This is a genomic window from Devosia sp. J20-27 (assembly GCF_055808595.1).
On sequence record NZ_CM147875.1, the window covers coordinates 2,160,307 to 2,602,995 of the forward strand.

A 442,689-nucleotide genomic window follows, 5' to 3' on the forward strand; every position below is an offset into this window, starting at 1 on the left:
GCCGATGTCATGGCTCTCGAAATACTGGTTCTTGCGATTGTAGAGCGGCCGGTCCTCGGGCACGGCGTCGCGATCGGGATCGGGAACCTGGTAGACGGCCTTGAGGATGGCGATGTCGTAGGGGATGGCGAAGCTGTCGCGGGAATCCTCGTAGGTGAAGAGATAGTAGAAATTGTCGAAGCCTGACCAGGTGATGCCGGAGAGGCAGAGCGAGCAGGGCTCGTGGGTGGCAATGAAGATGCAGTCCTTGGGGTCTGGACGGTCGGCCTCGGGCAGTTCGTAGAAGCGCTTGATGGCGTGCATTTCGCCGTGCCAGAGCGGGTTCTCGGTCTCGTTGTTGGTTTCGGCGATGACCACCGACAGGTCGGACTTCCGCAGGATGGCGGCACCAAACAGCTTGTTGCCCTGCTTGACGCCCTCGCGGGTCTTGGGCGCGATATCAGTCTCGATGACATCGAGCAGGCGGGCAATGAGTGCGGGGGTGTCCATCGGCGGCTCCGGTTCTTTGCCCGAGAGTCGCGTGCGGGACGCGTAGCGGTCAAGTCTTCAACGCGTCGACCGCGTCAGGCGCATGAGGGGCTCGCCATCGGCACCGAGCAGTTCGAGCACGCCGTCGACCAGTTGCCAGCGCCGCGTGGCCTCGAGAGCCGCAAAAAACATTGCCTCCTGCGCCATGACGGTGTCGCTGCAGGCCATGCGCGTGGCGCCCAGGGCGCTGAAGGCGATGCTGTCCCCGGCGATCATGGCCTGGCTGAAATAGCTGTTGCAGCCGCCGCGGCCACCGGCGCGCATGTCGCTGGCGATCGAGAGCGTGCTCTCGTCGGGCGCGACGGGGACGCCGGCAATGGTCTGGGCGGCCCAGGTGACATCGAGGATCGGCCTGAAATCGATGGCCGGGCGGGAACTGACCGGCGCCGTTGCCGTGCCGGTAAAGCTCACCAGCACCTGCATGCCTTCGGTGGCGGCGAGATCGAGCAGCAGCGGTGTATCATTGCGGAACCAGACCTGGCCATTGCTGACGATTTCGGCGCGCAGGCCATAGCTCCTGTCGGTGGCGATGACCTTGTCGTCGAGATTGAAGCGGAAGGTGAGCGGCACCTGGCCCGGCGAGGCAATGGCGCCCTCTGCCTTGATGCGCGGCTGATCTGGCGTTTCCATGTCGACGAGGCTGATGCGCAGAATGCCGTTCGGGGGCAGGGCGATGCGCTCGCGATAGGTGACATCACCGGAAATGGTCAGGGTGACGGCTGCTGCCGAGCCCACGGACAGGGCCAAAGCCAGAAAACCGATTACCAGACCAATGATCGCACGCATTACACCATCCCCACGCTGCACACTTGTAGTGTGAGTGCAGAATATGGAGGAAATAAATCGGTCGTGCAGATCAGTTTTCGACGATCAGCCAGGCTTCGTCGAAAAAATGCTCTTCCAGGTTGTTGCCGTCGCCACCCCGGTCGACCACCAGGTACTCGGACGGCTTCTGCAGCGGGCAGAGCACGCCGTGCCAGGTATTCATGGCGATATTGACGCCCTTGCCGGGCGCAGGCCGAAAGGCACGGGGCGCACCGGGCAGGCCACCTTCGTCCGGCGCGACGATCACCAGCCAGGGCGCATCAGAGAGCGGGTAAAAGGCCTGGCTGCCGAGCGGGTGGCGCTCGACCATGGCAAGCTGCAGGGGCAGCGCATAGGGCTGTCCGACGAACAGCGAGATCAGTGGCCGGGCATGCACGCCAGCCAGTTCGACACGCGCGAGGTCGTGGTAACGTTCGGTCATGCCCTTGTTGATGGGGTAATGCTCGGCGCCCTCGCGGGAGATGATCTGGCCGAATTCGGCGAAGGTCTCGGTCGACAGGGGTTCGATGACAACGGTGCGCATGGCTAGAGCTTGAGCTTCATGTGGCGGTTGACGTCCTTGTAGAGCAGGTAGCGGAAGCGCTGCGGTCCGGCATAGCAGGCCTGCGGGCAGAAGGCGCGCAGCCACATGAAATCGCCGGCCTCGACTTCGACCCAGTCACGATTGAGCCGGTAGACGGCCTTGCCCTCGAGCACATAGAGGCCGTGCTCCATGACGTGGGTTTCCTCGAAGGGGATGACGGCGCCCGGCTCGAGCGTGACGATGTTGACGTGCATGTCGTGCCGCAAGTCGGTGGGATCGACAAAGCGGGTGGTGCCCCAGGTGTTGTTGGTATCGGGCATCCAGATGATGGGCTCGTCCTGCTCGTTGGCAACGAAGGCCGCCGGCGCATCGATGCCGTCCACGGCCTCGTAGCGTTTGCGCACCCAGGAGAAGCGGACGGGCGCTGTGCCCTTGTTGGCAAAGCTCCAGATGCAGCCGGGAGGCAGGAAGGCGTAGCCGCCCGGCTTGAGCAGGTGCGACTTGCCGTCGATGACGATGCTGGCCTGACCCTCAAGCACGAAGAGGACGCCTTCGACGCCGGGCTCCGGCTCGGGACGCTGGCTGCCGCCCTCGGGGAACACTTCGACCATCATCTGGGCGAAGGTTTCGGAAAAGCCGGTCATCGGCCGGGCCAGCACCCAGGCGCGGGTCTTGTCCCAATGCGGCAGATAACTGGTGACGATGTTGCGCTGCACCCCCCGCGGGATCAGCGCATAGGCCTCGGTGAAGACGGCGCGGCCGGTGTGGAGAGCCATCTGGTCGGGCAGGCCATCGGCGGGGGAAACATAGGTGGGGGCCATGAAGGTCTCGTAGAGTCAATGTCCATGGTTTGATAGCGCAGTTTGGGACGCATGGCACGAGGGGAGGGGGCCGCACTGCTTGCGAGAACGGAGGGAATGCGGGCAGCGATGGTTTGTGGAGGCGCTTGATCCCTCACCCTGGCCCTCTCCCCTGAGGGGCGAGGGGACGATGGAACTGAGGGGACGGTGGAGCCGTCAGGACGGCTCGGTTTCGAAATCCTGCTTCAGGCGGGCGAGTATGCTTGCGGCGTAGGCGGCATAGGGGCCGATCCAGCGTTCGTGGATGGCGTGGACGGGCAGGGCGTCGAGAGAGTTCCAGCGTTCGCGGCCGCGTTTTTCGGCGATGACGAGGCCGGCTGCTTCGAGGACGCCGAGATGCTGCATGACGGTGCAGCGATCGAGATCCGGGAAGAGGGCGCAGAGCATGCCGGTGGTGTGCGGCTCGCGCTTCAGCGCGTCAAGGATGCGGCGGCGCACGCGGTGGCCGAGAGCCTTGAAGATCAGGTCGTCTGCATCGTCGGTTGACATGTTATATTTTTATAACATATGATCCCGAAGGTCAAGCAGGAGGACGCGATGGCCTATGAATTCACGGTAAAGGGACGCATTGCCCGACCGGTGCACGAGGTGTTCGAAGCGGTGGCCGACCCGGCCAAGCTGTCGGGATTTTTTACAACCGGCGGGGCGGTCGGGCGGCTTGAGACCGGCGCCACGGTGACCTGGGACTTTCACGATTTTCCCGGCGCCTTTCCGGTGCAGGTGGTGGAGGTCGTGCCCGACCGGAAGATCGTCCTGCGCTGGGAAGCGGCGCCCGACGCGGACCCGGCTGGCAGCTACCAGACCACTGTGACGATGACCTTCGAGCCACTCGACGATGGCAGGACACTGGTGGCCATCCACGAAGCAGGCTGGCGGGACAACGAGGCCGGACAGAAGGCGTCCTACGGCAATTGCGAAGGCTGGACGGGCATGCTCTGCGCCATGAAAGTCTATGTCGAGCACGGCATCAACCTGCGGCAGGGGTTTTACATCTGACCGCTAGCGGCGACCTGCTCAGATTCTGTAAACCATCTGTTGAGGAATGTGCGGCAAGCTCCCGTCATGAGCGAACGTCTTGATGACAGCCGGATATTCGACCTGCAGCGTCTCAACGACTGGCTGCACGGCTTCCTGATGATGTTTGCGCCGACCCAGACCGACTGCGAAGTCGATGCCGTCGAGGATATCGCCTGGGAAGACGGCGAAATCGAAGACCAGACGGATGTGTCGCCCGCCCGCTAGGCGGGGGCAGCTCAACTCCTCCCAAATTGCCGTCATTGCCGGAGTTGATCCGGGGAATTGCTTTGCAGTCTCGCAAGTGGCGGCATGGGTCCTCGGGTCAAGCCCGAGGATGACGGTGCGTGGGGTGGGGTTGGGAGCTCGCCGGGAGAGGTTGGCCGTGCGTGGGGTGAGGTTGGCGGCGTGGGTGAGGCTGGTGCGCCGGCTCGCCTGATGCGCGGCATCGCCCCCTCGCCAGCCTTCCCCGCAAGGGGGAGGATGTTCGTCGGTGGTTGGGGGGAGGTTGGCCTTCAGTCGGGGAGCATGGCGCGGAGGCGCAGCTCGGCAATGCGTTCGACCTGTTTGCAGGCAGTGGTGAATTCGGCTTGCCGGTCATTGGCGAGGCGCGCCTCGAACGCTGCGAGGATCTGGGCCTTGGTATTGTCGCGGACGGCGATGATGAAGGGGAAGCCGAATTTTGTCTGATAGGTGTCGTTGAGTTCGGTGAATTTCTGCCGCTCCGCGTCGGTCAGGGCGTCGAGCCCGGCGGCGGCCTGTTCGCTGCTGGAGGCCTGGGTCAGACGCTTGGCGGCGGCCAGCTTGCCGGCGAGATCGGGGTGGGCCTTGAGGACCTCGAGTTTTTCCTCGTCGCTGGCGGACCGGAATACCTGGCTCATGACGGCATGCAGACCGGTGGCCGTGTCATGGGCCGGACCAAGCTCGCGCTTGTGGGCGCGGCTGGCGACCCATTCGGAATGCTCGAAGATATTGCCGAAGAGGGCGGTGAAATCGTCGAGCTCCAGAGTAGAGGGGCGGTTGTCCTGCGCCACATAGGGGTGTTCGCGCAGCCAGTGATCGGCGATGTCGATGCGCTTGGCGATCCACACCTTCTGCTTGCCCATAATGTAGTCGACGAAGCGCTTGAGCCCAGCAAAGCGTCCCGGCATGCCGACGAGGCGGCAGTGCAGGCCGACCGACATCATCTTGGGTGAACCGGCTTCGCCCTCGTCCCAGAGCACGTCAAAACTGTCCTTCAGCAGCTGGAAATACTCTTCGCCATTGGCAAAGCCCGAGGCGGTGGTGAAGCGCATGTCGTTGGTGGCGAGCGAATAGGGGATGATCAGCTGCGGCGAGCCGAAATGCTCGCGATAGTAGGGCAGGTCGTCGTCATAGGTGTCGGACACGTAGGTGAAGCCACCTTCCTCCGAGGCGAGGTCGACGGTGTTGATCGAAGTGCGGCCGCAATACCAGCCGGTGGGGCGGGCGCCGATGACTTCGGTGTGCAGGCGCACCGCCTCGTGCAGGTCGCGGCGTTCGTGCTCGATATCGTGGTCGCGGTAGTCGATCCATTTGAGGCCGTGGCTGGCGACCTCCCAGCCTGCGTCCAGCATGGCCCTGACCTGCTGCGGCGAGCGCTGCAGCGCGGTGGCGACGCCATAGACGGTGACCGGCAGGTTCAGCCCGGTGAAGAACCTGTGCAGGCGCCAGAAGCCGGCACGCGCGCCGTACTCGTACATCGACTCGACGTTCCAGTGGCGCTTGCCCGGCCAGGGGGCGGCGCCGATGACGTCGACGAGAAAGGCTTCCGACGCGACGTCGCCGTGCAGGATGTTGTTTTCGCCACCCTCCTCGTAGTTGAGGACGAACTGGACCGCGACATTGGCGCCGCCGGGCCAGTTGGCATGCGGCGGGTTGGGGCCGTAGCCGAGCATGTTGCGGGGGTAGCGCATGAAGGAACCTCACTGTGGTCGTCGCAAATGTATCGCTGGCAAGAGGGCTTGGCGCAAGTCAGCTCAAAAATCGACCAGTTGGTAAAAAATAGGCAGTACCCCCCTTTCAAGGTGACAGTTTTTTGTCGATAGTCGGTCGACAGGAGCGTCTCCCGGTCAGCAGCCAAGGGTTGCGTGACCGTCGGGACGCCCCGGCGTGGCAGAGGATTTTTCGACGATGGCGGGTACCGGGCGCCTGACAACTCACGTTCTTGATACAACGCATGGCAAGCCCGCCGCTGGCCTGCGCATCGATCTGCTGATGGTGCATGGCGACCACACGCACCACGTGCTGTCGACCTTCACCAATGCCGATGGCCGCACCGACAAGCCGCTGCTCGAGGGCGACCAGTTCCACATGGGGACGTTCGAGCTGATCTTTCACGTCGGCCAGTATTTCGAGCGCATGGGACTCGAACTCGAGCACCAGTTTCTCGACGACGTGCCGGTGCGCTTTTCGATGGGCGATGAAAGCCACTATCACGTGCCGCTGCTGGTCTCGCCGTTTTCATACTCGACCTATCGAGGCAGCTGATGGGCCCGGTGACAACGTCTCTCCGCTTCGTTCTCAATGACGAGGACATTGCTCTCGAGGCGGTGCCGGCGACGCAGACGCTGCTGGATTTTCTGAGGCTCGACAAGCGCCTGCGCGGCTCCAAGGAAGGCTGCGCGGAGGGCGATTGCGGGGCCTGTACGGTGCTGGTCGGGCGGTTGAGCGGCGACGACCTGATTTATGAGACGATCAACGCCTGCATCTGCTTTACCGGCTCGCTGCATGGCACGCATGTGGTGACCATCGAGCATCTCTCCAGGGCCGACGGCCCGCTGCATCCGGTGCAGCAGGCGATGGTGGACCTGCATGGCAGCCAGTGCGGCTTCTGCACGCCGGGCATCGTCATGTCGCTCTACAGCCTCTGGATGCGGGAGCCGAACCCGAGCCAGCTGACGACCGAGCAGGCGCTGCAGGGCAATCTCTGCCGCTGCACCGGCTATGCGCCGATCATCCGCGCCGCCAAGGCGATCTCGAGCTATGGCGAGGCCGCGGCCGATCCGCTGGTGGCGCATCGGGCGGCGATGAAGGAGCGGCTCAAGGCGCTGCACGATGGCATGACGGTGGAGATCGGCAGCGGCAAGGAGCGGCTCTTCGTGCCGGGGACGGCCGATGATCTTGCCGAGATCTATGCGGCCAATCCGGCGGCGACGCTGGTGTCGGGGGCCACGGATGTGGGGCTCTGGGTCACCAAGTTCATGCGCGATATCGGGCCGATGATCTATATCGGCCATCTGACGGACCTCAAGCAGATCGACGAGAGTGGCGCGACGCTCAGGCTGGGTGCCGGGGTGACCTATACCGAGGCGCGGGCGGCGATGGTGCGGCGCTATCCGCAACTGGACGAGCTCTGGATGCGGATCGGCGGCGACCAGGTGCGCAATGCCGGAACCATCGGCGGCAACATCGCCAATGGCTCGCCGATCGGCGACAGCCCGCCGCCGCTGATTGCGCTGGGCGCGAGCGTGACGCTGCGCAAGGGCAGTGCGCGGCGCGAGGTGCGGCTGGAGGATTACTTCATTGCCTATGGCAAGCAGGACCGGCAGCCGGGCGAGTTTGTCGAGAGCATTGCCATTCCGGCGCTGCCGGACGGCGAGCTGTTCGCCTGCTACAAGGTGACCAAGCGGCGCGACGAGGATATCTCTGCGCTGTGCGGAGCATTCCGGGTGAGGGTCGAGGACGGCAGGGTTGCTGCGGCGATCATTGCTTTCGGCGGCATGGCGGCGACGCCGAAGCGGGCAAAGGCCGTGGAAGCGGCGCTCGCGGGCAAGCCGTGGACGACCGAAACGATCGAGGCGGCATTGCCGGCCTTTGCCGAAGACTACCAGCCGATCACCGACATGCGCGCCTCGGCCGAGTACCGGCTGCTGGCGGCGCAGAACCTCTTGCGGCGGTTCCATCTCGAAAGCGCAGGCGAGACTGCCCGGCTGGTGCGGGAGGTGGCATGAACAAGCACTCCGCACTCGATAGCGAGGGCCGGCTGCATAGCTCGACGCCGCATGACTCGGCCGCCAAGCAGGTGGCGGGGCGGGCGGACTATGTCGACGACCTGCCCGAGCCCGAAGGTCTGCTGCACGCCTATCTCGGGCTGTCGACGGTGGCGCATGGCGAGATCGTTTCAATCGATCTCGAGGCGGTGCGGACGGCGCCGGGCGTCGTCGGGGTGCTGACGGCAGACGACGTGCCGGGCGAGAATGATATCAGCTCGGTGCACAAGCATGACGAGCCGGTCTTTGCATCGACGCGCGTGGTCTATCACGGGCAGCCGATCTTTGCGGTGCTGGGGGTGACGCGCGATGCGGCGCGGCGGGCCTCGCGGCTGGCCAAGATCGCCTATCGGGAGCTGCCGCATATCACCAGTGTGGACGCGGCGCTGGCGGCGGGCGGCGCGGAAGTGACCGAACCGCTCAAGCTGGAGCGTGGCGATGTGGCGGCCGGCCTTGCCCGGGCCGAGCACCGCATCAAGGGCCGGACGGTGATCGGCGGGCAGGAACATTTCTATCTCGAGAGCCAGGTCGCCATGGCGATCCCGGGTGAAGACCACGAGATCTATCTCCACTGCTCGACCCAGCACCCGACCGAAATCCAGGTGATGGTGGCGCAGGTGCTGGGCATTGCGCATGCCTCGGTGACGGTCAACATGCGGCGCATGGGGGGCGGCTTCGGCGGCAAGGAAACGCAGGGGAACCTGTTTGCGGTGGTGGCGGCGCTGGCGGCGCGGCTGACCGGCAAGGCCGTCAAGATCCGGCCCGACCGCGACGACGATTTCATGATCACCGGCAAGCGCCACGACTTCGTGGTGGACTACGATGTCGGCTACAATTCGGACGGCAGGATCCAGGCGGTCGACGCGACGTTCGCGGCGCGCTCGGGCTATTCGGCCGATCTTTCGGGTCCGGTAACCGACCGGGCGCTGTTCCATGCCGACAACGCCTACTGGTATCCGGCCGCGCGGTTCCGCTCCAAGCCGCTGATGACCAATACCTGCTCGAATACGGCGTTCCGCGGTTTCGGCGGCCCGCAGGGGATCATCGGGGCAGAGCGCTGGATCGAAGAGATCGCCTATGCGCTGGGCAAGGATCCGCTGGAGATCCGCAAGGCCAATTTCTACGGCACCGATACCGACAACGTGACGCCCTACCACCAGACGGTGGAAGACAACATCATCCACCGGATCGTTGCCGACCTGGAGGAGAGCTCGGACTATCAGGCCCGTCGCCAGGCGGTGCTGGCGTTCAACGCCAAGAACAGGGTGCTCAAGAAGGGCATTGCGCTGTCGCCGGTCAAGTTCGGCATCTCGTTCACGGCCACCTGGCACAACCAGGCCGGAGCCCTGGTGCATGTCTACCGCGATGGCTCGATCCATCTCAGCCATGGCGGCACCGAGATGGGGCAGGGGTTGCACATCAAGGTCGCGCAGGTGCTGGCCGATGCCTTCCACGTGCCGCTCAGCCACGTGCAGATCACCGCGTCCAATACCGGCAAGGTGCCCAACACCTCGGCGACGGCCGCGTCATCGGGAACAGACCTCAATGCCATGGCCGCCTATGATGCGGCGCGGCAGATCCGCGAGCGCATGGAAGCGCATGCGGCGATGATCTACGAAGTGGAACCGAAGGACGTGGCGTGGGAGTTCGGCGGCATTCGTGCCGGGCAGCAGTTCGTGCCGTTCGCCGAACTGTCAACGTCGTGCTGGATGAACCGGGTGCAACTGTCTGCCGCCGGGTTCTACAAGACGCCGAAAATCCACTGGGACCGCGCCACCGGGCGCGGGCGCCCGTTCTACTATTTCGCCTATGGCGCGGCGGCGGCCGAGGTGACCATCGACACGCTGACCGGTGAGTACATCATCGATCGGGCCGATGTGCTCGAGGATGTCGGCCGCTCGCTCAACCCGGCCATCGATATCGGCCAGGTGGAAGGCGGCTTCATCCAGGGCGTCGGCTGGCTGACCACCGAGGAGCTCTGGTGGGATGCCAAGGGCCAGCTGCGCACCCATGCGCCCTCGACCTACAAGATCCCCGTCGCGTCCGACGTGCCACCGATCTTCAATGTCCGGCTGGCCGAGTGGAGCGTCAACAAGGAGCCGGCCATTGGCCGATCCAAGGCGGTGGGCGAGCCGCCGCTGGTGCTGGGCTATTCGGTGGTCGAGGCTCTGTCGATGGCGGTGGCCTCGGTGGCCGACTACAAGCTGCCGCCCCGGCTCGACATGCCGGTGACACCCGAGCGAGTGCTGATGGGCGTCGAACGGATGCGAAAGGGCGGGGCATGATGCCTCTGTGGCGTATCTCCCCCCTCCCGACCTCCCCCGCAAGGGGGGAGGCGCCGGCCGGTGAGCGGGTCGTGACAGTGCCACTTACTCTATTCACACCTCCCCCCTTCGCGGGGGAGGGCGGGAGGGGGGGCGCCGAACGATGACTCTCTCCGTCGCCACGCTCCGCGCATTCCTTGCCGACCGCCCGATGGCCATCGTTGCTGAACTCACTGCCGTCCGCGGTTCCAGTCCGCGCGAGGCGGGGGCGTTCATGCTGATTTCGGCCGGCGACAGCATGGGCACGATCGGCGGCGGGGCGCTCGAATATATGGTGATCGACCGCGCCCGGCAGGTGCTGCGGGACGGTCTGGCGGACGACACGATGGACATACCGCTCGGACCCGAGATCGGCCAGTGCTGCGGCGGGCGCGTGGAGGTGTCGCTGCGACCGGCCGGTGACGGTGCTGCCCTGATGGCGCGCCTGGTTGCCGCCGAAGCGGCACGACCGCATGTGTTCCTGTTCGGTGCCGGGCATGTCGGGCGGGCGCTCGCTGCGGCGCTGCTGCCGCTGCCACTACAGGTGCACGTCATCGATACGCGGCCCGATGAACTCGGTACTCTGCCGCAAGGCGTCGACGCGCAGGCGCTGGCGATGCCGGAAGCGGCGGTGAGGTCAGCGCCGAAAGGCAGCTCCTTCGTCATCCTGACGCATGACCATGCGCTCGACTTCCTGATTGCCGAAGAAGCGCTCAAGCGCACCGATGCGCCCTATGTCGGCATGGTCGGATCGCGCACCAAGCGCGCCAAGTTCCGTTCCTGGTATCTGGCCGAGGCTGGTGGCACGGCCGCTGCTGCCGATCGCCTCGTGCTGCCGATCGGCGGCAAGGCCTTTCCGCAGGGGATTGGGGACAAGCGGCCCGAAGTGATTGCGGCGCTGGCGGCGGCCGAGATTATGGTCCAGATTGGCCGCGGGAAAGCCTCGAGCGCTGCAATGGAGCCGGTCACCGCAATGTCGGGAGCCGACGATGGACGCTGAACTGCCGTACCGGCTGGAGCTGAGGGGGATCACCAAGCGGTTCCCTGGCGTGCTTGCCAATGATTCAGTCAGTTTTGGCGTCCGACCGGGCGCTATCCATGCGCTGCTGGGTGAGAACGGCGCCGGCAAGTCGACGCTGGTCAAGATGATCTATGGCATCATGCAGCCCGATGCCGGCGAAATCCGGTGGAACGGCCAGCCGATCACCGTCGCCAATCCCAAGGCCGCGCGAAAGCTCGGCATCGGCATGGTGTTCCAGCATTTCTCGCTGTTTGAAGCCCTCACCGTGTTCGAGAACATCGCGCTCGGCATGGACGCCAGGATCCCATCGCGCGAGCTCGAAGCGCGGATCACCAGCGTGATGCAGACCTACGGACTGCTGCTCGATCCGCGTCGCGTGGTGTCGACCCTGTCGGTCGGCGAACGGCAGCGCATCGAGATCGTGCGGGCGCTGCTGCTGGACCCCAAGCTCCTGATCATGGACGAGCCGACCTCGGTGCTGACGCCGCAGGAGGTGGAGCAACTGTTCGTGGTGCTGCGCAAGCTGGCGGCCGACGGCTGTTCGATCCTCTACATTTCGCACAAGCTGCATGAGATCAAGGCGCTCTGCGATACGGCGACCATCCTGCGCGGCGGCAAGCTGGTCGATACCTGCGACCCCAAGGCTGAAACCTCGCGGTCGATGGCCGAAAAGATGATCGGGGCGGGGCTCAAGGACATCGTGCGGGCGCCGGGGCGGTCGATCGGCGAACCCAAGCTCGTGGTGTCGCATCTGTCCTCGACCAAGACAGGACATTTCGACGTCGCGGTCGACGATGTCAGCTTTTCGGTACGGGCCGGCGAAATCCTCGGCATCGCGGGTGTCGCGGGCAACGGGCAGAACGCCCTGCTCGACGCGCTGAGCGGCGAGGTGCCCAGCGACGACAAGGACGCCATCACGATCGACGGTTTCCCGCTCGGCCTGCTCGATACCACGGGACGGCGGAAGCATGGACTGTGCGCCGTGCCGGAAGAGCGCAACGGTCATGCGGCGGTGGGCGATTTCACGCTGTCGGACAACTCGGTGCTGACGGCACGCGACCGGCTGCAGATGGTGGTCATGGGACTGATCAATTCGGGTGCGGCCAAGACCTATACCGGGCGGGTGATCGCCGAGTTCGCGGTCAAGGCACTGGGGCCGGCCTCGACGGCGGGGTCGCTGTCGGGTGGCAACCTGCAGAAGTACATCATGGGCCGCGAAATCCTGCAGCGGCCGACCGTGCTGGTCGTCAGCCAGCCCACCTGGGGCGTCGATGCCGGCGCCGCCGCGGCGATCCATCAGGCGCTGGTGGACCTTGCCGCCGAAGGCTCGGCCATCGTCGTCATCAGCCAGGATCTCGACGAGCTGCTGGCGCTTTGCGACACGCTGGCGGTGATCAATGGCGGGCGACTGTCGGACGCGATGAAGGTGGGCGAGGTATCGGTCGAAGAGATCGGCCTGCTGATGGGTGGCGTCCATGGCGCCAAGGCGGAGGTTACGCATGCAGTTCCGGCTTGAGAAGCGCCCCGAACCCAGCCGCACCATGCTCTATGCGACCCCGGTCGCGGCTGTGCTGCTCACCATGCTGGTGGGCGGACTGGTGTTCACGCTGATCGGCTATGACGGCATTGGCGCGGTGCGCGAGATCTTCCTGACGCCGCTGACCAACCCCTACAAGTGGCAGGACCTCTGCATCAAGGCGGCACCGCTGATCATCATCGGCGTGGGTCTCTCGATCGCCTATCGCGCCAATGTCTGGAACATCGGCGCCGAGGGTCAGTATGTGATGGGCGGCCTCGCCGGCACGGGCGTGGCGCTGGCCACCTATGGCATGACGGGCTGGTGGATCCTGCCGCTGATGGTGATCGCCGGTGTGCTCGGCGGTGCGGCCTACGCGGCGATCCCGGCGCTGCTGCGGACGCGGCTCAAGGTCAACGAGATCCTGACGTCGCTGATGCTCACCTATGCCTCGGTGCAACTGATCTACTATCTGGTGCGGGCGCCGTGGAAGGACCCGATGGGCATGGGCTTTCCGCAGACGCGGCGCTTCGCGGCGGAAGCGCTGCTGCCCAACATCATCCCCGGCACGATCGTGCACCTGGGTGTGCCGATCGCCATCGCTGTGGCGCTGATCGCCTGGTTCATCATGTCGCGCTCGGTGTTCGGCTACCAGATGCGGGTGGTCGGCGCGGCGCCGCATGCGGCGCGCTATGGCGGGTTCTCGGAAAACAAGACGATCTGGCTGGCGTTCCTCGTCAGCGGCGCGCTGGCCGGCCTCGCCGGGGTGCTCGAAGTGGCCGGACCGTTCCAGCGTATGGTGCCCGGCTTTCCGACCAATTACGGGTTCACCGCCATCATCGTGGCGTTCCTCGGACGGCTCAATCCGCTGGGCGTCGTGTTTGCCGGCATCGTGCTGGCCATCACCTTCGTGGGCAGCGACCTGGCACAGACGACCATCGGGCTGCCCAATGCGGCGGCCGGCATCTTCCAGGCCATGGTGCTGTTCTTCCTCCTCGCCGGGGATATCCTCGTGCGCTTCCGGCTCAAGCGCGTCAGACCGCAGCAGGTGGAGGCGCACACATGAGCACCGAACTTCTCATTGCCTTCACCATCACGGTGATCGGGGCCGCGACACCGATCCTGATTGCGGCGCTCGGCGAACTGGTGGTGGAGCGGTCGGGCGTGCTCAACCTCGGCGTCGAGGGCATGATGCTGGTCGGGGCCATCACAGGCTTTGCCGTGGTCTTCCTCACCGGCAACCACTACCTGGCGCTGCTCATTGCGGCGGCCGCGGGGGTGGGGACATCGCTGATCTTCGGCTTTTTGACCCTCAGCCTCTCGGCCAACCAGACGGCCACGGGACTGGCGCTGACCATTTTCGGCACCGGCTTTTCGGCCCTTGCCGGCAAGGGCTTCAGCGCCAAGCCGGTGACGCTGATGCAGCCGCTGTTTCCGCCCGAACTGGCTGCCGATCCGGTGTGGCGGGTGATTTTCGGCTACAACCCGCTGGTCTATTTCTCGTTGATCATGGTGGTTGCGGTCTGGTGGTTCCTGACGCGGACGCGCGCCGGGCTGATCCTGCGTGCGGTGGGCGAGAATGACCTGTCGGCCCACTCGATCGGCTATTCGGTGATCGGCGTGCGCTATATGGCGGTGATGTTCGGCGGCGCCATGGCGGGCATTGCCGGCGCCTGTTTCCCGCTGCTACTGACGCCGCAATGGGCCGAGCGGATGACAGCCGGGCGCGGCTGGATCGCGGTGGCGCTGGTGGTCTTTGCCTCGTGGCGGCCGTTCCGGCTCTGGGCCGGCGCCTATCTCTTCGGTCTCGTCATGACCATGGAGCTCTATGCCAAGGCCGGCGGTGGACCGCTGGCCGCTATCCCCGCCGAACTGTGGGCGGCGCTGCCCTACCTTGCCACGGTGATCGTGCTGGTGCTGATCTCGATCCGTCGCGACAGCACCACCAGTGCGCCCGCCTGCCTCGGCAAGCCCTTCATCCCGACCAGTTGAGGGACGAGCAACGTCCCCGAACCTTCGCGACTATCACTGAACACGTCATGCAGGAGAGAAACAGATGACCGTTCTAAACCGCCGTACCATCCTGAAGACCGGCGCCGCCGCCGCGGCGCTGCCGCTGCTCGGCTCCCGGGCCTTCGCCCAGGCCGAGCCCCTGAAGGTCGGCTTCATGCTGATCGGTACGCCCAACGACAATGGCTGGAACTTCGGCCATGCCACCGGCGCCAAGTACATGAAGGACACGCTGGGCGATCTGGTTGCCGAGCCGACCATCGTCGAGGGCGTGCCGGAAGGCCCGGACGCGGAACGCGTGCTGCGTGAGCTGGCCCAGTCCGGGCACAAGCTGATCTTTGCGACCAGCTTCGGCTATGGCGACTATGTCATCAAGGTTGCCCAGGAATTCCCGGACGTGAAGTTCGAGCATGCCACCGGCTACCAGCGCTCGGACAATGTCGCGACCTACAACGCCCGCTTCCATGAAGGTCGTGCGGTGTGCGGCACGATCGCCGGCCATCTCTCCAAGACCGGCAAGGCGGGCTATATCGGCTCGTTCCCGATCCCCGAAGTGGTGATGGGCATCAATGCCTTCGTGCTCGCTGCGCGCAAGGTCAATCCGGACTTCACCATCACCCCGGTCTATATCTCGACCTGGAACGACCCGGCCAAGGAAGCCGACGCCGCCCGCGCCATGATCGACCAGGGTATCGACATCATTGCCCAGCACACCGATGGTCCGGCGGCCCTGCAGGTTGCCGAAGAGCGCGGCATTGTTGGCGGCTTCGGCCAGGGTGCCGACATGTCGGCCTTTGCGCCCAAGGCGCAGCTGACCTCGATCATCGACTGGTGGGGCCCCACCTACGTCCAGTCTGCCCAGGCCGTGATCGACGGCACCTGGACCAGCGCCGACCGCTGGCCGGGCCTGAAGGAAGGCGAAGTGGTGATCGGGCCCTATAACGAGTTCATCCCTGCCGACGTCGTGGCTGCTGCCGAAGCGGTCAAGAACGGCCAGATCGATGGCTCGTTCAACATCTTCACCGGCCCGATCAACGACCATACCGGCGCAGAAAAGGTCGCTGCCGGCGTGGTGATGACCGACGGCGAGTTGCTGAGCATGGACTGGTATGTCGAAGGCGTCATTCCTCCGGCTTGACGTGATGTGATCGGGGGCGGGCCCGGTGGCTCGCCCCTCTCTTGCATGCCCGACCCACACGGGCGTGGACCACGACGTAGGCAGGATCTCGGCGCATGACCGATTATGCAATCTTCTGGGAATGGCTGAGCTTTGCGGCGCGGTGGACGCATGTGATCACGGCCATCGCCTGGATCGGTTCGAGCTTTTATTTCATCGCGCTCGATCTTGGTCTGCGCAAGACGCCGAGCCTGCCGCCGCTGGCGCATGGCGAGGAATGGCAGGTGCATGGCGGCGGCTTCTACCACATCCAGAAATATCTGGTGGCGCCGGAGTTCCTGCCCGAGCACCTGACCTGGTTCAAGTGGGAGAGCTATGCGACCTGGCTCTCGGGGTTCTCGCTGCTGGTCATCGTCTACTATGTCGGGGCCGATCTCTTCCTGATCGACCGGCATGTGCTCGACATCGCGGCCTGGCAGGCGATCGGCATCTCGATGGCCTCGATCGTGGTCGGCTGGGTGCTCTATGACAGGCTCTGCAAGTCGAAGATCGGCGAGTCCACCTTCGGGCTGATGCTGGTGCTGTTCGTCATCCTCACCGCGATGGCGTGGATCTATACGCAACTGTTCACCGGCCGCGCGGCGATGCTGCACATGGGCATTTTCACCGCGACGATCATGACCGCCAATGTTGCGGCCATCATCATTCCGAACCAGACGATCGTTGTTGCCGATCTCAAGGCCGGGCGGGTGCCCGACGCCAAGTACGGCAAGATCGCCAAGCAGCGCAGCCTTCACAACAACTACCTGACCCTGCCGGTCATTTTCTTCATGCTGTCGAGCCATTACCCGCTGTTCTTTGCAACGGAGTGGAACTGGGTGATCGCCGCGCTGATCTTCCTCGAGGGCGCCATCATCCGGCACTGGTTCAACACCCGGCATGCGCGCAAGGGCAACCCGCACTGGACGTGGCTGGCGGCGGTGGTGATCTTCATCTTCATTGCCTGGCTGTCCTCGGCGCCCAAGCTCGGCGAGGACCGGGAAGCGCTGCCCAGCGCGACGGCGGCCGCCTACATGGCGTCGCCGCGCTTTGCCGAGGTGACCAATGCGGTGGTCGGGCGTTGCTCGATGTGCCACTCGGCCAATCCCAGCTGGGACGGCATCCACGAAGCGCCCAAGAATGTGCATCTCGACAGCGAGGTTGCCGTGGCCAACCACGCGCGGGAGATTGCGCTGCAGGCCGGCTACAGCCACGCCATGCCACCGGGCAATGCCACCGAGATCACGCCCGAGGAGCGGGCACTGATCGTGGCCTGGTTCCGCGAGGGCTCGGCGCAATGACGACGATCCTGCGCGGTCGCGTCCTGACCTTTGTGGAGGAACCGCAGGCGGTCGACGACAGCTCAAGCTACCGGTTGTGGGACGACGGGATGGTCGAGATCGACGGCGGCAAGGTCGTCGCGGTCGGCCCCTATGCGGCCAGAGAGGGGGTCGAAGTCATCGACCACCGGCCCAATCTGATCCTGTCGGGGTTGATCGATCCGCATATCCATTTTCCACAGATGCAGGTGATCGGCTCCTATGCCGCGAACCTGCTCGAGTGGCTCAATACCTATACGTTCGTGGAAGAGCAGAGGTTTGCGGACGAGGCGCACTCGACCCGCATCGCCTCGCTGTTCTTCGACGAACTGGTGCGGCATGGCACGACAACCGCCGCCGCCTATTGCTCGGTGCATCCGAACTCGGCCGATGCGTTTTTCAGCGAGGCGGAAAAGCGCAATATGCTGATGGTGGGGGGCAAGGTGATGATGGACCGCAATGCCCCTCCGGGCCTGCGCGATACGCCGCAGTCGGGCTATGACGACACCAAGGCGGGGATTGCCAGATGGCACGGCAAGGGCCGCGCCCGCTACGCCATCACGCCGCGCTTTGCCATTACCTCGACGCATGAGCAGATGGCCATGGCCGAGGCGCTGGCCAAGGAATTCCCGGACCTGCACATTCAGACGCATGTGTCGGAGAACCTCGCCGAGATCGCTTTTGCCAACGAGCTGTTTCCAAACTACGGCGACTATGTCGGCATCTACGAGAAGTTCCATCTGCTTGGCCCCAAGACGCTGCTCGGGCATGCCATCCACCTGTCGCATCGCGAGACGGAAGTGCTGGCGGAGACGCGCTCGGTGGCGGTGTTCTGTCCGACGTCGAACCTGTTTATCGGTTCGGGCCTGTTCGACTACGCGCGGCTGCATGAGCACGGCGTGCGCATCGCGGCGGCGACCGATGTCGGCGGCGGCACCAGCTACTCGATGCTGCAGACCATGGACGAGGGCTACAAGGTGCTGCAACTGCGCGGCCAGCGGCTGACGCCGCTGCGCTCGTTCTTCCACATGACGCTCGGCAATGCCCGGGCGATGTCGCTCGAGGACGAGATCGGCAGTATCGAGGCGGGCAAGTCGGCCGATCTCGTGGTGCTCGACGCCCGCGCCACGCCGCAGATGCGGCTGCGCATGGAGACGGTGGAGACGCTGTCTGAGGAACTGTTCCTGCTGCAGACCTGCGGCGACGACCGGGCGGTGGCGGAGACTTATGTGGCGGGCAAGCCGCTCAAGTCCGCACTGCCGGTCTAGCTCATCCGGGTGTAGATGCTCTCGGCCCGGAAGGTGGGGTCGAGCCGGAAGCGATGGTCGGCGGGCGGGTGGGCGCGCTGGTCGCAATCGAGGCGCGGGCAGACCCGACAGCCGGCGCCGATCGGCACGATGTGGCTGGCATTGGAGAGGTCGATCCCGTCCGAATAGACCATCTGCCGCGCGTGCTCGATGCGGCAGCCCAGCCCGATCGAAAGGTGGCGGCGCTGCGCGTTGTGCCGGTAGTCACCCTTGGTGATGCTCCGGGCGATGCAGAAATAGGTCTCGCCGTCGGGTAGTTGGGAGAGCTGCACGTTGACCTCGCCCGGCCTCAAAAAGGCCGAGTAGACATTCCAGCGCGGGCAGGCACCGCCGTGCCGCGGAATGGCGAGGCCGGAAAGCGAGAAGCGCTTGGAGATATTGCCGGCGATGTCGGTGCGCACGAGATGCAGCGGAATGCCCTGCATGCCCGGGCGCTGCAGGGTGGTCAGCCGATGGCAGACCTGCTCGAAGCTGGCGTCGAAGCGACGGGCGAGCCGCTCGATGTCGTAGCGGCAATCGCGGGCGGCGCGCAGGAAGGGCTCATAGGGCATCATCAAGGCCGCGGCGAAATAGGAGGCGAGCACGTTCTCGGCGAGCACCGGCGCATCGGCCTGCGGCAGCCGGGAGGCGAGGATGATGCTGTCGATCTCGGCTGCGGCGACGCGGGTGGCGAGGAAGTGGGCCGTGGTAAAGAGAGCGCTCTCGGCTGGGAGGATGTCGGCGACCTCGAGCCGACGCCCGTCGGGACTGACGCGGCGGGCCAGGTGGTGGGGCAGGGAGGCCAGCTCCCAGCTCATGCCCAGCACATTGGCGAGCCACGATTTCATCCCCGATGCCAATCCTTCACCGGAGGCGTCGATATCGGCGCGGACGCGCTGTGCTGCCGCCTCGAGCTCGGGGAAGTGGTTGGCGCTCTCCTGGATGAAGTCCGAGATGGCTTCGGTGGCGGGGTGATCGGCGGCGCCGGCCGGATCGTTGCCGACGACCTGCATGCGGGCGTCCGCCAGCTGGCGATAGCGATCAAACAGGCGCAGCACGGCGCGTCCGGCCACGGGATTGGAAGCGGCGAGGTCGCGGATTTCCTGATTGGTGATGTCATCGTCGGCAAAGAGCTCGTCGCTGAACACCTGCATGAGGTCGCTGGCGATCTGTGTATCGTCGCTTTCGACGAGCTCGCCGGGTTCCAGGCCGAAAAAGCCGGCCAGCTTGAACAGCAACGGCACGGTGACGCGGCGACGGTTGTGCTCGATGAGGTTGAGGTAGCTGGCGGAAATGCCCATGGCGGCTGCGAGCTCGATCTGGGGCAGGGCCCGCTGCCGACGCAGTCGCCGCACCTTGTCGCCAACCTTGGCCTCGCTCATCTCCATTTACAAAACTTTACAGAATTCATCGGGCCAGTTTCCAGAATTTTCAGCTCAACACAGTGAGTTCTGTTCGCATCTTGCCTCGAAGGCCGATGTTGTCAATGATTTACAGCATTCGATATCAGGAGGAATATCAGATGCTCGATCGCAGAGAAGACAATGCCCGGCCGTCGCAATTCGCCGCGCCAGAATGGGCACCCGACCGTTGGGACAGTATCGACCGCGACTATGGTCCCGAGGATGTGGCGCGTCTGGCGGGCAGCCAGCCGGTGCAGCATACGCTGGCAGATCACGGCGCCCGGCGGCTATGGGAGCTGCTGCACAGCGAGGACTACGTGCCGACGCTGGGCACATTCACCGGCAACCAGGCCGTGCAGCAGATCAAGGCCGGGCTCAAGGCCATCTACCTCTCCGGCTGGCAGGTGGCCGCCGATGCCAACAGCTCGGGCAACATGTATCCCGACCAGAGCCTCTATCCGGTCGACAGTGTTCCCTCGGTGGTCCGCCGCATCAACAAAGCGCTGCAGCGCGCCGACCAGATCGAGACCATGGAGCGGCTCGACGGCACGGGCACGGCCAAGACCGAATGGATGGTGCCGATCATTGCCGATGCCGAAGCCGGCTTCGGCGGCGCGCTCAATGCCTTCGAACTGATGAAGGCCATGATCGAGGCCGGTGCGGCGGCCGTGCATTTCGAGGATCAGCTGGCATCGGAAAAGAAGTGCGGGCACCTGGGCGGCAAGGTGCTGGTGCCGACACGCACCTTCGTCAAGACTCTCAACGCCGCGCGACTGGCAGCGGACGTGTCGGGCGTGGCGACGCTGATCATGGCGCGCACCGATGCCGAAGCGGCACGACTGATCACCTCGGACATCGACGAGGCGGATGCGCCGTTTGTCACCGGCGAGCGTACCGAGGAGGGGTTCTATGTGCTCAAGGGCGGCTTCGAGTGTGCCATTGCGCGGGGTCTGGCCTATGCGCCTTATGCCGATCTGGTCTGGTGCGAGACCTCGACGCCGAGCCTGGCCGATGCGAAGCGCTTCGCCGAGGCGATCCGCAAGCAGTACCCCGACCAGATGCTCGCCTATAACTGCTCACCCTCGTTCAACTGGGCCAAGCATATGGGCGAGGCGGAAATGGCCGCGTTCCAGCGTGAGCTGGGGGCGATGGGCTACAAGTACCAGTTCATCACCCTGGCCGGTTTCCACAACCTGAGCCTGACGACCTTCGAGCTGGCGCGTGGCTATCGCAAGGAGGGCATGGCCGCCTACTCGCGCCTGCAGCAGGCCGAGTTCGCCGCCGAGACACACGGTTTTTCGGCCATCCGCCACCAGCGCGAGGTCGGAACCAGCTATTTCGACGCCGTGTCGATGGCGGTGAGCGGCGGTCGCAGTGCCACGACGGCGATGGCGCACTCGACCGAGCAGGCGCAATTCTAGGCCAAAGGCACTCTCTGCCCTTCACGTGACCCGCGGCTGACGCTAGGGTCCGGTATGACTATCACCGGCGGGCATGGCCCGCCGGTTGCGTTGAGAGGATGTGGGATGTCGAACTATGTGCAACGCGGCGGCCTGAGCGTCGACGGCGGAATTGTCGATTTCGTCGAGAAGGAAGCACTGCCTGGGACGAAGGTGGCGCCGGAGGCTTTCTGGGAGGGACTGGCGGCACTGGTGGCGGAGTTCATGCCGCGCAACCGCCATCTGCTGGCCATTCGCGACCGGATGCAGAGCCAGATCGATGACTGGCACCGCGACAACGGGCCGGTGGCCAGCAATCCGGCCGGCTATGAGCGGTTTCTGCGCGACATCGGCTACCTGGTCGACGAGCCCAAGGATTTCAGCATCGAGACGGTGGGGCTCGACCCCGAGATCTCGTCAATCTGCGGCCCGCAGCTGGTGGTGCCGGTTTCCAATGCGCGCTATGCGCTCAACGCCGCCAATGCGCGCTGGGGCAGCCTCTATGACGCGCTCTACGGCACCGACGCGGTGTCGCGCGAGGGCGAGCTGGCGCCGGGCAAGGGGTTCAACCCCAAGCGCGGCGCGGCGGTGGTCGTCGCTGCCGCGGCGTTCCTCGACGAGGCGTTTCCGTTGGCCAAGGGCAGCCACCGCGACGTGACGGCCTATGTGGTGGCCGAAACCGGCCGCACGGGTGCGCTGGCCATCGACACGACAGGCGGCCCCACCAAGCTCAAGGACCCGGCGCAGTTCGTCGGGTATGCACGCGACGGGCAGGGCGCCCGCATCCTGCTGCGCCACCATGGCCTGCATGCCGAGCTGGTGATCGACAAGGGGCACCCGATCGGCATGACGCATGCCGCCGGGCTGGCAGACGTGGTGCTGGAGGCGGCGCTGACCACCATCCAGGACTGCGAGGACTCGGTTGCGGCGGTCGATGCCGAGGACAAGATCGGCGTCTATCGCAACTGGCTGGGGCTGATGAACGGCACGCTGGTCGAGACCTTCGAAAAGGGCGGCAAGCCGCTGACGCGGCGGCTGAACCCCGACCGCACGTACAAGGGCGTACGCGGCGAGACACTGACGCTCAAGGGACGGGCACTGCTGCTGGTGCGCAATGTCGGCCATCTGATGACCACCAGGGCCGTGCTCGATACCGATGGCAATCCGATCGGCGAAGGGCTGCTCGATGCGGCGGTGACGGTGCTCTGCGCGCTGTCGGACAAGGTCAACTCGACGACCGGCGCCATCTATATCGTCAAGCCGAAGATGCACGGGCCGGACGAGGTGGCGTTTGCTTGCGAGATCTTCGGCGCCGTAGAAAAGATGCTCGGCATCGCGCCGCGCTCGATCAAGATCGGCATCATGGACGAGGAGCGGCGGACCTCCGCCAATCTGAAGGCGGCGATCCATGCGGCGCGCGACCGCATCTTCTTTATCAATACCGGTTTCCTCGACCGGACCGGCGACGAGATCCACACCTCGATGGAGGCCGGGCCGGTGCTGCGCAAGGACGACGTGAAGTCGGAGCGCTGGATCCAGGCCTATGAGGATCGCAATGTGCTGATCGGGCTGAGCTGCGGGCTGTCGGGCAAGGCGCAGATCGGCAAGGGCATGTGGGCGCGGCCGGACGACATGGCGGCCATGCTGCAGGCCAAGATCGGCCATCCCAATTCCGGTGCCAACACGGCCTGGGTGCCGTCACCGACAGCGGCGACGCTGCATGCGCTGCACTATCACGAGGTCGATGTGTTCGAGGCGCAGAAGCGGCGGCACAACCAACCGACGCCGACGCTGGGCGAACTGTTCTCGATGCCTGTCCTCGACCCGTCGACGCTGTCGAAGGACGAGATCGTGCGCGAGGTCGAGAACAATGCGCAGGGCATCCTCGGATACGTGGTGCGCTGGGTCGACGAGGGCGTGGGCTGCTCGAAGGTGCCCGACATCAATGATGTGGGGCTGATGGAGGACCGGGCCACCTGTCGCATCAGTTCGCAGGCGATTGCCAACTGGCTGCGCCACGAGGTGGTGTCGGCGGCCGAGGTCGAGGAGATCTTTGCGCGCATGGCGGTGGTGGTCGACAAGCAGAATGCCGGTGACCCGCTGTACCAGCCGATGGCGGGCAATCCGTCCTCGATCGCTTTCCAGGCGGCACTGGCCCTGGCGATGGATGGCGCGAACCAGCCGTCGGGCTACACCGAACCGTTACTGCATGCGGCGCGCGAAAGGGTCAAAGCGGCGCGTTGATGCCCTGCTTTGGCCACACGTGCTGAGCACATCTCTGCATCGGATTCCTTAAGGCCTTTTGTGGAGACGACAGATGACGCAACGCGCGATTGCACTGGCTCTGGTTCTCGGTTGGGCGATGGCGTCGCCGGCGCAGGCGGAGATCGTCATCGGCGATGCGCGCTATGCGGATTCGGAGGCCGACTTCGTCCGCGAGTCGTGCGCCGGGCTGGAAGCGCAGTCGCGCCAGTCGCTGACGTCAGACGTTCCGGACGACATGGAGTCGGCCGACGCGGCCAGCGCCTATGCGCTGGCGCAGCTGCCGTTCACGGTGCGGGATTGCCGCGCTGCGGGCTATCGCTGAGGCGCATGTCGAAGGATGAAATTGCGCGTGGTTGCGTAGGGCGCCGTTCACAATAAAGCCGTGTACAGATTTCTGCGGCAACCAATTTCGGATCGTTCCGTTCTCCCAGCAGGTCACATAATGGCCACTCAAGAACAAAGGAATTGATCATGAAAATCCTTACGATGCTTTCTTCGATTGCTCTCGTTTCGACCATGGCTCTGTCGGGCGGCGCGTTCGCTCAGGCCATGCTTGGCGATATGGAAATTCCGGCCGAGAACCTGGCCTCGTTCCAGGAAAAGTGCGCTGCGATCGGTGTGGCGGCCAACAAGTCGCTGACCAGCGACGAAAGCAACACCGACAGCACGGCGACCGGTAGCACCTCGACGGCTACTGACAGCCCGGACCTCGCCAACGAGGACAATCTCGATCAGCTGCTGGCGTCGATGACGCCCGAGCAGTGCGAGGAAGCCGGCCTGCTCCCGGGCGGCCCGAACAACCTCGCGAACTAAGCGCATCACATCGCATTACATGGATGGCGGGACCTTCGGGTCCCGCCATTTTTCGTTGTCTAGAGTTCGTAGACCGGCAGATGGATGGCGGTGGGGTGGCTCGGATCGTGGAAGATCTCGATGTCGGCCGGCAGCAGCTGCGTCGCCTCGCCGATGGGCTCGTCGGTGCCGGTGTTGCGGGCGAAGCGCGGATGCGCGCCGCTGGCGACCAGCAGCCGCAACTGATGCTTCTCGCGAAAGCAATGGGCGGTGGCGTGCAGCTTGAAGTTGAGCTTCCAGATATCGTCGATGACGGCCGGCGCCGCCGAGGTGACGCGGATCAGGCCGTCGCAGATGTTGGTGGAGACGCCGGCTTCATCGACATCGCAGAGACGGACGAAGAAATCGGCATTGGGCAGCGAGGCGCGGGCGTAGAGCGTGACGCGGACATTGCCCAGGATGGTGACGGGCGTGAACAGCGGCTCCGAGGTGTAACTGAGGACGTCGGCGCGCTTTTCCAGTTTTGCGTTGTCGACCGCACCGGCGCCCTTGAAGGCGAACATGGCGCCGCCAATTGCCGGCGTCGGCTTGCGCGGGTCGTAGGTGTAGCGATCGGGCTCGGAGGCCTTCACCGGGCGCTGCGACAGCACCTTGCCGGGGTGGATGTGCCAGATCTGGGTGTCAGGGAAGGAGGGCGGGAAGCTGTCGAATTCGCGCCATTCATCGAGGCCGGAGACATGGATGCGAACCGGCTTTTCGCGCAGGCCCGTACGGTCGCCGGACAAATGCGTCCGCATCCAGGTCAGCGTTTCCTTGATGCTCTGGGCCTGCATCTCGCTCGACACGTGGGTCCAGGGGCCGATGGTGAGGTAAGGCGTCTGCCCCACATCGACGAGCGTCGTGTAGTCGCGCAGCAACTGGTCGATCATGAAGTCGTACCAGCCGGATATGAAGTGATTGGGCGGCGTGCGCGGGCCCAGCCGGTGTGTGTGGTCGAGGGATTCCCAGAAGGCGTCGTTGTCGACGGCATCGTTCATCCAGCGTTTCCAGAACGGCACGGAATGGCCGGTGACGCGCTTGTCGGCATCGATCAGCGGCAGCTTCATCGAGGCCTTGAGGGTGCGCTGCTCGACGCCGCCGCTGAGCATGTTCATGAACATCTCGGCCGGGTTGCGCCGGATGCCTTCGATGACCTGCAGCCAGGACAGCCAGAGACCGAGATGGAAGGCGCCGCCGGGGAACACCACGGACTTGAACTCGGCACTGGTGACCTTGGTCGACATTGCCGACTGCTTGGGCAGGGCGTCTGAGATGGCCCACTGGGCATAGCCGAGATAGCTCGGCCCGGAGGTGCCCAGACGGCCGTCGAACCAGGGCTGTGACTTGATCCAGCTCAGGGTATCGAGGCCGTCCTCGCGCTCTCGCACCAGCGGATCGAACTCGCCGCCGGACTTGCCGGTGCCGCGGCAGGCCTGCAGCACGACATGAAAGCCGCGCTCGGCGTAGCACTCGGCGACCGTGCCGAAGCCCTTGAGGCCATAAGGGACGCGCATCAGGATGGTGGGGTGCTCGCCCTTGAGCCTGGGCGCGTAGTGGTCTGTGTCGAGCGTGACGCCGTCGCGCATGGGCAGTTTCAGGCCGCGGTGGCGGATGGCGCCGCTCTTGCGCTTGGGCAGGCCGGAGAACTCGGCGAGAACGCGGCTCGACAGGCTCATTCGATCAGACTGAAGGCGTCGACGTCGAACATGCCCATATCCGTGATCTTGAGATGCGGGATCACTGGCAGCGCCAGGAAGGAAACCTGCAGGAAGGGTTCGGGCAGGACGCAGCCGAGGACCATTGCGGCGTCCCGCAGGCGGTGCAGCTTCTCGGCCACCGTCTCGAAGGGCAGCAGGCTGATCAGACCGGCCAGCGGCAGCGCCAGTTCGGCGGTCACTTCCCCATCTTCGGCAACGACAAAGCCGCCGCCCAGGGTAATCAGCCGGTTGACGGCAACAGCCATGTCGGCGTCGCTGGCGCCAACGACGGTGATGTTGTGACTGTCGTGGCCGACCGACGAGGCAATGGCGCCGCGCGTCAGACCGAAGCCGGTGACAAAGCCGCGACCGACATTGCCGTTGCGGCCGTGCCGTTCGATGACCGCAACCTTGATGACGTCGTTGCCGAAATCGGGCTGCAGGCCGCGATCGCCGACCTCGAGCACGGCCGTCTCGCGGCGGGTGATGATCTTGCCCGGGGTGACGCCGATGACGAGGGACTCGTTGCGGCCCGGATTGGCGGGCACGATGAAGGTGTCGGCCGTGACGGGCTTCGCCTTCATCGAGGCCAGGCCTACGGCAGTGACGGGGAAGCGGGATTCGAAGATTTCCGGCCGCACCAGCCGGCCGGCGGTCAGCACATCCGTGACCGAGCAGTCTTCCAGCCGGTCGACCAGCGCGATGTCGGCACGCCAGCCGGGCGCGATCAGCCCGCGATCGGTGAGGCCGAACAGCCGGGCCGCAGAATGGCTGGCGGCACGATAGACGTGGTGCAGCGGCCGGCCCTTGGCGATCAGCCGGCGAATGGACGAGTCGAGGTGGCCTTCCTCGTCAATATCGAGCGGGTTGCGATCATCGGTGCAAAGGGCGACGAAGCTGGAGGTGTTCTCGTCGAGGATTTCGGCGAGGGCATCGAGGTCCTTGCTGACCGAACCCTCGCGGATGAGGATGGCCATGCCCTTGCCCAGTTTTTCGCGCGCTTCGGCAGCGCTTGTCGCCTCGTGGTCGGTGCGGATGCCGGCGGCGAGGTAGCCGTTCAGCGCCATGTCCGAGAGCAGGGGGGCGTGGCCGTCGATGTGGCCGCCCTGGAAGGCGTGGAGCTTGGCGATCATGCCGGGATCGGCCGCGAGCACGCCGGGAAAGTTCATGACTTCGGCAAGGCCAATGACCTTGGCATGATGCCGGAATTTCTCGAGATCGGCGATCTCGAGGCGGGCCCCGGAGGTCTCGAAGGCGGTAGCCGGCACGCAGCTCGACAGATTGACCCGGATATCCATGACCGTGCGTTCGGCGCAGTCGAGGAAATAGCGGATGCCCTCGGCGCCGAGCACGTTGGCAATCTCGTGCGGGTCGCAGATGACGGTGGTGACGCCATAGGGCAGCACGCAGCGGTCGAATTCGAAAGGCGTGATCAGCGAGGATTCAATGTGCAGATGGGTGTCGATGAAGCCGGGGACAGCGAAGCGGTCACCACCCTCGATCAGGCGTTCACCTTCGTAATAGCCATGGGTGCCGACGATGCGGTCGCCGACAATGGCGATGTCGGTATGGGTGACCGCACCGGTGATGACGTCGAGCATGCGGACGTTCTTGACCACGATGTCGGCGGGGACCTCGCCGGCACCGGCCTTGATCATTCGGGTCAGTCGTTCTTTCGAAGGCATGGGCACACTGATGGAATGGCGTCTCACCGTCACGGATTGACCCTCGCAGGTCAAGGGGCGCTGGAACCGCTTCGGCGGCGACACGTTGACGCCTAACGGAAAAAGGAGCGTCCCATGACCCAGACATTCGATCCCAAGAAGAGCACGAACGAGGTTCGTCAAGGCAACGACCGGATGATGAACTCGCGTGTGCTGATCTGGTCGATCGGCGGCATCGTCGTGCTGTTCGCACTGATCTACCTCGTCTTCTTCGCCTTTGCGCCCGCTCCTCCTGCACCACCCGCTGCCTGATCCGGAGCTGCCATGCCACGCCTGAAGCACGTTCGGCGTGACGACCTGACGATAGAGCGTCGTCGCCGCGGCAAGGGGTATGCGTATCTTTCGGGCGATGGCGTACGCGTCACCGACGAAGATTTCCGCAGCAGAGTGAAGCAACTGGGGATCCCGCCGGCGTGGCGCGAGGTGCGACTGGCGGAGCATCCGCTGGCGCATATCCAGGCGTGCGGTCGCGACGAGGCGGGTCGTGTCCAGTATATCTATCATCCCGAATGGGAGTTGCGACGGACGCGCAAGAAGCAGCGGCAACTGACGCTGCTGGCTGCTGCCCTGCCGCGCCTGCGCCGCAAGGTGCGCGAGGATCTTGCTGCCGAGAGTGGCTCGAGGCGCCTGGCGCTGGCTATCGGCGTGGCGCTGATCGACCGCACGGCAATGCGGGTGGGACGCGAGCGCTATCTCGATGCCAACGGCACGCGCGGGGCCGGCACCATGTACACGCGCGACGTGCGGGTGCAGGGCGAGCGGATCGCCATCAGCTTTCCGGCCAAGAGCGGCAAGGTAGCGGTCTATGCGCTCAAGGATGCCGAACTGGCCGAGGCTGTGGCGCGCATCAAGACGATCCCCGGCCGCCGACTGCTGATGTACCGTGGCGATGACGGCGAGGCTCGTGCCATCCGGACCGAGGACATCAACCGCTATCTGCGCGAGGTTTCCGGCGCTGCGGTGACGGCAAAGGACTTCCGGACACTGCATGCCAGCGCGCTGGCGGCCGAGGCATTGGCCAAGCTGGAGCCTGGCATGTCGCCGACGGCGCGCAAGCGGCAGGTGGCGAACGTCGCCCGGCAGGTGGCGGCGTTCCTGCAGAACACGCCGGCAATCTGCCGCCAAAGCTATATCGCGCCGTGCCTCTTCAAGCTGTTCGACGCGGGCAAGCTGGCAGCATTGTGGACCGAGGCAGCGGTATCCCGGGCGGGTCTGAAGCAGCGGGAAGCCCGGCTCGAAGCGGTGCTGTCCACTGTCAGCTAGGCAACGCGGTTGCTGGACGGCAGCGGCAGGTTCAGCACGTTGTCGCCGGCGCGGGGGGCGTTGTACATCCGGTAGCAGTTGCGCCCGGCATCCTTGGCCTCATAGAGCGCAAAATCGGCGCGTGCCGGCAGGTCGGCAGCGTCGCCGGCGCCGGTGGCGGTCGCTACGCCAATGCTGACGCCGATGCGGGCCTGCTGGCCCATGAGCGCATAGGGCTCGGACACACGGGCGATGATGCGCTCGGAGAGTGTGGCGCTGTCGCGGACATTTTTCAGATCGGTCTGGATGATGGCAAATTCGTCGCCACCGAGGCGGGCGACGGTGTCGGTTTCGCGCAGCAGCGGCTGCATCCGCTCGGCGACCTGACGCAGCAACTGATCACCGGCATCATGACCAAGCGTGTCGTTGACCTGCTTGAAGCGGTCGAGATCAAGGGCCAGCAGGGCGACGGGGCCGTGACCCCGACTGAGCGATGCCATGGCCTGCGACAGGCGCTCCTGGAAGCCGGCGCGGTTGGCGAGGCTGGTGAGCGGGTCATGCAAGGCGCGGTGCTGGGCGTCGGCGCGGGCCGCCTCCAGTTCGCCTGACGAGCGGCGCAGCCGGATCATCAGCAGAGCGATGACAATGCCGCCAACCAGCAGGGCGAGGCCCATGGCGGGTGCAGTATCGGCGAGAATCTGTGCGCCGGGCCGGTCGGGTGTCCACTTGAACCAGGCCACGGTGTCGCCGGCCTCGTTCCTGAGTGGCAGCGCTGCGTCGCCGGGCGCCACGGGCGCATCAGCGTCGAAGCGGGCGCCGTCGATCAGGTATTCGTCCATCAACTCGCGCGCCAATGCGTCATCGAGAAAGCGGATGGCGACCTGGATGAACGCCTTGCCGGGCGGGACGACGACATCCATGCTCTCACCAAGGATGGGAATGACGCCGACAAGCGCGGCCTTGCCTTCGATGATGGCGAAATCTGAAACGGCCGGCACGTCGCCGAAGCCATTCTCGAAGGCGTCGATAGCGCTGATCTGGTCGGGAGATTGCAACTGGGCGGCCAGGGCCCGAACGGCGTCGCTGTCGGCGGCAAAGCTGGAGAGCGCGGCCTCGCCACCGTCGCGCATGGCGTAGCGCGGCCGGAGATCGGGATCGAGCAGGTAGATGCGGTGGTGGCCGTAATCCTCGTAGAACCCGCGGCCGAGGAATTCGTCGATCCAGTCCAGGTCGAGCCCGTCTGCGACCGCCTCGACAGCATCGTCGGACGGGGAGACGTCGGATTGCTCGTCCGAGAGATACTGGCGTTCCTTGTTCAGGATGTGACTGACGAGGCGGACCTGGCGCGTCAGGGCGCGCTCGTCGCTATTGGTGGTGGAGAAGACGACGAAGGCGGCGGCTGTGCCGACCGTCACCAGTATGGCAACCAGCACCGGCAACAGGACGCTGATGGAAAAGCGCCAGCCCGGCTTTTTCGATGTGCTCATCTCGATGCTCCCCAATCGCATCCGCGGAATAGGGAGAAGACTAGGGGTGCGGCCCTGATCGGGGGCTTAACGGCGAAGACCATCGTGCCGGAGGGTAAATGAAGCGCTTATGCGACCTCGGCCAGGGTTTTCTCGAACAGCGCCTCGATGAGGTCGGCCGCAACCGGCCGGGACAGCAGGTAGCCCTGCAGCGTATTGCAGCCGAGCCGGTCGAGGAGACGGCGTTGTTCCTCGGTTTCCACGCCCTCGGCCGTCACGTCGATATTGAGGGCGTGGGCGAGCGTCACCATGGCCTGGATGATGGCGACCGAGACGTCACCCTCGGCAAGCTGGCTGACAAAGGACCGGTCGATCTTGATGCGATCGACGGGGTAGCGCGTGAGGTAGTTCAGCGACGAGTAGCCGGTGCCGAAGTCGTCGAGCGCGATGCGGATGCCAGCGCCGCGGAAGGTGCGGAGCGAGGCGGCGGCGACGTCCTGATCGTCGAGCAGGATGTTTTCGGTGATCTCGATCTCGAGGTCGGCGGGGTTCATGCCGGTCTCGAGCAGCAGGTCGAAGAGATGTTCGGCGAATTTGGGGTTGCGCAGCTGGACAGGCGAGATGTTGACCGCCAGCGTCATGCCTGGATAGCGGGCGCCAATCTTGCATGACTGGCGCAGCACGAACTCGCCGAGTTGCTCGATCAGCCCGGTGCCCTCGGCGACGGGGATGAACTGCGAGGGCGAGATCGGTCCCTGTGTCGGATGGGTCCAGCGCAGCAGGGCCTCGGCGCCGGTGACGACGCCCGTCTGGCGATCATAGAGGGGCTGGAAGACGACGCCCAGCTGGCCGGTCTCTCGCATGGCTTCGCGCAGGTCGGCCTCGATGGTGTGCCGGTTCTGCAGCAATTCATCCATGGCCTCCTCATAGACGACGGCCCGATTGCGGCCGGCGGCCTTGGCCTCGTAGAGCGCAATGTCGGCCTTGCGGGTGACTTCGCTGGGGTCGGTCGTGCCATTGGTGATGGCGACGATGCCGATGCTGACGCCGACGAAGGCCTCGCCGCCGACGAGGTCGAAGGGCCTGCCGACGGCGTCGATGATGCGCTCCGAGAGGGCCAGATGCTCGGCGAGGCTGTCGGTGGCGACGTGGATGATGGCGAATTCATCTCCACCGAGCCGGGCCAGGGTGTCACGGGGGCCGGTGACCTCCTTCAGCCGCGCGGCGACCAGGCGGATCAAATCATCACCGGACTGGTGACCGAGCGTATCATTGACCTGCTTGAAGCGATCCAGATCGAGCATCAGCAGGGCCGTGCCGTGCCCGAGGGCGGCGCCGGTCCGGACCGTGCGCCCGAGGACCTCGTCGAAGCTGGCGCGGTTGGCAAGGCCGGTCAATGCGTCGTGGTTGGCCTGATGGTGGGCTGCCAGCCGGCCGCGCTCGAGAGCGCTGGACGAGCGCCACAGGCGGTAGAGCAGGAGCGCCACGAGGATGGCGGCGAAGACAAAGCCGCCGCCCAGGGCCAGACCAGTCTGTACCAGCATGGTGGTGCCGGGCCTTTCAGATGTCCACTCGAGGAAGCCGGCAATGCGTCCGTCAGCGGCCATCATGGGGAACTCGGCGCGGTCCGGGTTATGGCCGGCCTGGCGCGAGAACGTCGCGTCGCTGAGCAGGTAGTCGCGGGCGAGACGGTGGGCAAAGACCGTATCCAGGTAGACCACACTCAGATGCAGGTAGACGGCCTCTGGCGGCTGGGCGAACCGCGCGGTGTCCCCGATGATGGGCGAGATCGATACGATGGCCGGTGCAGCGGCGACAACGGTGACGGCCGTGACCTGCGGAAACGGAGCACCACCCTGGGCAAAGGCGCTCAGTTCGCCGCCGGCGATACGGTGCCGCAACTGCTCGATGAGGGGGCGGTAGACCTCCGCATCATCGAAGAACAGGTCGGGATTGGCGGCATTGCCCTGATCCATGCCGTACATCGGGCGGTTCTGGCTATCGAGGACGAAGATGCGGTTGTGACCGAAGAACTCGTGCATCCACGAGCCGAGGTTGCGGTCGATCCAGTCAAAATCAGCGGAGATGCTGGTGTTTTCGACCGCTTCATCCCAGACCACGACGCTGCGCTGGTCGTGCGGAATGGCCAGCTTTTGTTCCTTGAGGATGTGCTCGGCGAGTTGATACTCGCGTTGCCGGCTGCGGGCATCGAGGTCGGAGGTGGACCAGAGCAGGAAGGTGAGCACCATCGATGCGGTGACCAGCAGGGAGAATACCACGGGTGCAAGAACACTCGCCTGGAAGCGCCAGCGCTCCGGAATGCGGGCCTCAAAAAACATATGCGTCCAAATGACTCTAACTATCCCCAAGCATAGTAGAGCGGATGGACTTGAGAGACTGTTACTGCGCCGCCAAGTTTTTTGTCGAAGCCTGCCGATTTTCCTTGAAGAGGACTTCCCGGTCTTGCGTAAAATTTGCCAGCAGCGGCAGGCTGGCGCCGCCCATGGCCCGCGCCGCGTTCCCGATGGTACCGGCGACAAGGCTGAACGGCGACAGCCCCTGCAGGCTGAGGGTGGCAAGACGGTCGCGGGTCACGGCGATGATGGCCTCGCGCACCGCAACAGGGAAAGCGCCATCGATGACGATCGTTTCGACGTCGATCACGGCGACGGCAGCGACCAAGGAACAGGCGAGGCTGTCTGCCACCTCGGCAATCCATTCGTCGAGCGCCGGTCCCAAGTCATGTCCCCAGTCATCGGGGGATTGCCAGAGGATATCGGCATTGCGGCCCTGCGCCACCAGCTTGCGCTCGAGTACGTAGATCGAGGCTGTATGCATCAGCTGCGGGGATTTGCCGCCGCCAGACGGCGGTCCGCCGCGGGCCGGCATCGAGCCGAGCGCCGCCGCATTCTGGGTGCGGCCGGGAAACAGGTGGCCGTCGAGGACCAGTCCGCCGCCGATGAAAGATCCAATAAAGACATAGAGGTAGTCGATGAACTCGCCGCCGCGCCCAAACATCAGTTCGGCGGCGCAGGCGGCGGTAATATCGTTGGCGAAGTAGACGGGCCAGGGGCACAGCGCGGCAATTTCTGCGCGAATGTCGATCGAGCGCCAGGCGTCGATCTCCTCCCTGGGGGCGCCGATCTCCTCGTGCCAGGTCCACATCTCGTAGGGCGCGGCGATGCCGAGGCCGGCTATGCGACCGGCGGCGCCGGCGGGCAGGCTCTTGAGCAGGTCGGCGATGCCGTCTGCCGCGAAACGGCGAACGGCGTCCGGCGTGGGGTAGGCGTAGGTCTTGTGCAGCGCGAACAGGATCTCACCGGTGAAATTGATGAGATAGAGGTCGACGCTCCGACGGCCGACCTTGAGGCCGAATGCCAGGGCCCCGTCGGGATTGAGCGAATAGGGCACGGAGGGCTGGCCGATCCGTCCGCGGCTCGGGCTGCCTTTCAGCAGCAAGCCGTCATCGCTCAACTGGTTCATGATGATCGAGATGGTCTGGGGCGACAGGCCGGTCATCCTCGCGATGTCCACCTTGGGCAATTGTCCGTGCAGGCGGATCAGCGAAAGGACCAGACGTTCATTGTAGAGGCGCACACCGGTCTGGTTGGTGCCGCGTGCGGAGGCCTCCGGACGCGTCGATCGGTCTGCCTCCCTGGCTCTGTCGGCCAATGCGAAAACTCCTTGAGATTGCACGGATTTGCCCGGAGACGGGCAGGGCGTGGACCCGGCCATTTCACCCGCTGCGGCGAGAATTGCAATCGATTACATAGGCTTCCGTGTACTCCTTATGGTGAACGTGGAGTATCGGCGCGGCACCTGTCAATTAATAAATCAACTGGATTAATTAATTGACAGGGTGCTTTCGATGGGATGAATTGGCTGCACGGTCTGGAGGAGGCGAGGGTGCAAACGCCCTTCGCCTGGACCGGCGCCCGAGCATCCGGAGGAGCTGGAGGCGGGCAGTTAGAAGCACCCATTGGGAGGAACTTATGGGACTGAATCTATTCAAGGCCACGTTGGCAGGCGCGGTTGTGCTCGCCTCGATGGCGGGTGCCGCTGCATTCGCCCAGGACAAGCCGATTGTCGGCCTGATCACCAAGACCGAGGGCAATCCCTTCTTCGTGAAAATGCGCGAAGGCGCCCAGGCCAAGGCCGACGAGCTCGGTCTTGACCTGCGCACCGCGGCAGGCAAGTTCGATGGCGACAATGACAGCCAGATCGCGGCGATCGAGAACCTGATCTCGGCCGGTGCCAAGGGCTTTGCGATCGTGCCGTCGGATTCGAGTGCCATCGTGCCGACCATCCAGCAGGCGCGGGATGCCGGATTGCTGGTCATCGTGCTCGATACGCCGCTCGATCCGATCGATGCGGCCGACGCGACTTTTGCGACGGATAACCGCAAGGCCGGCCGGCTGATCGGTGAATGGGCCAAGGGCACGCTGGGCGACGCTGCGGCGAACGCCAAGATCGCGTTCCTCGACCTCGCGGTGAACCAGCCGACTGTCGACTATCTGCGCGACCAGGGCTTCATGGAAGGCTTCGGCATCGACGTGATGGACCCCAATCGCTACGGCGACGAAGATGATCCGCGTATCTGCGGGCACGAGATGACGGCCGGTTCGGAAGATGGTGGACGGACCGCCATGGAAACGCTGCTGCAGAAGTGCCCGGACATCAATGTGGTCTATGCGATCAACGAGCCGGCAGCGGCGGGTGGCTACGAAGCCCTCAAGGCCATCGGCAAGGATGACGGCTCGGTGCTGTTCGTCGCGGTCGATGGCGGCTGCCCGGGTGTCGAGAACGTGCGGGACGGGGTGATCGGCGCGACCAGCCAGCAATATCCGCTGCTGATGGCCTCGATGGCCCTCGAAGCGATCAAGACCTATGCCGAGACCGGCGAAAAGCCGGCCCCGACGCCGGGCCTCGACTTCTTCGACACCGGAGCGACGCTGATCACCGACAAGCCGGTTGCCGGCGTCGACTCGATCGACACCACCAAAGGCCTCGAGCTTTGCTGGGGCTAAGTCACCGGTGACGCCTATCGGTTCCCGCCCGGATGCAGTCCGGGCGGGGCAACCGGCGGGTCGCCCTTTGCCGCTTTTCAGATTTCTCCAGGCTAGTCAGCCGCTATCGTTCCTTGGGGAGGGGATCGCATGAGTGACGACGCAGCAGGTTCGGCAGCTGCCGAAAAAGGCCTCGCTGGCCATAGCGCCGCGGTGGCCAGTTTCGAGGAACATCCGCCCGGCGCCATCCGGCGGCTGCAGGGCTTCCTCCACAAATTTCCGACGGCCATTCCCTTCTTTGTCCTGCTGTTCGGCGTGCTGGTCTTCTCGGTCGCGGCCGGCGGCAAGTTCTTTGCGCCGTTCAACCTCTCGCTGGTGCTGCAGCAGGTGACGATCATCGGCGTGCTCGGCATTGCCCAGACACTGATCATCCTGACCGCCGGTATCGACCTCAGCGTCGGTGCGATCATGATCCTGTCATCGATCGTCATGGGCCGGCTGGCAGTGGTGGCGGGTGTGCCGGTGGAGATCAGCTTCGTCATCGGGCTGTTCACGGGTGTGCTGTGCGGCCTGATCAACGGCATCCTCGTGGCGGTGGTGCGGCTGCCGCCCTTCATCGTGACGCTCGGAACCTGGTCGATCTACGGCGCCATGGTGATCTTCATTTCGCGTTCGGAAACCATCCGGTCGCAGGACATCCAGGCGGTGGCGCCCCTGCTGCAATGGCTGGGATCATCGATCAAGCTCGGGGGAGGGGCCATCATCACCTATGGCTCGATCCTGATGATCGGGATCGCGGCCACGGTCTGGTATATCCTCAATCGCACGGCGTTCGGCCGCCATATCTATGCCACCGGCGACGATCCGGAAGCGGCGCGGCTTGCCGGTATCAACACCACCAAGACGCTGATCCTCACCTATACGCTGGCCGGCTTTATCTGCGCGGTGGCGAGCTGGGTGTTGATCGGGCGCATCGGTGCGGTGTCGCCGCTGGGCAGCCAGACCGCCAATCTGGATGCAATCACTGCTGTGGTGATCGGCGGCACGTCGCTGTTCGGCGGTCGTGGCTCGATCATCGGCACGCTGATCGGGGCGCTGATCGTGGGCACCTTCCGCAACGGGCTGTCGCTCGCCGGTGTCGATGTGCTGTGGCAGGAATTTGCGGTCGGCGCGCTGATCATCATCGCGGTCACCATCGATCAATGGATCAGGAAGATCTCGTCATGAGCGAACAACCCATCCTTTCGGGCAAGGGCCTCAACAAGCGCTACGGCAAGGTGGTGGCGCTGGACAATGCCGAGTTCGACCTGATGCCGAACGAAATCCTGGCGGTGATCGGCGACAATGGTGCCGGCAAATCGACCATGGTGAAGGCGATGTGCGGCGCGGTGATCCCGGACAGCGGCACCATCACCCTGGATGGCAAGGTGGTGCACTTCAGGTCGCCAATGGATGCGCGCGAGGCGGGCATCGAGACGGTGTACCAGAACCTGGCGCTGTCGCCGGCCCTGTCGATCGCCGACAACATGTTCCTCGGACGGGAAATCCGCATGGGCGGGCCGGCGGGTTCGATCTTCCGGGCGCTGGACCGCTCCAAGATGGCAAAGATCGCCCGCGACAAGCTCAACGAGCTGGGACTGATGACCATCCAGAACATCAACCAGTCGGTGGAAACGCTGTCGGGCGGGCAGCGCCAGGGCGTGGCGGTGGCGCGCGCCGCGACCTTTGGGTCACGGGTGGTGATCCTCGATGAGCCGACGGCGGCGCTGGGGGTCAAGGAGAGTCGCAAGGTGCTGGAACTGATGCTGGACGTGAAGCGGCGCGGGCTGCCGATCGTCCTGATCTCGCACAACATGCCGCATGTGTTCGAAGTCGCCGACCGGATTCACATCCACCGGCTGGGGAAGCGGATTGCGGTGATCAATCCCAAGGACTATTCGATGTCGGATGCCGTCGCCATCATGACCGGGGCGATGCAGCCGCCGGAGTCGGTGCCGGCCTAGGCAACCCTGTCGGCCGGCCGCGACGTCCAACTCTGCCGCTGGTCCGCGGCGAAAACCTCCTGAGATGATCCCATGACCCTGCAACGTGCCCTCGTCCTTGAAAAGCAGCATGAACTGGCGCTGCGCGACATCGAGCTTCCCGCCGAGGTCGGGCCGGGAGAGGTCAAGATCAAGCTGCATACGGTGGGCGTCTGCGGTTCGGACGTGCACTACTATACGCACGGCCATATCGGTCCGTTCGTGGTCAAGGAACCGATGGTCCTCGGGCACGAGGCGGCGGGGACGATTGTCGAGGTCGGGGCAGGGGTGACGCATCTGAAGGTCGGCGACCGGGTCTGCATGGAGCCGGGCGTGCCCGATGCCAGCTCGAAGGCGGCACGGCTGGGGATGTACAATATCGATCCGGCCGTGACGTTCTGGGCGACGCCGCCGGTGCACGGCGTGCTGACGCCGTTCGTGGTGCATCCGGCCAATTATACGTTCAAGCTCCCCGACAATGTCAGCTTTGCCGAAGGTGCCATGGTCGAGCCGTTCGCGGTCGGCATGCAGGCGGCAACCAAGGCGAAGATCACGCCGGGCGATACGGCGATCGTCATAGGGGCGGGGCCGATTGGCACCATGGTGGCGCTGGCAGCGCTGGCGGGCGGCTGTTCGCGGGTGATCGTCACGGACCTGGCGCAGCCCAAGCTCGATATCGCGGCGCAGTACCAGGGCATCATTCCGGTCAACATCAAGGACAAGATGCTCCTCGACGAGGTCAACCGGCTGACCGACGGCTGGGGCGCCGATGTGGTGTTCGAGTGCTCGGGGTCGCCGCGCGCCTGGCAGGGGATTGTCGACGTGGTGCGGCCCGGCGGCACGATCGTGGTGGTGGGGCTGCCGGTGGAGGACGTGCTGTTCGACATTGCCTCGCTGTCGATCAAGGAGGTGACGATTGCATCGGTCTTCCGCTACGCGCACCAATATGAACGGGCGATCGCGCTGATGGGATCGGGCCGGGTGGATCTCAAGCCACTGATCTCGGAGACCTTCAGCTTCGAGGACTCGATCAAGGCCTTCGACCGGGCTGTCGAGGCGCGGCCGACCGACGTGAAACTGCAGATCAGGATGGACGACTGACATGAACCTTGGACTGGTGGGCAAGCTGGCCGTCATTACCGGTGGCAGCGTCGGTATCGGGCTGGCGGTGGCGGAGGGACTTGCGGCCGAGGGCGCCAACGTGTTGCTGACGGCGCGCGGCAAGGAGCGGGTCGAGGCCGAGGCGGCGCGGATCGCGCAGACCTACGGGGTAACGGCGCGCGGTGTGGCGTCCGATGTGGCGACGGCGGCGGGCTGCGAGGCGGTGATCGTGGAAGCGGCGACGCTGGGCGGCGCGGACATCCTCATCAACAATGCCGGTACCGGCTCGAACGAGACCATAGCCGAGGCCGATGACGCGAAATGGCAGTATTACTGGGACCTGCATGTGATGGCCGCAGTGCGGCTGGGCCGCGGGCTCTGCGCGCAGATGAAGCGCAAGGGCGGCGGCGTGGTGCTGCACAATGCCTCGATCTGCGCCGTGCAGCCGCTGTGGTACGAGCCGATCTACAATACCACCAAGGCGGCGCTGATGATGTTTTCCAAGACCCTCGCCAACGAGGTGGTCGGGGACAATATCCGCGTCAACACCATCAATCCCGGACTGGTGCGGACACCGGACTGGGTCAAGACGGCCAAGCAGCTGGCCGGCGAGGATGGCTTTGAGGCGCACCTGCAAGGTGTAGCCGACGAGGCGGGCGGCATGAAGCGTTTCGCCACACCGGAGGAGATGGCGAACTTCTTCGTGTTCCTCTGCTCGGACAAGGCCAGCTATTCCACCGGCTCGACCTATTTCGTCGATGGCGGCTGGTTGAAAACGGTCTAGGCGCCGGCGTAGGCGGCCCGCGCCGGCTCCACAACGGCGGCGGCGTCGTCGTAGTCACTGCGGTTGGAGCGGATATCGGGGTGGCGCTTGCCGGCCCAGGCGATCAGCGGCGCCATGGCAGACAGCAGTTCCCTGCCGAGGGGCGTGAGTTCATAGCTGACACTGGGCGGCTTGGTCGGAAACACCGTACGCGTGAGCATGCCGTCGCGCTCGAGATTGCGCAGCGTTTCGGTGAGCATGCGCCTCGAGATATCCGGCACGTCGCGGGCCAGCGCGCTGAAACGCAGCGGCGCGGCGGCGAGTGAACTGACGATCAGCACGCTCCACTTGTCGCCGACGCGATCGAGCACGTCGCGCACCGGGCACATGCTGGCGTTGAGGCCAGAGCCTTTCCAGTCGTCGAGGCTGCTGGTGTCGATGGCGTCCATGCTGGTTCCTTCCACGTAACCTTGTCCCGGCAGAGTGCCTGCTTTTCAATTGTCGGTCTATTTTCTAGACCATGTCTCACTTCAATACCAGATGAGTTGAGACCATGACCGATACCAAGACCTCCAAAATCCTCGTCACCGGCGCGAGCGGCAAGCTCGGGCGGCGCGTTGTCGAGCTGCTGCTGGAAGGCGGTGCAACCCATGTCATCGCCGGCACCCGCGATCCGTCCAGGCTCGATTTCCCGGGCGTCGAAGCGCGCAGGGTCGACTTTTCGGATGTGGCGTCGCTCGACGCGGCGTTTGCCGGCGTCGACCAGGTGCTGATCATTTCCACCGATGTGATCGGCGAGGGCCGCCGCAAGATGCAGGTGGCGGCGGCCGAAGCCGCCGGTCGCGCCGGGGTCAAGCACATCGCCTATACCTCGCTGCTCAATCCGGGGCCCGGTTCGGCTGTCATCCTGGCGCCCGAGCATGACGCGACCGAAAAGGCGATCGCGGCGACCGGGATCCCGCATACTTTCCTGCGCTATTCGCTCTATCTCGACATGCTGCCGCAGTCGCTGGCGCCTGCCCTTGCCTCGGGCCAGTGGTACACGGCCATGGGTGAAGGGCGTGTGGGGCGCATCACCCGCGACGATTGCGCCATCGCCGCCGCGGCCGTGCTGCTGGCGGGGCCGCAAGGCAATCGCGCCCTCGATATTTCCGGAGACGAGCTGCTGTCTGCCGAGGATACGGCGGCGATTGCCCGCGAGATCACCGGCAAGCCACTGGCGGTCGTGCAGGTTGACGACGCCGGCCTCGCTGCCGGGATGGTCGGAGCCGGCCTGCCGCAACCGGTGGCAGAGCTGTTGGTCTCGTTTGAAAAGGCCATTCGGCAGGGCGAATACGAGCTGCCGAGCCAGTTCGAGGCGGTGACGGGGCGCAAGCCGACAAGCGTGCGGAGCTTCCTCGAAGCCAACAAGGCAGCGCTGGGCGCCTGAGGGCTATTCGGCGGCCTGGGCCAGCGTCCGGGCCGCCTCGGCGCGCACCACGAGCACGGCGAGCGGCACGACCAGCAGCGGCACCAGGGCGAAGCTGCCATAGAGCCAGAGTGCCGGCGCCAGGGCGTCGGCCGGGGTACGCAGGCTGGAGAGCCCGGCGAAGTTGACGATCATGCCGCCGAGGGCGGCGCCGAGGCCGCTGGCAAAGAGCTGCACCATGGTGATGGCGGCCGAGGTCAGGTCCTTCTCGCCGGCGGGTGCGGCCAGGAACAGCCGGGTCAGCAGATGCGGCCAGCTGGCGCCGATGCCCAGGCCCATGGCCAGCAGCGACAGGCCGACGGGGACGATTTCCCAGACGTTGCCATCGAGATTGACGCGGCCGATGGAGAGGGCAATGCCGATGGCGCCAAGCGCCAGCATGGCGGGACCGGCCACCAGCAAGGCGCGGGCACGCGTGCCGGTCCAGCCCGAGCAGACCACCGAGCCGGAACTCCAGCCCATGGCGACCAGTGCCACGGTGTAGCCGGCGGCCAGCGGCTCCTGGCCATGCAGGGTCTGCAGGAAGAACGGCACGAAGACGTCGCTGGTGATGGCGAGCTGCATCAGCATCATGGTGAGCAGCAGCGGCGCCAGGACGGAGCCGAAGCTGAAGGTGCCGCTGGGCAGCAGCCGCCTGTCGCCACGCCGTTCGATCTGGCCGAGCCAGACAATCCCGAGCACGGCGAGGCCGGTGAGCAGGCCGGCAAGGGGCAGGTTGCCCGTGGTGACGCTGGCAATCGAGATGGCCATGACCGCGCCGATCAGCAGCACGATCTGCAGCGCCGGCAGGTTCTTCACGCCGGCCTCGTCGCCATGCCGGGGGATCACCCGCAGGGCGAGGAGGGCGAGCAGGGCGGCGAAGGGCAGAATGAGAAAGAAGGCCCAGCGCCAGGCATCGAACTGGGCGAAGACGCCGCCGATGGCGGGTCCGATCAGGGTCGCGACACCCCAGACACCGGACAGCAGGCCCATGGCGCGCGGCCACAAGCGTTCGGGGAAGACGATGCGGATCATGGCATAGGTTAGGGCGCCGAGCAGCCCGGCGCCAAAGCCCTGGACCAGCCGGCCGAGCAGCAGCACCCACATCTCGGGCGCCGCGCCGCAGATCAGGCTGCCGACCCCGAAGGTCGTGGCGGCGATCAGGTAGTTGCTGCGCGGGCCGAGGCCGAAGGGGCGGATGGCAGCAAAGATCGAGGCGATGATCGAGGCAACGATGAACAGCGTCGTGTTCCAGGCAAAAAGATCGAGCCCGCCAATCTCGGCGACCACCGACGGCATCAGCGTGCCCGAGATGAAGACGTTGATGGCATGCAGGCCGACACCGCCAACCAGCACGGCAATGCGGAGGCCATTGCCGCCTGCAAACAGTTCGCTCCAGCCGCCCTTTTGTACCTGCATCGTCACGTCCTCGTTGTCAGCAAACACTGGTCCTGACCGACGCCAGAGCTAGCCCGGCGCGGTGTGGTCTGCTACGCCTACAACCTCAACTAAAGTTCAGGTAAAGCGAAAAATGCACAAGGAACTGACGGTGGGCGAAGTGGCGGCGCGCAGCGGCGTCGCCGTTTCCGCCCTGCACTTCTACGAACGCAAAGGCCTGATTGCCAGCCACCGGACATCGGGCAACCAGCGGCGCTACGACCGCGATGTGTTGCGGCGGGTGGCGATCATCCGCATGGCGCAAGAGATGGGCATTCCGCTGGCGGAGGTCGGCCTCTCGCTGGCGGCGTTACCCCTCGGCCATGTGCCGACCAAGGAAGACTGGGCCATGATTTCGGCCGGCTGGAGCGAGAAACTGGATCGGCGCATTACCCTGTTGCAGCGGCTGCGCGACGAACTGGACACCTGCATCGGCTGCGGCTGCCTGTCGATGGACCGATGCCCCATCTTCAACGCAGGCGATCACCTGCGCACCACGGGCACCGGGCCACGTGTCCTGCTGCGGGAGGGCAACCTGCCGGTGGAGTGAGGAACCGGCGAGGCAAACCTGCGTTGAGAGGTTCCCCACCTCTCTCCGGAGTCCAGGCGTCATGGATCTCTCGTCCCTCGGCTATGCCGACACTGCCTTGCCGCAACATGTCATGCTCATCCGCCTGGCCATTGCAGCGATTCTTGGCGCAGCCGTCGGCTTCGAGCGGGAAGACCATGCGGCCGCAGGTCTGCGCACCCACATCCTCGTGGCGACAGCGGCATGCCTCTTCACCCTGCTGGCGTTCGAGATCTTCCACCTGTCCGATGTGATTGACAGCGGGCGCGCCGATCCGATCAGGATTATCGAGGCCGTGACCGCCGGCATTGCGTTTCTGGGGGCAGGGGCCATTTTCCAGGCGCGCGGCAGCGTGCAGGGGCTGACGACGGCGGCCGGCATGTGGCTCGCGGGCGCGCTCGGGGTTGCCGCAGCGCTGGGCTACTATCTGATTGCGCTGGCCGTGGCGCTGCTCGCGGTTGTTGTCCTGGCGCTGCTGCGCCCGTTGTCGCATCGACATCTGGCTGACGCTGCCGACAAGCAAGAGAAGCGTCGGGACGTGTAGCTGATGCGGCCGCGACCGAAGGAGGGTTCGCCGCGACCGCATCGTGCAGGCTCGCCCGATGATCAGGGTCCGCCGCAAGCCTTTACGCAGAGACACAATGAGTAAGCGGTCGCTGCGGGAGGGAATCGCAGCGACCGCACTCTAGCTGACGGCGCGGAGGAGGGAGGGAACACCGCAAAACTGCCGCCAGATCACGCTGCCGCCTCTCACACGTGGCAGCAGCGGAACACAATGCGCCGGGGATTACGCTGTTGCATGAACAGCCCGGCAAAATCGAGAACGGGGGAGGATGTTTGGGAATGCAACAAGCGGTCTCCCGCTTTGCAACACCCTCCCCCGCATGGCACGTAACCTGTGGACGCAGTGATTACGTGCCAACTGCCTCCAGGCGCTGATTGCGCACCCAGAAACTGACGATGGCTGCCGCCTCGGCCCGATAGGCCTGAAGGTCGGCACGCCGTTCGAAGACCGCATCCGCGCCTGCGTCGAGCAGGCCGTCGCGTGTGCTGCGGTCCAAATTCGGGGCCATGGCCGCGATCACCAGGCGTCGGGACGACTCCAGTTCTGCCAATCTGGCAATGAATTCTCTTCCCGCATTCGAGGTCGACTTGAGGTCGACGATGATCAGGCCAGGCAAGTTTCGGCTGGATTCGGCTAACATTTCCCTAATGCGGGACAAAACCAAATCCGTGTTTTCCTGCCACTGAACGAAAGGGGCTCCGTGGGCAAGAAGCATGCGTGTCATCAGCCGCGCCGAGTGGGCGTCATCATCTACGAGCAACAGATGAGGCTGCTGAATTGCAGATAAAACGTCCATTGACTCCCTCTGCCGCGCCGCGCGGCCTGATGGCCCTTAGGTGCGGGGCAAGTGAAAACGGATGGTCGGTAGATGCACGGGGCATCGACTGTCGTAGCGATCGCATAAGCGATCCCGCAGCCGCCACGTTGCGACTGGCCGGAGATATGCTTGTCATCGCTGTCCGGCGGTAGGCAACGAAGCGTAACAAGTACGTAATAAGACTTGAAATTTACATGTAAACCGGCCCACAGTTCGGGTGTGGAACAAGGTGTGGCTTTGTCAGCATTTACCCCGACACCGGATCAGGTGCGCGCGGCCCTGAGGGAACTCCTGGGTTGGCCGGAGTTGATGCGTTCGCCGCAATTGTCCAAATTTCTCAACCACATAGTCGAAGCCAAGTTGAGTGGAGAAGAGGCAAGCATCAAGGCGTACTCGATTGCTGTCGATGTGTTCGGGAGGCCGCCGAGCTTCGATCCGCAGAGTGATCCGATCGTCAGGGTGCAGGCCCGGCGACTGCGCGGGCTGCTGCAGGAATACTATAGGCAGAATCTCGGGCGCAGCGGAACGCGCATTACGTTACCCGTGGGACGTTACGTGCCCGAGTTCGAGGCAAATCGCTCCGGCGAAGCCGTGGTCTCCGGATTCGACGACACCGAGACCGCCGTGGCAGAGGGGGAAGCCGCCGCCGAAACGCTGCGGCGCGGGCGGTTCGGACGGCATCTCTGGATCCAGGCCCTTGCGGCACTGACCCTGGTGGTGGGGCTCGGCTTCCTGATTGCCGGCCTGCAGATGTTTCGCGACCCGCCAGTGGTTCCGACTGACCCGGCTCTGCCGCACAGGCCGACGATCTACCTGGCCTCTATTAGCGTGCCCGACGGGAATTCCACGCTTATCAGTCTCGGAACACTACTGGGCGATGAGCTCAGTGCACTTCTGACGCAGTATGAAGACGTTGGAGTCGGTTTCGTGCAGCCCGGCAAGGCGCTGCCAACGAGCGATGGGGCGCTGCTGCTGTCGGGGAATCTCAACCCGGTCGGCAACACCGTGGAACTGACCGTTTTCCTCACCGACGCTGTCAGCGGCGCCTCGATCTGGAGCGGGACCTATCGTGAGCCGCTGCCTGGCAACTCCGGTGCAGTGATCGCGGCCACCGCGGCCCGCAAGATCATGCGGGAGATCGGAACATTCCGGGGCCCGGCCCACGCGGCGGGACGAGCCTGGCTGGATGAGCACGCACCCGCTCTCCCCGCCGTGAGTGACTATGTCTGCCTGCTCAGCTACCGGGTGGCGCGGGAGGCGATGAATCCGGCGGCCATCGCCCGGGGTATCGACTGTTACGACAGGCTGTTGCAGCAGCAGCCGCAGCAGGCGATGTCGCTGGCCGCAAAGGCCTGGCTGGACGGCCGGGCCGCCTTGCTCAAAGCCCGCCCGGGTGATCGCCTCGACGTTGCCATGAAAGAGCCGGCCGCGCTGGCGCAGCGAGCCAAGGAACTCGGACCGGGCAGCAGCTTTACGCACGAGCAGCTGGCAACGATTCAGATCTGGCGGGGGCAACTGACGCTGGCGCAGCGCAACTTCGCCATAGCGCTTGGTCTCAGCCCCCTCAATACCGACGCCCGGGCGAGCTACGCCGCGGCGCTGGCACGGCTGGGGGAGTGGAGCGAGGCCAAGCGCCAGGCGCGGGCTGCGATCACCGACACCAGCTATCCATCGCCCTGGTACTATCTGCTGCCGGCGATCCTGGAGATACGGGACGGCAACATGGAGGCTGCCATCGCCGACGCCAGGCGGGCAGGAGATGCCGGTGAAGTCGGGGTCTTGCTGGCCGTCGCTGCTGCCGGCTTTGCGGGCGACGCGGAGACCTATACGGAGTTGCGGTCGGCGGTGATGACGTCGGAGAATTTCCGGCGCTTTGGCATCATGCCCTGGCTGCGGATTCGCTTCGAGAACGAGGAACTGGCGGAACGGCTTGGCGAGGGCCTCAGGCTCGCGGGGATTCCGGAGTCGGCGTTGACGGGACAGTTTTAGGTCTCTAGCTCTGGGGGACCCCCGAGAGTTGCGAGAGTTCCGATGAGTTTCAAAGCGCTGGTGACCGACAAGGCTGCCAATGGCGGCGTGTCGAGCCAGATCAAGACCCTGGACGAAGCCGAGCTGCCGGATGGCGACGTGCTGGTTTCCGTCGAGTGGGCAGGCCTCAACTACAAGGATGCGATGTGCCTCAATGGGCTTGGCAATCTTGTCCGGACCTATCCGCATGTCTGCGGGATCGATTTTTCGGGACGTGTCGTCGAGAGCCGCAACGCACGCTATCATCCCGGGCAGGCCGTGGTGCTGACGGGCTGGCGGGTCGGTGAACTGCACTGGGGCGGCTATGCGCAACGGGCGCGGGTGAAGTCCGACTGGCTGGTGCCGTTGCCCAAGCGACTGTCGTCGCGCGATGCCATGGTGCTGGGCACGGCAGGGCTGACGGCCATGCTGGCGATCAATCAGCTCAAAGCCGGCGGTGTCGAGAAGGACGCCGGCGAAGTGCTGGTCACCGGGGCCGGTGGTGGCGTCGGATCGATCGCCGTCATGCTGCTCGCCCGGCTTGGCTACAAGGTGGCAGCGGTCACCGGCCGGGCGGAACTGGGCGACATGCTCAAGCGCATCGGCGCCACCAGCGTGGTGTCGCGGGCTGAACTGCTCGAGTCGACCGGCAAGGCGCTCGACAAGGAGCGCTGGTCGGGTGCCATCGACTCGGTTGGCGGGGCCATGCTCGCCGAGGTGCTCAAGAAGATCAGCTATAACGGCGTTGTCGCGGCGGTTGGCATGGCAGGTGGCACGGACCTGCCGACCAGCGTCATCCCCTTCATTCTGCGTGGTGTATCGCTGATCGGTATCGACAGCGTCATGCAGCCCTTCGAGCAGCGCGTCGCCGCCTGGGACCGCCTGTCGACGCTCTTCGTCGCATCGGCCTATGACGAACTGGTGCGCGAAGTGGCGCTGGCCGAGCTGCCGGACGCTGCCGCGACCATGCTCAAGGGCGGCGTCGCGGGGCGCGTCATCGTCAACCCGCGCGACCTGGCGAGTTAGGTCGCGGCAAGCTAGAAACCATCAGCCGAAGTTCTCGGGGCGCATGCCTTCAACCAGCATGCGCTGGACCTTGGCTGCGGCCTCGGCCTTGGTGACCTTGCCATCGGCGTCGGCATCGAGGCCCTTGTTCTGCTGGTAGGTTGTGGCCGGCTCGGCGAACAGCACGTGCGAGAGCGGTTTGCGGACGGCGGCGGGCCAGAGGACGGCCATATAGGCGCTGGGCAGATCGGTCATCCTGCCGGCATAGGGTTCGAGGTAGCGCTCGACGTAATCGAGCTGGCGCAGCTCGGACATCGCGGCGAGGGCCGTGGTGGTGGTGCCGAGTGCTTTGGCGGTCGCCGGCATGAACTGGATGAGACCGGTGGCGCCGCTGCGGCTGTTGCGCGTGGCCGAGGCAAAGCGGCGACCGGTCTCGAAGGCCATGATCGCCATCAATGTGCTGGGATCGAGCCCCAGCCGCTGTGCCACGGCGATGGCCTTTTTCCGGAACTCCGGCGAGACGCGCCTGCCCCAGGCGACCGGCTGCGCCGACTCTACCTCGGCCAGTGACTGGCGCAGCGTTCTGCCCAGCATGTCGATCAGTTTTTCGATGGCCCAGCGCCAGAATGCGTTCATTGCCGTCCCTCCGTTGAGGAGACAGCATGCGGCGGCCTAAGTCAGCAGAGGATAAGTCAGCTGAAAAGCTGCTTTGCCAGACGGATAAAGGCGGTGCCGCGTTCTTCGAAGTTCTTGAACACGACTGTTTCGTCGAGCTTCTGGCCGTAGCTGGGGGCGGCGGGGGAGAGGATGACGGTATCGAAGCGGGCGGTGCGGGTCTTCAGCGCCTGCATGCCGGCCTCGAGCGTTGCCGCTTCGAGCACTTCGATATTGGGCGCCGCGCCATAGGTGGCGGTGGCCAGCCGGTCGCCGGTGACGGGCAGGCAGACCAGCACCTCGACGCCGCGTGGCTGCAGCAGGCCGGCCAGTTCGCGATAATCCTGCTGGCGCTCATGCCCGCCGGCGATCAGTGCGATCTTGCGGCCGGCATAGGCGGCGAGGGCGACCTTGGTGGCCTCGGGGGTGGTGGAGATGGAATCGTCGACAAAGGTGATGCCGCCGAAGCTGTGCTCCTCGAGGCGGTGGGGCAGGGGCTCGAACTTGCCGATGCCGCGCACCACGCCCTCGATATCGGCGCCTGCCTTCATGGCGATGACCGCCGCGAGACGGGCATTGTCGAGATTGTGCTCGCCCATGAGTCTGGACCGCCCCACGGCCACGGCAATGCGGTCGGCAAGGAACGGCGCCAGCGGCGGGATCAGCCGGCTGCGCTCGCGCAGCGCCTCGAGCACCAGCGGATGATCGTGGGCGCCGTGCCCGAGGGCAACGGGGAACGGGGTATCGCGATCGATCAGGTTGAGCTTGTCGGCGTAATAGCGCTCGACGTCGCGGTGCCAATCGGTGTGTTCGGGCGAAAGATTTGTCACCGCCGCGATGTCGGGCGAGAACGCCATGTCGGCGGTCTGGTAGCTGGAGAGTTCGAACACCACGATCTGGTGGCGATCGGCGATCTCGAGCGGCGCGACGCCGACATTGCCGGCAAGGCCGGCGTCGAGCCCCGACTCGGTCAGCATCAGCCAGACCAGGGTGGCGGTGGTCGACTTGCCCTTGGTGCCGGTGATGGCGATGACCTTGCGGCCCTCGCGATAGGTCCTGGCCCAGAGGTTGAGGTTGGAGGTGACGGCGATGCCGGCCTCGCGCGCCATGGCAAAGACCGGCCGGTAGCGCGAGACGCCGGGGCTTTTGACGATCATGCCGAAGCGCTTGTCGGCAATGGCCTGTGGCAGGTCGACCGGAGCGATGGCCTCGGCATCGGCAATGTCCGCCTCGCCGCTGTCGACGGTGACGAAGACCTTGGTCTGAAGGGAGTGTTCGGCGATGAACCGGCGCGTCGAGCGCGCCTCGCGGCCGGCGCCATAGAGCAGAACGGGAGCGTCAAACAGCATGGCCGAATACCTTTGCGGCAAGTTCTGGCGGCACGTGGTGGTCTGTGCTCGGGGCGAGCAGGTCTTCAAGTGCTGATTCAAGTCGCGGCTTGCCATATTGGGCGAGCAGCTCGGGCTTGAGCTTTGAAACGATTGGCTCATCGGCCCATTCAGGGCGGTTTGCCAGGATGTGCAGACAGGCCGCAGCCTCCTCGATCTCGCCGACGCATTCCCAGGGCTTCTGGCCGGCGAGGCCGGTGAGTTCGCGGAATGAGTGTTCGTTGGCCGGATCGGCGAGGAGGTTCTTGCCAAAGATGCCGAGCAGTCGCTCTTTATCCATGACCGGCGCGAGGATCAGAAAGACGAAATGGCACTTTGGGCATTGCCCGCACCACAGCGGGCCATCGTGACCGTTGTAGCGGAAGTTGCGATTGCAGCTCGAGAAGACGTGGTCGAACCGCGTCTGGCGGGCGAAGAGCGTGGCGATGCGGGCTTCCGACAGCGGCCGGAGCAGCGAGTAGTAGCGCAGCGCGCCCCCGGTGGCCTCGGCGAGGATGGTGGCCATGCGCCGCTCGAAGGCCAGTGACTTGGAATACTGGTGGTTGACCTCGCGGCCATCGTGCTGGGCGTTGCCCTCGCTGGCCGAGCGCTCGTTGGAGAGCACGATGCGGTCGAACGAAAAGAGCAGGGCGGCGAGGGCGCCGATCATCGAATTGATAGCAGTCGAGGGCACGTGGCCGGTGAGGTAGCCCGGTTCCTTGCTCAACCGGATCATCTCGGGATCGAGGGTGCGGGTGACGTAAACGGGATCGCGGCCGATGGTCTCGATCGAGGTGATGATCGGGCCCCTGGGGTTCACGGCGAAGGGCGCGTAGTCGATGCCGGCCTCTTCGAGCAGTTGTACGCTTACCAGGGAATCCTTGCCACCGCCGACCGGCAACAGCGCCCGGTCGCGCAGTTTGGGCATGGCGGGGGCCGGACGACGCTCGTTGGGGCCGGCGACCGTCAGCCTGCCGAAACGCTTCAGCTCGTTGCGGGCATAGAACTCACCGAGGCCGTTTTCGTAGACGTCGATAGCGAAAGCGCGCTCGTCGGCGGTCAGCGGGATTTCGGGCGCCCGGATGATCTCGGGGGCGAGGAGTTTGAAATAGCTGACGCCGAGGACGATGGCCGTGAGGTCGAGCAGCTTGCCGAAGCTCCTGCCGCCGGCGGCATCGGCGTCAAATCCGGCCGGAAACGCCAGGGTCTCGACGAATTTCAGCTCGCCCAGCGCGTAGCGGAAGCGTGCCACACCGCTGCTGGTGTCGAAACTCGGCTTGTCGATGAGAAAATCAGTCAAGGCGCCGTCCTGGAATTGCCGCTCTATAGATAGGCTGCGTTCAGTAGATTCGCACGCTCAGCCGCTGCACGATGTCGCTGCTCAGCCGCTGGAAGCCGTATTCGCGCAGCGTGCATTGCCAGGATGTGCCGACCCGTTCGATCCTGAAGAGGTTGTAGCGCGCCGGATCATGGCCGCCGGTATCGTCCTGCGCGGTGCCGGCCGCGGCGACGCCGACTACCGGCACGTCGCCGCGCTGGCCGGGGATCGAGTAGATGGTGGATTTGTGCGAATGGCCGTGCAGCACCAGCTCGGCGCCGGCTTCGGCGACCGCCCGGCGGAAATTGCGGGCACCCCAGAGGCCGTAGCGCGGATGGCTGGCCTCCTGGTTGGGCGGATGGTGCATCATGACCACGCGGAAGAAGCCGGCGTCGCCGAGCAGGCGCAGGCAGCGCGTCAGGCGCTTCTGCTGGTCTTCCTCGAAGCGGCCGGCGGCAAACCAGGGCGGCGTCGGCACGGCGGTATTGCAGCAGACGATGGCCACCTCGCCGACGCGGCGGACGAAGGGAAACATGTTGTCGTCGACGGTTTCGCCGAGCACGTAGCCATCCCAGCGCTCGAGCGCCTTTTCGAGCTGGCCCGGGATGTAGGCGTCGTGATTGCCGGGGGACACGCAGACCTGTTCGGGCGGGCCGACGGTCTGCAGCCAGTTGTAGGCGGTGTTGATCTCGGCATCGAGCGCCAGATTCATCAGATCGCCGGTGACGGCGACGAAATCGGGCGATTGCGCCTGCATGTGGTGAACAAGCCGGATCAGCCCGTCGCCATCCAGCGTGCGCTGCCGCTTGAGCTTCCAGTTTGCATAGCCGGTGATGCGTTTGTTGAGGAGGTCAATCGGGTGCACCGGCGGGAGGGGCGCTAGATGGACATCCGAAAGATGGGCGAGTGTGATCATCGGGCGCGGTAATGCCACGCGCCGCACGGCAAGAAAATGGCATAAATCGAATTGTACGAATCGAGGACAGCGAAATCACCCTGCAACTCACCTTCTGGCAGCGATTGCGGACCCGGGCTTTTCTGTTTGCCGTCGGGGTCAAGCGGCACATGACGCTGGGGACGCGCGTTGCGCTGATAGATGGCGACAGGGTGTTCCTGATCCGGCAGACCTACATGCCGGGCTGGCAGTTCTGCGGCGGCGGCGTGGAACCTGGTGAAAGCGCCGAGCTGTCGGCGGGCCGGGAGATGCTGGAGGAGACGGGGTACCGTCCCACCGCGCCGATGGAACTGTTCGGATTTTATCACAACACCAATTCGCTCACCAATCGCGACCATGTGGCGCTGTTCATCTGCCGCGAGTTCGAGGCAGTGACCGATTTCCGGCCCAATTACGAGATCGCCGAAGCCGGCTGGTTCTCCATCGACGCACTGCCCGAAGGGACCGGGCCGGCCACGCACCGGCGCGTCGCCGAGATTTGTCGCGACGCGCCGGTGGCGACCAACTGGTAGGCAGTTACTCCGTGAAGTCGAGTTCCGGGCCGATCGGCACCACGCGGGTCGGATTGATGGTGGGGTGGCTCCAGTAGTAGTGGGTCTTGATGTGGTCGAACTTCACCGTCCCGGCGATGCCGGGATAGTGGTAGAGGCCGCGCAGGTAGTGCGAGATGTTCTCGTAGTCCGAGAGTTGCCGGAGGTTGCACTTGAAGTGCCCGAAATACACGGCGTCGAAGCGGACCAGGGTGGTGAACAGCCGCCAGTCGGCCTCGGTCAGCGTGTCGCCGACGAGATAGGCACTGTTGCCGAGGATGTCCTCCACCCAGTCGAGCGCTTCAAAAAGGGCCTTGGCGGCCCGTTCATAGGCTTCCTGGGTGGTGGCGAAGCCGGCCTTGTAGACGCCGTTGTTGATGTCGTCATAGACGCGCGCGTTGACCGCATCGATCTGCTCGCGCAGGGCCTCGGGGTAGTAGTCGTCGGTATTGCCGGTGAGTTCGTCGAAGGCCGAGTTCATCATTCGGATGATCTCGGAGCTCTCGTTGGAGACAATGGTGCCCAGCTTCTTGTCCCAGATGATCGGCACGGTGACGCGGCCGGTATAGTCGGGCATGGCCTGCTTGTAGACCTGCCACATATGTTCCTTGCCCAGCACCTCGTCGCCGGTGGAATCGGGCAGGGTGAAGGTCCAGCCGGTCTCATCGGCCATTTTGGCGCTGACCACGGAATAGGGGATGATCTCTTCGAGGCCCTTGAGCTTGCGGAAGATCAGGGCCCGCGAGGCCCAGGGGCAGGCATAGGAGACATAGAGATGATAGCGGCCCGCCTCGGCGGCGAAACCGCCCGTGCCGGAGGGGCCGGCGCTGCCGTCGGGAGTGATCCAGTTACGGAAGGCGGCTTCCGAGCGCTTGAAGCTGCCACCGGTCTTTTTGGTGTCGTACCATTGGGTGGACCACACCCCGTCAATCAGCTGTCCCAATATGCATGCCTTCCAGAACCGGGGTGCTCGTTATCACGCCTCATTTAGGTGTTCTTCTGCCGCATTCAAATGCACAGCTGCGAGAAGTCGAAAAAGCGAGGCGCTACCATGATTTTCCGTGGACGATTTTCGCCTGTAATGATACGTCCCATGGCTAGGCGTCAGGAGGCGTCCAGGATGGAGAAAGTTTGTCACGTGACCCGACGACCCTAGTGGTCGGAACCCCGGCTTGAGACCGGGATTTAGTCCTTTCACACCTTTGTCCGGGACAGTCACATGAACGCGCCTTCCGTCCAGCCGATCGATACTTCCTCGCCGCCGCTCGTCGGCCTTCCCACATTCCGCTTTGCGACCCCCGCCGACGACCAGTTCGTCGAGTCGCTGCAGGCTTTGGCCTTTGGACCGGGCCGCTTCGCGCGCACCGCGTTCCGCGTCCGCGAGCGCTTTCCGATCGACCCGACATTGTCGCTGATCGGCGAACTTGACGGGGAAGCGGTTGCATCGGTGTGGATGACGCCGATCAGTGTGGGCGGACTCGACGGCTACCTGCTCGGGCCGCTGGCCACCGATCCGGCTTATCGCGGCCGCGGTGCAGGCAAGCTGCTGGTCAAGGAAGTGTCGCGGATCGCGCTGGAGCGCGGCGAAGGCAGCTTCGTTTTGCTGGTGGGCGATGCTCCCTATTACGGCCCGCTCGGCTTTGCGCCGACGACGCCGGGCGCCATCCAGTTCCCCGGACCGGTTGATCCCAATCGCGTGCTGCTGCACTCTGCAGACCAGACGCTGGCGACGCGCCTTGCAGGCTCGATCGCGGCGTTCGGCGCGCAAAAAGGCGCCTAGTTCGCCCGTTCAAGGTGATGGTTTGGCCGATCCGGACGACCTGATCGATCGTATTGCCGGTCGTTTGCTGCCCGCTCCCGATGGCGTGGGGGTGGACGGCACCTATGTGCCCGACTGGGCGCCGGACAGGCCGTTCGACCGGCCGCCGGTGGAGGCGGCGGTGCTGATCGGGCTGGTGCGGCGGCCCGATGCGCTCTCGATCCTCTATACCGAGCGGTCGCCCGACCTGCGGGCGCATTCGGGGCAGATCGCCTTTCCGGGCGGCAAGATCGATCCCACCGACGAGGACGCGGCGCGAGCGGCCCTGCGCGAGGCCAATGAGGAAGTGGCGCTGGATCCGGCCGAGGCGCGGATCATGGGATATCTGCCACGCTACTATACCGGTACCAACTACCTGATCACGCCGGTGGTGGCGGTGGTGACGCCGAGCCGTCCTTTCACCCCCAATCCGGGCGAGGTACGTTCGGTGTTCGAAGTGCCGCTCGACTACCTGATGAAGAATGAGAGCTACGCCACGCTGCGCATCTCGCGTGGCGGCAAGGAGCATACGACCTGGCAGATTCCACATGGCGGTTTGATGATCTGGGGAATCACCGCCAATCTGACGCGACGCTTCCACGACATGGCGCTGACGGGAGAGCTTTCGTGACCAAACCCGCCGAGATGATCGCCCGGCTCACGGCGGCCAAATGGCTGCAACGCCCCGAGACGCAGTCACTGCTGGCGCTGCTGGACGGCGCCGAAGGCAAGACGCGCGCCGTGGGCGGCATTGTGCGCGATACGCTGCTTGGCCGCGACCTGACGCCGACCGACATCGATTTTGCCACGACCTTGCTGCCGCACGAAGTGGTGCTGCGGGCGAAGAAGGCCGGGCTTTCGGTGCATCCGACCGGCATCGAGCACGGGACGGTGACGGTCCGTTCGGGGGCACTGGTGGCCGAGGTGACCACCTTGCGCGAGGACATCGATACCGACGGGCGGCGGGCCGTGGTGCAGTTCGGCACCGACTGGACGCGCGACGCCTCACGGCGGGATTTCACGCTCAATGCGCTCTATGCGGACATGGACGGGACGCTGTTCGATCCCCTGGGCGGGCTGGAAGACTGCATTGCGGGGCGGGTGCGCTTCATCGGCGATCCGGCGCAGCGCATCGAGGAAGACCGCCTGCGGGTCTATCGCTTCTTCCGCTTTTCGGCGAGCCATGCCGGCGAAAAGCTGGATGCCGAGGGGCTGGCAGCCTGCCGGGCGGCCGCGGGGCGGCTCGACCAGCTCTCGGCGGAGCGTGTGGGATCGGAATTCCGTCGCATGCTCGACCTGCCGCGGGTGGCGACGACGCTCAAGGCCATGTCGGAAGCCGGCATTCTGGCGCTCAGCGCCGAAACCATCAAACTGCTGCACAGCTACGAGCGGCGGGTCCGGCGCCCCGATCTGACGGGGCGGCTGGCGATCATCATAGCCGAGACCGGATCGCGGCAGCTCAAGGAGTTGTGGCGGCTGTCCAATGACGAGGTCGCGGTGGCCGACGCCATCCTGACGGTGGCCGGGCTATTGCGGGACTTCAGGCTCAACGAGGCGGCCTACCGGCACCCGGCGGCGCTGGCGGACGGCGTCGACGTCGCAACGATCCTTGCCGACTGGACGGAGGCGGGCCGGTCGGCCGTGCTCGACCAGTTGCAGGGTTTGGCGGCAGTGCCACGTTTTCCGGTCAGTGGAGGGGATCTGATCAGCTTGGGGATGCGGCCGGGCAAGGCGCTGGGCGCCGAGCTCGACCGTCTTGAGCAGCTCTGGATCGAGAGCGACTTCACGCTCGATCGCGACACACTGCTGGCAACGCTGCAAGACTAGTGCTGCGGCGCCTTGGCGTCGTGCACCCGTTCCTTGATGCGTTCGATCATGTCGGGACGCACAACGTTTTCGCCATGCACAGTGCGCAGGTGATCGGCGGCGCGCCGCACGACTTCCGCGCTGTCATCGGCCCGTGTTTGCCAGTGGCAGCCCGGAACCAGAGATCCACATTCGAACTCTTTCATCATGTCCTCCTTCGCCTGTGGACCTGAGAGTGTCCGGCACCAATGCGGCGATGGCGGGGCAGTTAAGCTCAGTCGTTGTCGAAATCGCCGGCAATGGTCAGGCCTTCCAGCCAGGTGGCGCCATCCTTGCGGATGACCTGCCGGGCCTGGATTCCGGCTTCCTCGGCGATCGCATCGGCGAGCAGCTGCGAGTGCGTCACCACCCAGATCTGGGTGCGTTCCGCCGCCCTGGCGACGACGCGCCCCAGTACCGGCATGACGTCGGGATGCAGGCTGGCTTCCGGCTCGTTCAGGGCGATCAGTGGCGGCAGGCGGTAGGAGAGCAGGGCCCCCATCAGGGCGAGGAACTGCAGTGTGCCGTCGGACAGCTCATGTGCTTCGAAGACGCGCTTGGGGGTTTCGGGATATCTGATGCCGAAGCTGGCGGAGGTGACGGGCGTCGGCACCTCGAGCGCTGCGCCGGGGAACGCGGCGGCAATGGCGGCATCGAGATCGGTCGTGTCGCCGCGAATGTGGCGCAGGGTGGCCAAGACGGCCGCCAGATTGCTGCCGTCCGAGGCCAGCATGGGCGCGGTCACTGCCAAAGCGGGGCGGCGCAGCGGTGAGTCGCGGTCGGTCCTGAAGCCGTGGAAGAATCGCCAGTTCGCCAGGTGGTGCCGCATGGCATCGATTTCCGGGTAGGCGCCGCGCAGGCTCGACAGGGCGGTTTCCGACGACAGGATGGAGTCATCGAGCGCCTGCCGGTTGCCGTCGGCATCGCGGGCCCAAAGGTGCGGACCGGTACGCTCCATGAGCGTGACGGGGCGGCGACCGCTGGAAACGATCAGGCTCTCGAACTTGACCTGGGCCTCGAGATCGAAAGCAGCGGCGACCGCCCGTTGCGGGAAGCCCAGTTCGATGCGGTAGATCATTTCCAGGGTGCCGTCGGTGCCAAGTCCGTCGACACGCGCTTCGAGGATCAGCCGGTTCTTCTCGTTCCGACGAAAACCGTCGGTGCGGTAGGTCGGATCGAACGAGCCATCGTCGGTCAGGTTCTTGCCGCCGGCCCAGAAGATGGAGCCAAGCCCGCCTTCGCGGGCAATCTCGTCGGCCAGCGTGCCGGTCGCGGCTGCGTGGAGCAGATCGAGCGAGCGGTAGAGGTTGGTCTTGCCCACGCCATTGCCGCCCACCAGCACGCTCAGTTGCCGCAGCTGGAAGCGAATCCGCCGGATCGACCGGAAGCCGGAGATCTCGATTTCGGCGAGGCTCATGGCATGCCTCTGCCTAGGGCCAGCGGACTTCGGGGGGCATCGAGGAGAGAATGGAATTGACGTTGCCGCCGGTCTTCAAACCGAACATGGTGCCACGGTCGTAGAGCAGGTTGAATTCGACGTAGCGGCCGCGGCGGATCAACTGCTCCTGGCGCTCGGCCTCGTTCCAGCGCTGGTCGAAGTTTGCCCGCACAAGTTTCGGATAAACCTCGCGAAAGCCCAGGCCTACATCCTGGGTGAAGGCGAAATCGGCATCCCAGTCACCGGAATTGTGGTGGTCATAGAAGATGCCGCCGATACCGCGCGGTTCCTTGCGATGCGGCAGGTAGAAATACTCGTCGCACCAGGTCTTGTACCGCGGATAGTCGACATTGTGCGCCAAGCAGGCCTTCTGCATGGCGGCGTGGAAGGCGATGGCGTCGGGATCGTCCTGGGTGCGCCGGCGATCGAGCACCGGGGTGAGGTCGGCGCCGCCGCCGAACCACCATTTGCCGGTGACCACCATGCGCGTATTCATGTGCACGGCGGGGACGTGCGGGTTCCACGGATGGGCAATCAGCGACACGCCGGTGGCAAAAAAGCTGGCGCCCTGCTCGGTGCCGGGCATTTGCTTGGCGAATTCGGGCGAGAACTGGCCGAAGACCGTCGAAATGTGGATGCCGACCTTTTCGAAGACCCGGCCATGCATCATCGACATCTCGCCGCCGCCGCCGGGAGCGCCGGTGTGATCTTTGCGATCCCAGGCCTCGCGCACGAACTTGCCGGGCGCACGATCGGCATGCGGGCCCTTGACCTGACGCTCGAGCTGCTCGAATTCCGCGCAAAGACCATCCCGCAACTGGCGGAACCAGATGGCAGCCTTCTGTTTCTTGTGGTCGATGTCAGCGGGCAGGGTCATGGGCCTACCCTTAAAACCGGCCCCTGCCGGTGACAAGGAAGGGCGCGTGAATTTTGCGTGCCGCACCTGTCGGACCAGCTCTCGCGCCGCGACCGTATCACCGGCAAGACTGTGTTCGTCATGTCACAGTCTTGCTGCGCATGTCCATGTATAGTGCAAAGCAGACTCGACAGTCGGACCGAGGGTGTTACGGTCAGTTGGAATGAATGGAGGCATACAATGAAATATATTATGGCAACGTCGGTTGCTGCGATGCTGATGGGGGGTTCGGTGCAGGCGGCAGATCTGATCATGGCGCCCGAAATGTCAGAGCCGATGGCCTATTCTTCAGCGCATGACTGGTCTGGATTCTATGCCGGCGTGTTCGGTGGCTATGGCAGCGGCAATACAGTTGCGACGCCTTCGGCAGGCCCAGCTACCACGCTGTCGACTTCCGGTTGGCTGCTCGGTGTCGACGCAGGCGTAAATCAGCAGTGGGACATGTTTGTCCTCGGTGTGGAAGGCGATGTGGCATGGGCAAACATCGGGGGCTCTACGACGCTCTCCGGGATAGCTGGTACCACAGGGACTTCTACGACGAATTGGCTCGCCACGTTGCGCGCGCGTGCTGGTGTTGCTGTTGACACGGCACTCCTCTACGTCACAGCGGGTATCGCAAGTGGTGGAGTGTCGACGTCCGCATCAGGCACAATCACGGGCAGTTTCTCTGCCACGCATGTCGGCTGGACGGCCGGCGCCGGTGTGGAACTGGCCGTCACCGAGGATGTCAGCCTCAAAGCCGAATACGCCTATACTGATCTCGGCAGCAAGAACGATGGCGGCGCGCTCAACGTTCCTGCCACCACTGTCGACATCCACCCCACCTTCCATGCGGTGAAGGTCGGGGCCAATTTCCATTTCTAGCGTCTGATCAGTCAGTCAATCGGATGCACTGGCCCGGAGCGATCCGGGCCTTTTCTGTGTCTAGGCCAGCGCGGAAAAGCCGCCGACCTGGCGCAGGGCCTCGCCGAGCACGAGACTGGCGGCCATGGCGACGTTGAGTGATCGCATCTCCTCTTGCATGGGAATGCGGACCCGCAGGTCGGCGCCATCGGCAACGGCATCCGGAACTCCGGCGCTTTCGCGCCCGACCATGAGCACATCGCCGGGCCTGTAGCTGGCATCGTAGGCCGAGATGGCGCCTCTGGTGGTCAGCAGCACCAGGCGGCGGGCCTGCGACTCGCGCCAGAGCGTGAAGCCGGCATAGCTGTCGTGCTCGCGGAAATGCGCATGCTCGACATAGTCCAGCCCGGTTCGACGCAGGGTCTGCGGCGAGAAGGTGAAGCCGGTGGGGTGAATGACGTGAATGGTGACGCCCAGACAGGCGCCGAGTCGCAGCATGGCGCCGGTGTTCTGGGCGATATCGGGTTGATAGAGGGCCAGGTCGAGGGTGATTTCGGTGTCCTTGGGCGCAACGCATGCAAGCGAGCAGTGGGTATAGTGTCGCAGAGTGCCAAAGTCACCTTGTGCTAGGCTGGACAAGTTCTAAGGAGAGTGCAAAAAGAACGCCAAAATCACGCCCCGTTGATGGCGATTTTCGGCTATGGTTGCGGCAAGGGCAGCTCGGGCCGTATTTCCGGCGGGCGCTGATTTTCGGCACGAGACACGGAAGCATACCTTGGCGACGCAACCCAATCTGGCAGAACCGAACGCCCCTCAATCCAGCCGCCGCGACTTTCTATACGTCGCTGCAGGCGCAGTCGGAGCGGTCGGCGTTGCCGGCGCCGTCTGGCCGCTGATCAACCAGATGAACCCGGACGCTTCGGTGCTGGCACTTGCCTCCATCGAGTTCGACCTGTCGGGCATCGAGGAAGGCCAGTCGGTCACCATCAAATGGCGCGGCCTGCCGGTATTCGTACGGCATCGCACCACCGCAGAGATCGAAGAGGCCAAGGCGGTTCCGCTGAGCGACCTCAAGGATCCCGAGACCGACGAGCAGCGCACCAAGGCCGGTCACGAACAGTGGCTGATCATGATCGCCAACTGCACCCATCTGGGCTGCGTCCCGGTTGGCGAATCCGGTGATTTCGATGGCTGGTTCTGTCCGTGCCACGGCTCGCACTATGATTCAGCCGGCCGCATCCGCAAGGGGCCCGCACCCAAGAATCTTGTGCTGCCGCCCTATGATTTCGTTTCCGACACGCTCGTGCAGATCGGCTAAGGGGCTTACGAAGAACAATGGCTAGTCACGAAAGCTCATACACCCCCGGCAACGCCGTCGAAAAATGGATCGACGACCGCCTGCCGATCATCCGGTTCTCCAAAGAGCACCTGATGGATTTCCCGACGCCGCGGAACCTCAACTACTGGTGGACCTTCGGCGGCATCCTGGCGATCATGCTGGTCGTGCAGATCGTCACCGGCATCGTGCTGGCGATGCACTATACGCCGAACGTGGCCATGGCCTTCGACTCGGTCGAGCACATCAAGCGTGACGTCAACGGCGGCCGCATCATCCAGGCCGTGCACTCGGTCGGCGCCTCGATGTTCTTTGCCGCCGTTTACATCCATATCTTCCGCGGGCTGTATTTCGGCTCGTACAAGGCACCGCGCGAGATCCTCTGGATGCTCGGCGTCGTGATCTTCGTGCTGATGATGGCGACTGCCTTCATGGGCTACGTACTGCCGTGGGGCCAGATGAGCTTCTGGGCCGCCACCGTGATCACCAATATCTTCGCGGCCATTCCGGTGGTCGGCGACCCGATCCTCGAACTGCTGCGTGGCGGCTTTGCGGTCGACAACGCGACGCTCAACCGCTTCTTCTCGCTGCACTACCTGCTGCCGTTCGTGATTGCAGCCGTTGTGGCGCTGCACATCTGGGCGCTGCACGTGCCGGGCAACAACAACCCGGTCGGCGTGGAAGTGAAGTCGGGCCGCGATACGCTGCCGTTCCACCCCTACTACACGATGAAGGATCTGTTCGGGATCATCGTCTTCTTCATCCCCTTCGCCTGGTTCGTGTTCTTCGCGCCCGACCTGCTGGGTCACCCCGACAACTACATCATGGCCAACAGCCAGGTGACGCCGGCGCACATCGTGCCCGAATGGTACTTCCTGCCGTTCTACGCCATCCTGCGCGCTATCGATTTCAACATCCTGTTCATCGACAGCAAGCTGGGCGGCGTGATCTTCTTCGGCGGCTCGATCCTGATCCTGTTCTTCCTGCCGTGGCTGGACACCAGCAAGGTTCGTTCGGGCACGTTCCGGCCGATCTTCAAGTGGTTCTACTGGCTGTTCGCGATCAACTTCGTGGCGCTGGCCTATCTGGGTGCGGCTCCGGCCGAAGGCATCTACGTGATCCTCGCCAAGATCTGCACGGCATACTACTTCGCCCACTTCCTTATCATCCTGCCGCTCCTCGGCCGCTTCGAGACCCCCAAGCCGCTTCCGGCTTCGATCTCGGAAAGCGTCCTTGGCAAGGCCCACTGACTCCGGGACCGCTCAAGAAAATGATCAAGAACAAGACCATTCTCGGCGCTCTCCTGGTGGCGGTGGCCATGGCGGTGTCGCCGGTTGCTGCTCAGGAGCACGCGACCACGGAGATCGAGAAGCAGCCCTGGACCTTTGCGGGTGTGTTCGGGACGTTCGACAAGCACCAGCTACAGCGCGGCTTCCAGGTGTTCAAGGAAGTCTGCGCCAGCTGCCACGGCATGCACCTCGTGGCCTTCCGCAACCTGTCGGAAAAAGGCGGCCCGGAATTCTCCGAGGAACAGGTCAAGGCTCTGGCCGCGACCTACGATCTCGCCGATGCCGATGCGGCCAATGGCACGCGTCCCGCTGTGGCGGCCGACAAGTGGCCGTCGCCGTTCGACAATGAGCGCGATGCGGCCGAGGCCAATGGCGGTGTTGCGCCGCCCGATCTGTCCGTCATGGCCAAGGCCCGCGGCACGACACAGCCGTTCCCGTGGTGGATCCTGAACTATTTCACCGCCTATTCGGAAGGCGGCCCGGACTACATCCACGCGCTGCTCACCGGCTACGAGGAAACGGCGCCGGAAGATTTCGATCTGCCCGAAGGCAAGTACTACAACCACGTCTTCCCGGGGCACTCGATCGGCATGCCGCCGCCGCTGGCGGACGGACTGGTGACCTACGAGGCGGCTGAGAACGGCGATACGGTGCCGGAGACGCTCGAGCAGTATTCGACGGACGTTTCGGCGTTCCTGATGTGGGCGGCGGAGCCGCACCTGGTCGACCGCAAGGAAACCGGCTTCAAGGTCATGGCCTTCCTGTTCCTGTTCGCGGTGCTGATGTACCTGGTCAAGCGCCAGATCTGGCGCAACGTCGAGCACTGAGTGCGACCTGCACGTCGGAATTCAAAAGGGCCCTGCGGGGCCCTTTTTCTTTGGCGCGGTTCGCCAAGCTCTTGCCATACGGCGCTGCAATGCTCGCACCTGTCTGAATGAATGCGGGGGGGGACCGATGTCCGTGCTTCGGGTTGCCGTGACTGCTCTGGGAATTGCCGCAACCGTGTCCCGGCATCCGACGGTGCGCGCCGGCCTGCGGGCTGCGCCGCTGCTGATTACGCCGCGCATGAAGCAGCTGGCAACCGAGGCGGCGCTGGATGCTGCCTATAATGCCGGGGCGCTGGCGCGGAAAATCGTCAAGCGGAATTGAGTGATGGGACAATTGCAGGTAGCCAATAGCGTGGAACCTCGTGTTCGCCTTCTGCTTCTCCTGCTCCGGGTCCGTCATGCCGCTCGATCTGAAAACGCTCATCCGTTCCATCCCCGACTATCCCAAGCCGGGCATCCTGTTTCGCGACATCACGACGCTGATCGAGCACCCTGAAGGGTTCAGGCAGAGCATCGAGACGCTGGCCGACCGGCATCGCGACAAGGGCATCACGCATGTCGCCGGTATCGAGGCGCGCGGTTTCATCTTCGGGGCAGGGGTGGCCATCGCGCTCGGCGTGGGGTTCGTGCCGGTGCGCAAGAAGGGCAAGTTGCCCGGCGAGACCATCGGCCAGAACTACGCGCTCGAATATGGCGTGGATACAATCGAGATCCATGCCGATGTGCTGGACGCCAATGACAACGTGCTGCTGATCGATGACCTGATCGCCACCGGCGGTACGGCTCTGGCGGCGGTGTCGCTGATCCGCCGCACCAAGGCGAAGGTGGACCACGCCGGTTTCGTCATCGACCTGTTCGATCTGGGCGGCGCGCAGAAGCTGCGCGATGCCGGCGTGGCGGTGGAGGCGCTGCTGCCTTACGAAGGGCATTAGGCGCTGCACTCCCATCTGCCGGCGCAAAAATACTTCGGAGGATTGTCGATGCTGCCGCGGGCCGTTCGTCGTGTCAGCGGTGGTGGACGAGAAACGGCCGCCGGAAAGCAGAGGAGCCGCACAGATGCGCTACATGATCATCGTCAAGAGTACCCCGGAAACCGAAAACGCCATGCCTTCATCGGAGCTGATTGCCGAGATGGGCAGGTTCAACGAGCAACTGATAGCGGCCGGCGTGCTGCTGGCCGGCGAGGGCTTGCTGCCGAGTGCCAAGGGCGCACGGGTGCTGTTCAGCAAGGACCGGCAAACCGTGGTCGACGGCCCTTTCACCGAAGCCAAGGAACTCGTGGGCGGGTTCTGGATCCTCGACGTCAAGGATCTCGACACGGCCGTGGCCTGGGCGCGCCGCATTCCGTTCGTCGAGGGCGATGTGGAGGTCCGCAAGGTGAGCGAAGTCACCGATTTCGAGACCAACGACATCACCCGCGAGGCGCTCGAAAAAGAGCAGGCGTGGCGTGACGCGCACGCGAAGTGAGGAGGCCCTGATGCGTTTCATGATCATTCGCAAGGCGGACGCCGAGACCGAAGCCGAGAGCGGGCCGGCCGATGGCGTCAGTGCCGAGCTGCTGACGCAGATGATGTCCTATAACGAGGAGATGGCCAAAGCAGGCGTCCTTATCGGCGGCGACGGGCTGATGCCGACTTCGAGGGGCGCGCGGATCAAGTTCGCGGGTGGCAAGCCGACCATCACCGACGGCCCTTTCACCGAGGCCAAGGAACTGATTGCCGGGTACACGCTGATCCAGGTCAATTCCCGGGAAGAAGCGCTCGACTGGGTGCGCAAGTGGCCGCCGCTCGACGGTCATGGCAATGTTGAACTCGAATTGCGCCAGATCTACGAGGCCGAGGATTTCGGCAATCTGACGCCGGAGGTTCTCGAGCAGACCGAACGGGTGCGCGTGCTCAGCGAGAAGAACGCGGGCTGAGGGGATCGGCCGGGTGGACCGTGCTGAGCTTGCGGCACGGGGGAAGACCTGCTTTCCTCCGCTGCCGTGGAGCAGCCCTCAGAAACACATCGTGCCATCGAGGCCGTCTGGCGTATCGAGCAGGCGAAACTTGTCGCCAGCCTGACGCGGATGGTCCGCGACATCACGACGGCCGAGGAGCTCGCGCAGGAGGCGCTGGTGGCAGCCCTCGGGTCGTGGCCGGCCGCCGGAGTGCCGCGCAACCCTGGCGCCTGGCTGATGGCGGCGGCCAAGCGCAAGGCCATCGACCTGTTCCGGCGGCGCAAGATGGCTGAACGCAAGCTCGATGAAGTGGGCCGGGACCTGCAAGGACGCGGAACGGGCGATGCCGGACTTCGACAGTGCCCTCGACGACGATGTCGGCGACGACCTGCTGCGCCTGATCTTCACCTCCTGCCATCCGATCCTTTCGGGCGAGGCCCGCGTGGCGCTGACCTTGCGGCTGATCGGTGGGCTCAGCACCGAGGAGATCGCGCGTGCCTTCCTTGTGGCGGAGCCAACCGTTGCCCAGCGCATCGTGCGGGCCAAGCGCACCATTGCCGATGCCGGCCTGCCGTTCGAGGTGCCGCGCGGTTCCGAACGGGCGGAACGGCTGGGGTCGGTACTGGAGGTCATCTATCTCGTCTTCAACGAGGGCTATGCGGCAACCGGCGGTCCGGAGTGGCTGCGGCCGCAGCTCTGCGACGAGGCGTTGCGGCTTGGGCGCATATTGGCCCGGTTGATGCCCGAGGAGGCGGAGGTACAGGGTCTGGTGGCCCTGATGGAGATCCAGACGTCCCGCGCCCGGGCCCGCACAGGCCCGGATGGAGAGCCGGTGCTGCTGCTCGAGCAGGACCGGGCACGGTGGGACCAGATGCTTATCCGACGCGGCCTTGTGGCGCTGGAAAGGGCCGAGAGCGGTGGCGAGCGGGGGCCGTATACGCTGCAGGCGGCCATCGCGGCCTGCCATGCGCGAGCCGGAAAGGCGAATGACACAGACTGGGAAAAGATCGTCCAGCTCTATGACGAACTTGCCGATCGCATGCCGTCGCCGGTGGTCGAACTCAACCGGGCTGTGGCCATGGGCTTTGCGCGTGGCCCGCAGGCGGGGCTCGAACTGGCCGACCAGCTGCTCGAGCTGCCGGCAATGAGGAACTACCACCTGCTGCCCAGCGTGCGCGGCGATTTTCTCTTCAAGCTCGGGCGGCTCGAGGAAGCGCGGGAGGAATTCTCCCGTGCCGCGGCATTGACCCGCAACGAGCGGGAGCGGGCGCTGCTGCTGGAGCGAGCTCGGAGATGTGCCAGCTAGATCAGCGGGCGGTGCAGACGAGGATCGGCTTTTCGCTCTGGTCGGGCTGCGGCTGGTAGAGGGTGAGGGCGTCCTTGCCGTCGGCGTCAAAGCCCATCAGCGCCTTGGTGATGCCAGCGCCCTGCACCAGCGTACCGTCGAGGAATTTGGCGCCGTCCGAGTACATTTCGGCGGCGCCTGTCCCGGAGGCCTTCGAGCCGAAGTTTACCGAGGCGTAGCCATAGGTGCCGGCGAAGATGGTGAGGATGCCGGCCTTCTTGCCATCGATCAGGGCGCGACAGGCCCAGTTCCCTTCCACTCCCGCGATGGTCATGCCCTGGGCAAGGGCGGGACCCGACGTGGCGGCAAGGAGCAGGCAGGCTAGAATCAGGTGTCGCATGTTCGACTCGCAGTGTGAATTCGGGCAACCGGTCAGCGGCGCAGCAATTTCCCTATTACAGGCACCCGGGTCAACGCCTGAAGAGCTCTGAGGCGCAGCGGCATCGTATAGTCTCGCAGCTTGGAGAAGCCGACCAGTTCCGCACGATAGACCAGTTCGTTGCGCTGATTGTGCGCCTCGATCGTGTTGAAAAGCAGTCCCCAGCCGGGGATCGAGTTGGAGAGGCGCTTGCTTGCGACGGTCAGGGTGTAGCGGACGGTGTCGCCGGGGCGGACGGGCGCCTTGAACTCCATCTTGTTGACGCCGGGGGAGGGACCGGAGACGCCGGGTTCCTCACCGAGGCCACGCAACCGCTCTTCCTCGGCGCCAAGCGCATCGACCATGCGCCGGTGACCGACCGAGACGGTGTGCCAGCCCGACGCGATCAGGCCACCGAAATGGCTCTCCCTCGCCGCCTCCGGGTCGACGTGGAAATATTGCGGATCGTAGAGCGTGCCGAAGCGGATGATCTCCTCGGCAGAAAAGGTATGGGTGCCGAGCGGAAAGGGCTCGCCGGTGGTGATGTTCTCGAACCAGCGAGTCATGCGTCCACCTGCTCCGTCAGGGGAGCGCCCGGATCGCGCAGCCCCACCAGATTGGCGAGGGTCATCGACATCACCGGCTCGTTCTTCTGGTTGCGGATATCGAAGTCGAGCGTGACGATGCCGCGCTCCGGGCGCGAGTTCGATCGCCGCAGGGCGGCAATGGTGACCGTGCCGGAAATGGTGTCGCCCTTCATCACCGGCTGCTTCCACTTGAGATCGGAAAAGCCGAGGCCGCCCATGGAGTCGACCTTGCCCAGGAAGGCGTCGACCAGCATGCGCAGGCTGAGGGCGGCGGTTTGCCAGCCGCTGGAGGCGAGCCCGCCGAGCAGGGACTTTCGAGCTGCTTCCTCGTCAAGATGAAAGGGAAAGGGGTCGAACTCGCGGGCGAAGGTGATGATCATGTCTTTGGTGACCGTGACCCGGCCCAGGGTGATGATCTCGCCGACAGCCAGATCCTCGAAATGGCGCCGATCGGCAGTAATCGTATTGGTCATTTTCATTCCCTATACGTCAATGTGTCCCACATAGCCCGATTGGCTGACGATGTCACCCAGAACGGTGAGCGGGATGCCCAGCTGATCGGCGTTGTCGACAAGGATCGGCACGAGCCAGGGACGGTCGGGAAAGCGTATGGCAAGGGCGTCGCGGGTGAAAGGCAAAGGCTGCGGCAGGCGTGCTTCGGCAATCACCGCCAGCGCATCGGCCATCCTCAGGGCCTTGCAGATCGGCAGATCGCCGGTCACGCCTGAACGATGGTCGTGGGCACGAATGGCGAGGAGAGCTTCGGGCGGCAGGCTCTGCGCGAGCCACTCGGCAGCCAGCAATCCGTGCCTTTCGGGGGTACTGCGGGTGACCTCGTAATCGAGATCATGGCAGAGACCGGTGAGTTCCCAGACGGTCAGGTCCTGACCCAGATGCGCCGCGACCTGGCGCATGGCCTCGCCGACAAAGCGGGAGTGGGCGGCCCTTGGCGTGTCGCCCAGTCGGGTGTATATTTCGCGCTCTGCATCCGCAATGCTGAACACGACGCACCCCTCCTAGAGCCAGGTGGCGATGACCACGAGAATGGCGCCGCAATAGGCAACAAAGGACAGCAGGGAGAGGCCCAGCAGCCAGACGGGCAGGGGCCGGATGGCGTCCCGAGCGATGAGGCCGACCCAGATCAGCAGGCACACCAGCCCCGCGACCATCACGAACGACATGCCGAACCACGCCATCATGTATTTGCTGAGCGCGATCACCGGCGGGGCCATGGCGGTGAGGATGAATGGCGGGATCAACCAGAGGGCCCGTCTTTCGCGCCAGACGACGGCGAGTACAAGGCCGCCGAGCCCGAGCAAGATGCCGATGGTCGGCAGGATGGTCAGTATTTCGACCTTGCCGCCCAGCAGGTCCAGTGGCGCAGCGAAGTAGGCGGCAACGATGCCCCACCAGGAGCTCAGAACTTCAGTCACGCATGTGTCCGATCAGGTGTTGAACTTGAACAGCATGACGTCGCCATCCTTGACGACATATTCCTTGCCCTCATCGCGCGCCTTGCCAGCTTCCTTGGCGGCAGTCTCGCCGCCGAGCGTGACATAGTCATCATAGCCGATGGTCTGAGCCCGGATAAAACCACGCTCGAAATCGGTATGGATGACGCCGGCGGCCTGCGGCGCGCGGTCGCCCTTGTGGATGGTCCAGGCCCGCGTCTCTTTCGGGCCGACGGTGAAATAGGTTTGCAGACCAAGCAGTTGGTAGGCTTCGCGGATCAATCGATTCAGGCCGGGCTCGTGCAGTCCGAGGCTGTCGAGATACTCGGCCTGTTCCTCGTCGGCGAGTTGGGCCAGCTGGCTCTCGATCTCGGCGGAGATGACGATCACCGCGGCGTTGTGCTGCCTGGCGTATTCCTCGACCTGCTTGGTCATGGCGTTGCCGGTGGCAGCAGAGCCCTCATCGACATTGCAGACATAGAGTGCCGGCTTGGAGGTGAGCAATTGCAGCTCGTTGAAGGCCTTCTCTTCCTCGGCGGAGCGCTGGACCAGCCGGGCCGACTTGCCCTCGCGCAGCAGGACGAGCGCGCGGTCGATCAGGTCGAGAGTCAGCTTGGCGTCCTTGTCACTCTGCTTGGCCTTCTTCTCGACGCCCGTGCGGCGCTTCTCGAGGCTCTCGAGATCGGCAAGCATGAGCTCGGTCTCGACCACCTCGGCGTCGGCGAGCGGGTCGACCTTGTTGGCGACATGGATGATGTTGCTGTCCTCAAAGCAGCGCAGCACATAGGCGATGGCGTCGCATTCGCGGATATTGGCGAGGAACTGGTTGCCGAGGCCTTCGCCCTTGCTGGCGCCCTTCACGAGGCCGGCAATATCGACGAAGCTCATCTTGGCGGGCAGGATGTTGATCGACTTGCCGATGGCGGCGAGCTTGTCGAGGCGGGCATCGGGCACGGCGACCTCGCCGACATTGGGCTCGATCGTGCAGAACGGGAAATTGGCTGCCTGTGCCGCGGCGGTGCGCGTCAGGGCGTTGAAAAGTGTCGATTTGCCGACATTTGGCAAACCGACAATGCCCATCTTGAAACCCATCAGTCTCTCCGAAATCTTTGTCGCACCACTTCGTGCGGAACGTGAGTGAAGTCAATGCCGTGACTAGGTCGCGTCATCGTCCTTCTTGAACAGTCTGGCCAGCATGGCGGCCATGGGCCCGGTTTCCGGAAGCTTGGCTTGCGGCGGCTGGCTGCGTGCGGCGCGGACATGGCTCTGGGCCTTGGGTCGGGTGGGGTCGGCGGTCTTGGGCCGCTGCGGCCGCTCGGCGGCATCGCCGGCGGTGGCGAGCGCCAGCTTGTTCATCAGGCCATTGTCGTCGCCAGAGATGATCATGCCGGCATTGTCGGCGATGGCGTCGAGCAGCGGGTTGAGCCATTCGGAGTCGGCCTTGGAGAAATCGCCCAGAACCCAGGGCATAACCCGGTCCTTGTGACCGGGATGGCCAATGCCGAGGCGGATGCGCCGATAGTCGGTGCCGATCTGCGGATCGATGGAGCGCAGCCCGTTATGGCCGCCATTGCCGCCCCCCCGCTTGACCCGCACCTTGCCGGGAATGAGGTCGAGCTCGTCGTAGAGCACAGTGACGTCGGCTGGGCCGAGCTTGTAGAAACTGGTGACGGCCTGAACGCTGTCGCCCGAGTTGTTCATGAAGGTCTGCGGCTTGAGGATCAGCACGCGTTCACCGGCGATCTGACCTTCAGAGATCAGGCCCTGGAACTTCTCGCGAAAGCCGGGGAAGCCATGACGGCGCGCGATCGCGTCGGCAGCCATGAAACCGATATTGTGGCGGTTGTTGCGATACTTGTCCCCGGGATTGCCGAGGCCGACGAGGAGATGCATCGCGTCTCTCCAGACAGAGTGGGGCGGGCCGGAGCCCACCCCGCGAAGGACTTATTCCTTCTCTTCGGCTTCTTCCTCGGCGGCTTCGCTGGTCGAGCCAGCTTCTTCCGACCGGAGGCCCGACGGCGCGACGATGGTCGCGATGGTCAGGTCGTCTTCGTGGCTGTGGTCGGTGACGCCGGCCGGCAGCGTGATGGCCGACATGTGCACCGAGTCACCAACTTCCATGCCGGTCAGATCGACGGTGATCTTTTCCGGGATGTTATCGGCAGCCACGTTCAGATCGAGCGTGTGGTGCACGATATTGAGCACGCCACCGCGCTTGATGCCGGGGCTCAGTTCTTCATTGATGAATTCGACATGCACCTGCACGTTGATCTTGGAGCCCTTGCCGACGCGGAGAAAGTCCACGTGCAGCGGGAAGTCCTTGACCACGTCGAGCTGATAGTCGCGCGGAATGACCTGATGCTTCTCGCCATCCACGTCCAGGGTGAGGATGTGCGAGAGGAAGCCACCGGCATAAATGCGCTTGTTGGCTTCATTGGTCGACAGCGAGATCGCCAGGGGGGGCTTCTTGTCGCCGTAGATCACGGCGGGGATCAGTCCTTGACGACGCAGTGCACGAGCGGCCCCCTTGCCGACTCCTGTCCGCGCCTGAGCCTTGAGCTCTTTTGCAGCAGCCATTGAATGTTCCATTCATGGGTTGGTGTGAGTTTTGACAGTCAAAAGCTCACGCACCCGTCCTCCAGGGGTGACAGGTGCTTCATGGGCGCGGGATATAGAGGAAAGCCCCCGTCCGGGCAAGGGGTTCAGCCGTCCTGCAGTGCAGCGATCCGGCCGCGCAGATAGGCGCGCACCGCCTCGTCTGTCGCGAGGCCGATGGCGAGGGTCAGGGCTTCCATGGCCCCGGCCTTGTCGCCCGTCTCGGCCAGCAGGTGGCCGCGCGCCGCCCAATAGGGCTGATAGTCTACCATGCGCTTGTCTTCGGCCAGCTTCTCGAGAGCCGGCAGGGCCGCTTCGGCGCCCTCGGCCCGGGCCAGCGCTGCCGCGCGGTTGAGGGCAACGACGGGAGAGCGGGTCAATGCCAGCAGATGATCGTAGAGTTGGACGATGGCGGGCCATGTGGGCACCTGGTGCAGCAGGCGGGCGGTATGGGCCGACTGGATCGCTGCCTCGATCTGGTAGCGGCCGGAGGGACCGGCGGCGGACGCCTGTCGCAGGAGGTCTTCGGCCAAGTTGATAAGCAAGGCATCCCAGAGGCTTGGGTCCTGATCCTCGAGCGGCACATAGGCGCCGGCCGGGCTGCGGCGGGCGCTGCGGCGCGACTCGGCGAAGAGCATCAGCGAGAGCATGCCCTTGGCTTCGGGCTCGTCGGGCAGCAGAGCGACTACGAGACGCCCGAGCCACACGGCCTCCTCGGCCAGTGCCGTGCCTTCGGCCTCGCCGATCTCAGTCCAGCCCTTGGCGAAGGCGGCGTAAATGGCGTCGAGCACGGCATCAAGGCGTTCGGGGAGGTCGGGCGTGTCCGGGATGCCGAACGGAATGCCGGCGTCCTTGATGCGCATCTTGGCCCGCACCAGCCGTTGGCCCATGGTGGCAGGCGGGATGAGGAAGGCCGCGGCAATGTCGATGGCGGTCAGACCAAGGATGGTCTGCAGGATCAGCGGCGCCCGCATGCCGCGCTCGATCGCCGGATGGGCGCAGGCAAACATCAGTGCCAGACGCCGGTCGGGGATTTCCGCGGCGCTTTGGGCGGCAGCTTCGATTTCGTCGGCCATCATCTGCAGATGCTCCCGGCCCGCGGTGCTGGTCTGCCGCCGCCGCATGGCGTCGGTCTGCCGGCGCCGCGCGACGGTCAGCAGCCAGGCGTCGGGATTGTCCGGCACGCCATCGGCGGGCCAGAGCCGCAGCGCTGCCGCAAAGGCCTCGGCCAGCGCGTCCTCCGCGCTAGCCACATCGCGCGTCCGTGCCGCGAGGTAGGCAACGAGTCGTCCGTAGCTGTCGCGCGCCACGCGTTCGGCCGCCCGGTGCGCCTCGCTGTTGCCCATCGTCAGCGGCTGGCCTGGGGGATGACAACCGGACGGATTTCGATCGATCCGTGCCTGCTGCTGGGGCAGCGGTTGGCCCAGGCGACGGCCTGCTCGATGTCAGGCACGTCGACGAAGAAGTAGCCGGCAAGCTGTTCCCTGGTGTCGGCATAGGGGCCGTCGAGAACCTCGGTCTTGCCGTCGACAGTGCGCACCGTCGTTGCCGCAGCGGCCGGTTCGAGGCGCAGGCCGGATTCGCCGGCGGCCTTGGCCAGGGCCTCGTTGAAGGCCGCGTATTCGCTCCAGAGTTCCTTCTGCGGTGCCGCCGCGAGGGCAGCTTCGTCGTGGTGGATCAGCATCATGTATTTCATCGTAAGGCTCCATTGCTGCGGCGCACCATGCGCCTGCCGGCAATGACGGCCGGCGGGCGGGGATTTCGACTCGTTCGCCCGCTTGCCGGGCAAACGAGTCGAGAGATCAGTCGCGTCCAGTTGGCCAGATCGGGCGGACCTCGATGGTGCCGAACTGCGCTGCCGGGCACTTTCTGGCCCACTCGATGGCGTCATCGAGGCTGGCAGCCTCGATGGTGTAGTAGCCGCCGAGCTGTTCCTGCGTTTCGGCGTAGGGACCGGCGAGCACCACGGCCTTGCCATCGCGCACCCTGACGCTGGTGGTCGCCGATGTCGGCCGCAGGCCCTCGCCGCCGAGCATCGCGCCGGCCTTGATGAGCGCGTCATTGTAGGCCGCATATTCCGGAGACATGCCGGCAGCGTCCGTCGCGGTGCTGGCGTTCATCCTGCTTTCGTCGCCCATGATGAGCAGCATGTATTTCACTTTCCGTCTCCTTGTTTGGCGCCGGACACATTGCCCTGGCATCACAATGACGGGGGTGCGAGGCAAAGTTCTACATTTCGCGGCAGATAAACATCGAAACTAGATGCCGGGTGTCATCGCCCGGACTTCGATCGGTCCCCACTGCGCTGCCGGGCATTGTCTCGCCCACTCGATGGAGGCGTCCATGCTGTCGGCGCGGATGATGTAAAAGCCGCCCAGCTGTTCGCGGGTCTCAGCATAGGGGCCGTCATGCACCTGCAACTCGCCACCCTCGTTGACGAACTGGCCGGGCGACGGCTGCGCGATCTGTCCGCCCTGCATGCACAGGGTCCTGGCGTCCCGGGTGCGGGCCAGCGGGGAGGTCATGACGAAAGCGCCCGCCTTCTCGAGGGCGGCCTGATAGGCAGCCATGGTCTGCATCACCTTGGCCATGGCTTCGGGCGGGATAGTGGCGCCGGCCTGTTCGTCGGCAAACAGCAAGAGCATGTAGTTCATCGCGGGTCTCCAATGGCGGGAAGATAAGCCTCAATGCCAATGACGCGCGAGAGCGGTCGATTTCGACAGGCTCAGTCCAGCAGGCTGGAAACGCTCTGTTCGGAGGCCGTGCGGGCGATGGCCTCGCCGATCAGTGGCGCGATGGAGATACGGCGGATGTTCTTGGCGGCGCTGACGCTCTCGCTCTCGTTGATCGAGTCGGTGATCACCAGTTCCTTGAGCTTGCTCTCGGCAACCCGCTCGGCAGCGCCGTCGGAGAGGACGCCGTGGGTGATGTAGGCCGAAACCTCAAGCGCCCCGGCCTTGAGCAAGGCCTCGGCAGCATTGATCAGCGTGCCGCCGGAATCCACGATGTCGTCGATCAGGATGCATTTGTGGCCGGCCACGTCGCCAATAATGTTCATCACCTCGGAGACACCGGCCCGCGGGCGGCGCTTGTCGACGATGGCGAGATCGGCACCGATGCGCTGCGCGATGGCACGGGCGCGGGCGACACCGCCGACGTCGGGCGACACGATCATGGTGTTCTGCGTGCCGTAGTTTTCCTGAATGTCGCGGGTCATCACCGGGGCCGAATAGAGATTGTCGGTCGGAATATCGAAGAAACCCTGGATCTGGGCAGCGTGCAGATCGAGCGTGACGACACGATTGACGCCCGAATGGGTAATCAGGTTGGCGACCAGCTTGGCCGAGATCGGCGTCCGCGAGGCCGATTTGCGGTCCTGCCGGGCATAGCCGAAATAGGGGACGACCGCCGTGATGCGACGCGCCGACGAGCGCCGCAGCGCGTCGGTCAGGATCAGCAGTTCCATCAGGTTGTCGTTGGCCGGGAACGAGGTGGACTGCAGGATGAAGACATCCTCGCCGCGGACGTTCTCGTGGATCTCGACGAAGATTTCCTTGTCGGCGAAGCGCTTGACCGTGCAGTCGGTCAGCGGCAACTCCAGATAGTCCGACACAGCTTCGGCCAGGGCTCGGTTTGAGTTACCGGTGACCAGCTTCATATCGACATCCTATGCCGGGGGCCGCAGGACCGCGGCGGACTTTGGGTGTGCGGGCTGTGTATAGCGCAGCGCCGCTCGGCGCAATGCGCCTTTTGGGCAAAGGTAAAGGGATTTATCCGAGGCCGATAAGCGACATCTGCCGGCCGGTGGTCGTCTCGTGGTGCGTCGCGTAGCGGTGCGAGAAAAAGCGCTTCGGTTCGGCATAGGTGCAGAGCTTCAGATCGTCGACGAGGCCGACGCCGGCAGCGTGCAACTGGTCGAAGACGAAGCCGGGGAGGTCGAAGTGCTCGCGGCCGCCCTCCGGCCGGGTGATGCGGTTGGCAGCATCCCGATGCCGAGCCAGCAGATCGGCCGCAAATTGCGGCCCGACCTCATAGTTCTCGAGCGAGATGGTGGGGCCGATGGCGGCGACGATACGCGATGGATCGGCGCCCAGCGCTGTCATGGCGTCGATGGTCGCGGCGGCAATGCCACCGATGGCGCCTTTCCAGCCAGCGTGGAAACCGCCGATGACGCCGGCCTCGGCGTCCGCCAGCAGGACCGGCGTGCAATCGGCCGTCAGGATGCCGAGCAGGATGCCCGGCAGGTTGGAGACGATGGCATCGGCTTCGATGCGCTGGTCGGGCAGGGGCGCGGCGGTGACGGTGACGACATCGGTGGAGTGCACCTGCTTGAGAGTCATCAGGTTGCCGAGTGGAAAGCCAAGCTGTTCAGCCGCTTGCTGGCGGTTCTGCAGAACATGATTCGGCTTGTCGCCGGCCGCCTCGGACATGTTGAGCGAGGCGAAGAGGCCGGTCGAGACGCCGCCGCGGCGGCCGAAGAAGCCATGACGGATGCCGGTCAGGCCACCCAGGGCGCGGCTTTGATCGAAGGGAGCTGTCATGTCATGCGGCCGGGATGACGCCCGGCGGCACGAGGCCGGGGCTGGCGGCGGAAAAGGCCTTGAAGAGGTCGCCCATCTGGGCGGCGTCGGTCAGGCGATGGAGCGCTGCGTTGATGGTGTCAGCGAGGGCCGGGTTGGCCTTGATCAGCATCTCGGCGCGCTCGACGATGCCGAGGCGCCTGAGGAACTCGCCCTGTGATGTCACCCGATGCGCCACGAGGCCGCTGGCACTGGCGATCTCGGCCAGAGCGCCGAAATCGACGTGGGCCGAAAGATCGGCCGTCCCCGGCGCTTCGAGCGGGTCGGCATAGGCATGCTTGTGCACGGCCTGCAGCGTCTCGCCGGTGCGGGTGCGGGCATAGCCATAGTCGATGGCGAGGATGGCGCCACCCTGCCGGGCAACGATGCGGCTGAGCCGCTGCATGACGTCGGCAGCGGCGAGATTGGCTTCATAGATTTCACCGGGCTGGGCGTTGCGAACGGCCTCCGGCATGGCGCTGTCCGGGATGGGCGTCGGCGACAGCCCGAAGGCGCGCTTGTCGTCCTTGAGGCCGACCAGCCGCTCGTGCCAGCCGTTCTCGCCCTTGACGAACTGGCGGATCGGCAGGGCGTCGAAGAATTCATTGGCGACCACGAACAGCGGATCGTCGCTGACCGCGTCGATCTCGCCGGCCCAGTAGGGCGTGTAGGGAGCAAGGCGCGCCTGCTGCTGGGCCTTCAAATCCTCGCTGGTCTCGAACAACTGCAGGTGCAGGGCATTGGCAAAGCCGTCGGCGCGGCTGGCGACGCGCAGCGCATCCTGCATCAGGGTGCCGCGGCCCGGTCCAAGTTCGAGCAGGGTGAAGCTCTTCGGCTCGTTCATCTGCTGCCAGAGATTGACGAAGAAGAAGCCGATCAGTTCGCCGAACATCTGGCTGATTTCCGGGGCGGTGATGAAGTCACCCGCGGCACCGAGCGGGTCGGCGCTCTTGTAGTAGCCTTCGCGCGGGTGCGTCATGCAGAGCGCCATGAAGGTGGCGATCGACATCGGGGCGTTGTCGCGGATCTGCAGGTCGATCTGCTCGCTGAGGCTGGGTCGGTCAGCCATTGCGACGCTCCGCATAGATGACGAGGGCGATGCCGGCGGCCACCAGCGGCAGGCTGAGCACCATGCCCATGGTCAGCCAGCCGCCGAACAGATAGCCGATCTGGGCGTCGGGCAGGCGAACGAACTCAACGGCAATGCGCGACAGTCCGTAGCCGATGCCGAAGATGCCGGCGACAAGGCCGGGCTTGCGCAGCGCCTTGAAGCAATGCGTGGCGATGGCGATGACGATGAACAGCAGCACGCCTTCGAGCAGGGCTTCGTAGAGCTGGCTGGGGTGGCGGGGCAGGAATTCGGGATCGGTTGGAAATACCACGCCCCAGGGCAGGTCGGTGGGAGCGCCATAGAGCTCGGCGTTGATGAAATTGGCCACCCGCCCGAGGAAAAGGCCAATGGTGGCGATGGCGCCCAGCAGGTCGAGCGAGGAGAGGATGCGGCCGCCCTTGAAGCGGGTAAAGAGGCCGATAGCGATCATCAGGCCGGCCATGCCGCCATGAAAGCTCATGCCGCCGTCGGAGATCGCGAAAATCTGGATCGGGTCGGCCAGATAAACCGGCAGATTGTAGAACAGCACATAGCCGATGCGACCGCCCAGAACGATGCCGATGACGGCCCAGAAGGCAAAATCCCAGATGGCGGCAGGCTCGAAGGGAGGCCGGTTGTCTTTCCAAAGGCCGTGCCGCGCCAGCAGCGTCTGGCCGTAGGCGGCGCCGAGCGCCACGCCGAGGAGGTAGGCAATGCCATACCAGTGCACCGAAAACGGGCCGATGGCGAAGGCAACGGGATCGATATTGGGGAAGGGCACGCCATTGCTCCGAAGCAGGGATTGCGACCTTGTAAGCAGGTGCGGGCTCTGGTCAAGCCGACGGCGAAATCCTAAATAGGGGCAACACACGCCCAACCCTGGAGACGGACATGACCCAGAACAGCAAGTTCTTCGACGAGATCGGGCGGCTGATGAACGGCGCGGCAGGCGCGGCCGACGGGTTGCGCCGCGAAGTCGAAACCATGGTCCGTTCGCAGGCCGAGCGTTTTGTCGGCGACATGGATCTGGTCAAGCGCGAGGATTTCGACGCGCTGCGCGAGCAGGTGCAGTTGCAGGACGCCGAGATCAAGGCGCTGCGCGACGAACTGGCGGCACTCAAGCCGGCCAAGGCCAAAGCCGGCAAGACGCCGTGAAGGTCGCCGTCATCTCCGATGTGCACGGCAATCGCCTGGCGCTCGAAGCGGTACTGGATGACATAGCAGAGCAATCGGTCGACGCGACGCTCAACCTGGGCGACCTGGTGAGCGGTCCGACGCAGCCGCGGCAGGCCCTCGACATCATGATGGCGACCGGCCACCCGACGATTGCCGGCAATCACGAACGCATCGTGCTGTCGCCCGAGCCCGAGAAACTCGATCGATTCGTCGGCGGGCAGCTGACGACCGAACAGAAGCAGTGGATGGCGGCCCTCCCCAAGACACTGGCGGTCGAGGAGATCTTCATGTGCCACGGCACGCCGGACAGCGACACGCTGCCCTGGCTCGACAACTGGTACGAGGGGCGGGAGACGACGCTGCCGGATGAGGCCTCGGTGAGCGCACGGGCCGAGGGGCTGGAGTTTCCGGTACTGCTCTGTGGCCACACCCACATTCCGCGCATGGTGCGCCTGCGGGACGGGCGGATGATCGTCAATCCAGGGAGCGTGGGATTGCAGTTCGTGCGCGGGTCGCCGGATGCGCGCTACGCCATTCTCGAACGACGCAAGGGGCGCTGGCAGGCCGCCCTGCGGATCATTCCGTATGATTTTGCGGCGGCCGCGGAGCAGGCGCGGGCCAATGGCTTCGGCAACTGGACTGATGTGCTGACCAGCGGCTGGAACGGCACCGGCAACATCTTCGCCTGATCGTCTCCCAGGCTCTGGCAACTGCCCGGCGCTACGCGCCTCGACCGCCGGCGCGGATGATACGCTGAGTCGCGTCCGGAAACCTGTGCCAATACCGTGCAAAAGCCGGTGAACAGACTCATGCGGTTAAGTAGTTGTTAACCTTAGAAGTCCGATCATCCACAGAAGAAAGCCTTGGAAGCGTCCGGCGTCGCGGTCCCCGGAATCAAACTCGCGGTGTACGGTCACGCCACTGGACGACTCGTAGGCTCTCTGCGTGCGGCAGTTCATCTGAGTTGTGCGTGTATGGGCGGAATTCCGGTTCCGTCGACCCTCCAACGCGTCGCCAAAGCGGGAATATTAGCCAAATGGCCCTTCATCTCGAGATAGAGCAGGATCGCACAGTCCACCCGGTGGACATCATCGAGCATATCGCCTCGATCAACGACTGGAATTTCGAGCGGCAGGATGCCGACGAGATTTCGATCTCGGTGCGCGGCGGCTGGAGCGACTATCATGTGTCCTTCAACTGGATGGAGGACCTCGAGTCGCTCCACATCGCCTGCGCCTTCGACCTGAAGGTGCCCGAGGGGCGCCGCAACGAGATCAAGCACCTGATCGCGCTGGTCAACGAGCAGCTGTGGATCGGGCATTTCGACATCTGGAATCACGAGGGCGTCGTGCTTTTCCGCAACTCGCACCTGCTGTCGGGCGGGGCGGAAGTGTCGCCGCAGCAATGCGAGGCGCTGCTGCGCTCGGCCACCGATTCCTGCGATCTCTACTATCAGGCCTTCCAGTTCGTCGTCTGGGCTGGCAAGAGTGCTGCTGACGCACTCAGCCAGGTCATGTTCGAAACGGTAGGCGAAGCTTGAATCTATCCGAAATTGGTCCCGTCGTCCTTGTAGGGGCGGGCAAAATGGGACTGGCCATGGCGCGCGGCTGGATTGCCGGCGGGCTGCCGGCCGATCAGCTGGTGCTCATCGATCCCAAGCCGATGGAGCCGACGATCACCTTTGCGGCCGAGCACGGGCTGCGCCTGCTCGAAAGCCCGATCGGCATTCTCACCCATGTGATGGTCATGGCGGTCAAGCCGCAGGTGATGAAACAGGTGATGGCGGAAGTGCAGCCGGCGGTCGGGGCCCAGACGCTGGTGCTGTCGATTGCGGCCGGCATCTCGATCAAGGCGCTGGCAGACGGGCTGCAGACCGAACGCGTGGTGCGGGCCATGCCCAATACGCCGGCGCAACTCGGCAAGGGCATTTCGGGCGCCGTCGGCTTCAACATCACCGAGACCGATCACAAGGTGGCCGACGCGCTGCTGCGGGCGGCCGGCGATGTGCTGTGGTTCGATGCCGAAGATATGCTCGATGCGGTGACCGCCGTTTCGGGGTCTGGTCCGGCCTATGTCTTTTACATGGTCGAGGCGCTGGCAGTGGCCGGCATGCGGCAGGGACTCGACTCCGGCCAGGCGATGCGGCTGGCGCGGCAGACCATTGTCGGCGCGGCGGCGCTGCTGGAGGCCGATCCGCAACCCGCCTCGGTGCTGCGCGAGAATGTCACCTCGCCCAAGGGCACGACCTACGCAGCGCTGCAGGTGCTGATAGCCGATGACGGCCTCGGGCCGCTGCTCGACCGGGCGGTGACGGCGGCACGCAATCGCAGCGAGGAACTGGGCCGTGAGTGAGACGATCAGCTATGACGATTTCCTCAAGGTCGATATCCGCACCGGCACGGTGATCGACGCCCAGCCGTTTCCGGAAGCGCGCAAGCCGGCGATCAAGCTCAGCATCGATTTCGGGCCGGAGATCGGGATCAAGAAAAGCTCGGCACAGATTACCGTGCACTACACGCCGCAATCGCTGATCGGCCGTCAGGTGCTGGGTGTCGTCAATTTCCCGCCGCGCCAGATCGGACCCTTCATTTCCGAAGTGCTGACGCTGGGGTTCGAGGACACCGACGGCGTCATTGTGCTGGCGGCGGCGGAGCGGCAAGTGCCGAATGGCAAGAAGCTGCTCTAGAGTTCGTCCGTCAGCCTGAGGCGGTCGAGGACCTCGCGATCGCCTGGCTCGACCATGCCCACGAAGAATTTCAGGATGGTGCGCTTGCCTTCGGGGGGCAGGGCGGCGATGGCGGCGGTGATGCGGCTGGTCTGCGTGGCCGAGAGCGTCTCGAACAGCTCGCGTCCCTTGGCTGTGGCATGCAGCAGGCGCTGGCGGCGATCGGATTTTCCGGTCTTCTGCTCGATATAGCCATTGTCGATCAGCTGGCGCAGGACGCGGGCGAGCGACTGTTTGGTGATCTTGAGGATATCGAGCAGATCGGCCACCGGCATGCCGGGCTTGAGATTGACGAAATAGAGCACGCGGTGATGGGCCCGGCCAAACCCCTGGCGCTCCAGAAGCGCGTCAGCGTCGCCGACGAAGTCCCTGTAGGCGAAGAAGAAAAGGCCCATGACATCGAGCGGCATGTCGCCCTGAAGCGGATTGCCTGAATTTATGTCAGCCTTGTTGACATTTATTTTGGCCAATGCCATTGTTTCTCCCATCGACAGCCCATCCAGACTTATCCCAAAGCCGTTCCGGTTTGCCAAGGGCAAGTGGGTGAGGCAAGATTGTTGCACAACGCTGAACGGCCCCGCGAGAGCCGCGACGTCAAGAGAGTGGGAGAGACTGATGGCCTTGCCAATGGACCAGCGTGAAGGCTGGATCTGGTTCGATGGGGAGCTCAAACCCTGGAAAGATGCGAAGATCCACGTGCTGACGCACGGGCTGCATTATGCCAGCTGCGTGTTCGAGGGCGAGCGCGCCTATGGCGGCGAAGTCTTCAAGTCGCGCGAGCACACCGAGCGGCTGATCCGTTCGGGCAAGACGCTCGATTTCACCATTCCCTACTCGGTTGACGAGATCGAGGCCGCCAAGCGTCTCGTGCTCGAAAAGAACGGCCTCGTCGATGCCTATCTGCGCCCGGTGGCGTGGCGTGGCTCCGAGGAACTGTCGGTTACGGCGCGCAACAACTCGGTGCATCTGGCCATCGCCTCGTGGGTGTGGCCGAGCTATTTCTCGGTCGAGGAGAAGCTCAAGGGCATCCGCCTGCAGTGGAGCAAGTGGAAGCGTCCGAGCCCGGAGACCATTCCGTGCACGGCCAAGGCCGCCGGCCTCTACATGATCTGTACTCTCTCCAAGGACGCCGCGATGGCGGCCGGCTATGCCGACGCGCTGATGCTCGACTATCGCGGTTACGTGGCCGAAGCGACCGGCGCCAACGTGTTCTTCGTCAAGGGCGACGAAATCCATACGCCGCTGCCGGACTGCTTCCTCAACGGCATCACCCGGCAGACGCTGATCGAGCTGGCCAAGCAGAACGGCTACAAGGTCATCGAGCGCCACATGCAGCCTGAGGAACTGGCCAATTTCGACGAGTGCTTCCTCACCGGCACCGCCGCCGAAGTGACCCCCGTCTCGGAAGTGGGTGACTACCGGTTCAAGCCAGGCGCCGCCTGCACGACGCTGATCAATGCCTATACGGCGGCGGTCACGCCCAAGAAGGCCGCGGCCGAGTAGGCCGAGCCAACCACCCCTCTCAAAGGCCCGCGGCGACGCGGGCTTTTTCGTTCACTGCGCCTCGATCAGGTCGTGGATGAATTTCAGCTTCCTGCCAGTCGCCGGTGTCAGCGCGAAGGGGTAGAAGTCGCGATTGCCCATCGAACGGTTCATGGCGTTCATCGCCACGGTCAGCGGTATCCAGTGGGTCATCAGCTCGTCGAAGTCGGAGACGTGGTAGGGATCGGTGAGCTGCTGCAGGGCTGGCGCGCCGACCTGCATGGGCTGCGGATTGATGCCGTAGGCGTAGGCGGTTTCGAGGCCGCCGACCAGGTGCATGTAATGGGCCCAGGTCTCGGCGAAATCCTCCCACGGATGGGCGCTGGCATAGGCGCTGACAAAGGACTGCTGCCAGTTCTCGGCCGGGCCTTTCTCATAATAGGCCGCCAGCGTTTCCTTGTAGTCGATGCGCTCATCGCCGAAGCAGGTGCGGAACTCATCGATCACGGGTTGTCCGTCGACAAGTTCGTCCCAGTAGTAGTGGCCGATCTCGTGCCGGAAGTGACCGATCAGCGAGCGGTAGGTTTCCCCCATGGCGGAACGATTGGTTTCGCGCACGGTGCTGTCGGCCTCGGCGATGTTGATGGTGATGCGCCCTTTGTGATGCCCGGTCATCACGCGCATGATCTTGCCGTCGGCACCGACCTCGTCGCTCATGAACCGGAACCGCAGGAAGCCGTCCTCGTCCTCGATGGCGCCCGCGAGCGGCAGGCCGAACTTGACCAGTCCGTAGAACAGCCGTCGTTTCGCCCGCTCCAGCCGGCTCCAGTGCTTCAGCTTGATCGGGTCGGAGACGTCGGGAATGACGGTGGTATGCAGGCAGCTGAGGCAATAGCCATCAGCGTCGTCGACATGACCGAGCCAGTTGCAGCCGATGAGGTTGCGATTGGCGCAGGGCGAAGGCTGCAACTGTCCGGTACCATCGGGCTGCAGCACCAGCATCTGATCGGCCAGGGGCTCATAGGCGAGCAGCGACGAGCAGCTCATGCACTGGCTGTTGTTGAAGTGCACCTGGTTCCCGCACTGCGGGCATAGGAATCTGCGCATGGCCGCTCCTTGTCGATTTTTTGCAGTCTAGCCGAGTGCGGCTTGCCGCGCTGCCCTCCCCGCAAGGGGGAGGGAGGACGGCTGAGGTGTTGCACCTTTACCCAATTGTGCGTCTCGGATCTCTCGCCCCTCATGGTGAGCCTGTCGAACTACGAGGGGGTGCACCAGGTGCCTGACCCTGCGGCGCACCCGACTGGGGAACGGCTAGCCCCTCGACTTAAGAGTGACACGACGTCGCTTGGGTTGTCGCTCACTTCCTGTCAGAAGGAGGTGGGCGCCGAGGGCGTCTCCATCTCCAGGGACTTGCTTCAGGCTCGTCGACGATCTCAACAGACGGGCGGATTTCCATGTCGAAGCGCATGCGGACCAGGGTGAGGGACAATCTGGCGGCGCTGCCACTGGTGGCGCCGTTCGTGGTCGTTTATGCGGCGCTTTTCATCTACCCCTCGCTGCAGATGCTGGGCATGAGCTTTTCGTCGGCCAGCCTGACGCTGCCGGGCGAGTGGGTCGGCTGGGCCAATTATCTGAGACTTGCCGCGGATCGGATGTTCGGCGTGGCGATCCAGAACACGCTCTATTTCGTGCTGATGACGGTGGTGCCCGGAACGCTGATCGGCCTCGGCATCGCGGTTGCCGTCAGCCGTCTCAATGGCTGGCTGCGGGCGCTGGCGCTGGCGGCATTCTTCCTGCCTTACGTGTTGCCGGTCTCGACCATCACCTCGATCGCCTGGGCCCTGACCAGTCCCGGCGACGGACCGCTCGGGGAGATCTACACCCGTGGCGGCAATCCCGTTGCCATCTGGTACAGCGTGCCGCTGTTCCTGCCGGCCGTCTCGGTCCTCACCATCTGGTGGACGACGGGGTTCAACGTGCTGGTTTTCGTCGCGGGGCTCAAGATGCTGCCTGAGGAGCTCTACGATGCGGCCAAGATCGACGGCGCCAGCCGCTGGCGGAGCTTTGTTTCCATCACCTGGCCGCTGATCTGGCCAGTGACTGCGGTGGTAATCACGATCCAGGCGATCGCGCAGTTCAAGGTGTTCGATCAGGTCTACCTGATGATGGCGAGCGGGCAGGCCAAGAATATGGTGCTGGTGCAGTACATCTATTCGGTGGCGTTCCAGCGCAACCAGGCAGGCTATGCCTCGGCGGTGGCGGTGGGTCTTTTCGTCCTGGTGCTGGCCGTCTCGATGCTGCACTACCAGCTCCTGCGGTTGCGGGGGGCGAAATGAGCGCGCGCTGGTGGCGACGGCTCGATATCGCCGGGGCAGCGATATCCATGCTCACGCTGGTGATCGCGGTAATGTGGGTGTTCCCCATTCTCTGGTCGGTCTCCACGACCGTGGCACCGCAGGACCCCGACGCGCCGTTCGGGTTCGTCGCGACCTACGCTCGCATGCTGTTCGAGACCGATCTGGGGCGCTGGTACATCAACTCGCTGGTGACGTCGGGCGGCGTGACGGTGATCGTCCTCAGCATCTCGGCGGCCTGCGGCTATGCGCTGTCGCAGATCGAGTTCACCGGCCGGAAGTTGCTCTGGATCGTCATCTGGGCGAGCTTCATGATCCCGGTCCAGGCGCTGATCGTGAACCACTTTTTTCTGATGTATCAGTGGGGGCTGTTCAACAGCTGGCTCGGCGTGATCCTGCCGCAGCTGATCGCGCCCGTCGCGGTGATCGTCTACAAGCAGTTCTTCGATGCCATCCCGCGCGAGTTCCGCGAGGTCGCCGAGATCGACGGGGCGCGGCACTGGCAGGTTTTCCTTGCGATCTACGTGCCGATGACCTGGGGCGTTACCTCGGCGCTCGGCATCATCGTCTTCATTGCGGCGTGGAATGCCTTCCTCTGGCCGTTCCTCGTCATCACCAAGTCGGAGCTGATGAACGTCACGGTCGGTGCGACGCAGTTTCGGTCAGGGGGCATCGACGACCTGACGGTGGCCGTTCTCAGCGGACTGCCGGTGGCGATCCTCTATCTGCTGTTCCAGAAGCGGGTCTCGGAGGCGACGAGCTTTTCGGCCGGCATCAAGGGCTAGGGGCTACTTCCAGTTGCGGCCGTCTTCGTAGACGGCTGGGCCCTTGAGTTCGAGTTTGTTGCCCCAGGGGTCGCGCACGTAGAACGAGTTGCCCATGCCGCGGGCGCCGCCGTGCAGGGCCTCGCGCTCGATGTCGACGCCGTGGGCCGCAAGGTGCGCCCGCATGGCGTGCTCATCGAAGGGCGAGAGGGCGATGCAGACATGGTCGACATTGCGGCCACCCTTGACTGGCGGCACGGCGCTTGCCGCGCCCGGATGGGTGATGTCCCAGAGAACGATCAGCGCGGCGCCGCACCAGAGCTGTTCCATGCCGAGCGTCGGATAGGAATATCCCGGCGGGCAGCCGAGCACGTCGGCGTACCACCGGACGGCCCTGGCGAGGTCGTCGACGAGAAAGACCACGTGGTCGATGCCGACCATGGAAAAAGGCGGCTTGCCCGGTTCAGTCATTGCGGCTCCAGCGGTTGCGGGCGACGTCGTCCTGCGGCTTCGCTTCGACCCAGCGGTCGCCGCTGCCGGTGGCTTCCTTCTTCCAGAAGGGGGCGTCGGTCTTGAGGAAGTCCATCAGGAATTCGGCGGCCTGGAAGGCGGCGTCGCGGTGCGGCGCCAGCGTCATCACCTGGACGATGGGATCGCCCGGCGGCAGGGTGCCATGACGGTGGATGACAGTCGCGTCGAGCAGGTCGAAGCGTTCGGTCGCCTCGGCGACCATGGCCTCGATCTGGTTGATGGCCAGTTCGGGGTAGCACTCCAGCGTCAGCGTGCTGACCGGATCGTCGGGCAGCGAGCGGACGAGGCCGGTAAAGGTCACGGCAGCACCGGCGCCGTTGGCGGCGGCCAGAAACGTGTTTGTCTCGCCGCCCGGGTCGAACCGTTCGGTCTGGACGCGAACCGACATCTCAGCCGCCGGTCATCGGGGGAAACAGGGCAATGGTCTGCGCATTGGCGATCAGGGCGTCCGACTTGACGATCCTGGCATCGATGGCGGCGCGGACAAGGCTGGGCTTTTCAAACGCCAGATCGGCGGCTTCGTCGCGGCTGCGCAGCCAGGTGACGAGGTCGGCGACGGTCTTCACATCGTCAGGCGGCGACACCTCTTCCTCCGAGCGGTTGAGCCGCTCGCGAAACATGGCGAAGTAGAGGATCTTCATGCCCGGCCGGCCAGGTGCGGCCAGGCCGAGCGCAGATACTCCCAGCCGGTCCAGACAGTGAGGATGGCCGCCACCCAGAGCAGGAAGTGACCGACAAAGACGAGGCCGAGCAGCATGGGGCCGGCGATCAGCAGGCCGAGGGCGACCATCTGCACGGTCGTCTTCCATTTGGCCAGCAGCGTGACAGGGACGTCGACGCTGGTCTTGCCCAGGAACTCGCGCAGTCCCGACACAAAGATTTCGCGCAGCATGATGGCGATGGCCGGGATGAGGTCCCAGCCGGTGAGGTGATGCGTCCAGGCGAGCGTGATCAGCAGCGCCCCGACCAGCAGCTTGTCGGCGATCGGATCGAGCATCTTGCCGAGCGCCGAGTAGAGATTCATGCGCCGCGCCAGAAAGCCGTCCAGCCAGTCGCTGACGGCTGCCGCAATGTAGAGCAGCAATGCCAGCCACTGCAGCGGCTCCCAGCCCATGACGATGAGCAGGCAGATCAGCGGAATTGCCGCTATGCGCCCGAGGGTCAGGAGGTTCGGCAGCGTGGTGAGAGTCGCAGGTATTTCCATGCGGACATGCAATCTCAAGCGCTGCATGCGGTCAAGCGTGGAACGTCAGTCGTCCCTGCGGGTTGAGCATTGCCAAACAGTGGAGACACTTATGCAGGACAACCAGAACGATCCGAAGACGATCAGTGCGGCCAAGGCTGCGGCCTTCAAGGACAAGGAAGCAGCCGGTCCCGAAGAGGCAGAGGTGCAGGTCCGCCCGGCCGGGCCGGACGGCATGCGCTCGAAGCCGAAGCGGCAATGGTCGACGACCGACGAGGCCGCTGACGAGTCGTTTCCCGCCAGCGATCCTCCGGCCGCCAACCGTTTCGACTAAGCAACCATCTCTGCCCTGGCGCGACGCTGCGCGACAGCGTCCGCCAGGGTTTTGAGGACGGCCACCGTGTCGTCCCAGCCGATGCAACCGTCGGTGACGGACTGCCCATGGACCAGCGGTTTGCCGGGAACGATGTCCTGGCGGCCGGCCACCAGATTGCTCTCCACCATCACGCCAATGATCCGCTTATCCCCGCTTGCCACCTGTGCCGCAATATCGGCGACGACGAGCGGCTGGTTCTCGGGTTTCTTGGAGGAGTTGGCATGGCTGGCATCGATCATCACGACAGGCCGTTGACCGGTCTTCTCGGCCTCGGCACACGCTGCCTCGACGCTGGCGGCGTCGTAATTGGTGGTCTTGCCGCCGCGCAGGATGATGTGACAATCGTCATTGCCGGTGGTGCTGGCGATGGCTGAGTGACCGCGCTTGGTCACGGCCAGGAAATGGTGCGGCTGGCTGGCCGACTTGGCGGCGTCGAGCGCGATACGCACATTGCCATCGGTGCCGTTCTTGAACCCGACGGGGCAGGAGAGGCCGGAGGCCAGTTCGCGGTGCACCTGGCTTTCGGTGGTGCGGGCGCCGATGGCACCCCAGGCGACGAGGTCCGCGAAATATTGCGGCGTGGTCATGTCGAGATATTCGCTGCCGGCGGGGAGCCCCAGGTTGTTGATCTCCAGCAGCAGGCTGCGGGCGAGCCGCAGGCCGTTGTCGATATCGAAGCTGCCGTCGAGATTGGGGTCGTTGATCAGGCCTTTCCAGCCCACCGTGGTGCGCGGCTTCTCGAAATAGACCCGCATGACAATCTCGAGCCGGTCGCCGAGTTCATCGCGCAACGGCGCCAGCAAGCGGGCGTATTCAAGCGCCGCGACCGGATCATGGATGGAGCAGGGGCCTACCACCACGGCGAGCCGATCGTCGGTGCCGTGCAGGATGTTGTGGAGCGCGTGGCGCGCACTCAGCACAGTGCGGGTAGCGGCATCGGTGCGCGGGAATTCATGGATCACCTCCTCGGGTGTACGCAGTTCGCGCAACTCGCGGATACGAAGGTCGTCAGTGGATTTCAGCATCTGGGGTCTCCTCGGGGACTGGCGCGAGGCGACAAAAAAGCCGCCTAGCAAAGCTGGCGGCTGGGGGTCGTGTGGTTTGAACGGTATCTAGGTCAAACGTCTCCCTTCGGCTGCCAGCGGCTTCCGGTGCTAAAATACCAATAGGAATAGGCGGCGCGAAGGTTCATGGCAGATTTTGTAGCCCAGCCGAGAGGGCTTGTCACGCCTCAGTGTGCACTCCGCCGCCGTCAGGCTGCTGGACAATAGTCGAATGCGGGCTCGTCCGGGACAGGCATGGACTGTCAATTTCGAGGGCAGCATGCCCAGACCGGCGATGGATGTGGCAGCACCAGCTGGCTGGAAAAAGGGCTGGATCGCATGGCTTGTTCACCTCTTGTTATGGCATGTAACTGGTTTCAAGTTGATCCACCATGCGTCTGGCGCATGGGTGCTTCGACCAAACTGGGGCTACTCCAGTCAACGAGTCGAGATTAGATATAGGTCATCAAAACGAAGCCAAACCGAAGGGGAAACCAAATGAACATCCGTCAGAAAATCGCCCAGTACGCCGCCTACCAGCGCACGATCCGTGAGCTCAGCTCGCTCGACAGCCGTCAGCTGCATGACCTCGGCATCACCCGCGGCGACATCAAGAACATCGCCCGCGCTGCCAACTAAGTTCGGCGACATTGCTGAAAAGACCCAAGGCGCCTTCGGGCGCCTTTTGTTTTTCCGTCATGCCGAGCGGTTGAAATGATCGTAGATCAGCTGGGCCATCTGGTTGGAGACGCCGGGGATCTGCGCCAGGTCGGCCAGTGATGCCCGGCTTACCGCCTTGGCCGAGCCGAAATGCTGCAGCAGGGCCCGCTTGCGGGCCGGGCCGATGCCTTCGATCTCGTCGAGCGGGTTCTTGATCGCCTCCTTCTTGCGCTTGGCCCGGTGGGTGCCGATGGCAAAGCGGTGTGCTTCGTCGCGAAGACGCTGCACGTAGTAGAGGACGGGATCACGGTGGGGCAGCATGAACGCTTCCCTGCCTTCCATGAAGAACTTTTCGCGCCCGGCATCGCGCTCCTCGCCCTTGGCGATGCCGATGAAGGTGACTTCGCGCGGCAGTTCGAGCTTGGCGATCACCTCGCGCACGGCATTGAGCTGACCGGCGCCGCCGTCGATGAAGACGACGTCGGGCCAGTCCGGCATGCCGGACTGGTCGTCTTCCGCCTCCAGATCGCTTTCCGCGGCAAGGCGCGAAAAACGCCGGGTCAAAACTTCGCGCATCATGCCGAAGTCATCGCCGGGGGTGATCTCGGTGTTCTTGATGTTGAACGTCCGATAGTGCTTTTTCGAGAAGCCTTCCTCACCGGCGACGATCATGGCGCCGACGGCGTTGGTGCCCGAGATGTGCGAGTTGTCGTAGACCTCGATGCGTCGCGGCGTTTCGTCGAGGCCAAAGAGCTCGCCGACACCCTCCAGCAGGGTGCGCTGCGTGGCGCCTTCGGCCAGTTGCCGGCCCAGCGCCTCGCGGGCATTGTTGCGGGCATACTCGACCAGCTCGCGCTTTTCGCCGCGCTGCGGCTGCTGCACCGAGACCTTCTGGCCGGCGCGACTGGCGAGGGCCTCCTCGATCAGGTCGCTTTCGGCGAGGGGATGCGAAATCAGCACCAGCCTGGGAGGGGTACGGTCTTCGTAGAACTGGCTGAGGAAGGCCTCGAGCACTTCGGCCTCGGTCATCGTCGCATCGGCGCGTGGCCGATAGGCATGATTGCCCCAGTTCTGGAAGGCGCGGAAAAAGAACACCTGGACGCAGAACTGCCCGGCCTCGTGTGCGACGGCGAAGACATCGGCCTCTTCCACGGTGCGCGATGCGATCTCGCCCTGGCTTTGCACCAGCGCCAGTGCGGAGAGCCGGTCGCGCATCATGGCGGCCCGTTCGAAATCAAGGTTTTCGGCGGCGACATTCATGTCGCGCTGCAGATGATCCTGCACCGATTTGGTCTTGCCGGTGAGAAACTGCCGCGCCTCGTCGACCAGTTCGGCGTAGCCGCTCAGCGAGATCTCGCCGGTGCACGGCCCGGCGCAGCGCTTGATCTGGTAAAGTATGCACGGACGGGTGCGGGCCTTGTAGAAGCTGTCCGAACAGGTGCGCAGCAAGAAGGCCTTCTGCAGCGAAGTTATGGTGCGCTTGACGGCAAGCGCCGAGGCGAAGGGGCCGAAATAGTGACCCCGCTTGCGACGAGTGCCGCGGTGCTTGGTCAGTTCGGGCGCCTCGTGATCGGTCGCGATCAGGATATAGGGAAAGCTCTTGTCGTCGCGCAGCAGCACGTTGAAGCGCGGCCGCAGGCGCTTGATCAGGTTGGCCTCGAGCAGCAGCGCCTCGGCCTCGGTCTCGGTCCGCACGAACTCCATGGTCCGGGTCGCATGGACCATGCGCTGGATGCGTGTCGGCAGACCTTCGGGGCGCGTGTAGTTGGTGACGCGCGCCTTCAGGCTACGGGCCTTGCCGACATAGATGACCTCGCCGGCCTCATCCAGCATGCGGTAGACGCCGGGGGATGCGGGCAGGGTACGCACGAAGGCCTTGATGGCCTCCGGTCCGCCGATTTGATTCTGGTCCGTCATTTGCGTGGCGTCGGGTTCCGTCGCGGCGACCATTCCAGATGTTGCCCGCCGTCGAGCGCCAGCATCTGGCCGGTCATTGACTGCGCTCCGAGGATGAAGAGCAGCCCGTCGGCGATTTCATCGGGATCGGCACCGCGCTGCAACGGCAGCCGCTCGACCGATGCCTCGAACTGTTCGTCGGACTGGCCGCTGGCGGGAAGGGTCGGGCCCGGTCCAATGGCGTTGACGCGGATGGCGGGCGCAAGCGACTGCGCCAGGGTGCGGGTGGCGGCCCACAACGTGCTCTTGCTCAGGGTGTAGCTGAAGTGGCTGGGGGCTGTGTGCAGTACGCGCTCGTCGACGATATTGACGATGTTGCCGTTCCTGCCCTCGGGCAGTTGCGCAGCGAAATCGCGCGCCAGAAACACCGGTGCTTCGGCGTGCACGGCGAAATGCAGATCCCAGAGTGCTTCATCGAGATCGACGACAGCGTCGGGCTCGAAGGTCGAGGCATTGTTGACGAGCAGCGTCAGCGGCCCGAAGGCCGCCGCGGCGCGCCCGATAAGGGTCGCCCGGTCCTGCCGGTCCGACAGATCGGCCTTGACGAGCGCGGCCGAACCGCCGGCCTGGACGATATCGTCCCTGACCCGCTCGGCGCCTTTGGCGGACGACCGATAGTGCACGACGACCTTGTACCCGGCCGCGGCCAGGCGTCTGGCGATAGTCGCGCCTATGCGGTCACCGGCACCGGTGACGAGGGCAACTCTGGTCGGGAAGCTGGAAGATTCGGCCATGGCTGGTCCATAGATAGGGGGTTCGATCACGGACGCAAATCAGCGGGTGCCAAGTCATTGCGATAAATGACAGGAAATTCGCCAGGCTCGACCGTGGCGTCGCACTCGGGTTGCATGGTGTAGACCTGCATGACAAAGGCCGATACGTTCCACTGCCAGAGGCCCCGCATGCCGCAATCGCCCATGCCGCGGCCGCGGTTGTAGCTGCGCAACTGCCGGGTCGACGGGTCGAAGCTGTCGAAACAGATGCCTTCCTCGGCCTGCCACCCGGCGCGGTAGGTTGGTGTCGCGAAGAGCTGCAGGTCATAGCCCGTGCCGGTATCGACATAGGCGCTGTAAAAGCGGTTATAGGCGCCGCCGGTGCAGGGCAGCAGATAGAGGGCTTTTTCGTCGCCGAGATCATATCGGTAAAACGGCCAGTCGCCAGTGATATCAAAACCGTCACATTTGTCCGGACGGCTCTCGTCCTCGGCCACGAGATGGAGCGGGACCTGCGCGAGGGTGATTTCGCCGCCGGGCGCCGGCGCGGGCTGTGCCACGGCCACGAGTCCTTCGGGCGGCGCCTCGACGACGCGTTCCGAGCCAAGCCGGCCCTGCGTCTCGTCGATCCAGATCAGTGCTGCGGTCAATCCGTTGAGCGAGAACTGCGTCGATTGCGGCTGTCCCACCTGGTCTTCGAAACCGATATGCAGCGTCGACCCGGGCATCAGCCGGTCCATCACCAACTGTGCCTTTGGGCCGAGCAGGAAGAAATCATTGATTGCGCCATAGGCCGCGATTTCGCCGGGGCCCGAAAGGCTCGCTGTCTCAGCATCGACTGTGAACTCAAACATCGCAGCCTGGTTAGCCGTCACCACGATGGGGGTGAACGAGATTTCCCAGAAGGTGCCTTCGGCATGTCTTCCGATGCGCAGCCAGTGGTCAGCGACACGGCCTTCACCAGGGTTCGGATTGACGTAGCTGACGGCCGAGCAGTAGCCATCGGCGCGGCAGGCTGCGAGCCAGTCTCCGAAGTAACGACGGGTTTCGGCGCTCTGAGCCAAAGCTGGCGCGGCGCAGTACAGAATCATCAGCAGGGCACACGCAAGGCGCATCAGGAATCTCCGGCGGGGCGAGACGTTAGGCTCTCCGTCGCGTGCGATCCAGACGTGTTCTTTGCGCCATGTAAAACCTTTGTGCCGACTGTCACAGCGACAGTAACGGGGCCTATGGTCATGGCGCGAAGGGGAGCTTTGGCTTCGCATACAACGAAAAAGGGGAAGAGATTATGGAAGCACTTATTCCAATTCTGGTTCAGCTTATCGGTGGTGGCGTAGGCGGTAATGCGATCGGTGCGATCGTCAGCAAGTTGAGTCTGGGGCCCATTGGCAACACGATCGCCGGCGCGATCGGCGGCTGGCTGGCGACGTGGCTTGCGGGCATGGTGCCCGGGCTCGACGGTCTGGTAAATGGTGCAGCGACAACTGTGGCGACCACTGGTACGGCAGCTGCTGAAACGGCCGGCGGTCTCGACATCGGCGCACTCGCCGGACAGGGCGTGACCGGCCTTATCGGTGGTGGCGTCTTGACGGCGGTCGCCGGCTTGATCAAGAACGCGACGATGAAGAACGCCTGAGGGCGGCGCCTCGCCCCGACCCCGGACCAATGCGGCCCGGGGCCATTGCCTGACCGGATTCAACCTTGAGCACCGTGATTGCCTCTGTGCGCCGCCGCGCCGACAACGTTTCGCTCGGCATCGGCCTGACGATTGCCGCCATCCTGATATTCGGCGTCCAGGACGCCGTCTCCAAGCATCTGGTGCAGAGCTACTCGCCGTTCCAGCTGGCGATGATGCGGTTCTGGGCCTTTGCGATCTTCTCGCTGATCCTGGTGATGCGGCAGGGGCCTTTGCGGCAGGCCTTTCGCTCGCAGTCGCCGATACTGCAGGTGTTGCGCGGTGTGCTGCTGGTGGTCGATATCTGGTTCTTTGCCGCGGCGCTCAAGGATGTGCCGCTGGCCGAACTGCAGGCGATCACGCTGGTCTACCCGTTGATGGTGACGCTGGTCGCCATCCCGATCCTGGGGGAGAAGGTCGGGGTGTTCCGCTTCACGGCGGTGGCAGTCGGCTTTCTGGGCGCGCTGCTGATCGTGCGGCCGGGCGGACTCCCGATCAGCTGGGGGGTGCTCTACGCCGTCCTGTCGGCGGCGGCCTATGCGGTCTACATCGCGCTGACGCGCAAGGTGTCGAGTGAGGACACGACGGCGACCAGCATGGTCTATGTCGGCGTGGTCGGGCTGGTGCTGACCACGGGGGTGGGCGTGTTCTTCTGGGAACCGATGCCGCTCGAGGACCTGGGTATGGTGGCGGTGATCATGGTCACTTCCACTGCGGCCCACGGACTGATGATGGTGGCGCTCAGCCGGGCACCGGCCAGCACGCTGCAGCCGTTCAACTACACCTCGCTCCCCTGGAGCATTACGCTGAGCTTTTTCTTCTTCCAGCATCTGATCGATGCCGTCAGTTTCATGGGGGCGGTGGTGATCGTGGGGGCTGGGCTGGCAGTGATGATGCGCGAGCGCTTCCTCGCCCGGCGTGGCCGCGTCGCACCAGTGCAGCCAGCAGCAGAACCGCTCCGACGGCCGTGATGAGGACGCCGAGCGGGGTGACGGTGAGCGTCAGCAGCACGGCCAGCGTGCCGATGAAGCCCTCGCCGAGCGGCGGGAAGGCATAGACCAGCAGCGCCGGCGTCGCCGACGCCAGCGCCATGATCAGGCCCATCACCAGCAGGCGTTGGCCCCACAGCATCTAGTTGAAGAACCCGGCGATCCAGACGGCGGCAGCGGCGGTGACGCCGGTGAGCACCGTGCCCCAGGCCATGTCGACGACGACCAGCGAGGGGGTGAAGCCGCGCAGCGTGGCGAGATTGGTCAGGTCGTAGGTGCCGTAGGCGACAAAGCCGAACAGCGCGCCCATCCACAGGGCCTTGAAGACGTCGCCATTGGCGGGCAGCGTGACGAGGATCAGCAGGCCGACGAGATAGACGAGGTAGAAGCCGGCGGCGACGGGGAGGTTGGGCTTGTCGAGCATCATGTCGCCCAGCGCCGGACGGTAGAGGCGCTCGGCCATGGTGGAGAGCCAGACGAAATCGGCGGCGAAAAAGACGAGGGCGGAGGCGAGGTAGAGGATGACGACGTGCATGCGAGCGGTCCTTTCGGCGGGTGGGGGGTGGCCCCACGGTGCCCAAGCAACGGGGGGCGGGGGTGGAAAGTTCTCCGCGATGCGCCGTTTCTCTTGAACGGGGCCATCATAGGGGACATCTCTGCATCAGGAACAGGCCCTGTCGCCGACACGAAAGGGACACGCGATGCTCATCATCCTCGAAATCGCCGCGGTGCTGCTGCTGCTGGGCGGCGTCGCCAGCTACTTCATGCGCAACCGCAAGGACGCCGAGCGCGAGGCGGTGACGGCCCGCCGGGTCGAGGCCTATATGGAAACCATCCGGCGCGAGGCAAAGAATGCCGAACTGGTGGCCATGTCGGATGGCGAGCTGCGCGACCTGCTGCTGTCGGGCGCGCGGAACCTGCGGGTGCAGGGCGAGCGGCGGATGTACCTGCTGTTCGGCGGCACCGTGGCCGCGCTGCTGGCGGCGGTGATCGTTGCCACCGAGGACGGCTTTCGCGGTTTCGGCATCGCCATCCTGATCGGCGCGATGGTGCTCTACGGGCTCAACGAATTTCTCGGCAGGCGCATGCGCGAGCCGCTGGAATCGCGCGGCATCGACGTCGAGCGGCTGCGGGTGGAATAGCCGCTAGAGGCGGCGCATCTTGCCGTACATGAAGACGACGCAGCCGGCGACGACCAGCACCACCGGGGCGAGGACGAGAAGGCTCAGCACGGTGCCATCGAGATGCAGGCCGGTGTGGCTGCGCCCGGCCATGTTGTCGAGCCCCATGCGCTCGAGCGCGAAAATGCCCATGCCGATGATGATCAGCAGGTAGGCGAGTTTGACGTAGGGCTTGGTCGCCGGGGGTTTTGGCGCCGACTTGGCTGCAGCTGGCCTGGCCGGTGTCGGCGTGGTCTGGGCAGGCTTGGGATCGGGCTGCATCGGTCGGGTCCGGAACGGCGATGGCGCAAAAATAGGGCGCCCCGTGGGGCGCCGCAAGGTTTGCCGGTTCGGAAAAACCTAGTTGGAGATGCAGAAGCTGGCGTTGGGGCCGCCGATGCAGGCGCTCGAGCCGTAATAGGGGCGATAGGGCCGGTACGGGCGATACACCGGGCGGCGGCGTTCGATGTAGAAATCATCGTCGTCGTCATAGCGGCGATAGTCGCGGTAGCTGTCGCCGCGCGACAGATAGCTGGCCGACACCCAGCCATCCGGGCCGGACTTGTTCACGAAACACCAGCTGCCGCGGCAGTAGTCGATGTCGACGCGTTCGCCGTGCTGCAGCACGTCGATGGCGCGATAGCCGGTGCCAGGGCCGGAGCGGACGTTGACGTTGGCCGTGGCATAGGCGGAGGCGGCGAAAGCGGCGGCGCCGGAGCCGATAAGGGCGGCTGCGGCAATGCCGAGGGTGAGAACGGTGCGCTTGAAGGTCATGACGGGTACTCCTCTACAGGCAGATGCGGAAATAACGGTTTCCGTTGCCCGCAGGTTGCGACGGCGCGGCTGAACCCAAAATGAACGACCACCCCGCATCCGGACAGCGTCCGGACACGAGGCGGTGATTTTTGAAGCGTTCCGGATCAGTTGCTGAGGCAGACCGAGCCGTACTGGCCGTTGAAGCAGATCTGGCCACCATTGCCGCCGTTGTTGGGCCACGGGTTGTTGTTCCAGTTGTTGAGCGAGAGCTTGTGCTTGCGCACCCAGCCATCGGGGCCCGGGATCTGGATCTTGTACCAGTTGTTCCAGGAGCCGATGATTTTCACCTTCTCGCCGGCCGAGACGTGGTTGACGGTGGGGCCGACGTTCTTGTGGAACTTCTTGACGTTGGTGGACTGGTCGACCCAGGCGTACTGGGCGGCAAACGAGGCACCGGCGGTTGCGAAGACGACAACAGCGGCGATGGCGACGGTCTTGACGGTATGAGCGAACATTTCGTGGTTCCTTCCATTGGGGTGTTGGCATCTCTGCCTTGACCGCAACACTAGGAAGCGCCGCCTGAACCGTTTCTGAAGGCCTTGTACAGGTTGGATTTTATCGATCAGAAGCCGAAATCGAGAAAGCGCCCGGAAAAGTCGGGCGGGGTGACGCGGGCCTTGGCGGGGGAGCCCACCAGGTAGGAGCCGAGCACCCAGCCATCGGGGCCGTCGTCATAGACAATCTTGCACCAGCGGCTGTGGCGGGTGCATTGCGAGAGGCCGACACGGGTGCCGTCGGGCAGGGTGCCGATGGTGCGGTAATAGTCGCCCGGACCCGAGCGGATCGGCAGGTTGCCGGTGGCGCGGGCGGTGGAGGCGGCGAAAGCCGGCGTGGCGAGTGCCAAGAGCGCGGCGGCGAGAACGAGTGGCCTGAGCATCGCAAAACTCCGCAGTTCTGTCCCGGCGCGGATGTCGCGCCGGGCCCAGATTAGCATATCAGAGACGGACGGTGGCATTGTCGCCGAAATCGGGCTTGGCGCCGGTGACCGAGGCCGTCAGCATGGCGGTGAAGGCCACCAGCTTGCCCGGCGAATCCCAGAGCTCGGCGCGCTCGGGGCTGACGGTGATCAGCCGGATATCGGGATCGTTCTCGTCATCCCACCAGGCCTTGTCGAAGGCGCTCCAGAGCTCGGCAATCTTGGCGCGGTCATTGCTGAGGCTGGCAGTGCCGGAGATCGACACGTAGTCCATGGCGCCGGTATCGGCATAGGCGAGATTGACCACCGGGAAGCGATCGATCTGGCTGTTCTTGTGGCCCTCGGCCGAGACCAGGAAATAGATGGCGTTTTCGTCGCGATGCACGCGCGAGGACAAAGGCCGCGCCTGCTGGCGCTCGCCGTCCCAGGTGACGAACATGCAAAAATCGATCTTTTCCGCCAGTTCCCAGACGCGGTCGATGATTTCGGCCGGGGTCTTGTCAGTGTGCTGCTGGTCGTGATGAGCCATGCTGGAAATCTCCTTGTTGGCTGGCTCAACGCCCGCGCCGGTCGGGAGTTGCGTCACATTTGCCGGCGCCGCGGGCGTTCCGGCGGGGCGCGTGCAGCGGCGCGCGGGGGGGGGGCCTCGCGGCGCTCGTCCGGGCGTCGTGAAAGAGCGGCTCCAACTGAGGCACGGCGAGGCGCCGGACGGCCGTGCGGCCTCCGGGTTTCGGCAGAAAGCGAACAGCGGCGGGCCAAAGTCCGTCGATGGTGCGTAAACCGGACGCATAGACCGCCCGGCCAGGGCCTTGGCCCGCCGTTGCGACCGGGATTTTGGGCGTATACCGGGAGGCCCGGGGCGTTTGCGGATCGCCCCACCGCCGCAGGCCCTCGTTCTGACCAGGCCAGGCTCTTCACCTTTCCCCAGTCGGACCCTTTGTGGCGATCGGACCGAACCCTCGCCAGCGGCAGCAAATTAAGGCTGCGGGTTACCTGCGCCCGCATGACCTTCCCGGCTTGACCTGATGCAGGACGACCCCGCACCACCCAGCCTCGCCGCACCGGATGCTCGTTTGCAACCGTCGCTCGGGTGTGGCGATGGGGGATTGTAATGGAGGTTAGGGGACCGGGGATAACTGAACGCCGTCTGACGCGATTGGCTGCAGGATGAACGGGAGATGGCTGGGGAAAAGCGGGGAGGAGGGGCGGTCAGTGTTGGCGTTGGAGGATTCTTTGGTAGTCCTGCACCCGCAGCACTCGCGGCGGTAGTTGTACTAAATGATGCTTCTGACACTCCACGAATTGCGTTAACAGTGTCTGCTACTTACGCGAATAGAGTAGACGTTAATGTCTGCTTGGTCCGGCGCTTCGCAGGATCTCATTTTATTGTGGAGTATTATCGGCGTGGAGAAACGCGGCAACGCTTTGTCACGTCTTCGACGCGCACGCTCCGCTCAAAACGTTGCCCCCTTTCTCCACACCGCCTAGGTAAGTGCTAGCTAGTTCAAATATTCCAGAATTGGTATATTGCGTTGATCCGAATAGTATTCGGGTCAACGCGCCTACTTCCATACTTTTTCTTTGTGGCGGTCCTATTGATATAAAGGTTGATCCGGCACCTTCTTTGCGAGATGCGTTTGCTCGAAAGCAGGATAAAGATCCATTTAAAAGATATCGATTTCTTATTGCAGAGGAGCTAAACGGGTTTTTCCCAAGAGGGAACTATAAGGACATCCTTAGTTTCGAGAATGACATTGCTCAGATATCTGAGCTAATACTTCTGTTCTCGGAGAGCTACGGCAGCGCGGCTGAGCTTGGTGCATTCGCAATGGTGGAAGAGATTTCGCGTCGAATGCTCGTCGTCATGGATGACAAGAACTATAAAATTGATTCTTTCATCACATTGGGGCTAATTCGTCTGCTAACCAACTCATATGGCGAGCATTCCCTGTGCGTTCTCAATTTGTCTGACCTTAAACTTGAAAGTATTCGCAACGTTTCTGGACTTGATATCGGTGCCTTCACTTTAATGATGGAAGGTGCTATTAAGCATAGAATCGCCAGCTATCACGAACACAGCACGTTTGATCCTCAACGATCAGGTCATATTATTAAGCTTGCGGTGGGGTTGCTGCAGCACTACGGCGCTCTTACTTTGGATGAAATGTGGCTGCACTTGGATGCATTCGGTGTCAGTCGCGACAAGGACCAAATCACCAACCTGCTTCTATGCGCAGAGTTCGCTGATTGGGTTGTCCGGGATAAGCGCGGTCTCAATACATATTTCGTCGCGAAGGCGGAAAAGGACGCCATGCACTACCTTTTTAGGGGTGATGTCGAAAAGATTGATCGCTTCCGTTGGCGAATGGACATCCGCCAACACTGGAAGGCGAGTGAGCCGGAAAGATTTAATGCTATCATTGCCACAGTGGGGGCGGGATAATGGCGTCACTTCTGGGCCAAATGGCTTTGAAAACGGGGCTGCCGGAAAGCTCCGTCGCAAAGCTAATGCGTGCTGCGCCCTTACGATATAAGCGCTTTGCAATACCTAAGCGCTCGGGTGGCCTGCGCCCGATAGCACAACCTGCACGTGAGATAAAAGTTCTTCAAAGGGCTCTCGTCGATATCCTACTTTCGGGTCTCCCAATCCACGATGCAGCAATGGCATATCGACATGGAAAGTCGATTAGAGAAAACGCCGAGATTCACAGCCGAAACGGCCCCATCCTGAAGATGGATTTCGCAGATTTTTTTTCTTCTATTAGAGCTTCTGATTGGAGGTCGTACTGCGAGCGCACGAGGTGCGTCCTCGATGAGGAGGAGATTGAGATGACCTCAACTCTCCTATTTCATCGTCAACCCCAAGTTCGCGAGCTTAGGCTTGCAATAGGTGCTCCAAGTTCTCCCATTCTCTCGAATATAATTATGTTTGACTTTGACAAACTGGTTTCGGAGCAGTGCCGCCAGCAAGGGGTGACCTATTCGAGATATGCAGATGATTTAACGTTTTCTGCCCCCAGGACCGGACACCTCAACGCTGTGCGTAAAATTGTGGATCGCGCCATACGGGATGTGGCTTGCCCACGAATAACAATTAATGAGAACAAGACGGTTCTTGCGACGAAGAAATATAAACGCCTAGTTACAGGTCTTATCTTATCAAACGATGGAAATGTAACTATAGGTCGAGACAAGAAAAGATTGGTGCGCGCAAAGGTGCATTACTTCATGCTCGGAAAGCTGAACTATTTAGAGATAGCTAAACTTAGCGGATATCTCGCGTATATCAACGCTGTTGAGCCAAATTTTATCGTAATGCTAAAAGCTAAATACGGTAATGACCTACTAGGTAGATTAACGGTTGATGCGCCTAGACAGCTTTTGATTAATAGGTCCTCTGGACGACTAAAGTAGAGGGCAGAGGCTTGGCCTCGCCTGAACCTAGCTATGGCCGGAAGAAGAGCGGGGCTAGCGCCGGAGGCTGCCGCAGCCTTACCTGAAATCGCGCCACTGACGCAATTTTGCCTACAGCCGGTTCGACGTCTCGCGTCTCTCCCGCAAGGGGAGAGAGGGGCCTGTGCGATGGGTCGATGTCGCCCACAGAAACTGCCCCCCCTCCACCATGCTGCGCATGGTTCCCCTCCCCCGTGAACGGGGGAGGAGCGGGAGTGGCTGGTGGGCGGCCCATGGGCGGGGTGGGCGGCGCAGGGAGCTCGGTCGGGGTTTCGCTGCAAGGCGGGGCCCTCCTGGTTCCTGGTTCCTGGTTCGTGGTTCGTGGTTCGTGGTTCGACAGGCTCACCATGAGGAGGTTCACCATGAGGAGGCTCACCATGCGGGCTGAGAGATTGGCGCGGGGTAGGCGAGCGAGAGAAGTTTCGGCGCAGACGAGACGACGACGCTGCGGAGGAGTCCCTCATCCTGAGCGTGTCGAAGGCCGGGGGCCGGGGGCTGGATCGCGTGGGTCCTCGGGGCAAGCCCGAGGATGACGGCGGCTGGGGGAGAGCGGGGCCGGGCCGCTGGCCCGGGGATGACGGGACGGCGGGAGGTTGGGCGCGGGGCTCTCAGGCGGGTCCCTCATCTATTCACGGGAGGGGGACCGGCGTGAGCCGGGGGAGGGGGCGACGGCGTGCGTAGTCGTCCCTAGGGGCGGATACGACTGGAGCCGGCGGGCGACTCTGATCGACTGGAAAATCCAGGCGAGGAGAGGTCCGATGGCCAGCTACTATGTCAATGATCACGCACAAGCGAATGGCGACCACGAGGTGCACCGGGACGGGTGCAGCTACATGCCCGGTGCGGCCAACCGTACCTATCTGGGCGAGCATGCCGCCTGCGACACCGCCGTGGCGGCGGCGAGGAAGAGATATCGCCAGTCGAACGGCTGCTTTTATTGCTCGCGGCCGTGTCACACGGGGTAGGGCGGGGATGCTCGGTTGGCGCGCGATGGGGACCCCCCCTCCACCGGCTCCGCCGGTCCCCCTCCCCCGTGAAACGGGGGCGGACCCGACTGAGGTTTTTGCGCTGAGCTCTCCAGTTTTCCGCCGTGAACGGGGAGAGCAGGAGAGGGCGGGGCGGGCTCAGTAGCGGATGGGGCGGCGGCGTTTGATGGCGGCGATGCGGTCGGTGTCGGATGGGCCGAGCCGGCGGCCGCGCTCCTGCACCTCGAGCGCATATTCGGCATAGGTCAGGCCCAGCGCCGCGGCCCGGCGCACCCAGAGCCGCGCGATGTCATAGGGCACGTCATCGGCTGCCAGCTTCGCCGCCTTCCACTCGAAGAAATTGCCGATCGGGCCGGCGCCCCAGGGCCGCGGACTGTCATCGAGCGGCGGGCCGTTATTGCTGCCGGGCTGCAGCGAGGCGGGGATGGCGACGGGACGGGCGGCGGCGGTCATGGCGCGATCATTGGGGGGGCGGCGCGCCGGCGTCCAACGAAATTTTTCGATGCCGGGGATCGGGGCGGGTGATGGAGGGTGGGTGCCGTAGCGCACGGGACAGGTCAGTGGCAGCCCTCGTGGTTCGACAGGCTCACCATGAGGGCCGAGAGTTTTGCGGTGTCGCCAGGGCGTTGGGCGAAGGGCGGGTCTGGTCGCCCGTTGAGCAAAGGTCGATGTGGCCGAGGCCCTCATCCTGAGCCTGTCGAAGGACGAGGGGCGGGAATGGATCGCGATGGGTCCTCGGGTCAGGCCCGAGGATGACGGCCGGCGGGGGGGAGGCGGTTGTCGGACCTCCGGGTTGCCGAGGCCCGTCAGCCGCCAATTGGCCGGTTCTCCGCTCCCCATGCAGCGCGCCAGCGGCGCGATGTGACGGACGCGGGCGTCAGTCCGCCGTGCCCTCCAGCACATCCAGTTCCATCTCGCGCAGGCGCTTGACTTCGTCGCGGAGTTTGGCGGCTTTTTCGAATTCGAGGTTGGTGGCGGCCTCGCGCATCTGCTTTTCCATGTCCTTGATGACGGCGGCGAGGTTTTCGCCGACATGGATCTGTTCCTTGCCGTCCTTGCCCTTGCCGATGGACACGGTGACGTGGTCCTGCTCGTAGACGCTGTCGACGATGTTCTGGATGTTGGACTTGACCGATTGCGGGGTGATGCCGTGTTCGGTGTTGTAGGCGATCTGCTTTTCGCGGCGGCGGCTGGTTTCGGCGAGGGCGCGGTCCATCGAGCCGGTCTGGTGGTCGGCATAGAGGATGACCTTGCCGTCGACATTGCGGGCGGCGCGGCCGATGGTCTGGATCAGCGAGGTTTCCGAGCGCAGGAAGCCTTCCTTGTCGGCATCGAGGATGGCGACCAGGGCGCATTCGGGGATGTCGAGGCCTTCGCGCAGCAGGTTGATGCCGACCAGCACGTCGAAGACGCCGAGGCGCAGGTCGCGGATGATCTCGATGCGCTCGATGGTGTCGATGTCGGAATGCATGTAGCGGACCTTGATGCCCTGCTCGTGCATGTATTCGGTGAGGTCCTCGGCCATGCGCTTGGTGAGCACGGTGACCAGCGTGCGGTAGCCGTCGCGGGTGACGCGGTGGATCTCGTCGACGACGTCGTCGACCTGGGATTTGGCGGGGCGGATCTCGACCGGGGGGTCGATCAGGCCGGTGGGGCGGATGACCTGTTCGGCGAAGACGCCGCCGGCCTGCTCCATCTCCCATTTGCCGGGGGTGGCCGAGACATAGATCGATTGCGGACGCATGGCGTTCCACTCCTCGAAGCGGAGCGGGCGGTTGTCCATGCAGGAGGGCAGGCGGAAGCCGTATTCGGCCAGCGTCGCCTTGCGCCGCAGGTCGCCGCGATACATGGCGCCGAGCTGGCCGATGGTGACGTGGCTTTCGTCGACGAAGACGAGGGCGTTGTCGGGGAGATATTCGAACAGCGTCGGGGGCGGCTCGCCCGGCTTGCGGCCGGAGAAGTAGCGCGAATAGTTCTCGATGCCGGCGCACGAGCCGGTGGCTTCCATCATTTCGAGATCGAACAGGGTGCGCTGCTCGAGGCGCTGCGCCTCGAGGAAGCGGCCGGCGCCATTGAGCTCCTGCAGCCGGGCGGCGAGCTCCTTGCGGATCTCGCGGATGGCGCCGGTCAGCGTGGTGCGCGGGGTGACGTGGTGGGAATTGGCGAAGACGCGGATGGAGAGCAGGTCGGAGGCCTTCTTGCCGGTCAGCGGATCGAACTCGGCGATGGACTCGATCTCGTTGCCGAACAGCGTGACGCGCCAGGCGGCGTCCTCATAGTGGGCCGGGAACAGCTCGATGGTGTCGCCGCGCACCCGGAAGGTGCCGCGGGTGAAGCCGACATCGCCGCGCTTGTACTGCAGCTGGGCGAGCGAGCGCAGCAATTCGCGCTGGTCGATGTGCTGCCCCTTGCGCAGGTCGATGGTCATGGCGGTGTAGTCTTCGACCGAGCCGATGCCGTAGATGCACGAGACCGAGGCGACGATGATGACGTCGTCGCGTTCGAGCAGGGCCCGCGTGGCCGAGTGGCGCATGCGGTCGATCTGCTCGTTGATGGTGGATTCCTTTTCGATATAGGTGTCGGTCCGCGGCACATAGGCCTCGGGCTGGTAGTAGTCGTAGTAGGAGACGAAATACTCCACCGCGTTGTCGGGGAAGAACTGCTTCATCTCGCCATAGAGCTGGGCGGCCAGCGTCTTGTTGGGCGCGAGGATCAGCGCCGGGCGGCCGGTGCGGGCGATGACCTGGGCGGCGGTGAAGGTCTTGCCCGAGCCGGTGACACCGAGCAGCACCTGGTCGGTCTCGCCGTTCTCGATGCCTTCGAGGAGATCGGCAATGGCGGTCGGCTGGTCGCCGGCGGGGGTGTATTCGGTGGCGAGGCGGAAGGGGATGCCGCCTTCGGACTTCTGCGGCCGGATCGGCCGGTGCGGCTTCCAGGCGGCGTTGCCTTCCACCTCCTTGCGGCCGTGCATGATGATGTCTTCGAGCGCGCGCACGGTGGCCGAGATGCCGACATTGCCGACCTCGGTGCCGATCTGGGCGACCTGCTGGGTGCCCGAGGGGATGATCTGGCCGCCGACATTGGAGCGGGAAGAGGGCACATGGCCGAAGCCGGCCTGCTGCTGTTCAGCAAAGCCGGTGCCGAAATCGGGGCGGTCGACGGAGTTGGCCTTGGATTTCGGGCTGGCGAGCGTCATGCCGGTGGCGGCGGACTTTTTCGACTTGCTGGTCTTTGCCGGCTTCTGCGCCTGTTCCTCGGCGGCGCGCCGCGCGGCGTTGTCGAGGGCGCGCTTGTTCTTCAGGCGCTCCTGCGGCAGCCGCTTGTTGAGCGTCTCGGCCTCGGCCTTCTCGATCTCGCCGATGAAATCATCGATGGAGAATTCGGCCTTGCCGGGGCGCGACTGGCTCGGGGAGGCGGACTTCTTGTCTTGGGCCATGGTGCTTCGTTTCGAAAAGGGTCGTAACCGGACTGGGGCACGGAGCACCATAGATAGGTGCAGTGTCACAAACTGTCAGCAGGGGGAGCCGTTCCTCTTTCTAGCACGAGGCGAACGGAAAGGGAACGATCGTGCTAACCCTTCGTCAATCTTGCGGGCCGATGCTGGAACGCCAGAAGGGTGAGTCCGATGGCCAGTATCCTGACATTTTCGACCGATCGACCGCATCGCGTCCGCGCGCCCGGCGAGGTGCCCGCCGCGGGCGGCGAACTGGTGGCCATGGGGCATGTGAATCTGGAGACGGTGGTCGAGACCGTGCGGGTGCTGCGGCAACTCGATCCCGGACATCTGCTTGATCCGTTCAATGCCACCGGCGCCGTGGGCGATCCGCCCGCTGGATCGGAAGGCCGTAGCGGGCCCGAGACGAACAAGCGCAAGCGCCGGGCGCGGTCCTCGCCCGGCCTCTGATCTCGCACCAGGCCTGCAAGTAGCTGACAGAATTCGTTTTTGGATTATTGCGCGCCGTGCTGGGCGCGAGGTCTTTTTATTGCCTGATTCTGCCCGGTAACTTATGGTTAACGAAAGGTTGACGGGGAGAGCTGACGATGGCGGCGTCGTTGCGAGTTGTCGAGAGCGAGGGCAGGGCGATCCTGCCGCAGGCCGATCTCTCCGTTTTCGGTGATGACGGGGTGGTGCGCGTCGAGTCCGATGTCGACGCGCGCTTCTGGGTGCGGATCGAGCGGCAGGACGGGGACGACGTGGTGATCACCGATTTCACGCCCGGCGACCGGCCGGAGGGCGAACTGCATCGTGGCCTGGTGATGGGCGTGGAGGCACTCGGCCGCGCGTCCTTTGCGCGCGTGGTGTTTCGGGACCTCATCCCCGCCGGTCATCAGAGCCCCGGCTTTCCGCTCAAGGTGATCGAGGCGGCCGACCGGGTGAAGCGGCTGTCGGCGACGCTGGCCGATGCGCTCGGACGGCAGGTGACGCATTTTTCCATGCAGCCGCGACGCGGCAAGCTGGACGCCATCGTCTTGCTGGGCGACATCGATAGCGACCGGGCGCCGGGGAGCGGGGCGCCCATGGGGCGCCCCTACAGCTAGAACTTGATGCTTGGCACGATCGAGTAGGTCGGGCCGGAACTGTTGTTGTTCACGCCCTTTGCAATGTCGAGCTGGGTGGGGTCGCTGGTGCGGCCACCAGGCGTGCTGCCGGAACTGCCGCCACTGCTGCTGCCGCCGCCGCCAAACTCGTCGGCGGCGCTTTTCTTGCGCCCCGGCTTGAGGTTGAGCAGCGCCAGGGGCACCCAGCCCTTCCGGTTGTGGATCTCGACCAGGCACTGACCGTCGTCGGTGGCGCACCAGATCACCTCGACCCGGTCGCCGGCCGCCAATGTGCCAAGGCTGTCATTGCTCCTGGCCGGTCCGGCCTGAAAGCTGACGGCGTCGAGGATGACGGCGGGGGATGCGACCGCCGGAAAGGCGAGGCTCCCCAGAACGGCGCAGGCCAGGCCGATACTCAGGTAGTTTGAAGGCAGCATCATCTGTTTCCTTGTGAGCGGCGCTGGCACCAGCCAGGCCGACCGGCGCGATATGCGCAGCGGCCGTGTGAACCGATGCTGACGATGGTGCCGGACGCCGTTCAGAATCGCCCAAAGTCACGCGCCACTGCTTCGGACGCGGCTTTGCATGATGACTCCGGCTGGATATGCTCCGGCAAAGGGACGGACCGTTCGGGAGAGCGGGGAGAGGCAGCGACAATGCAACGCGGGCAACGAATTCGGGGGATGCTCCGGTCGATGAAGTATCCGGAGTGGGTGCGCTACGGCAATCTGGGACTGGCCTTCATGCTCGAACTGGCCGCCCTGATCAGCTTTGCGGCGGCCGGGCTGCTGCTGAGCGGCTGGCTGCAACTGGTTGGCATCATCGCCGGTGGCGTCCTGTTCATCGTGCTCTGGGGGCTGTTTGCGGCACCGAAATCGAAGCGCCGGCTCAAAGGCATGAACCTGCTGCTGTTCAAGATCGGCATGTTCGCTGCAGCGGCCATCAGCCTGATGCTGGTCGGGCAGGTGGTGTGGGGCGTGGTTCTGGCGATCCTGGCAGCAGTGCATCTGACGGCGGCGCGCGTGCTCGGACAGCACTGAGCGCCTGTCAGATCGACTCCGGTCGTTCGCGCAGGCGCCTGATGCGGCGCGGTTTTATTCGTTCAAACGGGAGACGAGAATGCCGAAGATCATGCCGTGCCTGTGGTTCGACGACCGGATCGAGGAGGCCGTCACATTCTATGTCGAGGTGTTCAAGGACGCCGAGATCCGCAGTACGCAGCGCTATCCGGATGGCCGGGTGCTGACGATGACGTTCCGGCTCAAGGACCAGGAGTTCATGGGGCTCAATGGCGGGCCGATGTACACGTTCACCGAGGCGACCTCGTTCGTGGTCGACTGCACGGACCAGGAGGAGGTGGACTACTACTGGAGCCGGTTGCTCGAGGGGGGCGGCCAGGAGAGCATGTGCGCCTGGCTCAAGGATCGCTTCGGGCTGAGCTGGCAGATCGTGCCGCAGGCACTGCCGCGGCTGCTGAGCCTGCCTGATCGGGCGCAAGCCGGACGGGTGATGGAGGCGATGATGCAGATGCGCAAGATCGACGTGGCAGCGCTGGAAAGGGCGGCTGCCGGCGCCTGAGCCGGGAAGGCCCGGGCGGAGTTGCCGCCCCGGCCGGTCGGCCGGGTTACCAGATGTGGTAGGAGGAGACGCCGTTGTCGAGGAAGCCGTGCAGCACGGGCTGGCTCTCGACGATGCGCTCGCAATAGCTCTGGAAATCGCGGTTGCGGCAGGCGGTGACCGAACCGCCGTCGACCTGCACCGAGGAGAAGCTGTTGTCGATGCCGAGCAGCAGCAGGTCGGTGACGACGAAGCCGGGGCCGTTGCAGTAGGCGGTGCCGGTGTAGTTGCGGCCGGTGTAGAAACACACGGTGCCGCCGGTCGGGTAGTCGAGGCGGGGGCCGGTGAGCGGGCCGCGAGGATGCTGGCCGAAGCTGACATTGCTCAGCGACACCCAGCCGCGCTGGCCTTCGGCATGCACCTGGCACCAGAGCTTGGAGCAGCGATCGACCTGGATGCGGGTTTCGCCATTGAGTTCGCCGACGACCTGATAGGCGCTGCCCGGACCCTGCTTGAGGGCGGAGGCGTTGATGAGCCAGGCGGGTGTGCCGGTCTGCTTGGCGGCGGCGGCCGGTGTGGCGATGGCGGCGAGAGCCAGCAGAGCCAGAATGGCAAGTCGACGGAAAAGCAGCATAGGAAAAGCCCCTGGATAGTATCGGGGTGACCTTAGCCGCCGCAGATGACGGTTGAAAGTGCTGCGGTGCCACAGACGAGATTTGTTCACCCTATAAAAAAGGCGCCACGTTTGCGCGTGGCGCCCTCCATCTCGTCACAAGAAGGCGGGTGGGACCTTCAGGCTTTGGACGGGCTGGACCCGGGTTGACGAGATGAACTCGGGGAGGCGGCGAGTTGCCAGACCGTCGGGTCCTAGAGGCCGGCGAAGGCCGGGCTCAGCACCAGAGCGGCGGAAACGAGGACGGCGACGCCGGTGGCTATATTGAGGATGGCAAGACGAATGCTGCGCGTCATTTGAACGCTCCTGATATCGATTGCCGAAGCAACGCAGGATTGCGCGCAAAAGTTCCGCAGCGGCAGGCGGCGCGGTCAGGCCGGCGGAATCACGGCCTTCTGTCCGTCTTCGCCCAGCGCCACGTAGACGAAGCGGCCGTCGGTGACCTTGACGCGGTCGGCGATGCGGTTGCGCCGGGCCCAGGCCTCGACGGCGATGGTGATCGAGGTCCTGCCGACACGCTCGATGCTGGTGTAGACGCAGAGGATGTCGCCAACCTTGACCGGGGCGATGAAGGTCATGGCCTCGACGGCCACGGTGACGACACGGCCCTTGACGCGTTCGACGGCCGCGATGGCGCCGGCAATATCCATCTGGCTCATCACCCAGCCGCCGAAGATGTCGCCGGCCGGGTTGGTATCGGCGGGCATGGCGAGGGTGCGGATGGTCAGGCTGCCCAGCGGTTCGGCGTCGTCGCCGGCCGGGGTCTCGGTCCTAGTGGGCGTCATGGAGCGGTCCTTTCGGTGGCCAGCGGCCGGTTTCCTCTTCCCAGTGCCGGCGGCAGAGGGAAACATAGACCGATTTCTCGATCGAGACCTGATCGCCTTCGGTCAGGGCGCCGCCTTCGGCATTGCGCCGCACCACCATACTGGCCTTCTTGCCGCAATGGCAGATGGTCCGGATCTCGCGCAGCTCGTCGGCGAGGGCGAGCAGTTCGGAGGAGCCGGGGAAGAGCTTGCCCTGGAAATCGGTGCGCAGGCCGAAGCACATGACCGGGATCTTCAGCCGGTCGGCGACGCGGGCCAGCTGCCAGACCTGCTCGGCGGTGAGGAACTGCGCCTCGTCGACAAAGACGCAGTCGATCTTGGATGTCTCGGCCTCGTCCTTGATCCGGGCAAAGAGGTCGTCGCCCTCGGCATAGAGTTCGGCATCCACCGAGATGCCGATGCGCGAGGAAATCTTGCCGACGCCGCCCTCGGCATAGAGGGCCGACGTGAACAGCAACGTGCGCATGCCGCGCTCGACATAGTTGTAGGACGCCTGCAGCAGCAGCGTCGACTTGCCGGCGTTCATGGCGGCATAGGAAAAGTAGAGCTTGGACATGCCGATGTTGTGCCGCAGGCAACGGGGGGGCGCGAGGACAAAGCCGGTGTTGTCACCAAAAAAACGGCCGCCTGGCGGGGGCGGCCGTTTGCCGACTTGGGGTTCGGCAAGGACGCGCGGGTTGGCGGCGAGCGTCCTCCAGGAATAGTCGCCGGCTGCTATTGGCGGGACGCAGCCGGGTCGTTGTCGCCTATATCCGCGACCTCCGGAACGCGTGAGCTATCGTCCGGAACACTCTCAAACTATTGAACAAGCATGACACGCAGATGACGCCGCTTCCACAGTCCGGACATGATCGACTGCTAGCCGTCGGACTGCGGGCGGGGCGCCCAAATACAAGAGGCATTCAATGGTTTTGGTTCGGACTTTGCTGGCAGCTGCGGCTGTGCTGGCGATGGGGATCGGCGCGGCGCAGGCCGAGCGTATCTACTCGCCCGAGGGGAAGTGGGTCACCAATGGCGGGGAGTCGCAGTACTCGATCTCGCTGTGCGGCAAGCGTGGCGATGCCATCTGCGCCAAGATGCTGTCGGCCGACGACAGTGCGCTGGGCCAGCGGCTCAAGCAGTATGTGGGCACCGACGCCATGCTGGAAGTGCCGCGCACCGGCAACCAGCGCTGGTACGGCAAGCTCGAGTTCCAGGGCCATGTGGTGCGCGGCACCATCGACCTGACCGACGAGAACAATATCCACATCAAGGGCTGCAACGGCGCGGTCTGCCAGACGGTGGAACTGATCCGCATCGGCAAGTAGCGCGGACTATTGCTTGAGGACCGGCGCTGGGCGTTTGAGCTGCAGCGCCGGGACCGCTTCGACCATGATGATGGCGAACAGGATCAGCGCGGCGCCCACATAGCCGATCAGCGGCAGCCGTTCGCCGAGGATCAGCGCGCCGCCGAGCGCCGCAAACAGCCCTTCAGACGAGAGAATGATCGCGGCATTGGCGGCGGGCACATATTGCTGGCCGATGGCCTGCAGGGTGAAGGCGACTGCGGTGGAGAGCAGGCCGGCATAGAGGATCTCGATCCAGCCATCGCCGATGGCCTCGAAATGCGGGGTCTCGAAGCCGAACGAGGCGATACCCGAGAGCAGGGCGGTGCTGGCAAAGCAGATGGCCGAAATGGTGACCGGCAGGCCGGTACGTCTGGAGACGGTGCCGATCAGGTAGACCTGGATGGCCCAGCCGACGGCGCTCAGGACGACCAGCAGGTCGCCGAGATTGAAGCCGTCGAGGCGGCCGCCATTGAGCAGGTAGACGCCGGTCAGGGCCATGGGTACGCCGACCCAGACGATGGGGTGCGGCTTCTGGAAAAACACCAGCAGGGCCAGCAGCGGCACGAACAGCACGTAAAGGCTGGTGAGGAAGCCGCCATTGGTGACGGTGGTGAGGGTGAGGCCGATCTGCTGCAGCGTGACGCCGGCGAAGAAGGCGAGCGCGATGACGGCGACGACCGGCCACTCGGCCCGCTCGAGGCGATTGCCGGTGCGGCGCAGTTCCCAGAGCACCAGCGGCACGATGGCGGCGGCGCCCAGCAGGTAGCGCACGGCCGAGAAGGTCAGCGGCCCCATGGCATCCATGGCCGTCTTCTGCGCGACGAAGGCAAAGCCCCACAGCATGGTGGTGACGATCAGCATGGAGACGGCTAGCGGGCGGGGCATGGGTTCTGGCCTCGTTCGGGAGGCGGAGGTGTAGCGGGGAAGCGCCGGGGACGGAAGAGGCTATTCCGGGGCTTCGGGCTGGTCGGGATCGGCGGAGAGGTCGAGGTCTTCGGCGGCCATGACCAGGGCGACGATCGGCAGGCGCGGCAACAGGTCGGTCAGCGGTTCACCGAGCCAGTCGGTAAAGCGCCGGTCGCGGATGCCGAGCGGCACAAAGACCAGCGAACTGCCGGCAGATTGCTGCACCAGCCCCTCGAGCCGATTGTCCGAGGGGACGACGACGACGCTGGCGGCGATGCGGTCGGCCTTCAGCGCCGCTTCGAGTTCGCTCTGGCGTGTCGCGATCTTGTCCGGCGTTTCGATGGCGATCACCCGGATGGAGGCGCCGCGCCAGTCGGTGTTGCGGGTCATCAGATAGGCGAGCACCAGCGTCAGCCGGCCGGTATTGCCGTCGGCCCACCAGATGTCGATGGTCCGGTCGGCGGGGCGGGTGGCGGTGACCTTGAGCCAGTCGTCCTCGTGGGCGTCGAGCACGATGAGGTTGAAGCCGAGAAGGAACGAGGCATGCAGGTTGCCGAGAAAACGCAGGGCGCGCTCGGGGTCGATGCTGGTGGTCTTGTCGGGATCGAGCCAGTTGACCAGCACGGTGTTGATGCGGGTCGGGCCGATGCCGACCGATTGCACCGCGACCGGCACGGCGATGTCGAGGTCGCTGGCCGACACAACCAGCGGGAAGGCGGTGAGGCCCTTGGCGGCGAGGTCGGCGGCGAGTTCGCGTTCGGCCAGTGCTAGCTCGCGCCGGGCGCGGCGCCCCTTGCCTTCGAGGATACGGATCACGGTGGTGAGGCCGCTGTGCCCCTCGATCCAGGTCGAGAAGCGCAGCAGACGCTCGCGGCGTTCGCTGTTGTCGGAAAAGGCGAGGATCTGCGGGCGCCAGTCGCGGGCATGCTCGGGGCGGGCATTGGCGGCCAGCAGGTTGTCGCGCACGGCCTGCAGCTGAAACGAGCGCTGGCCATCGGCCCAGCGCGCTTCGGACGAGGTGCGCTTGAGATACTGGTAGATCGAAAAGATCACGGCGATGGCGATCAGTCCGGCGGTCAGGTTGATGGCCAGCATGACGACCAGCGAGACGAGGCCGCCCAGCAGGCTGAGGCGCGGGTCATACCAGCGCAGGGCCGGGCGGAAGGACGGGCTGCGGCCCTGGGCTTCGTAGTAGGTGGCGTAGTTGAGCAGACCGTAGGTGACCACGAAGAACATCGCCACGACCGAGGCGATGACGTTCAGATTACCCAGCGCCACGGTGCCCAAAGCGATGGCGGTGCCGAGCAGGATGCCGTTGCGCGGATTCTCCGACGCGCCGTGTCCGACGGCAAAGGGAGCGAGGAACGGGAAGACATTGTCCTTGGCGAGCGACTGCAGGATGCGCGGCGCGCCCATCAGCGAGGCGAGAGCGGAGGACAGGGTGGCGGCAAAGATGCCGGCATCGATCAGCGGTCCAAAAGCGGCGACCTGCCGCATGGCGCCGTAGTCGCTGACCAGGGTGCCGCGCGGCACCGAACCGGCAAGCAGCACTGCGGCGACCAGATAGACGAGGATCGACAGGCCGACGGCGTAGGCTGTGCCCCGCGGGATGGCGCGCGCCGGGTCGGACAGGTCGCCCGACATGTTGACGCCCTGGGTGAAGCCGGTGACGGCGGGGAAGAAGATGGCGAAGGCGGGCCAGAAGCCAAGCCAGCCATTGACCGGCGTCAGCGCAATGACCAGGCGCGCATTGCTCCACTGCCCCAAGGCACCGAGGCCGAACGAGATGAGCGAAAAGACCATGAAGGCCATGACCACATACTGGACGCGGGTGGCGAGGTCGGCGCCGAACCAGGCGATGAGGGCCATCAGCAGCACGGCGACTGCCGCAATCGACTGCGCCACAAATGGGGCGTGGATGTCGAAAGTGGAGGTCACGCCTTCGGCGAAGCCGACGCAGTAAAAGCCGACCGAGACCGCCAGGGCGACAAACAGGACAAGGCCGATGGAGCCGCCGAAGGCGACGCCGAGCGTGCGCGAGATGATGTAGTAGACCCCGCCGCTCTTGACCTCGAGATTGGTGGCCACGGCGGCCAGCGAAATGCTGGTGAGGACCGAGACGAGGCTCGCCAGCGCAATGATCAGCAGCGCCTGCCAGAGGCCGACCGTGCCGACGACAAAGCCCAGACGGAGAAACAGCACCAGCCCGAGAATCGTCAGGATGCTGGGCGTGAACACCCCGCCGAAGGTGCCCATCCCACTGGATTTGCCGACATTTCTGGACATTTGTGAGGGCCGCACGGCTCGAGGTCTACGGTCCGAGCTTACTCATGGCCGCGACGGAACGCCATCTGCTGCGATTGCAGGTCTGTTGATCTCGGCGCGGGGCTAGAGTTCGGCGTCGAGGGCCTTGATCAGGCGCTGGATGTCGGCCTCGGAGGTGTAGTGGGTGAAGCTGAGGCGGAGCACGCCGTGGCCGGGGCTGACGCCAACCGCTTCGAGCAGTCGCCAGGCGTAGAAGTGGCCGCCGGCGGCCATGATGCCATGGCGGGCCAGGCGTTCGGCGACGACGATGCCCTGCTCGGGCAGCACCAGTGACACCGTCGGGGCGCGGGTTTTCGGATCATCGGACCCGAGGAGGCGGACCTTGCTCCTGCCACGCAGGTAATCGAGCAGCGGCGTCAGCAGCGCCACTTCCTGGGCGCGCATGGCGTTATGCGCCTTCCTGAAGGGCGTGGCGCCTTCCGCAGTGTCGCCGGCAATGGTGGCGACGGTCTCGAGATAGTCGACCATGCCGGCGGCAGCGGCGATCTGGGCGTGGTCCGGGCCGGAGGGCACGAGGCGCTTGCGCGGCTGGGCGTCGTTGAAGAAATGGCCCTGATTGGGCAGTTCGCCGGCCAGCGAGGGGCGGATCGCCATGACGCCCTGATGCGGTCCGTACACCTTGTAGGCGGAGAACAGGTAGATGTCGCAGCCCAGTTCGAGCAGGTCGGGCAGGCCGTGCGGAGCGTAGGAGACGCCATCGACCACGGTGACGGCGCCGAACGAGCGCGCCTTCATGGCGATCTCGTGCACCGGATTGATCTCGCCGACAATATTGGAGGCGTGCGGGAAGCAGACGACGCGCACCTTGGAGTCGAGCAGCTTGTCGAGGTCGGCGGGATTGAGGTGACCGGTCTGCTTGTCGACCGCCCATTGGCGGATCTCGAAGCCGCGCTTTTCCAGCTTGCGCCAGACACCGGAGTTGGCCTCGTGGTCCTGATTGGTGACGACGATGGCCGAGCCGGGCTTCAGCCATTCGGCAAAGGCGTTGGCGAGGACGTAGGTATTGCCCGAGGTTGAGGGACCGAAATGGATCCAGTCCAGCGAGACGTTGAGCGCCTGGGCCATGCGGCGGTGCGCGTTGTCCATTGCCTGGCCGGCTTCGCGAGAGGCGGGGTAGAAGCCGTAGGGCTGCACCTTGGTGGCCCAGTAGAAGTGCTTCATCCGATTCAAGACCGGCGCGCAAGTATATGATCCACCTGCGTTTTCAAAGAACGCCATATCCTTCAGGCCGGGCTGCTTGAAGGATGGGAACTCGGCCCGGATACGGTCGGTGTCGAGGGGCAGGCTCGGACTGGTCATGAACGGGTTTTCGGCAGGACAAAACGGGTACCGCATGAGTAGCGGCTCAGCCGGTTCCGGGCAACAGCGGGGGGCAAAAAGGGTGAAGCCCCGACTGCGAGCAGTCGGGGCTTCCGGAACGTGCCGGCCGAGGGAGGGTAACGACGGCCGGCTGCAGTGAGCTTGGGGGTTAGCCGTTCCGACCCATATGGCGGCCCTTGCCGGAGTCGTCGCCGCCATTCCGTCCGCCGCCGCGGCCATCGCGGTCGCGAGTCTGCAGCGAGGCCTTCTGCTCGTCGGTGAGGCTATTGTAGAAAGCTTCGAACTTGGGGAGCACTTCGCCCATGGCGGCCACGCGGACCTCCTGGAGCTTCAGTCCGGCCTGCATTCTGGCCAGCATGTCGGGACGTTCGGCCGGGGTCGCAGCCTCGGCACCGGCGGTGGCACCAGCAGCGGGGCGAGCCGGAAGGTTGGCCTCGCAGGCCGCCGTAACGGTTTCCTGGGCCGACAGGGCGGCGGCCTTGAGGTCGTCGAGAAGCTGAACCTGGTCGCCCGTCGGGCTGACACGATAGCTCAGGGAGACGAGGGCATGATCGATGCGCTCGGCCGAGTTCGGGCCACAGCCGAGGGCGAACATGCCGCCGCGGCCGCCGCCCATCTGCATGCCACCCTTGTTGCCCATGCGCATGCCGCCGCGGCGATCATGATCGGCATTGGCGTACTGCTGCTTCTGCATATGGCGCCCGGCGGTGTCATTGCCGTCGCGCTGGTTGCCGGCGGCGAATGCAGACGGGGTCAGGGCGGTGAGCCCGATGGTTGCCGCCACGATGGCGACAACAGTCTTTGAGTGCGTCGAGGACTTTGGATTAGTCATTGGCGAAACTCCCTTTTTGCATGGTTGCGTCGGTCGAAGAGGTATCGACTGGGTGCAGGATATCGCAGCGATTGTCTTCCCAGCCTTGCGGCAGAATGAAGAGTTGGAGAGGTTGGTAAGGTAGGTCCTAGGCTAGCGGATCGAGGCTTCGATCCAGCTGACGATGTCGCGGGCCGACCGGGCGCCGGAAACGCGGGCGATCTCCTTGCCGCCCTGATAGAGCAGCATGGTGGGAATGCCGCGGATGCCGAGCTTGCCGGAGACCTGCTGCTCGTCATCGGAATTGAGCTTGAGAAAGCGTGCCTTCGGCTCGGTGGCCTGCGCCGCCTTCTCGTACTCGGGCGCCATGGCGCGGCACGGGCCGCACCAGGGTGCCCAGACGTCGACGACGACGGGCAGGGTGCTCTTGGCGATCTGACGCTCGAACATGCTGCCGCTGACATCGGCAGGGCTGCCCGAAAACAGCGGCTTGCCGCAGCCGCCGCATTTGGCGGCGTTGGCGGCCCGATCGGCGGGCAGCTTGTTGATGGTGCCGCAGGCGACACAGACGGCCCGCGTATCGGTGTTCATTGTGCTCATGAGAGGTCGTCCCTGTCGGTTCGCGGCCGGCAATAGATGCCGTGCAGCGTGGTCAAGACGCTCGCCACGCCATCGGAGGCCAGCCGGTAGAGGATGGACTGGCCGTCGCGCCGGGTAGCGACGAGTTTCATCGCCCGCAGCTTGGACAGGTGCTGCGAGAGAGGAGATTGGCCCAACTGCACCCGCTCGGCCAGCTGGCTGACGCTGAGCTCTTCATCGACAAGATTGCACAGGATCAGCAACCGCTTGGGGTTAGCCATTGCAGCGAGCAATTCGGCGGCCTCATCGGCCCGGGGTTCAAGCTCTGCGATATTCATATTGACACATTAGAATATTCGAATATATAAGTCAACCAGAACATGATCACTCCGAAAGGCATTCCGATGCACAATGTAGGTACTCCCGATCGCATTATCCGCCTGATCCTTGGCGCGGTTCTGGTCATCGCCCCATTCGTGACGCCGCTGGCGCTGTGGGCGGAAGGCTGGACCACCTGGGTATCAGTCATCGTCGGCGGAATCCTGGCGGCCACGGCCGTGTTCGGCTTCTGCCCTATCTATGCAGCGCTGCGGCTCAGCACCAAGCGCCATTCGTGAGGTATTGATAAGATGAGCACATATTCCCTGCCATTTACGCCCGATCCGTCGATCTCGCCCGAAGTGGTGCCGTTCTTTGATCCGGCGACCAACACCATCAGCTATGTCGTGCGCGACCCGGCCTCGACGGCCTGCGCGGTCATCGATTCGGTGATGGATTTCGACTACGCCTCGGGGCGCATCAGCTTCGAGCATGCCGATGCCATGATCGCCTATATCCGCGAGAAGGGCTGGACGGTCGAATGGCTGATCGAGACCCACGCGCATGCCGACCATCTGTCCGCGGCGCCCTATATCCAGGGCAAGCTGGGTGGCAAGATGGGTATCGGCGAGAACATTCGCGTCGTGCAGGAGACCTTCGGCAAGGTCTTTAACGAGGGCACCGAGTTCCAGCGCGACGGCAGCCAGTTCGACCGGCTGTTTGCCGATGGCGACAGCTACCAGATCGGCACCATGACGGTGAACGTCATCTATACGCCCGGTCATACGCCGGCCTGCACCACGCATGTGGTCGGGGATGCGGCATTTGTCGGCGATACGCTGTTCATGCCCGATGGCGGGTCGGCGCGGGCCGACTTCCCCGGTGGCGACGCGAAGACGCTCTACCATTCGATCCGCCGGGTGCTGACGCTGCCCGAGGCGACGCGGCTCTTCATGTGCCACGACTATGGTCCGAACGGCCGCGAGATCGCCTGGGAAACCACCGTCGGCGACGAACGGGCGCACAATGTGCATGTGCGTGACGGCGTCACCGAAGCCGAGTTCGTGGCCATGCGGGAAGCGCGCGATGCGACGCTCGCCATGCCCAAGCTCATCATCCCGTCCCTGCAGGTCAACATCCGGGGTGGCGAGCTGCCGCCCAAGGACGAGTCCGGCAAGACCTTCCTCAAGATCCCAGTCAACGCCCTTTAAGGAGATACCATATGTGGCCGTTTTCCAATTCCGCCCAGCAGTCGGGCCCGCGCTACCGCTCGATCGACGCTGATTTCGCCGTGGCCGGCCAGGTCTCGCTCGAGGACCTGCCCAAGCTGGCCGAAGCCGGCTTCAAATCGATCCTGTGTGCGCGTCCGGACCATGAAGAGCCCGGTCAGCCGACCTTTGCGGTGATCCAGGCCGCGGCCGAGAAGGTCGGGCTCAAGGCCGTGCATATTCCGGTGAGCGGCATGCTCGGCGAAGGCCAACTGATCCGCATGGAAGCCGCGCTCAAGGAGCTGCCGATGCCGATGTATGGCTATTGCCGCTCCGGCGCGCGGGCCGGCTCGCTCTACGGCGCGATCAAGAACCGCTAAGGGGAGGCAGGCAAGACCATGGAAATCGACCTGCTGCACATGCTGCTTGGCGTGCTGTCGGGAAGCCTGGTGGGACTGAGTCTCGGGCTGTTCGGCGGCGGCGGGTCGATCCTGGCCGTGCCTCTCCTCGTCTACGTGGTCGGCGTCACCGATGCGCATACGGCGCTCGGGACGGCGGCCGTCGCCGTCGCGGCCAACGCGGCGGCAAATCTCCTGGGTCACGCGCGGCGCGGCAATGTGCGCTGGCGCTGTGGCCTGATGTATGCGACGGCCGGCATTGGCGGCGCGCTGCTCGGCTCGACGCTGGGCAAGGCGATCGACGGCGAACGGCTGCTGTTCCTGTTTTCCATCCTGATGCTGGGTGTGGCCGGCATGATGTTCTTCCGCCGCAAGGCCGAGGGCAATCCGAGCGTGGCGTGCGGCATCGAGTCGGCGCCAAAGACCGTGACCTATGGCTTCGGTTCGGGCGCCGTTTCGGGGTTCTTCGGCATCGGCGGCGGCTTTCTGATCGTGCCGGGGCTGATGGCGGCGACCGGCATGCCGATGCTGCATGCCGTGGGCTCGTCGCTGGTGGCAGTGACGGCGTTCGGCCTGACGACGGCCGGCAACTATGCCATTTCGGGCTTTGTCGACTGGGGCCTGGCAGCCGCGTTTCTGGCCGGAGGCGTTGGCGGCGGGCTGGTCGGCAGCATGGGCGCGACAGCCCTCGCCAGGCAACGGGGGCTGCTCAATGCCCTGTTCTCGGCGCTGATCGTGGTTGTGGCGCTCTATATGCTCTGGCGTTCGGCCATGGCGCTGCTGGGCGCCTGATCCTCAGGACGAGATATATTCCTTGAGTGCCGCAGCTTCCTGCTCGGCTTCCTCGATCTTGCGCTTGACGACGTCGCCGATCGACACGATGCCGACCAGCTTGCCGCCGTCGACGATCGGGATGTGCCGGATGCGATAGCGGGTCATCTGCTCCATCAGGTCCGAGATTTCGGCACCGGGCGGGCAGGTGATCACGGTGCGGGTCATGATGGACGACACCGGCGCATCCAGCAGCTTCTGCGGGTCATCGCCAAGATGCCGGACGACATCGCGCTCGGAGAGTATGCCGGCAACGCTGCCGCTGTCGTCGACCACCACCACGGCGCCAATGCGGCGCGTATTGAGGGTCTTGACCGCCTCGGAAACCGGCGCGGTGGTGGGGACGGTGAAAACCTCCGTCCCCTTTGATTGAAGGATATTGTCGACTTGCATCGGTAGTCCTCCTCTTCCTCCAGGGCAGTGTGCGCCCATGAGCGGGAGAGGGCAAGTCTGGAGGCCGGGCCCGCGCGGGCCCGGCCGCAGGCTCAGTTCTTGAGGGACTGCTTGTCGGTCTGGGTCTCGGACATGGCCCCGTCGTCGGGGCTCATGGCGTCGGAGTCGTCGGACGTCTCCTCATCCATGGCGTCGTCGTCGACCATGCCGCCCTTGGGCAGCTCGATCGCCTTGTCGGCGGGACGGGCATCGCCGGACGCCGCGGCCTTGATGCCGATCTGACCGGAGAGCAAAGCCGGGTTCTCGCTGGCTGCCATCAGCAGGGGCAAGGCAATGCCGGCCTCGTCATTGGCGGTCAGCGTGACGATCACCTTGGGCTTGGACTTGACGAACGTGGCCATTTCCTCGCTCGCCGCCATGGCTTCGGGCGTGGTGCCGATCAGGCCGAGAATCATGGCCTGGGCAAGCCCGGCCATGCCGACGCGCATGACATTGGGGTCCTGCCCCTGTTCGGCGGCGGCGACTGCCATGAGCAGGCCGGAGAGGCCGCGATCATCGAGGTCGAAGGTGATTTCCTTGAGTGTGAGGCCCATGGCCGCCGCCAGGGCGACATTGTTGTTGTCCGAGAACAGCTGCTCGGTGGCGTTGCCGAGCACACCCGAGACCTTGATGGTGCCGAGATCGGCGCCGTCGATGGAGATGGCATCGATGACGATGGTGCTGTTGCCGCGGTTCCAGTGCAGTTGCACATCCTGGCTGAGGTCGAGCTGGTCGATGCCCATGACGCTGAGCAACTTGCCTTCCTTGCCGGTCGCCGGCACCTGCACCAGCAGGTTGTTGGTGGTGACGCCGATATTGGACGGCAGGCCGTTCACATAGTCGGCGAGGCTGACATCGAGGCTGCCCAGGCTGAGCTGGACACGGTCGCCCGGCTTTTCCGGATTGGGGATGTCGAGCGCCAGGTCGGCAAGCGACATGCCTTCGATCGCCGGGACGAGCTTGCGCCAGTTTTCCTGGAACCAGGCTTCGGTCAGTTCCAGCGGTGCAGCCTTGAGCGTGGCAATGGGGGCCGAAAAGTCCATCGGCTTCCAGGTGAGGTTGCCCAGCGACATGCTGCCGGCATCCTTGCCGGTCACGTCGACGGCAACGTCATTGATAGCAAAGTGCGGGTAGATGCCGGGCTCGAAACCGCCGAACTCGGCGTCGCCGCTGCTGACCTTGATGGTCCCGCCTTTGCCGTCGTCACCCGAACAATCGAAGCTGCCGCCGATCATCGGGGTCGACTGGAAGGCCGTCAGGATATCGATGTAGAAGTCGATGAGCTTGCGCACGACGGCGGGAGGCGGGGCCTCCTTGTCCTCGACGCTGGCGATCATGGTGGCGAATTCGGTGAAGCTCACCTTGAGCGGGCGGGCCTTGAATTCGTCGACGCCAGCGCCGCCAATGTCGCAGGAAAAGCCCGGGCCTGACATGCTGGCGCCTTCGAAGGCAAAATCGTCATAGACGGTCTTGAATTCGTCCGAGGCGGTCGGCGAGCCGAGGCCGTAAAAGGCCAGCAGGGCGCCGATATCGAAGTTGCTGGTCGACATGGTGCCGACGTTCAACGTCGTGCCGTTGCCCATGCCAACGACACTGGAGCCGACCTCGGCCGATCCGGCAACGCCGTCGACGACGTCGGACAGGACGATATCGGAATAGACCACCGTGGTCTTTTCGGTGCCGCTGCCATCGGAATTGGGCAGGTCGTAGGTCACCGCGATTTCGGGAATGGAGATTTTGCCGGCATCGAGCTCGGCCAGCGAACTGGCGGTAGTGGCGAAGTCACCGGTGAAGATGCGGCGGATCTGCGCTTCGGTCAGGTTTGTGTTTGTTGCCTCCACCGTCGGTACAGACAGCTGGAAGGGGCCAGTCGTGGTAATGCCGGTGACTGTAACGTCCTCGGCATGTGCCGGAATGGCGAGAGCGAGCGTAAGTAAGGAGACTGCTGCCAGCGACGTGGCGCGTAGACCCATGAGCATGTGATGTTCCCTCAGTTGCACATAGTTAGTCGTCGGTGTCCCTGACCGCTCCCGCCAACCCCTGCGACGGTCAGAGTAACACTCCTGAAGCGCGCCTACGGCAGAATCGAGGCCGCAGGCATGCGCCCAGCGTCTTTATCGGCTGCAACTGTACGGAAAATGAACAGCAACGTCCGCTTCAGCCTTCGCCGTGACCCGGCTTCCATTCGCTGAGAACGCGCAGCGGCTTGTCGTCGCTCATCTTGAGCGGGCCGCGCAGGGCGAGGCGAGTCGCCTCGAACAGCATGGCCAGCACCAGAGCGACCAGCGGCACGAGCAGCAGCAGAACGCCGCCATCGACCGAACCCACTGAAAAATCAATGGAACTTGTATCGATGGGGAACAGCCCAAGCAGCATGGCCGTGCCCGCCAGAACAAAGGTCAGGGAGAAGGAGATGACCGTGACAGTGGTCAGGGCGCGCCGCCGCGCATTGGCGAGAAACTTCATGAACCGGTACTCACTCAGGTTGGGTGTTCACAACGCAGTGAACCAGATCAACTCAATGCGGATTTTGTTCGTAGCTGTTGAGGTGAGGCGCGTACCATTTTGAGGCGCCTTTGCGGCAGCACCCGCCGCGCCAACAGCAAGGAGGGGAGCATGAGATCTCTCTCGACACCTTTTCGCGTCTGGTTTGCGTTCCTCATCATGATCTTCGCGGTCACGCCGCTCGCCGCGCAGGACGCGGCCGGGCCGACGCCATGGCAGGACAGCATCAGCGGACAAATCCAGGCTTTCCGCGATCGTGACGCCAAAGCCGCGCTCGGCTATGCCGGCAAGAACTTCCAGGCCGCCTTTCCATCTCCCGAGTCATTCTACGTGTCGATCATGGGTTCCGGTTACGCACCGATCGGCCTGTCGCTGTCGCACAGCTTCGGCGCCTTCCAGAAGGTTGGAGAGACCGGCGTGGCGCAGGTGGTCAAGTTCGTAGGGTCCAAGCAGGAACTGTACGAAGCGGTCTACCTACTGACCGAGGAAGAGGAGGGCTGGCGCGTGCAGGGCGTGCAACTGAGCAAGACGGCGGCGGTGAGCATCTAGAGTCCGCGGACGACCGGATGTCAGCCATAGATCCGGATCACTAGGGCAATTTCCGTTATTGTGACGGAAATTATATATAAACACCGGATGAATGCCGGCATCAGATCAGGTTCAACAGAGTCTCTCTAGAACGAGGCAGTCGCTGCGTAGCGACAAGCAACCCCTGGAGATTTCAAATGATCCGTACCTCTGCTGCCACCGCCCTCGTTCTGCTGATCAGCCTTTCCATGACTGGCGCCGCCCCTGCGGTGAGCCTTGGCGGCAAGATGCCGCCCTACAATCCTGGTGCCAAAGGCCAGGCGACGAGCCCCGGCGATGCGTTCTATCCCACCGTCGCCAAGGTCGACACACGGGTCGAGTGCGAGGCGACGGGTGGCACGCCGAAGCGCCGGTTCGATGGCACCGAGTTTGTCTGGGTGTGTGTCCAGTAGCGCCAACAGCTTTGCGCCTTGAGGCCGGCCCGAACGTGCCGGCCTTTGCCACGCAGAACTGCCATAGGGTCGCCCCTTTCGGAGCGGCCGGGTCGGCGTTCACCTTGGTGAATGCCAAGTGAATAGCCGCCACCAAAGCCATTCAGTTGCCGGTCTCTAGACAGGCCCCATCGCAACACCGCGATGCAGACCTCTTGTCAGGACCCTTGAAATGAAAAAGCTCGTCGTCGTTGCCCTGGTGGCTCTCGCTGCGTCTTCTCTTGCCGTCAACACGGCGTCAGCTTTCGTGCCGACCAAAAATTTCGTCTACCAGTTCACGGTGTCCAAGGGCGCGCAGACGGGTGAGGCAACGCGCCCGGGCGACGAGTTCCACGCCGAGCGCCCGAGCGTCAGCCCGCGTGTCGCCTGCCTGGCCGCCGGTGGGACGCCAAAGCGCACATTCGACGGTTCCGACTTTGTCTGGGTTTGCCAGCAGTAGATCCGGCCGAAGCACTTTCCGGCCGGCGGTTCCCTTGCGGCGCCGCCGGTTTTTGTTGCGGGACAGGTGGCGAGGCCTTAGGAAACCCCCGATATCCGAGGGAGAAAATCATGGGTTTCCTGTCCGACGCGCTGGGTCGCATCCAGCCGTCCGCCACTGTTGCCATCAATTCCAAGGCCGCCGAAATGAAGCGGGCCGGGCAGGACGTGATCTCGCTGGCTGCAGGTGAACCCGATTTCGATACGCCCGAGAACGTGCGGAATGCCGCCATTGCCGCGATCAACTCGGGCAAGACGCGCTACACGGCGGTCGACGGGATTCCCGAACTCAAGGAAGCGGTGGCGCAAAAATTCCGGCGCGACAACAAGCTCGATGTCACGGCGGCTGACTGCTTTGTGGCGGCGGGCGGCAAGCAGATCATCTTCAATGCGCTGATGGCGACGCTCAATGTCGGCGACGACGTGGTGATCCCGGTGCCGTACTGGGTGAGCTATCCCGAGATCGTGCGGCTCTGCGACGCCAATCCGGTGCTGGCGGTGGCGGACGCCTCGAAAGGCTTCAAGCTCAAGCCCGAGGTGCTGGAGCAGGCGATCACCCCCAGGACCAAGTGGCTGATCCTCAACACGCCGTCCAATCCGACCGGCGCCGCCTATACGCGCGACGAGCTGCGCGGACTGGCCGACGTGCTGCTGCGGCACCCGCAGGTGCACATCCTCACCGACGACATCTACGAAGTGCTGGTCTATGACGGCGGCAGCTTCGCCACCATCGCGGAAGTCGAGCCGCAGCTGCAGGCGCGGACGCTGACGATGAACGGCGTCTCCAAGTCGCATGCCATGACCGGCTGGCGCATCGGCTATTGCACCGGGCCCAGGCCGCTGCTGGGCGCGATGAACAAGCTGCAGAGCCAGTCGACCACCAACCCGAGCTCGATCTCGCAATGGGCGGCGGTGGAAGCGCTGAACGGGCCGCAGGATTTTCTCAAGGAGTGGCGCGCCATCTTCCAGGATCGCCGCGACCTGGTAGTGAAGGGGCTCAACGCCAATACCGGGCTCGAATGCCTGACGCCGGAAGGCGCGTTCTACGTCTTCCCGTCGGTCGAGAACCTGCTGGGCAAGACGTCGGGCGGCGGCACGAAGCTGGCGACAGACGAAGATGTGGTGCTGGCGCTGCTGGCCGAAACCGGGGTGGCGCTGGTGCATGGCACGGCCTTCGGGCTGCCGGGGCACATGCGGCTGAGCTACGCCGCGGCCACCAGCCAACTCGAGGATGCGGTCAGCCGCATCCAGGATTTCTGCCACAAGGTCAGCTGATGAACGAGCCATCCTCCGAGCTCGAAGCCTATTCGCAAGGCCTGCTGATGACCGGTGACGGTCATTCGATCTTCTGGGAAGAGGCGGGCAATCCGGCGGGCATTCCGGCGCTGACGCTACATGGCGGGCCGGGCTCGGGCTTTTCGCCTTCAGTGCGCCGGTTTTTCAATCCGGCGCAATATCGCGTCTTCAGCTTCGACCAGCGCAATAGCGGGCGGAGCCGGCCAAGCGCCGGGCGACCGGAGGTCGATCTCTCGACCAATACGACATGGCACCTGGTCGCCGATATCGAGCGGCTGCGCGAACTGATCGGGGTCGAGCGCTGGGTGATTTACGGCAATAGCTGGGGCACGACGCTGGCGCTGGCCTATGCCGAGATGCATCCCGAGCGGGTTGCGGGAATGGTGCTGCAGGGCGTGATGACGACGCGGCAGAGCGAGATCGACTGGCTCTATCGCGGACTTGTGGCGGAGCTGCCGGAGCAATGGTCGGCGTTTCGTGCCGGCGTGCCCGAGGGGACGGACGAAAGCGGGCTGCTTGCCGCCTATAACGAGCTGATGTTCGATGCCGACGCTGCAGTGCGCGACAAAGCGGCCGAGGACTTCCATCGCTGGGAGGCGGCGGCACTGCTGGCCGAGCCGGGCGGCACGTGGCCGGAGCGCTGGAACGATCCGGCCTACCGGCTGGCGCGCGGGCGGATCGTGACGCACTATTTCCGCCACGCGGCGTGGCTGGAGGACGGGCAATTGCTGCGTGACGCGGGGCGTCTCGAGGGCATTGCCGGGGTTCTGGTGCAGGGCACCAGTGACCCGCAGGCGCCTGTCCATACGGCGCGGGAGCTGGCGGCGGCCTGGCCGGAGGCCGAACTGGTGCTGATCGAGGGCGCCGGTCACTCGACCGATCATGCCGCAATGGCCGAGGCGGTGACGGCGGCGCTGGACCGGATGGCCGAGACCATCGTGCAAAAGCAGGAGACGGCCGGCTAGAGGTAGCTCATCAGGCTCATCTTGTCCCCGCTCTCGCTGTCGCTGTCCGAGCTGGTGTCGTTCCACCACGCGCTGCTGCTGCTGTCGGAACTGCCGGTGTTCCACCATGAGCTGTTGCCGGTGGTTGAGCCGAGCATGGACGCGAGCTTGCTGGACGACTGATAGCTGGCGACGGCGGCGGCATAGAGGTTGTCGGACCAGCCGGCGGCGGCGCGCTCCTCCGTGCTCATGGCGCCATAGAGCGAGATGACATTCTGCGAGAAGCCGGCCGGGTTGCTGACGGCATCGGCGGAGTTGAGCGCGGCCAGCACGGCGGCACCGGTGCGATTGCGCATTTCGGAACGGGCCGCGCGGGTCTCGGCCTCCGAGAAGGCGTTGTCGGTATTGAGCGCTACGGCGGCCAGCGAGCGGCTGTCGAAATCCTTGAAATTGGCGGCAGTGCCGCCGGCGGCATATTGCGCGTCGAGCGTGGTGCGAGCATCGGCGCCGACATCGGCAATCGAGCGCAACTCGCCGGTTTCGCCGGCGGCAAGGCGCTCCATGTAGTCGTTGACCGGATCGTTGCTGAAGGTGCCGGGCAGGGTGCCCGGATCGGTCTTGAGCTTGGCGATCATCTGCACGATGGCCTTGCGGGCGTCCGCATAGCCGCTGCTGGCCTTTTCCTCGGGGCCCATGGCGTCGAAATGATCGAGCGCTGCGGCATAGAGCCCGTCGACCTTGCCGGTGACGCGGCCGACCGCCGTGGGGCCGGCGAGGGCCTGGTCGAAGCGGGACTGCAGTTCGGCCTGCGCCGACTTCTGTTCGTCGGCGGTGCAGCTCTGGCCGGCGTTGATGCTCATGGCATAGAGCTCGCGACGATCGACCTTGGAGAGATCGACAGCGGGCTTGCCGTTTTCGCCCAGCGGGCTGGTGAGCCTGGCGTCGCTGAGCAGCTGATCCATGGTGGCGCGCGCCTCGGCGATCACCGTGGCGAAATCCTTGATCGTCATGGCTGCCCTGGCGGCATCCGACAGGGTGATGGTGGTCGCCCCCGACTGGCTGGAGCCGTAGTTCGATGCGGCCGCTGCAGTGGTCTTGGCCTGGCTCTGCGTGCTGGCGAGCAGACTGGCATAGCTCGAGGTGTAGCTGCTGGTGGCACTGATCGACGTCATGGCGCATCTCCGGATCGCTCAGGCGATGAGATGCATCAGCCGTGCCAGAGTCGAACTGCGCGAAATCAATGGCTTACGGCTGGGTGCTGGCATGCAGATTCAGTCGCGCGGCAGAATCTGCCGGGGCAATCGTGCCGGGCAGGGTGCAGGCGCTGCCGAAAAAGAAAGACCCCGCTCGAGGGGATGAGCGGGGTCTTCGGGTCACTGCCGAAGCGGTGACCATTGAGAGGAGCGGCCAGGGAGGAGGAGGAGGCCGCAAGCTCTTGAGGCCAATATCTCCCGGGCGTGATGCCGGTACAAACGCTGGCTCGGAACGGCTGCCATGCATTTTCTGCAAGTACGGCACTTTGTCCTTCGCGCCGGTCGCGAAAAAAAGGCCCCATCCGAAGATGGGGCCTGAATGACTAGGACCGGAGTCCAAATCCAAAGTATGGCAAATGGACGAGGGAGGAGGATACGCCATTTGCCGGTGGGCATCACTCCAGGGAGGAGGAGAGGAGCTTTGCCCGCGTGTCGCAGTCGTGAACCGAGGGAGGAGGATACGGGTCACGTCACATCGACAAGGAGGAATATGCCTATGATAACGATTGTCAGCAATGGGACTTCCCTCATGTCAGCCATGCATTTCTCGCAGGGATTGGTCAGCATGTCTGACCTACGAAACGACGTGGCGGCGATTGCCGCCAGCCTCATCCAGCCCGAAAAAAGAAAGGCTCCGCTCGAGGGGGAGCGGAGCCAAAGTTGCAGGCGCAGAGCGCCCACAAGGGAGGAACACACGACGAGCGCGGGAGGGAGGAGGAGCGCTCAGCCGATGTCTGCGGCGCATATAGGTCCTAGATGCTGACCTAACAATGGCGAGGGCGGTCATGGCAGCTATGCGCGAGGCGCATGTCTGTGGGGGCTGTGCACGTCGCAGCTGTGTCAGTCGCTAAACGCGCCCTGCAGGGCCTCGCTCAGTGTGCCGCCGACGGTGTAGCGCACGTTGCTGATGCGCCAGACGGCGGACTGGGGGTCGTCAGGGTGGGGCGCGGCGGTGAGCTCGAGCGTATCGGAGAAGTCGGCGCCGGGGGCCGAGGCAAAGCCGTAGCTGATGGCGACGAGGGCGGTGGAGCCTTCGGTGGCGATGCTGCCAAGGGTACAGGTGTCGATGGCATCGGGGAAACTGCTCCACGGCACGCCGTCGCCAAGCGACGGCTTCTCGTCCGGATAGGCCCGGGCGATAGTGTCATTGCGGGCCTGCGCATAGGCGATCAGGGTCCGCAGTTCGGCGCTGAGCACACCGGAGAGAACGGCGTCGTCGTCGCCGAGGCGGGAGATGCAGAAGATTTCGCCGATCTGTTGCGGCGCCACCGTCGCAGCCTGGGCGAATGCAGGGGCAGGGAGCAGTGGCAGGCACACAAGGGCAAGGGCCAGACGACGCATGGGAGTTCTCCGGGATGTGGTCCCCGGGACCTAGACGTACCCGCCTGAACCGCCGATGAAGGGCGCTAGAAGCTCCACTCCCTGGCCTTGCCGACGATGAAGTCGCGGAAGACGCCGACGCGCTTGGAGTTCTTGAGCGCCGGCGGATAGACGAAATAGGCTTCGTAGGCGGGGATCTCGATGCCGCCGAGGACGCGCTGCAGGTTGGCTTCATTCTCGGTGACGTAATCGGGCAGCATGGCGATGCCGATGCCGGCACGGGCGGCCTGCATCATGCCGTAGATGGCGTTGACCTTCATGGACGCGCGGCGCGGCGAGGAATCGGGGCGGCCGAGGCGCTCGAGATAGTTGATGTCGCCCAGATAGCTTGGCACAGGTTCGCCAAAGGCGATGATGCGGTGCTTGTCGAGTTCCTCGACCGACTTGGGCTCGCCGTTCTGCGCCAGATATTCCTTGGACGCGTAGAAGTGGTTGTGCACGGTGAACAGCTTGCGCTGGATCATCTCGGACTGGTTCGGGCGATGCAGCCGGATGGCCACATCGGCCTCGCGCATGGCGAGATCGAGCTCGGCGTCGTTGAGTTTGATCTCGATCTGGATGTCCGGATAGAGCAGCAGGAACTCGTGAATGCGCGAACTCAGCCAGGTCGAGCCGATGCCGACCGTGGTGGTGACCAGCAGCGGCCCCGTCGGCACGTCCTGGCTGTCGGACATCTGGGTCTCGACCTGCTGCAGTTCCCAGTGCATGCGATGGGCGGTGCGGAACAACTGCTCGCCGACTTCGGTGAGCACGAGGCCCCGGGCATGGCGGATGAAGAGCTTGAGCCCGAGGTCTTCCTCGAGCGCCGAAATCTGCCGGGAAACGGCAGACTGGCTCATGTTCAGCTTTTCGGCCGCGTGGGTGAAGCTTCCCGATTCAGCAGCAGTGTGAAAGATGCGAAGCTTGTCCCAATCGAGCATTACTCTGCCGCCTCGGCCAGGTCGTGCTCGGCAAGGAAGCGCTCGGCATCGAGCGCGGCCATGCAGCCCATGCCCGCGGCGGTGACCGCCTGACGGTAGATGTCGTCGGTCACATCGCCGGCGGCGAAGACCCCGGGAATGTTGGTCTGGGCGCTGCCGGGCACGGTCTTGAGATAGCCGCCGGGCTTCATGTCGAGCTTGCCGGCGAAGATGGCGGTGGCCGGCGAATGGCCGATGGCGACGAACACGCCGTCGACTGCCTTGTCGGTGACATGGCCGGACTTGGTGTCTCGGATCTTCACGCCCTTGACCGAGGGCGGCATGGTGTCGCCGAACACTTCCTCGATCTCGGCATTCCAGATGACCTCGATCTTGGGGTTCTTGAACAGGCGCTCCTGCAGGATGCGTTCGGCCCGGAACTCGCCGCGGCGGTGCACGACGGTGACCTTGGAGGCGAAATTGGTGAGGAATAGGGCTTCCTCCACGGCGGTGTTGCCGCCGCCGACGACGACCACTTCCTTGCCGCGATAGAAGAAACCATCGCAGGTGGCGCAGGCACTTACGCCGAAACCCTGGAACTTGGATTCCGATTCGAGCCCGAGCCAGCGGGCCTGGGCGCCGGTGGCGATGATGACGCTGTCGGCCGTGTAGACGGTGCCGCTGTCGCCGGTGAGGCGGAACGGACGGTGGTCGAAATCGACCTCGACGATCATGTCGTTGACGGTCCTGGTCCCGACATGTTCGGCCTGGGCCTTCATCTGCTCCATCAGCCAGGGGCCCTGGATGACGTCGGCAAAGCCGGGATAGTTCTCGACATCGGTGGTGATGGTGAGCTGACCGCCCGGCTGAATGCCGTTGATCATGACCGGCTCAAGCATGGCGCGGGCCGCATAGATGGCGGCTGTGTATCCGGCCGGTCCGGACCCGATGATGACGACCTTGGCGTGCATTTTGACGCTCCGCACACGAGACAAAGGAGAGTTGCACTAAAGTAGGTTGTTCCGGAGGGCGCTTTCAAGGCGACAAAGCCACACGGGCCTACCGGAATGACAAGGACTCACCGAAAAGACTCGCTTTGCGGCTCCTACCAGCAAAAAAAAACGCTGCTAGTCGAGCGCTGCCAGCGTACGACCAACGAATCACCACTCTTGGAAATCCTGCGTACGGTGAGTTTCGAAATCGGAGAACCTCCGGGGCGGACGTCATCCGCAGGACATTCCATAATAACCACGTCCTAAATACAGTTGGTCACAACGAATATTGCGGTTCCTCGCAGACTGCGGTATCCTCTCTTGAACAGTTGTGAGGATAAGAATGGCAATTCTTCCGATCACGGGCAGCTTTGCTGCCATAAGTCCAATTCTGGAATATCTTAGGCCAAGTCGATCTCCATATTTTATTCCGGCTGCTGTAGGCGCGGTGCTCCTGTCGAGATTTATCCTTGGGCTAGAGCCCCGGTTCGACAAGAACATGTTCTTGATCAATACTCAGATGTTTCTTTTGCCCACAATTTTGGTTTTTCTGGCGTTTTCTATACTATCTGTGAATTATCATGACCCCAACCTTTCCAAGGAGGGTGGTCTGACAGATGTGGAGGTCGTTGCCGAGATAGATGGGCAGTTAAAGTTCGCAAGAGCGATGGGGATTGCGGTGGCTTTGAGTTGTCTCTATTGGCTACAAATACTAGGTCCAGTTGACAAGCCGTTTTCTATCGCTGCGTATATAATAACACTTCTTCATCTATCGACATTTTTATTGTATATGCTTCTATATAATATCAGAGAAGAAGATCCTAGAAGGTACGCGTTTTTCCAAGTTGCGGCTTTAATGAGTATCGTTCTTGTCGTTGGCGTCCTTGCATCTAGCGCTATAGATACCGATGACGGCAGTCCGTTTACTAATTGCTTGGTGGAGTTCAGTGTGACTGCGTCGGGAATTTCTGATGGCGCGGCAGTAAAGGGTCAAGAAGTTATTTCAAGTTCAAGTTGCACTGGTTCTTCTGGCGCAGACCACAATAACTTCGCGATGGACGAAGAGGGATTCAACATTGAGAATCAGACGCCACAACGGCGTCTGGAAGCGCTGGACCCCATGTTTGTGATTGCTGCCAGCTTCGCAGCGCTCTGGCTCTTTTACGAGTGGTTCTGGGTTGGGTTCTTTCGCAATGCTATCCGAGTCAGCGTCACCGTGCTCGATGACGCTGATCGAAAAGAGAAGGGAAAGAAAAATTCCTGAAAATCCTCAGATGTACTCGACCTGGAGGATCTCGTAGCCGCGCGCGCCACCGGGCGCTGCGACTTCGATGGCGTCGCCGACCGACTTGCCAATCATGGCGCGGGCGATGGGAGACGAAATCGAGATCCGGCCGTTGCTGGCATCTGCTTCTGCGTCGCCGACGATCTGATACTGCTTTTCCTGCTCGGTATCCTCGTCGATCAGCTTGACCGTGGCGCCGAACTTGATGGTCGAGCCGGACAGCGACTTGGGGTCGACCACTTCGGCCAGCGCCAGCAGCGCTTCCAGTTCCTGGATGCGGCCCTCATTGAGGCTCTGCTGCTCCTTGGCAGCGTGATACTCGGCGTTTTCCGACAGGTCGCCGTGGGCGCGCGCTTCCGAAATCGCGGCAATGATCGACCGACGGTCCTCGGCAGTACGGCGACGGTATTCTTCCGTCAGAGCCGCATGCCCGGCTGGTGTCATCGGGATCTTGTCCATTGGGTTCTCCAGTCAATAAGCAGCTTCCCGCCAAAGTCATCGGCTTGCACGATACGGCGACTGAGGGAAAGCCCGCTGAATTTGCCCGTGTGCGCTGCGTCGGTCAAGCATGCGCCCGGCGTCAGCCCATATGGGAGTGCGGCCGGGGGTTTCAAGGGCTGCCCGACCCGCTGACCCGCGGTTGGTCCGGGACAGGAGACTACGGGCGCCGATTTACCGATTTTTTGCCACGTTGATCACCGTGATCGGCGCATTAATTGTTCTCATAGCGATCAGGCCCCAGAGTTCTTCGCAAGTTCTCGAAAGGTGGGACAAATCGTGTTCAAATTGATCGCCTGCGCCGTTTCTGTGGTGCTTTTTGCGCTGGGGACCTCGGCCAGCCTTGCGGATGACTGGGTGGCCAAACGGCTGCGCGGCCCGGTGCTGGAACTGGTCGACGGCGAGTGGGTCAAGCTGGCGCGCGGCGCTGTGGTGCCCGACGACCGGGTGATCCGCACCTTGCGCTCGGGGCAGGTCACCTTCGTGCGTGGCGCGGAAATCATCGAACTGGGCGGCGATACGCAGATCCAGATCTTCGATCGCGCCGGCAGAAACAAGTTCACCACCGTCAAACAGTATTTCGGCACGGTCGGCGTCGAAGCCGAGGTGCGCCAGGTGCAGCACTTTTCGGTGCAGACGCCCTATCTGGCTGCCGTGGTCAAAGGCACCCGTTTTGTCGTGACGTCGGATCGCGAGGGCGCTTCGGTCGATGTGCAGCGCGGGCGCGTCGCGGTGAAGGACCGGGATACGCGTCAGTCAACGACGGTCGCAGCGGGGCAATCGGCGAGTTCCTCTAACGGCACACCGCTCGCGGTGGCCGGGCAGGGGCAGTTGCCTGTCGTTTTCGACGCGAAGGGCAAACCGGTTGCAGAAGCAGGCGTCCGGATTGTGGCGAAGCTGGGCGATCCGGCATCGGCCGCCGCCGCGGCACGCGCCGCAGCGCTGGCAGCGGGTCTGAGCCCCAAGCAGGCCGAAAAGGCTGCCAAGGCGGCCGAAAAAGCGGTCGAAAAGTCCAACAAGGACTCCCAGAAAAGCTGCCGAGAAAGCCAACAAGGAAGCAGAAAAGGCTGGCAAGTACGCCGGGAAGGCGGCCGAGACAGCCAGCAAGGAGGCCGAAAAGGCCTCCGAGAAAGCGAACAAGGAAACTGAGAAGGCAGCCGAAGAGGCTTCGAAGGGAGCCGAGAAAGCGTCCGAAGAGGCTTCGAAGGCCTCCGAGAAAGCTGCAAAGGACAACGACTAGCTGCCGGGCGACCCTCTGCAAGGCTACAAAAAGGGCGTGACCCCCGCAGGCCACGCCCTTATTTGCGTCGAGATCCCTGTCTCAGGCGACAGGGGTCAGGTTGTCAGCGGCGGATTTGCCCGTGCGCTTGTCCTTGACGATCTCGTAATTGACTTTCTGGCCCTCATCGAGCCCGTTCAGGCCAGAGCGCTGAACGGCGGAGATGTGCACGAACACATCGGCCCCGCCCTCATCAGGCTGGATGAATCCGTAGCCCTTCTGACCGTTGAACCACTTAACTGTACCGGTAGCCATATAAGTCCCTCTCGCAGTCTGCCGTAGCGGTCCCCACCCCAATCGGGACGACCGCCAATCGAATTCCCGGGTAGTGACGTCAGCAGGCGCGTGTGACTCGCCAGGCACGCACAGTTGGCCCTAATATTCGACGTACTGTACTTAGCGTGAATCTTGGGAAGCGGCAATATGTCGGCGCGCATAGCTACGCTCCCGGCCGCCAATAGGCTGCCAGGTGAGACTTTGCCGCATCGCTTTCTGTCACCGCAATGCCGGAGCGGTGTCCAGGCAGAAGCAGGCAAATAGAGGCAGGCGCGTCCCGGCTCCCCTCGCTGGCCCCGAGACGCAACGATAATAGGCCCGAGTCTGCCGGGTTGGAAGCAGATTTTGCCGGACGGGGCTGGCGCGGGGTCAGCCGAAGAGCAGCTTGGCGCCGACCACGGCCAGCACAGTGGCAAGCAGGAAGCGCAGCACGCGTTCCGGCACGCGGGGTGAAAACCAGCTGGCGATCAGGATGCCGGGCACCGAGCCGACGAGCAGCGAGGCCAGCATGCCGCCATCGACATTGCCGATGGCCCAGTGCCCGAGTCCGGCGACGGCGGTGAGCGGCACGGCGTGGGCAACGTCGGTGGCAACGATCCGCAACAGCGGCAGGCGCGGATAGAGCAGCATCAGGGCGGTGACGCCGATGGCGCCGGCCCCGACCGAGGACACCGAGACGAGCACGCCGATGACGGCGCCGGTGGCGATGGTCAACGCCGTCTGGGTGCGCGGGTCGAGTTCGTTGTGCGAGCGGCTGAAGCCGAGCAGCCAGCGGCGCGCAAACAGGGTAAGGGCGGTGAGGATCAGCATGCCGCCGAGGACTTGCGCGATGAGCTTGCTGGCCGCCGGATCGGCCTCCATTCCGGACATGGTCCAGAGGGTGAGGACGGCTGCCGAGACGCTGCCGATGCCCAGCTTGAGGACGACCGACCAGTCCACATTGCGGTTGTAGCCGTGCATGAGCGTGCCGGCCGACTTGGTGAGGGCGGCATAGAGCAGGTCGGTGCCGACGGCCGTGGCCGGGTGGACATTGAAAAGCAGGATGAGGAGCGGCGTCATCAACGAGCCGCCGCCGACCCCGGTCAGGCCAACAACCATGCCGACGAAAAAGCCGCTGAGCGAGTAGAGCGGATCGATGCCGAACAAATAAGACCCCGCCCCCGCGTGCCAGTGCCGCAACCTAGCCCCGGCGCCGCTGCAAGGCCAGTAGCGCCAGTGGGAAGGGATTCTGCGCCGGGCGCGGGATCGGCAAAATCGTTCCTGATGCCGGCGGCGCGGCAGCGCCCGGAGCCGGGCGGCGGGGGATTTTTTCGTTGCAGGCCCTTCCAGTTGTCACAAGCGTTGTCTAGGAAGGTCAAAACACCGTTTTCTCAAGGGGCACCCCATGTCAGCGATCATCGATATCACCGGCCGTCAGGTTTTCGACAGCCGGGGCAATCCCACCGTGGAAGTCGATGTGGTGCTGGACGATGGCAGCTTTGGCCGCGCCATCGTGCCCTCGGGTGCGTCGACCGGCGCGCACGAGGCGGTCGAGCTGCGCGACGGCGGCAAGGCCTTCCTGGGCAAGGGCGTCACCAAGGCGGTCGACAACGTCAATACCGAGATCCTCTCCGAGATCCAGGGTCTCGACGCGCTGGACCAGCTGGCGGTCAACCAGGCGATGATCGATCTCGACGGCACGCCCAACAAGAGCCGCCTGGGCGCCAATGCCATTCTCGGCGTGTCGCTGGCAGTGGCCAAGGCGGCGGCCGAAAGCGCGGCGCTGCCGTTGTTCCGCTACGTCGGCGGGCCGAATGCGCATGTGCTGCCGGTGCCGATGATGAACATCATCAATGGCGGCGCGCATGCCGACAATCCGATCGACATGCAGGAGTTCATGATCCTGCCGGTCGGGGCTGAATCCATCGCCCATGCGGTGCAGATCGGCTCGGAAATCTTCCATACGCTCAAGAAGGGCCTCGCGGCCGACGGCCACAACACCAATGTCGGCGACGAAGGCGGCTTTGCGCCCAACCTGCAATCGGCGGAAGCAGCGCTGGACTATATCGTCAAGTCGATAGAGAAGGCCGGCTATGCCGCCGGCAAGGACGTCTATCTCGGCCTCGACTGCGCCTCGACCGAGTATTTCAAGGGCGGCAAGTACGCCATGGAAGGCGAGGGCAAGACGCTGTCGTCCGAGGACAACGCCAAATTCCTCGCGGGGCTCGTCGACAAGTTCCCGATCATCACCATCGAGGACGGCATGGCCGAGGACGACTGGGAGGGCTGGAAGATCCTCACCGACCTGCTCGGCAAGAAGGTGCAACTCGTCGGCGACGATCTCTTCGTCACCAATACCGAGCGGCTGAAGTCCGGCATCAAGATGGGCGTCGCCAACTCCATCCTGGTCAAGGTCAACCAGATCGGCTCGCTGTCGGAAACGCTCGATGCCGTCGATACGGCGCATCGAGCCGCCTATACCTCGGTGATGTCGCACCGGTCGGGCGAAACCGAGGACTCGACGATTGCCGACCTGGCGGTCGCCTGCAATTGCGGGCAGATCAAGACCGGCTCGCTCAGCCGTTCGGATCGCCTCGCCAAGTACAACCAGCTGATCCGTATCGAGGAACAGCTCGGCACCACGGCGAAATATGCCGGGCGCGATATTCTCAAGGCCTGATCGGCTTCAGCATTGATCTGACGAGCGGAGGTGCCTTGGGGTGCCTCCGTTTTCCTTTGCTCATCCGGCGCCGATGCGGGCCGCCGCGATGCGGGCGACGAGATCGCCGGGCACGGGCCTGCCGTACTTGAACTGCACCGTGTCCTTGCCGGAGCGGTAGGGGGCGATCTCTGCTTCAAGCGCCAGGTCTGGTGCCGGATAGACCGGGTAGAGGCCGACATGCTTCTTCCAGGCGCCGGCGTAGAGGTAGGTGCCGGCGTACTTGAACAGCACGATGTCGTAGCTGATGGATTCCTCGACGTCGGGCGCCACCTGGCGCAGCGTGTCGCGCAAGAGTTGCAAGACCTCGGCCGCATGCGGCTCCAGCCCGGCGATGTAGTCGGCGACGGTCTTCCGGGTTTTGCGGGGCGCCATGCCAGGTCCTCCCGTGGTCCTGCCAAGCTGTCATACCAGGCCGTTGTCGCCAATGGCCCTGATGCCTGGACAGGGGGTGCGAACAAGCCGCGCGCCAGATTGCGCTTGCTTTTGCCATCGGCTCGGGTAGATGGCGAGCGCCTTCCTCCGAGCAGTCCTTCCCGCATGCGTATCCTTCAGCTTTCCTCCGGCGACCTGGTCGCCGATCGCCGTGCTGCCTATGCCGCAGCGCTGGCGGGTGACAATGACTTTGCCGCAGCGGCAGAACTGATGGAGCAGGCCCTGGAGCTGGCGCCCGGCTGGGCGGCGGGCTGGTGTCTGCTCGGCGACTATCGCAGCGAGACCGGAGACAGCGCCGGGGCCATCGGCGCCTATCGCGAACTGGCGCGGCTCGATCATGACGGATTGTTCGGCGCGGCGCTGAAGCTGGCAGCACACGGCGCGGCACCGGCCCCGCAGGGCACCGAGATTGCCTATGTCGAAACGCTGTTCGACGACTATGCGAGCCGGTTCGAGGCCGAACTGGTGATTGGTCTGGGGTATCAGGCGCCGGTGCGGCTGGCGGAGCTGATCGACAGCGCTCTCGAGCAGAGCGGGCTGGAGCAGGTTGGGTATGTGCTCGATCTCGGCTGCGGCACCGGGCTGATGGGGGAGCGGCTGCGGCGTCGCGCCTCCTTCATGGAAGGCATCGATCTTTCCGGGGCTATGGTCGAGGAGGCCGGGCGCAAGGGCATCTACGACCGGGTGGAGAAGGCCGAACTGATGGCGCATCTGGCCAGCCATTCCGGCACGGTGGACCTGGTGGCGGCGGCCGACGTGCTCAACTATTGCGGCGAGCTGCCGCCGATCCTCGAGGCCGTGCAGCGGCGGCTGGCGCCAGGCGGACTGTTTGCCTTCACGCTGGAGCGCCATGACGGCGACGATGCCATCGTGCTGCAGACCTCTCTGCGCTATGCGCACAACGATAGTGCGGCCCGCGCCGCCTGCCTCGATGCGGGGCTGGAGATCGTCGCCTTCGAGACGGCGCCGCTGCGGCAGGATCGCGGCGTGCCGGTGGCTGGGCTGCTGGTGGTGGTGCGGCAGCCAGGCTCGGTCGGGGCTGGGCTCTCCGATCTGGCAACAGCGCTGCCGCTGGAACCAGTGCTGCCGAACTAGCGGCCGGCTTGCCGCCGCCGCCGCCGGTCGGCGGCAACGAGCGCGACGGCGACGCCGCCCAAAATGCCGGCCGAGGCAAGGGCGAGGCGCAGGGTCAACGGTTCGGCAATCAGCACGACGCCGCCCGCGGCGGCGATGGCCGGCACGGTGAGTTGCACGATACCGGCTGTGGTACGGCTCATCTGCGGCAGCACGGCATACCAGAGAGCGTAGCCCAGCCCCGAGGCAATGGCGCCCGACGCCAGGGCGTAGAGCACTGGCACCGGTTCGAGCGGCCGGCCGAGCATGCCGATGGCGAGGAGGACGATGCCGAGCGGCGCGGCGCGGACGAAATTGCCGGCCGTGTCGGCGAGCGGCGAGGTCGAACCGCGTCCCAGCAGAGTGTAGGCGGCCCAGCAGAGCCCGGAGACGACCATCAGGGCCGTGCCCATGGGATCAGGCGCGACCAGTCCGGGCGAGACCAGATAGGCCAGCGCCGCAAAGGCGATGACCACGCCCAGCCATTCGAGAGGGCTGGGGCGGTCGCCCTTGAGGATGGCCCAGCCCAGAATGCCGAGCTGCACGCTGGCAAAGAGGATGAGCGCGCCGGTGCCGGCGCCCAGCATCAGATACGCGACGGAAAACGACAGGGCATAGCCGGCCAGCGCCGCCGAGGCCGTCCAGCTGCCGGCCACGGCGGTGCGCAGTCGCGTCTGCCGGGACACGAGGAGTATCCAGAGCGTCGCCGCCCCGGCCAGCAGGCGCAGGCCGGTGAAGCTGAGCGCGTCGGCGGTACCGGCGCCCAGTGCCAGGCGGGCCAGCACCGAATTGGCGGCAAAGGCCACCATCGCAATGGCCGTGAGCGCGATGAGCTTCATGTGGGCACGTCCTCGCCAGATCAGACGCTCTTTTACGCCGAAACCGTCGGCGCGGCGACTGCGGCGGAGCGCATCGCCGGTCCATCGCGTGAGAGGCGTCGGAGCGGCTGCTTGTCCGCGCCAAGAAAAAGCCCGGAACAGCGGTTCCGGGCTTTTCAATCGGGGGCAGGGCGATCCTTACGCCAGGAAATAATCCTGCAGCGGGCGGACCGTCAGGTTGCCGTCGCGGTAGGCGATGATGCCTTCCACGGCGGCGGTGGCGCCGGGGATGGTGGTGTAATAGGGGATCTTGCCCATCAGTGCGGTGCGGCGGATGTCGCGGCTGTCCGAGATCGACTTGGCGCCGTCGGTGGTATTGATCACCAGCTGGATGCCGCCATTCTTCATCGAATCCACGATGTGCGGCCGGCCTTCGAGCACCTTGTTGACGCGGGTGGCGGCGATGCCGTTCTCGACCAGGTATTTCTGCGTGCCCGAGGTCGCCACGATCTGGAAGCCGGCGGCCTCGAGCTTGCGCGAGAAGTCGAGGATCAGCGATTTGTCGTCGTCGCGGACCGAGATGAAGGCCGTGCCGGTGCGCGGCACCTTGGTGCCGGAGCCGATCTGGCTCTTGGCAAAGGCGATGGCGTAATCGGTATCAAGACCAATGACTTCGCCGGTCGACTTCATTTCTGGTCCGAGCACCGTGTCGACGCCGGGGAAGCGGTTGAACGGGAACACGGCTTCCTTGATGGCGACGTGGTTGAGCTTTTTCTCGACCAGGCCGAAGCTGGCGAGGCTCTCGCCGGCCATGATGCGGCTGGCGATCTTGGCGATCGGCACGCCGATGACCTTGGCGACGAACGGCACGGTGCGCGAGGCACGCGGGTTCACTTCGAGCAGGTAGATGGTGCCGTCCTTGATGGCATACTGGACGTTCATCAGCCCGCCGACCTTGAGCGCGAAGGCCAGTTCGACGGTCTGGCGCTTGAGCTCGGCGATCATCTCGTCCGACAGGTTCTGCGGCGGCAGCGAGCAGGCGCTGTCGCCCGAGTGGATGCCGGCTTCCTCGATATGCTCCATGACGCCGCAGATGAAGACGTCCTTGCCGTCGGCGAGGCAGTCGACGTCGATCTCGGTGGCGCGGCTGAGATAGCCGTCGAACAGCAGCGGATTGTCGGACAGCACCGAGTTGATCTGGCCGGTCTTGTCGTTGGGATAGCGGATCAGGATATCGGGCGGCACCAGCGACGTCAGGGTGTCCTGCACATAGCCTTCGAACTCGGTGGGCGAATGCACGATCTGCATGGCGCGGCCGCCCAGCACGTAACTGGGGCGGATGACCAGCGGATAGCCGAGCCGCTCGGCAACGATGCGGGCCTGCTCGAGCGAATAGGCAATGCCGTTCTTGGGCTGGTGCAGTTCGAGCCTGCTCAGCAGCTTGGAGAACAGGTCGCGGTCCTCGGCGAGGTCGATGGCGTCGGGCTGGGTGCCGAGGATCGGCACGCCGGCCTTCTGCACCGCTTCGGCAAGGTTGAGCGGGGTCTGGCCGCCGAACTGCACGATCACGCCGTGCAGCGTGCCGTTGGACTTTTCGGTCTCGAGGATCTCGATGACGTCTTCCTCGGTGAGCGGCTCGAAATAGAGCCGGTCGGAGGTGTCGTAGTCGGTCGAGACGGTCTCGGGGTTGCAGTTGACCATGATGGTTTCATAGCCGGCCTCCGACAGGGCGAAGGCGGCATGGCAGCAGCAATAGTCGAACTCGATGCCCTGGCCGATGCGGTTGGGACCGCCGCCGAGGATGACCACCTTCTTGCGGTCCGAGGGGCGTGCCTCGTCGGCCACGGCGCCGGCGAACGGCGTTTCGTAGGTCGAGTACATATAGGCGGTGGGCGAGGCGAACTCGGCAGCCGAGGTATCGATGCGCTTGTAGACCGGCCGGACGCCGAGGCTGAGGCGCAGGTCGCGGACGTCCTTGGCCTTCTTGTTGGCGAGGTCGGCCAGCCGGCGATCGGAAAAGCCCATGGCCTTGAGGCTGCGCAGCACGCTGGCGTCCTCGGGCAGGCCGAATTCGCGAACCTTCTTTTCGGTATCGATGAGGCCCTGCATCTGCTCGAGGAACCACTTGTCGATCTTGCAGGCGTCGTAGATGTCCTGAACGCTCCAGCCCAGCCGCATGGCCTCGGCGACATAGAGCAGGCGCTGCGGCGTGGCGGTGGAGATGGCGGCCGCGACGGCGTTCTCGTTGTCGTCCTCGGCGGCACCGGGGACATAGCCGGGAATGCCGACCTCGTTGAGCCCGGTCAGCCCGGTTTCGAGCGAGCGCAGCGCCTTCTGCAGGCTTTCCTGGAAGGTACGGCCGATGGCCATGGCCTCGCCCACCGACTTCATCGAGGTGGTCAGCCGGTTGTCGGCGCCGGGGAACTTCTCGAAGGCAAAGCGCGGGATCTTGGTGACGACATAGTCGATGCTGGGCTCGAAGCTGGCCGGGGTGGCGCCGCCGGTGATGTCGTTTTCCAGTTCGTCCAGCGTGTAGCCGACGGCCAGCCGCGCCGCGACCTTGGCGATCGGGAAGCCGGTGGCCTTGGAGGCCAGTGCCGAAGAGCGCGACACGCGCGGGTTCATCTCGATGACGATCATGCGGCCATCATCGGGATTGATGGCGAACTGCACGTTGGAGCCGCCGGTCTCGACGCCGATCTCGCGCAGCACCGCCAGCGAGGCGTCGCGCATGATCTGGTATTCCTTGTCGGTCAGCGTCAGGGCCGGCGCCACGGTGATCGAGTCACCGGTGTGGACGCCCATCGGGTCGAGGTTCTCGATCGAGCAGATGATGATGCAGTTGTCGTTCTTGTCGCGAACGACCTCCATCTCGTACTCTTTCCAGCCGAGCACGCTTTCCTCGATCAGCACCTCGTCGGTGGGCGAGGCATCGACGCCGCTTTCGACGATGTTGAGGAATTCTTCCTTGTTATAGGCAATGCCGCCGCCGGTGCCGCCGAGGGTGAAGCTCGGGCGGATGATGCAGGGCAGGCCGATGACTTCGAGCGCCTGCAGCGCCTCGATGGTGTTGTGGGCCAGCATGGAGCGCGGCGTCGACAAGCCTATCTTTTTCATGGCATCGCGGAACAACTCGCGATCCTCGGCCTTGTCGATGGCTTCGGCGGTGGCGCCGATCATCTCGACGCCGTATTTTTCCAGCACGCCCATCTTGCGCAGGCTGAGGGCGCAGTTCAGCGCCGTCTGGCCGCCCATGGTCGGGAGCAGGGCGTCAGGTCGCTCCTTCTCGATGATCTTGGCCACCACTTCCGGGGTGATCGGCTCCATGTAGGTGGCGTGGGCAAGATCGGGATCGGTCATGATCGTCGCCGGATTGGAGTTCACCAGAATGATCCGGTAGCCCTCGTCCTTGAGTGCCTTGCACGCCTGGGTGCCGGAATAGTCGAACTCGCATGCCTGCCCGATAATGATCGGTCCCGCCCCGATGATGAGGATGGATTTGATATCGGTACGTTTTGGCATGGGCTCGTCTCGGGTCTGGCGCGCGCGAAAACACGGCGCTCTGGCGCTGGGGCAATACGGATTCTGTAGGTTAAGGCGGCGGTGTACGGACTTCAGACGCGCGAGGCAAGAGGGCAAGCGCGAAAGCGGATGATTTGGCGCACCTGCCCGGCAGGGCGGTCGGGAACTAGGTTCTGTACCCATAAAGGGGATTCCCTTTGAGTACGAAGGCTGATTCAACCTCCTGAATGGAGGTGGCGATGGCTCGATTTGATCTCAGCGATGCGGAGTGGCGGATCATTCTGCCCCTCCTGCCCAACAAGCCGCGCGGAGTGCCGCGCACCGATGACCGACGGGTGATCAACGCCATCTTCTATGTGCTGCGCACCGGCTCGCCCTGGCGCGACCTGCCGGAGCGCTACGGCCCCTATACGACCGCCTATAACCGGTACAACCGGTGGGCCAAGGCCGGGGTGTGGCTCGGGATATTCGAAGCCCTCGCCGAGCGCTCGCCGCAGTCGATGGCGCTGATCGACAGTTCGATCATCCGGGCACACCAGCACGCCGCGGGCGGAAAAAAGGGGGCCCGGATCACGCCATCGGTCGGTCTCGTGGAGGACTGAGCACCAAAATCAATGCCGTGGTCGATGGGACCGGCCTGCCGATCCGCATCATGCTCACTCCCGGCCAAGCCTCCGACAAGCAGGCCGCCGCCGTCCTCATCGAGAGCCTTACACGCACCCGCGACCTTGTTGCCGACCGCGGCTATGACGCTCGCGTCCTCATCGACCTGGCTGCGGCACGGGGAGCCCGTGCCCACATCCCCACACAGAAAGACCGCAGGGTCCAGCGCAGCATTGACCGGGGCCTCTATCGCGAACGCAATCTGGTCGAGCGCTTCTTCTGCAAACTCAAACACTTCCGTCGCGTCGCCACACGATTCGACAAGCTCGCCCGCAACTTCCTCGCCAGCGTTCTGCTCGCCTCAATCCCACTCTGGACCAGAAGTTATCAGTCCAAGACCTAGAGCGTCCAGCCGAAGACGTGCAGGGGCAGGAGGCCGGCGAGCCAGTCGGGGTCGGCCCAGCGGGGGGCGAGGAGCCAGCTGATGAGGCTGCTCAGGGTCGTCAGGATGAGGACGAGCCAGCGCATCCAGGAGCGGACGCGGGTCGAGGCCAGCCAGCCCAGCGTGGTGGCCAGCAGGGCCAGGGCCGGGGTCCAGGGGGCGAGGCCCCAGGAAAAGACGGCATTGCCGACCAGCACATAGAGGGGTAGGGCGATGGTCAGTACACTGGTGCGGATCTGCCGCCGCCGGTCGGGGATGGCGAGGTGCAGCGGCACGGCCAGGGCCACCAGCGCGAGGCTGAGGAGCGCCGGGGCGAGAGGCATGATGCCGCCCGGCTGCAGGGTGAAGGCGGCGACATAAGGGGCAAAGAGGAAACCGACGCCCAGGTCGTTGCGCAGCGCCATGGCGGTGACGCCGGCGACGACAATCAACAGCGGCATGACGGACACCACGAACATGGCCATGAAGGCGCCGGGCTCGCGGTTCGCCTGATTGCCGCCCGAGGTCGTGGCCACGGCGAGCACGAGAATGGGCAGCAGCGCCGCCAGCGGCGGGCCGGCGAGCAGGAGCAGTGGCAGGGCCAGTCCGTAATTGATGACGGACTGGACATCGCCCACGGCCTCCAGCCGGCGTCGCGCCGGGATCAAGGCGCCGAGCACGAGGACGAGCAGGATTTCGGGACGCGAGAAGGTGAACGAGAACAGCACCAGACCGTGCGTGGCGACGACCAGAAGCAATGCGGCCGCCATCAGTGGGGGCCAGTTGCTGGTGCAGAGCGAGCGATAGAGCAGGCTGCCGAGCAGCGCGGCCAGCGCGACATGCAGGAGGAGCAGGGCGATGGCCGGATCGAGCATCTCGCCAGGCAGGCCGGCGAGCCAGACAAGCAGCACGCGCAACAGGCTGCCCTGCTCGAAGCCGGGCAGTGCCGCCCAGAACGGGGTCGGATCGTCGACGCCGTTACCGGCCAGATTGCCGCCCACGAGCAGGATCAGCGAGGCCACCATCAGGCCGATGGGCCAGGAGGTGATGTGACGGCGTGGCGTCGCCTGGATGTGGAGCGCCGGGTTCACGGCTTTGTCTCATCTGCCGAGGACAGCATCGACCGGGTCACCGAGGACGTCCCGTGCTCGGTCTTTTCCCAGTAATGCGGATTGCTGATCAGCTGCTTGAGCGCCTTGTAGCCGGCGACGGAGTGGAGCACCCAGTAGAGCGGCAGCGTCAGGCCGACGAGGACGAGGTCGAAATAGCGCCGCTTGAGGGCGGCGATGACGCCGAAATACATCAGGAAGAGATTGCCCACGACCAGGTTGAAGGTCGCCATGGTGCCGAAGGGCTCGGGGAACAGCCAGCCGAACGGCTGCACCTGCAGCGCGAACATCAGCAGGGTAATGGCCCAGAGGATGGGATTGAGCAGCACGGTGAAGGCGGGCGCGCCGATGAAGAAGTGAAAGCTCAGAAAGCCGACGGGGCCGATGGAGCGGTAGAGATGCAGCGGATGTCGCATATGCACCAGCCAGGTCTGCATATAGCCCTTGATCCAGCGGCTGCGCTGCTTGATCCAGCTGGGCAGCACGCCATTGGCCTCCTCGAACGTGGTCGAGTTGATGACGCCGACGGTATAGCCCTCCTGGGCGAGGCGGATGCCCAGATCGGCGTCCTCGGTGACGTTGTAGGGGTCCCAGCCCTTGACCTTGCGAAGCGCCTCGACCTTGAAGTGATTGGAGGTGCCGCCGAGCGGAATGGGCACCTTGAGGCGGTCGAGGCCGGGCAGCATGAAGTCGAACCAGTGCGAATATTCCAGCGTGAACATCCGCGTCAGCCAGTTTTCGCTGCGGTTGAAGTAGTTCAGCCGGGCCTGCACGCAGGCGAGTTCGGGTCCCGCGGTGGAGAAGGCGAGGATGGCCTTCTTGAGCTGATCGGGCTCGGGCTGGTCCTCGGCATCGTAGATGGTCAGGAACTCGCCGCGGCAGAATTGCAGGGCGTAGTTGCAGGCCTTGGGCTTGGTCTTGGGCTGGCTGGGCGGCACCCGGATGATCTCGAAATTGCCGGGCAGGGCCAGCGCCTTGGCGGCCTCGATGGTCTCGTCGTCGTCTTCCTCGAGGACCAGCTTCACCTCGAGCTTGGACATCGGGTAGTCGAGCCGTTGCAGGGCGGCGGCCAGCAGCGGCAGCACCTTGGCCTCGCGATACATCGGCACCATCACCGTATAGACGGGAAGATCTCGATCGGAGACCGAGTCCACGGCCTCGGGCGAAATGACGATATCGGCCTGCCGGCTGGAGCCGACCCAGGTCAGGATGAACTTGAACAGGAAGGTCAGCGTGTAGAGGACGGTCGCAGCGGACATCAGCACGACCAGCGTGGGCAGGGGCGCGATGACCAGTGAACCGACCAGCGCGATCAGGCACAGCAGCAGGATGGTGACCTGGTCGCCCGAGAAGGTGATCTTGGCCGAATGCTCGGGTTTCCACTCGAACAGCGACTCGCGGGCAGCGTGGCTGTCGGGCTCGCGGAAGATGGCCTGGGTCTGCCAGAGAATGTCGTAGGGCGAGGTGATGACGAAATCGACGTCGTCGTAGCGGTCATCGGCCCAGGCGCGGACGTCGTCGGAGAGCGAGGTGGTGGCGATCAGCACCTTGCCGTCGCGGATGCGCCAGGGGGTCAGGTTGCGCGCCGTATATTCCTGCCGGTCGGCCAGGTCGACGAGCGCAAGGTCGCTGGGCTGCTCGAGCAGGTTGACGAAGGGCAGGCCGTGCACGTCGGCAAGCGCCTGATAGTAGTCCTGCCGGCGCACCAGGCCCTGGGCGATGAGCACATGCGCCAGATCATGCCCCCAGTCGGAGCTGTCGCGGACGGCGCCGGCCAGCTTGGCGACCGACAGCGATCCGCGCTCGACGAGGAGATCGGCAACGGCCAGCTGCAATCCGTCACCGACCGGGGAGCGGACCCGTTCCGGTGCTGAGCGTTCGCGTTGATAGGCAAGTTCCACCATCGCGCCAAGCAATCAGAAAAGACTGAAGGTTCGGTCAATTCCGCGAGCTGAAATTGCTCCGCAGCGGGTCCCGGCCGACGCCCTCAGCTCAACAGACGCCAGGTCTGGTAGGTGGCCAGCAGGGTGACGAGACTGCCCACGAGGATCATCAGCGTCCTGGCGGGGATGCGCTTGACCAGCAGGCCGGCAAGCGGCGCAGCGACGACGCCGCCGGCAATCAGTCCGCCCACCGCTGTGGCGTGGCTGAAAAAGCTCTCGGCCTCCGACCAGTGCCCGGTGAGCATGGCGATCAGGAAGGTGGCCGAGACGGTCACGGTGAGAAAGAATTCCGCCGTGTTGACGGTGCCGATGACGTAGCGCGGCGTGCCGCCGGAGCCGACGAGGGTGGAGGTCACCACCGGTCCCCAGCCACCGCCGCCAGCGGCATCGACAAAGCCGCCGACAGCGCCGAGCGGCGCCACGAGGGCAGCATTGGTCGACAGGCTGGTCTTGCGGGTGCGGAAGGCGCGATAGAAGATGAAGCCCCCCATCAGGGCGAGATAGGCCGTGATCCAGGGGCGGAGAACGTCGCCGTCGAACGAGGTGAGGACAAAGGCGCCCAGAGCGCCGCCGACCACGCCGGCCGGCATCAGCCGCCAGAATAGTTTCCAGTCGATGTTCCGGCTGGCGACGTGGCTGGTCGCGGAGGCCGCGGTGGTGAAGAGTTCGGCGGCGTGCACGCTGGCGGAGGCATAGGCGGGGCTGACGCCCACCGAAAGCAGCACGGTGGAACTGACCACGCCATAGGCCATGCCCAGCGCGCCATCGACGATCTGGGCGAGAAAGCCCACCAGGGCAAAAATGGCAAACTCTGTGAGCATCGACGGGGTTCTCCTTGGCGCGACGGAGAGCAGGCTATTTGATACTCGACCTAGTTGGTAGTCTATCGATGATGCGGCCGTTGCGAAGAAGGTGGCAGCAGGAGCATTTTCGTTCAGCGGCGCTGCGGTTGCCAGAATGCGGAGATTGCCACAGCCACCCAGCCGAGGATCATGGCGCCCCCGCCGATCGGCGCGGCGAACGGGAAGAGGGGGGTGCCGGCGCGCGACCGCATGGCCAGGTCACCGGCAAACAGGATCACCCCGACGGCCAGCACAAGCGCTGCGCCCGCGGCGACGCGGTTGTCGCGCAGCAGGCTGAGGCCGATCAGGGCCGGCGCGTGGAACAGCAGGAAATAGGCAGCGGTGGTGAGGTTCGTGTCGGCGCCGTGGCTGCCGGCAGCGGCCGCCGCGACGCCGAGGGCGCCGAACACTCCGGCCAGAGCAAGGACCATGCGGTGCATCGGGACACTCCTGTTGACGGGGTGTCCTTAGCAGACGCAGCCGGGCCGGGGAATGTGACGATCAGGCCTTGCGGCCGCGGATCTCGGCCGTGCCGGCATCGTCATCCCACTCGACGATCCAGGCGCCGCGGCTCATGCGCTCGAGTTCGGCGAAGCGCTGGGCATCGTCGGGCAGCCGCTCGCGCAAGGCGCGGTTGAGTCCCTCGGCGCCGCTGGCGGTGTAGATGGCGAGGAAATCGCTGCGGTTGATCGGTGCGTTCGACTGGCTCACGCAGGTTCCGATCAGGGATCGACAGGCGTGAGGTCGGCCTCGGCCACGACGCGTTCAAACAACTCGCCCTCGCTCTTGACGCGATAGAGCAACTGGCCGCCTTCGTGCGGCAGCAGGAAGACCACCTGGCAATCCCCGGCATTGCGGGAAATGGCGAGGCCGCCCTGCTTCATGCGCAGCCGGTCGCCGACCTTGAAGCGGTGCAGCGCCAGTTCGGGATCGATGTCCTCGAGGCTGATGGCGGGGGCGACGAAGCCCGGGGTCGCGGCGCGGGCGAGACTGGCGCGGGCGGCGGGCAAGCGACGGGTGACGGGAATGGCAATGCTCTTGATGTCAGTCTCCTGTGTCTGGTGCTGCGGCTCCTGAACCTGGATCGTCCGTCTGCGGGGCAGGGGATAACGAGGGTCGTTGTAGAGCTCGGAGATCTGTTTCATGCCGAGGCGGCGGTCGTCACATTCGATGGTGGAGACTTCGCCGGCCGGATGCGGTGTCTCGACGACGTGACGTATGGCCTCGGCGGCCGTTTGGAAACTCCGGAAGCGCAGACCGCCACGCCGCTGTGTACCGCGCCCGACATAAAGTTCGACAGGCTGCGTGTAGTCAAAAACCGGCAGTGCGGGTTCGGTTGCCCTGGTGTCAGGCATACGTCCTCCCGGGGGTAGCCGGCGCCGCCGAAGCGGCGCCCGCAAGAAGCTTACAGCTCCTGGATATTGATCGCGGACATACGGCCGTCGCGGCCGGTCTCGAGATCGTAGGAAACCTTCTGGCCTTCGGCGAGGCCCGACATGCCGGCGCGCTCCAGAGCCGACACGTGGACGAATGCGTCCTTGCCGCCATCGTTGGGCGAAATGAAGCCGAAGCCCTTGGTGGAGTTGTAGAACTTGACGGTACCTTCAGTCATATGACTATCTCTCTCAATTGAGGTCCGCAAAAACGAACGGACAAAATTTCTGCCCCGGACGACATGCCCGCGGCAGGCTAGCGTTCACAATATCAAGTGGTAGCCAATGCGCCGGAACAAACCGGCAATTCAGGTTAGCGCGTGACAGCTGCAAAACGTCTAGAGAGTATGGGCTTTTCTGGCCGCTGAAACAACCCTGAAGCGCAAATAAATCTAGACGAAGGTCGTATTCGACCCGTCCGGATGCGACAATTTTCGCTGGTCGATCAGTGGTTTGGGCCGGCCTGATTGCTCTGAGTCTGGCCGCGGCGGGTGGTCCGCCGGCCTCAGCGCCCCTCGTCGGGGATATTGAGAATGTGGCCGCAGGCCTTGCAGTGTACCGCATCGGGATCGTGCACCTGCAGGCCGCATTGCGGGCAGGGGAAACGCACCTTGTTGGGCCTGAACAGGGCCTGCGCCAGACGGACGAACAGGGTGATGCCGATGATCATCACGGTAATAGCCGTCAGCTTGCCGAAGGTCCCTTCGAGGACGATGTCGCCGTAGCCGGTGGTGGTCATGCTGGTGACGGTGAAATAGAGCGCATCGATATAGCCGGTGATGCCGCCCTCCTCGCCGACAAAGAAGGTGTAGACGAAGCCGGTCACCACGAAAATGAAGACGACGATATTGACGGTGGCACGCGCCGTTTCCTCCCAACGGCCGAGGCCCCAGCTGTGCAACGGCCGCCACAGAAAGCCCGAGCGGGAGAGGGTCCAGAGGCGCAGGACGCGCAGAAAGCCGAGATTGGCGAGGACGGCCGGCACCAGCAGCGTGGCCAGGATGAAGAAGTCGACAATCGTCGTGAGCTGGCCGAGCCAGCGCGCCAGTTTCGTGCTGGCCAGGGCGCGGGCGATGATGTCGATCGCCAGCACGGCGGCGATGAACAGGTCGATATAGAGAAAAACCGGCTCCTCGCGCCAAATCGGGGCGGAGATGAACACGGCGATGATGGCGAGATCGACGATCAGCAGGCTGTACTGGAAGCGCAGCGCCAGACTGCTGTGTCCGTAATAGAGGATGCGCAGATTGGCGCGCAGGCGCTGGAATCCGGTGCGTTCGGCGGGCCGCTGGTTGTCGTCGCTGGTCATCAAGGGCTGATCCGGGCTCCTGGCAGTGCGTCTTTCGGCAGGCGGACCTGCCGCTCGGTCTATCCCGTTCTTGAACGAGGCAAGGGGACAAGTCTATGCTACGGGCAATTGATTGAAGAAGTTGCGTTGTCCGACTGGAACAACAGGCGCAGCTGTACATTGGGCCACAGCACGTCCGGATCAGAGCTATATGAAGAACGACACGAGGTGGTTGCTGCGCGAGCGGACCGCTGCCGCACATGCCGAGGTCGACGCCGCGATCGGCGTTTTCGACGATCAGGCGGGCTATCTGCGATACCTGAAAAACCTCTACGCCTTCCGGGTCCCCATCGAGCGCTCGGTGCTGGGCTGCGCGCTGCCCCAACTGTCGAGCTATTCCATGACGGCGCTCGGCGACCATCTGGCGCAGGACATTGCCGATCTCGGTGACGTCGTGCCGGCCACCGGGACGCCCAAAATCGACTTGCACGGCGCGCGCCTGCTCGGGGTGCTCTATGTGCTGGAAGGCGCGGCGCTGGGCGCCAATATCCTCTACAGGCGGGCGCAGGCGCTGGGCTTTCACGCCACGTTCGGGGCGCGTCATCTTGCTGCGGCGGTGTCGAGCGGCACCTGGCCCCGCTTCCTCGAACTGATGGCTGCAGAGGCCGACCTCGACATCGAGCAGGCGACGCTGGCCTCGCTCGCGACCTTCGAAGCGGCGCGCAGCGCCTTCGCACTGGCTGACGCATGACCGTGCAGCATCAGGTCGACCTCACCAATTGCGATCGCGAGCCGATCCATATCCCTGGCAGCATCCAGCCGCATGGAGCGCTGCTGGCGCTGGACGGCAGCATGTCCAAGGTCTTGCGGCATTCGGTGAACAGCGCCGAAATGCTCGGCCTCGACGGTCCGCTCAATGGCACGGCGCTCGAAGTCCTGCTGGGTGACCAGCTGACCCATGACCTGCGCAACGCGCTGGCCAGCTCCGGCAACTCGTCACGCGCCGCCCTGATGCTGGCGCAGCCGATCGGCGAGGGGCTCTTCGACATCGCCGTGCACCGCTTCAAGGGCACGGTGATCGTGGAACTGGAGCGCACGACAGCGGGAGCGCCGTCGCCACTGCAACTGGCGCGCACGATGATTGCGCGGATCAGCCAGGTCAACCAGATCGAGACGCTGGTGCAGCAGGCGACACGGCAGATCCGCGCCAGCCTCGGCTATGACCGGGTGATGGTCTACCAGTTCGAGGCCGATGGCGCCGGCAAGGTCGTCAGCGAGACCAAGCGGGCCGATCTCGAGAGCTTTCTCGGCCAGTATTTCCCGGCCTCCGATATTCCGCAGCAGGCGCGGGCGCTCTACGTCCGCAACACCATCCGCATCATCTCGTCCTCCACCTACCAGGCGGTCCGGGTGGAGCCGGTGCTCGACGCCTCGGGAGAGCCGCTGGACCTGTCCTTTGCGCATCTGCGCAGCGTTTCGCCGATCCATCTCGAATATCTGCGCAACATGGGCGTCGGCGCCTCGATGTCGATCTCGATCGTGGTCGATGGCGAGCTGTGGGGACTGATCGCCTGCCACCATTACGAACCCAAGACCCTCGGCATGCCGTTGCGCGTCGTGGCGGAAATGTTCTGCGAGTTCTTTTCCCTGCACCTGGGGGCGTTGCGGCAGAAGCGCCTGCTCGACACCGCCACGCTGGCCCGTTCGAAGCTGGACCGGCTGCTGCAGCAGGCGTCGGGCGGCGATGTCGGCGAACTGCTGCGCGGCCACCTGCCGGACCTCGCGTCGCTGATCGACTGCGACGGTTATGGCCTGATGCTGAACGGCCAATGGACCGGCCACGGCGTGACGCCACCGGCGTCCGAAATCCCGGCGCTGGTGCGCCATCTTGGCTCGGTGACCGAGGGCAAGGTCTGGGCCACCCATGCTCTGGCGACCGGCTTTCCGGAAGCGGAGCAGTACCGGCAAGTTGCGACAGGCGTCATGGCCGTGCCGTTGTCACAGCTGCCGCGCGACTATCTGCTGCTGTTCCGCAAGGAACTGGTGCAGACGCTCAACTGGGCCGGAAATCCGGAAAAATCCTATGGAACGGGGGTTTATGGCGACCGCCTGACGCCGCGCAAGAGCTTTGCGATCTGGAAAGAGGATGTGCACGGCCAGGCGCAGCCGTGGACGGAGGCCGAACGCGAAGTGGCCGAGGCGGTGCGCAACGCGCTGGTCGAGGTCGTGCTGCGTCAGAACGAACTGCTGGCCGACGAACGCAGCAAGGCCGAAGTGCGCCAGCGCATGCTCAACGAGGAGCTCAACCACCGCGTCAAGAACATCCTGGCGGTGATCAAGTCGCTGATCGGCCAGCCGGTGCGCGAAGGCCGCAGCCTTTCCGACTATGTGGCCGGTCTCAAGGGACGCATCCAGGCGCTGTCCTATGCGCACGACCAGGTGATCCGCGGCGAGGGTGGCGGCCAGGTCGCCGACCTGATCGAGGCCGAGGTGACGCCCTATCGCTCGCCCGAAGTGGTGATCGAGCTCGAAGGGCCCGACATCATGATCGATGCGCGGGCCTTTTCGGTGATGGCGCTGGTGCTGCACGAGCTGGCCACCAATGCCGCCAAGTATGGGGCGTTGTCGCGTAGCGGCGGCAAGCTCGACGTCCGCTGGCACATCGATGATCTCGGCGCCTGCGTGGTCGACTGGCAGGAGAGCGGCGGACCACGGGTGCTGCCGCCGTCGCGGGAGGGCTTCGGGACCTATCTGCTGGACCGCAGTATTCCCTTCGATCTGGGCGGCACCAGCGAGGTGGTGTTTGCGCCCGAGGGGCTGCGGGCCCGCTTCGTGCTGCCGAAAAAGAACGTGGCCAGGGTGTCGAGGGCGATCGTGCACGACCGCCTCGCGGAACCGCAGCAGCGCGCGGGCACCGGCGGGCTGCCGGTCGATACGCGCTTCCTGCTGGTCGAGGACCAGATGCTGATCGCCATGGATATCGAGAGCACGCTGAGCGAGCGCGGCTATAACGACGTCACCACCACAAACTCGGTGCGCGAGGCGCTCGGCGTGCTCGACCGGGTGCAGCCGCAGGCGGCCATTCTCGATATCAACCTGGGCGAGACGACCTCGCTGCCGGTGGCCGAAGAACTGCGCCGGCGCGGCGTGCCGTTCGTGTTCGCAACCGGCTATGCGGAGGGCGGCTCGATCCCGGAGGCGTTTGCCGACGTGCCCGTGGTGCGCAAGCCCTATGACGTGGACTCGGTGCTGACGGCGCTGCAGCGGATCGCCGGCTAACTCTTGCGGAAAGTGATCTTGGCGGCAGTCGTGCCCTTGGCATCGACGAGCTTGAAGTTGAGATTGATGCTCGACCCGGCCAGCACCATGTCGGACGAGGCGACGCCGTAGCTGGTTTCCACGTTGGACACCGAAAAGCGGATGGCATTGCCCGAGGCCTTGCCGAAACCGTTGACGGAGACGCCCTGGCCGGAACCGGCGGTCTCGTAGCGCCGGGCCGCGTCGTTATAGACGATGGTGCCGCGGAACGCCGTCTTGCCCTTGTCAAAGGCACAGTCACCGGCATAGCTCAGCTTGCCACCCGAAGCGGCGGTGAACTTGAGCACGCACTCGACCGGGCCGGCCATCGGCCCGCTGACGGTGCTGTTGCCGCGCCAGGTTCCGGCATAGCCGGCCAGCACTGCCTGTTCCTTGGGTCCGGCGACTGCCGGCAGGGCGATGCTCATTGCCACAACCGGCACGAACCATTTGAACAGTGACGTCAACGGCATCAAATCTCTCCGAGAATCAAAGAAGTGCTGTGGAAAGCCTAGCTTTTCCGGGGGAGTTGGGGAAGTCGATCGCGTCGCGGTGACAGGGACTGCTTCGAGGGGCAAATCATCGGCTTGTCTGGACAGCCCGGTGCAGGCAAGCTGCTGCCACGGGAGAAGCAACATGTGCCGCAATATCAAACCGTTATTTAATTTCGAGCCGCCGGCCTCGCGCAACGAGATGCATGATGCTGCATTGCAGTTCGTACGCAAGATTTCGGGCTATACGCATCCGTCCAAAGCCAATGAAGCGGCCTTCGAGGAGGCGGTGGAGGATGTCGAGAAGGTCGTCCGGAAACTGCTCAAGAGCCTCGAGACGCAGGCCCCGCCGCGGGACCGCGAGGCGATGATTGCCAAGGCGCGCGAACGGGCCAAAGAGCGCTACAGCCGCGTCTGAGCGGCGAAAACCCTTGCTTTTTGGCGCGGGAAACCCCATTTATGCCTCATCGCCGATGCGCTGGGGCAACCCGGGCAGGATGGGCGAGTTTAACCCAGTTCCCCGGAAGCTGCCGCGCCGACCCTTCGGCCCCGGACGCCCGGGGACCATTCAGGAGCCGACATTTGGCCAAAGAAGACGTGCTCGAGTTTCCGGGCGTAGTCACCGAATTGCTTCCCAACGCGATGTTCCGAGTCAAGCTCGAGAACGATCACGAAATCATTGCGCACTCCTCCGGACGCCTGCGCAAGAACCGCATCCGCGTGCTCACCGGCGACAAGGTGCTGTGCGAGATGACGCCGTACGACCTCGGCAAGGGCCGGCTGACGTACCGCTTCCGCTAAGGCGATGACTGCGCCTCCGCTGCCCTCGACGGCGGGCGGAGGCTCCGTTGCGGCCTTACCGGCCGATCCCGATCAGGAACCTCACGGACGCCCCGCCGTTGTGTGCTGTGACCGCGGCAGTCAGGCCGCGCAGCAAAAAGGCGTCCCCCATGTTCAACCTCCTGATCATCCTCATCGTCATTGCATTGATCGCTGGCGCACTGGGCTTTACCGGCATTGCGACGGGTGCGGCTGCGGCTGCCAAGATCGTGTTCTTTCTGATGCTCGCCGGCATCGTGCTCATGCTGATCCTGGCGGCGATGGGACTTGCTGTCCTCTTCTAGCTGGCGAAACGGTGCCCGCCGGGGTTGGCGGGCGCCGGTCGCTGCGATATTATCGATAATCCATTTTCGGGGTTACCGCCCCAATCCTCATCCGATTTGACCAAATCCAGCACGGAGGCCCGCGCGTGGCTCAGCAACCTGTTCTCAAACTCGCCGATGGCGCGTCCATCCCGCAGCTTGGCCTGGGCGTGTGGCAGGTCGATCCCGAAATCTGCGAGCGGGTGGTGAGCGATGGCATCAAGGCCGGCTACCGCTCGATCGACACTGCCGAAGGCTACCGCAACGAGGAGGGCGTCGGCGCTGCCATCAGATCGGCGGGCGTGCCGCGCGAGGAGCTGTTCATCACCTCCAAGCTGCGCAATAGCGGCCATAGCCGCGATGCGGCGCTGAGGAGTTTTGACGAGTCGATGCAAAAGCTTGGCATCGATCAGCTCGACCTGTTTCTCATCCACTGGCCGATCCCCAGCCAGGACAAGTATGTCGAGGCCTGGAAGGCGCTGGTCGAACTGCAGCAGCAGGGCCGCATCCGGTCGATCGGTGTCTCCAATTTCAATCAGGATCACCTCGAGCGGATCATCGGCGAGACCGGCGTGACGCCGGTAGTCAACCAGATCGAACTGCATCCGCGCTTCCAGCAGCGCGACAAGCGTGACTTCCACAAGCAGCACGACATCCGCATCGAAAGCTGGAGCCCGCTGGGTTCGGGCCGCATGCTGAGCGACGCGACCGTCGACCGGATCGCCAAGGCGCACGGCAAGTCGATCGCCCAGGTGATCATCCGCTGGCATCTGCAGGAAGGGCTGATCGTCATCCCCAAATCGGTGCATGCCGAGCGCATTGCGCAGAACTTCGACGTCTTCGACTTCGAACTGACGCCGGACGACATGCAGACCATTGCCGGCCTCGATCAGGGCGCCTCCGGCCGCGTCGGCGCCGATCCGGCCACCGCCAGCTTCATGTTCTAGGGGGTGGCGACGGCCAGGTTCGTCGCGGCAAATGCCGAAATGCGGCCCAGGTCAGCGGACGAGAGTGACCCCACCTTGCGCGAGATCAGATCGTTGGGAAGAGTGAAAAGCTTCCATCGCACGATTGAAGGATGCTGAAGCCCGGCTGACTTTCCATCCTCGATCGGCGTGTCGGAGGGCCATACAGACTTCGACGCAGTGGTGATCATGGCCATGACGCTGCTTGCGTGTGCCTCGTTGAATGAGCGGACAGAGATCACCAGTGCCGGACGCCTTTTGGTCACGGCACGCTCGATGAAGGGGAAGGGGACGACGACCACATCCCCGAAGTCACAGATCACGATAGGCGATCTCGTCCTCGGGAGAATCCCACTCGCTGAGCAGGGGCGTCAGCGCCGCGAGATAGCTGTCGGCCGTCATGACCTCGCGAATGTCGACAACGCGCCCCGGCTGATGCCGCAGCCTTGCCCAGACCGAGCGCATGGCCTCGATCGGCTTGATGCCGAGAGTCGGTCGGCCATCCTTGCCATCCTTCATGCGCTCCCAGCGGCCGACGATGCCATCGATTTCGAGATCGATGATGCCGCCTGGTGGCAGGCTCCTGATCTTGCGATGCAGGTGCTGGTCGCCCTCGATATGCTTGAGCCAGATGGCGTCGTCCCGAACTTCTACCTTGCCCATGTTCCATCTCCGATGACGGAAGGAATCTAGGGTGGGGTGGGGGTGGGGTCAAGTCGCCGCCGGAACAGCAGGTTCCAGGCGGCGAGGAAGGCGCCGGCGGTGATCAGCAGGCAGGCGATCAGCACCACGTGGGTGTAGGCGGCATAGCCGGCGAGGATCAGGATCAGCGTCGACAGCAGCGGCGCCGAATAGGAGGTGGCGCCCAACACCTGGATGTCGCCCTGCTTGACGCCGATGTCCCAGAAATAAAAGGCGAGGCCGACCGGCCCGACGCCGAGGGCGACGATGGCGCCCCACTGCCAGAGGTTGTCGGGCCAGACGGTCGGCTCGAGCAGCAGGTGGCAGATGGCCGCCAGCAGCGAGGTGGCGATGCAGAAGCCGGTGACGGCCTCGCTCGGCACCCTGGCGAAGCGGCGCGACAACACCGAATAGCTCGACCAGAACAGCGCCGCGAGGAAGGCCGCGCCGTAGCCCAGCGCGTATTCCGCCTCGAAACTGAAGCCCTGGCCGCGGGTGACCACCAGCACGGCGCCGCCCAGCGCCAGGGCACAGCCGACAATGTGGTTCCAGCGCAGCTTCTCACCCGGCAGCAGGGCGGAGAACAGCACGATCAGCAGTGGCCAGAGATAGTTGATCAGGCCGGCCTCGACGGGCGGCGCGTGGCGCAGGGCGAAGAAGAACAGGAAGTGGTAACCGAAGAGGCCGATGACGCCGAGCGCCCAGACCTTGGGCGGCTGCCGCATGGCAAGCAGCGACTTCGGCCGGAGGGCGAGCAGCGAGATGCCGCCGATGGCAAAGCTGATGGCGAGCAGCTGGAACGGCGGCATGGTGCCGCTGGCGGCGGTGAAGACGGCGAGCGTCGACCAGAGCAGCACGGCGATGAAGCCGACGAGGGTGGCGGTTGGACGGGGCATGAATGGCGACTCTGCTCACGAGCTGTTGCAGGGCCCTGCCAGTTGAAGGCGGCCCTGGCTCGACCTAACCTAGAGACGTCCCGAAAGAAAGCCACCGATGTCGACACTGCCGCCCGAAGCCCTCGCCGCCCGCGCCATGCGCGATACCGGGCTCAACCTTCTCGAGAACGAAGTGCTGGCCGAAAAGGCCTCGTCGCTGGGCCATCACGGGCGCCTCGTGGAACAATCGCTGGCGGCGCTGCGGGCCTTCGACCCGGCAACCGGCACGGCCGAGGAGCGGCAGGCGCTGCTGCGCAAGGCAGCGCACCACGTCTGGTCGTTCTTCGTGCAGCGCGAGCTCTGCGGGCTGCGCGACCAGAAGGAGGTCATCCGCTTCTACCAGGTGCCGGGCGAGGTGCTGGTGCGACTCGGGGCAATCGAGAAAACCTAGAGGTAGAACTTGAATCCTTCGTGGCTCTTTTCAAAGCCCAGCCGCTCGTAGAAGCGGTGGGCATCGAGGCGCTTCTTGTTGGAGGTGAGCTGGACCATGCCGCAGCCGCGGGCACGACACTCGGCCAGCGCCCATTCGATCATTTCGCCCCCCAGTCCCTTGCTGCGCTGCGCCGGGACGATGTGCACCGCCTCGACCAGGCCCCGCCACATGCCGAGGCGACTGAGCCCCGGGATGAAGCTCAGCTGCACCGTGCCCACCGGGGCGCCGCCGAGCTCGGCGATCACCATGCGCTGGTTGGGATCGGCGGCAATTGCCTCGAAGGCTGCAATATAGGCGGGGTGATCTGGCTGGTCCGGCAGGTCTTCGGTCGGCACCACGCTGTCGGCGACGATCAAGCCGACGATGAAGGCGATGTCGTCGCGGGTGGCGTCGCGATAGCTGAGGCGGGGCATGAAGTCACCATAAGGGCTGATTGACGGCGGGGCAGCAGGCAGCCCCATATGCCCCCGGCGAGAGGGGCCCGGCAATGGATTCGCGACTGCTTTGGTTGGCGCTGGGGGCTTTTGCCGGCAGCGTCGAAAGCGCACTGGTGGTCGCCGTGATGCCGGCCGTGGCCGCCGAAACGGGCGTCAGCATCTCGCAGGCCGGCCTGCTGGTGTTTGTCTATTCGATTGCCTACGGCTTTGGTACGCCGCTGTTCTCCACACTGTTCGGCGGCATCCATCGCCGGCGGGTGGTGGCGGGCGCCGAGTTTGCCTTTGGCATCGGGGCGATCCTGCTCGGGCTGTTGCCCGGCTTCTTTGCGCTGCTGCTGGCGCGCACGGTGCTGGCCTGCGGCGCCGGGCTCTTTACCTCAACGGCCCAGTCGACGGCGGTGGCGCTGGCGGCGCCGGGCAAGCGTGGACGGGCCCTTTCCACCGTGGTCTCGGGCGGCACCATCGCGGTTGCCTTTGGCGCCCCGGCGGCGGCGCTCATTGCCCAGCATGTGGGCTGGCGCCCGACCTATATCGGGCTCGGCCTCATCGGGGTGACGGCGGCGGCGATCATGTGGTGGCGGCTGCCACGCAACATGCTGGGCGACCGCAAGTCCTTGCGCGAACGGCTGTCGGTGGTCCGCACCCCGGGCGTGCCGATGGCGCTGCTCACCTCGGCTTTGGCGACCCTTGCCATGTTCATGCTGATGATCTTCCTGGCGCCGGTCACCAATGCCGGGCTGGGGCTCGGCAGCGGCGCCATGCCGGCGGTGCTGTTTGCCTTCGGCCTGGGGGCGCTGGTCGGCAACCAGCTGGCCGGCCGGCTATGCGACAAGCTCGGTCCGCGGCGGACGGTGACGCTGCTGCTCCAGGTGGCGCTGGTGCTGCTCGCCATGCTGCCACTGGTGGCGCTGGTGCCGCTGGAGTTCCGGCAGACTGCCTTCCTCGCCTACGTCGCCTGTTTCGGAGCGCTGTCGTGGGGCATGTTTCCGGCGCAATTGCTGCGACTGGCGATCATCGCGCCGGACGCCGTGCCGCTGGCGGCGGCGCTCAACCTGACGGCGGGCAATGTCGGCGGCGCCGTCGCGGCGCTGCTGGGCGGCTTCGCCTTTGAGGCCGCCGGACTGGTCGGTGTCGGGATCGGTGGTGCGACTGCAGCGCTACTGGCGCTGCTGTCGATCTGGCTGGTGCGCGACCCGCAGCCCGAGCCCGTACAGGTCAACTGATCAGACGCGCTTGCCCTTGGGGCTGAGGGCCCAGGCGACGACAAGGGCCAGCACGGCAAAGGTCGCGGGCAGCACGGCCAGCCATTGCTCGCCGGCCACCAGGACGGCGGTGCCGGCCCACATGATCGAGCTCAGCGCTTCGGAAATGGTGGCGGCACGCGAGGCCACCTGACGGCGGCGGAACATGGCGCGGCGCATCGGCACGCGGAACCACAGCTGGATGGCGGTGGCGGATCCGGCCGAGACGGCAACGAACAGCGCGGTGATCCAGGCCAGTTCCCACGAGGCGATGGCGATCAGTCCGAGAATGGGCAGAAAGACCACGCCGATGGCGCAGAGCACCGCCTCGATCTTGGCGATCAGCACGGCGCCGGGCCTGATCGGTGCGGTGACCACGAGGTCATGTGCGTCCTCGCCGGAAATGGCGAGCCAGGCGAGGCCGCCGGCCAGCTGCCCGGCGGCCATCACCACCACCGGAATGACCACCACATAGGTGCCGGCGCTCTGGCCGTAGGACACCCAGAGGAAGAGGGCAGGCGGCAGCAGATAGAGGATCTGCATCAGCGTCTGGCTCAGCAGCCAGGGGTCGCGGCGCAGCAACCGCCATTCCTTGACGCGCAGCGCGTGCCGCTGCGACGATTTCCGGAACGGCCTGGCGGCGCGTTGCTGAACGCGGGTCTGCGATACGCCGGCCGCGGCGATGGCATATTTGGCAAAGCTGCTTGAGGTCGTGGCAATGACAAGTCCGAGGGCGCCCAGACCGATCACGGCCATCACTGCCAGCGCACCCAGATCGCCCATTGCAGCGCGTGCCGGCAGCCACAGCAGGCTGTCGAGGGCAGGGGCGGCAGCGACGAATTCGGGCGACTGCAGCACCGAGAAGCGGTTCATGCTGCCAAAGCTGAGGATCGCCATGGCCTGGATGCCGATGATGAAGCCGGCGCCGACGATGCCGGCGATGATCTGGGAAATCAGCCGGGTCCGCTTGGGGCCGGCAAAGCGGAAGAGGCCGATGGTCAGCAGTACCGACAGCGCGGTCGACAGCGCACCGAGCGCTGCCAGCACGCCATAGGCAGCAAGCCATTGCGGGCCCTCATAGGCGGCGATGACATTGATCAGCGGGCTGGCCAGCAGGCAGGCGAGCAGCATGCTGGTGAGCGCCACCGCTGCGGTGCGAACGGCAAACAGGCGGCGCGACGAGGCCGGCGAGGAGAGGATCAGGTCGAGATCGGAGCGGGCGTAATAGGCGCGGGTCACCAATTCCATGGTCTGGCTCAGCATCACCGTCCAGAACAGCAGCCCGGAGCTCGTGAGCATCACCAGCGCTGGCTTGTCGAGGGCGATGCCGTCCTTGATCCAGGGCCCGAGCAGCACATTGGCAAGCCAGTGCAGACCCGCCGCGAAGGCGAGCAGGAACAGGGCGAGGACAATGCCGCGGGTCTTGCGGCCACCGGTCGACATGGCGACGATATCGCGCCAGGCGAGGCGCAGTTCGTGCTGCGCCATCCAGGGAAGCGAACCGGCAGTGCTCATGCGGCGAATTCCGCCGATGCTTCTTCGGCCACGAGGTCGAGGAAGATCTCCTCGAGCGTGGTGTTGCCGCGGCCGACGCGGGCGCGCAGTTCGCCCAGCGTGCCTTCGGCAATCAGCCGGCCGCCGGCCAGCACGCCGATGCGTTCGGCCATGCGCTCGGCGACTTCGAGAATGTGGGTGGTCATGATGACGGTGACACCTTGCGCCACCTTCTGCTTGAGCACGTCCTTGACCTGCCGGGCCGAGCCGGCGTCCAGACCGGTCAGCGGCTCGTCGAGGATGATCAGGCGCGGGTCGTGCACCAGGGCGCCGGCGAGCGCCACCTTCTGCAGCATGCCCTTGGAGAAGCCGCCGCAGCGCTCGTTGGCATGCGGGCCGAGCCCGAGCCAGCCGATCAGGTCATGGGCGCGCGCTTCAGCGACAGACGCGTCGATCTCCCAGAGGCCGGCGACGAATTCGAGATATTCCAGCGGCGTCAGCCGGTCATAGACCATGGGCTCATCCGACACCCAGGCGACGATGCTCTTGGCGGCGACGGGATCGCGGCGGCTGTCGATGCCGGCGATGAAAATGCTGCCGGCCTCGGGCTGCAGAAGACCGGCGACCATGCGCAGGATGGTGGTCTTGCCGGCGCCGTTGGGGCCGAGCAGGGCATAGAACTCGCCCTGCCGGACCTTGAGGTCGAGGTCGTTGACGACCGGGCGGTCGAAGCTCTTGCGCAACCCGGAAATATCGAGGGCGAGGTCGGTCATCGCGGCAGGTCCCTGGGGTCGGATAGCCTGCACACTAGTTTCCAAGCCTTAGTCGCGCGTAAATCGACGCGGTTAAGAAATTGCGTGGAACCGGCGCGCGAACCGCACGTTGAGACGCCTCGAACAACGATGATGGCAGCCATCAGCCCAGCGGCCGACAGGAGGCCATCATCGGACGAGCCGGGGGGCAACAGAACTCCTCGGCACTTGATCCGGGCGGCCGCAAGGCCGCCCTTTCGCGTTCCGGCTAGAGGCCGGCGCGGTCGATGATGACCCTTGGGCACTGCGCGTCATTGGCGTTCTGCGGCCGGGCCTGATGGATCAGCTCGCCCAGATCGCTGCGCAGGTTGACCTCGCCATAGAGCTGGAACTGCAACTCGGTCAGCACCACCCGGCTGCCATCCTGTTCCTGCTTGCACTGGATGCGCACGCGGGCGCCGGCGCCCTTGCCATAGGCTTCGTCCACGGCCGCGCGGATCTGCGCCGGGGTGACGGCGTGATTGATGTTGTCGCGCATGAAATCGACCAGCGACGACGTGTTGAGATCCTGCATCAGCCACAGCGACTCCGCAAAATAGCTCTCCATGTCCTCCTCGTAGCAGGTGCCGTGGACGATCCACTCGTGCCGGTCGAGGAAGGATGCGGTGCCGGGCATGACCCGGTCGAGTTCGGCGCGCGTCTCCGGCGTCAGGCGCACTTCGGGCAGCAGCCGCCAGGTGCTGGGCCGGTCGATGTCGATGGTGGCCTGGCCGACATCGCAGTACTCGCGGCCGCGGGGCTGCGGCCAGAGGCCATGCAGCGCAAAATGGCTGGCATCGAAGCGGTCCTCGCCCTGGTCGAGGCACTCGACCTTGTCGAGCTGGGTCTCGCAAAAGCCCGGCTGCCAGCTGGCGGCCAGCATGTAGAGCCCGGGGCCGGCCTGCGGCTGGAATTCGTCACTGTCGTCGGATGCGGGGGCGCTGGCCGTGTCCGTGGCCGGCGAGGCCTCGCTGCAGCTCACATCGACCCAGCGTTCGCGCGGCGAGGCGCCGGGCACGAGCAGGCGATAGTGGGTGGGTGATTTGGCGCGATTGGCCTCGACAATGTCGTAGCTCTCGCCTGGCTCCAGCGCGATGTCGCCCGGATTGGTGCCGGACTTGATCGACTGCAGCGCCGGACAGGCGCGTGCCGCCAGAAAGGTGCCGTTGGCGGGCACCGCCGCGGCGGGGACTGCCAGCAGCGTTGCGCCAAGGCAGATCAGGACGGCCAGAATCTTCTGCATCGTGTCTCCCGTGGTTCGGCGCCGACCCTAGCGACGATCCGGCCGGGGTCAACCGCCGGCTCAGCGCTGCGTCACATAGCCATCGGGCACGCCGTCCGTCGACAGCACGAACTGCCAGACCTGCAGCACGCGGGCGCGGAAACCGCCGGCACAGCAGAGCAGGTAGTACTTCCACATGCGGAAGAAGCGTTCCTCCTCGGGCGTGCGGTCCTGTTTCCAGTTGCGCTCGAAATTGGCGTACCAGGCGCAGAGCGTGCGGTCGTAATGCGGGCCGATATTGTGCAAGTCGATGACCGTGAAGAGGCCGTCAATCGCCTTGCCGATCTGGGCGATGGAGGGGATGACGCCACCCGGGAAGATGTATTTCTCCAGCCAGGGCTCGATGCTCTCGGTACTGTGCTGGGCTCCGACGGTATGCATCATGAAGAGCCCGTTATCCTTGATCACCCGCCGCGCCGTCTCGAAGTAGATGCGGTGGTTCTTGTGCCCGACATGCTCGAACATGCCCATCGAGACGACGTGGTCGGCCGTGCCCTCGAACTGGCGGTAGTCCTTGACCTGGAACTCTACCGGCAACTCCCTGTAGCGCTCGCGCCCATAAGCGGCCTGGTCGGGCGAAACGGTGACGCCGACGCAGCGGGCGCCGTATTTTTCTGCGGCAAAGCCCATGAAGGCGCCCCAGCCGCAGCCGATATCCCAGACCAGCTGGCCCGGCTGTAGGCCGATCTTGCGGCAGACCAGGTCGAGCTTGGCCTCCTGCGCGGCGTCGACCGTGTCGACCCCCTCGGGCCAGTAGCCGCACGAGCCCGTCATGCGCTTGTCGAGCGACGCCTTGTAGGCCTCGGTCTGGCTGTAGTGCATGGCGGCGACGCGCCTCGAGCGGTTGATGTCCTGCATGTTGAACAGCCGCGCCTGGGCATATTGCCAGAGCAGCTGCGGATTGAGCCTGAGCTGTTCGGGGGCCTTCGAGCGCAGGATGCGGTTGAAGAACTCCGGCATGTCGGCCACGTCCCACCAGCCGTCCATGTAGGCTTCGCCGAGCCCCAGGCTGCCCTGCGTCAGCAGGCGGTCCCAGAAGCGCTCATCATGGATCTGCAGGTCCCAGGGATTGGGGCCGTTCGGGACGATACCCACTGCCGCCAGATGCGGCAGGAGCTGAGATTTGAACTGGTTGGCCATAGTCGCGCGATGCTCAGGATGGGGGTCGAGAGGCGGTAGGCCTCGTGAGCAGAGCAATTTTGCGGGGCGATTTCAAGCGCCTCGCAGCGCGGTTGAGCGGGAGGGGCGAACCCCTCCCGCCCGGGTTCAGAGCGTGATGCGGTAGACGCCGAAGCCGGCCTCGCTGGTGTCGCCCGTCGCCTCGATCTTGACCGCGGTGACATCGGCCAGATGCTCGGCGGCCTTGGGGCCGGTTTCGAACAGCACGGTGCCGCCGATCGGCGCCAGCGACCAGTTGCTGTCGGCAGCCGGCTGGATGGTCTTCCGGTCGACGATGTAGCGCACGATGATGTCGCGGTTGGTATCGGGACCCTTGAACACCACCTTGTCCGGGCCGATGCCGGGGAAGTTGCCGCCGCCGCCGGCGCGGTAGTTGTTGGTGCAGACGACGAATTTCTGCGCCGGGTCGATCGGCTTGCCGTCAAACATCAGGTCGACGATGCGGCTGGCGTCCGGGTTGGGCTCGGACTTGCCGTCGGCGGCAAAGCGCGATGGCTGGGTGATGTCGATCTTGTAGGTGACCCCGTCGATGACGTCGAAATTGTAGGACGGAAAATCGGGGTTGATGAGAGCGGCATCGGTGGCGCCGGCCTCCACCTGGTTGAAGATGCCGGCCGAGCGTTCGAGCCAGTTCTTGACGTCGGCGCCGGTGATCACCACCACCTGAATGGTGTTGGGATAGAGGTAGAGATCGGCGACGTTCTTGATCGCCACCGGGCCCACCGGCACGTCGGTATAGTAGTCCGGGCCGCCGCGGCCACCGGCCTTGAACGGGGCGGCTGCCGACAGGATCGGCAGGCCGTCCCAGTCGGTGCCCTTCTGCATCTGCTCAATGTACCATTTCTGGGCGATATTGACGATCTGCACCGACGGATCGTCGGCAACGAGGGCGAAATACGAGTGCAGCGGCGCTGCCGTTTCGCCCACGGCGCGGCGGACATAGGCCAACGTCTCGTCGTGGTCGTCCTGCGCCGCGGCGAGGACGGCGGGTTCGCTTTCGACGATCGGCTTCACCTTGCCCTCGACGCGCTCATAAATCGGGCGCGCCTCCGACGTGTGCGAGACAACGGACCACTTGCCGTCGTCGGCCTTTTCCAGCAGCAGGTCGATCAGGCCCATGTGCGAGCCCCAGAAACCGGCCATCACGGCGGGCTTGCCGGCCAGCGTGCCCTTTTCGGTGTCGGCGCCCTCGACGCCTTCGAAGTCCTTGGCGTTGGGGAACACGAGGTGCTGGTGGCCGGTGAGGACGACGTCGATGCCGTCCACGGCAGCCAGCTGCAGCGAGGCATTCTCGGCGCCGGGACCCTGGTCGGCCGCAATGCCGGAATGCGACAGCGCGACGATCAGTTCGGCGCCTTCGGCCTGCATCCTGGGCACATAGGCCCTGGCGGTCTCGACGATGTCACGGGTGTTGACCTTGCCGGCGAGGTGGCTGGCGTCCCAGGTCATGATCTGCGGCGGCAGGAAGCCGATGAAGCCCAGCTTGATGGTGTGGGTCTTGCCCGCGCCATCGGTCAGCTGCTTTTCGACGATGCGGTAGGGCGGCAGGTAGGTGTCGTCCATCAGCGGGTCGGCGGCGAGTTCGCCCTTGACCAGGTTGGCCGAGACCACCGGGAAGCTGGCGCCGGCGAGGGCGGCATCGAGGAAGTCGAGGCCGTAGTTGAACTCGTGGTTGCCCAGCGTGCCGACTTCGTAGCCGAGTGTGTTCATGGCGGCGATAATCGGATGTGGCTCGTCGGCGAGGCCCTTCTCGTAGGCGATGTAGTCGCCCATCGGGTTGCCCTGGATGACATCGCCATTGTCGACCAGAATCGAATTGCCGGCCTCGGCGCGGATCGAGTCGATGATCGCGGCGGTGCGGGCGAGGCCGAGCGTGTCGTTCGGCGCATCGGCGTAATAGTCGTAGGGGAACACCGCGACGTGCAGGTCGGTGGTCTCCATGATGCGCAGGTGCGCCTGGCCGGCCGCCGCGAGCGCGGCGAACGGGTGCAGCACGACCATGGCGCCGGCGGTGGCGGAGCCCGCGAGGAAGGCACGGCGGGAAATGCCATTATTGAGGTTCATCAGTTTCTCCCTGTCGAATTCGAATTCGCTCTGTCGCTGTGGAACGACAACACCGGAAATCCGGTTATGGTGCGCAGGACGAGGGCGTTACTTGCCGCGTCAGGGTGACGCTGCGATGACTGCGGCACGGCGACTATGAAATTATTGGACCAGATGGTCAAATGCGCGATATGGCGGGCCGGACAAGCGGTCTGGCCGCCTGGCGTCAGGGAGACAAGCAGATGAAATGGCGGGGTCGCGAGCGCAGCTCGAATATCGAGGATCGGCGCGGCCAGGGTGGCGGATTCCGCCGGACCGGCGGGCTCGGCAATCTTGGCGGCATCCGCATCCCGTCGGGCGGACGCTCGGGTGGTGGCCTCGGGCTGGTCGGCATTGTGGTGGTGCTGGGCATCATCTGGTTTGCCACCGGGCAGAACCCCATCGACGTCCTCACCGGCGGCATGTCGGGCTCATCGACGACGACGAGCAGCCAGTGGTCACCGCCGGCCTCCAGTGCCAGCCAGGATGAGCTTGGCCAGTTTGTCGGCGTGGTGGTCAAGGAAACGGAAAACCTCTGGGAAGAGGTGTTCGCGCAGAACGGCTCGACCTACCAGCCCCCCAGCGTGGTGCTGTTTACCGATACGACACAGTCGGGCTGCGGCGTGGCCCAGACGTCGAGCGGCCCGTTCTACTGTCCCAACGACAAGAAGGTCTATATCGACCTCGCCTTCTACGATCAGTTGCGCCAGCAGTTCGGCGCGCCCGGCGACTTTGCGCAGGCCTATGTCATCGCGCACGAGATCGGCCATGCCGTGCAGGACCAGACCGGTGTGCTGCCGGAGTTCAACCGCCTGCGCGGCACCATGAGCCAGGAACAGCAGAACGCCTATTCGGTGCGAGTCGAGCTGCAGGCCGATTGCTATGCCGGCGTCTGGGCCAATTACGCGGACAAGGAAAATCTGCTGGAACAGGGCGATGCCCAGGAAGCCATCAACGCCGCCAACCAGATCGGTGACGATACGCTGACGCGCGGGCAGGTGAGCTCACGCAATTTCACCCACGGCACCAGCCAGCAGCGCATGACATGGTTCAAGCGCGGCATGCAAAGCGGCGACGTGGGGCAATGCGACACTTTCAATTCGTCGATCTGATGGGTTAGGGGAGGGGCGACCAGGAGTTGCCATGTCCCTCATCCCCGATAGCATCAAGCCACATATCCGGCGTTTTGGATTGTCCGGCGTGCTGGCGGTCACCGTCGTCGTCGTCATGCTGGCGGGGATCAACCCGATCACCCTGATTTCGGGACAGGTCTCGCCACCGCCGCCGCCGACGTCGATCACCGGCGTGCCGCCGGCCAGCGCCGATGCCGAGGCCCTTGCCGCCTATCCGCCGGTCGTCGGTGCCGAAGCCGCACTGATGTGGCGCCGGGCCTTCCGGCAGACGGCGCTGGAATATCCCGATATCGCCATCACGACGGTGGCCGACCGCGCGGCGTTCGGCTGCGGTCTTTCGGGCAAGGATGTCACCACTTTCTACTGTCCCGAGGAACAGACGGTCTATGTCGACCTCGATGCCTATGCGCGGCTGCGGCAGGCGTTTCCGCTCGGCGCCGACTATGCCGAGGCACTGCTGGTGGCCGAGGCCTATGGCGCGCATGTGCAGCAGGCGCTCGGATCGCTCGACCGGCTTGTGGCGGCGCGAGCCGCGGCCGACGGGACGGCCGAAGTGCTCGAAAAGCGCGTCGACATGCAGGCTGCCTGCTATGGCGCGATGTGGACCAAAACCGCCGGCATCGAGCCCCTCTACGACAATGCCGCCGTCGTCGCGGCGCTCGACCAGGTCAACCGCAACCGCGCCGCGATCATCGGCCTGCCGGCAGAGAAGCTGATCCCCGAACTCGTCACCCCGGCCAGCGCCGCCGGGCGCAAGACCTGGTACGACGTGGGCTACGCCATCCCGGCGGGCGGCAATTGCGGGCTCGACAAGATCGAGGCCGCAGGCGACCTTTAAGGCCCGGATTTGACTGCGGTCCCAGCCCGCCGAGGTAAAATGATCCCGCGCATCCTGCATTTCACCTGGAAGTCGCAGGCTTTGCCGCGCGTCATGCAGGCCTATTACGATGCCTGGGTGCGATTGCATCCGGGCTGGGACATTCGCCTCTGGACCGACGAGACGATGCGGGACTTCGTCGCCGAGGCCTATCCCGACCTGCTGCCGACCTATGACGGCTATCCCAGGATGATCCAGCGGGCCGATGCGTTTCGTTATCTGGTGCTGGGCAGGCTCGGCGGCGTCTATGCCGATCTCGACGTCGAGCCGTTCCAGAACATCGACCCGCTGCTGTCACTCGACTGCTTCGTCGGGGTCGAGCCGCTCGAACATATCGGCACCGATCGTATCCACCAGGGCGTGCCGATCCTCCTGAGCAATGCCTTCATGGGGTCGGTGCCCGGTCATGGCATGTGGCGCGAAGTCTGCCGCCTGCTGCCGGACCTGGCACATCTGGAAACCTTCTATTCCACCGGCCCGTCCATGGTCACCGCTGTTGCGCTGCGCCTGCCCAGGGCGGAACGGCCGGCACTGCTGCTGCCGGAAGTGTGGTCGCCGCGGCTGTCGAACGGGCTGCGGACAAAGAGCGACGCCCGGCTTCGTGCGCTGCTGCCTGACGTCGGCCGCGTGGTCGGTGCTGAAAGCGGCACTCTGGTCTCGCACATGTGGCACACCACCTGGGTGCCCTGGCACAAGCGAAACAGCCCGCTTTCGGTGCTGTTCCAGTGGCCGACAACCCTCAAGTGGTGGTGGCGGAAACGCCGTTATCCAGAGCTCGCGGCTACCGTTATTCCCGATCCTGCTACACCCTATTTCGACCAGCATCTCGAACCGCCGACCGAGTGGCCACGCGTCCACATCGCCCTGCACCTGCGCGATGGCGCGCTGTCGCCTGATCTGGCCGCTGCGCTGCGCGGCCTGAGCTATCCGCGCCAGCGGCTGAGCGTCGCAATCCATGTGGCGCGCGATGCGGCCGGCGCTGCCGGATCTGCCGACGACTGGAGCCGGCAGCTGGGCCTGCCGGTCGAGATCAGGCGCCTCCGCCATACCGGTACGGCAGCCCTTTCCGAGTGCCTTGACGTGTCATCGACCGATGCTGCCTACCTGCTGCTCATCGATGGCAGCGTGCGGAGCATTCCTGCCGATGCCATCGCGCAGATGCTGGCCGCGCGTCGGCCGGTTGCAGTCGCCAATTGCGTCGACGCTGCCGGAGCCAACGCCGACAGCGGCGTCTTCCGCTACCGCTATGGCGGCAAGTTCCAGGTTCTCTACAAGGACGGCGGTACCGAGGGACCGGTGCGGCGCGACCCCGGCCACCGCAGCTATCTGGGCGAGCAGACGGCGTTCAACATCCTGCCGCTCGATGGCACGGGCGAGAGCTTCGTACTGGTCCGCCGCGACGTTCTGGAGGCCGGCATCGGCTTTGCCGATGGGCCCTATAAATTGCATCAGGGCGGCGAAGCTTTTGCTATCATGGCGCGTGACCGGGGATATGAGGTTGCGGGCCTGCCGGGTGTCGCAGTCGTGCGGCAGACCTGAGACGGCTCCGGACTCACCCCGTCGGGCAGGGGATGCAGAATGACGCCGCTGGCAGAGTATTTCGAGGATGACGGGCAGTTCCCCAACAGTCGGCTGCCGCTGCTGATCTATCTCGATGTGGTGCCGCAGCCCTCGCCGGAGGCGATGGAACGGCTGTTCGAGACAAATGGCTGGCCGCCGGCCTGGCGGTCGAGCGTGTTCACCTACCACCACTACCACTCGCGCTCGCATGAGTGCCTGGGCGTCGCCTCAGGCAGCGCCACCCTGCAGTTCGGCGGGCCGCACGGACGCGCCTTCAAGGTCGCGGCAGGCGATGTGGTGGTCATTCCGGCCGGCGTGGCGCACCAGCGCGTCACTTCGAGCAGCGACTTCCTCGTGGTCGGCTGCTATCCGCCCGGTCAGGAGAGCTGGGACCTGCTCAAGGGCGAAGCCGGCGAGCGGCCGCAGGCTGATGCCAACATTGCCGGTGTCAGCCTGCCGTGGACCGATCCGGTCACCGGCGATGGCGCACTTCTGCAACTCTGGCGGAAAATGAGCTAGGCGGAGGAACCATCCGGCCGCCTTGCCAGCGGCCCGAAAGCGACTCGAAACCACCCGCAGAAGACCCCGGTTTTTTCCGCTATCGGACGCAATCGGCCAGCAGCCTGTTCACACGGCCTTCACGGCGACGTGGGCCGTCGGCAGCGGATCGATCCGTTGCCGCAGCAAACCCCACATGGAGGGATTAATCCCATGACCAGGACCATCACAACCGTCGTTGCAGCATCCATTCTGGCCCTCGGCCTCTCCGGCACCGGCGCCCTGGCGCAGGATGCCATGAGCACCGCGCCCGACCTGACGTCGATCGATGCGGACCAGAGCGGCGACGTGTCGTTCGCCGAAGCCCAGATCGCCTGGCCCGACATCACCACCGAGGCGTTCGCCGCCGCCGATGCCGATGGCAGCGGGGCACTGTCGCAGGACGAGTTCGACGCCTATGTCGCCAGCCTCCCGGCGGCGCAATAAGCCGGCCCGACATGCCGAAAGGGCCGTCCCTCGGGGCGGCCCTTTTTTCTATCTGCTGCCGATGATCGCCGCGTAGTCGCGTTCGCCGTGGAAGATATTGGTGATCACGACCGCATCGTTCTCAACGATATAGGCGATGATAGCGCGTCGCTCGAAGTCCACGAACCGCAATCCGGGGACGATGGCATCGCGCGGTGTGCCACCCATCGGTACGTGGCCAATCCGTTCGCAGCGCGCCTCGATGCGCCCGACATAGGCGAGGGCGAGGTCGATGCTGCCGGTTTCGGCAAAGACGTGGGTGAGGATGTCGTCGAGATCATCGAGGGCCGCGTCGGCATAGACGACAGCCAGTTCTCGCATGCTAGGCGGGACGTTTGCCGGCGGCGTTTTGCACAAGTTCGGCGGCGCGCGCCTCAAGGTGGCGACGCACATCTTGCGAAGCATGCCGCCGAGGATCGGCGATGGAGGCCTCGACGCGCTTGCGGATGGAGGTCAGGTGCGCGTCGCGCTCCGTACTCTCCATCGGAAGCAGGTCCATCGCCGCTTCGAGCGCAGAGGTGGCGTCCGGATAGCGGCCATCCGCCACCAGGTCACGAATGCGCCGGGCCAGTTCGTCACTGATGGTGATGGTCGTACTCATCGGTCGCTCCTTGCACCGAACATACGCCCAACCATCAATCCCGACAATTATGCGCCGGCCTTGACCATTTCGGGCTTGGGATCGAGGCCCTTCTGGCTGCGTACCTGGTTGAGAAACCGGGTGAAGAGATAGTGGCTATCCTGCGGACCGGGCGAGGCTTCCGGATGGTACTGCACCGAAAAGATCGGCTTGCCGTCGACCGACAGGCCGGCATTGGAGCCGTCGAACAGCGAGATGTGGGTCTGGGTCACGCCGGCCGGCAGGCTTTCGGTGTCTACGGCAAAGCCATGGTTCATCGAGGTGATCTCGACCTTGCCGGTGGTCAGGTCCTTGACCGGATGATTGGCGCCGTGATGGCCCTGATGCATCTTGCTGGTCTTGCCGCCGACGGCGAGGCCGAGCAGCTGGTGGCCGAGGCAGATGCCGAACATCGGCTTGCCAGTCTCCATCAGCGCCTTGATCGTCGGCACCGCGTATTTTCCGGTCGCCGCCGGATCGCCGGGGCCGTTGGAGAGGAAAATGCCGTCGGGATTGTGCGCCATGATGTCCTTGGCGGTCGCCGTAGCCGGCACCACCGTCACCCGGGCGCCCTGATCGGCGAGGCAGCGCAGAATGTTGCGCTTGGCGCCATAGTCGACCGCAACAATGTGGAACTCGGGGTTCTCGAGCGTGGCATAGCCCTGGTCCCACTTCCAGGTCTGCTGGTCCCAGTGGTAGGTCTGGGCGGTGGTGACTTCCTGCGCCAGGTCGAGGCCTTCGAGGCCCGGGAAGGCGTTGAGCTCGGAGGTGATCGAGGGCTCGTGGAAATAGCCGTCCGGGGCATGGGCGATGACGCCATTGGGCATGCCCGACTCGCGGATGCGCGCCGTCAGGGCCCGGGTGTCGATGCCGGTGATGCCGATGATGTTGCGCTTTTTCAGCCAGGCATCGAGCTTTTCCACCGAACGGTAGTTCGAGGGATTGGTGATATCGGCGCGCAGCACGCAGCCGCGCACGCCCGACAGCGCGGCCATGTTGACCGTCTCGATATCCTCGTCGTTGGTGCCGACATTGCCGATATGGGGGAAGGTGAAGGTGATGATCTGCCCGGCATAGGAGGGGTCGGTGAGGATCTCCTGGTAGCCGGTCATGGCGGTGTTGAAACACACCTCGCCGGCCGCATGGCCGACCGCGCCGATGCCGCGGCCTTCGAGTCGCGTCCCGTCCGCGAGGAGCAGGAGGGCGGTCGCAGGCGTCTGTTGCCAGCCAGTCATGGCGGGGTCTCCAAGGTTCAGCGCAATCGGTTAAGGGCTCTCCCTAGAAGAGAGCACCCGCAAGCGCAAGTGGCCAAGAGGGTTCACCGTGCTATATGGGAGCGTTGCGGGGCTTCGCAATGGGGGACACATGCCACATCCGATCGGGCGCGAAGTGGGTGCCATCTTCGTGCCGGTGAGCGATATCGAGCGCTCGCGCGACTGGTACTGCACCCTGCTGGGCCTCGCGGAGCCACCGGAGGTGCATTTCGGGCACCTCTGCGTCGTGCCGATGCGCGATGGCAGCGGGCTGGTTCTCGATGCCAAGGGCTTCGGCGGGCCCCATGACCGCAAGCCGGCGTTTCACTTCAATACCGATGACATCCCGGCGGCCTTTGCCTACATGCAGCAGATGGGCGTCGAGCTGGTGGGTGAAATCACCGATGGCGTCTTCTTCAACTTCAAGGACCCGGACGGCAATCTGCTCATGATTGCAAATGTGCCGCCGGCCGCCAGAGCCCAGGAGCCTATCGATGCGTGACGCCATCAGCGATGCCTACAAGACGGCCTTCAAATCGGGCGACAAGCGCCGCACGGCGACGCTGCGCGCGGTCATTGCCGCTATCAAGGACAAGGACATCGAGGCGCGCGGGCAGGGCAAGGACGCGCTGACCGATGCCGACATCCTGCCGCTGCTGCAAAAGATGGTGAAGCAGCGCGAAGAAAGCCTCGGCATCTACACCGAGGCCAAGCGCGAGGATCTGGCGGCGGTCGAGCGCGAGGAAATCGCCATTCTCAGCGATTTCCTGCCCAAGGGGCTGAGCGAGGCCGAACTGCAGAAGGCCATTGAGGACGCCATCGCCAAGACCGGCGCCGCAGGCGGCAAGGACATGGGCAAGGTCATCGCCTCGCTGAAGGCCGACTATCCGGGGCGTATCGACTTCGGCAAGGCCTCGGGCAAGGTGAAGGCCGCGCTGGGCTAGGGGCCTGCCGCGGCGTCGGGCAGGTCGATCCAGCTCTGCAGCGATTGCAGCATCATCGGCACGGTCGCCGCGTCTTCGGCTTCCACGGCGAGTTCCCACAACCGGTGCACGCCGGTGGTGAGCGCGATGCGGCAGCGATCCAGCGCCTTGCCGGTATGCGACTCGTAGGCGGCGATGATCCGCTGTGTCAGGTCGGGCGAGATCATGCTGGAATAGAGAAACTCGCGATGCAGCGCCGCAAAGCCTGAATCGGCGAAATCGAAGAGCCCGTTGAGCGTCCCCGTGGCGTGATCGAAGGCCATGTTCCAGCCATGGCCGTCGAAATAGCCAAAGATCGAGCCATAGGGATCGGGCGGCAGCACGGACCATTCGGCCAGCGCCTTCGTGGCATAGCTCCGCTGCGTCTCGTCGAGCAGCGGCCAGATGCGGCGTTCGATCTCGTCCGGCGCCAGCCAGGGCTCCAGCGCCAGCGCTCCGGCCGCCTCGAAGCGGGCGGCGGGGATGGCGTGCAACTGCGCATAGAACTGCCCCATGGCCTCGCCCAGGGCCTGCCGGCGATCTTCGGCAAGCGCCGCATAGTTGGCGGCCAGCAGGTGCTCGCCGGGGATTTTCTCATGACACGACATCAGCGGCGGGCCGTCGAAAAGGGTCAGCCGGGGGACCGGCGTGTCGACCGCACCCGCCAGGATGGCGAGCACCTCGGCCTCGCGCCGCAGGCGGTGTTCGGCGGCGGCATGGCGCGGAAACTTGAACACCAGCCGGTCGTCGACATCGACGGCAATGCTGTCCCAGCCGGCGGTGAGCAAGGTGAAACGGGATGTCGCCAGTTCGGGCACACGCCCGATGACGATCTCGCGGAAGTCCTCGACGCTGGTGGGCAGGCTGTTCATCGGCTCATCCTTGGCAACGGGCCGATCCTATGGCTGTGACGCGCGGAGGCAAGGGCTCAGGCGCTTGCTGCTTGCTGTCCGCCGGCATTCCAGGAGGCGGCGGCGATGCCGGCGGCCGCCAGCGAGGCGACGACGCCGATCAGGGGCAGGGCGGCATAGCCCCAGTCGGCCTCGAGGGCGAAGGCGCCGACCGAGGCGCCCAGCGCAATGCCGATATTGAAGGCGGTCGGTACCAGTGGCGAGGCGAGGTTGGGCGCATCGGCGGCGGCCTTGAGGATGCGGGTCTGGGCTGGGGCACCGAAGCCGAAGCTGAGGCCGGACCAGAGCAGGATGCAGATGCCCATGGCGATGGCATTGCCGCCGACCAGCCAGATCAGGCCGTAGACCGCTGCCACGGCCAGCAGCATGCCGACCAGCACCGGCATCAGCTTCCAGTCGGCCAGGCGCCCGCCCAGCAGCACGCCGCCGGTCGAGCCGACGCCGAAGAGCAGCAGCAGCCAGGGTACGGTGTCGAGCGACACCTGCGTCACCTCGGTGAGGTAGGGCGCGATGTAGGAGAACAGCGAGAACTGCGCCACCATGGCGACCATGACGACGAGGAAGGTCATCCAGATGGCCGGCCGGCCGAGGACGCGGATCTCGTTGCCGAGGCTGGCGGCGGCGCGCTGTTCGGCCGGGGCCCTGGGGACCAGCAGGGCGATGGCGGCGACGGCCAGCAGACCGAGGACGCCGACAGCCCAGAAGGTCATGCGCCAGCCCAGCGCGTTGCCGATGGCCGTGCCGGCGGGCACGCCGATGATGTTGGAGACGGTGATGCCGGCCAGCAGCAGGGCGATGGCCCGGCCGGCCTTGCCGGGTCCGGCGATGCGGGTGGCAGTGATGGCGGCAACGCCGAAATAGGCGCCGTGGCCGATCGACACCAGCAGCCGTGCGCCCAGCAGCAGGGTGTAGTCCGGCGCCAGGGCGCAGAGCACCTGACCGGCCGTAAAGACGCTGAACAGCAGCAGCAGCGCCGTTTTTCGCGGCACTCGCGCCAGCAGGAGCGTGACGATCGGGCCGCCGATGGCGACGCCGATGGCATAGGCCGAAATCAGCAGCCCGGCGGTCGGAATGCTGACGCCGAGGTCGATGGAAACATCGGGCAGCAGCCCGGCAATGACGAACTCGGCGGTGCCGATGCCAAAGGCGGCAAGGAAAAGGGCGAGAATCGGCAAGGGCATGATCGGCTCGAAAAGAGATATAAAGATTTCTTTATATCTGTGATCGAGCGGATGGCAACCGGGTGTCGCACCGTCAGGTGCCGGCAGCCGGCAGCGCGCGCCTTTCCAGCCGGTAAGAGAGCGCCGCCGTGCCCGCCGCCAGGAGCGCCGTCACCACCGGAACCGCCGGCAGGTCGGCATAGGAGACACCGGCATCGAGCAGCATGGCGCCGAGCAGCGCGCCGATGGCGATGCCGATATTGAACGAGGTGGAAATCAGCGACGAGGCAAAGTTGGGCGCCTCGCGCGCTGCATGCACGACGCGGCTCTGCAGCGGCGTGGAGAAGGCAAAGCCGGCAACGCCGCTGGCAAACACGGTGATCGCCATGCCCACCTTGTCGTGCATGGTGAACAGCATGATGAAATAGATCACCGATTGCAGCACCAGCACCGCAATCAGCGCCGGCATCGGCTTCCAGTCGGTGAACTCGCCGCCCAGCCAGATGCCCATGACCGAGCCGACGCCGCCCAGCAGCAGGAAGAAGGGCAGGATATCGGGGGTCACGTGGGTGATGTGCATCAGCAGCGGCACCGAGTAGGTGGCGTAGCAGATGGTGCCGATCATGGTCAGGCAGATGGTGACATAGGAGAGCCACACTTCCTGGTGCCGGATGGCCCGCAGCTGCTGGCGGAAGCTCGCGTGGTGGTTTTCGCCATGCGGGGTCGCGGGGAGCCTGAAGATGATCACCAGGGCGGCAATGGCGCCGATGGCGGCGACCGCCAGAAAACTCATGCGCCAGCCGAACTGCACGGCAATGGCCGTGCCACCCGGCAGGCCGAGGAGATTGGCGACGGTGATGCCGCCCACGAACAGCGAGAAGGCCTTGCCCCGGCGCGCCAGCGGCACCAGTTGCGCCACCACCACGCTGCCGGCACCGAAGAACACGCCATGGGCGATCGACGACAGCAGCCGCGCCAGCAGCAGCAGGCCATAGTCCGGCGCCATGGCGCAGAGCACCTGCGCCACCGAGAAGGTCACCATCACGGCGATCAGCACGTTGCGCTGGGAAAAGCGCGCCGTCACGATGGTCAGCAGCGGTCCGCCGATGGCGACGCCGACGGCATAGGCGGTCACCAGCAGCCCCGCGATGGGGATGGTGACATCCATGGCAACGGCGACGGGCGGCAGGATGCCGGAGATGATGAATTCGGCCGTACCGACGGCAAAAGCGGCAAGGGCGAGGGCATAGACAGCAAATGGCATAAGCAGGCGTCCGGAAGGGAGCCGCAAAGGACCAGTTTCCCGTTGCCATTGCAAGCAGATGCCTTGGAAGCGGGTCGGCACAGGCATAGGTTTGCTGTACCGTTCCCAAGGAGGCTGCCATGGCCATTTCATCCGATACCAAACGGCGCTGGGCGCTGATCACCGCGCTGCGCGGGGTCCTGCTGCTGCTCGCAGGGCTTTATGCGCTGATCTGGCCGGCCGAAGCGCTGACGGTGCTGGTGCTGTTCGGCGGCGCGCTCTTGCTGATCGACGGCGTGCTGGGGCTCTGGAGCCTCACCTTCGGCGGAGCGAAGACCGGCAATTTCTGGTTCGACGTGGCGCGCAACGTGCTCGCCATCATCACCGGCGTGCTCATCGTGCTGTCGCCCATGCTGGCGACGCTGCTGACGGCAACCATCCTTATCTATATCCTCGCGTTCCAGGCGATTCTGGTGGGTGTGATGGAAATTGCCGTCATCATCCGCGAACGCGCCCATTACGCCCATATCTGGCCGGTGCTGCTGTCGGGCGCGCTTTACGTGCTGTTCGGCGTCGCCCTGCTGTTCGCCCCGGTGTTCGGCGCCCTGCTGATCGTCACCCTCTCGGCCATCCTCGCCATCCTCTTCTCCCTCGGCCTCTTCGCCCTCGCCTGGCGGATCTTTCAGTCGAGCAAGGGGTCAACAGCGGTCTGAGGGGGCGGGGTTCACTTCATCAGTTTTCCTCCTACCGCCTTCTCAATCATCCACCCTCCCCCGTCCGGGGGGGGGGGGGAGAGCCTCGATTGCGCTGCTTCCCCCACCCTTGCTCCCTCCCCGCAAGGCGGAGGGTGACGACTTCAGGCGCCGCTCAACCACCGCCGCCAAGCTGCTGCAGCGCCCGCGCGCCCGACCTCGTCCTTCGACAGGCTCAGGATGAGGTCTTTGATGTACTGACGGTGGCTCTTGCCCCGATACCCTCATGGTGAGCCTGTCGAACCACGAGGGGTGAGCCACCAAACCTCTCCAAATCCCTGCCATCTGCCGTTCAGCCTGCAGCAAACCCGTTCAGAGGGCAGACAGATTGCCTCTCCCACCGCCCCCTCCTCCTGCCTTCTGGCACGGCCGCGGAAGAGCAATGGTGTCCATCGACCGGGAGCCCTCCCTCCCTTCTCCCCTTGCGGGAGAAGGTGCCCGAAGGGCGGATGAGGGGTCGTGGCAAGGCCACAGCTCCTCACGTCGTGTGGAGCTGCGACGTCACCACGTGTTGCCTACCCCTCATCCGGCGCTACGCGCCACCTTCTCCCGCAAGGGGAGAAGGAAACCGGGAGATCGACGTCTCCTGCCCCCAGCTATCTCAGTCGGTCCACCCTCCCCCTTGCGGGGAGGGTCGGGGAGGGGGGTGAGAGCCCCGCCTCGTGCTGCTCCCCCCACCCTTGATCCCTCCCCGCAAAGGGGGAGAGACGACTGCAGGCGCCGCTCAACATTTTCTCACGCCGCACCGGCCCTGCTGCGTTCCCGACCTCGTCCTTCGACAAGCTCAGGATGAGGTCTCTGAAGTGCTGACGTTGCGGCTCTCGCCCCAACACCCTCTTGGTGAGCCTGTCGAACCACGAGGGGTGAGCCACCATGCCTCGCCGATCTTCCTCCAAATCCCTGCCATCTGCCGTTCAGCCTGCAGCCATTCCGTTCAGACGGCAGACAGACTTATCCCCGCGCGATCGCACCGCGTTACACTTCCCCCATCGCCGCCCCGAAACGCGAGATCATGACGAGTGATTGGGGGGACGAGGCCGGGTGGTCCGGATGTCGGTCCGGATCAGGCCAAGCCGGGGAGGGTGTGCAGGCCCAGGTGACCTGCCGCCTTAATTTGCTGCCGCGGGCGGACGTCTGTCGTGTTCGCCCAAAGGGGTCGGACTGGAGAAACGCGAAGAGCGTGGTCCGGTCGAGACGGCGACCCTGCGGCGGAGGGGCGATCCGCAAATGCCCTGATTCTTTCCGGTGCACGCCGAAAATCCCGGTGACAACGGCGGAGCCGAGCTCCAGCCGGGCGCATCTATCCGCGTCCGGCATTCGAACCATCGACGGGCTCTGCTCCGCCGTTGTTCGCGACTGCCATCACAACCGGAGGCGGCAACGCCGGCCGGGGTGTTGGTGCGCCCTGTGGAAACGCAAGCGTCCTGATGACTTCGGGGCCGGCAGCGCCTAGTTAGGTCACATGCGCTTTTCCGAGAGCTTTCTTGACGAGATCCGGAACCGCCTGCCGATTTCGCAGGTGGTGGGTGAGTACGTCATCTGGGACAAGCGCAAGAGCCAGCCGCAAAAGCAGGATTACTGGGCCTGCTGCCCGTTTCATGGCGAGAAAAGCCCGAGTTTTCATGCCGATGACCGCCGGGGCATCTACCATTGCTTCGGCTGCGGGGTGACCGGCGATCATTTTCGCTTCCTGACCGAAAATCGCGGCATGAGCTTTCCCGAGGCCGTGGAAAAGCTCGCCAATCAAGCCGGCGTGCCGATGCCGGCGCGCGACGAGCGCGAGGAACGTCGGCAGGAGGCGCGGCGCTCGCTCTACGATGTGATGGAACTGGCGGCCGGCTATTTCGAGGCGGCGCTGCTGCACAATGTCGGGGCGCGGGCGCGTGGCTACCTGCATGAGCGCGGCGTCAGCCCGCAGAGCCAGGCGCGCTTCCGCATCGGCTTTGCGCCCGACAGCCGCAACGGCCTCAAGGAACATCTCGCCAATAACGGTGTCTCCGCGCAGGAGATGATCGACACGGGGCTGGTGGCGCAGCGCGAGGGCGATCCGCTGACCTATGACCGGTTCCGCAATCGCGTCATGTTCCCGATCACGGACCTGCGCGGCAAGGTCATTGCCTTTGGCGGCCGGGCGCTCAGCCCCGATGTGCCGGCCAAATATCTCAATTCTCCCGAGACCGAGCTCTTTCACAAGCGGCTGACCCTCTATAACGGCCAGACGGCGCGGGACGCGGCGCGCGACGGCAAGCAGGTGATCGTCGTCGAGGGCTATCTCGATGTGATTGCGGCGGTTTCGGCCGGCTTCGAGGGCGCCGTGGCGCCGCTCGGCACGGCGCTGACGGAAGATCACGTCAACCTGCTCTGGCGCATGAGCGAGCAGCCGGTGCTGTGCTTTGACGGCGACTCGGCGGGCCAGCGCGCCGCCGAACGCGCCGCCGGGATCATCCTGCCGCTGCTGCAGCCCGGCCGGACGGTCAAGATCGCCACGCTGCCCGAAGGCCAGGACCCCGACGACCTGATCAAGTCGCAGGGCAGGGCGGCCTTTGCCGATGTCATCGACCGGGCGCGCTCGCTCTCGGACGTGGTCTGGAGTCTGGAGACCGGCGGCATGGTGCCCGAAACGCCGGAAGCCCGGGCGGCGCTGGAGGCGCGGCTGCGCGCCCGCTCGCAGTCGATCGGCGACCAGTCGGTGCGGCGCCACTATCAGCAGGCGTTCGACGAAAAGCTGCAGGCCTTCTTCCAGCCGACGCGACAAAGCCGCTGGGAAGGCCGGCAGCGCGACAGCCGCGAACGCTACGGCAAGTTCGGACCGGCCCGCAGCGGCCGCGGCACGCCGCGTGTGGTGGTGTCGGACACGCTGCGCAACTCGCGGCTGATGAAGCCCGGTCGCGTGCCCGAGGCGACACCGCGGGAGGCGGCGATCATCGTGGCGCTGATCAACCACCCGCAACTGGCCGAAAGCCGCATGGAAGCCCTGGCCGAGCTGGAGTTCGCCAGTCCGGCGGCGCGCGGCGTGCTGATGTCGCTGCTCGAACTGGTGACCCGCAACCACGATATTTCGGGCGAGGATCTGTCGGCTGCGCTGGGGGCACGCGGATTTGGCGAAAGCATCGAGCGGATGCGGCAGGTGCTGCGGTCGCAGGGGGTCTGGCAAAGTGGCGCCGAGATCGCCGAAATCGACGCCGAGACCGGATTAAGGCACGCGCTGGCCTTGCATTACAAATCGGTTGAGCTAAATAGGGCACTCAAGGCAGCCGAATTGGCGCTGGGCGAAGACCCGAGCGAAGAAACCTTCGAAAGGCTGCGGGACATCCAGAACCAGATTACCACCGTCGATGGCACAGAAGCATTGATCGAAGGGTTTGGTTCGTTATCTGGACGCGCGACACGCAGCTTCTGATGAGCGGCGGGTACGCGCGATTTCGCATATGGGCGAATCACTCCATATGCACGGGTGACGAACTCGTGACGGCAACGCTAGACCTAGCCAGCCGTGCAGCCTTTACGATGCATTGAGCCATGCCCACTTACAGAGTATCGGCGCCCGATCCAGGCGGGCCCCCCGGAGCAAAGAGCTAGATGGCGACCAAGGCAGCAACCAAGACACAGAAAGACAACGAGAAGCCGGAGGCCGGTCAGTCGACCGAAGCGCCCGACAGCCCGCTGCTCGACCTTTCTGATGCCGCGGTAAAAAAGCTCATCAAGACCGCCAAGAAGCGCGGCTACGTTACCTATGAAGAACTGAATGCGGTGATGCCCTCCGAGGAGGTCACGACCGATCAGATCGAGGACATCATGGCGATGTTCTCGGACATGGGCATCAATGTCGTCGACGAGGACGAGGTCGAAGAGGCCGAGCCCGACAACGCCGAAGAAGAATCGACCGAAGTCGCCGAACGCACCGGCACGGCCGTCGCCTCCAAGTCCAACGCCCGCGAAGGCTCTGACCGTACCGACGATCCGGTACGCATGTACCTGCGCGAAATGGGCTCGGTGGAGTTGCTCAGCCGCGAGGGCGAAATCGCCATCGCCAAGCGCATCGAGGCCGGCCGCGAGACGATGATCGAGGGGCTGTGCGAAAGCCCGCTGACCTTCCAGGCCATCATCATCTGGCGCGACCAGCTCGCCGCTGCCGAAATCCTGCTGCGCGACATCATCGATCTGGAAGCCACCTATGCCGGTCCCGACGCCAAGCAGGCGGCGCCCGTGGTGTCGCCCGATCTGGTCGATCTGAAGGCCGCTCCGGCGCCCGAAGCGTCCAAGTCCGAAAAGCCCAAGGCCAAGCGCGCCGGTGGCGAGGATGACGACTACGTCCCCGAGGAGCCGCAGGCCCCGCAGGACCCGGTCGAGGACGAGGACGACGATTTCGAGAATTCGCTGTCGCTCAGCGCCATGGAAGCCGAACTCAAGCCGCAGGTCGTGGCCACGTTCGATCGCATTGCCGAAGCCTATGGCAAGATGCGCAAGATCCAGGACAAGCATGTCGAGGACATGGCCAATGCCAAGGCCATGGCTGCGCCCGAGGCCAAGCGGCTCGACACTTTCCGCGGCGAAGTCATCACCGATGTGAAGTCGCTGTCGCTCAATACCTCGCGTATCGAAAGCCTGGTCGAGCAGCTCTACGACATCAACAAGCGTCTGGTGCGGCTGGAAGGCCGGCTGCTGCGTCTGGCCGAAAGCTATGGCATCAAGCGCGAGGACTTCCTCGAGGCCTATTACGGCTCGGAGCTCGACCAGACGTGGGAAGCCACGGTTGGCCAGCGCACCGGCAAGGGCTGGGGCGAATTCATCAAGCGCGAGCTGGACACCGTCAAGGATATCCGCGGCGAAATCCAGACGCTGGCCAGCGAGACGGGCCTCGATATCAGCGAGTACCGCCGCATCGTCCACAAGGTGCAGAAGGGTGAGCGGGAAGCCGCGATCGCCAAAAAGGAGATGGTCGAGGCCAATCTTCGCCTCGTGATTTCGATCGCCAAGAAATACACCAATCGCGGCCTGCAGTTCCTGGATCTGATCCAGGAAGGCAATATCGGCCTGATGAAGGCCGTCGACAAGTTCGAGTACCGTCGCGGCTACAAGTTCTCGACCTATGCCACCTGGTGGATCCGGCAGGCGATCACCCGCTCGATCGCCGATCAGGCGCGCACCATCCGTATTCCGGTGCACATGATCGAGACGATCAACAAGATCGTCCGCACCTCGCGCCAGATGCTGCACGAGATCGGTCGCGAGCCGACCCCCGAGGAGCTCAGCGAGAAGCTGCAGATGCCTCTGGACAAGGTGCGCAAGGTGCTCAAGATCGCCAAGGAACCGATCAGCCTCGAGACGCCGATCGGCGACGAGGAAGATTCCAACCTTGGCGATTTCATCCCGGATTCGAATGCGGTGCAGCCGATCGATGCGGCCATCCAGTCGAACCTGCGCGAGACCACGACCCGCGTGCTGGCGTCGCTGACGCCGCGCGAGGAGCGTGTGCTGCGCATGCGCTTCGGCATCGGCATGAATACCGACCACACGCTCGAAGAGGTCGGCCAGCAGTTCTCGGTGACGCGCGAGCGCATCCGTCAGATCGAGGCCAAGGCGCTGCGCAAGCTCAAGCATCCGAGCCGCAGCCGGAAGCTCCGCAGCTTCCTCGACAACTGATCCAGAGGGCCGCTTCGAGCGGCCCTTTTTCGTTTCAGCAGACGGCTGTTCTGTCCAGCCGCTTGAAATCGTCGAGGATCTGCCGGGCCAGCGCGTCATCCACGGGACGCGAGATCGGGCCAATCGAGCTGGTCTCGATGTAGAACGGCACGTAGCGAAGGCAGCCGAAACGGTCGGCGACCGTGGCGAGGCAGCCGTAATCGTAAGCCTGGTCGCGCCGACGGTCCGTATGCAGGCGACACTGCACCTCGCCCTGACGCAAGAGGCCCGCCATCTTGCTGGCTGCGCCTGTGGCGTCATAGACCGTATTCTGTCCTGCCGGGTTGAACAGGCGCTCGAACGCCTGCCGCGCTGCGATGCCTGTCGGCACCGTCGTCTGCTCGTAGGTGAGGGCGATGAGGGTGAGCGCAGCCACAAAGCCGGTGCCGACCCAGCTGAGGACGCTGCGGTTCTTGCGCAACAGTTCGGCGGTCTGTTTGTGGCGTGTCCGGGTGGCTAATGTCTGCACGGATTTCATCCCCCGCCGTTCGGTGCGGCCCTATTATGAATGGGCGACTGAATTGCTGATGAACGGCACCCCCGGTACGCTGGGGCTGCCACCCCCCGGGGGGTGGCGGAATGCAGGGAGGGGAGGCCGGAATGGACAAGCTCGACTTCAAGGCCCTGATGAAGCCCTACCGGCGGCCGCCGGCGGGCAGCTTCGAGGTGGTGGAGGTGCCGCCGCTGACGTTCCTGATGATCGACGGGCATGGCGATCCGAACACCGCCGCCGCCTACAAGAACGCCGTGCAATGGCTCTTCACGCTCAGCTACACCATGAAGTTCCAGTCCAAGGCCGCCGGCCGGGATTATGGCGTGGCGCCGCTCGAGGGCCTGTGGTGGGCCGAGGATGAATCGCGTTTTGCCGACACTGACCGCAGTGAATGGCTCTGGACCATGATGATCATGCAGCCCGACTGGATCGACGATGCGGCATTGGCCGGCGCCATGCCCGGGGTCCGGAAGAAGCTGGGGGAACCGCCGGCAGGTCTGAGGCTCGGCCGGTTTGAAGAGGGGCTGTCGGTGCAGACGCTTCACATCGGGCCCTACAGCGCCGAAGCGGACACTATCGCCCGGCTGCATCGCGAGTTCCTGCCGGCCAACGGGCTGGTCGAGAGCGGACACCACCATGAGATCTATCTCAGCGACCCCACCCGCACGGCGCCCGAAAAGCTCAAGACCATCCTGCGACAGCCGGTGAAGCGGCGTTGAGACAGGGGCCGGCAATTGCCCGGTGGGGACTGGCGCGGTAGGGTTTCGGGATTCGGGAGCACAATCAGACATGCCATCGCCGCAGGCGGAAGCCATCATCGCCGAAATGCAGGCCCAGCCCCTCGACATGCTACCGACGATCGAAGACGAGCGCCGGGCCGAAGAGGAGCGGGCCAAGGGCAGGAAACTGCCCGAGGGTTCGCTCGTCTCCGGCGTCAGCCTGAACGGCGTACCGTGCGAATGGGTCGAGCGGGTCGACAGCGATGGCCACATCATCCTGCTCGTGCATGGCGGCGGGTTCTGTGCGGGGTCACCGCGCACGCATCGCCAGCATGCCGCGCGACTGGCGCAGGCGACTGGTGGCCGGGTACTGGTGCCCGATTATGCACTGGCTCCGGAGGAGCCGTTCCCGGCAGGTATAGAGGACGTCGTTGCCGTCTATGCGGCGCTGGCCGAGCAGGGCGTGGCGGCAGGGGATGTGGTGATGCTCGGGGACTCGGCGGGTGGCGCGGTTGCCCTCGGGGCGCTGCTCAGGCTGCGCGAACTGGGTGCCCCTATGCCGCGGGGACTGGTGCTCGAGTCGCCCTGGCTCGATCTGACGCTCTCGGGTGCCAGCCACACGGCCAACCAGCACCATCCCAATCCCCGCGCCGCAGAACTGCGGCGGGCCGCCGCCTGGTACGCGCCTACCGACCTGCACAGCTCGCCCCTGGCCTCGCCCTTCCATGCCGACCTCGGCGGCCTGCCGCCCATGCTGGTGCAGGTCGGTGGCAATGAGGTGCTGCTGGACGATGCCGCCGGTATCGCGGAACGGGTCAGGGCTTCAGGTGGCTCAGTCCGTCTCAGTGTCGCCCCAGGACTTTGGCACGTCTATCAACATTCCGATTGCCCCGAGGCGCGCGATGCGATTGAAGAGGTCGCAAGTTTTGTCCACTCGCTCGCCGCTGACGAATAGGAGTTTGCCATGTCCTTCTGGAAGAACCTTTTTGGAGGCGGAAGCGATGCAGGGGCCAAGGAGCCCGAACTGGGTGGTGAGGAGTCCTACAAGGGGTTCACCATTCGCGCCAAACTGATGCAGGTGGGGAGCGAGTATCAGCTGGCCGGCCGGATCGAGAAGGAAGTCGACGGCGAGCTCAAGACCTACGAGTTCGTCCGCGCCGACCGCTTCAGCTCGAAGGACGACGTCCAGAGCTACGCCATCGCCAAGGGCCGGCAGATCGTCGACGAGCAGGGCATCTCCCTGTTCCAGCAGAGCTGGCCGAACAAGCCGAACTGATCCGGCGGTCCCCGCCTCGCCAGACCGAAATCAATCCCCGCATTTTGCGGGTGCGCTATCCTGCGCATATCTGACCGCAACAGCTGGAGCCTTCCAATGGCCAAGAAGCCGACGCCGCGCACGGATTTCGTGCTCTTCGACATCGTTTATGAGGACGGAAGCCAGAGGTCCAACCGCAAGGTGCCGGCCGATCTGCTGGGCGGCCTCGACCGGGACGAGCCGGCCCGGACGTTCATCATGGAACAGGATCAGGCAATCGCCGAGAAATCGGGCATGCCGCCGCTGGCCATCAAGACGATGAAGCGCTCAGGCTCCAAATAGCTCTAGCGGGTGAGGTCGAAGGGCAGGGCGACCGTGCTCTGCGCGCCGCCGAGAGGGATGGACTGCCCTTCAAGCGCCAGCACAAACAGGCCAAACGCCACGATGCCAAACACAACAAGTGTCTCCGCGATCCAGTTGCGCCGGGATCGGGGGGTGTGGGCGTGATGATGAGCGTGCGCGGTTCGCATGGTCCTGCTCCAAACCGGCCGGTTGCTGAGGAATGCCGGTTCTTAACAAAACGTTTCGCATGTGGTTTTGGCTGCAGCGCGACCAAGATCAGGCAGAATTGAGGCGGCGCGACTATCCAGCGGCAGCCCGTCTAGCCGGCAAGGGCCTTGTCGATCGCCGGCTTGACGACCGTCCCGAGCAGTTCAATGGCCTTCATGACCTTTGCGTGCGGGATGGTGCCCACCGACAGCTGAAGGCCAAAGCGGTCGTGCCCGAACCACTCGTGCTGCATCAGGATCTTGTCGATCACCTGCTGCGGAGAGCCCATGAAATAGGCGCCCTGCGGGCCGGCGCCGGCCTCGAACTGGGCGCGCGTCGTCGGCGGCCAGCCACGCTCGCGACCGATGCGGCTCATGGCTTCGTGGTGGGCCGGAAACGCCGTATCGAGCGCCTCCTGCGAGTTCTCGGCGATGAATCCGTGCGACGCGATGCCGATCGGCAACGCGGATACATCGTGTCCGCTCTTTTCAGCGGTACGCCGATAGAGTTCGGCAAATGGCGCAAACTGCTGCGGATTGCCGCCGATGATCGCGATCATCAACGGCAGGCCGTAATAGGCTGCTCGCGCAACGGAATTGGGCGTCCCGCCGACGGCGATCCAGAGCGGCAGGGGATCCTGCACGGGCTTTGGGTAGATTTCGAGCCCGGGGATGGGCTTGGTGTGGTCACTGCCGGGCCACTCGACCTTGCCGCCCTTGCGGATTTCGAGCAGTTCGGCCAGCTTTTCCTCGAACAGGTCGTCATAGTGGGCCAGTTCGTAGCCAAACAGCGGGAAGCTCTCGATGAACGAGCCGCGCCCCGCCATGATTTCGGCGCGACCGTTGGAAATCAGGTCGAGCGTGGCAAATTGCTGCCAGACGCGGATCGGATCCTCGGAGCTGAGGACAGTCACGGCGGTGGAGAGGCGAATGGTTCTGGTGCGTGCAGCTGCGGCTGCCAGCAGGGTGACGGGCGAGGAGGCGACGAAGTCCTGGCGGTGGTGCTCGCCCAGCCCGTAGAAATCGAGCCCGAGCTGATCGGCCAGCTCGATTTCTTCGAGCAGGTCCTTGACCCTCTCGGCAGGCGACTGCAGCGCGCCGCCATTGAGCGGATCGGGTGTATTCTCTGCAAACGAATAGAGTCCAATCTGCATGACGAGCATCCCTTGTTACTGGCCGGTAGATGGCGGCAAGTCTGCCGGGCCGCAAGAGAGCACAGGCGTGTAACCGGTGTTTGCCAAGCCAGCGGCCACCTGTACAAAAGCATAGAAGCACCAGGCACAAGGCGCGCAGGACACCATGGCCCTTCTTGATGAAATCGATCGCAAACTGCTGGCTCTGCTGCAGGAGGATGACCGGGTGCCGGTGGCCGAGCTGGGCAAGGCGATCGGCGTCGCGCCCTCCACTCTCAACGACCGCATCCGTCGGCTGGTGCGGCAGGGGATCATCACCGGCTTCCATGCCAGGGTGTCACCCGAAAAGATCGGTCTGGACCTGCTGGCCTATGTCTTTGTGGGCTGGAGCGACCCGCTCACCGAGCAGAAGTTTCTTGTCCGGGTGGCTGCATCGCCGGAAGTGCTGGAGTGCCATCACGTCACCGGCGCGTGGAACTACCTGATGAAGGTGCGCCTATCCACCACCCGCGATCTGGAGGCATTTCTTTCCGGCGTGGTGAAGGACGTGCCCGGGTTGCAGCGCACCGAGACTTTGATCGTGCTGTCATCTGCCAAGGAGACGCAGACGGTCACCGTGCCGCAACCACCGGCCGAAAACGCACTGGATCCCTGACCATTGGCCAGGGACCCAGAGTAGTCACGTTTGGGGCGACGTCAGGCGTTACTGGACAGCCGGAGCCGCCGGAGCGGTTTCGGTGGCTGCCGGTGCCGGCGTCGTTTCGGCCGGTGCAGCAGCGTCATCGGCCGGGGCCGGTGCCATCGGCGTGGCTTCGGTGCCGGTCGCGGGGGCTTCCGTCATCGGAGCAGGCGTGGTGCCGGTATCGGCGGGTGCGGTGATGGCCGGGGTATTGTTGACATCAACCGAGGTTGCAGGCGTGGACGGGCCGGAATTGGCCGAGAACACCAGGTAACCGATCGCGAGCAAGGCAAGCGCAACGATGATACCTACAAACCAGCCGGTCGAGTTCGAACTCGCGGGTATAGACGGTGCGATTGGTGCCGTCGTTTGAATAGACGGTATCGCGTTCTGGGATAGCCATGGTGAAGCTCCTTTGTTTGAGTACCGTATGGCGTAGAAACGCGATGCTGTTTGAATTCGTTCCAGCTTGCTGAAGTGCTCGCAGTGATTGACGTAGCACGCTGATTGGCAAGGTTAATCGGCTGCCGCTGCCGGCGGTTGATAACTCTCGGCGAAGTAAATCTGCGGCTCGTAGATCACTTTTCCAAAGCGCGTGATGGCGAGTTGCTCGATAAGCGTGACCTGGGCGAAGGGGTTTCCGGTCTCGCTGATGGTGTAGAACGGGTCGGCGACAATGATGGCGGATTGGCCGGCATGCGCCTTGGGGTCGAACCAGAAGTCGTACTGGTCGTGGCGCGGGGACAGGGCGACGACGTCGGCGTCCTGCATGGCAAAGCCCAATTGGGCGGCTGTGCCGTATACCGTGGTGGCGACAAAGGCGTCGGGATGCTCGGCCTGAAGGGCCTCGACCCGCTCGGCAACCTCGTCCCAGCCGTAGGCGGATGCGGTCACCCAATGGAACTGCCCGAACAGCGACGCCACCGGCACGATGGTCTGGTTGACCAGCAGGAGGACACCGAACGCCAGGCCATAGGCGACATGCGTCCAGATCAGCCAGGACCGTCGCAGGGCCAGCGCCAGCAACGGCATGACCAGCAGGAAGGCGACAATGTTCCAGTAGAAGAACACCTGCACGAAAAACGCCAGCCCGACCATGGCGAGGCTCGATATACCGAGCAGCCACATGGCGAGATGCTTGGCCCGCGCCTCGAAGCCGGGGGCCGGCCGACGCAGGATCAGCCGCACAGTGCCGTAGACGACGACGGGGGAGAGGACGATGACGGTGATGAGCACAAAGAGCGGCAGCTGGGCGGGGCTCGCCTGCTGCGGGTCGACCCAGCGTTCGGCGAGATGGAAGCGGTAAGATGCAAAGCCCTCGGTCAGGTTCCACCAGAACACCGGTGCCTGCAGGGCAACGCTGAACAGTGCGGCCAGCCACGGATGCGGCGTTCGCAGCGAGGCTCGCATGCCGGGGTGAAAGAGCAGAAAGCCAAGGAAGGCGACGCCGAGAAACACGGCGTTATATTTCGTCAGCGTGGCGAGGCCGAGCAATGTCGCGGCGAGGTAGAGCCAGCCAAACCCGGCATCGTCGCGCTCGAAACGTTCGGCGAACACCAGCATGAAGTGTCCGGCCGCGAGGCACAGCGCGATCAGCAGGTGATCGTGAAAGGCGATCGACCCCATGGCGAGAAACAGCGGAGAGGCGAGATAGATGGCGGCGCTGCGCCAGAAATAGAGGGCCGGATCTGCCGGAGAAAGCCGTCTCGCCCAGTACCAGAAGATCCAGCCCGTGCTCGCCAGCGTCAACCAAGTCAGCGCCCGCAAGCCCACGAGGTTCCAGCCGGTCATGTGGCTGATGAGCCCCAGCAACCACGCATGCAGCGGCGGGTGATCGAAATAGGACAGGGCAGGGTGCTGTCCCCAGATCCAGTAATAGGCCTCATCGCCGATCGGCGGCATGACAAGGAAGATCCAGAGCTTGATGGCAATGAAAGCTTCGGTCGCGATGGCGAAGGGCAGCCACGCCCGGTTGCGCGCGATCGCGGGCATCAGAACTGTTCCTGGGTCGGCTGGTAATGCTCGCCCAGCCAGATTTCGTAGTCGGTCACCGGCAGGCCAAAGCGGCTCACAGAGACGGTGCGGAGCAGGGTCATGGTCGAGAACTGGGTCTGGGCAAAGCCGATGGGCCAGGCGCCATCGGCGATGATCAGCGCATCTCCGCCGGTCAATACCGCGCGGTCGGTCCAGAAATCATACTGGTCGGTCAGCGTGTTGAAGGACGTCACGTCGGAGGTCTGCAACTGGTAGCCGAGCTGCGCCGCATAGGTGTAGCGCGTCGCGGCCAGGAAGGCGTCCGGATGGGCTGCGCGCTCGGTGGTGACGGCCTGCGCGAGCTCGTCCCAGCCGAAGTTGGCGGATGTGCCCCAGTCCTTGGGACCGACGAGATTGGCCAAGGGGAACACCGCGAAATTGACTGTCAGGATGACTGCCATACAGAGGCCGAAGGCCGTGTGCAGCCAGAACAGCCATCGCTTGCCGAGATAGCGCCAGGCGACCGGAACGAGAGCCACGTAGCCGATGATGTTCCAGTAAAAATAGATGAAGACGAAGAACGACACGGCAAGGAAGACCAGCGTCGAGACCCCGAAGCCGGCAAAGGCGAAGCGCCTGGCGTTGGATTCGAAGCCGATGAGCCTCGGGCCGAACGGATAGCGGAAGAGCGCAATGGTCAGGAACGGCGAGAGGACGAGCGCGATATTGGCGAGGAAGACCAGTGGGTAGCCATAGGCCAGGCTATCGCCGCTGCCGGTCAGGCGGGTGCCCAGATGGAAGTTGAACGAGGCCATGCCTTCGGTGAGATTCCACCAGAGGACCGGCGCCTGCATTGCCACGCTGAGCAGGCCGGCAAGATAGACATGCGGGTCGCGCAGGAGCGGCCAGAAGGTGCGGCGCGATAGCACCATGGCGGCGAAAGCAAGTCCCAGAATGGCGCCGTTGTACTTGGTGAGGACCGCGAGGCCGAGAAAGATGGCGGCGAGGTAAAGCGGGCCATACCGGCGCATGCCGGCTTCCCACTGGGTGAGGAAGCCGAGGAAGAAGTGGGCCGAGATGAAGGCCAGAGCGATCAGGAGATAGTCGTTGAAGGCCATCGTGGTCATCAGCCAGAAGATGGGCGTCGCCAGGTAGAGGGTGGTTGTGCGCCAGAAATACTCGCGCGGGTCGTCGGGCATGATGCGCTTGGCCCACGACCAGAAGACGAGCAGCGTCGCAGCGAGGCAGACCCAGGTCAGCGCGCGGACGCTCCACCAATGCCAGCCGACGATCTTCTCCGTCAGGGCGAGCAGCCAGGCGTGCAGCGGCGGGTGATCGAAATAGGAAAGTTCGAGGCGCTGGCCCCACATCCAGTAGTAGCTCTCGTCGCCCATTGGCGGCACGGCGATGTCGAACCAGAGCTTGAGTCCGAGCAGGATCAGGACGACACCCTGCATGATCCGGCGGGAGGTCATGGGCGATAGCCCTTGCCCAGCAGGATGCGGAAACTGAATACGGTCACGCCAAAGCGCTCCACCGGCACGGTTTCGAGCAGTGATACACTCTCAAATCGGTCCTCAAGGTAGCTGCTCTCCGAGTCGCCATCGTTGTCGTCGGCCACAATGACATAATCGTCGCCGGCATGGGCGGCGGGCTCGAACCAGTAGTCGAACTGGTCGCGTTCGAACGACAATGCGGTGACGTCTGCGCGATGCAGGGCGAAGCCGATCTGGCTGGCGTTGGAGTAGCGCGTGCCCGCCAGTCGGGCGTCGGGGTGAGCGTCCAGCTGCGCGGCAACCCGACCAGCGACTTCGGTCCAGCCGAAATTGACGGCACTGCCGCCATCCTTGCCGCCGAACAGCGGCGAGATTGGCGCAATGGCAAAATTGAACACCAGCGCCAGCGCGAAGACCAGCCCCAGGAGCAGGTGCAGCCAGAGCTGGATGCCGCGTCCCACATGCGGCGCGAGCAGTGGCATCACGGCGATGAAGGCCACTATGTTCCAGTAGAAATAGGCGCCAAGGAAGACCGAAATCAGGGCGAGGCAGAGGGTGGAGACCGCGAGCGCCGACAGGGCCAGCGCTCTTGCCTCGGTCGCCGGTGCCTCCGCCGGTGTCACGACGAGGCGGATGATCGGCCAGACGAGGAAGGGGCCAACCGAAAGAGCGGTCACAAGCAGGAACGTGACCGGTGCGAACCAGTTCGCGGGGTGGGTGCCGCCCCACCGGGTGGCGAAATGGAATTCGTAGGACGAAAAGCCATGCGCAGTGTTCCAGGCGAAAACCGGGGCCTGCATGGCAATGGCCAGGAGTGCGGCAAGCCAGAGATGCGGGCTCTTGAGCAGCGGCCGAAGATCGCGGCGCACCAGGACGAAGAGCCCGATGCCGAGGCCGAACAGCACACCATTGTACTTGGTCAGTACGGCGAGCCCGAGAAGGATGGCCCCCGCATAGAGCCAGCCCCAGTGGTGCAATCCTGCCTTGAAGCCGTCGGCAAACACCACGAGGCACCAGGCGCTCGCCAGGCACAGCATGACCAGCAGATGGTCGTGATAGGAGACGAGCGTCATGGTGAAAAAGAGCGGAGACGCCAGATAGATAGCGGCCGTCAGCCAGAAGCGCTCGCCGGCGTGGTCGGGCGCCAGCCGACGGGCGAAGAGCCAGAACAGCCAGAGCGTGCCGCCGAGGGTGAACCATGTCAGGATGCGGGTGCTGAACGGCCACCAGCCGAAGAGCGAAACCACGCCGAGCAGCCAGGCGTGCAGGGGCGGGTGGTCATAGTAGGAGAGGTCGGGATCCTGGCCCCAGAACCAGTAGTAGGTCTCGTCGCCGAGCGGGGCGCCAAAGACATGCATCACCAGACGCAGGCCCAGAAACAGGGCGACAACTGTCTGCAAAGGTCGCGGCGACCGGCGGAGGGGCAGGGGTGTGGCGTCCGTCATCTCATGGCCGGGCTGGTCGAATGATGGAGCCATAAAGCAACTGACGCGCGAGGCAACCCCGCCCGCGTTAGTCATGCCATCGTGATGTTATTGCGCCGCGCCCGGGCTAGCGACAAAATATATCAAGTTTGAGGGAGAACTCATGATCAGTCGGGAGGCACGGGCGGAGCGGGATCGGCTGTTTGCCGAGCGCAAGCCGGAGCGGCCGCTTGAGCAGCGCCGCCGGGAGTGGGAGGCCGACGCGCGACTTGTCGTGCTGCCAAAGACGGCGCGTTTTTCGCAGCAGGTCGCCGGCGGGGTCGCCTGCGAATGGATGGAGACGCCGCGCGTGGCGCGCGACAGGGTCTTCCTGTTCTTCCATGGCGGCGGTTATAATGCCGGCTCACCCAAGACGCATCGGCTGCTTGCGGCAAATCTCAGCCGCGTCACCAACATGCGGTTGCTCCTGCCCGACTACCGGCTGGCCCCGGAACACCCCTTTCCGGCCGGCGTCAAGGACGCGCTGCTGGTCTACCAGTGGCTGCTGAACCAGGGCTTTTCGGAGAGCAATATCCTCGTGGGCGGGGACTCCGCTGGTGGCGGACTGGCCCTGTCGATGCTGCTGGCCTTGCGCGCCGCTGGCGCCCTAATGCCTAGGGCGGCCATCCTGCTGGCGCCGTGGACCGATCTGACGGTGTCGTCGGCAAGCTATGCCAAGCTGCGTCATCTCGATCCGATCATCACCCGCGAAGGTCTGCGCGAGGCCGGGCTGCTTTATGCCGGCAAGCGCGATCCGGCCGATCCGCTGCTCTCGCCACTGTTCGCCGATCCTGCCGGGTTGCCGCACATGCTCATTCATGCCGGTGGCGACGAGGTGATGCTCGATGACAGCCGGAAGTTTGCAAAGCAGGCCGAAAAGGCCAGCGTGCCGGTATCGTTCAAGATCTTCGAGGGAATGTGGCACGTGTTTCATACCGCCGGAATCGAGGTGCCCGAGGCGCGTCAAGCCATAGACGAGATCGGCGGGTTCGTAAGGGCACTTTACCACGCCGAGGTCACCGTCTAGTCAGCGCAACTGAAGGGTTGCGTGATATGAGTCTCGAGACGCGTGAAATGGTGTTTGTGGCGCTGGCCGATACCGGGCGCCGGCGGCTGCTGGATCGGCTGCGGCAGCGCAACGGGCAGACTCTGAGCGAACTCTGCGAAGGTCAGGCGATCTCGCGCCAAGCCGTCACCAAACACCTGTCGATTCTCGAGCAGGCGAACCTGGTGATCTCGGAAAAGCGCGGTCGCCAACGACTGCATTTCCTCAATCCGGTACCAATCCACGCGGTGGCGATGCGCTGGCTCAAGCTATTCGATGACCTGCCGCTGGACGTGCTGGCGGAAAACAAGGAAGGGCCGGAGTGATGCACTCCGGCCCTTCAGTTCTTGCGTCAGCAGCGCCTAGCGCTGGGTGACGGTGATCAGCGGCGTGATCCGCTTGATGGTAACGCGGCGGTTGAGTGCCTCGGGTCCCTCGGTCTTCACCTTCAGGTAGCGTTCGCCATAGCCCTGGGTCACCAGGTTTTCAGGCGGCACCTTGTAGAAATCGGTGAGGATCTGGGCAACCACGGCAGCGCGCTGATCCGACAGCACCAGGTTCGAGGTGTCGGAGCCCACCGCATCGGTGTGTCCTTCGATCAGGAACGTCTCTGCCGGGTTCTGGTCGAGCACGCTGAGCATGGCACGTGCCACCTTGCTCAAGGCACCGACCTGACTGGAGGAAATGGTTGCCTTGCCCGAGTCGAAGGTCAGGCCACCGATTTCCACGCGACGCACCGAGTCACGGACACGGGCCGAACGCTTTACTTCCTCAACCGAATAGATGCGGCGCACCTGCTCGACCGGGGGCTGCAGGAAGAAGGTCTCGACCTCTTCCTCATCGGCGAAGCTCACATCCAGCGTGTATTCACGCGCCGGGATGTTCAGACGCAGCGGCGGCAGGTCTGCACCGGGATCGATGAAGAAGCTGTCGGTGTCACCACGGTCATCGTCCTCGTCGTCATAGTAGGCGAGGATGTATTCACGGCCGTCCGGCGTGAAGCGCGAGCGCTTGAGCACGTCGCCCCAGCGATTGCGGATGGTGACGATGCGGACGCCGTTCGGCCGCACGATGGTCTCACGGGTCCGGCCGTTGCGCAGGTCCTCGTAGAAGATCCGGTCTTCATCCGGCCGGTACATGCGATCACGCTCCTGCTCAGGATTGTTGATCACGATGTTGACGCCAACCTGGAACAACACCGGCGACGAGGGCGCATTGTTGTTGATGACGGTGTTGTTGATCGTCGTGTTGTTGATGATGGTGACGTTCTGCGGCAACTCTGCCGGATCGGTGGCAGACGGAGCCAAGGCGATCGCCTGTTCGGAGACCGGCTGCCCCTGTTCCTCCTGAACCGACTTCACCTCAACCGGTGCCAGACGCGACTGGGCGTCGGCGTCGGATGTCGGCGGCGGAGCTTCCGGCTCGGCTGGCACTTCGGCAGCCTGCTGCTCGCCAGCGGCGACGCTGGTCTGCGTGTCCTTGGAGCTATCGAGCAGAGGGGCTGCCTCCTCCGCAGCAATCTCGACCGGCAGGGCCTCGACGGCGTCGGGAGTGACGTTCTCGTTGCTCGCGGGCGACATTTCCTCAGGCGCAGGCTGTTCTACAGGCTGCATCTGGGGAACTTCGGCAAGCGGTTCAAAGCCGAACTGCGCGAGGCAGGCCGCAATGTCCGTCTGCCCTGCGTTGGTGCAGATATCGGTGATCTGCTGCAGCGCAAAGTCGACCGTGCCCTGACCGTCGGCATCGCCGGCCTGCATCTGCTGGATGCCCGAGTTGTAGACCTCGATGGCGGTCGCAAGATCGGCCTGGGCCTGAACGGCAGGATCAACCGGGGGCGGTGCTTCGACAGCCATCGGCGTTTCAGCCGGGGCGGCCTCGGCGGGTTGCGCTTCCGGAGCGGGTTCTGCAGGAGTCGGCTCGGCGGCCGTAGCAGCGGGTGCCTCCTCTGCAGGCGCAGCCTCGGCCGGCTGCGGCAGGGCGGGCAGGTCCTGACCGATGCACGATGCGATGTCGGGATAGCCGTTGTCCGTGCAGAGCTGCAGGATGCGGGCTTCGGCACTGTCAGCCTTGGCCTGGGCGTCTGCGAAGTCGCCACCAGCGGCCGCCTGGTCGAGGGCGGCCTGATAGTCGGCGAGTGCAGCGTTCAGGTCATTGACGAACTGTGCCTGCACCTCTTCTGCCGACGGACCGGTGTCCTCGGCTGGGGCGGCCTGTTCGGCGGGTGCCGGTTCTTCGGCCGGCGCAGCCTGTTCGGCGGGTGCCGGCTCCGGCGCGGGCGCAGCTTCTTCTACGGGAGCGGCTTCCGCAGCGGGCGCGGGCTCCTCTGCCGGCGCTGCTTCCACTGCCGGGGCAGGTTCTTCAACAGGCGCAGGCTCTGCGGCCGGTGCCGGTTCTTCCGCCGGAGGCGGCGCTTCTTCGGCGGGTGCGGCGGGAGCAGCCGTGATCGCGGCAATGCACTCGTCAATGCTGCCGTAGCCGGCAACGATGCACTGTTCGGTGAAGGCGCCGAGGGCGTTGTCTGCGGCGGTTGCGTCACCCGATGCCTGAGCATCGACGTAAGCCTGATACGCGGCAGTCAGTTCGGCGCTTTGAGCCTGTACCGGAAGCGGTGACAGCGCGAGAAGGCCGAGACTGGTGCCGGTCAGGAGCCAGTTGCGAAGGCGCATGATGGGGTCCTTGTTTTTGAAGTCAGATGGATGAGAAGTGACGCAGTCTGGATGAACGGAACCTGAATGACTCCGAAGACCTCTTGTTATGTCCAGACTGGTGATGGAACTGCCCTAACGCCTCAGCAGACGCATGGTTCCCTGCCTCAAACCTAGCTCCGCAAAGATGGCGCCAGTTGGGCGGGCATGCTAGCGGAGGGCATGCGACAGCAGCAGAAACTACTCGAGATCAGGACCCAGGGCGCCGGGCTTTACGAGATGACGCGCGACGTCGAGGAGTTCGTCGGCGACAGCGGCATCGGTTCGGGACTGCTGACAGTCTTTTGCCGCCACACATCCTGTTCCCTGCTCATCCAGGAGAATGCCGATCCCGACGTGCAGACGGACCTCGACGGATTTTTCAGGCGACTGGTGCCCGAAGGCATGGACTGGCTGGTGCATACGACCGAGGGGCCCGACGATATGCCCGCGCACATCAAGTCGGCCTTGACCCAGACATCGCTAACCGTACCGGTTGCGCAGGGGGAGACCTTGCTGGGGACGTGGCAGGGCATTTATCTGTTCGAACATCGCGCTCGGCAGCACCGCCGGCAAATTGCCCTCCATATCATCGGCGACTGACCTCTCATGACCGACTTGATGACCTATCTGCCGCTCGTTATCGGGCTGGCGCTCACCGGCATTGTCTCCGGCGTGTTTGCCGGGCTGCTGGGGATCGGCGGCGGCGCCATTCTCGTGCCTGCACTGGCTGTGGCACTGGAGATCATGGGCTATAGCAGCGAGGTGGTACAGCACATTGCGGTGGGCACGTCGCTGGCGATCATCATTCCCACCGGTCTTTCGAGTGCCCTGTCGCACCACCGGCGCGGCGCAGTCGACAAGCGCGTGCTCATGCTGTGGGCGCCGGTGATTGTCGCAGCGACGCTGGTTGGCGGATTGATGGCGGGCTGGTTTTCGGGCAATACGCTGCGCATCGTCTTCGGGGTGATGGCATTCTTCATCGCCGCCAATATTGTGCTGCCGTTCCAGCAGCAACGGATCGGGCACTTGTCGGCATCCGGCCTGACGCACAGGCTGTTTGCGGCAGGTGTCGGCTACATTTCGGCGCTGATGGGCGTCGGCGGCGGGGCCCTGAGCGTACCGACGATCGCGGCGCTGGGGGCAACGATGCATCAGGCGGTCGGCACGGGTGCGGCGATCGGCGTGTTCATCGCCGTGGCGGGGACCGCGGGATACATGATTTCGGGCTGGGGCGTGGAGGGGTTGCCACCGCTAAGCATGGGCTACGTCAACCTGCCGGCGCTTCTGCTGATCGGAGTGATGGCGTCGCTGACGGCGCCGCTGGGCGCGACGCTGGCGCACAGGCTGGACCAGAAGACGCTCAAGCGGGTGTTCGCCGTGTTCCTGCTGGTGGTGGGAACGAACATGATCTGGAAGGCAGTCGCCGGCTGACTGCTGCCCCGAACCGAAGTCCGGAGCGGCCGTCGCGGGAGGAACTGCTAGTTGGTCGCGGCGATGGCCCAGGTGACCTGGACGTCGATCGAATAGCTCAGCTCGCCGGCTTCGACAGGTACCGGCGAGGACGCGGCGCGGTCATACATGACGCCCTGGGACATCGGCTGGGGCTGGCCGTAGCTTTGCGATTTATTGATCGACCGAATGGAGCCAAGGTCGATTTCCGCAGTATCGGCATAGAGTTCGGCCTTCTTCCGGGCGTCGGCGAAGGCCGCCTTGCGGGCGTCGTCGAGCTGGGCGGCCGGGTTGGCGACGGAGAAGGAGACGCCGTTGATGGTGTTGGCGCCGACGGTGACGGCCTGGTCGAGGACCGTGCCCAGGGTCTCGAGCTTGCGAACGCGGACGGTCACGGTGTTGAAAACCTGATAGCCGGCGATCTTGGGCGGCAGCTGGTAGCCATTGGCATCGCGGGCATCGGAATAGACGTAGTTGGGATTGACTGAAAAGCCCGAGGTCTGGATGTCGCGCGGCTCGATGCCGGCGGACTTGAGTGTCTCGATCAGTTCGGCCATTGCCTTGGTGTTGGCGTCGAGTGCGTCGCGCGCTGTGACACCCTGGGTGGTCACGCCGGAGGTGATATAGGCGGTGTCGGGGGCGACCATGACTTCGCCGTGGCCGGCGATGGAGAGGGTGCCGGGCTCGGAAAATTCCTGTGCCAGCACGGGGGCAGTCATGGCCGTGCAGAGGGCAAACGGGATGATGGCGGTCAACAAGCGCATGGGTCGTCTCCGGTAGAAATGGCAAAATGCCTCGATATGGCCGCATCGATGAACGGCAAATGAACATCGATCAGTCCCATTCTGGAGAGTGAGACGCCCAGCACGTGGCGATCCTTGGGCGGGATTGCAGAAAAGACTTAACCAATTGCTGAGGTACGTGCGTCGGCCTCGGCTGGACACTGCCGGAGCCCGCGGGTTAGGTAGCGGCGCAAACTGAGGAGGGAAGAATTCCATGGCACACTCGATCATTCCAGACGGCATCCTGATCGGGCGCGCCCGCGTCCCCGGTTTCGAGCATCCGCGGGTGGTGACGGTACGCGACGGGCAGGTGATCGACATCACGGCCAAAGGCGCGGCGCTGGTTCGCGACGTGACCGAGGGCGACGACCCGGCCACCTACGTGAAGACCGCCACGGGCCAGAACATCGGTGCGGTCGATGTGGTGCTCGATAACAGCTGGGGCGGCAAGATCGATACGAGCAAGCCCTCGCTGCTGTCGCCGGTCGACCTGCAGGCAGTCAAGGCCGCCGGCGTGACGTTCGTGGTGTCGCTGCTCGAGCGCGTCATCGAGGAACAGGCGCGCGGCGACAAGGGCAGGGCCGATGCGCTGCGCAAGGACATCCTGTCGCTGGTCGGTACCGATCTCAGCCACCTCGAGCCGGGCTCGCCGGCGGCAATGGAGGTCAAGAAGACGCTGATCGAGCGCGGGGTGTGGAGCCAGTATCTGGAAGTCGGCATCGGTCCGGATGCGGAAATCTTCACCAAGTGCCAGCCGATGGCATCGGTCGGCTATGGCGCCGATGTCGGCATCCTGCCGATTTCGGAATGGAACAACCCGGAGCCGGAACTGGTGATGGTGGTGGCGTCCACCGGCGCGATCGTCGGCGCGACGCTGGGCAATGACGTCAACCTGCGTGACGTCGAAGGCCGTTCGGCGCTGCTGCTCGGCAAGGCCAAGGACAACAACGCCTCTGCTTCGCTGGGGCCGTTCATCCGGCTGTTCGACGGCGAGTTCACCATCGAGACGGTCAAGAACGCCGATATCGCGCTGTCGGTGACCGGGGAGGACGGGTTCGAGCTCACCGGCGTCTCCAACCTCAGCCAGATCTCGCGCTCGCCGGAATCGCTGGTGGCGGCCTCGATCGGCCGGCACCACCAGTACCCTGACGGCTTCGTGCTCTACACCGGCACCATGTTTGCACCGGTCAAGGATCGCGGTGGCGCGGGCAAGGGCTTTACCCACAAGATGGGCGACAAGGTCTCGATCTCGACCCCGTCGCTGGGCACACTGACCAACACAGTGCGGCTTTCCACCGAATGCCCGCCCTGGACCTATGGCGCCAGCCACCTGATGCGCGACCTGGCCAAGGCAGACCTGCTGTAGCGGGGTGTCTTTTCGGCTGAAAAGTACTACTTAAGCGGTCACACAAGACCTACGAGCTTCGAGGAGCGACACGATGAGCGAACTGCACCAGAACCTGATCAACGGCGAATGGGTCGGCACCGAGGGCAAGGAGAACATCAACCCCTCCAATATCGCTGACGTGGTGGGCGTGTACGCCCAGGCCAACGAGCAGGAAACCCAGGACGCCATCGCGGCGGCCAAGGCGGCTTTCCCGGCTTGGTCGCGATCGGGCCTGCTGGAGCGCTGGGGCATTCTCTCCAAGACGGCGCATGAGATCTTTGCACGCAAGCAGGAGCTGGGTGAACTGCTGAGCCGCGAAGAGGGCAAGACGCTGCCAGAAGGCATTGGCGAAGTGACCCGTGCCGGCCAGATTTTCGAGTTCTTTGCCGGCGAGGCGCTGCGGCTGGCCGGCGAGATTCTCCCGTCGGTCCGTCCCGGCGTGCAGGTCGAGATCACCCGCGAGGGTGTCGGCGTGGTCGGCATCATCACGCCGTGGAATTTTCCTATTGCCATCCCGGCCTGGAAGATCGCCCCGGCGCTCTGCTACGGCAACACGGTGGTGTTCAAGCCGGCCGATCTGGTGCCGGGCTCGTCTTGGGCCATTGTCGATATCCTGCACCGCGCCGGCCTGCCCAAGGGCGTGCTGAACCTGGTGATGGGCCGCGGCTCGAAAGTCGGCCAGACCATGCTGGACTCCAAGGACCTCAACGCCATCACCTTCACCGGCTCGGTGGGCACGGGCAAGAAGGTTGCCGAGGCCTCGATCAAGTTCAACCGCAAGTTCCAGCTCGAGATGGGTGGCAAGAACCCGACCATCGTGCTCGATGACGCCGATCTGAAGGTGGCCGTCGAGAGCGTGGCGCAGAGCGCTTTCTTCTCGACCGGGCAGCGCTGCACGGCCTCGTCGCGGGTCATCGTCACCGAGGGCATCCATGATGCCTTCGTCGATGCGCTCTGCCAGCGCACCAAGAACCTGCGGGTCGGCGACGCCCTGGCCAAGGATACCGAGATCGGTCCGGTGGTCGACGCCAGCCAGCTCAAGCAGGACATGGACTATATCGACATCGGCCAGAAGGAAGGCGCGACGCTGCGCGTCGGCGGTGCGCGGGTCAACGCGCCGACCGAGGGCTACTTCCTGCAGCCGACACTGTTCACCGAAGCCAACAACCAGATGCGCATCAGCCGCGAGGAAATCTTCGGGCCGGTCGCCGCGGTGATCAAGGTCAAGGATTATGACGAAGCGCTGGCGACGGCCAACGACACCGAGTTCGGCCTCTCGGCCGGTATCGTGACGACATCGCTGAAATACGCCACCGACTTCAAGCGCAATTCTGAAGCGGGCATGGTGATGGTCAATGTGCCGACCGCCGGCGTCGACTTCCACGTGCCGTTCGGCGGCCGCAAGAGCTCCAGCTACGGCCCGCGCGAGCAGGGCAAGTATGCCAGCGAGTTCTTCACGGTGGTGAAGACGGCCTATACCGCCGCCGGCTGATCATCTGGGCAATAATCGAAGAAGGGGCGTCCAACGGGCGCCCCTTCTGCTTTCGGCGGGCCCATGCGCCGGGTTCCCGTAGGCCGGCAACTACTTCAGCGGCAGGAACAGGTCGACGGCTGCCTCGTCAGCGGGAACTGCCGGGAAGATACTCAGGCGCTGGCAGTAGATCGGGAAGTCGCGCGCTTCCTCGCCGCTGGCCGGAAGCCAGTCGCGATAGAGATAGAGCGCGGCCGGCTCCAGGTTGTCGGAGCTGCCGACAATGCGCAGCACGGCACAACGTCCGCCCGGGATTGCACCGGACTTGATCCCGTCGCCGGCCGCTTTGACGGGCTGGTCGGTACCGACACAGAGGTCCACGCTGTAGTCAGCGGGCGAGGCCGGGCGCCGCTCGGAACGCCAGACGGTGAAGGTGGGGTTGGTGTCGGGATGCAGGCCAGCGGCCGTACGCCAGGCAATGAACCGCTGGATCGTGGCGCCAATCGTTGCCGGGTCACCCCGATGTTGCATGATCGCCACGGGGGTCGGGGGCACATCACGGATCGTCACGTCGTCGGGGGTATAGGTCATCTGCATGAGCTTGCTCCTTGCGTTGTCCAAAGGCCCGAAGGCCGCCAGCCACGGTTCCCAGTCGGGAGATTTCCGAAACGCAGAGGGCGACTGTCCGACCCGTTGCCGAAAGGCGCGGGCGAAGGCATCGGGCGCATCGTAGCCGGCGTCCATCGCTATGGCGGTGACGCTGTGCGTATCATTGGCGGCCAGCTGGTATGAAGCGCGCTGCATGCGGGCAAGCTGGACGTAGCGGTGGACAGAAACCTCGAAGGTTGCTGCAAACTGCCGATGGAAATGGAACCTCGAAAAGGCGGCGATCCGGCTCAGCGTTTCGAGGTCCAGCTCACCGTCGAGATGCTGGTCGATATAGTCCAGCACCCGCTGCATGCGGGTCCGATAGCTGTGGAGTGCCGCCGTCATCTTCCGTCCTCCGTGGTGACGCCATCTAGCGGCTCAGGGTGGAACTGCGCTCGACCGATCTTGCGCTCTTTTCGTGTCGTCCCTTCCTCGGGATAGCTTGCCCGAAGGTGGAGATGGTGCAACTCGTCGATGAGACCAGCTCACAGTTGCGGGCCGCCGACTTGCACTTCCTGGGCCGACTTTGGGGAGGATGTGCCATAGTCCAGCTGAGTGGAAAGGCCCGCGACTTACCGAATTTGGCAGAACACCTGTCGTTAACAGCCCGGCTATATTGTCGGAAATGGCATCAAAATGATGCCGAGCGGAACATTAATGGCAGATACTGAGCAAAAATCCCTGATGGCATCCACCAGCCATTATTCAAAGCGAATGGTCTTTGCCTATCGCTATGGCTCGCTGGCGTTCGCCGCCATCGGTCTTGGCTGGGGTGTGGTCTTTGCCGCCATGGGGTGGTGGGGCGTGGTGGCACTGGATGTCGCCATCGTCGCCACAGGGCTGGCCATCTACCTGCTGATCCGCCGCGGGAACCTGGCTTTCGGACTGCTGGCTGCCCAGGCCGCCCTGATGATGATTGCCATCATCATGGGGCTGGTTCTTGATGTGCCGACCGAGGAGGCGCCGCGGGTTGTGCACCTTTACCTGCTGGTCGTGGCCGCGCTGGGCTATCTCAACTACCAGTTGCAGAAAACCCGGGCGCAACTGGTGCTGATCGGGCTCTGCCTGGTAGCCTTTGTTGTTTTCGCCAGTCTGCCGCTGACATCGTTTTCCATGGTGACAATGCCGGGCTGGCTGAAGACCTCAGGCACCTGGGCCAACGCCATTCTGGCCACCAGCATGCTGGCTGCCTGCATCCATGCCATGCAGGCCGAATTTGTCCGCAAGGACAGGTTCAGCCGCGATCTGATGGCGGCCTTGTGGAACGATGAGTTCCAGCTTGTTTTCCAGCCGCAGGTCGATCTGGCCCGCAATACGATCGGCGCCGAGGCGCTGCTGCGCTGGAACAGCCCGAAGCGAGGCAATGTGCCGCCCGTCGATTTCATCCCGCAGGCGGAAGCGCTCGGGCTGATGGTTGCCATCGGCGGCTGGGTGCTCGAGCAAGGCTGCTCCGTTCTCGCCAAGTGGGACAAGACCCCGGAGTTTCGGCATCTGACGCTTTCGGTCAATGTCAGCGCCAGTCAGCTCATGCACGAGAATTTCGAGGAGTTCGTGCGCGACACGCTGCTGAAGACAGGGGTGGACCCGCGCCGGCTGATCCTCGAACTGACCGAGAGCATTCTTGTCACCGATATCGAACCGGTCATCGCCAAGCTCGAGCGGTTGCACGACCTCGGCATTACCATCGCCCTCGACGATTTCGGCACCGGCTATTCATCGCTGTCCTATCTGCGCCGGCTGCCGATCCAGCAGATCAAGATCGATCGGGGCTTCGTGCAGGATGCGGTCAATGCCGAACGCAGCGCCTCGCTGGTCAAGAACGTCATCCATATCGGTCGTGATCTCGGCCAGGACGTTCTGGCCGAAGGGGTGGAGACGATGGACCAGCACACCCTGATGGCCCAGGCCGGCTGCAAGCTGTTCCAGGGCTATCTCTACGGGCGGCCGATGACACTGGCCGATCTCGAGGAGCGGGTCGGAGACGAGGCGAAGGTGCCGGCGGCCAAACCGTCGCGCCGGGCGAGCGGGCGATAGGGCTTCGTCAAGGCCGGCAGTGCGGTGCCGGGGCTATCCGGCGATCGCGGCGTCGTAGGCCGATTGCATGCGGGCGAGGACCGAGTGTTCGGGACAGTCTGCCCCAAGGTGGAGATGGCGCAACTCATCCATGAAGTCGGTCCATAGTTGCGGGCCGCCATCTTCCAGAATTCTGGCGCGGATCGAGAGCTCCGTCGAGGCCAGAGTATGACGCAGTCCCCAACTGCCCATGGCAACCAACAAGGGGACCAGCTCGATTGCCTTATCGGTCAGACTGTAGATGACCTTCTGCTTGTGACCGGGATCGCCGCTGCGTGAGAGCAGGCCATTGGCGGTCAGGCGCTTGAGGCGGTCGGACAGGATATTGGAGGCGATGCCCTCGATGTTTCCGGCGTGCAGGGCGCGGAAGGTGCGCCGGTCGCCGAACATGATGTCGCGCAGTATGATCAGGCTCCAGCGATCGCCGAAGGTTTCGAGCGTCAGGTTGATCGGGCATCCCGAGCGTCGGTGGTCCATACAGGTCGTTCCAAAACCGGTTGCAAAATAAACGTGGTTTGCAGCAGGGGTCGACTGGTAGCACAGCGTATCGTGTCCATGAAGGGGAGGACGCCCATGGCAAAGCTTGTGTTTGGAATGAATCAGTCGCTGGACGGCTATGTGGACCACACACGGTTTGCGCCTGATGCCGTGCTGTTCCGGCATTTCATCAGGGAGACGGAGGAGCAGACGGGAAGCCTCTACGGCAGCCGGATCTACGAAATCATGCGCTACTGGGACGATGACCGGCCGGAATGGGGCGCCGACGAGCGAGCCTTTGCTGCGGCGTGGCGGCGGCAGACCAAGTGGGTGGTGTCGCGTTCGCTGACGTCAGTGGGGCCGAACGCGCGACTGGTCGACGGCGATCTTGAGTTGGCGGTCCGCAGTCTCAAGGCAGAGCACGAGGGAGGGATCGAAGTCGCCGGTCCGACCCTGGCGCACAGCCTCACCGAACTTGGGCTGATCGACGAATACCGGATTTACCTTCACCCGGTGGTGCTGGGCCACGGTACGCCGTTTTTTGCCGGTGCCCGTCCGCCGCTTCGGCTTGCTGCAAGCGACAGGATCGGCGCCGACGTGATCATGCTGGCCTACGTTCCCGCGTAGTAACAGGCGCGCTGCGCCCGATCAGTGCCGCAGGAAAACCTGCTCGCTGTCGTCGGTGGCTTCGACCATGCCGGTGCTGCTCTCGACAAGAACGGTGACCTCGTCGCCCATGGCCCGCAGCATGCGCGAGGCGAAGAAGGCGTCCGAGAGGGCTTCTTCGCGTGTCTGGTAGGGTCTTGAAGCGGGGAGGTTGCGTCGTGACGTGCTGATGACTTCCCAGCCGGCGCCGGTGTAGCGGACGATCATGCGTATCTTTGCCATTTGTTCCTCGCCGCCAGAACGTCATGCGCCTGCCGACGGTTGCACCCGGAACGTGACGTCAGAGTGACCGCAGGCGGTCAGCCGGCGAGCATGGTGCGCAGCTCGTCGAGCTGCTGCATGCACTTCTCGATGTCGCTGCGCATCGCCCGGCGATCCTGCGCGGTGACGGCCGTCCTGCCCTTGAGATCGGCGCGGACGTTGCGGTCGAGTTCGTCGAGGGCCGATTGCAGGCGAGACATGGCGGTTCCGAAAGGCATGCTGTTCTCCGTGGTGCGCAGACCGTAGCTAGACGGTCGCGGCGCTCGAGGGAAGGGCGGTGGCCCACAGGGTGGGCGAATGACGGGCGCTCGAGGCGGACTACTTGACGGCGCCCATGGTGAGGCCACGCACGAAGTATCGACCGCCCAGGAAATAGATCAACAGCGGCGGAATGGCGGAGATCAGCACTGCGGCGCTGGAGCCGCCGGCGCGCACCGACATCAGCGCCGCGGTGATCGGCTGCTGGTCGCCGCGGGTGAAGACCATGCCGAACAGGTACTCGTTCCAGATGGTGGTGAACTGCCAGATGACGGTGACGATCAGGATCGGTGTCGCCAGCGGCAGCATGACCTTCCAGAGGATGCGCCAGAAACCGGCGCCATCGATATGGGCCGCCTTGACGATCTCGGTGGGGACCGAGACGAAGAAGTTGCGGCAGAACAGGGTGGCAAAGGAAATGCCCTGCACCGTGTGGATCAGCACCAGCCCCCAGACCGAATTGGTGAGCCCGATCTTGCCCATGATCCAGGCCCAGGGCAGCAGGCTGATCTGGCTGGGGATGAAGACGCCGAGCAGCATCATGCCGAAGATCCATTCCGAGCCGCGGAAGCGCCACTTGCTGAGCACATAGCCGTTGAGGAAGCCCAGTGCGGTGGCGGCCAGCGTGGCGGGAATGGTGAGGATCAACGAGTTGAAGAAGTTCGGCGCAATACCCTTGCAGGTGCCGGAGACGCAGGCCCTGGTCCAGGTGTAGATCCATGGGTCGAGGGTAAAGCGTTCGGGAAACGCGATGATGCCGTGCTGTTTGACGTCCAGTCCGGTGCGGAAGCTGTTGGAGAAGACAATCAGCGCCGGGAACAGATAGATGGCGGCGAACAGGCAGAGCAGCCCGTAGATGAAGACTCGGCTCAGCATCCAGCGGCGCCCGGCGGCGGCGGCAAGAGGATCCAGGATATCGGGCGCTGCCGATACGGATGATGCTGCTGAAAAGGCCACGATTTCTGCCTCTCCAGTCACCGTCTGCCGTAGCTTAGGCAAGCCGGCCGGCAATGTCCAATGATTGGAGCAGCATGCCGGCGGATGCAGTGATTTTCGCTGCCGGTCAACAGGGCGCAGCCAAGCCATGAGCAATTATTGGTCCATTTAAGTATTCTTAACGTTCGGCATGTCCAGTATTGCTCAATGATCTCGCATAAGGGGTGTAAACGCCCGGCGAGGGGAGAAGGACATGGGCGACGTCAATTCAGGGGGAGTATTTTCTGTCGTTCATGATGGGATGTATGCCGAGCACGGACGAAGCCTGGCAGCTAGTCTAGGCATAATGGCGTGTGATTTGAGCGGCTTGAAGTATGGGTCGCTGTCAAAAGCAAACGTTGTCATCGACGTTAATCTGCAGGACCTTGCCGCAATAGCAGCGCTCAAGGCTGCATTGGGTGAAGCGTCGCGGCTACATGAGCGTATTTTCCTCATGGATGACGGGTTGCAGCTGCGCGCGTCCCGAGTGCAGGCCGCGGCGCTGGGCGCCAGCCGAACACTGATCCGCGGCAAGACGACGCTCACCGAGATACTTAAGTGCGACCTGGTGCCCAGGCCGGGAGCGGCAACGCTGGTGCAACATGACGGGCTTGCAGATCGGCCGGGAGGCGGATCGATCGTGGCGGCCTCGGACGAACTGGCCCGGCTGTTCGATGGCGTGGTCAGCGGTCAACCGCTCGATATGGGCCAGGTGACGGCAGCCAGCGCCCAGATCCTCAATGGCATGTCCAAGGTGGGTGAGGGGGCGTGGCTCGACCTCGTTCGCGCTCATCATGAAGGGACGTTCCAGCACTGTCTTCTGGTTGCGGGAGTGGCAGCGCGCTACGCGCAATTTACCGGATTGCGACGCGAGTACGCGCATCTGCTGGTCAATGCCGCAATGCTGCATGACGTGGGCAAGGCGGTGGTGCCGCTTAGTATCCTCGACAAGCCGGGCCGGCTCACCGACGAAGAACGCGCGGTGATCGAGCGGCATCCGGGGGCGGGCTTTGACTATCTCGCGAAGCAGAGTGGCCTGCCGAAGGCGCTGCTGGATGCGGTGCGGCATCATCATGAAATGCTGGACGGGTCGGGCTATCCCGACCGGCTGAGCGGCGCGACCGTGCTGCCGCTGGCCCGGGTGCTGGCGGTGTGTGACATCTTCGCGGCGCTGATCGAGGTGCGGTCCTACAAGCCCGCCCGCTCGTCCGAAGATGCAGTGAAGGTGCTTGTCGGCATGGTGCTCTCCGGCAAGCTCGAAGAGGTGATTGTGCGCCGTCTGGCGAGTGCATTCGGCGTCGAACTGCCGACCGATCTCGCCGAAGACAGTCAGGCTCGCCCGTATCTGCGCGCCTAGGCGGCGGTTTCCGGCTTGCGGGCCTGAATGAAGACGGCCTTGCCGCGTCCGGGTTGCCAAAGTTCGGTGATCTCGAAGCCGGCGGCGCGGATTTCGGCTTCCAGTTCGGCGACGCTGAAGAGATGGACGCGGGGCGCCCGGCCAATGGCACGCAGCAGCGGCAGGACAAGCCTGAGCAGCGGGTTCATCTCGGCTGCGCAGGCCGTGCTGCTGATGAACATGCCGCCCGGCTCGAGCAGGGCGAAGACCCGCTCAAGCGCCGCCTGCCGGTCGTCGACCAGGTGCAGGATGCTCATGCCCAGGACGAGGTCATAGGTCGGGCCGGCTTCGAGCTCTTCCAGCGCGCACTGCTCGAAGCTGACATTGGTGACCCCGAGGTCCCCCGCCTTGCCGCGGGCGATCTCGATCATGCGCTCGGATGAATTGATGGCCCGGATGGATCCGACGAAGGGTGCGTGCGCGAGGGCGGTCGAGCCGGTGCCACAACCGAACTCCAGCAGTCGCATGTCGGGATGGAAGTGCTCGCGCGTCCGCTCCAGCTTGTACTGGTAGCTCGCCGGATCAGCGACGGGCTGGGCCGCGTAGCTGTCGGCAACGGAATTCCAGAACGTTTGCGACTGCGTCACGCCGGTCTTCTCCCTCTCTGATGACCCTCCCCACATCATGGACGGACGGGCAGCAGATGGAAACAGCGCGGAGAGATCATCCGACCGGCGTCACAGAAGGTGTCGGGCCGCTGCAGCGCAGCGACCCGAAGACAGATCACCGCCTGGCGAGCTGGTCGCGGATTTCGGTCAGCAGAACAACTTCGGCCGACGGAGCAGCAGGCGCCGCCGGCTTCTCGGCTTCCTTGCGCTTCATCTTGTTGATGCCCTTGACGACCATGAAGAGAACGAAGGCAACGATGAGGAACTTGACCACGGCGTTGATGAACAGGCCGATGTTGAGGGTCGCGATGCCGGCCGCCTTGGCAACTTCAAGCGAGGGCACCGGAATGTCTTGCGGATTGCTCAAGACGATGAAGAGGTTGGAGAAATCGATGCCATTGAGCAGCAGGCCGATAATGGGCATAAAGACGTCATCGACCAGCGAGGAGACGATAGCACCAAAAGCGGCGCCGATGATCACGCCGATGGCGAGATCGACCATGTTTCCTTTGATTGCGAAATCGCGGAATTCCTTGAACATTTGCAAGCCCTGTCCTGTGTTTGGAAGGGCGCTCATTATGTCATGTCCAGAACTTATGCAAATGCCAAGTCGCGGTTGTCCCGGCTTTTCTGGTCCAGATTATCCCATGGCCGGGGGCGCCGGGCGGCGGGTATCAGCCGCGAGCGCGCTTGGTGATCGAGCTGGCAGCGACAGCCAGGACGATGATGGCGCCGACGAGGATCTGGCGCACATAGCTGTCGACGCTCATCTGGGTCAGGCCGTTGTCGAGAACGCCGAGGATCAGCACGCCGATGACGGTGGCGAGGATGCGGGGCTCGCCCTGTTCACTCATGGTCATGCCGAGAAAGACAGCGGCAATGGCGTTGAGCATCAGGCCACTGCCCTGGGTCGGGTTGGCGGAGGCGACGCGGCTGGCATACATCAGCCCGGCACCGGCGGCACTGAGGCCAGTGAGGGAGAAGGCGATGAGCTTGAGGCGGCGCACGGCGACGCCGCTGAGATAGGCCGCCTCGATATTGCCGCCGATGGCGTAGAGCCGTCGGCCGAAGGTGGTCTGCTCAAGCAGCACCCAGACAGCCAGCACCGCCAGCAGGGCGACGATGGTGAGATTGGGCAGCGAGATGGCGACGCCGCCGAGTTCGCCGAGTGGAATGCCCTGACGCGCGAAATTGCCAAATTCCTCGGGGATGGCCTTGCCTGAAATGGTCTTGCCGCCGCTGACAACGAAAGCGGCGCCCGAGAACATGGTCAGGGTGGCGAGCGTGGCGACGAAGGGCAGGATACCGATGAAGCTGACGAGAATACCGTTGAAGGCGCCGCCGGCGAGGCCGATCAGCAGGGCAATGCCGACCGTCATCCAGATCGGGTAGCCGGCTGCGAACAGAACACCGGCGACGATGCCGGCGAGACTGGCGGCGGACCCGACCGAGAGATCGAAATCACCCATGACCATGACGATGGTCATGCCGGCGGCCACCACCATGAGCATGGACAGCTGCTGGGTGATGTTGAGCCAGTTGCGCGGCGTCATGAAGGTCTCGGGGAGGTTGATCCAGAAGAAGGCGAGGATCAGGGCGAAACCGATGAGCGTGCCGTAGCGGCGGAGCAGGGTGCCAAAGGTCATGCGGTCTATGCTTCCCTCAAGGGGGAAGGGAGCGCTTCTGCTGTCGGCGAACGGCCGTAGCAGCGGTTGAGCAGGTCGTCCTCGCGCAAGCCGTCGGTGGAGACGAATTCGGCGATGCGGCCATCGCGCAGCACGGCGATGCGGTCGCACATGCCGATCAGTTCGGGCAGGTCGGAACTCACCAGTATCACTGCCATCCCCTTGGCCGTCATGTCGCGAATGATGCTGTAGATATCGAATTTGGCGCCGACGTCCACCCCGCGCGTCGGCTCATCGAGCAGCAGGACCCTGGGTGAGCCGCCGAGGGCGCGGGCGAAGACCACCTTCTGCTGGTTGCCGCCGCTCAGTTCCATGGCGCGCTGGCGCGGACCGGACGAGCGCAGCCGGACGTCAGTGCCCAGATTGGTGGCGAACAGTCGTTCGGCGCGCGGCGTCAGAAAGCTGCCACCGAAACTCTGGCGGCGCAGGTGGGCGAGGGTGACGTTCTCGAAGATCGGGCGCGTCAGCATGAGGCCTTCGGCACGGCGTTCGCGCGGCACGTAGGCGAGCCCGGCCGCCCAGGCGTCGGCCGGGCTGCGGGGACGGTAGCGGCCGCCGTCGAGCGACATTATGCCCGCACGGACGGCGAGATCGCCGAAGAGGGCGCGCAGCAATTCGCGCTGACCCGAACCGGAGAGACCGGCGATGCCGAGGATTTCGCCCTTGTGCAGGTCGAAAGAGAGCGGACCCAGCCGGGCGGCAGACAGATTGGTGACCGCTAGTGCGGTTTCTGGGGATGGCGGCGCGCTGCGGGCGGGGTAGGCCTCCTCGACGCGGCGGCCGATCATCAGGGCCACCAGATCGTCATGGGTGATTTCGGCGACCTTGCCGGTGTCGACGGTTTCGCCGTCGCGCAGCACCGTCGCCTTGTCGCAGAGCGCCATCACCTCGTCGAGGCGATGCGAGACGTAGAGCACGGAACCACCGGCCGCGCGAATCTCGCGCAGGACGCGGAACAGGCGCTCGGATTCCTCGCTGGTGAGGGCGGCGGTGGGCTCGTCCATGACATAGAGCCGGGCCGGGGCGCCGGCCTCGCCCAGGAAGGCGCTGGAGATGCGGACCAGCATCTGGTCGCCGAGGGAGAGGCGCGCCAACTTCTGGCGCGTATCGATATGGGTGATGCCCAGCCGCTGCAGCGCCTCGCGCGCCGTGGCGTGCAGCTTGCGCCAGTCGACCAGCAGGCCGGCGCGCAGCGGATAGCGGCGGCCGATGAAGATGTTCTCGGCGACCGAGAGGGCCGGGACAACGTTGAATTCCTGGTGGATGAAACGAAAGCCGTGGCGATAGGCTTCGGACGGACCGTCGATGGTCGCGGGCCTGCCGTCGATGGTGATGGTGGCCGTATCGGGGGCCACGACACCGGCGAGGATCTTGATGAGCGTCGACTTGCCGGCGCCGTTCTCGCCCATGAGCGCGTGAATCTCGCCGGGCTCGATGACGAGATTGACGCGGCGCAGGGCCGGCACGCCGGCATAGGCCTTGGCGACATCGTGGAGTGAGATGAAGGTCATGTCCGAGGGTGGCTGATGGCCCCCCACCCGTGGCACTTTCCCTCAAGGGGGAGGGGAGCACCGGCCTCTGAGCCTCCCTCCCCGTCGAGGGGAGGGATTGAGGGTGGGGGTGGTTCAGTCGGCACTACTGCGCGGCGTTCTCTTTGGTGACGAGCTTGGTCGGCACGTAGGTGACAGCGTCGGCGAGGGTTTCGCCGGCCAGCAGCCTGGCAACTGCGTCAGCAGCGGCGGTACCGATGCCCGTGAAGTCCTGGGCGACGGTGGCCTCGAAGTTGCCGCCCTTGGCGACTTCTTCACGGGCCTGCGGATTGGCATCGATGCCGGTGATGACGATGCCTTCGTCCTGGCGGCCGGCGGCCTCGATGGCCTGCAGGGCGCCGAGCGCGGGCTGGTCCCAGGCGGCCCAGACGGCGCTGATGCTGCCGGCCTCGGGGTTGGCGGCGAGAACGGCTTCCATCTTGGCGCGCGAGTCGGCAATGCCGCCATCGGCAACGTCGGGGGTGATGCGATCGAGGACCTTGATGTCGGCATTGGCCGCGAAGATTTCGTCGGCCTTGGCGCCGCGGACCTGGACCGGCGGGAAGGCGTCAAAGACGAACATCACGACATTGCCCTTGGCGCCGATGCGATCGACGACGAAGTTGGCCGTTTCGGCGGCCATGGCAGTGCCGTCAGAGGTGACGTTGGTGGCCAGCAGCGGATCGGTGCCGGCATCCATGCCGACCACCGGAATGCCGGCGTCCTTGGCGGTCTGCAGGCCAGCGGCGACCTGCGCCGGATCGACATTGATGACGATGGCCTCGACGCCCTGATTGACCACGTCCTCGATGCGGCTGATCACCGCGGCGACGTCGCCCGAGGTATCGATGACATTGACGTCCCAGCCCTTTTCCTTGGCGACGGCCTGGAAGGCCTCGACATAGAACTGGGTCCCCGGCTGCGACAGGTAGGGAGTGATGACGGCCACCTTGGACTGGGCCATGGCGGCGCCGGCCGAGCCGGCCAGAATGGCGGCGGCGGCGAAGGCCACGCTGCGAATGGTGCTGGATATCGAGTTGAGCATTGCTGGATCGTCCTCCGGGAAGCAAAGGGGGCGCGTTCGTCGCCCTGCCGCCTGTGCTGCTCTGCGCAGACGGTTGTTTTCCTTACGCCTCAAGGCACTATAAGGGACGAGGCCGCAGGCGGCTACGAGCATTTGGGAGAACGGCGTGGCAGCGACCTGCCTGATCGGCATCGACGTGGGGACCACCGCCATCAAGGCGATCCTGATCGATGCGAAGGGGAACCGGCTGGCATCGTTTGCGCGGCCGCATGCGATGGGCCGGCCGGCGCCGGGATATGCCGAGCAGGACCCGCGCGACTGGATGGACGGGGTGCTGGCGGCGCTGAGTGCCTTTGCCGACGGGCATGACCTTGGCGGGCTGGCCGGCATCGGCATCTGCTCGCAGGTCAACACCCATGTCTTCGTGGATGCGGCGGGTGTGCCGCTGATGCCCGCCATTGTCTGGCAGGACAGCCGCTCGGCGCCCGATGCGGCAGAGCTGGATGCGCAGGTGACAGCCCAGCAGAAGCTCGACTGGTTCGGCGGTCCGGTACCGATCGATGCCAGCCACGCGCTGTCGCGCATGACGCATGTGCGGCGGGTGGCGCCCGATGTCTATGACCGGACGCGGCACGTGCTGCTGCCCAAGGATTATTGCGTGATGCAACTGACCGGCGCGGTCGGCAGCGATCCGGTGTCGGCAGTGGGGCTGGTGGACAGGGTCGGCTATGTGGCGCCGCTGCTCGACCTCGTGCCGGGGGCGGCGGAACGGCTGCCGCCGCTGTTCGGCTTCAGCCATGTGGCGGGACGGGTGCGGGACGGGCTGCCGTGCGCCGGTGTGCCGGTTGTCGTCGGGGCAATGGACGCGTGGGGCGGCATGTTCGGCGTCGGTGTCGTGGCGGATGGCGACGCGATGTACCAGAGCGGCACCAGCGAAATCCCCGGCATCGTGTCGTCGAAAATCCATCCGACGCCGGGGGTGATCCTCTTCCCGCCCTCTGAAGGCATCGTCATGCATGCGGCACCGACGCAGACCGGCGGCGCGGCGCTCGGCTGGCTCGGGACGGTTCTCGGCAAGTCGCCGGAGGAGATGTCGGGACTGGCTGGCACCATCGGACCGTCCGATGCGGTGCCGCTGTTCCTGCCGCATCTGCAGGGCGAGCGGGCGCCGATCTGGGACAGCGCGTCGCGCGGGGTGTTCGCGCGGCTCGATACGCGGGCGGGGCCCGCGGAGATGGTGCGCAGCGTCATGGAGGGCGTGGCGCTCTCGGTGCGCTGGGCCTTCGGGGCGCTGCAGGCGTCGGCCGGGGTGCAACTCAAGAGCGTCAATATCGGCGGCGGCGGGGCGCGATCGGATGTGTGGTGCCAGATCCGCGCCGATGCGCTGGGGCTGGAAGTGCGCCGGGCAGCGGTGCTGGATTCGGCGGCCGTGGGGGCAGCGATCCTCGCCGGCCTGGGCTGCGGAGTGATGGACAATCTCGAGCAGGCGGTGCGGCAACTGGTGCAGTTCGACCGGACCTTCGAACCGGACGCGCAACTGCGCGGCTATTACGAGCAGAAGTTCGGCAAATATCGCGAGCTCTACGAGGCGTTGCGGGACTTCAATGCGGGCTGAGACGGAGATGGCGCTCGATTTCGGCGACGGGTTCTGGCTGCGCAAGGCGCTGGACGGCGATCACGCGGCGCTGCGGATGGTGTGCCTGAAGACCGGAGATTCCGGCAAGGACGCCACGGCGATCGAGGACGATCCGGATCTGCTGGGCCAGATCTACGCGGTGCCCTATCAGGTGTTCGCGCCCGACTTCGCCTACGTGGTCGAAGGGCCGGACGGGGTGTGCGGCTATATTCTCGGTGCGCCGGAGACGGCAGGGTTTTATGGGCGGCTGGAGCGCGAGTGGTTTCCCAGGCTGGCGGAATCGGTAACCGATCCCGGACCGGACGAGACGAGCTGGCAGGGAAGCGACTGGGCGCGCTACGCCATCCACCATCCCGATCTCGTCTATCCCGAGGTGCTCAAGCCCTATCCGGCGCATGGGCATATCGATCTGCTGGAAGCGACGCGCGGCCGGCGCATCGGGTCGCGCGGCATGCGGCACCTGATGGACCAGTTGAAGGCGGCGGGGGCGAGCGGCATGCATCTGCAGGTCAGCCCGAAGAACCGCGGCGCGCAGAAATTCTACAAGACGCTCGGCTTTGCCGAACTCAAGGACGCCAGCCTGCCGCGGCATACGACCTTCATGGTCACCGCGCTCTAGACCTCAGGGGCGGTCGGGAGCGAGGCGGAAGTCGTTGCCCTCGGGCAGCAGCTGTCCGCCGTCGACGGTGATGGTGATGCCGGTGATATAGCTGGCGTCGTCCGAGGCGAGGAACAGGAAGGCATTGGCGACATCGCGCGTGCTGCCGAGGCGGCCGAGCGGGATGGCGTCCTGCATCGACTGGATGAACTCTGGCGAGCGATGCTCCTGAATGGCTTCGGTCAGGATGTTGCCGGGTTCGACGCCATTGACGGTGATGCCATAGCCCGACCACTCGAGCGCCGCGGCACGGATCAGTCCGTTGATGCCAGCCTTGCTGGCCGAGTAGTGGCCATGGCCGGGGCTGGTGACATGTGGGCCGGTGATCGACGAGGTGAAGAGGATGCGGCCCGAGCCCTGCGCCTTCATCGGCCTGAGGGCGGCGCGGGCAGCGAGGAAGCTGCCGCGCAGGTTAGTGGCCATGACGCGATCCCAGTCGTCGGCGGAGGTCTCTTCGAGCAACTGCCAGGGATAGATGCCGGCATTCTGCACCATGATGTCGAGCCGGCCAAAGCGGTCGAGGGCGACGTTGACGGCGGCTTCGGCGTCGGCCGCCCTGGATACATCGGCGATCATGTGGATGGCGCCGAGTTCGTGGGCCGTTGCCTCGACGCGCGGGTCGAGGTCGGTGAGGACCAGCCTGGCGCCTTCCTCGGCAAAACGGCTGGCGATGCCCTTGCCGATGCCGCGGGCGGCACCGGTGATGACGCCGACCTTGCCGGCGAGACGGCCGCTCATGCCAGCCTCTGGCGCAGCGTCTGCTTGAAGGTATCGAGCAGCACGGCGGCGAGAACGAGCAGGCCGTGGATCACCTGCGTGGAGGTGGCCGGCAGGCCCATCAGGTTGATGGCGGTGTTGATGGCCGAAAGCAGCAGCACGCCGGCATAGACCCCGGGCAGGGCGCCGACACCGCCTTTCAGACTGACGCCGCCGATGACGACGGCTGCGAAGGCGTTGAACAGCAGACCGGTGCCCAGGTTGGCGGTGGCACCCGAGGTGCGGATGGCAAGGATCCAGCCGGCGAGGGCGGCGACGCCGCCGGCCAGCGCGAAGGCAGTGATGAGGATGCGGTTGACCTTGATGCCGGCGCGGAAGGTAGCGTTCTCGTTGCCGCCGATCATCATCAGGTGGCGGCCGAACGGTGTCTTGGCCATGACAAAGGAGAACACAACAAAACAGAGGATGGCGAGCCAGGCGGTGAGCGGCAGGCCGAGCAGGCGCTGGATACCGAACCAGCGGATCGCCGGCGCCAGGTCCTGCGCGGAGCGGCCACCGGAGATGGCGAGCACGAGGCCGCGCACCCAGATGTAGCTGGCAAGCGTGACGATGAAGGCGTTCATCTTGAGCTTGACGATGAAGAAGCCGTTGATGAGGCCGATGGTGGCGCCGACGGCGACAGCGATCAGCAGCGAAGCCGGGACCGCGAGCCAGTCGGGCGTCAGTTGCACGCCGATGCCGATGCCGGCAGAACAGAAGACGATGCCGACGGCCATGGCGCTGAGCGCGGCGACGGATTCGACCGACAGGTCCATGTGGCCGGCAATGATGACGATCGCGAGACCGATCGCCATGACGCCGAGGACCGACGAGGCCTCGATGATATTGGCGAAGATGCCGGGTTGGAAATAGTTCGGGATGAAGGCCGAGAATACCGCCAGCACCACCAGCAGCATGAACCAGACCAGATTATCGAGGACTAACTCGAGGATGCGACGCGTGTTGGGGTTCATGATGGATCCTGTGCGGTCAGGCAAGGCCGGGGTGGATGGAACCACCCACCCCGGTATGGTTCCTATTCGATCGACGTGACCGTCGAGGTCGGCGGCTGCAGGTTGCCCCAGAAGGCCGGATCATCGACATTGGTGCTGTCGATGGCGGCGCCCGGCAACTTGATGTTCGGACCCCATGCTTCGTTGGTCACCGTGCCCGTGAGCCCGATGATGTCGTATTCGCCCGGGGCGATTTCGGCCTTGGCGACGATCTTGTCCATGAACGCGGCAACGGCCGCGGCCTGGGCATAGAGCGGCTGCTCGACTTCGACGTTGAGCCAGCCCTTGCGGATCAGATCGAGGCCGACGGGAGCGCCGTTCGAGCTCATCAGCATGACATCACCCGGCTGCTTGCCGGCCGACTCGAGTGCCGCAACGACGGCAACCGAGAGGTGGGCGGCATGGCTGAAGATCAGGTCGATGTCGGGATTGGCCACCATCTGGTCAGCGGCGATGGTGCCGGCATTGCTGGCTTCCCACTGCATGGCCGGGACAGAGATGATCGTGACGTCCGGATAGGCCGCCATTTTCTCCTCGAAACCCTTCTGGATGTCGAGCGTGTACGGATCGCCGGGGTCGCCGAGGATCTGCAGCACCTTGCCCTTGACCGAACCGTTCCTGGCGGTCAGCAGCTTTTCAGCGGACTCGGCAGCGACGTAGCCGATCTCGATCGTGCCGGCCACCGAGGTGAAGGCGGATGGCGTGGAGGTGATCTGGCGGTCAAATTCGACCACCGGAATGCCTGCTGCCATGGCCGCCTCGATGGATGGCTGGAGCGCGTTGAAGTCGACAGCGGCGAGAATGATCGCCGCGGGCTTGAGCGCGATGACGTCGTTCATCTGGCTCTGCTGGGTGTCAGTCTTGTTGTCGGCGTTAAGTGTCTGCATCTCGTAACCGACCTGCCCGAGGAACATTTCCAGGGCCGACACCGAGCCGGTCTGGAATTCATCAAGCAGGGTCGGGACGAGGTAGTACACCTTGCCCTTTGACTGAGCGTATGCCGGCGAAAGCAGCATGGCCATCGCCAGAACGCCGAAGATGGAAAGAAGTAGTCGCTTCATATCGTTCGCTCCTTGTTGTGCCGGACCCCTTGTTTGCCCCGTCAGCCTGCCGGTCCGGCACCGGCGAGGGTTTCCCCAGTGATCATGCCGATCACCGCATCGGGACTTGTATTGGCGCATTCCACATCGCCTGCCACGACGCCCTGGCGGATCACGACGATCCGGTCGGCGACCTGGAAGGCCTGTTGCATGATGTGGGTAATGATGACGACACCGATGCCTTGCTTGGCGACGGCGCGGATCATGTCGAGGCCGCGACGGGTCTGGTCGACACCGAGCGCGGCAAAGGGTTCGTCGAGCAGCACCAGCTTGCCGCCCCAGTGGACGAAACGGTTGAGCTCGATCGCCTGACGCTGGCCGCCGGAGAGATGCTCGACCTTGGCGCGCAGCGACGGGATGCGGGTGCCGGCGTTGGCGAGAGCGTCCTTGACCACGGCTTCCATGGCCTTCTCGTCGAGGACGGGAATGCCCATCACCTTGCGGGTGATCTCGCGGCCCATGAAGAAGTTGGCGATGACGTCGACATTGGTGCAGAGCGAGAGGTCCTGGTAGACAGTCTCGATACCGGCGCGCTTGGCCTCGGAGGGTGAGCGGGCGAGGAAGGGCTTGCCTTCGAAGGTCATCTTGCCGGACGTCGGCTCGAGGCCGCCGGAAATGATCTTCACCAGTGTCGACTTGCCGGCGCCGTTGTCGCCCAGCAGCGCCACGACTTCGCCCTTGCCGATGGTGAAGGTGATGCCCTTGAGCGCTTCGATGGCACCGTAGTTCTTGGTGATGTTGTCGAGTTCGAGGAGCGGTTCAAAACTGGTCATGCGGCGAGGCCCTTGAGCGGATCGGCGGCGGCGGAAAAGCCCTGGCCGAAGCGGGGAGAGAGAACTCCCGACACGGCGAGCGCGGCGGCGCCCCGCAGCACAGTGTGCTGGCCGCCATCGGAGACGAGTAACCGCGGAGTGACGCGATCGCGCCGCGCCGACACGGAAACGGGCAGTTCGGAAACGGCGCCGGCGAGTTCGCCGATCAGCGTTTCCGACGCGAGACCACCCAGGATGATGGTTTCGGGATCGAAGAGGTTTTCGATGGTGGTGATGGCAGCGCGGAAAACCGGTGCCACCGACGCCGCCCAGTCGCGGATGGAGGTGCCACCCGGGCGACGGGTGAAGGCGTCGAGTGACACATAGCGCTCGAGGCAGCCGCGATTGCCGCAGGGGCAGGGCTCGCCGTCGGGCACCAGCGGGATGTGGCCGATTTCGCCGGCATTGCCCCGGGCGCCGCGTTGCGGCGTGCCATCGTGCACCATGGTGCCGCCAAGGCCGACGCCGAAATAGAGGTAGTAGTAGTCGGCAAACTCGGCGCCGCGGCCATAGAGGCGTTCGCCCAGAGCGGCGGCGGCCATGTCGGCGGCGAGAAAGGCGGGCAGTCCGGTGGCTTCGGTCATGCGCTCGACGACCGGGACATTGTTCCAGCCTGTCATGGTGGTCGAACCGACAAAGCTCATGGCCTCGACATCGAACGGGCCGGGCAGGGCGAGTCCGACGCCGAGCATGCGACCGTCCGGGCGGGCGGCACGCAGTTCGGCGACCAGATCGCCGATAAGGCGGAAGGCCTGGTCGGGCGAGGCGTTGGGCGCGGCACGCTCGGCGCTGAGGATGACATCGCCGCCCAGGTTGATGAGAGCGGAATCGATGCCCAGCGGCGTCAGGTGGATGCCGATGGCATAGCCGCCATCGGGATTGACGCGCAGCGTGGCGGGCGGCACGCCCCGGCCCTTGGGCTCTTCGCGCACCGAGAGCACCAGGCCGGCGTCCTCGAGCTCGCGGGTGATGGTGGAGACGGTCTGGACCGTAAGGCCGACCTTGGCGGCGATGGCGGTACGAGTCGTCGGGGCGTCGCGCCGGATCGCTTCAAGAACGATCCGCCGGTTATATGGCCGCCCAGACTCCTGGTTTGTCCCTTTGAGGACCATGCCAACCCCCGTTGTCAAACGAAGGCTAGGCGGGAAATACCGATTTAGTCAAATGGTTTTCGAAAATGGTCAGGAGCGCTGGCCAACATCAGTTGGTCTGGGAGACGTAGCCGCCCGGTATGCCGAACTGCCCGCTGAGCACCTGCACCGGTCCTTGTGTCGGATACTCCCCGGTGTCGTCGACAACCACGGTGTAGAGGTTGGGGTCGCGGAAGGCACTGGCGACCACCTGGGTGGTCGATTGCGGCATGGTCTGCATGGCACGCGAGGCCTCCTCAAGTGCCGCCATGGCGCGGGCTTCGCCGGTGGAGGAGGCGCGGACCACCACTTCGCCCTGGCAGAGCGAGTTGTCCCAGGCGGCGTTATCGGGGGGAATGGCGGGGATCAGCCGGTAAATTGTCATGGTCAGCTCCTCTGTGTGAGCTGAACAATGAACGGCGATGGAGACTGGTTCCGGCGGTCAGAGACCGCGGATGCGCGGCGCCCAGCGGGCGATCATCGCCTCGGAGGCGGCCTCGGCGCCCTGCATGTTGGCGCTCTGATAGACGTCGACCGCGATGCCCCTGGCCGCCAGCTGCTCGACGGCTTCGGCGAGGATGACGTTGATGATGAAGACGCCCAGCACGGTGGATGTGGGTCCCATGCGGACGTCACTGTCGCCGATCGGCAGGCTGGCGTCGCCATACTCGCCGCCATTGTCGAGGACGATATCGACCACTTCGAAGAGTCGCTTGCCCGAGCTGTGGCGGGAGCTGATGGCGCCGGCGTGCTGAATGGAGGTGAGCGCAATTGTGGTGGCGCCGCGGTCCCTGGCAGCGAGCGCCATTTCGATGGGATAGGCATTGCGCCCGGAATTGGAGGCGATGATGACCACGTCGCCGGGGCCGACGGGATAGCCGGTAAGGACCTTTTCGGCGCGGCCTTCCTCGCGCTCGATCATGGTCGAGCGGTGTGCGCCCATGTGCAGCATGAGGTCGGGGTCGAGAATGGCCTGCGCGGCCGCAATGCCGCCCGCCCGATAGAAGGCTTCCTCGGCAATCAGATGCGAATGGCCGCTGCCGGCCACGTAGATCAGGCGATCGGCGGCCAGCGCCCTGGCAATGGCGTTGCGCGCAGCGTCAAGCGCGGCCTGCTGGTCGGCCAGCACGGCGTCGAGAATACTGACGATCTGGTCGCGGTAAAGCCGCCGCAGTTCGGTCATGCGCTCTAGCCTTTGATTTCGCCGACATATTTGTAGCGGTCACCGCGGTACCAGCTGATCGCATCCTCGACGACGCTCTCGGATTCCGAATAGCCCAACTGGGTAATTTCGAGGACAGCGGCGCCCGGGTTGATCTGCAGATGGCGGGCGATTTCCTCATCGGCCTCGGTCGCCTTGAGGCTTTGCAGAACCCGCCGCGGCCGGGCGTTGCGGGTATCCATGCGCTCGTAGAGCGAGCCCGAACCGTCATAGTCGGCGCCGACCGCTTCGACCGGCACGACGGCGCGTTCGTAGGAGAGGGCCTCGCCGCCGGCGAGGCGCAGACGCACCAGGGTCATCACCGGCGTGCCGAGCGGCAGACCGGTGCGGAAGGCGGCCTCGGCAGTCACCGGGCCGATGCTGCATTCGAGAACCCTGGAGCTCGACGGCAGGCCGCGCAGCTTCATGTCCTCTGTAAAGCCGGACAGGCGCGACAGAGACTTGGGCACGCGCCCGACAACGATGGTCCCGGCGCCGGGACGGGTCGCGACCAGGCCCATCTGCGCCAGATCCTTGAGGCCCTGGCGCAGGGTGGAGCGCGACAGGCTGAGGCGCTCGGCCATCTCGCGTTCGGCCGGCAGTGAATCGCCGGGGCTGAGCAGGCCGCCATCGAGCGCGGAGGTCAGCGCATTGCGCAGCCGCTCGCTTAGCGGGCCGTGCTGGCGGTCGATCCGTTCGCGCAATACACCGTAAAGGTCCAACTTTCCTCCAGCCGTGCCGGCTTCGTCCTTTTGCCACTGGTATGATTTTGGATTGGCCATTTCAAGTCTTCTTTCCCGACGCCGATCTCCCGTCGGCCGATTTCAGTCGATTCGGCGAAATGGCATTGGGGGTATGGACAAAGCGGGACAAACCAATATCGTACCAGTCATAACAGTGATCCTGGGCTTCAGACACAATAGGGGCGATTGGCATGGCAAAGCGATTTACACTGGCAGTGGCGACGGCAGCGCTGCTGATGACGACGGGCGCCGTTCTGGCGACGGAAGTTCGGTTTACGCATTCGATGACGGGCGGCTCCAGCCATGTGGCGCTGGACGAGATTATCGCCGAATTCGAGGCTGCCAATCCAGACATCACGATTGAACAGATCGTGTTCGACGACGACCAGTATTCCAACCAGGGCCTGATCACGCAGCTCAAGAGCAACGAGGTGCCCGACATCTATTTCGAGTGGGCCGGGCTGCGGGTGCAGCGCGATGTCGAGGCGGGCTATGCCTATGACCTCAGCGAGGCGATGGCGACCGACGGCTGGAAGGAGAGCTTTGCGCCGTCCGTGTGGACCGAGGGCGCCGGCACGATGGTCGACGGCAAGCCCTATATGGTGCCGCTGTCGCTCGATCTGACCAACACTATCTGGTACAATACCAGGATGTTCGCCGACGCCGGCGTGACGCCGCCCAAGACCTGGGACGAGTTCGTTGAGGTGATCAAGGCCATCGCGGCCACGGGCGTTACCCCCATCGTCGAAGGCAACAACGAATTCTGGCCGCTGGGCAACTGGGCCGGACACATCGCGGCGAAAGTCGTGCCGCCAGACGAGTACGTGGCCGCCTTCAAGCAGGAAGGCCCGTTCAATACGCCGGGCTTCGAGAAGGCACTCGACCTGCTGGCCGGCCTGCACGAGATCGGTGCGTTCAACAAGGATATGCAGGCGCTCGGTGCCGATCCGGGCATGGCGACCTTCTTCCTCGAAGGCGCCGCGATGCACCCGATCGGCTCGTGGCTGGTATCCGAGAGCGACAATCTGGCCGAAGACGATTTCGAGTATGCGCAGTTCGACACGCCGGTGATCGATCCCGAGCATCCGCTGGCGAACAGCGTCATCGGTACCCTCACCGGACTGGTGGTGCACAAGGACACGCAGCATCCGGCCGAGGCCATCAAGTTCCTCAAGTTCCTGACCTCGGAAACCTCGCAGATCAAGTGGGCCAATAGCGGGCAGATGAGCCCGGTCAACGGCGTCACCGAGAAGGCGACGCTGGATGCGCATACGCAGTCGCTGGTCGAACTGATGGCCGCCGCCGATTCCATCGTGCCGCCGCCCGACAACAAGTATCCGGTGCCGGTCGCCGAGGCGTTCTATCAGGCCGCGGCCATGGTCGCCGATGGCGAGCGCAGTTCCAAGGATGCGCTGGTCTGGCTCGACGAAACCGTCGCGGCGATGGGCAAGCAGTAGGCCGGACCGGCCATGGCCGCGGAAGACCGCTCGTCCCCCATTAGTTCAGGCGCCGCGAACCTCTGGTTTGTGGCGCCTGCCATGCTGCTGTTCGGCACCTTCGTGCTGCTGCCGCTGGGGTCGTCGGTCTATTACGCCTTCACCTACTGGGACGGGTTCAGCATGCCGCGCTGGGCGGGGCTGGCCAATTTCATCCGCGGCATGACCGACCCGACCTACCTGATGTCCTACGTCCATGTGGTGATCTACATCCTCGCCACGCTGGTCTTCGAGGTCAGCTTCGGGCTGGTGATGGCGGTGCTGCTGAACTCCGACCGGCGCGGCTTTGCGCTGATGCGCGGCATGTTCTTTTCGCCGGTGGTGCTGTCGATGTCGGCGGCGGGCGTGCTGTGGACGTTCGTGCTCGATTATCGCAACGGACTGCTCAACTCGGTGCTCAAGGGCATCGGGGCGGGGGACTGGGCGCAGCCCTGGATGAGCCAGCCGGAAACGGCGCTGCTGCTGATCTGCATCGTCTCGGGCTGGAAATATGCCGGCTTCTACATGGTGATCTTCTTTGCGGCGCTGCGGCGTATTCCGCAGAACATCTACGAGGCGGCGCGGCTCGACGGCGCCAATGCGGTGCAGCAATTGTTCGCCATCACGCTGCCGATGCTCAAGCAGAACGTCATCGTCTGCGTACTGCTGGCGGTGACCGGCGGCTTTGCCGGGTTCGACCTGTTCTTCACCATGAGCAATGGCCAGCCGTTCGGTGCCACCGAAGTGCCGGCGACCTGGATCATAAAGCAGGCCTTCGACCAGAACCAGATCGGGTATGGCGTGGCGCTGACGGTCATCCTGACGCTGGTCGTGTCGCTGATCTCGATCATCTATATCCGCCTCTCGGAGCGCTCCAGTGTCACACGCTATTGAGCGCAAGCGCAGCCCGGCGGAGTGGCTGCAGTTCGGGGCCGGTGCGGCGATCGTGCTGGTGATGTTCTATCCGGCAATCTGGATGGTCTATTCGTCCTTCAAGTCGAACCGCGAGATATTCAGGACGCCGTTCAACCTGCCGGCCGTTTGGCGCTGGGAGAACCTCGTCGAGGCCTGGAATGTCGGCGGGCTGGGGACGCTCTATCTCAACTCGGTGTTCGTCACTGTTGTGGCAGTGGGGCTCTGCGTGGTGGCAGCGACGGCTGCGGCCTTTGCCTTCACCCGGCTGGACTTCCCGGCGCGCAAGCCGCTCTACCGGCTTTTGCTGATCGGCCTGCTGCTGCCGCCGCCGGCGGTGGCGATCGCGCTCTTCACGCAGCTGCGCGACATGCACCTGCTCAATACGCCATGGGCGCTGATCCTGCCGGGTGCCGCCTGGCAGCTGGCGCTGACGGTGTTCCTGATGCGCGGCTATTTCAATTCCATGCGTCCCGATATGGAAGAGGCGGCACGGCTGGACGGCGCGACGACCTGGGAAATCTTCTGGTACGTCTCGGTGCCGATGGTGTGGCCGGCCATGCTGACGATGATCGTCATCAATACCATCGCCATCTGGAACGAGCTGCTGTTCGCGCTGCTGTTCGTGACCGACGAGGACAAGCGGACGCTGCCGGTCGGGCTGGTGCGGTTCTCGGGCTATCACAGCACCGACTACGCGCTGGTGTTCGCGGCGCTGACGATCACGACCGTGCCCATCCTCATCCTCTATTTCATCCTGCAGCGGCACGTGATTGCCGGACTGTCGGCGACGGCGATGGATTGAGCCATGCTGCTGAGCGGGGTGATCGAAGGATTTTACGGGCGGGCCTGGTCGGCAGCACAGCGCGCCGAGATGCTCGACTGGATCGGGGCGGCCGGGATGAACTGCTTCATCTACGGACCCAAGGACGACATCAAGATCCGCGCCCGCTGGCGCGAACTCTACAACGCGGCGGAAGCCGCAGCACTCCAGGAGCTGGTGGAAACGGCGGCGTCGCGGGGGATCATGTTCATGGTCGCCATCGCGCCGTGTCTCGACATTCGTTATTCGGACGCACGCGAAATCGAGACGATCAAGCGCCGGCTCGACCAGCTCCTGGGCCTTGGCATCACCAACGTGGCGCTGTTGTTCGACGACATTGCGTCAACGATGAACGCAGCCGACGCGGCGGCATTCCCGAACTTTGCAGCTGCGCAATGCCACGTCGCCAATGCCGCCTTCGCCCATCTCCGCGCCAAGGCGCCGGATGGCAGGATGCTGTTCTGCCCGACCGAATACTGCGCGGCGTTTGCCGGGCACGACGTGCCGAACTCGGCTTACCTGCGCACGCTGGGGGAGACACTCGATCCGCAGATCGGGGTGTTCTGGACCGGGCCGGAGATCGTCTCGGAAACCATCGACGCGGCGTCACTGCGCGAGGTCGGCGCGGTGCTGCGCCGCAAGCCGGTGATCTGGGACAACTTCCACGCCAATGACTATGACATCCGCCGGGTGCATGCCGGACCGCTGGGCGGGCGCGATGCCGACATCCTGCCACTGATCGATGGCATCATCGCCAACCCGAACAATGAGTTCGAGGCCAGTTTCGTCGCTGTGCACACAACCGGCGCATTCGCCTGCGGGGACTATGACGAAACGCAGGCGTTCGAGGCGGCGTTGCGTGACTGGCAGCCGCGCTTTGCCATCGCCTATGCCGAGGCGGGATCAACGCTGGCGGCCGAGGAGATCCGGCTGCTCGGCGAGCTCTGTTACCAACCCTTCCGGTGCGGACCGGAGATCGAGGGGCTGTTGGCGACGGCGCGGCGCATGCTGTCGGAACATCGACCCGATGTGACGGCAAGTGACTGGGTCGCCGGCTATGCGGCGCTGACCGGGCTGCGCGAGCGTATCCGCACGCTGTTTGACCGGATGACCGAGATCGAGAACCGTGATCTCTTTTATGCTTTCCATCCCTATCTCTGGGAAGCGCGCGAGGAGGTAACGCACCTCTGCACCTATCTCGACTGGCTGCGCGAAGGGCCGCCCGCCGATGCGGTGTTTCCGGACAAGCGACGGATCTACAATTTCTACCGGCGCGGCTTTGGCGCGGCGATGCAGGAACTGCTGCCGCGCGACGCCAGCGGGCACTACAGCCACGGCGTCTAGCTAGCCGAAGCGCCTGACCGAGTAGGGCGCGGGATCGATAAAGGGCGTGGCGCCGGTCATCATGTCGGCCAGCAACCTCCCGGTGGCGGGGCCGAGGGTGAGGCCGTGATGGGCGTGACCGAGGGCAAGCCACAGACCTTCGCGGCCCTCGGGACCGACAACCGGCTTCATATCGGGGGTGCAGGGGCGGGCGCCCATCCAGGGCGCGTCGTCGACGCGATCGCCGAGGGGGAAGGTGGCTCTGGCGATGGCTTCGGCGCTTTGCAGTTGCACCGGGTTGGGTGGCGCATCAAGGAGCGCGAACTCGGCGCCTGTCGTCAGCCGCAAGCCACGGTTCATCGGCGCGATGAGGTACCCGGCGTCGTCGTAGATCGGCATCGAGATGCCAAGGTCGCCACGCTGCCGATAATGCATGTGGTAGCCTCGCTTGACGCCGAGCGGCAGGCGGCGGCCCAGCGAGCGGAGCAGCCTGTCCGACCAGGGGCCGAGCGCCACAACGGCTTTGGTTGCCGTGACGGCGCCGCCGGCTGTGTCGACGTCCCATTTGCCGGCGCTGGTTCGCAGGGTCATGGCATCGCCGATGACGAACCGGCCGCCAAGTTTTTCGAAGAGCCGCAGGTAAGCCTGAGTCAGTGCCAGCGGGTCGCGCACCGACCAGGGCTGGGTCCAGTGCAGGCCACCGGCGAAGTCGGCGCTGAGCGCCGGCTCGCGTTGCCGCAGCGCATCTGGCAGCAGTGCCTCGTGCTCGACGCCGAAGCGGGCGTTGTCCTCAGCCTGCGCTTTCGCCTCCCGGAAGCCGGCCGCGCTGCGAAAAACCTGCAGCCAGCCGGCCTTGCCGATGAGATCGTTCGCACCGGCTTCATCGATCAATGGCGCGTGCTCGCTGACGGCGTGGGCGATGAATTTGGAGTATTCCTCGACAATGGCGCGGTAGGAGGCGGAGCGGGAATACCACCAGTACTGTGTCAGGAAGCTGGCAGTGCGGGGCAGGGCGCGCCACTGGAAGCGCATCGCCGTGCTCTGGTTGCGGGCATAGTTGAGGAGCGTCGGCAGATCCTGCGGAAAGAGGTGCGGCGTGACGCCTTCGGCCTGGATCAATCCGGCATTGCCGAAGGAGGTTTCCTCGCCGGCGCCGCGCCGGTCGACGAGCGCGACGGACCGGCCGCGCTTGACCAGGTGGATGGCCACGCTGACGCCGACAATGCCGGCCCCCAAAACCACTACATCTACATTCACTATGGGGACCTTTGTGCCGACGCTGCGGGCACTATGGAGCGCGTCTGGCCGGGATTCAATGCGGCATGCCGGCACTGCTGCGTGGCGCCTGCACGGCGTCGATGGCGGTGTCTCTGGCCGGTTCGTGGAGCCGAAGGGCGAGACGCCCTGGCAGGAGCAGGGACGCCTGACCCGATCCCGGCGCTATTGCGCCGGCCTGGCGGATTTCTCGAAGTCGCCGGCGAAGTTGTCCATGAAGGTGGCCAGCATCATGTCGGGAACGTTGGGACAGATCTGGAGCAGGGCGCCGTGCACGTCACGCAGGTCGTTGCCGAAAGTCGCGGCATTGAAGGTGGTCGTCGGCAATGGCCCCAGCCGCGCCTGCAAGTAGCCGGTGGCCCAGAACAGCATGGCATTGGCCTGGCCCTTCTGCTCGCTCTGCTGCGCAGCGAGATAGGCACCGCAATTGTAGGCGTAGGGGTTGGAGGGCGTCTCCGTCTGTGCCTGGGCGGCTCCCGCCATCAGGCAGAGTCCGGCGGCCATGCTGAAAAGTCTCATGCTGCAATCCCTCGGTTGAAAGGGGTAGCGTAGAGCATCGGCGACGCTGTGCAAAATCTACTGCGGGGTGGCCGTCGGTTGGGATTGTTCGTCCAAGGCGCAGCCATCTGCCATGCCGCGGGACGTCACCGTCAGGGGCCGGAGGTGGTCGAGGCCGAAATCGAGCGGCAGACGCATCGATGCCTCGCCGGCGCCAACATAGAGATCGATGCGATCGCCGATAATGGCGGTGCCGATATCGGCGGCGAGCCAGATGCCGTCGTGCAGCGTGCCATCCGGCAATGGCATGCCGCGTGTTTCCTCGATCAGCAGGATGGTGCCAAGCGCGACGACGGAGGGGTCGACGGCGGCCGAGCGGAACGGCACCAGTTCGCAGCTCCTGGCATCTTCTCCCAGCGCCGTCTCACTGCGGCGCCAGCGGATTTCCCTCTCGACCAGCGCGACATAGTTGAGCACCTCGCCGTCGATGAAGCGGGCACTGCCCTCTATGCGGGCAGCGTTGAGAAATTGCGACGAGCCGCGCTTGAGCTCGCGGCCGTCCACATCTCGAAATGCGGCCTCGGTGCCCTGGGCATAGTCGGTCTCGAGTGCCGTATAGTAGAGGGTGACGCGCAGCGGCGGGATGGTAGTCGATGCGCCCTGCGTGCCGCTGATGCAGCCCAGGAGCAGACCGGCGGCCATCCAGGATGACAGTCGTGAGCGGGCTATTTCAGCCACCTTGCCGCAGTCGGCGCCGAGACGCTGGCCGAGCGCTTCAGGCTGCCCCAGCCGACGGTCGAGCCGCGGATGGCCGAGAGCAGCGAGCGGATGGCCACGAGGTAGATCAGCTGCCGGTAGAAGACGCGCTGCGGCAGGATCCAGAGCAGCAGCCAGGGGTTCTCGCGCCGCTCGTGCATGAAGGCGATGGCCGCAGCGGTGAAATCGACCAGCACGAACGCGAGGAACGTCCCAAGAAAGATCAGCGAGTTCTCGACGTAGATGGCGTTGGAATTGGTGGCCAGCTTGACCGTCAGATCGGTGAGCATACCGAGCGCCAGCAGGTCGGCGACCGGCGCAACCAGCGGGAACAGCACCTGGAACAGCATGATGTTGGGGATGGCGATCAAGCCCATGGACTTTGAATCGCGGAGCCGCATGGCGCCCAGATGCTTGACGCCCACCTGCATCATGCCGAACATCCAGCGGAAGCGCTGCTTGAGGAATTCCGGCACGGTCTGTGGTGCTTCGGTGAGGGCGATGGCGCCGTCCTCATAGGTGACGCGATAGCCGTTGCGGATGAGTCGTATGGTGAGATCGGCGTCCTCGGCCAGGGTGTCGTGCAGGTAGCCGCCGGCCTCGAGCACCAGGTCGCGGCGCCATGCGCCGACCGCGCCGGGAACGACGGTGATGCAGTTGAGCACATCGAAGGCGCGGCGGTCGAGGTTCTGGGCAGTGATATATTCGAGCGCCTGCAGCTTGGTGAGCACGGTGCCCCGATTGCCGACCTTGGCATTGCCCGACACGGCGGCGACCTCGGGATCACTGAAATGCGCGACGAGCTTTGCGATGGTGTCGGGAAGGAAGATCGTGTCGGCGTCGAGTCCGATGACGATGTCGGTATCGAGCACCGCAAAGCCGGTGTTGAGCGCAGCGGCCTTGCCGCCATTTGGCTGGGTGATGACCTCGACAGCGGGGTTGCCGGCAAAGTGCGTGCGGCAGAGCGCATAGGTATTGTCGCGCGAGCCGTCATCGACCACCAGAATATGGACGTCGGGGTAGGTGGAGGCGAGGAGCGACTCGATGGTTTTGACGATGACCTTTTCTTCGTTGTAGGCGGCAATGACCACGCCGACGCGGCCGATATCTGCCGTCGCAGCGGGCGACGGCTTGCGGCGCAGGAACGACAGGCCGATCAGGAACAGGGCGCGTGCAATGCCCAGCGACACGGCCAGTACGAAGAACAGTTCGAACAGGCGCTGGCCTTCGCGCAACACCGTGTAGCCAAAGCTGTTGAAGGTGCGGGTCAGGCCGACATCGCCGGAGGAGAGTGGCATCACATCGTCGGGCTCGAAGCCGAGGAGCCGGGAGGCCGGCACCAGTTGAAAGCCCTCGGCACGCAACTGATCGATGATCTCGGGCAGCGCGGCGACGGTCTCCGCCCGGTTGCCGCCGCCATCATGCAGCAGAACGACATGACCGACACCGGCTCGCGCTTCCCGCATGGTATTGTCCACGATCTCGCGGGCCTCGCGGAACTCCCAGTCGCGCGGGTCGATGTTCATGTTCAGCGTCAGGTAGCCGAGCTCACTGACCAGCGCCAGCGAGCCGATCTCCTCGGGCGTCTGCGGGTTTGAATCGATGGCGTAAGGCGGCCGGAACATCGCCATGTTCCGTCCGGTAATGGATTCGAAGATGGCCTGGGTGGCGCTGAGCTCGAGGCGCATGGCGTCTTCGTGCAGCACCGACACATTGGTGTGGGAATAGGTGTGGTTGCCGACCTCATGACCTTCGGCGACCATGCGCCGGACCAGGTCGGGATGCTTCATCATCTGGCCGCCGATGGCAAAGAAGGTTGCCGGCACCTGCCTGCTGGCCAGAATATCGAGGATCTTCGGCGTCCAGACCGGATCGGGGCCGTCGTCGAAGGTGAGGGCGATCATGTGGTCGGCCGCGGCGTCGCCATGCAGGATGTCGAAGCCGCGCGGCAACTGCACATAGCTCGCCTCGGCAACGGATCGGCCATCGGGGGAGAGTTTTATCGTCCGTCGGCCGTCGTGCGGGTGGGCCGACAGCGTGACCGCTTCGCCCGAACCGTGCTTGTTGACCGCATAGGAGGCATCAATATGCCGGAGGGCGTCGGCGTCGGGCTGCGCGAGGTTGTCGAGCAGGGCCCAGATGGAGGGGTCGGCCGACCCCAGCCTGGGCAAGGCGATGCCACGGACGGGGTGGGCGGCCAGCAGGTGCAATTGCTCGAAGCTGCCGGCGGCATCGAGCATCCAGACGCGGTGCGGCGCACCCGACTGATGCTGATAGTCGAAGAAACTGTTGCCCGACGCCGGATCGTAGGCGGGCGAGACGCCGGTATCGCGCGCCAGCGACAGGGCGCCCAGTACGGAGATGTTGCGCGCCGAGCCGTCGGCGAGATTCCAGTTGCGTGCGCCGTTGAAGAGACCGAACACCAGCTTGTCGTCGGGAACGCGGCTGGTCCAGCTGTCGACACCATCGGCAAAGCGCCGCTGGTCCGCCAGCGGGCCGGGGGCGTCCGGCTCGGTATCGTCGAGAACGATGATGGCGTCGGCGTAGGTGGCGATGACCGGAGCGAGGTCTTCGGCGCCCGTCATCGGCAGGGTATGGAAGACCTCGAGGCCGAGGGGGTGGAACGCCTCATGGAGTTCGGCGGCAAAGGCGGCATAGACGCCCACGGTGTCGGCGTCGCCGAACCAGAGCGAGACGGTGATGCCATCGAGCTGGCGCGCCTCGACATAGGCGAGGATCGCGGCAACCAGCTTCTGGCGCTCGGGCGCGCTGCCGAGCAGCTGCGCCAGCAGCTCCGGCCGGGGCTGCCCGGCGACGAGATACGACAGTACGGGGGCGAGGCGTGGCGGCGTGCGGGCAGCGGCGATGGTCTGCAGTGTCGCATTGACCCGTGCCGACGAGATCTCGACCACCCCGTGAGTGGCATCGAGTTCCAGCCAGTCGGGCATCAGAACGTCGATCTGGTCGCGGTGGGCGTTGAGCGAGGCAATGCCGTTGTCGAGCCATTCCTCGTAGAAGGCGAAGACCTCGCCCCCGGCCGGCGATGGAGCGGCGACCGTCGCGGTGGCCGACAGCCAGAGGGCCGTCAGCACAGCGAGGATCAGCTGCCAGGCCAGCCTCATTGCCGAGCCTGATCGAGATAGAGCAGCGAGTTGCCGTGCCTTGGCGCACCAAGGGTGATGATGCTGGCGGAGTCGGCGTAGGTCCGCGGCTGGAGCGGCTCGGGCTGAAGTGTACTGCCGGTCACCGTCGGATCGGTGGTTTCGCTCCTGATCTCCGGGACGGGCGGTGCCTGAAGGTCGGCGACGACGATCGGCGCGGGGGCAGGGGCTGTCGCTGTCGGCGGTGGTGCAAGCGGGGTTGCGGCCAGCGTGGCAGCTGCAGCCGGTGCTGCGGGCAACGGACGCTCGGCAGGCGTCACGATCGGGTCTGCCGGCGAGGCGGAAGCGAGGAGGGCGTCGCTTTGGGGGACAGCGGTCGACGTCGCCAGGGGCCGCAGCGGGGTCAGCTGCGGGGTGGAACTGATGCTCAGCCAGAGCATCACGCCGAGGAACATCAGCGTGCCGCTGGCACTGCCGGCGAAGGTCAGAAAGCCGGTCCAGCGCCGCCGCGACAGATCCTGAAAGACCGGACGTTGCTCTCTTGGCTTGATTTTCTGGGCTCTACTCGACACGACACTGCTCCGGTCACTCTGGGCCGGCCTAAGGGCTGGTTAATGATCCCTTAATACTACTGAACACCCTTGTTTTGATACGCATTTTTCCGGTCGATTGCCGACATGGTAAACGGGCGGGGGTGGCTCGACCGAGGGTGATCGCGCCGGATGGACCGCGCAGGCGCGGCTGCTTGACTTACCTAGCGCTGCAAGGCATATACCTTTCATCACTAGGTATGGATGATGAAGCAGAACTCCTCCCCTTTCCTCAACGGTGTGCCCGAACTGCTGGTGCTGCAGACACTGCGCGGCGGCGAGATGTATGGCTATGAACTGGTGCAGGCGATCCGCGCCAATAGCGGCGGCGAGATCGACTTCGCCGAGGGCGTGGTCTACCCGGTGCTGCACATGCTCGAGCGTGAAGGGGCGCTGACGTCGCGACGCCAGAGCGTCAATGGTCGCAGCCGCATCTACTACACGCTGACGCCGGGGGGGCGCGTGCGCCTCGACACGCTCGTCGACGCCTGGCGCCGCCTGACCACGGCCATCGGCACCGCGCTGGGAGCAGCGCGTCATGCATGAGTTGCGCGAACGCCTGCTCCGTTCCGGCATTTCGCCGCGAGCGGTGGACCGCCTCATGCGCGAACTCGGCGACCATCTTGACGACATTGTCGACGACCTTGTGGCTGGTGGCCAGTCAGTTGCGGTGGCCCGGCAAGCCGCACTCAGGCGCCTGGGCGATCCGGAAGTCCTGGCGCGGGCACTGCTGGCCGATCGCCGCTCCCTGTCGCTGGCCAGCCGTGCACCGGCTCTCGTCTGGTTCGCCCTGCCGCTGCTGGGGCTGGCAGGCGTTGCGACGCTGCTGACGGTGAGCATTGTGCTCGGCGTCCGCCACGGTCTGGCACCGGCCGATCTCGGTGCCCTGGCCGGCATGCTGCTGCTGCTGGCGCCCGTCGCCATCAGTTGGGGCCTTGCCATAGACGCCTTGCGCCGCCGCGCGACAGCGACGTGGCCGGTCCTCGGCATCGCCTGCACTCTTGTCCTCGGAGCGGCGCTGCACCTGGAGGTCGAGACAACCGCAATCGCCGTGAGTCTGGCGACACCGGTCTGGCCACAGCTCGCTGTCTACGGCCTCGTCGCCTTTGTGCCCCTCGCTCTCACCCGCTTCCGGATCGTCTGATGCTCCGCACTCTCGCTGTTCTTGCCGCGGCTCTCGCCGCCACGCCGTCGTTTGCCCAGCTGGAGCACCGGGAGCTTGGCCGGGCCGACGGCAGCCGCATCGCGTTTTCCGTCGACAGCCCGACCGGCGACGCAGCGGGGATGCTGGTGCTCGTGCAGGGCTCCGGCTGTCGCCCGGCGAGCCGCAACGCCAATCTCGCGACGGTTCGCGCCGCCTTTCCCGGGCACGTGACCGTGATGGTCGAAAAATACGGCATTGACCGCCACAGCGTGGTGACAGACGGGTTCCGAGACTGCCCGGACGCCTTCCATGCCGGGCACACGGTCAGTCAGCATGTGGCCGATCTCGAAGCGGTGCTGGCGGCCTTGGGCGCGGCGCTGCCGGTCACCCTGTTCGGTGGCTCGGAGGGCGGGCTGGCGGTTGCCATGCTGGCAGCCCGCGTCGAGCCGCAGGCGGCAATCCTCCTCTCCTCGGCGACAGGCATTGGCTTTGCCGACATGGTGCTCTCCACCGTCCCGCCTGAGGGCCAGGATGCGGTGCGCGCCGGCCTTGCCGCAGCCGCCGCGGACCCGCAGGGGCTGACGCGCTTTGCCGGCTCATCGCACCGCTTCTGGGCCGACATCATGCAGCACGTGGCGGCCGACTACATGCTGCGGAGCGATACGCCATTCCTCGTGCTGCAGGGCGGGCGTGACGCTTCGTCACCCGTGGCCGCCGCGCGCGCCACCGCCGACCGCTTCGCGGCGGAGGGGCGCTGCACCCTGACATACTGGGAACTCCCCGCCTTCGACCATGGCATGGCCGACCCGCTGGGCCAGTCTCACATGGCCGACGTGGCGCGGGCCGCTGCCGCCTGGGCGGCAACGCCGCCCGCAGGCTGCTGAGGGGCTACGGCGGAGGCGATGGGCATGATCGATCCCTGATCTGCGGCGTCCGAACGAAACGGCGTTGCCGTCGTCGGTCGCCGCCGCCATGCCAATGCTACAGAAATTGGCGGACCCACCAGAACTCGAACCTGGAACCAGACCGTTATGAGCGCATGGTTCCAGCGAAACCCGTGCGGAGGTTCCCGGTTTCCTGGGGCTGACTTCCCCACGAACTCGAACTTCACTCCCCCAATTTCCCGTTTCGTTCCGGGTGTATCCTGGGACATTATTGGGACGCAGGACGGACATGCGCACAAGGTGTGCGATCAGGGCCCAGCAAACGTCTTTACATATAATAGTACTTTATATAGCTTTGCGTCATCGTCGCAGGTGAATGCACCGCGGCGACCACTTTTTGGGAGGAAATCGTGAAAACCATTATCAAGCTTGCCGTCGCGGCAAGCCTCGCTACCGCTTTGACTTCTGTCGGCATGGGGCAGGACAATCTCAAGGGTCTCACTGTTGGCTTCAGCCAGATTGGCTCGGAATCTGGCTGGCGCGCTGCCGAGACATCGGTCACCAAGGCTCAGGCCGCCGAACGCGGAATCGATCTCAAGTTTGCCGATGCCCAGCAAAAGCAGGAAAACCAGATCAAGGCCATCCGGGGCTTTATCGCCCAGGGGGTGAGTGCCATCATGGTTGCTCCGGTTGTCGCGACGGGTTGGGACGACGTGCTCAAGGAAGCCAAGGAAGCCGAGATCCCGGTGATCCTGCTCGACCGTGGCGTCGATGCGCCCGAAGACCTGTATCTGACCTCGGTGGCTTCCGATCAGGTCAAGGAAGGCCGTGTCGCCGGTGAATGGCTGGTCAAGGAAGTCGGCGACGCCGACTGCAAGATCGTCGAGCTGCAGGGCACCGTCGGCTCCACGCCGGCAATCAACCGCAAGCAGGGTTTTGAAGAAGCGATCGCCGGCCACGCCAACCTCGTCATCGCGCGCAGCCAGACAGGTGATTTCACCCGTGCCAAGGGCAAGGAAGTCATGGAAGGCTTCATCAAGGCCGAGAATGGTGGCTCAGACATCTGCGCCGTCTATGCCCATAATGACGACATGGCCGTGGGCGCCATCCAGGCGATCAAGGATGCGGGTCTGAAGCCAGGCAGCGATATCAAGGTCGTCTCCATCGATGCCGTGCCTGATATCTTCGCAGCAATGGCGGCCGGAGAGGCCAACGCCACGGTGGAACTGACGCCCAACATGGCCGGTCCCGCCTTCGACGTGCTCTCGGCCTATCTTGCAGACGGCACGATGCCCGAGAAGTTCATCATCACCGAGTCCAAGCTCTACACCCCTGCAGACGACCCGCAGGGTGAGTATGACAGGCGCAAGGGTCTGGGCTACTAATCGAACTCAAGCACACGCCCGCCGGCTACGGTCGGCGGGCATCTCGCGACAGGACCGGAACGGCCGCGCGATCAGGGGGGAATGGCCATGGCCGACAGCGAGTATGTGCTCGAAGCGCGGGGCATCACCAAGGTTTTCGGCAGCCACACGGCGCTCGACGCCGTCGATTTCGGTCTGCGCGCCGGTGAGGTGCACGCCCTGCTCGGCGAGAATGGTGCCGGCAAGTCCACCCTCATCAAAATCCTGACCGGCGCTTACCAGCCGGATGGCGGCGCGGTTCTGGTCGATGGACAACCCGTCACCCTCGACAATCCCCTGCACGCGCAGACGCACGGCATCGGCACCGTCTATCAGGAAGTCAATCTGCTGCCCAACCGCTCGGTGGCCGAGAATCTCTATCTGGGGCATCAGCCGACCCGCTTCGGCCTAGTTGATCATCGTCGGATGGAAGCGGATGCGCGCGTGCTGTTGACGCGATACGGCCTCGATCTCGATCCGGCCGACGAACTGGGGAGCCATTCGGTGGCCGTGCAGCAGATCGTTGCCATTGCACGGGCCGTGGAACTCTCCGGCAAGGTCCTCATTCTGGACGAGCCTACCGCCAGCCTTGATCGCCAGGAGGTCGAGCGTCTGTTCGAGGTGATCGGGGATCTCAGGCGCTCTGGTCTCGCCATCGTCTTCATCACCCATTTCCTCGACCAGGTCTTTGCCATCGCGGACCGGGTCACTGTGCTGCGCAACGGTCTGCTGGTCGAGACGCGCCTGCTCGATACGCTCAATCGTACCGATGTGGTTCGCCTCATGCTGGGCAAGGACATCGCCTTCAGCGGTGCCACCGATCTGGAGCCGGAACGTCCGACCACCGAGGTTCTGCTCGAGTTCCGAGGCTACGGACGCAGGCGCGCGGTACATCCGTTCAATCTCACAGTGCACAAGGGTGAGGTCATCGGGGTTGCCGGACTGCTCGGATCAGGTCGCACGGAAATGGCGCGCATCATGTTCGGTGCCGACTCTGCGGACCAGGGCAGTGTGCGTCTGGCGGGCAACGTCGTCTCCATTCGCAACACGACAGATGCCATCGGCCATGGCTTCGGCTTCTGCCCGGAGGACCGCAAGGCCGAAGGCATTCTGGGCGACCTGTCGGTGCGTGAAAACATCATCCTCGCCCTGCAGGGCAAGCTGGGGTGGTTCCGCGCCCTCAACCGCGACGAACAGCTCGAGATTGCCGGCAAGTTCGGTGAGGCCATGGATATCCGCGCGGCGTCTCTGGATATGCCCGTCAAGCTGCTGTCGGGCGGCAATCAGCAAAAGGTCATCCTGTCGCGCTGGCTGGCGACGGACCCGGCCTTTCTCATTCTTGACGAACCGACGCGCGGTATCGATGTCGGCGCGCATGCCGAAATCGTGCGTACCATCAATCGGCTGCGCGATGACGGCATGGCCATGGTCGTCATCTCGTCGGAGCTCGACGAGGTGGTCGCCTATTCGTCGCGTATCGTGGTGATGCGCGATCGCGAAATGGTTGCCGAGCTGCGCGGCAAGAACATCAACCCGGGAGTCATTGTGCAGGCGATCGCCAACAACCCTGACGAGGCGCTCGCATGAGACGCCTGCGCCTCGACCGCTTCGCCAATCCGCAGTTGCTTGCCCTGGCCGGGGTCCTGCTGATCAACTGGCTGCTGTTTCCCAGCTTTTTCAATATCACCTGGCAGGACGGGCGCTTCTTCGGCAGCGTTATCGACGTACTCAACCGCGGGGCGCCTGTGGCCATACTTGCCATCGGCATGACCGGGGTGATCGCCACCAAGGGCGTAGATCTTTCCGTGGGCGCCATCATGGCCGTCTGCGGGGCCGTTGCAGCAACCATGGTTGTCGCCGGCTATCCAACCTATCTCGCAGTGATTGCAGCCCTTGCTGTCGGGCTGACTTGCGGCCTGTGGAACGGCTTTCTCGTTGCTGTTCTCGATATCCAGCCCATTGTTGCAACCCTGGTGCTGATGGTGGCCGGGCGCGGGATCGCCCAGTTGATCACCGAGGGGTCGATCGTCACCTTCAACGACCCCGCTCTGATCTTTATCGGGACCGGCTCGTTTCTCGGCTTCCCAATGGCGGCCGTCATAGCGCTGGCGCTGATGGTGGCGGTCACGCTGCTGGTGCGAAAGACAGCGATCGGACTGTTCGTACAGGCCATCGGCGTCAACCGTGCCGCCGCCTCCCTTGCCGGCATCCGCAGCCGCATGCTGCTGATGCTGGTCTACGGGCTTTCGGGTCTGTGCGCCGCCGTTGCCGGGATCGTTGTCGCGGCGGATATACGCGGTGCCGATGCCAACAATTCTGGTCTCTGGCTCGAGCTCGACGCCATCCTTGCCGTCGTGCTCGGCGGTACATCGCTGCTCGGCGGCCGTTTCTCGATCCCCATGGCCGTCATCGGCGCGCTGATCATTCAGGCCATGAACACCGGCATTCTGGTTTCGGGTTTCCCGCCTGAGTTCAACCTCATCGTCAAGGCAGGGATGATCATCTTGATCCTGTTGCTGCAGTCGCCATTCGTCAGGTTGCCATTTCTGTCCCGCCGGACGTTGCGCAACAAGGTGCCGGCCAAATGAAACGCAGCCTGCGCCCGCTCGCGGCCACCGCCGTCATCTTCATCATCGCCTATGCCCTCAGTGTGCTGCAGTTTCCAAACATGCTGTCCACCCGCGTGCTGGGTAACTTTCTCACCGACAACGCCTTCCTTGGCATCGCTGCTGTCGGCATGACCTTTGTCATTATTTCGGGAGGCATCGACCTGTCCGTCGGTGCCGTCATCGGCTTCACCGGCGTGCTGATCGCCGTATTGATCAGCTGGCTGGGATTTCATCCGCTGATCGCCTTCGCCATCTCGCTGGGCGTGGCGGCGCTCTTTGGCGCGGCAATGGGTCTTGCCATTCACTACCTGCAGGTGCCGGCCTTCATTGTCACCCTGGCCGGCATGTTTCTGGCGCGGGGTGGTGCATCTGTGATCACCCAGGACTCGGTCCCCATTCGGCACGAGTTTTATGATTTCCTCGGCAGCCTGATGTTCCGACTGCCGGATGGGGGACGGATCAGCTTTGTCGGCATGCTGATGATTGCTGTCTTCCTCGGCGGCGCGCTGCTTGCGCACCGCACACGGTTCGGCTCCTACGTCTACGCATTGGGGGGTAACACTGTGTCGGCAGCGCTGATGGGCGTCCCCGTCGCCCGGACCACGGTGCAGATTTACATGCTCTCGAGCGTACTGGCGGCCTTGGCGGGAATCGTCTTTTCGCTTTACACCTCGGCCGGCTATCCACTTGCCGCCGTCGGTGTCGAACTTGATGCCATCAGTGCCGTGGTGATTGGCGGCACGCTGCTGACCGGTGGCTATGGCTTTGTGCTGGGCACCTTTGTCGGCGTCATGCTGCTGGGTCTGGTCCAGACCTACATCATCTTTGACGGCACGCTGTCGAGCTGGTGGACCAAGATCGTGATCGGCGTGCTGCTGTTCTTGTTCATTGTGCTGCAGCGCATCATATTTGCTGCCTCCGAGCCCGGAGAGAAGTCGCCCGAGAAAGAGTAGCATGATCGAAGCAGGCAGCCTTATTCGCTCGCTTTCCGGGCGATCCGCTGCACGGAACTACCACACATACGTCATCAACGAAATCGGCCATGGCATTGTCACCGGCGAGTTTCCGGTTGGCTCCATCCTGGCGAGCGATGCCGTCATGATGGAGACCTACGGTGTGTCGCGCACGGTGCTGCGCGAGGCGCTCAAGACGCTGGAAGCCAAGGGCATGGTAGAGGCCCGTCCCAAGGTTGGCACTCGGGTCTCGCCAGCAAGCCGCTGGAATTTCTTTGATGCGCAGGTACTGTCATGGCACTTCCATGCAAAGCCCGACCGGCGCTTCTTCGAAAGCCTGTTTGATGTCCGCCGCTCGTTGGAGACGCGCGCGGCCCAACTGGCTTCGGAACGCCGCAATGCCGAGCACATCAGACTGATGAAGTACTGGTTGCACCAGATGGACGTCGCCGGGACGAACATGGAGGCGCATGGCTTGTCCGTCCTCGAAATTCACCGCACGATTGCCGAGAGTTCCGGCAACACTCTCTTGCGATCGGTGACGGGCATCGTCGAACTGACGCTGGCTCTCGCTCTGAAGTCGCTCACGAGCGAAGATTGGCGCGCATACCAAAGTGCCGTGCTGTCGGCGCATGGCACTCTCGTTGCTGCTCTCGAAGGCGGCTCCGGGTCAGAGGCAACTGAGGCGATATCGAAGTCGATCGATCTCGATCAAGAGCGTGCCATGACGCTGCTATGAACCATGGTTCATGGAAGCATTGCAGTCTCCAGTGGCGTACGTTGTTTCGTCTCCCGCCGCCCGCCATTAAGGAACAGCATGCCCAGTTGCAGGGCTAGAACATCCCAAGGTGCCGCTGCAGCGCTGCAGTGAAATGCGCCTGCAGCGCCACTACTGCCTCTTCCGGGTTGCGTGCGCGGCACGCGGCGATGATCGCCATGTGCTCCCGCAAAGACCGCATGGCGATCGGCACCGTCAGCTTGCGGTCGAGCCGCACCAGCCGCAGGTAATTGTGCATCCGCTTGTAGCTGGTCTCGATCAGCGGGTTGTTGAGGCTGCCGATGATGGCGTTGTGAAGCATGGCCTCGAGCGCCTCGATCTCCTCTTTTACCGTTTCTGTGAGGCCTTTGGCCTCGAGGTCGGCGATCACTGCAGAGTGCCGGTCTTCGATCTCGATCAGGTCCTCGTCGCTCGCCGTATCCGCGAACACCGCGACCGCCGCCCGCTCCAGAATGCCGCGATACTGGTAGGTCGAGCGCGTGAGCTCGAGCCCTGGCTTGACGAACTGGATGCCCGAACGCGGATGGATGGTCAGCACACCCTCGGTCTCGAGCACCTTGAGCGCGTCTCGCAGCGGAGCCACCGGAATGCCGAGGAGTTGCACCAGATCGTTCTGCGAAACAAAGGCGCCAGCCGGGATCTTCTTGTCGAAGAGCGTTTCGAGGATGCGGGCATAGGCGAGGTCACTCAGTCGCCCGCCACTGCCGAGTTCCGCCACCGTCGAATTTTCGCGCGCAGCCACTCTTGCGGCTCCTTTTCATCTGGTCTATTACAGCTCAACTCTGATATATCAGATTGATCGGTTAGTCTATTAAGGTCTCAGCATGCGCCTCGCCGGCTATCGTATCACGCGTTTCCAGTTTGCCCGCGATCGGGTCATCGGCGACAGCCAGGTCCGCGCCGACGAGGCCAATGTAGCCGCGCTCGAGCTGATTGCCGATAGCGGCGAGGTGGGCCTCGGCTTTATCCAGACCTTGTTTTTCCCGCTGCCCGACCTCGCCGAGATCGAGCGCAATTTTGCGCTCGAAGTCTGGCCTTGGCTGGAGGGGCAGCCGCCCGCCGCCTTGGTGCACCGGGTGAGCCGGCCGCGCGGCGGCAACCAGCGCGCCTATAGCGTGCCGTTCCACGAGGCGCTGCAGGTGGCGCTCTGGGACCTGACAGCCAAGGAGGTGCAACTCCCGCTGCACCAGTTGCTGGGCAGCCAGCGCGACAGGGTGGAGGTCTATGCCAGCGGCCTCGATTATCATTTGAGCGACGAGGACTTTGCCGCCTTCTTCGCCCATGCCGACGCCATCGGTTACCGCGCCTTCAAGATCAAGGTCGGCCACCCCGATTTCGACCGGGACCTGAACCGCCTGAACATCCTCAAGCAGGTCGTGCGCAAGGACGCGCTGGTGATGATCGACGCCAACGAGGCGTGGGGCGCCAAGGAAGCGCTGGTCAAGCTCACGGCCATCCGCGACGTCGGACACGAGCTGCTCTGGGTCGAGGACCCGATCCTTCGCAACGACTATGCCGGTCTGAAACTGCTCAAGGACCAGGTGAACTGGACGCTGATCAATTCGGGCGAATATCTCGATGCCAACGGCAAGCGGCTGCTGATGGAAGCGGACGCCACCGACATCCTCAATGTCCACGGCCAGGTGACCGATGTCATGCGCATCGGCTGGCTGGCCGCCGATCGGGGCGTGCCGGTGAGCCTGGGCAACACCTTCCTCGAGGTCGGCGTGCACATGGCCTGCGCGCTGCCCGAAGTGCAGTGGCTAGAATACTCGTTCCAGAACTTCGATCATCTGGTCGAGCAGCCGGTCGAAATCCGCGACGGCTTTGCCTACGCCTCGAACCGCCCCGGTCATGGCCTGGTGCTCAGCGAAAGCGCGCGCCGCGACTGGGCCCGCCCACACCTCGTGCCGCACGCCCAGCTGGGTGAGGCGCCTTTCAACCCGCGCGTCCGACCGACGCCGCAACCAGCGGCCAACCGGGCCTGAGGCCCGGACCGCAACAACGACGCTATAGGAGGAGACGATATGAGGACTTTGCGTACAATGGTCGCCCTGTCGGCCCTGATAGTCGCCTGTCCGGCCCTGGCGGCCGATGGCGAGATCACGGTCTGGGCCGACGCCACCCGCCAGCCGGCTGTCGAGGCCTTCCAGGCGGCTCATCCCGAAATCCAGGTCAACCTCGTCGTCGATGACGGGTCCTCAGGCGCTTCGGGCACCTTCCAGACCAAGATCAGCCTGGCCGACCAGGCCGGCGAGGGCTGGCCTGACGTGGTGTTCTCGACCCAGAACAACGACGCCGCCTGGGCCTCGCGCGACAACGGCAGCGGTGCCTTTGCGCAGGCGCTCAACGACGGCTTCCTCGACCAGGCCTTTCTCGACGGCTTCATTCCCGGTGCGCTCGACCCGGTGACCATCGACGGCAAGGTCTATGGCCTGCGCAACGACCTGGCGCCGGTGCTGTTCTGGTACAACAAGGCCCTGCTCGATCAGTTCGGCTATGAGGCGCCGACCACCTGGGAGGCCTACCAGGCGCTGAGCGACAAGCTGGCCGCCGAGCATCCCGGCTATTTCCTGGGCGCCATCGGCGATGCGTTCCCCGGCCCCTATGTCTACTACTGGTCCGGCCAGGCGCCGATCTTCCAGGTCGAGGGCGAGACCTTCAAGTCCGACACCTCCGATCCGCATGCCCAGAAGGTCTCGGCGATGATCGACCATATGGTCGCCAACAAGACCCTGACGCTGGACAGCCTGTTCGGCGCCTCGTTCGTGGCCATGTCGGACAAGCTCGTCGCGATCCCGGGCGCGGCCTGGTATTCCGGCGCTCTTTTCCAGAACCCGGCCGGCGTCAATGCCGAGCCCGGCGAATGGGCGGCGGCCGCGCCACTCTACTGGGAAGGCGCTGAAAAGGTCACCGGCAATGTCGGCGGCGGCGTCTGGTACGCCTCGAGCCACACGCAGAACCCCGAAGCGGTCAAGGAATTCCTCAAGTACATCGTGTCGAACGAGGACGTCGCGGGCACCGGCGGCCTGCCGGCCTATGACGCAGCGGCCAGCGCCTGGCTCGACCAGCAGGCTTCGAGCGGCTTCTACGCCGGCGACTTCAAGGCGGCCGTGCAGGCTGCCGCGTCGAGCGTCTGGAGCGGCTGGGGCTACCCCAACTTCTCGCCTGAAACGGCCTGGGCCAAGGTGATCACCCCCGGCCTCGTCGCCGGCAAGACGATGGCCGAGCTGTCGCAGGCCTGGGAACAGGAAATGAAGAACGAGGCGCAGGTCGTCGGTTACACCGTCGACTAGCTTGCTTCTGACGTGCAGGAGACTGACACCTTGACTATGCCCGTGCAAGCGGCCGTCCCCCCCGCAAGGGGAGGGCGGCAGTCCCGACCACCACGCCATGGCAGCGTCATGCTGGCTCAGGGACGAATCGGGATGGCCTTTGTCGGTCCCTACACGCTCTTCCTGCTTGCCTTCGGCGTGCTGCCCTCGCTCTACGCCGTCTATCTCGCCTTCACCAAGCGCGGCGCCTTTGTTGGCTTCGACAATTTCGTCAAGATCTTTAAAGACTACCGCTTCCTGCCGGCGGTGGAGCATGTCGGGCTCTACCTCGCTATCTGGCTGGTGAGTCTTGTGGTGCTGGTGGTGGTGCTCGCCCTGGTGGTGCACTCGATCGGCACGCGCTGGATCAGCTCCGGCTTCCGCTTCCTTTTCTACATTCCCGGGGCACTGGCCGGCGCGTCGAGCGTCGTGCTGTGGCTCTTCGTGCTCGACCCGACGGTGAGCCCGGTTGCCTTCGTGCTGCAGGGCTTCGGCCTCGACAACTTCGTCAGCGCCGTGCAGGCCGACCGCCTGCCCGTCGTGCTCGCCGTCATCGCCTTCTGGACCGGCGCCGGTGGCTGGATCGTGGTCATGTACGGAGCGCTCAACAATATCAGCCGCGACGTGCTCGAAGCAGCACGGGTGGACGGGGCAGGGCCGATCCGCACCGCCTGGTCGATCCAGATCCCGCTGCTGCGCAAGTGGATCGCCTATATGGTGATCCTCTCGTTTGCCAGCGGCACGCAACTCTTTGTCGAGCCGCGCGTGCTCTCGCAGGCCAGCCGGGGCGTCGTCTCGCAGGACTATTCGCTCAACCAGCTGGCCTTCCTCTATGCCTTCAAGCAGAACGACTTCAACGGCTCGGCGGCCATCTCCCTGGTGCTGCTGGTCGTGGCGCTCGCCTTGAGCATCTACTTCGTGTTCCGGGGAGGCTTGTTTGAGCGCGCCTGACATCTCCATGACCGGCCGCCCGACGGCCAACCTGTCGCCGGGGCAGTGGCTCGGTCGCGCCTTCGCGGTGCTGCTGCTACTGACCTTTGCCGCCTTCTTCGTGGTGCCGCTGATCTGGCTGCTGATCGCGCCGACCAAGACCGACCGGCAATTGCTGCTCGACCACCCGTTCGCGCTGGGCGACTGGTCGACGATGGTCGCCAACTGGAACGGGCTGATGACCTTTCAGAACGGGCTGCTCTGGACCTGGATTGGCAACTCGGCCTTCTATTGCGGCGTCGCGCTGCTGGTGACACTGGCGATCAGCATTCCGGCCGGCTACGCGATGGCGTTGACCGAGTTCCGCGGCCGCAAGGCGCTGCTAGCGGCGACACTGATCGTCATGCTGGTGCCCTCGACGGCGCTGGTGCTGCCGATCTTTCTCGAGCTGAGCGCCGTCAAGCTGATCGGCAATCCGCTCTCGGTGATCCTGCCGTTCTCGTTCTTCCCGTTCGGGGTGTACCTGACCTACATCTACTTCTCGACGGCGATCTCGCGCGACCTGCTCGACGCGGCCCGCATCGATGGCGCTACGGAAGTTCAGGTGTTCTGGAAGATCGCCATGCCACTGGCGACGCCGGTGATCGCGCTGGTCGGCTTCTTCAACTTCACCGGAAACTGGAACAACTACTTCCTGCCCTACGTGACGATGCCGGGCCGCAAGGCGCCGATCCAGGTCGGACTTGCCGAGCTGCTCTCCAACGTGCCGGCCTTCAACCCGACCAATGCCGCCTCGACCACGATCTCGCTCTCGGCGCTGGCGCTGGCGACGCTGATCGCCATCGCGCCGGTGCTGATCGTCTTCCTGTTTTCGCAGCGCTTCCTCGTCACCGGCATGACGGCGGGGGGGACCAAGGAGTGAGCCAGGGCAAGGTACAGCGCATGGGCATGGTGATCGGCGTCCGGCCAGAAAAGCTCGACGAGTACAAACGGTTGCATGCCGAGCCCTGGCCGGAAATGGACGCCGCGCTGAGTGCGGCCAATATCCGCAACTACTCGATCTACCTGCGCGAGCCGGAAAACCTGCTGTTCGGCTACTGGGAATATGTCGGGGACGATTACGCTGCCGACATGCAGGCGTTGGGCGAGCGGGCCGTGACCAGGCGCTGGCTGGCGCTGACCGACCCATGCCAGGCCCCGCTTGCTTCGCGCGCCGAGGGCGAATGGTGGGCTGGCATGCCCGAAGTCTATCACCTCGACTGAAAGGGACTGGGATGGTGGAACTTTTTGGACAGGCGCTGTCGGCCCGGCAGGTAGCTGAACGGGCCGGCATGCTGAGCCAGTTTGCCGGCGTGCGGTTGATGACGCTGGGCGACGGCGTCGAGCGCGGCATCCGCATGCTGGAGTTCCGCACCGGCTCGGGCCTCCGCTTTACCGTGCTGGTCAACCGGGCGATGGACATCGCCGATTGCGAGCACAATGGCCGACCGATCGGTTGGCACTCGCCAGCGGGCTTCCGGCATCCGGGCCTGCATGAATATGAAGGAGAGGGTGGGCTCGCCTGGGCGCGTTCCTTTTCGGGACTGATGGTGACCTGCGGGCTGGACCATATCCTGTTCATGAACGAGGTCTCTGCCGAGACCTATGTCTACGCGCCCAAGCAGACGGTCAGCCACTCGCTGCACGGCCGGGTGGGCACCATTCCGGCGCGGCTGACGGGCTATGGCGAGAGCTGGAGCGGCGAGACCTGCACGCTCTGGGCAGAGGGCGTGGTGCAGCAGTCCGCCGTGTTCGGCGAGGACCTGCACCTCATCCGCCGCATCGAGGCCGATGTCGGCGGCAACGCGATCCGCATCAGCGACCGGGTCGTCAACCACGGCTTCTACAAGACGCCGCACATGCTCTGCTACCACATCAATGTCGGCCATCCGGTGCTTGATGAGGGTTCCCGCTACCTCGCGCCGGTCCGCGACGTGGTCTGGGCAGCCCATGCGGGCGACGACTACCGCAGGCAGGACGTCGGCTATCGCACGATGCCGGCGCCGCAGCATGATTTCCACGAGCAGGTCTGGCAGCACGAACTGGGCGCCGACGCCGAGGGGCAGGTGCCGGTGGCGCTGGTCAACGACCGCATCGGCCTCGGTTTCGAAGTGACGACGCGCAAGGAGCAGTTTCCCTGCCAGTATGAATGGCAGAATCTCCAGGCCGGCCAGTATGCGCTGGGGATCGAACCGTCCACCCACCACGTGCTGGGCAACCAGACAGCGCGCGACCGCGGCGAGATGATCTGGCTGCGGCACGGCGAGGAAAAGCGCTACGACACGACATTCCGCGTGCTCGACGGGGCGGCGGCGATTGCCGCATCGGAGGCGCGCATCCGGGCCATCGCGCCCCAGCCCGACGAGGATTATCCGACGCCGTCGGGCAACCACCTGCCGATCGGGGGACGGCAATGAGCAGCGACAGCTTCGCCTCGCTGACGGGACGAACGATCCTTTATACCGGCGCGGCCGGCGGGCTGGGGCTCGACACCACCCTCGCCATGTTGCGGACCGGCGCGCGGGTCGTGGCGGTGGACAACAGCGACGCCAAGATCGCGGCCCTGCGGCAGGCCGCCGAAGGGCTGGCGGGCCTCACAATCGCCCGGCTCGACCTGAGCGATCTCGCCGGACTGCAGTCGGGTCTCGAGGCAGTGTCGGACCAGGTCGGCGGCTTCGATGTGGTCATCAACAATGCCGCGATCTATCCGAGCAAACGCTTCGAGGACTATTCCATCGCGGAGATGCAGCTGGTGCAGCGCATCAATGTCGATGCCGGCATCGTCTGCGTGCGGGTGGCGCTGCCGCACATGAAGGCAGCCGGGCGCGGCCGGATCATAAATGTCGCCTCGGTGACGCTCTCGGGCGGCTGGGCGGAGCTGGCGCCCTATGTGCAGTCGAAGGGCGCGCTGGTGGGACTGGCCCGGGCCTGGGCGCGTGAATTCGGCAAGTGGGGCATTACCGTCAACGCCATTGCACCCGGCGCCTTCCCCACCGATGCCGAAAAGATCCACCCCGATTTCGAGGCCTATGAGCGGCGCATCTACGACCACCAGGCCATCCAGCGCCGCGGAGCGCCGGCCGACATCGCCAATGCGCTGATGTTCCTCGCCTCCGACGCTGCGAGCTTCATCACCGGCCAGACGCTCAATGTCGATGGCGGCTGGTGGATGAATTGAGATGCGGCCCAATCATGCTGTCCACCCCTCCGGCCGCCGGCCTTGCTGGTCTCCTGCGCCCGTTCCGCGAACGGAGACGGATCCGCTGCGGCACGTTCTTGCCATGATCCTCCCCGGTGCAGCGGCGGCGGGGCACCGCCGCAAGCGCGGGCGGTTCGGACCTGACCAGACGCACGTTTTTCAACTCTCGGAGTTCTAGTCCCATGGGTATCCTTTCGGGCTACCGCGTTCTCGACTGTTCGATTGCCATGGCCGGGCCGTTTGCCGCGCAACGCCTGGGCGATCTGGGGGCCGATGTGGTCAAGGTCGAGCCGGTGACGGGCGAATGGCAGCGGCACACGGCGGCGGGCGGGGCGCGCGGCAACAAGGTCAATGTCTCGTTTCTCTCGCTCAACCGCAACAAGCGCTCGTTGGCGGTCGATCTCAAGGACCCGGAGGGCAAGGCGGTGCTGCTCGAACTGGTCAAGACCGCCGACGTCTTCCTGCAGAACTATCGGCCCGGCGTCGCCAAACGCCTCGGCGTCGACTACGAGACGCTGAGCGCGATCAATCCGCGGCTCGTCTATGTCTCGATCTCGGGCTATGGCGAAGACGGACCCTATCGCGACCGGCCGGGGCAGGACCTGGTGCTACAGGGCATGTCGGGCGCCATGCTGTCGGCCGGCCGGGCCGGCGAGCCGCCCAACGCGGCGGGGCAATACCTGGTCGACGGTATCACGGCCTATACGGCGTTCGAGGGCGCCCTGGCGGCGCTGCTGCATCGCGAGCGCACCGGGGAAGGCCAGCTGGTGCAGGTCAACATGCTCGACGCCATCACCACCATCCAGATGCAGGAACTCTCGGTGTTCACCGTGGCGGGCAAGCCGCAGCAGCGCTCGGCCGAACCGCATGCCCATGTCTATATCCGCGCCCCCTATGGCGCATTCGCGACCAGCGACGGCTTCATCATCGTCGCCTTTCCCAAACTCCGAAACCTGGGCGAAGCGATCGGCGAGCCGAGCTTTCTCGACATGGACGACGAAGTCGACACCTGGGACAAGCGCGACGAGATCTTTGCCAAGACGCGCGAGCGGCTGAAGACGCGCACGAGTGCCGAATGGCTGGAGGCGCTGCGCGCCGCCGACATCTGGTGCGGCCCGGTCTATGGCTATGGCGACCTGGTCGAGGACGAGCAGGTCAAGCACAACGGCACCTTTGTCGAATATGACCACCCGACCGAAGGGCATGTGAAGACGCCGGGCTTTCCCATCCGCTTTTCCAAGACGCCCTCGGCGGTCGCGCGCGGCGCCCCGGTGGTCGGCCAGCATTCGCGCGACGTGCTCCGCGAGGCGGGCTTTGACGAGGACGCGATCGAGCGGCTGATCGCCGCCGGCGCCGTGGTGGAGAGCGAGGTATGAAGGTGATGGTGAGCTCCCTTGACCCGCAACGCTGGCCACGCCCCCGGTTTTGCCGAGGCGGATCAGTGGCACGCTCTCGCCGCCGTCCCTCACCGTTCACCGGAGAGGGGAACCGCCGGTGGGGAGGGGCAGCGCCATGACCGACAACATCATCGTCGATGCGGATGGCCCGGTCGGGATCATCACCATCAATCGGCCCGAAAAGCTCAATGCCATGACACCGGAGATGGCCGCGGCGCTGGTGGCGGCGGTGCAGGGGTTCAATGGTGACGACGCCATTCGTTGCGTGATCCTCACCGGCGCGGGCGAGCGGGCGTTCTGCGCCGGCTCGGATATCCGCACGCTGGATGACTACGAAACGCCCTGGGCCTTCCGCAATCGACCGGATTATTGTGACGCCATCCGCGCCCTGCTGAAACCTTCGATTGCGGCCGTCAATGGCTATGCTCTGGGCGGCGGCCTCGAGACCGCCATGGCCTGCGACATCCGCATCGCCAGCGAAAACGCCAGTTTCGCGGCGCCCGAGGTCAAGCTCGGCTGGATCGGCGGCGGCGGCATGGCGGCCAACCTGGCGCATGCCGTGGGACCCTCCAATGCCGCGCTGATGACCATGACCGGCGACCCCATCGACGCCGCGACTGCCGAACGCTGGGGCCTGGTCAGCCGGGTTGTGCCGCAGGCCGACCTGCTGGCGGAAGCGACAAAGATTGCCATGGCGATCGCGGCCGGGGCCCCGATCGCGGCCGAGACGGCCAAGCTCAACCTGCGCGCCGCGTGGGACCTGACGCTGGCCGACGCCATTGCCTACGAGCGCGACCTGCAGACCATTTGCTTTGCCACCGAGGATGCCCGGGAGGGCAGGGCCGCCTTCAAGGAAAAACGCCCGCCCGTGTTTCGCCGGCGCTAGTTCGATGCCGTGGATGTCTAGTGAGCTGGTGGTTTCAGACCGGCCCACGGACAAACTGCTTCAAAAGCTGATGCGGCACGCAGGACAGTGTGGTCGGCAAGGTGCCGTCCCATGATCTGCAGGCCAACCGGCAGGCCGCTTGTTGTCCATCCCGCCGGCACACTTGCAGCAGGCTGACCACAGAGGTTTGACGGAAAGGCAGCCGGGGTCCAGGCGTCGTCGTCAACCGCCTGACCGTCGATGATCCCCGGCCCCTCCCTGTCGATGGCGAAGGGCAGACACGACACGGTTGGTGTCAGCAGCAGGTCGTAGGTCGTCATGAACCGCGACATCCGGTTTGCAGCCGCACGGCGCTGGACACCGGCCTCGATCAACGCTTCGGCGGTCCAGTTTCGATCGAGGTTCGCTCTGACGGTTGGACCCACCTGGCGGCCGGTCTCGGCAATCATCCGTCGCAACCCCGCCACGTCGGTGTCCATCGCGACGATTGCACGAAATGTCTCGATTTCCCATCCGAACGGCGGTCCGGTGACCTCGACCACACATCCGAGGTCGCGCTCGAATGCCCTTGCTGCTGCGTCGCAGATGTCGCGGACCTCGGGGTCTAGTGGCCGGCCGCCCCAGTCGGCACAATAGGCGACCCGCAGGTTGAGTTTATCGGGACGTGCGGCGCGGATCCAATCGACATCGTCACAAGGAATGGAGTGCCGGTCGCGCTGATCTTGCCCAGCAATCACGCAGAGCATGAGCGCCGCGTCAGCGACAGTGCGCGACAGCGGACCGATGTGTTCGATCAATTCCCAACTCGATACGCCGGGCAGGGTTTCGTCGCGGCAACCGGGCCAGAGGGGCACGCGTCCCATCGAGGCCTTCATGCCGAATATGCCATTGAATGAGGCCGGCAGCCTGATCGATCCACCCCCATCGCTGCCGATGGCGATTGGGGCGATCCCCGTTGCAACGGCGACGGCCGAACCAGCGCTTGATCCGCCAGATGTCAGCTCGGCGTTCCACGGGTTGCGCGTTGTCGGGAACAGAGGGTTATGACCCACACCGCCATAGCCGAACTCGGAAACGTTGGTCTTGCCGATGATGATGGCGCCGGCGGCGCGCAGCCGCTCGACGACGATGTCGTCATCGGCGGGCACGAAGTGTTCGTAAAGTCGCGATCCGAAGGTGGTGCGAATGCCACTGGTGAGGACTAGGTCCTTGATCGGCACGGGAACGCCAGCGAGTGGACCGATCGGCTCGTCGGCGATCAGCGCGCGTTCAAGCTGAGCCGCGGCGGCGCGCGCCTGATCGTGGGCAATCTCGGTGAAGGGATGCAGTACGGGGTTGATTGTTGCGATGGCGTCGAGCGACGCCTCCGTGATCTCGACGGGCGAGAGTTCTCCGGTCGCGACACGTGCAGCGATGGTCCTGGCGTCGAGCGCGCTGAGCTCGGCTGGTGTCAGCATGTGGCCTCAGTTAAGCTGGAGGGAAGCAGCCGCCGCGGGGATGATCCGCGGCGGCCATGAAGTTGCCTACGGCGCGCGCGAAAGCGTGCGGTAGTCGAGCGTCAGGTGGAACCAGTAGGTGTAGCCTTCGATCGAAGGCTGCATCGCGACGTCGCGGTAGTCCTGCACCAGCGGGATGCGCGGCACGTCGTCGAACGCGGTCTGGATGAAGCTCTTCACCTGGGTTTCGTAGGCGGCAGGATCGGTTTCGAACCGGGCCTTGGCGATCTGTTCGTCCATGGCAGGGTTCACGTAGTTCATGGCGTTGAACACCGAGTTGCTCTTGCCGTCATAGGTCCAGTAAAAATAGTAGTCTGGATAGTTGAGCCAGGCCTTGAAGCTCATGATCAGGAACGGCATCGTCTTCTGGCCGAGGCGCGTATACCAGTCGGCGCCCGGGACCTTCTCGATCTGCACGTCGATGCCGATTTTCTTGAGGCTGTCCTGGACCAGCAGGGCAATGGGCTCTCGGGTAGAGGCTGTCGTCACGTCGTAGGAGATCGTGGTCGAGAAGCCGTCCGGGAAACCCGCTTCGGCGAGAAGCGCCTTGGCCTTTTCGAGGTCGGTCGAATAGGGCGAGGGCTGTGGCCAGGCCGTGGTTGTCACGGTCTCCGGCCCGCCAAACATACCTACCCCGCGGTTGTAGAGCGCGCTTCCGAGAATATCCGAGTAGGGGATGGCGTAGGCCACGGCCTTGCGCACAAGCGGATTGTCGAATGGTGGAACGGTCACGTTCATGTCGAGATAAAGCAGTTCGGCATCGACGGGGGTGCCGATGACCTTGAGCTTGCCTGTGCCGACCAGCTCCGAAAAGTCCTTCGGCGGCAGGTTGAAGGAAAGGTCCGCGTCGCCGCGCTCGAGCAGCGCCCGGCGCGTGCCTGCCGATGCGATCTGGCGAACGATCACCTTCTCGAAAGCGGGCAGGGTGCCTGACTTCCAGGCATCGAACCGCTTGAAAGTAATTTCGCTGCCGGGCTTCCATCCTTCTACCGTGTAGGCGCCGCCGCCGGCGTCGTTGTTGCTCACCCATTCGAACGCCCAGGGATCTGCCTCGGTGGCATGTTCCTCGGCGAGTTCGGAGTTGATGATCTGTGCCACCGGCACGGCGAGGTTGGCCAGCACGAGCTTGTTGGGCTGGGGGAAATCGACCCGCACGGTATAGTCGTCAATCACCACGAACTGGTCCGGCGATGTCATCTGGCTGGCGCCCATCTGGATCGCAGGGAAGCCGCCCGCAGCGATGGCGCGGTCGAGGGACCACTTGACGTCCCTGGCAGTCACCGGCTTTCCGTCGTGGAAAGTGGCATCCTTGCGCAGGTAAAAGGTCACCGTGCTGTTATCGGGGGCCAGTTCCCAGCGCTCGGCGAGCTCGGGCACGAACGTGGTATAGTCATAAGCGTAGCTGCCATCGGGTTGCTGAATGCGCGCATGCGAGATCAGCCGGTCATAGACATTCCACGACACCTCGTGCGTTGGCACGTTGGCCGTTGCGCCATGAATGTCGAGGGTCGCCGGGCCCTCTTCGCTGACGACGACCAGCGTCTCGGCGCGCGACTGCGCCAATGCCGGGGCCAAAGCCAGGCAGGCTTCCCAGTGTGAGCCCGGTCGCCAGCGCGCCGAGCCGCAGCAGTCTCGCTGCCCTATGCGGTATCTGAAACACGTCTATCTCCCCTGTCGGGACGCCGCTGGAGGAGTGCGGCGCCGTTTCAATGAATGCACATGAATGAAATGCAAGCGTCATGCCAATCAGACATGGCTGCAATAGCCCTGCAATTCAGGGGCTTTTTCGCGGCTTGTCGCGAGGTATGCACGAAAGATGCACAAAAATCACTCAATCTGGTGCCTTATTAGACGCCGCTTGCCGTTCCAGGGTCCCGGAACCCCTGCAATACAGCAGGTATCAGCTGGCACCGTTTTTGCATGACTAAGAATCAAGTCGATGGAATTGCCATGCTCGGATTGATCACACGCCGCCTGCTTGCCGCCATACCCAGCCTGGTTGGGGTGGTGCTGCTGACCTTCCTGCTCACCAGAATGCTGCCCGGTGATCCGGCCGCGTATTTCGCCGGACCCGCGGCAACGCCCGAGTCCATTGAGGAGGTTCGTCGTCAGCTGGGGCTCGATCGCAGCCAGCTCGAGCAGTTCGTGGTCTATATCCAGCAACTGGTTCAGGGCGACTTCGGCAAGTCCCTGACCTCTGGTCAGCCAGTTCTGTCCGATCTCGTGAACCGTCTGCCGGCCTCGCTTGAGCTCACACTATGCGCCCTGGTGCTCGCGGCCTTTGCAGGCATCGGACTTGGTGTCGGTGCAGCGATCCGGCCGCACGGTATTGTCGACCGGCTCTGCAGCGCGGTCTCGACGCTTGGCCAGGCGGTGCCGACCTTTTTTCTCGGTCTGCTCCTCGTCTTCGTTTTCTACTACCTGCTGGGCTGGGCGCCCGCGCCGCTGGGGCGACTGGACTTCATCTATTCCAGCCCGCCCGACATCACGGGCTTCTGGCTCATCGACACGCTTGCCGGTGGTGACGTCGATGCCGTCTTCGGCGTCATGCGACAGCTGCTGCTGCCCGTCATTACGCTGGCGCTCTTTGGCATCGGTCCCATAGCCCGGATGACACGCGCCAGTATGATCGAGGCGCTGGGGAGTGATCCTGTGCGGATGGCGCGTGCCGCCGGCCTGTCATCGCAGAAGGTGCTCTGGACCTATGGCTTCCGCGCCGTTGTCGTGCCCATCCTCAACATTGTCGGCATGGTGTTCTCCTTTCTTCTCGGCGCCAACGTGCTGGTTGAAAAGGTGTTCGGCTGGCCCGGCATCGGGGCCTACGCCATCGAGTCCGTGCTTGCCTCCGACTTCGCGCCGATCCAGGGCTTCGTGCTGCTGATGGCCGCCCTCTACGTGGTCGTCAACCTCGTCATCGACGTTGTCGCCATGCTGCTCGACCCGCGGGTTGCCTTCAATGGTTGAGCTCTCGCTGACCCGTATCCGCGCCTTGCGCCCAGGTCACCAGATTGTGCTCGGTCTCGTGGCGCTCTTTGTGCTGCTGGCGTTTCTCGGGCCGCTCGTTGCGCCCTATGACCCTTTGGCCACCAACCCGCCAGCGGCAATGCAGCCGCCATCTGTCGCTCATTGGTTCGGCACTGACCAACTGGGACGAGACATCTTCTCGCGCACGCTTGCGGCGACACGGATCGATCTGGCCATGGCGGCGGCGGCCGTCAGTGCGTCTCTGGTCATCGGCAGCCTGCTCGGCGCCCTGGCCGGCTGGTGTGGGGGCTGGGTCGACGGCCTGGTGACTCGTGTGCTCGACACGATCATGGCTTTTCCGCTCTTTGTCCTTGCCGTCGGCATTGCGGCCGCGCTGGGCAACTCGGTGGAAAGCGTCGTTCTTGCCACCGTGGTTGTGAACCTGCCGTTTTACGCCCGGCAGGTGCGCACCGAGGTCAATCGCGGTCGAGGAGCCGGATATGTCGAGGCAGCGCAGCTTGCCGGTCTGTCCTCCCCGCGCATCGTCCTCACCCACATCATGCCCAACCTGACGCCCGCCCTTGCCGTTCAGTCCTCGCTCAATCTCGGCTGGGCCATCCTGAACGCCGCCGGCCTGTCTTTCATCGGTCTCGGCATTCGGCCGCCGCAGCCGGAGTGGGGGATCATGGTCGCCGACGGGGCGACCTACATCTTCTCGGGCGAGTGGTGGACCTTCGTCTTTCCCGGCGCCACTCTCATGCTGGCCGTGCTGACATTCACGCTGCTCGGTGACACCTTGCGCGACCTGCTCGATCCGAGGCGCGCATGACCAGGAGCCCAGTGCCTCTTCTGGCGATGCGCCGGCTCTCGATCGGCTTTGCCGGTCTTCCCGCTCCCACGCTCGATTTCACCGACTTCGCTCTGGCCAAGGGCGAGGTGGTCGCGCTGGTCGGCGAAAGCGGGTCTGGCAAGTCGCTCATTGCGCATACCCTGGCGGGAATCCTGACGCCCGCTGCAACCCTCAAGGCGGACGAGTTCACCTTCGCTGGCCTCGACCTGCGGCAGCGCGGTTCCCCGAGTTGGCGCGACCTGCGCGGCCGCGAGATCGGCATGGTGTTCCAGAATCCGCGCGCCGCCCTCAGCCCGGTGCGTCGGATCGGCGAGCAGATCTCCGACGTCATCGCCGAACACCGCAACCTCCGCGGCGCTGCTTTGCGCGGCGCCGTCATCGATGCCCTCGCCTCGGTCCGCATCCCTGATCCCGAGCGGCGCTTTCGTGCCTATCCGGGCGAACTCTCGGGCGGCATGTGCCAGCGCGTCATGCTCGCCATCGCCCTGGCCGGCAATCCGGCGCTGCTCATCGCCGATGAGCCCACAACGGGCCTCGACACCACCACCCAGGCCGCCATCCTCGAACTCATCCTCGAGCAGGCCCGCACTCGCCAGATGGCGTGCCTGCTGATCACGCACGATCTGGCGCTCGCCCGGCAGTTTGCCGAGCGCGTCATCGTCATGCATGCGGGACAGGTGGTGGAGCAGGGGCTTACGCGCGAGCTCTACAAGTCTGCCCGCCACCCCTACACGTCCGCCCTGCTCAAGGCGACGCCCGCCGATGCAGCACACGTCGAGGAGCTCGAGGGCATCACTGGTGCCTTTCCCGACCTGCGCAAGCCTGTGCCTGCCTGCCGCTTTGCCACGCGATGTCAGAACGCACTGCCACGCTGCGCCATTGATCGACCTCAGCTCGAAGGCGCCGCGACCCATCTCTTTGCATGCTGGAACCCCTTGCCGTGACGCTTCTGTCCATCCAGTCCCTGGTCAAGCGCTTCCCGGTCGGTGGCGCCCGCCTGCTCCACGCCGTCGATGACGTGAGCCTGGCCATCCGCGCTGGCGGCAGTCTGGGTCTCGTCGGCGAAAGCGGCTCGGGCAAGTCGACGCTCGCGAGGCTCATCGCCCGGTTGATCCAGCCCGATGCCGGGCGCATTGACTTCGAGGACCGCGATATCGCGCACATTCCGCCTCGCGACTTTGCCCGCGATCCGCAACGGCGCGCCATCCAGCTCGTCTTTCAGAGTGCCGACGATTCCCTCAACCCGGCGTTCTCGGCTGCCGCGAGCATTGCGATGGGCAGGGCGTCCCAGGCGGATGTGTCTGCAGTGGCTGCCGAAGTCGGTCTGCCACCCGAACTGCTGTCGCGGCGTCCACATCAGCTGTCCGGCGGCCAGCAGGCGCGCGTCGGCATCGCCCGTGCACTGCTCCCCGGACCACGCCTGCTTATCCTCGACGAGCCGACCGCATCGCTCGACGTGTCCGTTCAAGCCGCAGTGCTCCGCCTGATCGACCGGCTGCGCCACGAGCGGTCCATGGCGCTTCTCTTCGTTTCGCATGACCTCGAGGTCGTGCGCCTGATGTGCGAGGAGGTAGTTGTGCTCTATCTCGGACGCGTCGCCGAGGCTGGTCCCGTTGCCCGCGTTCTGGGCCGCCCGGCCCATCCCTATACGCAAGCCTTGCTGGCGGCCACGCCGGGCAAGACCAGCGGGCCTGCGCTTTCCGGCGAGCCGCTGAGCCCGGTCGATCCGCCGCAGCACGCCTGCCTCTTCCATACGCGCTGCCCGATCGCAACCGACCGTTGCCGGTCCGAGCGGCCGCGACTGCGCGAACTGGGGCCCGGCTGGTCGGTCGCCTGCCATCACGCCGATCAGGTTCAGTGAATCTGGGGCGTGTTGACCCAGATGATCCGGGCCCGCTCCGAGCCGGTATTGCGGTAGCTGTTGGTGAGGTAGGCCTTGAAGAAGAAAGAGTCGCCAGCCTGCATCTTGTAGACTGTGCCGTCGATGGTCAGTTCAAGTTCGCCCTCGACGAGATAGCCGGTGGCCTCACCCTGATGGGTGATGGCATCGGTCTTTTCACCGCCCGGCTCGATGACGTGGATGTTTGCTTCCAGCAGGTTGCCCGCAGCAATGGGCACCATACGTTCGTAACTCACCCCGCGGCCGACACGCAGCGCATCGCCCGTGACCAGGATTCGGTCCTTACTCGACTGCACCAGCTTGTGCTCATCGATCTCCAACCCGAAGAACGAGGCAAGATCCCGCCCCAGCGCCGTGACGATCCGGTTGAGCATCGGCAATGAGGGCATCACCTTGCCTGCCTCGATCTTCGAGATCATGCTCTCGTCATAGCCGACGCCCTCGGCGAGATCCTTCATCCGCATGCCTTTGAGAACTCGTGCATGGCGGATGCGCGCACCCACCTGCAACTGCTCCATCTCTCCGCTCGCCTCGGATTTCTTTGCCATCATGTCGTCCCGTGAACTTCGGTCAGACTAGTCAGGATGGAATCTGACGCAAGTACAAAGATATAGGATCAGGCTATGTGCAGCGGCTCAGCTGCTGCCATCCTCACAGCGTCAACGTGATCGCCACAGCTGCTTGGTCAACAGCGGCGGCGGCAGGGTAGCGGGAAAGGGGTGGCGGCTGCGGCTGGAATAGTCTTTTCAGGGATATATCCTGGGACATATCATCTGCTCCGCCGGCACTACTCGCCCCTGGCAATGTATGGTGGGCCCACCAGGAGCGCCGACCTTCAGAAAACGCCTGGAGCTGCTTGGCTGTAGCTCGTGGGGGATGAAACGAAATGTCCCACCTGCGTGTCACCGTTAGACTTCACTTCGGACCGCTATGCTAGTCACGCTAGGGAGGAGTAGAACGGGATGTCCACGATTACCTCAAAGCCTCGGGATAGCTGGGGTTCGAGACGCAATGTCTCACATTCCTGTCACACTTAGTGCCAACCTGAGGCTCAGCTCAAGTCTGCTGGGACTATCAGGAGCGCCGACCTTCAGCGTTTTAGCTCTAGCTCTTGAGTGATGAAACGGAATGTCCCACTTTCGGACCACACAAAACTTCGTGCTGAGGTGACTTGTAAACCGTACGATGGCCCTTTCTTGCATCACACTAACGGCCGCAGCTACATGCAACAGAAGCCTCAAGGCGGCGACGCTCAGGCTACGTTCTGCGACAACTAACTGCGAAGGCATGTATCACTGACCAACGATTTTAAGATTGTGGTTGGACTGAATGAGCGACAATGTGCACCCTGCCAGCCGCGAGAGCCATTATGCCCAACGAACGCATTATCCAAGACGAGGTCAGCATCGTGCTGGTGGGATCATTCAACCCTGCCATTTTCAGTCCGGCCTGGTTTCAGATGCACGAACTTATATCCAAGGAACAGGCCGATGGCGCTACGAGCGTAAACATCATAATTGGGGAGTTGGCCCAGTTTTCAGCCGGGTACATGAGCTTTGACATCAATCCGCAGCGTTTCTTGGTGCGTGGAAAGCACGATTATAGTGATCTCACCCGAGATTTGGTGGTCAGCACCTTCGGTAACATTCTTCCGCACACTCCCATCACAAGCCTAGGTCTCAACAGAACTTTCAAATTGCGGTTCTCAAGTCCGCAAGCGAGGTTGGCTATGGGCAAGGCCCTTGCACCTGCTGAAGCGTGGGGCGCTTGGGGAGAGAAGCTCAGTGCTGAAATGACGGTGGGGAAGGTTCATGGCGGCATGACCCATCTACGGATGATGCAAATCCCCCGTCCAGACGGGCTATCAGGACACATTCAATGCGATGTATATCCAGATCTTAGCGATGAGATTTCGTTCTCTGTAGACGTAAACAACCACTTCAATGTCAATAAGTCCGGTGCCACAGGAGCAGTCGAGGTGGTGACCGAACGATGGGAAGACAGCATGTCTGAAGCATTGGATATCGTGGAAAGTCTTTCAGATAAATATGATGCTTAGCTCTGAAAACACTCAGTCCTTAGCAGAGGACGCGGTTCCGCACTTATTGCCCTCAGCAAACGTGTCGACCGAGTCGAAGCCGATTGAGAGTCCAGCCAGATCGCATCCCCTACCCTACCGGGCGAGGAAGCAATTGGGCGGCTCAACGTCCGGGCACGCGACTGTGCCTGGTTCTGTACCGGAGCGCATTCTGAAGACTTGGAAAGGCACTGTAACGTCGATTGATGAGGATACCTTTCAGGCAAGAATGTACGCACTGGACGAGGTAGGTCGAGTTAATCCAGACTACTTCGACATAGATATCGGGCGCGTTTCAGATGGTGACATCCCGCTGTTGCGTGAGGGCGCTCAATTCTACCTCAGCGCCGTCTCCCTAAATATCCCCGGACAGGGCACGATTAAGACCAGCCGAATGGTCTTTCGACGTGTGCCTAGGCTTACTCCGGCCCAAATTGCCGCCAGTGAGGAAGAGGTCGCAAAACTGTTCGGTGATGAGGACGTGTTGAACGACACTAACTCGGTGACGACGGCTGCGAATGACTGACCTTCCGGGTCACGACCAAGTGGAGATTTCGGTCTTTGGGCCTCAATTTGGGGAGGCATTGGCCGTGCACTACGGCAACGGCCTATGGTTCACCGTCGACAGTTGTCTGGATGATCAGGGGCGCCCGGCCGCGCTGGCGTATCTGATTAGCATCGGTGTGGACGTTTCCAAGGCCGTTACGCACACAATTCTAACCCACTCAGATGCGGACCATGTTGCGGGAATTTCGCAGCTCTATGACGCTTGCACAGCGTCCGAGTTTGTGTGCTCCCTTCTGCTGAGCAAAAAAGAAGTGAGGACCTATCTAGCCCAGGCCAAAAGGATAACGATCGACGAGCTGAGTGCTGATGCCGCTGAAATACTATCGGTCTTCGCTGAAGCTAAGAAGCGGCCCCGCGGCGGCCCCCGATACGTCTTCCAAGATTTGCCAATCATAGTGAGTGCGTTTGCGAAACTTTCTGTTCTCTCACCGTCGCAAGCTATGATTGGCGGCTTCGTATCGAGGGTGGCCGTGGCAACTAACTATCTAGCTACTGATCCAATTAGAGGAGTTGTTAGACCCCCTAACAGCGTCTCGGCAGCATTGCTTCTAGAAACACCTGCACTATGCGCAATCCTTGGTGCAGACCTGGAGGAGACACCCCATCACGGGTGGTCAGACATTCTCTCCAACTCCCTCGTCTTCAGGAATGCGCCGCCAGCAACCGTTCTGAAGGTTCCACATCACGGATCAGAGAATTCTCACCATGACCCGTTGTGGGCAACGATGGCGAGCCCTCATGCGATACTTGCTCCCTTTCGTAACGGACGCCACAAGTTGCCCGTTCAGGAGAGAGTGAAGGCTATCCTGAAACTCACCAACAACGCCTACAGCACGTCGCCCTTTGCGCTGGCCTTTCGGAAAACCTCCCGGATAGATCGCTTGTTAGCGGATGACCGGGTGCGTAGGGCGGACCCTCCTGCCTGTGGCCAAGTGCGCCTTCGCGTTAGGGCAGGCGAAAAGCCCAAAATTGATTTGATTAACGGAGCTGTGCACCTCTCAAAAATATACTAGGCGCGCCCTGGTGATAGTGTCGGTAGCGTGCCCACAGCAGCAGCACGCCGGAAGGTACGCAACTTGCCAAGTGCCCCGCGAGCCAGTTCCTAGTTGTTGCGCAGTTCGATGGACACGGCCCAGCTCACGATAGGTGTGTTGGAGCCAGCTCCTCTTGCGGCATGTAGCTCGAACTCAGACGCGCGGTTGGCCTGCACGAAGTATGCCAGCTCAGGGAACTGGGTGCGGCTCGTCTAGATGGTGGCCATTCTTGTCGGGCCCGGCCCTATTATCATCAAGCCAGCGTCCTGCGCACTGGCGACTTTATCGCTCGCAAAGATCGAAATCACACCAGGTTGAGCCCCTCCGCTTCTAGCGAAACTCTGCGGGAAGCATAATGACCTGAGCCCCTGGATCTCCTCCAGATTTTGGTAGAGTCCGCCGCATTAGGGGGCGGACGGATGAAGCGCAGCAGGTTCAACGAAGAGCAGATCATTGCGATCTTGAAGGAACAGGAGGCCGGGCTGGGGACGGCCGACCTGTGCCGCAAGCATGGGATCGGCAGTGCCACCTTCTACAAGTGGAAGGCCAAGTATGGTGGCCTGGAAGTGTCCGATGCCCGTCGGCTGAAGGCACTCGAGGACGAGAACACTCGGCTCAAGAAGCTTCTGGCCGAGGCAATGCTGGACAACGCCATCCTCAAGGATGTCGCTGCAAAAAAATGGTGACGCCCGACGCGAAGCGGGATGCGGTGGCCCATGCCTGCCTGGTGCATGGCGTGAGCCAGCGGCGGGCGTGTGAAGCTCTCGAAGTTGACCGATCGAGTGTCAGGTATCGCAGCCTGCGGCCGGACGATCGGGAACTGCGTGAGGCGATGAAGGCAGTCGCGTCACAACGCCGGCGGTTCGGCTACCGCCGCATCCACGTGATGCTGCAGCGGCAGGGCATCGACATGAACATCAAGAAGCTCAGGCGGCTCTATGGCGAGGAGAGACTGCAGGTGCGCAAGCGCGGCGGTCGCAAACGGGCCTTGGGCACGAGGCGCCCGATGATCGTGCCGGACCAGCCGAACCAGCGCTGGAGCCTCGACTTCGTCTCCGATGCCTTCACCGATGGTCGCCGCTTCCGGGTGCTGGCCGTCGTCGACAATCATACGCGCGAGTGCCTGGCTCTGGTCGCCGATACCGCGCTCTCGGGTAGGCGTGTGGTGCGCGAGCTCGATACCATCATTGCTCGCCGCGGTCGGCCCCTGACGGTGGTCAGCGACAACGGCACCGAGTTCACCAGCATGGCGATCCTGCGCTGGACCCAGGACCGCCAGATCGACTGGCACTACATCGCTCCCGGCAAGCCCATGCAGAACGGCCTCATCGAGAGCTTCAACGGCAGCTTCCGCGATGAATGTCTCAACGAGACGCTGTTCTCGTCACTGGCTGAGGCTCGGGACCGGATCAGCGCATGGAAGGAGGACTATAACACCCAGCGACCACACTCCTCGCTGGGCAATCTCACGCCCAACGAGTTCGCCACGCAACTGGCACTGGAAAAGCAGGCCGCATAGGGCCAAAACATCAACCAAGGACTCTCCTCAAAGCCGGAGGGAACTTGGGGCTCAGGTCAATAAGTATGAAAGCTCTCCGCCCTTACCGTCGACCGAGGACCATGCGAGCGTCAGACTCGGTGGGCCGACGAGGTACGCTTTCCACTTCACCGTAGTGTCTTTCACTAGCGATCATTCCAGCGATACATTTTTTCGCGGGGGGTATCTATCACCGTCCGGCGCAGGATTTCCCCCCGTGCCCCCCGTTCGTTGCGGCGAGTGAACTAGCCCTTCCTATATGGACCTATAAACCGGGCTCTGCGATGCGCCCTCAATGCGCCGAAGGGTAACCTACCCCTCCAGGTAGCTAAGCCGCGACATATGCTAGCCGCTAGGCGACGTATCTGTCCGTGTATAACCAGTGTGAAACTGGGACCTATAAACCGGGATGCATACGCAACTCATGCGCCTCAGGGTAACCATAGTTATCCCTGCTGCAGGCAATAGGTGAAAGCTCTGGCTTTAGGCTTGGCACAACAAGTTAGTGACCGTTGAGGTATACCTATGAGTACGCACCGAAGATGTGCGCTATGGGTGTACACTAGGGTTGACATGGATCAACGGACAACATTATGTACGTACACCACGCCAACGTACATACGGATATGCCCAATGAAGACGGTTCTCTATGCAAGGGTCTCCACTGCTGAGCAAACCATCGAGCATCAGTTGGAGCAGGCCAAAGCAGCCGGCTTTCAAATTGATGAGGTAGTATCGGATCATGGTGTATCCGGTATCAGCCTGAACTTGAGGGAACGTCCTCAGGGCAAGCGGCTATACGACATGCTCCGCAAAGGTGACACATTGGTAGTGCGCTGGGTTGATCGCCTCGGCCGCAACTACGTAGATGTCTCAGACACAATCCGCGAGTTCATGCGCAAAGGGGTAGTGATCCGAACTGTCATCAACGGACTTACCTTCGATGGGGCGACCAAGGACGCGATGCAGCAGGCCGTACGAGACGCATTGATCGGTTTCATGGCAGCTATTGCCCAGGCGCAGGCCGAGGCGAACAAGGAGGCGCAAAGAGCCGGAATTGAGTTTGCGAAGAGGGAGAGGGTCTACAAGGGACGGAAACCTACTTACTCCCGGTCAGACTACAAGCTGGTAGTAGACATGCTGTCGCAAGAAGCCGGAACGTCGACTATTGCGAAAGCTAGTGGGCTAACGCGCCAAACTGTTCTCCGGATCAAGGCCGATCCCGCCGCGGCTGAGAGAGCTCTTGCGGGATGGGGACTCTAGGCGGCCTTGATGCCGCGACAAAGGCTCTTGGGCGGCTCAGGGGGGAGGGCAGAGCCTGTCAAGCTGGTTAGGCGGGGAAATTGCCTTTCGGCCGTCCTGGGGCGTCTGTGATGCGGCGTTCCGTTTCTGCATCTGTCGTCTTTTTGCCCAGTCATTGCAGATGTCAGGAGCGATCAATGATCCTTGTCTGTACGAGACACAACGGCCCACTGATTGCCCACTTTGGTGGGGTGCGCTGCCGCCGAAATCACTGCTCTGTACCAAGCAGGTAGCGACGGCCTCATACCCTTTGCGTAGGCTTGGGATATCAAGGCGGACTGTTTTCCCTGATAGTCTTCACGAACGCACTCCATGGCTTCACGGATGAGGCTCGTCGGCACGCTGTTTAGGTCAACTCTTGCTTCTGAGCTAGCGTGCTCTCTCGACGCACCAGCCACTAGATTGCCGAGGTAGACATAGGCGCGCACCGTTTCCATGCCGCGCTGCGTATTGGCTTTTATGAGACGGTAGCCTACCCATACTACGACGCCTAGGAGTATTACTGCTTCCACGTCTGCCTCCTGTAGAACGGCAACGTCGGGCGACGCTGCCGTGTGCAGACGCTAGCATGCATATCTGATTTTTAGATAATCCGAATTTCTTATTACCGGAGTGTGTGCCCAGCTCGTTACACTCTCCGCGCCACAAGGCTTTATCGGAAGCGATCAAGCAGTCCCGAATTGCTAAGGGTCTGACGCAGGCCCAACTTGCGCGTGCACTCGGAAGGCATCAGCCGTTTGTAGCAACCATCGAGATGAACCAGCGCCGTCTTGATCTTATAGAGCTGATCGACATCGCTGCTATTCTCGACATGGACATCGGCGCACTGATCAAGCGGATCGCTGCGATCGAGCCAGACTGACGCACGTATCTGTATCAGCGTTCTTTTGCTGCACCAGTCCTCGCGGTTCCAGAAGGCTAATTGCGTCAAAGAGCTGCTGCACTCTGTAACCCTCTCCAAGGTAGCTGGTCTGCGTGACTCCCTGCTGCTCATGGCCTACAATCGCTTTTATAAGCGGTTCCTGCACGCCCGCTTGCGCAAGCCGAGTAATGACGGTGTGCCGGAAGCTGTGAAATACAATCCTGCTTGTCTTGTAGCCCAGCTTTACCAAAAAGGTGTCATTTGCCCACCGACCAAGCTGACGTCCCCAGCCATTGTTGGTGTCGTATTTGAAGGTAGGAAACAGACGCACAGAGCCATTGCCGCGGAGTCCTTGAACATAGTCCAACAATCCTAGGTGGATAAGTTCCGGGTGCACCGGCACAGCACGCTTTGCTGCCTCAGTCTTGAGCTGCCTAGTAATAGCGCCGCCATCCTCTTCCCCAACGTCTGTTACATCGAAGCAGAGAACGCCGTCGATCTCCCGAATATCCGACAGGTGGAGTTGGGCAATTTCATTGAGCCGAGCACCGCTATAGGCAGCAATCAGAAGGCCCCATTTTTGCCAGTCGTGCCGCACCAAGCCTTCATCTTGGAAAGCCGCCTCGGCAACGATACGGAGTAGCTGACTGGGTGAGAATGGGTCACGAAGTGCCTTCTTGCCGCGCTTGTGCCTAGCGATAAATGTACCGTCGAAATAGTTGGTCGACACGTAGTGATGTTTCTTCGCGAAGGTGAAGAGAGAGATGTACGTTTGTAGGTACTTATTGACGGTGGGCGTGGCGATCTTGTCGGTTCCCTCCACCGCTAGTGCATCGGCCAAACTCAGCTCCCTAGTCGAGGGGTTCTTCCTCCGGTTCTTGGGGTACACCAGCAGCGTGCTTTTCATTTTTTGAGCATGCGTCTCGTCAAGATCATGTAGCAGAAGATCACCGCCCAAAACCTCGTACAGTAGCGCGAAGTGTTCATCCCATTCGCGAGCAGTTCGCTCGGACACGTGGTCGCGCTGCCGCTCTAGTTTGTAGCGTTCGACCAACGCGCTGAGGCGCATTTCTGTCGCACGTGCTGACTTGTCGGCGGCCTCCACCTGGGTGGTCGTCGCGGGTGGGTCTAGCTCGAATGCCTCTAGCGACGCGTCGAAGGCTAGGACGCTCTTGGCTAGGTCGCGCATTCCCCTCCTGTGTTCGACGCCGAACCTACGAAAGGACTCGCTACCAGGTTCAATTGGCAAAGCATGCTTGGCAATAACCGCCTCTACGTCATCCTGCCCAGCAAGCGAGAACGGGTCGTCGCCCCTAACCGCGTGGCCAGTCCATTCGGCCATGCCCGCCCAACTCTGCCGTTCCTCTTCCGATAGCCTTCCATTGGCTAGGATACGTTCCTTTCTCCTTGCGAGCGCCTCCCCAAACATATTCTGGAGGAAGACTCGCATCTGTTTGTATTGCATAGGATATCCCCCTAGGCGGGCTGCAGCTTCGCTTCCGAGGTAGCAGAGATGCCTTGCATGCTCCAACGCCTCCTTTGGCTCTCTAGTACCCAGCGAAACCTTGATCGTAGATGCCTGTCCTGCTGGATGTGCACTACGTGGCAAGGGCCAACGGAAATAGAATACCGAATGTCTTGAGCGATATAGGTAGCTCGGCACATGCATCGACGTGTCCCACTTGCGTGTCCCACTTGCATACTGCCGAAGCTAAGTCGCTGTTCTAGAAGGGAATGGTGGGCCCACCAGGACTCGAACCTGGAACCAGACCGTTATGAGCGGTCGGCTCTAACCATTGAGCTATGGGCCCACTGTCCGCCCTCATAGCAGGCAGCGGGCGGGTGTCAAATGGGTTCAGGGAGTGGGGCCGGCGGCGGCCAGCTGGTCGCGCAGGGCGGCGACCTCGACTTCGGCGGCGAGGGCGCGGTCACGCCATTCGGCCACTGTGTGGCCGTCAAGGCGCTCGCCATCATCGGTGCTCTGGGCCAGTGCATCGCTGAGCGGCTGGTTGGTCAGCCGGGCGTGCAGGGCGGTGATGTAGATCTCGTCGTCGCCGTCGAGCTTGCCTGCAGCCGCCTCGGCCTGCATGCGCCGCAGATCGGCGACTGTGGTCTCGTCGAGCGTACCGAGAGCGATGAGTTCGTTGACGAGAGTGTCGATCGGCAAGTGCATTCTCCTTTTTGGGCGGCGCCAACCTATCGAAAGCCGCGGGTTTAGGGAACCGGCTGCGACATTGAGTCAGTGCCAAACCTGCGACTGACAAACGCCGAGCCGGCGAGGCCGAAGCGCCAGGGCCGGTCGATCGCCTTGGAGATGCCGATGCGGGGGCCGATGACGACAGGGTGCGGCGCCGGCGCCGGCAGGAAGCGGAAGCGTGGTCCGCCCAGCATCTGGCCGTCGTCGGCGCCGGTGACGGCCAGCGCCTGGCAGAGCTTGCCGGGGCCGGAACAGAGAGCGCGCGGATCGGCGAGGCCACGTCGTTCGGCCATCAGATCGATACCGGCGGTGGGCTCGAGTGCGCGGATCAGGATGGCCGCGGCGCCGGCGCAGACGAAATTGACGCACCAGTGGATGCCGTAGGAACGATAGACATAGACGCGGCCGGGACCGGCAAACATGGTCCGGTTGCGTGGCGTGGGGCCGCGGAACGAGTGCGAGGCGGGGTCTTGGGGGTGGTAGGCCTCGGTCTCCACAATCCGGCCGCCGACGCCGTCGACAAGCAGGGTGCCGCCCAGCAGGTCGCGGGCGACGTCGGTGACGGGACGGGAAAAATAGGCCTCGAAATCCATGCCGGGGCTTTAGCGGCAGGCCGGGAAAAAGGCTAGACCTTGGCCTTGACGCCGGACTGGATGCGGGCGGCGGCGATGCGCAGCGTCAGGTTGACAGCCTCGGTGGTGTTGGTGATGCCGGTGCTCATCAGCGAGTAGCTCGCATTGGCCTTGCTGATGGCTTCCTGGGAGTTTGCCTTGCGCTTGAGCCGGTTGGTCTCGGCCTCGTCATAAAGCGAGGGGCGGGGCAGCCAGTTCATTGTGCGCTTTTCAATCCTCATGGCGACAGCGTGAGGCCAAGGCCTTAACGAATCCTTACAGATCGGCATGGTGGAGAGGCTGCAAAGGGGTTTTAGCATGGCCGATACACTCAAATTCGGGACCAGCGGGTTGCGCGGGCTGGCGAGCGACCTGGTCGGGCCAGCGACGCGCCGCTATGTGGCGGCGTTCCTGGCGCATCTGCGGACGCGTGACGCGGCCGGTCGTGGCCGGGTGTTCATCGGGCGGGATTTCCGGGCGTCCAGCGCGCAGATCGCGGCCGATTGTGCCTCGGCGATCCGGGCGGCGGGGTTCGTGCCGGTCGATTGCGGGACGTTGCCGACGCCGGCGCTGGCCCTCCACGCCATGGCCGAGGGCGGGCCCTGCATCATGGTGACCGGCAGCCACATTCCGGCCGATCGCAACGGGCTGAAGTTCTATTCGCCCTCTGGGGAAATCTCCAAGGAAGACGAACTGGGCATTCTGGCGGCGCTGCAGGATGCGCCGCCGGCAGACCTGCCCGGGGCGACCGAGGATGGTTATGCCGCTGCCGGCGACCGCTACCGCCGGCGCTATCGCGGCCTGCTGGGGCCGGAGGCGTTGCGGAACTGGCGGGTCGGCGTCTTCGAGCACTCCTCGGTGGCGCGTGACCTCCTGGTGTCGCTGCTGACGCGGGCCGGCGCCGAGGTGGTGCGGCTGGGGCGGGAGCAGGGCTTCGTGGCCGTCGACACCGAGGCCACTGGCGATGCGGTCTATGCGCCGTGCCACGGCTGGATCAACAAATATCAGCTCGATGCAATCGTCTCCACCGACGGCGATGGCGACCGGCCGCTGATCATCGATGGCACCGGGAGCTTCGTGCGCGGCGACGTTCTGGGGATCCTTGCGGCACGGTTTGTCGGGGCAGAGACGGTGGTGACGCCGGTGACCTCGAATTCGGCGATCGAGGGTGTGGGCTATTTCAGCACGGTTGTGCGCACCAAGGTCGGGTCGCCTTTTGTCATTGGCGGCATGGAGCTGGCGGCGGCGGGCGGGCAGGCGGTGGTCGGCTTCGAGGCCAATGGCGGGGTGCTGCTGGGCTCCGATGTGGAGGTCAATGGCGTGACCCTGAGCAAGCTGCCGACGCGCGACGCGGTGCTGCCGATTCTCGCGGTGCTGGGCAGCGCTGCGGCGGCCGGAGAGTCGCTGGCCGCGTTTATCGCGCCCCTGCCGGTGCGGCCGGCGCTCAGCGACCGGCTGACCGAGGTGCCGACGGAAAAGACCAAGGCGCTGGTCGAGCGACTGATCAACGAACCCGGCTATGCGGCGACGTTCTTTGGCGGGCTGGGCGACGTGGAGAGCGTCTCGAACATTGACGGGCCGCGCTTCGTGCTCAAGGGCGGCGATGTCGTGCACTACCGGCCGAGCGGCAATGCGCCGGAGCTGCGCTGCTATGTCGAAGGCGCCGATGCCGAGCGGGCGGCGCTGCTGCTGCGCTGGGGTCTCGATGCGGCTGGCAAGGTCGTCCGCTAGCTACTCGCGGGCGACCACGAACACGGCAGCGCTGGCCATCATCAGGGCAGCGGTGCGGTTGAGCCGGCGGATTGCCGTGCTCGACTTGAACAGTTCGCGGGCGGCGGCCGCCAGCCCGGCATAGGCAAAGCCGATGATCAGCAGCACGACAATGACGATGGCGAGCAGTTCGGAGAAGCCCAGCACCGTGATCGGCCGGTCGAGCGGGATCACGGTGGGCAGCAAAGCCAGATAGAAGACGATGGTCTTGGGGTTGCCCAGGGTCAGGGCAAAGCCGGAGAGGAAGGTGCGCCAGTGCGACTCCCGCTTGGCGCGGATCTGTTCGGTGCCAGGCTTTGCGGTCCAGAACTGCCAGGCGACGAACAGCAGATAGGCCGCACCGCCCCAGCGCACGATGATGAAGACCGGGCCGAACCAGGTGGCGATGGCGGCAAGGCCGAACAGCGCGAACACCAGGTAGATGAGATCGCCGGCGAGGATGCCGAGAACCATCGGCACGGCGCTGGTGAAGCCGCCGCCGAGGGCGCGGGCGACCACCGCGGCGACGCCGGGGCCGGGGACCAGAACCGCGATGGCATAGGCGACGGTAAAGGCGGCGAGAGTAACCAGATCCATTCTATGACTCGATATCAGGGCAGGCGGGCGAGGCGGTCGGTCAGCAGCTCGTAGAAGCCATCGGCATTGCCGCTGCGCAGGAAATGCACGTTCTTGGGCCGGTCGGTGACGTGCCAGTAGTCGGCGACGGTCATGCCGATGGTCAGTTCGCTGGCGGTTTCGATGGCGACATTGACGTGGCGGCCCTGGAACAGGTCGGGCTGCAGCAGGTAGGCGATGACGCAGGGGTCGTGCAGCGGGGCACCATCCATGCCGTATTTGTAGAGATCGAAGCGCTCGGAAAAGCTCAGCATCTCGTAGACCGCCTGGCCACAGCGGTTGCCGATGGCCTTGATGCGGTCGAGCCGCGCCCTGGTGGAGCGGATCTGGTGGGTGAGGTCGAGCGGCGCCATGACCACCGGGATACCGGCGCGCAGCACCACGTCGGCGGCGTCGGGGTCGACATAGATGTTGAATTCGGCGGCCGGGGTGATGTTGCCGACCTCGAAATAAGCGCCGCCCATCATGACGATTTCGTGGACGCGGGGCGCAATGTCGGGTGCCTTGATCAGCGCCATGGCGATGTTGGTCAGCGGGCCCAGGGTGCAGAGGGTGATGCTGCCGGACGCGTGGGTGCGTAGCGCATCGATGATGAAATCGACGCCATGGGTGGTTTCGAGCTCGATCCCGGGCAGCGGCAGGTCGGGGCCGTCGAGGCCGGTCTCGCCGTGCACATGCTCGGCCGTCACCAAAGTGCGGCGGAGCGGCCGCTCGCAGCCGGCATAGACCGGTATGCCGGTACGGCCGGAGAGTTCGACAATCTTGAGGGCGTTGCGGGCATTCTGCGCCAGCGTGACGTTGCCGGCGACGGCCACGAGGCCGAGAATGTCGAAATCGTCGGGGGACGCCAGGGCAAGGAGAATGGCGACCGCGTCGTCCTGACCGGGGTCGGTATCGATAATGATCTTGCGCGTCATAGAGCTGGGTCCAGGGCAAACGGGGCGAGAGTCGGCGGCACCATAGTGGGCCCGATGAGCGGCGTCACCACATCGATGGAACTTCGCTTCCGGTCGCGGGTTGTGGCGGCGGAGAACAACATTGCGCAAACCGCTACGATCCGGCCCGACAAAGGGACTCAGCAAGGAACTCCGCAACACGCAGTTCGAGCGGGTGCTGGGCAACGCCTCCAAGCTGTCGATCGTGATGATCGGCGCCATCACCTTCATGGTGGCGCTGCAGGCCGGGCAGTTCTTCCTCGCACCGGTATTTCTCGCCATCACCATCGGCCTGATGTTCGGCCCGGTGGCGGACATGCTGGAGGAACGCGGTATCCCCGAGGGGATTTCGGCCGCCATCGTGGTGGTCATGCTGCTCCTGCTGGTGGTCGGTTGTGGCTTCCTGTTTTCGGGACCGCTGGGCGAATGGGTGCGTCGCGGCCCGCTGATCTGGGCCAAGCTGCAAAGCGAACTGGCCAACTGGAAAGAACCGCTGGAAAGCCTCGGCGCCTTCCAGGAGCAGGTCAAAGGGGTTTTTGGCGGCGGCGGTGGCGTCGAGGTCAGCGTCGAGGACGGCTCCACCGTGACCGACGTCGCCATGCTGGCCCCGGCAATCCTGGCGCAGGGGCTGATCTTTCTCGCCAGCCTCTATTTCTTCCTCGCCACCCGCAAGAACATCCGCATCGCCACGCTGTCGCTCTGCGTGACCCGCCGCATGCGCTGGCGGACGGCGCATGTGTTTCGCGACGTCGAGCACAAGGTCTCGAAGTACCTGCTGACCATCAGCATGGTGAATGTCGGGGTGGGGATCGTGGTGTCGCTGCTGATGGCAGCGATCGGCATGCCGTCGCCCATCCTCTGGGGCGCGCTGGCAGCATTCCTGAACTATGTGCCGTTTGTCGGGCAGGGCTTGATGGCAGCGATCCTGTTCCTCGTCGGACTGGCGACGCAGGCCGAACTGGCCGGCGCGCTGCTGCCGGTCGGGCTCTACTGGCTGGTCAATTTCGCCGAGGGCAATTTCGTCACCCCGAACCTCCTGGGGCGGACGATGACGGTCAACCCGTTCCTGATCTTTCTCAGTCTCACCTACTGGCTCTGGGCCTGGGGACCGGTGGGCGGGCTGATCGCCGTGCCATCGCTTCTCATCCTCTATTCCATCGCCACGCACATCCTGCCCATCCGACAGGGAACCGGCGGGGCGGCGCAGCGGCTGGAGGTCGACCGGATGGCAAGCGACGACCTCGACGACCAGCGGGCGGAGAACGCCCGCGCCAAGGCCCAATCGGGCGCACGCTGACCATCCGGGCAGTCTTGACGCCGGTGCCGGCATCGCCGCATGTCAGGTTCTACTCTGCAGCGGGGGCGACGGATGGCGGGCGAAGCGGTCACACATGCGGTCGAAGCGGCTCATAGCGGCGTCGATCTCACCCAGGTTGTGGCTCTGCTGGCCGCCGCGGTCATTGCCGTGCCGCTGTTCAAGCGGCTCGGCCTGGGCTCGGTGCTGGGCTATCTGATCGCCGGCCTGGCCATCGGGCCGTTCGGCTTCCGCCTGGTCGAGGACGCGCAGGCGATCCTGCATGCGGCCGAACTCGGCGTCGTCATGTTCCTGTTCATCGTCGGACTGGAGATGGAACCGAGCAAGCTCTGGGGGCTGCGCAAGCAGATCTTTGGCCTGGGCATCATCCAGGTGGTGGCTTGCGGCGTGCTGCTCACCGGCACCGGCGTGCTGCTGGGCTTCAGCCCGGTCGTGGCCTTTGTCGCCGGCATGGGCTTCGTGCTCACCTCAACTGCCATCGTCATGCAGATCCTGACCGAACGCGGCGAGCTGACGTCGCCGCAGGGCCAGAAGATGGTCTCGATCCTGCTGCTCGAGGATCTCGCCATCGTGCCGCTGCTGGCCGTGGTGGCCTTGCTGGCGCCGGCTACAGGCGACGGCCCGGACACGCTGTCGCGCTGGATCAGCATCGGGCTGGCCGCCGGATCGGTGGTGGCGGTGGTGTTTGCCGGCCGCTGGGTGCTCAATCCGGTATTCCGCCTGCTCGCCGAGGCCAAGGCGCGCGAGGTGATGACCGCGGCGGCGCTGCTGGTGGTGCTCGGCGCCGCGCTGATCATGCAACTGGGCGGGCTGTCGATGGCGATGGGGGCGTTTCTCGCCGGCGTGCTGCTCTCGACCTCGACTTTCCGGCATCAGCTGGAGGCCGATGTCGAACCGTTCCGCGGCATCCTGCTCGGCCTCTTCTTCCTCGCCGTGGGCATGTCGCTCGATCTGGGCGTCGTGGCGCAGAACTGGCAGATCATTGCCATCAGTGTGGTCGCCTACATGCTGCTCAAGGGTGCCGCGATCTACGGCGTGGCCCGGGCGCTCAGGGCGCCGCACGCCATGGCGGTGGAGCGCGCGGTGCTGATGGCGCAGGGCGGCGAATTCGCCTTCGTGCTCTACACGACCGCCGCCGGAGCAGGGATCTTCAGCAACGAGATCAACGCCATCTTCACCGCGACGGTGATCATTTCCATGGTGGTGACGCCGTTTTCGATCATCGCCCTGCGCTGGGTGCAGCCGCAGGCGGAGCAGTCGATGGACGGTGTGGAGGAGCCGAACGGACTGACCGGCAACGTGCTGGTGATCGGCTTTGGCCGGTTCGGGCAGATCGCTACCCAGCCGCTGCTGGCGATGCAGCACAAGGTGTCGATCCTCGACAATGACACGGAGATGATCCGCGTCGCCGGGCAGTTCGGCATGAAGGTCTATTACGGCGACGGCACCCGGCTCGACATCCTGCGGGCGGCAGGGGTCGAGCATGCCGACGCCGTGGTGATCGCCGTCGACAAGAAGGAGGACGCGACGCGCATCGCTGCCCTGCTGCAGTCGGAGTTCCCGCTGGTCAAGGTGCTGGCGCGTGCCTTCGACCGCGTGCATGCGATGGAACTGGTCAAGCTGGGTGTCGACTTCCAGATCCGCGAATTGTTCGAATCGGCGCTGGTGGTCGGTTCCGAGTCGATCAAGCTGCTGGGGGCCACGGACGAACAGGCGGCCGAGGTCATCGAGGGGGTGCGCCGGCGCGACCAGGCTCGCTTCGAGGCGCAACTGCTGCAGGGGCTTTCGGGCGGCGGCGATCTGCTGCTCAAGAACGCCGAGGAACAGGCCCGGGAAGTGGGGCGCCGCGCCGCCGACCCCGACGCCGTATCAGGCCCGGCAGCATCGGCGCAGCGCTGACAGCATTTCGTCCTGCGTCGACCGGTGGGCCTTCCCACTGCACGTTTTAAGTGCAATTGTGCAGCCCTAGAGGGGAATACATCGTCATGAAACCTGGATTGCGATATGCCGCAAAAGCCAATCGTTTACGATGCCCCAAAGCCGGAGCCGCGCGCGCTTACTGCTGAGGCGCTACAGTCGGAAATCCTCGAACGGCTGACCTATTCGGTCGGCAAGGACCCCATCGTCGCCCGGCCACACGACTGGCTGAAGGCAACGATTCTGGCGGTGCGGGATCGCATCATCGACCAGTGGATGGAGTCGAGCCGGGAGACCTGGCAGACGTCGCGCAAGCGCGTCTACTATCTGAGCCTCGAGTTCCTCATCGGCCGCCTGATGCGCGATGCGATGAGCAATATCGGGGTCATGGAGCCGGTGCGGCAGGCCCTCAAGAATCTCAAGGTCGACCTCGGTGACCTGATCAACCTGGAGCCCGATGCGGCACTGGGCAATGGCGGCCTCGGCCGGCTGGCGGCGTGCTTTCTCGAGTCCATGTCGTCGCTGAAGATCCCCGCCTATGGCTACGGCATCCGTTATGCCAACGGCATGTTCCGGCAGGAAATGAGCGAGGGCTGGCAGGTCGAACTGCCGGAAGACTGGCTCATGCACGGCAATCCGTGGGAGTTCGAGCGGCGCGAGTCGAGCTACGAGATCGGCTTTGGCGGCCATGTCGAGCCGATCACCGAGCCCGACGGGCTGGTCCGGCACGAATGGCGCCCGGGCGAACACCTGCTGGCCGTGGCGTTCGACACGCCGATCGTGGGGTGGCGCGCGGCGCGGGTGAACACCCTGCGCCTGTGGAGCGCGCAGTCGATCGATCCCATCCTGCTCGACAAGTTCAACTCCGGCGACCATATCGGCGCGCTGGCGGAAAGCTCGCGGGCCGAGGCGCTGTCCAAGATCCTCTATCCCGCGGATTCAACTCCGGCGGGGCAGGAGCTGCGGCTGCGGCAGGAGTTCTTCTTCTCGTCGGCATCGCTGCAGGACATCGTGCGGCGCCATCTGCAGCAATATGGCGACCTCGGGTCATTGCCCGACAAGGTGGCGATCCAGCTCAACGACACGCATCCGGCCATTTCGATCGCAGAGATGATGCGCATTCTCATGGATCTGCACGGGCTGCGCTGGGCGCAGGCCTGGAAGCTCACCCAGGGAACGTTCGGCTATACCAACCATACGCTGCTGCCCGAGGCGCTCGAAAGCTGGCCGGTGGGCCTGCTGGAGCGCCTGCTGCCGCGTCACATGCAGATCATTTACGCGATCAATGCCGAAGTGCTGGCCGTGGCCCGCGACCAGGCCGGCTTTACCGATGCGCAGATCGCCAATGTGTCGCTGATCGACGAGCACGGCTCGCGTCGCGTGCGCATGGGCCAACTGGCCTTTGTCGGCTCGCATTCGATCAATGGCGTGTCGGCACTGCATACCGAACTGATGAAAGAGACGGTGTTCGCCGATCTCAACACGCTTTACCCGGACCGCATCAACAACAAGACCAATGGCGTCACGCCGCGGCGCTGGCTGATGCAGTGCAATCCGGCGCTGACCAAGCTGGTGGCGGAACGCATCGGCCCGGAGTTCATGGACAAGCTCGAGCTGCTGGTAAAGCTCGAAAAGCACGCCGACGACCCCAGCTTCCAGAAGCAGTTCGCGGCGGTCAAGCGCGCCAACAAGGTGGCGCTGGCGCAGGTGATCAAGGATCGCCTCAACGTCACGGTGTCGCCTGACGCGATGTTCGACGTGCAGGTCAAGCGCATTCACGAATACAAGCGGCAACTGCTCAACGTCATCCAGGCCGTGGCGCAATATTCGGAACTGCGGGCCCACCCGGAACGCGATTGGGTTCCGCGCGTTAAGATATTTGCGGGCAAGGCGGCTCCGGGCTACTGGAACGCCAAGCTCATCATCAAACTGATCAATGACGTCGCCAAGGTGATCAACAACGATCCTGCGGTGCGTGGCCTGCTCAAGGTGGTCTTCCTGCCCAACTACAATGTCAGTCTGGCCGAGACGATCATTCCGGCGGCCGACCTCTCGGAGCAGATCTCGACGGCAGGCATGGAAGCATCCGGCACCGGCAACATGAAGTTCATGGCCAATGGCGCGCTGACCATCGGCACCCTCGACGGCGCCAATGTCGAGATGGTCGAGGCCGTCGGCGAAGACAACATGATCATCTTCGGCCTCGAGGCCGACGGTGTCGCCCGCAAGCGGTCGCTCGGCGAGCAGCCGGGTCCGGTGATCGAGGCGTCGCCGGCGCTCAAGGATGCGCTGGAACTGATCGCGTCGGGGGTGTTTTCACCCGACGATCCGAACCGCTATCGCGACCTGATCGGTGGACTGTACGACAATGACTGGTTCATGGTGGCACGCGATTTCGACGCGTATGCCGCCGCGCAGAAGCGGGTCGACGAAGCCTGGAGGACCCCGACGAAGTGGTACTCGATGGCGATCCGGAACACAGCGCATGTTGGCTGGTTCTCCTCTGATCGGACGATCCGGCAATATGCCGAGGATATCTGGAAGGTTCCAGTAGACAGCCAGTAATGGCGGGTAAGGGCGTAATAGTGAATTGGCAGGCGGGGATTGAGGAGATCGAGAAGATCGTGGGCGCAAAGCACTCCGATCCGTTCTCGGTCCTTGGAATTCAGCAGATTGGAGACATCTGGGTTGCCCGTGCGTTCATCCCGCACGCCACCAGCGTAACGGCACTCGACTCGAGCGGGGCGGCCGTGGGGGAACTGGAGCGCCGCCACGATGCCGGGTTCTTCGAAGGCAAGGTTGCGATCGACCACCTTCAGCCCATGACCTATCGCGCCAGCAATGAGGGCGGCAGCTGGGACGTTGCCGATCCCTACAGCTTCGGTCCGGTGCTCGGGCCGCTCGATGACTACTACATCGGCGAAGGCAGCCATCTGCGGCTGTTCGACAAGCTGGGTGCCCACGCCATCGAGTTCGAGGGCGTGGCCGGGACGCATTTTGCCGTCTGGGCGCCGAATGCGCAGCGCGTCAGCGTGGTCGGTGCATTCAACGAATGGGACGGGCGCCGCCATCCGATGCGCCGCCGGCTCAATATCGGCATCTGGGAAGTGTTCATTCCCAAGGTCGGTCCGGGCGAAATCTACAAGTACGAACTGGTGGGTCCCGACGGCAAGCTGCTGCCGCTGAAGGCCGATCCCTATGCCCAGCAGAGCGAGTTGCGGCCCAAGAATGCCTCGGTCGTAGCCGACCCGACGCCGTTCGAATGGAGCGATGCCGATTATCTCAGCAAGCGCGCCGGCAAGAACTGGCGGCGCGAGCCGGTGTCGATCTACGAGGTGCATCTGGGCAGCTGGCGCAAGCGGCCGGACGGCACGTTCATGAGCTATGAGCAGCTGGCCGAGCAGTTGATCCCCTATGCAACGGATATGGGTTTCACCCATCTCGAGCTGCTGCCGATCACCGAGCATCCCTATGACCCGAGCTGGGGCTACCAGCCGGTGGGGCTCTATTCACCGACCGCCCGGTTCGGCGATCCGGCCGGATTTGCGCGCTTCGTCGATGCGGCGCACGCCGCCGGCCTCGGTGTCATCCTCGACTGGGTGCCGGCGCATTTTCCGACGGACGAGCACGGGCTGGCGCATTTCGATGGCACGGCTCTCTACGAGCACATGGATCCGCGGCAGGGCTACCACCCGGACTGGAACACTGCGATCTACAATTTCGGGCGCAAGGAAGTGGTGAGCTTCCTCGTCAACAATGCGCTCTACTGGCTGGAGAGATTCCATCTCGACGGGCTGCGTGTCGATGCCGTGGCGTCGATGCTGTACCTCGACTATTCGCGCAAGGAAGGCGAGTGGGTGCCCAACCAGTTCGGCGGCAACCACAACCTGGAAGCGGTCGAGTTCATCAAGCGCGTCAACACCGAGGCCTATCGGCTGTTCCCGGGTGTCTTGATGATCGCCGAGGAATCCACGGCCTGGTCGGGGGTTTCGGCGCCGGTCGATGCCGGCGGCCTGGGCTTCGGCTTCAAGTGGAACATGGGGTTCATGAACGATAGCCTGCGCTACATGACGCGCAATCCGGTGCACCGGCGCTATCACCATCACGACCTGACCTTTGCGGCGCTTTACGCCTATTCGGAAAACTACATCCTGCCGCTCAGCCACGACGAAGTGGTGCACGGCAAGGGCTCGCTGATCGAAAAGATGAGCGGCGACGACTGGCAGCAGTTCGCGGCGCTGCGGGCCTACTACGCCTATATGTGGGCGTGGCCGGGCAAGAAGCTGCTGTTCATGGGCCAGGAGTTCGCGCAGCGCGAGGAATGGAACGACAGCAAGGGCCTCGACTGGTGGCTGCTCGATGCCAGCATGCATGAAGGCGTGAGACGGCTGGTGGGCGACCTCAATGCCGCCTACCGCGCCACACCGGCGCTCTATGCCCGGGACTGCGAGCCCGAGGGCTTCCAGTGGCTGATCGGCAACGATCACCTGAACTCGGTATTTGCCTGGTCGCGCCAGGCGCCGGGCGAGGACCCGGTCGTGGTGATCAGCAACATGACGCCGGTGCCGCACGACAATTACCGGGTGCCGATGCCCAGGGCAGGCAACTGGGTGGAACGGATCAACACGGACGCCGGCTGGTACGGCGGCTCCAACAGCGGGAACCAGGGCAAGGTCGTCGCGGTTCCCAGTGAGGTGGAGGAGTTCGGTCCCTATGCCGACCTCTATCTGCCACCAATGGCGACTATCATGTTGAAATATGACTCTGCGTGAAGCGGGGCAGTAGAGGAGGGAACTATGGCTGACTACAGAGCTCCATCACCGCTAGCGCGTGAGGCAATGGCATATGTGCTGGCCGGGGGGCGTGGCTCCCGCCTGCACGAACTGACCGACCGGCGCGCCAAGCCGGCGGTCTATTTCGGCGGCAAGTCGCGCATCATCGACTTCGCGCTGTCGAACGCGCTGAACTCGGGCATTCGTCGTATCTCGGTGGCCACCCAGTATCAGGCGCACAGCCTGATCCGCCACCTGCAGCGCGGCTGGAACTTCCTGCGCACCGAACGGAACGAGAGTTTCGACGTGCTGCCGGCCAGCCAGCGCGTGTCGGAGACGCAGTGGTACGAGGGTACCGCCGATGCCGTGTACCAGAACATGGACATCATCGAGGACTATGGTCCGCGCTACATCGTGCTGCTGGCGGGCGACCACATCTACAAGATGGACTACGAGATCATGCTGCGCCAGCATGTAGACACCGGCGCCGACGTGACTGTCGGCTGCCTAGAGGTGCCGCGCATGGAGGCCACCGGCTTTGGCGTCATGCATGTGGACGGCCGCGACCGGATCGTCGATTTCGTCGAAAAGCCGAAAGACCCGCCGGGCATTCCGGACAAGCCGGACTATGCGCTGGCGTCGATGGGCATCTACGTGTTCGAGACGCGCTTCCTGATGGAACAGCTGCGCCGCGATGCGGCGACGCCCGGCTCGAACCGCGATTTCGGCAAAGACATCATCCCCTATATCGTCAAGAACGGTTCGGCCTGGGCCCATCGCTTCCCGCGCTCGTGCGTGCGTTCGGCCAACGAGGAGAACGCCTACTGGCGCGACGTCGGCACCATCGATGCCTACTGGAATGCCAATATCGATCTTTGCGACGTGCAGCCGCAGCTCGATCTCTATGACCGGGATTGGCCGATCTGGACCTTTGCCGAGATCACGCCGCCGGCCAAGTTCGTGCACGACTTTGACGGCCGCCGCGGCTCCGCAGTCAATTCGCTGGTCTCGGGCGACTGCATCGTCTCGGGCGGCATGCTCAACAAGACGCTGCTCTCGACCGGCAGCCGGGTGCATTCCTATTCCGAGCTCAACGAGTGCGTGGTGCTGCCCTATTGCACCATTGGTCGCGGGGCGCGGCTGAAAAAAGTCATCCTCGACCGCGGCCTCAACATTCCCGAGGGCCTGGTGATCGGCGAGGATGCCGAGTTCGACAAGACCTGGTTCAGGCGAACCGAGCAGGGTGTTACGCTGGTCACTCAGCCCATGCTGGACAAGTACCTGGCGAGCAAATGATCGAAGTTCTCTCGGTCGCATCCGAGATCTACCCCCTGATCAAGACCGGCGGCCTTGCCGACGTGACCGGCGCACTGCCGGGCGCGCTGGCGCCGGTGGGGGTATCGGTGCGCACGCTTATTCCCGGCTATCCCGGCGTGGCGGACCGGCTCGAGAATGCGCGCATGGTGGCCGACCTGCCGGACTACTTCGATGGTGCCGCCCGCCTGCTGGCGGGGCGCGTGGACGGGCTGGACCTGATTGTCCTCGACGCGCCGCACCTCTTCGGTCGGCCGGGGAATCCGTATGTCGATGCCAATGGCAAGGACTGGAGCGACAACTGGAAACGCTTCGCGGCGCTGAGCTTTGCCGCCTATGAACTGGGGCGCGGCCTCGTCGACGGCTATCGGCCGCAGATCCTGCATGCGCATGACTGGCAGGCGGCGCTGGTGCCGGCCTATGTGGCGTTCAACGCCCCGACGAAGGTCAAGACGGTCCTCACCATCCACAACCTCGCCTTCCAGGGCAATTTCAGCTGGGATGTGTTCGGCCAGTTGCGGCTCGATCACCGTGCCGCGGCCGAAGGGACAATCGAGTTCTTCGGCGGCATCAGCTACCTGAAGGCCGGCCTGCAGGTCGCCGACGCGCTGACCACCGTCAGCCCGACCTATGCGCACGAAATCTGCACCGGCGACTACGGCATGGGACTCGATGGCCTGCTCAGAAGCCGGTCGGATGTGCTGCACGGCATTCTCAACGGCATTGACGTACATGCCTGGGACCCGCAGACCGACGCGGCACTGGTCGAGACCTTCGGCGCCAGCACGACCGACCGGCGGGCCGGTAATCGCGCCGCGCTGGTCGAGCGTTTCGGGCTCGACGGCACACCGGGGCCGATCTTTTCGGTAGTGAGCCGCCTGACTTGGCAGAAGGGCATGGACATGCTGGTCCAGTGCGTGGATGCGCTGGTCGAAAAGGGCGGCAAGCTGATCGTCCTGGGGTCGGGCGATGCGGCGCTGGAGGCCGCGCTGTCGGCCGCCGCGGCACGGCACCCCGGCAAGGTCGGGGTCATTGTCGGCTACAGCGAGGAACTGTCGCATCTGGTGCAGGGCGGGGCGGACGTGATGATGGTGCCGTCACGCTTTGAACCCTGCGGTCTGACCCAGCTCTATGGCTTGCGCTATGGCTGCGTGCCGCTGGTCAGCCGCGTCGGCGGTCTGGCCGATACGGTGATCGATGCCAACGAGGCTGCGGTGGATGCGGGCGTGGCAACGGGCGTTGTCTTTGCGCCCGCCACCGCAGAGGCCCTGAGCGAGGCGATCCAGCGGACGATGGCGCTCTATGCCCGCCCCCGTGTGTGGCGCAAGATGCAGCGGCGCGGCATGAAGTCGGATGTCTCGTGGGAAGCGAGCGCCGAAAAATATGCCGATCTCTATTCCGATCTTTTGGGGCTGAAGAGCGATGACCAAGCAGACGATTGAAACCACGCCCTATGCCGACCAGAAGCCGGGGACCTCGGGGCTGCGCAAGCGGGTCACCGTGTTCAGCCAGGAGAACTATGCCGAGAACTTCGTGCAGTCGATCTTCGACAGCCTCGAAGGCTTCGCCGGCAAGACCCTGGTGATCGGCGGCGACGGTCGCTACTACAATGACGTGGTCATCCAGAAGGCGATCCGCATCGCCTCGGCCAACGGGTTCGGCGCGGTGCTGGTGGGGCAGAACGGCCTGCTGTCGACGCCCGCTGCCAGCCATGTCATCCGCCATCACCATGCGTTTGGCGGCCTGATCCTGTCGGCCAGCCACAATCCTGGCGGTCCGGATGGCGATTTCGGCATCAAGTACAATGTCGGCAATGGCGGCCCCGCGCCGGAAAAGATCACCGATGCGGTCTATGCGCGCTCCCAGGTGATCGATCGCTATTTCACCGTCGACGAACCCGATGTCGACCTGAGCAAGATCGGCACGCATCACTCCGGGGGCATGGTGGTCGAGGTCATCGACCCGGTCGCGGACTATGCCGACCTGATGCAGACACTGTTCGACTTCCCGCGGCTCAAGGCGCTGTTCGCGTCGGGCTTTCGCATGCGGTTCGATGCGATGCACGCCATCACCGGTCCTTATGCGCACCGCATCCTCGAGGATATGCTTGGGGCACCCAAGGGCACGGTGGTCAATGGCACGCCGTCGCCGGATTTCGGTGGCGGACACCCCGATCCCAACCTGGTCTATGCCAAGGACCTCTACGACCTGATGATGAGCGACGATGCTCCCGATTTCGGCGCGGCATCGGACGGCGACGGCGACCGCAACCTGATCATCGGCAAGGGCCGGTTCGTCACGCCATCGGATTCGCTGGCCATGCTGGCGGCCAATGCCGCACTGGCGCCGGGCTATGCGAACGGCATTGCCGGCATCGCCCGGTCGATGCCGACCAGCGCGGCCGCCGACCGCGTAGCCGAAAAGCTCGGCATCGAGATGCACGAGACGCCGACCGGCTGGAAATTCTTCGGCAACCTGCTCGATGCCGGCCGCGTCACCATCTGCGGCGAGGAGAGCGCCGGCACGGGATCGAATCACGTGCGCGAGAAAGACGGTCTCTGGGCCGTCCTGCTCTGGCTCAATATCCTGGCGGCGCGGAAGCAGAGCGTCGACGACATCGTGCGTGACCACTGGAAGACTTACGGCCGGAACTATTATACGCGCCATGACTATGACGAGGTCGATACTGCTGCCGCCAATGAGCTGATGGATGCGTTGCGGGCAGACCTGCCATTCCCGGAGCGGTTCAACATCGGAGGCATGGAGACAGACTATGCCGACGACTTCACCTATAATGATCCGGTAGATGGCTCCATCAGTGCCCGCCAGGGTGTTCGCATCGGTTTCAAGGATGGCAGCCGCATCGTGTTCCGCCTCAGCGGAACCGGGACAGTAGGGGCTACGTTGCGGGTCTACCTCGAAAGATATGAGCCACCCAATGGACAGCACGATCTCGAAACCCAGGACGCCCTCGCGTCCCTCATCGACGTCGCTGGACGAGTCGCCGGTATTGCCAAAAGAACCGGCCGTGACGCGCCCAGCGTTATTACTTGATGCCGATCTGATGACACCAAAGTTTGTGCAGCATGCCGGCAGCCCGGACGCCCTGGGCGCAACCATTACGCCCAATGGCGTCAACTTCGCCGTCTACTCGGAAACCGCTTCGGCGATCTGGGTCTCCATCTTCGACGAGCTCGACGCGGAAATCGCGCGCTTCGAACTGGATGGCCATACCGATCACATCCATCACGGCCTGGTGGCGGGGATCGGGGCAGGGGCCCGTTACGGTTTCCGCGCCGATGGCCCCTATGATCCCGACCAGGGACTGTTCTTTGATCCGCAGAAGCTGCTGACCGATCCCTATGCCAAGCGGCTCGACCGGGTCTATGTGCGCTCGCCGCGGCTGCGGCTGCCGCGCGAGGACGCCGTGGATACCGCGCCGCTGATGCCCAAGAGCATCGTGCAGGGGGCGACCAACAAGCGCGCCACGCCGCGCCGCAAGGCGCCGGGGCTGTTCTACGAACTCAACGTGCGCGGCTTCACCATGCGCCATCCGTCGGTGCAGGGACCGCTGCGCGGCACGGTGGCGGCGCTGACGACGCAGCGCGTCATCGATCATTTCAAGTATCTCGGAGTGGACACGCTGCAGCTGATGCCGACCGCGGCGTGGATCGACGAAGGTCACCTGCCGGCGCTCGGCCTCACCAATGCCTGGGGCTACAACCCGGTCAACTATTTCGCCATCGACCCGCGGCTGGCGCCACGTGGCCCGCAGGAACTGCGGGTGATGACCGATCTCTATCGCAAGAACGGCATCTCGGTGATCCTCGACGTGGTCTACAACCACACCGGCGAGGGTGATGCGCAGGGGCCGATGCTCTCGATGATGGGGCTCGACGCCAAGACCTACTACCGGTTTGTCGAAGCCGACGGAAAGCAGTATCTGGTCAACGATACCGGCACCGGCAACACGCTGCGCTGCGACCATCCTGCCGTGCAGCGCCTGGTGATCGAGAGCCTGCGTTACTGGATCGAGGAAATGGGCGTTTCCGGCTTCCGGTTCGATCTGGCCACCATTCTTGGCCGCGATCCGGGGTTCAACCCCGACGCGGTAATGCTGGAAAAGATCAAGGCCGACCCGGTGCTGTCCAAGGCGATCCTTGTCGCCGAGCCGTGGGATCCCGGTCCGGGCGGCTATCAGCTGGGGCGCTTCGGCAAGGAGTTCCAGGAACACAACGACACCTATCGCGATGAAATCCGGTCGTTCTGGCGCGGCGAGCCGGGCAAGATCGGTGCGCTGGCGGGCAAGGTTGCCGGTTCGGCCGAAGTTTTCAACTTCGCCGGCCGCAAGCCGAGCCATGGCGTCAACATGATTGCCGTCCACGACGGTTTCACGCTGATGGACCTGGTCTCGTATGTGGACAAGCACAACGAGGCGAACGGCGAGAATAACCGCGACGGCCACAGCCACAATGAATCGTGGAACTGCGGCGTCGAGGGGCCGACCGATGACCCGCGGATCATCGCGCACCGCAAGCGCGACGTGCGGGCGCTGCTGGCGACGCTGCTGCTGTCGCGTGGCGCGCCGCTGATCCAGCAGGGCGACGAGATGGGTCGCACGCAGCAAGGCAACAACAACGCCTATGCCCAGGACAACGAGATCACCTGGGTGGACTGGGAAAATGCCGACGGCGAGCTGGTGGATTTCACCGCGGCGGCCAACAAGTTCCGCAAGGCTCATCCTGCCCTGACGCATGACCATTTCCTGACGGGAGCAACCAGGAACGGCGCCAGAGATGTCACCTGGCTGCATCCGGACGGTCGGGAGATGACCGAGGGCGACTGGCATGACGCGGGCGCTTCGGTGCTGGGCATGCAGTTGCAGACACCGGCTGACGAAGTCCTGATCTGGTTCAACCGCCACATCGAGCCCTATCCGGCGCATCTGCCGGCAGGGGACTGGGAGATCGGCCTCGTCTCCGACGATGAGACTGCGCCAGTGATCCAGGACGGCAAGGTCGATGTGCCGGCCCGTTCGGTCCTGGCGCTGGTGCGGGCAGGGGCCCCCGTCCGGCGAGCCGGCGCGAAGTCGAAAGACTAGAGCCAGACCTCAGACCGGTTTGAACCCCAGCCGCGCGTACAGTCGTTGCGCGCCGCTGGGGTTGCCGATCTCGACCTTGAGGCGCAGACTTTCGTGGCCGCGCGCGCGAGTGCCGGCGCAGGCCGCAAGGATCAGCGCTTCGCCGATGCCGCGCCTGCGGCAAGGACGCGCCACCGCGATATCTTTCAGAAATCCCGAGGTCCAGCAGAGGGCGAAACCGGCCATGCTGCCGTCGGTCGCTTCCGCGACGAAACAGAGCGCGGGGTCGAATTCCGCGTCGGTACTGACGGTGTGCCACCACTGCAGAAAGCTCTCGGGCACGGTGCCGCCGCCCGCTCTATAGGCCTCGGCGAGCAGGGCGTGGGCAGCGAGGGCGTAGTGCGTTTCAAACGGCACCTGCCGGATGCCGTCGGGCCAGTTCGGGGGCGGCAGCGGGTCGAGCAGCGACCGCTCCATCGTCTGGTACGGAACGGGCACGGCGCCCGCCTTATTCGGCGGCGATCGCCGGGCTGAGGCCGCCCATCTTTTCAATGAAGGCGATGATCTTGTCGAGATGGTCGCGGCGCAGCAGGTCGGTGAAAACATAGGGGCGTCCCTCCCGCACCGTCTGCGTATCGGCTTCCATCACCTCGAGGCTGGCATGCACGTAGGGCGCGAGATCGGTGTGGGTAATGACCAGCAGGTCGGAGCGGGTGATGGCCGGGCCGCCCTTGCGCGGGATCTTTTCGCCCTGCGCCACCGAGATTACATAGATCGAGATGTCGGCCAGATCAGGCGAGAAAGTTGCGGCCAGGTTGTCGCCGCCGGACTCGATCAGGATGATGTCGAGATCGGGAAACTTGCGGTTGAGATCGGCAATCGCCGCGAGGTTGAGCGAGGCGTCCTCGCGAATAGCGGTATGCGGGCAGCCGCCGGTCTCGACGCCGACGATGCGATCCTCGGAAATGGCCTGCACTCGGTTGAGGATTAGCGCATCTTCCTTGGTGTAGATGTCATTGGTGACCACGGCCATCGAGTAGCGGTCGCGCATGGCCTTGAGCAGCACTTCGCAGAGCGTCGTCTTGCCCGACCCGACCGGACCGCCGATGCCGACACGCAGGGGACCATTGAGCGATTTCATCAGAACCTCGTCACCACCAGAACAAGAAAGCACACTGCCACGATGAGGCAAAGCGGCGAATAATAGCGTTTGTCGAGCGAAGCGAATGGCTCGACCGGATGGCGCGCCTGCCAGGCCGGCAGGTAGCCGACAATGCCGCGCGCCGCGAAGAGCGCAGCGAGGGCAGCGCCCGCCAGAGTCAGCGGCAAGCCGCCCGAGTCGGCATCGCCCAGCGCGGCACCGATGGAGGCGGCGCCGAGCACCAGAATGGCAACGATGAGCGATGCCAGTTTGGGCACACGCGTCACGCCGGGGCTGCCGATCACCGTGTTGGCCAGCAATTGCGGGTCGCGGATCGGCCACGGGCTGCCAATGGCCCACATGAAATGGGCGATGGCGACCATCAGCAGGCAGAAGAAGACAATTGAGCCGGCGGCGGTGGTCATGAGCGAAAGATCCTCGGCTCGAGCGTTTCGTGCCGCATCTGGGCAATGTCGGTGGCGTAGGCGATAGAGCCCAGATCGGCAAGGCTGGCCGTTGCCGCAGTGCCGGCCAGATCCGCAACCCGCGGCTCAAGCGCGGCCATGACGCGCAGCCCCTCGGTCTGTCCGAGCGGTACCAGCCTGACGGCCACCGAAATCTGCGCGTGAATGGCGGCGGTGAGATAAGCGAGCAGGGCGTCGCCCAGGTCGATGCCATGGGCCCGGGCAATGGCCCCGATGGCGACCGGATAGGGGCAGGGATCGGGCAAGAGAGCATAAATCTCGGACGGCCACGCACTGGCGGCGCGTATGAAACTGTCGCCGGTAATGGTGATTTCGGCGTACCGCTCAGTCGCGGCGGTCAGGGCGATGGCGAGGTCGGCGAGATCGGTGAGGGTGACTTCCCCCCTCCCAACCTCCCCCACAAGGGGGGAGGTGCTGACCGAGCAACCGGCACCGTCATTGACCCGTCCACCGGCCGGCACCCTCTCCCTTGTGGGGAGGGATGGGGAGGGGGTGACCGTCTGCACCGCACGCCACGCCTGCGCCAGCAGGATGGCATCGGTCTTCAACCCGCCATGGGCGAGAGCGCCGTCGAGCCAGTTCTGCAAGGCGACGGAGTCGGTTACGGCCTTTTGTACAATCGCTGATTCAAGTCCGGCCGACCAGGCGAAGGCCCCCACCGGAAAGGCCGGCGACAGCCAGGTCAGCAATTTCTGCAGGGCGGCCGGCTCGGTCATCGATTGAGCAGGGCGTGGCCGTGGTCGTGCGCATAGGCGCCGTCCATGGGGGAGAATGGTTCGGAAATCTCTTTGACGCTGGCGCCTAGGCCGAGCAGCATGTCGCGCAGCACGTGATCGCGCAGGATGAGGATGCGATCGGGGGCGGTGGATGCGTTTTCGATCTGGGCCTTGGCGTGGCGATTGCCGATGTGCCAGGCCAGTTCCATCAGATGCCCGGCGTCACGGCCACGTACCTCGTAGAGGTTTTCCTCGCCGGCGATGATCTCGACCAGGCGGCCGTCCTCGAGTTGCAGGCAATCGTGCTGCTGCAAGGTCGTGGTCTGCGGAAAGTCGATGGCGACCTCGTCGCCATGCACCAGTGGAATCACCCGGCGGCGGACCCGGCGTTCGTCATGCGCCAGTACGGCGATGTCCCACACCTGCCCGGCCGTGCCGCGCGGGATGTGAGCGACGGCACGAAACAATTCACCCATACGCTAAAGACCATAATTGCGAGGCTTCCCAACCTTGTGCAGCACCTTAGCGGCTCAGACGTGCGCGTGAAAGAGCTGGCCGATCCACCAGGCCTGATAGGCGATGTGGAGCAGCACGAGAGCGAGATGGACGCGCCGGTTCGACGACCAGATGGCGACTCCGGCCAGTGCGAGGCCGATCGGCACCTGGATCAGATAGCCGACGCCGAGCGTATCGAAATAGGGTGCGCCCTTGATCAGCGTATCAACGATGTCGAGGACGAAGGTCAGCCCGAGGATGGAGAAGAACCAGTGACGGCGCTTGAGGAAGAAATCCTCGTAGCCCTCGTAGTCGTCGATGCGGTCGGGAAAGATCAGGGCGGCGAGCAGATAGAGCGTCACGGCATAGCCGATGAGGAAGGCGAAAAGTCCGAACGACCAGTCGGTGACGCCGTAGAGCTCGAACTCCCACCACCAGAACAGCACCAGTTCAACAAGGATCGAGAAACCCCAGAGCAGGTGGACCGGCGACAGCCGGGCGCGCGCCGGGTGCTGGATCAGCCCGGCATAACCGGTGAGCAGGCGGGTGATGCCGAGGCCCACCACCATGCCCATGACGATCCGCACATGCGGGAAGAGTTCGCTGACGCTGCCGTCCACTGGTGCTACGGGGTCTGGATGTGTTCGGAACAGCTGAGGATCGGCGCGGCGTCCTCGCCCAGCGTCACGTCATAAAGGCTGGCGTCGACGCCCTTGGTCCACCAGACATAATTGGCGGCCATGTAGCGTGCACCCGATCCCGAGATCACCGAGGCGAAGAGGTAGGTCGCGCCGTCCGCCGGTACCAGCGCCAGATAGTTCGGCGCGGCGTTGATGTAGTCGACGGTGAAGCTCTCCGCGTCGACGCAATCATATTTGACCAGCCGGCGTTCGGCGTCGCCTGAGATCTCGAGGCCGAGCATGAAGCTGGTCTGGGCACTGGCCGGGGTAACCATGGCCAGCACGGCAAGGCAGGCGACGGCGGCTCTCATCAGGCTGATCTCCGTGAACGGCGCTTTTGAGTCGGCAGGATAACCGGAGACCTCCGACGCCGCCAGCCGCCAGGGCGCTGAGCAGCGTCCTCCCGGCGTGGCGATCACGTCCACGACCGTCCGTCGTGCGGCAGCCGGCCATCCGGGTCGTGCACGGCAACCGCATGCGGTCCGGTCGGTGCCCAGTCCCAGAGCACAAGGTTGCTCATCCCCGCCGACACCCCCGGCGCATACGAGGGAACGAGGATACCCGCGGCGCCGGCTTTCAGGCGGTCGTAGATGGCCCATGAGGCGGGGCGCTGGCCTGCCGCGATGGCAGAGAACCAGGCGCAGGCCATCTCCGCCTCGTCAGTTGCCGCCGTTTTGCGGCCGGCCGCAGTGCGCAGGTCGACGATGTCGTCGCAGTCGACCTCGAAGCTGCACATGGTCAACGGGCTGAACTTGTAGGCAAAGCCTTGCGTGGCTTCGAGAAACGCCACCTCCACCGAGGTGCCAAGGTAGAGCGCAGGGACGCCCTTCGGGTTGAAGCGGCCGCCATGAATGGCAGCGCCGTCACCCGAGAGCGGGCTGAAAGACCAGCGGGGATGAATGGCGCGATAGGCTGCGCCCGCATATTTCACGCAAAACCGCCCAGAGCCAGGTGGTCGAGGTAGTCCCGCAGCGGTCCGGCTTCACCCGATTTGACCAGGCTTTCAGCGGTGCGGTCGCCAAAAGCCGCCAGAGGTTGGCCGCGATACCAGCCCAGCGCCTGACGCTCGCCGCCGGCCCAGGGGGTGACGCGATCGATGATCTCGCTCATCTCGCTCAGCCGGGCGACGGTCGCCGGAGCATTTGCCCGGTCCTTGCGTTGCAGGGTAGCTGCGGCCAGGCCGACGGTTTCCGCGAGATCGCGCTTGGTGATGCCAAGACGGTCCGCCAGCGCGTCAGGCCGCCCGGCCTCTGCTGTCGTCGGGCGCTGCCATGAGGTGGCGACCGGGCGGGTCACCGAGAGTTGCCCGGTCTTGGCGCGTCGTGTCGATGTGGTCATCTGGCGCCTTCAATGTCGGTTCAATGCGACATAATATACGCCAGATGGCAGAATGTTTCAATGTGGCGTCAGAACAGGAAGTATCGCTGCGCCATCGGCAGCACGTCCGCCGGCTCGCAGGTCAGCAGTTCGCCGTCGGCGCGGACCTCGTAGGTTTCCGGGTCGACGTCGATCTGCGGCGTCGCGGAGTTGTGGATCATCGAGGCCTTGCCGATGCCGCCGCGGGTGTTCTCGACCGGCAGCATGCCCTTGTCGACGCCGAGCCTGGCCTGCAGTCCATCCTCGTAGGCGGCTTTCGAGACAAAGGTGACCGACGAACTGGTGCGCAGCTTGCCGAAGGCGGCGAACATCGGCCGGTAGTGCATCGGCTGCGGTGTGGGGATCGAGGCGTTCGGGTCGCCCATCGGCGCCGCGGCGATCGAGCCGCCGAGCAGGATCATCTCCGGCTTGACGCCGAAAAAGGCCGGGTTCCACAGCACCAGGTCGGCGCGCTTGCCCACTTCGACCGAGCCGATGTGCTTGCTCAGGCCGTGCGCGATGGCCGGATTGATGGTGTACTTGGCGATGTAGCGCTTCACCCGGAAATTGTCGTTCTCGCCCTTTTCCTCGGGCAGGCGGCCGCGTTGCCGCTTCATCTTGTCGGCGGTCTGCCAGCAGCGGATCAGCACCTCGCCGACGCGGCCCATGGCCTGGCTGTCCGACGAGATGATCGAGAAGGCGCCGATGTCGTGCAGGATGTCCTCGGCAGCGATGGTCTCCTTGCGGATGCGGCTCTCGGCGAAGGCGACGTCCTCGGCGATCGAGGGCGAGAGGTGGTGGCAGACCATGAGCATGTCGAGATGCTCGGCCAGGGTGTTCACCGTGTAGGGCCGCGTCGGGTTGGTCGAGGACGGGATGACGTTGGGGTGCGAGGCGATCCTGATGATGTCGGGGGCGTGGCCGCCGCCGGCGCCTTCGGTGTGGAAGGCGTGGATGGTGCGGCCGTTGATGGCAGCGATGGTGTCCTCGACAAAGCCGCTTTCGTTGAGCGTGTCGGTGTGGATCATCACCTGCACGTCGTAGTCGTCGGCGACCGCAAGGCAGTTGTCTATGGCCGCCGGCGTCGTGCCCCAGTCCTCATGCAGCTTCAGCGCCGAGGCGCCCGCGAGGATCATTTCCTCGAGCGGGGCGGCCTGGCTGGCATTACCCTTGCCGGCCAGCGCCAGGTTCATCGGGAAGGCATCGAAGCTCTCGATCATCCGGCCGATATGCCAGGCACCGGTGCAGGTGGTGGCGAGCGTGCCATGCGCCGGGCCGGTGCCGCCACCGAGCATGGTGGTGACGCCGCTCATCAGCGCCTCCTCGATCTGCTGCGGCGCGATGAAGTGGATATGCGCGTCAAAGCCGCCGGCGGTCAGGATCTTGCCTTCACCGGCAATGGCCTCGGTGGATGGACCGATGATGATGTCGACGCCCGGCTGGGTGTCGGGATTGCCGGCCTTGCCGATGGCGTGGATGCGGCCATCGCGCAGGCCGACATCGGCCTTGTAGATGCCGGTGTGGTCGACGATCAGCGCATTGGTGATGACGGTATCGACGGCGCCGCCCTTGCGGGTGATCTGGCTCTGCCCCATGCCGTCGCGGATGACCTTGCCGCCGCCGAATTTCACTTCCTCGCCATAGGTGGTGAAGTCCTTTTCCACCTCGATGAAGAGTTCGGTGTCCGCGAGCCGCACCTTGTCGCCTACGGTCGGGCCATACATGTCGGCATAGGTGGTGCGGGCAATTCTCGCGGGCATGACGGGCTTCTCCGGGTGACGGGGTTGTCTATTTCAATCGCCTAAGATTGAGGCTGTCCAGCGAAATGCCGACCTGTCAGGCAGTTTTTGGCCGTGGGGTGCCGCCACCCAAAATGTCATTCGAAAATCATACGACTGGTGCTACAGAATGCCGCATGCGGTGGGCATTTTGGAGGATGAGATGAAACTGATTGCGGCAGTTCTCTTGCTTGGCGTTTCCGGTCTTGCCGGTGCGGCGCACGGCGCGTCGGTGGAGCGCGGCGACTATCTGGTCAACACCATCATGGCCTGTGGCAGCTGTCACACGCCGATCGGCCCACAGGGGTTCGATCAAAGCAAGTCGCTCAGCGGGCGGCTGGTCGAGCAGAACGAGCAGTTCACCGCCATCGCGGCCAATATCACACCGGCCGGAGAAATCTCGACATGGAGCGACGCCGAACTGGCCAAAGCCATTCGCGAGGGCATTCGCCCCGATGGCTCGCTGATCGGGCCGCCCATGCCGTTCGAGGTCTATCACGGCATTTCCGACGACGATCTCAATTCGATCGTCGCCTATCTGCGCACTGTTCCGGCGGTGGAGGGCGATCCCGGCAAGTCGACCTACAATATCCCGCTGCCCCCCGCGTACGGCCCGCCGGTCACCTCGGTGGCCAGCGTTGCGGAAGGCGTGACGGTGGAATACGGGCAGTATCTTGCCGGTCCCTTGGGCCATTGCATCGTCTGCCACACCAAGTTCGACGCGCAGGGCAGGCCGCAGTTCGAGACACTGCTGGGGGCTGGCGGCAATCCGTTCGAAGGTCCGTGGGGCACGGTGGTGTCGTCCAACATCACGCCCGAAGGTATCGGCGAGCACTCCGACGAGGGGATCATCACCACGATCACCACTGGCGTCGAACCCGATGGCACCCAGCTCACCGGCCCGATGCCGTTCCCGCTCTACGCCCAGATGAAGCACGAAGACCTCGAGGCCATCGTGCTGTACCTAAGGTCGCTGCCGCCGATCCCGACGCCCTAGTTGACGGCCGGCTTCGGCTGGCGGTTCTGACGGTAGACGTGGATCGTCATTTCAATCAGCTCGTCGAGGATCTTGTCCCCGGCGCGCATCTGCTCATCCTTCTGGGTGTAGGCTATCAGCGAGATGGCCAGCACCTGGATGGCGTAGGCCTTCTTCTGGTCGCCCTCGCGATACTGCCGGTTGCCTTCCTGTTCGAAGTCGGTGAGCAGCTTTGAATAGGTCTGCTGGGCCATGGTCGATTTGAACTCGGCCCACTTGGCCTTGTTGGATTTCTCGACGATCTCGCATGCGAGACTGCCGATCAGCCACATGACTTCGGGGTCGTTCTTGCCGTTTTCCTGCAGGTCCATGAGGACCGCGACGAAACGCTGCTTGAACTCTTCTTCCTTGGTGGCCATCGTCACCTTCCGCCTCTGTTCATCGGTGCCACACACAATAAACGGGGTGACAGTGCAAGCCCGAACTGGACATCTGCCATGCTGAAACGGCTTTTTGCCCTCCTGATCGTCGGGCTTATGATGGCGACCCCGCCGGCGTCGGCGCAATATGTGATGGATGTCGGCAATCTGATCACCGCGCTGCGCGTCGCCGATTTCAGCGCCGATCTCGACAATCTCGATCGGGCGCAATCGGTCTATGTCACCCGGCTGACCCAGATCGCCGGATCGGACAGCGCTGTCCTCGACCGGACCATTGCCAGCCGAGCGGGTGTCCTCCGGTATCTGCGCGCCATCATCGGCCAGAACCGTCTGGCGATGAAGGCTCTGGGCATCCACCACGAGGCGCTGGAGGATGTGGTCTTCCTCACCACCACCAATGACGGCACGGCGATGCTCTACGTCGACAACCGATAAGGTTGCATCGCCCGGTGGCACATTAGTGTGATCGGCCAATCCGAAACTGATGCTGAAACAGGGCCGTAGCTACTGCTGCGTTCAACAAGAGCGTCAGATAAAAAGATTGGAATACCCGATGAACAAGTTCACCACCCTCGCACTCGCCGCCGTCCTGTCCGTCTCGGGCGCCTCTGCCACTCTCGCCAGCAGCATCGATGCGCTGAGCTCGGCCTCCACGGTTTCGATCACCACCGTTTCGGGCAATTCCGATAACATCCTGCTGGCCTCGAACGGCCGCGTGATGCAGCAGGTCGATCTCGGCACGCTGCATGCACGGATCATGCAGAACAAGTCGGTGGCAGCCCAGCTTGAAGCCTACGGTGCCGAGATTGCCGACGTGATCGGTGTCACCGGCGAATTTTCTTCGGACGTTACCCTCTACGTCCGGAACTGATCTCAGGCCCAGGTCTGACATTGCGGATCGGATGCGACAGCATCCGGTCCGCAGTCGTTTGCGGGGCTAGAGCGCACCCATGATCTTCTGCTGGAAGCCATAGACTTCGCGCTTGCCGCCAAGCGGCACGAGCCTGACTTCGCGCTTCTGCCCCGGCTCGAAGCGCACGGCGGTGCCGGCGGCGATGTCGAGCCGCATGCCGCGTGTCGCGGCGCGGTCGAAACTCAGGGCATTATTGGTTTCGAAGAAATGGTAGTGCGAGCCGACCTGGATCGGGCGGTCGCCGGTATTGGCGACTTCCAGCGTGATCTGGCTGGCGCCGGCATTGAGCTCGATATCGCCGGCCTGGGTGATGACTTCGCCTGGGATCATGATTTCACCGGATCGGTTCGTGGACGGTGACGAGTTTGGTGCCGTCGGGGAAGGTGGCTTCGACCTGTACGTCGGGGATCATTTCGGCGATGCCCTCCATGACCTGGGCGCGGCTCACCACATGGGCGCCGGCTTCCATCAGGTCGGCGACAGAGCGGCCGTCGCGGGCGCCCTCGACGACAAAGTCGGTGATCAGTGCAATGGCCTCGGGATGGTTCAGCTTGACGCCGCGCTCCAGCCTCTTGCGTGCGACGATCGCTGCCATGGCGATCAGCAGTTTGTCCTTTTCGCGGGGCGTCAGGTTCATATCAGTGTCCTAGAGGTGCCAGAGGCGCGGCAGCGAGCCGGCGCCGGAGAGTTCTGCAATAATGGGCCCGATGATCCGCCGCAGCGCAAGCCCGGAATCGGCAATGGCGCGCACGATCAGCCGGTCGCCGATGAGACTGACGCCACAGCGACCGGCGAGCAGGGCGCGAACCGGCGCGAGCTTGCGCTCGGCGTCGGGCCCCACCAGCAGCACCGTGGCAAAGGCCAGGGCGCCATCGAGCAGCGACAGCGAGTCGCGTTCGAGCGGGTCGGCCGAGAGCAGCGTTGCCTCGGCATGCACCAGCCGGCCGTTGCGGCGGATGCGCCAGTTGTCGCGCAGCATGGCGTTGCGGGCCGCTTCGCCCATGGCCTCGCGGCCGAGCAGGACGGCCTCGACGGCGCAGAGCGAGGCGCCGTCGGCGAGGTCGACATCGAGCGTGCGATCGAGTCTGGCGCTATCAAAGAGGATGGTTTCCTGCGGCAGCCAGTCGAGCCGGGCGCCGGGGCCGACATGCAGCTTGTTGCGGACCTGGGCATCGTCGCCAAGCGAGCGGTAGACGCGCTCGCAGGCCTGGGTGGTGATGACCACGCTGGCCCCGGCATCGGCGTCGACCGTCCAGCCGATTTCGTCACCGCCGGTCAGTCCGCCGGCGGTATTGATCAGCACCGCCTGCAGTGACGCATCATGGGTATTGGGCAGGCGGATCTTGGCGCAACCGTCCTGGTAGAGGGCGTCGATGCGGGTGCGGTTGCCGTCAAAGCGCGCCGTCAGCCGCCCGTCGCCGCGGGCGCGCTGCAGTCTGAGGGGCGGGGCGAGGGCATTCATGGCCGGTGGTTCCAGACCTCGTGGATCGACAGGCTCACCATGAGGTCCTCCTTTCGGGCTCCACCGCTATACCATCAGGTGACGACGCACCTCGGGCAGGTCGAGGTCGCTGGCGGGACCGGAATGCATGATCTCGCCGCGATCCATGACGTAGATGTCGTCGGCGATCTCGCGGCAGAAGTCCAGATATTGCTCGACCAGCAGGATGGTCATGCCCTTTTCGTCGCGCAGGAACTGCAGGGCGCGGCCGATATCCTTGATGATCGAGGGCTGGATGCCTTCGGTGGGTTCGTCCAGCACCAGCACCTTGGGGCGGGTCACCAGCGCCCGGCCGATGGCGAGCTGCTGCTGCTGGCCGCCCGACAGATCGCCGCCGCGCCGGCCGAGCATGGATTTCAGCACCGGGAAGAGGTCGAAGATGAATGCCGGGATGTTCTTGTCGGAGCCCTTCAGCCCGGCATAGCCGGTTTCGAGGTTTTCCTTGACCGTGAGCAGCGGGAAGATCTCGCGGCCCTGCGGCACATAGCCGATGCCCATGCGGGCGCGCTTGTAGGGCGGGGCTTTCTTGAGCACTTCATTGTCGAAGACGATCTGGCCCGACGAGACATTGTTGACGCCGGTGACGGCGCGCAGCGTCGAACTCTTGCCCACGCCATTGCGCCCCAGCACCGCGGTGATGCGGTTGGGCTTGCACTCGACGGTGATGCCCCGCAGCGCCTGCGCCGCCCCGTAGTGCAGGTCGATGGCGCGAATTGTGAGGGTGGAACTCATCGGCCGAGATACCTTTCGATGACGATGGGGTTGGCGCTCACCTGATCGAGCGAGCCTTCGGCCAGCACAGTGCCTTCGGCGAGGCAGGTGACGCGGGTGTCGAGCGCACGGACAAAGCTCATGTCGTGCTCGACAACCACGACGGAACGGGTCCGGGCAATGTCCTTGAGCAGCTTGGCGGTTTCGACCGTCTCGCTGTCGGTCATGCCGGCCACGGGTTCGTCGACCAGCAGCAGTTTGGGGTCCTGCGCCAGCAACATGCCGATTTCGAGCCATTGCTTCTGGCCGTGGCTCAGACCGGCGGCGAGTTCGCCCTTGCGGCCGGCGAGCCGGATGGTGTCGAGAATCTGGTCGATGCGCTCGATGTCGTCATTGGCCGCGACATAGGTCAGGGCCGCCAGCACGTTGCGCGGCTTTTTCAGCGCCAGTTCGAGATTGTCCCAGACGGTATGGCTCTCGAACACTGTCGGCTTCTGGAATTTCCGGCCGATGCCGAGATTGGCGATGGTCGCCTCGTCGAGCTTGGTCAGATCGGTGCGGCCGTCAAACAGCACCTCGCCGTCGTCGGGCCGGGTCTTGCCGGTGATGATGTCCATCATCGTGGTCTTGCCGGCGCCGTTGGGGCCGATGATCGCCAGCATCTCGTTGGGGTGGACGATGATCGAGAGGCTGTTCAGCGCCTTGAAACCGTCGAACGAGACGGAGACGCCGTTCAGATAGAGCATGGTGCCTGACTTGTCGGTCATTCGGCGGGCTCCGGTGAGGGCTTGGCCTGGGGCAGGGTTTTCGGATCCTCGCCGGCTTCGGCGGCGGCGCTCTGCGCATCCAGCGCGGTGGAGTTGCGCTTGGCGGTGCCGGCGCGGATCTGGCCGACGAGGCCGACAATGCCCTTGGGCAGGAAGAGGGTGACGAAGACGAAGAGGCCGCCCAGCGCGAAGAGCCAGTATTCGGGCAGTGCGCCGGTGAAGAAGCTCTTGCCCATGTTGACCAGCACGGCGCCGATGATCGGGCCGAGGATGGTGCCGCGGCCGCCGACGGCCACCCAGATCACCGCCTCGATCGAATTCTCCGGCGCGAACTCGCCCGGATTGATGATGCCGACCTGCGGCACGTAGAGGGCGCCGGCGACACCGGCCATGACGGCCGAGACGACGAAGGCGAAGAGCTTGACGTTCTCGGGACGCCAGCCGAGGAAGCGGGTGCGGCTCTCGGCATCGCGCACCGCCACCATCACCTTGCCGAGCTTGGAGTTGACGATCATCGAGCAGATCAGCACCGAGATGGCCAGCACGATCGCCGAGAGGGCAAAAAGCGTGGCGCGGGTGGAATCGGCCTGGATGTTGATGCCGAGGATATCCTTGAAATCGGTGAGGCCGTTATTGCCGCCAAAGCCGAAATCGTTGCGGAAGAAAGCGAGCAGCAGGGCGTAGGTCATCGCCTGGGTGATGATCGAGAGATAGACGCCGGTGACGCGGCTGCGGAAGGCGAACCAGCCGAACACGAAGGCCAGCAGCCCCGGCACCACGAGCACCATCAGCATGGCGAACCAGAACATGTCGAAGCCCAGCCAGTACCAGGGCAGGTCCTTGTAGTTGAGGAACACCATGAAGTCGGGCAGCACCGGGTTGGCGTAGACGCCGCGGGTGCCGATCTGGCGCATCAGGTACATGCCCATGGCGTAGCCGCCGAGCGCGAAGAAGGCGCCGTGGCCCAGCGAGAGAATGCCGCAATAGCCCCAGACGAGGTCGAGTGCCAGCGCCAGCAGCGCATAGTTCAGGTACTTGCCGAACAGCGGCACGGCATAGCTGGGTACGTGCAGCGGGTGGCCTGCGGGGATCACCAGATTGGCAAGCGGAACGGCGATGGCAACGGCGACCAGCACCGCAACGATCCAGATGGCATTCTTGTCGAGGGCCCGGAACAGCATCTGGGAAATCATTGTTCGATAGCCCGGCCTTTGAGCGCAAACAGGCCACGCGGCCGGCGCTGGATGAAGAGGATGATGAGCACGAGGATCAGGATCTTGGCGACCACGGCGCCGGCGAACGGTTCGAGGAACTTGTTGGCGACGCCAATGGTCAGGGCGCCGACCAGCGTGCCCCAGAGGTTGCCGACGCCGCCGAACACCACGACCATGAAACTGTCGATGATGTAGTTTTGCCCGAGGTTGGGGGAGACGTTGTCGATCTGGCTGAGGGCCACGCCGGCGAGGCCGGCAATACCCGAGCCGAGGCCGAAGGTCATGGCATCGACGAACGGGGTGCGGATGCCCATGGACGAGGCCATGCGCCGGTTCTGGGTGACGGCGCGCATCTGCAGGCCGAGCGGCGTGCGCTTGAGCACGGCGAGCAGGGCGAGGAAGACAGCGATGGCAAAGAGCACGATCCAGAAGCGGTTCCAGGTGATGGCAAGGCCACCCAGGTCGAACGACCCCGACATCCAGCTCGGATTGCCGACTTCACGGTTGGTCGGCCCGAATATGGTGCGTACGGCCTGCTGCAGGATCAGCGACACGCCCCAGGTGGCGAGCAGGGTTTCCAGCGCGCGGCCGTAGAGCCAGCGGATGATGCTGCGCTCGATGGCGATGCCCACCAGTGCGGTAAAGAGAAAGGCGAGGGGCAGGGCGATGGCCAGCGACCAGTCGAAAAGGCCCGGGAAATTCTGCCGGATCACTTCCTGCACGACATAGGTGGTGTAGGCGCCCAGCATGACCATTTCACCGTGGGCCATGTTGATGACGCCCATGACGCCGAAGGTGATGGCAAGGCCGATGGCCGCCAGCAGCAGCACCGAGCCGAGCGAGATGCCGTAGACGACATTCTGGGCCACGCCCCAGACGGCCTGGTTGCGGTTCAGTTCGTCGATCTTGGCTTGCAGGGTCGCCTTCAGGCTGTCGGGCGCCGTGGCGAGGGCACCGGTGAGGATGGTGACAGCATCGCGTCCGGCCCGCTCGGCAACGATCGTGGCGGCCGCGGTCTTGTCGTCGACCGACGCGTCGGTCTTGAGGATGATGGCGGCGCGCGCCGTTTCCATCACCGATTTGATCTCGCCGTCGGTCTCTTCGGCGAGGGCGCCGTCGAGCAGTTCGAGATTGTCGGGATTGGCGTCCTTGAGGATCGACTGTGCGGCGACCAGGCGCACGTCGCGCCGCGGCGACATCAGCGTCATCTGGCCGATGATGGTGCGCAGGCTGCGGCGCAGGCCGTTGTTGACCTTGACCTTGTCGAGATCGCTGGAGGCAAATTCACCCAGTTCGGCGCCGGTCACCGGGTCGGAAGCGGTCTTGCCCTCGAGCAGGACCACCTTGCCCTCGGACTTGGTGGCATAGAGATCGCCGTTGAGCAGCGTCCGCAGCACGGGAACGGCGCGCGGATCGCCGGTGGCGCCGAGTGCGGCGGCGGCGGCCTCGCGGTCCTTGAAGCCGCCCGGAGCCAGGGCGTCGACCAGCGCCGAAAGGGTGGCGTCATCGGTCTGGGCCAGGGCCGGCTGCACAAGGAGCGCGGGTACAAGAAGGGCAAGAAAGAGCGCAAGGGACTGGAAGAAGTGCTTCGCGTTCATTTTTGGCCTCGGCAGGTTCGTCGGGTCGGAGAGCGAAGGCGGCAGAGCCGCCTTCGCAGAAGCTCGGAAGCGTCGCTTACATGGCGCCCGAAGAGCAGGCCTTGGTCTCGGTGTTGTAGTTGCCGCAGTTGATCGGAGCGGTCCAGTCGGCCTCGATCATCTTGGATTCCGGCAGGAAGTCGGACCAGGCATCGCCCGGGACGAGTTCGCTCTCGGACACGACTTCGAACTGACCGTCGGCCTGGATTTCACCGATCAGCACGGGCTTGGTGATGTGGTGGTTCGGGAGCATCTTGGCGATGCCGCCAGTCAGGTTCGGGGTTTCGAGGCCGATGATGGCGTCGAGCACGGCATCGGTATCGGTGGTGCCGGCCTTCTCGACGGCCTGGACCCAGAGGTTGAAGCCGATCACGTGGGCTTCCATCGGGTCGTTGGTGACGCGATCGGGGTTGCCGATATATTCGCGCCAGGCGGCGATGAACTCAGCGTTCTCGGGGGTATCGACGGACTGGAAGTAGTTCCAGGCGGCGAGGTGACCGACGAGCGGGCCGGTGTCGAAACCAGCCAGTTCTTCTTCACCGACCGAGAAGGCGACGACCGGGATGTCCTCGGCCTTGATGCCCTGGTTGGCGAGTTCCTTGTAGAACGGCACGTTGGCGTCGCCGTTGATGGTCGACACCACGGCGGTCTTCTTGCCGGCCGAGCCGAAGGCCTTGATGTCGGAGACGATCGTCTGCCAATCGGAATGACCGAACGGCGTGTAGTTGATCATGATGTCTTCCTTGGCGACGCCCTTGTCCATGAGGTACTGCTCAAGGATCTTGTTGGTCGTCTGCGGATAGACATAGTCGGTGCCGGCGAGAACCCAGCGCTCGACGCCTTCTTCTGCCATCAGATAGTCGACGGCGGGAATGGCCTGCTGGTTGGGAGCGGCGCCGGTGTAGAACACGTTGCGCTCGGATTCCTCACCCTCGTACTGGACGGGGTAGAAGAGGATCGAGTTGAGCTCCTTGAAGACCGGCAGCACCGACTTGCGGCTCACCGATGTCCAGCATCCGAACACGGCAGCGACCTTGCCGACCGAAATCAGCTCGCGTGCCTTTTCGGCAAACAGCGGCCAGTCGGAAGCGGGGTCGACCACAACGGCCTCGAGTTGCTTGCCGAGCAGACCACCCTTCTTGTTCTGCTCGTCGATGAGGAACAGCATCGTGTCCTTCAGCGTGGTCTCCGAAATCGCCATCGTGCCCGACAGCGAATGGAGGACGCCGACCTTGATCGTATCGTCTTGAGAAATTGCAGGCGCGGCTGCGCCCAGAGCCATCGCGACCCCCAGGCCCATTCCGGCCATCATGCGGTGTACTCTTGTCATATCTACCTCCGACAGTTGGTTGTTTGCACCGCCGGAGTAATTGCAAAGCCCGTGCCAGCACTTGCCGCTAATGCTTAAGCGTTTGATTCAAATGACCTAAGAGCGACCGGGCGGACGTGAAGGCGGCTGCGGGGCCCTCACCACGGAGCAAGGTCGTGCCGGTTCTCTGTGCACCATTGCCGCGTGTTGCGTAATTTTTAATCATCTGCATACCGTGCGGTGAAACTGAGCAATAATTGTGCTGCAATATGCCGGATGCATCGCCCGCGTGACGCGACGCATTTCCTCGGATAAGCAATGAGTCACCGGAAGTTCACTTCCGGCAGAGGTTGTTTGCACCGACGCCTCGACCCCGTGCCTGAAACATGGCGCGGGGTTTTGCATAATGCCCTGCAACCGATGCCAGCGCCCTCCGTTCTCGCCTGAGACAGCAGGAGAGCTCGTATGCGCATTGTCCCCGTCCTTGCGTTCCTGGCCGCCACCGTGCCGGCGGTGGCTCAGGATGTTCCCGCGACCGGTGCGGCCGTGCCGGTGCTCGAAACCGTGAGCGTCGGTGGTGCCGACGGCCAGGACATCCGCGGCCTCATCCTCGATCCGAATGGCAACGGTCTACTCGATGCTGCCGAGAGCGAGGCGGTGCGCCAGTTCAGGGTTGCGTCCACCGATTGCAGCGGGGTGATCGTCTCCAATCTCAGTGTTGATCAGATCCTCGCCGTGGACGAGGGCGACGATATCCGGCTGATGATGGTGTGCGCCGATCCCGACGGTCTGGAATCGCCGGAACGCGCCGCCATCGCCGCCAACAGCGTCCTGATGAACAAGCTGGCTGCTGCCGGCTTCGGCCTCAGCAATGTCGCCGGCATCGTGCTCGAGGCCGACGGGCGCGGCACGCTCTACCTCTCGGCGTCGTGAATCACGCCAACTGATTCGCTGCCGAATCAGTTAGCTGCACGGTGTTCCAAAAAAAGTGGATGAAGTGATCGTGAGCGCGGGAACCAGCTTCGCAACCGCCCGTTGACCAGACATCGAACGCCACGCACCCCCATAGACAGCTGCGGGAGAACAGCAGTGAAGACCACGACGACCGTCTCTCTCGTTGCTGCCCTTTGTGCCGCGCCGGAACTCGCTTCCGCGTCGCCGACGACGCGCCCCGTGGAGCCGGACGGCGACGCGGATCGGCACGTGGCATCATGGCAGAACAATTCAGTGATCAATCGGCGGCCGGCCCGGAACAGCTTCGGCATTTGGGACGTTGTGGCCAACGACAACAATCAGGACGGACAGCTGATCCTCTCGATCTTCGATCAAGACTAGCTGTTCGATAAATTTGGCGCGCGACGCGGTCGCGACGCCAAACGATCGGCGGATATCTGCAAGGGCTGACGCTCCCTTGTGGGTAGACCCGAAGGAGACGCGGGGCTTCGGCCTCGCGTCTTTTTTTTGTGGCTACTCGCGTACGTCTAAAATTGCAGGTGAGTTCGTGAGCTCCCTGCAACCATCCTGCCGATCAGCTCGAAACATCTTCCAGTTACCGACATTGGTTCGTCTCTGAACTCTATTGCGAATACATCGCGATAACAGAACAAGGAGCTTTGAACGATGTTCAGGACATTTGAACTTACAGGCGTGGCGATCTCCCTGGCGCTGGTTCCGAGTCTGGCCGGCGCAGTTTCACTCAATATCGGCGGTGGCGGCGTCAGCCTGTCCACCGGCTCGGGCGGCTCCAGCAGCGGCGGCGTCCAGGCGAAGGTTGGCGGCGATGATCTGCTGGACGTGACGACCGGTTCGACCGGTACGACCAATGCCGCGACGGCCAACGTCAAACTGGGCAATGACGCAGAGCGCAACGGTGCCGTGGTCGATCTCTTCGGCGCCGACGGAGCGGTGGCCGATGTGGAGGCCGGTCTGGGTGCGCGCGGCGCCCTGCTGCCGGCCATTGGCGGGGATGGCGAAGATGATGTGACGGCCAGCCTCTTCGGCTCCGGCCAGGATGTCGGTCTCGATCTCTTTGGTACGGGCAGCACGGGTGGCGGTGATGACGGCGCGGATGGCGGTACCGGCGTCGGCTCCAATACGGGCGACGGCGCCGACGGCGTGCAGCCGGGCGCAACTGGAAAGGCGGTCCGGGTGGCGACGGCAGGTGCCGGAGGTGCCGGCGGCTGCTTCTCCCCCAATGATGCGCAGATCGCGCACCTTCTCGACCGGAATGCCTATTCGGCGCAGATCAGCGCCAGGCTGCAGGCCGTCGAGCAGGTGCAGATCGTGCCGATCAACCTCTGTGCGGGCGCCAGCAGCCGGGTGCAGGCGGCCCTCGCGGCTGATGCCAATATCGGCCGGTTGCAATCGGCGATTGCCGCCGATGCCGATCTCAGCGCCGCGCTGGAGCCGAGCTACCAGCCGAGCGATGTGCTGGCGGCGGACCAGTCCGGCGATGACCTGACGGTCTACGTCTACTAATGTTCTGCAAAGCAAGACGGCGCGATCCACGCGGGTCGCGCCGTTGGCGTGTCTATTCCGCCGGGGCAGGGGCCGGCGTGCCGTCGGCCGCATCGAGCTCGCGCTGCAGGCGGGCCTCCTCTTCGGCCTTGGGCTTGGAGAAGCGCGCCAGCAGCAGATAGGCAATCGGCGTCAGGAACAGCGTCGGCAGAGTGGCAAAGCCGAGCCCGCCAACCATCACCCAACCCAGCGCCGCACGCGCCTCCGAGCCGGCGCCGCCGGCAAGGATCAGCGGCACGCCGCCCAGGACCGTCGAGATCATGGTCATGATCACCGGCCGCAGGCGGATATTGGCCGAGTTCTCGATCGCCTCGCGCACCGTCTGGCCCCGGTCACGCAGCTGGTTGGCGAATTCGACGATCAGAATGCCGTTCTTGGCCATGATGCCGACGACCAGTATCAGCCCGATCTGGCTGTAGACATTGAGCGTCACCCCGGTGACGAACAGCGCGAACACCGCACAAGCCAGCCCGAAGGGCACTGTCGCCATGACGATGATGGCGCTCCAGACGCTTTCGAACTGCGCCGCCAGCACCAGCAGGATCACCACCAGCGCAAAGCCGAAGGTGATCAGCAGGCCCTGGTTGTTCTCGCCGATGGTCTGGGCCTCGGCCAGCGGGATGATGCCGGCGCCCTCGGGCAGGAAGGGCCGGGCGATGTCCAGCGCCTGGTTATAGGCGTCGCCGATGGCAAAGCCGTCGCTGAGGCTTGCCGTCACCTTGACGGCGCGGCGCTGCTGTTCGCGGCCCAGCGATGGCGCGATCGGCGCTTCCTCAATCGAGGCAATGGTGGACATCGGCACGTAGCGGCCATCGCTGGTGCGGATGAAGATCGACTCCAGGTCGCCGGGGTCATTGACCGGGCTGGAGGTCGAGAGCATCTGCACCGGGTAGCTCTGGTCGTTGATGAACACCGTGCCGACGTCCGAGCCGTCGATCATGGCCTGCATGGTGTTGGAGAGGCCATTGATATCGACGCCCAGCGCCGCCGCCTTGTCGCGGTCGACGGTGAGCGTCATCTGCGGCTGCGTGGTCTCGTAATTGACCGAGACGCGGCCCCATTTCTCGTCTTTTTCGAGTTCGGCCTTCACTTCCTCGGCCGCTGCGGCAAGCCGCTGGTAGTTGTCGCCGACAAGTCCGAACTGCAGCCCCGAACCGCCGCCGCGAATGCCCAGCGAGTTGGACTGGCCGATATTGGCGCGCACACCGGGGACATATTGCAGCATGTCCTGGATTTCGGTGGCGATCTGCTGCTGGCTGCGGCTGCGCTCTTCCCACGGCGCCAGCGTCATGACGATGAAGCCCGAACTGGTGCTCGAGCCGAAGCCGGAGATCGAGAAGACGCTCGTCGCCTCGCCGCTGTCGCGATAGGGCGTCAGCATGGTCTCGATCTTCTGCATCTGGGTGCGGGTGAAATCGAGGCTGACGGTATTGGGGGCCGACACGCGAATGAAGATGGCCGAGCGATCCTCGGCTGGCGTGAGTTCCTGGCGCAGCGTGCCGAAGATCTGCCAGGCCGAGAGGGCAAAGAGCAGCGAGATGACGATCACCACCAGCGGGAAATCCAGCGCCAGTCGCAACAGCCGGCCGTAGAAGCCGGCCAGCAGCGATCCGAAACGCTGGATGGCGTTGGGCTTGCGCTCGACATGCGGCTTGAGCAGGCGCGAGGCGAGCATCGGCGCCAGCGACAGCGCCACGATCGAGGAGAGAAACACTGCGATCGCCAGCGTGAAGCCGAATTCGCGGAACAGCCGCCCGGTCTGGCCGGGGAGGAAGGAGAGCGGGATGAACACCGCCGCCAGCGTCACCGTGGTGGCGATCACCGCAAAGAACACCTCCTGGGTGCCAAGCACGGCGGCTGCGCGCGGGCCGAGGCCCATGGATCGTCGTCGCGTGATGTTTTCGAGCACGACGATGCCGTCGTCGACGACGAGCCCGGTCGCCAGCACAAGCGCGAGCAATGTCAGGATGTTGAGCGAGAAGCCGAAAGCATAGATTCCGGCAACGGTGCCGATCAGCGCCACCGGCATGGTGATGGCGGGGATCAGCGTGGCGCGCCAGTCGAGCAGGAAGAGGAAGATGATGGCGACGACGCCGCACACGGCAATCAGCAGCGAGCGCTCGACCTCGTGAATGGCGCCGGAAATGAAGACGGAGTCGTCGGACGAGATGCGGACATTGACGCCGGGCGGGATTGAGCCTTCGAGGTCGGCCACCGCCTTCTTGATGCCTTCGGAGATCTGCACCGTATTGGATTGCGCCTGCCGCACGATGCCCAGCCCGATGCCGGACTTGCCGTCGCTGCGCAGGCCGCTGGTCGAGGAGGTGGGGCCGAAGACCACCGAGGCCACATCGCCGAGCTTGGTGCGGCCCTTGATGGTGAGGGCTTCCATCTCGGCGGGGGTGTTGACCTCGGCGACGGCGCGGATGGCAATGTTCTGGTTGGTGCCGTTGAGCGAACCGGCCGGGCTGTCGAAACCGATCGAAGACAGCGCACTGCGGATATCGGCGACGGTGAGGCCGAGGCTTGCCAGCTTCACCTGGTCGACATCGATCTGGAAGACGTTCTGCTGGCTGCCGTTGATCTGCACGTCGGCGACGCCGGGAACGGCCGCCAGCCGCTCGGCGATCACGTCTTCCACCAGCGTCGTGAGGGCGCCCTTGTCGAGCGTGTCGGAGGTGACCGCCAGCTGGATGATGGCCTGGGCGTCGGCGTCGGCCTTGATGATGGTGGGCGTGCCGGCGGAATCGGGCAGGCGGTTGGTGATCCGGCTGAGCGCATCACGGATGTCGGAGGTAGCGCTATCGAGGTTGGTGCTGTCGGAGAACGTCAGGGTGATGCGGCTGCGGCCGTAGGACGAACTGGACGAGAGCGAGGTAACGCCCTGCACACGGGCGACGGCGCCTTCCACCTCGGCGGTGATCTCGCGATCGACGGTTTCCGCCGAGGCGCCGCTGAACGTGGTGTTGATCGAGATCGTCGGCCGCTCGACGCTGGGCAGTTCGCGGACCTCGACGCCAAAAAAAGCCGCCAGACCGGCGACAATGATGAGGGCGTTGACGACGATGGTGAGGACCGGTCGCCTGACGAACAGGGCCGCCAGCACCCCGCCGCGTTCGTTTTGCGTCTGGATCGACATCAGCGGGCTCCCCTGGGTTCGGGTCGAGGGCAACGCCATTCCCATCCTCCCCCGCAAGGGGGGAGGTGCCGTTCCGTGTGGCGGGCACGATCATGCCAGAAGTTCAGGCGGACTCCCTCCCCCTTCCGGGGAGGGCTGGGGAGGGGGGTGAGGCCGACCGCGGTCACGACCCATTCCCCGACTGCGCCGGCCGCTGGCCACCCTGGCCACCGCCCGGCCGCTGGCCCTGCGGCCGCGTTCCGTCCGCAGGCGCCGCCTCTCCCGCAGGTTCTCCACCCGGGCGGCCGCCCTGACGTCCGTCGCCTGCCTCGGCCACCGCGCCGTCGAGCAGACTGACGCTGGCGCCTTCGCTGAGCTGCTGCACGCCTTCGATCACCACCTGGTCGGCCGGGCTCAGTTCGCCCTGCACCAGCACGCCGTCGGAATTGCGCTGGATGATCTCGACATTGACGCGCGTCACCTTGCCGTCGGCATAGCGCCAGAGATAGGCGCCGTCGGACGACCACTGGATGGCCAGCGGATCAACGCTGGGGAACTCCTCGCCGGGAAAACTCAGGGCGACCGAGAAGGACATGCCGGGGCGCAGGCGATTGTCGGGATTGGCCACTTCGGCCTGCACCTTGAGGGTGCGGCTGGCCGGATCGATGCGATTGTCGATGGCGCTGACCGTGCCCGGAATGGTGCGGCCGGGCAGGGCGACGGCCGATGTCTCTACGCCCATACCAGGGGCGATCAGACCGGAATAGCGTTCCGGCACCCAGAAGCTGATGACGATCCCGGAGGTGTCCTCGATGGTGGTGACCACGCTCTGCGCGCTCACCTGATTGCCGGCGCTGACCTGGAACAGTCCGACGGTGCCGGCGATCGGCGAGGTAATGGTGCGCCGGTCGAGCGCCAGCCTGGCGGTCTTGGTGGCCAGTTGGGCATTGGTGGCCGCCAGCTGGGCGGCATTGATCTGCACCGTCGTGGCGGAATTGGCCTTGGCCAGTTCCTGCGTCCGGCTCAGCGCTGCGTCGGCATCCTGCTGGGCGACGAGGGCGCGCTCGTAGGCGATCTGCTCGGCATCGGCGTCGAGCCGGCCGATGACGGCTCCGGCCTCGATCGATTGACCCGGCTGCACCAGCAGTTGTTCGAGCGTGCCGCTGGACGGCGCCATGACGGTGACCGACTGCTTGGCCGTGCCTTCGCCGATGGCAGTCAGGCTGTCATTGATGGTCGCTGTCTTTACCGGCGCGGTGAGCACGATCATCGTGCGGTTGCCACGGCCGCCGCGTCCGCCGGCGCCGCCACCGGCCGGGCGGTTGCCGGCCTGGGCTCCGCCTGTCGCCGGTGTGGCAGCCTCCGGCGTCGAGGCGGCAAATGCCGGCAAGGTGACCCCAAGCCCCTCGAGCGTCTGCGTCGCGCCGGGAACCAGGAACACATAGGCAGCTGCCGCTGCCACGAGGACGACAAACGAGATCAAAAGCTGCTTGAGCAACGCAAAATTTCCTAAATGAATCAGCCGGGACCAAAGATGCCGGTCACGCAGCCACTGGAAACTTAGCACCGGATCGGGCAAGCGCACCTTACAATCCGGTAACGTTTCCACGACGCTGCCGCTTGATTGCATCAAATGCGGGCATCTGTGGCATTTGCACGCAATGTGTGCAGATCGGTCTTGCGCCGGCGCCATAATCTGGTTTGATCGCCCCCGGTGCAAACAAACAAGAGACCAAGATGATCAACCGCAGACTGTTTTCGACCGGCGTTGCCGCGATCGCGGCGAGCCTTTTCCTCGCCGCCCCGGCCCTGGCGCAGACCGCCGTCAAGTTCACGCTGGACTGGAAATTCGAAGGCCCAGCCGCAGGCTTCCTGCTGGCGCTCGACAAGGGCTACTTCAAGGACGAAGGCCTCGACGTCACCATCGACATCGGCAACGGGTCGGTCGAGGCCATTCCGCGCGTCGCCACCGGCGCCTACCAGATGGGCTTCGGCGACATCAATTCGGTCATCAAATTCCTCGACGAAGACCCGACCCAGAAGGTCAAGGCCGTCATGATGGTCTATGACAAGCCGGTGTTTGCGGTCGTCGGCCGCAAGTCGCTGGGCATCACCTCCGATCCCAAGTCGCTCGAAGGCAAGAAGCTGGGTGCGCCGCCGCCCGATGGTGCGTTCGCGCAATGGGCCGCCTTCAAGGAGGTTGCCGGCATCGACGACAGCGGCATCACCATCGAGAGCATCGGCTTTCCGGTGCGCGAGCCGATGCTGGCCAAGGGCGAGGTCGATGCCGTCTTCGGCTTTGCCTTCTCGGTGATCCTCAATCTGAAGGCGCAGGGCGTGCCCGACGACGACATCGTGTCGATCCTCTTCGCCGATAACGGCCTTGGCCTCTACGGCAATGCCGTGCTGGTCAACGAGGACTTCGCCGAGGCCGATCCCGAGGCGGTCAAGGGCTTCCTCAAGGCCCTGGCCAAAGGCTTTGCCGAGGCCGTGGCCGATCCGGCCGCCGGTGTCGCCGCCGTTCTCGCGCATAACGAGACGCTCAACCCGGACATCGAACTCGAGCGGCTCACCATGGCCAACGAGATGAACATCAAGACCGACTATGTCGCCGAAAACGGCATGGGCGATGTCGACATGGCCAAGCTCGCCGCCTCGATCGAAACGCTCAAGACCTCGATGGGCCTGAAGGGCGCGATCACCGCCGAGGAAGTGTTCGACCCGCAATACCTGCCGGCCAAGGAAGACCGCATGCTGCCGTAACGGATATCCTCCCCGGCCCTCGTGGTTCGACAAGCTCACCATGAGGGCCTCATTTCTTCCAGCGCCAAAGTAGCCCTCATGGTGAGCTTGTCGAACCACGAGGGCGTGGCACGGAGATGCCTATGTCCCTCGTCACCATCGAAAATGTCGACATGCGCTATGGCGGCCCGTCGGGCACGCTGGCGGTCGAAAATCTGAACATGAAGGTCGAGCGCGGTGACTTCGTGGCAGTGGTCGGCCCCTCCGGCTGCGGCAAGTCCACGCTGATGAAGCTGGTGACCGGGCTGCACATTCCGCAGGAGGGCGTCGTCACCGTCGCCGGCAGCGAGGTGACCAAGCCGGTGTCGATCGTCGGCATGGCCTTCCAGAACCCGACCATGCTGCCCTGGCGCACGACGCTCGAGAACATCCTGCTGCCGCTCGAGATCGTCGAGAACCACCGGCACCGGCTGCGCGCCAACAAGGCCGACTACGTGGCGCAGGCCGAGGCGCTGCTCGACAAGGTCGGGCTCAAGGGCTTTGGCGACAAGTTTCCCTGGCAACTCTCGGGCGGCATGCAGCAGCGCGCCAATCTCTGCCGGGCGCTGATCCACCAGCCCGACCTCTTGATGCTCGACGAGCCGTTCGGCGCACTCGACGCCTTTACCCGCGAAGAGCTCTGGTGCGTCATCCGCGACCTGCATGCGGCGCGCGACGTGACCATCGTGCTGGTCACCCACGACTTGCGCGAGGCGGTATTCCTGGCCGACCGGATCTTCGTGATGAGTGCGCGACCTGGCCGGGTGATCGCCGAAAAGCCGGTGCCCTTCCAGCGCCCGCGAGACCTCGCGCTGATGTACGAACATGAATTCAACGAGATGGTGTACGAGTTGCGCGGCCAGATCGCCGAAGCACGGGTGACAGCATGACCGATATCTCGATCAAGTCCGTCCGCGCCCGCGCCGAGCCGGTGCGCATTCCGTGGCTGCGGCTGGCGCCCTGGCTCTACACCATCGCGCTCTTTGCCATCTGGGAAATCCTGGTGCGGGCCACCGGCGTCTCGCACACCATCCTGCCGGCACCCAGCCGGGTGTTCGAGGCGATCGTGCAGTACTGGAGCCCGATCTGGAAGAACTCGGTGCAGACGCTCTTTACCACCAGCGTCGGCTTCCTGATCGCGGTGGTTGCCGGCCTCGCCATCGGCCTGCTGGTGGGGTGGTCCAAGACCATCTATGCCGGGCTCTATCCGCTGATGATCGGCTTTAACGCCATCCCCAAGGTGGCGCTGGTGCCGATCCTCGTCATCTGGTGCGGCATCGGCACGGTGCCGGCCATCCTCACGGCCTTCCTGATCTCGTTCTTTCCTATCGTCGTCAACGTGGCGACGGGGCTTGCCACCATCGAACCGGAGACCGAGGACGTACTGCGGGCGCTGGGCGCCAGGAAGATGGATATCATGCTCAAAGTCGGCATCCCGCGCTCGATGCCCTACTTCTTCGGCTCGCTGAAGATCGCCATCACGCTCGCCTTTGTCGGCTCGGTCGTCAGCGAAACCGTGGCCTCGAACAACGGGCTGGGGCAGATGATGAGTCAGGCACAGAGCCAGTTCAACACGCCGCTGGTCTTTGCCGGGCTGATCATGCTCGCCATCGAAGGCATCGCCATGTACGCGCTGATGGCCTGGATCGAGAAGCGGTCCACCAGATGGGCGCATCGCTCGACGATGGGGAACTAGCCGAGTTCCTCTAGGTCTTGGACTCATAACTTCTGGTCCAGAGTGGGATTGAGGCGAGCAGAACGCTGGCGAGGAAGTTGCGGGCGAGCTTGTCGAATCGTGTGGCGACGCGACGGAAGTGTTTGAGTTTGCAGAAGAAGCGCTCGACCAGATTGCGTTCGCGATAGAGGCCCCGGTCAATGCTGCGCTGGACCCTGCGGTCTTTCTGTGTGGGGATGTGGGCACGGGCTCCCCGTGCCGCAGCCAGGTCGATGAGGACGCGAGCGTCATAGCCGCGGTCGGCAACAAGGTCGCGGGTGCGTGTAAGGCTCTCGATGAGGACGGCGGCGGCCTGCTTGTCGGAGGCTTGGCCGGGAGTGAGCATGATGCGGATCGGCAGGCCGACCACGGCATTGATTTTGGTGCTCAGTCCTCCACGAGACCGACCGATGGCGTGATCCGGGCCCCCTTTTTTCCGCCCGCGGCGTGCTGGTGTGCCCGGATGATCGAACTGTCGATCAGCGCCATCGACTGCGGCGAGCGCTCGGCGAGGGCTTCGAATATCCCGAGCCACACCCCGGCCTTGGCCCACCGGTTGTACCGGTTATAGGCGGTCGTATAGGGGCCGTAGCGCTCCGGCAGGTCGCGCCAGGGCGAGCCGGTGCGCAGCACATAGAAGATGGCGTTGATCACCCGTCGGTCATCGGTGCGCGGCACTCCGCGCGGCTTGTTGGGCAGGAGGGGCAGAATGATCCGCCACTCCGCATCGCTGAGATCAAATCGAGCCATCGCCACCTCCATTCAGGAGGTTGAATCAGCCTTCGTACTCAAAGGGAATCCCCTTTATGGGTACAGAACCTAGCCGCGCGGCGAGGATTTCGTGGCCGCCGGCGCGGCCATGGGCGACGGCATCCTCGCCCCTGTCGTCGCGCACCTGCGGATTGGCGCCGGAGAGCAGCAGCAGGTCGACAATCTCGATATCGCCGTGCCGGGCCGCCACATGCAGCGGCGTCAGGCCGCCGGCCTGCGGCTGGTCGGGCCGGGCGCCGGCCTGCAGCAGCTTTTCGACCATGTCGGCATTGCGCGTAGCGGTGGCGGCGTGCAGCGCCGCGACCCGCTGCGGGTTCTGCGCCGCCGCATTGACGTCACGGGTCAGCGGCAGCAGCAGGTCGAACATCTCGGGCCGGTTGAAAAAGGCTGCCAAGCCCAGCGGCGTGAAGCCGTCCGGCGCCAGAGTGTTGGCGTCCCAACCGCCATCGATGGCCTCGCGCAGCCGCGCCATATCGCCGAATATGACAGCATCGTACGGGTCGAGCTCCGCCAGCCGCGGGCGGATGAGCGCCGCGGCGGCCGGCTGGCCGACATAGAAGGCCCAGGCCAGCAGCGAGGCGCCCGAGGCGTGCCGCGACTGCGCCAGCTCCGGATCGGCGCCCAGCGCCGCCTCAAAATCCGCCAACTGTCCCAGTGCCAACAGATCGAAGATGTCGCTCATGCCGGAATTCATAGCACAACCGGCAAAGACGCATAGCGGCGACCTCAGCCCATACCCTGCCGGCGGGCGAGACTGGGCGGAGCGGCGTTGAAGCGGTTCCACGCGCGCCGCAGCTGGCGGCTGGAGCCGAAGCCGGCGCGTTCGGCAACGCGTTCCATGTCGAGGCGTGTTTCATTGAGCAGTTGGCGGGCGAGGGCGACCCGCAGCTTGTTGATATAGTCGGGCAGGCTCATGCCGCTATGCTCGTTGAAGAGTCGCGACAGATGCCGTGGACTGGCGATGGCGATGCGGGCCAGGGCCTCCAGCGTCCAGTCGGCGGCCGGGTTGGCGGTGATGGCGTCCTGCACCCGGTGGATGGCGGGATGGATGTGATTGCGGCCCTCGAGCCAGGGCGACAGCTGCGGGTCGGTGCCGGCGCGGCGCAGATAGACCACCAGAAAGCGCGCCACTGCCGCCGCCGCCGCCGGCCCCGCCTCGAGCGCGATGATGTGCAGCATCAGGTCGATGCCGGCCGTGATGCCGGCGCTGCTGAAGCGCTCGCCGTCTTCGACATAGAGCCGGTTCTCCAGCACTCTCGCCGTGGGCGCCAGTTCGGCCAGCAGGCCGCAATCGGTAAAGTGCGTGGTGCAGGCCCGGCCGTCGAGGAGACCCGCGCGTGCCGCCAGCAATGCGCCCGAGCAGATCGAGACGACGCGGATGCCGGGTCGCACCTTGGCCCGCAACCAGTCGACAACGCGGTCAGAGCCTTCCCGGAACGCCTCGATAGGGGCACCGTCCGCATGGCCGAGCACCGCTTCGGTGTCGCCGGAGAGCACCAGCATGGCGCCATCCGGCAGGGTTTCGGGCAGCTGGGCGATGCCGCTGAGGGTCAGGCCGATCGAACTGGTGACAGCGGGCAGGGCGCCGACGAACGAGACGTCGAAGACGACATCGGCCTGCACCTGGTTGGCCTTGCGCAGCGCCTCGATGGGGCCGGCGACGTCGAGCAGCAGCGTGTGCGCCGGCAGCACCACAAAGGTGGGGATGCGGCGCACGGGGTTGCTCATGCCGCCGCCTGCAGCCGATCCAGCGCTTCATCCACCGTGACGATGGTAGCGAAGCGACCGGACAGGGCCGCCGCGGTCCGCTCGGTGATCTCGGCCGGTGTCAGGACGCGACCGCGATATTCAAGTGGCATGGTCAGCGTTGCCTCGGCGACAAAATCCACCTGCCAGCCGAGATCGGAGGCATGACGGGCGGTGGTCTCGCAACACTGCTCGGTGCGGATGCCGGAGATGATCAGGCGCCGGATGCCCCGCTCGGTCAGCCAGACGTCGAGGCGGGTGCCGACGAGAGCGCTGTGTTGGGTCTTGAAGAACTCTGCATCCGGCGTCAGCGACAGTTCGGCCAACGGTCGCACAAAGCCAGAGGCCAGCGAAAAGATGCCCTCCGGCTCGAGGTGCAGCACGCGAACGATCGGGATACCCTGCGCCCGGGCGCCGTCGATCAGCGCTTGCTGCTTGCTCAGATAGAGTGCGTGGTCGGTCTCGTGCCAGTTCTGGCGCTGGCGGAAACTTTCCTGGGCATCGATGACGATGAGGGCAGTGTCGGACATTTTTGGTCACTCCGGTGTTGTACTATGACGTAAGGATAGCTGTTGTGTCGAGCGGTGCGAGACCTGCAGCGGACGAGTAGCGGACAAATAAGGACACAACTAATGGCCGACATGTCGCGGCGAGGTGAGGGCTAGGCCGGCGGCGCGATCATGCTAATGTCGCGCTTCGAGGAGATCCCATGACCATCGACGAAAAGCCGCGCGTTGTCGGCGGCGGTGCCAAAAAGCTGCTCTATACGGTCGAGACCATCCGCAAGATCGGGGTGGGCAAGGCGGCCAAGGCGCTGACGGCCAAGAATACCTGCAAGGCCTGCGCCTATGGCATGGGCGGCCAACATGGCGGCATGACCAACGAGCTGGGCGACTTCCCCTCGGTCTGCAACAAGTCGGTGCAGGCGCAGTCCACCGACATCCAGCCGGCCATCCCGCATGAGGCCTTCGAGCACCCGCTGACCGACCTGCAGCAGCTGACCGGCCGCGAGATGGAAAAACTCGGCCGGCTCAATACGCCGTTGTTCAAGCCGGCGGGCGCCGACCGCTACATGCCGATCTCCTGGGACTTTGCGATGTCACACGCCGCCGAAAAGCTGGCGGCGACGGCTCCGGCGCGGACCTTCTTCTACTCCTCGGGCCGCTCCTCGAACGAGGCGGGGTTCGTGTTCCAACTGCTGGCCCGGGCCTATGGCACCAACAATGTCAACAACTGCTCGTATTACTGCCACCAGGCGACCAGCGAGGGGCTCGCCACCACCATCGGCAAGGCCACCTCCAGCGTCGAATTGGCCGACCTGACAGGCGCCGACTGTATTTTCGTGATCGGCGCCAACCCGTCGTCGAACCATCCGCGCTTCATCCACATGCTCAAGGGCGTGCGCGACCGCGGCGGCGACGTCATCATCATCAATCCGGCCAGGGAACCGGGGCTGGTGAAATTTGCGGTGCCCAAGAGCCCCGGCTCGCTGCTGTCGGGCGGCACCGAGATTGCCTCGGATTATCTGCAGCCGAAAATCGGCTCGGATATCGCGCTGTTCAAAGGGCTGATGAAGGCCGTGCTGGCCATGGGCGCCGAGGACAAGGCCTTCATCGCCCAGCACACCACCGACTTTGACCAGCTCCGTGCCGACCTCGAGCAGTTGTCCTGGTCCGACATCACCGCGCTCTGCGGCATCGCGCAAGCCGATATCGAGCGGGTCGCGGCGCGCTATGCCGAGCGGCAGAACGTGGTGTTTGCCTGGGGCATGGGCATGACCCATCACCTGCACGGCGTCGAAAACGTCGAGGCCATCGCCAACCTGGCGCTCATCCGCGGCATGGCGGGCAAGCGCTTTGCCGGTCTGTTGCCGCTGCGCGGGCACTCCAACGTGCAGGGCATCGGCACCATCGGGGTCAAGCCGGTGGTCTCCGAGCAGGTTTTTGCCGCCATGGAGAAATCCTTCGGCATTACGCTGCCGCGCGACAGCGGCTTTGACACCATGGCCGCCATGCAGGCCGCCGAGCGCGGGAGCATCGACGCCGCCGTCATCATGGGCGGCAATCTCTGGGGCGCCACGCCCGATACCGATTTTGCCACCCGGGCGATGCAGGCCATCGGCTTCAAGCTGTTCCTCACCACGACGCTCAATCGCGGCCATGTGCACGGGCTGGGCGAGGGCGAAAGCCTCATCCTGCCGGTCACGGCGCGCGACGAGGAGTGGTCACCGACGACGCAGGAATCGATGTTCAATTTCGTCCGCCTGTCGGATGGCGGCATCAAGCGGCTGGACAATGTGCGCCCTGAAACGGTGATCCTCTCGGACCTGGCGCAGGCGCTGCTGCCGCAGAGCCCGATCCCGTTCAATCGATTCAAGGAACACGGCCAGGTCCGTGAAGCGATTGCGAAAATCGTTCCCGGCATGGAAGAGCTGGCGTCCATCGATGTGGCCAAGAAGGAGTTCCACATCAAGCACCGGGTGCTGCACACGCCCGCGTTCGGCACGCCCGATGGTCGCGCGCATTTCGTCGTCACGCCGACGCCGCGCCCGGCGACCGACCTGATGCTGGCGACGGTGCGCAGCGAAGGCCAGTTCAACACCATCATCTATGAAGAACACGACACCTATCGCAACGGGGCTCGCCGCGACGCCATCCTTCTGAGCCGCGCCGACATGCTGCGGTCGGGCGTCAAGGAGGGCGATCGCGTGGCGCTGGTCTCCGATGCCGGCCGCTATGAGGGGCGGGCGATGCGCTTCGACCTGCCGGCCGGTTCGGTGCTGGCCTATTTCCCGGAGGCCAATGTGCTGGTCGGCACAGCCGTTGATCCGCGCTCGAAGACGCCAGCCTTCAAGTCGGTGCCGGTGCGGCTCGAACGCCTGCATGCCGCATAGGCGGGATTGCCGCCTCCGGCCACTGCGCTAAGGTAGGTCCTCGGGGCAGGGGATGCGCGATTGAGCGAGGGCAATGAAGGCGGGGACAAGCCGAGCGATTTCCTTGAGCCGCCGGAGATCGACCGGCCCGGGGCGCGGGCCCGGACGCTGAACACCGCCATTGCTATGGCCGGTGTTGCCGCGGTGGTGTTCACCATCGGTGTGGTGGTGGGCTTTCCGCTGGCAACGTTCGGTGTCGAATTCCTCACCAACAATGCCGGCGTGGTTTTCGGGCTGCTGTTCGCCTTCTTCGTCCTGGTGCTGATCGTCGCCGGGGCGCTGATGATCTTTCGCCGCACCATCTGGCAGCGCCTGTTCAGGCGCGGCGAAATCGAGATGGAGCGCTTTGCCCGCCCGCTGGCCAATGTCGCCCGCTTCGCCGCGCTGCAAAAGGTCGCCGAAGCAACGGAATCGGCTCGCGATCTGGCCGAACTGGTGCTGGCCCGCTACGCCTGGGTCTCGACCCGGCGCTGGCTGATGGCGACCATCACCGCCTTCATCGCGGCGATTGCGGCGCTGGCCGGTTCGGCATTGCTGTTCCAGCAGAACCAGTTGCTGCGCACCCAGATCGGGCTGATGCAGGAGCAGAATACCCGCATCGCGGAACAGAACCGCTTCATCGAATCCCAGATCGAGCTGGGCGAGGCGCAGCGCTCTACCTCCATCGTGCCGGAAATCCTTGAAATCGGCTCACTGGTCGGCGGCGAGGTGCAGCGGTTGGGGGCGAGTGGCAATGCGTTCCCGGCGATTGCCGATCTCAGCCCGGCGCTGCGGGCGCGGATCGTCGCCGCCACCAACGCGGCGCGGCCCTATCGCTACCTGCGCACGCCGCTCACCGATATCGACGAGGCGCTGATCTCCAAATCGGGCCTGCTGCGCCGCACCGATCTGCCCGTCTCGGGGCTGGTGGCCAGTGAAATCGCTGCGCTGACCGGTGCGCCGCCACAATTCGAAGGCGAGCAGCGCGGTGTCATGTCGGACCGGCCGGTATCGCCGGAGCGCGGGCAACTGATCGCCACGCTGGCGACAGTGGGCATCAAGGATATCGGGGCGCTCAACTTTGCCGATTTCAGCTTCGCCGAGGTGCGCACCGCGGCACTGACCGGCATGCAGTTCGGCTTCGCGCTGATGCGCTTTGCCGATTTCGACCGTCAGACGCTGGTCGCCACGGCCTTTGACGGCGCCTATCTGGAACATGCGCGCTTCCGCAACGCCCGCATCAGCAGTTCGAGTTTTGTCGCCACGCTGCAGCCCTCGCTCAACCTGCTGCGACCGACCGAACTGGCCGGCACCGATTTTTCCGGCGCCATCCTCACCTCCACGCAGTTCACCGGCAGCCGCGGCTTTGGTCCGCGCTTCGATGGCGCGGTGCTGCACAAGGTGAGCTTTGCCAATGCCGAGATTGCCGGCGCCACCTTCCGCAAATCCATTCTGGGCACCGTGGATTTCACCGGCACCGGCCTCAAGAGCGTCGATTTCGACGGCGCCATCGTCTTTGCGCCGGACTTCCTCGACACCGTCGCCGCCCAGGCGATGCCCGAGACATTTGTCCGCGACCGGTTCAGCATCGAACTCATCGATGCCGAGGCCTTTGGCAGTCACCCGCGCTGGGGCGATGCCTGGCTCGATGGCCTCGAAGACGGGCAGGCTTACCGCATCACGCTGATCGAAGCGTTCGAGCAGGGGAGCAGTCCATGACGGGTTTTCCCAGCGAGACGTACGCGTTCCTCGCCGGCATTGCGGCGCACAACGAGAAGGCCTGGTTCGAGGCCAATCGCGACCTCTACGAGCGCGGCTATGTCGAGCCCTCCAAGGCGTTCGTGAGCGCTATCGGGCCGCGCCTCGCGCAGCTGTCGCCCGGCCTGCGGTTCGAACCGCGCATCAATGGCTCGATCATGCGGATCAATCGCGATGTGCGCTTTTCCAAGGACAAGCGACCCTACAAGGACCACCTCGATCTCTGGTTCTGGCATGGCGACAAGCGTAGCTGGGACACGCCGGGTTTCTGGTTCCGGCTGACGCCGGAGGGTGTGCATCTGGGGTCGGGGATGCATGGCTTTGGCAAGGAGCAGCTGGAGGCGTTTCGGCAGTCGGTGATCCACCCGCGCTCCGGCAAGGCGCTGCTCGCGGTGGTCGCGGCCATGCAGAAGGCCGGCTACGAGGTCGGCGGCAAGACCCGCAAGCTGGCGCCGCGCGGCTTCAGCACCGATGCCGACCGGGCCGGCCTCCTGCTCCACGACGGCCTCTACGCCGCCACCCGGCTGCCGCCCGACGCGGCGCGCGCCCCGGACTTTGTCGATGTCGTGCTCGGCCATTTCAAGGCCACAGCACCCGTCAACGACTGGCTGCTGGCAGAAGTCGTCGATTAGCCGACGGGGTAGGCGACGTAGCCGAAGTGCTGGTTGTCGGGCGACCACGAATTGACGTTGATCGTGCCCTGGCCGCCATTGAACGCCACCACGTCGCGGGTGCCGCTGCCGTCGGGCTTCATATAGCGCAGGATCACCGCCTTGTCGGGCGGGTGGCCCTGGGTGCCGGGCGGGTAGCTCAGGTAGACGATGTGGTTGCCGTCCGGCGAAAAGTGCGGGAACCAGTTCACCCGCTCGTCATGGGTCACCTGGGTCAGCTCCTAACCGTCGGCGCGCATCCTGAAGATCTGCGCGTGTCCCTTGGAGCCCTGCTCGGAGTTGAACCAGATCCACTCACCGTCGGGGCTGTATTCGGCGCCGTCATTGGGCACCAGTACGTCGGTCAGCGCCGTGTCGGCGCCGCCGGCAGCGGGGATCGTCCAGATATTGACCTTGCCCCAGGGGTTGCCGTCATGGGTGTTGACGCCGGTATAGACCAGCGTGCTGCCGTCGGGCGAGACGCCGTGCAGGTAATAGTGGTGGCGCTCCGGATGGGTGTTGGAAATGCGCAGTGGCGTGCCGCCGCTGACGGGCAGGGCATAGAGATGCCCGTCGTCGGAGCTGACATAGATGGTCTTGCCGTCGGGCGAGAGCACATGGTCGTTGTTGAGGTCGTGCAGATGGCCGGTGTCGATGCGCACCGGGTCGCTCTCCGATCCGTCTGCAGCCATGCGCCACAGCTCGCCGCCGGCATTGAAGATCAGGGTCTTGCCGTCGGGCGTCCAGTTGGGCGCCTCGATGATCTCGTCGGCGACCAGCAGCACCCGGCGGCCCGAACCGTCGGCGCGGATCACCGTCAGTTCCGAGCGCTGGCCGGGCAGCAGGCTGCGGCCGCGGCGGGCAAATTTCGGTTCTGCGCTCATCTGGGGCTCCCTCCCGTATTATCGTTCATACGTATGTCAGCCCGCCTCCCGCTATGCAAGTGGGCGGGCAAGTCCATGCCGCGTGTTGCCCTTGCAACCGGCATCCCCTAAATAGGCGTCAAATCCATTCCAGCGGCAGGAAGCAATCGCCTCATGGCACGCGAATTCATCTACCACATGCATGGCATGTCCAAGTCCTATGCGGGCGGCAAGAAGGTTCTGGACAACGTCCATCTGAGCTTTTACCCGGACGCCAAGATCGGCGTGCTCGGCCCCAACGGCTCGGGCAAGTCGACGCTGCTCAAGATCATGGCCGGCATCGATACCGAGTTCACCGGCGAAGCCTGGGCCTCCAAGGGCGCGCGCATCGGCTATCTGGCGCAGGAGCCCGAGCTCGACGAGCAGCTCAACGTGCTCGGCAACGTCATGATGGGCGTCAAGGAAAAGAAGGACATCGTCGACCGCTACAACGAGTTGATGATGAACTATTCCGACGAGACCGCCGACGAGGCGACCAAGCTCCAGGATATCATCGACAGCCAGGACCTGTGGGATCTCGAAAGCCAGGTCGAAGTGGCCATGGAAGCCCTGGGCTGTCCGCCGGCCGATGCCGACGTCACCAAGCTTTCGGGCGGCGAGCGCCGCCGCGTGGCGCTGTGCCAGCTGCTGCTGAGCAAGCCCGACCTGCTGCTGCTCGACGAACCGACCAACCATCTGGATGCCGAAACCACGGCCTGGCTGGAGCGGCACCTGCGCGAATTCGAGGGCGCGGTGCTGATCATCACCCATGACCGCTACTTCCTCGACAATGTCACCGGCTGGATTCTCGAGCTCGACCGGGGTCGCGGCGTTCCCTACGAGGGCAATTACTCGGCCTATCTCGAAGCCAAGGCCAAGCGCTTCGCGCAGGAGAAATCCGAGGACGCGGCGCGGGCCAAGGTGCTCGAGCGCGAGCGCGAATGGATGGGCCAGAGCCCGCAGGCGCGGCAGTCCAAGTCGAAGGCGCGCCTCAGGGCCTATGACGAACTGGTCAAGATCAACGACGCCCGCACCCAGTCGACGACGGCGCAGATCATCATCCCGCCGGGCGAGCGCCTCGGCCAGAACGTCATCACCGTCGAGGGGCTGAGCAAGTCGTTCGGCGACCGGCTGCTGATCGACAATCTCAGCTTCAAGCTGCCGCCGGGCGGCATTGTCGGCATCATCGGCCCGAACGGCGCCGGCAAGACCACGCTGTTCCGCATGCTCACCGGCCAGGAAAAGCCCGACAGCGGCGAGATCGCCGTCGCCGACAACGTCAACCTGGGCTATGTCGACCAGAGCCGCGACAGCCTCAACCCGAACAAGACGGTGTACGAGGAAATCTCGGGCGGCAACGAGATCCTGATGCTCGGCAAGCGCGAGATGAACGCCCGCGCCTATACCTCGACCTTCAACTTCAAGGGCACCGACCAGCAGCAGAAGGTCGGCAACCTGTCGGGCGGGCAGCGCAACCGCGTGCACCTCGCCAAGATGCTGAAGTCGGGCGCCAATGTGCTGCTGCTGGACGAGCCGACCAACGATCTCGACACCGAAACGCTCGCCGCGCTGGAAGAGGCGCTGGAGGAATTCGCCGGTTGCGCGGTGATCATCAGCCACGATCGCATGTTCCTCGATCGCCTCGCCACGCACATGCTGGCCTTCGAGGGCGACAGCCATGTCGAGTGGTTCGAGGGCAATTTCCAGGACTACGAACAGGACAAGATCCGCCGCCTCGGCGCCGACGCGATCAACCCCAAGCGGGCAACCTACAAGCCGCTGACGAGGTAGGGGCCCGCTAGGCGCCAGGAGGAGGACACATGGCCGACTGGTCGCCGAGCACGTACCTGAAATTCGAGAGCGAGCGGACCCGCCCGGCGCGGGATCTGCTCGCCCAGGTGCCGCTGCTGGCGCCGCGGCGCGTCGTCGACATGGGCTGCGGCCCCGGCAACTCCACCGAGCTGCTGGCCGAGCGCTACCCCGAGGCCGAACTCATCGGCCTCGATTCCTCCCCTGCCATGCTGGCCGAAGCCCGGACGCGCCTGCCAAGGGCCAGGTTCGCGGCCGCCGATGCCGCCGTGTGGGTGCCGGAGCCGGGCACCGATCTGGTGTTTGCCAATGCCATCTACCAGTGGATTCCCGATCACCTCGCGGTGCTGCCCAAAGTGCTGGCGGCGCTGGGGCAGGGCGGCGGCCTTGCCGTGCAGATGCCCGACAATCTGGGCGAGCCGACGCATCAGCTGATGCGCGAGGTCGCCGCCGAGGGACCGTGGGCGGCGCGTCTCGCCGATGCAGCGCGCCAAAAGCTGCCGCCGCCGCGCGTCTACTATGATGCGCTGTCGCCCTATGCGGCGCAGCTCGACATTTGGCACAGCGTCTACAATCACGTGCTCGCCAGCCCGGCCGCCGTGGTCGAGTGGGTCAAATCCACCGGCCTGCGGCCGTTCCTCGAACCGCTGGACGAGGCCGAACGCCTCGACTTTCTGGCGCGCTACGAGGCGCGCATCACCCAGGCCTATCCGCCTGCGGCCGATGGCAAGATCCTGCTGCGCTTTCCGCGGCTGTTCATTGTCGCCGTCCGCTCTGACGCCTGATCACGCCGACATTCCGGAGCCAGTATGAACGTTCTCACGCACGAAAATCCGCCGTCTGCTCTGACCACCGAGGCCGACGAGGCGATCTTTGCCGCGGCGCGCGAAACGCTCGAGGCGCCGCTGCCGCCCGAAGTCGAGACATCGGCCCCGGCCGGCACGCTGACCCGGCATCGGCATTTGGGCACCGGGGTCTATCCCGGCGTCGGCCGCGACTACTGGATCTATGCGCCCGCCGGGCGCGATCCGGCAAAGCCGGCGCCGCTGCTGGTGGTGCAGGATGCGCGGCTCTATCTCAGCGAGAGCTTTCAGGCGCCGGTGCTGCTCGATGCGCTGATCGCCGCCGGCGACATCCCGCCGACGGTCGCCATCTTCATCGAGCCGGGCGATCTGCCGGGCGAGGCCGAGGGCAGCCGCGGCAACCGCAGTTTCGAGTACGACTCGCTGACCGACGCCTATCCGCGCTTCCTGCTCGAAGAGCTGCTGCCCGAGGCGCTCAAGGGCATCAATGTTTCCGAAGACCCGGCCGAACGCGCCATCTGCGGCATGAGTTCGGGCGGCATCTGCGCCTTCAACGCCGCCTGGGAGCGTCCCGACGCCTTCGGCAACGTGATCAGCCATGTCGGCAGCTTCACCAATATCCGTGGCGGCCACGTCTATCCCTCGCGGGTCCGCGCGGCCGACGCCAAGCCGATCCGGGTCTTCCTGCAGGGCGGGGTGCAGGACCTCGACCGGCCCGCCGGGCACTGGCCGACCGCCAATTTCGACATGGCCGCGGCCCTCCGCCTCAAGGGCTACGACTACCGCTTCGAGTTCGGTCCCGGCGCCCACAACCTGACCCACGGCGCCGCCATCTTCCCCGCCACCATGCGCTGGATGTGGCGGACGTAGGGTTCGCGCGACGACAACTGTTCCAAGCACGGGACTAGTTTTGGGGGCAGGAAGGGCGGGCGGTCCCTAGGTGGGCGGTTCGAAAGGAGCGATCGGCAAAGCAGTTGCGCCCCTTCCGTTCCCTCGAGCCCTCATCCTGAGCTTCGTCGAAGGACGAGGGCGGTACTCGCCGATGCCCGAACGGTGTTTAACCCCAATACGTCGCCTGTCTAAAAGCTATGTAAGCAGTAGCCGAACCAGCATTCAGCGCTACTGCGACGCTTTTGTATCGGGGTTTGTCCTCAGCGCTGATCGGCGACTCAAAAACGACGAAGTGCATGTCCTCCGGTTCGACGATAAAAGTCAGATCGTCACTTTTGACCGGTGACCAGTCACCTAAGCCGCATCGGGGACATTCGTCATCGCAACAGCACTCGTCCTCCCAATCGGCGCCACAGCTGTCGCAGTGATAGTGGTTACGGAACCATGCCATGTTCCCGCCTCCTCCTCCCGTGTGGGCACCACGCGTCAGTGCTTGAGACCTAGTGCTTCGACGCACTCACCACGAGGTTGCTCGGACTGGATTCCGAAGCCGGTAGCGACCGCGCCCTATAAACTCAAGATAGCCGCTGTCACGCAATACTTGAAGCTGTTGTCTGATCTTAGGCCGAACATTGTTGTTGTTCGGATATGTTGTGCTCAGGTGCCGCTCGTGCCGGTAAACGTCATCCAGGTCGAACTCTGCCCTGCCGATTTTCTCGACTACCTTCATTACCTCGATGAGCCAGCCGCGTGCCTCTAGGCCTTTCTCTTCAAGAAAGACGGTCTCCCTCCACTTGGCCAAGACGTCGTCCTTTGGAATGGCAACGCCGTCCTGCAGGATGAAAATCCGTCCAGCGGCCGGCACATTCTTGATCAGAATGTTCGATCCGACCCAACCAGCGCGTCTAGCGGTCGCCTTCAAGGGTGGACGTTTCTGGATGATACTAGGAACAAAGAAGTGTTTTGGAACGATGCAGACGTTACGTACTTCCCTGGACGCGAGATTGTAGTTCAGCAGCAGCAGGTTGGGGTTGGTCGCAGAACTCAGTCGCGCGATTTTCGTCTCATATGCACCATCGGCAACGCTCCCGCCGAAGCTATGACCCTTCTTGCTCTTGACCTCAAACTGGTCCGAGCAATCTGAACATGTGAAGTCGGCGACCGGACTATTGTTTGGCAACTGTGTCAGACGTGCGTTCCCACAGTTCGGACAGAACATCCAGTCTGCGACCCAGCGTTCTGTCCAGACACGCGCCTGTTGTGAGCCACTGTAATACGCTGTCTGCGATTCTTCGAACCCAAGCCTCATTGGCTATGGTAGCGAGTGGAAACGTAAGGCGCCAGATCACGGACGGAGAAACCTCAGATGACCGATACGCGTCGCCTCAAGGGCTACGACTACCGTTTCGAGTTCGGCCCCGGCGCCCACAACCTGACCCACGGCGCCGCCATCTTCCCCGCCACCATGCGCTGGATGTGGCGGACGTAGTTCCGGCGGGCGGCAGCCTCAGAGGCCGGACCGCGCCAGCAGGTCGTCGGGATAGCGCGCGCCGGTGATCTGGATGCTGGCGGTTTCGATCTCTGCCAGGTCTCCGGCCGTCAGGCGCACCGACAGGGCGCCGATGTTTTCCTCGAAACGCTCGAGCTTGCGGGTGCCGAACAGCGGCACGATCCAGGGCTTCTGCGCCAGCAGCCAGGCAAGGGCGATCTGCGCCGGGGTGGCGCCATGCCGCTCGCCGATGCGGCGGATGAGGTCGATCAGCGCCAGGTTGGCGGAGCGGGCCGCCTCGGCAAAGCGCGGAATGCGGCTGCGCAGGTCATTGGCGGCAAACTGCGTGCCGGTATCGATCTTGCCGGTCAGAAAGCCCTTGCCCAGCGGGCTGAACGGCACCAGCCCGATGCCCAGTTCGGCCAGAACCGGCAGGATGTCCTGCTCGGGTTCGCGCGTCCACAGCGAGTACTCGCTCTGCAGGGCTGCCACCGGCTGGACCGCATGCGCGCGGCGGATCGACGTCGCGCCCGCTTCCGACAGGCCGAAATGGCGGACCTTGCCTTCGGCGATGAGGTCGCGAACCGTTCCGGCGACATCCTCCATCGGCACGTCCGGGTCGACGCGGTGCTGGTAGTAGAGGTCGATATAGTCGGTGCGCAGCCGCTTCAGGCTCCCCTCGATGGCGCGGCGGATCTGCTCCGGCCGGCTGTTGACGCCGCCCCGGTGCTCGCCCGTGTTCTGGTCGATGTCCCAGCCGAACTTGGTGGCGAGGATCACCTTGTCGCGCATCCCCGCGAAGGCCTCGCCGACCATTTCCTCGTTGGTCCACGGACCATAGACTTCGGCCGTGTCGAAGAAATCCATACCCAGTCCGACCGCCTGACGCAGCAGGTCGATCATCTGGGCGCGGTCGGGGATGTCGCGCGACTTGCCGTATCCCATGCCCCCCAGCGACAGGGCCGAGACCTCAAGTCCCTGTCCAAGCGTGCGTCTATCCATGTTCTTGCTCCATTTGCTGTTTCAGGCCTCGGTCGGTTCGGTGACGGCAGGGGCTGCGCGTCCCGCGATGGCCGTCACGGCCATGACGAGCGCGCCGAGGAAGCAGATTGCACCGGCCGCTGCCAGCACGCTGGCGTAGCCGGCTGCCGCCAGCAGCGCCAGCAGTCCCGCGGCCGTGAGGGTGGAGACCACCGTCATCACGTCGAGCAGCGAGGTCGACAGGCCGATCCGGCCCTTGATGGTATCCTGCATGTAGCTGATGGTCAGGCTCAGCAATGCACCGGTCGAAATGGCGTTGAGCACCTGCAGCCAGAGGATCTCGGCGACCGATCCGGCAAAGAACAGCAGGCCCAGATAGAGCGCAAAGATCAGCGCGTTGAAGGCGACGATGCTCTCGGTCGAGAGACGCGTTGCCAGGTATCCCCAGGCAAGCATACAGGGGACCTCGAGGCTGGCGGCGAGAGCGGCGGTGTAGCCGACATCGGCCAGCGAGCCGCCATAGTCGTTGAGGATGGCCAGCGGCAGCACGGTCAAATGCGTCGCCATGGCGATGCGAACCAGCGCGATGGCGCCGATCCCCGCGAGCCGCCAGACGGGCAGCGGCGCGGCCGGCGCGTCACCCGCGGACTGCCGCGGTGGCGGCGCCACGCGGGTGCCGCTGTCGAGAAACAGCAGACCGTAGCAGAGGGCGCAGGCGAGGTAACCCAAGGCCGCGAGGCCGAAGACGTCGAAAACCGAGTAGGTGCTGGCGATCCAGCCGGCCAGCGGCGGCATGACGACCCAGGCGGCCGAGAACACGGTGCGCAGCGCCGACATGCGGAACACTGATTTGGCTGGATCGCGGCGGTCGAACATGGTGCGTGACCAGGCGAGGCTTTGTGAGAACAGGGCGCTGCCCAGCGGCATGATGCAGCAGAAGGCGATGACATAGACCAGTTGCGTGGGCAGCAGATAGATCATGCCGAAGGCCAGCGCGCCCAGCCCGGCGCAGAAGACGATAAGGACGCGGCGATCGGGCAGGCGGTCGGAAATGAGGCCGAGCAGCACAGAGCCGGCAGCGGCGCCGAGCGCGCTCACCACCATCACGAGGGCATAGGCCTGGTTGGACATGCCAAGGCCCTCCACCGCGACCACGGCGCGATAAGGGGCGGTGGCCGCGGTCACCACGCCGATCAGCAGCATGCCGGCAAACGCGATGAGCATCGCCGATCTGCCGCCTTGCCCGCGCTGCCATGATCGTCCTGCGCCCACCTTGTCGTCCGTCCCTTCGCTGCCCTGGACATGGGTTTAGCCTTTGCGCAGGCGGTAGATTATCCTCTATAATCTTGATGCGGTTGTGAGTGGAGCTCATCAATGGTCAGGCGGTCGCTCGATGACATGCAGGCGTTTCTGGCCGTGGCGCGGGAGCGCAGCTTTACCCGCGCGGCCGCGCAGGTCGGCGTCACACCCTCGGCGCTGAGCCACACCATCAAGCAGCTCGAGCAGCGGCTGGGGCTGCGTCTTCTGGCGCGCACCACGCGGAGCGTGTCGCCGACGGAAGCGGGCGAACGGCTGCTGCGCACCGTCGGGCCGCGGCTCGATGAGATCGAGGCCGAAATCGAGGGTTTGAGCGAGTTGCGCGACCGTCCGGCCGGCACCATCCGCATCTCGTGCGGCGACTCGGTGGTCGAAACCGTGTTCCGGCCGATGCTGGGGGACTTCCTCCGCCGGTACCCTGACATCAGCGTCGAGTTCGCCATCGCCAACGGCTTCGTCGACATCGTCGAACAACGCCTCGATGCCGGCGTGCGCCTCGGAGAGTCGCTCTCCAAGGACATGATCGCGGTGCGTATCGGCCCCGACTGGCGCTTCACGGTGGTCGGTTCGCCGGACTATTTCGTCCGCCATCCCAAGCCGCTCAGGCCGCAGGACCTGACGGCCCACAACTGCATCAACCTGCGGCTGAGCACGGCGGGCAATCTCTATGCGTGGGAATTCGCCAAGGATGGCCGGCAGTTGGCCGTGCGGGTCGAGGGACAGCTCGCCTTCAACAGTGTTCTGCCGATCCTGGGTGCCGCACTGGACGGGGTGGGGCTGGGCTTTGTGCCGGAGTCCATGACGCGCGAGCACATCGCGAGGGGGGAGCTGGTCGAGGTGCTCGCAGACTGGTCGCCGAACTGGCAGGGCTACCATCTCTACTACCCCAACCGCCGCCAGCCCTCACCGGCCTTTACCGCGCTTGTCGAGGCCCTGCGATATCGGGAAGGCGGCTGATCCGGAGCCGGTCACGTTGGCAATCGGGCTACGCAGATGCTATTGCGGCGCCGACGGCAAAGGAGCTTTCAGATGCCAACTCCCTTCGAGATCGAATTCGACGGTGCGCTGATCCGCGGCGAGTCGGCGGGTTTTGGCCTGCCGGTGGTGTTTCTGCATGCGGGGGTCGCCGACCGGCGGCAGTGGGCCGAGCAGATGCGCGAGCTGGAGGCCGAGGGCTTTTACGTCATTTCCTATGACCGGCGCGGCCATGGCGAGACCGAGAGCGAGGATGTGCCGTTCAATCACGTCGTTGACCTGGAGGCCGTACTCGACCGGCTGGGGCTCAATGCTGCCGTGCTGGTGGGCAATTCGCTGGGCGGCGGCATCGCCATCGACTTTGCCATCGAGCATCCCGACCGGATCGCCGCGCTGGTGCTGATCGGCACCGCCATCACCGGCTTTGATGGCGAGGACTATCCCGAGGACCTGGCGGCGCTCGAAGACACGCTGGAATATGCGCTGTCGCGCAGCAGTATCGAGCAGGCCAATCGCATCGAGGCCCATATGTGGCTCGACGGGCCGCTGGCCGACGATGGCCGGGTCGACGGCCCGGCGCGCGAGCTGTTCCTTGACATGAACCGCAAGCGCCGCGAGCACGCGGCCCTGACCCACGAGGAGCACCCCGATGTGGCCGTCGATCACCTTGACCTCATTAAGGTGCCGACGCTGCTGCTGCTCGGCGCGCTCGACTATCCTGACGTGGCCGATGCCCACGAATTGCTCGAGGACGAGATCGAGGACAGTTTTGCCCTGACGCTCGAGGACACGGCACATCTGCCCAGCATCGAGCGCCCCGACCTCGTCAACCCGCTGCTGCTCGAATTTCTCGATGCGCTGCAGGGTGAAGTCGTCGACAGCTGAGGTCGCCATCGGGCATCCGGACCGGACCGGATGCGTGCGGGTTGTCGCTGCTGGCGACCCGAGGATCGAGTAGCACAGCGCGCCGGACGCGTGGTAACCCTCCGCCATGATCGACGAATTCGAAATCGAACTGGGCGATGCCCTGATCACCGGCGCCGAAGCCGGCGAGGGGCTTCCCGTGGTCTTCCTGCATGCCGGCGTCTGCGACCACCGCATGTGGCACGCGCAGATGGAGGCGGTGGCCAGTGCCGGCTACCACGCCGTGGCCTATGACCGGCGCGGCTATGGCGACACCAGTTCACCCGACGAGGTTTTCAGCCATGTCGAGGATCTCGAAGCGGTGCTCGATGCGCTCGATATCCACGCCGCGGTGCTGGTCGGTTGTTCTCTGGGCGGCGGGGTGGCGATCGATTTCGCGCTGGCGCATCCGGGCCGCACCATCGGGCTGGTGCTGGTCGGCACCTCGATCACCGGCTCCTCGTCCTTTGTCAGCGACCTCGAGCAGCCGCTGGTGATGGCAGAGGAAGATGCCGAGGACCGCGGCGATCTCGACATGCTCAACAAGGTGCAGGCGCATGCCTGGCTCGATGGTCCGCGCAGCCAGAACGGCCGCGTCTGGGGCGCGGCGCGGGAGCTCTTTCTCGACATGAATGGCAAGGTGCTGCGCCATCCCCGGCTCAGCCGCGAGGAGCAGCGTGCGCCGGCGCTCGAGCGGTTGGGGTCGATCAACGCGCCGGCGCTGCTGATCGTCGGCGATCTCGATTTCACCTATATCCTGCAGCGCCACGAGGATGCGTCCGAGGCGCTGCCCAATGCCTTTGCCGTGGTGCTGGAAGGCACCGCGCACATTCCCAATCTCGAGCGCGCGGATCTTTTCGATCCGCTGCTGCTCGAGTTCCTGGAGGCGGTGACGGCCTGACGCGGGTCAGAGCGCCAGCATGGTTTCGAAGTGCTTCTGCAGCTGCGGCTGCGGCACGTTGGTCAGGTCCTTGGGCAGTTCGGCCATCACCGTCTGCCTGACCTTGTCGCTGAGCTCGGGGCGGATATCGCCAAGCGCTGCCGGCGCGGCGGCGATGATCAGCCGGTCGAAACGACCCGCCTGATGCAGCTCATCCAGCCGCTCGGCGAGGGTCTTGACGAAACGGGCTTCGCGCAGCTTGACCGGATCGCTCTGCTCCATCCCCGACTTGGCCGGGCCCGCGCCGTCGTACTGGCGACCGGGCCGGTCGCTGTTGATGTCCTGGGCGCGCAGCGGCTGCTGCTCGAAATGCAGCCCCTTGACCGCTGCCAGTCCCTTGCCCGGCCCGCCATTTTCAAAAAGCTGGGCTTGGGCACCGTCGGCGATGAGTATCCAGGTGATCGTCGCTTTCATGTGGAGTTCCTCTGGTTGGCGGGGAAAGAGTGTGCGGAAAACGGACAACGCGCGACGCCACAATAGGTTGGCCATTCGTGACGCCCTTGAGCGGGATCAATTATTCTGATTGGTCGGGCTGAAGTGTGGCTGCTAAAGACAGCGTTATCCTCAGACCGGCCGTTCGGCCCGGAGTATGCAATTGGCCCCCGCGCCCAGCCTTCCATTGACCGATGAGCAGCAGCGGCTGCGCAGCGGCCTCACCTCCGGACTCGTCGCCTATCTGCTCTGGGGCTTCCTGCCATTGCTGTTCAAGCTGGTCGAGGACGTCGGCTCGGTCGGCGTGGTGGCCGAGCGCACCTTCTGGTCGCTGCTGTTTGTCGGCGCCATCCTGCTGGTGACGCGCCGCTTCGGCGAAGCGCGGGCCGCCCTGCGCGATCTCAAGACCGTGCGGGCGATGGCGCTGTCGGCGCTGCTGCTGGCAACCAACTGGCTGATCTTCGTCTGGGCGGTGGAAACCGGGCAGGTGCTGGAAGCCAGCTTCGGCTATTTCATCAATCCGATGATCAACGTCGCCATCGGCATGATCTTTCTGGGCGAGCGGCAGAAGCGGCTGCAGAGCGTCGGCATCGGCATTGCCGTGCTGGCGCTGGTGATCCAGACCATCGGGCTGGGCCGCATTCCCTATATCTCGCTGAGCCTCGCGGTCACGTTCGCGCTCTACGGCTATGTGCGAAAGACCGCCAAGGTGGCGGCGACGGCGGGCATGTTCGTCGAGACGCTGCTGCTGGCGCCGCTGGCCGTCGGCTACCTCGTCTACACCTTTGTCTCCAGCGGGCCGGGACTGCATGCCGATCCCACCATTGCCATCCTGCTGATCCTCACCGGGCCGGCCACTGCCGTGCCGCTGCTGCTGTTCAATTTCGCGGTGCAGCGCCTCAGGCTCACCACCATCGGCATGCTGCAATATATCGCGCCATCGATCGCCTTCATTCTCGCCATCACGGTGTTCGGCGAACACATCAATCTGATGCGTGTCCTCAGTTTCGTGCTGATCTGGCTGTCGCTGGTGGTGTTTACGCTCGGCTCGGTGACGCTGCGGCCACGTCCCCAGGGCTGACGCTCGGGGCGTGACGCAGGCGGCGAATGCTGGCTGCGATGGCGCCGAACGTCTCGGCAAAGGGCGCCGACTCACGCCAGCAGAGGGAGAGCTGCCGGCGGGCGCCGGGCGCTGCCAGCGGGTGCACGCGGATGCGCTCGGACACTTCCTTCTGCAGCGCGATTTCGGGCAGCAGGGTGACGCCCTGGCCGTTGGCGACGAACTCGACAATGGTTGACAGCGACGTGGCGGCGAAGGTGCGTCGCGTCGCTTCGCTGTCGAGCGCACAGGCAGCGATGGCCTGGTCGCGGAAGCAGTGGCCCTCGTCGAGCAGGAGCATGCGGTGGCGGTCGATGCCGGCCAGCGTCACCGGCCCGTCACGGGCCTCGGCGGCGCTGGTGGCGAGCACGAAGCTGTCGGTGAACAGTGGCTCCAGCGTCAGCCGCGGCCCGCCTTCCGGGGGCTGGCTGGCGATCAGCGCCAGATCGAGTTCGCCTTCGGCGATGCAGTCGAGCAGGGCGTCGGTGCGGCTCTCGGTGACCGTCAGCTCGAGCTCTGGCAGGTCCTCGCGCAGCACAACAAAGATGCTGGGCAGCAGGTAGGGGGCAACGGTCGGAATGACGCCGAGGCGCAGCGGACGCAGCAGTTCGCCGCTCTGTCGGCTGGCAAAGGCATCGACCGCATCGGCGCTCTCGATGGCTTTTTGCGCCAGATCAATGAAATCGCGCCCGTAGGGGGTCAGGGTGACGCCTCGCTTGAGACGATCGAACAGGGTTGTGCCACAGTGCGCCTCGAGGGCCATGATCTGCTGGGAGAGGGCCGGCTGGGAGACAGCGCACAGTTCAGCCGCCCGGCCGAAGTGGCCGGTGCGGGCCACTGCGACGGCGTAGCGCATTTGCCGGAGTGAGATCTGCACGATAAGTTCTTCCTATCAAGGGAGAAAGATATAGCAATTTGCCTAATGGGAGTCACCCTCCTATAAGGCCCCGAAAGTGACCCACATTCGCGGAGGTAGGGATGTCCACCAAGCTAGAAGACGTTAACGACAGTTCGGCCAAATGCCCGGTCATGCATGGTGGAATGACGGCCACCGGCGTGTCGAACATGGACTGGTGGCCGAACGGCCTCAACCTCGACATCCTGCATCAGCACGACACCAAGACCAACCCGATGGGCAAGGGCTTCAACTATCGCGAAGAGCTGAAAAAGCTCGACGTCGAGGCGCTGAAGGCCGACCTGCGCGCGCTGATGACCGAAAGCCAGGACTGGTGGCCGGCCGACTGGGGAAACTATGCCGGCCTGATGGTCCGCATGGCCTGGCACTCGGCCGGCTCGTACCGCCTGGCCGATGGTCGCGGCGGCGGCGGCACCGGCAACCAGCGTTTCGCTCCGCTCAATTCCTGGCCGGACAATGTCAACCTCGACAAGGCGCGCCGGCTGCTGTGGCCGATCAAGAAGAAGTACGGCAACAAGGTCTCCTGGGCCGACCTGATGATCCTGGCGGGCAACATGGCCTATGAGGCCACCGGCCTCAAAACCTTCGGCTTTGCCTTCGGCCGCGAGGATATCTGGCATCCCGAGATCGACATCTACTGGGGTGCTGAAAAGGAATGGCTGGCGCCCAGCGATAACCGGTATGAGAACGTCGAAAACCCGGCGACGATGGAAAACCCGCTGGCCGCCGTGCAGATGGGCCTGATCTACGTCAATCCCGAAGGGGTGAACGGCAAGTCCGATCCGCTCAAGACGGCGGCGCAGGTGCGGGAAACCTTCGCCCGCATGGCCATGAACGACGAGGAAACCGTTGCCCTGACGGCCGGTGGCCACACCATCGGCAAGACTCATGGCAATGGCAGCGCCGAGGCTTTGGGCCCCGAACCCGAGGCAGCCGACGTCGCCGAGCAGGGCATGGGCTGGAGCAACCCGAACATGGGCGGCAAGGCCAGCAGGGCCGTGTCGTCGGGACTAGAAGGCGCCTGGACGAGCGAGCCGACCAAGTTCGACATGGGCTTTTTCGATATGCTTTTCGGCCATGACTGGGAGCAGCGCAAATCGCCCGCCGGCGCCTCGCAGTGGGAACCGGTGAACATCCGCGAAGAGGACCGGCCGGTCGACGCGAGCGATCCCTCGATCCGTCACAATCCGATGATGACGGATGCCGACATGGCGATGAAGGTGGACCCGATCTACAACGCCATCTGCCAGAAGTTCATGGCCGACCCGGCCTATTTCAGGGACACCTTCGCGCGCGCCTGGTTCAAGCTGACCCACCGCGACATGGGACCGAAGGTCCGCTATCTGGGTCCGGATGTGCCGCAGGAAGACCTGATCTGGCAGGATCCGGTCCCGGCCGGCGCCACCGGCTACGACGTCAACGCGGTGAAGGCCCGCATCGCGGCGAGCGGCCTTAGCCGGTCCGAGATGATTGCCACCGCCTGGGACAGCGCCCGCACCTTCCGCGGGTCGGACATGCGTGGCGGCGCCAACGGGGCCCGCATCCGGCTGGCGCCGCAGAAGGACTGGGAGGGCAACGAGCCCGCCCGGCTGGCCAAGGTACTTGCCGTGCTTGAGCCGATTGCCGCCGAGACCGGTGCGAGCCTCGCCGACGTCATCGTGCTGGCGGGCAATGTCGGCGTCGAGCAGGCGGCCAGTGCCGCCGGCTACGCCATCGAGGTGCCGTTTGCGCCGGGGCGCGGCGATGCCACCGCCGAAATGACCGATGCGGACTCGTTCGCGGCGCTGGAGCCCATTCATGACAGCTATCGCAACTGGCTCAAGCAGGACTATGTCGTCAGCCCCGAAGAGCTGATGCTCGACCGGACCCAGCTGATGGGCCTGACGGCGCATGAAATGACCGTTCTGGTCGGCGGCATGCGGGTCATGGGCACCAATCACGGCGGCACCCGGCACGGCGTCTTCACCGATCGGGAAGGCGCCCTGAGCAACGACTTCTTCGTCAATCTGACCGATATGGCCAACACCTGGACCGCAGCCGGCAACGGTGTCTACGAGATCCGCGACCGCAAGACCGGCGCCGTCAAGTGGACCGCAACGCGCATCGACCTGGTGTTCGGCTCGAACTCCATCCTGCGCTCCTATGCCGAGGTCTACGCCCAGGACGACAGCCAGGAAAAGTTCGTGCGCGACTTCATCGCCGCCTGGACCAAGGTGATGAACGCCGACCGTTTCGACCTGGTTGCGAACTGAACTTTCATGCGGGGCCGCTCCGGTGGCCCCGCATTCTTAGCGCGCGGTGAGCGCATTCGATAAAATTTGCATCGAATGCCGCCGCATACCTTCAGACGACACACGCATCTTGCAAGGCACGGTCTCATCCCAGTCACGGCAGAACGCCGAAGGGGAAGTTACATGCTTGAGATGGATGAAGGTGCCCGGGCCTTTTCGACCTTCCGGGTCCTGAATGGCGACGCCAATGTGGCCGAGCGCGACCAGCTCTTCCGCAATATGGCTCAGCTCTATTCCTATGTTTCGGATCGCTGCGACGACGAGCAGGTCTCGCAGTATGACGAAGTGCTCTGCCAGCTGGCCGAACTGGTGGAAGTCGAGGCCCGGTCTCACGTGGCCAAGCTTCTGGCGCCACTCGAACGCGCACCGGGCAATGTGGTGGTCCGGCTGGCCAACGACACCATCGAAGTGGCGGCGCCGCTGCTCGAATTTTCCAACGTACTCAGCGATGACGATCTGATCGATATCATCAGCAGCCGCACCGAGGCGCACCGCGTGGCCATTGCCGGGCGCTCCGTCGTGCCGGCCCGGGTGGGCGATGCGATTGTCGAACATGGCGGTTCGTCCTCCGTGGTCCGGCTGGTGCGCAACCCTAATGCCGAACTTGCGCCGGCAACCGTCGAACGCCTGGTGGAGCGGGCCAGCCACGATGCCGAGATCGCCGCCGACTTGCGCGGCCGCTCCGACATCGACTGGAAGGGCCTGCGGGGCGAGATCCATGAGGCCGGCGACAAGGTGCTGCAGTCGGTCTCCGAGATCGAGCCCAATCTCGATCCGGTGACCATCGGCAAGATCAGTTCGGTGGTCTACAACCGCATGAAGAACCGGGCCGGCTTTTCCAGCCAGGAATGGCGCGTTGCCTACAACCAGGTGAAGGCGCTGGCCGATCGCCGGCAGCTCGATACCAAGGCGCTGGTGCGATTTGCCCGCTTCGGCTACGGCCACCACAGCGCCGCGGCGCTGACGGTGATGCTGCAGGTCTCGCCCGAAGTGTTCGTCAAGTGGCTGGCCATGCAGGATTATGTGGCGATCACCGTGGCCCTGCGCAGCCTCGGCATCAATCCCGAGCTGTTCGAGACCATGGTTGCGTCCATGCCGTGGCGCGACATGCCGACAACGGCCGACAAGACCAATATCCGCCGCCGCTTCGAGGCACTGAGCCAGGACGAGGCAGTCGGCATCTTCGAGCTCTGGCGCGCCCACGCCTTCCGCAAGCGTCCCGAAGACCGGGTCGCCGGCGTCGCCTGATCGTCACCGATCTGGATATTCAGAGGGCGGCTCACGGGCCGCCCTTTTTCGTTGTCGGGGCGCAAAAGCTCTGGACCAGCCATTCCACGAGATATAAAGATATCTTTATATCTAGCAGGTGGGCGCGCGTGGCGAGTTCCGAATCTCTGATCGATGTGTTGCGGGCGGCGGGCGAGGGCACGCGGCTGCGCCTGCTGTCGCTTCTCAACGACGGCGAGCATTCGGTCAAGGATCTGACCGAAATCCTCGGGCAGAGCCAGCCGCGCGTCTCGCGCCATCTCAAGCTCTTGGCCGATGCCGGGCTGATCGTGCGCAATGCCGAGGGCGCCTGGGCCTATTACCGGCTGTCGCCGGACGGGGTAGGGGGCGACCTGGCGCGCTGGCTGATCAGCCGGCTCGAGCCCACCGATCCGGACCGCGTCCGCGATCTCAATCGTCTCGCGGCGGTGCGTGCGGCCCAGCAGGAGCAGGCGGCAGCCTATTTCGCCAAGGTCGCCGACAGCTGGGACCTGCTGCGCAGCCTGCATGTCCCCGAGGAAGCGGTGGAGGCCGCCATTCTCGATGCCATCAAGGGCCGCGAGATCGAGGTCATGCTCGATCTGGGGACCGGCACCGGCCGCATGCTCGAGCTGCTGGCACCGGTCTACCGCCGCGGCATCGGCATCGATTCGAGCCGCGAGATGATCGCCGTGGCGCGGGCCCGCCTTGCCGCCGTCGGCGCCAGCCACGTGCAGATCCGGCTCGGCGATATTGCCGATATCGACGGCGGTATCGGCCTCGCCGATCTGATCGTCATCCATCAGGTGCTGCATTATTTCGACGATCCCGGCCGCATGCTGGCGCAGGCACGGCGGGCGCTCAAGCCGGGCGGCACGATGCTGATCGTCGATTTTGCTCCGCACGAACTCGAATTCTTGCGCACCCATCACGCCCACCGGCGCCTGGGGCTCTCCGAGACGCAGATGGCGCAATGGGCCGCTGCGGCCGGCCTGCAGGTTGCCGGACTCAAGACCTTTCCGCCCCTTCACCCGACCGAAGGGCTCACCGTCTGCCTGTGGCAGCTCACTGAAGAAACCGGGAATACGCTGTCATGACTGCCCATACCGATCCGCGCATGAGCCGCCAGATCACACCCGGAGCGGCGCCGTTCCAGGTCTCGTTCGAGTTCTTCCCGCCCAAGACCGACGTCATGGAAGAGCGGTTCTGGGAATCGATCGGCAAGCTGGCGCCGCTGCATCCGCGCTTCGTCTCGGTGACCTACGGCGCCGGCGGCACGACGCGCGAGCGCACGCTGCGCATGGTGAGCCGGATCAAGCAGGACACCGGCGTCGACGCCGCGGCACATCTGACCTGCGTCGGCGCCTCGCGGGCCGAGGTGGATGCCGTGGTGCGCGGCTATCAGGACGCCGGGGTCAACCGCATCGTGGCGCTGCGCGGCGATCCGCCCGAGGGTGTCGGGCAGCCGTTCGTGCCGCATCCCGAGGGCTATCGCAATGCCGCCGAACTGGTGGCCGGCATCCGCAAGATCGGCGATTTCGACATTTCGGTCGCTGCCTATCCGGAAAAGCACCCGCAGAGCCCGAGTTGGGATGCCGATATCGACAATCTCAAGCGCAAGCTGGGCGAGGGGGCGGCGCGCGCCGTCACCCAGATGTTCTTCGACAATGACGACTATTTCCGTTTCGTCGATCGGGCCCGCAAGGCCGGCATCACGGCGCCGATCGTGCCGGGCATCCAGCCGATCCATTCGTTCAAGCAGATTTCCGGCTTTGCCTCGCGCTGCGGTGCGTCGGTGCCCGGCTGGCTGGCGCAGCGCTTCGAGGGTCTCGAGGACGAGCCGGAAACGCATGCACTGGTGGCCTCTGCCGTCGCCGCCGAGCAGGTGCTCGAACTGGTCGACCACGGCATTACCGAGTTCCACTTCTATACGCTCAACCGCTCCAACCTGGTGCTGGCGCTGGCCCGGCTGCTGGGTGTCCGCCCGGACTGACGGCAATCCGTTCAGGTCGTGTTCATGTCCGCGGCGGCAAGGTGATCATCGGGGCGGCTTCACAAAAAGGCCCCATTGATTTTCTTTGTTCCGCCAGCGGCGCGAACGCGCCCTGGCAAGGATAGTGCTCCATGAAACTGAATCCGAAAGTCACCGGCGCCCTGGCCTGGACCGGGCTTGTCCTGGTGCTGGCCGTGCCCGCAGCCGAGATGCTCGGCGGCAAGCCGGAGGCCAAGGCGACGCTCACCTCCGACATGGATCAGGTGCAGACCGCGAGCGTGAAACCCGCCGCCATCAAGCCGGCCGCGACTCAGTCGGCCGCCGTCAAACCGGTGGTCGGCGACGATCCGGTGCAGGAGTTCGTGAAATCCGGCAAGAAGCTGCCGTCCTACATCTCGGGCGGCGATGCGCCGGCACAGCAGACCGCCAGTGTGCCCCAGCCGACCGTCAAGAAGCCGGGCACCATCACCGTCAATCCCGATGGCACGATCGACAAGCCCTATCTGTCGTCGAGCCCGGCGCCCGTCGTGGCGTCCGTGCCCGAGCCGGCATTGATCGCGCCGGTGCCGCTGCCGGCCTCGGCCCGCCCGGCGACGCGTCCGGCTACCGCTACCGAAGCACCGCTGATCCTTGACGAGAGCCAGGTCGCCACGGCCGATCCGGACGTCTTCATCCCGCCCGAGCCCATCGTTTCGGGCGACCAGCTGGAGGAGTGGGATACCGGCTCGCTGGCGCAGTATCTCGAGCGTCGCGGCATTCTCGAAAAGACCTCGCAGGCCGCACCGGCGCGGGGCGAATACGACCCGGACGGCTTCTTCCTCAGTGATGGTCCGAACCGTCCGCGCAACTCGCGCGTCATCATCATCGACCGGGCGCCGGACTACTGGAACTGAGCATAGCTCCATTACGGTTTCGTCACTTTCTATTTCGCCGCCAGCCGTTATGGTGCGCGCCGAACAGGAGGGTGCTGTGTCCGTCTGGGATCGCCTGAATGCCATTGTCGGATCGTTTTCCAAGCGCACGGGTGTGGCCGGGTCGCTGGCCAATGCGCTCGACCCCGACAACTGGCTGCCTGGTGGCAAGGATGCGGCCTTCACGCTGGCGCTGATCGCGCTGTCGGCCAAGATGGCGGTGTCGGACGGCGTGGTGCAGGCCTCGGAACTGCGGGCCTTCCAGCGCACCGTCGAGATCCCGCCGGCCATCGAGCACCAGGTGCAGAAGGTGTTTGAACTCGCCCAGCAGGACGTCACCGGTTACGAGTATTACGCCCGCAAGATCGGCCGGTTCTTCATCGACAGCCCCGATACGCTCGAGCACGTGCTCGACGGCCTGTTCCACATCGCCTCGGCTGACGGCATGGTGCACGAGGCCGAGCTCGACTATCTCAAGTCGGTCAGTTCGATCTTCGGCTTTGACGATGCCCGGTTCGAGCAGATCGCCAGCCAGCACATGCTGCTCGACACCGGCGCTGATCCCTACACGGTGCTTGGCCTGTCGCCGAACGCGCCGCTCGACGAAGTCCGCCGCGTCTATCGCCTGCTGGTGGCCGAACACCACCCCGACCGGCTGATCGCCAAGGGCGTTCCCGAGGAACTGATCGACCTCGCTTCGGGCCGCATGGCGGTGATCAACCACGCCTATGGCAAGCTCACCCGGGCCCAGCTTCCGGCCCCTGCCGCCTGAGCGCTGCTTGACGGCGGGCCGCCCGCACCCCTACATGCGCCTCGCCAGTCGACCGGGTGGCCGCTCCTTACGGGGTAACTCGCAAGGGGAGGAAAGTCCGGGCTCCATCGAAATACGGTGACGGCTAACGGCCGCCGGGGGCGACCCTAGGGAAAGTGCCACAGAAAGCAAACCGCCGGCCTTCGGGCAGGTAAGGGTGAAAGGGTGCGGTAAGAGCGCACCGCGGACCCGGCAACGGGGACGGCACGGCAAACCCCACCGGGAGCAAGACCAAATAGGGGTGACGTGGCATGGGGCAACCTGTGCCGGCCGATTTCGAGGCCAGTCACCCGGGTTGGTTGCATGAGGCCTCCGGCAACGGAGGTTCGAGATGAATGGTCACCACGCAGTGGCAACACTGCCCTACAGAACCCGGCTTATAGGTCGACTGGCACTTTCTGTTTCTGACCAATAGTGACGCCGCGCTGTGACAACTGTGATTGTCGTGGAGCAGTTTTGACGCATCTCGCGAGGTGTCCTGTGCTGGCGTACTCAACAAAATCTTAAGCTCCAATGGGCAAAGTGGCTCAAATGCTCTCAGCGGTTTGAGAGTCATCGCGTACCGGCAAAAGCCGGAATGGAGTGCGGGCAGAGTATGGGCAAGCCTATGGCCAGCGAGCAAGGTTCACCGCATGTGCCGGTGTTGCTTGCAGAGGTTCTCGAAGCCCTGCAGCCGCTGGCGGGCGCTCGCATCGTCGACGGCACGTTCGGTGCCGGCGGCTATTCGAAAGCCCTGCTCGAGGCCGGCGCCTCGGTGGTGGCGATTGATCGCGATCCCGGTGTGGCGCCGCATGTCGAGCGCCTGACCGCCGCATATCCGCAGACCTTTTCCTTTGTCGCCGGTGAGTTTGCCGCGCTCGACCAGCTGGTCTCCCGGCCGGTCGATGGCGTGGTCCTCGATATCGGCGTCTCGTCGATGCAGCTCGACGAGGCCGACCGCGGCTTTTCGTTCATGCGCGACGGGCCGCTGGACATGCGCATGTCGGGGCAGGGCGAAAGCGCCGCCGATCTCGTCAACACGCTCGAAGAGGCGGCGCTGGCCAACCTGCTGTTCGCCTATGGCGAGGAGCGCAAGTCGCGGCGCATCGCCCACTCGGTGGTCGCGGCCCGCGCCGAAGCGCCGATCACCACCACCGCCCAGCTGGCGCGGCTGATCGAAAAATCCATCGGCCGCAAGCCGGGCGACAGCCATCCGGCGACCCGCAGCTTCCAGGCCCTGCGCATCGCCGTCAACGCCGAGTTCGACCAGCTGGTCGAGGGGCTGTTCGCCAGCGAGCGGCTGCTGACCGAAGGCGGCCGGCTGGCCGTCGTGACCTTCCACAGCCTCGAGGATCGCATCGCCAAGCGCTTCTTCGATCCGGACAAGGGTGGCCCGGCGCAGTCGCGGCACCTGCCGCAGACGGCGACCGAGGCCCTGCGCTGGCAGATTGCCAAGGCGCGGAAGCCGTCGAGCGGCGAGATCGCCCGCAATCCGCGCGCCCGCTCCGCCATCCTGCGCGCCGCTCTGCGCACCGACGCGCCGGCCCGTGAGGTCAGCTATGCCGGTCTGGCGGTTCCCACCATCCGGGGCGCGGCATGATCAAGACCCTCAATGTCATCCTCGTCTGCACCAGCATCATTGGCCTGGTGGGCGTCTACGCCCTCAAGTTCAATGTCGAGGACACTGCCACGACCAAGGCCTCGCTGGAGCGGAAGATCGAACGCCAGCAGGCCTCGCTGTCCTTGCTGGAGGCCGAGTGGGCCTATCTGAACCAGCCGACCCACGTGGCGCCGATCGTCGCCCGGCATAACGAAGTGCTGCTGCTGCAGCCGACCAGGCCGACGCAGTTCGCGTCCATCGACTCCCTGCCGATGCGGCCGGTCGTGCAGCCCGATACCACCGCGCTCGATGCGCTTTTTGAAACGCTGGAATCGGGCATCGATCCCATCGAACAACTGATTGAAGCGAGTGAGAATGGCATTCCTCTCTGACAGCGCGAGCACCATTGCGCTTGACGGGGCCCGCAAGTCCCGCGGCAATCTCACCAAGAACCGCATCCGCTGGGTGATCCTGGCGCTGGTGCTGGTGTTCGGTGCGGTGTCCCTCAAGCTCATCCAGCTGGGCACGATTGTCAGCGACACCACCATCGAAGGCCAGGAGCGCGACCTCATCACGGCGTCACGCCCGGCGCTGCTCGACCGCAACGGCCTGGAAATGGCCGTCGACATTCGCGTGCCGTCGCTGTTTGCCGAACCGCGCCGCATCATCGATGTGGAGGAAGCGGTACAGAAGCTGCGCACCGTGCTACCCGATCTCGACGAGGACTGGCTGCGCAAGCGGCTGACCGGCGACAAGGGCTTTGTCTGGGTCAAGCGCGAGCTCACCCCCGCCATTGAGGATGCGATCTTCGGTCTGGGCCTGCCCGGGCTCGATTTCGTGCAGGAAAGCAAGCGCTTCTATCCCGGCGGCAAGGAAGCCTCGCATATCCTGGGTGCCACCAATATCGACAACCAGGGCATCGCCGGCATCGAAAAATACATGGACGACCAGGACATTGCGCTGCTGCAGTCGCTGGGTCTGGCGCGCGGCAACGACCTGACGCCGGTCAACCTGTCGCTCGATCTGCGCGTCCAGCACGTGCTCTACGAGCAGCTGAGCGATGCGCTTGTCCGCTACCAGGCGATCGCTGCCGCCGGCGCGATGATGGATATCCGGACCGGCGAGATTCTCGGCATGGTGTCGCTGCCCGACTACGATCCGAACAATCCGCAAAGCGCCTTCGACGACTACATGGGCAAAAAGAACCAGCGCTTCAACCGGATCACCTCGGGCATCTACGAGCTCGGATCGACCTTCAAGACCGTGACCATGGCCGGCGCGCTCGACAGCGGCCTCGTCCGGATCACCGACACGTTCGACGCCCGCTACGGCGTCCGTTTCGGCCGCTTCACCATTGACGATTTCCACGGCAAGCACCGCGTGCTGACGCTGCCGGAAGTCTATAAATACTCGTCCAATATCGGCACCATCAAGATCATGCAGCAGATGGGCAAGGACAACTTCCGGGCCTTCCTGAGCACGCTCGGGTTCGACACGGAAGTGACGATCGAACTGCCCGAAAAGCGCCTGCCGACGGTGCCGGAGAAGTTCTCCGAGATCGTGGCCGCCACGGCCAGCTTCGGTCACGGCCTGTCGATTTCGCCGCTGCACATGCTGCGCGCCGTCGCCGCCTTCGTGAACGATGGCAACATGGTCACGCCGACGCTGTTCAAGCGCAGCGTGGCCGAGGCCCGGACGCTCTACAAGCCGGTCATCTCGAGCACGACCAGTGCCTATATCCGCTACCTGATGCGGCTCAATGCGCTCGAGGGCTCGGGGACCCGCATGAACAAGGAAGCGGCAGGTTATCGCGCCGGCGGCAAGACCGGGACGGCCGAGAAGGTGGTCGACGGCAAGTACTCGTCCAGCAAGACGCTGGCGGTGTTCGCCTCGGCCTTCCCGCTCGACAATCCGCGCTATGCGATGATCATCCTCGTGGACGAGCCGCAGGACGAAAACGCCCAGTCGGGCCATACTGCCGGCTGGAACGCCGGTGAGGTAACGGGTCGGGTGGTGGCCCAGGTGGCACCGATGCTTGGCATCAGCCCAGATTTCAATGAAATGCTAGATGGCAATCTTGTCCCGGTGGAAATCCGCTAGCATACTTCCAGAAGGAATATCGGACGTGCCATTTGTACTGGCAGATTTGCTGCAAGGAAGCGGTGCCGAGGCGCCGCCCACGCTGAGCGTCGAAGGCATCAATGCCGACAGCCGGCAGATTGCCGCCGGAGAGGCGTTCTTCGCCATCTCCGGGGCCAAGTCGCACGGCGACAGCTTCGCCGCCCAGGCGAAGGAGCGCGGTGCCATCGCCATGATCTCGGACCGCAAGCCGGCGGTCGATCCCGGCATGCCGGTGGTGATCGTCAAGGACGTACGGGCGGCCTATGCCGCCGCCGCGTCGCGGGCGTTCCCGGCGCAGCCCGAGTTCGCCGTGGCCGTTACCGGCACCAATGGCAAATCGTCCATCGTCTCCTTCGTGCGGCAGATCTGGGACCATTGCGGCATCGCTGCCGCCAGCATCGGCACCGTTGGCATCGAGACTGCCGAGGGTGTGCAGCCGGGCGAACTGACCACGCCTGACCCGCTCGACCTGCATCGCGACCTCGCGGCCCTCAAGGCCAGCGGCATCGATCACGTCGCCATGGAGGCCTCGAGCCAGGGGCTGGACCAGCGCCGCATCGACGGGTTGCGGTTCAAGGCCGTGGCCTTCAGCAATCTCAGCCGCGACCATCTGGACTATCACGCCGACATGGACGCCTATCGCGACGCCAAGCTGCGGCTGTTTCGCGACCTGCTGGCCGAAGGCGGATCGGCGGTGGTCAATGCCGATGACGAGGAGCACATGCCGTTCCTCTTCGCCGCGCTCGATCGCGGCGCCACGCTGCTGACCGTGGGCAAGGAAGGCGCCTTCTTCGAGATCGGCGATATCGTCCACGACGGCTTCGGCCAGACGGTGACGGGCCGCATGGTGGGTGAGCCGGTGGCGTTCCGCCTGCCGCTGACGGGCGCTTTCCAGGTCAGCAATGCTGTCGTGGCGCTGGCCTTGGCAATCTCTACCGGCGCACCGCCGGAGAAGGCGGTCGAGGCGCTCAACACGCTCAAGGGCGCCAAGGGCCGCATGGAACTGGTGGCCGAGCACAATGGCGCGGCGATCTTTGTCGACTACTCGCACAAGCCTGCCGCACTCGAGTCCGCGCTGACCGCGCTGCGCCCCTTCGCCAGGAACAAGCTGCATCTGGTCTTCGGTGCCGGCGGCGACCGCGACAGCGGCAAGCGCCCGCTGATGGGGGAGGTGGCGGAGCGCCTGGCTGACACGGTGATCGTCACCGATGACAATCCGCGCACCGAGGACGCCAAGGCGATCCGCAGCCAGATCATGGCGGAAGCCAAGTCGGCAACCGAGGTCGCCGACCGCCGCAAGGCCATCCAGACCGCGATCGGCAATCTCAAGTCCGGCGATGTTCTGCTGATTGCAGGCAAGGGCCATGAGGACTATCAGATCATCGGCGAGACCAAACACCACTTCTCCGACCACGAAGTGGTGCTGGAGACACTCAAGGGACTGTAGCGCATGAGACCACTCTGGACCGTCGCCGAGGTTGTTGCAGCCACCGGCGGCCGGCCGGAGGGATTGCTCGATGGTCCGATCGGCTCGATCTCCATCAATTCCCGTGACATCCAGCCCGAGGCGCTGTTCGTCGCCATCCAGGGCGATCTGCATGACGGTCACGATTTCGTCGGCAAGGCGCTGGAGCAGGGGGCTGCCGCGGCGCTGGTCTCGGAGGCCTTCCATGCCCGCAATGGCGGCGACCGGCTGATCGTCGTCCCCGATCCGATGGCGGCGCTCACCAGGCTGGCGATGGCGGCACGCGAGCGCAGCCGGGCGCAGATCATCGCGGTCACCGGCAGCGCCGGCAAGACCACCACCAAGGAAGCCCTGCGCACCGTCCTCTCTGCCGCCGGCGAGACCCATGCCTCGGTCAAGAGCTTCAACAATCACTGGGGCGTGCCGCTGACCCTCGCCCGGTTGCCGCGCGAGGCGCAGTTCGGCATCTTCGAGATCGGCATGAACCACGCCGGCGAGATCACCCCGCTGGTGCGCCTCGTGCAGCCCCATATTGCCGTCATCACCACGGTTGCTGCAGCGCATCTGCAGTTCTTCGCCTCGGTTGCCGATATCGCCGTCGCCAAGGCCGAGATCTTTCTGGGCCTGACGCCGGGCGGCACCGCCGTGCTCAACGGCGACCACGACTATCTGCATATCCTCTTCGGCAAGGCGCGCGAGGCGGGCGTGGCGCGCATCGTGACCTACGGCTTCGACGAGAGCTGCGACTGGCACATGGTTGGCTATGAGCCGCGGGGCGACCGCACCCTGGTCAAGGTTGTCCATGAGGGGCAGACGTATGACCTGGTGCTGGAGGTGCAGGGCCGCCACATGGCTGCCAATGCCGTTGCCGCACTGGCGGTGTCACATCTGTCGGGGGAGGGCGTCACCGGGGCGGTCAAGGCGCTGGCCGGGTTTGGCGCGCCGGAGGGACGTGGCGAGGCCATGCGCCTCGGTCCCGCCGACAAGCCGCTGCTGCTGATCGACGAAAGCTACAATGCCAACCTCGCCTCGATGGCTGCGGCGCTCGACGTCTATGCAAATGTGCGGCCCACCGGTGGCAGCAAGGTGCTGGTTCTGGGCGATATGCTCGAGCTGGGCGCCCTCAGCTCCGAGCTTCATGCGTCGCTCAAGGATGCCGTTCTAAAGACGCAGGCAGACAAGATCTTTCTGGTGGGCACGGCGATCGATGGCCTGCGCAAGGCGCTGGGCGAGGCGCATGTCACCGGTTACGCCAGCAAACTCGAGGAGCTGTCCGACGCCATTGTTTCCAGCCTTGCGCACGGCGATGCTGTTATGGTCAAAGGGTCCAATGGAGTGCGCCTGTCGAGCCTCGTGAAGCATATTCGCGAGCGGTTCGCCTGAGCAGCCTTCGCGTCGGGAAAGCGTAAGACATGCTGTATTTTCTAGGGCAGTTGGGCGAGAGCCTCGCCGCGTTCAACGTCTTCCGCTACATCACCTTCCGAACCGCCGGCGCCGTGGTGACGGCCCTGTTCTTCGTGTTCCTGTTCGGCCCGGGCATGATCGACGGCCTGCGCCTGCGCCAGGGCAAGGGGCAGCCGATCCGCGAGGACGGGCCGCAGTCGCACCTGCTGACCAAGAAGGGCACGCCCACCATGGGTGGGCTGATGATCCTGTCGGGCGCGGTGATCTCCACGCTGCTGTGGTCGAACCTCTCGAACGGCTATGTCTGGTGCGTGCTGTTCGTTACCTGCGCCTTCGGCGCGATCGGCTTCTACGACGACTATCTCAAGGTCAAGCGCATGTCGCATAACGGCTTTTCCGGCCGTCAGCGGCTGTTGCTGGAAGCCATCATCGCTGCCATTGCCGTCTACTTCATTTCCATTCTGGGCGAGCCGAGCACGGCCAACTTCCTGTTCTTCCCGTTCGTCAAAGGCCTCGCCATCAATCTGGGCTGGTTCTTCGTGCTGTTCGGCGGCTTCGTCATCGTCGCGGCGGGCAATTCGGTAAACCTGACCGACGGGCTCGACGGCCTTGCCATCGTGCCGGTGATGGTAGCCGCGGCCTGTTTCGGGCTGATCGCCTATCTGGTCGGCTCGGTGACCTTTTCGGACTATCTGCTGATCAATTACGTCCCCGGCACCGCCGAACTGTCGGTGGTCTGCGGCGCGCTGATCGGGGCCGGGCTGGGCTTTCTGTGGTTCAACGCCCCGCCGGCACAGATCTTCATGGGCGATACCGGCTCGCTGGCGCTCGGCGGCGCCCTGGGCACCATCGCCGTGGCCACCAAGCACGAGATCGTGTTGGCCATCATCGGCGGCCTTTTCGTGCTCGAAGCGGTGTCGGTGATCGTGCAGGTCGCCTCGTTCAAGCTGACCGGCAAGCGCGTCTTCAAGATGGCCCCCATCCACCACCATTTCGAGCATCTGGGCTGGACCGAGAGCCAGGTGGTGATCCGCTTCTGGATCATTTCGTTCGTGCTGGCGCTGATCGGGCTAAGTTCGCTCAAGCTGCGCTAAGGCTGCAGATCAAGCCGCTCCCAAAGGAAGCAATTGTCCGTGTAGTCGGACGGCTTGTCGCCGAGGCTGACCGCGTGAAAGTCGTAGGGCACGCCGTATTCGAGCACGTACACCATGCGGAGCGCGGCGCCGACCGGAGTATTGTCTGTAGAGGCCCAGAAGCCGGAAAATAGCCATGACTCCAGCGGGCTGTCGAAAGCGGCGCCAAAAACCCGCTCCTGATACGCGCGCCAGTCTTCTCGCGAGAGCGCGTCGATACCGGCGAGCGGCGCGTGGCCGAGTGGGTCGTTGAGCAGCTTGCGAGGAAATGCAGCCACCTGCTGGGGGGAAATCACTTCATCAGTTTCGAGATCGTAGGCGGTGGTGCCCATCTTGAAGTAGGCCGGATCCCAGCCGGGCTGCCGCGACAACTCAACCAGGTGACGCCCGACGGTCGTCAGGTTCTGTGCTTGGGCCCGTGTCAGCGCGGGATCGAGATGCCGGTAGAGTTCACCCAAGGTCACGTATCCTTTTTTGCCGCGCTGTAAGCCGGAGTCGCAAAACGCGAAACTGGTTGCAACTTGGTAACCAGCGCAGCGCTAGATTGCATGAAGTTTGAGTATCAGGAGCCGCCGGGCAGGGCGGGCCAATCATGTTTTCACGGGATCGCAAGACACCCCTCGCCGAGTGGTGGTGGACGATCGACAAGCAGTTGCTGTCGGCGCTCGCCTTGCTGCTGGTCGTCGGCATCGTGCTCAGTTTCGCCGCCAGCCCGCCGGTGGCCGAGCGCCTCGGGCTCGATGCCTGGCACTTCGTGGTGCGCCACGCCATGTTCTCGGCCATCGCGCTGGTGGTTCTCGTGGCGACGTCCATGCTGCCGCACCGGGTGTCCCGCATCACGGCCATCGGCGTGCTGTTCGTCAGCGTGCTGCTGCTCTGGGCCACGCTGCGCTTCGGCGTCGAGGTCAAGGGCGCCAAGCGCTGGATTTCGGCCTTTGGCCAGACCATCCAGCCATCCGAGTTCGTCAAGCCGGCCTTTGCCGTCATCGGTGCGTGGCTGTTCGCGGAAAGCATGAAGCAGCAGGGCATGCCGGCGCGCACGCTGGCGACGCTGATCATGCTGGCCATCGTGGCGGGCCTGCTGCTGCAACCCGACATCGGCCAGACGGCGCTGGTGCTGGCGACCTGGGCGGCGCTGCTGTTCCTGTCGGGCATTTCCTGGTTCGTCATTGCCGGCCTCGGCGTCGCCGCGATCGGCCTGCTCTTCGGCGCCTATGTGTTCTTCCCGCATTTCGCCAAGCGCATCGACAGCTTCATGAACCCCGATGGCGGCAACACCTATCAGGTCGACAAGGCGCTTTCGTCGCTGCTCGAGGGTGGCTGGTTCGGCCGCGGGCCGGGTAAATCGCTGGCCAAGAAGGTCATTCCCGACGCCCATGCCGACTACGTGTTTTCCGCTGCCGCAGGCGAGTTCGGCATCCTCTTCTGCCTCTGCATCGTGGCGCTGATTGCCTTCATCGTCATTCGCGCGTTGCTCGGCGCGCAGCAGCAGTCGAGCCTGTTTGCACGCCTGGCCGCCTCGACGCTGGCCATTCAGTTCGGCCTGCAGAGCGGCATCAACCTCGCGGTGAACCTCAACCTCATTCCGCCCAAGGGCATGACGCTGCCATTCGTCTCCTATGGCGGCACCTCGATGATCGCCATTGCCTTCGGCATGGGGCTGATGCTGGCGCTGACCCGCAAGCGGCCGCAGGAGCGCATCGCCTCGGGGCTGCCGGTCTATCGCATGCCGGCGGTGGCGCCGGCAGAATGAGCACATTCGTCCTTATGGCAGGCGGCACGGGGGGGCATCTCTTCCCGGCCATGGCGCTGGCGCAGGAATTGCGGCGGCGCGGTCATGTCGTCGACCTGATGACCGACCATCGCGTCGAGACCTATGGCGGCGATTTTCCGGCCCGGGAGATCCATGTCATTCCGGCGGCCACGCCGTCACTGCGCAATCCGCTGAAATTTGTCGCGGCAGGCCTCAAGATCACCGGCGGCATCGGCGTCGCCTATGCCAGGCTCGGTCGCATCCGCCCAGCGGCGGTCGTGGGTTTTGGCGGTTATCCGACCTTTCCGCCCTTCGTGGCGGCGCGCCTGCGCGGCATTCCGGGCATTCTGCACGAGCAGAACGCCGTACTCGGGCGGGCCAACAAGGCGCTGGGCCGGTTCGCCGACGTGCTGGCGCTGAGCTTCGAGCAGACCAAGTTCGCCGACCAGTTGAGCATCGACAAGCGTGTCACCGGCAACCCGGTGCGTGATGTGGTGCGGGCGCTGGCCGGTACGCCCTATCCGCCGCTGAACGGGTCATTGCGGCTGGTGATCTTTGGCGGCAGCCAAGGCGCCCGGGCGTTTTCCGATCTCATTCCGCCGGCCATTGCGCAACTGACCGAGCCGCTGCGGCATCGGCTGGCGATCAGCCAGCAATGCCGGGCCGAGGACCTTGATCGTGTCGCCGAGGCCTATCGCCGGGCGCGGGTGAATGTCGAACTGGCCACGTTCTTTACCGACATGCCGGCGCGCATGGCGCAGAGCCATCTGGTGATCGGCCGCTCGGGAGCGTCCACGATCGCCGAGCTGTGCGTTATCGGGCGGCCCGCCATCCTCGTGCCGCTGCCAGGCGCGCTGGATGCCGATCAGCGCAACAATGCCCTGTTTGTCGAGGCTGCCGGCGGTGGCTGGATCGAGGAGCAGGCCACGCTTTCGCCACCTTCGCTTGCCACTCGCCTAACGTCACTTTTCAGTGAGCCGGAAACGCTGCAGCAGGCTGCGGCGGCGGCGCAATCGCTCGGGCAACCGCGCGCGGTCGAAAAACTGGCCGACGAGGCAGAACGCCTCGCCGCCAGGGGGAAATAAGAAATGAAAATGCCGCGCAATATCGGTCCGGTGCACTTTGTCGGCATCGGAGGCATCGGGATGAGCGGCATTGCCGAAATCCTGCACAACCAGGGCTATGTGGTCCGCGGCTCGGACAGCGCCGAAAACCCCAACGTGCAGCGGCTGCGCAAGATGGGCATCGAGGTCGAGATCGGCCAGAGCGGCGACAATCTTCGAGATGCCGCCGTCGTCGTCATTTCCTCGGCCATCAAGAAGGGCAATCCCGAGCTTGCTGCGGCCCGGGCGCGTGGCCTGCCGGTGGTGCGCCGCGCCGAAATGCTGGCCGAGATCATGCGCTTCAAGAACGCCATCGCCATCGGCGGCACGCATGGCAAGACGACGACCACGACGCTGGTGGCGACGCTGCTCGACGCCGCCAACATGGACCCTACCGTCATCAACGGTGGCATCATCAACGCCTATGGCACCAATGCCCGGCTGGGCGGCGGCGAGTGGATGGTGGTGGAAGCCGACGAGTCCGACGGCACCTTCGTCAAGCTGCCCGCCGACGTCGTCGTCGTCACCAATGTCGATCCCGAGCATCTCGACCACTACAAGGATTTCGACCACGTCAAGCAGGCCTTCCTGACCTTTGTCGAGAATGTGCCGTTCTACGGCTTTGCCGTGATGTGCCTCGACCACCCGGAAGTGCAGGCGCTGGTCGGCGAGATCCGCGACCGCCGCGTCATCACCTATGGCCGCAATCCGCAGGCCGATGTGCGCCTCGTCGATCTCGAGGTCGGCGAGAATGGCGTGCAGCACTTTGCCGTCGAGATCCGCGACCGCATCCGCATGACGCACCTGCGCATCGAGGGCCTCGAACTGCCGATGCCGGGCGAGCACAATGCGCTCAATGCCACGGCGGCCATCGCCGTCGCCGACCAGCTCAAGGTGCCGGCCGAGGCCATCCGCAAGGGCCTCAAGACCTTCTCCGGCGTCAAGCGCCGCTTCACCCGCACCGGTACGGTGGCCGGCATCACCATCATCGATGACTACGGGCACCATCCCGTCGAGATCGCCTCGGTGCTGCGTGCCGCGCGTCAGGCGACCAAGCGCGACGTCGTTGCCGTGGTGCAGCCGCACCGCTATTCGCGCCTCAAGGACCTGTTCGATGATTTCGCCGCCTGCTTCAACGATGCCGACACGGTCATCGTGGCGCCGGTCTATGCCGCCGGCGAGGCGCCGCTCGAGGGCGTCACGCACGAGGAACTGGTCGCCCGTATCCGCGCCCGCGGCCATCGCGATGCCCGCGTCATCGACCGTCCGGAAGCCCTCGCGCCGCTGATCGCCAGCCGCGCCGAAAGCGGTGACTATGTCGTCTGCCTCGGGGCCGGCAACATCACGCAGTGGGCGGCGGCGTTGCCGGGCGAACTCGGCGTGCTGCTCGACGAAGAGCCGGAGCTGCCATGACCGAAACCGCAGCCGCCTGGCCCGATCTCATCCCGACACTGCAGCCCTGGATTTCCGAGGTTCGTGGCCGGCTGATCCCCAACCAGCCGCTCAGCGAAATCACCTGGTTCCGCGTCGGCGGACCGGTGCAGCTCTATTTCCAGCCGGCCGACGAGGCCGATCTGGCGTTCTTCCTCAAGCACCTGCCGGCCGACATCCGGGTCACCACCATCGGGCTTGGCTCCAACCTCCTGATCCGTGACGGCGGCCTTGATGGCGTCGTCATCCGGCTCTCCGCCAAGGGTTTTGGGGCGGTCGAGGTGCTGGACGGCCACGGGCTGCGCGTCGGCACCGCCCTGCCGGACGTCAAGGTGGCGACTGCCGCTGCGGAAGCGGGCATCGACGGGCTGACCTTCTATCGCGGCATTCCCGGCGGCATTGGCGGGGCGCTTTACATGAACGCTGGCTGCTACGGCACCGAGACGCGCGAGCGCATGGTCGAGCTGCGGGCCGTGACGCGCGAGGGCGAGATTGTCACGCTGAGCAACGCTGACATGGGCTACCACTATCGCAAGTCGAACGGGCCGCGCGGCGCGGTGTTCACCTCGGCCGTCTACCAGGGCTTTGCCGGCGATCCGGCCGACATTCTGGCCCGCATGCGCGAGATCACCGAAAAGCGCGAAAGCTCGCAGCCGACGCGTGCCAAGACCGGCGGTTCGACCTTCAAGAACCCCGAGGGCCACTCGAGCTGGAAGCTGATCGACGCGGCCGGCTGCCGCGGGCTCGTGGTCGGCGGCGCCCAGATGAGCGAGCTGCACGCCAATTTCCTGCTCAACATCGACAACGCGACGGCCTTCGACATCGAGACGCTGGGCGAAACCGTGCGCCATCGCGTGCGTGCCAATTCCGGCATCTCGCTGAAATGGGAAATCCGCCGCATGGGCCATTTCATCCCCGGGCGTGAAGTGCGTGAATTCACCGACGGCGACGTCTTCACGGGAGCCGTATGACCGTGCCCGACTTCCCCACCGCATTGGCCGCCTCGTCCCCTCTCCCCCCAGGGAAGAGGGTGGCCGAAGGGCGGGTGAGTGGCGCACACCCGCTCTGGAGTAGCGAACAATGAGCAAGCATGTCGCCGTCCTCATGGGCGGCTGGTCGAACGAGCGACCGGTGTCGCTCAAGTCCGGCCGTGAATGTTCCGATGCGCTGACCCGGGCCGGCTATACCGTCACCGATGTCGATGTCGATCGCGACATTGCCGGCGTACTGCAGCGGCTCAAGCCCGATGTGGTGTTCAATGCCCTGCATGGCCCGTTCGGCGAGAGCGGCATGATCCAGGGCCTGCTCGAACTGCTGCGCTTGCCCTATACGCATTCGGGCGTCCTCGCCTCGGCGCTGGCCATGGACAAGCATCAGGCCAAGATCATGCTCAAGGCCGCCGGCATTCCGGTCACCGACCACCTGATCATGAACCGCGCCGATGTGGTGCGCGCCCACGCCATGCCGCCGCCCTATGTGATCAAGCCGATCGCCGACGGCTCCAGCTTCGGCGTCTTCATCGTCAAGGGCGACCAGGCCCATCCGCCACAGGAATTGCTGCGCGAGGACTGGAACTCGGGCGAGGACGTGATGGTCGAGCGCTACATTCCCGGCCGCGAACTGACCTGCGCGGTGATGGGCGATGTCGCCCTCGGGGTGACCGAGATCGTCACCGACCTCTCCTTCTACAATTACGAGGCAAAATACGCCAAAGGCGGCTCGCACCACATTATTCCGGCGCCGGTGCAACCGAATATTTACGATAAAGTGCAGAAGATGTCGCTCAAGGCGCATGCTGCGCTCGGGTGCCGGGGCGTGACACGGACGGACTTCCGTTTCAACGACCAGGCCGGGCCGGACGGGGAACTCGTCTGTCTCGAAATCAACACCCAGCCAGGCATGACCGAAACATCACTGGTTCCCGAACAGGCCATCCATGCGGGCCACACATTCGAGGAGCTGGTCTCCTGGATGGTGGAGGATGCGAGTTGCAACAGGTAGGGGCTAAAGGGTTTGCCGATGCCCGGGCCGTGCATCCGCTTGCCCGTCCGCCGGCCAGGCCGCAGCCGCTCGCCCTGCGCATCCCGGCGCCGCCGCGCACGGCCCGCCGCCGCGCGCTGATCTCGGCAAGCCATGCCTGGGTGCTGCATCGCCGGATCATCATCCGGGCTGCCGGCGCGCTGCTGGCGCTGCTCTGCATTGTCGGCGTCTATCAGGCGCGCGAGCCGCTGGCCAAGCTGGGCGGCAATGTCTTCAACATCGTGCAGGGCGAGTTCGCCGCAGCGGGCTTCGGCATCGATGCGATCACCATTTCCGGCCAGACGCTGAGCCAGGACCAGCACATCATCGCGCTGCTGATGATGAGCGGCGGCGCCTCGACGCTCAATTTCGACGCCCAGAAGGCCCGCAACCTGATCCGCTGGATGCAGGCGGTCGACAGCGCCAATGTGCGCAAGGTCTATCCGGGCGAAATCATCGTCGACATCGTCGAAAAGACCCCGGCCGTGCGCTGGCGCGTCGGCACCACCACCTGGCTGGTCAACGAGACCGGCACGCGGATCGGCACCGATCCGGCGGCTGCCTATACCGAGCTGCCCCTGGTGGTCGGGGAGGGGGCGGCCGATGACGCCATCATCATGACCCGCATGATGGCCCGGCACCCGCTGCTGCTCGACGATCTGGCCGCCCTGTCGCGCATCGGCGACCGGCGCTGGGATCTCATCTATTACACCGGCCTGCGTGTGCAACTGCCCGAGCAGGGCGTGGCGCAGGCGCTCGACCACCTCGAAACCTACCAGCGCGACCATGCGCTGCTCGACCGGGACGTGACGCTGGTCGATCTGCGCGTGCCTGGGCTCGTGGCGCTGAAGCCGGGTCCGGTCGCCGACGAACAGATCGCCGCCGCGGCCAAGCCGGGCAAGAAGAAGCCCGTCGCCAAAGCCGATCCCGTGAAGGTCGCCCCCGTATATGTAACGCCTGCCCAGCGGCCGGCAGACAAGGCACAGTGATGATGACCGAGGCCATGACCGCACGTCTCAAACCCGTTCAGCCGGGGCGGACCACGCTGGTCGCCGTGCTCGATATCGGCTCGACCAAGATCTGCTGCGTGATCGCCCGCCTGGTGCCGCGCCCGGAGGGCAAGTCGCTCAAGGGCCGCACGCACGTGGTCGAAGTCATCGGCTTTGGCTATGGCAAATCCTCGGGCATCAAGTCCGGCGTCATCACCGACCTCGACAAGGCCGAACAGGCTGTGCGCACCGTCGTCGGCATGGCGGAGCGGGCCGCCGGTCTCACCGTGCAGTCGGTGATCGTCAATGTCACCGCCGGCCGGCTTGGTTCGGAGACATTCTCGGCCACGGTCAATCTGGGCGGCCTCGAAGTCGAGCGCGGCGATATCCAGCGCGTGCTCAAGGCCGTCAACGAGCGCTCGGTGCGCCCGGAACGCTCGATCATTCACGCGCTACCCATCGGCTATGCCCTCGATGGCCAGAAAGGCGTCAAGGACCCGCGCGGCATGGTGGGCGAACGCCTCAGCGTCGATGTGTCGGTGATCTCGGCCGAAACGCTGGCCATGCGCAATATCGAGCTGGTGCTGCATCGCTGCCATCTGCAGATCGAGGCGCTGGTCGCCACGCCCTACGCCTCGGGACTGTCGACGCTTGTCGACGACGAGTCGCAGCTGGGCGTGGCCTGCATCGATCTGGGCGGGGCGACGACGACCGTCTCGGTCTTTGCGGAGAACCAGCTGGTCTATACCGATGCCATCGCCATTGGCGGGCACCATCTCACTCTCGATATCGCCCGCCACCTCTCGGTCAGCGTTGCCGATGCCGAGCGGATCAAGACCGTCTACGGCTCGGTACTGCCGGCCCAGGCCGACGAGCGCGACCTCATCCCCATCGTTCCGGTCGGCGCCAGCGAGGACGAGGCGCCGGGCCAGATCCCGCGCTCGCACGTCACCCGCATCATCCGCCCGCGCATCGAGGAAATGTTCACCGCCGTGCGCGATCGCATGCAGGCCACCGGCATGATGGATATCTGCGGCTGCCGCTTCGTGCTCACCGGCGGAGGCAGCGAACTCACCGGCCTGCCGGAAGTCGCCCGCCGCGTCCTCGCCCGCAATGTCCGCAACGGCCGCCCGATGGGCATTTCCGGCCTGCCCGAGATGGCCAAGGGCCCCGCCTTTGCCTGCGTTGCCGGCATGCTGATCTACCCCCAGGTCTGCGCCCAGGAATTTTCCGAACCGCGCACGGCCCGCCTGACCGGCACCGACGGCTACATCGCCCGCGTCGGCACCTGGCTGAAGTCGGCGTTCTAGCCCGCCCTCCGCTTCTTCACCCGCGCGAACGGTTCGGCGGCGTCGTCGAACACAGTGCGGCCGCCATAGTCCTCGGAACGGCGCCATTCCTCGTCCACAAACTCCTGAAAGCCCGGACCCTTTGCCGTGGCTTCGAGCTGCCGCGTCTGGTGGTCGAGCCGTTTGATGGCGCTGGACTCCTCGCTGTGGCCGAGCCGCGCCTTGACCACGGCGTATTTCAGCACCCGGATAGTCTCGTCGTAGACTTTCAGCGGCACCGGGAAGGGGGCACCGTCCTTGCCGCCATGCGCCATGGCGAAGCGGGCAGGGTCGGTGAAGCGGTGCGGAGCGCCGTGGATCACTTCGGCCACCTGGGCCAGCGACTTGACGGTGCGGGCGCCGATGCCGGGCACCAGCAGCAGCTCGGAGAAGTCCCTCGGCGCCTGCCCTTCGGCGGCGGCCAGCGCGCCATGCAGGCGCCGCATGATCACGTCCTTTTCGCGGATGTCGTGATGCGCCGGCATGACCAGGTGGGGCAGGGTCATCTGCGCCGGTGGCGGCACCTCCTTGCGCGGCATCAGGTCGATCAGCTGGTCGACAATGCCGTCCGGGCCAAGCGTCGCCAGCAGGTCGAGCTGGGCCTTGCGGGAGTTTTCCGCCCGCCGGTCGGTGAGGTTGGTGATCTCGCCGCTGTTCTGGCCCTCGATCGCGACGTGCGGCGCATCGACGAAGTCGGTCAGGCCCTCCGAGGTCCAGTGGTAGCGCCGGGCGGTGCCGAAGTCGCCGCGCATGCCCTGTTGCACCACCACCCAGCTGCCGTCGGCGGCCACGATGAAGCCATGCAGATAGAGATCGAACCCGTCCTGGACCGCGGCGCTGTCGACCTTGGCGACGAGCCGGCTGGCCTGCGCCAGGGCGGCGCCGTCGAAACCGACGCGATTGCCGATCTCCACCAGTTCACCGGGAGTCTTGCGCGAATGCCTGCCGCGGCCGCCACAGACGAACAGTCCGAGTTCGCGCTCGAGCGGCTGCAGGCCACGCTTGAGTGCGCCGATGACGCTGGTGGTGATGCCGGAGGAATGCCAGTCCATGCCCATGACGGCACCGAACGACTGGAACCAGAACGGGCTCGACAGCCGGCGCAGCAGTTCCTCGCGTCCATATTCCTGGACGATGGCGTCGCAGATCACGGCCCCGAGTCTGGCCATGCGCTGGGCCAGCCATGGCGGTACCCGGCCGCCATGCAGTGGCAGATCGGCGCTGCCTGATCGCTGAGCCATTGGCGGCCCTCCTGTCTCGATACGGAACATAAAGGGAACGGTAACGAAAGTGAAGCGTCCTGATACAGAATTCGGAGGCCGTGGCGCCTTTCCGGGCTGGGTCGCATCGACCCGTTCATTCGTAAATTCAGAGTGTTAGCGCTTTGGGCTGCAGTTCCAGCCCATACTTAACCGGAGCTTACAAGTGTCCGGCAGCGTCTTGCATTTTGCGTCTGGGTTAACGGATTCGGCGGTTTTGTTAGGAGGCGGTTAACGAATTGGCGACTAAAACTTAATCAACACGCCACGATGGGGCCCTCCATGACGATCAATCTCACGATCCCTGACATCCAGGAACTCAAGCCGCGCATCACCGTCTTCGGAGTCGGTGGCGCCGGCGGCAATGCCGTCAACAACATGATCGCCTCTGGCCTGGACGGTGTCGACTTCGTGGTCGCCAACACGGATGCCCAGGCTCTGGCGCTGTCGAGTGCACAGCGGATCATCCAGCTGGGCGTGGCGGTCACCGAGGGTCTCGGCGCCGGCTCTCACCCCGAGGTCGGCAAGGCTGCCGCCGAAGAAAGCTGGGACGAGATCAATGATCACCTCTCCGGCTCGCATATGGTGTTCATCACCGCGGGCATGGGCGGCGGCACCGGAACCGGCGCGGCGCCGGTGATTGCGCGTGCCGCGCGCGAGCAGGGCATCCTGACGGTCGGCGTCGTCACCAAGCCGTTCCAGTTCGAGGGTAACCGTCGCGGTCGTCTGGCCGAGGATGGCATCGACGAGCTGCATCGCCATGTCGATACGCTGATCGTCATTCCGAACCAGAACCTCTTCCGCGTCGCCAACGAGAAGACCACCTTTGCCGACGCCTTCAAGATGGCCGACCAGGTGCTCTACTCGGGTGTCGCCTGCATCACCGATCTGATGGTCAAGGAAGGCCTGATCAACCTGGACTTTGCCGACGTGCGCGCCGTCATGCGCGGCATGGGCAAGGCCATGATGGGAACCGGCGAAGCCGAGGGCGAAGATCGTGCCCGTCATGCGGCAGAAGCCGCCATTGCCAATCCGCTGCTCGACGACGTGTCGATGCATGGGGCGCGCGGCCTGCTGATCTCCATCACCGGCGGTCCGGACCTGACGCTCTATGAAGTCGACGAGGCGGCGAGCCGCATCCGCGAGGAAGTCGATCCGGATGCCAACATCATTCTGGGCGCCACCTACGATCCGAACCTGAACGGCACGATCCGCGTCTCGGTCGTTGCGACCGGCACCGATGCCACCATGGTGCAGGCCATGGAGCCGATGGCTTCCAACAGCGGTCGCGCGCCGCTGCAGGTGCAGCAGCGCCGTCCGATGGCCGACGCTGCGCCCCAGCCGCAGCCGGAACCCGAGGTTAAGTCGTTCGAGCCGCTCGAATCACAGGTCGAGCAGGCCGTGGCCGAGGCGATCCAGGAGCCGACCTATACCAGCTACCAGGAAGACGACGGCGTGACGGTGGAGCCCTATATCCCGGCGGCTGCCCACAACATCATCGAAGAGGGCATGCGGGCCCCGGAAGCCCCGATTCCCAGCGTTTACGTGCCTTCCAGCGCCGAACGTCCCGATGGCCAGCGGCGCATGCCGCGGACCGAGGAACTGCCGGTTGTTGCAAGACGGTCACTCGCGCCCCAAGAAAAGCAGGACGTCGAGCCGCGCAATGCCCGCGCCCTGTTCAAGCGCCTCGCCTCCAATGTCGGCAATGCGCTGCGCTCGAGCGAGCCGCACGGGCTTGATGAAACCGAGCATACACGCGCCGACGATGCCGCTGCCCGCAGCGCCATAGAGGCCGGAACGCCTAGGGTTTCGCAGGGTTCGCAGCCCGCGCAGGGGGCTGCCGGGTCGCTCGACAAGCACGGCCGCGAGCCGGCTCCGGCGGCGCAGAAAGAGCATATCGAAATCCCGTCTTTCCTCCGGAAGCACGGCTGATCGAGGCTTAATCAGAGGTTAAAAACTTCGCCCGGTGCGGCTTCCGCGCCGGGTTTTTATTGGCTAAGACTGCACCGGGGCCGTCTGTCGGGGTTTGGAGTCTAATTGATGCAGAAACTTTCGGCGCGGCAACGCACCCTTGCTCGCGCGCTCGAATTCAGCGGTTTTGGTGTCCATAGCGGATTGCCCGTCACCCTCACCATCGAGCCGGCTCCCGCCGACAGTGGCTATCTGATTGCTCGGAAACTCGACAATGGCGTGACCGTCGGTCCGGTGCCGGTGCATTTTTCGCGCGTCACCCGCACCACGCTCTGCACCACGCTCGATCTTGGCGACAGCGTTTCCGTGGCGACAGTGGAGCATGTGATCTCGGCCCTTTCGGGCATGGGTGTCGACAATGCCCTGGTGACGCTGACCGGCGCCGAGTGCCCGATTCTCGACGGCAGCGCGCAGCCCTACGTCAACGGCATCATGGAAGCCGGCCTCGACGTGCAGCCGGCGCCGCGCCGCTACATCAAGATCATGCGGCAGGTTCTCGTCCGCAACAACGAGGCTTCCGCCGCGCTCGAGCCCTATAATGGCCGCATGCTGGACCTCGAGATCGATTTCGACAGCCGGGTCATCGGCCGCCAGCGCATGATCTTCGACTGGACGCCGCGCAAGTATTGCGACGACGTCGCCCGCGCCCGCACCTTCGGCTTCGTGCGCGATGCCAAGATTCTCCGCCAGGCCGGCTATGCCCTTGGCTCGTCCCTCGACAATTCCATCACCGTGCACGAGGACCGCATCCTCAATCCGGGCGGCCTGCGCTACGAGGACGAGTTCGTCCGTCACAAGCTGCTCGACGCCATCGGTGATCTGGCCCTGTGCGGCCTGCCGATCTATGGCCGGTTCCGCTCCTACAAGGGCGGCCATGCGCTCAACGCCCTCGTGCTGCACGGGCTGTTTGCGAGCGAAGCCAACTATGAGATAGTCTCGGCCGAAGATTTGCCGCTGGCCTTTGACGCACTCGACGACGTGCCCGATGGTCTCGAAGTGCGGCCTTATCTCCGTTCGGTCGGCTGATCCGGTTCTGCAGCCACAGTTTTGATCGTTTTTGTAAGTAGTCGGCTTGTCGCAAGACGGCGTGTAACGTGACGGGGCTATTCGTGATTACCAAGGCATCTGCGGGATATATCGGCCGGTTCGCCCGGATCGCGGCGATCGGTCTGCTGGCGGTTGCGCTTGCGGGATGCGACATGTTCGGCGCGCCCAAGATCAAGGAAGAGACCATCATCCCGCCGGAAACGCTCTATGCGACGGCGATCAAGGACATGGACAACCAGCGTTACGTGACGGCGGTGGCCAATCTCGAAAAGCTTGAGCGCCAGCATCCCTACTCGGACTACAACGAGAAGGCCAAGCTGATGCAGGTCTATGGCAATTACCGCATCGGCAAGTTCGACGAAGCGATTCTCGCTGCGGACCGCTACATCGCGCTCTATCCGTCCAACAAGGAAGTGCCCTACGTCCTCTACCTCAAGGGCAATGCCTATTTCGGACAGATCAAGGACATCACGCGCGACCAGCAGATTTCGCGCGACGCCATCGATACCTACACGCTGCTGATCTCGAACTATCCCAAGAGCGAGTACGCCAAGGACGCGCAGGAAAAGATCCTCGTGGCCTATGACCAGATGGCCGGCAAGGAAATGTCGGTGGGCCGCTACTACCTCGGCAACGGCCAGTATGCCGCCGCCATCAACCGCTTCCAGACGGTCGCCGAGAAGTACCAGACCTCGACACATATCGAGGAGGCGCTCTATCGCCTTACCGAATCCAACCTGGCGCTCGGCCTCGTCAGCGAGGCGCAGACGGCTGCTGCCGTGCTCGGCCACAACTATCCGGCCAGCCAGTGGTACAAGGATGCGGTCAGTCTGCTGCAGAAGCAGGGTCTGGCGCCGCAGATCAATCAGGGCAGCAAGCTGGCCACCCTGAAAAAGGCCTGACAATTTCGTTGCCAGTTTGTTCCTGCTCGCGCTAGGTTCGCCGTCGCGCGGCAGGGGCTATGATCCGCGCTGCTTTGAGGGGTTGTTCCCGGAATGCTGAGTGCGCTCTCGGTCCGCAACATCGTTCTGATCGATCAGCTCGATCTGGCTCTCGACGAGGGTCTGACCGTGCTGACCGGTGAAACCGGTGCGGGCAAATCCATCCTGCTTGATGCCCTGACGCTGGCGCTCGGCGGGCGCGGTGACGCGTCGCTGGTGCGGGCAGGGGCCGACAGCGGCCAGGTGGTGGCGGTGCTGTCGCTGCCGGCAGCCCATCCGGCGCGCGAGGCGCTGCGCGACAACGCGATTGCCGACGACGAGGATGTGATCCTGCGGCGCGTGCAGTTTGCCGACGGGCGCACCCGTGCCTTCATCAATGACCAGCCGGTGTCGGCCGGCCTGCTGCAGAGCGTCGGACGCCTGATCGTGGAAATCCATGGGCAGCACGACGACCGCGCGCTCGTCGATGTCGCAACGCACCGCACCTCGCTCGATATCTTCGGCGGCTATGACGTTGCCGCCGTGCGCATGGCCCACGCGACTCTGGTCGAGGCGGATGCCGCCGTGGCGCGGCAGCGGGCGATCATCGACGAGGCCCATTCGCGTGAGGACTATGCCCGTCACGTGGTCGAGGAACTCGCCGAACTCGGGCTCGAGGTCGGTGAGGAGGAAGTGCTCGCCGAGCGCCGCGCCCGGCTGATGACGCTGGAGCGTGCTGCCGAGGAAGTGCGCGATGCCGACGAGATCCTGAACGGACCCTCCGCGCCCGGACCGGTGCTGGCCGGGCTGATGCGGCGCCTGCTGCGCAAGGCCGAGGGTGGCGCGGCGATCTTCCAGCCCATCGTCGAGGCGCTTGATGCCTCGCTGGTGGCGCTCGACGGCACCTCGGATGCGCTTGAAACGCTCAAGCGCGAAATGGCCTTCGATCCCTCCGACCTGGAGCGGGTGGAAGAACGACTTTTTGCACTGCGCGCCGCAGCCCGCAAGCATCACGTCACCGCCGACGGGCTGATCGAGGTGCTGGCAAAGTACCGCGCCGAACTCGACATGCTGCAGAGCGGCGAAGAATCGCTGGTCGCTCTGGAAACCGCCGCGGCGGCCGCGCGCGCTGCCTATCTGAAGGCCGCCACCAAACTCAGCGCCGAGCGCGAGAAGGCAGCGAAGGCGCTGACCAAGGCGGTCGAGGCCGAGCTACCCGATCTCAAGCTCGGCGCTGCAAAATTCATCGTCGACCGGCAGGTCGATGCCGAGCGCGTGGCGGCCACTGGCTTCGACCAGATCGCCTTTCACGTGCAGACCAATCCCGGCACGCTGGCCGGGCCGCTGCTCAAGGTGGCCTCGGGCGGCGAACTCAGCCGCTTCCTGCTGGCGCTCAAGGTGGTGCTGGCCGATCGCGGCTCGGCTCCGGTGCTGATCTTTGACGAGATCGATACTGGCGTCGGCGGGGCAGTGGCCGATGCCATCGGGCGGCGGCTGTCGCGGCTGGCCGGCAAGGTGCAGGTCATCTCGGTGACCCACGCTCCGCAGGTGGCAGCGCGGGCGCGTACGCATCTGATGATCGAGAAGCAGGCGATCTCGGAGGGCGCCTTCATGCGCACCCATGTGCGGCCGCTCGATCAGCCGGCGCGGCGCGAGGAAGTGGCACGCATGCTGGCCGGTGCCACGGTGACGGAAGAGGCCCGCGCGGCGGCCAGCAAGCTGATTTCAGAGGTGCACTAGTGGCGGCGACGGACCGGGAGATCGAGAGCTTTTCCGAGGATGAGGCGCGGGCCGAACTCAGCCGCCTGCACGAGCTGCTGTCGGCTGCCGATCTGGCCTATCACCAGAAAGACGCTCCCGAGATCACCGATGCCGAATATGACGCGCTCAAGCTGCGCTACCTCGCCATCGAGGGGGCCTTTCCCGAGCTCAAGCGTCCTGACAGCCTCAGCGGCAAGGTGGGCGCGGCCCCGGCCGAAGGCTTTGCCAAGGTCCGGCACGCCGTGCCGATGCTCAGCCTTGCCAAGGCCTACACTGATCAGGACGTGCTCGACTTCATCGACCGCGGCCGGCGCTTTTTCGAGCGCGACAAGGACCTTGATCTCGCCTTCACAGCCGAACCCAAGATCGATGGCCTCTCGGCCTCGCTGCGTTACGAGAACGGCGTCTTCGTGCAGGGCGCGACACGTGGTGACGGCGCGGTGGGCGAGGACATCACGGCAAACCTCCTGACCATCGACGATATCCCCAAAAAGCTGACTGGCTCAGGCTGGCCGTCGACCATCGAGATCCGGGGCGAGGTCTACATGACCTATGCCGAGTTCGAAGCCCTCAAGGCGCGTTCGGCGGCCGTCGGCGGGCAGGATTACGTCAATCCGCGCAATACGGCTGCCGGCTCGCTGCGGCAGAAGGATGCCTCGGTCACCGCCAGCCGCAACCTCAAATTCTTCGCCTACGCCTGGGGGCTCGCCAGCGAGGAGCCGGCCGCGACGCAGTTCGAGGCGGTGCAGAAGTTCGCCGCGTGGGGCTTCAAGATCAGTCCGTTGATGGTGCGCGCCAAATCGGCCGAGGAACTGATCGCGCATTACAAGGTCATCGAGGCGCAGCGCTCCTCGCTCGGCTACGACATCGACGGCGTCGTCTACAAGGTCGACAGCCTCGAGCTGCAGAAGCGCTGGGGCTTTGTCACCGGCGAGCCGCGCTGGGCCATCGCCCACAAGTTCCCGGCCGAACAGGCGACCACCACGGTCAGGCGCATCGACATCCAGGTTGGCCGCACCGGTACACTGGCGCCCGTGGCGCGTCTGGCCCCGGTGAGCGTGGGCGGCGTCGTGGTGGAGAACGTCACGCTGCACAACGAGGACTACATCAAGGGCATCGACAGCACCGGCGCACCAATCCGCGGCGACGAGCCGATCGATGTCCGGGTGGGCGACACCGTGGTGATCCAGCGGGCCGGCGATGTCATCCCGCAGATTGTCCGCGTCGTGCTGGAGAAGCGTCCGGCAGACGCCGTTCCTTACGAATTCCCGCACACCTGTCCGGTCTGCGGCTCGCCGGCGACCCGCGAGCACAACGAAAAGACCGGCAAGGAAGACTCGCGGCGCCGCTGCACCGGCGAAATGATCTGCCCGGCGCAGGCGGTGGAACGGCTGCGTCATTTCGTGTCGCGCGGCGCCATGGATATCGAGGGCCTCGGGGCCGAGAACATCGAGCTCTTCTTCTCGGCCGGGCTGCTCAAGACCGCCGCCGACATCTTCACCCTCAAGGACCGCCGGCCGGAGGTGCAGCAGGCGCTGTTCGAGCGGCGCGAGGCGCAGGCGCGCGAGCGCGAGGCGGCCAAGGGTGTCACCCGCAAGAAGGTGCTGACCGCCGAAGAGCGCACCTATGAGGGGCTCGACAAGCTGTTTGCCGCCATAGATGCGCGGCGCGAGCCCGAGCTCGACCGCTTCATCTTTGCCCTGGGCATCCCGCATATCGGCGAGACCACGGCGGCGGCTCTGGCCAGGACCTTCTCGACGGTGGAGGAATGGGTGCGGGTCGGCAAGGATACGGCGGCCGCCGAAGACCCGACCAGCGTCTTCCCCTCGGTCGACGGCATTGGCGGCACCGTCATCGAGGCCATGGTCGACTTCTTCGGCAATGCCCGCAATGACGAGGTTCTTGATGCCTTGCTCGAGCAGGTGCATCCAAAGCCCTATGTCGTCACCGTTTCCGCCGATAGCGAAGTGGCCGGCAAGACCGTGGTCTTCACCGGCAGCCTCGAGAAGATGACGCGGGGCGAGGCCAAGGCCATGGCCGAGCGGCTGGGCGCCAAGGTGGCTGGCTCGGTCTCGGCCAAGACCGATATCGTCGTCGCCGGGCCGGGGGCGGGGTCCAAGCTCAAGGATGCCGAAAAGCACGGCGTCCTTGTTTTGGACGAAGACAAGTGGTTGGAACTGGTGTCCAAATAGCCGGGGGGCGCTTTGGAGGGTCTTTCCATGTTCAAGCGCGCCGTGGCCGTTCTGGCGACCGCCTGTGCACTCGGTTCACCGGCGCTGGCCGGCGAGGCCGGTGATCTCACCCGCAGCTATCTCTATGAGGGGCAACTCGTGGCGGCGCACGACGCGCTGACGCCGCTGGCCGGTGCCGGCGACGCCGAGGCGCGCTTCGGGCTGGGCATGGTGGATTTCGTGCAGGCCGTCGAAGGGCTGGGTCAGGGGCTCTATCGCTACGGTCTGGCGGCACCCGATGCCGGGCCGATGGCGCCGATGATGAGCCTGCCCATTCCTGCCAATCCCGCGCCGCAGACGCTCGACTATGCCAGTTTCCGTGGCGTGCTCGAAGCGCTGCAGGCGCAACTCGATCTTGCCAGCGACAGCCTGCAGGCGGCGGGGGCCGAGGGCGACTATGTAGTGCCGATCGACATCCTCAGGATTAGCGTCGACATCACCGGTGATGGCGTGGCCGAGCCGACCGAAAGCATCGGCGCGGTGCTGGCCATGGCGCTGGGCATCGATCCGGCCGACCTCAGCCGTCCGGCCTCGCCGACACGCAACCAGACGGGGCAGGGCGCGCCTGCGCCGGCCGTTTCGCCGACCGAAATCGGCTTTGACCGGGCCGATGCCATCTGGCTGGCGGGGTACTCCAATGTCGTGGCCGCACAGGCCGACTTCCTCCTGGCGCATGACTTCACCGAGATCTTCAACGCTGCCTTCCACCGGCTGTTTCCGCGGGCAGGCCTGCCGATGCAGGGGTTTTCGAGCGGCGGCCAGCTGATGATGGATCCGGCCACCGACAATGCCATCGCCGATCTCATCGCCGCCGTGCACACCATCAACTGGCCGGTGATAGAGCCGGACCGCCTGCGGCGCGTGCATACGCGGCTCAAGACCGTCGTCGCCCTGTCGCGCCGCAACTGGGAGGTGATCCTGGCCGAGACCGACGACGATCGCGAACTGGTGCCCAACCCCAGGCAGAGCAGCGTCGTGCCGGGTGGCGCGGTCACCGCCGAAATGGTCACCGCCTGGCGGGCGACGCTGGATGCCACCGACCGGATTCTCGATGGCACGCTGCTGATACCGCACTGGCGCTTCCGGCAGGGGTTCGATCTCAAGGCCTATTTCGAGACTGCCACGCGCACCGATTTCATCATGATCCTCACCGGCTATGGCGCGCTGCCCTTCCTGCGGGACGGGCCGGTGGCCGATGCCGGCACATTTGCCGAAGCCAACCGGGTATTTGGCGACAATCTTCTCGGCTATGCCTTCTGGTTCAACTAAGACTGCGTCTCATCCTCGGGGTCACATCATGCGCCTGCTTGCCGTTCTCGGCCTTCTGCTCGCCACCATCCTGCCGGCCGCTGCCTTCGACACGCCGGAGGCATTGGCTGAAGCGCTCTATGCCCCCTATCTGGGCGGCGAGGCGATCGATCCGGACGCGCTGCGTTCGGACGAGCTCAACCGCATGTACGCCTCCGAGACATCCCGCATCGAAAATGGCGAGGCGGCGTCCTTCGACTTCGATCCGATGATCAACGCGCAGGACGCCGAGATCACCGACTTCACCACCGCCCTCGGTCCCGATTCGAACGAATACGCCGCCACGATAGCGGTCAGCTTCAAGAATTTCGGCCACCCGGTGGCGCTCGAACTCTCCGCCTTCAACTATGATGGCGAGTGGAAGCTCGAGGATGTGGTCTCGGCCATGCCCGAAAATCCCTACCGGCTGAGCGAACTGCTCTCGCCGAAAATCGTCATCGGCGACGACGCCTTCGCCGATCCGCGCAAGGTGGTCGAGGTGCTCTATTCGCCCTATACCCCGGATTTCGAATGGCGGCGCTGGGACGGCGACCAGCTCAACTCCAGCGGCCTGAACGCGCTCTACGAGGCCGACCGCATCGAAGCCAATGGCGAGATGGGACGGATCGACTTCGATCCGGTCATCAACGGCCAGGACTACGAGGTCACCCATCTCGTGATCAGCGAGGCCGAGATTTCCGGCGACAGGGCCACCGTGCCGGTGTCGTTCAAGAATTTCGACCAGGAGCAGAATATCTGGGTCACGCTGGTCAACGAGGACGGCCGCTGGAAGGTGGATGACATCGAGAACTTCGATGCCGAATATCCCTACCGGCTGCGCGCCATCCTCGAAGCGCCGCTGCCGACCTACTGATGGACAGCGCCGACCGTTTCCCGGCCGTTCCCCGCCCGGTCATCCGCGATCTCGCCGCCTCGCTCATTCGCGAGGTGGCCAATGCCGGCATGGGGCGCACCGACATCGTGCCGTTCTGGTTCGGCGAATCCGACCAGCCGACGCCGGCCTTCATCCGCGCCGCAGCGGTACAGTCGCTGGAAGCGGGCGAGACTTTCTATTCGCAAAACCTCGGTCGCCCCTATCTGCGCGAGGCGATTGCGTCCTACCTCACCGGCCTCCACGGCCGGTCCATCGCGCCTGAGCGGATCGCGGCCACCGGATCAGGGGTCTCGGCCCTGATGCTGGTCATGCAGGCCGTGCTGTCGCCCGGCGACAGGGTCGTGGCGGTGACGCCGCTCTGGCCCAATATCGTTGAAATCCCGAAAATTCTCGGCGCCGGGGTCACCCGCGTGCCGCTGGCCGTTGCCGACGGTCGCTGGAGCCTCGATGTCGACCGGCTGCTGGCGGCGCTGACGCCCGATACCCGGCTCTGCATCATCAACTCGCCCAACAATCCCACCGGCTGGACCATCGCGCCCGAGGCCATCGCCGTCATCCTCGCCCATTGCCGCAGGCACGGCATCTGGCTGCTGAGCGACGATGTCTACGAGCGGCTGGTACACGATCCGGCCCTCGCGTCGGCGCCATCCTTTCTCGCCGCCGCTGAACTCGGCGACCGCGTCATCTCGGTCAACAGCTTTTCCAAGGCCTGGAGCATGACCGGATGGCGCATCGGCTGGATCGCCGGGCCCGAGCCGGTGATCGCCGATCTCACCAAGGTCATCGAGTACAATACGTCCTGCATTCTCGAGCCGGTGCAGCGCGCTGCCACCGTGGCGCTGCAGCAGGGCGAGCCGGAAGTGGCGCGTCTGCGCGCCCATCTGCGGCAGACGCGCAGCCTGCTGGTCGAGGGGTTGCGGGCTCTGCCGGGCACGGTGGTGCCCGAGGCAGGCGGCGCCATGTATGTCTTCTTCCGTGTCGCGGGACATGACGACAGCATCGCCCTTGCCAAGCGCCTCGTTGCCGAAGCCGGCCTCGGGCTGGCGCCGGGCGCCGCCTTCGGTCCGGAGGGTGAGGGCTGGCTGCGCTGGTGTCACGCGGTGGCGACGCCGCGGTTGACCGAGGGCATCGAGCGGCTCTCGACCTTTCTCGGCCGACACGGTTAGCGCCACAATCTTTCACGATTGGCGCCGCCATTGCGCCCTACGACGCGCGTAACAGTCCGGCACTGCAATTGCGGGGTGGGGCTATGCTGCGCACGTTCCTGATCATCATCATCTGTCTGCTGCTGCCGGGTGCGGCGCAGGCCTTCGAAACGCCCAGAGCGCTGCTTGAGGCGATCTACCAGCCCTACCAGGCCGGCCGGGCGCATGCGAGCCTCGACCCGTTCTACTCGAACCGGCTCAAGGGCCTGTTCATCGACCACGCCAACCGGTCCACCGGCGATATGGCCTCGCTCGACACCAGCATTGATGTCTCGCCCGACCGCAGCTTCAACCCGTTCCTCGACGCGGACAATGCGCTGCTGCTCGACGTGCAGATCGGCGAACCGGTAATCCTGGGCGACAACGCCATCGCCACCGTCAGCTTCCACAATTTCGATCACCCGAGCCTTCTGAGCGTCGCCATGGTCAAGCAGGCCGACGGCTGGAAGGTCGACGACGTGACCTCGACCGGCCTCGGGCAGAACTGGATGCTGTCCTGGCTGCTGCTCTATGACCCGTGGGACGTCAAATAGCGGCTCAGATCGCCCGCGTGGCCTCCTTCAGCCACGCCTTGACCTCGCCCTTCACCTGCGGACCGATCTCCTTGAACACGCGCTTGTGGTAGGCGTTGAGCCAGTCGCGCTCTGCCTCGGTCAGCAGCTTTTCATCGACCAGTCGCAGGTCGATCGGCGTCAGCGTCAGGGTCTCGAATTCCAGGTAGCCGGGGAACTTGCTCTCAACCACGAGGATCAGGTTCTCGATGCGGATGCCGTAGGCGCCTTCCTTGTAGTAACCCGGTTCGTTCGAGAGGATCATGCCGGCCTCGAGCGGCTGGGGATAGCGTGAGGATATGCCGGCCGGTCCCTCGTGCACCGACAGGAAATGCCCGACGCCGTGGCCGGTGCCGTGGTTGTAGGTCAGGCCGGTCTGCCACAGGAACTGCCGCGCCAGCACATCGATCTGCGCGCCCGAGGTGCCCTTGGGAAAGCGCACCGTCGAAATCGCCATCATGCCCTTGAGCACGCGGGTGAAGCGGTCCTTCTGCTCGGCGGTGACCTTGCCGGTCGACATGGTGCGGGTGATGTCGGTGGTGCCCATCAGATACTGGCCGCCTGAGTCCACTAGCATCAGTTCCCCCGGTTTCAGCGTGCGGTTGGTGCCGCTGTTGACCCGGTAGTGGACGATGGCGCCGTTCGGGCCGGCGCCGGAAATGGTGTCGAAGCTGACATCAGCCAGCGCCTCGCTTTCGCGGCGGAAGGCTTCCAGCGCGGTGACGATGCCGATTTCGTCGAGCTTGCCCTTGGGCGCCTCGGCGTCGAACCAGCAGAGGAATTTGGCCATGGCAGCGCCGTCGATCGACTGCGCCTCCTTCATGCCGCTGATCTCGACCTCGTTCTTTTTCGCCTTGGCGAGCAGCACGGGATCGCGCTTTTCCACGATCACCGCGTCCGAGACGCCCCGGATGGCATCGAAAATGGCGACGGGGCAGGTGGCCGGGTCGAGTTGCACCCGCTTGTCGGCCGCCCCCAGCTGGCGCAGGCCGGCCATCATGGTGCCGGCGTCGGCAACCTTGGCAATGCCGGCCAACCCCTTCCGGACCTCGGGCGTGATCTTGCTCTTGTCGAGATAGAGCGTCGGCTTGCCCTTCCTCGGCACGATGGCAAAGCCGAGCACGAACGGCGTATTGGGCACATCGCGGCCACGCATGTTGAACAGCCAGCAGATCGATTCGGGCAGGGTGAGCACGGTGGCGTCGACATCGTCGCTCGCCAGCGTCTTCTGCAGCTCGCCCAGCTTGTCACCGGCGGTCTTGCCAGCCCGGTTGTGGCCGAGAAACTCGACGAGGCTCACCGGTGCGCCCGGACGGTCTTCCCAGACCGAATCGACCAGATTGCGGGTGGGCACCAGCTTGGCGTGCCCTTCCAGCTTGGCCGTCAGGTCCTTGATTTCGCCGGGCGTGTGCAGCCAGGGATCGTAACCGAGCTTGCCGCCCTTGGGCACGACCTCGCCGATCTCGGCTGGCATGCCGCCCTGGCCGCCCTCAAGAACCTTGATCAGCCTGGTGTTGGTTTCGGCCGGGGCCTGCAGGGTGTAGCGGCTGTCGACGAAGAGCGTCGCCTTCTTGAGGCCGATGGCCGCGATGCCGGCGGAACCGGTGAAGCCGGTGACATAGGCCAGACGGGCATCGCCGGGCGGCACATGCTCGCCGCGATGCGCATCGCCCCGCGGCACCAGGAAGCCATCGAGGCCGGCCTCGGCAATGGCTGCCCGCAGCGCCTTGAGACGTGGGGCCACGTTGCGTTTGTCGGTCTTGATGTCGAAGGTCTGGTAGACGGTAGGTTCGAAGGTGGTGCCGCTCATTCTGGTGTCTCTGCCGCTTGCAGCAGCCGGATGGCTGTCATGTGCGCCGGACCCTAGCAGAGCAGGCCAGACTGCCCAACTATCGGGGTGCAGAAACGCAATGGAGTCATCGCCATGACGAAGAGCCCCAATATCTTCAGGAAAGCGCTGGACCACATGATCGACGGCCGGCAGCGCAGTGCGCAGCGCTTTGTCGACAGCTACCTCAGGGACCACCAGCCGGCACAGCCGCCCGGCCAGCCGCGAGGCGATCGCTGAGTCGTTCATATCCCGTTAAGGCGGGTTGCGCAAAACGAATGGCAGGTCTGCCAAAGCAGGCCTAACGCAGCGGGCCGGAGCGGCCTATATCGCTTGTGTGGGGCAGGTGCCCCGCATCGACTATTTGGAGACTGCCACAATGCCCGAGAGCAAGAACGATTTCAGGAAGGCGCTTGGCTCTGTGATTGAAGCACGGGGCCGCGAGGCAAGCCGTCAGGTGAACTACCGCTTTCAGCACCAGCTGATCGGCGCCATCACCAAGCGCCCGATCTGATCGGCCGCCCCGCAAGGCGCAGACGACAGCATCGCGACCGCTGATGAATCCCTGGCCACGGCTGGGGATTTTGCTTTTTCAGGGGGGTGATGCGGCCCCGTCCTGGCGCAGCCGGCTAGAGTTTTTCGAGCACCAGCGTCGCCCATTCCTTCTTCAGGATCTTGAAGCGCACCACCATGCCCAGGCGGGCATAGGCGGCGACGACGCGCGGCGCCTGCTTGAGCAGGATGCCCGAAAGGATGATCGAGGTCCCCCGGGTCACCAGTCGGTTCATGTCGGGGGCGAGCGACACCAGAGGGCCGGCGAGGATATTGGCCACCACCATGTCGAACGGCGCCTTGGCGATGATCCGGGAATTGTCGAGCCCGGCGGCCTCAACCGCCTGGACCCATCGGGCGACGCCATTGTCGCGGGCATTGGCAATAGTGGTCTCGACGGCAATCGGATCGATATCGCTGGCGAGCACCGGCTGCCGCAGCCGCTTGGCGAGGGCAATGGCGAGCACGCCGGTGCCGGTGCCGACATCGATCGGGTTCTTCGGGCGCTTGCGCTTGAGCACGCGGTCGATGGCCTCGAGGCAGCCGGTCGTGGTTTCGTGGTGGCCGGTGCCGAAGGCCTGGGCTGCGTCGATACGGATGGCCTGCATGCCGGCCGGTACCTTGTCGGCGTCATGGCTGCCGTGGATGAAGAAGCCGCCGGCGACCACCGGCGCCAGTCCTTCGAGCGATTTGGCGACCCAGTTGACCTCGGGATCGAGCAGTTCGACCGAGAACTCGACCGTGCCGCCCAGGGTTTCGCGGGCCAGTTCGACGAAGGCTTCCAGCGCCGGACGCTCGGTACAGGTCGCCTCGAAGATCCATTCGCCGGTGGCCTCGTTCTCGTGGGCGGAGGCAATGGCGGCGAGATCGTCGCGCTCGCTCACGGCGTCGACCAGGGCGTAGGCCTGATCCTTGGTGAGGGGGACGGAGAGCTGCGAAAGGGTCATGGCACGTGTTTCCGGTGATTGGCCGTTTCATGGGCTCGCAGGGGGGCTCAAGTCAACGCCGCGGCGTGCAGAGCGTTAAGGCAGCCTGAGGTCGGCCCAGACCGGCAGGTGGTCGGAACCACGGCGCGCCAGCACCGATTTGTGTACGCCGGTCCCCAGGACTTCGATATCGCGGCTGGTGATGATGCGGTCGAGACCGAGCATGGGACGGCGCGAGTGAAAGCTCGGGCCGGGGGCGATCACCGTGTGGTGGCGGGCGAACTGTGCGAGCGAACCGCCGTCCGGCGCCCACTGGTTGAGGTCGCCCATGATGACGGTGGGGACATTGCCTTCGAGCCGCTCGAGATAGCTGACAATGGCCCGGGCCTGCTTGATCCGGGTGGTGCCCATCAGCCCCAGATGCATGCCGATGACGCGCACGAGGTGGCGATCCAGCCGCACGTCGGCCAACACGGCGCCGCGCGGTTCGAACGAGGGCAGGTCGATGCGCCTCTGGTCGACGATCTCGATGCCCTTGCGCACCAGAATGGCATTGCCATGCCAGCCGAGGCTCTCCTCGCGGATGCCGACACGCACCGGGACATAGTCGGAATGGTCCAGAATGGTCTCGGCGGGGATGGTCGAAACGCGGGTGCCGAAGCGGCGGTCGACTTCCTGCAAGGCAACGATGTCGGCGTTGATCTCGCCCAGAATGCTCATGATCCGGTTGGGCTGGCGCTGGCGGTCGGTGCCCAGGCTCTTGCGGATATTGTACGAAGCGACTTTGATCATGGAACTAGAGGACCGGAGAAAAGAGACGGGCTGCCTGGCTGACAAAGCGTTGCAGGGCGGGTCGGGTTGCAACCTCCTTGGCGTCGACGAGGCGGCAGCATTCGAAATCGGCCAGCAGCATGGTCTCCACCGCGGTGATCATCTCCGGCGCCGTCATCCACACGGTAATCTCGAAATTGATGGCGAACGAGCGGTTGTCGAAATTGATCGACCCTACCGAGACGACCCGGTCGTCCATCAGCAGCACCTTCTGGTGCAGGAAGCCCGCAGTGTAGCGGTGGATGTGGATGCCGTGCATCACCATGGCATCGGCATGGGCGTTGCTGGCCAGCCAGACCAGCAGGTGGTCAGGCTTTTCTGGCAGCATGATGCGCACGTCGACGCCGCGCAGCACGGCCGCATAGAGCGCCGTCCGCACGTCGGTATCGGGCACGAAATAGGGGCTGACGATCCACAGCCGTTCGCGCGCCTGGGCGATGATGTCGGTATAGGCGATGGCGCAGCTCTCGACGCGGTCGGCCGGACCGGTCGCCATCACCAGGGCGGGCGTGCTGCCCGGCTCGTCGATCGTCTCGTCGGTGGCGGGCAGCACAAGTTCCTCGCCGGTCGCCCACTGCCAGTCCTCGCGCAAAATCATCGCAAAGGACATCGCCGCCGGCCCCTCCAGCCGCAGATGGGTGTCGCGCCAGCGCCGGCCGTAGCGCTTCTTCTGCCCCAGGTACTCGACCCCGACATTGAGCCCGCCGGTCCAGGCCACCTTGCCGTCGACCAGCACCACCTTGCGGTGATTGCGGTAGTTGACCCGCATCGGACCGAGGATGCGGAGCAGACGGTGGCGCTGGTTGAACCCGGCCACTCCGATTCCCGCCGCCCGCAGCCGCCGCTTGTAGCGTCCCGGGAGGTTCTGGCTGCCGACATCGTCGTAGAGCACCCAGACCGAAATGCCGGCCCTGGCGCGCTCGATCAGCGCGTCCGCCAGCCGGCGCCCGAGTGCATCGTCGCGGATCGTGTAGAACTGCACCACGACATAGCTCCTGGCCTGCGCAATCCCGGCGAAGATCGATTCGAAGGTGTCCTTGCCGTCGATGAGCAGTTCGGGGGCATTGCCCGCCAGGAACGGCGCGCCCGCCGTGCGGATCAGCACCGGCCATTCCTTGCCCGTCTCGCGATCGATGACCTGCAGCTCCTCGGCCCGGATCGGCCGGGTCAGGCGCAGCTCGAGCCGCGCCTTGGCGTAGTCGTCAAAATGCTTCCAGCCAAAGACCAGGTAGATGAAGGCGGTGGGGAAGGGCAGGAAGGCGAGCGAGGTCAGCCAGGCGATCGAGCCCTGCGAGGTGCGCGATGCCATGACCTCGCGCACGGCGCAGACGGCGGCCAGGATATAGACCGCCGCGTAGATGGCGGCGACGATATGGAGGTTGTTGGCGAGCGCTGCGAGCATGACCGAACATAGAGCCGGACTTGCGGGCGCGCGCAAGCGCAAGAACGATCGTTCAGATGACGTTCATCAAGGTGGCGAAATCGCGGCGCTTGCGTCGCGGAGCCAATCGGCCGATGCTTGGGCTCCAACCTGACTCACCGAAATCCGTCGTGCCAAACTCTCCTCTGCTCAATCCGCCTGGCCAGTCTAACCCACTGACCGGCATCGGCTTTAAGGTCGCCTCTGTCTGCGTCTTCGTCTGCATGGCGTCGTTGCTCAAGGCCTCGCAGGGCGTTCCGTCGGGGCAGCTGGTGTTCTTCCGCTCGTTCTTCGCAATTATCCCCGTCGTGGTCTATCTCACCTATCGCCGCGAGCTACTGGCCGGGATCAAGACCAAGCACCCGATCAGCCATATCTGGCGGGGACTTATCGGCAGCGGCGGCATGGGATTCGGCTTCTATGCACTGACCAAGCTGCCTTTGCCGGAAACCACGGCAATTCAATATGCCTCGCCGCTGCTGATCGTCATTTTCAGCGCCCTGTTCATGGGCGAAGTGGTGCGCCTCTATCGCTGGGGCGCGGTGCTGATCGGGCTGGTTGGGGTGCTGATCATTCTCTGGCCGCGACTCAGCTTCCTGACCGGCGGCCTGGCCGATGCGTCGGAGGCCTCCATCGGCGCGATTGCGGCGCTGATCTCGTCCTGCTTTGCGGCCGTCGCCATGATGCTGGTGCGGCGCCTGGTGCAGACCGAGCGCTCCGCCACGATTGTCCTCTATTTCTCCATTTCCTCAAGCGTTGTCGGGCTGTGCACGATCCCCTTCGGCTGGGTCATGCCCAATACCGAGCAGCTGATCTTCATGGTCGGCGCCGGCATTGCCGGGGGCATCGGACAGATCCTGCTGACCGAATCCTACCGGCATGCGGAAATGAGCGTGGTGGCGCCGTTCGAATATACCTCGCTGCTGATCGCCGTCGCCGTGGGCTATTTCGTCTTCCAGGACGTGCCGACGATGTCGATGCTGATCGGCGGCGTGATCGTTGTCTCTGCAGGCATTTTCATCGTCTATCGCGAGCACAAGCTGGGCATCGACCGCCGCAAGGCCAACGAAGTGAGTACGCCGCAGGGCTAGAGTTATCCTCCCCCCTTCACCGCGGCACGATATTGGTGGCGTTCCGTCGTTGTGACGGTCCGATAAAGGTGGGAGAACGAAACGAATGTATCGGGTTCTAGAACCTGACTGCGGTGCCCGATACCGAGACCATCAGCATCGAGCCGCCCTGGCCCACGACTTCGTAGTCGATATCGATGCCCACCACTGCGTTGGCGCCGAGGCGGTTGGCTTCGATCTCGAGTTCGGCGAAGGCCTCGCGCCGGGCGCTGCGCAGGGTCGATTCATATGCGCCGGCGCGGCCGCCGACGATATCGCGGATGCCGGCGAACAGGTCCTTGAAGATATTGGCGCCGACGATCACCTCGCCGGTGACGACGCCCAGATATTCACGGATCTGGTGGCCTTCGAGGGTGGGGGTGGTGGAAACGATCATGGGTCAACCCTTTGAAACAAAGCTGTCGAGAACCTTCTTCCGGCCGGCCTTTTCGAACTCGATGGTGAGTTTGTTGCCTTCCAGCTGCTGGATGGTGCCGTAGCCGAACTTCATGTGGAAGACGCGCTCGCCGACCGAGTAGGCCGAGCCGCGGCCGTCGTCGACCGAGCGGGCCACCAGTTCGCCGTCGATGGTCAGCGGGCCGGCACCGCGGCGGCTGGCCTGGTTGGCCTGGGCGCGCTTCCAGCCGGGGGTCTCGTAGAGGCTGTCGAACGGATCGGCATTGGAAAAGCGCGAGCTGGAGCGGCCGCCATAGCCATAGCCGCCATAGGCCGAGCCGGTGTCCTTGACCTCGACCACCTCGGCCGGCAGTTCGTCGACAAAGCGCGACGGGATGGCTGACTGCCAGAGGCCGTTGATGCGGCGGTTCTGCGCAAAGAACAGCCGCAGCCGCTTGCGGGCCCGGGTCAGCCCGACATAGGCGAGGCGCCGTTCCTCCTCGAGGCCGGCGCGGCCGCTCTCGTCCAGCGTCCGCTGGCTGGGAAACAGTCCTTCCTCCCAGCCGGGCAGGAAGACGGTGTCGAACTCGAGGCCCTTGGCCGAGTGCAGCGTCATGATCGACACGGCATCGTTGGTTTCGCCGGTGTCGCGGTCCATCACCAGCGCGATGTGCTCGAGGAACCCGGCGAGGTTCTCGAACTCTTCCATCGAGCGCACGAGTTCCTTGAGGTTTTCGAGCCGGCCGGGGCTGTCAGGCGACTTGTCGTTTTGCCACATCTCGGTGTAGCCGGACTCGTCGAGGATCTGCTGGGCCAGCTCGGCATGGTTCACCGTCCGTGCCAGATCGCTCCAGTTGTCGAACTGGGCGACGAGGTCGCGCAGTGTCGAGCGCTGCCGCGGTTTCAGGTCCTCGGTCTCGATCAGCATACGGATGGCGTTGAGCAGGGTGACGTTCTGCGACCTTGCCGTCTGCACGAGGAATGACAGCGTCGTGTCGCCCAGCCCGCGCTTGGGCGTATTGATGATGCGTTCGAGCGCCAGGTCGGAGGCCGGATTGGCGACGACGCGCAGATAGGCGATGGCATCGCGGATTTCGAGGCGCTCATAAAAGCGCGGGCCGCCGATGACGCGGTGGTTCAGGCCCAGGGTGATGAAGCGCTCTTCGAGCGCACGCATCTGGTGGGAGGCCCGGACGAGGATGGCCATGTCGTTGAGCCTGGCGCCCTGCAACTGGAACTGCTCGATCTCCTCACCGATCTGCCGCGCTTCCTCCTCGGAATCCCAGACCGAGGTGACGCCGACCAGATCGCCCTTTTCGCCGACATCGGTCTGCAGGGTCTTGCCCAGCCGCCCCTCATTGTGGGCGATCAGGTGGCTGGCCGCGGCCAGGATATTGGAGGTCGAGCGGTAGTTGCGCTCCAGCCGGATCACCTTGGCGCCCGGAAAATCCTTCTCGAAACGCAGGATGTTGTCCACTTCGGCGCCGCGCCAGCCATAGATCGACTGGTCGTCGTCGCCGACGACGCAGACATTGGCTTCCGACGCCGGCTTGCCCTGCGCCAGCAGGCGCAGCCACAGGTACTGGGCAACGTTGGAGTCCTGGTACTCGTCGACGAGGATATATCTGAAGCGGTGATGGTACTCGGCGAGGACGCCGGGGTTCTCCCGGAACAGCCGGATGCATTCGAGCAGCAGGTCGCCGAAATCAACGGCGTTCAGTGTCTTCAGCCGCGCCTGATAGTCGGCGTAGAGCTTGGCGGCCCGGCCGTTGGCATAGACGCCCGCCTCGGCCGCGGAAATGTCCTTGGGCAGCAGGCCGCGGTTCTTCCAGTTGTCCATCATGCCGGCGAACTGCCGGGCCGGCCAGCGCTTCTCGTCGATGTTTTCGGCTGCCAGCAACTGCTTGATCAGCCGGATCTGGTCGTCGGTATCGAGAATGGTGAAGTCATTGCGCAGTCCGACCAGCTCGGCGTGGCGTCGCAGCATGCGTGCGCCGATGGAGTGGAAGGTGCCCAGCCACGGCATGCCCTCGACGGTCGAGCCGACGAGGTGGGCGATGCGTTCCTTCATTTCCCGCGCGGCCTTGTTGGTGAAGGTCACCGACAGGATCTCGGAGCCGCGCGCCCTGCGGGTGGTGAGGATATGCGCAATGCGCGTCGTCAGAACGCGGGTCTTGCCGGTGCCGGCGCCCGCCAGCACCAGCAGCGGTCCGTCGATGCTGAGGACTGCGTCGCGCTGTTCTTCGTTCAGACCCTTCAGATAATCGGCTGCCGGCCGGCCGAGTTGGCTCGTGATCGGACCCGCGGAAGGGCGTTCAAGGCGGTGCGGGTCTGCAGGCATCGGGGATTGACGAATCTCTTTTTGTTCTCGTCGGTCAATATAGGGATGCGGGCCGGCAATGTATATGCGCGGGGCCGACTGCGGCGCGACGGGTTGGCGCCGGCTTGTTGCGGGTTTGTCACAGAGTTCGGGGGTGTGCTCCCCTTTGCAGCGTGACGGGGACACGCAAGCTGCCTACACTTGAAGGACTTACGGGAGATTCCTTGGTGCCGTGCTGAACCGGCTTTTCATCATTGTCGGGCTCATCGCCATCCTGGCGCTTGGCGCAGCGTTCGTGGTCCCCAATTTCATCAATTGGGACGACTACCGCGACCGCATGCAGGCGCTCGCCAGCGAGACGCTGGGGGCGCCGGTCGAGATCACCGGCGAGATCAGGTTCACCCTGCTGCCGCAGCCACAGCTCAATTTCTCCAAGGTTTTGGTGGGCAGCGTCGAAGAACCGGTGATGACGGTCGAGCAGGTGGAAGCCCGCTTCTCCCTCGTCGACTTCTTCCGGGATCGCTATGCGCTGACCAAGCTCGAGCTCAACAAGCCCGTCTTCGATCTCCGTCTCGATGCCAATGGCCAGCTGGAAACGATGGTGACGCTGGCCGAGGGCGTCTCGAATTCCACTGTCTCGGTGGCCAGTGCGCAGATCGTCGACGGCACGGTCAGTCTGGCCGATGGCCGCACGGGCGAGGCCTTCTCGGCCAGCAATGTCGATGGCGAACTGAGGATCGAGGCCGTCGACGGCCCTTTCAGCTTCCAGGGGACGGGTGACTATCGCGGCACCAGCTACAGCGTTCGCCTGGGTTCTGGCAGGATCGAACCCGACAGCGCCCCGCAGATCTCGCTCTTCGTGCAACCGCCCGACCAGCGCTTCTCCCTGACGGCCGACGGCAATCTGCAGCTGGGCGGCGCGCCCAGCTTTGCTGGCTCCATGACCTATCGCCAGGCACCGGCCAAGCCGGCCGCCGACCAGCCGATTGATGCCGGCAGGGGCGATCTGGTCATCGTCAGCAAGGTCGAGGCCAATGCCGACCGTATCCTCTTGTCCGACTACACCGTCACGCCCGACGAAAACCGCGTGGCGACGCGGCTGCTCGGCGCGGCCGAAATCAAGCTGGGGGCAGGGCGCAGTTTCAACGCCGTGATCTCGGGCACCGCCCTCGCCTTGCCGCCGCGCGACGCGACGGTGGAAAGCGCTGTTACGCCATACGAACTGGTGCGTCTGCTGGGCGAGCTGTCGATTCCGCCTTATCCGGGGCTGCCCGGGACCATTGGCGTCGACATCGCCGAGATCAATCTGCGCGCCGTGAGCCTGCGCAATGTGCGGCTGGACGCCGAGGCGAGGGATGGCAACTGGCAGATCAACGGCTTTTCCGCGCAACTGCCGGGCAATACCTCGGTGGCGTTCACGGGCGCATTGCGGACGGTCAACAGCCGGCCCAACTATTCCGGGCGGCTGACACTGAGGACGCAGCGGCTTGCCGCCCTTGCAGAGCTCTGGCGCAAGCCGGCCGAGGGCAATCCGCTGCTTGGCATGGACGGCGCCCTGACGGCCGACGTCTCGCTGGTCGGGGAGACGCTGTCGATCAGCAACGGCGCCTTCTCGCTCGACGGGGTCGAGCACGCGGTGGCCGCCGAGATCGGCTTTGGCTCCACCAGCCGCCACCTCAATGTCACCGCGCAGTTCGCCGCCATGACGGCGGACCAGAGCGTCGCGCTCGGCGCGCTGATGCCTGAACTCAGTGATGGCGGCGCCTTTGCCCTGACCTTTCCCAAAGGTCGATTCGATGTGGCACTGCCGAGCGCTACGGTCTTTGATCTGAAAGCCACCAACCTGGCGGTGGCCGGCTCGTGGGAGGGCGGCGTCGTGGTGGTGGACCGGCTCGCTGCCGACGATCTCGGTGGCGCCACGTTCGATGCCCGATTGACGGCGTTCGGCTCCTTCGAAAAGCCGGAACTCTCGGGTGTCGCTTCGCTGCAGATCCTCTCGGCAGGGTCGCCGGCGCTGGCAAGGATTTTCGATCTCACCAGGGCACCCGAGGGTGTGCGCAGCTATCTGGCCCGTTCGGCGCCCGCCGACCTCATGCTCACTCTCGATGCCCCGAGCGGCGAGGGCGGGCAGGCCCTGGCCATCACCGGTACGGCGGCCACCGCGACGGTGAAGCTCGATGCCAAGGTCAGTGCCGGGTTCCTGCGGGCTCTCGGTGGTCCCTTGTCCTTCAATCTCGATCTGCGCTCCGATGATGCGGCGGCGATGACGGCCCAACTCGGGCTCGGCGATCTCAGCCTCACCCCCGACGACCAGCCGATGCATGCGGTGGCCATTGTCGAGGGCACGCCCTCCAACAGCCTCGAGGCGACGCTCCGCATCGAGGGGGGCGCCGATTCCATCGGCTTTGCCGGCAATGTCGTGGTGACCGATCCCGACCGGCTGACCGGCAATGGCAATATCAAGGCGACGCTTACCGACCTGTCGGCGCTGACCGACAGCCTCGGCGCCGGCGGCATTGCCGTACCGCCTGTGACCGGCAGCGCGCATGTCGAGTTCATCGGCACGTCCAGCCTGCTGCTCGAACAGATTTCGGCCACCTCCGGCGGCCAGCAGTTCAGCGGTTCGCTGTCGCTGAGCGAGACGGCAGCCAGCCGCTCGGTCACCGGCAAGCTGCAGATCGGGCGCTTCGACCCGGCCAGCCTGCTGGGCGTGGTGGCCGGGCGGCAGGCCCTGCTGCCGATCGAAGGGCAGGTCTGGGTCGCCGGGCCATTCGATACGGGGTTTGCGGCGCGGACGACCTCGGGTCGCATCTCGATCTCGTCGCCGGCCGTGGTGATCGATGGCAAGGACGTGATCACCGACGCCACGTTCGACCTGGACTGGGATGCGACAAATACGCGGATCCGGCAGTTTGCCGGCATTGTCGGCGGCGGGCAGACGACGTTCGATGCCAGCATCTGCTGCGCCGGTCCGCTTTCCGACAAGCGGGTCAATGGCCGGATGACGCTGAGCGGGGTTGAACTCGATGCGGTGGTGCCGGACGTGATTGCCGATGCCCTGGGTGGCAAGCTCGACGCGGCCGCACAGTTCGAGGCGACCGGCGGCGACCTGCAGTCGATCTTTGCCGCGATGACCGGGCAGGGGAGCTATGCCATCGACGGTCTGCGGATCGAACGCCTCGATCCCCAGGCCTTCGCTGCGGCTGCCGCGCTGGAAAATGTGCTCGACACCGATGCCGCCGTGCTCGAGACCTCGCTGCGCGAGACGCTCGACGACGCGCCGTTCCAGGCGGCCACGGTCAATGGCAGTTTCACCATCGCGGGCGGCGTCATCCGCAGCCCCAACCTCGCCATTGTCGAGGACGCGGCACGGCTCTTCGGCAGCACGTCACTGTCGCTAGCTGACCTTGGGCTTGCCGGCGGCTTTGTCATGACGCCGACGGCAGCCGCCACGGCCGGCCAGACGGCGGCCTCGGCAGCTCAGATCGCCCTGTCGCTGGGCGGCACGCTGATGGCGCCGGAGCGCGATTTCAATGTCGCCGGCATGATCGACGCGATGAAGGCGCAGGCACTGGAACTGGAAGTGGCGCGGCTCGAAAAGCTGCGGGCCGAGGACGAGGCCCGCCGTCAGGCGGCTGCCGAGGAACGGGCCCGTATCGAAGCCGAGGAGGCGGAACAGCGCGCCGCCGCGGCGGCGATCCAGAAGGCGGCCGACGAAGCTGCCGCAAAGAAGCGCGAAGAGGAGGCGGCCCGCCGCCGCGCCGAGGAAGAGCGCCAGCGCCAGCAGCAGACCGATATCCTGGGTCCACTGGACCTCGGGATCAACTAAGCGCTGCCGTCCCGGTAGAACTGCAGCACGGCGACGCGCAGAGACGACGACAGGTTTCTGCCCTCGCGCGTTTCATCGATCTCGCGGATCAACGCCGTCATCGCAAGCTCGCGCGCCGCGGCCAGCGCCTCGAGGCCGGCCCAGAATTCCGGCTCGAGCGCGATGCTCGTGCGGTGACCGGCAATGCTCAGGGATCGTTTCTGCAAGGCCTCAGGGCTTCTTGCGGAAGCTGTCCAGGCTGACGACCTTCTCGCCGCCATTGTCGTCGGGCGGCGGTTCCTCGGGATTGTCCGGCTCGTCATTGGCCGGGCTCTCGTCGGTGACGTCGAAACGCAGCGCGAACTGAACCGAGGGATCGAAGAAGCCTTTGAGGGCCGAGAACGGAATCGCCAGGTTCTCGTGCTGGCCATCGAACGACAGGCCGACCTCGAAGCCGGTCTCGCTGACCTTCAGGTCCCAGTACTGATTCTGCAGCACGATGGTCATTTCCTTGTCGTACTGGTCCAGCAGCCGCTGGCTCATGCGCACGCCGGGGGCGTGGGTGACAAAGGAGATGAAGAAGTGGTGCTCGCCCGGCAGGCCGGTCTTGACCACTTCGGACAGAACCTTGCGGACAACACCACGCAGCGCTTCCTGGGCCAGAATGTCGTAGCGGATGAGGTCTTCAGGCATGAAACGGGCGGTCCGGACGAGTTTGGGAATCCTGGACAGCATAAGAGCCCGAGTGGCCAAGCAGTTTCAAGGAGAAAGCATGCAAATGCAGGCGTGAGTTGTCGCACGCTGCCGGCCGGTGGTCGATGTGACCCACCGGCCGGCCGGGTCAGGGCGCTCTACTGGGCTGCGACGGCGGTCGCAGCGGCGCTGTTGAGCTCGATCAGGTTGCGGGCGCGTTCAAGGCTTGCCGGCTGTTCGGCGCGGTAGCGGCGGCCGATCTCCATCATCAACACCGTGCCGGGCAGGAAGCTGAGTTCGGAGAAGATGTCTTCCCAGGCGATATCGCCCCAGCCGAGCGGCATGTGCAGGTCGCCCACGCCCATCGCCGTGTTCTCCTGCGGGTGGTACGGCTTGTAGAAACCCTGCGGGCGGCCGAAGGAATCATGAACGTGCAGATGGCCGGCAACCGGCGCCATGGCACGGAGCTGGGCCCGGAAATCGAGGCCACGATAGGTGCTCTCGATATAGGCATGGCTGAAATCGATCAGCGCGACGACGTGCGAGTGGTTCACCGCCTTGACCGTCTCGGCGACCGCGGCAGGCGTCTGGCGATACTGGCCCGGCTCGGTGGTGAAGATGTTCTCCAGCGCGATGCGCACGTCGCGGGTCTTGGCATGGTCCGCCAGCTGCACCAGGGCCTCGCGCTCACGGCTGTCGGCCTGCTGGCGCTGGTGGATGTCGTCGGCGCGCAACGCTCCGCCGTGCTGGACCAGTACGCGCGCGCCGATGCGGTCGCATACATCGACCAGCGCCTTGGCCGCATCGAGCTGATAGCCGAGGGTCGGCTGGTCCATGAAGTTGGACGAGACGAGGCCGTGCACGGTGTAGCGGAAATCGAATTGCGAGGTCAGTGACACCAGGCGCTCGATGCGCTCGGGAATGATGCGGCCGCCGGCGACGAGATCGAGGCTGGTGACGCCGATCTCGACAGTATCGCAGCCGATCTCGGCCAGCGCCCGCAGGTCAGCCTCGAGAGTGGTGAATTCGCCGTCGTCCGAACCGGCGTTGAAGCCCGTGCCGATGATATTGCTCATGGGAAGTCTCCTGGTTGAGGATCAGTGCGTGTCGAGCCGCTTGCCGTTCTCGATCGAGAAGGCGTGCAGGGCGTCCTGGCCGATGGTCAGATGCAGTTGAGTGCCGGTCGGGATCTCGCCGGTCGAGTTGTCCAGCGCGACGATACGGCTGCCGCTGGCGTCGGCATGAATGAGGCGTCCCGAACCCAGTTCCTCGACATAGTCGACGACGGCCGGGATGGCGCCGGCAGTGCCGGCATGGGTGCGCCTTACCGACTCGGGGCGAACCCCGAGCACCATCTTGAGGCCCGGACGGCGGACACCGTTCAGCTGTTCGACCCGCATGCGGCCGCCGCTGCCATGCACAAAGAGCCCGTCGGCATCGAACTCGCCTTCGAACAGGTTCATGGCGGGAGAACCGATGAAGTCGGCGACGAAGCGGCTTGCCGGGTGATTGTAAACATCGACCGGACGACCGATCTGCTCGACATTGCCGGCGTTCATGATGATCAACTTGTCGGCCAGCGTCATGGCCTCGGTCTGGTCGTGGGTGACGAAGACCGAGGTGACACCGAGCTGGCGGTGCAGCTTGCGGATTTCCGAGCGCATGGCGACGCGCAGCTTGGCGTCGAGATTGGACAGCGGCTCGTCAAAGAGAAAGACCTTGGGCTCGCGGATGATGGCCCGCGCCATGGCAACGCGCTGGCGCTGGCCGCCCGAGAGCTGGCCCGGCTTGCGGTCCAGATAGTCGGTGAGGCCGACCGACCGGGCCGTGACCTCGACCTTGGCCATGCGCTCCGGCTTGCGGACGCCGGCAACCTTGAGCGCATAGCCGATGTTCTCGGCAACGGTCATGTGCGGGTAGAGCGCATAGTTCTGGAACACCATGGCGCAGCCCCGCTCGCGCGGCTCGAGCTTGTTGACGATGGTGTCGCCGATGGCGATCTCGCCGGTGGTGATGTCCTCGAGTCCGGCAATCATGCGGAGCAGGGTGGACTTGCCGCATCCGGAGGGCCCGAGGATGACGACAAACTCGCCTTTCTCGATCTCGAGACTGACATCGGTCATCACCGTGGTCTTGCCGTAAGTCTTGCCAACGTTGCGAATAGAGATCTCGGCCATGAACTGTCTCACTTGTCTGTGTTGATGAGGCCGCGCACGAACCAGCGCTGCATGAGGACGACGACGAGGATAGGGGGGACCATCACGGCCAGGGTGGCGGCCATGGCGTAGTGCCAGGTCGGCGTTCCGCCGCCAGTTGTCAGGGCATCCGGCACCAGGTCTGAGAGCTGCACCACCACCATGCCGTAATTCGCGCGGTCGGTGATGATCAGCAGCGGCCAGAGGTACTGGTTCCAGGCGTAGACGAACATGATCGTCGCCAGCGCCGCGATGTTGGTCTTGGAGAGCGGGATCAGTGTATCGAGCAGGAAGCGGATGGGACCGGCACCGTCCATCTGTGCCGCCTCGACCAGTTCATCGGGGATGGTGAGGAAGAATTGCCGGTAGAGGAAGGTGCCGGTGGCGGTGGCGACCAGCGGCAGGATCAGCCCGGTGTAGGAATTGAGCAGGTTCCACTCGAGCGAGATCTGGATGCCGGAGAGGGTGTTGACCAGCCAGGTGATGCCGAGCGTGTCCATGATGATCTGGAACGGCGCCAGCGCATTGGCGGCAACGGCGTAGGTGGGCACGATGCGCACTTCGAGTGGCAGCATGAGGGTAATGAAGATGCACCAGAACAGCAGCATGCGGCCGCGATAGTTGAAGAACACCAGGCTGAACGCCGTGATGCAGGCCAACGTCACCTTGCCCACGACCACGCCGATGGCGACGATGAAGGTATTGAGGAACTTCGGTCCGAAGTCCGAGAGTTGCCAGGCGGTGACGAGATTGGTCCAGAGCTGGTCGCCGGGCCAGAGCTCGACTGGTGCCGAGTTGACGGCGGTCAGCGTGTGGGTTGCCGCAACAAAGGCGATCCAGATCGGAAACAGGATCAGGACGAGACCGGTCAGCAGGATGACGTGGGTCGCAATGTTGAGGATGGGCGTGCGTTCGATCATGTCGGTCGGGCCTCAGGTATAGTGCACGCGCTTCTCGACGTAGCGGAACTGAACGAAGGTCAGTGCCATCACGAGAAACATGAGAATGATCGATTGGGCGGCGGCGCCGGAGTAGTCGAAGCCGCGGAAGCCGTCGGCGTAGATCTTGTAGACCATCAGGTCAGTGGCCCGGAACGGACCGCCGCCGGTGAGCGTGTCGACAATGCCGAAGCTGTCGGTGAAGCTGTCGGTGATATTGATCACGATCAGGAAGAAGATCGTCGGCGTCAGCAGCGGCAGTTGCAGGTCGATCATGCGGCGCAGCGGGCGCGCGCCATCCATGGCCCCGGCCTCGATCAGGCTGCGGGGGATCGACTGCAAGGCAGCGAGAAAGAAGATGAAGCTGTAGGCGACGTGCTTCCAGGCACCGGCGATCACAATGGTCAGGACGGCTTGCCAGCTGACCTGCGTCGGGTCCCAGAGATTGGGCATGATGACGTTGAGAAATGACAGGATGCCGGCGTTCGGATTGAAGACGAAACGAAAGGCGAGACCAACGGCCGGGGCAGCGATCGCGTAGGGCCAGATCATGGCGACGCGGTAGGCCTTGAAGCCAGTCAGTTGCCGGTCGACGAAGACCGCGAGCGTCAGGGCCATGACCATGGCCAGAGCCGTGGTGGCGACTGCGTAGATGACGGAAACCTGGACCGACGACCAATAATAGGGGTCCGAGAGCACTTTCTGGAAGTTCTCGAGGCCCACCCAGGTGTTGCCGCCGCCCCAAGGCTGTTCGAGCGTGAACGCCCAGTAGAGGGCCTGAGCCGAGGGCCAGTAGAAGAACACGAAAATGATCAGGAGCTGTGGCGCGATCAGCGCAGCTGCCACCCAACTGGTCTTGAAATAGGCGCGTCGCATCTGAGTCTCCGAAAGGGAGCGGGCGCGGCGGTTGTCGCCGCGCCCCCCGAGGTTTGACTTACGGGAAGGACTTGCCCGGGTAGGTCTTGGCGAAGCGGGCCAGCAGATCGTTGCCACGCGAGGCAGCGGTATCGAGGGCTTCCTTCATGGTCTTCTGGCCAGCCAGCGCGGCTTCGACTTCAGACTGCCATTCGGCGCGGATCTGGATGAAGCTGCCCAGGCGGATGCCGCGGGTGAGCGGGCCCGGCTCGGTGAAGGTGAGCGACTTGATGGCGACCTCACGACCCTTGTAGGGGGCCTTGTCATAGAAGCCCTTGGCGACGAGTGCGTCGAAGCCGGCCTTGGTCACCGGGATGTAGCCGGTGTTGGAGGCCCAGAACTCTTCTGACTCGGGGGTTGCGAGGAAGGCGAGGTAGGCCGCGGCGGCCTTGTACTCTTCGTCCGACTTGCGCGACAGCACCCAGAGGGAGGCGCCGCCCACGACGGTGTTGTGGCGCTCGAAGCCTTCGTAGACCGGGATCATCTGCACGTCCCAGCTCAGCTCGGCCGGGGCCAGCTTGCCGACGGTGGCGTGGTCAGCGATCGAGGAGAAGAACATGGAGCATTCGCCCTCGAGGAAGCTGTCGCGCGCGGACTTGCCCGACTGAGCGGTGCGGATCATGAGGTAGCCCTCGTCGATCCAGCGCTTGATGTTTTCCATGTGAGCGACGTGCTGCGTGCTGTTGAATTCGAGCGTGGTGTCCAGGCCGTCATAGCCATTGTTGTTGGACGCCACCGGCACGTTGTGGACCATCGAGAACTGCTCGAGGTCGATCCAGCTGGAGGGTGCATAGGCAAGGCTGCAGGCCTGGCCGGAATCCTTGAGCGACTTGAAAGCGGCTTCCATGCCCTCCCAGGTGGTCGGGGCTTCGGCAATGCCGGCTTTCTCGAACTGGGCCTTGTTGTAATAGTAGACCGGGGTCGAGGAATTGAAGGGCATCGAGAAGAAATCGCCATTCGAGGCGGCGTAGTAGTTGGCGATGCCGGGGAAGTAGTTGGCCCAGTCGACCTGGACGTCAGCGTCTTCCATCAGCTTCTTGACCGGGTAGAACTCACCCGAGAGCATCAGGTCAGCGGTGCCGGCATCGAAGGACTGCACGATGGTGGGGTGCTTGCCGGCGCGGAAGGCCGCGATGGTATTCTGCACGGCCTTCTCGTAGCCGTCCTGGCCAACGCACACAGCTTCATACTGATCCTGGCTGGCGTTGAAGCGGTTGCAGGTCTCGAGCACGATGCCGCCGAGATCGCCGGTCAGGCCGTACCAGTATTCGAACTTGGTTTTCTGGGCAGAGGCGGGCGCCGTCATAAGCGCGGTCGAAGTGGCGGCCAATGCCACGGTGAGCAGCCAGTTGAGTTTCATCGCATATCTCCTGAAGCGTCGCCGGCCCTCGCCAGCGGCGTCTCTGGTAGTCAGCAGATGTGACAATTGGCTCTCATGGCCGTGAACCGGCGATGACGTTTCGACGTCACTTTGATGAAAGCGATAATATCATGATGGCAAGCATTGCGATGTCATCGCGGCGACACCTGCAAGGCATAGGCAACCCGGCTGGACCTCACGCATCCGACAAGATGTGGCTGGATATGAAGGCGCGGCGTCTCGTTTCGCGGGTGCGGTGCAGAGGTCGGAGAGGGGAGTTAAGTGCAGGCTTCTGTTGCCAGGTGCCTGCGAACCCCGCCTGTCGCCCGGCTAGGGGCGGAGGACTTAAATTCCCAGTGCTAGCACCGCTTACGCGGCGAGAGCGACCGGAGCCTTAGAGTTGTCATTGGCAACTATAAGTTTTGGTCCGATATCGGCGGTACCATGCCGAGCGAAAACACACCCTTTACGCCCTCGTCGATCCTGTTTCGCCCCCTCAGGTCCCGTGAGGGAATGGTGGAGGCGCCGGGTACTGCCCCCGGGTCCGATGGGTTTATTATGATGGCAATTTATCGCCATAGCCGTTGCCGGCACGCTCAATATAGGTGCGCCGGCACGCAGATGCAAACCCGATCAGGTGCCGGCCATGATGTCGACCGGACCCTGCTTCCTGAAGCTGCCGGGTCGGGTTTTCGGCCAGGGGGCGACGAGGCCCGGCTTGATCACCGCGCCGCGCGGCAGATCGGCAGCGGAAGCGGTCGGAGAAGCCTGCGGGCTGTCGGCAGGCCGTGTTGCGGTGCCCATGGCCTGAGCCACGATGCCCGCCACGCAGGCGTCGAGCACCTTGCCGCGGGCTTCCATGTAGCCGCTCGGCGAAAACTGGGCCGGAATCTCGTCGTCGTCGACAGCCGCAACCGTCAGCCGCCGCTGCTTGTCGGGGTCCCGAGTGGCCCAGTCGTAGCCAAGCCGGAGGGTGTCAGCCATGGCCGAAGCTTCGGGGCCGCTGATAACGTTGGATTCGGCTCGCACCGCTCGCGTCAGGCTGTCATCGGAGTAGACGGCGTAGCTGCTGTAGTCGGCGGCGGCCACCACCTGATAGTAAAGCGCGCCATTTTCGCCGCAGGCGATATTGAGCGAAGCGATCCGGTTGCGCGTCCCCGCGTCGATATTGGGCGAGCTGGCGACGAACAGGTCAGGGCCATCGCTGGCAATCGTTCAGTCGCCAATCCTTCCCGTTCCGTCGACGTTGATTTCGGCCAGCGCCAGCGGGCCGGTCGCGTCGAGCCGGCTGCTGGAGGAGGATGTGGACGCGACCGATACGTCCGGTGCGACGAGAGGCGTCGTCTCGACAGCCGGCTGTGCCTGCACCTGCTCGCGCGGCGCGGGATTGCCGGTCAGGGCCGGCACGGGTGTGGGAACCGTGGGCTGGGTGACGTCCTCTTGTGGCGCGGCCTCGGCTGTCCTGATGTCGGGGGAGCCGAGCGTCCAGATGCCGTTGACGGCGTCAAAGGAACCGGCACGGATCGTCCCGGCCAGAACGGCGGTGCGCACCACTTCGCCATAGCGGTCCCAACCATTGTCGAAGGCGACGATCAGGTCTTCGGTCTGCGCCTGCAGGACGGCGTATTTCTCGAAGGCGCCCGCCAGATCGGCATTGGTTCGGACCTGCGGCCGGACGCGGTCGAGCATCACGATATTGGATCGCAGCAGCCGTTGCAGGCTCTGACCGGCAGAGACGTTCTGCAGCGCCATCGGCGAGAGGACGATGGAGGCGAGTGTCCGGCCGTTGTCGATGAAGGTCTGGGTGAGCTTGACGAGTTTATCGTCCGTAACCGCGCCCTCGTCGAGAACGACCTGAAGGGCGTCGCTGGCGCGCAGCTGAGTCTCGGCGATCTGGCGCGCCACGCCCAGGTTCGCTTCCTGCAGCTGCACGAGCTTGCCGAAGAGCTCCTCGACCGAGCGGGGTGCGACGACTTCCTGCGCGGCAAGCGGCCAGACGGAGGCAAGGACCAGTAGCCCCGCGCATGCTGCAGTACGGAAGAGTGATGAGATGGGTTTCATTTACGCAATATACTGGCTCTTCGAAAACTCACCGTCGCGCGAAAGTCCAAAGCCAGTCAATCGACGAATTGCTTTGACGCCGGAGCTGGGCACAAGTGTTGCGCGCCGAGCGTCAGAATGCCCCGAATCGACTAGTGTGCTGCCATGACCAACGTGCTCAGACTGCCCGACAGACCATCCGCCTCGCTCCACCCGGAGCAGCAATATCTCGACCTGCTTCACCGGGTCTGGACCTCCGGCGACGAGCGTGTCGATCGCACGGGTGTGGGGACCCGCTCGATCTTCGGGGCGACGGTCCGCTATTCGCTGGCCGACGGATCGGTGCCGCTGCTCACCACCAAGCGGGTTTCCTGGAAGACGGCCGCGCGGGAACTGATCTGGTTCCTGAGCGGCAGCTCGAATATCCGGCCGCTGGTCGAACAGGGTGTTCACATCTGGACCGACTGGCCTCTGGACAAGTTCCGAAAGGCGACGGGCGAGGACATCTCGCGCGAGGCGTTCGAGGCGCGGATCATTGCGGACGACGCCTTTGCCGAGACCTGGGGCGACCTGGGCCCTGTCTACGGCGTACAGTGGACGCGCTGGCCCAAATATGTGCCCGCCGGCGAAGGACTGTATCGGCGCGATCCGGAGGGCGTGAACCAGATTGCCAATCTGGTGCAGGGGCTTAAGACCAATCCGGCCTCGAGACGGCATATTTTCACCGGCTGGAATGTGCCCGAACTGGACAGCATGGCGCTCCCGCCGTGCCACATGACCTACCAGTTCTATGTCGCGAACGGGAAGCTCTCCTGCATCCTTTACCAGCGCAGCTGCGACCTCGGGCTCGGGTATGCATTCAACGTGTTCTCCGCCGCCCTCCTGACCCGGATGCTGGCGCAGCAATGCGATCTCGACGCCGGCGAACTGGTCTGGAACGGGGGCGATGTGCACGTCTACCTCAACCACGAACATCTGGTGACAGAGCAACTCGGCCGGACGCCGGAGGGCGATCCGAAATTGCGGCTGCTGAACAAGCCCGCGTCGATCTTTGGCTACCGGATCGAGGATTTCGCCGTCGAAGACTACACGCCGCAAGCCCATATATCGGCGCCGGTGGCCGTCTAGTCGCTGCAACGTTGTGGCAGGCCGTCGCCTATTCCACTTGGAGCGGCCCGGCCGAAGGCTATAGTTCACCGCACGATTTTTCACCTCGCGAGCCACGGCCCATGCGTATAGCGCTGTTCTTGTCCCTGCCAATCCTCAGCGCCGCCGCCGGCGTCGCCATGGCCAACGATACGATGTCGACCCTGGGGGCCGGCGGACTGGTGTTCGTGCAGACCGAAGATGTGCGGATGCTCTCCGAGGATCTATACGTGTCGCCGGACGCGGTCCGGGTGACCTACGAGTTCCGCAACGAGACCGATCACGACGTCCGGACGCTGGTGGCCTTCCCCTTGCCCGACATCACCGGCAGCGGCGACTTCATGGTCTCCATTCCCACCGAGGACGAAGCCAATATCTTCGGCTTTGCCACGACCTTTGATGGCGTGCCGGTCGATGCCGAACTGCATCAGTACGTGTTTGCCACCAACATCGATTACACGGGCTACCTTACGGGCCTCGGCATCCCGCTGGCGCCATTCGGGCAGCAGACAGCAGCTGCCATTGATGCATTGAGCGAGGAGCAGAAGGTCGAGCTCTTCCGACGTGGTCTGGTCGTGCCCATGGACTACGACGCCGGGCAGGGCTGGCAGCGCGACTACGTGCCAACCTGGACCTTGCGCTCGACCTATAGCTGGGAAGCGGTGTTTCCCGCCAGGAAAACCGTCGTCGTCGAACATGGCTACAGGCCCAGCGTGGGCGGAACGGTGGCTGTGACCTTCCTGTCGCCGCCCTATGAGGGATACGATCCGGCCACCACCTACAAGCAGAAGTACTGCACCGACGACGGCTTCATCCGGGCGGTCCGAAAGACGCTGCCCGATCCGAATGAACCCTATGGCGCGCTCTTTACCGAAAGCTGGCTCTCCTATGTGTGGTCAACTGGCGCAAACTGGTCTGGATCGATCGGCAGGTTCCGCCTCACCATCGACAAGGGCCGGCCGGACAATCTTGTGTCGTTCTGCTGGGACGGCAAGGTGACCAAGACCTCGCCGACGACGTTCGAGATGGAAGCCACCGACTGGTGGCCGCCTTATGATCGCGAACTTGAGATCCTGATCCTGAACCGGCAGGACCCGCGGGAGGGTACGGGGGGATGAGTTTGCGCATTCGAAGCGCCGTTCGCGAAGATGCGGCTCAGATTATCGCGTTCATTCGTGACCTCGCGGAGTACGAAAAGCTTGGCCACGAGGCGAGGGCGACGCCGGCCGACATCGAGCGGGACCTGTTCGGGCCCGCGCCAAAGGTCTTTTGCGAGATCGCCGAGAATGACGGCAAGCCGGTCGGGTTCGCGCTCTGGTTCTATACCTACTCGACCTTTCAGGGGCAGCACGGGATCTGGCTTGAGGACCTCTATGTCGACCCGGCGGTCCGGGGGACGGGGGCCGGCAAGGCCCTGCTCAAGAGCCTGGCGGAGCGCTGCCTGAAGGAAAACCTTGGCCGCTACGAGTGGTGGGTGCTCGACTGGAACGAACCGTCGATCCGCTTCTACAAGGCGCAGGGCGGCGTCCTGCAGGATGAATGGACCAAGGTTCGCATCGACGGTGCGGCGCTGCAGAAGTTGGGCAGTTCATGACCGTCCCCGTAGCGATGATTGCTGGTGTCGCCCGCAACGGCGTCATCGGGGCCGATGGCGGCATTCCCTGGAAAATCCCCTCGGACATGGCCTTCTTCAGGCGGACCACCATGGGCAAGCCCATCATCATGGGCCGCAAGCAGTTCGAAACGGTCGGGCGGCCATTGCCCGGCCGAACCAATATCGTGATCACGCGACAACCAGACTATGCGGGGGAGGGGCTGATCGTGACCAGCAGCCTGGGTTCGGCCCTTGCGGAGGCGCAGACAATAGCCGCGGCCGACGGGGCTCCGGAAGTCATGATCATCGGCGGCGGAGAGATCTATTCACTCGCCCTGCCGAAAGCCGACCGGCTCTATATCAGCCATATAGACCTCGCCCCCGAGGGGGATGTAACCTTCCCCGAGATCGATCCCGGCATGTGGCAGGTCGTCGACGAACCGACCGTTCCGGCGTCTGACAAAGACACTGCGTCATTCCGCGTCAGGGTCTACGAGCGCCGCTAGACGTGTCATGCGTTGATCCGGCGGCCTCACGCCCCTATATAGTGCCGGACATCACAAGACCTGAAAGGTGGCAGATGCCTTGGGACAATAATACCGGGGGAGGCCGCGGTCCAAATAATGGTGGACCGTGGGGGCAAGCGCCGCAAGGCGGCGGCGGCCCGCGTCGAGGCGGAACTCCGAGCCTCGAAGAACTACTTTCCCGTGGACGCGATCAGTTCCAGGGCGGACTGCCGGGCGGCCGCTGGGCGATCATCGGTGCCGTGCTGGCAGTGCTGGTCTTCTGGGGCGTGAACTCGATCTATACGATCGATCCGCAGGAAGTCGGCGTCAAGCTGCGCTTCGGCAAGCCGATGGAAGAGACCGGACCGGGTCTGCATTTCCATTGGTGGCCGGTTGAAAGCGTCGAGCGCGTCAACGTCACGGAAAACCAGACCGAGATCGGATCGATCCCGACTAGCCGCACGGGCAGCGACGAGGGCCTGATGCTTTCGGGCGACCAGAACATCGTGGACGTCAAGTTCTCGGTGCTGTGGTCGGTTGCCGATCCGCAGCAGTATCTGTTCAACGTCCGCGACCCCGAGGACATGGTCCGCAGCGTCGGCGAGAGCGCCATGCGTGAAGTTGTCGGCCGCCGTCCGGCTCAGGACATCTTCCGTGATGATCGTACCGGCATTTCCGTGGAAGTGCGGGACATCGCTCAGGGCATTCTCGACAGCTACAACCTGGGCGTCAGGGTGTCGCAGATCGCCATCGAGAACGTGGCGCCGCCGACCGAGGTGGCCGATGCGTTCGACGAAGTGCAGCGTGCCCAGCAGGACGAAAACCGCTTCCAGGAAGAAGCGCGGCAGTATGCCAACACACTGCTCGGCGATGCCCGAGGCCAGGCGGCGCAGATGCGCGAAGACGCTGCTGCCTACAAGACCCGCGTCGTTCAGGAAGCTGAAGGTGAGGCTGCACGCTTCACGTCGGTCTATGACGAATATGCCAAGGCTCCGGAAGTGACGCGCAAGCGCCTTTTCTTTGAAACCATGGAGCAGGTTCTGGGGAGCTCCGAGAAGGTTATCGTCGAAAGCGGAACCGGTTCGGGCGTTGTGCCGTATCTGCCGCTGCCGGAACTGCGCAGCAATTCCTCCACTGACACGGCGAGGTAACCCATGAACCGTCTCATTATTGCCGGCGTCCTCCTCGTCGGAATTCTCTACGTCGTGGTTTCGTCGGTCTATGTGGTCAACGAACGCGAACAGGCGATCGTCATGCGTTTTGGCCAGATCACCGACGTGAAGACCGAACCCGGCCTTTACTTCAAGATCCCGACCAATGTCGTGGACAGCGTGCAGATCATCGAAGACCGGCTGCTGCGCTATGACATCGCCAACATGACGCTGCAGGTGTCGGGCGGCCAGTTCTACGTCGTGGACGCCTTCCTCACCTACCGCATCTCCAACCCGCGGTTGTTCCGTGAGCGTGCCCTGGGTGAGTTGCGGACGGCGGAAAGCCGTATCGCAACGCGTTTCAACGATGCGCTGCGCAGTGTGTACGGTCGTCGTGAGTTCAATGCCGCGCTGTCCGAGGAACGCCCGGCGATGATGCTCGAGGCCCGCGACCTGATCCGCGACGAGGTCGACGACATCGGTATCGAGATCGTCGACGTCCGCGTGCTGCGGACCGATCTCACCCAGCAGGTGTCGGCACAGACGTTCGAACGCATGAAGGCCGAACGTCTGGCCGAAGCGGCACTGCTTCGGGCTCGCGGCAAGGAAGCGGCGCAGTCGCTCCGCGCTGTTGCCGATCGCCAGTCGGTGGAAATCATCGCGGCATCGCGGCGCGATTCCGAAGTGCTGCGCGGTGAAGGTGAAGCCCAGCGTTCTGTTGTCTTCGCCAACGCCTACCAGACCGACCCCGAGTTCTTCGAGTTCTACCGCTCGATGCAGTCCTACCGGACCGCACTGGGATCGACCGGCACCACCATGGTGCTGTCGCCCGACTCGGAGTTCTTCCGGTACTTCACCGATGCAGGTGAGGGCACGCCGGCCGTGCCGGCAGCGGACAGCACAGCGGCTCCCGCCGCGGTTGAGGGCGAGGCGCCTGCAGCTACTGCGGGCGAAGCTCCGGCGGCCAATGACAACGCCGCCGCGCCGGCCGCGGCAGCAGCGGGGCAGTGATCGAGTTCTTCTCGGCGCTGGCTCTTGCCATAGTCATCGAGGGGTTGGTCTATGCGGCCTTCCCCGATCAAATGAAAAAGATGCTGGCGCAGTTGATGGCTGCGCCAGCATCAACCATTCGTGCGGTAGGCCTGGCTTGCGCCGGTGCCGGACTTGTTCTCTTGTGGTTTCTTCGCGGGTAGCCATCGACCGCTGATTTGGTCCGTTGGCAGACGTTTTCGTGCGTTCGGAGGAAGACCATGGTTGGGCGCAAGCTATTGATGCACGCAGTGTTTCTGGCAGTCGGCCTGATGATGGCGCCAGCCCTCATGCTGCCGGTTCATGCTGCCGGGCCAGAATCGGTATCGCTTCTGGCAGCGAGTCTCTCTCCAGCCGTGGTCAATATCGGCACCTCCCGCCAAGTGGCAGGCGGCGGCGGCATGCCATTCCCCGAGATGCCTGAAGGATCTCCACTGGAAGATCTGTTCGACGAACTCAATCCCAACCAGGGGGAGGGCGGGCCATCCATGCAGGAGGCACGAAGCCTCGGCTCCGGGTTCATCATTTCTGCCGATGGTCGCGTTGTAACCAATTATCACGTCATCGAAGGCGCCGAAGAGATCACGGTCTTTCTGACCGACGGCCGTCGTCTGGCGGCCAAGCTGATTGGTGCCGATGAAAAGACCGACCTCGCCGTGCTCAAGGTCGAGGCGGAAGGCGATCTGCCGTTTGTGGAATTCGGCGATAGCGATACCGCCGATGTCGGCGACTGGGTCATGGCCATTGGCAATCCCTTTGGCCTTGGCGGTTCGGTCACCATCGGCATCGTCTCGGCTCGCAACCGGGACATCCAGGCCGGTCCCTACGACCAGTTCATCCAGACCGACGCGGCCATCAACCAGGGCAATTCGGGCGGACCGCTGTTCGACATGGACGGCAAGGTGATTGGCATCAATACTGCGATCATCGCGCGCGGCGGCTCATCGCTGGGCATCGGTTTTGCGGTTCCGGGCAATCTGGCGCGCCCGGTCGTCGAGCAACTGGCGCAGTTCGGCGAGACGCGCCGGGGTTGGCTGGGTGTCGGCATCCAGGACGTCACCGAGGATATCGCGGCTTCGCTCGATCGTCCCAATACGTTCGGCGCCATGGTGATCGACGTGACCAAGAGCGGGCCTGCCGAGGGCAGCCTGCTTGAGGGCGATATCATCCTTGAATTCGACGGCAAGGTGATCGAGCGCATGCGCGACCTGCCACGGGTGGTTGCGGAAACGGCAGTGGGCAAGAAAGTCCCTGTCAAGGTGCTGCGCAATGGTGCCGAGGAGACCGTGGACGTGACGCTCGGCCGGCTCGAAATCGGCGAACAGCTGATAGCCCAGAATGAAAAGGAGGCCCAGGAACAGCTGGCGCCACCTGCGGCGGACGTGGAGGAGCCCATAGGGCCGCCGCCTGGACTGCTTGAGCTGGTGGGGTTCGACCTGGCGGCGATAGATGCCGGCAAGCGTTCAGAGTACGGGTTGAGTGCAACGGCCGAAGGGGTTGTCGTCACGACCGTGACGAGCGGCAGCGACGCCGAGGGCAAGGGGTTCATCCCCGGACAGATGGTTGTCGAGGTCAACCAGAAGCCGGTGACTTCGGTCGATGAAGTGACCGCCGCGGTCAGTCAGGCCAAGGAAGCAGGGCGGCCGGCAGTGCTGTTCAAGGTTGCCGACCAGACGGGAACCGAGCACTTCGTCGCGGTCCGCCTGAATTAGGCGGGGCGGCGTATCCGATAGAGGACATGGGGGCGCAGGGTGTGCCCCTCGGGCACGTTGGGGTACTCGAAGTCGCCGGCCGGGTCGTAGCGCATGCCGATCTTTTCCATCACCCGGCGGCTCGGCTGGTTGCCCCGATATGTGATGGCGACGACCTCATCAAGATGGGTCTCGTCCCAGGCAAACTGCAGCATGCCGAGTGCCGCCTCCGGCGCATAGCCGTTGCCCCAGTAGGCCTTGTCGAGCTGCCAGCCGATCTCGGCTTCGGGCCGCCCGGGAATGGCGTTGCGCAGCAGATCATCAAAGGGGGCCATGCCCAGCATGCCGAGAAAGGCGCCATCGGCCTTGCGCTCCAGCGCCATGAAACTGAAACCGTAGTCAACCAGCCTTTGTCGGGCCTTTTCGATGCCGGCCGCTGCATCGACATAGGAGCCGACGGCCGGAAAGAAGCGGCGGACATGCGGATCGCCGATGATGGCGGCGTAGAGCGCCTTGTCCTCGTCGCGCCATTCGCGAAGCAGCAGGCGTTCCGTCTCGATCCTCACCGGATGATATCTTCGTCGCTATAACCCTGCAGGTAGAGCAGGGCGGTGAGGTCACCATGATCGATGCGGACGGCTGCTTGTTCAGCAACTACGGGTTTGGCATGCAGCGCCACCCCAAGCCCGGCCGCCCGGATCATGTCGAGATCGTTGGCACCGTCACCGACGGCAAGTGTCTGGGCCATGGGGACGGCGCGTTCCTCGGCCAGGGTCTGCAGGCGGTTGAGCTTGGTCGTCTTGTCGACGATGGGATCGAGCACGCGCCCCGTGAGGGCGTCGCCATCGAAATCGAGGACATTGGCGATAGCCTCGTCAAAGCCGATGCGTTCGCCGAAGTAGTCGGCAAAAAAGGTGAAGCCGCCCGAGACCAGCGAGGTATAGGCGCCGTAGGCTTTCATGGTCTGGACGAGAGCCCGGCCACCAGGCGCCAAGGTAATGCGCTCCCGGCGGACTTCCTCGATGGCCTTGCGCGAAAGGCCTTTGATCAGGGCCACGCGGGTGCGCAAGGCGGCGGCGAAATCGAGTTCACCGTTCATGGCCCGGGCAGTGATATCGGCGACTTCGGCCTTGATCCCGACCGCGTCGGCGATCTCGTCGATGCATTCCTGGTTGATCATGGTCGAGTCCATGTCGGCCACGAGGATCTTTTTTCGCCGGTTCGACAGGGCGACCAGGGCAACATCCACCGGGCGCCCGGCCAGATGTTGCCGCGCGATGGCTTCCGTATCGGCACTCAGTGGTGAAATGATCTCGCAGGCAATGCGCTGGTGCAGCCAGTTGATCTCGCCACGCGTATCGTGCTGGATCGCCTCCACAATCTTGGCGTCCAGCGCCGGATCAGCAGGGTTAGCGATGAGGCAGAGCACCGACATGGGACAGTCTCGCAATGGGCGGGGAAGCGCGGTGTTGATAGCGGGTCCGACTGCCAGCGGCAAGTCGGCGCTGGCCTTGGCGCGCGCGCAGGCCAGCGGCGGCATTGTCATCAATACCGACGCCATGCAGGTCTATGATGTGCTGCGGGTGGTGACGGCCCGGCCCGCTTTGGACGAGATGGGCGATGTGCCCCATCTCCTCTATGGCACGGTGCCGCCGTCGCGGCGTTTCTCCACGGGCGACTGGTTGCGGGCGACACGGGCGATCATTTCGGACCCGGACTACGCCGGACGAGAGCTGATATTTGCAGGCGGGACAGGGCTTTACTTCGATGCGTTGATGAATGGATTCGCCGAGGTCCCGGAGGTTTCGGAGGCCGCGCTCGCTGCTGCTGAGTCTGAAATCGCCGGCCTGGACCGCGAGGCGAGGGGGCGTTTGATCGCCGAGCGCGACCCGACAATAGCGGCGCGACTCAAGGCACCCGACCCGCAACGCGTAGTGCGCGCGCTTGCCGTGCTCAATTCGACCGGGCGGTCGCTTGCCGCGTTCCAGGATGATCTGCAGGATGGCCTGCTGGCAGGGTTCGAGGTGGAGCGGATCGTTCTGAATCCCGATCGCGAACTGTTGCGAAAGAGGATCGCGCACCGTTTTGAGGCGATGATGGACGCGGGAGCGGTCGAGGAGGTAGAGGCTCTCAGGCAGTTGCAACTTGATCCGGCGCTGCCGGCAATGAAAGCCATCGGCGTCCGCGAGATATCGGACTGGATCGAAGGCCGGATCGACCGGCGGGAAGCGGTTGAGCGAGCGACCATTGCCACGCGGCAATATGCCAAGCGGCAGCGGACCTGGTTTCGTGGTCGCATGGCGGACTGGACTTGGATGGACCCATCCAATCAACCTGTTTGAGGCAACCCCAATGAAGTTTCTGAAAGTCCTGGTCGCCCTGGTCGGATGCGGCATCACCACCGTGGCTGCAGCAGAGTCGGGCTTTCAGGAGCTCTTCGCTTCTAGAAATGCCAAGACCTTTGCCGTTCTGGAAGCCGAGTTCCCAGCCGATTTCCGCCTGCTGACCATCCGCCTCAACGCCATCGAGCAAAGTCAAGGGGCCCTCAGCTTCAAGCTTTCTGCGGGTTTTAACGCGCTCACCGCGATCCGCCGCAAGTACGGGAAGCGGATCGAGAACGCGCCGGCGCGCTTGCTGTCAGAGTTGCTGATCACGACGGCCGTTTTCCATGACGCCGTGTTGACAGGCGAGGGGCCGGCACGCTGCGGAAGTTTCGCCCGCAACGGCACCGGCACGCTCTATCAGCTCGATCTCTCCGAGCGCTATGCGTCCGAGATCGACAGGCAGTCGGCGTTCTATCTTGAGGCCGTGGTGGCAGGGATCGAAACGCCGGAGGTGCATGGCACGGTGCGCCAGCAGGATCTTGCGGCATTGCTGACTGCCATGGCCGCTGCGGGGCTCCCCAAGGCGTATGCGGCAGCGATTGCCGGCGGCAATCCGTCTGACCCCAACCTCTGTCCCGGGCTGTCGGCCATGTTTCGGGCCGCCGCGGTCTTTGACGCGCCCGAGGGCGTGCGGGTGCGGGTCGATCTCGCGAGGAACTTGGCCGGCTACTGAGCCAAGCTGTTTCAGGCGGGCCGCTGCGGAGTGCCGGGCACCAGCCGCAGCCGTTCACGCAGGGCGAAGCGCGTCACCAGCGCCACGGCGGCGAACGCCAAACCTGCGGCGAGGCCATACCAGATGCCAACGCCCTTGAGGTCAAAGACGAAGCCGAGGACGTAGGCGATGGGAAAGCCGACGCCCCAATAGCCCAGCAGGGCCATGAACAGGGGCACGCTGGTGTCGGAAAGGCCGCGCAGGGCGGAGCCAGCGCTCACCTGCGCGCCGTCGACCAGCTGGAAGAGGGCGGCGACCACCACGAAACCGGTGGCCAGCGACAGGGTGCGGGCGTTCTCGGGATTGCCGGCGTCGAGGAAGAGGCCGACCAGAGTGTGCGGGAACGACAGGAACAGCGCGCAGGTGGTGCCCATGAACGCCAGCGTGGCGGCCAGCGACACCCAGCCGGCCAGACGGACGCCGGCCGGCGAGCGCTGGCCATAGGCGAGGCCGACCCGCACGGTGGTGGCCTGGCTGAGGCCGAGCGGCACCATGAAGGCCAGCGAAGCACACTGCAGCGCAATGGCGTGAGCGGCCACGGACTCCGAGCCGATCCAGCCCTGCATCAGTGCGGCGGAGGTAAAGAGGCCGATCTCGGAGACCAGCATCAGGCCGATGGGGGTGCCGATGCGGAAGATCTGGCGGAAATGCACCCAGTCGGGGCGCCAGAAGCGTGCGAGGATGCGGTAGCGCTTGTAGCGCCGGTGGCGCAGCACATAGGCCAGCATGAGGCCGAACATGACGGTGTTGACCACAGTTGTGGCGATGCCGGAGCCGGGCAGGCCGAGCCTTGGAAAGCCCCAGTGGCCGAAGATCAGGGCATAGTTGGCAATGCCGTTCACCAGCACGCCGACGACGGTGATGATCAGGATGGCAGCGGTGGAGCCGTGCGCGGCGAGGAACGAGCGCAGCACGATGATGCCGAAGGCCGGCACCATCAGCCAGCAGGCGGCGTGAGCGAAGCTCTCGGCGATATCGACCAGTTCCGGGTCCTGGCCGAACAGCAGCAGGATGGGTTTGAGGTTCCAGACGATGGGCGTGATGATGCCGGCGAGCAGCAGCGCGACCCACAGGCCCTGGCGGACGATGCGGCGCACCGACTTGATCTGCCGGGCGCCGCGCGCCTGCGCCACCATGGGCGCGACGGCCCCGAGCAGGCCGACGCCGAGCAGTTGCAGGCAGAGCATGACCGAGATGGCGAGGGTGCCGGCGGCGAGGAACTTCGGGCCGAGCCAGCCCATCATGATGACGTCGGTGGTGAAGAGGGCGTTCTGGGCGAGCTGGGCGACAATGAGCGGCCAGCCGAGCACGAGCAGGGCCTTGAGCTCGGCGACCCAGGGGCGCCGGGAGGCAGCTGCCGGGGGCGCCGCTGTGGAATTGGACATTGTGACTTCCTTCTCGCGCCCGAGGCTCTAGCCTATCGGCGGGCCGGTTTCCAGACGGAACCAAAAGCCGATCGCCGCGTTGCAGCATCCGAGATCAACGCACGCTCTGGAGTTTTCGCATGCACAAGTTCCTGCTTATCTGCGCCTCGGTCCTGGCGCTAACCGCCTGTACCTCAACTGAAAAAGCTGCGACCGTGGGCGGCGTTGCCGGCGCCGTGATCGGTGGCACGACGACCGGTTCGTTCGCCGGCGCGGCCGTGGGCGGGGCCATCGGCGCGGTGTCGGGCGCAGTGGTCGGGGAACTGCTGGGCCGCTACAAGGATGACCCGACGCAGTGCGTCTATGTCGATCGCCGCACCGGCGACCGCTATCTGGACGATTGCCCGAAGGGCTGATCGACCCACAGTTCGAGACAACTCAGAAACGGTCCGGCGCCCTGCGCCGGGCCGTTTTGCGTGGCGGGGATAACCACAATCGGGCGCAGAAAAGCCTTCACCATGCCTGCTTGATGAACGCTGTCTGAACGGCGTCAATGGCGACCCGGTGATGGTCCTGCGCCGCAACTGACGGCTATTCCCCGCAGAACGACCAAGCCGGCGCCGTGCGTCGGGCTTTTTGCCGACTCACGGCGCAGTGGCAGCGCCGGGCAGGCCGACCTCCAACGCCTCGGCCGGCGGGCGGCGCGGCGCCACGCTGGCATGGCGCTCGCCCGGCTCGGCCATGAAGGTCAGCGTGCCGCGATCGAGATTGTGCAGCGTGCGATAGGCCGGGCTCAGCCGGTACTTTGCCGTTTCGGGGCGGAATTCGGAAAAGCGGAAGCCGATGGCCGCCATCTGGCTCGCCTCGCTGTCGCTGAGCTGCGGATGATCGGCGCTGCGGTCGCCGAGGACGATGGTGTAGGTCAGCATGGTCTGGGTCCCGATGATGTTCTCTATTTGTTCTAGTCTGCGGTGCGACGGGAGTCGAGTGGGGAAGTTTTGCGGGGGATCGCAGATTGCGGTTGACGCGGGTTTTGGGAGCAGGGGCACCCCGTCCACCAGCCTGCGGCTGGTCCCCCTCGCCCCGCAGGCGGGGTAGGATCGGGCCGGTGCGTCGCTGACGGGGTTGAGCCGCAGGGGAGCGTGTCGAACCATTGGGGAGTTTGGGCGCGCGACCTCGTGGTTCGACAGGCTCACCATGAGGTCTTTGAGGGGCCGGGGTGACGGCCGGGGATGGGGGAGCGTCGAGGAGGTGACGGCGGTGGGTGGGTGCGGTTTTGAGGCAGCGCTGGGGGGACGGCGGTGGGCTGGGGACAGTGGTGCGGGAGTTCTCGTGCGGGGGCGGCAAAGCGGGTAGGAGTGGGGGGCTCAGGCGAAAGGATGCGCATGTACAACACCATCAAGACGGCCCTCTCGGAGTTTGTCGGACTCTCCAAGGATGCCCTGCATATGCATGTCGGGCTGGGCATTTTTGTTCTGGCGCTGCTGGTGTTCCGGCGCCGGCCGGTGATCGCCTGGCTGGTGCTGCTGGCGGTGGAACTGGTCAACGAACTGATCGACATCTTTCACTGGCACGCCGGGCAGTGGACGATCGATATCGCCGACGCGCCCAAGGATCTCCTGAACACCATGCTGTGGCCGACCGTTGCCGTGGTGGCGATCGTCTGGCGCAGGCGGGTGGCGGGGACGGAGCGTGTCGGGGCGGAGTGAGCGTGCCCAGGTCGCTGGTGGCGAGTACTGAAGCCACATGCGGCGAGATCGGCGCGCCCGACCTCGTGGTTCGCGGTTCGACACGCTCACCATGAGGAGGCTCAGGATGAGGTCTTCGTGGGTCAGACGGATGCCCGGCCCGAGGGGCGTTGAAGGTGGCACGCAGGTCTGCGCCTGTCGCTCCCCACCGGCATCATCCCGGCGCCGGCCGGGATCCAGTCAACGCGGGGGGTGAGGCGAGGGCCGGGCAGGAGCCGTGCGGACCTGCCAGCAGGAATGGACCGTACCGAGGGCTCCGAGCGGCTATGGCGCATTCGCCGGGGAGCGGAGGGAGGATTCGAGGCGGGTGATGATGGGGTCGAAGCGGGCTTTTTCGGAGACCGGGTAGCTGGCCTCGAAGGCGCTCAGCCGCGAGCGGTCGGGCGAGAACATCACCTTGGCGTAGAAGATGAGATCGTCGCCCAGCCCCGCCTCGGCGTCGCCCTCGCGGACATAGTGGCCGGAGATGACGAACCAGGAATTGCCGCGCCGGGCATAGGTGATGTCGCGGATGCGCGGCGCCTCGGCCAGGGCCGACTCGAAGGCGCGCGGGCTCAGCTCCCGGGCGTTGTCGGCGCCATAGACATCGATCTGGCCGCGCCCGCCGAGCTCGAGCAACGTGACGCCGGTGCCGCCCGCCGCCGGCTCGACGGCAAAGGGCGCGCCGGGCAGATCGATGCGGTAGCCGTAGGCGGGGTTCTCATAGGCATCCCACGCCGCCGCCGGGTTCGGCGCCAGCGCCAGCGTGGCGACGAGCAGGGCGGAGGCGAGGGTGGTCTTGAACAGCGCGCGCATCGGGTCTCTCCGCGTGGGGACGGAGGAGGAATGCGGGGGTAGGGCGAGGGTTGCGGGGAGAAGGCTAACCGTGATGCAATGCTCCAGTTCTCTCATAGATACCGGCACTAATTCGCTTATTACCTGTGGAGCACGGGCTTCACGCCTTGCGAGCGCAATCTAGGCACCATTACCTCTAATAATTGATATTGACCAAAGGCGCGTGTTCACGTTATGTTCCATGACGAAGACGACGGCGTAAGACGTATTCGTGATCCCATCTACGGATTTGTTAGGTTTGATACGGCGCACGAAGAAGTGGACCGGATCGCTTGGGAACTCATCGCGACATCGGAATTTCAACGGCTGCGCCGTGTGAAACAACTCGGAGTCTCAGAGTTCACCTACCCTGGTGCCACGCATAATCGCTTCGCCCATTCCATCGGGGTATTTCACAACGCCCGAAAACTCATGGAGGTGGCAAGGAAGTATCTGGAGGGGCGAAAGAGTTGGGACTCACACCGTGCGCGCATCGCATTGGCTGCGGCGCTGCTTCACGATTTAGGTCACGGCCCATTCAGCCATGCCTTTGAAGAAGCAGAGAAGGTGAGGCTAGGCAATCGCTATGAAAATCATGAGAAATGGACAGCCGACATAATCAAAGACTCTGCCACAGAGGTAAATTCTGTTCTGGTCAAAAGACTTGGGAGATCGGCCCCTGAGGAGGTGGCCACGATGATTTCTCGGCCGGATGATATTTATGCCGCTGTATTTTCGAGTTCCTTTGATGCGGACCGGATGGATTATCTAATCCGAGATCGAGTGATGACTGGATCGGGGGCGGGCTCGATTGACGTGGATTGGCTGATAGATAACCTCAGAATTGAAAATGTTCCGATTTACGATGAAGAGGGAGACATGTTTGAGGATCCCCACTCGTCGGTGATGTCGAAATTATCTGTTTTCTGCTTTGAGGAAAAAGCGTTGCAGGCTGCCGAGGTTTTTATTCTCGCTAGATATCATCTTTATACTCAAGTGTATTTTCACAAGACGACTCGAGGAATAGAGCAAATATTAACTTCCTTTCTCAGGCGATTGAATGAAATAATTGAAAGTAAAAAATTGCCATCTTCTGGAATTGTTGCGGCTCATCCGCTTGTTAATTTCTATAGAGACAAAAAATTGAGGGTGGGTAGTTACTTATCGCTTGATGATACGAGTGTTTGGAATGCTATTCAGGCTGCGACTACGTGCCAGGACGATCGCCTGAGGTATCTCGCTGAACGGTTGTGGAATCGAAAGCGAGCAAAGTGTCTTGAGATTGCAACGGAAGACCCGACGGAAGTCGACAAGGCTCGGCGCAGGGCTATTCAAGAGCGCCAAACTCGTGACAAGGACGACAACATCCTGATGGATCGTCCTCCTTTGTCGATCTACTCCGTGTCTGACAGGGAGAGGGAAGCGCCGCATAAGCGAGTTCGCATTCGTAGGGCCTCTGATGGGGTAGCGGTAGACATAACCCAGCTTTCAAAGACCATTAAGGCTCTAACGAATAAGCAAGAACTGTTAAGGTATTATTTCTTGGATGAGTCGGTGTGTGATGAAATCTTGCGATAGGAGGTCGTGAAAATGGCAGTGTCCCCCCATTTTGTCGCAGAGATCACTGAAGCCGCTGACGGTAAGGTCGTCGGTAGAATTCGAATTCAAAAAATGGTCTATTTGTTAGATCAGATAGGTGCTGGTTCGGGCGCTACCTTTTACTATCATCACTATGGCCCATATTCAGATGATGTGTCCAATGCTATAGCGGATGCCAAGTTCTTTGGGCTTATATCCGAGGATGTTTCCTACAGACAGGCGGACGGTGCACCCTTCAGTATATTCAATCTGAAGGAGACGAGTTCCGAGTGCGCCAGCAAACTTGAACCCGATAACGTCCGCCGCCTAACGAGGCTTATGAATCAACTTTCCTCAACTGTGCTTGAGTTGGCTGCTACGATTCATTGGCTTGCTTGTGTGGAGCAAGTTAGCGACTGGCGGGAAGAACTCAAAAATCGGAAGGGCGCGAAGGCAGAGGCGGGTAGAGTAGAATCTGCGCTTACGTTGCTGGGTCAGCTTGGTCTCCAGATCGTGTAGTGCCCCCTTGACACCCGTCCCCCTCTCCCCCTACCAATGCCGTCCTAACTTTGGAGCACAGGCTGTGCAGAAGCTTATCGTAGTAGCGGGGCGCGTCGGGCACTTGGGATAAAATCCCGAGCGATGGCTGGCGCGCCGAACACAAGGTCCCGAATGGGGCCTTTTTTATTGTCCGGTTTTCCGGGCAGGGCGCGGGAGCGTCGGGAGAGAGTGGTTCGCGGGCGATCCGCGGACGGTTGAAAGAGGTTCGGGCGGCAAGGGGACAGGCCCCCTCATCCGTCCTCCGGGCACCTTCTCCCCCGAGGGGAGAAGGGAAGACAAGAAGGTGACCAAGGAAATGGCCGAGCAGATGACGGGCGCGGAAATGGTGATCGAGGCGCTGGCCGAGCAGGGGGTCGAGCATATCTTCGGCTATCCCGGCGGGGCGGCGTTGCCGATCTATGACGCGATGTTCCAGCAGGACCGGGTGCAGCACATCCTGGTGCGGCACGAGCAGGGCGCCGGGCACATGGCCGAGGGCTATGCCCGGGCCACCGGCAAGGTCGGCGTGGTGCTGGTGACCTCCGGACCGGGCGCCACCAATGTGGTCACCCCGCTCACCGATGCACTGATGGACTCGATCCCCATCGTCGTCATCACGGCGCAGGTGCCGACGGCGCTGATCGGCTCGGACGCGTTCCAGGAATGCGACACGGTCGGCATCACCCGCTCGTGCACCAAGCACAACTATCTGGTCAAGACCGTCAACGACCTGCCGCGCGTGCTGCACGAGGCGTTCCGCATCGCCCGCAGCGGGCGGCCGGGTCCGGTGCTGGTCGACATCCCCAAGGATGTGCAGTTCGCGCTGGGCACCTATCTGCGCGAGGACGAGATCGGCGAGCGCCGGCACCAGAGCTACCAGCCGCGGCTGGAGGGCGACACCAAGGCCATCGAGGCGGCGGTCGACATGATGCTGAAGGCGCGGCGGCCAGTGTTCTATACCGGCGGCGGGGTGATCAACTCGGGGCCCGAAGCCAGCACGCGGCTGCGCGAACTGGCCGAACTCACCGGCTTTCCGGTGACCTCGACGCTGATGGGGCTGGGGGCGTTCCCGGGATCGCATGCGCAGTGGCTGGGCATGCTGGGCATGCACGGCACCTACGAAGCCAACCTCGCCATGCATGACTGCGACCTGATGATCAATATCGGCGCGCGGTTCGACGACCGGATCACCGGGCGGCTGGACGCGTTCTCGCCGGGCTCGACCAAGATCCATGTCGATGTCGATCCCAGCTCGATCAGCAAGAACGTCATTGTCGACCTGCCGATCATCGGCGATTGCGGGCTGGTGCTCGAGGAAATGGTGCGCATCTGGCGCAGCAAGACCAACCAGCCGCGCACCGAGGCGCTGGCGCCGTGGTGGGAGTCGATTGCCGGCTGGCGGGCCAAGAACTCGCTGGGCTTCAAGAACTCCGACACGGTGATCAAGCCGCAGCACGCCATCAAGCGGCTCTACGAGGCGACCAGGGGGCGCGATGTCTACATCACGACCGAGGTCGGGCAGCACCAGATGTGGGCGGCGCAGCATTTCCCGTTCGAGATGCCCAACCGCTGGATGACCTCGGGCGGGCTGGGGACGATGGGCTATGGCCTGCCGGCCGCAGTCGGCGTGCAGGTGGCGCATCCGGACGCCCTGGTCATCGACATTGCCGGCGAGGCCAGCGTGCAGATGACGATGCAGGAGATGAGCACGGCGGCGCAATACCGGCTGCCGATCAAGGTGTTCATCCTCAACAACGAGCGCATGGGCATGGTCCGGCAGTGGCAGGACCTGCTGCATGGCGGGCGCTATGCGCATTCGTATAGCGAGAGCCTGCCCGATTTCGTCAAGCTGGCCGAGGCCTACGGGGCCAAGGGCATCCGCTGCGACGATCCGAAAAAGCTCGATGCGGCGATCCAGGAGATGCTCGACCATGATGGTCCGGTGCTGTTCGATTGCCTCGTCGAAAAACACGAGAACTGCCTGCCGATGATCCCGTCGGGCAAACCGCACAATGAGATGATCCTGCCCGATTTCGTCGAGGATATCGGCACGGTGATCGATGCCAAGGGGAGGCAGCTGGTCTAGGCCGGCGGAGACAGAACCATGAACGCACATCTGCAACCGGCGGGTTCCGCCTATTTCATGACCGCAGAAACCCAGCAGCCGGAGCGCCATACGCTGTCGGTGCTGGTCGACAACGAGCCGGGAATTCTCGCCCGGGTGGTCGGGCTGTTTTCGGCGCGCGGCTACAATATCGACAGTCTCACGGTCTCAGAGACCGAGCACGACAAGGGTCTCAGCCGCATCACCGTGGTGACGGTGGCGACGCCCAAGGTGCTGCTGCAGATCAAGCTGCAGCTCGAGCGGCTGGTGCCGGTGCACAAGGTCCATGACCTGACCGCCGAGGGCAAGGCGCTGGAGCGCGAGCTGGCGCTGATCAAGGTGGGCGGCACGGGCGAACCGCGCGCCGAGGCGCTGCGGCTGGCCGACGCGTTCCGGGCGCAGATCGTCGATGCGACGACCGAGAGCTTCGTGTTCGAGGTGACCGGCAAGCCGAGCAAGATCGACAGCTTTATCGCCCTGATGGTGCCGCTGGGGCTGATCGAAGTGGTGCGTACCGGGCTGGCCGCCATCTCGCGCGGCCCGGAGGGCATGTAGCCCGCGCGGGTTTGCAAGCGGCGGACGAATCCCCATGATGGCTCGGGTCGCGGCATTGGCTTTGGTGCCGGCGGCCTGAGCGAGACGGGGGGATGCGCGATGCGGGCAATTGTTGCGGACCGGTACGGGCCACCTGAGGTGTTGCGCCTCGCCGACCGCCCCAGGCCGGTGCCCAAGGACGACCAGATCCTGATCCGGGTACATGCCGCCACGGTGACGCTGGGCGACTGCGAGCTGCGCGCCTTCAGGATGGTGGACTGGGTGTGGCTGCCGGCACGGCTGGCCTTCGGCATCACCCGGCCGCGCAACCCGGTGCTCGGCATGGAGGTGGCGGGCGTGGTCGAGGCGGTCGGGCCGGCGGTGACGCGGTTCGCGCCGGGCGACCGGGTGTTCGGCAGCACCGGCTTTGCCATGGGCGCCTATGCCGACTACGTGTGCCTCGGCAGCGGGGCGGCGATCACCACGATGCCGGAGGAACTGAGCTTTGCCGAGGCGGCGGGTATCCCGACCGGCGGGCTCAACGGCCTGCACTTCGTGCGCCACAGCCGGGTCAAGGCGGGGGAGCGCGTGCTCGTCAACGGCGCCGGCGGCTCGATCGGGACATTTGCGCTGCAGATCGCCAAGAGCCGCGGGGCGGAGGTGACGGCGGTCGACCGGGCCGACAAGCTGGAGCTGCTCACCGCGCTCGGGGCCGACCATGTGATCGACTACCAGCGCGCGGATTTCTGGAGCAACGGCGTGCGCTACGACGTCATCATCGACGTGGTGGGCAAGAGCCCGTTCGGGCCGAGCGTGGCGGCGCTGACCGACACCGGCCGCTATGTGCTGGGCAATCCGCGGCTGGTGCCAATGCTGCGCGGCGCCTGGGTGTCTCGCCGGGGCGGCAAGACGGTGCTGGCGAAACTTGCCGGCGAGGACCTTGCCGATCTCGACTGGCTCAAGCAGGCGGTGGCCGAGGGCCGCCTCAAGGTCGTGATCGACCGGCATTTCCCGCTCGAGCAGATGCGCGAGGCGCATCGCTATGTCGAGGCCGGCAACAAGAAGGGCATCGTGGTCATCGACGTGGCGGCGGGCTAGCGCCGGCGTGACGACGAAAATTCTGCAGGTGGGCACTTGTATTGGTGTGCTAGTGATGTATATCACCAGCATTGCCGTGGAAGGGAATGTCAATGCGTGCTGCAGTCGTTGATCGCTATGGTCCACCAGAGGTGGTGCAGATCCGGGAGGTGCCCAGGCCGGTGTCGGGGGCCGGGGAGTTGCTGGTGCGGGTCACCGCGACGACGGTCAATTCCGGCGACGCGCGGATGCGGGGGCTCAACGTGCCGGGCGGCATGAAGACCATGATGCGCTTTGCGCTCGGCTGGAACGGGCCGCGCAACAAGATCGGCGGGTTCGACGCGGCCGGCGTGGTGGAGGCAGTGGGCGAGGGCGTCACGCGGTTCCGTCCGGGTGACCGGGTGACGGGATCGCATGGCTTCAAGTTCGGGCTGCATGCCGAATATGCGCTGTTCAGCCAGACCGATGCGCTGGTGAAGACGCCGGACGGATTGAGCGATGTCGACGCCGTGTCGATCCTCTTCGGCGCCAGTACGGCGCGCAGTTTTTTCTCGCGGGCGGGGCTGCGCAAGGGGCACGAGGTGCTGATCAACGGCGCCTCGGGGGCGGTCGGGGTGCAGGCAATCCAGCTGGCCAAGCGCGCCGGGGCCGTTGTGACGGCCGTCTGCAGCGCCGCCAATGCGGAGATGGTCCGCGATCTCGGGGCGGATCACGTCATCGCCTATGACCGCGAGGATCCGCTTGCCGCCGGCAAGCGCTACGACATCATCATGGACAATCACGGCAATGCGCCCTTTGCCAAGGTGCGGCATCTGCTCAAGCCGGGCGGCAAGTCGCTGCTGGTGATCGGTAATCTCTGGCAGCAGATTTCGGCCAGCTGGACGCCGCAGGTGGTGTCCTCGGCGCCGGAGACGGAAGCGATCAACAGCCAGGTCTACGAGGAACTTCTCGGCATGGCGGCGCGCGGCGAGTTGCGGCCGGTGATCGATACGGTGTTTCCGTTCGAGCGCATCGTGGACGCGCACCGGCTGACCGATTCCGGGCGCAAGCGGGGCAGTGCGGTGGTGACGCTGCCCTGAGCGGACTTTCGCACGAACGCGACAGCGGCTATGACGGGGTGTCGGGCTTGGAGGAGTCCGGCGCCCACCTCAGTCCGGATCACTCGACATGCGTCTTGCCGCCCACCCCTTTGCCGGGCCGTTGTTCATGGTCATTGCAACCGGCTCCTATCTCGTCAATGACACCATGATGAAGCTGGCGACCGGCGGACTGCCGCCTTACGAGGTGCTGTTCCTGCGCGGTGTGATGGCAGCGCTGTGGGGCATGCCGCTGCTGCTGATTCTGGGGTTCGGCAAGCAGATACCGATGCTGGTGGCGCCGCGCGTGCTGCTGCGCAACCTGCTCGAGCTCGGCGCGATCCTGATGTATGTGGTGGCGCTGGCCAACATGCCGATCGCCGACGCCACGGCGCTGGGGCAGATCACGCCGCTGCTGATGATTCTCGGCGCCTCGATCCTGTTTCGCGAAAAGGTCGGCGGATTGCGCATGGCGCTGATCGGGCTGGGCTTTGCCGGGGCACTGATGGTGGCGCAGCCGACCATGCAGGGGTTTTCGCCCTTTGCGCTGCTGGCGCTGGGCAATGCGGTGTTCTGTGCGGCTCGCGATCTCGCTGGTCGCAAGATCGGCGCCGAGGTGCCGGGCATGGTGGTGGCGATGTCGGCGGTGCTGGTGGTGCTGGTGGGCGCTCTGGCCATGCATCTGCTGCTCGAGCAGTGGATCATGCCGCAACTCGAGCATCTGCTGCTGCTGGCCGGGGCAGGGCTGTTCCTGATCTTCGGGCACTTTTTCATCTTCATGTCCTACCGCGTCGGGCAGACCGCGATGGTGGCGCCGTTCTTCTACTTCTTCACCTTCTGGGCAGTGATTTCGGGACTGGTGGTGTTCGGGCAGTTCCCCAACACGCTGGCCATCAGCGGCATCGCGCTGGTGGTGATCAGCGGCGTCGCCGTGGTGCTGCTGGGCGAGCGGGTGCGGCGGCTGACGCCGGTGGCGTAGGGCTGAGCTGGTTCGCCCTAGACGTCGGCCTGGTCGAGGATTTCGGCCATGCGGGCGCGCCAGTCGGGACCGAGCCGCTCGAACTTTTCCAGCGTTTTCGGCGCCAGCCGGAGGGTCACCGGTTTCCTAGCGTCCGGAAGCTTGGGACGACCGACGCTGCGACGGATGCTTTCCGTCAGTTCGGGAAAGACCTCGCTGAAGGGCCTGGCCTGGGCCAGTTCCTCGTCGGTGCTGTCCCAGTCATCGGGATCCGACTGGATCTGCGCCTGGATTGTTGCCTCGTCGGCGTCCTTGGTGTTTTTCGGTCTGCTCACCGCCCGCTCCTTTCACGCATACTGGCTCTCCGCATCGAGATGATCGAAATCGCCTCCGAGCCGAGGGGACGAAAAATCACGGCCAATGCGATTCCGCGGTGGAGCCCGATTGCCTTGTAGCGCCCCTGCCGGGTGCCAACTATCGTCGCCTCGGCGAAGAACTCCATGTCCAGGTCTGCAAAGTCCATGCCCCGGTTTTCGAGGTTGAGTTTTCGCTTCGGCTCGTCCCAGAGGATCAGCATAATTTCCGTACACGAAAATAGGTTGCGTGGCAATCCAATCGTGCGCCGGCGCGCGTGATGCGGGAGTGATGGAGGTCATCAGAAGGTTCGATTGGTGGTGGCGCGCCTGATCGGCTATGGCTCGGACGGACGCATCATGACGAGACAGAGTTTGCCATGACCCATCTATCGGTCAATCTGAATGCCATTGCCCAGTTGCGGAACCGGCGTGCGGTGCCGTGGCCAAACGTGCTGGGCATGGCGCGGATTGCGCTGGATGCGGGAGCCGACGGCATTACCGTGCATCCGCGGCCCGACGAGCGGCATATCCGGCGCACCGATGTGTTCGAACTGGCTACCTTGCTGCGCTCGGATTTTCCCGGGCGCGAGTTCAATATCGAAGGCTATCCGAGCGATGAGTTCCTGGCGCTCTGTGAGAGCGCCAAGCCGGATCAGGTGACGCTGGTGCCCGACGATCCGACACAGGCCACTTCCGACCATGGATGGGCAATCGATGCCAATCGCGCCGTGCTGGCGCCGGCGATCGAGCGGCTGCATGCGGCAGGCATGCGCGTGTCGCTGTTCATTGATGCCGATCCGTCGGCGCCTTCGGCTGCAGCATTGGTGGGAGCCGACCGGGTGGAGCTCTATACCGGGCCCTATGGTGGCGCGCTGCATAGCGACAGTGCTGCCGTTCACCTGGCGGCGCTCAAGGAAACGGCCGATGCCGCGCGCGAGGCCGGCGCCAATCAACGGGGTTCGCAGGGCGGCCTCGCGGTCAATGCCGGGCATGACCTCAATCTCGTCAACCTGCCGCCGCTCAAGGCTGCGATACCGGATCTGGCGGAAGTGTCGATCGGGCATGCGGTCACCGCCGACGCCCTGATTTACGGCATGGCCGAAACGGTAAGAAAGTACAAAGCCGCCTGCCTCTGATCGCTGCAAATCCGATGGATTGAGGCAACGCCGGCTTAGGCGGACCGTGGACATATGCACGCCAGCCCTTTCCCGGGCGATTTGATCAGGCATAGTGGAGTCCATGGCAAGTACCGCACTCAAAGAGTCGCCGCTCTATCTGGTGGCCGACGATATCAACGACGCGCTGGTGATCTATACCGGCTATGGCAAGTCGCCGTTTCCCCGGGCACGGGGGCATGACCTCGTGACGCATTTCGGCGCCGAGCAGGGGGCTGCGCTGAAGGCGCGCATCCTGGGCCTGATGGAAGAGCTGCAGGAGCCGATCCTTGACGAGAAGCGGTCGCGCAAGAGCGTAACCGAACGGGCTATCGAGCAGTTGCAGCCCAAGCACCCCGAACTCGATGAGTCCGGGCTCAAGGCACTGGCCTGGACGTTCTCGTTCGGGCTGCGCTGAGCCGCCGTTCGATACAGGCGAACAGAGTTTTTTATATCGCGAACGGGGGACGGGCCCTCGGCAGTGAACGGCACCAGCAGAGCCTTCCGAACTCCCGGAAATCCTGATGCAAACTGGATTGTTTCAAAGGAACAGCGCTGTTACCTGGTAAAAGGTCTGTGCTCCTGTCCCAACTAGGTGCCTGCTTGTGCGAATTCGCAGAGGGCACATATCTGCACTCAGTTACATTTTGATACTGGAGTGCATGAAATGTCGAAGCCGAAGATTGCTGTCATCATCAGCTCAACCCGCCCCAACCGTTTCGGCGACAAGCCGGCGAAGTGGATTGCCGATCACGCCGCAGCGCGCAGCGATATCGATGTCGAAATCGTCGATCTGGCGGACTATCCGCTGCCGCTGTTCGACGCCCCCGCATCTGACGCGTGGATGCCGACGCCGAACCCCGTGGCTGCCAAGTTGCAGGACAAGCTGAAGGAATTCGACGGCTACATCTTCGTAGTCGCCGAGTACAACCGGTCGATCACCGGCGCGCTCAAGAATGCCATCGACTGGGCCTACACACCCTTCACCCGCAAGGCCGCGGCCTTTGTCGGCTATGGTTCGGTGGGCGGTGCCCGGGCGATCGAGCACCTGCGGACCATCATGGTCGAACTGCAGGTGGCGCCGGTGCGTCAGGGCATCCATATCGGCGGCTCGGACTTCGTGCCGATCATGATGGGGCAGAAGAGCTGGGACGACGTGAAGGGCAATTTCGACGGCTTCGTGCCGGACCTGCTGGAAAACCTCGTCTGGTGGACCAACGCCACCAAGACGGCGCGCGAGGCCGATGCGGCTGCCACCAAGGCAGCGTAAGCGCGAGACAATACCGGAGTCTTGTTCTCCTTCGGCTCCGGATCAGAGGGGTGGCGTCTCGCAGCGCCACCCCTTTTCATTTCACCGAAGCGCCCTTGGCGGGACCGGGTCCTCCTCGGGCGTCGGGATTGGATCGGGATCGGTCGGCATCGGATCGGGATCGACCGGCACGGGCTCGGTTTCGGGGATGCGTCCCGGCCGCGGGCCGGGCGGCTCGGGGATGGGCGGGATGAAATCGGGGACTGGCTCGCTGGGCGGGATGGTCATGTGATTTCCTTTGCGTGTTGGCATGGAGGGCCAACGGTGGGGCGACCGTCGAGTTCCTCTCGCGCCACCAGTCGCGCTGCGGTAAATTGGTGCGATCCGTCCGGAGGGCACAATGGAAGACCGTCATCCCGTTCGGGTAGCGGCGCGGACGCTGCAGACTGACCGGCTGGTGCTCCGACCCTATACCGATACCGATCTCGAGGACATGGCGGCCATGTTCGGGGACCGGGAGGTCACCGCGCACACGCTGCTTGGACGGCGAGACCGGGCGCAGACGGCAGCGGTGCTGGACGACTATCGGCGGTTTCTGGCGGAGCGGGGCTATGGCATGCTCGCCATCCGCGACCGGCAGACGGACGCCTATCTGGGCGAGTGCGGATTGTTCGTGTCGCCGATGGGGCCACTGGCCCTGCGCTACGCTCTTGCCCGGCACGCCTGGGGGCTGGGATATGCGACCGAGGCGTCGCGAGCTGTTCTCGACGACGCCTTCAACGATCTCGGGCTGGATCGCGTTCTGGCTGGTGTGATGGCGGCAAATGCCGCGTCGCTGGCGGTGATGCGCAAGCTGGGTTTCAGCTTCGACAGCGTGGTCACGGCGGCCGGCCATGACTTCGAGCTGTTCGAGCTGACACGGCAGAACTGGCAGTTGCAGCGCAGTGCGGCAGGGTTGTCATCAGCCCCGTCGGCGTGACCGACGGATCGAAATTGGTTCCTTTTTAGGTTGAGTGTGCCAGATCAGGGGTGTAGACACCGCGCCACCCATCAACGGGTGACAGAGGCATATGGTGCATTCGACTTCTTCCGGACAAGGGTCCGGCGAAGAGCCGGTTGATCCGACCGTCGTCGCGAAGAAGGAATTCCCCCTTCTTGTTCTTGGAGCCCTTGGTGTCGTCTACGGCGATATCGGGACCAGCCCCATCTATGCGTTCCGTCAGGCGCTGGGAGTGCGACCGCTCGGCGCTGATCCGACCGACGAAATCCTCGGTTTGCTGTCGCTGATCATCTGGGCGCTGACGATCATCGTCACGACCAAGTACATCTTTTTCGTCACCCGGGCCGACAACAAGGGCGAAGGCGGAACGCTGTCGCTGATGTCGCTGGCTGCCTCCGGGTTCAAGAAGCAGCCGCGCTGGATCATTGCTGCGGGCGTGATCGGCGCGGCGATGTTTTTTGGCGACGCGATCATTACTCCGGCGATCTCCGTGCTGTCGGCAGTGGAAGGGGTGAGCATTGTCGCGCCCAACCTGACCCCCTGGGTGGTGCCGGTCACGATGGTCATCATCGTCGGCATCTTCACGGTGCAACGGTTCGGTACGGCCGGCGTGTCGCGGGTGTTCGGGCCGGTGACGGCGGTGTGGTTCCTCGCCCTCGGGATTTCGGGCCTGATCCACATCTTCGACTATCCGGGCGTGCTGATGGCGCTCAATCCCTACTATGGCGCCGTCTTTCTGGTGTCGCATGCGGGCATCGCATCGATCGTGCTGGGCGCGGTCTTCCTGGCGGTGACGGGTGTCGAGGGCATCTATGTCGACCTGGGGCATTTCGGGCGCAAGCCGATCGTGTTTGCCTGGTTCGCCATGGTGTTCCCCTGCCTGCTGCTCAACTACTTCGGCCAGGGTGCCTTCGTGCTGTCGCATGATGTGCGGACGATTTCGCATCCCTTCTTCGAGATGCATCCGGAATGGGCGCGGGTACCGATGGTGGGGCTGGCGACACTGGCGACGATCATTGCCAGCCAGGCCGTGATCACCGGCGCCTTCTCGCTGACGCAGCAGGCAACGGCGCTGAACCTGCTGCCGCGCATGACGGTGCTGCACACCTCGGAGACGCAGTCGGGCCAGATCTACATGCCGCAGGTCAACAGCCTGCTGATGATCTTCGTGCTGATCCTGGTGGTGAGCTTTGGCAGTTCGGGCTCGTTGTCGGATGCCTATGGTATCGCGGTTTCGGGCGTCATGATGGTCACGGTCGTGCTGCTGGGCGTGGTGATGTGGCGGGTGTGGAAATGGCATCCGCTGGTGACGCTGGCGGTGATGATCCCGTTCCTGATCGTGGATATCGGCTTTTTTGTCGCGAACGTCAGCAAGCTGTTCCAGGGTGGCTGGGTGCCGGCCGCGGTGGCCGCGGTGCTGGCGTCGACGATGGGGATCTGGATGGTGGGCCGCCGTCGGCTGTCCGAAAAGACCCGCCGCGACGAAGTGCCGCTCGAATTCCTCGTCGAGAACCTCTCGAAAAAGAAGCCGACCATCGTGGCGGGAACCGCAGTGTTCCTGACCAGCGATATCGAGGGCGCGCCGACGGCGCTGCTGCACAGCCTCAAGCATTACAAGGTGCTGCACGAGCACAATGTCATCCTGACCGTGGTCACGTCGTCGCTGCCGCGGGTCTCGGACGACGAGAAGGTGGTGATCGACGCCTATAACGACCTGTTCTACCGTGTGGTCGTGACGTTCGGCTACATGGAGACGCCGAATATTCCCAAGGCGCTGGCGCTGGCCAGAAAGCTGGGCTGGAAGTTCGACATCATGTCGACCTCGTTCTTCCTCAGCCGGCGGTCGCTGAAGCCGTCGCCGAAGGGCGGCATGCCGCTGTGGGCCGACCGCATCTTCATTGCGCTGTCCAAGAACGCCACCGACGCGACGGAGTATTTCCACATTCCCACCGGCCGGGTGGTCGAGATCGGCACCCAGGTCATTCTCTAGACCTGAGGGCCCCGCAGTGGCGATGCAGCGGACGCTCGACATCGCCTTGGCCGGGCAATTGCCGAGTCCGTTGAATCGTTTACGCTTGCAAGCTCTGCAATTGGTGGAGCTGCAATGAGCCGGCCACATGTGTTGATCGTCGGGGCTGGAGGCGTGTTCGGCAGCCGCCTGGCGCGGCTGCTGGCGCGTCGCCAGGTGTTCCGGCTGAGCCTTGGGGGGCGCGACGATGCGCGGGTGCGGGCGCTGCAGGCGGAACTGCGCGAGATCGACGGGCAGGGGGAGTACGGCTTTGTCCGGATCGATCGCGACACGGCCGGACCGGAGCTGATCCGCGAGGTCGGCTGCTCGATCCTTGTCGATTGCGCCGGACCGTTCCAGGGCAGCGGCACCGTGCTGATCGAGGCGGCCATCGCGGCGCGCTGCAACTATATCGACATTGCCGACAGCCGGGCGTTCGTCGCCGGGATCGGGCGGTTCGACAGCGCAGCCCGGGCGGCGGGCATTGCGGTGCTGACCGGTGCCAGCACGACGCCGGCGCTCACCCACGCGGTGATCGACAGCGCGGCGGCCGGCTGGCGGCAGATCGACAGCATCGATGTGGCGATCGTGCCGGGCAACCGGACGCCCAAGGGGCGGGCAGTGATCGAGGGGATCCTGAGCTGGGTCGGCCAGCCGGTGAAGGTGTTTCGCGAGGGGCAGTGGCAGCAGGGACGTGGCTGGAGCGAGCCGCGCTGGGCGCGGGTCGACGGACTGAAGCCGCGACGGGCGATGCTGGCAGAGGTGCCGGACCTCGATCTGCTGGTCAGCCGCTATCGGCCGCGGGTGCGGGCCGGGTTCGACGCCGGGATGGAACTGGGCCTGCTGAACCGGCTGATCGGCCTTGCGGGGACGTGCGTGAAGCTGGGAGTCGTCAAATCGGCCAGGAGCTTTGCCGGGATCGGCACGGCGGTGGCGCTGGCGCTCGACCAACTCGGCACGGCGTCGGGCGGCATGGTGGTGGAAGTGGCAGGGCTCGATCAGCGCCTCGACGCCAAGGTGGTCCGCTGGTCGCTGAAGGCGGATAGTGGCGACGGCCCCTACGTACCGGTGCTGGCGGCGGCGGCAATGGTTTGGGCGCTGGCGCGGGGCAAGGCCATTGTCGGGGCGCGGCCGGCGGCCGGGCTGCTGATACTGGAGGAACTGAAACCCTGGACCGCCGGTCTTGCCATCGACACCAAGACGGCGGCGTTCAAGAAGGAAGTGCCGCTCTACGCGCGAGTCATGGGAGGCGGTTTTGCGACGCTGCCGGAGGTGACACAGCGGCTGCATCGTGGCCGTCCGGCGATCATGGTCGAGGGCGAGGCGGCGGTGATCGGGGCGCGGAACTGGGCGGCGCGCGGCATGGCGCGGCTCTTCGGCTTGCCCCGCGAGGCGTCGAACGTGCCGGTGCGGGTCCTGATCGAGTCCCGCGACGGGCACGAGTACTGGACCCGGTTCTTCGACGGACGGCCGATGCGGTCGGTGATGTCGCGGGCCGCGGACGGGGTGATCGAGGAGCGGTTCGGCGCCGTCGCCATCCGCATGGTGCTGGTGCCGCGGCCGGAGGGTCTCGACATGGTGCTGAGCTCGGGGCGGATCGGGCCGCTGCCGCTGCCGAAGTTCCTGCTGCCGCGGATCAAGGCGGAAGAGCGGGTCGAGGGCAGCCGGCATCGCTTCGAGGTCGACATTGCCGTGCCGCTGCTGGGCCGGCTGGTGGCCTATCGCGGCTACCTGGAGCTCTAGGCGTCTCGGCTTCCCTAGGACAAATCCCCTAGTGGTTTGTGCGTGTTTCCCTACGTGCTGGTGCCAATGTCGCGCCGGCCCGAACTCTGCTCAGAGTGGCAGACGCAAAGCCGCTTCGGGGGAAGCAAATGGCGCGGATAGTTGCCGTCGGGCTGGTGTGTGTCTGGCTGGGAGCGTTGTCGGGATGCAGCGCCATGCTGCGCGAGCCGGCCGGCGTCACCTATGCCAAGAGCGTGGAACAACTGGGCATCACGCCAGTCTATCCACCGCGTGAAGACATCCAGGTCGGCGATATCTATGCGGTCGAACTGCATAGCTCGGCCGACCGGCTGGATGCCCGAACGGCGTACATTGCCTCAAAAGACCTGTTGCCGCAGATCAATGCCTATCTCGGCAGCCGCTACGATTTTGCCAACAAGGGCATTGCGACGGACGGGCTGCCCATCAACAGCTTTCCGCAGATCGAGGTGAACAGTGGCGTGTCGCTGGGGCTCGGGGGCAGCCCGCAGGGACTGATGGCCAGTCTGGGGCTGACGCTGACCAAGACGCTGCGGATGACGCTGCAGTTCACCGGCGTGGTCAGCTACGAGGTGTCGATACCGCAGGGCATGGATGCGCTGGGCAGCTTCTGCACGACATCCTACGTCTGCCGGGCCGCCTATCTGCCGACCTTCATTAACCAGCGCTACCAGTTGCGCTCCGACGAGCCGGGCAGCGTCAAGGCGGCCGGAGTGATGATGGTGACCAAGGTCTATCTCGCCAAGAAGATCACCTACACCTTCAACGACGCGCAACTGGCCGCCGCCGCTGCCTCGGCGCTGGAGGAGGGCAAGACTGCCGCGCCGGTGCCGACGGTGACGCAGGAGCAGATCGATCAGGCGATCTCCGCCGAGAACCCGGAAATGATCAAGGCGCTGGCCAGCCTGATGGCCACGGCAAAAACCAGTGCAGATAGCGGCGGGGCGGTTTCGGTCGCCATCAGCGCGATCAGCACCAACAAGGTATCTTTCACCGAAGAGCACGCGCGACCGATCGTGATCGGCTACGAGGCCGTCAGCATGCAAGGAGTGATCCAATGACCGACAAGTCCATCACGCTGCGCCGTGGCGCAGAGCTTTCGCTGACCGGCGACCTGACGGCTGCCATCAAGCTGGTGAGCGAACCGAAAGCGCCAGGCAAGGAGCCCGAGCACTTTGTCTTCGAGCCGATCGGCGGCGGGCCGGTGGTTCTCGGGGCGATCGGCGGGCGTCGCGGGCGGCCGGCCAAACTGATCATCTCGGGCAGCCTGGTGCGGCGCGACCCGCAATGACGGATCAGGCCTTGGGCATGTCCGGGCAGAGGAAGGGAACAGCGGCCGAGGTGAAGTGCTCGTCAATGCGCTCCTTGCCGACCTGAACCTGCAGATGCAGGGCATTGCTGCTGACCGAGACGATGGAGGCGGAGATGTCCATGCCATCCTCATTCCAGGTGAGGTCGGCCTCGCCGGTCATCGACCATTTCGAGAGACGGTGCGTTTCCCAGCAGGAAATCCTGAACCAGCGTGCCATCGGAGAGGAATATCTTCATCACGCCCGGCAGATCGGACGAATCGGCCTGGACCCACACCCGATTGGTGAAGCTGCGCTTGAGCGGCGACTGATCGGTTTTTACCTCGGAACTGGTTGCGTCCTCGGCGAAAGCCGGAGCCTGGATACAGGCGCCGACCCCCCACATGGCCAGAAGTGCGAACAAGGCGGCTTTGCTGGTCATGACTGTTTCCCTCAGCGTGTTCGGTCGGACATGGGAGCGACGCATCTCGTGCACAAGGCTGACGGGGGGAATACGGTGAAATTCAGACGCGCCGGCGCGATGTCGCCAACGCGGTGTGATGCGGAAAGCACAGCCTTGATGCCAGGCTTACCTGTGCCGCCCGCCGGACTGACCGGCGGCATGGCCACCGGAGTGGCGGCTGGTGCCGTCGCCGGAGGGCCTGGATAGAATGGTATCCAAAGCCCCCATTCCGGTTCGACCAAATGCGCTCAGGAGCGCAAGCCGAGGGCGCGATCCTTGTCCTTCATCCGGGCACGGGCCTGGATGGGCCAGAGGTTGTAGGCGTCGTCACCACCATCCAGCGCGTGGTGGGCATGGATGGGCCAGTTGGGGTCTTCGAGCGCACCGCGGGCCAGGGCAACGAGATCGGCATCGCCATTGACGATGATCTGCTCGGCGTCCTGCGGTTCATTGATGAGGCCGACGGCGATGGAATTGATGCCGGCATCCTTGAGGGCGCGCGCCAGCGGGACCTGGTAGAGCGGCCCGGCCTTCAGACCGTAGCCCTCAAAGCCACCGGACGAAGCATGGATGGCATCGATGCCGATCTTTTCCAGTTCGCGGGCGAGAGCAATGGAATCCTCGATTTCCCAACCGCCGCCGCTGCCATCGGTGACCGAGAGGCGCACCAAGAGGGCCTTTTCGGCCGGCCAGACGGCGCGCACGGCACGGGCCACCTCTAGGGCGAAGCGCATGCGGTTTTCGCGGCTGCCGCCATAGTCATCGGTGCGCTGGTTGGCGAGCGGCGAAAGAAACTGGTTGATGAGATAGCCGTGGGCGGCGTGGATCTCGACGAGATCGAAGCCGGCCTTGTCGCTGCGCACGGCGGCGTCGGCAAAGGCCTGCACGGTGGCCTTGATGTCGTCGCGGCTCATTTCGCGCGGCTTCTGGTAGCCGGGGCGGTCCGAATGAATGACGGCGCTGGGGGCAACAGGCTCCCACATCTGGAAGCCGTTGCTGGCCTTTTCGGCCTCGGTCTCGTTGAAGGTGCCGCGCCAGGCGATGGGGGTCGAAGCCTTGCGTCCGGCATGGGCCAGCTGAATGCCGGCGGCGGTGGACTGGCCATGGAGGAACTCGACCATATGGGCGAGCGGGGCGATCTGCTCGTCATTCCAGAGGCCGAGATCGCCATAGGAGATGCGGCCTTCCGGCGTGACGCCGGTCGCCTCGAGAATGACGAGGCCAAAGCCGCCAAGGGCAAAGCGGCCCAGATGCACGAAATGCCAGTCGTTGAGCAGCCCGTCCTTGGCCATGTACTGGCACATCGGCGCCACGACTGTGCGGTTGCGCAGGGTGACACCGCTGATGGAGTAGGGCGAAAAGAGCTGGGACATGAACATGCTTCCGGGTCTGCTGCTGAAGGTGGGCGTTATGTGGCATTGATGTCATCCATCGGCAAGTGACGATGGACATGAATCCGTTCGCACATGGCTGGGCTGCACGGATCGGGACCGGGGCGGGTCACCGATTTGTGTGGTGCGGAACGTGGGGTGACTGGCGCCGTTGCGATAGCATTGGTTAGCAGTGGAGGATCTCATGATCGGCAAGACATCGATGGCAGTGCTTGGCATTGTTCTGGCGGGTGCCGGACCTGTTGCGGCGCAGACGACCGTACTTGAGGGCGCCGAGGCCTTTGGCGGCTGGAAAGACGACAAGCCGGGCGTGGTGCGCCACATCACGGCGGCCGATCTGCCGCCGGCGACGCCCGAAAATGTCGAATCCAGCGGACCGCGGCCGGTGGCCCGACCGGATGGCATGACGCCGGAGGTGCCCGAGGGCTTCACCATCGAACTGGTGGCGGACAGGATCGAGAACCCGCGCGCCATCCGCTTTGCGCCCAATGGCGACCTTTTCGTTGCCAGCAGCCGGGCCGGCGAGGTGCGGGTGATGCGGTTCGAAGGGGACAGTCCCGAGCCGGTCAGCAACGAGGTCTATGCCCGCGGTCTCGACCGGCCGTACGGCATTGCCTTCTATCCACCCGGCGACGCGCCGGAGTGGGTCTACATTGCCGAAGCGGGCGGGCTGAAGCGGTTTGCCTACACATCGGGTGACCTGACCGCGACGCGCGAGAGCGAGACGTTGTTCAACGACATTGCCTCGAGCGGGCACTGGACCCGCGATGTGGTATTTTCGCAGGATGGCTCGACGCTCTACTACTCGGTCGGCTCGAACAGCAATGTCGGCGACGGCGCCATGGGCGGCATGCCCGAGGGCGGGATCAACGCGTGGACGGAGAGCCAGCCGCTGGGCGCGGCCTGGGACGAGGAGCAGCGGCGGGCCGCGGTGCTGGCCTTCGACCCGGACGGCAGCAACGAGCGGATTTTTGCGACCGGGCTGCGCAATTGCGCCGGTATGGCGTTGAACCCGGCGACGGACGAGCCGTGGTGCGTGGTCAACGAGCGCGACATGCTCGGCAATGACGTGCCGTTCGAATATGCCACCGCGGTCAAGGACGGTGCCTTCTACGGCTGGCCGTGGTTCTATATCGGGGACAATGCCGATCCGCGCTGGGCGGGGGCACCGCGCGACGATCTGCGGGGCAAGGTCACCTTGCCCGACGTGCTGTTCCAGGCGCATTCGGCGCCGCTCAACATCGCCTTTGCCCCGAGTGACGCCTGGGGCGCCGCCTACAAGGGCGATGCGTTCGTGGCCATGCACGGGTCATGGAACCGCGGCAATCGCACCGGCTACAAGGTGGTGCGGCTCGACTTCGACGAGAGCGGCAAGCCGACCGGCACCTATGAGGACTTCGTCACCGGCATGGTGCTGTCCGAGGCGGAGGTGTGGGGGCGACCGGTGGGCGTGGCGTTCGGCCCGGACGGATCGCTGTATTTCTCCGAGGACGGCAATGGCAGCATATGGAAGGTGAGCAAGAACTAGCGATCTCGGGCCGGCGCGCAGGAATTGGAGGCGCGGTGCGGCGGAGGGGGTTGATCGCGCGGGCGCTTGCGAGGATTAATGCGCCCGGGAATGCAGGGAGACTGACGTGCAGGCGGGAGAAATCATCTGGTTCCTCGCTGGCATCGGCGCTGGGCTGACGCTGGCCATTGTGATTTTTGCCGCTGTGGCGGTGGCCGATGCGCGCCGGGCGCGCCGGCAACTGGGCGCTGCGAGTGGCTGGGCCAGCGTGGATGCCGCCGCAGGCGAGCACGAGCGGCCCAGAGCGCAGATGCCGGAGCGTCAGCCGGTGGCCCCGAGCGGCCCACTCGCCAATGTGCCGCCGGAGCGGGTGGCGCGGAGCAGACCCAAACCGATCAGTTCCGAGCTGCGCAATCTCGCTTCGTCCGCTGTGGTCGAGGACGAGATGATGTCCACGCTGGCGGCCGAAATCTCGCGGATGCATTCGAGCGAGACGGTGACGGTCGACCTTGCACCGGCGCGACCGGTGCAGACGGTGCAGATGTCACCCGAGCCGGCCAGATTTGCCGAGCCAATGCCGCAACCGGCGGAGCAGGCACCGGCGCGGACGGAGCGCCCCGCCGCGGCGCCGCCGGTTATGCAGCAAGCCGAGCCGGAGGCTATGCTGGCCGAGCCGGTCGTCGCGGCCACTGTGGCGTTGGATGCGGCCCCGGCTTCCGCACCAGCCCAGGCCTTTGAGGCCGCGCCTCCGCCGGTGGAGCTCGAGCCTGCGCCGGTGGCCGAGGAGCCGCCGCGTCCGGCCAAGCCGGTGTCCAAGCTACCGCCGCTGCCGCGCGTGGCGCCGGCCCGCAAATTTGCCCCGGCGCTGCCACCGCGCCATCCGCCGGCCAGCGGCGCCAAGACCTAAAGCTGCCTGGCAGATATTTTTGGCCGTGTTCTGCGCGTCATGGCAAGACCGCATCCAGTTTTCGCCGCCGCCGCCGCCCCACCACCGAACAGACCATCGACTCAACAAGCCTCTTGCCACGTACCGTAACGTACGGTACGGAAGTTCGGAAAATTGCGAGGGCGGGGCGTACGGGTGTATGCCGGCCGCCAAGAGGGGAGTGAGGCAGGGCAATGGGCGCAGCGCTCAAACAGCGGGACGAAGTCTTTACACCACGCCAGCAGGTCGTGCTGACGGCGGCGCTTGACCTGTTGGTCGAGGGCGGCGACGCGCTGACCATGACGGCGGTGGCGCGGCGCGCCAGCTGTTCGAAGGAAACGCTCTACAAATGGTTCGGCGACCGCGACGGGCTGCTGACGGCGACCGTGCAATGGCAGGCGGCCAAGGTGCGGGTGCCGCATGTCGACCGGCACCGGCTGGATGCGGCGACGCTGCGCTCGAGCATCGAGCAGTTTGCCCGCGACCTGCTGGGTACGCTGGCGGGTGAAGTGTCGGTGACGCTGAACCGGCTGGCGGTGACCGATGCGGCAGGACCCAAGCGCGGGCTCGGCGGCATCGTGCTGGAGAACGGCCGGCTGGAAATGGGCCGGCGGCTGAAGCCGGTGATCGAGGCGGGACGCGACGCGCGGCTGCTGCGCTTCGACAGTTCCGAGGAGGCGTTCCGCACGTTTTTCGGGCTGGTGGTGCGGGACGTGCAGATCCGACTGCTGCTGGGCGATGCCCTGACACTGCCGCTCGAGCAGATCGACCGGGACGCCAGGCAGGCGACCGAACAGTTTTTGACGCTTTACGGCAGGACATAACAACCAATCCGGTCCGCAGGGGCCGAACGCTCAACAGGGGAGACAACCATGCGCGTTTACTACGATCGGGATGCCGATCTGAATATCATCAAGAACAAGAAAGTGGCGATCGTCGGCTACGGCTCGCAGGGCCATGCCCACACGCTGAACCTGCGCGATTCCGGCGTGAAGGACATCGTGGTGGCGCTGCGCCCAGGTTCGCCGTCGGCCAGGAAGGCCGAGGGTGAAGGCCTCAAGGTCATGTCGGTCGCCGAGGCTTCGGCCTGGGCCGACGTGATCATGATGCTGACGCCGGACGAGCTGCAGGCCGACATCTACAAGAAGGACATCGAGCCCAATATCCGTGACGGCGCCGCGATTGCCTTTGCGCATGGCCTCAACGTCCACTTCAACCTGATCGAGCCAAAGGCCAGCGTCGACGTGATCATGATCGCGCCGAAGGGCCCGGGCCACACGGTGCGTGGCGAATACCAGAAGGGCGGCGGCGTGCCGTGCCTGATCGCCGTGCATCAGGACGCTTCGGGCAATGCCCATGACATCGCGCTGGCCTATGCGTCGGGCGTTGGCGGCGGCCGTTCGGGCGTCATCGAGACCAATTTCCGCGAAGAATGCGAGACCGACCTGTTCGGTGAGCAGGTCGTGCTCTGCGGCGGTCTGGTCGAACTGATCCGCGCCGGTTTCGAGACGCTGGTGGAAGCCGGCTATGCGCCGGAAATGGCCTATTTCGAGTGCCTGCACGAAGTGAAGCTGATCGTCGACCTGATCTATCAGGGCGGCATCGCCAACATGAACTACTCGATCTCGAACACCGCCGAATGGGGCGAGTACGTGTCGGGCCCGCGCATCATCACCTCGGACACCAAGGCCGAGATGAAGCGCGTGCTGCACGACATCCAGTCGGGCAAGTTCACCTCCGAGTGGATGCAGGAAATCAAGGCCGGCGGTTCGCGCTTCAAGGCGACCCGTCGCCTGCATGACGAGCACCAGATCGAGGAAGTCGGCGGCAAGCTGCGCGACATGATGCCCTGGATCAAGGCCGGCGCGCTGGTCGACAAAGCCAAGAACTAAGGGTTCCCGGTTCATGATGATCAGGGCGGCCTCCGGGCCGCCCTTTTTCGTTCAGTGGCGGCCCCAGCGGATGCGGGCCCAGAGGCGTTCGTGCAGGAGGAAGCAGACAAAGCCGGTGGCGGCGCCGCTGAGCGCGATGCCGGCGGCCGCGGCGATGTCGCCGGTGGCGAAGAAGGCCAGAAGCGTCATGGTGACGAGGCCGGTGAGCTGCCAGGTGACCGCCTTGGCGATCGAGCGGATGGTGCTTTCCTGCATGGATGGGGTCTGTGGGGGCGATGTATTCTGCATGACTGTGCAGTGCCAGCCGCGGGCCATCGCCGCAACGCGGGATTGGTGACACTTTGCGTGGTTTGTAACCAAACCCCGTCGTTTGTTGATAGATATCAACAGGCGTGACATAGGTGGGGCATGGATAAACGTGACCGTGCCCGCCTGTTCAAGTCCCGCCTGAATGAAGCCGTGCTGCGGGCGGGCTGGACGCAGAGCCGGCTGGCGACGGCGGCTGGGCTGGATCGCTCGACAGTGTCGCAGCTCCTGGGTGCGGACGAACCCCGGCTGCCCAGCGGACAGGCGCTGGGGCAGATCGCGGCCTCGCTGCAGGTGTCGGCCGACTGGTTGCTGGGGCTCTCCAACCATCAGGGGGTGGCCAGCGAGGTGCTCGAGCAGGCCGTGCAGATGACGGAGGCGGCGCATCATCCCGTGGACGAGCAGGTGCTCGCCTGGACCGCCGAGGTCCCGGGGGCCAAGATCCGGCATGTGCCGTCGGGGCTGCCGGATATTTTCAAGACCGACGAAGTGCTGACCTTCGAATACCAGGGTGCTGTGGTGCGGACGCCACAGCAGGCGATCAGCGATTTAGAGGCGCAGCTGGCGCTGCTGCGCCGGCCCGAGACCGATATGGAGATCGCGCTGCCCATCCAAGTGATGGAGAGCTTTGCTGCGGGCGAATGGCAGTGGCGAGGGTTGCCGGCCGCGGTGCGGCAGGCGCAGCTCGAGCGCATGGCCGACGATCTGGCGCAGTTCTATCCATCGGCGCGGCTTTACGCCTACGATCTGCGGCAGCGTTATTCGGTACCGTTCTCGGTATTCGGCCAGCAGCGCGTCGCGGTCTATGTCGGCCAGCGCTATCTGGCCTTCACTGCGCCGCACTATATCCAGCTGATGGCGCGGCATTTCGACGATCTGGTGCGGGCCGCCGTGGTGCACGGCCACGAGGCAACGGGCTGGGTGGCGCAACTGGCAAAGACGGTCAGATAGGCTTTTCCGGAGCTGTCTGGTCGACGCGTTCCTTGACCAGCACCTCGATGAGACCGAGCAGGCGGCTGATGTCCTGCTCGCGCAACAGGTCGATCTTCTGGTGCAGGGCGGTGATGTCGAGTTCGGCACGCAGGTTCACGTCATAGTCGAGCTGCGCCTTGTGGCGGTCGATGTCGGACTGGCGGTTCTGCGCCATCATGATGATGGGGGCAGTGAACGCCGCCTGGAACGACAGCGCCAGGTTGAGCAGGATGAAAGGGTAGGGGTCCCAGTGCTGCATCCAGGCAATGGAGTTGAGAACCAGCCAGGCCGCCAGCAGCGACGACTGGATGAGGATGAAGGTCCAGGAGCCGACAATGCCGGCGATCCGGTCCGAGGCGCGGTCGCCCAGCGTGCGGGCTTCAAGGTGGGGTTGCTTGTCGACAAGGCTGAAATTGCGGGCGGACGGCATGCGCATCATCATTCTCCCTCGGGCAGAACCAAATCCATACGGCCTGCATTGCGGCGGCAGCAAGCCAGCCGTGGAGGGGGCGCAATCGCGGAGGGGCTTGAAAGACTTTGTCGTTTCGGAGTTAATAATTGAAATATGAAACGATATGGAGTCTCCGATGGCCGAGCTGCATCCGATCCTGCCCTATGATGGCACCATTCCCAAGCAGGAGACGGCCGTGCTGGTGGTCGACATGCAGCGGGCGTTTTTCAGCGACACCGACTCGCTGGGCAAGTCCGGCATCGATGTGTCGCCGCTGCGAGCGGCGATTCCGGGATGCGTGCGGCTGGTCAATCTGGCGCGAGCGAGCGGTGTGCCGGTGATCTTCACGCGCTATGTCTACATGCCGGGCATGGTGGATTTCGGGGCGCCGCATGGCGTGGCGCCGGCGGCGCGGCGGGCCTCGAACTCGCTGGGCTATGGTACCGACGAGATCGAGCTGATCCCCGAACTCGGCGTGCGGACGGACGAGGTGGTGATCGACAAGTCAAGGCCGAGCGCCTTTTACGGCACGCGGCTGGAGCCGGTGCTGACCGGCATGGGGATCCGCAACCTGATCATCTGCGGGGTGACGACCAATATCTGCGTGGAAACCACGGCGCGGGATGCCGGGCAACGCGATTACGGGACGTTCGTCGTCAGCGATGCGGTGGCCGAGTTCCTGCCCGAGCGCAACCACTATGCGCTGTTCGGGCTGGCCTGGATGTTCGGCTTTGTGGTTGACCTGGCGGCGATCGAGCGCAACTGGGCAGCAGTGCCGGCACGCCAGGCAGGCTGAGGGGAGGAGGGGCCTTGCGGCCCCTCTCCAGACCTTACCAGGCGTAGTCTTCCGGGGCGGTCTTGTGGCCGGGGAAGATTTCGTCGAGGCGCTTGAGGGCGGCGTCATCCAGTTTCAGATCGACGGCGCGTTCGGCGGCATCGAGCTGGGCGGCGGTACGGGGGCCGATGATCGGCGCCGTGACGGCCGGCTGGTGCAGCAGCCAGGCAAGGGCGACATCGCCCGGCTCATGGCCAAGTTCGGCGCAGAAAGTTTCATAGGCCTCGATCTGCGGACGATGCGTCTTGACCGCTTCGGCGGAACGGCCCTCGAGGCGGCGCTGGCCGGCTTCCGATTTCTTCAGGATGCCGCCGAGCAGGCCGCCATTGAGCGGCGACCACGGGATGACGCCGAGGCCAAAGTCGAGACAGGCCGGCAGCACTTCGAGTTCCACCGAGCGCTGGAAGAGGTTGTAGATCGACTGTTCGGAGACGAGGCCGGTGTAGTTGCGCTTTTCGGCGGCAGCCTGCGCCTTGGCGATGTGCCAGCCGGCGAAATTGGAGCTGCCGGCATAGAGGATCTTGCCCTGCTGCACGGCCACTTCCATGGCCTGCCAGATCTCGTCCCACGGCGTGTCGCGATCAATGTGGTGGAACTGGTAGATGTCGACATAGTCGGTCTTGAGCCGCTTGAGGCTGGCATCGAGGGCGCGCCGGATGTTGAGGGCAGAGAGCTTGCCCTCGTTGGGCCACTCGCCCATGGCGCCGTAGAGCTTGGTGGCGAGCACGGTCTTTTCGCGGCGGCCGCCGCCCTGGCTGAACCAGTCGCCGAGGATTTCCTCGGTGACCCCGGGGACCGGGCGGCCATAGCGGTTGGCGGTGTCGAAGAAGTTGATGCCCTTGTCATGGGCGCTGTCCATGACCTTGAACGAGTTCGGCCTTGTCGGTGGTCCAGCTGAAATTCATGGTGCCCAGGCACAGGCGGCTGACGCTGAGGCCACTACGGCCCAGATGGGTGTATTGCATGACAGTCCCTCAATGTTCGATTGGCTGCGGCCGGCTTGAGCGCGGGCGGGCAGACGAAGATGACAGCTGACATGTTAACGATAAAGCGGCCGGCGGATCAAGTCGACGCCAACCGTCCTGTCGCGCACCGGGGCAGGCGGGACGCCAGAATCACGAAGGGCTCCGGCGGTCAGCGGGAGCCCTTGTGCAACCAACGGCGGGGTGTGACGCGCGGCCGGCTACGTCTATTCATGCGAGATGGCCCGTGCCGTCGAGGGGCGTGGCCGGCTCATCCGGCGCAGATCGGTGCGGGAAAGGCCGATGTCCGCGAGCAGGCGGTCGTCGAGCTCGAGCAGTGCGGACATGGAGCGGCGGCGGTCAGCGCGCCGGAACAGGGCAGAAAAGAGGTTCATTTCAGGTCGTCCTTGATCAGTTGCCGGGCTTCAGGCCGGCGAGGCGCGGGTTATGGTGGGGGCTGGATGAACGGCCGGTGAATGCCGGATGGCGATAACCAGGAGGCGAGAATGGGAATACCAAAACTTCCGGTCGAGGGCGGCTGCCAGTGCGGCGCGGTGCGGTTTCGCATGACGGCGCTGCCGCTGGCGGTCTATGCCTGCCACTGCAAGGATTGCCAGCGCTTCTCGAGCGCGACGCATACCATCTCGATGGTGGTGCAGGAGGCGACGGTGGACCTGATCGGCGGCGAACTCGACCGCTTCGACAAGACCGCCGACAGCGGCCGGGTCATCGCGATGATGGGCTGCAAGGCCTGCGGCACCAAGATCTGGAACGAGCCGCCGGGCCATACCGGAATGCTGATCATGAAGGCGGGGACGCTGGACGACATCAGCTGGGCCGAGCCGGTGGGCAATATCTGGACCGACAGCAAGGCGCCGTGGGTGGTGATCGATCCAGCGGTGCCGAACTTTCCGGGTCAGCCGCCCAACCGGCAGGCTTTGATCGACGCCTATTCGGCACGGCTGGGCGGAAGCCCGTGACAGGGCCGGCAGGGTATCGCTAATACGGGCCGATCAAGAGTGCAGTTTGGGAGAACGGAATGAGCGTCGAAAGCGATCTCGAGCAGATCATCGCGCAGGAAAAGGGACTGGTGTTCGAGTCGTTTGACGAGGACACGGCGGTGACCATCGGCCTGCAGGCGCGGGATGCGGCCAAGGCGGCCGGCAAGGGCATCGTGGTGGGCGTCTATCTCTGGGATCGCACGCTGTTCTTTGCGGCAACGGCGGGGGCCTCTGCGGGCAACCGGGCCTGGGCCGAGCGCAAGGCCGGCACAGTGCGGCTGCTGCTGCAGAGCAGCTACCGCCTGGTGCTGGAGCGGGGCGACAAGCCGAGGCTGCTCGAGCCGTCCTGGGCGCTCGACCCCTCTACCTATGCGATTGCCGGCGGCGGTTTTCCGATCGTCGTCAAAGGGCTCGGCATCGTCGGCGCGATGTGTGTCTCGGGGCTGCCCGAGCGCGACGATCATGGCTATGCCGTCGCGGCGATCTGTGCGGCGCAGGGACGCGATCCCGCCCGGTGGATGCTGCCGGCAGCCTGAACACGGATGTCATGCTGGCGTGCGAGAAGGCCGGCTCTCAAGAGGGAAAACATGTCCAGAGAAGACGATATCGAGCGAATCAAGGCGCAGGAGCTGGGGCTGGTCTTTGACCACTTCGACGAGGCGGTGGCGTTTTCGCTGGGGACCCGGATTCGGGATCGCGGGCTGCGGGACGGCCTCGGCATTGTCGTGGATATCCGCACCTGGGACCGGCCACTGTTCTACATGGCGCTGCCGCCGACGACCGGCGACAACCAGCACTGGGTGCGGCGCAAGTACAACCTCGTGCACCGGGTGTCCAAAAGCTCCTACCGGGTGGTGCTGGAGAACACTTCGGGCGTCGACCATTTCCAGCCGCGACGGGGCCTCAACAACGAGGATTTCGTGATGGCTGGCGGCGGCTTTCCGATCCGGGTCAAGGGCGCCGGCGTCATCGGCTGCGTGACGGTCTCGGGACTGCGCGAGCGCGACGACCATGGTGTCGTAGTGGACGGGTTGTGCGCCGAACTTGGCCTCGACGGGACAGTATTCGCCCTGCCGCCGGCCTAGTTTTCCCGCGTCCGATTGTGCGCTTGACAGGGCGACCTGCAGGCCGCAACTGGCTCGGGTACCGGAGCGTCAAATGAAACTTAAATACTTGTTACTCGATGTCTTTACCGACAACCGCCTGAAGGGCAATCCGCTGGCCGTGGTCCTGAAGGCGGATGGCCTGCTCGACGACCAGATGCAGGCCATCGCCAGGGAATTCAACCTCTCCGAGACGGTGTTCATGTGCAAGCCACGGCTCGACCGGCACTCGGCGCGCGTCCGGATCTTCACGCCGGCGACCGAACTGCCGTTCGCCGGTCACCCGACGGTCGGGGCGGCGGTGGTGCTGGGCCTGCAGGAGCGGTCGAGCGCGGTGCGGATCGAGGAAGAGGTCGGGGTGGTCACCTGCGTCATCGAGAAGATCGACAAGCGTGGCGGCTTTGCCCGTTTCGGGTTGCCGCAACTGCCGCAAGCGGACGGTCCCACACCGAGCCTTGCCCGAATTGCCGGGGCGCTGGGACTGGACGAGGCCGATATCGGCTGCGGCACCCTGCAGCCGGCGGTGTTCTCGGCCGGTGTGGTCTTCTACCTCGTGCCGGTGCGCGATGCCGCGGCGCTGGCCCGGATCAGGCCGGTCAGCGGCGGCTGGAACGACGTCTTTCCAAAGGGACACAACTCCGTCTACGCCTTCACGGAGACGCCCAACGAGAGCGCCAATGCCTACGCGGCGCGCATGTTTGCGCCCGGCATGGGGCTGGGGGAGGACCCGGCAACGGGCGCTGCCGCTGCGGCGCTGATGGGCCTGCTGGCCGAATCTGCCGACGACGGACAGACCGAACTGGTCATCCGGCAGGGCAAGGAAATGGGACGGCCAAGCCGCATCTTCCTGCAGATGCGCAAGGACAAAGGGCAACTCAGCCATGGCGCCATTGGCGGACACGCGGTGGTGCTGGGCGAGGGTGTGCTGGATTTCGACGACTAGCGGGTCAATGGCGCTGGTCGCCCGGCGGGCGCTCGGCTAGATAATGAACGCAAGCTTTGGGAGGCTGTCGTGGACATTGGACTTCTGGTCGGACTGCTGCTGCTCTTCGTGCATATCGTGGCCTTCATTGCAGGGGGTGCCAATTCGGTGGTGATGCCGATACTCGGGCGCAAGATGGCAACAGCCACGCCCGAAGTGCGCGTCGAGCTGATGGACTTTGCCGGACGCCTCGCCAAGGTCGGCAAGTACGCCATGATCGCGCTGCTGGTGACCGGCGTGCTGGTGCTGTGGCTCAAGTGGGACTTCGTCATTCCCAATGCCTGGTTCTGGGTGAAGATGGCCGGTATCGTGGCCATGCTGGTGTTCATCGGCCTCAACGAGATGAACCAGAAGAAGGCGGCGGCCGGCGACACCACCGCCCCACGTCGCTCGGCGATGTTCGGGCAATTGACGGCCGTGGCGTTTGCCGTGGTCATTTTCTCGGCGATTTTCGCCTTCGCATAGTCAGGGTTTTCATGGACGTGCTTTTCTCGCTGCTGCTGTTCAGCCACTTCCTCGGTCTGATGCTGATCGCAACGGCCTTTTTTGCGCTGCTGGGCATGTCGTCCGGCAGCGATGGCGCACCGCCGGTGACGAATCGCTACCTGACGCTGCTCGGGCATGTCGGGATCGTCGTGGCGCTGGTCAGCGGTCCGCTGATGATCTGGGTGCGCTATGGCGGGTTCGACGGCATCAGCCACTGGTTCTGGGTCAAGATGCTGCTGATCGTGGTCCTAGCCGCCGGGGTGGTCCTGTCGGCGGTGTCGGCGCGGAAGATGCGGGCAGGGGATGTGGTGGCGGCGCGCCGGGTGCGGCTCGGCCGGATCATTGCCAGCCTGTCGCTGGTCGGCACGGTGCTCGCCGCCATCCTGGCGTTCGGCTGATGACGAAACTCGACCATATCAATATCCATGTCGTCGACGGGCCGCGCATGGTGGCCTTCTTCGAGCAGGTGATCGGCGCGAAAGAGGGGTTTCGCCCGCCCTTCGAGTTTCCCGGGCACTGGATCTATGTCGACGGCAGCCCGGCAATCCACCTGAGCATCGTCAAGCGGCAGGCCGATTTCCCCGAGGGGATGATCAATCACATCGCCTTCGGCGTGTTCGATTTCGAGGAAGCCAAGGCGCGCATCGAGGCCAGCGGCTATCCCTACAAGCTGGCCGGCATACCCGAGAGCGAGATCGGCCAGTTCTTCGTGACGGGACCCGAGGGGATTTATCTCGAAGTGCAGTACAAGCGGGCGATCCCGGCGTGAGGCAATGCCAGAACCGGTCGGCGCACGAGAGGCTTGTGCGGCGCTGAAATTTGCAGCATTATTGCAGTCGTAATCGGATTTTCGCCATGCAGCGCACTCGCGCCATTGCCATCGCAGTTGCCGAACAGAAGGCCCGGGAAACCCGCCTTGTGATCGCTGCTGGGTTGCTGCTGCTGCCTGCGGCGCTACTTCTCCTTCTTATCAGCCCCTGATTACCGGCAGCTCGGAACGAGCGGGTCGTCAGGGGTAGCGCGCTAGAAACCGAACAGATTTTGTCCGGTCGCGATTGGTCATTGGACCCCGGCCGCCCGATAGGAAGACGCAAATGACAACCGACACCACCACATCCAGCCCGTCCAACAAGGACCGGGTCTTCATCTTCGACACCACCTTGCGCGATGGCGAGCAGAGCCCCGGCGCGACCATGACGCTCGAGGAAAAGCTGCAGGTTGCGGAAGCGCTCGACGAGATGGGCGTCGATATCATCGAGGCCGGGTTCCCGATCGCCTCGAATGGCGATTTCGAGGCCGTCGTGGCGGTGGCCAAGCAGGTCAAGAATTCGACGGTCGCCGGCCTCGCCCGCGCTATCCCGGCCGATATCGCCCGCGCCGGTGAAGCCGTGCGACACGCCCGGCGGGGACGCATCCACACCTTCGTTTCGACCTCGCCGATCCACCTGGCGCACCAGATGAAAAAGACCGAGGAGCAGGTGCTCGAAATCATCTCCGCCACCGTAGCGCAGGCGCGCGGGTTGATCGATGATGTCGAGTGGTCCGCAATGGACGCCACGCGCACGCCGATCGATTTCCTGTCGCGCTGCGTCGAACTGGCGATCAAGGCCGGGGCGACCACCATCAACCTGCCCGACACGGTCGGCTATGCGGTGCCGGAAGAGCACGAGGCGATGTTCCGCGCCATCATCGAGCGCGTTCCCGGTGCCGAAAAGGTGATCTTTTCGGCACACTGCCACAACGATCTGGGCCTCGCCGTCGCCAATTCGCTGGCGGCAGTGCGGGGCGGGGCGCGGCAGGTGGAATGCACCATCAACGGCCTCGGCGAACGGGCCGGCAATGCGGCGCTCGAAGAGATCGTCATGGCGTTGCGGACGCGCGCCGATGCCTTGCCGTACCATACCGAGATCGACAGCACGCATTTGAGCCGGGCCAGCCGCATCGTCTCGGCGGCGGCGAATTTCCCGGTGCAGTACAACAAGGCCATCGTGGGCAAGAATGCCTTCGCCCATGAGAGCGGCATCCATCAGGACGGCATGCTCAAGAACGCCGAGACCTACGAGATCATGACGCCCGCCAGCGTCGGCATCAAGGAAACGACCCTCGTCATGGGCAAGCACTCGGGCCGTGCGGCGTTCAAGGACAAGCTGCGTGAGCTGGGCTACGAACTGGGCGACAACGCCTTCCAGGAAGCCTTCCAGCGTTTCAAGGATCTGGCCGACCGCAAGAAGCACGTCTACGACGCCGATATCGTCGCGCTGGTGGACGACGAGGCCGGTTCGGTGGGCGACCGCATCAAGCTGGTCGACATGGAGGTGGTCTCCAAGACCGGCGGCGTGCACCGCTGCACCATGAAGGTGACGATCGACGGCGAGCCGTCGGAAGCCACCTTCGAGGGGACCGGCTCGGTGGATGCGATCTTCAACGCCATCAAGGCGGTGGTCGGGCAGGATCCGCATCTCGTGCTCTATGCGGTCGATGGCGTCACCGGCGGCACCGATGCGCAGGCCAGCGCCCATGTCCGGCTCGAAATGAACGGCCGGATCGTCTCGGGCAATGCCGCCGAGCCGGACACGCTTGTGGCTTCGGCCCGTGCCTATCTCAACGCCTATAACCGTCTGCTGATCGAGCGCGGTGCATCGGCCCAGGGCGCGATGGCGGGTTGAGCTGATGGATTTCGGGATTGCAGGCCGCAAGGCCATTGTCTGTGCCTCCAGTCGCGGCCTCGGCCGCGGCTGCGCCACCGCGCTGGCGGCCGAAGGCGTCGAGGTCGTCATCAACGGCCGGGATGCGGCGCACCTAGAGCAGGTGGCCGAGGAGATCCGGGCGCTGACCGGCGGCAAGGTGATTGCCGTGGCGGCGGACGTGGGGACGCGGGAGGGGCAGGAGGCGCTGTTCGCGGCCTGTGCCGAACCCGATATTCTGGTCAACAACAATGCCGGTCCGCCGTTTCGCGATTTCCGCGAACTCGACCGGGAGAAGATGCTCGATGGCGTCGTCGCCAACATGGTGACGCCGATCGAGATGATCCAGCGGGCCATCGACCCGATGGTGCGCAACGGTTTCGGGCGGATCGTCAACATCACCTCCAGTTCGGTGAAGGCGCCGATTGCCGGGCTCGATCTGTCGTCGGGGGCGCGGGCCGGACTGACGGCGTTTCTGGCCGGCGTGGCACGCACGGTCGCGGGCTCGAACGTGACCATCAACAATATACTGCCCGGGTCGTTCGATACCGACCGGCTCAGGAGCGGCCAGAAGCGGACGGCGGAGCAGCGTGGGGTGAGCGTTGAAACGGTGGCCGACGAGGCGCGCCAGCGCGTGCCAGCCAAGCGCTTCGGCCAGCGGGACGAGTTCGGCGCGGCCTGCGCCTTCCTCTGTTCGGCTCAGGCCGGCTACATCACGGGGCAGAACCTGCTGATCGACGGCGGCGCCTTCCCGGGAGCCTTTTGAGGAACATTGCATGCGACCCATCGCGTCCAACGCCTTCAAGCGGCGGCTTGCCGACCGTACGCCGCAGCTTGGCTGCTGGCTGTCGCTCAACAGCCTGACCGGCACCGAGATGGTGGCCGGCGCGGGCTTTGACTGGGTGCTGCTCGACATGGAGCACAGCGCCATCGATATCGAGAGCGTCGAGCAGCATCTGCTGGCGGCGCGCCATGGCGGGGATGCCGAGTTCATGGTGCGCATCCCCAGCGTGGACCCGGTGATCGTCAAGCGCTTGCTCGATACCGGCGTGCGCAGCTTCATGTTCCCTTACGTGCAGACCGTCGCCGAGGCTGAACTGGCAGTGGCATCGACGCGCTACCCGCCGCAAGGCATTCGCGGCTATTCGGGCATCAACCGGGCCAACCGGTTCGCCACCAATCCCGGCTATGCGCAGGCGGCGCATGACAACATCGTGGTGGTGCTGCAGGTGGAAACCCAGCAAGGGCTCGACAACATCCCGGCCTATGGCGCCATCGACGGCGTCGACGGCATATTCGTCGGTCCCAATGATCTGGCGGCCAGCATGGGCCTCCTGGGTCAATCGGGACATCCGGATGTGCTGGCCAAGGTGGCAGAGGCGCGCAGGAGCATCCTTGCCACCGGCAAGGCCGCCGGGATGCTCGATTTCAACCCGGACACGGCCAAGTTGCTGCTCGCGGACGGCTACAACTTCGTGGCCGTGGGCGGCGACACCACAAGTCTCCTGCGAGCGAACAGGCAGCTTCTTGGCAGCTTCGGGCGTTAACGGGGGCAATCTCTCCGGGAGCTCTCAAATGTCACTCGAATTGCGCGTGGTCCAGACCGACGAGGATTGGGCCGCCATGCACGATATCCGCCGCCGCGTGCTGTTCGAGGGTCGCCACAGCGATGTGACCTATGACGCCGACCATCCGGACGACCGGGCCGAGGGGCATTATCCGCATGTCCTGGTGCTCGACGGCTGCCCGATCGGCGTGGTGCGGCTCGATGTGGAGGGGGATATCGGGGTGGTGCGGCTGGTGGCCGTCGAGCCTGCGCATCAGCGGCAGGGCTACGGGCTGCTGCTGGACGCCATGATTGGCGAACGGGCACGGGAACTCGGTGTTGCGCATCTGCGCGTCAATGCGGCGCCCGAGGCGGTCGGGTTCTACCAAAAGGCCGGCTGGCGGGAGGAGACCTGGGACGCGGACGAACTCACCGGCATTGCCAGCGACTGCGTGCAGATGGTCAAGCCCGTCTAGGGAGCGGCCCGATCTGCGCACGCTTCTTTGTCTGGCGTGTGAACCATGGCAATGCAATCTAGGCAGTGCACATCCGATCGGGAGACTACCAATGAAGAAGAACAAGCTGGCCGTTGCGGTTGCCCTCGCGGGCGCCATGGTCACCTGCAGTGCCCAGGCCGCCGAGACTGCCACGGCGATTTTTGCCGGTGGTTGCTTCTGGTCGATCGAAAGCGATTTCGACCATGCGCCGGGCGTTATTTCGACCACGTCGGGCTATATTGGCGGCCACGTCGACAACCCGACCTACGAGCAGGTGATCACGGAAACGACCGGTCACCGCGAAGCCGTGAAGGTGGTCTATGACCCCAGCGTCACCAGCTACGAAAAGCTTGTCGACACGTTCTTCCACATGATCGATCCGATCGAGGCGCGCGGCCAGTTCTGCGACTACGGCGAGAGCTATACCACTGCCGTCTATGTCGGCAGCGAGGCCGAGATGAAGGTCGCGGAAGCCGAAAAGGCCATGGTTGCCGAGGAACTGGGCAAGCCGGTCGCGACCGATATCGTCGAAGCGACGACGTTCTACCCTGCCGAGGAATATCACCAGGATTTCTGGCAGGGCACGGAACTGCTCAATAACGGCCTGACGCGTGCCGAGCATTATGCCCGCTACCGCGCCGGCTGCGGCAAGAACCGCCAGGTCGAGGCGATCTGGGGGGCCGAGGCTTTCCTCGGCCTCGACGGCCACGCCTGATTTGACGCGAGCCCGACCGGACTAGGTCTTGTCGGGCACGCCTGCAGGCGCCACGGCGCTGCGAATCTGCACATCGAGCTTGTTGTAGGGGATTTCGACCCCCGCGGCGTCGAGCGCCAGCTTGGCGCGCTCGTTGAAATCGACATTGGTCTGCCACCAGTCCGATGACTTGACCCAGGAGCGCAGCACCAGATCCACCGAGCTGGCGCCCAGGCTGGCGACGAAGACGAATGGCGCCGGATCCTCAAGCACACGCTCGTCCTTGGTAATGCCGAGCAGTGCCGTGCGCGCAGCGGCCAAATCTGCGTCGTAGGCGATGCCCACCTTGGTTTCGACCATGCGGCGCGGTTCGCGCGTGTAGTTGGTGATCTTGGAGTTCCAGAGCAGGGAATTGGGCACGAAGACGAAAATGCCGTCATAGGTCCGTATGCGGGTGGTGAAGAGCTGGATCTCGACGATGGTGCCGGCGATGTTGTCGCCGGCGATATATTCACCGACATTGAACGGGCGCAGCCAGATGATCATCACGCCGGCGGCGATGTTGGAGAGGGTTCCCTGCAGGGCGAGGGCGACCGCGAGGCCGATGGCGCCGAGCACGGCAAGAATCGAGGCGGTCTGTACGCCGAACTGTCCCAGCACGACCACCACCGTGACGGTGATCACGGCGTAGCGCACCAGCTCCGAGATCAGCGGCGCGATGGTGTCGTCGATGCGCTTGGTATTGGGGAGCACAGCGCGGACGTAGCGCGACAGGAAGTTGGCCAGATACCACCCGCCGATCAGGACGATGAACGCCGTCAGCACCGACAAGGCGTTGTCGACAATCCACTCGGTCGAGAAGGTGACCATCTGTGCATACTCCATCGCAAGGACTCCGGCGGCTGGCTATCGCGGGCAGGCGACCGAATCCCAAGGATGGGGAAGGGCGGTCGTGCCCGGTCTCGTGATCTTTGGGCCCACGGCGACCTGCCGGGGCGATGTCTGTTCAGGCGGCCGAGCAACGGGCAACCTGCGAGCGCTTGTCGCGCAAAGGCGGGTCACGCGTCAAAGAAAACCTTGGGCAGCGGGCGCGACAGAGCCGCGCAACGCTGCGCCAGGCGGTACCTCCGGGGCACCGGCACGGGGTAAAGTTCGCCGCGGGGCCGATTAGTGCTGGACAGGGGGGCAAACTCTTTGTATCTCCCCGCCCGGACCGGGTGCGTAGCTCAGATGGTAGAGCAGCTGACTCTTAATCAGCGGGTCCACGGTTCGAGTCCGTGCGCACCCACCAATTTCCCAACAAATGGAACTTCTTCCCCGTCGGTGGGCTTCACAGACGTGGGTGATCCAACTACATAACCCGCTACGCGACCCATCCATCCTTCCGCGCGGAGACTTCACGCATGTTCGGCCTCGACCCCGCCGCGATTTCGGCCTTCGTGCAGGTCATCCTCATCGATCTGGTGCTGGCCGGCGACAATGCGGTGGTCATCGGACTGGCAGCGGCGGGGCTGCCCAAGGAATTGCGGCAGAAAGCCATCCTGATCGGCATCGCCGCGGCGACCGTCCTGCGTATCGGCTTTGCCCTCATCACCACGCAATTGCTGTCGCTGGGCGGCGGTCTGCTGATTGCCGGCGGCCTGCTGCTGCTCTGGGTGTGCTGGAAGATGTACCGCGAGCTCTCGGTGTCGCATGACGAGGAGCAGGCGGCCAACGAAGCCCTGGCGGACAGGGACCTGAACGCCGATGGCACGATTGCCAAGGGACCGCGCAAGACGCTGCGGT

The 442,689-nt window shown here is 64.5% G+C and carries 459 protein-coding genes, 2 tRNA genes, 2 other RNA genes and 2 pseudogenes (2 of these 465 cut by a window edge); 251 read left to right on the forward strand and 214 right to left on the reverse strand.

Features of this window, described 5'->3' with window-relative positions; genetic code table 11:
- From AC0L4C_RS10525 to AC0L4C_RS10545, 5 genes are all read right to left on the reverse strand, one after another.
- A protein-coding gene (locus tag AC0L4C_RS10525) for a nucleoside deaminase (RefSeq protein ID WP_473399493.1) crosses the window boundary here: on the reverse strand, positions 1-489 show its 5' portion. The gene continues 135 nt to the left of window position 1, outside the view; 489 of the gene's 624 nt are visible here — the first part of the coding sequence; the start codon lies at positions 487-489; its stop codon lies beyond the left edge, outside the window.
- Between the two features lie 57 nt (positions 490-546).
- On the reverse strand, positions 547-1,314 hold the full coding sequence (locus tag AC0L4C_RS10530; protein WP_473399495.1) for an META domain-containing protein: 768 nt from the start codon (positions 1,312-1,314) through the stop codon (positions 547-549).
- A 70-nt stretch (positions 1,315-1,384) separates the two neighbouring features.
- Positions 1,385-1,876, reverse strand: a complete 492-nt coding sequence (locus tag AC0L4C_RS10535) for an ureidoglycolate lyase (protein WP_473399496.1) — start codon at positions 1,874-1,876, stop codon at positions 1,385-1,387.
- 2 nt (positions 1,877-1,878) lie between these two features.
- Complete coding sequence (locus AC0L4C_RS10540) at positions 1,879-2,697, reverse strand: bifunctional allantoicase/(S)-ureidoglycine aminohydrolase (protein ID WP_473399497.1); 819 nt, start codon at positions 2,695-2,697, stop codon at positions 1,879-1,881.
- 195 nt (positions 2,698-2,892) lie between these two features.
- Entirely contained in the window at positions 2,893-3,225 is a 333-nt protein-coding gene (locus tag AC0L4C_RS10545) for an ArsR/SmtB family transcription factor (RefSeq protein WP_473399498.1), read from the reverse strand.
- A 48-nt stretch (positions 3,226-3,273) separates the two neighbouring features.
- Between AC0L4C_RS10545 and AC0L4C_RS10550 the strand changes: the two genes are divergently transcribed.
- Positions 3,274-3,732: an SRPBCC family protein gene (locus tag AC0L4C_RS10550; RefSeq protein WP_473399500.1), complete on the forward strand. Its 459-nt coding sequence runs from the start codon at positions 3,274-3,276 to the stop codon at positions 3,730-3,732.
- Positions 3,733-3,798: 66 nt separating this feature from the next.
- The gene (locus tag AC0L4C_RS10555) at positions 3,799-3,978 is read left to right on the forward strand and encodes a hypothetical protein (protein WP_473399501.1); all 180 of its coding nucleotides are present in this window, start codon (positions 3,799-3,801) and stop codon (positions 3,976-3,978) included.
- 287 nt (positions 3,979-4,265) lie between these two features.
- Here the strand turns inward: AC0L4C_RS10555 and puuE are convergent, their stop codons facing one another.
- Complete coding sequence (puuE, locus tag AC0L4C_RS10560) at positions 4,266-5,684, reverse strand: allantoinase PuuE (RefSeq protein ID WP_473399502.1); 1,419 nt, start codon at positions 5,682-5,684, stop codon at positions 4,266-4,268.
- 217 nt (positions 5,685-5,901) lie between these two features.
- Here puuE and uraH point away from each other — a divergent pair, with 217 nt between their 5' ends.
- The 10 genes from uraH to guaD all read left to right on the forward strand — a co-directional run bounded on the left by uraH (position 5,902) and on the right by guaD (position 18,353).
- Positions 5,902-6,258: a hydroxyisourate hydrolase gene (gene uraH, locus AC0L4C_RS10565; RefSeq protein WP_473403501.1), complete on the forward strand. Its 357-nt coding sequence runs from the start codon at positions 5,902-5,904 to the stop codon at positions 6,256-6,258.
- A complete protein-coding gene (xdhA, locus tag AC0L4C_RS10570) occupies positions 6,258-7,721 on the forward strand; it encodes a xanthine dehydrogenase small subunit (RefSeq protein WP_473399503.1) in 1,464 nt (487 codons plus the stop codon). The genes uraH and xdhA overlap by 1 nt, the downstream gene beginning before the upstream one ends.
- Positions 7,718-10,045, forward strand: coding sequence for a xanthine dehydrogenase molybdopterin binding subunit (xdhB, locus tag AC0L4C_RS10575; RefSeq protein WP_473399504.1), 2,328 nt, complete (start codon positions 7,718-7,720; stop codon positions 10,043-10,045). Before xdhA ends, xdhB begins: the two co-directional genes overlap by 4 nt.
- Positions 10,046-10,187: 142 nt before the next feature.
- Entirely contained in the window at positions 10,188-11,063 is an 876-nt protein-coding gene (gene xdhC, locus AC0L4C_RS10580; RefSeq protein WP_473399506.1) for a xanthine dehydrogenase accessory protein XdhC, read from the forward strand.
- On the forward strand, positions 11,053-12,600 hold the full coding sequence (locus AC0L4C_RS10585) for an ABC transporter ATP-binding protein (protein ID WP_473399509.1): 1,548 nt from the start codon (positions 11,053-11,055) through the stop codon (positions 12,598-12,600). Before xdhC ends, AC0L4C_RS10585 begins: the two co-directional genes overlap by 11 nt.
- A complete protein-coding gene (locus tag AC0L4C_RS10590) occupies positions 12,584-13,666 on the forward strand; it encodes an ABC transporter permease (protein WP_473399510.1) in 1,083 nt (360 codons plus the stop codon). Before AC0L4C_RS10585 ends, AC0L4C_RS10590 begins: the two co-directional genes overlap by 17 nt.
- Positions 13,663-14,592 carry an ABC transporter permease gene (locus tag AC0L4C_RS10595; protein WP_473399511.1) on the forward strand — a complete coding sequence of 310 codons (930 nt, stop codon included), beginning with the start codon at positions 13,663-13,665 and terminating at the stop codon, positions 14,590-14,592. Before AC0L4C_RS10590 ends, AC0L4C_RS10595 begins: the two co-directional genes overlap by 4 nt.
- Positions 14,593-14,656: 64 nt before the next feature.
- Entirely contained in the window at positions 14,657-15,748 is a 1,092-nt protein-coding gene (locus AC0L4C_RS10600) for a BMP family ABC transporter substrate-binding protein (RefSeq protein WP_473399512.1), read from the forward strand.
- 95 nt (positions 15,749-15,843) lie between these two features.
- Positions 15,844-17,067, forward strand: a complete 1,224-nt coding sequence (locus tag AC0L4C_RS10605) for a urate hydroxylase PuuD (protein WP_473399513.1) — start codon at positions 15,844-15,846, stop codon at positions 17,065-17,067.
- Positions 17,064-18,353: a guanine deaminase gene (gene guaD / locus AC0L4C_RS10610; protein WP_473399514.1), complete on the forward strand. Its 1,290-nt coding sequence runs from the start codon at positions 17,064-17,066 to the stop codon at positions 18,351-18,353. Before AC0L4C_RS10605 ends, guaD begins: the two co-directional genes overlap by 4 nt.
- Here guaD and AC0L4C_RS10615 read toward each other — a convergent pair.
- Positions 18,350-19,753 (reverse strand): helix-turn-helix domain-containing protein, encoded by a 1,404-nt coding sequence (locus AC0L4C_RS10615; protein ID WP_473399515.1) that lies wholly within the window; start codon positions 19,751-19,753, stop codon positions 18,350-18,352. The two genes, guaD and AC0L4C_RS10615, sit on opposite strands and share 4 nt — an antisense overlap.
- Before the next feature lie 140 nt (positions 19,754-19,893).
- Here AC0L4C_RS10615 and aceA point away from each other — a divergent pair, with 140 nt between their 5' ends.
- From aceA to AC0L4C_RS10635, 4 genes are all read left to right on the forward strand, one after another.
- The gene (gene aceA / locus AC0L4C_RS10620; protein ID WP_473399516.1) at positions 19,894-21,195 is read left to right on the forward strand and encodes an isocitrate lyase; all 1,302 of its coding nucleotides are present in this window, start codon (positions 19,894-19,896) and stop codon (positions 21,193-21,195) included.
- A gap of 105 nt (positions 21,196-21,300) precedes the next feature.
- Entirely contained in the window at positions 21,301-23,457 is a 2,157-nt protein-coding gene (locus tag AC0L4C_RS10625; protein WP_473399517.1) for a malate synthase G, read from the forward strand.
- A gap of 73 nt (positions 23,458-23,530) precedes the next feature.
- On the forward strand, positions 23,531-23,800 hold the full coding sequence (locus tag AC0L4C_RS10630; RefSeq protein ID WP_473399519.1) for a hypothetical protein: 270 nt from the start codon (positions 23,531-23,533) through the stop codon (positions 23,798-23,800).
- 149 nt (positions 23,801-23,949) lie between these two features.
- Entirely contained in the window at positions 23,950-24,291 is a 342-nt protein-coding gene (locus AC0L4C_RS10635) for a hypothetical protein (RefSeq protein WP_473399520.1), read from the forward strand.
- Between the two features lie 59 nt (positions 24,292-24,350).
- Here the strand turns inward: AC0L4C_RS10635 and AC0L4C_RS10640 are convergent, their stop codons facing one another.
- On the reverse strand, positions 24,351-25,985 hold the full coding sequence (locus AC0L4C_RS10640; protein WP_473399521.1) for a CocE/NonD family hydrolase: 1,635 nt from the start codon (positions 25,983-25,985) through the stop codon (positions 24,351-24,353).
- On the reverse strand, positions 25,982-27,664 hold the full coding sequence (gene ade / locus AC0L4C_RS10645) for an adenine deaminase (protein ID WP_473399522.1): 1,683 nt from the start codon (positions 27,662-27,664) through the stop codon (positions 25,982-25,984). Before ade ends, AC0L4C_RS10640 begins: the two co-directional genes overlap by 4 nt.
- A 141-nt stretch (positions 27,665-27,805) precedes the next feature.
- Here ade and AC0L4C_RS10650 point away from each other — a divergent pair, with 141 nt between their 5' ends.
- Positions 27,806-27,982 carry a hypothetical protein gene (locus AC0L4C_RS10650; RefSeq protein WP_473399523.1) on the forward strand — a complete coding sequence of 59 codons (177 nt, stop codon included), beginning with the start codon at positions 27,806-27,808 and terminating at the stop codon, positions 27,980-27,982.
- Positions 27,983-27,994: 12 nt separating this feature from the next.
- The gene (locus AC0L4C_RS10655; RefSeq protein ID WP_473399525.1) at positions 27,995-28,993 is read left to right on the forward strand and encodes a DNA topoisomerase IB; all 999 of its coding nucleotides are present in this window, start codon (positions 27,995-27,997) and stop codon (positions 28,991-28,993) included.
- On the opposite strand, the gene AC0L4C_RS10660 is transcribed toward AC0L4C_RS10655, so the two are convergent.
- The 3 genes from AC0L4C_RS10660 to AC0L4C_RS10670 form a co-directional block, all read right to left on the reverse strand.
- A complete protein-coding gene (locus AC0L4C_RS10660; protein WP_473399527.1) occupies positions 28,990-30,459 on the reverse strand; it encodes a diguanylate cyclase domain-containing protein in 1,470 nt (489 codons plus the stop codon). The two genes, AC0L4C_RS10655 and AC0L4C_RS10660, sit on opposite strands and share 4 nt — an antisense overlap.
- 107 nt (positions 30,460-30,566) lie before the next feature.
- Positions 30,567-32,777, reverse strand: coding sequence for a putative bifunctional diguanylate cyclase/phosphodiesterase (locus AC0L4C_RS10665; RefSeq protein ID WP_473399528.1), 2,211 nt, complete (start codon positions 32,775-32,777; stop codon positions 30,567-30,569).
- A gap of 61 nt (positions 32,778-32,838) precedes the next feature.
- Positions 32,839-34,110 (reverse strand): ROK family transcriptional regulator, encoded by a 1,272-nt coding sequence (locus tag AC0L4C_RS10670; protein ID WP_473399529.1) that lies wholly within the window; start codon positions 34,108-34,110, stop codon positions 32,839-32,841.
- Between the two features lie 320 nt (positions 34,111-34,430).
- On the opposite strand from AC0L4C_RS10670, the gene AC0L4C_RS10675 reads away from it, so the two are divergent.
- From AC0L4C_RS10675 to AC0L4C_RS10695, 5 genes are all read left to right on the forward strand, one after another.
- Positions 34,431-35,465, forward strand: coding sequence for a substrate-binding domain-containing protein (locus tag AC0L4C_RS10675; protein WP_473399530.1), 1,035 nt, complete (start codon positions 34,431-34,433; stop codon positions 35,463-35,465).
- A gap of 129 nt (positions 35,466-35,594) precedes the next feature.
- Positions 35,595-36,671, forward strand: coding sequence for an ABC transporter permease (locus AC0L4C_RS10680; RefSeq protein ID WP_473399531.1), 1,077 nt, complete (start codon positions 35,595-35,597; stop codon positions 36,669-36,671).
- The gene (locus AC0L4C_RS10685; RefSeq protein ID WP_473399533.1) at positions 36,668-37,447 is read left to right on the forward strand and encodes an ATP-binding cassette domain-containing protein; all 780 of its coding nucleotides are present in this window, start codon (positions 36,668-36,670) and stop codon (positions 37,445-37,447) included. Before AC0L4C_RS10680 ends, AC0L4C_RS10685 begins: the two co-directional genes overlap by 4 nt.
- A gap of 72 nt (positions 37,448-37,519) precedes the next feature.
- The gene (locus AC0L4C_RS10690; RefSeq protein WP_473399534.1) at positions 37,520-38,566 is read left to right on the forward strand and encodes an NAD(P)-dependent alcohol dehydrogenase; all 1,047 of its coding nucleotides are present in this window, start codon (positions 37,520-37,522) and stop codon (positions 38,564-38,566) included.
- A gap of 1 nt (position 38,567) precedes the next feature.
- Positions 38,568-39,350: an SDR family NAD(P)-dependent oxidoreductase gene (locus tag AC0L4C_RS10695; RefSeq protein ID WP_473399535.1), complete on the forward strand. Its 783-nt coding sequence runs from the start codon at positions 38,568-38,570 to the stop codon at positions 39,348-39,350.
- Here the strand turns inward: AC0L4C_RS10695 and AC0L4C_RS10700 are convergent.
- Positions 39,347-39,778, reverse strand: coding sequence for a winged helix-turn-helix transcriptional regulator (locus tag AC0L4C_RS10700; protein WP_473399536.1), 432 nt, complete (start codon positions 39,776-39,778; stop codon positions 39,347-39,349). The genes AC0L4C_RS10695 and AC0L4C_RS10700 overlap by 4 nt on opposite strands.
- Positions 39,779-39,882: 104 nt before the next feature.
- On the opposite strand from AC0L4C_RS10700, the gene AC0L4C_RS10705 reads away from it, so the two are divergent.
- Positions 39,883-40,758, forward strand: a complete 876-nt coding sequence (locus tag AC0L4C_RS10705) for an NAD(P)H-binding protein (protein ID WP_473399537.1) — start codon at positions 39,883-39,885, stop codon at positions 40,756-40,758.
- A 3-nt stretch (positions 40,759-40,761) separates the two neighbouring features.
- Here the strand turns inward: AC0L4C_RS10705 and AC0L4C_RS10710 are convergent, their stop codons facing one another.
- The gene (locus tag AC0L4C_RS10710; protein ID WP_473399538.1) at positions 40,762-42,222 is read right to left on the reverse strand and encodes an MFS transporter; all 1,461 of its coding nucleotides are present in this window, start codon (positions 42,220-42,222) and stop codon (positions 40,762-40,764) included.
- A gap of 85 nt (positions 42,223-42,307) precedes the next feature.
- Here AC0L4C_RS10710 and soxR point away from each other — a divergent pair, with 85 nt between their 5' ends.
- Both soxR and AC0L4C_RS10720 read left to right on the forward strand, forming a co-directional pair.
- Positions 42,308-42,763 (forward strand): redox-sensitive transcriptional activator SoxR, encoded by a 456-nt coding sequence (gene soxR, locus AC0L4C_RS10715; protein ID WP_473399539.1) that lies wholly within the window; start codon positions 42,308-42,310, stop codon positions 42,761-42,763.
- A gap of 61 nt (positions 42,764-42,824) precedes the next feature.
- The gene (locus AC0L4C_RS10720; RefSeq protein WP_473399541.1) at positions 42,825-43,325 is read left to right on the forward strand and encodes an MgtC/SapB family protein; all 501 of its coding nucleotides are present in this window, start codon (positions 42,825-42,827) and stop codon (positions 43,323-43,325) included.
- 367 nt (positions 43,326-43,692) lie between these two features.
- On the opposite strand, the gene AC0L4C_RS10725 is transcribed toward AC0L4C_RS10720, so the two are convergent.
- A complete protein-coding gene (locus tag AC0L4C_RS10725) occupies positions 43,693-44,142 on the reverse strand; it encodes a response regulator (protein WP_473399542.1) in 450 nt (149 codons plus the stop codon).
- A 252-nt stretch (positions 44,143-44,394) separates the two neighbouring features.
- Between AC0L4C_RS10725 and AC0L4C_RS10730 the strand changes: the two genes are divergently transcribed.
- Together AC0L4C_RS10730 and AC0L4C_RS10735 are read left to right on the forward strand one after the other, a co-directional pair.
- Positions 44,395-46,152, forward strand: coding sequence for a hypothetical protein (locus AC0L4C_RS10730; RefSeq protein WP_473399543.1), 1,758 nt, complete (start codon positions 44,395-44,397; stop codon positions 46,150-46,152).
- Between the two features lie 42 nt (positions 46,153-46,194).
- Positions 46,195-47,196 (forward strand): MDR family oxidoreductase, encoded by a 1,002-nt coding sequence (locus AC0L4C_RS10735; protein ID WP_473399545.1) that lies wholly within the window; start codon positions 46,195-46,197, stop codon positions 47,194-47,196.
- A 21-nt stretch (positions 47,197-47,217) separates the two neighbouring features.
- Here the strand turns inward: AC0L4C_RS10735 and AC0L4C_RS10740 are convergent, their stop codons facing one another.
- Genes AC0L4C_RS10740 through AC0L4C_RS10755 form a run of 4 tightly spaced genes read right to left on the reverse strand, consistent with a single transcriptional unit; the run spans position 47,218 to position 51,430 of the window.
- Positions 47,218-47,811: a transglycosylase SLT domain-containing protein gene (locus AC0L4C_RS10740; protein ID WP_473399547.1), complete on the reverse strand. Its 594-nt coding sequence runs from the start codon at positions 47,809-47,811 to the stop codon at positions 47,218-47,220.
- Between the two features lie 56 nt (positions 47,812-47,867).
- Entirely contained in the window at positions 47,868-49,178 is a 1,311-nt protein-coding gene (gene murD, locus AC0L4C_RS10745; protein WP_473399548.1) for a UDP-N-acetylmuramoyl-L-alanine--D-glutamate ligase, read from the reverse strand.
- Positions 49,168-50,496, reverse strand: coding sequence for a MurL-like N-terminal domain-containing (locus AC0L4C_RS10750; protein ID WP_473399549.1), 1,329 nt, complete (start codon positions 50,494-50,496; stop codon positions 49,168-49,170). The genes murD and AC0L4C_RS10750 overlap by 11 nt, the downstream gene beginning before the upstream one ends.
- A gap of 40 nt (positions 50,497-50,536) precedes the next feature.
- Positions 50,537-51,430 (reverse strand): metallophosphoesterase family protein, encoded by an 894-nt coding sequence (locus tag AC0L4C_RS10755; RefSeq protein WP_473399550.1) that lies wholly within the window; start codon positions 51,428-51,430, stop codon positions 50,537-50,539.
- 11 nt (positions 51,431-51,441) lie between these two features.
- On the opposite strand from AC0L4C_RS10755, the gene AC0L4C_RS10760 reads away from it, so the two are divergent.
- Positions 51,442-51,981: an NUDIX domain-containing protein gene (locus AC0L4C_RS10760; RefSeq protein ID WP_473399552.1), complete on the forward strand. Its 540-nt coding sequence runs from the start codon at positions 51,442-51,444 to the stop codon at positions 51,979-51,981.
- 4 nt (positions 51,982-51,985) lie between these two features.
- On the opposite strand, the gene AC0L4C_RS10765 is transcribed toward AC0L4C_RS10760, so the two are convergent.
- Complete coding sequence (locus tag AC0L4C_RS10765; RefSeq protein ID WP_473399553.1) at positions 51,986-52,942, reverse strand: glutathione S-transferase family protein; 957 nt, start codon at positions 52,940-52,942, stop codon at positions 51,986-51,988.
- Positions 52,943-53,218: 276 nt separating this feature from the next.
- On the opposite strand from AC0L4C_RS10765, the gene AC0L4C_RS10770 reads away from it, so the two are divergent.
- The 3 genes from AC0L4C_RS10770 to AC0L4C_RS10780 are packed head-to-tail and all read left to right on the forward strand — an operon-like array spanning position 53,219 to position 55,624.
- Positions 53,219-53,779, forward strand: a complete 561-nt coding sequence (locus AC0L4C_RS10770) for a GNAT family N-acetyltransferase (protein WP_473399554.1) — start codon at positions 53,219-53,221, stop codon at positions 53,777-53,779.
- Positions 53,780-53,801: 22 nt separating this feature from the next.
- Positions 53,802-54,428 carry a CoA pyrophosphatase gene (locus AC0L4C_RS10775; RefSeq protein WP_473399555.1) on the forward strand — a complete coding sequence of 209 codons (627 nt, stop codon included), beginning with the start codon at positions 53,802-53,804 and terminating at the stop codon, positions 54,426-54,428.
- Positions 54,425-55,624 (forward strand): CCA tRNA nucleotidyltransferase, encoded by a 1,200-nt coding sequence (locus AC0L4C_RS10780; RefSeq protein ID WP_473399556.1) that lies wholly within the window; start codon positions 54,425-54,427, stop codon positions 55,622-55,624. Before AC0L4C_RS10775 ends, AC0L4C_RS10780 begins: the two co-directional genes overlap by 4 nt.
- Here AC0L4C_RS10780 and AC0L4C_RS10785 read toward each other — a convergent pair.
- From AC0L4C_RS10785 to hemF, 3 genes are all read right to left on the reverse strand, one after another.
- Entirely contained in the window at positions 55,621-55,809 is a 189-nt protein-coding gene (locus AC0L4C_RS10785; protein ID WP_473403502.1) for a DUF1059 domain-containing protein, read from the reverse strand. The genes AC0L4C_RS10780 and AC0L4C_RS10785 overlap by 4 nt on opposite strands.
- Positions 55,810-55,877: 68 nt before the next feature.
- Positions 55,878-57,059, reverse strand: a complete 1,182-nt coding sequence (locus AC0L4C_RS10790) for an AAA family ATPase (RefSeq protein WP_473399557.1) — start codon at positions 57,057-57,059, stop codon at positions 55,878-55,880.
- A 13-nt stretch (positions 57,060-57,072) separates the two neighbouring features.
- On the reverse strand, positions 57,073-57,957 hold the full coding sequence (gene hemF / locus AC0L4C_RS10795; RefSeq protein WP_473399558.1) for an oxygen-dependent coproporphyrinogen oxidase: 885 nt from the start codon (positions 57,955-57,957) through the stop codon (positions 57,073-57,075).
- A gap of 219 nt (positions 57,958-58,176) precedes the next feature.
- On the opposite strand from hemF, the gene AC0L4C_RS10800 reads away from it, so the two are divergent.
- Positions 58,177-58,860, forward strand: coding sequence for an outer membrane protein (locus AC0L4C_RS10800; RefSeq protein WP_473399559.1), 684 nt, complete (start codon positions 58,177-58,179; stop codon positions 58,858-58,860).
- A 60-nt stretch (positions 58,861-58,920) separates the two neighbouring features.
- On the opposite strand, the gene AC0L4C_RS10805 is transcribed toward AC0L4C_RS10800, so the two are convergent.
- Positions 58,921-59,391 carry a tRNA (cytidine(34)-2'-O)-methyltransferase gene (locus AC0L4C_RS10805; RefSeq protein ID WP_473403504.1) on the reverse strand — a complete coding sequence of 157 codons (471 nt, stop codon included), beginning with the start codon at positions 59,389-59,391 and terminating at the stop codon, positions 58,921-58,923.
- Positions 59,392-59,539: 148 nt separating this feature from the next.
- Between AC0L4C_RS10805 and petA the strand changes: the two genes are divergently transcribed.
- The 9 genes and pseudogenes from petA to AC0L4C_RS10850 all read left to right on the forward strand — a co-directional run bounded on the left by petA (position 59,540) and on the right by AC0L4C_RS10850 (position 65,536).
- On the forward strand, positions 59,540-60,157 hold the full coding sequence (petA, locus tag AC0L4C_RS10810; RefSeq protein ID WP_473399560.1) for a ubiquinol-cytochrome c reductase iron-sulfur subunit: 618 nt from the start codon (positions 59,540-59,542) through the stop codon (positions 60,155-60,157).
- A 17-nt stretch (positions 60,158-60,174) separates the two neighbouring features.
- Entirely contained in the window at positions 60,175-61,425 is a 1,251-nt protein-coding gene (locus AC0L4C_RS10815) for a cytochrome b (protein WP_473399561.1), read from the forward strand.
- Between the two features lie 20 nt (positions 61,426-61,445).
- Positions 61,446-62,291, forward strand: a complete 846-nt coding sequence (locus tag AC0L4C_RS10820) for a cytochrome c1 (protein WP_473399563.1) — start codon at positions 61,446-61,448, stop codon at positions 62,289-62,291.
- A gap of 127 nt (positions 62,292-62,418) precedes the next feature.
- On the forward strand, positions 62,419-62,613 hold the full coding sequence (locus AC0L4C_RS10825) for a hypothetical protein (protein ID WP_473399565.1): 195 nt from the start codon (positions 62,419-62,421) through the stop codon (positions 62,611-62,613).
- A gap of 76 nt (positions 62,614-62,689) precedes the next feature.
- On the forward strand, positions 62,690-63,223 hold the full coding sequence (gene apt, locus AC0L4C_RS10830) for an adenine phosphoribosyltransferase (RefSeq protein WP_473399566.1): 534 nt from the start codon (positions 62,690-62,692) through the stop codon (positions 63,221-63,223).
- A 124-nt stretch (positions 63,224-63,347) separates the two neighbouring features.
- Positions 63,348-63,758 carry a YciI family protein gene (locus tag AC0L4C_RS10835; protein WP_473399567.1) on the forward strand — a complete coding sequence of 137 codons (411 nt, stop codon included), beginning with the start codon at positions 63,348-63,350 and terminating at the stop codon, positions 63,756-63,758.
- A gap of 10 nt (positions 63,759-63,768) precedes the next feature.
- On the forward strand, positions 63,769-64,209 hold the full coding sequence (locus tag AC0L4C_RS10840; RefSeq protein ID WP_473399569.1) for a YciI family protein: 441 nt from the start codon (positions 63,769-63,771) through the stop codon (positions 64,207-64,209).
- A gap of 150 nt (positions 64,210-64,359) precedes the next feature.
- Positions 64,360-64,455, forward strand: a pseudogene (locus tag AC0L4C_RS10845) (hypothetical protein); the annotation flags it as partial.
- 118 nt (positions 64,456-64,573) lie between these two features.
- On the forward strand, positions 64,574-65,536 hold the full coding sequence (locus AC0L4C_RS10850; protein ID WP_473399570.1) for an RNA polymerase sigma factor: 963 nt from the start codon (positions 64,574-64,576) through the stop codon (positions 65,534-65,536).
- 1 nt (position 65,537) lies between these two features.
- On the opposite strand, the gene AC0L4C_RS10855 is transcribed toward AC0L4C_RS10850, so the two are convergent.
- The 16 genes from AC0L4C_RS10855 to lgt all read right to left on the reverse strand — a co-directional run bounded on the left by AC0L4C_RS10855 (position 65,538) and on the right by lgt (position 77,035).
- Positions 65,538-65,915: a hypothetical protein gene (locus tag AC0L4C_RS10855; protein WP_473399571.1), complete on the reverse strand. Its 378-nt coding sequence runs from the start codon at positions 65,913-65,915 to the stop codon at positions 65,538-65,540.
- A 32-nt stretch (positions 65,916-65,947) separates the two neighbouring features.
- Complete coding sequence (locus tag AC0L4C_RS10860; protein WP_473399573.1) at positions 65,948-66,499, reverse strand: MaoC family dehydratase; 552 nt, start codon at positions 66,497-66,499, stop codon at positions 65,948-65,950.
- Positions 66,496-66,993, reverse strand: a complete 498-nt coding sequence (locus tag AC0L4C_RS10865) for a MaoC family dehydratase (protein WP_473399574.1) — start codon at positions 66,991-66,993, stop codon at positions 66,496-66,498. Before AC0L4C_RS10865 ends, AC0L4C_RS10860 begins: the two co-directional genes overlap by 4 nt.
- 9 nt (positions 66,994-67,002) lie before the next feature.
- Complete coding sequence (locus AC0L4C_RS10870) at positions 67,003-67,524, reverse strand: HD domain-containing protein (RefSeq protein ID WP_473399575.1); 522 nt, start codon at positions 67,522-67,524, stop codon at positions 67,003-67,005.
- Between the two features lie 12 nt (positions 67,525-67,536).
- Complete coding sequence (locus AC0L4C_RS10875; RefSeq protein ID WP_473399576.1) at positions 67,537-67,953, reverse strand: hypothetical protein; 417 nt, start codon at positions 67,951-67,953, stop codon at positions 67,537-67,539.
- Between the two features lie 12 nt (positions 67,954-67,965).
- On the reverse strand, positions 67,966-69,063 hold the full coding sequence (gene ychF / locus AC0L4C_RS10880; RefSeq protein ID WP_473399577.1) for a redox-regulated ATPase YchF: 1,098 nt from the start codon (positions 69,061-69,063) through the stop codon (positions 67,966-67,968).
- Between the two features lie 63 nt (positions 69,064-69,126).
- A complete protein-coding gene (gene pth, locus AC0L4C_RS10885; protein WP_473399578.1) occupies positions 69,127-69,864 on the reverse strand; it encodes an aminoacyl-tRNA hydrolase in 738 nt (245 codons plus the stop codon).
- Positions 69,865-69,915: 51 nt separating this feature from the next.
- Complete coding sequence (locus AC0L4C_RS10890; RefSeq protein WP_473399579.1) at positions 69,916-70,548, reverse strand: 50S ribosomal protein L25/general stress protein Ctc; 633 nt, start codon at positions 70,546-70,548, stop codon at positions 69,916-69,918.
- A 125-nt stretch (positions 70,549-70,673) separates the two neighbouring features.
- Positions 70,674-71,912, reverse strand: a complete 1,239-nt coding sequence (locus AC0L4C_RS10895; protein ID WP_473399580.1) for an RNA polymerase sigma factor — start codon at positions 71,910-71,912, stop codon at positions 70,674-70,676.
- 2 nt (positions 71,913-71,914) lie between these two features.
- The gene (locus AC0L4C_RS10900; RefSeq protein WP_473399581.1) at positions 71,915-72,262 is read right to left on the reverse strand and encodes a YciI family protein; all 348 of its coding nucleotides are present in this window, start codon (positions 72,260-72,262) and stop codon (positions 71,915-71,917) included.
- A 106-nt stretch (positions 72,263-72,368) separates the two neighbouring features.
- On the reverse strand, positions 72,369-72,716 hold the full coding sequence (locus tag AC0L4C_RS10905) for a YciI family protein (RefSeq protein WP_473403505.1): 348 nt from the start codon (positions 72,714-72,716) through the stop codon (positions 72,369-72,371).
- Positions 72,717-72,824: 108 nt separating this feature from the next.
- Positions 72,825-73,220 (reverse strand): YciI family protein, encoded by a 396-nt coding sequence (locus AC0L4C_RS10910; RefSeq protein ID WP_473399582.1) that lies wholly within the window; start codon positions 73,218-73,220, stop codon positions 72,825-72,827.
- Between the two features lie 71 nt (positions 73,221-73,291).
- Complete coding sequence (locus tag AC0L4C_RS10915; protein ID WP_473399583.1) at positions 73,292-74,224, reverse strand: ribose-phosphate pyrophosphokinase; 933 nt, start codon at positions 74,222-74,224, stop codon at positions 73,292-73,294.
- A 112-nt stretch (positions 74,225-74,336) separates the two neighbouring features.
- On the reverse strand, positions 74,337-75,107 hold the full coding sequence (gene pgeF / locus AC0L4C_RS10920) for a peptidoglycan editing factor PgeF (protein ID WP_473399584.1): 771 nt from the start codon (positions 75,105-75,107) through the stop codon (positions 74,337-74,339).
- 1 nt (position 75,108) lies between these two features.
- Positions 75,109-76,194 (reverse strand): class I SAM-dependent methyltransferase, encoded by a 1,086-nt coding sequence (locus tag AC0L4C_RS10925; RefSeq protein WP_473399585.1) that lies wholly within the window; start codon positions 76,192-76,194, stop codon positions 75,109-75,111.
- The gene (gene lgt / locus AC0L4C_RS10930) at positions 76,187-77,035 is read right to left on the reverse strand and encodes a prolipoprotein diacylglyceryl transferase (protein WP_473403506.1); all 849 of its coding nucleotides are present in this window, start codon (positions 77,033-77,035) and stop codon (positions 76,187-76,189) included. Before lgt ends, AC0L4C_RS10925 begins: the two co-directional genes overlap by 8 nt.
- Before the next feature lie 71 nt (positions 77,036-77,106).
- On the opposite strand from lgt, the gene AC0L4C_RS10935 reads away from it, so the two are divergent.
- The 5 genes from AC0L4C_RS10935 to AC0L4C_RS10955 all read left to right on the forward strand — a co-directional run bounded on the left by AC0L4C_RS10935 (position 77,107) and on the right by AC0L4C_RS10955 (position 80,077).
- Positions 77,107-77,370, forward strand: a complete 264-nt coding sequence (locus AC0L4C_RS10935; protein ID WP_473399586.1) for an accessory factor UbiK family protein — start codon at positions 77,107-77,109, stop codon at positions 77,368-77,370.
- Entirely contained in the window at positions 77,367-78,080 is a 714-nt protein-coding gene (locus AC0L4C_RS10940; RefSeq protein WP_473399587.1) for a metallophosphoesterase family protein, read from the forward strand. The genes AC0L4C_RS10935 and AC0L4C_RS10940 overlap by 4 nt, the downstream gene beginning before the upstream one ends.
- 347 nt (positions 78,081-78,427) lie before the next feature.
- Positions 78,428-78,931: a type III secretion system chaperone family protein gene (locus AC0L4C_RS10945; protein ID WP_473399588.1), complete on the forward strand. Its 504-nt coding sequence runs from the start codon at positions 78,428-78,430 to the stop codon at positions 78,929-78,931.
- Positions 78,928-79,743, forward strand: coding sequence for a pyrroline-5-carboxylate reductase (gene proC / locus AC0L4C_RS10950; RefSeq protein ID WP_473399589.1), 816 nt, complete (start codon positions 78,928-78,930; stop codon positions 79,741-79,743). Before AC0L4C_RS10945 ends, proC begins: the two co-directional genes overlap by 4 nt.
- On the forward strand, positions 79,736-80,077 hold the full coding sequence (locus AC0L4C_RS10955) for a tRNA-binding protein (protein ID WP_473399590.1): 342 nt from the start codon (positions 79,736-79,738) through the stop codon (positions 80,075-80,077). The genes proC and AC0L4C_RS10955 overlap by 8 nt, the downstream gene beginning before the upstream one ends.
- Here the strand turns inward: AC0L4C_RS10955 and AC0L4C_RS10960 are convergent.
- Positions 80,074-80,592 carry a MarR family winged helix-turn-helix transcriptional regulator gene (locus tag AC0L4C_RS10960; RefSeq protein ID WP_473399591.1) on the reverse strand — a complete coding sequence of 173 codons (519 nt, stop codon included), beginning with the start codon at positions 80,590-80,592 and terminating at the stop codon, positions 80,074-80,076. The genes AC0L4C_RS10955 and AC0L4C_RS10960 overlap by 4 nt on opposite strands.
- A gap of 136 nt (positions 80,593-80,728) precedes the next feature.
- On the opposite strand from AC0L4C_RS10960, the gene AC0L4C_RS10965 reads away from it, so the two are divergent.
- Positions 80,729-81,619: a branched-chain amino acid aminotransferase gene (locus AC0L4C_RS10965; RefSeq protein ID WP_473403507.1), complete on the forward strand. Its 891-nt coding sequence runs from the start codon at positions 80,729-80,731 to the stop codon at positions 81,617-81,619.
- Between the two features lie 51 nt (positions 81,620-81,670).
- On the opposite strand, the gene AC0L4C_RS10970 is transcribed toward AC0L4C_RS10965, so the two are convergent.
- Positions 81,671-82,705, reverse strand: a complete 1,035-nt coding sequence (locus AC0L4C_RS10970; protein ID WP_473399592.1) for a zinc-binding metallopeptidase family protein — start codon at positions 82,703-82,705, stop codon at positions 81,671-81,673.
- A gap of 347 nt (positions 82,706-83,052) precedes the next feature.
- Between AC0L4C_RS10970 and AC0L4C_RS10975 the strand changes: the two genes are divergently transcribed.
- A complete protein-coding gene (locus AC0L4C_RS10975) occupies positions 83,053-83,934 on the forward strand; it encodes a carbohydrate ABC transporter permease (protein ID WP_473399593.1) in 882 nt (293 codons plus the stop codon).
- Positions 83,931-84,737 (forward strand): carbohydrate ABC transporter permease, encoded by an 807-nt coding sequence (locus AC0L4C_RS10980; protein ID WP_473399594.1) that lies wholly within the window; start codon positions 83,931-83,933, stop codon positions 84,735-84,737. The genes AC0L4C_RS10975 and AC0L4C_RS10980 overlap by 4 nt, the downstream gene beginning before the upstream one ends.
- Positions 84,738-84,740: 3 nt before the next feature.
- On the opposite strand, the gene AC0L4C_RS10985 is transcribed toward AC0L4C_RS10980, so the two are convergent.
- The 4 genes from AC0L4C_RS10985 to pgsA are packed head-to-tail and all read right to left on the reverse strand — an operon-like array spanning position 84,741 to position 86,451.
- The gene (locus tag AC0L4C_RS10985; RefSeq protein ID WP_473399595.1) at positions 84,741-85,187 is read right to left on the reverse strand and encodes a VOC family protein; all 447 of its coding nucleotides are present in this window, start codon (positions 85,185-85,187) and stop codon (positions 84,741-84,743) included.
- Complete coding sequence (locus AC0L4C_RS10990; protein ID WP_473399596.1) at positions 85,180-85,635, reverse strand: molybdenum cofactor biosynthesis protein MoaE; 456 nt, start codon at positions 85,633-85,635, stop codon at positions 85,180-85,182. The genes AC0L4C_RS10985 and AC0L4C_RS10990 overlap by 8 nt, the downstream gene beginning before the upstream one ends.
- 1 nt (position 85,636) lies before the next feature.
- A complete protein-coding gene (gene moaD, locus AC0L4C_RS10995; protein ID WP_473399597.1) occupies positions 85,637-85,888 on the reverse strand; it encodes a molybdopterin converting factor subunit 1 in 252 nt (83 codons plus the stop codon).
- On the reverse strand, positions 85,885-86,451 hold the full coding sequence (pgsA, locus tag AC0L4C_RS11000) for a CDP-diacylglycerol--glycerol-3-phosphate 3-phosphatidyltransferase (protein WP_473399598.1): 567 nt from the start codon (positions 86,449-86,451) through the stop codon (positions 85,885-85,887). Before pgsA ends, moaD begins: the two co-directional genes overlap by 4 nt.
- A 91-nt stretch (positions 86,452-86,542) precedes the next feature.
- Here pgsA and AC0L4C_RS11005 point away from each other — a divergent pair, with 91 nt between their 5' ends.
- Complete coding sequence (locus AC0L4C_RS11005) at positions 86,543-86,764, forward strand: hypothetical protein (protein ID WP_473399599.1); 222 nt, start codon at positions 86,543-86,545, stop codon at positions 86,762-86,764.
- Here AC0L4C_RS11005 and AC0L4C_RS11010 read toward each other — a convergent pair.
- Positions 86,761-87,831, reverse strand: coding sequence for a 3-deoxy-7-phosphoheptulonate synthase (locus tag AC0L4C_RS11010; protein WP_473399600.1), 1,071 nt, complete (start codon positions 87,829-87,831; stop codon positions 86,761-86,763). The genes AC0L4C_RS11005 and AC0L4C_RS11010 overlap by 4 nt on opposite strands.
- A gap of 516 nt (positions 87,832-88,347) precedes the next feature.
- Here AC0L4C_RS11010 and AC0L4C_RS11015 point away from each other — a divergent pair.
- On the forward strand, positions 88,348-88,488 hold the full coding sequence (locus AC0L4C_RS11015) for a DUF1127 domain-containing protein (protein WP_473399601.1): 141 nt from the start codon (positions 88,348-88,350) through the stop codon (positions 88,486-88,488).
- A 57-nt stretch (positions 88,489-88,545) separates the two neighbouring features.
- On the opposite strand, the gene uvrC is transcribed toward AC0L4C_RS11015, so the two are convergent.
- Genes uvrC through AC0L4C_RS11030 form a run of 3 tightly spaced genes read right to left on the reverse strand, consistent with a single transcriptional unit; the run spans position 88,546 to position 92,293 of the window.
- Positions 88,546-90,459 carry an excinuclease ABC subunit UvrC gene (gene uvrC / locus AC0L4C_RS11020; protein ID WP_473399602.1) on the reverse strand — a complete coding sequence of 638 codons (1,914 nt, stop codon included), beginning with the start codon at positions 90,457-90,459 and terminating at the stop codon, positions 88,546-88,548.
- The gene (locus AC0L4C_RS11025; protein ID WP_473399603.1) at positions 90,423-91,199 is read right to left on the reverse strand and encodes an SDR family oxidoreductase; all 777 of its coding nucleotides are present in this window, start codon (positions 91,197-91,199) and stop codon (positions 90,423-90,425) included. The genes uvrC and AC0L4C_RS11025 overlap by 37 nt, the downstream gene beginning before the upstream one ends.
- A gap of 26 nt (positions 91,200-91,225) precedes the next feature.
- Entirely contained in the window at positions 91,226-92,293 is a 1,068-nt protein-coding gene (locus tag AC0L4C_RS11030) for a DUF1176 domain-containing protein (RefSeq protein WP_473399604.1), read from the reverse strand.
- Between the two features lie 173 nt (positions 92,294-92,466).
- Between AC0L4C_RS11030 and AC0L4C_RS11035 the strand changes: the two genes are divergently transcribed.
- Both AC0L4C_RS11035 and AC0L4C_RS11040 read left to right on the forward strand, forming a co-directional pair.
- On the forward strand, positions 92,467-92,814 hold the full coding sequence (locus AC0L4C_RS11035; RefSeq protein WP_473399606.1) for a hypothetical protein: 348 nt from the start codon (positions 92,467-92,469) through the stop codon (positions 92,812-92,814).
- Between the two features lie 74 nt (positions 92,815-92,888).
- Complete coding sequence (locus AC0L4C_RS11040; protein ID WP_473403508.1) at positions 92,889-93,824, forward strand: DMT family transporter; 936 nt, start codon at positions 92,889-92,891, stop codon at positions 93,822-93,824.
- Positions 93,825-93,984: 160 nt separating this feature from the next.
- On the opposite strand, the gene AC0L4C_RS11045 is transcribed toward AC0L4C_RS11040, so the two are convergent.
- Positions 93,985-94,377 (reverse strand): DUF2177 family protein, encoded by a 393-nt coding sequence (locus AC0L4C_RS11045; RefSeq protein WP_473399607.1) that lies wholly within the window; start codon positions 94,375-94,377, stop codon positions 93,985-93,987.
- A 166-nt stretch (positions 94,378-94,543) separates the two neighbouring features.
- On the opposite strand from AC0L4C_RS11045, the gene AC0L4C_RS11050 reads away from it, so the two are divergent.
- Positions 94,544-94,984 carry a hypothetical protein gene (locus AC0L4C_RS11050; RefSeq protein ID WP_473399608.1) on the forward strand — a complete coding sequence of 147 codons (441 nt, stop codon included), beginning with the start codon at positions 94,544-94,546 and terminating at the stop codon, positions 94,982-94,984.
- 3 nt (positions 94,985-94,987) lie between these two features.
- On the opposite strand, the gene AC0L4C_RS11055 is transcribed toward AC0L4C_RS11050, so the two are convergent.
- The 5 genes from AC0L4C_RS11055 to AC0L4C_RS11075 all read right to left on the reverse strand — a co-directional run bounded on the left by AC0L4C_RS11055 (position 94,988) and on the right by AC0L4C_RS11075 (position 97,263).
- The gene (locus tag AC0L4C_RS11055) at positions 94,988-95,284 is read right to left on the reverse strand and encodes a hypothetical protein (protein WP_473399610.1); all 297 of its coding nucleotides are present in this window, start codon (positions 95,282-95,284) and stop codon (positions 94,988-94,990) included.
- Positions 95,285-95,362: 78 nt separating this feature from the next.
- Positions 95,363-95,776, reverse strand: a complete 414-nt coding sequence (locus AC0L4C_RS11060) for an SH3 domain-containing protein (RefSeq protein WP_473399611.1) — start codon at positions 95,774-95,776, stop codon at positions 95,363-95,365.
- A gap of 146 nt (positions 95,777-95,922) precedes the next feature.
- A complete protein-coding gene (locus AC0L4C_RS11065; RefSeq protein WP_417729673.1) occupies positions 95,923-96,273 on the reverse strand; it encodes an SH3 domain-containing protein in 351 nt (116 codons plus the stop codon).
- A 107-nt stretch (positions 96,274-96,380) separates the two neighbouring features.
- A complete protein-coding gene (locus tag AC0L4C_RS11070; RefSeq protein WP_473399612.1) occupies positions 96,381-96,695 on the reverse strand; it encodes an SH3 domain-containing protein in 315 nt (104 codons plus the stop codon).
- A gap of 58 nt (positions 96,696-96,753) precedes the next feature.
- Entirely contained in the window at positions 96,754-97,263 is a 510-nt protein-coding gene (locus AC0L4C_RS11075; protein WP_473399613.1) for a pyridoxamine 5'-phosphate oxidase family protein, read from the reverse strand.
- 990 nt (positions 97,264-98,253) lie between these two features.
- On the opposite strand from AC0L4C_RS11075, the gene AC0L4C_RS11080 reads away from it, so the two are divergent.
- The 3 genes from AC0L4C_RS11080 (at position 98,254) to AC0L4C_RS11090 (ending at position 101,152) form a co-directional block, all read left to right on the forward strand.
- On the forward strand, positions 98,254-99,177 hold the full coding sequence (locus AC0L4C_RS11080; protein WP_473399614.1) for a retron St85 family effector protein: 924 nt from the start codon (positions 98,254-98,256) through the stop codon (positions 99,175-99,177).
- Positions 99,177-100,148 (forward strand): retron St85 family RNA-directed DNA polymerase, encoded by a 972-nt coding sequence (locus tag AC0L4C_RS11085; protein ID WP_473399615.1) that lies wholly within the window; start codon positions 99,177-99,179, stop codon positions 100,146-100,148. Before AC0L4C_RS11080 ends, AC0L4C_RS11085 begins: the two co-directional genes overlap by 1 nt.
- Positions 100,149-100,945: 797 nt before the next feature.
- Positions 100,946-101,152, forward strand: coding sequence for a hypothetical protein (locus tag AC0L4C_RS11090; RefSeq protein ID WP_473399616.1), 207 nt, complete (start codon positions 100,946-100,948; stop codon positions 101,150-101,152).
- A gap of 159 nt (positions 101,153-101,311) precedes the next feature.
- Here AC0L4C_RS11090 and AC0L4C_RS11095 read toward each other — a convergent pair whose 3' ends face one another.
- Both AC0L4C_RS11095 and uvrB read right to left on the reverse strand, forming a co-directional pair.
- The gene (locus tag AC0L4C_RS11095; protein WP_473399617.1) at positions 101,312-101,626 is read right to left on the reverse strand and encodes a hypothetical protein; all 315 of its coding nucleotides are present in this window, start codon (positions 101,624-101,626) and stop codon (positions 101,312-101,314) included.
- A 424-nt stretch (positions 101,627-102,050) separates the two neighbouring features.
- A complete protein-coding gene (gene uvrB, locus AC0L4C_RS11100) occupies positions 102,051-104,609 on the reverse strand; it encodes an excinuclease ABC subunit UvrB (RefSeq protein ID WP_473399619.1) in 2,559 nt (852 codons plus the stop codon).
- A gap of 189 nt (positions 104,610-104,798) precedes the next feature.
- Between uvrB and AC0L4C_RS11105 the strand changes: the two genes are divergently transcribed.
- Together AC0L4C_RS11105 and AC0L4C_RS11110 are read left to right on the forward strand one after the other, a co-directional pair.
- Positions 104,799-105,077 carry a hypothetical protein gene (locus AC0L4C_RS11105; protein WP_473399621.1) on the forward strand — a complete coding sequence of 93 codons (279 nt, stop codon included), beginning with the start codon at positions 104,799-104,801 and terminating at the stop codon, positions 105,075-105,077.
- Positions 105,078-105,214: 137 nt separating this feature from the next.
- Positions 105,215-105,712 (forward strand): hypothetical protein, encoded by a 498-nt coding sequence (locus AC0L4C_RS11110; RefSeq protein ID WP_473399622.1) that lies wholly within the window; start codon positions 105,215-105,217, stop codon positions 105,710-105,712.
- Here the strand turns inward: AC0L4C_RS11110 and AC0L4C_RS11115 are convergent.
- Positions 105,709-106,152 carry an SH3 domain-containing protein gene (locus tag AC0L4C_RS11115; protein WP_473399623.1) on the reverse strand — a complete coding sequence of 148 codons (444 nt, stop codon included), beginning with the start codon at positions 106,150-106,152 and terminating at the stop codon, positions 105,709-105,711. The genes AC0L4C_RS11110 and AC0L4C_RS11115 overlap by 4 nt on opposite strands.
- Positions 106,153-106,407: 255 nt before the next feature.
- Between AC0L4C_RS11115 and AC0L4C_RS11120 the strand changes: the two genes are divergently transcribed.
- Together AC0L4C_RS11120 and AC0L4C_RS11125 are read left to right on the forward strand one after the other, a co-directional pair.
- A complete protein-coding gene (locus AC0L4C_RS11120; RefSeq protein WP_473399624.1) occupies positions 106,408-106,752 on the forward strand; it encodes a YrdB family protein in 345 nt (114 codons plus the stop codon).
- Positions 106,753-106,831: 79 nt separating this feature from the next.
- A complete protein-coding gene (locus AC0L4C_RS11125; protein ID WP_473399625.1) occupies positions 106,832-107,290 on the forward strand; it encodes a VOC family protein in 459 nt (152 codons plus the stop codon).
- Positions 107,291-107,336: 46 nt separating this feature from the next.
- Here the strand turns inward: AC0L4C_RS11125 and AC0L4C_RS11130 are convergent, their stop codons facing one another.
- From AC0L4C_RS11130 to AC0L4C_RS11140, 3 genes are all read right to left on the reverse strand, one after another.
- Positions 107,337-107,903 (reverse strand): SH3 domain-containing protein, encoded by a 567-nt coding sequence (locus tag AC0L4C_RS11130; RefSeq protein WP_473399626.1) that lies wholly within the window; start codon positions 107,901-107,903, stop codon positions 107,337-107,339.
- A 410-nt stretch (positions 107,904-108,313) separates the two neighbouring features.
- Positions 108,314-108,727, reverse strand: a complete 414-nt coding sequence (locus AC0L4C_RS11135) for an acyl-CoA thioesterase (protein WP_473399628.1) — start codon at positions 108,725-108,727, stop codon at positions 108,314-108,316.
- On the reverse strand, positions 108,714-109,322 hold the full coding sequence (locus AC0L4C_RS11140; protein ID WP_473399630.1) for a thymidine kinase: 609 nt from the start codon (positions 109,320-109,322) through the stop codon (positions 108,714-108,716). The genes AC0L4C_RS11135 and AC0L4C_RS11140 overlap by 14 nt, the downstream gene beginning before the upstream one ends.
- Positions 109,323-109,671: 349 nt before the next feature.
- Between AC0L4C_RS11140 and AC0L4C_RS11145 the strand changes: the two genes are divergently transcribed.
- Positions 109,672-110,073 (forward strand): DUF2147 domain-containing protein, encoded by a 402-nt coding sequence (locus AC0L4C_RS11145; protein ID WP_473399631.1) that lies wholly within the window; start codon positions 109,672-109,674, stop codon positions 110,071-110,073.
- Positions 110,074-110,079: 6 nt separating this feature from the next.
- Here the strand turns inward: AC0L4C_RS11145 and AC0L4C_RS11150 are convergent, their stop codons facing one another.
- The 6 genes from AC0L4C_RS11150 to AC0L4C_RS11175 all read right to left on the reverse strand — a co-directional run bounded on the left by AC0L4C_RS11150 (position 110,080) and on the right by AC0L4C_RS11175 (position 116,373).
- Complete coding sequence (locus tag AC0L4C_RS11150; RefSeq protein WP_473399633.1) at positions 110,080-110,979, reverse strand: DMT family transporter; 900 nt, start codon at positions 110,977-110,979, stop codon at positions 110,080-110,082.
- A gap of 60 nt (positions 110,980-111,039) precedes the next feature.
- Positions 111,040-113,286: an amino acid permease gene (locus tag AC0L4C_RS11155; RefSeq protein ID WP_473399634.1), complete on the reverse strand. Its 2,247-nt coding sequence runs from the start codon at positions 113,284-113,286 to the stop codon at positions 111,040-111,042.
- Positions 113,287-113,388: 102 nt separating this feature from the next.
- Positions 113,389-114,864 (reverse strand): aminotransferase class V-fold PLP-dependent enzyme, encoded by a 1,476-nt coding sequence (locus tag AC0L4C_RS11160; protein ID WP_473399635.1) that lies wholly within the window; start codon positions 114,862-114,864, stop codon positions 113,389-113,391.
- The gene (locus tag AC0L4C_RS11165) at positions 114,794-115,477 is read right to left on the reverse strand and encodes a Spy/CpxP family protein refolding chaperone (RefSeq protein WP_473399636.1); all 684 of its coding nucleotides are present in this window, start codon (positions 115,475-115,477) and stop codon (positions 114,794-114,796) included. Before AC0L4C_RS11165 ends, AC0L4C_RS11160 begins: the two co-directional genes overlap by 71 nt.
- A gap of 132 nt (positions 115,478-115,609) precedes the next feature.
- Entirely contained in the window at positions 115,610-116,047 is a 438-nt protein-coding gene (gene trxC, locus AC0L4C_RS11170; protein ID WP_473403509.1) for a thioredoxin TrxC, read from the reverse strand.
- Between the two features lie 5 nt (positions 116,048-116,052).
- Positions 116,053-116,373, reverse strand: a complete 321-nt coding sequence (locus tag AC0L4C_RS11175; protein WP_473399637.1) for an ArsR/SmtB family transcription factor — start codon at positions 116,371-116,373, stop codon at positions 116,053-116,055.
- Between the two features lie 42 nt (positions 116,374-116,415).
- Here AC0L4C_RS11175 and AC0L4C_RS11180 point away from each other — a divergent pair, with 42 nt between their 5' ends.
- Genes AC0L4C_RS11180 through AC0L4C_RS11195 form a run of 4 tightly spaced genes read left to right on the forward strand, consistent with a single transcriptional unit; the run spans position 116,416 to position 118,751 of the window.
- Positions 116,416-116,652, forward strand: a complete 237-nt coding sequence (locus AC0L4C_RS11180; protein WP_473399638.1) for a YgaP family membrane protein — start codon at positions 116,416-116,418, stop codon at positions 116,650-116,652.
- Positions 116,653-116,664: 12 nt separating this feature from the next.
- The gene (locus tag AC0L4C_RS11185; RefSeq protein WP_473399639.1) at positions 116,665-117,564 is read left to right on the forward strand and encodes an MBL fold metallo-hydrolase; all 900 of its coding nucleotides are present in this window, start codon (positions 116,665-116,667) and stop codon (positions 117,562-117,564) included.
- Between the two features lie 11 nt (positions 117,565-117,575).
- On the forward strand, positions 117,576-117,941 hold the full coding sequence (locus tag AC0L4C_RS11190; RefSeq protein ID WP_473399640.1) for a protein tyrosine phosphatase family protein: 366 nt from the start codon (positions 117,576-117,578) through the stop codon (positions 117,939-117,941).
- Between the two features lie 18 nt (positions 117,942-117,959).
- Entirely contained in the window at positions 117,960-118,751 is a 792-nt protein-coding gene (locus AC0L4C_RS11195) for a sulfite exporter TauE/SafE family protein (protein WP_473399641.1), read from the forward strand.
- 3 nt (positions 118,752-118,754) lie between these two features.
- Here the strand turns inward: AC0L4C_RS11195 and AC0L4C_RS11200 are convergent, their stop codons facing one another.
- The 3 genes from AC0L4C_RS11200 to AC0L4C_RS11210 form a co-directional block, all read right to left on the reverse strand.
- Complete coding sequence (locus tag AC0L4C_RS11200) at positions 118,755-119,183, reverse strand: CBS domain-containing protein (protein ID WP_473399642.1); 429 nt, start codon at positions 119,181-119,183, stop codon at positions 118,755-118,757.
- A gap of 92 nt (positions 119,184-119,275) precedes the next feature.
- On the reverse strand, positions 119,276-121,201 hold the full coding sequence (locus AC0L4C_RS11205) for a hypothetical protein (RefSeq protein WP_473399643.1): 1,926 nt from the start codon (positions 121,199-121,201) through the stop codon (positions 119,276-119,278).
- A gap of 178 nt (positions 121,202-121,379) precedes the next feature.
- Positions 121,380-121,688 carry a hypothetical protein gene (locus AC0L4C_RS11210; protein WP_473399644.1) on the reverse strand — a complete coding sequence of 103 codons (309 nt, stop codon included), beginning with the start codon at positions 121,686-121,688 and terminating at the stop codon, positions 121,380-121,382.
- A gap of 150 nt (positions 121,689-121,838) precedes the next feature.
- Between AC0L4C_RS11210 and AC0L4C_RS11215 the strand changes: the two genes are divergently transcribed.
- The 5 genes from AC0L4C_RS11215 (at position 121,839) to pip (ending at position 125,484) form a co-directional block, all read left to right on the forward strand.
- On the forward strand, positions 121,839-122,276 hold the full coding sequence (locus AC0L4C_RS11215; RefSeq protein WP_473399646.1) for a DUF4864 domain-containing protein: 438 nt from the start codon (positions 121,839-121,841) through the stop codon (positions 122,274-122,276).
- A gap of 176 nt (positions 122,277-122,452) precedes the next feature.
- On the forward strand, positions 122,453-122,707 hold the full coding sequence (locus AC0L4C_RS11220; protein ID WP_473399647.1) for a hypothetical protein: 255 nt from the start codon (positions 122,453-122,455) through the stop codon (positions 122,705-122,707).
- Between the two features lie 211 nt (positions 122,708-122,918).
- Positions 122,919-123,185: a hypothetical protein gene (locus AC0L4C_RS11225; protein ID WP_473399648.1), complete on the forward strand. Its 267-nt coding sequence runs from the start codon at positions 122,919-122,921 to the stop codon at positions 123,183-123,185.
- 110 nt (positions 123,186-123,295) lie between these two features.
- Positions 123,296-124,498 carry a pyridoxal phosphate-dependent aminotransferase gene (locus AC0L4C_RS11230; protein ID WP_473399649.1) on the forward strand — a complete coding sequence of 401 codons (1,203 nt, stop codon included), beginning with the start codon at positions 123,296-123,298 and terminating at the stop codon, positions 124,496-124,498.
- Positions 124,498-125,484 (forward strand): prolyl aminopeptidase, encoded by a 987-nt coding sequence (gene pip / locus AC0L4C_RS11235; RefSeq protein WP_473399650.1) that lies wholly within the window; start codon positions 124,498-124,500, stop codon positions 125,482-125,484. The genes AC0L4C_RS11230 and pip overlap by 1 nt, the downstream gene beginning before the upstream one ends.
- Here the strand turns inward: pip and AC0L4C_RS11240 are convergent.
- From AC0L4C_RS11240 to trxB, 4 genes are all read right to left on the reverse strand, one after another.
- Positions 125,481-126,635, reverse strand: coding sequence for a hypothetical protein (locus AC0L4C_RS11240; protein WP_473399651.1), 1,155 nt, complete (start codon positions 126,633-126,635; stop codon positions 125,481-125,483). The two genes, pip and AC0L4C_RS11240, sit on opposite strands and share 4 nt — an antisense overlap.
- 921 nt (positions 126,636-127,556) lie before the next feature.
- Positions 127,557-128,057 (reverse strand): hypothetical protein, encoded by a 501-nt coding sequence (locus AC0L4C_RS11245; protein WP_473399652.1) that lies wholly within the window; start codon positions 128,055-128,057, stop codon positions 127,557-127,559.
- Between the two features lie 65 nt (positions 128,058-128,122).
- Positions 128,123-129,016: a LysR family transcriptional regulator gene (locus AC0L4C_RS11250; protein ID WP_473399654.1), complete on the reverse strand. Its 894-nt coding sequence runs from the start codon at positions 129,014-129,016 to the stop codon at positions 128,123-128,125.
- Positions 129,016-129,966 carry a thioredoxin-disulfide reductase gene (trxB, locus tag AC0L4C_RS11255; protein ID WP_473399655.1) on the reverse strand — a complete coding sequence of 317 codons (951 nt, stop codon included), beginning with the start codon at positions 129,964-129,966 and terminating at the stop codon, positions 129,016-129,018. Before trxB ends, AC0L4C_RS11250 begins: the two co-directional genes overlap by 1 nt.
- A gap of 364 nt (positions 129,967-130,330) precedes the next feature.
- Between trxB and AC0L4C_RS11260 the strand changes: the two genes are divergently transcribed.
- Complete coding sequence (locus AC0L4C_RS11260; protein ID WP_473399656.1) at positions 130,331-131,251, forward strand: hypothetical protein; 921 nt, start codon at positions 130,331-130,333, stop codon at positions 131,249-131,251.
- A 6-nt stretch (positions 131,252-131,257) separates the two neighbouring features.
- On the opposite strand, the gene greA is transcribed toward AC0L4C_RS11260, so the two are convergent.
- Positions 131,258-131,731, reverse strand: a complete 474-nt coding sequence (greA, locus tag AC0L4C_RS11265) for a transcription elongation factor GreA (RefSeq protein WP_473399658.1) — start codon at positions 131,729-131,731, stop codon at positions 131,258-131,260.
- Positions 131,732-132,049: 318 nt separating this feature from the next.
- Between greA and AC0L4C_RS11270 the strand changes: the two genes are divergently transcribed.
- Positions 132,050-132,919: a FecR domain-containing protein gene (locus AC0L4C_RS11270; RefSeq protein ID WP_473399659.1), complete on the forward strand. Its 870-nt coding sequence runs from the start codon at positions 132,050-132,052 to the stop codon at positions 132,917-132,919.
- Positions 132,920-133,091: 172 nt separating this feature from the next.
- Here the strand turns inward: AC0L4C_RS11270 and AC0L4C_RS11275 are convergent, their stop codons facing one another.
- Positions 133,092-133,304, reverse strand: coding sequence for a cold-shock protein (locus tag AC0L4C_RS11275; RefSeq protein ID WP_473399660.1), 213 nt, complete (start codon positions 133,302-133,304; stop codon positions 133,092-133,094).
- A gap of 390 nt (positions 133,305-133,694) precedes the next feature.
- On the reverse strand, positions 133,695-134,471 hold the full coding sequence (locus AC0L4C_RS11280) for a sulfite exporter TauE/SafE family protein (protein WP_473399661.1): 777 nt from the start codon (positions 134,469-134,471) through the stop codon (positions 133,695-133,697).
- 238 nt (positions 134,472-134,709) lie between these two features.
- On the opposite strand from AC0L4C_RS11280, the gene eno reads away from it, so the two are divergent.
- Positions 134,710-135,984 carry a phosphopyruvate hydratase gene (gene eno / locus AC0L4C_RS11285; protein WP_473399662.1) on the forward strand — a complete coding sequence of 425 codons (1,275 nt, stop codon included), beginning with the start codon at positions 134,710-134,712 and terminating at the stop codon, positions 135,982-135,984.
- A 60-nt stretch (positions 135,985-136,044) separates the two neighbouring features.
- On the opposite strand, the gene AC0L4C_RS11290 is transcribed toward eno, so the two are convergent.
- Positions 136,045-136,398, reverse strand: coding sequence for an iron chaperone (locus AC0L4C_RS11290; RefSeq protein WP_473399664.1), 354 nt, complete (start codon positions 136,396-136,398; stop codon positions 136,045-136,047).
- A 165-nt stretch (positions 136,399-136,563) separates the two neighbouring features.
- Here AC0L4C_RS11290 and AC0L4C_RS11295 point away from each other — a divergent pair, with 165 nt between their 5' ends.
- On the forward strand, positions 136,564-137,553 hold the full coding sequence (locus AC0L4C_RS11295) for a class I SAM-dependent DNA methyltransferase (RefSeq protein WP_473399665.1): 990 nt from the start codon (positions 136,564-136,566) through the stop codon (positions 137,551-137,553).
- Here AC0L4C_RS11295 and AC0L4C_RS11300 read toward each other — a convergent pair.
- Together AC0L4C_RS11300 and carB are read right to left on the reverse strand one after the other, a co-directional pair.
- The gene (locus tag AC0L4C_RS11300) at positions 137,550-138,410 is read right to left on the reverse strand and encodes a DMT family transporter (RefSeq protein ID WP_473399667.1); all 861 of its coding nucleotides are present in this window, start codon (positions 138,408-138,410) and stop codon (positions 137,550-137,552) included. The genes AC0L4C_RS11295 and AC0L4C_RS11300 overlap by 4 nt on opposite strands.
- Before the next feature lie 177 nt (positions 138,411-138,587).
- Complete coding sequence (carB, locus tag AC0L4C_RS11305; RefSeq protein ID WP_473399669.1) at positions 138,588-141,911, reverse strand: carbamoyl-phosphate synthase large subunit; 3,324 nt, start codon at positions 141,909-141,911, stop codon at positions 138,588-138,590.
- Between the two features lie 239 nt (positions 141,912-142,150).
- Between carB and AC0L4C_RS11310 the strand changes: the two genes are divergently transcribed.
- A protein-coding gene (locus tag AC0L4C_RS11310; RefSeq protein ID WP_473399670.1) for an IS5 family transposase occupies positions 142,151-142,917 on the forward strand; the annotation gives its coding sequence in 2 pieces (ribosomal slippage) (positions 142,151-142,460 and positions 142,460-142,917; 768 coding nt in all).
- Here AC0L4C_RS11310 and AC0L4C_RS11315 read toward each other — a convergent pair.
- From AC0L4C_RS11315 to AC0L4C_RS11350, 8 genes are all read right to left on the reverse strand, one after another.
- Positions 142,914-144,026, reverse strand: coding sequence for a hypothetical protein (locus AC0L4C_RS11315; protein ID WP_473399671.1), 1,113 nt, complete (start codon positions 144,024-144,026; stop codon positions 142,914-142,916). The genes AC0L4C_RS11310 and AC0L4C_RS11315 overlap by 4 nt on opposite strands.
- Positions 144,023-145,879 carry a glycosyltransferase family 2 protein gene (locus AC0L4C_RS11320; protein WP_473399673.1) on the reverse strand — a complete coding sequence of 619 codons (1,857 nt, stop codon included), beginning with the start codon at positions 145,877-145,879 and terminating at the stop codon, positions 144,023-144,025. Before AC0L4C_RS11320 ends, AC0L4C_RS11315 begins: the two co-directional genes overlap by 4 nt.
- 152 nt (positions 145,880-146,031) lie before the next feature.
- Positions 146,032-146,808 carry a sulfite exporter TauE/SafE family protein gene (locus tag AC0L4C_RS11325; RefSeq protein WP_473399674.1) on the reverse strand — a complete coding sequence of 259 codons (777 nt, stop codon included), beginning with the start codon at positions 146,806-146,808 and terminating at the stop codon, positions 146,032-146,034.
- Positions 146,809-146,921: 113 nt separating this feature from the next.
- A complete protein-coding gene (locus tag AC0L4C_RS11330) occupies positions 146,922-147,269 on the reverse strand; it encodes a DUF423 domain-containing protein (RefSeq protein WP_473399675.1) in 348 nt (115 codons plus the stop codon).
- 61 nt (positions 147,270-147,330) lie between these two features.
- Positions 147,331-147,540 carry a hypothetical protein gene (locus AC0L4C_RS11335; RefSeq protein ID WP_473399676.1) on the reverse strand — a complete coding sequence of 70 codons (210 nt, stop codon included), beginning with the start codon at positions 147,538-147,540 and terminating at the stop codon, positions 147,331-147,333.
- A gap of 11 nt (positions 147,541-147,551) precedes the next feature.
- Positions 147,552-148,184, reverse strand: a complete 633-nt coding sequence (locus AC0L4C_RS11340; RefSeq protein ID WP_473399677.1) for a hypothetical protein — start codon at positions 148,182-148,184, stop codon at positions 147,552-147,554.
- Positions 148,185-148,234: 50 nt separating this feature from the next.
- On the reverse strand, positions 148,235-148,441 hold the full coding sequence (locus tag AC0L4C_RS11345; RefSeq protein ID WP_473399679.1) for a cold-shock protein: 207 nt from the start codon (positions 148,439-148,441) through the stop codon (positions 148,235-148,237).
- A gap of 326 nt (positions 148,442-148,767) precedes the next feature.
- On the reverse strand, positions 148,768-149,571 hold the full coding sequence (locus tag AC0L4C_RS11350; RefSeq protein WP_473399680.1) for an ion channel: 804 nt from the start codon (positions 149,569-149,571) through the stop codon (positions 148,768-148,770).
- Positions 149,572-149,761: 190 nt separating this feature from the next.
- Between AC0L4C_RS11350 and AC0L4C_RS11355 the strand changes: the two genes are divergently transcribed.
- Positions 149,762-150,301, forward strand: coding sequence for a biliverdin-producing heme oxygenase (locus AC0L4C_RS11355; RefSeq protein WP_473399681.1), 540 nt, complete (start codon positions 149,762-149,764; stop codon positions 150,299-150,301).
- Positions 150,298-152,829: an HWE histidine kinase domain-containing protein gene (locus tag AC0L4C_RS11360; RefSeq protein ID WP_473399683.1), complete on the forward strand. Its 2,532-nt coding sequence runs from the start codon at positions 150,298-150,300 to the stop codon at positions 152,827-152,829. Before AC0L4C_RS11355 ends, AC0L4C_RS11360 begins: the two co-directional genes overlap by 4 nt.
- On the opposite strand, the gene AC0L4C_RS11365 is transcribed toward AC0L4C_RS11360, so the two are convergent.
- A complete protein-coding gene (locus tag AC0L4C_RS11365) occupies positions 152,826-153,320 on the reverse strand; it encodes a hypothetical protein (protein ID WP_473399684.1) in 495 nt (164 codons plus the stop codon). The genes AC0L4C_RS11360 and AC0L4C_RS11365 overlap by 4 nt on opposite strands.
- A gap of 163 nt (positions 153,321-153,483) precedes the next feature.
- On the opposite strand from AC0L4C_RS11365, the gene AC0L4C_RS11370 reads away from it, so the two are divergent.
- The 4 genes from AC0L4C_RS11370 to AC0L4C_RS11385 all read left to right on the forward strand — a co-directional run bounded on the left by AC0L4C_RS11370 (position 153,484) and on the right by AC0L4C_RS11385 (position 155,427).
- Complete coding sequence (locus AC0L4C_RS11370) at positions 153,484-153,756, forward strand: DUF2277 domain-containing protein (protein WP_473399686.1); 273 nt, start codon at positions 153,484-153,486, stop codon at positions 153,754-153,756.
- A 164-nt stretch (positions 153,757-153,920) separates the two neighbouring features.
- Positions 153,921-154,139: a translation initiation factor IF-1 gene (gene infA / locus AC0L4C_RS11375; RefSeq protein WP_395813872.1), complete on the forward strand. Its 219-nt coding sequence runs from the start codon at positions 153,921-153,923 to the stop codon at positions 154,137-154,139.
- A gap of 149 nt (positions 154,140-154,288) precedes the next feature.
- A complete protein-coding gene (locus AC0L4C_RS11380) occupies positions 154,289-154,462 on the forward strand; it encodes a DUF1328 family protein (RefSeq protein WP_473399688.1) in 174 nt (57 codons plus the stop codon).
- A gap of 125 nt (positions 154,463-154,587) precedes the next feature.
- Positions 154,588-155,427, forward strand: coding sequence for an aldo/keto reductase (locus tag AC0L4C_RS11385; RefSeq protein WP_473399689.1), 840 nt, complete (start codon positions 154,588-154,590; stop codon positions 155,425-155,427).
- On the opposite strand, the gene AC0L4C_RS11390 is transcribed toward AC0L4C_RS11385, so the two are convergent.
- The 3 genes from AC0L4C_RS11390 to yddG are packed head-to-tail and all read right to left on the reverse strand — an operon-like array spanning position 155,424 to position 157,022.
- Positions 155,424-155,768, reverse strand: coding sequence for a type II toxin-antitoxin system PemK/MazF family toxin (locus AC0L4C_RS11390; protein WP_473399690.1), 345 nt, complete (start codon positions 155,766-155,768; stop codon positions 155,424-155,426). The two genes, AC0L4C_RS11385 and AC0L4C_RS11390, sit on opposite strands and share 4 nt — an antisense overlap.
- Positions 155,758-156,108, reverse strand: a complete 351-nt coding sequence (locus tag AC0L4C_RS11395; RefSeq protein WP_473399691.1) for a hypothetical protein — start codon at positions 156,106-156,108, stop codon at positions 155,758-155,760. The genes AC0L4C_RS11390 and AC0L4C_RS11395 overlap by 11 nt, the downstream gene beginning before the upstream one ends.
- Before the next feature lie 26 nt (positions 156,109-156,134).
- Positions 156,135-157,022 (reverse strand): aromatic amino acid exporter YddG, encoded by an 888-nt coding sequence (yddG, locus tag AC0L4C_RS11400; protein ID WP_473399692.1) that lies wholly within the window; start codon positions 157,020-157,022, stop codon positions 156,135-156,137.
- Between the two features lie 97 nt (positions 157,023-157,119).
- Between yddG and AC0L4C_RS11405 the strand changes: the two genes are divergently transcribed.
- Positions 157,120-157,452 (forward strand): DUF6665 family protein, encoded by a 333-nt coding sequence (locus AC0L4C_RS11405; RefSeq protein ID WP_473399694.1) that lies wholly within the window; start codon positions 157,120-157,122, stop codon positions 157,450-157,452.
- Here AC0L4C_RS11405 and AC0L4C_RS11410 read toward each other — a convergent pair.
- Positions 157,449-157,907, reverse strand: a complete 459-nt coding sequence (locus tag AC0L4C_RS11410; RefSeq protein ID WP_473399695.1) for a GNAT family N-acetyltransferase — start codon at positions 157,905-157,907, stop codon at positions 157,449-157,451. The genes AC0L4C_RS11405 and AC0L4C_RS11410 overlap by 4 nt on opposite strands.
- A 74-nt stretch (positions 157,908-157,981) precedes the next feature.
- Between AC0L4C_RS11410 and AC0L4C_RS11415 the strand changes: the two genes are divergently transcribed.
- Entirely contained in the window at positions 157,982-159,154 is a 1,173-nt protein-coding gene (locus AC0L4C_RS11415) for an MFS transporter (protein ID WP_473399697.1), read from the forward strand.
- On the opposite strand, the gene AC0L4C_RS11420 is transcribed toward AC0L4C_RS11415, so the two are convergent.
- The 5 genes from AC0L4C_RS11420 to AC0L4C_RS11440 all read right to left on the reverse strand — a co-directional run bounded on the left by AC0L4C_RS11420 (position 159,155) and on the right by AC0L4C_RS11440 (position 165,982).
- On the reverse strand, positions 159,155-160,687 hold the full coding sequence (locus AC0L4C_RS11420; protein ID WP_473399698.1) for a permease: 1,533 nt from the start codon (positions 160,685-160,687) through the stop codon (positions 159,155-159,157).
- The gene (locus AC0L4C_RS11425) at positions 160,684-161,439 is read right to left on the reverse strand and encodes an ABC transporter ATP-binding protein (RefSeq protein WP_473399699.1); all 756 of its coding nucleotides are present in this window, start codon (positions 161,437-161,439) and stop codon (positions 160,684-160,686) included. Before AC0L4C_RS11425 ends, AC0L4C_RS11420 begins: the two co-directional genes overlap by 4 nt.
- Before the next feature lie 247 nt (positions 161,440-161,686).
- Complete coding sequence (locus AC0L4C_RS11430; protein ID WP_473399700.1) at positions 161,687-162,700, reverse strand: ribonuclease T2 family protein; 1,014 nt, start codon at positions 162,698-162,700, stop codon at positions 161,687-161,689.
- A gap of 60 nt (positions 162,701-162,760) precedes the next feature.
- Positions 162,761-163,879, reverse strand: a complete 1,119-nt coding sequence (cfa, locus tag AC0L4C_RS11435; RefSeq protein ID WP_473399703.1) for a cyclopropane fatty acyl phospholipid synthase — start codon at positions 163,877-163,879, stop codon at positions 162,761-162,763.
- Between the two features lie 126 nt (positions 163,880-164,005).
- Entirely contained in the window at positions 164,006-165,982 is a 1,977-nt protein-coding gene (locus tag AC0L4C_RS11440) for a bifunctional 2',3'-cyclic-nucleotide 2'-phosphodiesterase/3'-nucleotidase (protein WP_473399704.1), read from the reverse strand.
- Positions 165,983-166,203: 221 nt separating this feature from the next.
- Here AC0L4C_RS11440 and ypfJ point away from each other — a divergent pair, with 221 nt between their 5' ends.
- The 5 genes from ypfJ to AC0L4C_RS11465 all read left to right on the forward strand — a co-directional run bounded on the left by ypfJ (position 166,204) and on the right by AC0L4C_RS11465 (position 170,554).
- The gene (gene ypfJ / locus AC0L4C_RS11445; protein ID WP_473399705.1) at positions 166,204-167,112 is read left to right on the forward strand and encodes a KPN_02809 family neutral zinc metallopeptidase; all 909 of its coding nucleotides are present in this window, start codon (positions 166,204-166,206) and stop codon (positions 167,110-167,112) included.
- A 31-nt stretch (positions 167,113-167,143) separates the two neighbouring features.
- Positions 167,144-167,971, forward strand: a complete 828-nt coding sequence (locus AC0L4C_RS11450) for a neutral zinc metallopeptidase (RefSeq protein ID WP_473399706.1) — start codon at positions 167,144-167,146, stop codon at positions 167,969-167,971.
- A gap of 39 nt (positions 167,972-168,010) precedes the next feature.
- On the forward strand, positions 168,011-169,549 hold the full coding sequence (locus tag AC0L4C_RS11455) for a glycosyltransferase family 32 protein (RefSeq protein ID WP_473399707.1): 1,539 nt from the start codon (positions 168,011-168,013) through the stop codon (positions 169,547-169,549).
- Positions 169,550-169,588: 39 nt separating this feature from the next.
- The gene (locus AC0L4C_RS11460) at positions 169,589-170,089 is read left to right on the forward strand and encodes a cupin domain-containing protein (RefSeq protein WP_473399708.1); all 501 of its coding nucleotides are present in this window, start codon (positions 169,589-169,591) and stop codon (positions 170,087-170,089) included.
- Between the two features lie 192 nt (positions 170,090-170,281).
- Entirely contained in the window at positions 170,282-170,554 is a 273-nt protein-coding gene (locus AC0L4C_RS11465; RefSeq protein WP_473399709.1) for a hypothetical protein, read from the forward strand.
- A gap of 48 nt (positions 170,555-170,602) precedes the next feature.
- Here the strand turns inward: AC0L4C_RS11465 and AC0L4C_RS11470 are convergent, their stop codons facing one another.
- Genes AC0L4C_RS11470 through carA form a run of 3 tightly spaced genes read right to left on the reverse strand, consistent with a single transcriptional unit; the run spans position 170,603 to position 172,447 of the window.
- Complete coding sequence (locus AC0L4C_RS11470; RefSeq protein ID WP_473399710.1) at positions 170,603-170,914, reverse strand: type II toxin-antitoxin system RelE/ParE family toxin; 312 nt, start codon at positions 170,912-170,914, stop codon at positions 170,603-170,605.
- 1 nt (position 170,915) lies between these two features.
- Positions 170,916-171,194, reverse strand: a complete 279-nt coding sequence (locus AC0L4C_RS11475; protein WP_473399711.1) for a ribbon-helix-helix domain-containing protein — start codon at positions 171,192-171,194, stop codon at positions 170,916-170,918.
- 47 nt (positions 171,195-171,241) lie between these two features.
- Positions 171,242-172,447 carry a glutamine-hydrolyzing carbamoyl-phosphate synthase small subunit gene (carA, locus tag AC0L4C_RS11480; RefSeq protein WP_473399712.1) on the reverse strand — a complete coding sequence of 402 codons (1,206 nt, stop codon included), beginning with the start codon at positions 172,445-172,447 and terminating at the stop codon, positions 171,242-171,244.
- A gap of 130 nt (positions 172,448-172,577) precedes the next feature.
- Between carA and AC0L4C_RS11485 the strand changes: the two genes are divergently transcribed.
- Both AC0L4C_RS11485 and AC0L4C_RS11490 read left to right on the forward strand, forming a co-directional pair.
- Positions 172,578-172,967: a VOC family protein gene (locus tag AC0L4C_RS11485; RefSeq protein ID WP_473399714.1), complete on the forward strand. Its 390-nt coding sequence runs from the start codon at positions 172,578-172,580 to the stop codon at positions 172,965-172,967.
- Positions 172,960-173,409 (forward strand): GatB/YqeY domain-containing protein, encoded by a 450-nt coding sequence (locus tag AC0L4C_RS11490; protein WP_473399715.1) that lies wholly within the window; start codon positions 172,960-172,962, stop codon positions 173,407-173,409. Before AC0L4C_RS11485 ends, AC0L4C_RS11490 begins: the two co-directional genes overlap by 8 nt.
- Here AC0L4C_RS11490 and AC0L4C_RS11495 read toward each other — a convergent pair.
- The 3 genes from AC0L4C_RS11495 to AC0L4C_RS11505 all read right to left on the reverse strand — a co-directional run bounded on the left by AC0L4C_RS11495 (position 173,406) and on the right by AC0L4C_RS11505 (position 176,762).
- Positions 173,406-174,299 (reverse strand): phosphotransferase family protein, encoded by an 894-nt coding sequence (locus AC0L4C_RS11495; RefSeq protein WP_473399716.1) that lies wholly within the window; start codon positions 174,297-174,299, stop codon positions 173,406-173,408. The two genes, AC0L4C_RS11490 and AC0L4C_RS11495, sit on opposite strands and share 4 nt — an antisense overlap.
- Positions 174,300-174,355: 56 nt before the next feature.
- Positions 174,356-175,519: an MFS transporter gene (locus AC0L4C_RS11500; RefSeq protein ID WP_473399717.1), complete on the reverse strand. Its 1,164-nt coding sequence runs from the start codon at positions 175,517-175,519 to the stop codon at positions 174,356-174,358.
- 73 nt (positions 175,520-175,592) lie between these two features.
- On the reverse strand, positions 175,593-176,762 hold the full coding sequence (locus AC0L4C_RS11505) for an MFS transporter (protein WP_473399718.1): 1,170 nt from the start codon (positions 176,760-176,762) through the stop codon (positions 175,593-175,595).
- A 119-nt stretch (positions 176,763-176,881) separates the two neighbouring features.
- Between AC0L4C_RS11505 and AC0L4C_RS11510 the strand changes: the two genes are divergently transcribed.
- From AC0L4C_RS11510 to rpoD, 3 genes are all read left to right on the forward strand, one after another.
- The gene (locus AC0L4C_RS11510) at positions 176,882-177,454 is read left to right on the forward strand and encodes an HdeD family acid-resistance protein (RefSeq protein WP_473399719.1); all 573 of its coding nucleotides are present in this window, start codon (positions 176,882-176,884) and stop codon (positions 177,452-177,454) included.
- Positions 177,455-178,955: 1,501 nt separating this feature from the next.
- Entirely contained in the window at positions 178,956-180,893 is a 1,938-nt protein-coding gene (dnaG, locus tag AC0L4C_RS11515; RefSeq protein ID WP_473399720.1) for a DNA primase, read from the forward strand.
- A gap of 179 nt (positions 180,894-181,072) precedes the next feature.
- Entirely contained in the window at positions 181,073-183,136 is a 2,064-nt protein-coding gene (rpoD, locus tag AC0L4C_RS11520) for an RNA polymerase sigma factor RpoD (RefSeq protein WP_473399721.1), read from the forward strand.
- 34 nt (positions 183,137-183,170) lie between these two features.
- Here the strand turns inward: rpoD and AC0L4C_RS11525 are convergent, their stop codons facing one another.
- A complete protein-coding gene (locus tag AC0L4C_RS11525; RefSeq protein ID WP_473399722.1) occupies positions 183,171-183,644 on the reverse strand; it encodes a hypothetical protein in 474 nt (157 codons plus the stop codon).
- Positions 183,645-183,775: 131 nt separating this feature from the next.
- Here AC0L4C_RS11525 and AC0L4C_RS11530 point away from each other — a divergent pair, with 131 nt between their 5' ends.
- From AC0L4C_RS11530 to AC0L4C_RS11545, 4 genes are all read left to right on the forward strand, one after another.
- Positions 183,776-184,387, forward strand: a complete 612-nt coding sequence (locus tag AC0L4C_RS11530) for a GyrI-like domain-containing protein (protein ID WP_473399723.1) — start codon at positions 183,776-183,778, stop codon at positions 184,385-184,387.
- Positions 184,388-184,457: 70 nt separating this feature from the next.
- The gene (locus tag AC0L4C_RS11535) at positions 184,458-185,342 is read left to right on the forward strand and encodes an alpha/beta hydrolase (protein ID WP_473399724.1); all 885 of its coding nucleotides are present in this window, start codon (positions 184,458-184,460) and stop codon (positions 185,340-185,342) included.
- 9 nt (positions 185,343-185,351) lie between these two features.
- Complete coding sequence (locus AC0L4C_RS11540; RefSeq protein WP_473399726.1) at positions 185,352-185,663, forward strand: HlyU family transcriptional regulator; 312 nt, start codon at positions 185,352-185,354, stop codon at positions 185,661-185,663.
- Between the two features lie 96 nt (positions 185,664-185,759).
- A complete protein-coding gene (locus AC0L4C_RS11545) occupies positions 185,760-185,984 on the forward strand; it encodes a hypothetical protein (protein ID WP_473399727.1) in 225 nt (74 codons plus the stop codon).
- 319 nt (positions 185,985-186,303) lie between these two features.
- Here AC0L4C_RS11545 and AC0L4C_RS11550 read toward each other — a convergent pair whose 3' ends face one another.
- A complete protein-coding gene (locus AC0L4C_RS11550; protein ID WP_473399728.1) occupies positions 186,304-187,344 on the reverse strand; it encodes an LLM class flavin-dependent oxidoreductase in 1,041 nt (346 codons plus the stop codon).
- A gap of 145 nt (positions 187,345-187,489) precedes the next feature.
- Between AC0L4C_RS11550 and AC0L4C_RS11555 the strand changes: the two genes are divergently transcribed.
- Positions 187,490-187,978 (forward strand): Lrp/AsnC family transcriptional regulator, encoded by a 489-nt coding sequence (locus AC0L4C_RS11555; RefSeq protein ID WP_473399729.1) that lies wholly within the window; start codon positions 187,490-187,492, stop codon positions 187,976-187,978.
- A gap of 48 nt (positions 187,979-188,026) precedes the next feature.
- Here AC0L4C_RS11555 and AC0L4C_RS11560 read toward each other — a convergent pair whose 3' ends face one another.
- From AC0L4C_RS11560 to AC0L4C_RS11575, 4 genes are all read right to left on the reverse strand, one after another.
- Complete coding sequence (locus AC0L4C_RS11560) at positions 188,027-188,290, reverse strand: hypothetical protein (protein WP_473399731.1); 264 nt, start codon at positions 188,288-188,290, stop codon at positions 188,027-188,029.
- 228 nt (positions 188,291-188,518) lie between these two features.
- The gene (locus tag AC0L4C_RS11565) at positions 188,519-189,994 is read right to left on the reverse strand and encodes a glycosyltransferase family 39 protein (RefSeq protein ID WP_473399732.1); all 1,476 of its coding nucleotides are present in this window, start codon (positions 189,992-189,994) and stop codon (positions 188,519-188,521) included.
- Complete coding sequence (locus AC0L4C_RS11570; protein WP_473399733.1) at positions 189,994-191,451, reverse strand: ArnT family glycosyltransferase; 1,458 nt, start codon at positions 191,449-191,451, stop codon at positions 189,994-189,996. The genes AC0L4C_RS11565 and AC0L4C_RS11570 overlap by 1 nt, the downstream gene beginning before the upstream one ends.
- On the reverse strand, positions 191,448-192,872 hold the full coding sequence (locus AC0L4C_RS11575; protein WP_473399734.1) for an ArnT family glycosyltransferase: 1,425 nt from the start codon (positions 192,870-192,872) through the stop codon (positions 191,448-191,450). The genes AC0L4C_RS11570 and AC0L4C_RS11575 overlap by 4 nt, the downstream gene beginning before the upstream one ends.
- Before the next feature lie 187 nt (positions 192,873-193,059).
- Here AC0L4C_RS11575 and AC0L4C_RS11580 point away from each other — a divergent pair, with 187 nt between their 5' ends.
- Positions 193,060-193,962: an alpha/beta hydrolase gene (locus tag AC0L4C_RS11580; protein WP_473399735.1), complete on the forward strand. Its 903-nt coding sequence runs from the start codon at positions 193,060-193,062 to the stop codon at positions 193,960-193,962.
- 47 nt (positions 193,963-194,009) lie between these two features.
- Positions 194,010-194,306 (forward strand): ArsR/SmtB family transcription factor, encoded by a 297-nt coding sequence (locus tag AC0L4C_RS11585; protein WP_473399736.1) that lies wholly within the window; start codon positions 194,010-194,012, stop codon positions 194,304-194,306.
- A 36-nt stretch (positions 194,307-194,342) separates the two neighbouring features.
- Here AC0L4C_RS11585 and AC0L4C_RS11590 read toward each other — a convergent pair whose 3' ends face one another.
- Positions 194,343-196,646, reverse strand: coding sequence for an OmpA family protein (locus AC0L4C_RS11590; RefSeq protein WP_473399737.1), 2,304 nt, complete (start codon positions 196,644-196,646; stop codon positions 194,343-194,345).
- Positions 196,647-196,847: 201 nt separating this feature from the next.
- On the opposite strand from AC0L4C_RS11590, the gene AC0L4C_RS11595 reads away from it, so the two are divergent.
- Together AC0L4C_RS11595 and AC0L4C_RS11600 are read left to right on the forward strand one after the other, a co-directional pair.
- Positions 196,848-197,267: a secondary thiamine-phosphate synthase enzyme YjbQ gene (locus tag AC0L4C_RS11595; RefSeq protein WP_473399738.1), complete on the forward strand. Its 420-nt coding sequence runs from the start codon at positions 196,848-196,850 to the stop codon at positions 197,265-197,267.
- 6 nt (positions 197,268-197,273) lie between these two features.
- Positions 197,274-198,098, forward strand: a complete 825-nt coding sequence (locus tag AC0L4C_RS11600; protein ID WP_473399740.1) for a sulfite exporter TauE/SafE family protein — start codon at positions 197,274-197,276, stop codon at positions 198,096-198,098.
- 47 nt (positions 198,099-198,145) lie between these two features.
- On the opposite strand, the gene AC0L4C_RS11605 is transcribed toward AC0L4C_RS11600, so the two are convergent.
- Positions 198,146-198,880, reverse strand: coding sequence for an SIMPL domain-containing protein (locus AC0L4C_RS11605; RefSeq protein ID WP_473399741.1), 735 nt, complete (start codon positions 198,878-198,880; stop codon positions 198,146-198,148).
- A gap of 232 nt (positions 198,881-199,112) precedes the next feature.
- Here AC0L4C_RS11605 and AC0L4C_RS11610 point away from each other — a divergent pair, with 232 nt between their 5' ends.
- Together AC0L4C_RS11610 and AC0L4C_RS11615 are read left to right on the forward strand one after the other, a co-directional pair.
- Positions 199,113-200,264, forward strand: coding sequence for a fumarylacetoacetate hydrolase family protein (locus AC0L4C_RS11610; RefSeq protein WP_473399743.1), 1,152 nt, complete (start codon positions 199,113-199,115; stop codon positions 200,262-200,264).
- Between the two features lie 73 nt (positions 200,265-200,337).
- A complete protein-coding gene (locus tag AC0L4C_RS11615) occupies positions 200,338-201,777 on the forward strand; it encodes an aldehyde dehydrogenase family protein (RefSeq protein ID WP_473399744.1) in 1,440 nt (479 codons plus the stop codon).
- 90 nt (positions 201,778-201,867) lie between these two features.
- On the opposite strand, the gene AC0L4C_RS11620 is transcribed toward AC0L4C_RS11615, so the two are convergent.
- Positions 201,868-202,749, reverse strand: coding sequence for an AraC family transcriptional regulator (locus AC0L4C_RS11620; RefSeq protein WP_473399745.1), 882 nt, complete (start codon positions 202,747-202,749; stop codon positions 201,868-201,870).
- Positions 202,750-203,088: 339 nt separating this feature from the next.
- Here AC0L4C_RS11620 and AC0L4C_RS11625 point away from each other — a divergent pair, with 339 nt between their 5' ends.
- A complete protein-coding gene (locus AC0L4C_RS11625; RefSeq protein ID WP_473399746.1) occupies positions 203,089-204,438 on the forward strand; it encodes a putative bifunctional diguanylate cyclase/phosphodiesterase in 1,350 nt (449 codons plus the stop codon).
- 33 nt (positions 204,439-204,471) lie between these two features.
- Here the strand turns inward: AC0L4C_RS11625 and AC0L4C_RS11630 are convergent, their stop codons facing one another.
- Positions 204,472-204,954, reverse strand: a complete 483-nt coding sequence (locus tag AC0L4C_RS11630; RefSeq protein WP_473399748.1) for a winged helix-turn-helix transcriptional regulator — start codon at positions 204,952-204,954, stop codon at positions 204,472-204,474.
- 96 nt (positions 204,955-205,050) lie between these two features.
- Between AC0L4C_RS11630 and AC0L4C_RS11635 the strand changes: the two genes are divergently transcribed.
- Positions 205,051-205,581 (forward strand): dihydrofolate reductase family protein, encoded by a 531-nt coding sequence (locus AC0L4C_RS11635; RefSeq protein WP_473399749.1) that lies wholly within the window; start codon positions 205,051-205,053, stop codon positions 205,579-205,581.
- A gap of 21 nt (positions 205,582-205,602) precedes the next feature.
- On the opposite strand, the gene AC0L4C_RS11640 is transcribed toward AC0L4C_RS11635, so the two are convergent.
- From AC0L4C_RS11640 to AC0L4C_RS11650, 3 genes are all read right to left on the reverse strand, one after another.
- Complete coding sequence (locus tag AC0L4C_RS11640) at positions 205,603-205,842, reverse strand: hypothetical protein (protein WP_473399750.1); 240 nt, start codon at positions 205,840-205,842, stop codon at positions 205,603-205,605.
- A gap of 77 nt (positions 205,843-205,919) precedes the next feature.
- Positions 205,920-206,099 (reverse strand): hypothetical protein, encoded by a 180-nt coding sequence (locus tag AC0L4C_RS11645; protein WP_473399751.1) that lies wholly within the window; start codon positions 206,097-206,099, stop codon positions 205,920-205,922.
- A 100-nt stretch (positions 206,100-206,199) separates the two neighbouring features.
- Entirely contained in the window at positions 206,200-207,096 is an 897-nt protein-coding gene (locus AC0L4C_RS11650) for a carbohydrate ABC transporter permease (RefSeq protein WP_473399752.1), read from the reverse strand.
- A 232-nt stretch (positions 207,097-207,328) separates the two neighbouring features.
- Between AC0L4C_RS11650 and AC0L4C_RS11655 the strand changes: the two genes are divergently transcribed.
- Complete coding sequence (locus tag AC0L4C_RS11655; protein ID WP_473399753.1) at positions 207,329-208,471, forward strand: HD-GYP domain-containing protein; 1,143 nt, start codon at positions 207,329-207,331, stop codon at positions 208,469-208,471.
- Here AC0L4C_RS11655 and AC0L4C_RS11660 read toward each other — a convergent pair.
- From AC0L4C_RS11660 to AC0L4C_RS11680, 5 genes are all read right to left on the reverse strand, one after another.
- Complete coding sequence (locus tag AC0L4C_RS11660) at positions 208,468-209,097, reverse strand: class I SAM-dependent methyltransferase (protein WP_473399754.1); 630 nt, start codon at positions 209,095-209,097, stop codon at positions 208,468-208,470. The two genes, AC0L4C_RS11655 and AC0L4C_RS11660, sit on opposite strands and share 4 nt — an antisense overlap.
- Positions 209,098-209,233: 136 nt before the next feature.
- Complete coding sequence (gene mscL, locus AC0L4C_RS11665; RefSeq protein WP_473399756.1) at positions 209,234-209,659, reverse strand: large conductance mechanosensitive channel protein MscL; 426 nt, start codon at positions 209,657-209,659, stop codon at positions 209,234-209,236.
- Positions 209,660-209,792: 133 nt separating this feature from the next.
- Positions 209,793-210,764, reverse strand: coding sequence for an ABC transporter permease (locus AC0L4C_RS11670; protein ID WP_473399757.1), 972 nt, complete (start codon positions 210,762-210,764; stop codon positions 209,793-209,795).
- Positions 210,765-210,769: 5 nt separating this feature from the next.
- Entirely contained in the window at positions 210,770-212,314 is a 1,545-nt protein-coding gene (locus AC0L4C_RS11675; RefSeq protein ID WP_473399758.1) for a sugar ABC transporter ATP-binding protein, read from the reverse strand.
- A 124-nt stretch (positions 212,315-212,438) separates the two neighbouring features.
- Positions 212,439-213,377 carry a substrate-binding domain-containing protein gene (locus AC0L4C_RS11680; RefSeq protein WP_473399759.1) on the reverse strand — a complete coding sequence of 313 codons (939 nt, stop codon included), beginning with the start codon at positions 213,375-213,377 and terminating at the stop codon, positions 212,439-212,441.
- 145 nt (positions 213,378-213,522) lie between these two features.
- Between AC0L4C_RS11680 and AC0L4C_RS11685 the strand changes: the two genes are divergently transcribed.
- Positions 213,523-214,971 (forward strand): xylulokinase, encoded by a 1,449-nt coding sequence (locus AC0L4C_RS11685; protein ID WP_473399760.1) that lies wholly within the window; start codon positions 213,523-213,525, stop codon positions 214,969-214,971.
- Positions 214,961-215,611 (forward strand): GNAT family N-acetyltransferase, encoded by a 651-nt coding sequence (locus tag AC0L4C_RS11690; RefSeq protein ID WP_473399762.1) that lies wholly within the window; start codon positions 214,961-214,963, stop codon positions 215,609-215,611. The genes AC0L4C_RS11685 and AC0L4C_RS11690 overlap by 11 nt, the downstream gene beginning before the upstream one ends.
- 3 nt (positions 215,612-215,614) lie before the next feature.
- On the opposite strand, the gene AC0L4C_RS11695 is transcribed toward AC0L4C_RS11690, so the two are convergent.
- The 8 genes from AC0L4C_RS11695 to AC0L4C_RS11730 form a co-directional block, all read right to left on the reverse strand.
- Positions 215,615-216,388 carry an SDR family NAD(P)-dependent oxidoreductase gene (locus AC0L4C_RS11695; RefSeq protein WP_473399763.1) on the reverse strand — a complete coding sequence of 258 codons (774 nt, stop codon included), beginning with the start codon at positions 216,386-216,388 and terminating at the stop codon, positions 215,615-215,617.
- On the reverse strand, positions 216,385-217,380 hold the full coding sequence (locus tag AC0L4C_RS11700) for an ABC transporter permease (protein WP_473399764.1): 996 nt from the start codon (positions 217,378-217,380) through the stop codon (positions 216,385-216,387). The genes AC0L4C_RS11695 and AC0L4C_RS11700 overlap by 4 nt, the downstream gene beginning before the upstream one ends.
- A 62-nt stretch (positions 217,381-217,442) precedes the next feature.
- Positions 217,443-218,480 carry a sugar ABC transporter substrate-binding protein gene (locus AC0L4C_RS11705; protein ID WP_473399765.1) on the reverse strand — a complete coding sequence of 346 codons (1,038 nt, stop codon included), beginning with the start codon at positions 218,478-218,480 and terminating at the stop codon, positions 217,443-217,445.
- A gap of 41 nt (positions 218,481-218,521) precedes the next feature.
- Positions 218,522-219,292, reverse strand: a complete 771-nt coding sequence (locus tag AC0L4C_RS11710) for an ATP-binding cassette domain-containing protein (RefSeq protein ID WP_473399766.1) — start codon at positions 219,290-219,292, stop codon at positions 218,522-218,524.
- Complete coding sequence (locus AC0L4C_RS11715) at positions 219,289-220,443, reverse strand: ROK family transcriptional regulator (RefSeq protein ID WP_473399767.1); 1,155 nt, start codon at positions 220,441-220,443, stop codon at positions 219,289-219,291. The genes AC0L4C_RS11710 and AC0L4C_RS11715 overlap by 4 nt, the downstream gene beginning before the upstream one ends.
- 88 nt (positions 220,444-220,531) lie before the next feature.
- Positions 220,532-220,846 carry a hypothetical protein gene (locus tag AC0L4C_RS11720; RefSeq protein ID WP_473399768.1) on the reverse strand — a complete coding sequence of 105 codons (315 nt, stop codon included), beginning with the start codon at positions 220,844-220,846 and terminating at the stop codon, positions 220,532-220,534.
- A gap of 57 nt (positions 220,847-220,903) precedes the next feature.
- Entirely contained in the window at positions 220,904-221,644 is a 741-nt protein-coding gene (locus AC0L4C_RS11725) for a sugar isomerase domain-containing protein (RefSeq protein WP_473399769.1), read from the reverse strand.
- Positions 221,645-221,649: 5 nt separating this feature from the next.
- The gene (locus tag AC0L4C_RS11730; RefSeq protein ID WP_473399770.1) at positions 221,650-222,384 is read right to left on the reverse strand and encodes a GntR family transcriptional regulator; all 735 of its coding nucleotides are present in this window, start codon (positions 222,382-222,384) and stop codon (positions 221,650-221,652) included.
- A gap of 212 nt (positions 222,385-222,596) precedes the next feature.
- On the opposite strand from AC0L4C_RS11730, the gene AC0L4C_RS11735 reads away from it, so the two are divergent.
- Genes AC0L4C_RS11735 through AC0L4C_RS11750 form a run of 4 tightly spaced genes read left to right on the forward strand, consistent with a single transcriptional unit; the run spans position 222,597 to position 226,959 of the window.
- Positions 222,597-223,862: an ABC transporter substrate-binding protein gene (locus AC0L4C_RS11735; RefSeq protein ID WP_473399772.1), complete on the forward strand. Its 1,266-nt coding sequence runs from the start codon at positions 222,597-222,599 to the stop codon at positions 223,860-223,862.
- 12 nt (positions 223,863-223,874) lie between these two features.
- The gene (locus AC0L4C_RS11740; protein ID WP_473399773.1) at positions 223,875-224,774 is read left to right on the forward strand and encodes a carbohydrate ABC transporter permease; all 900 of its coding nucleotides are present in this window, start codon (positions 223,875-223,877) and stop codon (positions 224,772-224,774) included.
- Positions 224,758-225,597, forward strand: coding sequence for a carbohydrate ABC transporter permease (locus AC0L4C_RS11745; protein ID WP_473399774.1), 840 nt, complete (start codon positions 224,758-224,760; stop codon positions 225,595-225,597). Before AC0L4C_RS11740 ends, AC0L4C_RS11745 begins: the two co-directional genes overlap by 17 nt.
- Before the next feature lie 3 nt (positions 225,598-225,600).
- On the forward strand, positions 225,601-226,959 hold the full coding sequence (locus AC0L4C_RS11750; RefSeq protein ID WP_473399776.1) for a beta-N-acetylglucosaminidase domain-containing protein: 1,359 nt from the start codon (positions 225,601-225,603) through the stop codon (positions 226,957-226,959).
- Here AC0L4C_RS11750 and AC0L4C_RS11755 read toward each other — a convergent pair whose 3' ends face one another.
- The 5 genes from AC0L4C_RS11755 to AC0L4C_RS11775 all read right to left on the reverse strand — a co-directional run bounded on the left by AC0L4C_RS11755 (position 226,960) and on the right by AC0L4C_RS11775 (position 233,140).
- Positions 226,960-228,195, reverse strand: coding sequence for an NAD(P)/FAD-dependent oxidoreductase (locus tag AC0L4C_RS11755; RefSeq protein ID WP_473399777.1), 1,236 nt, complete (start codon positions 228,193-228,195; stop codon positions 226,960-226,962).
- Between the two features lie 183 nt (positions 228,196-228,378).
- A complete protein-coding gene (locus tag AC0L4C_RS11760; RefSeq protein WP_473399778.1) occupies positions 228,379-228,732 on the reverse strand; it encodes a hypothetical protein in 354 nt (117 codons plus the stop codon).
- A gap of 57 nt (positions 228,733-228,789) precedes the next feature.
- On the reverse strand, positions 228,790-229,449 hold the full coding sequence (locus AC0L4C_RS11765) for a 3D domain-containing protein (protein ID WP_473399779.1): 660 nt from the start codon (positions 229,447-229,449) through the stop codon (positions 228,790-228,792).
- The gene (locus tag AC0L4C_RS11770) at positions 229,437-232,589 is read right to left on the reverse strand and encodes a trifunctional glycoside hydrolase family 18/polysaccharide deacetylase/glycosyltransferase family 2 protein (protein WP_473399780.1); all 3,153 of its coding nucleotides are present in this window, start codon (positions 232,587-232,589) and stop codon (positions 229,437-229,439) included. The genes AC0L4C_RS11765 and AC0L4C_RS11770 overlap by 13 nt, the downstream gene beginning before the upstream one ends.
- Complete coding sequence (locus AC0L4C_RS11775; RefSeq protein ID WP_473399781.1) at positions 232,586-233,140, reverse strand: hypothetical protein; 555 nt, start codon at positions 233,138-233,140, stop codon at positions 232,586-232,588. The genes AC0L4C_RS11770 and AC0L4C_RS11775 overlap by 4 nt, the downstream gene beginning before the upstream one ends.
- Before the next feature lie 222 nt (positions 233,141-233,362).
- Here AC0L4C_RS11775 and AC0L4C_RS11780 point away from each other — a divergent pair, with 222 nt between their 5' ends.
- The 8 genes from AC0L4C_RS11780 (at position 233,363) to AC0L4C_RS11815 (ending at position 240,890) form a co-directional block, all read left to right on the forward strand.
- The gene (locus AC0L4C_RS11780) at positions 233,363-233,704 is read left to right on the forward strand and encodes a PadR family transcriptional regulator (protein ID WP_473399782.1); all 342 of its coding nucleotides are present in this window, start codon (positions 233,363-233,365) and stop codon (positions 233,702-233,704) included.
- Positions 233,697-234,302, forward strand: coding sequence for a permease prefix domain 1-containing protein (locus tag AC0L4C_RS11785; RefSeq protein ID WP_473399783.1), 606 nt, complete (start codon positions 233,697-233,699; stop codon positions 234,300-234,302). Before AC0L4C_RS11780 ends, AC0L4C_RS11785 begins: the two co-directional genes overlap by 8 nt.
- Positions 234,302-235,186, forward strand: a complete 885-nt coding sequence (locus AC0L4C_RS11790; protein ID WP_473399784.1) for an alpha/beta fold hydrolase — start codon at positions 234,302-234,304, stop codon at positions 235,184-235,186. Before AC0L4C_RS11785 ends, AC0L4C_RS11790 begins: the two co-directional genes overlap by 1 nt.
- Before the next feature lie 422 nt (positions 235,187-235,608).
- Positions 235,609-236,571: a galactofuranose ABC transporter, galactofuranose-binding protein YtfQ gene (ytfQ, locus tag AC0L4C_RS11795; protein ID WP_473403510.1), complete on the forward strand. Its 963-nt coding sequence runs from the start codon at positions 235,609-235,611 to the stop codon at positions 236,569-236,571.
- Between the two features lie 87 nt (positions 236,572-236,658).
- Positions 236,659-238,176 (forward strand): sugar ABC transporter ATP-binding protein, encoded by a 1,518-nt coding sequence (locus AC0L4C_RS11800; protein WP_473399785.1) that lies wholly within the window; start codon positions 236,659-236,661, stop codon positions 238,174-238,176.
- Positions 238,173-239,177, forward strand: coding sequence for an ABC transporter permease (locus AC0L4C_RS11805; protein WP_473399786.1), 1,005 nt, complete (start codon positions 238,173-238,175; stop codon positions 239,175-239,177). The genes AC0L4C_RS11800 and AC0L4C_RS11805 overlap by 4 nt, the downstream gene beginning before the upstream one ends.
- Complete coding sequence (gene yjfF / locus AC0L4C_RS11810; protein ID WP_473399787.1) at positions 239,174-240,151, forward strand: galactofuranose ABC transporter, permease protein YjfF; 978 nt, start codon at positions 239,174-239,176, stop codon at positions 240,149-240,151. Before AC0L4C_RS11805 ends, yjfF begins: the two co-directional genes overlap by 4 nt.
- 1 nt (position 240,152) lies before the next feature.
- Positions 240,153-240,890 carry a FadR/GntR family transcriptional regulator gene (locus tag AC0L4C_RS11815; RefSeq protein WP_473399788.1) on the forward strand — a complete coding sequence of 246 codons (738 nt, stop codon included), beginning with the start codon at positions 240,153-240,155 and terminating at the stop codon, positions 240,888-240,890.
- Positions 240,891-240,984: 94 nt separating this feature from the next.
- Here the strand turns inward: AC0L4C_RS11815 and AC0L4C_RS11820 are convergent, their stop codons facing one another.
- Positions 240,985-241,671: a GntR family transcriptional regulator gene (locus AC0L4C_RS11820; protein ID WP_473399789.1), complete on the reverse strand. Its 687-nt coding sequence runs from the start codon at positions 241,669-241,671 to the stop codon at positions 240,985-240,987.
- A gap of 82 nt (positions 241,672-241,753) precedes the next feature.
- On the opposite strand from AC0L4C_RS11820, the gene AC0L4C_RS11825 reads away from it, so the two are divergent.
- The 9 genes from AC0L4C_RS11825 (at position 241,754) to AC0L4C_RS11865 (ending at position 250,694) form a co-directional block, all read left to right on the forward strand.
- On the forward strand, positions 241,754-242,917 hold the full coding sequence (locus AC0L4C_RS11825) for a mandelate racemase/muconate lactonizing enzyme family protein (protein WP_473399790.1): 1,164 nt from the start codon (positions 241,754-241,756) through the stop codon (positions 242,915-242,917).
- A gap of 39 nt (positions 242,918-242,956) precedes the next feature.
- Complete coding sequence (locus tag AC0L4C_RS11830) at positions 242,957-244,225, forward strand: ABC transporter substrate-binding protein (protein ID WP_473399791.1); 1,269 nt, start codon at positions 242,957-242,959, stop codon at positions 244,223-244,225.
- A gap of 132 nt (positions 244,226-244,357) precedes the next feature.
- Entirely contained in the window at positions 244,358-245,194 is an 837-nt protein-coding gene (locus AC0L4C_RS11835; RefSeq protein WP_473399792.1) for a carbohydrate ABC transporter permease, read from the forward strand.
- On the forward strand, positions 245,181-246,095 hold the full coding sequence (locus tag AC0L4C_RS11840) for a carbohydrate ABC transporter permease (protein ID WP_473399793.1): 915 nt from the start codon (positions 245,181-245,183) through the stop codon (positions 246,093-246,095). Before AC0L4C_RS11835 ends, AC0L4C_RS11840 begins: the two co-directional genes overlap by 14 nt.
- A complete protein-coding gene (locus AC0L4C_RS11845) occupies positions 246,092-246,436 on the forward strand; it encodes an L-rhamnose mutarotase (protein ID WP_473399794.1) in 345 nt (114 codons plus the stop codon). The genes AC0L4C_RS11840 and AC0L4C_RS11845 overlap by 4 nt, the downstream gene beginning before the upstream one ends.
- Positions 246,437-246,447: 11 nt before the next feature.
- Complete coding sequence (locus tag AC0L4C_RS11850) at positions 246,448-247,629, forward strand: aldose 1-epimerase family protein (RefSeq protein ID WP_473399795.1); 1,182 nt, start codon at positions 246,448-246,450, stop codon at positions 247,627-247,629.
- Positions 247,626-248,390 carry an SDR family NAD(P)-dependent oxidoreductase gene (locus tag AC0L4C_RS11855; protein WP_473399796.1) on the forward strand — a complete coding sequence of 255 codons (765 nt, stop codon included), beginning with the start codon at positions 247,626-247,628 and terminating at the stop codon, positions 248,388-248,390. The genes AC0L4C_RS11850 and AC0L4C_RS11855 overlap by 4 nt, the downstream gene beginning before the upstream one ends.
- A gap of 203 nt (positions 248,391-248,593) precedes the next feature.
- Complete coding sequence (locus AC0L4C_RS11860; RefSeq protein ID WP_473399797.1) at positions 248,594-249,787, forward strand: CaiB/BaiF CoA transferase family protein; 1,194 nt, start codon at positions 248,594-248,596, stop codon at positions 249,785-249,787.
- A 136-nt stretch (positions 249,788-249,923) separates the two neighbouring features.
- Positions 249,924-250,694, forward strand: coding sequence for an enoyl-CoA hydratase/isomerase family protein (locus tag AC0L4C_RS11865; RefSeq protein ID WP_473399798.1), 771 nt, complete (start codon positions 249,924-249,926; stop codon positions 250,692-250,694).
- A gap of 17 nt (positions 250,695-250,711) precedes the next feature.
- On the opposite strand, the gene AC0L4C_RS11870 is transcribed toward AC0L4C_RS11865, so the two are convergent.
- Positions 250,712-252,151, reverse strand: coding sequence for an amidase (locus AC0L4C_RS11870; protein ID WP_473399799.1), 1,440 nt, complete (start codon positions 252,149-252,151; stop codon positions 250,712-250,714).
- 66 nt (positions 252,152-252,217) lie between these two features.
- A complete protein-coding gene (locus tag AC0L4C_RS11875; RefSeq protein WP_473399801.1) occupies positions 252,218-253,765 on the reverse strand; it encodes an ABC transporter substrate-binding protein in 1,548 nt (515 codons plus the stop codon).
- A 375-nt stretch (positions 253,766-254,140) separates the two neighbouring features.
- Between AC0L4C_RS11875 and AC0L4C_RS11880 the strand changes: the two genes are divergently transcribed.
- Genes AC0L4C_RS11880 through AC0L4C_RS11895 form a run of 4 tightly spaced genes read left to right on the forward strand, consistent with a single transcriptional unit; the run spans position 254,141 to position 257,865 of the window.
- Positions 254,141-255,154 (forward strand): ABC transporter permease, encoded by a 1,014-nt coding sequence (locus AC0L4C_RS11880; protein ID WP_473399802.1) that lies wholly within the window; start codon positions 254,141-254,143, stop codon positions 255,152-255,154.
- Positions 255,147-255,983, forward strand: a complete 837-nt coding sequence (locus tag AC0L4C_RS11885) for an ABC transporter permease (RefSeq protein WP_473399803.1) — start codon at positions 255,147-255,149, stop codon at positions 255,981-255,983. The genes AC0L4C_RS11880 and AC0L4C_RS11885 overlap by 8 nt, the downstream gene beginning before the upstream one ends.
- Entirely contained in the window at positions 255,980-256,948 is a 969-nt protein-coding gene (locus AC0L4C_RS11890; RefSeq protein WP_473399804.1) for an ABC transporter ATP-binding protein, read from the forward strand. Before AC0L4C_RS11885 ends, AC0L4C_RS11890 begins: the two co-directional genes overlap by 4 nt.
- Entirely contained in the window at positions 256,945-257,865 is a 921-nt protein-coding gene (locus AC0L4C_RS11895) for an oligopeptide/dipeptide ABC transporter ATP-binding protein (RefSeq protein WP_473399806.1), read from the forward strand. Before AC0L4C_RS11890 ends, AC0L4C_RS11895 begins: the two co-directional genes overlap by 4 nt.
- Here the strand turns inward: AC0L4C_RS11895 and AC0L4C_RS11900 are convergent.
- Positions 257,859-258,452: a cupin domain-containing protein gene (locus tag AC0L4C_RS11900; RefSeq protein WP_473399807.1), complete on the reverse strand. Its 594-nt coding sequence runs from the start codon at positions 258,450-258,452 to the stop codon at positions 257,859-257,861. The two genes, AC0L4C_RS11895 and AC0L4C_RS11900, sit on opposite strands and share 7 nt — an antisense overlap.
- A gap of 821 nt (positions 258,453-259,273) precedes the next feature.
- Between AC0L4C_RS11900 and AC0L4C_RS11905 the strand changes: the two genes are divergently transcribed.
- From AC0L4C_RS11905 to AC0L4C_RS11930, 6 genes are all read left to right on the forward strand, one after another.
- Positions 259,274-259,963, forward strand: coding sequence for a hypothetical protein (locus AC0L4C_RS11905; RefSeq protein WP_473399808.1), 690 nt, complete (start codon positions 259,274-259,276; stop codon positions 259,961-259,963).
- Positions 259,964-260,126: 163 nt separating this feature from the next.
- Positions 260,127-260,507, forward strand: coding sequence for a hypothetical protein (locus AC0L4C_RS11910; RefSeq protein ID WP_473399810.1), 381 nt, complete (start codon positions 260,127-260,129; stop codon positions 260,505-260,507).
- Positions 260,500-261,561 (forward strand): ComEC/Rec2 family competence protein, encoded by a 1,062-nt coding sequence (locus AC0L4C_RS11915; protein ID WP_473399811.1) that lies wholly within the window; start codon positions 260,500-260,502, stop codon positions 261,559-261,561. Before AC0L4C_RS11910 ends, AC0L4C_RS11915 begins: the two co-directional genes overlap by 8 nt.
- A 440-nt stretch (positions 261,562-262,001) precedes the next feature.
- A protein-coding gene (locus tag AC0L4C_RS11920; RefSeq protein ID WP_473399812.1) for an IS3 family transposase occupies positions 262,002-263,101 on the forward strand; the annotation gives its coding sequence in 2 pieces (ribosomal slippage) (positions 262,002-262,254 and positions 262,254-263,101; 1,101 coding nt in all).
- 651 nt (positions 263,102-263,752) lie between these two features.
- Positions 263,753-264,382 (forward strand): recombinase family protein, encoded by a 630-nt coding sequence (locus AC0L4C_RS11925; RefSeq protein ID WP_473399813.1) that lies wholly within the window; start codon positions 263,753-263,755, stop codon positions 264,380-264,382.
- A gap of 655 nt (positions 264,383-265,037) precedes the next feature.
- Positions 265,038-265,283 carry a helix-turn-helix domain-containing protein gene (locus AC0L4C_RS11930; RefSeq protein ID WP_473399814.1) on the forward strand — a complete coding sequence of 82 codons (246 nt, stop codon included), beginning with the start codon at positions 265,038-265,040 and terminating at the stop codon, positions 265,281-265,283.
- Here AC0L4C_RS11930 and AC0L4C_RS11935 read toward each other — a convergent pair.
- The 6 genes and pseudogenes from AC0L4C_RS11935 to AC0L4C_RS11960 form a co-directional block, all read right to left on the reverse strand.
- Positions 265,252-266,748 carry a site-specific integrase gene (locus tag AC0L4C_RS11935; RefSeq protein WP_473403511.1) on the reverse strand — a complete coding sequence of 499 codons (1,497 nt, stop codon included), beginning with the start codon at positions 266,746-266,748 and terminating at the stop codon, positions 265,252-265,254. The two genes, AC0L4C_RS11930 and AC0L4C_RS11935, sit on opposite strands and share 32 nt — an antisense overlap.
- A gap of 57 nt (positions 266,749-266,805) precedes the next feature.
- Positions 266,806-266,952 (reverse strand): annotated as a pseudogene (locus tag AC0L4C_RS11940) (DUF6538 domain-containing protein); the annotation flags it as partial.
- Positions 266,953-267,018: 66 nt separating this feature from the next.
- Positions 267,019-267,094 (reverse strand) — tRNA-Ile (locus AC0L4C_RS11945).
- Positions 267,095-267,138: 44 nt separating this feature from the next.
- A complete protein-coding gene (locus tag AC0L4C_RS11950) occupies positions 267,139-267,450 on the reverse strand; it encodes a hypothetical protein (RefSeq protein ID WP_473399815.1) in 312 nt (103 codons plus the stop codon).
- A 47-nt stretch (positions 267,451-267,497) separates the two neighbouring features.
- Entirely contained in the window at positions 267,498-268,073 is a 576-nt protein-coding gene (locus AC0L4C_RS11955) for a DNA-3-methyladenine glycosylase (RefSeq protein WP_473399816.1), read from the reverse strand.
- Positions 268,074-268,105: 32 nt separating this feature from the next.
- Positions 268,106-268,312 carry a hypothetical protein gene (locus AC0L4C_RS11960; RefSeq protein ID WP_473399817.1) on the reverse strand — a complete coding sequence of 69 codons (207 nt, stop codon included), beginning with the start codon at positions 268,310-268,312 and terminating at the stop codon, positions 268,106-268,108.
- A 97-nt stretch (positions 268,313-268,409) separates the two neighbouring features.
- Here AC0L4C_RS11960 and AC0L4C_RS11965 point away from each other — a divergent pair, with 97 nt between their 5' ends.
- Positions 268,410-269,822, forward strand: coding sequence for a phosphohexomutase domain-containing protein (locus AC0L4C_RS11965; protein ID WP_473399818.1), 1,413 nt, complete (start codon positions 268,410-268,412; stop codon positions 269,820-269,822).
- On the opposite strand, the gene AC0L4C_RS11970 is transcribed toward AC0L4C_RS11965, so the two are convergent.
- Positions 269,823-270,437 (reverse strand): LysE family translocator, encoded by a 615-nt coding sequence (locus tag AC0L4C_RS11970; protein ID WP_473399820.1) that lies wholly within the window; start codon positions 270,435-270,437, stop codon positions 269,823-269,825.
- 14 nt (positions 270,438-270,451) lie between these two features.
- On the reverse strand, positions 270,452-271,393 hold the full coding sequence (locus tag AC0L4C_RS11975; RefSeq protein ID WP_473399821.1) for a nucleoside hydrolase: 942 nt from the start codon (positions 271,391-271,393) through the stop codon (positions 270,452-270,454).
- Between the two features lie 121 nt (positions 271,394-271,514).
- On the opposite strand from AC0L4C_RS11975, the gene AC0L4C_RS11980 reads away from it, so the two are divergent.
- The 8 genes from AC0L4C_RS11980 to glgX all read left to right on the forward strand — a co-directional run bounded on the left by AC0L4C_RS11980 (position 271,515) and on the right by glgX (position 285,830).
- Complete coding sequence (locus AC0L4C_RS11980) at positions 271,515-272,708, forward strand: AI-2E family transporter (protein WP_473399822.1); 1,194 nt, start codon at positions 271,515-271,517, stop codon at positions 272,706-272,708.
- 72 nt (positions 272,709-272,780) lie between these two features.
- On the forward strand, positions 272,781-274,625 hold the full coding sequence (locus AC0L4C_RS11985; protein ID WP_473399824.1) for a monovalent cation:proton antiporter-2 (CPA2) family protein: 1,845 nt from the start codon (positions 272,781-272,783) through the stop codon (positions 274,623-274,625).
- A 105-nt stretch (positions 274,626-274,730) separates the two neighbouring features.
- On the forward strand, positions 274,731-277,208 hold the full coding sequence (locus tag AC0L4C_RS11990) for a glycogen/starch/alpha-glucan phosphorylase (protein ID WP_473399825.1): 2,478 nt from the start codon (positions 274,731-274,733) through the stop codon (positions 277,206-277,208).
- Positions 277,208-279,415 carry a 1,4-alpha-glucan branching protein GlgB gene (glgB, locus tag AC0L4C_RS11995; protein WP_473399826.1) on the forward strand — a complete coding sequence of 736 codons (2,208 nt, stop codon included), beginning with the start codon at positions 277,208-277,210 and terminating at the stop codon, positions 279,413-279,415. The genes AC0L4C_RS11990 and glgB overlap by 1 nt, the downstream gene beginning before the upstream one ends.
- A gap of 24 nt (positions 279,416-279,439) precedes the next feature.
- A complete protein-coding gene (gene glgC / locus AC0L4C_RS12000; protein ID WP_473399827.1) occupies positions 279,440-280,711 on the forward strand; it encodes a glucose-1-phosphate adenylyltransferase in 1,272 nt (423 codons plus the stop codon).
- A complete protein-coding gene (gene glgA / locus AC0L4C_RS12005) occupies positions 280,711-282,171 on the forward strand; it encodes a glycogen synthase GlgA (protein ID WP_473403513.1) in 1,461 nt (486 codons plus the stop codon). Before glgC ends, glgA begins: the two co-directional genes overlap by 1 nt.
- Positions 282,152-283,783, forward strand: coding sequence for an alpha-D-glucose phosphate-specific phosphoglucomutase (locus AC0L4C_RS12010; protein WP_473399828.1), 1,632 nt, complete (start codon positions 282,152-282,154; stop codon positions 283,781-283,783). The genes glgA and AC0L4C_RS12010 overlap by 20 nt, the downstream gene beginning before the upstream one ends.
- Before the next feature lie 10 nt (positions 283,784-283,793).
- Positions 283,794-285,830, forward strand: a complete 2,037-nt coding sequence (gene glgX, locus AC0L4C_RS12015) for a glycogen debranching protein GlgX (protein ID WP_473399829.1) — start codon at positions 283,794-283,796, stop codon at positions 285,828-285,830.
- A 9-nt stretch (positions 285,831-285,839) separates the two neighbouring features.
- On the opposite strand, the gene AC0L4C_RS12020 is transcribed toward glgX, so the two are convergent.
- The 10 genes from AC0L4C_RS12020 to ureC all read right to left on the reverse strand — a co-directional run bounded on the left by AC0L4C_RS12020 (position 285,840) and on the right by ureC (position 292,442).
- Positions 285,840-286,307 carry a GNAT family N-acetyltransferase gene (locus AC0L4C_RS12020; RefSeq protein WP_473399830.1) on the reverse strand — a complete coding sequence of 156 codons (468 nt, stop codon included), beginning with the start codon at positions 286,305-286,307 and terminating at the stop codon, positions 285,840-285,842.
- Between the two features lie 10 nt (positions 286,308-286,317).
- Positions 286,318-286,950 carry an urease accessory protein UreG gene (gene ureG, locus AC0L4C_RS12025; RefSeq protein WP_473399831.1) on the reverse strand — a complete coding sequence of 211 codons (633 nt, stop codon included), beginning with the start codon at positions 286,948-286,950 and terminating at the stop codon, positions 286,318-286,320.
- Positions 286,950-287,375: a DUF3995 domain-containing protein gene (locus AC0L4C_RS12030; RefSeq protein WP_473399832.1), complete on the reverse strand. Its 426-nt coding sequence runs from the start codon at positions 287,373-287,375 to the stop codon at positions 286,950-286,952. Before AC0L4C_RS12030 ends, ureG begins: the two co-directional genes overlap by 1 nt.
- Positions 287,372-288,151 (reverse strand): urease accessory protein UreF, encoded by a 780-nt coding sequence (locus AC0L4C_RS12035; protein WP_473399833.1) that lies wholly within the window; start codon positions 288,149-288,151, stop codon positions 287,372-287,374. Before AC0L4C_RS12035 ends, AC0L4C_RS12030 begins: the two co-directional genes overlap by 4 nt.
- The gene (locus AC0L4C_RS12040; protein WP_473399834.1) at positions 288,148-288,627 is read right to left on the reverse strand and encodes an urease accessory protein UreE; all 480 of its coding nucleotides are present in this window, start codon (positions 288,625-288,627) and stop codon (positions 288,148-288,150) included. The genes AC0L4C_RS12035 and AC0L4C_RS12040 overlap by 4 nt, the downstream gene beginning before the upstream one ends.
- 54 nt (positions 288,628-288,681) lie before the next feature.
- Positions 288,682-289,266: a hypothetical protein gene (locus tag AC0L4C_RS12045; protein WP_473399835.1), complete on the reverse strand. Its 585-nt coding sequence runs from the start codon at positions 289,264-289,266 to the stop codon at positions 288,682-288,684.
- A 5-nt stretch (positions 289,267-289,271) separates the two neighbouring features.
- Positions 289,272-289,637: an MliC family protein gene (locus AC0L4C_RS12050; protein ID WP_473399837.1), complete on the reverse strand. Its 366-nt coding sequence runs from the start codon at positions 289,635-289,637 to the stop codon at positions 289,272-289,274.
- 104 nt (positions 289,638-289,741) lie between these two features.
- The gene (locus AC0L4C_RS12055) at positions 289,742-290,257 is read right to left on the reverse strand and encodes an RES family NAD+ phosphorylase (RefSeq protein WP_473399839.1); all 516 of its coding nucleotides are present in this window, start codon (positions 290,255-290,257) and stop codon (positions 289,742-289,744) included.
- Positions 290,254-290,664 carry an XRE family transcriptional regulator gene (locus AC0L4C_RS12060; RefSeq protein ID WP_473399840.1) on the reverse strand — a complete coding sequence of 137 codons (411 nt, stop codon included), beginning with the start codon at positions 290,662-290,664 and terminating at the stop codon, positions 290,254-290,256. The genes AC0L4C_RS12055 and AC0L4C_RS12060 overlap by 4 nt, the downstream gene beginning before the upstream one ends.
- Positions 290,665-290,732: 68 nt before the next feature.
- Positions 290,733-292,442, reverse strand: a complete 1,710-nt coding sequence (ureC, locus tag AC0L4C_RS12065; RefSeq protein WP_473399841.1) for an urease subunit alpha — start codon at positions 292,440-292,442, stop codon at positions 290,733-290,735.
- A gap of 181 nt (positions 292,443-292,623) precedes the next feature.
- Between ureC and AC0L4C_RS12070 the strand changes: the two genes are divergently transcribed.
- Positions 292,624-293,457: a c-type cytochrome gene (locus AC0L4C_RS12070; RefSeq protein WP_473399842.1), complete on the forward strand. Its 834-nt coding sequence runs from the start codon at positions 292,624-292,626 to the stop codon at positions 293,455-293,457.
- On the opposite strand, the gene AC0L4C_RS12075 is transcribed toward AC0L4C_RS12070, so the two are convergent.
- Positions 293,454-293,855: a hypothetical protein gene (locus tag AC0L4C_RS12075; protein ID WP_473399844.1), complete on the reverse strand. Its 402-nt coding sequence runs from the start codon at positions 293,853-293,855 to the stop codon at positions 293,454-293,456. The genes AC0L4C_RS12070 and AC0L4C_RS12075 overlap by 4 nt on opposite strands.
- Before the next feature lie 78 nt (positions 293,856-293,933).
- Here AC0L4C_RS12075 and AC0L4C_RS12080 point away from each other — a divergent pair, with 78 nt between their 5' ends.
- Together AC0L4C_RS12080 and AC0L4C_RS12085 are read left to right on the forward strand one after the other, a co-directional pair.
- Positions 293,934-294,311, forward strand: a complete 378-nt coding sequence (locus AC0L4C_RS12080; RefSeq protein ID WP_473399846.1) for a hypothetical protein — start codon at positions 293,934-293,936, stop codon at positions 294,309-294,311.
- A 118-nt stretch (positions 294,312-294,429) separates the two neighbouring features.
- Complete coding sequence (locus tag AC0L4C_RS12085; protein ID WP_473399847.1) at positions 294,430-294,747, forward strand: hypothetical protein; 318 nt, start codon at positions 294,430-294,432, stop codon at positions 294,745-294,747.
- Between the two features lie 66 nt (positions 294,748-294,813).
- Here the strand turns inward: AC0L4C_RS12085 and AC0L4C_RS12090 are convergent, their stop codons facing one another.
- From AC0L4C_RS12090 to urtA, 8 genes are all read right to left on the reverse strand, one after another.
- On the reverse strand, positions 294,814-295,119 hold the full coding sequence (locus AC0L4C_RS12090) for an urease subunit beta (RefSeq protein ID WP_473399848.1): 306 nt from the start codon (positions 295,117-295,119) through the stop codon (positions 294,814-294,816).
- 4 nt (positions 295,120-295,123) lie between these two features.
- Positions 295,124-295,426: an urease subunit gamma gene (locus AC0L4C_RS12095; protein ID WP_473399849.1), complete on the reverse strand. Its 303-nt coding sequence runs from the start codon at positions 295,424-295,426 to the stop codon at positions 295,124-295,126.
- 9 nt (positions 295,427-295,435) lie between these two features.
- Entirely contained in the window at positions 295,436-296,251 is an 816-nt protein-coding gene (locus AC0L4C_RS12100) for an urease accessory protein UreD (protein WP_473399850.1), read from the reverse strand.
- Between the two features lie 66 nt (positions 296,252-296,317).
- Positions 296,318-297,022 carry an urea ABC transporter ATP-binding subunit UrtE gene (gene urtE / locus AC0L4C_RS12105; RefSeq protein ID WP_473399851.1) on the reverse strand — a complete coding sequence of 235 codons (705 nt, stop codon included), beginning with the start codon at positions 297,020-297,022 and terminating at the stop codon, positions 296,318-296,320.
- A complete protein-coding gene (gene urtD / locus AC0L4C_RS12110) occupies positions 297,019-297,768 on the reverse strand; it encodes an urea ABC transporter ATP-binding protein UrtD (RefSeq protein ID WP_473399852.1) in 750 nt (249 codons plus the stop codon). The genes urtE and urtD overlap by 4 nt, the downstream gene beginning before the upstream one ends.
- The gene (gene urtC / locus AC0L4C_RS12115; RefSeq protein ID WP_473399854.1) at positions 297,765-298,961 is read right to left on the reverse strand and encodes an urea ABC transporter permease subunit UrtC; all 1,197 of its coding nucleotides are present in this window, start codon (positions 298,959-298,961) and stop codon (positions 297,765-297,767) included. Before urtC ends, urtD begins: the two co-directional genes overlap by 4 nt.
- Entirely contained in the window at positions 298,958-300,580 is a 1,623-nt protein-coding gene (gene urtB / locus AC0L4C_RS12120; protein WP_473399855.1) for an urea ABC transporter permease subunit UrtB, read from the reverse strand. The genes urtC and urtB overlap by 4 nt, the downstream gene beginning before the upstream one ends.
- Positions 300,581-300,656: 76 nt before the next feature.
- Complete coding sequence (urtA, locus tag AC0L4C_RS12125; RefSeq protein ID WP_473403514.1) at positions 300,657-301,919, reverse strand: urea ABC transporter substrate-binding protein; 1,263 nt, start codon at positions 301,917-301,919, stop codon at positions 300,657-300,659.
- Between the two features lie 474 nt (positions 301,920-302,393).
- Here urtA and AC0L4C_RS12130 point away from each other — a divergent pair, with 474 nt between their 5' ends.
- The 3 genes from AC0L4C_RS12130 (at position 302,394) to AC0L4C_RS12140 (ending at position 304,406) form a co-directional block, all read left to right on the forward strand.
- Positions 302,394-302,861 carry a hypothetical protein gene (locus AC0L4C_RS12130; RefSeq protein WP_473399857.1) on the forward strand — a complete coding sequence of 156 codons (468 nt, stop codon included), beginning with the start codon at positions 302,394-302,396 and terminating at the stop codon, positions 302,859-302,861.
- Between the two features lie 156 nt (positions 302,862-303,017).
- Positions 303,018-303,263, forward strand: a complete 246-nt coding sequence (locus tag AC0L4C_RS12135) for a hypothetical protein (protein WP_473399858.1) — start codon at positions 303,018-303,020, stop codon at positions 303,261-303,263.
- 285 nt (positions 303,264-303,548) lie between these two features.
- The gene (locus AC0L4C_RS12140) at positions 303,549-304,406 is read left to right on the forward strand and encodes a hypothetical protein (RefSeq protein WP_473399859.1); all 858 of its coding nucleotides are present in this window, start codon (positions 303,549-303,551) and stop codon (positions 304,404-304,406) included.
- 52 nt (positions 304,407-304,458) lie between these two features.
- Here the strand turns inward: AC0L4C_RS12140 and AC0L4C_RS12145 are convergent, their stop codons facing one another.
- Entirely contained in the window at positions 304,459-307,584 is a 3,126-nt protein-coding gene (locus tag AC0L4C_RS12145; protein ID WP_473399860.1) for an efflux RND transporter permease subunit, read from the reverse strand.
- 163 nt (positions 307,585-307,747) lie between these two features.
- Complete coding sequence (locus AC0L4C_RS12150) at positions 307,748-309,061, reverse strand: efflux RND transporter periplasmic adaptor subunit (protein WP_473399861.1); 1,314 nt, start codon at positions 309,059-309,061, stop codon at positions 307,748-307,750.
- A 239-nt stretch (positions 309,062-309,300) separates the two neighbouring features.
- Between AC0L4C_RS12150 and AC0L4C_RS12155 the strand changes: the two genes are divergently transcribed.
- The 3 genes from AC0L4C_RS12155 to AC0L4C_RS12165 all read left to right on the forward strand — a co-directional run bounded on the left by AC0L4C_RS12155 (position 309,301) and on the right by AC0L4C_RS12165 (position 312,040).
- The gene (locus AC0L4C_RS12155; RefSeq protein ID WP_473399862.1) at positions 309,301-310,326 is read left to right on the forward strand and encodes an ABC transporter substrate-binding protein; all 1,026 of its coding nucleotides are present in this window, start codon (positions 309,301-309,303) and stop codon (positions 310,324-310,326) included.
- 116 nt (positions 310,327-310,442) lie between these two features.
- The gene (locus AC0L4C_RS12160) at positions 310,443-311,234 is read left to right on the forward strand and encodes an ABC transporter ATP-binding protein (protein WP_473399863.1); all 792 of its coding nucleotides are present in this window, start codon (positions 310,443-310,445) and stop codon (positions 311,232-311,234) included.
- Positions 311,231-312,040: an ABC transporter permease gene (locus AC0L4C_RS12165; protein ID WP_473399864.1), complete on the forward strand. Its 810-nt coding sequence runs from the start codon at positions 311,231-311,233 to the stop codon at positions 312,038-312,040. Before AC0L4C_RS12160 ends, AC0L4C_RS12165 begins: the two co-directional genes overlap by 4 nt.
- Before the next feature lie 10 nt (positions 312,041-312,050).
- Here the strand turns inward: AC0L4C_RS12165 and AC0L4C_RS12170 are convergent.
- The 4 genes from AC0L4C_RS12170 to AC0L4C_RS12185 all read right to left on the reverse strand — a co-directional run bounded on the left by AC0L4C_RS12170 (position 312,051) and on the right by AC0L4C_RS12185 (position 315,105).
- Positions 312,051-312,808 (reverse strand): IS5 family transposase gene (locus AC0L4C_RS12170; protein WP_473399865.1). Its coding sequence is split into 2 segments (ribosomal slippage): positions 312,051-312,499 and positions 312,499-312,808, totalling 759 coding nucleotides; the frame shifts between segments, so codons are not numbered across the junction.
- Between the two features lie 25 nt (positions 312,809-312,833).
- Positions 312,834-313,511 carry an ankyrin repeat domain-containing protein gene (locus AC0L4C_RS12175; RefSeq protein WP_473399866.1) on the reverse strand — a complete coding sequence of 226 codons (678 nt, stop codon included), beginning with the start codon at positions 313,509-313,511 and terminating at the stop codon, positions 312,834-312,836.
- Positions 313,512-313,555: 44 nt separating this feature from the next.
- Entirely contained in the window at positions 313,556-314,557 is a 1,002-nt protein-coding gene (locus AC0L4C_RS12180; RefSeq protein ID WP_473399867.1) for a GlxA family transcriptional regulator, read from the reverse strand.
- Positions 314,554-315,105, reverse strand: a complete 552-nt coding sequence (locus tag AC0L4C_RS12185; RefSeq protein ID WP_473399868.1) for an isochorismatase family protein — start codon at positions 315,103-315,105, stop codon at positions 314,554-314,556. Before AC0L4C_RS12185 ends, AC0L4C_RS12180 begins: the two co-directional genes overlap by 4 nt.
- A gap of 179 nt (positions 315,106-315,284) precedes the next feature.
- On the opposite strand from AC0L4C_RS12185, the gene AC0L4C_RS12190 reads away from it, so the two are divergent.
- Genes AC0L4C_RS12190 through AC0L4C_RS12200 form a run of 3 tightly spaced genes read left to right on the forward strand, consistent with a single transcriptional unit; the run spans position 315,285 to position 319,876 of the window.
- On the forward strand, positions 315,285-317,468 hold the full coding sequence (locus AC0L4C_RS12190) for an FdhF/YdeP family oxidoreductase (RefSeq protein WP_473399869.1): 2,184 nt from the start codon (positions 315,285-315,287) through the stop codon (positions 317,466-317,468).
- Positions 317,469-317,528: 60 nt separating this feature from the next.
- The gene (locus AC0L4C_RS12195) at positions 317,529-319,205 is read left to right on the forward strand and encodes a pentapeptide repeat-containing protein (RefSeq protein WP_473399870.1); all 1,677 of its coding nucleotides are present in this window, start codon (positions 317,529-317,531) and stop codon (positions 319,203-319,205) included.
- Positions 319,202-319,876 (forward strand): DUF2461 domain-containing protein, encoded by a 675-nt coding sequence (locus tag AC0L4C_RS12200; RefSeq protein WP_473399871.1) that lies wholly within the window; start codon positions 319,202-319,204, stop codon positions 319,874-319,876. Before AC0L4C_RS12195 ends, AC0L4C_RS12200 begins: the two co-directional genes overlap by 4 nt.
- Here the strand turns inward: AC0L4C_RS12200 and AC0L4C_RS12205 are convergent.
- Together AC0L4C_RS12205 and AC0L4C_RS12210 are read right to left on the reverse strand one after the other, a co-directional pair.
- Positions 319,873-320,124 carry a TolB family protein gene (locus AC0L4C_RS12205; protein WP_473399872.1) on the reverse strand — a complete coding sequence of 84 codons (252 nt, stop codon included), beginning with the start codon at positions 320,122-320,124 and terminating at the stop codon, positions 319,873-319,875. The genes AC0L4C_RS12200 and AC0L4C_RS12205 overlap by 4 nt on opposite strands.
- 12 nt (positions 320,125-320,136) lie before the next feature.
- Positions 320,137-320,778, reverse strand: coding sequence for a TolB family protein (locus AC0L4C_RS12210; RefSeq protein ID WP_473399874.1), 642 nt, complete (start codon positions 320,776-320,778; stop codon positions 320,137-320,139).
- A gap of 153 nt (positions 320,779-320,931) precedes the next feature.
- Between AC0L4C_RS12210 and ettA the strand changes: the two genes are divergently transcribed.
- The 3 genes from ettA to AC0L4C_RS12225 are packed head-to-tail and all read left to right on the forward strand — an operon-like array spanning position 320,932 to position 324,278.
- Positions 320,932-322,587, forward strand: coding sequence for an energy-dependent translational throttle protein EttA (gene ettA / locus AC0L4C_RS12215; protein WP_473399875.1), 1,656 nt, complete (start codon positions 320,932-320,934; stop codon positions 322,585-322,587).
- A 29-nt stretch (positions 322,588-322,616) separates the two neighbouring features.
- Positions 322,617-323,390 carry a trans-aconitate 2-methyltransferase gene (gene tam, locus AC0L4C_RS12220; RefSeq protein ID WP_473399876.1) on the forward strand — a complete coding sequence of 258 codons (774 nt, stop codon included), beginning with the start codon at positions 322,617-322,619 and terminating at the stop codon, positions 323,388-323,390.
- Between the two features lie 24 nt (positions 323,391-323,414).
- Positions 323,415-324,278, forward strand: coding sequence for an alpha/beta hydrolase (locus AC0L4C_RS12225; RefSeq protein WP_473399877.1), 864 nt, complete (start codon positions 323,415-323,417; stop codon positions 324,276-324,278).
- A 538-nt stretch (positions 324,279-324,816) separates the two neighbouring features.
- Here AC0L4C_RS12225 and AC0L4C_RS12230 read toward each other — a convergent pair.
- Complete coding sequence (locus tag AC0L4C_RS12230) at positions 324,817-325,608, reverse strand: DpnI domain-containing protein (RefSeq protein WP_473399879.1); 792 nt, start codon at positions 325,606-325,608, stop codon at positions 324,817-324,819.
- A gap of 57 nt (positions 325,609-325,665) precedes the next feature.
- Here AC0L4C_RS12230 and AC0L4C_RS12235 point away from each other — a divergent pair, with 57 nt between their 5' ends.
- Positions 325,666-325,788, forward strand: coding sequence for a hypothetical protein (locus AC0L4C_RS12235; protein ID WP_473399881.1), 123 nt, complete (start codon positions 325,666-325,668; stop codon positions 325,786-325,788).
- Between the two features lie 18 nt (positions 325,789-325,806).
- On the opposite strand, the gene AC0L4C_RS12240 is transcribed toward AC0L4C_RS12235, so the two are convergent.
- Both AC0L4C_RS12240 and AC0L4C_RS12245 read right to left on the reverse strand, forming a co-directional pair.
- Positions 325,807-326,790 carry an aldo/keto reductase gene (locus AC0L4C_RS12240; protein ID WP_473399882.1) on the reverse strand — a complete coding sequence of 328 codons (984 nt, stop codon included), beginning with the start codon at positions 326,788-326,790 and terminating at the stop codon, positions 325,807-325,809.
- A gap of 21 nt (positions 326,791-326,811) precedes the next feature.
- Entirely contained in the window at positions 326,812-327,993 is a 1,182-nt protein-coding gene (locus AC0L4C_RS12245; RefSeq protein WP_473399883.1) for an MFS transporter, read from the reverse strand.
- A gap of 150 nt (positions 327,994-328,143) precedes the next feature.
- Between AC0L4C_RS12245 and AC0L4C_RS12250 the strand changes: the two genes are divergently transcribed.
- The 3 genes from AC0L4C_RS12250 (at position 328,144) to AC0L4C_RS12260 (ending at position 330,865) form a co-directional block, all read left to right on the forward strand.
- Entirely contained in the window at positions 328,144-329,043 is a 900-nt protein-coding gene (locus AC0L4C_RS12250; RefSeq protein WP_473399885.1) for a LysR family transcriptional regulator, read from the forward strand.
- A gap of 72 nt (positions 329,044-329,115) precedes the next feature.
- Positions 329,116-329,946 carry an alpha/beta fold hydrolase gene (locus tag AC0L4C_RS12255; RefSeq protein ID WP_473399886.1) on the forward strand — a complete coding sequence of 277 codons (831 nt, stop codon included), beginning with the start codon at positions 329,116-329,118 and terminating at the stop codon, positions 329,944-329,946.
- A 106-nt stretch (positions 329,947-330,052) separates the two neighbouring features.
- A complete protein-coding gene (locus AC0L4C_RS12260; RefSeq protein ID WP_473399887.1) occupies positions 330,053-330,865 on the forward strand; it encodes an alpha/beta fold hydrolase in 813 nt (270 codons plus the stop codon).
- 6 nt (positions 330,866-330,871) lie between these two features.
- Here AC0L4C_RS12260 and AC0L4C_RS12265 read toward each other — a convergent pair whose 3' ends face one another.
- On the reverse strand, positions 330,872-331,318 hold the full coding sequence (locus AC0L4C_RS12265) for a host attachment protein (RefSeq protein ID WP_473399889.1): 447 nt from the start codon (positions 331,316-331,318) through the stop codon (positions 330,872-330,874).
- Between the two features lie 181 nt (positions 331,319-331,499).
- On the opposite strand from AC0L4C_RS12265, the gene rarD reads away from it, so the two are divergent.
- The gene (gene rarD, locus AC0L4C_RS12270; protein ID WP_473399890.1) at positions 331,500-332,417 is read left to right on the forward strand and encodes an EamA family transporter RarD; all 918 of its coding nucleotides are present in this window, start codon (positions 331,500-331,502) and stop codon (positions 332,415-332,417) included.
- Here rarD and AC0L4C_RS12275 read toward each other — a convergent pair.
- On the reverse strand, positions 332,374-333,312 hold the full coding sequence (locus tag AC0L4C_RS12275) for a LysR substrate-binding domain-containing protein (protein WP_473399891.1): 939 nt from the start codon (positions 333,310-333,312) through the stop codon (positions 332,374-332,376). The genes rarD and AC0L4C_RS12275 overlap by 44 nt on opposite strands.
- A 101-nt stretch (positions 333,313-333,413) precedes the next feature.
- Between AC0L4C_RS12275 and katG the strand changes: the two genes are divergently transcribed.
- From katG to mraY, 13 genes are all read left to right on the forward strand, one after another.
- Positions 333,414-335,603, forward strand: a complete 2,190-nt coding sequence (gene katG, locus AC0L4C_RS12280; protein WP_473399892.1) for a catalase/peroxidase HPI — start codon at positions 333,414-333,416, stop codon at positions 335,601-335,603.
- Between the two features lie 162 nt (positions 335,604-335,765).
- Entirely contained in the window at positions 335,766-336,890 is a 1,125-nt protein-coding gene (locus AC0L4C_RS12285) for a DUF2336 domain-containing protein (protein WP_473399893.1), read from the forward strand.
- Between the two features lie 128 nt (positions 336,891-337,018).
- Complete coding sequence (locus tag AC0L4C_RS12290) at positions 337,019-337,984, forward strand: ArsR/SmtB family transcription factor (protein ID WP_473399894.1); 966 nt, start codon at positions 337,019-337,021, stop codon at positions 337,982-337,984.
- Positions 337,981-338,880: a methylenetetrahydrofolate reductase [NAD(P)H] gene (gene metF / locus AC0L4C_RS12295; RefSeq protein WP_473399895.1), complete on the forward strand. Its 900-nt coding sequence runs from the start codon at positions 337,981-337,983 to the stop codon at positions 338,878-338,880. Before AC0L4C_RS12290 ends, metF begins: the two co-directional genes overlap by 4 nt.
- 131 nt (positions 338,881-339,011) lie before the next feature.
- Positions 339,012-339,773 carry a hypothetical protein gene (locus AC0L4C_RS12300; protein ID WP_473399896.1) on the forward strand — a complete coding sequence of 254 codons (762 nt, stop codon included), beginning with the start codon at positions 339,012-339,014 and terminating at the stop codon, positions 339,771-339,773.
- A gap of 76 nt (positions 339,774-339,849) precedes the next feature.
- Positions 339,850-340,563 (forward strand): TerB family tellurite resistance protein, encoded by a 714-nt coding sequence (locus tag AC0L4C_RS12305; protein WP_473399897.1) that lies wholly within the window; start codon positions 339,850-339,852, stop codon positions 340,561-340,563.
- Positions 340,564-340,607: 44 nt separating this feature from the next.
- Positions 340,608-340,998, forward strand: an RNA gene (gene rnpB / locus AC0L4C_RS12310) — RNase P RNA component class A.
- Between the two features lie 211 nt (positions 340,999-341,209).
- Positions 341,210-342,181 (forward strand): 16S rRNA (cytosine(1402)-N(4))-methyltransferase RsmH, encoded by a 972-nt coding sequence (gene rsmH, locus AC0L4C_RS12315; protein ID WP_473399898.1) that lies wholly within the window; start codon positions 341,210-341,212, stop codon positions 342,179-342,181.
- The gene (gene ftsL, locus AC0L4C_RS12320; RefSeq protein ID WP_473399899.1) at positions 342,178-342,573 is read left to right on the forward strand and encodes a cell division protein FtsL; all 396 of its coding nucleotides are present in this window, start codon (positions 342,178-342,180) and stop codon (positions 342,571-342,573) included. The genes rsmH and ftsL overlap by 4 nt, the downstream gene beginning before the upstream one ends.
- Positions 342,557-344,281, forward strand: coding sequence for a peptidoglycan D,D-transpeptidase FtsI family protein (locus tag AC0L4C_RS12325; RefSeq protein ID WP_473399900.1), 1,725 nt, complete (start codon positions 342,557-342,559; stop codon positions 344,279-344,281). The genes ftsL and AC0L4C_RS12325 overlap by 17 nt, the downstream gene beginning before the upstream one ends.
- Positions 344,282-344,306: 25 nt before the next feature.
- Positions 344,307-345,749, forward strand: coding sequence for a UDP-N-acetylmuramoyl-L-alanyl-D-glutamate--2,6-diaminopimelate ligase (locus tag AC0L4C_RS12330; RefSeq protein ID WP_473399901.1), 1,443 nt, complete (start codon positions 344,307-344,309; stop codon positions 345,747-345,749).
- Positions 345,750-345,752: 3 nt separating this feature from the next.
- Positions 345,753-347,150 carry a UDP-N-acetylmuramoyl-tripeptide--D-alanyl-D-alanine ligase gene (locus AC0L4C_RS12335; RefSeq protein WP_473399902.1) on the forward strand — a complete coding sequence of 466 codons (1,398 nt, stop codon included), beginning with the start codon at positions 345,753-345,755 and terminating at the stop codon, positions 347,148-347,150.
- Positions 347,151-347,179: 29 nt separating this feature from the next.
- Positions 347,180-348,265, forward strand: a complete 1,086-nt coding sequence (gene mraY, locus AC0L4C_RS12340; protein ID WP_473399904.1) for a phospho-N-acetylmuramoyl-pentapeptide-transferase — start codon at positions 347,180-347,182, stop codon at positions 348,263-348,265.
- Here the strand turns inward: mraY and AC0L4C_RS12345 are convergent.
- Positions 348,262-348,762: a hypothetical protein gene (locus AC0L4C_RS12345; protein ID WP_473399905.1), complete on the reverse strand. Its 501-nt coding sequence runs from the start codon at positions 348,760-348,762 to the stop codon at positions 348,262-348,264. The genes mraY and AC0L4C_RS12345 overlap by 4 nt on opposite strands.
- 134 nt (positions 348,763-348,896) lie before the next feature.
- On the opposite strand from AC0L4C_RS12345, the gene AC0L4C_RS12350 reads away from it, so the two are divergent.
- The 7 genes from AC0L4C_RS12350 to ftsA all read left to right on the forward strand — a co-directional run bounded on the left by AC0L4C_RS12350 (position 348,897) and on the right by ftsA (position 356,909).
- Positions 348,897-350,057, forward strand: coding sequence for an FtsW/RodA/SpoVE family cell cycle protein (locus tag AC0L4C_RS12350; RefSeq protein WP_473399908.1), 1,161 nt, complete (start codon positions 348,897-348,899; stop codon positions 350,055-350,057).
- On the forward strand, positions 350,054-351,142 hold the full coding sequence (murG, locus tag AC0L4C_RS12355) for an undecaprenyldiphospho-muramoylpentapeptide beta-N-acetylglucosaminyltransferase (RefSeq protein WP_473399909.1): 1,089 nt from the start codon (positions 350,054-350,056) through the stop codon (positions 351,140-351,142). Before AC0L4C_RS12350 ends, murG begins: the two co-directional genes overlap by 4 nt.
- 3 nt (positions 351,143-351,145) lie before the next feature.
- Positions 351,146-352,573, forward strand: a complete 1,428-nt coding sequence (gene murC, locus AC0L4C_RS12360) for a UDP-N-acetylmuramate--L-alanine ligase (protein WP_473399912.1) — start codon at positions 351,146-351,148, stop codon at positions 352,571-352,573.
- Entirely contained in the window at positions 352,570-353,562 is a 993-nt protein-coding gene (gene murB / locus AC0L4C_RS12365; RefSeq protein WP_473399913.1) for a UDP-N-acetylmuramate dehydrogenase, read from the forward strand. Before murC ends, murB begins: the two co-directional genes overlap by 4 nt.
- Before the next feature lie 109 nt (positions 353,563-353,671).
- Complete coding sequence (locus AC0L4C_RS12370; protein WP_473399915.1) at positions 353,672-354,592, forward strand: D-alanine--D-alanine ligase; 921 nt, start codon at positions 353,672-353,674, stop codon at positions 354,590-354,592.
- The gene (locus tag AC0L4C_RS12375; RefSeq protein WP_473399917.1) at positions 354,580-355,599 is read left to right on the forward strand and encodes a cell division protein FtsQ/DivIB; all 1,020 of its coding nucleotides are present in this window, start codon (positions 354,580-354,582) and stop codon (positions 355,597-355,599) included. Before AC0L4C_RS12370 ends, AC0L4C_RS12375 begins: the two co-directional genes overlap by 13 nt.
- A gap of 14 nt (positions 355,600-355,613) precedes the next feature.
- Positions 355,614-356,909, forward strand: coding sequence for a cell division protein FtsA (gene ftsA, locus AC0L4C_RS12380; RefSeq protein ID WP_473399920.1), 1,296 nt, complete (start codon positions 355,614-355,616; stop codon positions 356,907-356,909).
- On the opposite strand, the gene AC0L4C_RS12385 is transcribed toward ftsA, so the two are convergent.
- Positions 356,906-358,168: a DUF763 domain-containing protein gene (locus AC0L4C_RS12385; protein WP_473399921.1), complete on the reverse strand. Its 1,263-nt coding sequence runs from the start codon at positions 358,166-358,168 to the stop codon at positions 356,906-356,908. The two genes, ftsA and AC0L4C_RS12385, sit on opposite strands and share 4 nt — an antisense overlap.
- A 300-nt stretch (positions 358,169-358,468) precedes the next feature.
- Between AC0L4C_RS12385 and ftsZ the strand changes: the two genes are divergently transcribed.
- The 9 genes from ftsZ to AC0L4C_RS12430 all read left to right on the forward strand — a co-directional run bounded on the left by ftsZ (position 358,469) and on the right by AC0L4C_RS12430 (position 370,036).
- On the forward strand, positions 358,469-360,118 hold the full coding sequence (gene ftsZ / locus AC0L4C_RS12390) for a cell division protein FtsZ (protein ID WP_473399922.1): 1,650 nt from the start codon (positions 358,469-358,471) through the stop codon (positions 360,116-360,118).
- 108 nt (positions 360,119-360,226) lie between these two features.
- The gene (gene lpxC, locus AC0L4C_RS12395) at positions 360,227-361,183 is read left to right on the forward strand and encodes a UDP-3-O-acyl-N-acetylglucosamine deacetylase (protein WP_473399924.1); all 957 of its coding nucleotides are present in this window, start codon (positions 360,227-360,229) and stop codon (positions 361,181-361,183) included.
- Positions 361,184-361,266: 83 nt separating this feature from the next.
- Positions 361,267-362,106, forward strand: coding sequence for an outer membrane protein assembly factor BamD (locus tag AC0L4C_RS12400; protein WP_473399925.1), 840 nt, complete (start codon positions 361,267-361,269; stop codon positions 362,104-362,106).
- 93 nt (positions 362,107-362,199) lie between these two features.
- Complete coding sequence (gene recN, locus AC0L4C_RS12405; RefSeq protein WP_473399927.1) at positions 362,200-363,864, forward strand: DNA repair protein RecN; 1,665 nt, start codon at positions 362,200-362,202, stop codon at positions 363,862-363,864.
- Positions 363,864-366,077, forward strand: a complete 2,214-nt coding sequence (gene ligA / locus AC0L4C_RS12410; RefSeq protein ID WP_473399928.1) for an NAD-dependent DNA ligase LigA — start codon at positions 363,864-363,866, stop codon at positions 366,075-366,077. The genes recN and ligA overlap by 1 nt, the downstream gene beginning before the upstream one ends.
- Positions 366,078-366,104: 27 nt before the next feature.
- Positions 366,105-367,385, forward strand: a complete 1,281-nt coding sequence (locus tag AC0L4C_RS12415) for a hypothetical protein (RefSeq protein WP_473399929.1) — start codon at positions 366,105-366,107, stop codon at positions 367,383-367,385.
- A 28-nt stretch (positions 367,386-367,413) separates the two neighbouring features.
- Positions 367,414-368,277 (forward strand): DUF3828 domain-containing protein, encoded by an 864-nt coding sequence (locus AC0L4C_RS12420; protein WP_473399930.1) that lies wholly within the window; start codon positions 367,414-367,416, stop codon positions 368,275-368,277.
- Entirely contained in the window at positions 368,277-369,464 is a 1,188-nt protein-coding gene (locus AC0L4C_RS12425) for a pyridoxal phosphate-dependent aminotransferase (protein ID WP_473399931.1), read from the forward strand. Before AC0L4C_RS12420 ends, AC0L4C_RS12425 begins: the two co-directional genes overlap by 1 nt.
- Positions 369,465-369,547: 83 nt before the next feature.
- Positions 369,548-370,036, forward strand: a complete 489-nt coding sequence (locus AC0L4C_RS12430) for a hypothetical protein (protein WP_473399932.1) — start codon at positions 369,548-369,550, stop codon at positions 370,034-370,036.
- Positions 370,037-370,040: 4 nt separating this feature from the next.
- On the opposite strand, the gene AC0L4C_RS12435 is transcribed toward AC0L4C_RS12430, so the two are convergent.
- A complete protein-coding gene (locus AC0L4C_RS12435) occupies positions 370,041-371,864 on the reverse strand; it encodes an aminopeptidase P family protein (RefSeq protein ID WP_473399933.1) in 1,824 nt (607 codons plus the stop codon).
- A gap of 114 nt (positions 371,865-371,978) precedes the next feature.
- Between AC0L4C_RS12435 and AC0L4C_RS12440 the strand changes: the two genes are divergently transcribed.
- Positions 371,979-372,122, forward strand: a complete 144-nt coding sequence (locus AC0L4C_RS12440) for a hypothetical protein (RefSeq protein ID WP_473399934.1) — start codon at positions 371,979-371,981, stop codon at positions 372,120-372,122.
- A 139-nt stretch (positions 372,123-372,261) separates the two neighbouring features.
- Entirely contained in the window at positions 372,262-372,396 is a 135-nt protein-coding gene (locus AC0L4C_RS12445; RefSeq protein WP_473399935.1) for a hypothetical protein, read from the forward strand.
- A gap of 115 nt (positions 372,397-372,511) precedes the next feature.
- Here the strand turns inward: AC0L4C_RS12445 and AC0L4C_RS12450 are convergent, their stop codons facing one another.
- From AC0L4C_RS12450 to cls, 3 genes are all read right to left on the reverse strand, one after another.
- A complete protein-coding gene (locus tag AC0L4C_RS12450; protein ID WP_473399936.1) occupies positions 372,512-373,381 on the reverse strand; it encodes a 50S ribosomal protein L11 methyltransferase in 870 nt (289 codons plus the stop codon).
- Between the two features lie 75 nt (positions 373,382-373,456).
- Positions 373,457-374,152, reverse strand: coding sequence for an endonuclease/exonuclease/phosphatase family protein (locus AC0L4C_RS12455; RefSeq protein ID WP_473399937.1), 696 nt, complete (start codon positions 374,150-374,152; stop codon positions 373,457-373,459).
- Positions 374,153-374,156: 4 nt separating this feature from the next.
- On the reverse strand, positions 374,157-375,593 hold the full coding sequence (gene cls / locus AC0L4C_RS12460; protein ID WP_473399938.1) for a cardiolipin synthase: 1,437 nt from the start codon (positions 375,591-375,593) through the stop codon (positions 374,157-374,159).
- 242 nt (positions 375,594-375,835) lie between these two features.
- On the opposite strand from cls, the gene AC0L4C_RS12465 reads away from it, so the two are divergent.
- Positions 375,836-376,702, forward strand: coding sequence for a DMT family transporter (locus AC0L4C_RS12465; RefSeq protein ID WP_473403515.1), 867 nt, complete (start codon positions 375,836-375,838; stop codon positions 376,700-376,702).
- Positions 376,703-376,799: 97 nt separating this feature from the next.
- On the opposite strand, the gene AC0L4C_RS12470 is transcribed toward AC0L4C_RS12465, so the two are convergent.
- The gene (locus AC0L4C_RS12470; protein ID WP_473399939.1) at positions 376,800-377,117 is read right to left on the reverse strand and encodes a heavy metal-binding domain-containing protein; all 318 of its coding nucleotides are present in this window, start codon (positions 377,115-377,117) and stop codon (positions 376,800-376,802) included.
- A gap of 3 nt (positions 377,118-377,120) precedes the next feature.
- On the reverse strand, positions 377,121-379,457 hold the full coding sequence (locus tag AC0L4C_RS12475; RefSeq protein WP_473399940.1) for an ATP-dependent helicase: 2,337 nt from the start codon (positions 379,455-379,457) through the stop codon (positions 377,121-377,123).
- Positions 379,458-379,668: 211 nt separating this feature from the next.
- On the opposite strand from AC0L4C_RS12475, the gene AC0L4C_RS12480 reads away from it, so the two are divergent.
- A complete protein-coding gene (locus tag AC0L4C_RS12480; protein ID WP_473399941.1) occupies positions 379,669-383,265 on the forward strand; it encodes an AsmA family protein in 3,597 nt (1,198 codons plus the stop codon).
- Here AC0L4C_RS12480 and AC0L4C_RS12485 read toward each other — a convergent pair.
- From AC0L4C_RS12485 to AC0L4C_RS12530, 10 genes are all read right to left on the reverse strand, one after another.
- Positions 383,262-383,471, reverse strand: a complete 210-nt coding sequence (locus AC0L4C_RS12485) for a ribbon-helix-helix domain-containing protein (RefSeq protein WP_473399942.1) — start codon at positions 383,469-383,471, stop codon at positions 383,262-383,264. The two genes, AC0L4C_RS12480 and AC0L4C_RS12485, sit on opposite strands and share 4 nt — an antisense overlap.
- Positions 383,472-383,475: 4 nt before the next feature.
- Positions 383,476-383,937 carry an SspB family protein gene (locus tag AC0L4C_RS12490; protein ID WP_473399943.1) on the reverse strand — a complete coding sequence of 154 codons (462 nt, stop codon included), beginning with the start codon at positions 383,935-383,937 and terminating at the stop codon, positions 383,476-383,478.
- A gap of 158 nt (positions 383,938-384,095) precedes the next feature.
- Positions 384,096-385,013, reverse strand: coding sequence for a TIM barrel protein (locus AC0L4C_RS12495; protein ID WP_473399944.1), 918 nt, complete (start codon positions 385,011-385,013; stop codon positions 384,096-384,098).
- A gap of 21 nt (positions 385,014-385,034) precedes the next feature.
- Positions 385,035-386,114, reverse strand: coding sequence for an ABC transporter ATP-binding protein (locus tag AC0L4C_RS12500; RefSeq protein WP_473399946.1), 1,080 nt, complete (start codon positions 386,112-386,114; stop codon positions 385,035-385,037).
- An 8-nt stretch (positions 386,115-386,122) separates the two neighbouring features.
- Positions 386,123-387,052: an ABC transporter permease subunit gene (locus AC0L4C_RS12505; protein ID WP_473399947.1), complete on the reverse strand. Its 930-nt coding sequence runs from the start codon at positions 387,050-387,052 to the stop codon at positions 386,123-386,125.
- Between the two features lie 12 nt (positions 387,053-387,064).
- Entirely contained in the window at positions 387,065-387,946 is an 882-nt protein-coding gene (locus AC0L4C_RS12510) for an ABC transporter permease subunit (RefSeq protein WP_473399948.1), read from the reverse strand.
- A 58-nt stretch (positions 387,947-388,004) separates the two neighbouring features.
- Positions 388,005-389,345 (reverse strand): extracellular solute-binding protein, encoded by a 1,341-nt coding sequence (locus AC0L4C_RS12515; protein WP_473399949.1) that lies wholly within the window; start codon positions 389,343-389,345, stop codon positions 388,005-388,007.
- A 281-nt stretch (positions 389,346-389,626) separates the two neighbouring features.
- Positions 389,627-389,976: a transfer-messenger RNA gene (ssrA, locus tag AC0L4C_RS12520) on the reverse strand.
- Between the two features lie 2 nt (positions 389,977-389,978).
- Positions 389,979-390,329: a hypothetical protein gene (locus AC0L4C_RS12525; RefSeq protein WP_473399950.1), complete on the reverse strand. Its 351-nt coding sequence runs from the start codon at positions 390,327-390,329 to the stop codon at positions 389,979-389,981.
- Between the two features lie 231 nt (positions 390,330-390,560).
- Positions 390,561-391,406 carry a hypothetical protein gene (locus tag AC0L4C_RS12530; RefSeq protein ID WP_473399951.1) on the reverse strand — a complete coding sequence of 282 codons (846 nt, stop codon included), beginning with the start codon at positions 391,404-391,406 and terminating at the stop codon, positions 390,561-390,563.
- Positions 391,407-391,550: 144 nt separating this feature from the next.
- Here AC0L4C_RS12530 and thyA point away from each other — a divergent pair, with 144 nt between their 5' ends.
- The 8 genes from thyA (at position 391,551) to AC0L4C_RS12570 (ending at position 398,523) form a co-directional block, all read left to right on the forward strand.
- Positions 391,551-392,513: a thymidylate synthase gene (gene thyA, locus AC0L4C_RS12535; protein WP_473399952.1), complete on the forward strand. Its 963-nt coding sequence runs from the start codon at positions 391,551-391,553 to the stop codon at positions 392,511-392,513.
- A 101-nt stretch (positions 392,514-392,614) separates the two neighbouring features.
- A complete protein-coding gene (locus tag AC0L4C_RS12540; protein ID WP_473399953.1) occupies positions 392,615-393,649 on the forward strand; it encodes a DUF4424 domain-containing protein in 1,035 nt (344 codons plus the stop codon).
- Entirely contained in the window at positions 393,646-394,125 is a 480-nt protein-coding gene (locus tag AC0L4C_RS12545) for a GNAT family N-acetyltransferase (protein ID WP_473399954.1), read from the forward strand. The genes AC0L4C_RS12540 and AC0L4C_RS12545 overlap by 4 nt, the downstream gene beginning before the upstream one ends.
- Positions 394,122-394,631: a dihydrofolate reductase gene (locus AC0L4C_RS12550; protein WP_473399956.1), complete on the forward strand. Its 510-nt coding sequence runs from the start codon at positions 394,122-394,124 to the stop codon at positions 394,629-394,631. The genes AC0L4C_RS12545 and AC0L4C_RS12550 overlap by 4 nt, the downstream gene beginning before the upstream one ends.
- A gap of 74 nt (positions 394,632-394,705) precedes the next feature.
- Positions 394,706-395,782, forward strand: a complete 1,077-nt coding sequence (gene hflK / locus AC0L4C_RS12555) for an FtsH protease activity modulator HflK (RefSeq protein ID WP_473399957.1) — start codon at positions 394,706-394,708, stop codon at positions 395,780-395,782.
- Between the two features lie 3 nt (positions 395,783-395,785).
- A complete protein-coding gene (gene hflC / locus AC0L4C_RS12560) occupies positions 395,786-396,793 on the forward strand; it encodes a protease modulator HflC (protein ID WP_473399958.1) in 1,008 nt (335 codons plus the stop codon).
- Positions 396,790-396,975 carry a DUF2065 domain-containing protein gene (locus AC0L4C_RS12565; protein ID WP_473399960.1) on the forward strand — a complete coding sequence of 62 codons (186 nt, stop codon included), beginning with the start codon at positions 396,790-396,792 and terminating at the stop codon, positions 396,973-396,975. The genes hflC and AC0L4C_RS12565 overlap by 4 nt, the downstream gene beginning before the upstream one ends.
- 57 nt (positions 396,976-397,032) lie before the next feature.
- The gene (locus AC0L4C_RS12570) at positions 397,033-398,523 is read left to right on the forward strand and encodes a Do family serine endopeptidase (RefSeq protein ID WP_473399962.1); all 1,491 of its coding nucleotides are present in this window, start codon (positions 397,033-397,035) and stop codon (positions 398,521-398,523) included.
- Here AC0L4C_RS12570 and AC0L4C_RS12575 read toward each other — a convergent pair.
- Together AC0L4C_RS12575 and serB are read right to left on the reverse strand one after the other, a co-directional pair.
- Positions 398,520-399,068, reverse strand: a complete 549-nt coding sequence (locus AC0L4C_RS12575; protein ID WP_473399964.1) for a GNAT family N-acetyltransferase — start codon at positions 399,066-399,068, stop codon at positions 398,520-398,522. The two genes, AC0L4C_RS12570 and AC0L4C_RS12575, sit on opposite strands and share 4 nt — an antisense overlap.
- Positions 399,065-399,937: a phosphoserine phosphatase SerB gene (serB, locus tag AC0L4C_RS12580; protein ID WP_473399965.1), complete on the reverse strand. Its 873-nt coding sequence runs from the start codon at positions 399,935-399,937 to the stop codon at positions 399,065-399,067. Before serB ends, AC0L4C_RS12575 begins: the two co-directional genes overlap by 4 nt.
- Between serB and miaA the strand changes: the two genes are divergently transcribed.
- Together miaA and AC0L4C_RS12590 are read left to right on the forward strand one after the other, a co-directional pair.
- Positions 399,918-400,844 (forward strand): tRNA (adenosine(37)-N6)-dimethylallyltransferase MiaA, encoded by a 927-nt coding sequence (miaA, locus tag AC0L4C_RS12585; RefSeq protein WP_473399966.1) that lies wholly within the window; start codon positions 399,918-399,920, stop codon positions 400,842-400,844. The genes serB and miaA overlap by 20 nt on opposite strands.
- 10 nt (positions 400,845-400,854) lie before the next feature.
- A complete protein-coding gene (locus AC0L4C_RS12590; RefSeq protein WP_473399968.1) occupies positions 400,855-401,559 on the forward strand; it encodes a hypothetical protein in 705 nt (234 codons plus the stop codon).
- Positions 401,560-401,570: 11 nt separating this feature from the next.
- On the opposite strand, the gene AC0L4C_RS12595 is transcribed toward AC0L4C_RS12590, so the two are convergent.
- Positions 401,571-402,983: an MATE family efflux transporter gene (locus tag AC0L4C_RS12595; RefSeq protein WP_473399969.1), complete on the reverse strand. Its 1,413-nt coding sequence runs from the start codon at positions 402,981-402,983 to the stop codon at positions 401,571-401,573.
- Between the two features lie 119 nt (positions 402,984-403,102).
- On the opposite strand from AC0L4C_RS12595, the gene AC0L4C_RS12600 reads away from it, so the two are divergent.
- Positions 403,103-403,378, forward strand: coding sequence for a glycine zipper domain-containing protein (locus tag AC0L4C_RS12600; protein ID WP_473399970.1), 276 nt, complete (start codon positions 403,103-403,105; stop codon positions 403,376-403,378).
- Between the two features lie 228 nt (positions 403,379-403,606).
- On the opposite strand, the gene AC0L4C_RS12605 is transcribed toward AC0L4C_RS12600, so the two are convergent.
- On the reverse strand, positions 403,607-403,891 hold the full coding sequence (locus AC0L4C_RS12605) for a hypothetical protein (protein ID WP_473399971.1): 285 nt from the start codon (positions 403,889-403,891) through the stop codon (positions 403,607-403,609).
- 450 nt (positions 403,892-404,341) lie between these two features.
- On the opposite strand from AC0L4C_RS12605, the gene AC0L4C_RS12610 reads away from it, so the two are divergent.
- Positions 404,342-404,671 (forward strand): hypothetical protein, encoded by a 330-nt coding sequence (locus tag AC0L4C_RS12610; RefSeq protein WP_473399973.1) that lies wholly within the window; start codon positions 404,342-404,344, stop codon positions 404,669-404,671.
- Between the two features lie 303 nt (positions 404,672-404,974).
- Here AC0L4C_RS12610 and AC0L4C_RS12615 read toward each other — a convergent pair whose 3' ends face one another.
- On the reverse strand, positions 404,975-405,505 hold the full coding sequence (locus tag AC0L4C_RS12615) for a hypothetical protein (RefSeq protein WP_473399974.1): 531 nt from the start codon (positions 405,503-405,505) through the stop codon (positions 404,975-404,977).
- A 213-nt stretch (positions 405,506-405,718) separates the two neighbouring features.
- Here AC0L4C_RS12615 and AC0L4C_RS12620 point away from each other — a divergent pair, with 213 nt between their 5' ends.
- The 7 genes from AC0L4C_RS12620 to AC0L4C_RS12650 all read left to right on the forward strand — a co-directional run bounded on the left by AC0L4C_RS12620 (position 405,719) and on the right by AC0L4C_RS12650 (position 413,411).
- A complete protein-coding gene (locus AC0L4C_RS12620; RefSeq protein ID WP_473399976.1) occupies positions 405,719-407,101 on the forward strand; it encodes an HD domain-containing protein in 1,383 nt (460 codons plus the stop codon).
- A gap of 12 nt (positions 407,102-407,113) precedes the next feature.
- Positions 407,114-407,620 (forward strand): hypothetical protein, encoded by a 507-nt coding sequence (locus tag AC0L4C_RS12625; protein WP_473399977.1) that lies wholly within the window; start codon positions 407,114-407,116, stop codon positions 407,618-407,620.
- A 337-nt stretch (positions 407,621-407,957) separates the two neighbouring features.
- On the forward strand, positions 407,958-409,727 hold the full coding sequence (locus AC0L4C_RS12630; protein WP_473403516.1) for an acetolactate synthase 3 large subunit: 1,770 nt from the start codon (positions 407,958-407,960) through the stop codon (positions 409,725-409,727).
- Between the two features lie 18 nt (positions 409,728-409,745).
- Positions 409,746-410,300 carry an acetolactate synthase small subunit gene (ilvN, locus tag AC0L4C_RS12635; protein ID WP_473399978.1) on the forward strand — a complete coding sequence of 185 codons (555 nt, stop codon included), beginning with the start codon at positions 409,746-409,748 and terminating at the stop codon, positions 410,298-410,300.
- Between the two features lie 99 nt (positions 410,301-410,399).
- A complete protein-coding gene (locus tag AC0L4C_RS12640; protein WP_473399979.1) occupies positions 410,400-411,377 on the forward strand; it encodes an NAD(P)-dependent alcohol dehydrogenase in 978 nt (325 codons plus the stop codon).
- A 92-nt stretch (positions 411,378-411,469) separates the two neighbouring features.
- Entirely contained in the window at positions 411,470-412,435 is a 966-nt protein-coding gene (locus AC0L4C_RS12645; RefSeq protein WP_473399981.1) for an NAD(P)-dependent alcohol dehydrogenase, read from the forward strand.
- Between the two features lie 88 nt (positions 412,436-412,523).
- Positions 412,524-413,411 carry a DMT family transporter gene (locus AC0L4C_RS12650; protein ID WP_473399982.1) on the forward strand — a complete coding sequence of 296 codons (888 nt, stop codon included), beginning with the start codon at positions 412,524-412,526 and terminating at the stop codon, positions 413,409-413,411.
- A 17-nt stretch (positions 413,412-413,428) separates the two neighbouring features.
- Here the strand turns inward: AC0L4C_RS12650 and AC0L4C_RS12655 are convergent, their stop codons facing one another.
- Together AC0L4C_RS12655 and AC0L4C_RS12660 are read right to left on the reverse strand one after the other, a co-directional pair.
- Positions 413,429-413,725, reverse strand: a complete 297-nt coding sequence (locus AC0L4C_RS12655) for a BrnA antitoxin family protein (RefSeq protein WP_473399983.1) — start codon at positions 413,723-413,725, stop codon at positions 413,429-413,431.
- On the reverse strand, positions 413,722-413,967 hold the full coding sequence (locus AC0L4C_RS12660; protein ID WP_473399984.1) for a BrnT family toxin: 246 nt from the start codon (positions 413,965-413,967) through the stop codon (positions 413,722-413,724). The genes AC0L4C_RS12655 and AC0L4C_RS12660 overlap by 4 nt, the downstream gene beginning before the upstream one ends.
- Positions 413,968-414,123: 156 nt before the next feature.
- Between AC0L4C_RS12660 and AC0L4C_RS12665 the strand changes: the two genes are divergently transcribed.
- The 3 genes from AC0L4C_RS12665 (at position 414,124) to AC0L4C_RS12675 (ending at position 416,170) form a co-directional block, all read left to right on the forward strand.
- Entirely contained in the window at positions 414,124-414,882 is a 759-nt protein-coding gene (locus tag AC0L4C_RS12665; protein WP_473399985.1) for a pyridoxine 5'-phosphate synthase, read from the forward strand.
- Between the two features lie 103 nt (positions 414,883-414,985).
- A complete protein-coding gene (locus AC0L4C_RS12670; protein ID WP_473399986.1) occupies positions 414,986-415,318 on the forward strand; it encodes a hypothetical protein in 333 nt (110 codons plus the stop codon).
- Between the two features lie 249 nt (positions 415,319-415,567).
- Positions 415,568-416,170, forward strand: coding sequence for an NADPH-dependent FMN reductase (locus AC0L4C_RS12675; RefSeq protein WP_473399987.1), 603 nt, complete (start codon positions 415,568-415,570; stop codon positions 416,168-416,170).
- Positions 416,171-416,251: 81 nt separating this feature from the next.
- Here AC0L4C_RS12675 and AC0L4C_RS12680 read toward each other — a convergent pair whose 3' ends face one another.
- Complete coding sequence (locus AC0L4C_RS12680) at positions 416,252-416,437, reverse strand: hypothetical protein (protein ID WP_473399988.1); 186 nt, start codon at positions 416,435-416,437, stop codon at positions 416,252-416,254.
- Positions 416,438-416,549: 112 nt separating this feature from the next.
- Between AC0L4C_RS12680 and AC0L4C_RS12685 the strand changes: the two genes are divergently transcribed.
- The 5 genes from AC0L4C_RS12685 (at position 416,550) to AC0L4C_RS12705 (ending at position 422,209) form a co-directional block, all read left to right on the forward strand.
- Positions 416,550-417,128, forward strand: a complete 579-nt coding sequence (locus AC0L4C_RS12685; protein ID WP_473399989.1) for a GNAT family N-acetyltransferase — start codon at positions 416,550-416,552, stop codon at positions 417,126-417,128.
- Between the two features lie 91 nt (positions 417,129-417,219).
- Entirely contained in the window at positions 417,220-419,139 is a 1,920-nt protein-coding gene (locus AC0L4C_RS12690; RefSeq protein WP_473399990.1) for a potassium transporter Kup, read from the forward strand.
- A 114-nt stretch (positions 419,140-419,253) separates the two neighbouring features.
- Entirely contained in the window at positions 419,254-420,900 is a 1,647-nt protein-coding gene (locus AC0L4C_RS12695; RefSeq protein WP_473399991.1) for an SDR family oxidoreductase, read from the forward strand.
- A gap of 128 nt (positions 420,901-421,028) precedes the next feature.
- Positions 421,029-421,979: a hypothetical protein gene (locus AC0L4C_RS12700; RefSeq protein ID WP_473399992.1), complete on the forward strand. Its 951-nt coding sequence runs from the start codon at positions 421,029-421,031 to the stop codon at positions 421,977-421,979.
- Positions 421,976-422,209 carry a hypothetical protein gene (locus AC0L4C_RS12705; protein ID WP_473399993.1) on the forward strand — a complete coding sequence of 78 codons (234 nt, stop codon included), beginning with the start codon at positions 421,976-421,978 and terminating at the stop codon, positions 422,207-422,209. Before AC0L4C_RS12700 ends, AC0L4C_RS12705 begins: the two co-directional genes overlap by 4 nt.
- Positions 422,210-422,213: 4 nt before the next feature.
- On the opposite strand, the gene AC0L4C_RS12710 is transcribed toward AC0L4C_RS12705, so the two are convergent.
- The 3 genes from AC0L4C_RS12710 to AC0L4C_RS12720 form a co-directional block, all read right to left on the reverse strand.
- A complete protein-coding gene (locus AC0L4C_RS12710; protein ID WP_473399994.1) occupies positions 422,214-422,351 on the reverse strand; it encodes a hypothetical protein in 138 nt (45 codons plus the stop codon).
- A 7-nt stretch (positions 422,352-422,358) separates the two neighbouring features.
- The gene (locus AC0L4C_RS12715) at positions 422,359-422,649 is read right to left on the reverse strand and encodes a hypothetical protein (RefSeq protein WP_473399995.1); all 291 of its coding nucleotides are present in this window, start codon (positions 422,647-422,649) and stop codon (positions 422,359-422,361) included.
- 269 nt (positions 422,650-422,918) lie between these two features.
- On the reverse strand, positions 422,919-424,043 hold the full coding sequence (locus AC0L4C_RS12720) for an NADH:flavin oxidoreductase/NADH oxidase (protein ID WP_473399996.1): 1,125 nt from the start codon (positions 424,041-424,043) through the stop codon (positions 422,919-422,921).
- A 202-nt stretch (positions 424,044-424,245) separates the two neighbouring features.
- On the opposite strand from AC0L4C_RS12720, the gene AC0L4C_RS12725 reads away from it, so the two are divergent.
- The 4 genes from AC0L4C_RS12725 (at position 424,246) to ilvC (ending at position 428,385) form a co-directional block, all read left to right on the forward strand.
- On the forward strand, positions 424,246-425,589 hold the full coding sequence (locus AC0L4C_RS12725) for a PQQ-dependent sugar dehydrogenase (protein WP_473399997.1): 1,344 nt from the start codon (positions 424,246-424,248) through the stop codon (positions 425,587-425,589).
- Between the two features lie 106 nt (positions 425,590-425,695).
- Positions 425,696-426,475, forward strand: coding sequence for a hypothetical protein (locus AC0L4C_RS12730; RefSeq protein ID WP_473399998.1), 780 nt, complete (start codon positions 425,696-425,698; stop codon positions 426,473-426,475).
- Positions 426,476-426,687: 212 nt separating this feature from the next.
- The gene (locus tag AC0L4C_RS12735; protein ID WP_473399999.1) at positions 426,688-427,317 is read left to right on the forward strand and encodes a TetR/AcrR family transcriptional regulator; all 630 of its coding nucleotides are present in this window, start codon (positions 426,688-426,690) and stop codon (positions 427,315-427,317) included.
- A 48-nt stretch (positions 427,318-427,365) separates the two neighbouring features.
- Positions 427,366-428,385, forward strand: a complete 1,020-nt coding sequence (gene ilvC, locus AC0L4C_RS12740) for a ketol-acid reductoisomerase (protein WP_473400001.1) — start codon at positions 427,366-427,368, stop codon at positions 428,383-428,385.
- Positions 428,386-428,436: 51 nt separating this feature from the next.
- On the opposite strand, the gene AC0L4C_RS12745 is transcribed toward ilvC, so the two are convergent.
- Positions 428,437-428,640, reverse strand: a complete 204-nt coding sequence (locus AC0L4C_RS12745; protein ID WP_473400002.1) for a DUF2061 domain-containing protein — start codon at positions 428,638-428,640, stop codon at positions 428,437-428,439.
- Positions 428,641-428,793: 153 nt separating this feature from the next.
- On the opposite strand from AC0L4C_RS12745, the gene AC0L4C_RS12750 reads away from it, so the two are divergent.
- Complete coding sequence (locus AC0L4C_RS12750) at positions 428,794-429,642, forward strand: helix-turn-helix domain-containing protein (protein ID WP_473400003.1); 849 nt, start codon at positions 428,794-428,796, stop codon at positions 429,640-429,642.
- Here AC0L4C_RS12750 and AC0L4C_RS12755 read toward each other — a convergent pair.
- The gene (locus tag AC0L4C_RS12755; RefSeq protein ID WP_473400004.1) at positions 429,635-430,105 is read right to left on the reverse strand and encodes a DUF1003 domain-containing protein; all 471 of its coding nucleotides are present in this window, start codon (positions 430,103-430,105) and stop codon (positions 429,635-429,637) included. The genes AC0L4C_RS12750 and AC0L4C_RS12755 overlap by 8 nt on opposite strands.
- 145 nt (positions 430,106-430,250) lie before the next feature.
- Between AC0L4C_RS12755 and AC0L4C_RS12760 the strand changes: the two genes are divergently transcribed.
- Complete coding sequence (locus AC0L4C_RS12760) at positions 430,251-430,910, forward strand: cysteine hydrolase family protein (protein WP_473400006.1); 660 nt, start codon at positions 430,251-430,253, stop codon at positions 430,908-430,910.
- 34 nt (positions 430,911-430,944) lie between these two features.
- On the opposite strand, the gene AC0L4C_RS12765 is transcribed toward AC0L4C_RS12760, so the two are convergent.
- Positions 430,945-431,808: an aldo/keto reductase gene (locus AC0L4C_RS12765; protein WP_473400007.1), complete on the reverse strand. Its 864-nt coding sequence runs from the start codon at positions 431,806-431,808 to the stop codon at positions 430,945-430,947.
- 330 nt (positions 431,809-432,138) lie between these two features.
- Positions 432,139-432,306, reverse strand: a complete 168-nt coding sequence (locus tag AC0L4C_RS12770) for a DUF1127 domain-containing protein (RefSeq protein ID WP_473400008.1) — start codon at positions 432,304-432,306, stop codon at positions 432,139-432,141.
- A 111-nt stretch (positions 432,307-432,417) separates the two neighbouring features.
- On the opposite strand from AC0L4C_RS12770, the gene AC0L4C_RS12775 reads away from it, so the two are divergent.
- The 12 genes from AC0L4C_RS12775 (at position 432,418) to msrA (ending at position 440,925) form a co-directional block, all read left to right on the forward strand.
- Complete coding sequence (locus AC0L4C_RS12775; protein WP_473400009.1) at positions 432,418-432,891, forward strand: GFA family protein; 474 nt, start codon at positions 432,418-432,420, stop codon at positions 432,889-432,891.
- A gap of 59 nt (positions 432,892-432,950) precedes the next feature.
- Positions 432,951-433,448 carry a heme-degrading domain-containing protein gene (locus AC0L4C_RS12780; RefSeq protein ID WP_473400011.1) on the forward strand — a complete coding sequence of 166 codons (498 nt, stop codon included), beginning with the start codon at positions 432,951-432,953 and terminating at the stop codon, positions 433,446-433,448.
- A 51-nt stretch (positions 433,449-433,499) separates the two neighbouring features.
- On the forward strand, positions 433,500-433,997 hold the full coding sequence (locus AC0L4C_RS12785; protein ID WP_473400012.1) for a heme-degrading domain-containing protein: 498 nt from the start codon (positions 433,500-433,502) through the stop codon (positions 433,995-433,997).
- Positions 433,998-434,070: 73 nt separating this feature from the next.
- The gene (locus AC0L4C_RS12790; protein ID WP_473400014.1) at positions 434,071-434,958 is read left to right on the forward strand and encodes a PhzF family phenazine biosynthesis protein; all 888 of its coding nucleotides are present in this window, start codon (positions 434,071-434,073) and stop codon (positions 434,956-434,958) included.
- Positions 434,959-435,027: 69 nt separating this feature from the next.
- A complete protein-coding gene (locus AC0L4C_RS12795; protein ID WP_473400015.1) occupies positions 435,028-435,462 on the forward strand; it encodes a hypothetical protein in 435 nt (144 codons plus the stop codon).
- 11 nt (positions 435,463-435,473) lie between these two features.
- Positions 435,474-435,881, forward strand: coding sequence for a hypothetical protein (locus AC0L4C_RS12800; protein ID WP_473400016.1), 408 nt, complete (start codon positions 435,474-435,476; stop codon positions 435,879-435,881).
- On the forward strand, positions 435,881-436,252 hold the full coding sequence (locus AC0L4C_RS12805; RefSeq protein ID WP_473400018.1) for a VOC family protein: 372 nt from the start codon (positions 435,881-435,883) through the stop codon (positions 436,250-436,252). Before AC0L4C_RS12800 ends, AC0L4C_RS12805 begins: the two co-directional genes overlap by 1 nt.
- Before the next feature lie 325 nt (positions 436,253-436,577).
- Positions 436,578-438,149, forward strand: coding sequence for a 2-isopropylmalate synthase (locus AC0L4C_RS12810; RefSeq protein ID WP_473400019.1), 1,572 nt, complete (start codon positions 436,578-436,580; stop codon positions 438,147-438,149).
- Between the two features lie 4 nt (positions 438,150-438,153).
- Complete coding sequence (locus AC0L4C_RS12815) at positions 438,154-438,933, forward strand: SDR family oxidoreductase (protein WP_473400020.1); 780 nt, start codon at positions 438,154-438,156, stop codon at positions 438,931-438,933.
- A 10-nt stretch (positions 438,934-438,943) separates the two neighbouring features.
- On the forward strand, positions 438,944-439,714 hold the full coding sequence (locus AC0L4C_RS12820) for an HpcH/HpaI aldolase family protein (protein ID WP_473400021.1): 771 nt from the start codon (positions 438,944-438,946) through the stop codon (positions 439,712-439,714).
- A 28-nt stretch (positions 439,715-439,742) separates the two neighbouring features.
- Positions 439,743-440,189 carry a GNAT family N-acetyltransferase gene (locus AC0L4C_RS12825; RefSeq protein WP_473400022.1) on the forward strand — a complete coding sequence of 149 codons (447 nt, stop codon included), beginning with the start codon at positions 439,743-439,745 and terminating at the stop codon, positions 440,187-440,189.
- Between the two features lie 91 nt (positions 440,190-440,280).
- A complete protein-coding gene (gene msrA / locus AC0L4C_RS12830; protein WP_473400023.1) occupies positions 440,281-440,925 on the forward strand; it encodes a peptide-methionine (S)-S-oxide reductase MsrA in 645 nt (214 codons plus the stop codon).
- A 21-nt stretch (positions 440,926-440,946) separates the two neighbouring features.
- Here the strand turns inward: msrA and AC0L4C_RS12835 are convergent, their stop codons facing one another.
- On the reverse strand, positions 440,947-441,789 hold the full coding sequence (locus AC0L4C_RS12835; protein WP_473400025.1) for a mechanosensitive ion channel family protein: 843 nt from the start codon (positions 441,787-441,789) through the stop codon (positions 440,947-440,949).
- A gap of 330 nt (positions 441,790-442,119) precedes the next feature.
- On the opposite strand from AC0L4C_RS12835, the gene AC0L4C_RS12840 reads away from it, so the two are divergent.
- Both AC0L4C_RS12840 and AC0L4C_RS12845 read left to right on the forward strand, forming a co-directional pair.
- Positions 442,120-442,195 (forward strand) — tRNA-Lys (locus tag AC0L4C_RS12840).
- Positions 442,196-442,307: 112 nt separating this feature from the next.
- Positions 442,308-442,689, forward strand: the 5' portion of a protein-coding gene (locus tag AC0L4C_RS12845) for a TerC family protein (RefSeq protein WP_473400026.1). Its footprint extends 317 nt past the window's final position; the window shows 382 of its 699 coding nt (coding positions 1-382); the start codon lies at positions 442,308-442,310; the stop codon falls past the right edge of the window.

Coding starts and splice junctions, on each gene's coding strand:
- AC0L4C_RS10530 (WP_473399495.1), bottom strand. CDS start 1,314: ATGCGTGCGATCATTGGTCTGGTAATCGGTTTTCTGGCTTTGGCCCTG.
- AC0L4C_RS10535 (WP_473399496.1), bottom strand. CDS start 1,876: ATGCGCACCGTTGTCATCGAACCCCTGTCGACCGAGACCTTCGCCGAA.
- AC0L4C_RS10540 (WP_473399497.1), bottom strand. CDS start 2,697: ATGGCCCCCACCTATGTTTCCCCCGCCGATGGCCTGCCCGACCAGATG.
- AC0L4C_RS10545 (WP_473399498.1), bottom strand. CDS start 3,225: ATGTCAACCGACGATGCAGACGACCTGATCTTCAAGGCTCTCGGCCAC.
- AC0L4C_RS10550 (WP_473399500.1), top strand. CDS start 3,274: ATGGCCTATGAATTCACGGTAAAGGGACGCATTGCCCGACCGGTGCAC.
- AC0L4C_RS10555 (WP_473399501.1), top strand. CDS start 3,799: ATGAGCGAACGTCTTGATGACAGCCGGATATTCGACCTGCAGCGTCTC.
- puuE (WP_473399502.1), bottom strand. CDS start 5,684: ATGCGCTACCCCCGCAACATGCTCGGCTACGGCCCCAACCCGCCGCAT.
- uraH (WP_473403501.1), top strand. CDS start 5,902: ATGGCGGGTACCGGGCGCCTGACAACTCACGTTCTTGATACAACGCAT.
- xdhA (WP_473399503.1), top strand. CDS start 6,258: ATGGGCCCGGTGACAACGTCTCTCCGCTTCGTTCTCAATGACGAGGAC.
- xdhB (WP_473399504.1), top strand. CDS start 7,718: ATGAACAAGCACTCCGCACTCGATAGCGAGGGCCGGCTGCATAGCTCG.
- xdhC (WP_473399506.1), top strand. CDS start 10,188: ATGACTCTCTCCGTCGCCACGCTCCGCGCATTCCTTGCCGACCGCCCG.
- AC0L4C_RS10585 (WP_473399509.1), top strand. CDS start 11,053: ATGGACGCTGAACTGCCGTACCGGCTGGAGCTGAGGGGGATCACCAAG.
- AC0L4C_RS10590 (WP_473399510.1), top strand. CDS start 12,584: ATGCAGTTCCGGCTTGAGAAGCGCCCCGAACCCAGCCGCACCATGCTC.
- AC0L4C_RS10595 (WP_473399511.1), top strand. CDS start 13,663: ATGAGCACCGAACTTCTCATTGCCTTCACCATCACGGTGATCGGGGCC.
- AC0L4C_RS10600 (WP_473399512.1), top strand. CDS start 14,657: ATGACCGTTCTAAACCGCCGTACCATCCTGAAGACCGGCGCCGCCGCC.
- AC0L4C_RS10605 (WP_473399513.1), top strand. CDS start 15,844: ATGACCGATTATGCAATCTTCTGGGAATGGCTGAGCTTTGCGGCGCGG.
- guaD (WP_473399514.1), top strand. CDS start 17,064: ATGACGACGATCCTGCGCGGTCGCGTCCTGACCTTTGTGGAGGAACCG.
- AC0L4C_RS10615 (WP_473399515.1), bottom strand. CDS start 19,753: ATGAGCGAGGCCAAGGTTGGCGACAAGGTGCGGCGACTGCGTCGGCAG.
- aceA (WP_473399516.1), top strand. CDS start 19,894: ATGCTCGATCGCAGAGAAGACAATGCCCGGCCGTCGCAATTCGCCGCG.
- AC0L4C_RS10625 (WP_473399517.1), top strand. CDS start 21,301: ATGTCGAACTATGTGCAACGCGGCGGCCTGAGCGTCGACGGCGGAATT.
- AC0L4C_RS10630 (WP_473399519.1), top strand. CDS start 23,531: ATGACGCAACGCGCGATTGCACTGGCTCTGGTTCTCGGTTGGGCGATG.
- AC0L4C_RS10635 (WP_473399520.1), top strand. CDS start 23,950: ATGAAAATCCTTACGATGCTTTCTTCGATTGCTCTCGTTTCGACCATG.
- AC0L4C_RS10640 (WP_473399521.1), bottom strand. CDS start 25,985: ATGAGCCTGTCGAGCCGCGTTCTCGCCGAGTTCTCCGGCCTGCCCAAG.
- ade (WP_473399522.1), bottom strand. CDS start 27,664: ATGATCAAGGCCGGTGCCGGCGAGGTCCCCGCCGACATCGTGGTCAAG.
- AC0L4C_RS10650 (WP_473399523.1), top strand. CDS start 27,806: ATGACCCAGACATTCGATCCCAAGAAGAGCACGAACGAGGTTCGTCAA.
- AC0L4C_RS10655 (WP_473399525.1), top strand. CDS start 27,995: ATGCCACGCCTGAAGCACGTTCGGCGTGACGACCTGACGATAGAGCGT.
- AC0L4C_RS10660 (WP_473399527.1), bottom strand. CDS start 30,459: ATGAGCACATCGAAAAAGCCGGGCTGGCGCTTTTCCATCAGCGTCCTG.
- AC0L4C_RS10665 (WP_473399528.1), bottom strand. CDS start 32,777: ATGTTTTTTGAGGCCCGCATTCCGGAGCGCTGGCGCTTCCAGGCGAGT.
- AC0L4C_RS10675 (WP_473399530.1), top strand. CDS start 34,431: ATGGGACTGAATCTATTCAAGGCCACGTTGGCAGGCGCGGTTGTGCTC.
- AC0L4C_RS10680 (WP_473399531.1), top strand. CDS start 35,595: ATGAGTGACGACGCAGCAGGTTCGGCAGCTGCCGAAAAAGGCCTCGCT.
- AC0L4C_RS10685 (WP_473399533.1), top strand. CDS start 36,668: ATGAGCGAACAACCCATCCTTTCGGGCAAGGGCCTCAACAAGCGCTAC.
- AC0L4C_RS10690 (WP_473399534.1), top strand. CDS start 37,520: ATGACCCTGCAACGTGCCCTCGTCCTTGAAAAGCAGCATGAACTGGCG.
- AC0L4C_RS10695 (WP_473399535.1), top strand. CDS start 38,568: ATGAACCTTGGACTGGTGGGCAAGCTGGCCGTCATTACCGGTGGCAGC.
- AC0L4C_RS10700 (WP_473399536.1), bottom strand. CDS start 39,778: ATGGACGCCATCGACACCAGCAGCCTCGACGACTGGAAAGGCTCTGGC.
- AC0L4C_RS10705 (WP_473399537.1), top strand. CDS start 39,883: ATGACCGATACCAAGACCTCCAAAATCCTCGTCACCGGCGCGAGCGGC.
- soxR (WP_473399539.1), top strand. CDS start 42,308: ATGCACAAGGAACTGACGGTGGGCGAAGTGGCGGCGCGCAGCGGCGTC.
- AC0L4C_RS10720 (WP_473399541.1), top strand. CDS start 42,825: ATGGATCTCTCGTCCCTCGGCTATGCCGACACTGCCTTGCCGCAACAT.
- AC0L4C_RS10725 (WP_473399542.1), bottom strand. CDS start 44,142: ATGGACGTTTTATCTGCAATTCAGCAGCCTCATCTGTTGCTCGTAGAT.
- AC0L4C_RS10735 (WP_473399545.1), top strand. CDS start 46,195: ATGAGTTTCAAAGCGCTGGTGACCGACAAGGCTGCCAATGGCGGCGTG.
- AC0L4C_RS10740 (WP_473399547.1), bottom strand. CDS start 47,811: ATGAACGCATTCTGGCGCTGGGCCATCGAAAAACTGATCGACATGCTG.
- murD (WP_473399548.1), bottom strand. CDS start 49,178: ATGCTGTTTGACGCTCCCGTTCTGCTCTATGGCGCCGGCCGCGAGGCG.
- AC0L4C_RS10755 (WP_473399550.1), bottom strand. CDS start 51,430: ATGATCACACTCGCCCATCTTTCGGATGTCCATCTAGCGCCCCTCCCG.
- AC0L4C_RS10760 (WP_473399552.1), top strand. CDS start 51,442: ATGCCACGCGCCGCACGGCAAGAAAATGGCATAAATCGAATTGTACGA.
- AC0L4C_RS10770 (WP_473399554.1), top strand. CDS start 53,219: ATGAACGCGCCTTCCGTCCAGCCGATCGATACTTCCTCGCCGCCGCTC.
- AC0L4C_RS10785 (WP_473403502.1), bottom strand. CDS start 55,809: ATGAAAGAGTTCGAATGTGGATCTCTGGTTCCGGGCTGCCACTGGCAA.
- AC0L4C_RS10790 (WP_473399557.1), bottom strand. CDS start 57,059: ATGAGCCTCGCCGAAATCGAGATCTCCGGCTTCCGGTCGATCCGGCGG.
- hemF (WP_473399558.1), bottom strand. CDS start 57,957: ATGACCCTGCCCGCTGACATCGACCACAAGAAACAGAAGGCTGCCATC.
- AC0L4C_RS10800 (WP_473399559.1), top strand. CDS start 58,177: ATGAAATATATTATGGCAACGTCGGTTGCTGCGATGCTGATGGGGGGT.
- petA (WP_473399560.1), top strand. CDS start 59,540: ATGGTTGCGGCAAGGGCAGCTCGGGCCGTATTTCCGGCGGGCGCTGAT.
- AC0L4C_RS10815 (WP_473399561.1), top strand. CDS start 60,175: ATGGCTAGTCACGAAAGCTCATACACCCCCGGCAACGCCGTCGAAAAA.
- AC0L4C_RS10820 (WP_473399563.1), top strand. CDS start 61,446: ATGATCAAGAACAAGACCATTCTCGGCGCTCTCCTGGTGGCGGTGGCC.
- AC0L4C_RS10825 (WP_473399565.1), top strand. CDS start 62,419: ATGTCCGTGCTTCGGGTTGCCGTGACTGCTCTGGGAATTGCCGCAACC.
- apt (WP_473399566.1), top strand. CDS start 62,690: ATGCCGCTCGATCTGAAAACGCTCATCCGTTCCATCCCCGACTATCCC.
- AC0L4C_RS10835 (WP_473399567.1), top strand. CDS start 63,348: ATGCGCTACATGATCATCGTCAAGAGTACCCCGGAAACCGAAAACGCC.
- AC0L4C_RS10840 (WP_473399569.1), top strand. CDS start 63,769: ATGCGTTTCATGATCATTCGCAAGGCGGACGCCGAGACCGAAGCCGAG.
- AC0L4C_RS10850 (WP_473399570.1), top strand. CDS start 64,574: ATGCCGGACTTCGACAGTGCCCTCGACGACGATGTCGGCGACGACCTG.
- AC0L4C_RS10855 (WP_473399571.1), bottom strand. CDS start 65,915: ATGCGACACCTGATTCTAGCCTGCCTGCTCCTTGCCGCCACGTCGGGT.
- AC0L4C_RS10860 (WP_473399573.1), bottom strand. CDS start 66,499: ATGACTCGCTGGTTCGAGAACATCACCACCGGCGAGCCCTTTCCGCTC.
- AC0L4C_RS10865 (WP_473399574.1), bottom strand. CDS start 66,993: ATGACCAATACGATTACTGCCGATCGGCGCCATTTCGAGGATCTGGCT.
- ychF (WP_473399577.1), bottom strand. CDS start 69,063: ATGGGTTTCAAGATGGGCATTGTCGGTTTGCCAAATGTCGGCAAATCG.
- pth (WP_473399578.1), bottom strand. CDS start 69,864: ATGCATCTCCTCGTCGGCCTCGGCAATCCCGGGGACAAGTATCGCAAC.
- AC0L4C_RS10890 (WP_473399579.1), bottom strand. CDS start 70,548: ATGGCTGCTGCAAAAGAGCTCAAGGCTCAGGCGCGGACAGGAGTCGGC.
- AC0L4C_RS10895 (WP_473399580.1), bottom strand. CDS start 71,912: ATGGGCAACAGCGAGGCGCACCGGGCGGCCGAACGCGTGGCGCGCGAC.
- AC0L4C_RS10900 (WP_473399581.1), bottom strand. CDS start 72,262: ATGAAATACATGATGCTGATCCACCACGACGAAGCTGCCCTCGCGGCG.
- AC0L4C_RS10905 (WP_473403505.1), bottom strand. CDS start 72,716: ATGCTGCTCATCATGGGCGACGAAAGCAGGATGAACGCCAGCACCGCG.
- AC0L4C_RS10910 (WP_473399582.1), bottom strand. CDS start 73,220: ATGAACTACATGCTCTTGCTGTTTGCCGACGAACAGGCCGGCGCCACT.
- AC0L4C_RS10915 (WP_473399583.1), bottom strand. CDS start 74,224: ATGAAGCTGGTCACCGGTAACTCAAACCGAGCCCTGGCCGAAGCTGTG.
- pgeF (WP_473399584.1), bottom strand. CDS start 75,107: ATGACAGCTCCCTTCGATCAAAGCCGCGCCCTGGGTGGCCTGACCGGC.
- AC0L4C_RS10925 (WP_473399585.1), bottom strand. CDS start 76,194: ATGGCTGACCGACCCAGCCTCAGCGAGCAGATCGACCTGCAGATCCGC.
- AC0L4C_RS10935 (WP_473399586.1), top strand. CDS start 77,107: ATGACCCAGAACAGCAAGTTCTTCGACGAGATCGGGCGGCTGATGAAC.
- AC0L4C_RS10945 (WP_473399588.1), top strand. CDS start 78,428: ATGGCCCTTCATCTCGAGATAGAGCAGGATCGCACAGTCCACCCGGTG.
- AC0L4C_RS10960 (WP_473399591.1), bottom strand. CDS start 80,592: ATGGCATTGGCCAAAATAAATGTCAACAAGGCTGACATAAATTCAGGC.
- AC0L4C_RS10970 (WP_473399592.1), bottom strand. CDS start 82,705: ATGCGCAGATTCCTATGCCCGCAGTGCGGGAACCAGGTGCACTTCAAC.
- AC0L4C_RS10975 (WP_473399593.1), top strand. CDS start 83,053: ATGTCGAAGCGCATGCGGACCAGGGTGAGGGACAATCTGGCGGCGCTG.
- AC0L4C_RS10980 (WP_473399594.1), top strand. CDS start 83,931: ATGAGCGCGCGCTGGTGGCGACGGCTCGATATCGCCGGGGCAGCGATA.
- AC0L4C_RS10985 (WP_473399595.1), bottom strand. CDS start 85,187: ATGACTGAACCGGGCAAGCCGCCTTTTTCCATGGTCGGCATCGACCAC.
- AC0L4C_RS10990 (WP_473399596.1), bottom strand. CDS start 85,635: ATGTCGGTTCGCGTCCAGACCGAACGGTTCGACCCGGGCGGCGAGACA.
- moaD (WP_473399597.1), bottom strand. CDS start 85,888: ATGAAGATCCTCTACTTCGCCATGTTTCGCGAGCGGCTCAACCGCTCG.
- pgsA (WP_473399598.1), bottom strand. CDS start 86,451: ATGGAAATACCTGCGACTCTCACCACGCTGCCGAACCTCCTGACCCTC.
- AC0L4C_RS11005 (WP_473399599.1), top strand. CDS start 86,543: ATGCAGGACAACCAGAACGATCCGAAGACGATCAGTGCGGCCAAGGCT.
- AC0L4C_RS11010 (WP_473399600.1), bottom strand. CDS start 87,831: ATGCTGAAATCCACTGACGACCTTCGTATCCGCGAGTTGCGCGAACTG.
- AC0L4C_RS11015 (WP_473399601.1), top strand. CDS start 88,348: ATGAACATCCGTCAGAAAATCGCCCAGTACGCCGCCTACCAGCGCACG.
- uvrC (WP_473399602.1), bottom strand. CDS start 90,459: ATGGTCGCCGCGACGGAACCCGACGCCACGCAAATGACGGACCAGAAT.
- AC0L4C_RS11025 (WP_473399603.1), bottom strand. CDS start 91,199: ATGGCCGAATCTTCCAGCTTCCCGACCAGAGTTGCCCTCGTCACCGGT.
- AC0L4C_RS11030 (WP_473399604.1), bottom strand. CDS start 92,293: ATGCGCCTTGCGTGTGCCCTGCTGATGATTCTGTACTGCGCCGCGCCA.
- AC0L4C_RS11035 (WP_473399606.1), top strand. CDS start 92,467: ATGGAAGCACTTATTCCAATTCTGGTTCAGCTTATCGGTGGTGGCGTA.
- AC0L4C_RS11045 (WP_473399607.1), bottom strand. CDS start 94,377: ATGCACGTCGTCATCCTCTACCTCGCCTCCGCCCTCGTCTTTTTCGCC.
- AC0L4C_RS11050 (WP_473399608.1), top strand. CDS start 94,544: ATGCTCATCATCCTCGAAATCGCCGCGGTGCTGCTGCTGCTGGGCGGC.
- AC0L4C_RS11055 (WP_473399610.1), bottom strand. CDS start 95,284: ATGCAGCCCGATCCCAAGCCTGCCCAGACCACGCCGACACCGGCCAGG.
- AC0L4C_RS11060 (WP_473399611.1), bottom strand. CDS start 95,776: ATGACCTTCAAGCGCACCGTTCTCACCCTCGGCATTGCCGCAGCCGCC.
- AC0L4C_RS11065 (WP_417729673.1), bottom strand. CDS start 96,273: ATGTTCGCTCATACCGTCAAGACCGTCGCCATCGCCGCTGTTGTCGTC.
- AC0L4C_RS11070 (WP_473399612.1), bottom strand. CDS start 96,695: ATGCTCAGGCCACTCGTTCTCGCCGCCGCGCTCTTGGCACTCGCCACG.
- AC0L4C_RS11075 (WP_473399613.1), bottom strand. CDS start 97,263: ATGGCTCATCACGACCAGCAGCACACTGACAAGACCCCGGCCGAAATC.
- AC0L4C_RS11085 (WP_473399615.1), top strand. CDS start 99,177: ATGGCGTCACTTCTGGGCCAAATGGCTTTGAAAACGGGGCTGCCGGAA.
- AC0L4C_RS11090 (WP_473399616.1), top strand. CDS start 100,946: ATGGCCAGCTACTATGTCAATGATCACGCACAAGCGAATGGCGACCAC.
- AC0L4C_RS11095 (WP_473399617.1), bottom strand. CDS start 101,626: ATGACCGCCGCCGCCCGTCCCGTCGCCATCCCCGCCTCGCTGCAGCCC.
- uvrB (WP_473399619.1), bottom strand. CDS start 104,609: ATGGCCCAAGACAAGAAGTCCGCCTCCCCGAGCCAGTCGCGCCCCGGC.
- AC0L4C_RS11105 (WP_473399621.1), top strand. CDS start 104,799: ATGGCCAGTATCCTGACATTTTCGACCGATCGACCGCATCGCGTCCGC.
- AC0L4C_RS11110 (WP_473399622.1), top strand. CDS start 105,215: ATGGCGGCGTCGTTGCGAGTTGTCGAGAGCGAGGGCAGGGCGATCCTG.
- AC0L4C_RS11115 (WP_473399623.1), bottom strand. CDS start 106,152: ATGATGCTGCCTTCAAACTACCTGAGTATCGGCCTGGCCTGCGCCGTT.
- AC0L4C_RS11120 (WP_473399624.1), top strand. CDS start 106,408: ATGAAGTATCCGGAGTGGGTGCGCTACGGCAATCTGGGACTGGCCTTC.
- AC0L4C_RS11125 (WP_473399625.1), top strand. CDS start 106,832: ATGCCGAAGATCATGCCGTGCCTGTGGTTCGACGACCGGATCGAGGAG.
- AC0L4C_RS11130 (WP_473399626.1), bottom strand. CDS start 107,903: ATGCTGCTTTTCCGTCGACTTGCCATTCTGGCTCTGCTGGCTCTCGCC.
- AC0L4C_RS11135 (WP_473399628.1), bottom strand. CDS start 108,727: ATGACGCCCACTAGGACCGAGACCCCGGCCGGCGACGACGCCGAACCG.
- AC0L4C_RS11140 (WP_473399630.1), bottom strand. CDS start 109,322: ATGTCCAAGCTCTACTTTTCCTATGCCGCCATGAACGCCGGCAAGTCG.
- AC0L4C_RS11145 (WP_473399631.1), top strand. CDS start 109,672: ATGGTTTTGGTTCGGACTTTGCTGGCAGCTGCGGCTGTGCTGGCGATG.
- AC0L4C_RS11150 (WP_473399633.1), bottom strand. CDS start 110,979: ATGCCCCGCCCGCTAGCCGTCTCCATGCTGATCGTCACCACCATGCTG.
- AC0L4C_RS11155 (WP_473399634.1), bottom strand. CDS start 113,286: ATGTCCAGAAATGTCGGCAAATCCAGTGGGATGGGCACCTTCGGCGGG.
- AC0L4C_RS11160 (WP_473399635.1), bottom strand. CDS start 114,864: ATGGCCGCGGCGGCGGACGGAATGGCGGCGACGACTCCGGCAAGGGCC.
- AC0L4C_RS11165 (WP_473399636.1), bottom strand. CDS start 115,477: ATGACTAATCCAAAGTCCTCGACGCACTCAAAGACTGTTGTCGCCATC.
- trxC (WP_473403509.1), bottom strand. CDS start 116,047: ATGAACACCGATACGCGGGCCGTCTGTGTCGCCTGCGGCACCATCAAC.
- AC0L4C_RS11175 (WP_473399637.1), bottom strand. CDS start 116,373: ATGAATATCGCAGAGCTTGAACCCCGGGCCGATGAGGCCGCCGAATTG.
- AC0L4C_RS11180 (WP_473399638.1), top strand. CDS start 116,416: ATGATCACTCCGAAAGGCATTCCGATGCACAATGTAGGTACTCCCGAT.
- AC0L4C_RS11185 (WP_473399639.1), top strand. CDS start 116,665: ATGAGCACATATTCCCTGCCATTTACGCCCGATCCGTCGATCTCGCCC.
- AC0L4C_RS11190 (WP_473399640.1), top strand. CDS start 117,576: ATGTGGCCGTTTTCCAATTCCGCCCAGCAGTCGGGCCCGCGCTACCGC.
- AC0L4C_RS11195 (WP_473399641.1), top strand. CDS start 117,960: ATGGAAATCGACCTGCTGCACATGCTGCTTGGCGTGCTGTCGGGAAGC.
- AC0L4C_RS11200 (WP_473399642.1), bottom strand. CDS start 119,183: ATGCAAGTCGACAATATCCTTCAATCAAAGGGGACGGAGGTTTTCACC.
- AC0L4C_RS11205 (WP_473399643.1), bottom strand. CDS start 121,201: ATGCTCATGGGTCTACGCGCCACGTCGCTGGCAGCAGTCTCCTTACTT.
- AC0L4C_RS11210 (WP_473399644.1), bottom strand. CDS start 121,688: ATGAAGTTTCTCGCCAATGCGCGGCGGCGCGCCCTGACCACTGTCACG.
- AC0L4C_RS11215 (WP_473399646.1), top strand. CDS start 121,839: ATGAGATCTCTCTCGACACCTTTTCGCGTCTGGTTTGCGTTCCTCATC.
- AC0L4C_RS11220 (WP_473399647.1), top strand. CDS start 122,453: ATGATCCGTACCTCTGCTGCCACCGCCCTCGTTCTGCTGATCAGCCTT.
- AC0L4C_RS11225 (WP_473399648.1), top strand. CDS start 122,919: ATGAAAAAGCTCGTCGTCGTTGCCCTGGTGGCTCTCGCTGCGTCTTCT.
- AC0L4C_RS11230 (WP_473399649.1), top strand. CDS start 123,296: ATGGGTTTCCTGTCCGACGCGCTGGGTCGCATCCAGCCGTCCGCCACT.
- pip (WP_473399650.1), top strand. CDS start 124,498: ATGAACGAGCCATCCTCCGAGCTCGAAGCCTATTCGCAAGGCCTGCTG.
- AC0L4C_RS11240 (WP_473399651.1), bottom strand. CDS start 126,635: ATGACGTCGATCAGTGCCACCAGCAGCTACACCTCGAGCTATGCCAGT.
- AC0L4C_RS11245 (WP_473399652.1), bottom strand. CDS start 128,057: ATGCGTCGTCTGGCCCTTGCCCTTGTGTGCCTGCCACTGCTCCCTGCC.
- AC0L4C_RS11250 (WP_473399654.1), bottom strand. CDS start 129,016: ATGCTCGATTGGGACAAGCTTCGCATCTTTCACACTGCTGCTGAATCG.
- trxB (WP_473399655.1), bottom strand. CDS start 129,966: ATGCACGCCAAGGTCGTCATCATCGGGTCCGGACCGGCCGGATACACA.
- AC0L4C_RS11260 (WP_473399656.1), top strand. CDS start 130,331: ATGGCAATTCTTCCGATCACGGGCAGCTTTGCTGCCATAAGTCCAATT.
- greA (WP_473399658.1), bottom strand. CDS start 131,731: ATGGACAAGATCCCGATGACACCAGCCGGGCATGCGGCTCTGACGGAA.
- AC0L4C_RS11275 (WP_473399660.1), bottom strand. CDS start 133,304: ATGGCTACCGGTACAGTTAAGTGGTTCAACGGTCAGAAGGGCTACGGA.
- eno (WP_473399662.1), top strand. CDS start 134,710: ATGTCAGCGATCATCGATATCACCGGCCGTCAGGTTTTCGACAGCCGG.
- AC0L4C_RS11290 (WP_473399664.1), bottom strand. CDS start 136,398: ATGGCGCCCCGCAAAACCCGGAAGACCGTCGCCGACTACATCGCCGGG.
- AC0L4C_RS11295 (WP_473399665.1), top strand. CDS start 136,564: ATGCGTATCCTTCAGCTTTCCTCCGGCGACCTGGTCGCCGATCGCCGT.
- AC0L4C_RS11300 (WP_473399667.1), bottom strand. CDS start 138,410: ATGAAGCTCATCGCGCTCACGGCCATTGCGATGGTGGCCTTTGCCGCC.
- carB (WP_473399669.1), bottom strand. CDS start 141,911: ATGCCAAAACGTACCGATATCAAATCCATCCTCATCATCGGGGCGGGA.
- AC0L4C_RS11325 (WP_473399674.1), bottom strand. CDS start 146,808: ATGCTCACAGAGTTTGCCATTTTTGCCCTGGTGGGCTTTCTCGCCCAG.
- AC0L4C_RS11330 (WP_473399675.1), bottom strand. CDS start 147,269: ATGCACCGCATGGTCCTTGCTCTGGCCGGAGTGTTCGGCGCCCTCGGC.
- AC0L4C_RS11340 (WP_473399677.1), bottom strand. CDS start 148,184: ATGCCTGACACCAGGGCAACCGAACCCGCACTGCCGGTTTTTGACTAC.
- AC0L4C_RS11345 (WP_473399679.1), bottom strand. CDS start 148,441: ATGACTGAAGGTACCGTCAAGTTCTACAACTCCACCAAGGGCTTCGGC.
- AC0L4C_RS11350 (WP_473399680.1), bottom strand. CDS start 149,571: ATGACCAGCGACGACAACCAGCGGCCCGCCGAACGCACCGGATTCCAG.
- AC0L4C_RS11355 (WP_473399681.1), top strand. CDS start 149,762: ATGAAGAACGACACGAGGTGGTTGCTGCGCGAGCGGACCGCTGCCGCA.
- AC0L4C_RS11360 (WP_473399683.1), top strand. CDS start 150,298: ATGACCGTGCAGCATCAGGTCGACCTCACCAATTGCGATCGCGAGCCG.
- AC0L4C_RS11365 (WP_473399684.1), bottom strand. CDS start 153,320: ATGCCGTTGACGTCACTGTTCAAATGGTTCGTGCCGGTTGTGGCAATG.
- AC0L4C_RS11370 (WP_473399686.1), top strand. CDS start 153,484: ATGTGCCGCAATATCAAACCGTTATTTAATTTCGAGCCGCCGGCCTCG.
- AC0L4C_RS11380 (WP_473399688.1), top strand. CDS start 154,289: ATGTTCAACCTCCTGATCATCCTCATCGTCATTGCATTGATCGCTGGC.
- AC0L4C_RS11395 (WP_473399691.1), bottom strand. CDS start 156,108: ATGGGCAAGGTAGAAGTTCGGGACGACGCCATCTGGCTCAAGCATATC.
- yddG (WP_473399692.1), bottom strand. CDS start 157,022: ATGCCCCGTCCAACCGCCACCCTCGTCGGCTTCATCGCCGTGCTGCTC.
- AC0L4C_RS11405 (WP_473399694.1), top strand. CDS start 157,120: ATGTCGACACTGCCGCCCGAAGCCCTCGCCGCCCGCGCCATGCGCGAT.
- AC0L4C_RS11410 (WP_473399695.1), bottom strand. CDS start 157,907: ATGCCCCGCCTCAGCTATCGCGACGCCACCCGCGACGACATCGCCTTC.
- AC0L4C_RS11415 (WP_473399697.1), top strand. CDS start 157,982: ATGGATTCGCGACTGCTTTGGTTGGCGCTGGGGGCTTTTGCCGGCAGC.
- AC0L4C_RS11420 (WP_473399698.1), bottom strand. CDS start 160,687: ATGAGCACTGCCGGTTCGCTTCCCTGGATGGCGCAGCACGAACTGCGC.
- AC0L4C_RS11425 (WP_473399699.1), bottom strand. CDS start 161,439: ATGACCGACCTCGCCCTCGATATTTCCGGGTTGCGCAAGAGCTTCGAC.
- AC0L4C_RS11430 (WP_473399700.1), bottom strand. CDS start 162,700: ATGCAGAAGATTCTGGCCGTCCTGATCTGCCTTGGCGCAACGCTGCTG.
- cfa (WP_473399703.1), bottom strand. CDS start 163,879: ATGGCCAACCAGTTCAAATCTCAGCTCCTGCCGCATCTGGCGGCAGTG.
- AC0L4C_RS11440 (WP_473399704.1), bottom strand. CDS start 165,982: ATGAACCTCAATAATGGCATTTCCCGCCGTGCCTTCCTCGCGGGCTCC.
- ypfJ (WP_473399705.1), top strand. CDS start 166,204: ATGAAATGGCGGGGTCGCGAGCGCAGCTCGAATATCGAGGATCGGCGC.
- AC0L4C_RS11450 (WP_473399706.1), top strand. CDS start 167,144: ATGTCCCTCATCCCCGATAGCATCAAGCCACATATCCGGCGTTTTGGA.
- AC0L4C_RS11455 (WP_473399707.1), top strand. CDS start 168,011: ATGATCCCGCGCATCCTGCATTTCACCTGGAAGTCGCAGGCTTTGCCG.
- AC0L4C_RS11460 (WP_473399708.1), top strand. CDS start 169,589: ATGACGCCGCTGGCAGAGTATTTCGAGGATGACGGGCAGTTCCCCAAC.
- AC0L4C_RS11465 (WP_473399709.1), top strand. CDS start 170,282: ATGACCAGGACCATCACAACCGTCGTTGCAGCATCCATTCTGGCCCTC.
- AC0L4C_RS11470 (WP_473399710.1), bottom strand. CDS start 170,914: ATGCGAGAACTGGCTGTCGTCTATGCCGACGCGGCCCTCGATGATCTC.
- AC0L4C_RS11475 (WP_473399711.1), bottom strand. CDS start 171,194: ATGAGTACGACCATCACCATCAGTGACGAACTGGCCCGGCGCATTCGT.
- carA (WP_473399712.1), bottom strand. CDS start 172,447: ATGACTGGCTGGCAACAGACGCCTGCGACCGCCCTCCTGCTCCTCGCG.
- AC0L4C_RS11485 (WP_473399714.1), top strand. CDS start 172,578: ATGCCACATCCGATCGGGCGCGAAGTGGGTGCCATCTTCGTGCCGGTG.
- AC0L4C_RS11490 (WP_473399715.1), top strand. CDS start 172,960: ATGCGTGACGCCATCAGCGATGCCTACAAGACGGCCTTCAAATCGGGC.
- AC0L4C_RS11495 (WP_473399716.1), bottom strand. CDS start 174,299: ATGAACAGCCTGCCCACCAGCGTCGAGGACTTCCGCGAGATCGTCATC.
- AC0L4C_RS11500 (WP_473399717.1), bottom strand. CDS start 175,519: ATGCCCTTGCCGATTCTCGCCCTTTTCCTTGCCGCCTTTGGCATCGGC.
- AC0L4C_RS11505 (WP_473399718.1), bottom strand. CDS start 176,762: ATGCCATTTGCTGTCTATGCCCTCGCCCTTGCCGCTTTTGCCGTCGGT.
- AC0L4C_RS11510 (WP_473399719.1), top strand. CDS start 176,882: ATGGCCATTTCATCCGATACCAAACGGCGCTGGGCGCTGATCACCGCG.
- dnaG (WP_473399720.1), top strand. CDS start 178,956: ATGCGCTTTTCCGAGAGCTTTCTTGACGAGATCCGGAACCGCCTGCCG.
- rpoD (WP_473399721.1), top strand. CDS start 181,073: ATGGCGACCAAGGCAGCAACCAAGACACAGAAAGACAACGAGAAGCCG.
- AC0L4C_RS11530 (WP_473399723.1), top strand. CDS start 183,776: ATGGACAAGCTCGACTTCAAGGCCCTGATGAAGCCCTACCGGCGGCCG.
- AC0L4C_RS11535 (WP_473399724.1), top strand. CDS start 184,458: ATGCCATCGCCGCAGGCGGAAGCCATCATCGCCGAAATGCAGGCCCAG.
- AC0L4C_RS11540 (WP_473399726.1), top strand. CDS start 185,352: ATGTCCTTCTGGAAGAACCTTTTTGGAGGCGGAAGCGATGCAGGGGCC.
- AC0L4C_RS11545 (WP_473399727.1), top strand. CDS start 185,760: ATGGCCAAGAAGCCGACGCCGCGCACGGATTTCGTGCTCTTCGACATC.
- AC0L4C_RS11550 (WP_473399728.1), bottom strand. CDS start 187,344: ATGCAGATTGGACTCTATTCGTTTGCAGAGAATACACCCGATCCGCTC.
- AC0L4C_RS11555 (WP_473399729.1), top strand. CDS start 187,490: ATGGCCCTTCTTGATGAAATCGATCGCAAACTGCTGGCTCTGCTGCAG.
- AC0L4C_RS11565 (WP_473399732.1), bottom strand. CDS start 189,994: ATGCCCGCGATCGCGCGCAACCGGGCGTGGCTGCCCTTCGCCATCGCG.
- AC0L4C_RS11570 (WP_473399733.1), bottom strand. CDS start 191,451: ATGACCTCCCGCCGGATCATGCAGGGTGTCGTCCTGATCCTGCTCGGA.
- AC0L4C_RS11580 (WP_473399735.1), top strand. CDS start 193,060: ATGATCAGTCGGGAGGCACGGGCGGAGCGGGATCGGCTGTTTGCCGAG.
- AC0L4C_RS11585 (WP_473399736.1), top strand. CDS start 194,010: ATGGTGTTTGTGGCGCTGGCCGATACCGGGCGCCGGCGGCTGCTGGAT.
- AC0L4C_RS11590 (WP_473399737.1), bottom strand. CDS start 196,646: ATGCGCCTTCGCAACTGGCTCCTGACCGGCACCAGTCTCGGCCTTCTC.
- AC0L4C_RS11595 (WP_473399738.1), top strand. CDS start 196,848: ATGCGACAGCAGCAGAAACTACTCGAGATCAGGACCCAGGGCGCCGGG.
- AC0L4C_RS11600 (WP_473399740.1), top strand. CDS start 197,274: ATGACCGACTTGATGACCTATCTGCCGCTCGTTATCGGGCTGGCGCTC.
- AC0L4C_RS11605 (WP_473399741.1), bottom strand. CDS start 198,880: ATGCGCTTGTTGACCGCCATCATCCCGTTTGCCCTCTGCACGGCCATG.
- AC0L4C_RS11610 (WP_473399743.1), top strand. CDS start 199,113: ATGGCACACTCGATCATTCCAGACGGCATCCTGATCGGGCGCGCCCGC.
- AC0L4C_RS11615 (WP_473399744.1), top strand. CDS start 200,338: ATGAGCGAACTGCACCAGAACCTGATCAACGGCGAATGGGTCGGCACC.
- AC0L4C_RS11620 (WP_473399745.1), bottom strand. CDS start 202,749: ATGACGGCGGCACTCCACAGCTATCGGACCCGCATGCAGCGGGTGCTG.
- AC0L4C_RS11625 (WP_473399746.1), top strand. CDS start 203,089: ATGGCATCCACCAGCCATTATTCAAAGCGAATGGTCTTTGCCTATCGC.
- AC0L4C_RS11630 (WP_473399748.1), bottom strand. CDS start 204,954: ATGGACCACCGACGCTCGGGATGCCCGATCAACCTGACGCTCGAAACC.
- AC0L4C_RS11635 (WP_473399749.1), top strand. CDS start 205,051: ATGGCAAAGCTTGTGTTTGGAATGAATCAGTCGCTGGACGGCTATGTG.
- AC0L4C_RS11640 (WP_473399750.1), bottom strand. CDS start 205,842: ATGGCAAAGATACGCATGATCGTCCGCTACACCGGCGCCGGCTGGGAA.
- AC0L4C_RS11645 (WP_473399751.1), bottom strand. CDS start 206,099: ATGCCTTTCGGAACCGCCATGTCTCGCCTGCAATCGGCCCTCGACGAA.
- AC0L4C_RS11655 (WP_473399753.1), top strand. CDS start 207,329: ATGGGCGACGTCAATTCAGGGGGAGTATTTTCTGTCGTTCATGATGGG.
- mscL (WP_473399756.1), bottom strand. CDS start 209,659: ATGTTCAAGGAATTCCGCGATTTCGCAATCAAAGGAAACATGGTCGAT.
- AC0L4C_RS11670 (WP_473399757.1), bottom strand. CDS start 210,764: ATGACCTTTGGCACCCTGCTCCGCCGCTACGGCACGCTCATCGGTTTC.
- AC0L4C_RS11675 (WP_473399758.1), bottom strand. CDS start 212,314: ATGACCTTCATCTCACTCCACGATGTCGCCAAGGCCTATGCCGGCGTG.
- AC0L4C_RS11680 (WP_473399759.1), bottom strand. CDS start 213,377: ATGCTCAACTCGATATCCAGCACCATTCGCAGCGTGGCCTTCGCCGCC.
- AC0L4C_RS11690 (WP_473399762.1), top strand. CDS start 214,961: ATGCGGGCTGAGACGGAGATGGCGCTCGATTTCGGCGACGGGTTCTGG.
- AC0L4C_RS11695 (WP_473399763.1), bottom strand. CDS start 216,388: ATGAGCGGCCGTCTCGCCGGCAAGGTCGGCGTCATCACCGGTGCCGCC.
- AC0L4C_RS11700 (WP_473399764.1), bottom strand. CDS start 217,380: ATGAACCCCAACACGCGTCGCATCCTCGAGTTAGTCCTCGATAATCTG.
- AC0L4C_RS11705 (WP_473399765.1), bottom strand. CDS start 218,480: ATGAAGCGACTACTTCTTTCCATCTTCGGCGTTCTGGCGATGGCCATG.
- AC0L4C_RS11710 (WP_473399766.1), bottom strand. CDS start 219,292: ATGACCAGTTTTGAACCGCTCCTCGAACTCGACAACATCACCAAGAAC.
- AC0L4C_RS11715 (WP_473399767.1), bottom strand. CDS start 220,443: ATGGTCCTCAAAGGGACAAACCAGGAGTCTGGGCGGCCATATAACCGG.
- AC0L4C_RS11720 (WP_473399768.1), bottom strand. CDS start 220,846: ATGACAATTTACCGGCTGATCCCCGCCATTCCCCCCGATAACGCCGCC.
- AC0L4C_RS11725 (WP_473399769.1), bottom strand. CDS start 221,644: ATGACCGAACTGCGGCGGCTTTACCGCGACCAGATCGTCAGTATTCTC.
- AC0L4C_RS11735 (WP_473399772.1), top strand. CDS start 222,597: ATGGCAAAGCGATTTACACTGGCAGTGGCGACGGCAGCGCTGCTGATG.
- AC0L4C_RS11740 (WP_473399773.1), top strand. CDS start 223,875: ATGGCCGCGGAAGACCGCTCGTCCCCCATTAGTTCAGGCGCCGCGAAC.
- AC0L4C_RS11750 (WP_473399776.1), top strand. CDS start 225,601: ATGCTGCTGAGCGGGGTGATCGAAGGATTTTACGGGCGGGCCTGGTCG.
- AC0L4C_RS11760 (WP_473399778.1), bottom strand. CDS start 228,732: ATGAGACTTTTCAGCATGGCCGCCGGACTCTGCCTGATGGCGGGAGCC.
- AC0L4C_RS11770 (WP_473399780.1), bottom strand. CDS start 232,589: ATGAGGCTGGCCTGGCAGCTGATCCTCGCTGTGCTGACGGCCCTCTGG.
- AC0L4C_RS11780 (WP_473399782.1), top strand. CDS start 233,363: ATGATGAAGCAGAACTCCTCCCCTTTCCTCAACGGTGTGCCCGAACTG.
- AC0L4C_RS11785 (WP_473399783.1), top strand. CDS start 233,697: ATGCATGAGTTGCGCGAACGCCTGCTCCGTTCCGGCATTTCGCCGCGA.
- AC0L4C_RS11790 (WP_473399784.1), top strand. CDS start 234,302: ATGCTCCGCACTCTCGCTGTTCTTGCCGCGGCTCTCGCCGCCACGCCG.
- AC0L4C_RS11800 (WP_473399785.1), top strand. CDS start 236,659: ATGGCCGACAGCGAGTATGTGCTCGAAGCGCGGGGCATCACCAAGGTT.
- AC0L4C_RS11805 (WP_473399786.1), top strand. CDS start 238,173: ATGAGACGCCTGCGCCTCGACCGCTTCGCCAATCCGCAGTTGCTTGCC.
- yjfF (WP_473399787.1), top strand. CDS start 239,174: ATGAAACGCAGCCTGCGCCCGCTCGCGGCCACCGCCGTCATCTTCATC.
- AC0L4C_RS11815 (WP_473399788.1), top strand. CDS start 240,153: ATGATCGAAGCAGGCAGCCTTATTCGCTCGCTTTCCGGGCGATCCGCT.
- AC0L4C_RS11825 (WP_473399790.1), top strand. CDS start 241,754: ATGCGCCTCGCCGGCTATCGTATCACGCGTTTCCAGTTTGCCCGCGAT.
- AC0L4C_RS11830 (WP_473399791.1), top strand. CDS start 242,957: ATGAGGACTTTGCGTACAATGGTCGCCCTGTCGGCCCTGATAGTCGCC.
- AC0L4C_RS11835 (WP_473399792.1), top strand. CDS start 244,358: ATGGCCTTTGTCGGTCCCTACACGCTCTTCCTGCTTGCCTTCGGCGTG.
- AC0L4C_RS11850 (WP_473399795.1), top strand. CDS start 246,448: ATGGTGGAACTTTTTGGACAGGCGCTGTCGGCCCGGCAGGTAGCTGAA.
- AC0L4C_RS11855 (WP_473399796.1), top strand. CDS start 247,626: ATGAGCAGCGACAGCTTCGCCTCGCTGACGGGACGAACGATCCTTTAT.
- AC0L4C_RS11860 (WP_473399797.1), top strand. CDS start 248,594: ATGGGTATCCTTTCGGGCTACCGCGTTCTCGACTGTTCGATTGCCATG.
- AC0L4C_RS11865 (WP_473399798.1), top strand. CDS start 249,924: ATGACCGACAACATCATCGTCGATGCGGATGGCCCGGTCGGGATCATC.
- AC0L4C_RS11870 (WP_473399799.1), bottom strand. CDS start 252,151: ATGCTGACACCAGCCGAGCTCAGCGCGCTCGACGCCAGGACCATCGCT.
- AC0L4C_RS11880 (WP_473399802.1), top strand. CDS start 254,141: ATGCTCGGATTGATCACACGCCGCCTGCTTGCCGCCATACCCAGCCTG.
- AC0L4C_RS11885 (WP_473399803.1), top strand. CDS start 255,147: ATGGTTGAGCTCTCGCTGACCCGTATCCGCGCCTTGCGCCCAGGTCAC.
- AC0L4C_RS11890 (WP_473399804.1), top strand. CDS start 255,980: ATGACCAGGAGCCCAGTGCCTCTTCTGGCGATGCGCCGGCTCTCGATC.
- AC0L4C_RS11900 (WP_473399807.1), bottom strand. CDS start 258,452: ATGGCAAAGAAATCCGAGGCGAGCGGAGAGATGGAGCAGTTGCAGGTG.
- AC0L4C_RS11905 (WP_473399808.1), top strand. CDS start 259,274: ATGCCCAACGAACGCATTATCCAAGACGAGGTCAGCATCGTGCTGGTG.
- AC0L4C_RS11915 (WP_473399811.1), top strand. CDS start 260,500: ATGACTGACCTTCCGGGTCACGACCAAGTGGAGATTTCGGTCTTTGGG.
- AC0L4C_RS11925 (WP_473399813.1), top strand. CDS start 263,753: ATGAAGACGGTTCTCTATGCAAGGGTCTCCACTGCTGAGCAAACCATC.
- AC0L4C_RS11935 (WP_473403511.1), bottom strand. CDS start 266,748: ATGCAATACAAACAGATGCGAGTCTTCCTCCAGAATATGTTTGGGGAG.
- AC0L4C_RS11955 (WP_473399816.1), bottom strand. CDS start 268,073: ATGGATTTCGAGGCCTATTTTTCCCGTCCCGTCACCGACGTCGCCCGC.
- AC0L4C_RS11960 (WP_473399817.1), bottom strand. CDS start 268,312: ATGAACTGGCTGCCCCGCCCCTCGCTTTATGACGAGGCCGAGACCAAC.
- AC0L4C_RS11965 (WP_473399818.1), top strand. CDS start 268,410: ATGGCCGATACACTCAAATTCGGGACCAGCGGGTTGCGCGGGCTGGCG.
- AC0L4C_RS11970 (WP_473399820.1), bottom strand. CDS start 270,437: ATGGATCTGGTTACTCTCGCCGCCTTTACCGTCGCCTATGCCATCGCG.
- AC0L4C_RS11975 (WP_473399821.1), bottom strand. CDS start 271,393: ATGACGCGCAAGATCATTATCGATACCGACCCCGGTCAGGACGACGCG.
- AC0L4C_RS11985 (WP_473399824.1), top strand. CDS start 272,781: ATGGCGGGCGAAGCGGTCACACATGCGGTCGAAGCGGCTCATAGCGGC.
- AC0L4C_RS11990 (WP_473399825.1), top strand. CDS start 274,731: ATGCCGCAAAAGCCAATCGTTTACGATGCCCCAAAGCCGGAGCCGCGC.
- glgB (WP_473399826.1), top strand. CDS start 277,208: ATGGCGGGTAAGGGCGTAATAGTGAATTGGCAGGCGGGGATTGAGGAG.
- glgC (WP_473399827.1), top strand. CDS start 279,440: ATGGCTGACTACAGAGCTCCATCACCGCTAGCGCGTGAGGCAATGGCA.
- AC0L4C_RS12010 (WP_473399828.1), top strand. CDS start 282,152: ATGACCAAGCAGACGATTGAAACCACGCCCTATGCCGACCAGAAGCCG.
- glgX (WP_473399829.1), top strand. CDS start 283,794: ATGACACCAAAGTTTGTGCAGCATGCCGGCAGCCCGGACGCCCTGGGC.
- ureG (WP_473399831.1), bottom strand. CDS start 286,950: ATGAAATCGCTCAATGGTCCCCTGCGTGTCGGCATCGGCGGTCCGGTC.
- AC0L4C_RS12030 (WP_473399832.1), bottom strand. CDS start 287,375: ATGACCACCGCCGCCGGCTCAATTGTCTTCTTCTGCCTGCTGATGGTC.
- AC0L4C_RS12035 (WP_473399833.1), bottom strand. CDS start 288,151: ATGACCGAGCCGGCCGCCCTGCAGAAATTGCTGACCTGGCTGTCGCCG.
- AC0L4C_RS12040 (WP_473399834.1), bottom strand. CDS start 288,627: ATGGGTGAATTGTTTCGTGCCGTCGCTCACATCCCGCGCGGCACGGCC.
- AC0L4C_RS12050 (WP_473399837.1), bottom strand. CDS start 289,637: ATGAGAGCCGCCGTCGCCTGCCTTGCCGTGCTGGCCATGGTTACCCCG.
- AC0L4C_RS12060 (WP_473399840.1), bottom strand. CDS start 290,664: ATGACCACATCGACACGACGCGCCAAGACCGGGCAACTCTCGGTGACC.
- ureC (WP_473399841.1), bottom strand. CDS start 292,442: ATGCCCGCGAGAATTGCCCGCACCACCTATGCCGACATGTATGGCCCG.
- AC0L4C_RS12070 (WP_473399842.1), top strand. CDS start 292,624: ATGAAACTGATTGCGGCAGTTCTCTTGCTTGGCGTTTCCGGTCTTGCC.
- AC0L4C_RS12075 (WP_473399844.1), bottom strand. CDS start 293,855: ATGGCCACCAAGGAAGAAGAGTTCAAGCAGCGTTTCGTCGCGGTCCTC.
- AC0L4C_RS12080 (WP_473399846.1), top strand. CDS start 293,934: ATGCTGAAACGGCTTTTTGCCCTCCTGATCGTCGGGCTTATGATGGCG.
- AC0L4C_RS12085 (WP_473399847.1), top strand. CDS start 294,430: ATGAACAAGTTCACCACCCTCGCACTCGCCGCCGTCCTGTCCGTCTCG.
- AC0L4C_RS12090 (WP_473399848.1), bottom strand. CDS start 295,119: ATGATCCCAGGCGAAGTCATCACCCAGGCCGGCGATATCGAGCTCAAT.
- AC0L4C_RS12095 (WP_473399849.1), bottom strand. CDS start 295,426: ATGAACCTGACGCCCCGCGAAAAGGACAAACTGCTGATCGCCATGGCA.
- AC0L4C_RS12100 (WP_473399850.1), bottom strand. CDS start 296,251: ATGAATGCCCTCGCCCCGCCCCTCAGACTGCAGCGCGCCCGCGGCGAC.
- urtE (WP_473399851.1), bottom strand. CDS start 297,022: ATGAGTTCCACCCTCACAATTCGCGCCATCGACCTGCACTACGGGGCG.
- urtD (WP_473399852.1), bottom strand. CDS start 297,768: ATGACCGACAAGTCAGGCACCATGCTCTATCTGAACGGCGTCTCCGTC.
- urtC (WP_473399854.1), bottom strand. CDS start 298,961: ATGATTTCCCAGATGCTGTTCCGGGCCCTCGACAAGAATGCCATCTGG.
- urtB (WP_473399855.1), bottom strand. CDS start 300,580: ATGAACGCGAAGCACTTCTTCCAGTCCCTTGCGCTCTTTCTTGCCCTT.
- urtA (WP_473403514.1), bottom strand. CDS start 301,919: ATGGGCCTGGGGGTCGCGATGGCTCTGGGCGCAGCCGCGCCTGCAATT.
- AC0L4C_RS12130 (WP_473399857.1), top strand. CDS start 302,394: ATGCGCATTGTCCCCGTCCTTGCGTTCCTGGCCGCCACCGTGCCGGCG.
- AC0L4C_RS12140 (WP_473399859.1), top strand. CDS start 303,549: ATGTTCAGGACATTTGAACTTACAGGCGTGGCGATCTCCCTGGCGCTG.
- AC0L4C_RS12145 (WP_473399860.1), bottom strand. CDS start 307,584: ATGTCGATCCAGACGCAAAACGAACGCGGCGGGGTGCTGGCGGCCCTG.
- AC0L4C_RS12155 (WP_473399862.1), top strand. CDS start 309,301: ATGATCAACCGCAGACTGTTTTCGACCGGCGTTGCCGCGATCGCGGCG.
- AC0L4C_RS12160 (WP_473399863.1), top strand. CDS start 310,443: ATGCCTATGTCCCTCGTCACCATCGAAAATGTCGACATGCGCTATGGC.
- AC0L4C_RS12165 (WP_473399864.1), top strand. CDS start 311,231: ATGACCGATATCTCGATCAAGTCCGTCCGCGCCCGCGCCGAGCCGGTG.
- AC0L4C_RS12175 (WP_473399866.1), bottom strand. CDS start 313,511: ATGAGCGACATCTTCGATCTGTTGGCACTGGGACAGTTGGCGGATTTT.
- AC0L4C_RS12180 (WP_473399867.1), bottom strand. CDS start 314,557: ATGAGCAACCCCGTGCGCCGCATCCCCACCTTTGTGGTGCTGCCGGCG.
- AC0L4C_RS12185 (WP_473399868.1), bottom strand. CDS start 315,105: ATGTCCGACACTGCCCTCATCGTCATCGATGCCCAGGAAAGTTTCCGC.
- AC0L4C_RS12190 (WP_473399869.1), top strand. CDS start 315,285: ATGACCATCGACGAAAAGCCGCGCGTTGTCGGCGGCGGTGCCAAAAAG.
- AC0L4C_RS12200 (WP_473399871.1), top strand. CDS start 319,202: ATGACGGGTTTTCCCAGCGAGACGTACGCGTTCCTCGCCGGCATTGCG.
- AC0L4C_RS12210 (WP_473399874.1), bottom strand. CDS start 320,778: ATGAGCGCAGAACCGAAATTTGCCCGCCGCGGCCGCAGCCTGCTGCCC.
- ettA (WP_473399875.1), top strand. CDS start 320,932: ATGGCACGCGAATTCATCTACCACATGCATGGCATGTCCAAGTCCTAT.
- tam (WP_473399876.1), top strand. CDS start 322,617: ATGGCCGACTGGTCGCCGAGCACGTACCTGAAATTCGAGAGCGAGCGG.
- AC0L4C_RS12225 (WP_473399877.1), top strand. CDS start 323,415: ATGAACGTTCTCACGCACGAAAATCCGCCGTCTGCTCTGACCACCGAG.
- AC0L4C_RS12230 (WP_473399879.1), bottom strand. CDS start 325,608: ATGAGGCTTGGGTTCGAAGAATCGCAGACAGCGTATTACAGTGGCTCA.
- AC0L4C_RS12235 (WP_473399881.1), top strand. CDS start 325,666: ATGACCGATACGCGTCGCCTCAAGGGCTACGACTACCGTTTCGAGTTC.
- AC0L4C_RS12240 (WP_473399882.1), bottom strand. CDS start 326,790: ATGGATAGACGCACGCTTGGACAGGGACTTGAGGTCTCGGCCCTGTCG.
- AC0L4C_RS12245 (WP_473399883.1), bottom strand. CDS start 327,993: ATGCTCATCGCGTTTGCCGGCATGCTGCTGATCGGCGTGGTGACCGCG.
- AC0L4C_RS12250 (WP_473399885.1), top strand. CDS start 328,144: ATGGTCAGGCGGTCGCTCGATGACATGCAGGCGTTTCTGGCCGTGGCG.
- AC0L4C_RS12255 (WP_473399886.1), top strand. CDS start 329,116: ATGCCAACTCCCTTCGAGATCGAATTCGACGGTGCGCTGATCCGCGGC.
- AC0L4C_RS12260 (WP_473399887.1), top strand. CDS start 330,053: ATGATCGACGAATTCGAAATCGAACTGGGCGATGCCCTGATCACCGGC.
- AC0L4C_RS12265 (WP_473399889.1), bottom strand. CDS start 331,318: ATGAAAGCGACGATCACCTGGATACTCATCGCCGACGGTGCCCAAGCC.
- katG (WP_473399892.1), top strand. CDS start 333,414: ATGTCCACCAAGCTAGAAGACGTTAACGACAGTTCGGCCAAATGCCCG.
- AC0L4C_RS12285 (WP_473399893.1), top strand. CDS start 335,766: ATGCTTGAGATGGATGAAGGTGCCCGGGCCTTTTCGACCTTCCGGGTC.
- metF (WP_473399895.1), top strand. CDS start 337,981: ATGACTGCCCATACCGATCCGCGCATGAGCCGCCAGATCACACCCGGA.
- AC0L4C_RS12300 (WP_473399896.1), top strand. CDS start 339,012: ATGAAACTGAATCCGAAAGTCACCGGCGCCCTGGCCTGGACCGGGCTT.
- rsmH (WP_473399898.1), top strand. CDS start 341,210: ATGGCCAGCGAGCAAGGTTCACCGCATGTGCCGGTGTTGCTTGCAGAG.
- ftsL (WP_473399899.1), top strand. CDS start 342,178: ATGATCAAGACCCTCAATGTCATCCTCGTCTGCACCAGCATCATTGGC.
- AC0L4C_RS12325 (WP_473399900.1), top strand. CDS start 342,557: ATGGCATTCCTCTCTGACAGCGCGAGCACCATTGCGCTTGACGGGGCC.
- AC0L4C_RS12335 (WP_473399902.1), top strand. CDS start 345,753: ATGAGACCACTCTGGACCGTCGCCGAGGTTGTTGCAGCCACCGGCGGC.
- mraY (WP_473399904.1), top strand. CDS start 347,180: ATGCTGTATTTTCTAGGGCAGTTGGGCGAGAGCCTCGCCGCGTTCAAC.
- AC0L4C_RS12350 (WP_473399908.1), top strand. CDS start 348,897: ATGTTTTCACGGGATCGCAAGACACCCCTCGCCGAGTGGTGGTGGACG.
- murG (WP_473399909.1), top strand. CDS start 350,054: ATGAGCACATTCGTCCTTATGGCAGGCGGCACGGGGGGGCATCTCTTC.
- murC (WP_473399912.1), top strand. CDS start 351,146: ATGAAAATGCCGCGCAATATCGGTCCGGTGCACTTTGTCGGCATCGGA.
- murB (WP_473399913.1), top strand. CDS start 352,570: ATGACCGAAACCGCAGCCGCCTGGCCCGATCTCATCCCGACACTGCAG.
- AC0L4C_RS12370 (WP_473399915.1), top strand. CDS start 353,672: ATGAGCAAGCATGTCGCCGTCCTCATGGGCGGCTGGTCGAACGAGCGA.
- ftsA (WP_473399920.1), top strand. CDS start 355,614: ATGACCGCACGTCTCAAACCCGTTCAGCCGGGGCGGACCACGCTGGTC.
- AC0L4C_RS12385 (WP_473399921.1), bottom strand. CDS start 358,168: ATGGCTCAGCGATCAGGCAGCGCCGATCTGCCACTGCATGGCGGCCGG.
- ftsZ (WP_473399922.1), top strand. CDS start 358,469: ATGACGATCAATCTCACGATCCCTGACATCCAGGAACTCAAGCCGCGC.
- lpxC (WP_473399924.1), top strand. CDS start 360,227: ATGCAGAAACTTTCGGCGCGGCAACGCACCCTTGCTCGCGCGCTCGAA.
- recN (WP_473399927.1), top strand. CDS start 362,200: ATGCTGAGTGCGCTCTCGGTCCGCAACATCGTTCTGATCGATCAGCTC.
- AC0L4C_RS12415 (WP_473399929.1), top strand. CDS start 366,105: ATGTTCAAGCGCGCCGTGGCCGTTCTGGCGACCGCCTGTGCACTCGGT.
- AC0L4C_RS12420 (WP_473399930.1), top strand. CDS start 367,414: ATGCGCCTGCTTGCCGTTCTCGGCCTTCTGCTCGCCACCATCCTGCCG.
- AC0L4C_RS12425 (WP_473399931.1), top strand. CDS start 368,277: ATGGACAGCGCCGACCGTTTCCCGGCCGTTCCCCGCCCGGTCATCCGC.
- AC0L4C_RS12430 (WP_473399932.1), top strand. CDS start 369,548: ATGCTGCGCACGTTCCTGATCATCATCATCTGTCTGCTGCTGCCGGGT.
- AC0L4C_RS12435 (WP_473399933.1), bottom strand. CDS start 371,864: ATGAGCGGCACCACCTTCGAACCTACCGTCTACCAGACCTTCGACATC.
- AC0L4C_RS12440 (WP_473399934.1), top strand. CDS start 371,979: ATGACGAAGAGCCCCAATATCTTCAGGAAAGCGCTGGACCACATGATC.
- AC0L4C_RS12445 (WP_473399935.1), top strand. CDS start 372,262: ATGCCCGAGAGCAAGAACGATTTCAGGAAGGCGCTTGGCTCTGTGATT.
- AC0L4C_RS12450 (WP_473399936.1), bottom strand. CDS start 373,381: ATGACCCTTTCGCAGCTCTCCGTCCCCCTCACCAAGGATCAGGCCTAC.
- AC0L4C_RS12455 (WP_473399937.1), bottom strand. CDS start 374,152: ATGATCAAAGTCGCTTCGTACAATATCCGCAAGAGCCTGGGCACCGAC.
- cls (WP_473399938.1), bottom strand. CDS start 375,593: ATGCTCGCAGCGCTCGCCAACAACCTCCATATCGTCGCCGCCATCTAC.
- AC0L4C_RS12465 (WP_473403515.1), top strand. CDS start 375,836: ATGGCGTCGTTGCTCAAGGCCTCGCAGGGCGTTCCGTCGGGGCAGCTG.
- AC0L4C_RS12470 (WP_473399939.1), bottom strand. CDS start 377,117: ATGATCGTTTCCACCACCCCCACCCTCGAAGGCCACCAGATCCGTGAA.
- AC0L4C_RS12475 (WP_473399940.1), bottom strand. CDS start 379,457: ATGCCTGCAGACCCGCACCGCCTTGAACGCCCTTCCGCGGGTCCGATC.
- AC0L4C_RS12490 (WP_473399943.1), bottom strand. CDS start 383,937: ATGCCTGAAGACCTCATCCGCTACGACATTCTGGCCCAGGAAGCGCTG.
- AC0L4C_RS12495 (WP_473399944.1), bottom strand. CDS start 385,013: ATGAGCAATATCATCGGCACGGGCTTCAACGCCGGTTCGGACGACGGC.
- AC0L4C_RS12500 (WP_473399946.1), bottom strand. CDS start 386,114: ATGGCCGAGATCTCTATTCGCAACGTTGGCAAGACTTACGGCAAGACC.
- AC0L4C_RS12505 (WP_473399947.1), bottom strand. CDS start 387,052: ATGATCGAACGCACGCCCATCCTCAACATTGCGACCCACGTCATCCTG.
- AC0L4C_RS12510 (WP_473399948.1), bottom strand. CDS start 387,946: ATGCGACGCGCCTATTTCAAGACCAGTTGGGTGGCAGCTGCGCTGATC.
- AC0L4C_RS12515 (WP_473399949.1), bottom strand. CDS start 389,345: ATGAAACTCAACTGGCTGCTCACCGTGGCATTGGCCGCCACTTCGACC.
- AC0L4C_RS12525 (WP_473399950.1), bottom strand. CDS start 390,329: ATGGCTGACACCCTCCGGCTTGGCTACGACTGGGCCACTCGGGACCCC.
- AC0L4C_RS12530 (WP_473399951.1), bottom strand. CDS start 391,406: ATGAAACCCATCTCATCACTCTTCCGTACTGCAGCATGCGCGGGGCTA.
- thyA (WP_473399952.1), top strand. CDS start 391,551: ATGACCAACGTGCTCAGACTGCCCGACAGACCATCCGCCTCGCTCCAC.
- AC0L4C_RS12540 (WP_473399953.1), top strand. CDS start 392,615: ATGCGTATAGCGCTGTTCTTGTCCCTGCCAATCCTCAGCGCCGCCGCC.
- AC0L4C_RS12545 (WP_473399954.1), top strand. CDS start 393,646: ATGAGTTTGCGCATTCGAAGCGCCGTTCGCGAAGATGCGGCTCAGATT.
- AC0L4C_RS12550 (WP_473399956.1), top strand. CDS start 394,122: ATGACCGTCCCCGTAGCGATGATTGCTGGTGTCGCCCGCAACGGCGTC.
- hflK (WP_473399957.1), top strand. CDS start 394,706: ATGCCTTGGGACAATAATACCGGGGGAGGCCGCGGTCCAAATAATGGT.
- hflC (WP_473399958.1), top strand. CDS start 395,786: ATGAACCGTCTCATTATTGCCGGCGTCCTCCTCGTCGGAATTCTCTAC.
- AC0L4C_RS12570 (WP_473399962.1), top strand. CDS start 397,033: ATGGTTGGGCGCAAGCTATTGATGCACGCAGTGTTTCTGGCAGTCGGC.
- miaA (WP_473399966.1), top strand. CDS start 399,918: ATGAGGCAGAGCACCGACATGGGACAGTCTCGCAATGGGCGGGGAAGC.
- serB (WP_473399965.1), bottom strand. CDS start 399,937: ATGTCGGTGCTCTGCCTCATCGCTAACCCTGCTGATCCGGCGCTGGAC.
- AC0L4C_RS12590 (WP_473399968.1), top strand. CDS start 400,855: ATGAAGTTTCTGAAAGTCCTGGTCGCCCTGGTCGGATGCGGCATCACC.
- AC0L4C_RS12595 (WP_473399969.1), bottom strand. CDS start 402,983: ATGTCCAATTCCACAGCGGCGCCCCCGGCAGCTGCCTCCCGGCGCCCC.
- AC0L4C_RS12600 (WP_473399970.1), top strand. CDS start 403,103: ATGCACAAGTTCCTGCTTATCTGCGCCTCGGTCCTGGCGCTAACCGCC.
- AC0L4C_RS12605 (WP_473399971.1), bottom strand. CDS start 403,891: ATGCTGACCTACACCATCGTCCTCGGCGACCGCAGCGCCGATCATCCG.
- AC0L4C_RS12610 (WP_473399973.1), top strand. CDS start 404,342: ATGCGCATGTACAACACCATCAAGACGGCCCTCTCGGAGTTTGTCGGA.
- AC0L4C_RS12615 (WP_473399974.1), bottom strand. CDS start 405,505: ATGCGCGCGCTGTTCAAGACCACCCTCGCCTCCGCCCTGCTCGTCGCC.
- AC0L4C_RS12620 (WP_473399976.1), top strand. CDS start 405,719: ATGTTCCATGACGAAGACGACGGCGTAAGACGTATTCGTGATCCCATC.
- AC0L4C_RS12625 (WP_473399977.1), top strand. CDS start 407,114: ATGGCAGTGTCCCCCCATTTTGTCGCAGAGATCACTGAAGCCGCTGAC.
- AC0L4C_RS12630 (WP_473403516.1), top strand. CDS start 407,958: ATGGCCGAGCAGATGACGGGCGCGGAAATGGTGATCGAGGCGCTGGCC.
- ilvN (WP_473399978.1), top strand. CDS start 409,746: ATGAACGCACATCTGCAACCGGCGGGTTCCGCCTATTTCATGACCGCA.
- AC0L4C_RS12640 (WP_473399979.1), top strand. CDS start 410,400: ATGCGGGCAATTGTTGCGGACCGGTACGGGCCACCTGAGGTGTTGCGC.
- AC0L4C_RS12645 (WP_473399981.1), top strand. CDS start 411,470: ATGCGTGCTGCAGTCGTTGATCGCTATGGTCCACCAGAGGTGGTGCAG.
- AC0L4C_RS12650 (WP_473399982.1), top strand. CDS start 412,524: ATGCGTCTTGCCGCCCACCCCTTTGCCGGGCCGTTGTTCATGGTCATT.
- AC0L4C_RS12660 (WP_473399984.1), bottom strand. CDS start 413,967: ATGCTGATCCTCTGGGACGAGCCGAAGCGAAAACTCAACCTCGAAAAC.
- AC0L4C_RS12665 (WP_473399985.1), top strand. CDS start 414,124: ATGACCCATCTATCGGTCAATCTGAATGCCATTGCCCAGTTGCGGAAC.
- AC0L4C_RS12670 (WP_473399986.1), top strand. CDS start 414,986: ATGGCAAGTACCGCACTCAAAGAGTCGCCGCTCTATCTGGTGGCCGAC.
- AC0L4C_RS12675 (WP_473399987.1), top strand. CDS start 415,568: ATGTCGAAGCCGAAGATTGCTGTCATCATCAGCTCAACCCGCCCCAAC.
- AC0L4C_RS12680 (WP_473399988.1), bottom strand. CDS start 416,437: ATGACCATCCCGCCCAGCGAGCCAGTCCCCGATTTCATCCCGCCCATC.
- AC0L4C_RS12685 (WP_473399989.1), top strand. CDS start 416,550: ATGGAAGACCGTCATCCCGTTCGGGTAGCGGCGCGGACGCTGCAGACT.
- AC0L4C_RS12690 (WP_473399990.1), top strand. CDS start 417,220: ATGGTGCATTCGACTTCTTCCGGACAAGGGTCCGGCGAAGAGCCGGTT.
- AC0L4C_RS12695 (WP_473399991.1), top strand. CDS start 419,254: ATGAGCCGGCCACATGTGTTGATCGTCGGGGCTGGAGGCGTGTTCGGC.
- AC0L4C_RS12700 (WP_473399992.1), top strand. CDS start 421,029: ATGGCGCGGATAGTTGCCGTCGGGCTGGTGTGTGTCTGGCTGGGAGCG.
- AC0L4C_RS12705 (WP_473399993.1), top strand. CDS start 421,976: ATGACCGACAAGTCCATCACGCTGCGCCGTGGCGCAGAGCTTTCGCTG.
- AC0L4C_RS12710 (WP_473399994.1), bottom strand. CDS start 422,351: ATGGACATCTCCGCCTCCATCGTCTCGGTCAGCAGCAATGCCCTGCAT.
- AC0L4C_RS12715 (WP_473399995.1), bottom strand. CDS start 422,649: ATGACCAGCAAAGCCGCCTTGTTCGCACTTCTGGCCATGTGGGGGGTC.
- AC0L4C_RS12720 (WP_473399996.1), bottom strand. CDS start 424,043: ATGTCCCAGCTCTTTTCGCCCTACTCCATCAGCGGTGTCACCCTGCGC.
- AC0L4C_RS12725 (WP_473399997.1), top strand. CDS start 424,246: ATGATCGGCAAGACATCGATGGCAGTGCTTGGCATTGTTCTGGCGGGT.
- AC0L4C_RS12735 (WP_473399999.1), top strand. CDS start 426,688: ATGGGCGCAGCGCTCAAACAGCGGGACGAAGTCTTTACACCACGCCAG.
- ilvC (WP_473400001.1), top strand. CDS start 427,366: ATGCGCGTTTACTACGATCGGGATGCCGATCTGAATATCATCAAGAAC.
- AC0L4C_RS12745 (WP_473400002.1), bottom strand. CDS start 428,640: ATGCAGGAAAGCACCATCCGCTCGATCGCCAAGGCGGTCACCTGGCAG.
- AC0L4C_RS12750 (WP_473400003.1), top strand. CDS start 428,794: ATGGATAAACGTGACCGTGCCCGCCTGTTCAAGTCCCGCCTGAATGAA.
- AC0L4C_RS12755 (WP_473400004.1), bottom strand. CDS start 430,105: ATGATGATGCGCATGCCGTCCGCCCGCAATTTCAGCCTTGTCGACAAG.
- AC0L4C_RS12760 (WP_473400006.1), top strand. CDS start 430,251: ATGGCCGAGCTGCATCCGATCCTGCCCTATGATGGCACCATTCCCAAG.
- AC0L4C_RS12765 (WP_473400007.1), bottom strand. CDS start 431,808: ATGGACAGCGCCCATGACAAGGGCATCAACTTCTTCGACACCGCCAAC.
- AC0L4C_RS12770 (WP_473400008.1), bottom strand. CDS start 432,306: ATGAACCTCTTTTCTGCCCTGTTCCGGCGCGCTGACCGCCGCCGCTCC.
- AC0L4C_RS12775 (WP_473400009.1), top strand. CDS start 432,418: ATGGGAATACCAAAACTTCCGGTCGAGGGCGGCTGCCAGTGCGGCGCG.
- AC0L4C_RS12780 (WP_473400011.1), top strand. CDS start 432,951: ATGAGCGTCGAAAGCGATCTCGAGCAGATCATCGCGCAGGAAAAGGGA.
- AC0L4C_RS12785 (WP_473400012.1), top strand. CDS start 433,500: ATGTCCAGAGAAGACGATATCGAGCGAATCAAGGCGCAGGAGCTGGGG.
- AC0L4C_RS12790 (WP_473400014.1), top strand. CDS start 434,071: ATGAAACTTAAATACTTGTTACTCGATGTCTTTACCGACAACCGCCTG.
- AC0L4C_RS12800 (WP_473400016.1), top strand. CDS start 435,474: ATGGACGTGCTTTTCTCGCTGCTGCTGTTCAGCCACTTCCTCGGTCTG.
- AC0L4C_RS12805 (WP_473400018.1), top strand. CDS start 435,881: ATGACGAAACTCGACCATATCAATATCCATGTCGTCGACGGGCCGCGC.
- AC0L4C_RS12810 (WP_473400019.1), top strand. CDS start 436,578: ATGACAACCGACACCACCACATCCAGCCCGTCCAACAAGGACCGGGTC.
- AC0L4C_RS12815 (WP_473400020.1), top strand. CDS start 438,154: ATGGATTTCGGGATTGCAGGCCGCAAGGCCATTGTCTGTGCCTCCAGT.
- AC0L4C_RS12820 (WP_473400021.1), top strand. CDS start 438,944: ATGCGACCCATCGCGTCCAACGCCTTCAAGCGGCGGCTTGCCGACCGT.
- AC0L4C_RS12825 (WP_473400022.1), top strand. CDS start 439,743: ATGTCACTCGAATTGCGCGTGGTCCAGACCGACGAGGATTGGGCCGCC.
- msrA (WP_473400023.1), top strand. CDS start 440,281: ATGAAGAAGAACAAGCTGGCCGTTGCGGTTGCCCTCGCGGGCGCCATG.
- AC0L4C_RS12835 (WP_473400025.1), bottom strand. CDS start 441,789: ATGGAGTATGCACAGATGGTCACCTTCTCGACCGAGTGGATTGTCGAC.